Source organism: Marinomonas sp. 63XJN7_9_ISO-PGPR-S23-217, from assembly GCF_056173515.1.
Genome location: NZ_CM149678.1, coordinates 3,735,203 through 4,196,575, shown reverse-complemented (window position 1 = coordinate 4,196,575; position 461,373 = coordinate 3,735,203). Strand labels below are relative to the sequence as shown.

Annotated in this window: 433 protein-coding genes, 7 tRNA genes and 9 pseudogenes (2 of these 449 only partly in view); 292 read left to right on the top strand and 157 right to left on the bottom strand. The window is 43.4% G+C overall.

The features are described from left to right. Both AC0VYI_RS19700 and AC0VYI_RS19695 read right to left on the bottom strand, forming a co-directional pair. Positions 1-600 carry the 5' portion of a YbgA family protein gene (locus AC0VYI_RS19700; protein ID WP_475445017.1) on the bottom strand. 399 nt of this gene lie to the left of the window's left edge, so 600 of the gene's 999 nt are visible here — the first part of the coding sequence; the start codon lies at positions 598-600; its stop codon lies off the left edge, out of view. Then, complete coding sequence (locus AC0VYI_RS19695; RefSeq protein ID WP_475445016.1) at positions 597-1,634, bottom strand: NAD(P)/FAD-dependent oxidoreductase; 1,038 nt, start codon at positions 1,632-1,634, stop codon at positions 597-599. The genes AC0VYI_RS19700 and AC0VYI_RS19695 overlap by 4 nt, the downstream gene beginning before the upstream one ends. A 183-nt stretch (positions 1,635-1,817) precedes the next feature. Here AC0VYI_RS19695 and AC0VYI_RS19690 point away from each other — a divergent pair, with 183 nt between their 5' ends. Continuing rightward, on the top strand, positions 1,818-2,699 hold the full coding sequence (locus AC0VYI_RS19690) for a MerR family transcriptional regulator (protein WP_475445015.1): 882 nt from the start codon (positions 1,818-1,820) through the stop codon (positions 2,697-2,699). 154 nt (positions 2,700-2,853) lie between these two features. Beyond that, the gene (locus tag AC0VYI_RS19685) at positions 2,854-3,093 is read left to right on the top strand and encodes a DUF2061 domain-containing protein (RefSeq protein WP_199474158.1); all 240 of its coding nucleotides are present in this window, start codon (positions 2,854-2,856) and stop codon (positions 3,091-3,093) included. 101 nt (positions 3,094-3,194) lie between these two features. On the opposite strand, the gene AC0VYI_RS19680 is transcribed toward AC0VYI_RS19685, so the two are convergent. Beyond that, the gene (locus AC0VYI_RS19680) at positions 3,195-4,541 is read right to left on the bottom strand and encodes a sodium-dependent transporter (protein WP_475445014.1); all 1,347 of its coding nucleotides are present in this window, start codon (positions 4,539-4,541) and stop codon (positions 3,195-3,197) included. Between the two features lie 494 nt (positions 4,542-5,035). On the opposite strand from AC0VYI_RS19680, the gene ectA reads away from it, so the two are divergent. The 5 genes from ectA to AC0VYI_RS19655 all read left to right on the top strand — a co-directional run bounded on the left by ectA (position 5,036) and on the right by AC0VYI_RS19655 (position 10,085). Further along, on the top strand, positions 5,036-5,524 hold the full coding sequence (gene ectA / locus AC0VYI_RS19675) for a diaminobutyrate acetyltransferase (protein ID WP_325097251.1): 489 nt from the start codon (positions 5,036-5,038) through the stop codon (positions 5,522-5,524). 64 nt (positions 5,525-5,588) lie between these two features. Next, the gene (gene ectB / locus AC0VYI_RS19670; RefSeq protein ID WP_199474164.1) at positions 5,589-6,902 is read left to right on the top strand and encodes a diaminobutyrate--2-oxoglutarate transaminase; all 1,314 of its coding nucleotides are present in this window, start codon (positions 5,589-5,591) and stop codon (positions 6,900-6,902) included. Positions 6,903-7,089: 187 nt separating this feature from the next. After that, entirely contained in the window at positions 7,090-7,479 is a 390-nt protein-coding gene (locus tag AC0VYI_RS19665) for an ectoine synthase (RefSeq protein WP_067013657.1), read from the top strand. 80 nt (positions 7,480-7,559) lie between these two features. After that, positions 7,560-8,558: an ectoine hydroxylase gene (thpD, locus tag AC0VYI_RS19660; protein ID WP_475445011.1), complete on the top strand. Its 999-nt coding sequence runs from the start codon at positions 7,560-7,562 to the stop codon at positions 8,556-8,558. A gap of 87 nt (positions 8,559-8,645) precedes the next feature. Next, the gene (locus tag AC0VYI_RS19655; RefSeq protein WP_199474168.1) at positions 8,646-10,085 is read left to right on the top strand and encodes an aspartate kinase; all 1,440 of its coding nucleotides are present in this window, start codon (positions 8,646-8,648) and stop codon (positions 10,083-10,085) included. A gap of 144 nt (positions 10,086-10,229) precedes the next feature. Here the strand turns inward: AC0VYI_RS19655 and AC0VYI_RS19650 are convergent, their stop codons facing one another. From AC0VYI_RS19650 to AC0VYI_RS19580, 15 genes are all read right to left on the bottom strand, one after another. Beyond that, positions 10,230-12,449, bottom strand: a complete 2,220-nt coding sequence (locus AC0VYI_RS19650) for a bifunctional diguanylate cyclase/phosphodiesterase (RefSeq protein ID WP_475445009.1) — start codon at positions 12,447-12,449, stop codon at positions 10,230-10,232. A 218-nt stretch (positions 12,450-12,667) separates the two neighbouring features. Then, on the bottom strand, positions 12,668-13,252 hold the full coding sequence (locus AC0VYI_RS19645; protein WP_199474172.1) for a HupE/UreJ family protein: 585 nt from the start codon (positions 13,250-13,252) through the stop codon (positions 12,668-12,670). Between the two features lie 28 nt (positions 13,253-13,280). After that, complete coding sequence (gene ureG / locus AC0VYI_RS19640) at positions 13,281-13,925, bottom strand: urease accessory protein UreG (RefSeq protein ID WP_199474173.1); 645 nt, start codon at positions 13,923-13,925, stop codon at positions 13,281-13,283. A gap of 150 nt (positions 13,926-14,075) precedes the next feature. Then, positions 14,076-14,753, bottom strand: coding sequence for an urease accessory protein UreF (locus AC0VYI_RS19635; RefSeq protein ID WP_475445006.1), 678 nt, complete (start codon positions 14,751-14,753; stop codon positions 14,076-14,078). Next, complete coding sequence (gene ureE, locus AC0VYI_RS19630; protein ID WP_067341716.1) at positions 14,731-15,177, bottom strand: urease accessory protein UreE; 447 nt, start codon at positions 15,175-15,177, stop codon at positions 14,731-14,733. The genes AC0VYI_RS19635 and ureE overlap by 23 nt, the downstream gene beginning before the upstream one ends. Positions 15,178-15,202: 25 nt before the next feature. Beyond that, positions 15,203-16,909 carry an urease subunit alpha gene (gene ureC / locus AC0VYI_RS19625; RefSeq protein ID WP_475445004.1) on the bottom strand — a complete coding sequence of 569 codons (1,707 nt, stop codon included), beginning with the start codon at positions 16,907-16,909 and terminating at the stop codon, positions 15,203-15,205. Beyond that, on the bottom strand, positions 16,909-17,226 hold the full coding sequence (locus AC0VYI_RS19620) for an urease subunit beta (protein ID WP_475429285.1): 318 nt from the start codon (positions 17,224-17,226) through the stop codon (positions 16,909-16,911). The genes ureC and AC0VYI_RS19620 overlap by 1 nt, the downstream gene beginning before the upstream one ends. Positions 17,227-17,250: 24 nt before the next feature. Continuing rightward, on the bottom strand, positions 17,251-17,553 hold the full coding sequence (locus tag AC0VYI_RS19615) for an urease subunit gamma (RefSeq protein ID WP_067013674.1): 303 nt from the start codon (positions 17,551-17,553) through the stop codon (positions 17,251-17,253). 181 nt (positions 17,554-17,734) lie between these two features. Then, positions 17,735-18,676: an urease accessory protein UreD gene (locus AC0VYI_RS19610; RefSeq protein WP_199474186.1), complete on the bottom strand. Its 942-nt coding sequence runs from the start codon at positions 18,674-18,676 to the stop codon at positions 17,735-17,737. A gap of 66 nt (positions 18,677-18,742) precedes the next feature. Then, on the bottom strand, positions 18,743-19,474 hold the full coding sequence (gene urtE, locus AC0VYI_RS19605; protein ID WP_475445002.1) for an urea ABC transporter ATP-binding subunit UrtE: 732 nt from the start codon (positions 19,472-19,474) through the stop codon (positions 18,743-18,745). Continuing rightward, positions 19,471-20,343 carry an urea ABC transporter ATP-binding protein UrtD gene (gene urtD / locus AC0VYI_RS19600; protein WP_475445001.1) on the bottom strand — a complete coding sequence of 291 codons (873 nt, stop codon included), beginning with the start codon at positions 20,341-20,343 and terminating at the stop codon, positions 19,471-19,473. The genes urtE and urtD overlap by 4 nt, the downstream gene beginning before the upstream one ends. Further along, complete coding sequence (urtC, locus tag AC0VYI_RS19595) at positions 20,340-21,506, bottom strand: urea ABC transporter permease subunit UrtC (RefSeq protein ID WP_199474189.1); 1,167 nt, start codon at positions 21,504-21,506, stop codon at positions 20,340-20,342. The genes urtD and urtC overlap by 4 nt, the downstream gene beginning before the upstream one ends. Continuing rightward, positions 21,503-23,128: an urea ABC transporter permease subunit UrtB gene (urtB, locus tag AC0VYI_RS19590; RefSeq protein WP_475444998.1), complete on the bottom strand. Its 1,626-nt coding sequence runs from the start codon at positions 23,126-23,128 to the stop codon at positions 21,503-21,505. The genes urtC and urtB overlap by 4 nt, the downstream gene beginning before the upstream one ends. Before the next feature lie 176 nt (positions 23,129-23,304). After that, the gene (gene urtA / locus AC0VYI_RS19585) at positions 23,305-24,585 is read right to left on the bottom strand and encodes an urea ABC transporter substrate-binding protein (protein ID WP_199474190.1); all 1,281 of its coding nucleotides are present in this window, start codon (positions 24,583-24,585) and stop codon (positions 23,305-23,307) included. A 655-nt stretch (positions 24,586-25,240) separates the two neighbouring features. Beyond that, positions 25,241-25,939, bottom strand: a complete 699-nt coding sequence (locus AC0VYI_RS19580) for a helix-turn-helix transcriptional regulator (protein WP_475444996.1) — start codon at positions 25,937-25,939, stop codon at positions 25,241-25,243. A gap of 265 nt (positions 25,940-26,204) precedes the next feature. Between AC0VYI_RS19580 and nudK the strand changes: the two genes are divergently transcribed. Together nudK and AC0VYI_RS19570 are read left to right on the top strand one after the other, a co-directional pair. After that, on the top strand, positions 26,205-26,786 hold the full coding sequence (nudK, locus tag AC0VYI_RS19575; RefSeq protein ID WP_475444994.1) for a GDP-mannose pyrophosphatase NudK: 582 nt from the start codon (positions 26,205-26,207) through the stop codon (positions 26,784-26,786). Between the two features lie 117 nt (positions 26,787-26,903). Then, entirely contained in the window at positions 26,904-27,536 is a 633-nt protein-coding gene (locus AC0VYI_RS19570; protein ID WP_475444992.1) for a LysE family translocator, read from the top strand. 163 nt (positions 27,537-27,699) lie between these two features. Here the strand turns inward: AC0VYI_RS19570 and yiaY are convergent, their stop codons facing one another. Continuing rightward, the gene (gene yiaY, locus AC0VYI_RS19565) at positions 27,700-28,848 is read right to left on the bottom strand and encodes an L-threonine dehydrogenase (RefSeq protein WP_475444990.1); all 1,149 of its coding nucleotides are present in this window, start codon (positions 28,846-28,848) and stop codon (positions 27,700-27,702) included. A 211-nt stretch (positions 28,849-29,059) separates the two neighbouring features. Here yiaY and AC0VYI_RS19560 point away from each other — a divergent pair, with 211 nt between their 5' ends. Continuing rightward, entirely contained in the window at positions 29,060-30,376 is a 1,317-nt protein-coding gene (locus tag AC0VYI_RS19560) for an MFS transporter (RefSeq protein ID WP_475444988.1), read from the top strand. A 30-nt stretch (positions 30,377-30,406) separates the two neighbouring features. On the opposite strand, the gene AC0VYI_RS19555 is transcribed toward AC0VYI_RS19560, so the two are convergent. After that, positions 30,407-31,495 (bottom strand): OmpP1/FadL family transporter, encoded by a 1,089-nt coding sequence (locus tag AC0VYI_RS19555; RefSeq protein WP_475444986.1) that lies wholly within the window; start codon positions 31,493-31,495, stop codon positions 30,407-30,409. Between the two features lie 289 nt (positions 31,496-31,784). On the opposite strand from AC0VYI_RS19555, the gene AC0VYI_RS19550 reads away from it, so the two are divergent. Both AC0VYI_RS19550 and AC0VYI_RS19545 read left to right on the top strand, forming a co-directional pair. After that, the gene (locus AC0VYI_RS19550) at positions 31,785-32,048 is read left to right on the top strand and encodes a DksA/TraR family C4-type zinc finger protein (RefSeq protein WP_199474207.1); all 264 of its coding nucleotides are present in this window, start codon (positions 31,785-31,787) and stop codon (positions 32,046-32,048) included. 215 nt (positions 32,049-32,263) lie between these two features. Next, entirely contained in the window at positions 32,264-32,848 is a 585-nt protein-coding gene (locus tag AC0VYI_RS19545) for a hypothetical protein (RefSeq protein ID WP_475444984.1), read from the top strand. 405 nt (positions 32,849-33,253) lie between these two features. On the opposite strand, the gene AC0VYI_RS19540 is transcribed toward AC0VYI_RS19545, so the two are convergent. Further along, positions 33,254-34,150, bottom strand: coding sequence for a LysR substrate-binding domain-containing protein (locus tag AC0VYI_RS19540; RefSeq protein ID WP_475444982.1), 897 nt, complete (start codon positions 34,148-34,150; stop codon positions 33,254-33,256). Positions 34,151-34,274: 124 nt separating this feature from the next. Here AC0VYI_RS19540 and AC0VYI_RS19535 point away from each other — a divergent pair, with 124 nt between their 5' ends. Continuing rightward, positions 34,275-35,243, top strand: coding sequence for a TDT family transporter (locus AC0VYI_RS19535; protein ID WP_475444980.1), 969 nt, complete (start codon positions 34,275-34,277; stop codon positions 35,241-35,243). Positions 35,244-35,327: 84 nt separating this feature from the next. Here AC0VYI_RS19535 and AC0VYI_RS19530 read toward each other — a convergent pair whose 3' ends face one another. The 3 genes from AC0VYI_RS19530 to AC0VYI_RS19520 all read right to left on the bottom strand — a co-directional run bounded on the left by AC0VYI_RS19530 (position 35,328) and on the right by AC0VYI_RS19520 (position 38,149). Further along, the gene (locus AC0VYI_RS19530; RefSeq protein ID WP_475444978.1) at positions 35,328-36,545 is read right to left on the bottom strand and encodes a ribose-phosphate diphosphokinase; all 1,218 of its coding nucleotides are present in this window, start codon (positions 36,543-36,545) and stop codon (positions 35,328-35,330) included. Positions 36,546-36,729: 184 nt separating this feature from the next. Further along, positions 36,730-36,933 carry a tautomerase family protein gene (locus AC0VYI_RS19525; RefSeq protein WP_199474217.1) on the bottom strand — a complete coding sequence of 68 codons (204 nt, stop codon included), beginning with the start codon at positions 36,931-36,933 and terminating at the stop codon, positions 36,730-36,732. A 190-nt stretch (positions 36,934-37,123) separates the two neighbouring features. Further along, positions 37,124-38,149, bottom strand: coding sequence for an NAD-dependent epimerase/dehydratase family protein (locus AC0VYI_RS19520; protein WP_475444977.1), 1,026 nt, complete (start codon positions 38,147-38,149; stop codon positions 37,124-37,126). A gap of 63 nt (positions 38,150-38,212) precedes the next feature. On the opposite strand from AC0VYI_RS19520, the gene AC0VYI_RS19515 reads away from it, so the two are divergent. The 3 genes from AC0VYI_RS19515 to AC0VYI_RS19505 all read left to right on the top strand — a co-directional run bounded on the left by AC0VYI_RS19515 (position 38,213) and on the right by AC0VYI_RS19505 (position 40,218). Further along, complete coding sequence (locus tag AC0VYI_RS19515) at positions 38,213-39,103, top strand: LysR family transcriptional regulator (RefSeq protein WP_475444975.1); 891 nt, start codon at positions 38,213-38,215, stop codon at positions 39,101-39,103. Between the two features lie 334 nt (positions 39,104-39,437). After that, positions 39,438-39,899 (top strand): hypothetical protein, encoded by a 462-nt coding sequence (locus AC0VYI_RS19510; protein WP_475444974.1) that lies wholly within the window; start codon positions 39,438-39,440, stop codon positions 39,897-39,899. Between the two features lies 1 nt (position 39,900). Continuing rightward, positions 39,901-40,218 carry a hypothetical protein gene (locus tag AC0VYI_RS19505; RefSeq protein ID WP_475444972.1) on the top strand — a complete coding sequence of 106 codons (318 nt, stop codon included), beginning with the start codon at positions 39,901-39,903 and terminating at the stop codon, positions 40,216-40,218. A 155-nt stretch (positions 40,219-40,373) separates the two neighbouring features. On the opposite strand, the gene AC0VYI_RS19500 is transcribed toward AC0VYI_RS19505, so the two are convergent. Next, a complete protein-coding gene (locus tag AC0VYI_RS19500) occupies positions 40,374-41,906 on the bottom strand; it encodes a DUF3612 domain-containing protein (RefSeq protein WP_475444971.1) in 1,533 nt (510 codons plus the stop codon). 167 nt (positions 41,907-42,073) lie between these two features. Here AC0VYI_RS19500 and AC0VYI_RS19495 point away from each other — a divergent pair, with 167 nt between their 5' ends. The 4 genes from AC0VYI_RS19495 to AC0VYI_RS19480 all read left to right on the top strand — a co-directional run bounded on the left by AC0VYI_RS19495 (position 42,074) and on the right by AC0VYI_RS19480 (position 49,506). Then, positions 42,074-44,242 (top strand): malate synthase G, encoded by a 2,169-nt coding sequence (locus AC0VYI_RS19495; protein WP_475444969.1) that lies wholly within the window; start codon positions 42,074-42,076, stop codon positions 44,240-44,242. 49 nt (positions 44,243-44,291) lie between these two features. Then, positions 44,292-45,896: an isocitrate lyase gene (locus AC0VYI_RS19490; RefSeq protein WP_475444967.1), complete on the top strand. Its 1,605-nt coding sequence runs from the start codon at positions 44,292-44,294 to the stop codon at positions 45,894-45,896. 261 nt (positions 45,897-46,157) lie between these two features. Beyond that, complete coding sequence (locus tag AC0VYI_RS19485) at positions 46,158-47,963, top strand: ATP-binding protein (protein ID WP_475444965.1); 1,806 nt, start codon at positions 46,158-46,160, stop codon at positions 47,961-47,963. 133 nt (positions 47,964-48,096) lie between these two features. Beyond that, on the top strand, positions 48,097-49,506 hold the full coding sequence (locus tag AC0VYI_RS19480) for an esterase-like activity of phytase family protein (protein WP_475444963.1): 1,410 nt from the start codon (positions 48,097-48,099) through the stop codon (positions 49,504-49,506). A 71-nt stretch (positions 49,507-49,577) separates the two neighbouring features. On the opposite strand, the gene AC0VYI_RS19475 is transcribed toward AC0VYI_RS19480, so the two are convergent. Beyond that, positions 49,578-50,036 carry a superoxide dismutase family protein gene (locus AC0VYI_RS19475; protein ID WP_199474233.1) on the bottom strand — a complete coding sequence of 153 codons (459 nt, stop codon included), beginning with the start codon at positions 50,034-50,036 and terminating at the stop codon, positions 49,578-49,580. A gap of 315 nt (positions 50,037-50,351) precedes the next feature. On the opposite strand from AC0VYI_RS19475, the gene AC0VYI_RS19470 reads away from it, so the two are divergent. The 3 genes from AC0VYI_RS19470 to AC0VYI_RS19460 all read left to right on the top strand — a co-directional run bounded on the left by AC0VYI_RS19470 (position 50,352) and on the right by AC0VYI_RS19460 (position 53,140). Next, positions 50,352-50,621 (top strand): hypothetical protein, encoded by a 270-nt coding sequence (locus tag AC0VYI_RS19470; RefSeq protein WP_475444961.1) that lies wholly within the window; start codon positions 50,352-50,354, stop codon positions 50,619-50,621. A 240-nt stretch (positions 50,622-50,861) separates the two neighbouring features. After that, positions 50,862-51,605, top strand: coding sequence for a YccT family protein (locus AC0VYI_RS19465; RefSeq protein WP_475444959.1), 744 nt, complete (start codon positions 50,862-50,864; stop codon positions 51,603-51,605). A 119-nt stretch (positions 51,606-51,724) separates the two neighbouring features. Beyond that, positions 51,725-53,140, top strand: a complete 1,416-nt coding sequence (locus tag AC0VYI_RS19460) for a mannose-1-phosphate guanylyltransferase/mannose-6-phosphate isomerase (RefSeq protein ID WP_475444957.1) — start codon at positions 51,725-51,727, stop codon at positions 53,138-53,140. Between the two features lie 12 nt (positions 53,141-53,152). Here the strand turns inward: AC0VYI_RS19460 and AC0VYI_RS19455 are convergent, their stop codons facing one another. Continuing rightward, positions 53,153-54,031, bottom strand: a complete 879-nt coding sequence (locus AC0VYI_RS19455) for a carboxylate/amino acid/amine transporter (protein ID WP_475444955.1) — start codon at positions 54,029-54,031, stop codon at positions 53,153-53,155. 329 nt (positions 54,032-54,360) lie between these two features. On the opposite strand from AC0VYI_RS19455, the gene AC0VYI_RS19450 reads away from it, so the two are divergent. Together AC0VYI_RS19450 and AC0VYI_RS19445 are read left to right on the top strand one after the other, a co-directional pair. After that, complete coding sequence (locus tag AC0VYI_RS19450) at positions 54,361-54,978, top strand: OmpW family outer membrane protein (protein WP_475444953.1); 618 nt, start codon at positions 54,361-54,363, stop codon at positions 54,976-54,978. 218 nt (positions 54,979-55,196) lie between these two features. Further along, positions 55,197-57,467, top strand: coding sequence for a bifunctional diguanylate cyclase/phosphodiesterase (locus AC0VYI_RS19445; protein WP_475444952.1), 2,271 nt, complete (start codon positions 55,197-55,199; stop codon positions 57,465-57,467). 67 nt (positions 57,468-57,534) lie between these two features. On the opposite strand, the gene AC0VYI_RS19440 is transcribed toward AC0VYI_RS19445, so the two are convergent. The 6 genes from AC0VYI_RS19440 to AC0VYI_RS19415 form a co-directional block, all read right to left on the bottom strand. Then, positions 57,535-57,981: a MarR family winged helix-turn-helix transcriptional regulator gene (locus AC0VYI_RS19440; RefSeq protein ID WP_199474255.1), complete on the bottom strand. Its 447-nt coding sequence runs from the start codon at positions 57,979-57,981 to the stop codon at positions 57,535-57,537. Positions 57,982-58,219: 238 nt separating this feature from the next. Next, a complete protein-coding gene (modC, locus tag AC0VYI_RS19435; protein ID WP_475444950.1) occupies positions 58,220-59,308 on the bottom strand; it encodes a molybdenum ABC transporter ATP-binding protein in 1,089 nt (362 codons plus the stop codon). Continuing rightward, positions 59,308-60,003: a molybdate ABC transporter permease subunit gene (modB, locus tag AC0VYI_RS19430; RefSeq protein ID WP_475444948.1), complete on the bottom strand. Its 696-nt coding sequence runs from the start codon at positions 60,001-60,003 to the stop codon at positions 59,308-59,310. The genes modC and modB overlap by 1 nt, the downstream gene beginning before the upstream one ends. A 75-nt stretch (positions 60,004-60,078) precedes the next feature. After that, positions 60,079-60,855 (bottom strand): molybdate ABC transporter substrate-binding protein, encoded by a 777-nt coding sequence (gene modA, locus AC0VYI_RS19425; RefSeq protein ID WP_475444946.1) that lies wholly within the window; start codon positions 60,853-60,855, stop codon positions 60,079-60,081. Between the two features lie 4 nt (positions 60,856-60,859). Further along, the gene (gene grxB / locus AC0VYI_RS19420; protein WP_475444944.1) at positions 60,860-61,531 is read right to left on the bottom strand and encodes a glutaredoxin 2; all 672 of its coding nucleotides are present in this window, start codon (positions 61,529-61,531) and stop codon (positions 60,860-60,862) included. 103 nt (positions 61,532-61,634) lie between these two features. Next, entirely contained in the window at positions 61,635-61,985 is a 351-nt protein-coding gene (locus tag AC0VYI_RS19415) for a Rieske (2Fe-2S) protein (protein ID WP_199474276.1), read from the bottom strand. A 486-nt stretch (positions 61,986-62,471) separates the two neighbouring features. Between AC0VYI_RS19415 and AC0VYI_RS19410 the strand changes: the two genes are divergently transcribed. Beyond that, entirely contained in the window at positions 62,472-64,658 is a 2,187-nt protein-coding gene (locus AC0VYI_RS19410) for a transglycosylase domain-containing protein (RefSeq protein ID WP_475444942.1), read from the top strand. 109 nt (positions 64,659-64,767) lie between these two features. Further along, complete coding sequence (locus tag AC0VYI_RS19405; protein WP_233407491.1) at positions 64,768-65,628, top strand: substrate-binding periplasmic protein; 861 nt, start codon at positions 64,768-64,770, stop codon at positions 65,626-65,628. Between the two features lie 135 nt (positions 65,629-65,763). Here the strand turns inward: AC0VYI_RS19405 and glgA are convergent, their stop codons facing one another. Further along, positions 65,764-67,197, bottom strand: coding sequence for a glycogen synthase GlgA (glgA, locus tag AC0VYI_RS19400; RefSeq protein ID WP_475444940.1), 1,434 nt, complete (start codon positions 67,195-67,197; stop codon positions 65,764-65,766). A gap of 89 nt (positions 67,198-67,286) precedes the next feature. Here glgA and glgC point away from each other — a divergent pair, with 89 nt between their 5' ends. From glgC to acpS, 8 genes are all read left to right on the top strand, one after another. Next, positions 67,287-68,540: a glucose-1-phosphate adenylyltransferase gene (gene glgC, locus AC0VYI_RS19395; RefSeq protein WP_199474280.1), complete on the top strand. Its 1,254-nt coding sequence runs from the start codon at positions 67,287-67,289 to the stop codon at positions 68,538-68,540. Between the two features lie 349 nt (positions 68,541-68,889). After that, positions 68,890-69,522 (top strand): riboflavin synthase subunit alpha, encoded by a 633-nt coding sequence (locus tag AC0VYI_RS19390; RefSeq protein ID WP_199474282.1) that lies wholly within the window; start codon positions 68,890-68,892, stop codon positions 69,520-69,522. Positions 69,523-69,763: 241 nt separating this feature from the next. Then, on the top strand, positions 69,764-71,569 hold the full coding sequence (lepA, locus tag AC0VYI_RS19385) for a translation elongation factor 4 (RefSeq protein ID WP_199474284.1): 1,806 nt from the start codon (positions 69,764-69,766) through the stop codon (positions 71,567-71,569). Positions 71,570-71,628: 59 nt separating this feature from the next. Further along, positions 71,629-72,453 (top strand): signal peptidase I, encoded by an 825-nt coding sequence (gene lepB, locus AC0VYI_RS19380; RefSeq protein ID WP_199474286.1) that lies wholly within the window; start codon positions 71,629-71,631, stop codon positions 72,451-72,453. Positions 72,454-72,466: 13 nt separating this feature from the next. Further along, entirely contained in the window at positions 72,467-73,144 is a 678-nt protein-coding gene (gene rnc / locus AC0VYI_RS19375; RefSeq protein WP_199474288.1) for a ribonuclease III, read from the top strand. Then, the gene (era, locus tag AC0VYI_RS19370) at positions 73,144-74,046 is read left to right on the top strand and encodes a GTPase Era (RefSeq protein WP_199474290.1); all 903 of its coding nucleotides are present in this window, start codon (positions 73,144-73,146) and stop codon (positions 74,044-74,046) included. Before rnc ends, era begins: the two co-directional genes overlap by 1 nt. Before the next feature lie 27 nt (positions 74,047-74,073). Then, positions 74,074-74,811 carry a DNA repair protein RecO gene (recO, locus tag AC0VYI_RS19365; RefSeq protein ID WP_475444936.1) on the top strand — a complete coding sequence of 246 codons (738 nt, stop codon included), beginning with the start codon at positions 74,074-74,076 and terminating at the stop codon, positions 74,809-74,811. Between the two features lie 27 nt (positions 74,812-74,838). Further along, positions 74,839-75,222, top strand: coding sequence for a holo-ACP synthase (gene acpS / locus AC0VYI_RS19360; RefSeq protein ID WP_475444935.1), 384 nt, complete (start codon positions 74,839-74,841; stop codon positions 75,220-75,222). On the opposite strand, the gene AC0VYI_RS19355 is transcribed toward acpS, so the two are convergent. Continuing rightward, entirely contained in the window at positions 75,203-78,055 is a 2,853-nt protein-coding gene (locus tag AC0VYI_RS19355; RefSeq protein ID WP_475444933.1) for a response regulator, read from the bottom strand. The two genes, acpS and AC0VYI_RS19355, sit on opposite strands and share 20 nt — an antisense overlap. Before the next feature lie 55 nt (positions 78,056-78,110). Beyond that, positions 78,111-78,341 (bottom strand): hypothetical protein, encoded by a 231-nt coding sequence (locus AC0VYI_RS19350; protein WP_199474298.1) that lies wholly within the window; start codon positions 78,339-78,341, stop codon positions 78,111-78,113. A gap of 133 nt (positions 78,342-78,474) precedes the next feature. Here AC0VYI_RS19350 and cysM point away from each other — a divergent pair, with 133 nt between their 5' ends. From cysM to AC0VYI_RS19305, 9 genes are all read left to right on the top strand, one after another. Beyond that, positions 78,475-79,368 (top strand): cysteine synthase CysM, encoded by an 894-nt coding sequence (gene cysM, locus AC0VYI_RS19345; RefSeq protein WP_475444932.1) that lies wholly within the window; start codon positions 78,475-78,477, stop codon positions 79,366-79,368. Positions 79,369-79,452: 84 nt separating this feature from the next. Then, complete coding sequence (rlmD, locus tag AC0VYI_RS19340) at positions 79,453-80,769, top strand: 23S rRNA (uracil(1939)-C(5))-methyltransferase RlmD (RefSeq protein WP_475444930.1); 1,317 nt, start codon at positions 79,453-79,455, stop codon at positions 80,767-80,769. Between the two features lie 16 nt (positions 80,770-80,785). Then, on the top strand, positions 80,786-83,035 hold the full coding sequence (gene relA / locus AC0VYI_RS19335; protein ID WP_199474311.1) for a GTP diphosphokinase: 2,250 nt from the start codon (positions 80,786-80,788) through the stop codon (positions 83,033-83,035). A 17-nt stretch (positions 83,036-83,052) separates the two neighbouring features. Then, positions 83,053-83,913, top strand: a complete 861-nt coding sequence (mazG, locus tag AC0VYI_RS19330) for a nucleoside triphosphate pyrophosphohydrolase (RefSeq protein WP_475444927.1) — start codon at positions 83,053-83,055, stop codon at positions 83,911-83,913. Between the two features lie 83 nt (positions 83,914-83,996). Then, positions 83,997-86,627 (top strand): phosphoenolpyruvate carboxylase, encoded by a 2,631-nt coding sequence (gene ppc, locus AC0VYI_RS19325; protein ID WP_475444926.1) that lies wholly within the window; start codon positions 83,997-83,999, stop codon positions 86,625-86,627. Positions 86,628-86,852: 225 nt separating this feature from the next. Continuing rightward, positions 86,853-87,512: an adenylate kinase gene (gene adk, locus AC0VYI_RS19320; RefSeq protein WP_199474317.1), complete on the top strand. Its 660-nt coding sequence runs from the start codon at positions 86,853-86,855 to the stop codon at positions 87,510-87,512. Positions 87,513-87,516: 4 nt separating this feature from the next. After that, a complete protein-coding gene (tsaB, locus tag AC0VYI_RS19315; protein ID WP_475444923.1) occupies positions 87,517-88,257 on the top strand; it encodes a tRNA (adenosine(37)-N6)-threonylcarbamoyltransferase complex dimerization subunit type 1 TsaB in 741 nt (246 codons plus the stop codon). Positions 88,258-88,468: 211 nt separating this feature from the next. Continuing rightward, positions 88,469-88,750, top strand: a complete 282-nt coding sequence (locus tag AC0VYI_RS19310; RefSeq protein WP_199474324.1) for a hypothetical protein — start codon at positions 88,469-88,471, stop codon at positions 88,748-88,750. Beyond that, positions 88,743-89,528 carry a class I SAM-dependent methyltransferase gene (locus tag AC0VYI_RS19305; RefSeq protein ID WP_475444922.1) on the top strand — a complete coding sequence of 262 codons (786 nt, stop codon included), beginning with the start codon at positions 88,743-88,745 and terminating at the stop codon, positions 89,526-89,528. Before AC0VYI_RS19310 ends, AC0VYI_RS19305 begins: the two co-directional genes overlap by 8 nt. 39 nt (positions 89,529-89,567) lie before the next feature. On the opposite strand, the gene AC0VYI_RS19300 is transcribed toward AC0VYI_RS19305, so the two are convergent. Further along, complete coding sequence (locus AC0VYI_RS19300) at positions 89,568-89,789, bottom strand: SlyX family protein (protein ID WP_233407494.1); 222 nt, start codon at positions 89,787-89,789, stop codon at positions 89,568-89,570. A gap of 277 nt (positions 89,790-90,066) precedes the next feature. Between AC0VYI_RS19300 and AC0VYI_RS19295 the strand changes: the two genes are divergently transcribed. Together AC0VYI_RS19295 and tpx are read left to right on the top strand one after the other, a co-directional pair. Continuing rightward, a complete protein-coding gene (locus AC0VYI_RS19295) occupies positions 90,067-90,537 on the top strand; it encodes a cold-shock protein (protein WP_325097252.1) in 471 nt (156 codons plus the stop codon). A 115-nt stretch (positions 90,538-90,652) separates the two neighbouring features. Further along, a complete protein-coding gene (gene tpx / locus AC0VYI_RS19290; protein ID WP_199474327.1) occupies positions 90,653-91,147 on the top strand; it encodes a thiol peroxidase in 495 nt (164 codons plus the stop codon). A gap of 83 nt (positions 91,148-91,230) precedes the next feature. Here the strand turns inward: tpx and panD are convergent, their stop codons facing one another. The 4 genes from panD to dapE all read right to left on the bottom strand — a co-directional run bounded on the left by panD (position 91,231) and on the right by dapE (position 93,561). Beyond that, the gene (panD, locus tag AC0VYI_RS19285) at positions 91,231-91,611 is read right to left on the bottom strand and encodes an aspartate 1-decarboxylase (protein WP_199474332.1); all 381 of its coding nucleotides are present in this window, start codon (positions 91,609-91,611) and stop codon (positions 91,231-91,233) included. 151 nt (positions 91,612-91,762) lie between these two features. Further along, complete coding sequence (locus AC0VYI_RS19280) at positions 91,763-92,137, bottom strand: hypothetical protein (RefSeq protein ID WP_475444918.1); 375 nt, start codon at positions 92,135-92,137, stop codon at positions 91,763-91,765. A 3-nt stretch (positions 92,138-92,140) separates the two neighbouring features. Further along, the gene (locus tag AC0VYI_RS19275; RefSeq protein ID WP_199474335.1) at positions 92,141-92,413 is read right to left on the bottom strand and encodes a hypothetical protein; all 273 of its coding nucleotides are present in this window, start codon (positions 92,411-92,413) and stop codon (positions 92,141-92,143) included. 11 nt (positions 92,414-92,424) lie between these two features. Then, a complete protein-coding gene (gene dapE / locus AC0VYI_RS19270; protein ID WP_475444917.1) occupies positions 92,425-93,561 on the bottom strand; it encodes a succinyl-diaminopimelate desuccinylase in 1,137 nt (378 codons plus the stop codon). Between the two features lie 77 nt (positions 93,562-93,638). Between dapE and AC0VYI_RS19265 the strand changes: the two genes are divergently transcribed. Next, positions 93,639-93,839, top strand: coding sequence for a hypothetical protein (locus AC0VYI_RS19265; protein WP_199474346.1), 201 nt, complete (start codon positions 93,639-93,641; stop codon positions 93,837-93,839). A gap of 88 nt (positions 93,840-93,927) precedes the next feature. On the opposite strand, the gene AC0VYI_RS19260 is transcribed toward AC0VYI_RS19265, so the two are convergent. The 5 genes from AC0VYI_RS19260 to map form a co-directional block, all read right to left on the bottom strand. Beyond that, positions 93,928-94,272 carry an ArsC family reductase gene (locus AC0VYI_RS19260; RefSeq protein WP_475444915.1) on the bottom strand — a complete coding sequence of 115 codons (345 nt, stop codon included), beginning with the start codon at positions 94,270-94,272 and terminating at the stop codon, positions 93,928-93,930. Positions 94,273-94,392: 120 nt separating this feature from the next. Further along, positions 94,393-95,430 carry a 2,3,4,5-tetrahydropyridine-2,6-dicarboxylate N-succinyltransferase gene (gene dapD / locus AC0VYI_RS19255; protein ID WP_199474350.1) on the bottom strand — a complete coding sequence of 346 codons (1,038 nt, stop codon included), beginning with the start codon at positions 95,428-95,430 and terminating at the stop codon, positions 94,393-94,395. 40 nt (positions 95,431-95,470) lie between these two features. After that, on the bottom strand, positions 95,471-96,685 hold the full coding sequence (dapC, locus tag AC0VYI_RS19250; protein WP_475444913.1) for a succinyldiaminopimelate transaminase: 1,215 nt from the start codon (positions 96,683-96,685) through the stop codon (positions 95,471-95,473). Positions 96,686-96,691: 6 nt separating this feature from the next. Further along, positions 96,692-99,385, bottom strand: a complete 2,694-nt coding sequence (gene glnD, locus AC0VYI_RS19245) for a [protein-PII] uridylyltransferase (protein WP_475444912.1) — start codon at positions 99,383-99,385, stop codon at positions 96,692-96,694. Between the two features lie 103 nt (positions 99,386-99,488). After that, positions 99,489-100,346: a type I methionyl aminopeptidase gene (gene map, locus AC0VYI_RS19240; RefSeq protein ID WP_475444910.1), complete on the bottom strand. Its 858-nt coding sequence runs from the start codon at positions 100,344-100,346 to the stop codon at positions 99,489-99,491. A 381-nt stretch (positions 100,347-100,727) separates the two neighbouring features. Between map and rpsB the strand changes: the two genes are divergently transcribed. The 22 genes from rpsB to AC0VYI_RS19130 all read left to right on the top strand — a co-directional run bounded on the left by rpsB (position 100,728) and on the right by AC0VYI_RS19130 (position 125,155). Further along, positions 100,728-101,462 carry a 30S ribosomal protein S2 gene (gene rpsB / locus AC0VYI_RS19235; RefSeq protein WP_199474354.1) on the top strand — a complete coding sequence of 245 codons (735 nt, stop codon included), beginning with the start codon at positions 100,728-100,730 and terminating at the stop codon, positions 101,460-101,462. 86 nt (positions 101,463-101,548) lie between these two features. Then, positions 101,549-102,409, top strand: coding sequence for a translation elongation factor Ts (tsf, locus tag AC0VYI_RS19230; protein ID WP_199474355.1), 861 nt, complete (start codon positions 101,549-101,551; stop codon positions 102,407-102,409). Between the two features lie 126 nt (positions 102,410-102,535). After that, positions 102,536-103,258, top strand: coding sequence for a UMP kinase (gene pyrH / locus AC0VYI_RS19225; protein WP_067013801.1), 723 nt, complete (start codon positions 102,536-102,538; stop codon positions 103,256-103,258). Between the two features lie 7 nt (positions 103,259-103,265). Next, positions 103,266-103,823, top strand: coding sequence for a ribosome recycling factor (gene frr, locus AC0VYI_RS19220; RefSeq protein ID WP_199474356.1), 558 nt, complete (start codon positions 103,266-103,268; stop codon positions 103,821-103,823). A gap of 50 nt (positions 103,824-103,873) precedes the next feature. Beyond that, positions 103,874-104,605: an isoprenyl transferase gene (locus AC0VYI_RS19215; RefSeq protein WP_475444907.1), complete on the top strand. Its 732-nt coding sequence runs from the start codon at positions 103,874-103,876 to the stop codon at positions 104,603-104,605. A gap of 3 nt (positions 104,606-104,608) precedes the next feature. Further along, positions 104,609-105,412, top strand: a complete 804-nt coding sequence (locus AC0VYI_RS19210; protein WP_475444905.1) for a phosphatidate cytidylyltransferase — start codon at positions 104,609-104,611, stop codon at positions 105,410-105,412. Position 105,413: 1 nt separating this feature from the next. Then, entirely contained in the window at positions 105,414-106,589 is a 1,176-nt protein-coding gene (gene dxr, locus AC0VYI_RS19205) for a 1-deoxy-D-xylulose-5-phosphate reductoisomerase (protein ID WP_475444904.1), read from the top strand. Next, positions 106,586-107,932 (top strand): sigma E protease regulator RseP, encoded by a 1,347-nt coding sequence (gene rseP, locus AC0VYI_RS19200; RefSeq protein WP_475444902.1) that lies wholly within the window; start codon positions 106,586-106,588, stop codon positions 107,930-107,932. The genes dxr and rseP overlap by 4 nt, the downstream gene beginning before the upstream one ends. Before the next feature lie 10 nt (positions 107,933-107,942). Further along, positions 107,943-110,264 carry an outer membrane protein assembly factor BamA gene (gene bamA, locus AC0VYI_RS19195; protein ID WP_199474366.1) on the top strand — a complete coding sequence of 774 codons (2,322 nt, stop codon included), beginning with the start codon at positions 107,943-107,945 and terminating at the stop codon, positions 110,262-110,264. A gap of 32 nt (positions 110,265-110,296) precedes the next feature. Continuing rightward, positions 110,297-110,791 carry an OmpH/Skp family outer membrane protein gene (locus AC0VYI_RS19190; RefSeq protein WP_199474368.1) on the top strand — a complete coding sequence of 165 codons (495 nt, stop codon included), beginning with the start codon at positions 110,297-110,299 and terminating at the stop codon, positions 110,789-110,791. A gap of 3 nt (positions 110,792-110,794) precedes the next feature. Then, on the top strand, positions 110,795-111,835 hold the full coding sequence (gene lpxD, locus AC0VYI_RS19185) for a UDP-3-O-(3-hydroxymyristoyl)glucosamine N-acyltransferase (protein WP_475444899.1): 1,041 nt from the start codon (positions 110,795-110,797) through the stop codon (positions 111,833-111,835). Then, on the top strand, positions 111,832-112,269 hold the full coding sequence (gene fabZ / locus AC0VYI_RS19180) for a 3-hydroxyacyl-ACP dehydratase FabZ (RefSeq protein ID WP_067013819.1): 438 nt from the start codon (positions 111,832-111,834) through the stop codon (positions 112,267-112,269). Before lpxD ends, fabZ begins: the two co-directional genes overlap by 4 nt. Next, positions 112,270-113,046, top strand: coding sequence for an acyl-ACP--UDP-N-acetylglucosamine O-acyltransferase (gene lpxA, locus AC0VYI_RS19175; RefSeq protein ID WP_199474372.1), 777 nt, complete (start codon positions 112,270-112,272; stop codon positions 113,044-113,046). 70 nt (positions 113,047-113,116) lie between these two features. After that, positions 113,117-114,271, top strand: a complete 1,155-nt coding sequence (gene lpxB, locus AC0VYI_RS19170) for a lipid-A-disaccharide synthase (protein WP_199474373.1) — start codon at positions 113,117-113,119, stop codon at positions 114,269-114,271. Further along, positions 114,271-114,870 carry a ribonuclease HII gene (gene rnhB, locus AC0VYI_RS19165; protein WP_475444897.1) on the top strand — a complete coding sequence of 200 codons (600 nt, stop codon included), beginning with the start codon at positions 114,271-114,273 and terminating at the stop codon, positions 114,868-114,870. The genes lpxB and rnhB overlap by 1 nt, the downstream gene beginning before the upstream one ends. A 4-nt stretch (positions 114,871-114,874) precedes the next feature. Beyond that, positions 114,875-118,351, top strand: coding sequence for a DNA polymerase III subunit alpha (gene dnaE, locus AC0VYI_RS19160; RefSeq protein WP_475444895.1), 3,477 nt, complete (start codon positions 114,875-114,877; stop codon positions 118,349-118,351). Positions 118,352-118,465: 114 nt separating this feature from the next. Beyond that, positions 118,466-119,413, top strand: a complete 948-nt coding sequence (accA, locus tag AC0VYI_RS19155) for an acetyl-CoA carboxylase carboxyl transferase subunit alpha (protein ID WP_199474376.1) — start codon at positions 118,466-118,468, stop codon at positions 119,411-119,413. 72 nt (positions 119,414-119,485) lie between these two features. Then, positions 119,486-120,829, top strand: coding sequence for a tRNA lysidine(34) synthetase TilS (gene tilS / locus AC0VYI_RS19150; RefSeq protein ID WP_475444893.1), 1,344 nt, complete (start codon positions 119,486-119,488; stop codon positions 120,827-120,829). Between the two features lie 11 nt (positions 120,830-120,840). Continuing rightward, positions 120,841-121,779: a D-2-hydroxyacid dehydrogenase family protein gene (locus AC0VYI_RS19145; protein WP_199474385.1), complete on the top strand. Its 939-nt coding sequence runs from the start codon at positions 120,841-120,843 to the stop codon at positions 121,777-121,779. 250 nt (positions 121,780-122,029) lie between these two features. Next, positions 122,030-122,242, top strand: a complete 213-nt coding sequence (locus tag AC0VYI_RS19140) for a DUF1656 domain-containing protein (RefSeq protein WP_199474387.1) — start codon at positions 122,030-122,032, stop codon at positions 122,240-122,242. Further along, positions 122,239-123,099: an efflux RND transporter periplasmic adaptor subunit gene (locus AC0VYI_RS19135; RefSeq protein ID WP_199474388.1), complete on the top strand. Its 861-nt coding sequence runs from the start codon at positions 122,239-122,241 to the stop codon at positions 123,097-123,099. Before AC0VYI_RS19140 ends, AC0VYI_RS19135 begins: the two co-directional genes overlap by 4 nt. 10 nt (positions 123,100-123,109) lie before the next feature. Further along, complete coding sequence (locus AC0VYI_RS19130; protein WP_475444892.1) at positions 123,110-125,155, top strand: FUSC family protein; 2,046 nt, start codon at positions 123,110-123,112, stop codon at positions 125,153-125,155. Between the two features lie 75 nt (positions 125,156-125,230). Here the strand turns inward: AC0VYI_RS19130 and AC0VYI_RS19125 are convergent, their stop codons facing one another. Next, positions 125,231-125,911, bottom strand: a complete 681-nt coding sequence (locus AC0VYI_RS19125; RefSeq protein ID WP_475444891.1) for an AAA family ATPase — start codon at positions 125,909-125,911, stop codon at positions 125,231-125,233. Positions 125,912-126,114: 203 nt separating this feature from the next. On the opposite strand from AC0VYI_RS19125, the gene AC0VYI_RS19120 reads away from it, so the two are divergent. After that, positions 126,115-126,414: a DUF6482 family protein gene (locus AC0VYI_RS19120; RefSeq protein ID WP_475444889.1), complete on the top strand. Its 300-nt coding sequence runs from the start codon at positions 126,115-126,117 to the stop codon at positions 126,412-126,414. Between the two features lie 38 nt (positions 126,415-126,452). Here the strand turns inward: AC0VYI_RS19120 and AC0VYI_RS19115 are convergent, their stop codons facing one another. Next, positions 126,453-127,172: a GntR family transcriptional regulator gene (locus AC0VYI_RS19115; protein ID WP_199474391.1), complete on the bottom strand. Its 720-nt coding sequence runs from the start codon at positions 127,170-127,172 to the stop codon at positions 126,453-126,455. Between the two features lie 331 nt (positions 127,173-127,503). Between AC0VYI_RS19115 and AC0VYI_RS19110 the strand changes: the two genes are divergently transcribed. The 13 genes from AC0VYI_RS19110 (at position 127,504) to rpoS (ending at position 139,959) form a co-directional block, all read left to right on the top strand. After that, positions 127,504-128,622 (top strand): aromatic ring-hydroxylating dioxygenase subunit alpha, encoded by a 1,119-nt coding sequence (locus AC0VYI_RS19110; RefSeq protein ID WP_475444887.1) that lies wholly within the window; start codon positions 127,504-127,506, stop codon positions 128,620-128,622. Between the two features lie 167 nt (positions 128,623-128,789). Further along, positions 128,790-129,746, top strand: coding sequence for a PDR/VanB family oxidoreductase (locus tag AC0VYI_RS19105; protein WP_475444886.1), 957 nt, complete (start codon positions 128,790-128,792; stop codon positions 129,744-129,746). A 187-nt stretch (positions 129,747-129,933) separates the two neighbouring features. Then, entirely contained in the window at positions 129,934-131,568 is a 1,635-nt protein-coding gene (locus AC0VYI_RS19100) for a CTP synthase (RefSeq protein WP_199474394.1), read from the top strand. 51 nt (positions 131,569-131,619) lie between these two features. Continuing rightward, entirely contained in the window at positions 131,620-132,921 is a 1,302-nt protein-coding gene (gene eno / locus AC0VYI_RS19095) for a phosphopyruvate hydratase (RefSeq protein WP_199474396.1), read from the top strand. 106 nt (positions 132,922-133,027) lie between these two features. After that, the gene (locus tag AC0VYI_RS19090; RefSeq protein WP_199474398.1) at positions 133,028-133,303 is read left to right on the top strand and encodes a septum formation initiator family protein; all 276 of its coding nucleotides are present in this window, start codon (positions 133,028-133,030) and stop codon (positions 133,301-133,303) included. Then, positions 133,300-134,007 (top strand): 2-C-methyl-D-erythritol 4-phosphate cytidylyltransferase, encoded by a 708-nt coding sequence (gene ispD / locus AC0VYI_RS19085; protein WP_199474400.1) that lies wholly within the window; start codon positions 133,300-133,302, stop codon positions 134,005-134,007. Before AC0VYI_RS19090 ends, ispD begins: the two co-directional genes overlap by 4 nt. 17 nt (positions 134,008-134,024) lie before the next feature. Further along, positions 134,025-134,510, top strand: a complete 486-nt coding sequence (gene ispF, locus AC0VYI_RS19080; protein WP_199474402.1) for a 2-C-methyl-D-erythritol 2,4-cyclodiphosphate synthase — start codon at positions 134,025-134,027, stop codon at positions 134,508-134,510. Between the two features lie 83 nt (positions 134,511-134,593). Continuing rightward, complete coding sequence (gene truD / locus AC0VYI_RS19075) at positions 134,594-135,688, top strand: tRNA pseudouridine(13) synthase TruD (protein WP_475444883.1); 1,095 nt, start codon at positions 134,594-134,596, stop codon at positions 135,686-135,688. After that, positions 135,666-136,412: a 5'/3'-nucleotidase SurE gene (surE, locus tag AC0VYI_RS19070; RefSeq protein WP_199474406.1), complete on the top strand. Its 747-nt coding sequence runs from the start codon at positions 135,666-135,668 to the stop codon at positions 136,410-136,412. The genes truD and surE overlap by 23 nt, the downstream gene beginning before the upstream one ends. After that, positions 136,409-137,074 (top strand): protein-L-isoaspartate(D-aspartate) O-methyltransferase, encoded by a 666-nt coding sequence (locus tag AC0VYI_RS19065; protein WP_475444881.1) that lies wholly within the window; start codon positions 136,409-136,411, stop codon positions 137,072-137,074. Before surE ends, AC0VYI_RS19065 begins: the two co-directional genes overlap by 4 nt. Beyond that, the gene (locus tag AC0VYI_RS19060) at positions 137,067-137,987 is read left to right on the top strand and encodes a DUF368 domain-containing protein (protein WP_199474410.1); all 921 of its coding nucleotides are present in this window, start codon (positions 137,067-137,069) and stop codon (positions 137,985-137,987) included. The genes AC0VYI_RS19065 and AC0VYI_RS19060 overlap by 8 nt, the downstream gene beginning before the upstream one ends. Before the next feature lie 55 nt (positions 137,988-138,042). Beyond that, complete coding sequence (locus AC0VYI_RS19055; RefSeq protein ID WP_475444879.1) at positions 138,043-138,915, top strand: peptidoglycan DD-metalloendopeptidase family protein; 873 nt, start codon at positions 138,043-138,045, stop codon at positions 138,913-138,915. 30 nt (positions 138,916-138,945) lie between these two features. Continuing rightward, positions 138,946-139,959, top strand: coding sequence for an RNA polymerase sigma factor RpoS (rpoS, locus tag AC0VYI_RS19050; protein ID WP_199474412.1), 1,014 nt, complete (start codon positions 138,946-138,948; stop codon positions 139,957-139,959). 83 nt (positions 139,960-140,042) lie between these two features. On the opposite strand, the gene AC0VYI_RS19045 is transcribed toward rpoS, so the two are convergent. After that, positions 140,043-140,954: a dienelactone hydrolase family protein gene (locus AC0VYI_RS19045; protein ID WP_199474414.1), complete on the bottom strand. Its 912-nt coding sequence runs from the start codon at positions 140,952-140,954 to the stop codon at positions 140,043-140,045. Between the two features lie 313 nt (positions 140,955-141,267). On the opposite strand from AC0VYI_RS19045, the gene folM reads away from it, so the two are divergent. The 3 genes from folM (at position 141,268) to AC0VYI_RS19030 (ending at position 143,195) form a co-directional block, all read left to right on the top strand. Next, the gene (gene folM / locus AC0VYI_RS19040) at positions 141,268-141,990 is read left to right on the top strand and encodes a dihydromonapterin reductase (RefSeq protein ID WP_199474416.1); all 723 of its coding nucleotides are present in this window, start codon (positions 141,268-141,270) and stop codon (positions 141,988-141,990) included. 82 nt (positions 141,991-142,072) lie between these two features. Then, positions 142,073-142,759, top strand: a complete 687-nt coding sequence (gene folE / locus AC0VYI_RS19035; protein ID WP_199474418.1) for a GTP cyclohydrolase I FolE — start codon at positions 142,073-142,075, stop codon at positions 142,757-142,759. A 157-nt stretch (positions 142,760-142,916) separates the two neighbouring features. Further along, complete coding sequence (locus tag AC0VYI_RS19030) at positions 142,917-143,195, top strand: hypothetical protein (RefSeq protein ID WP_475444876.1); 279 nt, start codon at positions 142,917-142,919, stop codon at positions 143,193-143,195. A 13-nt stretch (positions 143,196-143,208) separates the two neighbouring features. Here AC0VYI_RS19030 and AC0VYI_RS19025 read toward each other — a convergent pair whose 3' ends face one another. Together AC0VYI_RS19025 and AC0VYI_RS19020 are read right to left on the bottom strand one after the other, a co-directional pair. Then, complete coding sequence (locus AC0VYI_RS19025) at positions 143,209-144,420, bottom strand: MFS transporter (RefSeq protein WP_475444875.1); 1,212 nt, start codon at positions 144,418-144,420, stop codon at positions 143,209-143,211. Between the two features lie 181 nt (positions 144,421-144,601). Further along, complete coding sequence (locus tag AC0VYI_RS19020; RefSeq protein WP_199474424.1) at positions 144,602-145,519, bottom strand: helix-turn-helix domain-containing protein; 918 nt, start codon at positions 145,517-145,519, stop codon at positions 144,602-144,604. 210 nt (positions 145,520-145,729) lie between these two features. On the opposite strand from AC0VYI_RS19020, the gene exaC reads away from it, so the two are divergent. After that, positions 145,730-147,247, top strand: coding sequence for an acetaldehyde dehydrogenase ExaC (gene exaC / locus AC0VYI_RS19015; RefSeq protein WP_199474425.1), 1,518 nt, complete (start codon positions 145,730-145,732; stop codon positions 147,245-147,247). A 121-nt stretch (positions 147,248-147,368) separates the two neighbouring features. On the opposite strand, the gene AC0VYI_RS19010 is transcribed toward exaC, so the two are convergent. After that, positions 147,369-148,850 (bottom strand): alanine/glycine:cation symporter family protein, encoded by a 1,482-nt coding sequence (locus AC0VYI_RS19010; RefSeq protein WP_475444873.1) that lies wholly within the window; start codon positions 148,848-148,850, stop codon positions 147,369-147,371. A gap of 128 nt (positions 148,851-148,978) precedes the next feature. On the opposite strand from AC0VYI_RS19010, the gene AC0VYI_RS19005 reads away from it, so the two are divergent. After that, positions 148,979-150,022 (top strand): IS630 family transposase, encoded by a 1,044-nt coding sequence (locus AC0VYI_RS19005; RefSeq protein WP_475444872.1) that lies wholly within the window; start codon positions 148,979-148,981, stop codon positions 150,020-150,022. Positions 150,023-150,075: 53 nt separating this feature from the next. Here AC0VYI_RS19005 and AC0VYI_RS19000 read toward each other — a convergent pair whose 3' ends face one another. Further along, on the bottom strand, positions 150,076-150,516 hold the full coding sequence (locus tag AC0VYI_RS19000; RefSeq protein WP_475444871.1) for a universal stress protein: 441 nt from the start codon (positions 150,514-150,516) through the stop codon (positions 150,076-150,078). A gap of 477 nt (positions 150,517-150,993) precedes the next feature. On the opposite strand from AC0VYI_RS19000, the gene AC0VYI_RS18995 reads away from it, so the two are divergent. The 4 genes from AC0VYI_RS18995 to AC0VYI_RS18980 all read left to right on the top strand — a co-directional run bounded on the left by AC0VYI_RS18995 (position 150,994) and on the right by AC0VYI_RS18980 (position 155,066). Beyond that, positions 150,994-152,568, top strand: a complete 1,575-nt coding sequence (locus AC0VYI_RS18995) for an inorganic phosphate transporter (protein WP_475444870.1) — start codon at positions 150,994-150,996, stop codon at positions 152,566-152,568. Positions 152,569-152,751: 183 nt separating this feature from the next. After that, the gene (locus tag AC0VYI_RS18990) at positions 152,752-153,447 is read left to right on the top strand and encodes a hypothetical protein (RefSeq protein ID WP_475444868.1); all 696 of its coding nucleotides are present in this window, start codon (positions 152,752-152,754) and stop codon (positions 153,445-153,447) included. Positions 153,448-153,587: 140 nt separating this feature from the next. After that, positions 153,588-154,361, top strand: a complete 774-nt coding sequence (locus tag AC0VYI_RS18985; protein WP_199474429.1) for a hypothetical protein — start codon at positions 153,588-153,590, stop codon at positions 154,359-154,361. Positions 154,362-154,448: 87 nt separating this feature from the next. Continuing rightward, the gene (locus tag AC0VYI_RS18980; RefSeq protein WP_475444867.1) at positions 154,449-155,066 is read left to right on the top strand and encodes a LysE family translocator; all 618 of its coding nucleotides are present in this window, start codon (positions 154,449-154,451) and stop codon (positions 155,064-155,066) included. 17 nt (positions 155,067-155,083) lie between these two features. On the opposite strand, the gene AC0VYI_RS18975 is transcribed toward AC0VYI_RS18980, so the two are convergent. The 3 genes from AC0VYI_RS18975 to AC0VYI_RS18965 form a co-directional block, all read right to left on the bottom strand. Beyond that, complete coding sequence (locus tag AC0VYI_RS18975) at positions 155,084-157,099, bottom strand: DNA topoisomerase III (RefSeq protein WP_475444865.1); 2,016 nt, start codon at positions 157,097-157,099, stop codon at positions 155,084-155,086. A gap of 68 nt (positions 157,100-157,167) precedes the next feature. Further along, positions 157,168-157,659, bottom strand: a complete 492-nt coding sequence (locus AC0VYI_RS18970; RefSeq protein WP_199474435.1) for a universal stress protein — start codon at positions 157,657-157,659, stop codon at positions 157,168-157,170. Between the two features lie 52 nt (positions 157,660-157,711). Continuing rightward, positions 157,712-157,930: a hypothetical protein gene (locus AC0VYI_RS18965; protein WP_475444863.1), complete on the bottom strand. Its 219-nt coding sequence runs from the start codon at positions 157,928-157,930 to the stop codon at positions 157,712-157,714. 193 nt (positions 157,931-158,123) lie between these two features. On the opposite strand from AC0VYI_RS18965, the gene AC0VYI_RS18960 reads away from it, so the two are divergent. Beyond that, positions 158,124-158,744 carry an FKBP-type peptidyl-prolyl cis-trans isomerase gene (locus tag AC0VYI_RS18960; protein WP_199474438.1) on the top strand — a complete coding sequence of 207 codons (621 nt, stop codon included), beginning with the start codon at positions 158,124-158,126 and terminating at the stop codon, positions 158,742-158,744. Between the two features lie 100 nt (positions 158,745-158,844). Here the strand turns inward: AC0VYI_RS18960 and AC0VYI_RS18955 are convergent, their stop codons facing one another. The 11 genes from AC0VYI_RS18955 to AC0VYI_RS18905 all read right to left on the bottom strand — a co-directional run bounded on the left by AC0VYI_RS18955 (position 158,845) and on the right by AC0VYI_RS18905 (position 170,397). Continuing rightward, on the bottom strand, positions 158,845-159,261 hold the full coding sequence (locus AC0VYI_RS18955) for a GNAT family N-acetyltransferase (protein WP_199474440.1): 417 nt from the start codon (positions 159,259-159,261) through the stop codon (positions 158,845-158,847). 11 nt (positions 159,262-159,272) lie between these two features. Next, positions 159,273-160,481: a JmjC domain-containing protein gene (locus AC0VYI_RS18950; protein WP_475444861.1), complete on the bottom strand. Its 1,209-nt coding sequence runs from the start codon at positions 160,479-160,481 to the stop codon at positions 159,273-159,275. Between the two features lie 103 nt (positions 160,482-160,584). Further along, positions 160,585-161,958 carry an adenylosuccinate lyase gene (gene purB, locus AC0VYI_RS18945; protein WP_475444859.1) on the bottom strand — a complete coding sequence of 458 codons (1,374 nt, stop codon included), beginning with the start codon at positions 161,956-161,958 and terminating at the stop codon, positions 160,585-160,587. Between the two features lie 166 nt (positions 161,959-162,124). After that, positions 162,125-162,910: a hypothetical protein gene (locus AC0VYI_RS18940; protein WP_475444857.1), complete on the bottom strand. Its 786-nt coding sequence runs from the start codon at positions 162,908-162,910 to the stop codon at positions 162,125-162,127. Beyond that, a complete protein-coding gene (locus AC0VYI_RS18935) occupies positions 162,907-164,097 on the bottom strand; it encodes a hypothetical protein (protein WP_475444856.1) in 1,191 nt (396 codons plus the stop codon). The genes AC0VYI_RS18940 and AC0VYI_RS18935 overlap by 4 nt, the downstream gene beginning before the upstream one ends. Before the next feature lie 240 nt (positions 164,098-164,337). Then, a complete protein-coding gene (locus tag AC0VYI_RS18930) occupies positions 164,338-166,560 on the bottom strand; it encodes an NADP-dependent isocitrate dehydrogenase (RefSeq protein ID WP_475444855.1) in 2,223 nt (740 codons plus the stop codon). 444 nt (positions 166,561-167,004) lie between these two features. Further along, a complete protein-coding gene (gene hflD, locus AC0VYI_RS18925) occupies positions 167,005-167,631 on the bottom strand; it encodes a high frequency lysogenization protein HflD (protein WP_199474448.1) in 627 nt (208 codons plus the stop codon). Positions 167,632-167,700: 69 nt separating this feature from the next. Beyond that, positions 167,701-168,831, bottom strand: a complete 1,131-nt coding sequence (gene mnmA, locus AC0VYI_RS18920; protein ID WP_475444852.1) for a tRNA 2-thiouridine(34) synthase MnmA — start codon at positions 168,829-168,831, stop codon at positions 167,701-167,703. A gap of 63 nt (positions 168,832-168,894) precedes the next feature. Then, complete coding sequence (locus AC0VYI_RS18915; protein ID WP_325097254.1) at positions 168,895-169,341, bottom strand: NUDIX domain-containing protein; 447 nt, start codon at positions 169,339-169,341, stop codon at positions 168,895-168,897. Further along, positions 169,235-169,963, bottom strand: coding sequence for a pseudouridine synthase (locus tag AC0VYI_RS18910; protein ID WP_475444850.1), 729 nt, complete (start codon positions 169,961-169,963; stop codon positions 169,235-169,237). The genes AC0VYI_RS18915 and AC0VYI_RS18910 overlap by 107 nt, the downstream gene beginning before the upstream one ends. A 161-nt stretch (positions 169,964-170,124) precedes the next feature. Next, positions 170,125-170,397, bottom strand: a complete 273-nt coding sequence (locus tag AC0VYI_RS18905; protein ID WP_475444848.1) for a cold shock domain-containing protein — start codon at positions 170,395-170,397, stop codon at positions 170,125-170,127. Positions 170,398-170,719: 322 nt separating this feature from the next. Between AC0VYI_RS18905 and clpS the strand changes: the two genes are divergently transcribed. Together clpS and clpA are read left to right on the top strand one after the other, a co-directional pair. Continuing rightward, positions 170,720-171,070, top strand: a complete 351-nt coding sequence (gene clpS, locus AC0VYI_RS18900) for an ATP-dependent Clp protease adapter ClpS (RefSeq protein ID WP_199474461.1) — start codon at positions 170,720-170,722, stop codon at positions 171,068-171,070. A 20-nt stretch (positions 171,071-171,090) separates the two neighbouring features. Beyond that, positions 171,091-173,349, top strand: coding sequence for an ATP-dependent Clp protease ATP-binding subunit ClpA (gene clpA, locus AC0VYI_RS18895; RefSeq protein ID WP_475444845.1), 2,259 nt, complete (start codon positions 171,091-171,093; stop codon positions 173,347-173,349). Positions 173,350-173,509: 160 nt separating this feature from the next. On the opposite strand, the gene infA is transcribed toward clpA, so the two are convergent. Both infA and aat read right to left on the bottom strand, forming a co-directional pair. Further along, entirely contained in the window at positions 173,510-173,728 is a 219-nt protein-coding gene (gene infA / locus AC0VYI_RS18890) for a translation initiation factor IF-1 (RefSeq protein WP_067013924.1), read from the bottom strand. A gap of 249 nt (positions 173,729-173,977) precedes the next feature. Further along, a complete protein-coding gene (aat, locus tag AC0VYI_RS18885) occupies positions 173,978-174,754 on the bottom strand; it encodes a leucyl/phenylalanyl-tRNA--protein transferase (protein WP_475444843.1) in 777 nt (258 codons plus the stop codon). A 293-nt stretch (positions 174,755-175,047) separates the two neighbouring features. Here aat and AC0VYI_RS18880 point away from each other — a divergent pair, with 293 nt between their 5' ends. The 5 genes from AC0VYI_RS18880 (at position 175,048) to cobA (ending at position 182,390) form a co-directional block, all read left to right on the top strand. Continuing rightward, complete coding sequence (locus AC0VYI_RS18880; RefSeq protein WP_475444841.1) at positions 175,048-177,903, top strand: DNA translocase FtsK; 2,856 nt, start codon at positions 175,048-175,050, stop codon at positions 177,901-177,903. Between the two features lie 30 nt (positions 177,904-177,933). After that, entirely contained in the window at positions 177,934-178,569 is a 636-nt protein-coding gene (gene lolA, locus AC0VYI_RS18875; RefSeq protein WP_475444838.1) for an outer membrane lipoprotein periplasmic chaperone LolA, read from the top strand. Then, positions 178,569-179,912 (top strand): replication-associated recombination protein A, encoded by a 1,344-nt coding sequence (locus AC0VYI_RS18870; RefSeq protein WP_475444836.1) that lies wholly within the window; start codon positions 178,569-178,571, stop codon positions 179,910-179,912. Before lolA ends, AC0VYI_RS18870 begins: the two co-directional genes overlap by 1 nt. Positions 179,913-180,231: 319 nt before the next feature. Then, positions 180,232-181,533, top strand: a complete 1,302-nt coding sequence (gene serS / locus AC0VYI_RS18865; protein ID WP_475444834.1) for a serine--tRNA ligase — start codon at positions 180,232-180,234, stop codon at positions 181,531-181,533. A gap of 113 nt (positions 181,534-181,646) precedes the next feature. Beyond that, complete coding sequence (cobA, locus tag AC0VYI_RS18860; RefSeq protein WP_475444832.1) at positions 181,647-182,390, top strand: uroporphyrinogen-III C-methyltransferase; 744 nt, start codon at positions 181,647-181,649, stop codon at positions 182,388-182,390. A gap of 78 nt (positions 182,391-182,468) precedes the next feature. Here the strand turns inward: cobA and AC0VYI_RS18855 are convergent, their stop codons facing one another. The 6 genes from AC0VYI_RS18855 to hpf form a co-directional block, all read right to left on the bottom strand. After that, entirely contained in the window at positions 182,469-182,795 is a 327-nt protein-coding gene (locus tag AC0VYI_RS18855; RefSeq protein WP_475444829.1) for a TusE/DsrC/DsvC family sulfur relay protein, read from the bottom strand. A 5-nt stretch (positions 182,796-182,800) separates the two neighbouring features. After that, entirely contained in the window at positions 182,801-183,088 is a 288-nt protein-coding gene (locus AC0VYI_RS18850; RefSeq protein WP_475444827.1) for a DsrH/TusB family sulfur metabolism protein, read from the bottom strand. Between the two features lie 2 nt (positions 183,089-183,090). Next, positions 183,091-183,435, bottom strand: a complete 345-nt coding sequence (locus tag AC0VYI_RS18845; protein ID WP_199474474.1) for a DsrE family protein — start codon at positions 183,433-183,435, stop codon at positions 183,091-183,093. A gap of 4 nt (positions 183,436-183,439) precedes the next feature. Beyond that, entirely contained in the window at positions 183,440-183,832 is a 393-nt protein-coding gene (tusD, locus tag AC0VYI_RS18840) for a sulfurtransferase complex subunit TusD (RefSeq protein WP_475444826.1), read from the bottom strand. Positions 183,833-183,937: 105 nt separating this feature from the next. Further along, positions 183,938-184,594: a Bax inhibitor-1/YccA family protein gene (locus AC0VYI_RS18835; RefSeq protein WP_199474476.1), complete on the bottom strand. Its 657-nt coding sequence runs from the start codon at positions 184,592-184,594 to the stop codon at positions 183,938-183,940. Positions 184,595-184,782: 188 nt separating this feature from the next. Then, positions 184,783-185,100 carry a ribosome hibernation-promoting factor, HPF/YfiA family gene (gene hpf, locus AC0VYI_RS18830; protein ID WP_199474477.1) on the bottom strand — a complete coding sequence of 106 codons (318 nt, stop codon included), beginning with the start codon at positions 185,098-185,100 and terminating at the stop codon, positions 184,783-184,785. 237 nt (positions 185,101-185,337) lie between these two features. Between hpf and AC0VYI_RS18825 the strand changes: the two genes are divergently transcribed. The 9 genes from AC0VYI_RS18825 (at position 185,338) to AC0VYI_RS18785 (ending at position 191,727) form a co-directional block, all read left to right on the top strand. Further along, the gene (locus tag AC0VYI_RS18825; protein ID WP_475444824.1) at positions 185,338-186,246 is read left to right on the top strand and encodes a DnaT-like ssDNA-binding domain-containing protein; all 909 of its coding nucleotides are present in this window, start codon (positions 185,338-185,340) and stop codon (positions 186,244-186,246) included. Then, complete coding sequence (locus tag AC0VYI_RS18820) at positions 186,155-186,961, top strand: replication protein P (protein WP_475444822.1); 807 nt, start codon at positions 186,155-186,157, stop codon at positions 186,959-186,961. Before AC0VYI_RS18825 ends, AC0VYI_RS18820 begins: the two co-directional genes overlap by 92 nt. Before the next feature lie 128 nt (positions 186,962-187,089). Beyond that, positions 187,090-187,731 (top strand): response regulator, encoded by a 642-nt coding sequence (locus AC0VYI_RS18815; protein ID WP_199474479.1) that lies wholly within the window; start codon positions 187,090-187,092, stop codon positions 187,729-187,731. Positions 187,732-187,745: 14 nt separating this feature from the next. Further along, entirely contained in the window at positions 187,746-189,566 is a 1,821-nt protein-coding gene (gene uvrC, locus AC0VYI_RS18810; RefSeq protein WP_475444820.1) for an excinuclease ABC subunit UvrC, read from the top strand. A 43-nt stretch (positions 189,567-189,609) separates the two neighbouring features. Continuing rightward, on the top strand, positions 189,610-190,170 hold the full coding sequence (gene pgsA, locus AC0VYI_RS18805) for a CDP-diacylglycerol--glycerol-3-phosphate 3-phosphatidyltransferase (protein ID WP_067013958.1): 561 nt from the start codon (positions 189,610-189,612) through the stop codon (positions 190,168-190,170). A 96-nt stretch (positions 190,171-190,266) separates the two neighbouring features. Then, positions 190,267-190,341 (top strand) — tRNA-Gly (locus AC0VYI_RS18800). 21 nt (positions 190,342-190,362) lie between these two features. Beyond that, positions 190,363-190,436 (top strand) — tRNA-Cys (locus AC0VYI_RS18795). 11 nt (positions 190,437-190,447) lie between these two features. Further along, a tRNA-Leu gene (locus tag AC0VYI_RS18790) sits at positions 190,448-190,534 on the top strand. Positions 190,535-190,710: 176 nt separating this feature from the next. Continuing rightward, positions 190,711-191,727, top strand: a complete 1,017-nt coding sequence (locus AC0VYI_RS18785) for a site-specific integrase (protein WP_475444818.1) — start codon at positions 190,711-190,713, stop codon at positions 191,725-191,727. A gap of 14 nt (positions 191,728-191,741) precedes the next feature. On the opposite strand, the gene AC0VYI_RS18780 is transcribed toward AC0VYI_RS18785, so the two are convergent. The 5 genes and pseudogenes from AC0VYI_RS18780 to AC0VYI_RS18760 form a co-directional block, all read right to left on the bottom strand. After that, entirely contained in the window at positions 191,742-192,011 is a 270-nt protein-coding gene (locus tag AC0VYI_RS18780) for a helix-turn-helix transcriptional regulator (RefSeq protein ID WP_475444817.1), read from the bottom strand. An 11-nt stretch (positions 192,012-192,022) separates the two neighbouring features. Then, positions 192,023-192,487, bottom strand: coding sequence for a hypothetical protein (locus AC0VYI_RS18775; protein ID WP_475444815.1), 465 nt, complete (start codon positions 192,485-192,487; stop codon positions 192,023-192,025). Between the two features lie 14 nt (positions 192,488-192,501). Continuing rightward, positions 192,502-192,666: pseudogene (locus AC0VYI_RS18770) on the bottom strand (carbon storage regulator); the annotation flags it as partial. A 15-nt stretch (positions 192,667-192,681) separates the two neighbouring features. Continuing rightward, a pseudogene (locus AC0VYI_RS18765) lies at positions 192,682-192,804 on the bottom strand (carbon storage regulator); the annotation flags it as partial. Positions 192,805-192,941: 137 nt separating this feature from the next. After that, entirely contained in the window at positions 192,942-193,577 is a 636-nt protein-coding gene (locus AC0VYI_RS18760; RefSeq protein WP_475444813.1) for a LexA family protein, read from the bottom strand. Between the two features lie 118 nt (positions 193,578-193,695). On the opposite strand from AC0VYI_RS18760, the gene AC0VYI_RS18755 reads away from it, so the two are divergent. Both AC0VYI_RS18755 and AC0VYI_RS18750 read left to right on the top strand, forming a co-directional pair. Next, on the top strand, positions 193,696-193,896 hold the full coding sequence (locus tag AC0VYI_RS18755; RefSeq protein ID WP_475444811.1) for a YdaS family helix-turn-helix protein: 201 nt from the start codon (positions 193,696-193,698) through the stop codon (positions 193,894-193,896). A gap of 59 nt (positions 193,897-193,955) precedes the next feature. After that, positions 193,956-194,234, top strand: coding sequence for a hypothetical protein (locus AC0VYI_RS18750; RefSeq protein ID WP_475444809.1), 279 nt, complete (start codon positions 193,956-193,958; stop codon positions 194,232-194,234). On the opposite strand, the gene AC0VYI_RS18745 is transcribed toward AC0VYI_RS18750, so the two are convergent. After that, positions 194,231-194,518 (bottom strand): hypothetical protein, encoded by a 288-nt coding sequence (locus tag AC0VYI_RS18745; RefSeq protein ID WP_475444807.1) that lies wholly within the window; start codon positions 194,516-194,518, stop codon positions 194,231-194,233. The genes AC0VYI_RS18750 and AC0VYI_RS18745 overlap by 4 nt on opposite strands. Positions 194,519-194,616: 98 nt before the next feature. Here AC0VYI_RS18745 and AC0VYI_RS18740 point away from each other — a divergent pair, with 98 nt between their 5' ends. From AC0VYI_RS18740 to AC0VYI_RS18715, 6 genes are read left to right on the top strand one after another with little or no spacing between them, the layout of a single operon-like run. Continuing rightward, on the top strand, positions 194,617-195,057 hold the full coding sequence (locus tag AC0VYI_RS18740) for a phage regulatory CII family protein (RefSeq protein WP_475444805.1): 441 nt from the start codon (positions 194,617-194,619) through the stop codon (positions 195,055-195,057). Between the two features lie 3 nt (positions 195,058-195,060). After that, the gene (locus AC0VYI_RS18735; RefSeq protein WP_475444804.1) at positions 195,061-195,747 is read left to right on the top strand and encodes a DUF2786 domain-containing protein; all 687 of its coding nucleotides are present in this window, start codon (positions 195,061-195,063) and stop codon (positions 195,745-195,747) included. Beyond that, positions 195,744-196,571: a hypothetical protein gene (locus AC0VYI_RS18730; RefSeq protein ID WP_475444802.1), complete on the top strand. Its 828-nt coding sequence runs from the start codon at positions 195,744-195,746 to the stop codon at positions 196,569-196,571. Before AC0VYI_RS18735 ends, AC0VYI_RS18730 begins: the two co-directional genes overlap by 4 nt. A 10-nt stretch (positions 196,572-196,581) precedes the next feature. Then, a complete protein-coding gene (locus tag AC0VYI_RS18725) occupies positions 196,582-196,929 on the top strand; it encodes a hypothetical protein (protein WP_475444801.1) in 348 nt (115 codons plus the stop codon). Between the two features lies 1 nt (position 196,930). Continuing rightward, on the top strand, positions 196,931-197,179 hold the full coding sequence (locus AC0VYI_RS18720) for a hypothetical protein (protein WP_475444799.1): 249 nt from the start codon (positions 196,931-196,933) through the stop codon (positions 197,177-197,179). Positions 197,180-197,193: 14 nt separating this feature from the next. Next, the gene (locus tag AC0VYI_RS18715; RefSeq protein WP_475444797.1) at positions 197,194-197,502 is read left to right on the top strand and encodes a hypothetical protein; all 309 of its coding nucleotides are present in this window, start codon (positions 197,194-197,196) and stop codon (positions 197,500-197,502) included. Positions 197,503-197,509: 7 nt separating this feature from the next. On the opposite strand, the gene AC0VYI_RS18710 is transcribed toward AC0VYI_RS18715, so the two are convergent. Further along, a complete protein-coding gene (locus AC0VYI_RS18710; protein ID WP_475444796.1) occupies positions 197,510-197,773 on the bottom strand; it encodes a hypothetical protein in 264 nt (87 codons plus the stop codon). 156 nt (positions 197,774-197,929) lie between these two features. On the opposite strand from AC0VYI_RS18710, the gene AC0VYI_RS18705 reads away from it, so the two are divergent. The 5 genes from AC0VYI_RS18705 to AC0VYI_RS18685 all read left to right on the top strand — a co-directional run bounded on the left by AC0VYI_RS18705 (position 197,930) and on the right by AC0VYI_RS18685 (position 202,593). Beyond that, entirely contained in the window at positions 197,930-198,427 is a 498-nt protein-coding gene (locus tag AC0VYI_RS18705; RefSeq protein WP_475444794.1) for a hypothetical protein, read from the top strand. A 17-nt stretch (positions 198,428-198,444) separates the two neighbouring features. Further along, positions 198,445-199,794 (top strand): AAA family ATPase, encoded by a 1,350-nt coding sequence (locus AC0VYI_RS18700; protein ID WP_475444793.1) that lies wholly within the window; start codon positions 198,445-198,447, stop codon positions 199,792-199,794. Positions 199,795-199,814: 20 nt separating this feature from the next. Beyond that, positions 199,815-200,966, top strand: a complete 1,152-nt coding sequence (locus AC0VYI_RS18695) for a tyrosine-type recombinase/integrase (RefSeq protein WP_475444791.1) — start codon at positions 199,815-199,817, stop codon at positions 200,964-200,966. Between the two features lie 1,059 nt (positions 200,967-202,025). Further along, positions 202,026-202,172: a hypothetical protein gene (locus AC0VYI_RS18690; RefSeq protein ID WP_475444790.1), complete on the top strand. Its 147-nt coding sequence runs from the start codon at positions 202,026-202,028 to the stop codon at positions 202,170-202,172. Position 202,173: 1 nt separating this feature from the next. Further along, a complete protein-coding gene (locus AC0VYI_RS18685) occupies positions 202,174-202,593 on the top strand; it encodes a type II toxin-antitoxin system YafO family toxin (RefSeq protein WP_475444788.1) in 420 nt (139 codons plus the stop codon). Here the strand turns inward: AC0VYI_RS18685 and AC0VYI_RS18680 are convergent. Then, positions 202,590-203,210, bottom strand: a complete 621-nt coding sequence (locus AC0VYI_RS18680) for a hypothetical protein (protein ID WP_475444786.1) — start codon at positions 203,208-203,210, stop codon at positions 202,590-202,592. The genes AC0VYI_RS18685 and AC0VYI_RS18680 overlap by 4 nt on opposite strands. A 361-nt stretch (positions 203,211-203,571) precedes the next feature. Here AC0VYI_RS18680 and AC0VYI_RS18675 point away from each other — a divergent pair, with 361 nt between their 5' ends. Next, entirely contained in the window at positions 203,572-204,147 is a 576-nt protein-coding gene (locus AC0VYI_RS18675; protein WP_475444784.1) for a KilA-N domain-containing protein, read from the top strand. A 237-nt stretch (positions 204,148-204,384) separates the two neighbouring features. Here AC0VYI_RS18675 and AC0VYI_RS18670 read toward each other — a convergent pair whose 3' ends face one another. Continuing rightward, entirely contained in the window at positions 204,385-204,936 is a 552-nt protein-coding gene (locus tag AC0VYI_RS18670) for a hypothetical protein (protein WP_475444783.1), read from the bottom strand. Positions 204,937-205,255: 319 nt separating this feature from the next. Here AC0VYI_RS18670 and AC0VYI_RS18665 point away from each other — a divergent pair, with 319 nt between their 5' ends. The 28 genes from AC0VYI_RS18665 to AC0VYI_RS18530 all read left to right on the top strand — a co-directional run bounded on the left by AC0VYI_RS18665 (position 205,256) and on the right by AC0VYI_RS18530 (position 226,623). Then, entirely contained in the window at positions 205,256-205,528 is a 273-nt protein-coding gene (locus tag AC0VYI_RS18665) for a hypothetical protein (RefSeq protein WP_475444781.1), read from the top strand. A gap of 380 nt (positions 205,529-205,908) precedes the next feature. Then, positions 205,909-206,241 (top strand): hypothetical protein, encoded by a 333-nt coding sequence (locus AC0VYI_RS18660; protein ID WP_475444779.1) that lies wholly within the window; start codon positions 205,909-205,911, stop codon positions 206,239-206,241. Next, positions 206,238-206,756 carry a hypothetical protein gene (locus tag AC0VYI_RS18655; RefSeq protein ID WP_475444777.1) on the top strand — a complete coding sequence of 173 codons (519 nt, stop codon included), beginning with the start codon at positions 206,238-206,240 and terminating at the stop codon, positions 206,754-206,756. Before AC0VYI_RS18660 ends, AC0VYI_RS18655 begins: the two co-directional genes overlap by 4 nt. Continuing rightward, positions 206,753-206,923, top strand: coding sequence for a hypothetical protein (locus tag AC0VYI_RS18650; RefSeq protein ID WP_475444775.1), 171 nt, complete (start codon positions 206,753-206,755; stop codon positions 206,921-206,923). Before AC0VYI_RS18655 ends, AC0VYI_RS18650 begins: the two co-directional genes overlap by 4 nt. Before the next feature lie 292 nt (positions 206,924-207,215). Next, a complete protein-coding gene (locus tag AC0VYI_RS18645) occupies positions 207,216-207,791 on the top strand; it encodes a hypothetical protein (protein ID WP_475444773.1) in 576 nt (191 codons plus the stop codon). Between the two features lie 67 nt (positions 207,792-207,858). Beyond that, positions 207,859-209,619, top strand: coding sequence for a terminase gpA endonuclease subunit (locus AC0VYI_RS18640; protein ID WP_475444772.1), 1,761 nt, complete (start codon positions 207,859-207,861; stop codon positions 209,617-209,619). Further along, positions 209,619-209,852 (top strand): gpW family head-tail joining protein, encoded by a 234-nt coding sequence (gpW, locus tag AC0VYI_RS18635; RefSeq protein ID WP_475444770.1) that lies wholly within the window; start codon positions 209,619-209,621, stop codon positions 209,850-209,852. The genes AC0VYI_RS18640 and gpW overlap by 1 nt, the downstream gene beginning before the upstream one ends. Continuing rightward, the gene (locus AC0VYI_RS18630; protein ID WP_475444768.1) at positions 209,849-211,204 is read left to right on the top strand and encodes a phage portal protein; all 1,356 of its coding nucleotides are present in this window, start codon (positions 209,849-209,851) and stop codon (positions 211,202-211,204) included. The genes gpW and AC0VYI_RS18630 overlap by 4 nt, the downstream gene beginning before the upstream one ends. Beyond that, positions 211,152-212,261, top strand: coding sequence for a S49 family peptidase (locus tag AC0VYI_RS18625; RefSeq protein ID WP_475444766.1), 1,110 nt, complete (start codon positions 211,152-211,154; stop codon positions 212,259-212,261). Before AC0VYI_RS18630 ends, AC0VYI_RS18625 begins: the two co-directional genes overlap by 53 nt. Further along, positions 212,261-212,596: a hypothetical protein gene (locus AC0VYI_RS18620; RefSeq protein ID WP_475444764.1), complete on the top strand. Its 336-nt coding sequence runs from the start codon at positions 212,261-212,263 to the stop codon at positions 212,594-212,596. The genes AC0VYI_RS18625 and AC0VYI_RS18620 overlap by 1 nt, the downstream gene beginning before the upstream one ends. Further along, positions 212,596-213,582 (top strand): major capsid protein, encoded by a 987-nt coding sequence (locus AC0VYI_RS18615; RefSeq protein WP_475444762.1) that lies wholly within the window; start codon positions 212,596-212,598, stop codon positions 213,580-213,582. The genes AC0VYI_RS18620 and AC0VYI_RS18615 overlap by 1 nt, the downstream gene beginning before the upstream one ends. A gap of 48 nt (positions 213,583-213,630) precedes the next feature. Then, the gene (locus AC0VYI_RS18610; RefSeq protein WP_475444760.1) at positions 213,631-213,984 is read left to right on the top strand and encodes a head-tail joining protein; all 354 of its coding nucleotides are present in this window, start codon (positions 213,631-213,633) and stop codon (positions 213,982-213,984) included. A gap of 3 nt (positions 213,985-213,987) precedes the next feature. After that, entirely contained in the window at positions 213,988-214,557 is a 570-nt protein-coding gene (locus AC0VYI_RS18605) for a hypothetical protein (protein ID WP_475444759.1), read from the top strand. Further along, on the top strand, positions 214,558-215,079 hold the full coding sequence (locus AC0VYI_RS18600) for a hypothetical protein (protein WP_475444758.1): 522 nt from the start codon (positions 214,558-214,560) through the stop codon (positions 215,077-215,079). Then, a complete protein-coding gene (locus AC0VYI_RS18595; RefSeq protein WP_475444756.1) occupies positions 215,079-215,696 on the top strand; it encodes a phage baseplate assembly protein V in 618 nt (205 codons plus the stop codon). Before AC0VYI_RS18600 ends, AC0VYI_RS18595 begins: the two co-directional genes overlap by 1 nt. Positions 215,697-215,720: 24 nt before the next feature. Next, the gene (locus AC0VYI_RS18590; RefSeq protein WP_475444754.1) at positions 215,721-215,918 is read left to right on the top strand and encodes a hypothetical protein; all 198 of its coding nucleotides are present in this window, start codon (positions 215,721-215,723) and stop codon (positions 215,916-215,918) included. Next, on the top strand, positions 215,918-216,277 hold the full coding sequence (locus AC0VYI_RS18585; RefSeq protein ID WP_475444752.1) for a hypothetical protein: 360 nt from the start codon (positions 215,918-215,920) through the stop codon (positions 216,275-216,277). Before AC0VYI_RS18590 ends, AC0VYI_RS18585 begins: the two co-directional genes overlap by 1 nt. Further along, the gene (locus tag AC0VYI_RS18580; RefSeq protein ID WP_475444750.1) at positions 216,249-217,250 is read left to right on the top strand and encodes a baseplate J/gp47 family protein; all 1,002 of its coding nucleotides are present in this window, start codon (positions 216,249-216,251) and stop codon (positions 217,248-217,250) included. The genes AC0VYI_RS18585 and AC0VYI_RS18580 overlap by 29 nt, the downstream gene beginning before the upstream one ends. Continuing rightward, a complete protein-coding gene (locus AC0VYI_RS18575) occupies positions 217,210-217,974 on the top strand; it encodes a phage tail protein I (RefSeq protein WP_475444749.1) in 765 nt (254 codons plus the stop codon). Before AC0VYI_RS18580 ends, AC0VYI_RS18575 begins: the two co-directional genes overlap by 41 nt. A gap of 10 nt (positions 217,975-217,984) precedes the next feature. Continuing rightward, a complete protein-coding gene (locus AC0VYI_RS18570; protein WP_475444747.1) occupies positions 217,985-218,515 on the top strand; it encodes a phage tail protein in 531 nt (176 codons plus the stop codon). A 13-nt stretch (positions 218,516-218,528) separates the two neighbouring features. Further along, positions 218,529-219,467 (top strand): hypothetical protein, encoded by a 939-nt coding sequence (locus tag AC0VYI_RS18565; RefSeq protein ID WP_475444746.1) that lies wholly within the window; start codon positions 218,529-218,531, stop codon positions 219,465-219,467. A gap of 11 nt (positions 219,468-219,478) precedes the next feature. Beyond that, entirely contained in the window at positions 219,479-219,805 is a 327-nt protein-coding gene (locus AC0VYI_RS18560; protein ID WP_475444744.1) for a tail fiber assembly protein, read from the top strand. Positions 219,806-219,862: 57 nt separating this feature from the next. Continuing rightward, a complete protein-coding gene (locus AC0VYI_RS18555) occupies positions 219,863-220,051 on the top strand; it encodes a hypothetical protein (RefSeq protein ID WP_475444743.1) in 189 nt (62 codons plus the stop codon). Further along, positions 220,051-221,220 carry a phage tail sheath protein gene (locus AC0VYI_RS18550; protein ID WP_475444741.1) on the top strand — a complete coding sequence of 390 codons (1,170 nt, stop codon included), beginning with the start codon at positions 220,051-220,053 and terminating at the stop codon, positions 221,218-221,220. Before AC0VYI_RS18555 ends, AC0VYI_RS18550 begins: the two co-directional genes overlap by 1 nt. Beyond that, entirely contained in the window at positions 221,220-221,726 is a 507-nt protein-coding gene (locus tag AC0VYI_RS18545) for a phage major tail tube protein (RefSeq protein WP_475444739.1), read from the top strand. Before AC0VYI_RS18550 ends, AC0VYI_RS18545 begins: the two co-directional genes overlap by 1 nt. A gap of 16 nt (positions 221,727-221,742) precedes the next feature. Then, a complete protein-coding gene (locus AC0VYI_RS18540) occupies positions 221,743-222,300 on the top strand; it encodes a phage tail assembly protein (RefSeq protein ID WP_475444737.1) in 558 nt (185 codons plus the stop codon). Positions 222,301-222,422: 122 nt separating this feature from the next. Continuing rightward, the gene (locus tag AC0VYI_RS18535) at positions 222,423-225,245 is read left to right on the top strand and encodes a phage tail tape measure protein (RefSeq protein ID WP_475444736.1); all 2,823 of its coding nucleotides are present in this window, start codon (positions 222,423-222,425) and stop codon (positions 225,243-225,245) included. A gap of 151 nt (positions 225,246-225,396) precedes the next feature. Continuing rightward, positions 225,397-226,623 (top strand): hypothetical protein, encoded by a 1,227-nt coding sequence (locus tag AC0VYI_RS18530; RefSeq protein ID WP_475444734.1) that lies wholly within the window; start codon positions 225,397-225,399, stop codon positions 226,621-226,623. On the opposite strand, the gene AC0VYI_RS18525 is transcribed toward AC0VYI_RS18530, so the two are convergent. After that, positions 226,620-227,456, bottom strand: a complete 837-nt coding sequence (locus tag AC0VYI_RS18525; protein WP_475444733.1) for a DNA adenine methylase — start codon at positions 227,454-227,456, stop codon at positions 226,620-226,622. The two genes, AC0VYI_RS18530 and AC0VYI_RS18525, sit on opposite strands and share 4 nt — an antisense overlap. Then, complete coding sequence (locus AC0VYI_RS18520; RefSeq protein WP_475444731.1) at positions 227,453-228,700, bottom strand: type II toxin-antitoxin system RelB/DinJ family antitoxin; 1,248 nt, start codon at positions 228,698-228,700, stop codon at positions 227,453-227,455. Before AC0VYI_RS18520 ends, AC0VYI_RS18525 begins: the two co-directional genes overlap by 4 nt. A gap of 519 nt (positions 228,701-229,219) precedes the next feature. On the opposite strand from AC0VYI_RS18520, the gene AC0VYI_RS18515 reads away from it, so the two are divergent. Beyond that, a complete protein-coding gene (locus tag AC0VYI_RS18515; RefSeq protein ID WP_475444729.1) occupies positions 229,220-229,843 on the top strand; it encodes a Rha family transcriptional regulator in 624 nt (207 codons plus the stop codon). A gap of 113 nt (positions 229,844-229,956) precedes the next feature. On the opposite strand, the gene AC0VYI_RS18510 is transcribed toward AC0VYI_RS18515, so the two are convergent. After that, positions 229,957-230,403 (bottom strand): hypothetical protein, encoded by a 447-nt coding sequence (locus tag AC0VYI_RS18510; RefSeq protein ID WP_475444727.1) that lies wholly within the window; start codon positions 230,401-230,403, stop codon positions 229,957-229,959. Positions 230,404-230,620: 217 nt separating this feature from the next. Here AC0VYI_RS18510 and AC0VYI_RS18505 point away from each other — a divergent pair, with 217 nt between their 5' ends. The 5 genes from AC0VYI_RS18505 (at position 230,621) to AC0VYI_RS18485 (ending at position 233,458) form a co-directional block, all read left to right on the top strand. After that, the gene (locus tag AC0VYI_RS18505; protein ID WP_475444725.1) at positions 230,621-230,812 is read left to right on the top strand and encodes a hypothetical protein; all 192 of its coding nucleotides are present in this window, start codon (positions 230,621-230,623) and stop codon (positions 230,810-230,812) included. 238 nt (positions 230,813-231,050) lie between these two features. Then, positions 231,051-231,731 carry a hypothetical protein gene (locus tag AC0VYI_RS18500; protein ID WP_475444724.1) on the top strand — a complete coding sequence of 227 codons (681 nt, stop codon included), beginning with the start codon at positions 231,051-231,053 and terminating at the stop codon, positions 231,729-231,731. 119 nt (positions 231,732-231,850) lie between these two features. After that, positions 231,851-232,243, top strand: coding sequence for a phage tail protein (locus AC0VYI_RS18495; RefSeq protein ID WP_475444722.1), 393 nt, complete (start codon positions 231,851-231,853; stop codon positions 232,241-232,243). Continuing rightward, positions 232,227-232,436: a tail protein X gene (locus AC0VYI_RS18490; RefSeq protein ID WP_475444720.1), complete on the top strand. Its 210-nt coding sequence runs from the start codon at positions 232,227-232,229 to the stop codon at positions 232,434-232,436. Before AC0VYI_RS18495 ends, AC0VYI_RS18490 begins: the two co-directional genes overlap by 17 nt. Further along, positions 232,427-233,458: a contractile injection system protein, VgrG/Pvc8 family gene (locus AC0VYI_RS18485; RefSeq protein ID WP_475444719.1), complete on the top strand. Its 1,032-nt coding sequence runs from the start codon at positions 232,427-232,429 to the stop codon at positions 233,456-233,458. The genes AC0VYI_RS18490 and AC0VYI_RS18485 overlap by 10 nt, the downstream gene beginning before the upstream one ends. Positions 233,459-233,535: 77 nt before the next feature. Here the strand turns inward: AC0VYI_RS18485 and AC0VYI_RS18480 are convergent, their stop codons facing one another. Then, a complete protein-coding gene (locus AC0VYI_RS18480; RefSeq protein ID WP_475444718.1) occupies positions 233,536-234,615 on the bottom strand; it encodes a hypothetical protein in 1,080 nt (359 codons plus the stop codon). A gap of 108 nt (positions 234,616-234,723) precedes the next feature. Beyond that, positions 234,724-235,200, bottom strand: coding sequence for a helix-turn-helix domain-containing protein (locus AC0VYI_RS18475; protein WP_475444716.1), 477 nt, complete (start codon positions 235,198-235,200; stop codon positions 234,724-234,726). Between the two features lie 670 nt (positions 235,201-235,870). On the opposite strand from AC0VYI_RS18475, the gene AC0VYI_RS18470 reads away from it, so the two are divergent. Continuing rightward, on the top strand, positions 235,871-236,482 hold the full coding sequence (locus AC0VYI_RS18470; RefSeq protein ID WP_475444714.1) for a Rha family transcriptional regulator: 612 nt from the start codon (positions 235,871-235,873) through the stop codon (positions 236,480-236,482). Between the two features lie 46 nt (positions 236,483-236,528). On the opposite strand, the gene AC0VYI_RS18465 is transcribed toward AC0VYI_RS18470, so the two are convergent. After that, positions 236,529-236,813: a cystatin family protein gene (locus tag AC0VYI_RS18465; RefSeq protein WP_475444712.1), complete on the bottom strand. Its 285-nt coding sequence runs from the start codon at positions 236,811-236,813 to the stop codon at positions 236,529-236,531. A 121-nt stretch (positions 236,814-236,934) separates the two neighbouring features. Between AC0VYI_RS18465 and AC0VYI_RS18460 the strand changes: the two genes are divergently transcribed. From AC0VYI_RS18460 to AC0VYI_RS18420, 9 genes are all read left to right on the top strand, one after another. Then, entirely contained in the window at positions 236,935-237,102 is a 168-nt protein-coding gene (locus tag AC0VYI_RS18460; protein WP_475444710.1) for a hypothetical protein, read from the top strand. A 132-nt stretch (positions 237,103-237,234) separates the two neighbouring features. Next, on the top strand, positions 237,235-237,546 hold the full coding sequence (locus AC0VYI_RS18455; RefSeq protein ID WP_475444708.1) for a type II toxin-antitoxin system TacA family antitoxin: 312 nt from the start codon (positions 237,235-237,237) through the stop codon (positions 237,544-237,546). Next, on the top strand, positions 237,509-238,012 hold the full coding sequence (locus tag AC0VYI_RS18450; protein WP_475429127.1) for a GNAT family N-acetyltransferase: 504 nt from the start codon (positions 237,509-237,511) through the stop codon (positions 238,010-238,012). The genes AC0VYI_RS18455 and AC0VYI_RS18450 overlap by 38 nt, the downstream gene beginning before the upstream one ends. Further along, the gene (locus AC0VYI_RS18445) at positions 238,009-238,134 is read left to right on the top strand and encodes a type II toxin-antitoxin system RelE/ParE family toxin (protein WP_475449836.1); all 126 of its coding nucleotides are present in this window, start codon (positions 238,009-238,011) and stop codon (positions 238,132-238,134) included. The genes AC0VYI_RS18450 and AC0VYI_RS18445 overlap by 4 nt, the downstream gene beginning before the upstream one ends. Next, positions 238,134-238,427, top strand: coding sequence for a HigA family addiction module antitoxin (locus tag AC0VYI_RS18440; RefSeq protein ID WP_475444706.1), 294 nt, complete (start codon positions 238,134-238,136; stop codon positions 238,425-238,427). The genes AC0VYI_RS18445 and AC0VYI_RS18440 overlap by 1 nt, the downstream gene beginning before the upstream one ends. Positions 238,428-239,023: 596 nt before the next feature. Beyond that, positions 239,024-239,548: a hypothetical protein gene (locus AC0VYI_RS18435; protein WP_475444704.1), complete on the top strand. Its 525-nt coding sequence runs from the start codon at positions 239,024-239,026 to the stop codon at positions 239,546-239,548. Further along, entirely contained in the window at positions 239,548-239,748 is a 201-nt protein-coding gene (locus tag AC0VYI_RS18430; protein WP_067341489.1) for a hypothetical protein, read from the top strand. The genes AC0VYI_RS18435 and AC0VYI_RS18430 overlap by 1 nt, the downstream gene beginning before the upstream one ends. Next, positions 239,732-239,872, top strand: coding sequence for a hypothetical protein (locus tag AC0VYI_RS18425; protein WP_175384061.1), 141 nt, complete (start codon positions 239,732-239,734; stop codon positions 239,870-239,872). Before AC0VYI_RS18430 ends, AC0VYI_RS18425 begins: the two co-directional genes overlap by 17 nt. Before the next feature lie 146 nt (positions 239,873-240,018). Then, a complete protein-coding gene (locus AC0VYI_RS18420; RefSeq protein WP_475444703.1) occupies positions 240,019-240,240 on the top strand; it encodes a hypothetical protein in 222 nt (73 codons plus the stop codon). A 196-nt stretch (positions 240,241-240,436) separates the two neighbouring features. Here AC0VYI_RS18420 and istB (AC0VYI_RS18415) read toward each other — a convergent pair whose 3' ends face one another. Next, entirely contained in the window at positions 240,437-241,177 is a 741-nt protein-coding gene (istB, locus tag AC0VYI_RS18415; RefSeq protein ID WP_475443432.1) for an IS21-like element helper ATPase IstB, read from the bottom strand. A gap of 9 nt (positions 241,178-241,186) precedes the next feature. Further along, entirely contained in the window at positions 241,187-242,719 is a 1,533-nt protein-coding gene (gene istA / locus AC0VYI_RS18410; protein WP_475443430.1) for an IS21 family transposase, read from the bottom strand. A 225-nt stretch (positions 242,720-242,944) separates the two neighbouring features. Here istA (AC0VYI_RS18410) and AC0VYI_RS18405 point away from each other — a divergent pair, with 225 nt between their 5' ends. The 6 genes from AC0VYI_RS18405 (at position 242,945) to AC0VYI_RS18380 (ending at position 245,859) form a co-directional block, all read left to right on the top strand. Continuing rightward, the gene (locus AC0VYI_RS18405) at positions 242,945-243,583 is read left to right on the top strand and encodes a hypothetical protein (RefSeq protein WP_475444702.1); all 639 of its coding nucleotides are present in this window, start codon (positions 242,945-242,947) and stop codon (positions 243,581-243,583) included. Between the two features lie 145 nt (positions 243,584-243,728). Continuing rightward, positions 243,729-243,935 carry a hypothetical protein gene (locus tag AC0VYI_RS18400; RefSeq protein WP_475444701.1) on the top strand — a complete coding sequence of 69 codons (207 nt, stop codon included), beginning with the start codon at positions 243,729-243,731 and terminating at the stop codon, positions 243,933-243,935. Between the two features lie 109 nt (positions 243,936-244,044). Then, the gene (locus tag AC0VYI_RS18395) at positions 244,045-244,470 is read left to right on the top strand and encodes a Tse2 family ADP-ribosyltransferase toxin (protein ID WP_475444699.1); all 426 of its coding nucleotides are present in this window, start codon (positions 244,045-244,047) and stop codon (positions 244,468-244,470) included. Then, a complete protein-coding gene (locus AC0VYI_RS18390) occupies positions 244,463-244,639 on the top strand; it encodes a hypothetical protein (RefSeq protein WP_175365272.1) in 177 nt (58 codons plus the stop codon). Before AC0VYI_RS18395 ends, AC0VYI_RS18390 begins: the two co-directional genes overlap by 8 nt. Before the next feature lie 317 nt (positions 244,640-244,956). Continuing rightward, on the top strand, positions 244,957-245,136 hold the full coding sequence (locus tag AC0VYI_RS18385) for a type II toxin-antitoxin system RelE/ParE family toxin (RefSeq protein ID WP_475444697.1): 180 nt from the start codon (positions 244,957-244,959) through the stop codon (positions 245,134-245,136). 423 nt (positions 245,137-245,559) lie between these two features. Beyond that, entirely contained in the window at positions 245,560-245,859 is a 300-nt protein-coding gene (locus tag AC0VYI_RS18380) for a hypothetical protein (protein ID WP_067013980.1), read from the top strand. Between the two features lie 197 nt (positions 245,860-246,056). On the opposite strand, the gene AC0VYI_RS18375 is transcribed toward AC0VYI_RS18380, so the two are convergent. Then, positions 246,057-246,455 (bottom strand): helix-turn-helix domain-containing protein, encoded by a 399-nt coding sequence (locus tag AC0VYI_RS18375; protein ID WP_067013982.1) that lies wholly within the window; start codon positions 246,453-246,455, stop codon positions 246,057-246,059. A gap of 162 nt (positions 246,456-246,617) precedes the next feature. Between AC0VYI_RS18375 and AC0VYI_RS18370 the strand changes: the two genes are divergently transcribed. From AC0VYI_RS18370 to AC0VYI_RS18355, 4 genes are all read left to right on the top strand, one after another. Beyond that, a complete protein-coding gene (locus AC0VYI_RS18370) occupies positions 246,618-247,766 on the top strand; it encodes an EAL domain-containing protein (protein WP_475444695.1) in 1,149 nt (382 codons plus the stop codon). A 142-nt stretch (positions 247,767-247,908) separates the two neighbouring features. Then, a complete protein-coding gene (locus tag AC0VYI_RS18365; protein WP_475444694.1) occupies positions 247,909-249,528 on the top strand; it encodes a methyl-accepting chemotaxis protein in 1,620 nt (539 codons plus the stop codon). Between the two features lie 218 nt (positions 249,529-249,746). After that, the gene (locus AC0VYI_RS18360) at positions 249,747-250,256 is read left to right on the top strand and encodes a DUF4156 domain-containing protein (RefSeq protein ID WP_475444692.1); all 510 of its coding nucleotides are present in this window, start codon (positions 249,747-249,749) and stop codon (positions 250,254-250,256) included. A 158-nt stretch (positions 250,257-250,414) separates the two neighbouring features. Continuing rightward, entirely contained in the window at positions 250,415-250,864 is a 450-nt protein-coding gene (locus tag AC0VYI_RS18355) for an acyl-CoA thioesterase (RefSeq protein WP_067013990.1), read from the top strand. 94 nt (positions 250,865-250,958) lie between these two features. Here the strand turns inward: AC0VYI_RS18355 and AC0VYI_RS18350 are convergent. After that, positions 250,959-251,043, bottom strand: a tRNA-Leu gene (locus AC0VYI_RS18350). A gap of 66 nt (positions 251,044-251,109) precedes the next feature. Next, positions 251,110-252,351 carry an EAL and HDOD domain-containing protein gene (locus AC0VYI_RS18345; protein ID WP_475444691.1) on the bottom strand — a complete coding sequence of 414 codons (1,242 nt, stop codon included), beginning with the start codon at positions 252,349-252,351 and terminating at the stop codon, positions 251,110-251,112. Between the two features lie 358 nt (positions 252,352-252,709). Between AC0VYI_RS18345 and AC0VYI_RS18340 the strand changes: the two genes are divergently transcribed. From AC0VYI_RS18340 to AC0VYI_RS18290, 11 genes are all read left to right on the top strand, one after another. Further along, positions 252,710-252,785: transfer RNA gene (locus AC0VYI_RS18340), tRNA-Ala, on the top strand. 46 nt (positions 252,786-252,831) lie between these two features. After that, a tRNA-Ala gene (locus AC0VYI_RS18335) sits at positions 252,832-252,907 on the top strand. Positions 252,908-253,037: 130 nt separating this feature from the next. After that, positions 253,038-253,292: a type II toxin-antitoxin system ParD family antitoxin gene (locus AC0VYI_RS18330; protein ID WP_067013994.1), complete on the top strand. Its 255-nt coding sequence runs from the start codon at positions 253,038-253,040 to the stop codon at positions 253,290-253,292. Beyond that, the gene (locus tag AC0VYI_RS18325; protein ID WP_475444690.1) at positions 253,282-253,584 is read left to right on the top strand and encodes a type II toxin-antitoxin system RelE/ParE family toxin; all 303 of its coding nucleotides are present in this window, start codon (positions 253,282-253,284) and stop codon (positions 253,582-253,584) included. The genes AC0VYI_RS18330 and AC0VYI_RS18325 overlap by 11 nt, the downstream gene beginning before the upstream one ends. A 275-nt stretch (positions 253,585-253,859) precedes the next feature. Further along, on the top strand, positions 253,860-255,044 hold the full coding sequence (locus AC0VYI_RS18320; protein ID WP_475444689.1) for a Shedu anti-phage system protein SduA domain-containing protein: 1,185 nt from the start codon (positions 253,860-253,862) through the stop codon (positions 255,042-255,044). A gap of 609 nt (positions 255,045-255,653) precedes the next feature. Beyond that, on the top strand, positions 255,654-259,049 hold the full coding sequence (gene recC / locus AC0VYI_RS18315; RefSeq protein WP_475444688.1) for an exodeoxyribonuclease V subunit gamma: 3,396 nt from the start codon (positions 255,654-255,656) through the stop codon (positions 259,047-259,049). Beyond that, positions 258,944-262,717 (top strand): exodeoxyribonuclease V subunit beta, encoded by a 3,774-nt coding sequence (recB, locus tag AC0VYI_RS18310; protein WP_475444687.1) that lies wholly within the window; start codon positions 258,944-258,946, stop codon positions 262,715-262,717. Before recC ends, recB begins: the two co-directional genes overlap by 106 nt. After that, positions 262,704-264,641: an exodeoxyribonuclease V subunit alpha gene (recD, locus tag AC0VYI_RS18305; RefSeq protein WP_475444686.1), complete on the top strand. Its 1,938-nt coding sequence runs from the start codon at positions 262,704-262,706 to the stop codon at positions 264,639-264,641. The genes recB and recD overlap by 14 nt, the downstream gene beginning before the upstream one ends. Before the next feature lie 144 nt (positions 264,642-264,785). Beyond that, positions 264,786-265,793, top strand: a complete 1,008-nt coding sequence (locus AC0VYI_RS18300; RefSeq protein WP_475444685.1) for a tryptophan--tRNA ligase — start codon at positions 264,786-264,788, stop codon at positions 265,791-265,793. Between the two features lie 13 nt (positions 265,794-265,806). Beyond that, entirely contained in the window at positions 265,807-266,676 is an 870-nt protein-coding gene (locus AC0VYI_RS18295) for a Tim44 domain-containing protein (RefSeq protein WP_199477125.1), read from the top strand. A gap of 115 nt (positions 266,677-266,791) precedes the next feature. Next, on the top strand, positions 266,792-267,301 hold the full coding sequence (locus tag AC0VYI_RS18290; RefSeq protein ID WP_067014012.1) for a chemotaxis protein CheW: 510 nt from the start codon (positions 266,792-266,794) through the stop codon (positions 267,299-267,301). Between the two features lie 171 nt (positions 267,302-267,472). Here the strand turns inward: AC0VYI_RS18290 and AC0VYI_RS18285 are convergent, their stop codons facing one another. Then, the gene (locus AC0VYI_RS18285; protein WP_475444684.1) at positions 267,473-268,771 is read right to left on the bottom strand and encodes an inosine/guanosine kinase; all 1,299 of its coding nucleotides are present in this window, start codon (positions 268,769-268,771) and stop codon (positions 267,473-267,475) included. A gap of 54 nt (positions 268,772-268,825) precedes the next feature. On the opposite strand from AC0VYI_RS18285, the gene AC0VYI_RS18280 reads away from it, so the two are divergent. After that, the gene (locus tag AC0VYI_RS18280) at positions 268,826-269,569 is read left to right on the top strand and encodes a HesA/MoeB/ThiF family protein (protein ID WP_475444682.1); all 744 of its coding nucleotides are present in this window, start codon (positions 268,826-268,828) and stop codon (positions 269,567-269,569) included. Positions 269,570-269,703: 134 nt separating this feature from the next. Beyond that, complete coding sequence (trxB, locus tag AC0VYI_RS18275; RefSeq protein WP_067014018.1) at positions 269,704-270,657, top strand: thioredoxin-disulfide reductase; 954 nt, start codon at positions 269,704-269,706, stop codon at positions 270,655-270,657. A 134-nt stretch (positions 270,658-270,791) separates the two neighbouring features. Here trxB and ppa read toward each other — a convergent pair whose 3' ends face one another. Continuing rightward, on the bottom strand, positions 270,792-271,322 hold the full coding sequence (gene ppa, locus AC0VYI_RS18270) for an inorganic diphosphatase (RefSeq protein ID WP_067014020.1): 531 nt from the start codon (positions 271,320-271,322) through the stop codon (positions 270,792-270,794). Positions 271,323-271,526: 204 nt separating this feature from the next. Here ppa and ihfB point away from each other — a divergent pair, with 204 nt between their 5' ends. The 5 genes from ihfB (at position 271,527) to AC0VYI_RS18245 (ending at position 274,743) form a co-directional block, all read left to right on the top strand. After that, positions 271,527-271,850: an integration host factor subunit beta gene (ihfB, locus tag AC0VYI_RS18265; RefSeq protein ID WP_325097300.1), complete on the top strand. Its 324-nt coding sequence runs from the start codon at positions 271,527-271,529 to the stop codon at positions 271,848-271,850. Positions 271,851-271,925: 75 nt separating this feature from the next. Further along, the gene (locus AC0VYI_RS18260; protein ID WP_199477121.1) at positions 271,926-272,249 is read left to right on the top strand and encodes a lipopolysaccharide assembly protein LapA domain-containing protein; all 324 of its coding nucleotides are present in this window, start codon (positions 271,926-271,928) and stop codon (positions 272,247-272,249) included. Between the two features lie 5 nt (positions 272,250-272,254). Beyond that, the gene (gene lapB / locus AC0VYI_RS18255; protein WP_199477120.1) at positions 272,255-273,433 is read left to right on the top strand and encodes a lipopolysaccharide assembly protein LapB; all 1,179 of its coding nucleotides are present in this window, start codon (positions 272,255-272,257) and stop codon (positions 273,431-273,433) included. A 90-nt stretch (positions 273,434-273,523) separates the two neighbouring features. Beyond that, on the top strand, positions 273,524-274,225 hold the full coding sequence (pyrF, locus tag AC0VYI_RS18250) for an orotidine-5'-phosphate decarboxylase (RefSeq protein ID WP_475444681.1): 702 nt from the start codon (positions 273,524-273,526) through the stop codon (positions 274,223-274,225). 200 nt (positions 274,226-274,425) lie between these two features. After that, positions 274,426-274,743 carry a ComEA family DNA-binding protein gene (locus AC0VYI_RS18245; RefSeq protein WP_475444680.1) on the top strand — a complete coding sequence of 106 codons (318 nt, stop codon included), beginning with the start codon at positions 274,426-274,428 and terminating at the stop codon, positions 274,741-274,743. 127 nt (positions 274,744-274,870) lie between these two features. On the opposite strand, the gene AC0VYI_RS18240 is transcribed toward AC0VYI_RS18245, so the two are convergent. Further along, positions 274,871-276,613, bottom strand: a complete 1,743-nt coding sequence (locus AC0VYI_RS18240; RefSeq protein WP_475444679.1) for a SulP family inorganic anion transporter — start codon at positions 276,611-276,613, stop codon at positions 274,871-274,873. Positions 276,614-276,678: 65 nt separating this feature from the next. Then, entirely contained in the window at positions 276,679-277,569 is an 891-nt protein-coding gene (locus AC0VYI_RS18235; protein WP_475444678.1) for an MBL fold metallo-hydrolase, read from the bottom strand. Positions 277,570-277,756: 187 nt separating this feature from the next. Between AC0VYI_RS18235 and uvrB the strand changes: the two genes are divergently transcribed. The 8 genes from uvrB to AC0VYI_RS18195 all read left to right on the top strand — a co-directional run bounded on the left by uvrB (position 277,757) and on the right by AC0VYI_RS18195 (position 290,469). Further along, positions 277,757-279,787 (top strand): excinuclease ABC subunit UvrB, encoded by a 2,031-nt coding sequence (gene uvrB, locus AC0VYI_RS18230; protein ID WP_475444677.1) that lies wholly within the window; start codon positions 277,757-277,759, stop codon positions 279,785-279,787. Positions 279,788-279,878: 91 nt separating this feature from the next. Next, the gene (locus AC0VYI_RS18225) at positions 279,879-280,061 is read left to right on the top strand and encodes a hypothetical protein (protein ID WP_067014039.1); all 183 of its coding nucleotides are present in this window, start codon (positions 279,879-279,881) and stop codon (positions 280,059-280,061) included. A gap of 85 nt (positions 280,062-280,146) precedes the next feature. After that, positions 280,147-280,223 (top strand) — tRNA-Val (locus tag AC0VYI_RS18220). Between the two features lie 268 nt (positions 280,224-280,491). After that, positions 280,492-282,075: a DNA phosphorothioation-dependent restriction protein DptF gene (gene dptF, locus AC0VYI_RS18215; protein ID WP_475444676.1), complete on the top strand. Its 1,584-nt coding sequence runs from the start codon at positions 280,492-280,494 to the stop codon at positions 282,073-282,075. Further along, a complete protein-coding gene (dptG, locus tag AC0VYI_RS18210) occupies positions 282,075-283,430 on the top strand; it encodes a DNA phosphorothioation-dependent restriction protein DptG (RefSeq protein ID WP_475444675.1) in 1,356 nt (451 codons plus the stop codon). The genes dptF and dptG overlap by 1 nt, the downstream gene beginning before the upstream one ends. Beyond that, positions 283,411-288,546 (top strand): DNA phosphorothioation-dependent restriction protein DptH, encoded by a 5,136-nt coding sequence (gene dptH / locus AC0VYI_RS18205; protein WP_475444674.1) that lies wholly within the window; start codon positions 283,411-283,413, stop codon positions 288,544-288,546. The genes dptG and dptH overlap by 20 nt, the downstream gene beginning before the upstream one ends. A gap of 122 nt (positions 288,547-288,668) precedes the next feature. Continuing rightward, on the top strand, positions 288,669-289,235 hold the full coding sequence (locus AC0VYI_RS18200) for a hypothetical protein (protein ID WP_475444673.1): 567 nt from the start codon (positions 288,669-288,671) through the stop codon (positions 289,233-289,235). Positions 289,236-289,239: 4 nt separating this feature from the next. Then, positions 289,240-290,469: a DGQHR domain-containing protein gene (locus AC0VYI_RS18195; protein ID WP_475444672.1), complete on the top strand. Its 1,230-nt coding sequence runs from the start codon at positions 289,240-289,242 to the stop codon at positions 290,467-290,469. A 38-nt stretch (positions 290,470-290,507) separates the two neighbouring features. Here AC0VYI_RS18195 and dndE read toward each other — a convergent pair whose 3' ends face one another. The 5 genes from dndE to AC0VYI_RS18170 all read right to left on the bottom strand — a co-directional run bounded on the left by dndE (position 290,508) and on the right by AC0VYI_RS18170 (position 295,996). Continuing rightward, complete coding sequence (dndE, locus tag AC0VYI_RS18190) at positions 290,508-290,843, bottom strand: DNA sulfur modification protein DndE (protein WP_475444671.1); 336 nt, start codon at positions 290,841-290,843, stop codon at positions 290,508-290,510. A gap of 54 nt (positions 290,844-290,897) precedes the next feature. Beyond that, positions 290,898-292,886 carry a DNA sulfur modification protein DndD gene (gene dndD / locus AC0VYI_RS18185; RefSeq protein WP_475444670.1) on the bottom strand — a complete coding sequence of 663 codons (1,989 nt, stop codon included), beginning with the start codon at positions 292,884-292,886 and terminating at the stop codon, positions 290,898-290,900. Next, entirely contained in the window at positions 292,883-294,424 is a 1,542-nt protein-coding gene (gene dndC / locus AC0VYI_RS18180) for a DNA phosphorothioation system sulfurtransferase DndC (RefSeq protein WP_475444669.1), read from the bottom strand. The genes dndD and dndC overlap by 4 nt, the downstream gene beginning before the upstream one ends. Next, on the bottom strand, positions 294,421-295,515 hold the full coding sequence (dndB, locus tag AC0VYI_RS18175) for a DNA sulfur modification protein DndB (RefSeq protein ID WP_475444668.1): 1,095 nt from the start codon (positions 295,513-295,515) through the stop codon (positions 294,421-294,423). The genes dndC and dndB overlap by 4 nt, the downstream gene beginning before the upstream one ends. A 259-nt stretch (positions 295,516-295,774) precedes the next feature. Next, the gene (locus AC0VYI_RS18170; protein ID WP_067341398.1) at positions 295,775-295,996 is read right to left on the bottom strand and encodes a helix-turn-helix domain-containing protein; all 222 of its coding nucleotides are present in this window, start codon (positions 295,994-295,996) and stop codon (positions 295,775-295,777) included. Between the two features lie 135 nt (positions 295,997-296,131). Between AC0VYI_RS18170 and AC0VYI_RS18165 the strand changes: the two genes are divergently transcribed. Both AC0VYI_RS18165 and AC0VYI_RS18160 read left to right on the top strand, forming a co-directional pair. Further along, on the top strand, positions 296,132-296,371 hold the full coding sequence (locus AC0VYI_RS18165; protein ID WP_067341394.1) for a hypothetical protein: 240 nt from the start codon (positions 296,132-296,134) through the stop codon (positions 296,369-296,371). Then, positions 296,364-297,509, top strand: a complete 1,146-nt coding sequence (locus tag AC0VYI_RS18160; protein WP_475444666.1) for an Arm DNA-binding domain-containing protein — start codon at positions 296,364-296,366, stop codon at positions 297,507-297,509. The genes AC0VYI_RS18165 and AC0VYI_RS18160 overlap by 8 nt, the downstream gene beginning before the upstream one ends. Before the next feature lie 64 nt (positions 297,510-297,573). On the opposite strand, the gene istB (AC0VYI_RS18155) is transcribed toward AC0VYI_RS18160, so the two are convergent. Further along, positions 297,574-298,314, bottom strand: coding sequence for an IS21-like element helper ATPase IstB (istB, locus tag AC0VYI_RS18155; RefSeq protein WP_475443432.1), 741 nt, complete (start codon positions 298,312-298,314; stop codon positions 297,574-297,576). Positions 298,315-298,323: 9 nt separating this feature from the next. Continuing rightward, positions 298,324-299,856 (bottom strand): IS21 family transposase, encoded by a 1,533-nt coding sequence (istA, locus tag AC0VYI_RS18150; protein WP_475443430.1) that lies wholly within the window; start codon positions 299,854-299,856, stop codon positions 298,324-298,326. A gap of 300 nt (positions 299,857-300,156) precedes the next feature. Here istA (AC0VYI_RS18150) and AC0VYI_RS18145 point away from each other — a divergent pair, with 300 nt between their 5' ends. Beyond that, the gene (locus tag AC0VYI_RS18145) at positions 300,157-300,681 is read left to right on the top strand and encodes a hypothetical protein (protein ID WP_475444665.1); all 525 of its coding nucleotides are present in this window, start codon (positions 300,157-300,159) and stop codon (positions 300,679-300,681) included. Positions 300,682-300,776: 95 nt separating this feature from the next. Here AC0VYI_RS18145 and AC0VYI_RS18140 read toward each other — a convergent pair whose 3' ends face one another. From AC0VYI_RS18140 to AC0VYI_RS18120, 5 genes and pseudogenes are all read right to left on the bottom strand, one after another. Continuing rightward, positions 300,777-303,332: a site-specific integrase gene (locus AC0VYI_RS18140; protein WP_475444663.1), complete on the bottom strand. Its 2,556-nt coding sequence runs from the start codon at positions 303,330-303,332 to the stop codon at positions 300,777-300,779. Further along, the gene (locus tag AC0VYI_RS18135; RefSeq protein ID WP_475444661.1) at positions 303,319-305,406 is read right to left on the bottom strand and encodes a hypothetical protein; all 2,088 of its coding nucleotides are present in this window, start codon (positions 305,404-305,406) and stop codon (positions 303,319-303,321) included. The genes AC0VYI_RS18140 and AC0VYI_RS18135 overlap by 14 nt, the downstream gene beginning before the upstream one ends. Continuing rightward, positions 305,407-306,342 carry a hypothetical protein gene (locus tag AC0VYI_RS18130; protein ID WP_475444660.1) on the bottom strand — a complete coding sequence of 312 codons (936 nt, stop codon included), beginning with the start codon at positions 306,340-306,342 and terminating at the stop codon, positions 305,407-305,409. A gap of 413 nt (positions 306,343-306,755) precedes the next feature. Continuing rightward, complete coding sequence (locus AC0VYI_RS18125) at positions 306,756-307,394, bottom strand: hypothetical protein (RefSeq protein WP_475444658.1); 639 nt, start codon at positions 307,392-307,394, stop codon at positions 306,756-306,758. A gap of 256 nt (positions 307,395-307,650) precedes the next feature. Further along, positions 307,651-308,776: pseudogene (locus AC0VYI_RS18120) on the bottom strand (IS3 family transposase); the annotation flags it as partial. A gap of 457 nt (positions 308,777-309,233) precedes the next feature. On the opposite strand from AC0VYI_RS18120, the gene AC0VYI_RS18115 reads away from it, so the two are divergent. The 3 genes from AC0VYI_RS18115 to AC0VYI_RS18105 all read left to right on the top strand — a co-directional run bounded on the left by AC0VYI_RS18115 (position 309,234) and on the right by AC0VYI_RS18105 (position 316,014). Further along, positions 309,234-314,234, top strand: a complete 5,001-nt coding sequence (locus AC0VYI_RS18115) for a tetratricopeptide repeat protein (protein WP_475444656.1) — start codon at positions 309,234-309,236, stop codon at positions 314,232-314,234. 237 nt (positions 314,235-314,471) lie between these two features. Continuing rightward, positions 314,472-315,622 (top strand): IS3 family transposase gene (locus tag AC0VYI_RS18110; protein WP_475444654.1). Its coding sequence is split into 2 segments (ribosomal slippage): positions 314,472-314,709 and positions 314,709-315,622, totalling 1,152 coding nucleotides; the frame shifts between segments, so codons are not numbered across the junction. 158 nt (positions 315,623-315,780) lie between these two features. After that, a complete protein-coding gene (locus tag AC0VYI_RS18105) occupies positions 315,781-316,014 on the top strand; it encodes an AbrB/MazE/SpoVT family DNA-binding domain-containing protein (RefSeq protein ID WP_475444653.1) in 234 nt (77 codons plus the stop codon). Here the strand turns inward: AC0VYI_RS18105 and AC0VYI_RS18100 are convergent. From AC0VYI_RS18100 to abiEi, 3 genes are all read right to left on the bottom strand, one after another. Beyond that, complete coding sequence (locus AC0VYI_RS18100; protein ID WP_475444651.1) at positions 315,984-316,493, bottom strand: hypothetical protein; 510 nt, start codon at positions 316,491-316,493, stop codon at positions 315,984-315,986. The two genes, AC0VYI_RS18105 and AC0VYI_RS18100, sit on opposite strands and share 31 nt — an antisense overlap. Before the next feature lie 192 nt (positions 316,494-316,685). Then, entirely contained in the window at positions 316,686-317,576 is an 891-nt protein-coding gene (locus AC0VYI_RS18095; protein ID WP_475444649.1) for a nucleotidyl transferase AbiEii/AbiGii toxin family protein, read from the bottom strand. A gap of 1 nt (position 317,577) precedes the next feature. Then, positions 317,578-318,102, bottom strand: coding sequence for a type IV toxin-antitoxin system AbiEi family antitoxin (gene abiEi, locus AC0VYI_RS18090; protein WP_475444647.1), 525 nt, complete (start codon positions 318,100-318,102; stop codon positions 317,578-317,580). Positions 318,103-318,956: 854 nt separating this feature from the next. On the opposite strand from abiEi, the gene AC0VYI_RS18085 reads away from it, so the two are divergent. From AC0VYI_RS18085 to AC0VYI_RS18030, 12 genes are all read left to right on the top strand, one after another. Further along, on the top strand, positions 318,957-319,901 hold the full coding sequence (locus AC0VYI_RS18085; protein ID WP_475444645.1) for a WYL domain-containing protein: 945 nt from the start codon (positions 318,957-318,959) through the stop codon (positions 319,899-319,901). Between the two features lie 9 nt (positions 319,902-319,910). Further along, positions 319,911-320,510, top strand: coding sequence for a DUF1819 family protein (locus tag AC0VYI_RS18080; protein ID WP_475444644.1), 600 nt, complete (start codon positions 319,911-319,913; stop codon positions 320,508-320,510). Next, positions 320,507-321,109 carry a DUF1788 domain-containing protein gene (locus AC0VYI_RS18075; RefSeq protein ID WP_475444643.1) on the top strand — a complete coding sequence of 201 codons (603 nt, stop codon included), beginning with the start codon at positions 320,507-320,509 and terminating at the stop codon, positions 321,107-321,109. Before AC0VYI_RS18080 ends, AC0VYI_RS18075 begins: the two co-directional genes overlap by 4 nt. Before the next feature lie 17 nt (positions 321,110-321,126). Further along, positions 321,127-324,804, top strand: coding sequence for a BREX system P-loop protein BrxC (gene brxC, locus AC0VYI_RS18070; protein ID WP_475444642.1), 3,678 nt, complete (start codon positions 321,127-321,129; stop codon positions 324,802-324,804). A 10-nt stretch (positions 324,805-324,814) separates the two neighbouring features. After that, complete coding sequence (locus AC0VYI_RS18065) at positions 324,815-325,984, top strand: AAA family ATPase (RefSeq protein WP_125891678.1); 1,170 nt, start codon at positions 324,815-324,817, stop codon at positions 325,982-325,984. Next, positions 325,981-326,739 carry a hypothetical protein gene (locus AC0VYI_RS18060; protein WP_000605305.1) on the top strand — a complete coding sequence of 253 codons (759 nt, stop codon included), beginning with the start codon at positions 325,981-325,983 and terminating at the stop codon, positions 326,737-326,739. The genes AC0VYI_RS18065 and AC0VYI_RS18060 overlap by 4 nt, the downstream gene beginning before the upstream one ends. A gap of 3 nt (positions 326,740-326,742) precedes the next feature. Beyond that, positions 326,743-330,393: a BREX-1 system adenine-specific DNA-methyltransferase PglX gene (gene pglX / locus AC0VYI_RS18055; protein WP_475444639.1), complete on the top strand. Its 3,651-nt coding sequence runs from the start codon at positions 326,743-326,745 to the stop codon at positions 330,391-330,393. Beyond that, on the top strand, positions 330,393-333,110 hold the full coding sequence (gene pglZ / locus AC0VYI_RS18050; protein WP_475444637.1) for a BREX-1 system phosphatase PglZ type A: 2,718 nt from the start codon (positions 330,393-330,395) through the stop codon (positions 333,108-333,110). The genes pglX and pglZ overlap by 1 nt, the downstream gene beginning before the upstream one ends. A gap of 16 nt (positions 333,111-333,126) precedes the next feature. Then, positions 333,127-334,542: a protease Lon-related BREX system protein BrxL gene (gene brxL, locus AC0VYI_RS18045; protein ID WP_475444635.1), complete on the top strand. Its 1,416-nt coding sequence runs from the start codon at positions 333,127-333,129 to the stop codon at positions 334,540-334,542. Further along, the gene (locus AC0VYI_RS18040) at positions 334,543-335,586 is read left to right on the top strand and encodes an IS630 family transposase (RefSeq protein WP_475444633.1); all 1,044 of its coding nucleotides are present in this window, start codon (positions 334,543-334,545) and stop codon (positions 335,584-335,586) included. Positions 335,587-335,651: 65 nt separating this feature from the next. Next, complete coding sequence (locus tag AC0VYI_RS18035; RefSeq protein WP_475444631.1) at positions 335,652-336,311, top strand: S16 family serine protease; 660 nt, start codon at positions 335,652-335,654, stop codon at positions 336,309-336,311. Between the two features lie 43 nt (positions 336,312-336,354). Further along, positions 336,355-339,006, top strand: a complete 2,652-nt coding sequence (locus AC0VYI_RS18030) for a TrlF family AAA-like ATPase (protein ID WP_475444629.1) — start codon at positions 336,355-336,357, stop codon at positions 339,004-339,006. 332 nt (positions 339,007-339,338) lie between these two features. Here the strand turns inward: AC0VYI_RS18030 and AC0VYI_RS18025 are convergent, their stop codons facing one another. Beyond that, entirely contained in the window at positions 339,339-339,560 is a 222-nt protein-coding gene (locus tag AC0VYI_RS18025; protein WP_475444627.1) for a helix-turn-helix domain-containing protein, read from the bottom strand. Positions 339,561-339,701: 141 nt separating this feature from the next. Here AC0VYI_RS18025 and AC0VYI_RS18020 point away from each other — a divergent pair, with 141 nt between their 5' ends. The 6 genes from AC0VYI_RS18020 (at position 339,702) to AC0VYI_RS17995 (ending at position 344,248) form a co-directional block, all read left to right on the top strand. Then, on the top strand, positions 339,702-339,941 hold the full coding sequence (locus AC0VYI_RS18020; RefSeq protein WP_024025214.1) for a hypothetical protein: 240 nt from the start codon (positions 339,702-339,704) through the stop codon (positions 339,939-339,941). After that, on the top strand, positions 339,925-340,143 hold the full coding sequence (locus AC0VYI_RS18015; RefSeq protein ID WP_475444625.1) for an Arm DNA-binding domain-containing protein: 219 nt from the start codon (positions 339,925-339,927) through the stop codon (positions 340,141-340,143). Before AC0VYI_RS18020 ends, AC0VYI_RS18015 begins: the two co-directional genes overlap by 17 nt. Before the next feature lie 95 nt (positions 340,144-340,238). Next, positions 340,239-341,771 carry an IS21 family transposase gene (gene istA / locus AC0VYI_RS18010; protein WP_475443430.1) on the top strand — a complete coding sequence of 511 codons (1,533 nt, stop codon included), beginning with the start codon at positions 340,239-340,241 and terminating at the stop codon, positions 341,769-341,771. 9 nt (positions 341,772-341,780) lie between these two features. Then, complete coding sequence (gene istB, locus AC0VYI_RS18005) at positions 341,781-342,521, top strand: IS21-like element helper ATPase IstB (RefSeq protein WP_475443432.1); 741 nt, start codon at positions 341,781-341,783, stop codon at positions 342,519-342,521. Positions 342,522-342,575: 54 nt separating this feature from the next. Beyond that, positions 342,576-343,727 (top strand): tyrosine-type recombinase/integrase, encoded by a 1,152-nt coding sequence (locus AC0VYI_RS18000; protein ID WP_475444623.1) that lies wholly within the window; start codon positions 342,576-342,578, stop codon positions 343,725-343,727. After that, on the top strand, positions 343,724-344,248 hold the full coding sequence (locus AC0VYI_RS17995; RefSeq protein WP_475444621.1) for a hypothetical protein: 525 nt from the start codon (positions 343,724-343,726) through the stop codon (positions 344,246-344,248). The genes AC0VYI_RS18000 and AC0VYI_RS17995 overlap by 4 nt, the downstream gene beginning before the upstream one ends. A gap of 91 nt (positions 344,249-344,339) precedes the next feature. Here the strand turns inward: AC0VYI_RS17995 and AC0VYI_RS17990 are convergent, their stop codons facing one another. The 3 genes from AC0VYI_RS17990 to AC0VYI_RS17980 are packed head-to-tail and all read right to left on the bottom strand — an operon-like array spanning position 344,340 to position 349,512. Then, positions 344,340-346,889, bottom strand: coding sequence for a hypothetical protein (locus AC0VYI_RS17990; RefSeq protein WP_475444619.1), 2,550 nt, complete (start codon positions 346,887-346,889; stop codon positions 344,340-344,342). Then, the gene (locus AC0VYI_RS17985; RefSeq protein WP_475444617.1) at positions 346,876-349,017 is read right to left on the bottom strand and encodes a hypothetical protein; all 2,142 of its coding nucleotides are present in this window, start codon (positions 349,015-349,017) and stop codon (positions 346,876-346,878) included. Before AC0VYI_RS17985 ends, AC0VYI_RS17990 begins: the two co-directional genes overlap by 14 nt. 3 nt (positions 349,018-349,020) lie before the next feature. Beyond that, positions 349,021-349,512 (bottom strand): hypothetical protein, encoded by a 492-nt coding sequence (locus tag AC0VYI_RS17980; protein ID WP_475444615.1) that lies wholly within the window; start codon positions 349,510-349,512, stop codon positions 349,021-349,023. 1,394 nt (positions 349,513-350,906) lie between these two features. Between AC0VYI_RS17980 and AC0VYI_RS17975 the strand changes: the two genes are divergently transcribed. From AC0VYI_RS17975 to AC0VYI_RS17945, 7 genes are all read left to right on the top strand, one after another. Beyond that, positions 350,907-351,212, top strand: coding sequence for a hypothetical protein (locus tag AC0VYI_RS17975; protein WP_475444613.1), 306 nt, complete (start codon positions 350,907-350,909; stop codon positions 351,210-351,212). 202 nt (positions 351,213-351,414) lie between these two features. After that, positions 351,415-351,684 (top strand): hypothetical protein, encoded by a 270-nt coding sequence (locus AC0VYI_RS17970; protein WP_475444611.1) that lies wholly within the window; start codon positions 351,415-351,417, stop codon positions 351,682-351,684. 17 nt (positions 351,685-351,701) lie between these two features. Further along, positions 351,702-352,931, top strand: coding sequence for a hypothetical protein (locus AC0VYI_RS17965; RefSeq protein ID WP_475444609.1), 1,230 nt, complete (start codon positions 351,702-351,704; stop codon positions 352,929-352,931). Between the two features lie 23 nt (positions 352,932-352,954). Beyond that, positions 352,955-353,797, top strand: coding sequence for a hypothetical protein (locus tag AC0VYI_RS17960; RefSeq protein ID WP_475444608.1), 843 nt, complete (start codon positions 352,955-352,957; stop codon positions 353,795-353,797). Positions 353,798-353,860: 63 nt separating this feature from the next. After that, positions 353,861-354,118: a helix-turn-helix domain-containing protein gene (locus AC0VYI_RS17955; RefSeq protein ID WP_067341362.1), complete on the top strand. Its 258-nt coding sequence runs from the start codon at positions 353,861-353,863 to the stop codon at positions 354,116-354,118. Next, a complete protein-coding gene (locus AC0VYI_RS17950; protein WP_067341358.1) occupies positions 354,118-355,344 on the top strand; it encodes a type II toxin-antitoxin system HipA family toxin in 1,227 nt (408 codons plus the stop codon). Before AC0VYI_RS17955 ends, AC0VYI_RS17950 begins: the two co-directional genes overlap by 1 nt. 478 nt (positions 355,345-355,822) lie before the next feature. Next, positions 355,823-356,110, top strand: coding sequence for a helix-turn-helix domain-containing protein (locus AC0VYI_RS17945; protein ID WP_475449835.1), 288 nt, complete (start codon positions 355,823-355,825; stop codon positions 356,108-356,110). A 161-nt stretch (positions 356,111-356,271) separates the two neighbouring features. Here AC0VYI_RS17945 and istB (AC0VYI_RS17940) read toward each other — a convergent pair whose 3' ends face one another. From istB (AC0VYI_RS17940) to AC0VYI_RS17920, 5 genes are all read right to left on the bottom strand, one after another. Further along, on the bottom strand, positions 356,272-356,994 hold the full coding sequence (istB, locus tag AC0VYI_RS17940; RefSeq protein ID WP_475443426.1) for an IS21-like element ISVch3 family helper ATPase IstB: 723 nt from the start codon (positions 356,992-356,994) through the stop codon (positions 356,272-356,274). 10 nt (positions 356,995-357,004) lie between these two features. Continuing rightward, positions 357,005-358,537, bottom strand: coding sequence for an IS21 family transposase (gene istA / locus AC0VYI_RS17935; RefSeq protein WP_475443424.1), 1,533 nt, complete (start codon positions 358,535-358,537; stop codon positions 357,005-357,007). A gap of 129 nt (positions 358,538-358,666) precedes the next feature. Next, positions 358,667-360,073, bottom strand: a complete 1,407-nt coding sequence (locus tag AC0VYI_RS17930; RefSeq protein WP_475444606.1) for an IS5 family transposase — start codon at positions 360,071-360,073, stop codon at positions 358,667-358,669. Between the two features lie 76 nt (positions 360,074-360,149). After that, a complete protein-coding gene (locus tag AC0VYI_RS17925; protein WP_475444604.1) occupies positions 360,150-360,725 on the bottom strand; it encodes an IS630 family transposase in 576 nt (191 codons plus the stop codon). Continuing rightward, a complete protein-coding gene (locus tag AC0VYI_RS17920; RefSeq protein ID WP_475444602.1) occupies positions 360,715-360,891 on the bottom strand; it encodes a hypothetical protein in 177 nt (58 codons plus the stop codon). The genes AC0VYI_RS17925 and AC0VYI_RS17920 overlap by 11 nt, the downstream gene beginning before the upstream one ends. 749 nt (positions 360,892-361,640) lie before the next feature. On the opposite strand from AC0VYI_RS17920, the pseudogene AC0VYI_RS17915 reads away from it, so the two are divergent. The 15 genes and pseudogenes from AC0VYI_RS17915 to AC0VYI_RS17845 form a co-directional block, all read left to right on the top strand. Next, positions 361,641-361,865 (top strand): annotated as a pseudogene (locus AC0VYI_RS17915) (IS3 family transposase); the annotation flags it as partial. A gap of 181 nt (positions 361,866-362,046) precedes the next feature. Further along, positions 362,047-363,210 carry a pyridoxal phosphate-dependent aminotransferase gene (locus AC0VYI_RS17910; protein WP_475444600.1) on the top strand — a complete coding sequence of 388 codons (1,164 nt, stop codon included), beginning with the start codon at positions 362,047-362,049 and terminating at the stop codon, positions 363,208-363,210. A gap of 240 nt (positions 363,211-363,450) precedes the next feature. Then, a complete protein-coding gene (locus AC0VYI_RS17905; protein ID WP_067341345.1) occupies positions 363,451-363,960 on the top strand; it encodes a GNAT family N-acetyltransferase in 510 nt (169 codons plus the stop codon). An 18-nt stretch (positions 363,961-363,978) separates the two neighbouring features. Then, positions 363,979-364,848 (top strand): SDR family NAD(P)-dependent oxidoreductase, encoded by an 870-nt coding sequence (locus AC0VYI_RS17900; RefSeq protein ID WP_475444597.1) that lies wholly within the window; start codon positions 363,979-363,981, stop codon positions 364,846-364,848. A 23-nt stretch (positions 364,849-364,871) separates the two neighbouring features. Continuing rightward, complete coding sequence (locus AC0VYI_RS17895) at positions 364,872-366,959, top strand: AMP-binding protein (protein ID WP_475444595.1); 2,088 nt, start codon at positions 364,872-364,874, stop codon at positions 366,957-366,959. Continuing rightward, positions 366,956-367,663 carry an HAD-IB family phosphatase gene (locus AC0VYI_RS17890; protein ID WP_067341336.1) on the top strand — a complete coding sequence of 236 codons (708 nt, stop codon included), beginning with the start codon at positions 366,956-366,958 and terminating at the stop codon, positions 367,661-367,663. The genes AC0VYI_RS17895 and AC0VYI_RS17890 overlap by 4 nt, the downstream gene beginning before the upstream one ends. A 14-nt stretch (positions 367,664-367,677) precedes the next feature. Next, positions 367,678-372,927, top strand: coding sequence for an SDR family NAD(P)-dependent oxidoreductase (locus AC0VYI_RS17885; protein ID WP_475444593.1), 5,250 nt, complete (start codon positions 367,678-367,680; stop codon positions 372,925-372,927). Further along, positions 372,924-373,658, top strand: coding sequence for a DUF2306 domain-containing protein (locus tag AC0VYI_RS17880; RefSeq protein ID WP_475444592.1), 735 nt, complete (start codon positions 372,924-372,926; stop codon positions 373,656-373,658). Before AC0VYI_RS17885 ends, AC0VYI_RS17880 begins: the two co-directional genes overlap by 4 nt. A gap of 2 nt (positions 373,659-373,660) precedes the next feature. Next, complete coding sequence (locus tag AC0VYI_RS17875) at positions 373,661-378,442, top strand: SDR family NAD(P)-dependent oxidoreductase (protein ID WP_475444590.1); 4,782 nt, start codon at positions 373,661-373,663, stop codon at positions 378,440-378,442. A 357-nt stretch (positions 378,443-378,799) separates the two neighbouring features. Then, positions 378,800-379,246, top strand: a complete 447-nt coding sequence (locus AC0VYI_RS17870; protein WP_475444589.1) for an IS110 family transposase — start codon at positions 378,800-378,802, stop codon at positions 379,244-379,246. A gap of 38 nt (positions 379,247-379,284) precedes the next feature. Further along, positions 379,285-379,575 (top strand): IS66 family insertion sequence element accessory protein TnpA, encoded by a 291-nt coding sequence (gene tnpA / locus AC0VYI_RS17865; RefSeq protein WP_475444588.1) that lies wholly within the window; start codon positions 379,285-379,287, stop codon positions 379,573-379,575. After that, positions 379,575-379,919 (top strand): IS66 family insertion sequence element accessory protein TnpB, encoded by a 345-nt coding sequence (tnpB, locus tag AC0VYI_RS17860; RefSeq protein ID WP_475444587.1) that lies wholly within the window; start codon positions 379,575-379,577, stop codon positions 379,917-379,919. The genes tnpA (AC0VYI_RS17865) and tnpB (AC0VYI_RS17860) overlap by 1 nt, the downstream gene beginning before the upstream one ends. A gap of 26 nt (positions 379,920-379,945) precedes the next feature. Further along, positions 379,946-381,400 carry an IS66 family transposase gene (gene tnpC, locus AC0VYI_RS17855; RefSeq protein ID WP_475444585.1) on the top strand — a complete coding sequence of 485 codons (1,455 nt, stop codon included), beginning with the start codon at positions 379,946-379,948 and terminating at the stop codon, positions 381,398-381,400. 465 nt (positions 381,401-381,865) lie between these two features. After that, a complete protein-coding gene (gene ltrA, locus AC0VYI_RS17850; RefSeq protein ID WP_475444583.1) occupies positions 381,866-383,116 on the top strand; it encodes a group II intron reverse transcriptase/maturase in 1,251 nt (416 codons plus the stop codon). A 67-nt stretch (positions 383,117-383,183) separates the two neighbouring features. Further along, positions 383,184-383,390 (top strand): annotated as a pseudogene (locus tag AC0VYI_RS17845) (transposase domain-containing protein); the annotation flags it as partial. A 325-nt stretch (positions 383,391-383,715) separates the two neighbouring features. Here AC0VYI_RS17845 and AC0VYI_RS17840 read toward each other — a convergent pair. Then, entirely contained in the window at positions 383,716-384,042 is a 327-nt protein-coding gene (locus AC0VYI_RS17840; RefSeq protein WP_475444581.1) for a hypothetical protein, read from the bottom strand. 385 nt (positions 384,043-384,427) lie between these two features. After that, positions 384,428-384,622, bottom strand: coding sequence for an antitoxin Xre/MbcA/ParS toxin-binding domain-containing protein (locus AC0VYI_RS17835; RefSeq protein ID WP_475444580.1), 195 nt, complete (start codon positions 384,620-384,622; stop codon positions 384,428-384,430). Positions 384,623-385,054: 432 nt separating this feature from the next. Between AC0VYI_RS17835 and AC0VYI_RS17830 the strand changes: the two genes are divergently transcribed. Continuing rightward, positions 385,055-385,804 (top strand): IS5 family transposase, encoded by a 750-nt coding sequence (locus tag AC0VYI_RS17830; RefSeq protein WP_475444578.1) that lies wholly within the window; start codon positions 385,055-385,057, stop codon positions 385,802-385,804. A 252-nt stretch (positions 385,805-386,056) separates the two neighbouring features. Then, complete coding sequence (locus AC0VYI_RS17825; RefSeq protein ID WP_475444576.1) at positions 386,057-386,887, top strand: inositol monophosphatase family protein; 831 nt, start codon at positions 386,057-386,059, stop codon at positions 386,885-386,887. Here the strand turns inward: AC0VYI_RS17825 and AC0VYI_RS17820 are convergent. The 6 genes and pseudogenes from AC0VYI_RS17820 to AC0VYI_RS17795 form a co-directional block, all read right to left on the bottom strand. Further along, positions 386,881-387,744, bottom strand: coding sequence for a glycerophosphodiester phosphodiesterase (locus tag AC0VYI_RS17820; RefSeq protein WP_475444575.1), 864 nt, complete (start codon positions 387,742-387,744; stop codon positions 386,881-386,883). The genes AC0VYI_RS17825 and AC0VYI_RS17820 overlap by 7 nt on opposite strands. Further along, the gene (locus AC0VYI_RS17815; protein ID WP_475444573.1) at positions 387,741-388,853 is read right to left on the bottom strand and encodes an ABC transporter ATP-binding protein; all 1,113 of its coding nucleotides are present in this window, start codon (positions 388,851-388,853) and stop codon (positions 387,741-387,743) included. The genes AC0VYI_RS17820 and AC0VYI_RS17815 overlap by 4 nt, the downstream gene beginning before the upstream one ends. 25 nt (positions 388,854-388,878) lie before the next feature. Beyond that, positions 388,879-389,736 (bottom strand): ABC transporter permease, encoded by an 858-nt coding sequence (locus AC0VYI_RS17810; RefSeq protein WP_475444571.1) that lies wholly within the window; start codon positions 389,734-389,736, stop codon positions 388,879-388,881. 6 nt (positions 389,737-389,742) lie between these two features. Then, the gene (locus AC0VYI_RS17805; RefSeq protein WP_475444569.1) at positions 389,743-390,612 is read right to left on the bottom strand and encodes an ABC transporter permease; all 870 of its coding nucleotides are present in this window, start codon (positions 390,610-390,612) and stop codon (positions 389,743-389,745) included. A gap of 32 nt (positions 390,613-390,644) precedes the next feature. After that, positions 390,645-391,796, bottom strand: a pseudogene (locus tag AC0VYI_RS17800) (extracellular solute-binding protein). Between the two features lie 429 nt (positions 391,797-392,225). Next, complete coding sequence (locus AC0VYI_RS17795) at positions 392,226-393,197, bottom strand: IS5 family transposase (protein WP_475444568.1); 972 nt, start codon at positions 393,195-393,197, stop codon at positions 392,226-392,228. Between the two features lie 298 nt (positions 393,198-393,495). Between AC0VYI_RS17795 and AC0VYI_RS17790 the strand changes: the two genes are divergently transcribed. The 4 genes from AC0VYI_RS17790 to AC0VYI_RS17775 all read left to right on the top strand — a co-directional run bounded on the left by AC0VYI_RS17790 (position 393,496) and on the right by AC0VYI_RS17775 (position 397,468). Next, complete coding sequence (locus AC0VYI_RS17790) at positions 393,496-394,698, top strand: multidrug effflux MFS transporter (RefSeq protein ID WP_475444566.1); 1,203 nt, start codon at positions 393,496-393,498, stop codon at positions 394,696-394,698. 182 nt (positions 394,699-394,880) lie between these two features. Further along, positions 394,881-396,272: an FAD-binding oxidoreductase gene (locus AC0VYI_RS17785; protein WP_475444564.1), complete on the top strand. Its 1,392-nt coding sequence runs from the start codon at positions 394,881-394,883 to the stop codon at positions 396,270-396,272. Positions 396,273-396,395: 123 nt separating this feature from the next. Next, positions 396,396-396,614, top strand: coding sequence for a class II aldolase/adducin family protein (locus AC0VYI_RS17780; protein ID WP_475444562.1), 219 nt, complete (start codon positions 396,396-396,398; stop codon positions 396,612-396,614). Positions 396,615-396,715: 101 nt separating this feature from the next. Beyond that, positions 396,716-397,468 (top strand): carboxypeptidase-like regulatory domain-containing protein, encoded by a 753-nt coding sequence (locus AC0VYI_RS17775; protein ID WP_475444560.1) that lies wholly within the window; start codon positions 396,716-396,718, stop codon positions 397,466-397,468. A gap of 68 nt (positions 397,469-397,536) precedes the next feature. On the opposite strand, the gene AC0VYI_RS17770 is transcribed toward AC0VYI_RS17775, so the two are convergent. From AC0VYI_RS17770 to AC0VYI_RS17760, 3 genes are all read right to left on the bottom strand, one after another. Further along, complete coding sequence (locus AC0VYI_RS17770) at positions 397,537-397,743, bottom strand: Hsp33 family molecular chaperone HslO (RefSeq protein WP_475444558.1); 207 nt, start codon at positions 397,741-397,743, stop codon at positions 397,537-397,539. Between the two features lie 101 nt (positions 397,744-397,844). Further along, positions 397,845-398,198, bottom strand: a complete 354-nt coding sequence (locus AC0VYI_RS17765) for an Hsp33 family molecular chaperone HslO (protein WP_475444556.1) — start codon at positions 398,196-398,198, stop codon at positions 397,845-397,847. Between the two features lie 122 nt (positions 398,199-398,320). Then, a complete protein-coding gene (locus AC0VYI_RS17760) occupies positions 398,321-399,085 on the bottom strand; it encodes a DeoR/GlpR family DNA-binding transcription regulator (RefSeq protein WP_475444555.1) in 765 nt (254 codons plus the stop codon). A gap of 93 nt (positions 399,086-399,178) precedes the next feature. Here AC0VYI_RS17760 and AC0VYI_RS17755 point away from each other — a divergent pair, with 93 nt between their 5' ends. From AC0VYI_RS17755 to AC0VYI_RS17730, 6 genes are all read left to right on the top strand, one after another. Beyond that, on the top strand, positions 399,179-399,817 hold the full coding sequence (locus AC0VYI_RS17755; RefSeq protein WP_475444553.1) for a TIGR00725 family protein: 639 nt from the start codon (positions 399,179-399,181) through the stop codon (positions 399,815-399,817). Positions 399,818-399,979: 162 nt separating this feature from the next. Then, a complete protein-coding gene (locus AC0VYI_RS17750; protein ID WP_475444551.1) occupies positions 399,980-400,669 on the top strand; it encodes an ABC transporter permease in 690 nt (229 codons plus the stop codon). Then, complete coding sequence (locus AC0VYI_RS17745; protein ID WP_475444549.1) at positions 400,662-401,693, top strand: ABC transporter ATP-binding protein; 1,032 nt, start codon at positions 400,662-400,664, stop codon at positions 401,691-401,693. Before AC0VYI_RS17750 ends, AC0VYI_RS17745 begins: the two co-directional genes overlap by 8 nt. Next, positions 401,690-402,772, top strand: a complete 1,083-nt coding sequence (locus tag AC0VYI_RS17740; protein ID WP_475444547.1) for an extracellular solute-binding protein — start codon at positions 401,690-401,692, stop codon at positions 402,770-402,772. The genes AC0VYI_RS17745 and AC0VYI_RS17740 overlap by 4 nt, the downstream gene beginning before the upstream one ends. Before the next feature lie 24 nt (positions 402,773-402,796). Beyond that, positions 402,797-403,621, top strand: a complete 825-nt coding sequence (locus AC0VYI_RS17735; protein ID WP_475444545.1) for an ABC transporter permease — start codon at positions 402,797-402,799, stop codon at positions 403,619-403,621. 388 nt (positions 403,622-404,009) lie between these two features. Beyond that, positions 404,010-405,026: a carboxypeptidase-like regulatory domain-containing protein gene (locus tag AC0VYI_RS17730; RefSeq protein WP_475444543.1), complete on the top strand. Its 1,017-nt coding sequence runs from the start codon at positions 404,010-404,012 to the stop codon at positions 405,024-405,026. 104 nt (positions 405,027-405,130) lie between these two features. Here the strand turns inward: AC0VYI_RS17730 and AC0VYI_RS17725 are convergent. Then, positions 405,131-405,292, bottom strand: a pseudogene (locus AC0VYI_RS17725) (IS3 family transposase); the annotation flags it as partial. A 9-nt stretch (positions 405,293-405,301) separates the two neighbouring features. On the opposite strand from AC0VYI_RS17725, the pseudogene AC0VYI_RS17720 reads away from it, so the two are divergent. The 3 genes and pseudogenes from AC0VYI_RS17720 to AC0VYI_RS17710 all read left to right on the top strand — a co-directional run. Continuing rightward, positions 405,302-405,514, top strand: a pseudogene (locus tag AC0VYI_RS17720) (transposase); the annotation flags it as partial. Between the two features lie 95 nt (positions 405,515-405,609). Then, the gene (locus AC0VYI_RS17715) at positions 405,610-405,867 is read left to right on the top strand and encodes a helix-turn-helix domain-containing protein (protein ID WP_067341362.1); all 258 of its coding nucleotides are present in this window, start codon (positions 405,610-405,612) and stop codon (positions 405,865-405,867) included. After that, positions 405,867-406,397 (top strand): HipA N-terminal domain-containing protein, encoded by a 531-nt coding sequence (locus AC0VYI_RS17710; RefSeq protein ID WP_475444541.1) that lies wholly within the window; start codon positions 405,867-405,869, stop codon positions 406,395-406,397. Before AC0VYI_RS17715 ends, AC0VYI_RS17710 begins: the two co-directional genes overlap by 1 nt. Here the strand turns inward: AC0VYI_RS17710 and AC0VYI_RS17705 are convergent. From AC0VYI_RS17705 to AC0VYI_RS17690, 4 genes are all read right to left on the bottom strand, one after another. Then, positions 406,332-406,694 carry an ATP-binding protein gene (locus AC0VYI_RS17705; RefSeq protein WP_475444540.1) on the bottom strand — a complete coding sequence of 121 codons (363 nt, stop codon included), beginning with the start codon at positions 406,692-406,694 and terminating at the stop codon, positions 406,332-406,334. The two genes, AC0VYI_RS17710 and AC0VYI_RS17705, sit on opposite strands and share 66 nt — an antisense overlap. Further along, a complete protein-coding gene (gene istA / locus AC0VYI_RS17700) occupies positions 406,625-407,983 on the bottom strand; it encodes an IS21 family transposase (RefSeq protein ID WP_475444538.1) in 1,359 nt (452 codons plus the stop codon). Before istA (AC0VYI_RS17700) ends, AC0VYI_RS17705 begins: the two co-directional genes overlap by 70 nt. A 73-nt stretch (positions 407,984-408,056) precedes the next feature. After that, positions 408,057-408,263 carry a DEAD/DEAH box helicase family protein gene (locus AC0VYI_RS17695; RefSeq protein ID WP_475444536.1) on the bottom strand — a complete coding sequence of 69 codons (207 nt, stop codon included), beginning with the start codon at positions 408,261-408,263 and terminating at the stop codon, positions 408,057-408,059. Beyond that, positions 408,257-408,826: a hypothetical protein gene (locus AC0VYI_RS17690; protein WP_475444535.1), complete on the bottom strand. Its 570-nt coding sequence runs from the start codon at positions 408,824-408,826 to the stop codon at positions 408,257-408,259. The genes AC0VYI_RS17695 and AC0VYI_RS17690 overlap by 7 nt, the downstream gene beginning before the upstream one ends. A 99-nt stretch (positions 408,827-408,925) precedes the next feature. Here AC0VYI_RS17690 and AC0VYI_RS17685 point away from each other — a divergent pair, with 99 nt between their 5' ends. Then, a complete protein-coding gene (locus AC0VYI_RS17685; protein WP_475444533.1) occupies positions 408,926-409,240 on the top strand; it encodes a helix-turn-helix domain-containing protein in 315 nt (104 codons plus the stop codon). Positions 409,241-409,881: 641 nt separating this feature from the next. Here the strand turns inward: AC0VYI_RS17685 and AC0VYI_RS17680 are convergent. Beyond that, the gene (locus AC0VYI_RS17680) at positions 409,882-410,670 is read right to left on the bottom strand and encodes an ion transporter (RefSeq protein ID WP_475444532.1); all 789 of its coding nucleotides are present in this window, start codon (positions 410,668-410,670) and stop codon (positions 409,882-409,884) included. Between the two features lie 186 nt (positions 410,671-410,856). Between AC0VYI_RS17680 and AC0VYI_RS17675 the strand changes: the two genes are divergently transcribed. After that, positions 410,857-411,900, top strand: a complete 1,044-nt coding sequence (locus AC0VYI_RS17675; RefSeq protein WP_475444530.1) for an IS630 family transposase — start codon at positions 410,857-410,859, stop codon at positions 411,898-411,900. Between the two features lie 165 nt (positions 411,901-412,065). After that, positions 412,066-412,323, top strand: a complete 258-nt coding sequence (locus AC0VYI_RS17670; RefSeq protein WP_475444529.1) for a hypothetical protein — start codon at positions 412,066-412,068, stop codon at positions 412,321-412,323. Between the two features lie 82 nt (positions 412,324-412,405). Here the strand turns inward: AC0VYI_RS17670 and AC0VYI_RS17665 are convergent, their stop codons facing one another. After that, positions 412,406-413,344, bottom strand: a complete 939-nt coding sequence (locus AC0VYI_RS17665; protein WP_475444527.1) for a LysR substrate-binding domain-containing protein — start codon at positions 413,342-413,344, stop codon at positions 412,406-412,408. 109 nt (positions 413,345-413,453) lie between these two features. On the opposite strand from AC0VYI_RS17665, the gene AC0VYI_RS17660 reads away from it, so the two are divergent. From AC0VYI_RS17660 to AC0VYI_RS17645, 4 genes are all read left to right on the top strand, one after another. Continuing rightward, positions 413,454-414,188, top strand: coding sequence for a sulfite exporter TauE/SafE family protein (locus AC0VYI_RS17660; RefSeq protein ID WP_475444525.1), 735 nt, complete (start codon positions 413,454-413,456; stop codon positions 414,186-414,188). A gap of 69 nt (positions 414,189-414,257) precedes the next feature. Beyond that, the gene (aepX, locus tag AC0VYI_RS17655) at positions 414,258-415,169 is read left to right on the top strand and encodes a phosphoenolpyruvate mutase (RefSeq protein WP_475444524.1); all 912 of its coding nucleotides are present in this window, start codon (positions 414,258-414,260) and stop codon (positions 415,167-415,169) included. Positions 415,170-415,187: 18 nt separating this feature from the next. Next, complete coding sequence (gene aepY / locus AC0VYI_RS17650; RefSeq protein WP_475444523.1) at positions 415,188-416,339, top strand: phosphonopyruvate decarboxylase; 1,152 nt, start codon at positions 415,188-415,190, stop codon at positions 416,337-416,339. A 17-nt stretch (positions 416,340-416,356) separates the two neighbouring features. Then, positions 416,357-417,514, top strand: coding sequence for an aldehyde dehydrogenase family protein (locus AC0VYI_RS17645; RefSeq protein WP_475444521.1), 1,158 nt, complete (start codon positions 416,357-416,359; stop codon positions 417,512-417,514). 35 nt (positions 417,515-417,549) lie between these two features. Here AC0VYI_RS17645 and tnpC (AC0VYI_RS17640) read toward each other — a convergent pair whose 3' ends face one another. Genes tnpC (AC0VYI_RS17640) through tnpA (AC0VYI_RS17630) form a run of 3 tightly spaced genes read right to left on the bottom strand, consistent with a single transcriptional unit; the run spans position 417,550 to position 419,824 of the window. Beyond that, on the bottom strand, positions 417,550-419,169 hold the full coding sequence (gene tnpC / locus AC0VYI_RS17640) for an IS66 family transposase (RefSeq protein ID WP_475443559.1): 1,620 nt from the start codon (positions 419,167-419,169) through the stop codon (positions 417,550-417,552). 26 nt (positions 419,170-419,195) lie between these two features. After that, entirely contained in the window at positions 419,196-419,540 is a 345-nt protein-coding gene (gene tnpB, locus AC0VYI_RS17635; protein WP_067021190.1) for an IS66 family insertion sequence element accessory protein TnpB, read from the bottom strand. Beyond that, on the bottom strand, positions 419,540-419,824 hold the full coding sequence (tnpA, locus tag AC0VYI_RS17630) for an IS66 family insertion sequence element accessory protein TnpA (RefSeq protein ID WP_475444519.1): 285 nt from the start codon (positions 419,822-419,824) through the stop codon (positions 419,540-419,542). Before tnpA (AC0VYI_RS17630) ends, tnpB (AC0VYI_RS17635) begins: the two co-directional genes overlap by 1 nt. A gap of 83 nt (positions 419,825-419,907) precedes the next feature. On the opposite strand from tnpA (AC0VYI_RS17630), the gene AC0VYI_RS17625 reads away from it, so the two are divergent. The 3 genes and pseudogenes from AC0VYI_RS17625 to AC0VYI_RS17615 form a co-directional block, all read left to right on the top strand. Continuing rightward, positions 419,908-420,153: an aldehyde dehydrogenase family protein gene (locus tag AC0VYI_RS17625; RefSeq protein WP_475444517.1), complete on the top strand. Its 246-nt coding sequence runs from the start codon at positions 419,908-419,910 to the stop codon at positions 420,151-420,153. A 24-nt stretch (positions 420,154-420,177) separates the two neighbouring features. Further along, positions 420,178-421,026, top strand: a complete 849-nt coding sequence (locus AC0VYI_RS17620; protein WP_475444515.1) for a TauD/TfdA dioxygenase family protein — start codon at positions 420,178-420,180, stop codon at positions 421,024-421,026. A 290-nt stretch (positions 421,027-421,316) separates the two neighbouring features. Continuing rightward, positions 421,317-422,231: pseudogene (locus AC0VYI_RS17615) on the top strand (IS5 family transposase); the annotation flags it as partial. 36 nt (positions 422,232-422,267) lie between these two features. Here AC0VYI_RS17615 and istB (AC0VYI_RS17610) read toward each other — a convergent pair. The 7 genes from istB (AC0VYI_RS17610) to AC0VYI_RS17580 form a co-directional block, all read right to left on the bottom strand. Continuing rightward, positions 422,268-423,032, bottom strand: coding sequence for an IS21-like element helper ATPase IstB (istB, locus tag AC0VYI_RS17610; protein WP_475444513.1), 765 nt, complete (start codon positions 423,030-423,032; stop codon positions 422,268-422,270). Then, entirely contained in the window at positions 423,019-424,524 is a 1,506-nt protein-coding gene (gene istA, locus AC0VYI_RS17605; protein WP_475444511.1) for an IS21 family transposase, read from the bottom strand. Before istA (AC0VYI_RS17605) ends, istB (AC0VYI_RS17610) begins: the two co-directional genes overlap by 14 nt. A 927-nt stretch (positions 424,525-425,451) precedes the next feature. Continuing rightward, on the bottom strand, positions 425,452-426,360 hold the full coding sequence (locus AC0VYI_RS17600; protein WP_475444510.1) for a LysR substrate-binding domain-containing protein: 909 nt from the start codon (positions 426,358-426,360) through the stop codon (positions 425,452-425,454). A 140-nt stretch (positions 426,361-426,500) separates the two neighbouring features. After that, positions 426,501-427,997, bottom strand: a complete 1,497-nt coding sequence (locus AC0VYI_RS17595; protein ID WP_475444508.1) for a CoA-acylating methylmalonate-semialdehyde dehydrogenase — start codon at positions 427,995-427,997, stop codon at positions 426,501-426,503. Positions 427,998-428,035: 38 nt separating this feature from the next. Further along, positions 428,036-429,196 carry an iron-containing alcohol dehydrogenase gene (locus AC0VYI_RS17590; protein ID WP_475444506.1) on the bottom strand — a complete coding sequence of 387 codons (1,161 nt, stop codon included), beginning with the start codon at positions 429,194-429,196 and terminating at the stop codon, positions 428,036-428,038. Positions 429,197-429,339: 143 nt separating this feature from the next. Then, positions 429,340-430,905, bottom strand: a complete 1,566-nt coding sequence (locus AC0VYI_RS17585; RefSeq protein WP_475444504.1) for a BCCT family transporter — start codon at positions 430,903-430,905, stop codon at positions 429,340-429,342. 56 nt (positions 430,906-430,961) lie between these two features. Further along, on the bottom strand, positions 430,962-431,420 hold the full coding sequence (locus AC0VYI_RS17580; protein ID WP_475444502.1) for a universal stress protein: 459 nt from the start codon (positions 431,418-431,420) through the stop codon (positions 430,962-430,964). Positions 431,421-431,851: 431 nt separating this feature from the next. Between AC0VYI_RS17580 and AC0VYI_RS17575 the strand changes: the two genes are divergently transcribed. Further along, a complete protein-coding gene (locus AC0VYI_RS17575) occupies positions 431,852-434,365 on the top strand; it encodes a CoA transferase (protein WP_475444500.1) in 2,514 nt (837 codons plus the stop codon). Between the two features lie 122 nt (positions 434,366-434,487). Here AC0VYI_RS17575 and AC0VYI_RS17570 read toward each other — a convergent pair whose 3' ends face one another. Continuing rightward, complete coding sequence (locus AC0VYI_RS17570) at positions 434,488-434,877, bottom strand: tautomerase family protein (RefSeq protein ID WP_067341305.1); 390 nt, start codon at positions 434,875-434,877, stop codon at positions 434,488-434,490. Positions 434,878-435,370: 493 nt separating this feature from the next. Between AC0VYI_RS17570 and AC0VYI_RS17565 the strand changes: the two genes are divergently transcribed. The 3 genes from AC0VYI_RS17565 to AC0VYI_RS17555 all read left to right on the top strand — a co-directional run bounded on the left by AC0VYI_RS17565 (position 435,371) and on the right by AC0VYI_RS17555 (position 440,398). Then, positions 435,371-435,628, top strand: coding sequence for a hypothetical protein (locus tag AC0VYI_RS17565; RefSeq protein ID WP_199477049.1), 258 nt, complete (start codon positions 435,371-435,373; stop codon positions 435,626-435,628). A 583-nt stretch (positions 435,629-436,211) separates the two neighbouring features. Then, complete coding sequence (locus AC0VYI_RS17560; protein ID WP_475444498.1) at positions 436,212-437,330, top strand: efflux RND transporter periplasmic adaptor subunit; 1,119 nt, start codon at positions 436,212-436,214, stop codon at positions 437,328-437,330. Continuing rightward, complete coding sequence (locus AC0VYI_RS17555; RefSeq protein WP_475444496.1) at positions 437,330-440,398, top strand: efflux RND transporter permease subunit; 3,069 nt, start codon at positions 437,330-437,332, stop codon at positions 440,396-440,398. Before AC0VYI_RS17560 ends, AC0VYI_RS17555 begins: the two co-directional genes overlap by 1 nt. Before the next feature lie 109 nt (positions 440,399-440,507). On the opposite strand, the gene prpD is transcribed toward AC0VYI_RS17555, so the two are convergent. Genes prpD through AC0VYI_RS17535 form a run of 4 tightly spaced genes read right to left on the bottom strand, consistent with a single transcriptional unit; the run spans position 440,508 to position 444,799 of the window. Beyond that, positions 440,508-441,995 carry a 2-methylcitrate dehydratase gene (prpD, locus tag AC0VYI_RS17550; protein ID WP_475444494.1) on the bottom strand — a complete coding sequence of 496 codons (1,488 nt, stop codon included), beginning with the start codon at positions 441,993-441,995 and terminating at the stop codon, positions 440,508-440,510. A gap of 40 nt (positions 441,996-442,035) precedes the next feature. After that, on the bottom strand, positions 442,036-443,163 hold the full coding sequence (gene prpC / locus AC0VYI_RS17545; protein ID WP_475444492.1) for a bifunctional 2-methylcitrate synthase/citrate synthase: 1,128 nt from the start codon (positions 443,161-443,163) through the stop codon (positions 442,036-442,038). A gap of 41 nt (positions 443,164-443,204) precedes the next feature. Further along, positions 443,205-444,083: a methylisocitrate lyase gene (gene prpB / locus AC0VYI_RS17540; protein WP_067341295.1), complete on the bottom strand. Its 879-nt coding sequence runs from the start codon at positions 444,081-444,083 to the stop codon at positions 443,205-443,207. 32 nt (positions 444,084-444,115) lie between these two features. Next, positions 444,116-444,799: a GntR family transcriptional regulator gene (locus AC0VYI_RS17535; RefSeq protein ID WP_067341291.1), complete on the bottom strand. Its 684-nt coding sequence runs from the start codon at positions 444,797-444,799 to the stop codon at positions 444,116-444,118. Positions 444,800-446,051: 1,252 nt separating this feature from the next. Here AC0VYI_RS17535 and AC0VYI_RS17530 point away from each other — a divergent pair. Beyond that, positions 446,052-446,501, top strand: a complete 450-nt coding sequence (locus tag AC0VYI_RS17530; protein WP_475444490.1) for a GNAT family N-acetyltransferase — start codon at positions 446,052-446,054, stop codon at positions 446,499-446,501. Positions 446,502-446,733: 232 nt separating this feature from the next. On the opposite strand, the gene AC0VYI_RS17525 is transcribed toward AC0VYI_RS17530, so the two are convergent. Continuing rightward, on the bottom strand, positions 446,734-447,483 hold the full coding sequence (locus AC0VYI_RS17525) for an IS5 family transposase (protein ID WP_475443627.1): 750 nt from the start codon (positions 447,481-447,483) through the stop codon (positions 446,734-446,736). A gap of 532 nt (positions 447,484-448,015) precedes the next feature. Between AC0VYI_RS17525 and AC0VYI_RS17520 the strand changes: the two genes are divergently transcribed. From AC0VYI_RS17520 to AC0VYI_RS17460, 13 genes are all read left to right on the top strand, one after another. Beyond that, on the top strand, positions 448,016-448,543 hold the full coding sequence (locus AC0VYI_RS17520; protein ID WP_475444488.1) for an alpha/beta fold hydrolase: 528 nt from the start codon (positions 448,016-448,018) through the stop codon (positions 448,541-448,543). A 636-nt stretch (positions 448,544-449,179) separates the two neighbouring features. Continuing rightward, a complete protein-coding gene (locus AC0VYI_RS17515) occupies positions 449,180-450,490 on the top strand; it encodes an FAD-dependent oxidoreductase (RefSeq protein ID WP_475444486.1) in 1,311 nt (436 codons plus the stop codon). A 35-nt stretch (positions 450,491-450,525) separates the two neighbouring features. Further along, positions 450,526-452,304, top strand: a complete 1,779-nt coding sequence (locus AC0VYI_RS17510) for a flavin monoamine oxidase family protein (RefSeq protein WP_475444484.1) — start codon at positions 450,526-450,528, stop codon at positions 452,302-452,304. 246 nt (positions 452,305-452,550) lie between these two features. After that, positions 452,551-454,008, top strand: coding sequence for a hypothetical protein (locus AC0VYI_RS17505; RefSeq protein ID WP_475444482.1), 1,458 nt, complete (start codon positions 452,551-452,553; stop codon positions 454,006-454,008). 167 nt (positions 454,009-454,175) lie between these two features. Continuing rightward, a complete protein-coding gene (locus AC0VYI_RS17500) occupies positions 454,176-454,583 on the top strand; it encodes a GFA family protein (RefSeq protein ID WP_475444480.1) in 408 nt (135 codons plus the stop codon). 189 nt (positions 454,584-454,772) lie between these two features. Continuing rightward, entirely contained in the window at positions 454,773-455,108 is a 336-nt protein-coding gene (locus tag AC0VYI_RS17495; RefSeq protein ID WP_475444478.1) for a hypothetical protein, read from the top strand. 863 nt (positions 455,109-455,971) lie between these two features. Continuing rightward, the gene (locus tag AC0VYI_RS17490) at positions 455,972-456,499 is read left to right on the top strand and encodes a hypothetical protein (protein WP_475444477.1); all 528 of its coding nucleotides are present in this window, start codon (positions 455,972-455,974) and stop codon (positions 456,497-456,499) included. Between the two features lie 48 nt (positions 456,500-456,547). After that, positions 456,548-456,910 carry a hypothetical protein gene (locus AC0VYI_RS17485; protein ID WP_475444475.1) on the top strand — a complete coding sequence of 121 codons (363 nt, stop codon included), beginning with the start codon at positions 456,548-456,550 and terminating at the stop codon, positions 456,908-456,910. A 133-nt stretch (positions 456,911-457,043) separates the two neighbouring features. Next, positions 457,044-457,214: a hypothetical protein gene (locus tag AC0VYI_RS17480; protein ID WP_475444473.1), complete on the top strand. Its 171-nt coding sequence runs from the start codon at positions 457,044-457,046 to the stop codon at positions 457,212-457,214. Positions 457,215-457,340: 126 nt separating this feature from the next. Further along, positions 457,341-457,610 (top strand): type II toxin-antitoxin system TacA family antitoxin, encoded by a 270-nt coding sequence (locus AC0VYI_RS17475; protein ID WP_475444471.1) that lies wholly within the window; start codon positions 457,341-457,343, stop codon positions 457,608-457,610. Next, a complete protein-coding gene (locus tag AC0VYI_RS17470; protein ID WP_475444469.1) occupies positions 457,607-458,140 on the top strand; it encodes a GNAT family N-acetyltransferase in 534 nt (177 codons plus the stop codon). The genes AC0VYI_RS17475 and AC0VYI_RS17470 overlap by 4 nt, the downstream gene beginning before the upstream one ends. 976 nt (positions 458,141-459,116) lie before the next feature. Continuing rightward, on the top strand, positions 459,117-460,991 hold the full coding sequence (locus AC0VYI_RS17465) for a P-loop NTPase family protein (RefSeq protein ID WP_475444467.1): 1,875 nt from the start codon (positions 459,117-459,119) through the stop codon (positions 460,989-460,991). 116 nt (positions 460,992-461,107) lie between these two features. Then, positions 461,108-461,373, top strand: the start of a protein-coding gene (locus AC0VYI_RS17460) for an SIR2 family protein (RefSeq protein ID WP_475444465.1). It continues 775 nt past the right edge of the window; 266 of the gene's 1,041 nt are visible here — the first part of the coding sequence; the start codon lies at positions 461,108-461,110; its stop codon lies off the right edge, out of view.

Here is a 461,373-nt window from a genome sequence, read left to right as displayed (position 1 = left end):
AATCAGGGCTTTCATGCTTGGTTTGGCGTTCACGCAGTGGCGAAATTCATGGTGAGCAAACACTCGTGTTAAAAAGTTTTCACGTAGCATAGGGTCGTTGAGTCGACCGTCTTCTTCAACGGGTAATAGTGGATAACGAGCTTTTAGGGCGCGGGTGAATAATCCTGCTGTGCGCTGCATATGAGGGTGACCATTTTCTTGATAGACCTTGATACGCTCTAGCCCACAGCTTGGGGAATTTTTCATCAAAATATAGCCATCCAGGTGACTTAGCTGCTCAATATAGGGTTGGCTGGCGGCCATGAATACATCGGAAACATCACCTCCTTTTTGATTGGAATAGGTCATTCTTGGGGCCTCTGGGTTTCCTTCAAGACGCAGTGTTGGCCGTGGTGTTCCAAAACCTGCGGCAACTTCTGGGCAGAACTTTTGATAATCAAAATAGTCGCTCAGATGTTGATCGCAATAAGTGGATCGGCTATGTCCGCCATTAAAGCGAACATTGTCACCAAGCAAACAAGCACTGATTCCAACTGGAATTCGGTGATTTAAGTGATCAGCATGAAATTGCTTTTGTGGAAGCTGTTCAATGGTTGTCATCTTGTTATCCTCATCTGATTGAGATAGTCACATAAACCCAAAGCACTTATCAGGGCTCCTTCAGCATCGCCTTGACAGAGCCAATCACCCGCCAGGCCGATGTTTTTTGGGGAGTGCCACATAAACGGCTGTTGATGTTTATAGACGTCGGTTCGCGCCAGCAGCCAGCGATGGGGCTCGCTTGTTTTTTTCGGTATGAGTTGGGTCTCATGAAAAAATGCTTGGATGAGTAAGGTGGCAATGGTGTTTTTATCCTCGTCCAAGTAGTGTTGTGTCCACTCAGGGGAAGCTTGTATAACCCATCTTTCTGAGCCGTTATGTCCTTGTCTTCTATTGGGTTTGGCACTGTCTTTGACAAGTCGCTGCAATGTCGATGATTTAGGTATGAGAATCGGTGGTAGCGTTGACGGTTCTGTGTCTAGGCACATGGCCCATTGAGGCTGGGTCGTTTGGGCCACCTGATGGGCGCATGCGATTAGCTCATCAATCTGCTGAGTTGTTGATAATAGTGTCACCGCCTGAGACGCTGGTATAGTAACAATAAGGCATTTAGCTTGAGCAATGGCCTGATGTTGTTCATCATAAAGTCGCCAGATATCTGTTGTCGCTAGACTGCCTTGCTCAACGTAATCGATTTGTTCAAGAGAATTGATGCGTGTATTAGTGATTAAGTCACTGTTAGTTAACCAATGGCGAGTAATGGCGCTCATTTTAGGAATGCCAACATACGCCTGTGCATCGGGCCAGTAGGCGGCAATACCTTGTTCAACTAATGACGCAAAAAGCGGCTTAGTGTCTTTGTGGTGAATTGAAATAAATGGCGTGCCAAGCTCACAGCTTGTGTTTTGGTCGAGATGTTTGCTACTGGCACGGCCACCAGAGCCGCGACTCTTTTCGATAACACAGACAGACCATCCCATACGCGAGAGTTGTTGAGCGCATAAACTGCCGGAAAGACCTGCCCCGATAATCGCAACGTCATAGTATGATGGCGAGTTGTATAGGGTGTCCTTGGGTATTTTTTGCTCTCTCATGATGTCACCTTGATCTGTATTGTCTGTTTGTAAGACTTGTACGATAAAATTGCTTGTACAAGTTATTATTTATACAATATAGATGCTTGTACAAGAAATGCAATATATCTTGTACAAAAAAAAATTTGTATAGTTTTTAGTTCGAAGATCTTGGCTTAATAGGCTTGAAGGAGAGATCGTTAGGTGAAAAATGATTTGAATGAAGAGGACGTAGACCTATTTGCTATCCGCACTTTATCGGAAAAGACAGGAGTAAATTCTGTGACCTTGAGGGCTTGGGAGCGACGTTATGGTTTGTTGAAACCAAAACGAACTGCAAAAGGCCATCGCTTGTACAATCTGAATGATGTGCAACGTGTTGAAGCCATTGTCCATTGGATTCAGCAAGGTGTTTCTGTTAGCAAAGTACGTTCTTTATTGGACAAAGGGGCATCGTTGGAGAATCTGGAACTCTCCAACGAGTGGTTAGATTGGCAAGATCAGTTGGTAACAGCCTCATGTGTATTTGATGAGTACAAAATAGAGCGCTTATACCAACAGATTTTCTCTCAATATCCTACATCAATCGCTGTGCGCAATTGGATCGTTCCCAGTCTTGATAAGCTGGCCCGACTAGCGGCCGGTCGCTTTTGCGAAACCGTTCTGACGGCTTGCTTGTCCTCTCGGTTAATGACATTAAAGGATCAACAAAAAGCGGCTCCTAAGGTGTTGATCACTGGGTTGTTGGGGCAACGCACTTTGTGGTGTTTTGTCGCCGCCGCCATGCTCAATGACCAAGGTTATTCCTGTGCTGTTATGCCCATGATGACCACTTATCAAGAGCTTAATGAGCTTGTATTGGGGGTTGATCCTCAGGGCGTGATTGTATTTGCAGAAGGAGAGTTTATTAGCAATATTGATGACTCGGTAACTATGATGTCTTCCTGGAATAGACCCACTTCTGTTATTGGGGCCGGTTTCTGGGTGGCGTTGCAAGAGAGCAAATCAGTATTAGCCAAGTCGGTTTGTGCATATTCTGAGCCATTAGAAGGGATTTTAGGATTTGCCTTATCCAAGTCTTATTAATTGAGGCATAGCTTCTTCTATCAATGATCGATATGCATGAATGATTTTAATAAAATATCTATTAGAACTATGCATACAATGTATTTAGTTAATTAAAAAATCTCCTCTATTATCAAAGCCATCAAAAGAGCTTAGAAAAACAGAGGAGATTCACATGACGAAAACACTTACTTTTGCCGTGATGCACTTTACCATTGCCTTTACGGTTGCCTATGTTATTACCGGAAGTGTGTTGGTTGGTGGTGCGGTGGCTCTTATAGAGCCTGCCATTAACACCGTGGCTTTTTATTTTCACGAGAAAATTTGGGCACGTTATTCAGGATCAAAGAGTCAGGCCATGTTAGTGAATATTGTCGAATCAGCCAGTGAGAGTTATGCGCTAAGATCCATGTAATCTGAGTGCTTGTTTGATCATGTGATTTGACGTTTTTATAAAAAAGCCTCATTTACCTATAGGCAAATGAGGCTTTGATGTGTTTGCTGAACCGTTTTTAGTTAAAGGTTTAGAACAAAAACGATAGCAACAGCGATGGGACTTATGACCATCACGCTTATTTTCCAATATGAGAAAAATAGCTTAGAGACCGATAGCTCTTCTTCAGAGAATTTTGATTTAACAGCCCAGCCAGCGAATAGTGCGGTAAAGATACCGCCAAGAGGTAACATGATATTCGCCGTCGCATAGTCTAAGAAGTCAAAGATATTCTTACCGAAGATGGTAATGTTGCTCATAAAGTTAAAAGAACCAAGACAAGCGATACCAAGTAACCAAACGATGAAACCAATGGCGATGGAAGCAGTAATACGTTTGATCTTCATGCGTTCCACGATAAAAGCAACGGTTGGCTCCATCAATGAGATAGAGGATGTCCAAGCGGCGATGCCCACAAGAACAAAGAATAGGAAACCAAACAGTTGACCAAAAGGCATTTGCCCAAAGGCAACGGGTAAGGACATAAACATCAAGCCTGGGCCTGCGGCAGGATCCATTCCATTAGCGAAAATCACAGGGAAAATACACAAGCCAGCAACCAGCGCAACCAATGTATCCAAAGCGCCAATGGCGATCACGGTACTACCAATAGACGCTTTCTTTGGCATATAGGAACCGTAAGCCATCATGGTGCCCATGCCAAGAGATAAGGTAAAGAAAGAATGGCCTAAGGCAACTAACACAGCACTCCAGCTTAATTTACTGAAGTCAAAATCAAACATGAAATGCCAACCAGCGGAGAAGCTTTTTGTGCTCATGGCATAACCAAGCAGAACAAGCAGAAGGATGAAAAGCGCAGGCATCATAATACGAGTTGCCATTTCAAGTCCCTTATTGACACCTCTGGCTACCACAAACACTGTCATAACAACGAACAAGGTATGCCAGCCAAGTAGGGTCATGGGATCGGCTAGTAGGGCTTTAAAAGTGGCATTGGCCTGATCGGATGTCAGTCCAGCTAGCTCTCCTGTGGCCATGGCTTTGATATAGTTCAATACCCACCCTGCGACAATGGAGTAGAAAGAAAAAATCATAATGCCCGTGAACATACCAACGATGCCAATGAGGCCCCATGCTTTAGTCTGACCGGACTCCTCTGCAACATCCTCCAGAGAGTCGACGGGGTTTTTTCTACCACGACGGCCAATAAAGACCTCAGCCATCATGATAGGAATGCCCACAAACAAAATACATACTAGATAGACTAGAACGAAGGCTCCGCCGCCATTTTCCCCCGTGATGTAGGGAAATTTCCAAATATTTCCAAGGCCGACAGCAGAACCCGTTGCCGCCATAATAAATACCCATCGGCTCGCCCATGAGCCCTGACTAGATGTCTTTTCTTGCATAATAATCTCTAAAAAAGTTGAAAGTTAAACAGCAATATCACGCCGCCCCCTACAAACAACTTACATTGAGAGCGTTGCGAGTCATGTTGTTATGCAAGGTTCTCTCATTACCATTAAATGGTGATCGGTTCGATTTGTGGGGTCTGGCTTTGTTAAGGGGCAGGATTCTCCAAATTTTGTCTCGTTCATGCAACAAAAAAACGACATTTTTTATTTTAAGTCGATCTTTCTGCAATGCCTTATGCCTTAAGGGGTTCCGTAAATACACCAAGTTCTCTTGAAGAGAATATTACTCAACAAAACATTAGTTCTCTAAATAATAGCTGGACATATGTTTAAATCTGTTTAAAATTGTTAGACATCAAATCACTTTTCCAGGTGTTGAGTGATAAATGAATTATTTATCCTCCGTAATACGGGGGTTTTATGGGTGTTTGTGTATTTGAGAACACTCATTCATTAAAGAGATACTTTGTTTTCTAATTTATTGAGGTGTGGTTTTGAATAACATAGAGCTTATTAAACCAAGAGCAGAGCATGGTATGTTGATTAACCAGTTGGTTGCTAGTTGTCCACCACTGGATACCAATTCGGTGTACTGCAACTTGCTGCAAGCAGATCACTTTAGTGAGACAAGTGTCTCAGCAATGCTAGAGGGTCGTTTAGTTGGCTTTATTTCTGGCTACTTGATTCCAAATCGAACAAATACCTTGTTTGTATGGCAGGTGGCGGTTGGTGAAGCTGCACGAGGTCGAGGTTTGGCGAAAAAAATGCTGTCGGCTTTATTAGAGCGCCCAATTTGTTCCGATGTGGCTTATATAGAAACCACTATTACTAAATCCAATGGGGCGTCTTGGGCACTGTTTCGCAGTATGGCTAAGCAATTAGGCGCACCGTTAGAAGACTCAGTTCAATACGATAAAGATAGTCACTTTCAAGGAAAACATGACACAGAATTTTTGGTTCGTATCGGCCCTTTTTGATGAGGCCTCTGTTCCCTGTTCTGTTTGTTGATTTGCATAAATTTAATTAAGAGGAAGTATTAGCATGAAAATTTTTGAAGAGCTTGAATCGGAAGTACAATCATACGCACGTTCATTCCCTCGTGTTTTTCATCGTGCCCAAGGTGCCCATTTGTTTGACGAGGATGGCAACAAATACATCGACTTCCTAGCAGGGGCTGGTACGTTGAACTATGGCCATAACAACCCTGTTTTCAAAGAAAAACTGATTGAATACATTATGGAAGACGGCGTAACTCACGGCTTGGATTTGCATACCAAAGCGAAAGCCGCCTTTTTGGAGAGTTTTAATGAGTATATTTTAAAACCCCGTAATCTGGAGTATATGGTTCAATTTACTGGACCCACAGGAACAAACGCCGTTGAAGCCGCATTGAAGCTTGCTAGAAACGTAACAGGCCGTGAAAACATTGTGAGTTTCACGAACGGTTTCCACGGTTGTAGCTTGGGTGCCCTATCGGTAACGGGCAACTCTCATCACCGTGGCGCCGCTGGTACCAGTTTAGGTGCCGGTGTTTCAACCGTTCCTTTTGATGGCTACCTTGGTGATGGCATTGAAACCACGGAATATTTAGACAAAGTATTGTCGGATTCAAGCAGTGGTGTTGACCTTCCCGCTGCGGTTATTGTTGAAACAGTTCAGGGTGAGGGCGGTATTAATGCAGCCAGCTTTGAATGGTTACAGAACCTTGAAGCTGTTTGTAAAAAACACGAAGTGCTACTGATTGTTGATGACATTCAAGCCGGTTGTGGTCGTACAGGTACTTTCTTTAGCTTTGAGCCTGCGGGCATCAAGCCTGACATCGTTACCATGTCGAAGTCAATTGGTGGTTATGGTCTGCCATTTGCCATTGTCCTTATGACACCTGAATTGGATCAATGGAAACCAGGTGAGCATAACGGTACTTTCCGTGGTAATAATTTGGCATTTGTCACAGCAAAAGCCGCCATTGATACTTTTTGGCAAGACAATACCTTTGAAAAAGAGATTCAGCGCAAAGGGGATTACATCCTGAAACGTACTCAAGCCATTGTGGATAAATATGGTGAAGGTAACTTTACTCTACATGGACGAGGCATGATGCGCGGTATCAATTGTGTAAGTGGTGAGCTTGCCGGAAAAATTACCCACAAATGTTTCCAAAATGGCCTAATGATTGAGACATCTGGTGCGGATGATCATGTTGTTAAGTTCCTTTGTCCTTTGATTATTAGCGACGAGGACCTCAAGCAAGGTATTGACATTCTTGAGAACGCAATCAAAGAAGTGTGTGCTAAAGAAGACGACATGCCAGAAGCGAAAAGCTATTTTGATGAAAACTACGACATCGCCGTATAACGTTGTTGTTGAAAAAGGCTACACACTCTTTAAAAAGCGCTGTCGTAAGTAGAGTGTTACCGTAAAAATTAATTGGTATGACACACCGAGCTTAAGAGTGAGTTAAAGGGGTAGGTCAACAACCTTAGGTTATTAAGGTTGTTGACCACCTGATTTAAATTGTGAAGATCGTTTATAGGAGAATACAATGTTTGCACGTGATTTAGCTGAATGCGAAAAGACCGAACGTCGTGTCGTTTCCCCTGATGGAAATTGGGAAAGCACTCGTTTACTGCTAAAAGAAGATAACATGGGTTTTTCTTTCCACATTACGACGATTTATGAAGGCAAAGATTTTGATATGCATTATCAAAATCACTTAGAGTCCGTGTATTGCATCTCCGGTGAAGGGGAAGTGGAAAGCCGCGAAACGGGTCAAAAACACCATATCAAACCCGGTGTTGTATATGTTTTAGATAAACACGATGCCCATACTTTACGAGCTTTTAAAGAGCTTAAATTGGCATGTGTGTTTAATCCACCGATTACAGGCAAAGAAGTGCACAACTCAGAAGGCGCTTACGAGTTGTTAGATTAATAAAACATCTTTTAATCTACTCAAGTAAAGGTACAAAGCTCATTTCGTTAACATAGAGGAGTATAGAAGGAGGAGCGATAATGTCATCGTCGGCGTATGTTCTAGATAGTGGGTCTCCTGAGGTATTGGGGCAAACTAAATGGAGTGTTACTACTGATGAAGTATTGAAAAAAGATAGGGTAGTCGATGATTATCCATCTAGACAATATCAGAAGCCTACGTATTTCAATCGCAAAGACCCCGTTATTTTCTCTGATGATCGACAAAAAGCGCCTTTAGATGAGGCGCTTTTAGATCACTATGAAAAAAACGGCTTTTTATTTCTAGATCATCTTTTTAGCGAAGATGAAGTCGCAAAAATGCAGCAATACATGCAGTGTTTGCGAGATGATGAGTTTATTAAACAACGTGAAGAGAGTGTCACGGAAGCCAACAGTGGCGACATTCGTTCGGTATTTGATGTTCATAAACTGAATGATTTTTTTCAAAGCGTTGCCGAAGATCCGAGACTGGTAAGAATCGCGGAATACATATTAGGAGATCAGGTTTATCTCCATCAAACCCGCTTAAATTACAAGCCAGGGTTTAGAGGGAAAGAGTTCTATTGGCATTCTGATTTTGAAACCTGGCATGTGGAAGATGGTATGCCGAGAATGCGAGCTCTGAGTATGTCCATTACCCTCACTCCTAACGACCATAACAATGGTCCTCTTCTTGTCATTCCAGGGTCACACCATACTTATATTTCTTGTGTGGGGGAAACACCAGACAATAACTATCTGTCATCGTTAAAAAGACAAGAAGTAGGCGTCCCAGATGATCAAACCGTACAAAACTTGGTGAAGTCATATGGTATTGAGGCCGCCGTGGGGCAACCGGGGCGAATTATTTTATTTGATTGCAATTTATTGCATGGCTCCAACGGTAACATTACCCCCGCGCCTCGCTCAAATTTGTTCTTTGTTTACAATGCTTTATCCAATCGTGTTGGCAAACCGTTTGGTGATACTAAGGTAAGACCAGAATATATAGCCGCCAGAGACAACATTAGGCCGTTGAAAAAAGTGATTAATACTTAAACTTTTTGCAGCCTTATGACAATATAGCGGCAGTTTAGATTTTGGCTGGAGATTGCTCTTCAGCCCCTTAATAAATTGGGTTTAATGATGGGACTACATACAGTTGAAAAAATCGGTGGTACGTCCATGAGCGACTACCACTCTGTACGCGATAATATCGTGTTTAAACCAGCTCAAACGAATGACTTATATAACCGCATTTTTGTAGTATCGGCTTATGGTGGTATTACAGACCAATTGCTTGAACATAAAAAAACCGGTGACGCTGGTGTTTATGCTTATTTTGCCAAAGAGCGAAATCAAAAGTCTTGGTCAAAAGCGCTGAAAGATGTGCGGGCTGCCATGCTAGAAATTAATCACTCGTTATTTGAAGGTACTTTGCTGGAAGAAGCGAATTACTTTTTGAATCGCCGTTTGCAAGATGCTCAAGAGTGTTTAGAAGACCTCCATCGCCTGTGCCAACATGGTCACTTTTCGATCAGCGAGCATTTGGCAACGGTGCGTGAAATGTTGGCAAGTCTTGGTGAGGCACATAGTGCTTGGAATACTGCAACCTTATTAAAACGTGATGGTGTTAATGCGGTATTTGTTGACTTGACTGGGTGGAATAGCCCTTGCCATATGTCTCTTGACGAGCGAATAATCGATACATTTAAGGACATTGACCTGTCTACTCAGCTGCCTATTGCAACAGGCTATGCTCATAGTGAAACAGGTTTAATGTCAACATTCGACCGGGGATACAGTGAAATGACCTTTAGTCGAATTGCGGTTTTGACCGAAGCTCGTGAAGCAGTTATTCATAAAGAGTTTCACTTAAGCAGTGCGGATCCTCGACTGGTAGGTGAGAACAAGGCAGTGCCAATAGGCCGAACTAACTATGATGTTGCCGATCAACTGGCTAATTTGGGGATGGAAGCGATTCACCCTAAAGCGGCAAAAGGGTTACGTCAGCATAATATCGCGTTACGTGTGAAAAACACCTTTGAGCCAGAACATACAGGTACCTTGATTACGGGTGATTACGTCAGTGATGAGCCTTGTGTTGAGATTATTGCCGGTTCTCGTGGTGTGTTTGCGGTTGAGATCTTTGACCAAGACATGGCAGGCGATATTGATCAGTTCGATGTGGCGATACTGAAAGTGATGCGTCAGTTTAAAGCTCACATCATTGCCAAAGACATTAATGCCAACACTATCACTCATTATCTAGGCGTGAGTCTAAATACCTTGAAGCGGGTGATGAAAGTATTGCATGAAAAATTCCCTGATGCGGAAATCTCTCAGCGTAAAGTTGCCATTGTATCTGCTATTGGTAGCGATATGAAAACCACAGGTATGTTGGCAAAAGCAGTGAAAGCCATTGCTGAACAAGAGATTAACGTGCTTGCAATGCACCAATCTATGCGCCAGGTGGATATGCAGTTTGTTGTGGAAGAGGAAGACTACGAGCAAGCAATTTGTAGTTTGCACAAAGAACTTGTCGAAGTGCACGAACATGGTCGGGCTATCTGTCTTGCTTCCTAAAGCAAGCCTGATATCACCGGTGGTCATTGATTACCTGTTATTGCCTGTCTAAAGGGGATGCGTTAAAAAGGTTAAAAAGAGAGTGAGAGCTTGCTCTCACTCTCTGACGTGTACTAGCTCAGAGTTGATCTGACGTTTTCCCCTTTAGGCATCTTGTCCAAGGTTTTTTCTATAGGCTTGTTTGTTTTTTTCGACTAATGTGTTGAATGCGGCTTTGGGTAAGGGGCGGCTAACAATGTAACCTTGACCATACTCACATGAATAATCTTCTAATAGACGCCACTGAGTTTCATTTTCAATCCCTTCTGCGACCACATGAATGCTTAACTTGTGTGCCATGGCGATAATGGCTTCGACAATTTTTTTGTCATTTGGGTTGGTTTCTAAATCATCAACAAAGCTTTTATCTATTTTTAACACGTTGACGGGTAGGTTTTTCAACTGACCAAGAGAGGAGAATCCTACACCAAAATCATCAATAGCGATGCTAATCCCCATATTTTTAAAGGTTTGTAGAATATTACTTGCTAAGGTGATATCACTGAGTAACGCGGTTTCTGTCACTTCAAAACCTATTTCTTTTGGCGATACTTGGTATTGATCCAGTAGCTTGGAGACTTGTTTGACCAGTTTGGCATCCCTGAGTTGTAAGGCGGATAAATTGATGTGTATACAGATGGGACTTAACCTGTATTGATGTCGTTGGGCAATAAATGCAATGCTGGTTTCAATGACCCAATACCCTATGTCGATAATCAATCCTGTTCTTTCTGCTAGAGGGATAAAGGCGTCAGGCCCAATCCGCCCTCTTTCTGGATGGTGCCAGCGAATCAGGGCTTCAGCAGAAAAGATCTTGCCATTGGATAAGTTAAATTGCGGTTGGTAAAACAACTCAAACTCATTTTTGGTTAAGGCTCTGTGTAACTCATCCTCCTCCAATATATCTTTCATGGTATTGTCTTTAATGTTTTTTGTATAAAAAGCGTACTGGTTTTTTCCTAATTGCTTCGCTCGGTATAGAGCCATATCTGAGTGTTGCATGATACTGATTAAGTCTTGCCCATCATCTGGGACCATTGCAATCCCTAATGATGTGCTCATCATAAAGTGATGTTTGTAAATGGTGACGGGTTTTTGGATGATTTGTAAAACCTGCTCGGCGTATTGACTCACTTCGTGATGACCATCGACATCACTTAAATAGATGCAAAACTCGTCACCGCCAAGACGAACGACATGACTTTTCTGGTGAGGAATTCTAAGCAGTCTTTCTGCGACTAGTACCAAAACTTGGTCTCCAATATCGTGTCCAATGGAGTCATTAATTCTTTTAAAATTATCCAAGTCGAAATAGATGAAAGCGGAGCGTCTTACCTTCTTTTTCTGTTTGAAAATGGTGTGTTGCAGTTTATCGGTTAAAAAACGTCTATTGGGCAGACCCGTTAATGGATCCTCATAAGCAAGCTTTTCAAGCTCTTGGGTTTTTTCATTCACCAACCGTTTTAGGCGAGTAGGCTGCAGCAGCATATAAAAGAAAAATAAGGAAATTAACGCCGGTATCACCAGTGCCAGTGTATAGCGAAACTGCATCTCACCAAGGACGTTTTTAGGTATGCTGTGGCTGATTCTTAATTGCCATTGACCAGATGGTAGAGAAAGGTATCTGGTTGAAAACAGTTTGCCGATTGGTTCGGAGGACTGAGCTACTACAATGGGATGGGAAGGCGTTTTAAAGTAGAGTATTTTGTATTGGTAACCTTGTTGTTCCAAATCGCTAAAACGGCTATTTGAAATAAGTACATTGAGATTGATAACGGCGGACACAAAGCCCCAAAAATAGTTTTCGTGCTCACTGTTTGTGATGCTCACAGGGACTCGGTAGATTACCGCTCTTCCTCCCTGAATAAGTTGAACAGGGCTTGTTAGAATGGCTTTATTATAACGAATTGAAATGTCTGTCAATTCGTTATATGGAGGGCTTTTTAGGATATTTAGTCCGATAGCCGCTTCGTTTCCTTTTGGCGGATAAATTTTTTCGATAATGCCCTTTGGTGCCAACTGCAGGCTCGATATACTGCTGATAGAGTTAATTATGTTTTTTGCGTATTTATTAAAATAGGGCATATAACCCTGATTCAACTGGATGTTGTAAGCCAGTATCTGAGTGCTGGTAAAGGTAAGCGATAAGTGGCGCTGTAGAACCGCTTTTTGATCCTGAATCACGCTATCGAGTAAAATTTTCTGTTCATGGGTGAAGTAGCTGTTATAGGTATGAACGAAATAGATAGAAGCAGTTGATAACAGTGTAAATAGACACAAACAGATGGCGGCGACAAAAGGAAAACGAATTTTAGGTAAAATCAAAGACAGTCCTCGCCCGTGTATTTTAAAGAGAATGAGCTAACGATCATGAGTACAGAGGATTTTTCGTCCTATAAAATCATCTTATCTTATGGTACATGAAATATAATGCTTTTAATCTAGCTAAAATGGGTGATAAGTAAAAGAAAAACGTTGACTAGTTTGACTAGACAACGTTTTCCTGAAAACAGCTTAGTCTGCTGCTAAAGTCGATAAGAGGGTTAAGCGATTGCCATAAACACGCCAGCTGCTGCAATCATGCCGCCTGTTACACGCGTTATGATTGGCATTTCAAGACGAGCAAGAATCAAACCTAATCCCATACCGACCACGTGTAATAAAGCCGTTGCTAGCGCAAAGCCCAGCGCATACTCAGCACCATGTGCGTTTAGTGGCATTTCCATACCGTGGGCGGCACCATGAAACAAGGCAAAAACGCCCGCAATAGCCATACAAACTTTCACATCAAAGCGAACAGAGCCAATTAAAAGGGCCCCCATTAGTACAACGGACAGTAAAATACCTTCTTCAACAAAAGGAACTCGCATGCCGGCCATTGCTAACGCACCGCCAATAATCATTGTCCCCACAAACGCAGCAGGAACGGCCCATAAAGCACGACCTCCCATGCTAGCAGCCCAAAGTCCAATAGCGATCATAGCGAGTAAGTGGTCTAAGCCGCCCATTGGGTGCATAAACCCTGTGGAAAAACTGGTTGATCCATCATGTCCTGGGTGAGCTAGGGCAAGCGTGGGTAGCATCGTGATAAGAGCGGTTAATCCTATTTTTAGCGTAGAACGACGCATAGTAAATCTCCTGAATAAAATCAATGGGTTAAACCACCGCTCTTGCGGCTGGAATGGTTTTGGATTCTAACATACCTTCTTTAATAATGAGTTGAATGATTTGGTCTAAGCCTTGGGCATTTTTCAAGTTAGAGAAGACAAAAGGCCGTTCGCCACGCATCATCTTCGCATCTCGATCCATGACCTCTAGAGAAGCGCCAACTAAAGGAGCTAAATCGGTTTTATTGATGATCAACAAATCAGATTTGGTGATACCAGGGCCGCCTTTACGTGGGATTTTATCTCCAGCGGAAACGTCGATCACATAAATGGTGAAATCGGATAATTCAGGGCTAAAGGTTGCGCTCAAATTATCGCCGCCGCTTTCCACAAAGATCACATCCAACTCACCGTGACGCTCTAGAAGCTGATCAATGGCGGCAAGGTTCATTGAAGCGTCTTCTCGAATCGCCGTATGCGGGCAACCACCGGTTTCTACACCAATAATACGATCGGCATCCAAGGCTTCGTGCTCGGTTAAAAACTTTGCGTCTTCTTGGGTATAAATATCATTTGTGACGACAGCAATATTGTAATGGTCGCGAAGGGCAGAACATAACGAGCGTAGTAGGGCAGTTTTGCCCGAACCAACGGGGCCGCCGACACCAACGCGTAAGGTTTGTTTTTTACTCATAATTTTTTTCCTTGTTGTCACTTGAAATAAAAAATAGTCTGTTTGTTCTAAAACCCCACTCTAGCCCTCCCCTTAAAAAGGGGAGGGAACGATCTTTCTCAGATCTGAAATTCCCAGTTCCTCTCCCTCATCGAGCAGGTTAGGAGGGGGTTAAGAACGAAACAGCCGTGAATATTGTGTTTCGTGAAGCGAACTGGCGATGGCAATGGCTGGTAAGCCTGCACCAATTCTGTCTTCCTCAATGTTTTTCCCGTGTGCAATGGCCTCATTGATATCCGTCTGTAGCTCGCCAAGCAGTTCTTGTGCTTGGGTTTGTCCAAGAGGAACCAGCTTAGTCGCAGCAGCCACTTGGTTTTCTAGCCAAGACCAGGTAAATCCCACTGCCGCTAGGTCGGAATCGATCTGCCAATAGTTCGCGGCAATGGCAAATAAAGTGACAAAGCTGATGTCTTCCAAACGAACAAAGGGGATTTCAATCTGAAGGCTGCGCATTAATCGAGCCAGTGCTTCACCCATGGCGGTATCGTTTAAGCGCAGCTCTTTGGTTTCACGACAGGCCAAGGCTAAGTCATTCAATTCCAGCAAACGTGGTATATCTTGTTCTCTCGCGGCTACCATGCAGAGTCGTAAAATAGGTAAATCCACACGAGCAACCGATTGCTGAAGCTGCAAACTGATCCAGTTGGACACATCCGCTTTGCGCTTGATCCAGCCTTGGTCAATGGCGTACTCCATACCTTGAGAAAACGCATAGCCACCCACTGGCAGACTGACACTGCTTAACTGCAAGAGGCGCAGTAAGCTGCTATCCGTGGTGGTGATGACCATGGCTATAGGCTCCAGACTCTGGGATAAACACCGCCTCTTCATGGCTAATCACTAACCCCAGCATGTGCAACATTTCTTCTAGCACATGGTCCGGCTTAATGCGTAACCAACGTTCGCCAATTTGGATCTTGGTATGACGATTACCAAGGTGATAGCAAGCTTTGGAAAAGGCTTCCCAGTCGTCGCAACTTGCGTGGGCCACGTCTTCAACGGCACCTTCTATCTGCACTATTTTGTTGCATTCAGATTTGAGAAACTCCCCAACTTGGAGCGGTTTGCCGCGTTCTAGAAAAACACGAATATCTTCGCCATTTTCGCCTACTAACTTTAAGCGACCACGATCTCGTTGCTCGTGGGTCAAAATGACTTTGGTGTAGACTTCATCGTGGCAGTGTGTGCCTAAGCGTTCATAAATATCCAGCATCTTGTGTTCCTTTAAATAGACGTTCCTAGAATAAACAGTAAAGTTGAGCAAGCGGTAACACTTCAGCAGGCTCACAGGTCAGCAATTCCCCATCGGCACGTACTTCATAGGTTTGCGGGTCGACTGTAATATTGGGCAACCAATCGTTATGCACCATGTCCAGTTTGGAAATGTTGCGGGTGTTTTGACAAGCTACTAAGGTACGATCCAGCCCCAGTTTTTCTTTTAGTCCATTATTCAGTGCGGCTTTCGAGACAAAGGTCACAGCAGTCGCTGCCGCTGCTTTGCCAAATGAACCAAACATAGGGCGGTAGTGAACGGGTTGCGGTGTTGGGATCGACGCATTTGGGTCACCCATCGGCGCACTGGCAATCATGCCGCCCTTAATAATCATTGACGGTTTGACACCAAAGAATGCTGGCTTCCATAACACCAAGTCCGCTAATTTCCCCGGCTCGATGGAGCCTACTTCGTGACTGACGCCATGGGCTATAGCAGGATTAATGGTGTACTTGGCGATATAACGACGAGCACGGAAGTTATCCGCTCCCAGTTCTTCATCTTCTGGTAGCAAACCAAATTGCTGTTTCATCTTATGAGCAGTTTGCCATGTGCGAGTAATCACTTCGCCAACACGGCCCATGGCTTGGGAGTCAGACGAAATCATACTGAACGCCCCCCGGTCATGAAGAATATCTTCGGCAGCAATGGTTTCTTTACGAATACGAGAATCGGCAAAGGCTACGTCTTCTGGAATATTGCTGTCCAAATGGTGACACACCATCAACATATCCAAATGCTCATCCACGGTATTGCGTGTGTAGGGTCGAGTTGGGTTGGTGGAGGAAGGCAAGACATTGGGGTTGGAGCACGCTTGGATAATATCTGGTGCGTGTCCACCACCTGCGCCTTCTGTATGATAAGTGTGAATCACGCGGTCTTTAAAGGCGCCAATGGTGCTGTCGACAAAACCGGACTCGTTCAAGGTGTCGGTGTGAATGGCCACTTGCACATCGTATTTTTCCGCGACACTCAAGCAGCAATCAATGGACGCGGGTGTGGTGCCCCAGTCTTCGTGAAGTTTTAAACCAAAGGCGCCTGCTTCAAGTTGTTCTTCTAAAGCTTCTGGTAAACTAGCGTTGCCTTTGCCGAGGAAGCCTAGGTTCATGGGCATGCTGTCTGTGGATTGTAGCATTTTACCTATGTACCAAGGCCCTGGTGTACAAGTGGTTGCATTAGTGCCTGTCGCAGGACCTGTACCACCGCCGAACATGGTTGTGACGCCAGAGGTCAGCGCTTCTTCAATTTGCTGTGGGCAAATGAAGTGAATGTGTGCATCGATGCCACCGGCGGTAAGGATCGAGCCTTCTCCAGCAATCACTTCCGTCCCTGGCCCAACCACAATGTCTACATTGTCCTGAACATCTGGATTCCCCGCTTTGCCGACTTTGACAATACGGCCTTCTTTGATGCCAACATCGCCTTTTACTATGCCCCAGTGGTCTAGCACTAGAGCATTGGTGATGACCAGATCTACGGCGATGTCATTGGTGACTTGGCTCTGTCCCATACCATCACGGATGACTTTACCACCGCCAAATTTCACTTCATCACCATAGGTGGTGAAATCTTTTTCCACTTGAATCCAAAGGTCAGTATCCCCTAAACGCACACGATCTCCCGTGGTGGGGCCGAACATTTGGGCGTAACTTTGTCTATCCATCTTTGCCATTATTCTGCTCCTACCAATGTGCCCATGACGTCAGCACGAAAACCGTAGATGGTTTTGGTACCTGCGTATTCCACCAATTCCACTTCCCGGCCTTGGCCTGGCTCAAAGCGAATGGCAGTACCCGAAGCGATGTTGAGTCGAAAGCCTTTGGCAGACTCACGATCAAAAGAGAGAGCGGGATTAACTTCGTAGAAGTGGTAATGGGAGCCAATTTGAACAGGGCGGTCTCCAGTATTTTCGACACGAACTTTGATGGTTTTACGGCCAACATTGAGCTCAATGTCCCCTTTAGCAACTTGTATTTCACCTGGAATCATGATGCTTTCCTTTTAAAAAAGAACCTAGTTGATAGGGTTGTGAACAGTGACTAACTTCGTTCCATCAGGGAAGGTGGCTTCCACCTGAACCTCATGAATCAAATCCACCACACCGTCCATCACTTGATCGGCACTTAATAAAGTCTTGCCATAGCTCATTAGCTCGGCAACGGTTTTACCATCGCGCGCGCCTTCAATGATTTCCATGGTGATGTAAGCCATGGCTTCAGGGTAATTCAGTTTCAGACCACGGTTTAAGCGACGTTCGGCAAGCAGAGCAGCGGTGAAAACAAGAAGTTTGTCTTTTTCTCTTGGGAGTAATTCCATCTTAAATGCCTTTTTCTGTCTTTCGTTATTAGTTGTTAATTTCTTAACCCCCTCCCAGCCTCCCCCTGATACAAGGGGGAGGAGTAAACGGTTCCCTCCCCTTAATAAGGGGAGGGCTAGGGTGGGGTTCTATTTGCTTTAACCCCCCTTCCAATCTCACCCTTAAAAAGGGGGAGGGGTGTTAAGTTGCCCAAATTCTCGGTTCACAGGCCTCTTTGTTAATCAAAGCTGGGCGAAGGAGGTGCCAGCATTGAGTGAATAATTGTTTTACCTGTTCGCTATCATGATGAATACAACGCACCATGATAAAGTCGTCAACTAGGGTTGCGCCGCTTAGTGCAGGATGGGCTTGGCATAAGCCACGTAACGCATCGATAAGTTCATCATAATTGTGTTTTTGGTCAAAAGGGCCTGCAATCATCAGGCCATTTACTGGTTTGTTGTCTAGCCCCGCTTTCGCTGTAAATATCTCTCGGCTCTGGTCGTCAATAACGAGTCGTTCACGTACTTTTAGGCGACCATTTTGATAAATCTGCAAGCCTTGCTCGGCGTGGCCTGCTTCAAAGGTTTCTTGGTTCGCTGGTAAGCCAAAACAGGTAATTTCCCAGCCAATGAAGGTTGCATTACCGGTGAGATTAATACGGTTTTCTAGGCGAACATGGGCGTTTGGGTAGAGAATGGTCTCCTGAGGTAACCATTCCATAATGCTGTCGTGAGCAACGTTCAACTCAATGATTTGATGCTGTAGGGTTTTGTCTTCACGGGCACGATAAGCACGCCCAGCACCTGGCGTGGTGATGAGCGTGTGGGTGTTTTCCGCGAGATGGGCGGTGATGGTTAAGCGATCTCCCGAGACCATACCGCCAGGAGGATGCAGCAGATAAATATGGGCGACTGCTGGGCCTTCAGGGTAAAAGGGTTTTTGAACATAGAGTGGGCCTTGGTGATCGCAGGTTTTCAGGACTGTGCCACGGGCGGTTTTGGCTAGCCCTAAGGTTAAAAAAGCATGCCAAGATGAGGCTTGCTTATCTGGCCTTGTGACTGGTGATGTGTTGCCTTGGGGATCGGTTCCATCTTGGAGAGCGGTTTCATCCACCAAGGCAAGATTGTGTTTGTTGTTCATCGATTCCCTAATGTTTTGGATATTGCGGGTCTAGTCTTTGCAAACATGGGGTATGAAATAAAATTTTCACACGGCGAGATACTGTTTTATCAGTTTCTCATCAAGTTTGTCCATATCATCAGACGCGACAATACGACCTTTTTCCATTAAACGGAACTCTTTACCAACACGTTTTGCAAAGCCTAACTTCTGCTCCACCAGAATAACGGTGAGGTTTTCTTCTTTATTGAGCTTGAGAATGACATCACCAATTTGCTTTACAATGTTTGGCTGAATCCCTTCGTTAGGCTCGTCTAGAATCAGTACTTTGGGTTCAATTACTAAGGCTCGACCGATGGCAAGTTGTTGTTGCTGGCCACCGGACAAATCGCCACCACGGCGATGCAGCATGTCTTTTAACACCGGAAAAAGCTCAAAAATTTTATCAGGGATGTCCTTTGGACTATCTTGTAGTGTTCCTTGTAGAGAATCTTTAGCGCGCTTGCTGCGAACGGGCAAACCAATGCGCAGGTTTTCTTCTACGGTGAGCATGGGGAAAATATCGCGACCCTGTGGTACATAACCTATGCCAGCGTAGGCGCGTTTTTCAGCACTTTGCTTATTTAACACCTCACCATCCATGGTGATTTCGCCACTTTGGATGGGGAGTAATCCCATAATGGCTTTGAGTAGTGTGGTTTTTCCGACACCGTTGCGGCCCATGATGCAGGTAATAGAGCCCGGTTTGATTGTTAAATTTAATCCCCAGAGGATTTGTGTGCCACCGTATAATTGATCGACATTGTTAATGGATATCATACTTCTTCTCCTGTCGCTGTGCCGTCTTCGCTTTCGCCAAGGTAGACCTCAATCACATCTTTGTTGTTCTGAATCTGATCCATCGTGCCTTCAGCCAGTACCGAGCCCTGATGTAGGACCGTGACCGTTCGTGCGATGCTGCGCACAAATTCCATATCGTGCTCGACGACAATGACGGTGCGTTCGCCTGCAAGGGAGGTTAGTAGCTCAGCCGTGCGCTCGGTTTCCTGTGGTGTCATACCCGCGACGGGTTCGTCAATCAGCAAAAGTCTAGGATCAGATGCCAATAGCATGCCGATTTCCAGCCACTGTTTTTGTCCATGAGATAGAGCGCCAGCCAGCATAAAGCGTTGCTGCGCTAAGCCGATGATTTTTAACACCTCATCAATACGATCTATTTGCGTGGAGGTTAAACGGGAAAACAGGGTCGGTAGCACACGTTTATCGGTTTTCAGTGATAGTTCCAAATTATCGAATACGGTTTGCTCTTCAAATACCGTGGGTTTTTGGAATTTACGACCGATACCGAGTTGAGCTATTTGCGCTTCGTCTTTGCTCAGCAAGTTTTGGGTTTGACCAAAATACACTGTGCCACTGTCGCATTGGGTTTTGCCTGTGATCACATCCATCAAGGTGGTTTTGCCGGCTCCATTGGCGCCAATCAAGCAGCGCAATTCACCATCGTTCACATAGAGGTTAAGGTTGTTGAGGGCTTTAAAGCCATCAAAACTCAGGTTCAAACCTTCTACATAGAGAATGATGTTCTTGTCCACATTCACTTTGTTGTTTTCTGGGGCAAGAAACGGCCACACTTGATCGGGGCGAAACGTCTCACGTAAGCTGCCTACAGCGTTATCAATCGCTCTCATGCGTTAGACTCCTTGACAGATGCGGTGGTGTTGGCGGGTGGTGTTGGTGGCGTTTTTGAGCCGCGTTTACTCATAAGCTGTGCGTATACGCCTACCAGTCCTTTGGGTAAATACAAGGTGACGAGCACAAACATTGCTCCCAGAGCGAACAGCCAAGCATCCGGCATAATGGCGGTAAAGCGGGTTTTCGCATAATTAACTAATAGGGCACCAATGATCGCCCCAATCAAGGTGCCTCGACCACCTACTGCTACCCAAATGACCATTTCAATGGAGTTGATGGGAGAGAATTCGCCCGGGTTAATAATGCCCACTTGTGGCACATATAACGCTCCGGCAATACCCGCAATGACTGCGGAGAAGACAAACAACCACACTTTATAATGATCGGTTCGATAGCCAATAAAACGCGAGCGGGCTTCGGCATCGCGAATGGCTAGAATTACCTTACCAAAACGGGAGGAGAGGATTTTTTGGCTGATGACAAAAAGCAACGCCAGAATGACACCCGTAATGGCAAAGAGTGCCACACGGGTATGATCCGATTGCAGATCAAAACCAAGGATGTCTTTAAAATCCGTTAAGCCATTATTGCCACCAAAACCCATCTCGTTACGAAAGAAAGCCAGCATCAACGCATACGTCAGTGCTTGTGTCATGATGGACAAATAGACGCCCGTCACACGGGAACGAAACGCCAGCCAACCGAACACAAACGCCAATAGGCCAGGGACGAGCACTACCATGATCATAGCAAGCCAAAAGTGATCCATGCCGTGCCAGAACCAAGGTAACTGCTTCCAACCCAGGAAGATCATAAAATCGGGTAGGTTAGGGTTGCCATACACTCCACGGTCACCAATTTGACGCATTAAATACATCCCCATGGCGTAACCGCCCAAGGCGAAAAAGGCGCCATGGCCTAAGCTTAATATTCCGCAATAACCCCAGATAATATCCACAGCCAATGCCAGCATGGCATAACACAAATACTTACCCAGTAAGGTGATGGAGTAAGTACTCACATGGAAGACGGAGTCTGCAGGCAGTAATAAATTAGACAAACAAGCAAAGGCGGTGAGCGCCAACAAAATCACCACAAACGGCATAGTGTGCTTGCCAGAGGTGCGTCCAGCGGAAAAATACTGACTAAGACGGCTCATTCTGCGGCCCTCCCTTTTTGTGGAAAGAGTCCTTTAGGACGTTTTTGAATAAAGAGAATAATGAACACCAGTACTAAAATGGCAGACAATACCGCACCTGTGATGGGTTCTAAGAACTTGGTGGCAATCCCCAATGAAAAAGCCGCTACCAAGGTGCCTAATAAGTTACCGACACCACCAAAGACCACCACCATAAAAGAGTTGATGATGTAGTCTTGTCCTAAATTTGGCCCGACGTTGGTCAGTTGGCTTAAGGCCACGCCCGCAATGCCTGCGATACCGGAACCTAAGCCGAATGTCATGGCATCCACCCAGGCGGTTCGAACCCCCATGGCTTTTGCCATATTGCGGTTTTGTGATACCGCTCGAACGTTTAAACCCAATGAGGTTTTCTTCAGCACCATCACCAGAACGAGAAACACCAAAAGTGAAAAAGCCAAAATGTACAAACGGTTTAGTGTAAGGGAAAACACTGGATTGATTTCCCAAGAGCCGCTCATCCAACTGGGTGAGGACACTTGACGGTTTAAGGGAGAGAAAATTGTGCGCACCAGCTGTTGCAGAATCAAGCTGATACCAAAGGTTGCCAGTAAGGTTTCCAATGGACGGCCATGAAGATGACGAATCACCAATCGTTCGATTAATACGCCGACCGATCCCGATACCAAAAAGGCTGCTGGGATCGCCACCCAGATAGAATAGTCAATGTAATTTGGCATCATCAATTGCACCACATACGTGGTGTAAGCGCCGAGCATGATCATCTCGCCGTGAGCCATGTTAATCACGCCCATGACACCAAAGGTAATTGCCAGGCCAATGGAGGCTAGCAACAAGACAGAACCAAGGCTCAGACCAAAGAATAATTGGTTTAAAAAGTTAAAGCGTTCCACTCGTTGGGCAATGTGTTTAAGTGCCGTTTGGGCGGCGCTCTTAATGGCAGGATTATCTTGATAGGTTAAGGTCGTCAGCGTATTACGTACATCGTTTTCCAAGCTGGTGGACAAACGGTCAATGGCAGCGATACGGGTTGAGTCAGGGAGATTGGTTTGCGATGCGGTATTCATGGCTAAGGCCAAGCCCATTGTCTCTTTCACCTTTTTATTGGGTTCATTCGGATACAAACGCTCCAGTGTGGTGATCGTATCTTTATCCAAATGGGCCAATAGCTCGCGTACCGCAGCTTCTCTGACGTCTGGAGAAGCGGCGGTTAAATGCACTCGCGCAATGGCATTACGCAAATACCCGCGCAAGCGATTATTAACGCGTATTTTTTTCAGGTCGTCTTCACTGATACTGGGCATCATGACATGGCTGTATAAACCTTTGTAAAGACGTTGTCCCGACTCTTCTGTTGCGACAACAAGTTGACGATTGGCTTTAATAAAGTACAAATCACCATTCATCATGGCATGGAACAGTGGCACCATGGATTCATCACTGACAGCTTCTAGCTGTTTCAGGATGGGCAATAATTTATTGAGTTTTGCTTGAGTCAGATCAAGCACCAAAGGGGCGATGTTTGCTGGTGGTTGATTGGCGGTTGTACCGGATTCAGCGCCTTGCGCCAGTGGGGCCAACAACCCAAAAAGGCAACAGCAAAAGGCAAGTAAATGTCTCAAAGCGATACTCCATGGAATGGTTATGAAGGGGCAAAAAGATCGAGATGAATAGGATGTAGTAATGACCTCGTACCGTGAGGTAAAAGGGCTCTCTGCTAACCGCTTAGAAGAGAGCCAACATTAACCTGGGAGGGTCAAATGCATTCATTCAATAGGTCATATCCAGTGACGAATGATCAGTTTCCGCCAGAACATTGCTTGGTGACTGTGTTGTAATGGCCACAGTTAATTGGCGAGGTCCAATCGGCAATGATGTTTTTAGAGCTTGGTAAATAGTTGGACCAAGCGTCTCCAGGAACGGTTTTATCTGTCTGCCAGACGGTTTCGAATTGACCATCGTCTTGGATTTCGCCAATCAGAACCGGTTTGCTGAGGTAATGGTTTTTACCCATTACAGCCATACCGCCCGTTAAGTTTGGAAATTTCTGACCAATCATGGCTTTTTCCACCGCATCGACATTCGTCGTACCGGCTTTTTTCACGGCATCGACCCACATATTAAAGCCAATATAGGTAGCTTCCATTGGGTCGTTGGTGACCGCATTCGGGTCGTGTTTATAGGCTTTCCATTCTTTAATAAATTTCTCATTTTCTGGTGTATCGACACTTTCAAAGTAGTTCCATGCCGCTAAATGCCCCACCAAGGGTTTGGTATCAATACCAGACAATTCCTGTTCTCCCACGGAGAAGGCAACCACAGGAATGTCTTCAGAGGAAATTCCTTGGTTTGCTAACTCTTTATAGAAAGGTACGTTCGCATCGCCATTGATGGTGGAAATAACGGCCGTTTTTACTCCTTGGCTACCGAATTGTTTGATCTGAGAAACGATAGACTGCCAATCAGACTGACCAAATGGGGTGTAATTGACCATAATGTCTTTGGCCGGAATGCCTTTCGACTTTAAATAGGCTTCAAGAATTTTATTGGTGGTACGAGGGTAAACGTAATCTGTACCGGCAAGAACGAAACGTTTTACACCCAAATCGTTTATTAGGTAATTCACCGCAGGAATCGCTTGCTGATTTGGCGCGGCGCCAGTGTAAAAAATATTTTTAGAGGACTCTTCCCCTTCGAATTGCACTGGGTAGAACATCAAACCATTGAGTTCTTCTAATACTGGCAGTACTGATTTACGGGAGACCGACGTCCAGCAACCGAAGATCACACTCACATGGTCTTTACTGATTAACTCGCGGGCTTTTTCCGCAAACAATGGCCAGTTAGAAGCAGGGTCTACGACCACAGGAACAAGCTTCTTACCCAGCAAACCACCTTTGGCATTTTGCTCCTTGATCAGCATTAATACGGTATCTTTTAGCGTACTTTCAGAAATCGCCATGGTGCCAGAAAGCGAATGTAACACCCCGACCTTAATCGTATCGGCGGCCAACGATGGCAGGGCGATCAGCGTCGCCCCAGTTAAGGCTATAGCGGAAACTAACGTCTTCATTTTCATGTTCGAGTCTTCCTTCTAATGGGCTTGTCGTTTGAGAGAGCGAATGATCTAAATACCGTGTTCAGCACGGCTTGAATCAAATTAAGTAAGCCAAGTCAGTATCTATAGAAATCGTCAAGAAATGTATTCGCAGAATGACCTAGGGGGATACGTCAAATGACGTAGTTGTTATGTTGCTTCTTACTAAAAGAGCAAAAGGGTCGAACACCTTTTCAACCTGATCGATTTGGACATGCTTATTTTTTGTAGGTCTGACTTTAGTCAGACACTTTCGCTCTCCCTCTTGCCAAGGGGAAGCGGGATGGGGTTGTTTTTGGGTTTGCGAGTAAGTTCGGTATTCTCTCAATGGCTTGGCATTCATGACCTTTTTTCCGCTCTGTTGAGCGTGTAACTTTTGTCAAACGATACAAAAGTAACCAAAAGATCTGTTTTAACGAGAAGCGTGTGATCGGCTTTGTATACGACACACTTTCTCTAAACGCTATTTAACGTAAGGCATGGATTGTTTCTTTAGATGTGAGAAAGGGATTTTTTGACGGACTCTGAAACGCCATAGAGTCGCGCAACTTCGTTTCGTCGAAGCCGCTTTTTCAGACCTTTGAGTAAAGATAGTGAGTGTAACTAACCTGTGATTTTCTTCCCTCTATCTAAGAGCTTAGAGGGCGTATTTGGCGAGTTTTGAGATCAGTTCTGCATTTGAATGAACATCTAATTTGCTATAGATGCGTTGCATGTGGGTTCTAAGGGTGGGTAATGATATCCCCAAATGTCGGCAGAGAACCTTATTGCTGACTCCTGTGAGGGCAATTTCGATCACGTCGACTTCGCGGGCCGTGAGATGGTATTCGTCAATTAAACTTGAGCGGTTATGCGCTCGTTCAGAGATATACATCTTTTCCAAGCAATATTCGATAAAGGGTTGGGTGTGGCGAAGCAGATCCATTTCTGTGTCTGTAAAGGGCGAAGCAGGGTTTTTACGTACCATGGATAGAATCGCGACAATGCGATCTTTTTGTCGGAAAAACATATCACAGTTGTGGAAATAGCCATTTGGGTGGTAGAACTTATTGAGAATCTCGGTTTGCGACCATGCTTCATGGCTCATAAGTTGAGAATTACTAATGACGGCTTTATCAGTACCCTCATAATGAGAGGGATGCATGGGATCGATGGACCAATACTTCTTTGGATAATCCTCCATCATATCATCAAGATCGTGGTCTGAGCTGAGTTCCTGCTTTAATTGTGCCCATGGCACGTAGATAAAAAAACGGATGCCATCAACGGGTAGCAACCGATGAATTAGCGAAAACAGCTCTTGCTCAAACTCTTCCGTTGGATGTGGCTCGCTCATAAATCACCGTTATTGTAGTCTATTGGCCGTTCACTTAAGTCAGGCAAAGTGTTAAAGAGAATGGGATTCATTAACTTACTCTCTACTTAACTAATAGTAAAATCTCTATATGATATTTTTTAGAAAAAACTGTTGAAGTATCTGCTTTTATTGGTGATTTTCTTATTTTTTGTTTAGCCCTTGGTGGTGTCAGGCTGGCTACAAAGTCAATTTTTTGTGTTATTAATCTCATCTGGTATCTATCGTATGAATGAAAGGGAAAACTATGGGTGTGGATATTCGTAATCTAGAAAAGACGCTTTTATCTGATAACTGGTACACCTTAAATAAGGTGTCGTTTGACTTGCAGAATCAGCAAGGGCAGTGGCAACGGCAAGAGCGTGAAGTCTACGATCGGGGCAATGGGGCGACAATTTTGCTTTATAACCTGAAGAAAAGAAGCGTGATTCTGACGAGTCAGTTTCGGATACCGACCTATTTGAATGGTAATGCCGATGGTATGTTGATCGAAACCTGTGCCGGACTTTTGGATCAAGACAATCCAGAAGATTGTATCAAGCGGGAAACCCAAGAAGAAACTGGTTTTAAAGTGGACAAGGTGAGGAAGGTGTTTGAAGCTTATATGTCCCCTGGTGCTGTAACAGAGTTGTTGTATTTTTTTGTGGCGGAATACTCAGACGAGATGAAAGTATCCCAAGGCGGTGGTCTTGAACACGAGCAAGAAAATATTGATGTTCTCGAGCTGGACTTCAAGCAGGCTTGCGATATGGTGGATTCTGGCGAGATCAAAGATGGGAAAACCATTATGTTATTGCAATATGCCAAGTTGAATAGTCTATTTGGGTGATCAGTAAATAGTGGATCATGACCACGATTATGTCGGTCATGGTGCCTTATCTTAACCTGTCGGTCTGGATTTTGGGTTTTATATTTTTAGCGGATTTTTATCAATAGAGAGGGATGAATGATGGCATTTCACATATGGACGGTGTTTTTCTTGGCGTATTTAGTGACCACGCTTTCTCCTGGGCCGAACGTATTATTGGTGCTTAAAAATAGCATCCAGTTTGGTTGGAAGTCGGCTTTTATTACCATTTTGGGGAACCTCTCTTGTCAGTTTATTATTGTCTGTCTTGTGGCGTTGGGGGTGGGTGCTCTCTTGCAAACGTTACCCACTTGGTTTTTGGTGATGAAGATCATGGGTGGAACCTATTTGATCTATCTTGGTATCAAGGCGCTTAGGTCGAACAAAAAGTCAGCGTTTGATGCAGTGGAGACAAAAGTCACTCAAACGAAAACAGGCGGAGCCCTTTTTGTCGAAGCTTTTTTGGTATCGGCGAGTAATCCCAAAACATTGATCTTTTTATCGGCTTTTTTACCTCAGTTTTTAACGCTTGATTCGCCTGCCTACCAACAGTTTTCCGTTATGTTTGTCACCATCTGCGCTATCGTTACCTGCGTCCACATCGGTTACGCTTTTGGCATAGCTCGTTTAGGGAAACGCTTCTCTTTGAAGAACATGGAAGCCAAAATATCTAAAGTGACGGGTGGTTTATTTATCACTATGGGGGGCGGGATTTTGTTAAGTAATCGCTAAGCTTTATCCTGAAAAAATGAGGCGCGACACTTAAAAAGTGCTTTTGTATATGCTTAATAGGAAAGGCTTTCGGTGCTTGGAAACGGAATGAAAGGCACATATCAAATTTTGGAAAAAAGGCCTTGTAGATGGGCTACAAGGCCGGTGTTTCGCCGCGGTTGGGTTAGAAAGCCGATTTGAAGATGGCGACGACGTCTTCATGGCTTGGTTGAATTGGGTTGGTGAATCCACAGGCGTCTTTCATCGCATTGCTTGCCAATGTGGCGAAATCTTCTTCTTTCGCACCTAGCTCTTTTAAGCCAGCAGGGATATTCACGCTCTGAGATAACTTGACGATGGCAGCAATGGCTTCATCCGCGCCTTCTTTGTCACTCATTCCCTGTACTTCCACACCTAGGGCTTTCGCAACGTCTTTCAGACGAGGGGCCGCCACTTGGCTGTTGTAGCGTTGCACATGGGGTAATAAAACAGCGTTACAAACACCGTGAGGCAGGTCATAGAATCCACCAAGTTGGTGCGCCATGGCATGTACATAGCCCAAAGAGGCATTATTAAAGGCCATCCCCGCTAGAAACTGTGCATAAGCCATTTGAGTGCGAGCTTCCATATTAGATCCGTTGTGAACCGCTTCGTGTAGGTTGTCACGGATGAGTTCAATGGCCTTAATGGCGCAAGCGTCAGTAATCGGATCGGCTGCGGTAGATACGTAGGCTTCAATGGCATGGGTTAAGGCATCCATCCCCGTTGCTGCGGTAAGAGCTGAGGGCATTCCCGCCATTAATCTTGGGTCGTTAACCGATAGGATTGGTGTGACATTTTGATCGACAATGGCCATTTTTATATGACGTTCTTGGTCTGTAATGATACAGAAACGTGTCATTTCAGAGGCGGTGCCTGCGGTGGTATTGATGCTGATTAATGGTAGTTGTGGCTTTTTAGAAACATCCACGCCTTCGTAGTCACTAATGTGACCACCATTTGTCGCAACCAGTGCAATACCTTTGGCGCAATCATGGGCAGAGCCACCGCCAAGAGAGATAACACAGTCACATTTGTGCGTATGCAAAACATCAAGACCCGCATTCACATTCTCAACCGTTGGGTTAGGTTGAACGCCATCGTATACCAAGCTTTGTATCCCCTGTTCTTGCAGAAGGGTTTGGACTTCGGTTGTCACGCCTAGTTTGGTCATGCCTGGGTCCGTCACTATCAGCGCTTGCGTAAAACCTAATGCTTGAATTTGTTTGACGGCATCATTAAGCGCGTTTTCGCCCATGATGTTTACAGCAGGTATATAGAATGTACTACTCATGATGTTTACCTCTTTGTATATTTAGGCCACATGTTTTTTCGTGATCTTTGATGCTATTGTGGCCCTGCTGGCCACAGAATGATTTGATTTATGACAAGAACTCAGCATAAAGAGGGACATCTGATTGGGGTGGTTGGCTGTAGTGCATGATAGGGTCGACATGTTTTGTCATTTTCTAAAGATCTGTCATCTTTATTAAGGGAGTCGCATTGTGTCCAATGCTTTTACGAAAACTGAACGTAGCTGGGTTGTCTATGATGTCGGTAACTCGGCTTTTGCGTTAATCATCTCAACGACGATCTATACGATTTTTTTTAATACCATCAGTCAGCGTGCGGGCCTTGCACCAGAAGACAGTACCACTGCTATTGGTCTGATTAATGCGGTCGCATTTTTATTGATTGCTATTATTTCGCCGTTGCTTGGCACCTTTGCCGATTACCAAGGGAATAAGAAAAAGCTATTTAGTGTGTTTGCCTTTTTAGGAATTATCAGTGTTACCTCCATGATATTAGTGGGGGATACTCAGTGGTTGTTAGCGGCGGTGATTTACAATATTGCTATGTTGGGGTTTGCTGGGGCGAATATTTTTTATAATGCCTTTTTGTTGGATGTTTCACCCAAAGATCGTTTGGATAAAGTGTCTGCGGCAGGGTTTGCATGGGGCTATATCGGTTCGACCATTCCGTTTGTTATCGCGCTAGGTATTATTTTTGCTTTTTTCAAAAATGACGATGGCATTACGATGATGGGATTTGCCTCGGCGTTTTTGATTACCGCTGTTTGGTGGCTGATTTTCACTGTACCCTTGCTAAAAAATGTCGAACAAAAGTACGGTATCCCGCCCTCTACAACCCCTTTAAAAGATACTTGGCGTCGACTGGCGCAGACAGTGGCAAAAATCAAACAACAACGGGCGATTTATCTCTTTTTAATTGGCTATTTTCTTTATATTGATGGGGTCGATACCATCATTGTTATGGCGATGGACTTTGGTATGAAAAACTCGACCATGGGACAGGTGGATTTAGTGCTGATCGTATTAGCTATCCAGATTATCGCTTGGCCTAGTACCTTGTTGTACGGTCGCTTATCTGAGTCCCTTGGAACGCGCAGCATGATTCTTTTTGGCATTGCTACCTATGGGGTGATTACCCTTGTGGCGGCTTTGATGGAGTCTATGCCATCGTCTTGGATTAATGGCGCTTTTATTCTACTGGCGGTGTTGATTGGTACCGCGCAGGGCGGGGTTCAGTCTTTGAGTCGATCGTATTTTGGCTCTTTGATTCCGCCTGAGCAATCGGCGGAATTCTTTGGTTTTTTTAATATCTTTGGTAAGTTTGCCGCTATTTTAGGGCCCGCTTTGATTGCGTTGTTTACTTATTTTATGAAGGGGCATGTACTTGCGTTCGCTGGCCTGCAGTTTACAGGATATTCACTTGGCGTGTTGTCGTTGATGGTCTTTTTTATCGTCGGTGGCGTGGTGTTGGTGATGGCCGATCGTGAAGCCAAAAAAGACCTCGCCTGAGGTCTTTTCATAAATCTAACGTGAGTGTGTTTAGAAATGATGGGACACTTTTATCCCCAATCCAGTGGCATGATTATTATCGAATTTGGTTTCGTTTCCCGATAGGCTGGTTTTGGCATCACCAATCCATGAGTAGCTGACTCCTGCCGCAATGGCCGTACTTGGTGTTGCTTGATATTTCAGTCCGACAATTAAGGCTTTATAGCCATCGGTTGGGGAAAGGTTGCTGACGATATCACCGGACGATTTTTCATAGGCCACCGCCAATGAGCCGGACCAAGTGTCTGTGATTTTTTGACCAATGCCTAAGCGATAAGAAATCGTATTTTCACCGTAATCAACGATATTTTCTCCTGGACTGATATAGGTTGTGTAAAACTGGGGCGTAATTTGCGTTTTTTTCCATTCGACCCAACGTGCTGAAAACAGTAATAGTGTGGTGGGAGTGATGCCCGTCTGAAAGTCAAAATTGATGGATTTCGGCATGGTGACATTAAGTGGTGTTTCGGCGGCCAGTGAATTGCTTGTGATGGCTTCTTTATTGTGAAAGTGGATCTTTATTGGTGAGTTATACGTCAGTGCGGCCCGTAGAGCTATGTCGGGAATTTCATAGGCTACCCCTACTAAGTAGCCCCAATCGTTTTGAGTGTCGGTCTTCATCGAGTAGGTGGCACTGGGTAAATGCACTTTTCCCTTGGAGGTAAGATTTCGTGCGCCTGCGTAGACCGAAAAAGGCGTATTAATTTTGTAGCGCAAGATGCCGCTTACTTCCACCGAGTCTACCGAGGCGGTGGTGCCTGCAAGTGGATAACCCGTCCCTGATGGGTAGCGAAGATCGGCGCCGTAGGGTTGATCGACTATGATTGCCATCGACCAGTCGTTTGAAAGATCTTGTTTATAAGCACCGCCAAATTGTGTAAAGCGTTTGCTGACATCACCAGAGTGAAGAGGACCCAAAGAACCAGAGATATTGGGTTTAACGGTATAAGCGTTGAGCTCTAAATAGGTGCCTTTTTCAAACAGGGCTGTAATGGGCTGACCTGAGCGGTCCATACCACCTGCATAAACAGTCGTTATACTGAGGCTGCCTAAGCTAACCACTAAAAGTGTTTTTTTCATTATATTTCCCCTGTTTTGTTGACGATCCACAACCGCTTAATAATTACCGAGAGCATTTTTATGAGAGAGGACAATGAGCGCATGCAGTGAATTCTAAGTGTATTATGTTTCATTTATGTATTCTTGTGTGTTTAGTCGAACGAGAGGGGAAAGGTTGGTGTAAAAATAGTGTTATAAATATGTATTATATGGCCATTTTTTTGATGGCGATAGTGTGAATGCCCCTATATTGTCGTGAGAAAAGGGCGGTAAGATATTCATCAAGGTACGTTAGTAAGGGGGAGTTATCATGGCCAGTGGGTGGGCGCAAGATGGCGCAGTACAAGATCAAATAGATGCAACGGTAGATTCTGAAGTTGAGCGTGCTAAGCAAAGCCTGCCCAAAGGAGAGAGTTTGACCCATTGTGAAGAGTGTGATGCCCTAATCCCTGAGAAACGGCGCAAGGCGATTCCTGGCGTCCGTTTGTGTATAGCGTGTCAGTCCGAGCAGGAGAAGAAAGGTCGTTCTTCTTTATATAACCGTGCTGGTAGTAAAGATAGCCAATTAAGGTAGTTTTTTGGGCTATGACTGTCGTGGCCGCTGTTCACTCTTGAAGAAGAGTCCCCCAATAGTGGCAAATGAATGGCTTCTGATGCTTCGTCGTGGGGTGAGACCATGGGACAATTTCAACTGCCGAAATCTTGTGTATGTGATAAGGTTCTGCTCATCTAAGGTGTCAGCCAAGTTGATGACGCCCATTGTATAAAAGTTTGAAGAAGGAAGAGGTTGTGACTGAGTCAAAATCGGTACATATTGAACAGTTAGAAAAATTACGTACGGCTTGGTTGCCAGCGGTTGAATTTTTATTTGGCAAAGCGCCTTCCCAAGCAGAGTTTGTGGGTTTTGAAATCGATGATAACTCGGCTAAACCTGTGCTGTTGTTCGAAAATGATAATGCCCCTTACCAATATAAAATTCAAATACCCTCGAGAAGCTTCACCAATGATGTGATGCTACTTGCAGACGTGATTCAAGAAATGGTTCGTGGCTTGAATCCTGTGGGGAAAGCAGGCGCTGAGACGAATGCATTGTATGAAGGCGCTACTGTTTATGGCTCGATTATGGCGATTAAACAGGTATTTGGCGATGAAGCGGTTGACTCCTATCTGAATGCACTAAAAAAACAGGCTTTTGCCTATTATGATGCTTTTTCATATGTGTCGGTGCTACTGAGTGATGACCCTCAGGCGGTGAAGAAATTGCGTGCTATTCAGCCTTTTTTGTATCTAGTTGAGAAAGTGGATTTTGAGAGCGCAGACATAGAAATAGACCGAAAAATCAAAGATATTTTATTACTGGCATTTCGTGGGTGACATACCTGCGTGAGTGCTGATTAGCAAGGTTATATAACAAAGGCCATCACAATATTGTGGTGGCCTTTTGATTCTTATTTGCTGCCTAAGATACTGGTTTCGTTTTTCTTAGTGTTCTTAGCCGCTTTTTTTTCTTTTGCTGTTAAAAGAGGCTTTTTCTTAGCGTTCTTTTTGCTGTCTTGACCCTTACTCATGATAGTCACCATTTGTTATCACTCAATAAACCTGAAGTCGCTTTAGGCCAACCTAAGGGCTGTGTTACGGGGCTATGTAACGAGATGAGTATGTGCTTATTGGGGAAGAAGAGAAAGCGCTATATGATAAATTTATTTTGATCGTCAGCATGAAAAGTTGCCCTTTATCACTATTAATTGAATCAATCATGACAAGCCTGTTTCTATAACATTATGACAGGTTGTGATGTTCCCCCCAGTCTTTTAAAAATTGACTGAAATGCTGTAATCGTCCCGTTAAGTATTTTTGTTTATGCCAGACAAGGTGTAATTGACGGGGAAAATTTTGCTCGATGTTTATTTTATGAATTCGTCCTATTGCTAGTTTGTCTTTCGCTGCGAGGTTGGAGATAAAGCTGATTCCTAAGCCTCGTTCTACCGCTAATAGTACGGACTCCAAACTACTTAGCTCCAAAACAGATGTGATATTACTCAGGGATGGGCGAATACGTCGTTCGAATTGCTGTCGGCTACCAGAGGCCGTTTCTCGCAACACCCAATCTTGATCGTTTAGGTCATTGAGTGTTAGCGATGTTTTTTGTGCTAAAGGATGCTCTGCTGAGCAAATCAGTAGCATAGTATCTTGAATCCACTGTGTTGTGACGAGTTCTTGATAGCCGTGTTGTCCTTCAATTAATGCCATGTCTAATTCGAAGTTGAGCAGCATTTGGCATAAGGTTTGGCTGTTGGTGATGGTAACTTTGGTTTCCTGTTGTTGCTCGATACCTTGCTCTGCTAACAAGTGGGGTAACAAATAATTCCCGATTGTTTGGCTGGCACCAATGTGAAGGGCTCCTAGGTTATCTGTGTGTTTGCCAAAGGTGTGCTCGATTTCGCCTGCCCGTTCAATTAATTCGTCAGCCATGGGTAATAAGCGTTTACCTTGTTGATTGAGCTGCAGCCTTGGGTGAACGCGATCAAACAAAGGGGTATCTAAATGGCTTTCAAGTTGCTGCAGGGATTGAGATAGGGCACCTTTACTAAGGCAAAGAATGTCTGCCGCAGTGGTTAAATTACCGTGGCGAGCCACAGCGGAAAACACTCGGATTTGTTGTAGTGTGATTTTCATCTGATTGAATCTTATATGTGTTGTTTAGTAAAACCGAACGACTTATTAAAAACATTTAGATTTTACGATTACATATATCCTTTTACCATAATCTTATTCCTAATTGATAGCTTGGAGTCAGGTTATGTTTACATTATTGCGTCATCGATTGTCTTTTGCGCCAACCCCCATAGCGGGTCTTGCTCTGGGTATTGCCAGTTTAGGGTGTAGCTGGCATTTTGTTGTTCAAGAGTCTTCTTTTTTACCGTATTTCTCTGCGACTATTGGCACCTTTTTATTGATGTTGCTGGTTGGGAAATTCTCCTTGCACCCGAGATTATTGGTACAGGATCTACAGCATCCTGTCGTGGGAAGTGTGGTGCCAACGTTCGCGATGGCATTGATGGTGATTACCATGTCGCTTCATCATTTTATGCCGAAGCTGGCGGTCGCTTTGTGGTTGTTTGCGATTGCGATTCATACGGTGTTTCTTGTGACTTTTGTGTATCACAGATACAAAGGGTTTACTTTGGCGGATATGGTGCCAAGCTGGTTTGTGCCGCCAGTGGGCATTATCGTCGCAGCGATTAGTTATCCAACGTCTTTATTTCAGCCCTTGGCAGAAGGCATTCTTTGGTTTGGCATTGCTTGTTATTTGGTTCTTTTGCCTCTCATGGTGTATCGCTTGAGGTATTGTGGAGAATTACCGGATAACGCCAAACCCACTTTTGCCATTATGGCAGCACCTGCCAGTGTCTGTTTGGCGGGCTATTTAACCGTTGTGGATGCACCCTCTAAATGGTTTGTGTTGGTTTTATTAGGAATAGCACTACTGAAAACAGCAACGATTTATCGATTTGCCCTGCGTTTATTAAGACTGCCTTTTAGCCCAGGTTATGCCGCTTTTACTTTTCCTTTAGCGATTGGTGCGACGGCTTTGTTTAAAGTACAAGCGCAGTGCATTGCATGGGGAATGGATGTTGCTGTGATTCAACTTTTGGGGGTTATCGCAGAGGTAGAGCTTGTCATCGCTACGTTTGTTGTTGCTTATGTTATCACTCGTTATGCTTACTATTATGGCATTACTTTACAGCGTGAATTAGTATTTTCTTAAGGGTCTTCTTTGAACAAAAAGCCCAGATAAGACTTTGTCTAATCTGGGCTTTTTGTTCAATAGTAAGGCGTGATTTTAAAAGGCTTACTTTTTATTTTTTAGTTCTTGTAATTCTTCGCTAAACCAGATTTTACGCTTGAAGCGAGGGTTTTTAGACGACATGTCGATTTTATAAGGGTTTGGCTCATGGTTCTGTGGCAAATCAAGGATATTGCAAAGCTCTTGGGCCAGCCATTTTTCGACTTTTAGCACCACCATTTTTTTCCGCAAGCGACCTTGTTCGTCACGGTTTAGAATTGTTGGTAGAGTGTTCAAGGTAAGGATTTCACCAAGGGCTGGGTGCGCCATACGTTGGCGGCCTTCGTCGCTGGCATAAAAGTGTGATACAGCGAATACCATACGTTTGGGGTTTATTTGTTGTAGGAATTGGCAGGATTTCACCACCGTAGAACCGGTTCGAACCATGTCGTCGAATAAGACAATGCTGGCACCATCCAACCCATCAAAGGTGTGTTCGCTTTCTTTGTGTAGGGTGATTTCGACTTTACGCTCATCGGTTCGCTCTTTGTCTAGCATGATGAACTTCGCTTTTGGTAAGCCAAGGGTATGGAACATCTGTTTGACGAAATCACGAGCGCCTTTATCCGGTGCACACAATACCAAGCCTTCACCGTTTTCACCGTAATCCAACATATCGGAGTTTAACAAGTAGTGGGCGTAAATTTCATAAGGAATGAGATTATGAAAGTCTCCCTCAAAGACCTCGTTAAACATCTTTTGTACTGAATCGGAGTGATTATGTATCGTCATAACCGTATCGACGCCCGATAGCTTGAGCATTTGGGCATAGAGCTTAGCGGTAAAAGGTTGGCCATCGAATTTCTTTACGTCTTTAATGTCACGTTGAAAACTGGTTTCGCCTAAGCTCAGATGAGGTCCACGATCCTGTGCGCTGTAAAATAAGTCTGGCTCGACAAGGATCACGCGAGCCGCTCCGTTCTCTTTTGCTGCTCGAGCGATGATCAAGTTTGCCATGGCCAATTCTTGGCGACTTTTTACATGGCTGGTGGTACTCACAATGATCACAGACTTGCCTCTTAGTTTGCGACCAATGTTGTCGAAGTCATGTTCGTCAGAGATGAAACGCGGGCAGAACTCGGAGTTCATGAATTGTTTCATACTGATAATATCATCAATATCATCGTACTGACCCATTGCATAGGCAATATCAATAGCAAATGGATTATCGGAAGAGTTACTAACAACGACAACATTCGTTGACTGGCCGGTCGACAAAGTCATGAAAAAAAATCCTTAACTGAAGGGAGGGGAGTTTGCGACAATTTTAATACTTGTAGGTTTATTTTGATAGAGTCGATAGAGCCAATTACCAATAAATGGCGTTTTCCTATCGCTATCCACAAAACATCTAAAGCATCTGTCAATGAGCGTAAACGGAGCCCATTCAGCGGATAAATCTTATAGCTTAGTCCTGTTGAGCGGCTTTTTTATCGCAATGTAACCTTCCTGCTTTTCCCCAATGTTCATCATCGAAATTTTGAAAGAAGACCGTCACCGCTTCAGGAGGTAACTCATAGGCTTCTTCAAACGCTTCTGTTATACGTTTTATTAACAATTGCTTCTGCTCTTTGCTTCGACCAGGTGATTGCTGGATGGTGATGACTGGCATAGATTATCTCCCTACTGAAGGATACTGCTGTTATTTGATTCGTTGTGGGTAGTACGGCTTCCTAATGGTTCTATTTTCGCTAACACTAAATAATGTCTTTATGTCCCTTGTGGAATAAAGTAGGGCAATACAAGAGCTTCAACGATACTAAAGCGTTTTGTTATTTTCTGCTAGCTAAGTCCCTGCTCCCTTAAGGTAAACAGCCTAACCCCTTTAATGTGTTCTCTACGGCTTGATCTATGGGGGTGGTGGGCTCTTCTCCTAACTGTGCTAGCAGTTTACTGTTGTTCATTCGGATAGGTTGTTGCCATAGGTATTTCATTTCCATCATTTCTCTTAGGGTTTCGTTGAAGGGGGCAATGAGGGGCATTAGCCACCAAGGAAAGACCGAAATATTAGGCGCTTTTCGGGTATGCTTTTCTACTACCCGACGAATGGCTTTTGCCATTTGCGTACCATCTTGATCCCAAAATCCACTCATATGAAAAGTGGCAAAGGCGTCTAATGTGTGGCGAGTTTCAATCAATTTGAGCATGGTGGCTGCGACATCGGGTAAGTAAGCCCATTGGTGCCCCACATTAGTGGTTGAAGGGTTTTTGATGTTTTTTACTGGTTTGTTTGGCTTGATTAACCCTTGAGAAAACCAATTGTTGGCGGCATTTGGCCCAAAGAAATCTCCTGCTCGGACTATGATTACCTGTCCACCTTGTTCGGAAAAATCTTGTAAGCGTCGTTCCATTTCTACGCGAATTTGACCTTTTTTAGTCACTGGGTTTTGTAAGGATAGCTCATTCAATAAAGGAAAAGCATCTGGTCCGTAGTTGTAGACCGTACCAGGGAGTACGATGCAAGCGCCGATTTTCTTAGCGACAGCAATCGTGTTGTTCAGCATAGGTAACACTAAGTCTTCCCAATGTTTATAGCCTGGTGGATTGACGCCATGCAATATCACGCAACAACCTTGAGCTGCGGCTTCCACATCTGCCTGATTGAGTGCATCCCCTTGAAACCAAGTAATATTGTCGTTTTCCGTAGGGTGGTAAGCGCCACGTTTGAGGGCGTTAATGAGCCATCCGGCTTTGCTTAGTTGATGTGTGACTTCGCGACCAATACCGCCCGTTGCGCCAAGTATTAAGGCCTTTGGTGTGTCATTTTTTTGCTGAATCATCATTTTCTCCAAGTGACGGTTTTCTAAATAAGTAGATTGATCAAGCAAGGTTAGATACTCTTCTAGCTAAATGAAATTAACGAAAACAATAGAGTGGCTATACATTTTTGTATGAATAAAGACATTGGATGGGAATTGTATCGATCCTTTCTTGGCGTCATGCAAGAGGGGTCTTTATCGGCAGCAGCCCGTGCCCTTGGTTCCACTCAGCCAACCATTGGGCGACATATTGCTGAGTTAGAGCGGGTACTGAATATCACTCTGTTTATTCGTACCCAAGGGGGATTAACGCCTACCGATGCCGCCAATGCTCTATTACTGCCTGCTAGTGAAATGGCGAATATTGCCGCTGCTATGGAACGTGTTACGAGTCGTCATGGTGACGATATTCAAGGTACGGTACGTGTCACCACCAGCGATGTAATAGGAATCGAAATTTTGCCGACGATCTTTGCCGATATTGCCGAGCGTTTTCCGAATATTCATCTAGAATTGGCATTGTCGGATAAGGTGCAAGATCTTTTGAGTCGGGAGGCTGATATAGCGATACGTATGTTTCGTCCTAAGCAAACCCAGTTGATTGCAAGACGTATTGGTAATATAGGCGTCGGTTTTTTTGCTCATACGTGTTATCTAACAAAACATGGTACGCCATCCACTCTGGCGGATCTTGAAGCGCATCGTTTGATTGGCTTTGACAGACTAACGGATTACATTCGTTCTGTGGCAAAAAAGCTTCCTTTTCCCTTAGAAAAAGACAGTTTTGTGTTGCGTGCCGATAGCAATGTCGCGCAATTGGCTTTGATTCGTGCGGGGGCGGGAATTGGCCTTTGTCAGATAGGTTTGGCAGAGCGAGACAAGAGTTTGGTACGCTTATTGGCCGAGGATTTTTGTTTTGAAATGGATACCTGGGTGACGATGCATGAGGATCTAAGAAAAAGTCCAGCTTGTAAAACGGTATTCAGAGAGCTGGTTGCTGTCTTACAAGGATATGTTTATTAATTTCAATGTGTATACGTCATCATGCTGCTCCTTTTTATTATCTATATTGCTTTTATTAGTTTAGGCCTGCCGGATGCCGTGTTGGGATCCTCTTGGCCTGTAATGAAAAATGATTTAGATGCCTCGTTAGAATTTGCGGGGGGATTTCTTTTATCATCAGTGCTGGCACTGTGATATCTAGCCTTTATGTGACGAAAGCCATTCATTATCACGAGGCTGATTTCTTAGCTTTTCCGTAAAGTGAATGTACTTGAAATGTTACCCTCTCATACTTGAACTATTTATCTATTTTGTGGAAAATGTATTATTTAGGGATTAAAAGGGATAAGGGTTTATGTCTAGGGAATTTTTCGTAAAAAATAAATTTTATACAACAGCTAGTCCAGAAGATTTTTGGATCGATGTGTTACACGCTCCTATTTTTAGATCTAGTAAAAGCGGTAGTACCCCCCAGTTTTTGTCGAGCGGTAGATTACGATCTGCTGATTTTCAATTAGCTCAAGATCCATTTGTAGAAGATAGACTGATTCTTCCTTCACCTCATAAAGGGCTTTCTTTTGCTGATAGCATTGAAACGTTAAGAAACAAGAAAGTAAGAGGTAGGTTTATTTTCAGGGGACAAAAGGCTTGGTCTATTACCCAAGGTTCTTTACCTGATGGTTTTGTCATAAATTTCACAGATAAAACGCACCCAATGATCAATGTTTATCGGCCTATGAAGGAGTCAGAGTTTATTGCAAAGATCAATAGTTTGCTCGAGAGTGGTAGATATCACTGCACTAATATAAGGGTTTAAGATGAAAGTGAAACAAATTGAGTTGCCAAAAGAGCTATTTGAGCCGTTAAAGAAAATTGCCGAGAGAGAACAATTTCCAGAGTGTCTTGAGATATTTTCTCGATATAACAATGGTTTTCTGACCCTTAATCAAGAACAGGCTCAAGTTTTAGCTGATCTTCTCGGGTATGAAGCGAGTAGAGTTAGCCTAAAATACCCTTACACAGATGATCACCCAAACTACAAAGAAGAAGACGCAGAAAAGTGGAGTGAGTTCTGTCAAAGTATTTTACCCCATACCATGGGGTATATATCTCGTCATTTTGATATAGAAGAATAGACTTCCCCAAACCGTATATAGACGCAGTGCCGTATACAATAAATGTTTTGATAAATCCAAGCCATGGGGTGTTGTTTTGCGCTGACGACGTCACTGGCACAAGCAAAACACCACAAGGCTTGACCTCCCCGATAAACTCTCCCCAAACAAGTCAACTACTTGGCATCACATTGCTGATAGCAACTTGGCGATCTTGGACAGACGGCGCCACGGGAGCAAATCAAGCGTGCATCATTGTCTATTCCCCGTTCTATCCAATTAATATTGAGAATTTTCGCCACGCTCATTAAGTCTTTTTTGATACTTCTCGGAATGGCTGAGGAGCCTCCTTTGGTTACGCAGGCTTGGCGCAAATCGGCGGCAATGCTTAGGGCATCTTTACTTTGAGCGTCAATGGCTGGGTTTAAATCGATGCCGGAACAAAGTACATGACTGTTGCCCGCTAGGTCGTGCACTTTAACGGATTCACAAGCATAAATCCGTGGTTCATCCCCTACATTGAGTATGGATATTTGCGCTGAGGTGCCGGTACTTGGCTCGCTGATTTTGCGAAACACCGACCAATGCTGGCAAGGGTCTTCCACCATGCTCATATTTCCCCAAGGCAATGGGATGCCATTGCCCCGATACACAGCTTTGAGCTTCCCTGGCGCGTAGGCATCAAAGTAATGCCAATGGGGATAAGGCGAAGCAGCGGTCATGCGCCGCATGGTGACCGATTCAGACACATCTGCCAGCTTTGCGGTATTGATTTCATAGCCATTGCGATCCAGCATTTGCCGAAAGGGCACTTTAGGACACAGTAAAGCGCCAGCAAAAAAGCTGCACTCGAAGTCTCGCCAAGCATACAGAATGTCCTGGGCATCCATGCCAGCGCCTGATGAGTGGGTCTTAGTGCTTTTTGATTGAAGTGGCGAGATTTCATTACGTCCTGTGACTAAGACGTTTTTCATCCCATCTTTATCGTGTAATACCGTGTGACCGATGTGTACCGCAAGGTTGTATTTCAAACGTTGCGGCTGGTTTTTCATAATTTGATTGATGTAGATGGTACTTGGCGGATCAAAAAAGGAGGTCACCACATGGCTTTCATCAATGCCCATGTCTTGTAGGACGGCTACAGGCGTTTTTCGGAACCATTTGATTTGTAGCCCCATTTGCTTGGTGATAGTGATCAGGTCATCGAGACTTAAGGGTAAGCGCTTGAGTCCTACTTCTTCGGCGGCTCGCTCTAAATCCGGAAAGTGATTTTGATGATGCTCTTGGTGAGCACGAATCAGCAAATGGGCAAATTGACGGCCACTGGTGCCTGTTTGGGAAAGCATTTCTGGAATGGCGATTTGCAAAATTTCTTTGGAGAAGAGAAAGTTTGGCTCTAATGCCATGCCATTGATGCCGCCACCCGAGCCTTTTGTCGGGGTAATGGCTTCTTCCTCGGGAATATCGTCTAAAAACCAAGCCACATTTTTTTGAAAAACACTGGCAATGACTTCCAATACCTCCTCACTAGGAATGCGTTTTCCTCTTTCGATCATGGATAAATAAGACACCGATGGGGCAGATTCTGCATCCATTTTTATACAGCGGGCGGATAAGTCTTCCATTGTCAAACGGTTACGTTTACGCAGGTTGCGGATCTTGGTGCCCAAAAAATGGGCTTTACGGTTGAGGCTATTTTTATTTTTCATTTTTGTGAAATTTACACTGTGTAATTCTTATTGTGAAATTTTAGATTATTAGAGAGTAGTCTATAAATCAAGCAATGGTTAACACGAGTGACCCCTTTGCTACCTGATAAACCTTGGTGTTTTGCCGTAGGTAACTATGAACAGACCGATTTAAGAAGGAAAGTGAGATGACTATGCCCTTACCAAAAAATAACAGTGTGATTCACTCAGGGTTTTACCGTTTCATCAATGACGACGTGTTGCCCCTTCATACTATCGAGCCTGATAAATTTTGGCGTGATCTTGATCAGTTGATTACCGATTTATCGCCTGTGAATCGTCAATTATTAGCGACTCGAGATGAGATGCAACGTCAAATTGATCAATGGCACCTTGCTCATAAAGGACAACCATTGGATATACCTGCCTATGAGGCTTTTTTACGGGAGATTGGCTACCTGGTCGCTGAAGGGGAAGATTTCACCATTACCACTGCAAATGTGGACGATGAAATCGCGACTTTGGCAGGACCTCAATTAGTGGTGCCTGCGAAGAATGCCCGTTTTTCGTTGAATGCGGCCAATGCCCGTTGGGGCAGTTTGTACGATGCCTTTTACGGCACTGATGTGATCCCAAAAAACGCGGAATTAGGCAGCCGTCAAGGTTATAACGCGGTTCGTGGTGAACGGGTCATTGCGAAAGCCAAAGGGTTTTTAGATGACGTCTTTCCACTGGAGTCTGGCTCCCATAAAGACGTCATCAGTTACATGGTGTACTACCGTCATCTATTAGCCTTTTTTGAAGATGGCAGCCAAACAGGGTTGAAACATCCATGTCAGTTGGTCGCGGTGAATGGGCAGCGTAGCGAGCCGGAAGCCATCCTGTTAAGAAACCATGGTTTGCATGTGGAAATTCAGTTTGATCGCAATGGTCTGAACGGTGCTAAGGATAAAGCGAATATTAACGACATTGTTATTGAGTCAGCGTTAAGCACCATTATCGACTGTGAGGATTCGGTAGCTGCAGTAGATGCGGAAGATAAGATTGAAGTCTATCGAAACTGGTTAGGCTTGATGCAAGGTACCCTAGAAGCAACCTTTGAGAAGGGCGGTCAAATACAAACTCGCAGAATGAATCCAGACCGTGTGTATACAGATTTAGAGGGCAATGAATATCGTTTGCCAGGCCGCGCTTTGTTGTTGGTGCGCAATGTTGGGCATTTGATGGAATGTGACTTGATGCAGGATGCGCAGGGTAACTTCGCCCCCGAAGGCATAATCGACGCAGTCGTCACGGCGTTAATCGGCGCGTTGGATTTGCAGAGATCAGCAGGCATTCGCAATAGTCAAACGGGCAGTATTTATATTGTCAAACCTAAGATGCATGGACCCGAGGAGGTGGCGTTTAGTTGTGAGCTGTTTGGTCGAGTTGAGCAAATGCTGGGGCTACCAGAGAACACCATTAAGATCGGTATTATGGATGAAGAGCGTCGCACGACAGTGAATTTAAAAGAATGTATTCGTCAGGCGAAATCTCGGGTGTTTTTCATTAATACCGGCTTTTTGGACCGCACTGGCGATGAGATACATACCAGTATGCAAGCGGGGCCTTTTTTACCAAAAGAACAAATCAAGCATCAGCCTTGGATCCAAGCCTATGAGGATCGCAATGTCACCATTGGCTTGCAATGTGGTTTGTCTGGAAAAGCACAAATTGGCAAGGGCATGTGGGCCATGCCGGATGAGATGGCTGCCATGATGGAGGCAAAAGTTGCGCATCCAAAAGCGGGAGCAAGTACGGCTTGGGTGCCTTCTCCTACCGCTGCAACACTGCATGCTTTGCATTATCACCAAGTGGATGTGTTTGAAGTGCAAGAACGTATTAAGCTCCGTCCGCAAGCGAGTCTAACGGATCTACTCCTTATCCCGACGATTCCAAGCAATTTAACCCTGTCTCGCCAAGTCATCGAGAGAGAAATCGAGAACAATGTACAAGGCTTATTAGGGTATGTCGTGCGTTGGGTTGAGGCTGGCGTGGGGTGTTCCAAAGTGCCAGACATCAATAACGTTGGTTTGATGGAAGACCGTGCCACTTTGCGGATCTCCAGCCAGCATTTGGCCAATTGGTTGCTGCATGGCATGTGCAGTAAGGAGCAAATTGATGAGGTAATGCTGCGTATGGCTCAAGTCGTGGATAAGCAAAATAAAGCCACTGATGGTTACCAATCGATGGCTGAGAATCCATCGACCAGTTATGCCTTCCAAGCGGCGCAAGATTTGATCTTTAAAGGAACGGATCAGCCTAACGGTTACACCGAGCCTTTGTTACATGCTTATCGTCTAAGAGCAAAAGTTTGATCCAAATACATTAATTTTATCTTAAACAACCTGAAGAGCGAGAAATCACATGATGACGTATAAAAATAAAACTCAACAAGTAAGCCAAAGCCTTTCTCAACAAGGCCCAACTTGGGCGGCGATGAACCCAGAATATGTGGTGAGAATGCAATTACAAAACCGTTTTAATACGGGGCTAGATATTGCCAGGTACACAGCTAAGATCATGCGTGAAGACATGGCAAGCTATGATAAAGATCCAGCGAATTACACCCAGTCTTTAGGGTGCTGGCATGGCTTTGTCGGTCAGCAAAAAATGATTTCCATTAAGAAGCATTTTGGTACCACGCGCAGTCGTTACTTGTATTTGTCTGGTTGGATGGTGGCCGCCATGCGTTCTGAATTTGGTCCTCTGCCTGATCAATCTATGCATGAAAAAACGTCTGTACCGGCTTTAATCGAAGAACTGTACACCTTTTTGAAACAAGCCGATGCGCGTGAGTTACAACATTTGTTTAAAGAAATGGACGAGGCGAGAGACGCAGGCGATCAGGTCCGTGAGCAAGCGGCTCAGCAAAAAATCGATAACTTTGAAACTCATGTGGTGCCGATTATTGCCGATATTGATGCCGGGTTTGGTAACGAAGAAGCCACTTATTTGCTCGCGAAGAAGATGATCGAAGCCGGGGCGTGCTGTATTCAGATTGAAAACCAAGTGTCTGATGCAAAACAATGTGGTCACCAAGATGGGAAAGTGACCGTGCCTCATGAAGACTTCCTGGCAAAAATTAATGCCGTTCGCTATGCCTTTTTGGAGCTAGGGGTGGATGATGGTGTGATTGTTGCCCGTACCGACTCTTTGGGCGCAGGTCTAACACAAAAAATCCCTGTGTCTCGCAGTGCGGGTGACTTGGCTGAGCAATACACGGCCTTTATTGATGGAGAAGAAGTGACCTCCCTTGAGCAAATGAAATCGGGTGATATGGCCATCAAACAGGGTGATCGTGTGATCAAGCCCACTCGCTTAGCCAATGGGTTGGTGCGTTTTAAACCTAATACAGGTGAGGATCGTGTGGTGTTGGATTGCATTACGTCTTTGCAAAATGGGGCGGATTTATTATGGATTGAAACAGAGAAGCCGCATATTGGGCAAATTGCTAATCTTGTGAACCGTATCCGTGACGTTGTTCCCAATGCTAAGTTGGTTTACAACAACAGTCCATCTTTTAACTGGACACTGAACTTCCGTCAACAAGTATTTGATGCTTGGTTGGAAGAAGGCAAAGACGTGAGCCAGTATCAACGTGAAAGACTGATGTCAGAAGATTACGATGCTAGTGCATTGGCAGAAGAAGCTGATGAGCGTATTCGCCGCTTCCAAAAAGACGCCGCCGCTCAGGCTGGGATCTTCCATCATTTGATTACCTTGCCAACCTACCATACTGCCGCGTTGTCTACGGATAACTTGGCGAAAGATTACTTCGGTGAATTAGGTATGTTGGGTTATGTAAGAGAAGTGCAGCGTCAAGAAATTCGTCAAGGTTTGGCCTGTGTAAAACACCAAGACATGTCTGGTTCCAACATTGGGGATGATCACAAAGAGTATTTCTCTGGTGAACAAGCGCTGAAAGCGTCTGGTAAAGATAATACCATGAACCAATTCGCGGCCATTTGATTGGATAGTGAGTCCAATACAAATTAGCGAAGTGTGCAAGTAAGCAAAAGGCTAGCTGTTTTCCCTCAGTTAGCCTTTTTTTGTGGATCGTTTCCAGCGCCATGTTTACTATCGTCAGTTAATCAAAGTGGCTTTTTTTAAGAAGGGAAAACTGACTTATTAGTTCTCAATATTTTTGAAATGTTCTATGATTGAGTCCACTGGTATCTTTTTGTTGATGCAGGTAAGACTCTTAACCCCCATGAAATTCTGAGAACTTTTTTGAAGAATGCATTTTATAGGCTTGATGATAGTCAAGTTAGTGATATTAGCTTAAAAGATATTGCCAGACGTTCCAGGTACGGCGGGATATTTTATCTATTTGCCTTTTGGGGAGCGGTTTTTAGCTCAACAACTGCGCGCGAGCACCTATTTATTATTGGTGTTTTTTCTGTGTGCTTTTTGGTATTGCAGATTTATCGCTTGGCTTTGTTTAATAAACTCTTTTCAGACAATGAGATAAACGTTTCTCCTTACTACACTCACTACTGTTTTCTCTACTTAGCATCTGCAATCGTGTGGGGGAGCTGTTCTGCATGGTTGTTTTTTGTTAATCCCTCAGTTGATCTCGCGGTGACGATTAATATGATGTCAGCGGCCTGTCTCAGTATTGGGGGCGTTAATGTCTTGGCGCCTAGTTATAAAATATTGCGCCTCTATTGTTTTCTTATCTGTGTCCCCTTTGCTTTAGCCGCCGGAATATTTTTAGAGGCACCTGGGAGCTATACCATTGCTTGTTTAATATTGGGTTATGGCTTGTTTATTTTCGAGACAGGAAAGCAGCAACATCGCACTTACTGGCAAGCACTGAATGATAATTTGCGCCTATCCGCTCAGGCCGCTGAATTGGAAAAGGCGAAAATTGCCGCCGAGCAGGCAGCTCAGGCGAAAGCGGATTTTCTCGCGTCGATGACCCATGAAATAAGAACGCCCATGAATGGTGTGCTTGGTATGGCTCAATTGTTGGCTCTGAGTGATCTGAATGAGCAACAACAGCAGCAGGTAAATGTGATCAATAATGCTGGTCGAACATTGATGCACATTATTAATAATATTCTTGATTACTCTAAAATGGATGCAAAACAACTGGCATTAGAACAGCTGCTATTTAACCCTCGTAATGTGGTTAATGAGGCGGTGTTGTTATTGTCAGTACAGTTTGAAAAAAAGCCGATAAAACTGAATTGCATAATGGATGATATCCCTGAATGGGTGCAGGGTGACCCTTATCGACTTCATCAAGTGCTCTATAATCTTATTGGTAATGCCTTCAAATTCACTGATGAAGGCGAAATAACCATTAAGGTCTCTTGTCAAAAAAATCATGAGGGTAATACTCTGACATTCAATTTTACCGTGAGTGATACGGGGATTGGTATTGCTCCAGAACATCGGCAACATATTTTTGATCAGTTCTACCAAGTCAATCAATTTAATTCAAATATTCGTGGGACTGGATTGGGGTTGAGTATTACGCAACGCCTAGTTGAATTTATGGGGGGGACAATTTCCGTAGAGAGCTCCATTGGTGTGGGAAGTGTTTTTACGGTTGAACTTCCGTTTACTGTAACGGATGAGATTCAAAAGGGATTATTACCCGCTTTAGGGTGTGAATCAGGTATTCATACTGATTCATTGCACACTTTACATATATTGTTAGCGGAAGATAACCGAATCAATCAAATGATCTGTGAACAACTGCTCGTAAAATTGGGGTGTGTTGTTGATGTGGTTGAAACCGGACGGATTGCGCTGGAAAAGGTTACTGATAATAAGCCCTACGATGCCATTTTTATGGATTGTAATATGCCTGATATGGACGGCTTTTTAGCCACAGCCGCTATTCGAGGAGCGGAGAAAAATGCTGGGAGGAGTGAAACGCCGATCATTGCTCTGACTGCTCATGTTGAAGAGGAGGTAAAACGCAAATGCCTAGAGTCTGGGATGAACGATTTTTTGAGTAAACCTTTTTTGTTTGAAGATCTAGAGGCCATTATTAACCGTATTCGAATGGGAACATTTTTTTAGACCGTATACAGTGTTATGAGCGTGCTTTTAACACATCTGTTGGCTTTTTAATCAAACTGTCATGCTAACTCTTTACTTTATGTTGACAAATTGGCGTTCGCTCAAACGCCTTATAAACATAAGAGGAAGCGTTATGAATAAGTTGTGGTTTGCTGGTGTGCTTTGTGCAGGCGTGTTATCAGGTTGTGCTAGTCAGTCTTCTATGTCAAAAACTCCCCAGTTTGTTGAGTCTTTTCCGAAAACGGGGAGTTACTTACCCTATACCGTATTACGTCATGATTTGATTGATGACAAAACCCATAAGCCATTTGAGATTCGAAATGGCGGTTATGGCTCTTCCATGACAGGCAACCCAAATCAAGCCAATCAGTTTTACGCCCTGACGGATCGCGGCCCGAATGCAAGTTATAATGGTGACTATGGCAAAGGCAAGATTTTCCCTGTGCCAAATTATACTCCTCGGATTGGGTTGTTTGAGGTAGAAGATAACGGCCAAATTCGTCAAGTGGATACGATCTTATTGCGCCGCTCTGATGGGCAGCCTATTACTGGGTTGCCAAACTCTCCTGCACTGGGTGGTACTGGAGAGACCCCTTATCATGTTGATGGTAAGCCTATTTTAATGGACGACTCTAAACCTTATAACAAAGTCACTAATCCGATAAAAGTGGACGATTACGGATTAGACAGTGAAGGCCTTGTTGCCATGAAAGATGGCACCTTTTGGGTGAGTGATGAATATGGGCCACATATCGTGCATTACGATAGTAATGGTGTTGAGATTGGTCGTATTAACCCATTTAAAAATGATGCCCGCGATGTCTTCCATTTGCCTGAAGTATTTGCCCATCGTCGTCCTAACCGAGGTATGGAAGGGTTGGCTGTGACACCAGATCAGAAAACCTTGGTTGGCATTATGCAATCAACAATGCGCAATCCAAATAAAGCGGCTCAAAAGGGGGATTTAACGCGTATTGTTACAGTGAACCTTGAAACAGGCAAAACGGAACAATACCTCTATCGTCAAGATAAAGCGCAAAATTCGAACTCTGAGTTAGCAGATTTAAATAGCCATGAGTTTTTGGTTGATGAGCGAGACGGAGGGTTCTTGTTGGGCGGCCCAGATGGTAAGGCGAACCCTAATGTGCAAAAGAAAATTTATCGAATTGATCTTAACCGTGGTACCCCCTTGTCTACAGTGGCTTTGTCATCATCCATTACCCGCGATGCCAGCCATGGCTTGATGATTGATGGTCTGACCCTTGAGCAGTATACGGAGAAAAATGGCTGGGAGGCGTTGGCCCAAAAAGGCATTTATCCTGTTAGTAAGTCACTGGTTGTCGATGTGGCCAAAGCGGTCTCTTATCCACATGATAAAATGGAAGGTATGTGGGTGATTGATCCCTATCATTTAGGGGTATTAAACGACGATGATTTTGCCACTTGGTCTACCAAGGGCAAGCTAGAACAGAAGTACTTGGATGGTAATACAATAGACGCAGCGCAATTGTATATTATTAAGGCAAATTTGATGGGGAACTAACGGCTGTTAGTGATTAACCAAAAATGGGATGTTTCGGCATCCCATTTTGACATTGACTACCTTAGGGAGGATTACTTTTCTAAAATACCACAGCCAATCCGCGCTCCGCTTGCATCATGAATCACGACAGCGTGCCCCAAATTGGCTTTGTAATCTAATCCTGATATCAAGCGAAAGCTGCCTTTTGCACGACCTTTAGAGTCAGATACCCATTGAGCGCTTTTCCAGTAGTCGCCGCCAGATTTCGGAGAGAAATAGTGACCACCAACTTTGTCAGCTTCTTTACAGCTGGTACCAACATGAATATGAAGACCGCCGTCATTAACGGGCTTCAATCCTTTTAAGTTGTATTTGACCGTCATATCTTTTTTATCAAAATGGACTGAGACATGGCCTGTTACCGTTGTTTTCGTTCCAGGGTAAGCTCCTATCTTAGCGTGTAGTGAATGTGCACTTACAGCAAAAGACAGCGTACTGGCAAGCAAGCCCACTCCAAGAATGGTCAGTTTCCGGTTGCGAGATATCATCATGATAAGCACTCCTTGAATCATTGATATGAACGTTAATGAGATTGAAGAATATCTTTAGCCATAACGAGTATTGATCCTATGGTTTTCTGAAAATCGTTCAACCTCCATCACACTACGCTTTCTTTTACCCTGTTTGCATGTTCTTAATGGCGGTGCTGATGTTCTTTCATTGTCTGTACGATTTTTTTGCAAAATTTGTCTCTAATGGAGCTTGTTTGTCAAAAAAACGACACTTGAGGAGCGGTTTTGATTGTTTGCTTTTACCGACTAAGCCTCTTAGGATTCGCTTTATGAAAAATGGAATAAGGCGTTGAGATGACAAATTGTTTAAAAATGAATAAGGCGACCATATTGGCCGCTGTGATGTTTGGGTTAACGGCATGCGCGTCTATGGATAACACTGGCTATAGAGGAGGAGATCATCGTGGTGGTGGTCCAGCAGGGGCTTATGGTGTGCCTGATGCTAAGGCCAGTCCTGAGACCTCGGGCAAAGTAGAGAAAAAAGAAAGTGCTAAGCAAGTGCAAGAGGACATTTATACTGGGGGAGATCACCGTGGTGGTGGCCCACACGGCCCGCTGGGTTAAGTTGAATGCTCTTAATTTTATAAAAAAATATTATAAAAGATAGTCTTATCAGGATAGCTTGTAGTATCGAATCAAGTCAAAATTGGGAAAGCGTGTATAAAAAGTGCTGTTTTCTCTTAACTTGCCATCTGTTTGTGATAAATTGACGCTCGATACGGAGTTCGAACCAGTTTCGAATAATAATATTTTCACCATATAAGTTCGTGATAACACAGATCGCGCTTTTTAGGGAGCCAATATATGCGCTTTAAAAAATCAATCTTACTTGCCAGCTCGCTTCTTCTTGGAGCTGTTACCACCCATGCTATGGCGGCCACATTTAAAGTGCCAACATCTTATCAAATCATGTACATTGACCTAAAAGATGGTAATAATTATGGCGATGATTTTGAAGTGACCATTCCATCAGGTCATCACCAAATCGTTGTTCGTTATAACCAATCGCTTCGTCATGGTGGCGATGTTGATATGATTAAGTCTGAGCCACTGATCATTGATATGGATGTCAAAAAAGGCGCAAATCTTGAATTAAAAGCGCCTTATATCCACGAAAAATCGCGAGCAGAAAAGTATTCTCAAAAGCCAAAATTTGACATTGTCAACAGCAAAGGCGATGAGGTTCAATATAAAGTCAGTATGTTGCCGCTTCAGCCAGGTTTCCAACCCCTACGTAATTATCGAGAAGAAATCAAAGAGTTTACCGGTGAGGGGGCTACGAAGCAGCAAGCGAATACCTCTGCTAATGCCTCTTATTCGGCTCCTGCTCCGGCTCCTAAGTCTGTTACGCAGACAAATGAATTCCAGATGATGCAATTTTGGTTTAATAAGTCAGACGAGCAGACCCGCAAAAATTTTCGCATTTGGATAGTGGATCATACCTATCAAACTAAAGTGAAGAATACACAATATGAAATGTTGCAGTTCTGGTATAACAAAGCTAATAAGGCTGAGCGTAAAGCTTTTCAGGTTTGGTTGCTTCAATAAAATGAAATAATAGCTTAGGTGATAAACGCCAATGCGCTTGTATAAAAAGCCCTGTTTTGACAGGGTTTTTTTATATCTAGGTAGAATAGTGGCTTACGTTGTGTGTACAAGGAGCAAATGTGGTTCTCATTCCTGTGATTTTAGCGGGGGGAAGTGGCGAGCGATTATGGCCGTTATCTCGTCACCATACCGCCAAGCCGTTTATTGACTTATTCGGTTCTACTTATACGCTTTTTCAAGAAACCTTGTTACGCGTGCAGGGGCTATCTGAGCATGCGCCTATCATTGTTTGCAATGAGGTGCATCGTTTCTTAGTGGCTCAACAGCTACAAGAGCTCAGCATAAAAAATGCCTCTATTATGCTGGAGTCTGTGGGGCGTAATACAGCACCAGCTATTACATTGGCGGCGCTAGAAGCTAAGCGACGACATCTGCAAGACAATGACTCGGAGCAAGAGTGCATCATGCTAGTGCTGCCTGCAGATCACCTTATTAAGGATCTGGATGCTTTTGGTGAGGCCATCAAGCAAAGCATTGAAGTAGCCCAAAAGGGGAACTTGGTGACCTTTGGTATAGAAGTTACCCGACCTGAAACGGGTTATGGCTATATTCAGTCACTGGATGGCACATCCGTTACTGCCTTTGTTGAAAAACCAGATAAAGACACTGCTCAGCGTTATTACTCATCTGGAGAGTATCTTTGGAACAGTGGCATGTTTGTTTTTAAACCAGAGTGTTACTTAACTGAATTGGCATTACATCAAGCACAGATACATCAGTCGGTGAGCTTGGCTTATCAGGAGCGTAAAGAAGACTTAGATTTTATTCGTGTTGATGAAGCGAGTTTTTCGACCTGCCCCAATGAGTCCATTGATTATGCGCTTATGGAAAAAACCGAACGAGCCAAAGTGATTGCTTATAAGGGCGATTGGAGTGATGTAGGATCTTGGGAGGCACTATTCGACCACGCTGAGAAAGATGAACGTCATAATGCTCTAATGGGGGATGTGATGCTTGAAACTACCTCAAATAGTTTGGTCAGAGCAGATAGTCGTTTAGTGGCAACGGTCGGCGTTGACAATCTGGTGGTGATTGAAACGGCAGATGCCGTTTTGGTAATGGATAAGCAGCACTCACAAGGACTGAAGAAAATTGTGCAACGTATTCAGGCTAGTGGTCGTGAGGAGCATCGTTTTCATAAAAAAGTGCATCGTCCTTGGGGGAGTTATGAAGTTATGGCGATGGGTGAGCGTTACAAGGTGAAGCGTATTGTCGTCAGGCCAGGGGGAAAACTCAGTGTGCAGATGCATTACCATCGGGCTGAGCATTGGGTTGTGGTCTCTGGTTCGGCTAGAGTTTACAAGGGTGATGAAAGCTTTCTTCTCTCGGAGAATGAGTCCACCTATATTCCTTTAGGGGAAACTCATTCTCTTGAAAACCTAGGAGAGATAGCCCTAGAACTGATCGAGGTACAGTCTGGAGGCTACCTTGGCGAGGATGATATCGTTCGATTCCATGATCACTATGGACGTTAAAGCATGGTCTTTTTACGCCATTTTGGTAAGGTGCTTGCTGAATCTCTGGTTGAATTTATCGTTCACAATTAAGGCTAATAGGATGATTGAACCGCCAATAGAGAGCCGCAGTATGTCGGCATTATGGTTCCAAAAAACCACATTGACAAAAATACCAGCAGGAATCAGTAGATTATTGGCAACGGCTAAGGTTCCCACATTGACCATTGTCGCCCCTTTGTTCCAAGCGAAATAACCGACTCCTGAGGCGATGGTACCGAGATAAACCAGGATGCTCCATTGTAAAGGGGTGGTGGGGAGTTTGTTGATATTCCCCAGCATTAAGAAACAAGGAATCACTACGGCAAGAGCACCAAGAAAGAACCAACCAAATACTGTGCGTTGGGGGAGGTCTGGACGCTCTTTGGCGATGATGCGCTTATAGCCCACTTGACCAGCGGCAAAGCATAAATTTGCTCCTTGAACGATCAAAAGACCTTTTATGTATCCATCATTCACTTCTTGGTAGCGAATGGCGACGGCACCGAGAATGGCAAGTAAGGCACTGATAATAAAGCCAATATTCAAACGGCGGTCTAACAGATCATTCAGTAAGGTGACGTAAATAGGTGTCATGACGGTAAAGAGTAAGACTTCGGGGACCGTCAAAAAGAGAAAGGATTGATAGTAAAAACCGTACATGATGCCAAGTTGCAATGCGCCACACACCATGAGCTGTAGTGCTACTTTGGCTTCAATTTGACGTAATTTCAAAAAGGGTAAAAACACCAAGGTCGCAAGTGATACTCGCATTAATACAGAGAACCAGGCATCAACTTGCCCGGCAAGATAGACACCGATTAAGCTAAAGGAAAAAGCCCACAACAGGGTGACGGCAAGTAGTATTGGCATGAATCTGGTTTCCAGTGTGATGATGGCGTAAGTTTACCGATTTCAGTGTATTAGGTAAATTAGTAAACTCATAATTTTTTTTAGGTTTACTGGCTGTTTTTTCAAGCTTGGAAAAAGAGATATGAGCCTCGGCTGTATGACAAAGAGAGATGATGAATCGATGTTTTCTGGGTTATCAAGTTGTATTTTATTGATCTGGGTGGGTATTTCTTATCTATAAAAAAGCTGGGAAAGAGAAAAATTGATCTAGATTAATATTTTAATGTTAGATCCTTGTTACTTTTCTTGTCATTGAAACTTTGTTTGATCAAGAAAAAAAGGAATCTATCATGAAAGCTTTACTACCTGTGGCTCTTGTTTCTGCTCTTTGTTCTACCGCTGCTTTGGCGCATCAAGCTGGCGATTTCTTCGTTCGTGGTGGTGTTGCTACCGTGATGCCAAATGAAAGCAGTGATGACGTTGCTGTAAGTGATAACCAAGAACTAAAAATCAGTAACGATACTCAATTGGCTGCCACATTGACTTATATGATAACTGATAATATTGGGGCTGAGTTGTTGTTGGCGACGCCTTTTAAACATGATGTATCTACTTCTAAACTTGGAAAAGTGGCAGAAGTTTCTGAACTACCGCCTTCTTTAATGGCACAGTATTATTTTGGCAAGTCAAACAGTGATATTCGTCCTTATGTCGGGGCGGGTTTAAACCACACAGTATTTTTTGATGCGAAAGGCAAAGGAGCGTTAGCTGGCACGAATGTAAGTGTCGATGGTACTTGGGGGCTTGCTGCACAAGCGGGTGTCGATATGAAGATTAGTGATAAACTGTTTGCCAACGCTTCTGTTTGGTACATGAATATTGATACCGATGTTCATACAGCTGTTGGTACAATCAGTACTAAAGTAAACCCTCTTGCTGTTATGGTGGGTGTTGGTTATACCTTCTAAGCAGTCGTTACACAGTTAAGTCTGGAAACCCTGATACTCGAAAGAGGTCAGGGTTTTTGTTATCAGAGCTTTGTTGATTTTAATCTATTCCGCCACAAGATGTTGTATTACGTATTGATATGTAATTCTCGCTACATCTTTTCACTAATTCTATAACGAGAATATGCCGGTTCTGTTTCATACTTCCTTTACTTTTTTATGGGGGTGGGAGCGTATTCTTGACCCGACGCAAACGAAATTTTATCTGCTATGGCGTCTTTTTCTCTCTGTTATGTATTGGCGCGTTTTTTACCCAACAAACAGAAGATATTAAGCGTAAAGAACAGGCCGCATTGATTCAGGAAGTTGCGGTCTCACAGGCTCGTGTCATTGAACGTCGTCTGCTTAGCGCATTATCCGCCACGTATTTTTTAGCGCTGGAGCGAAAGAGCTTAGACTCTCCTGAACGCTTTGCTGATTATGCCCATCATATGATTGAGTCCATTGGAGGAATATCCAACTTACAGCTGGCACCTAATGGTGTGGTGTCAATGATTTATCCATTAAAAGGTAATGAAGCCGCCTTAGGGCACGATATTTTAAAAGATGATAAGCATCGAAAAAGTGTGCTTGATGCCATTAGAAATAAAACTCTCACTTTAGATGGCCCGTTTAATTTGACTCAAGGAGGGGAAGCTATCACTGGCTATAATCCGGTTTTTATCGAAAACAATGGGGTTGAAGAATTTTGGGGTGTCATTTCTGTTCTGATTAATTTGGATGGTTTGATCAAGGCAAGCAGTTTACCCACTCTTGAAAAGAAGGGGTTTCGTTATCAGCTTAGCTATTTTGACCCAGATAAAGGGCAGGATAATGTGTTTGCGAAGTCTGCTCAGCCTCTAGATGGCATTGTGACTTGGAGCAATATCAATGTGTCCAATAATATGTGGCGGTTGTTTTTATCACAAAAAGAATCCAATGGCTTAATGGTCTATGTGATTGGCTACGGAGTCACCTTACTCGTCGCCTTGTTCGTTGGCGGGAGTCTGCGTTATATCTTGCTACAACCAGAAAGGCTTGAGGCCATTATTCGCCTTAAAACCCGTGAGTTGGAAAAACTCGCTTTTTATGATCCTCTAACACAGTTAGCAAATCGTCGTCTTTTTATTGAAAAGGTGTTCATCGCCTGTTTAAACAGTGATAAGAGTCGTTGTGCACTGATGTACTTAGATTTGGATGGATTTAAAGATATCAACGACAGGCTTGGGCACGGTGCTGGCGATTTGCTGTTAACGGTTATGGCGTCACGTTTAACAAATATTGTGAATGGAAAAGGGGTAGTCGCTCGTCTGGGGGGGGATGAGTTTGCTATTCTGCTGTCCGATTACCATGATCGTCAAACGATTAAGTTATTCGCTCAAGGACTGCTTAAATCCATCAATGAGCCTGTCGTTTTACAAGGGAAAAACTATTCTGTGTCTGCTTCCATTGGTGTTACTTTGATTCCTGAAGATGGTGATTCATCGGAAGAGGTGCTTGGTCGTGCGGATATGGCCATGTACAAGGCGAAAGAGTCAGGACGCAATAACGTTTACTTTTTCAAAGAAGGGCTGAAACAGAAAGAGTTCAAACAAGATGGGCGAAAACAAAAGTGCGTGGATTGTTTGAAGAACATTGATGACGAGTTGATCTCAGCAGTAGAAAACCATGAGTTAACGCTTTGCTACCAGCCTCTAATTAACATGAAAGAGGGAGACGTGGTGGCATGCGAAGCGCTGATCTGTTGGCATCATCCTGAAAAAGGTGTATTCCATCATGCAGCATTTTGGGCTTTGGTTCAGGAATCGAGGAAGGTCGTCGATGTCGGTTTTTGGATGTTTGAACAGGCCTGTTTAATGGTTCAATCTCAATTAGCGAAAGAAGGCAGCGTTGCTCAACCCGTTTGTTTAAACATTGCCTTTGACCATTTAATTAATCCTAATTTTATTGATGTCATTGCTTCTATGTTGGAGACTCGTAATCTGCCTGCTCATTACTTCATATTTGAGTTAGATCAGTCCATTGTGATAAATGGTTCAACGTCGGTGATCTCGACATTGAAGGCGCTACGGGAAATGGGCATTTCAATTTCGATAGATAGTTTTGGTACTGAAGGCGCACTTTTATCAACGTTGACAAGGTTACCAATCGATATGATCAAAATTGCGCCGCAATTCATAAGACATATAGAAAGTTCTCTAGAGCAGCAACGTCTAGTGAGTGGTGTTATTTCTGCTGCCCATAGAGCGAGCGTGAAAGTGGTCGTGGAAGGGGTTGAACGGGATACGCAAGTCGCATTATTAAATCATTATGGGTGCGATATTGGGCAAGGGTATTTGTACTCAAAACCTATGAAAAAGGAGATGTTAGCCTTTTATATGTTATCGAAAAAAGCGTCAGCTAGTCGATTGAATCCATTAACAGGGGCTCCACTTCAACAAAATCACTTAGCCAATAAGCACTCATCATAGAAAAAAACGATGAATGAATAATTCATTTCATTGGTTTAGTGCAGACTATAGCGTCAACGTCGCCAATTTATGGCTCGTTAATGTGGCTTTGAATATTTTGTAGCATGCGTTGCCCTACTCTTAGAAAAGTATCAAGCTCTTCCTGACTGATGCTGGCTTTCATCAGGGCGATGGCTTCATTGTCGGCATTCTTTAGTGTTTGATAGTACGCCTGACCTTGCTCTGTTAGGAAAATAAAGTGGCTACGTTTGTCGTTCTGATTGAGTTGTTTAGTGATCAATCCCTTGGTAATCAGCTCTTTGATAATCCGCGTAATTTGTCCTTTATCACGATGCATTTTTTGGCTGACATCTTGGGCGGTGCAGTTTGGGGTATTTTGGATATGGTCTAATACAAAAAAAAGCAGTGGTGAACCAGAAAGGTTTTTTTCTACCATGGCTTTTTTCATCGCGATTTTTAGGCTATCGATTGATCCAATAAAGAGGGATCTAATTGCTAATGCTTGATCTTCCATAGAATACTGTCTTTTTATTAATTTGTATCATTATTATTTTTTGTTTCAGGTTTGTCTCATCTAAAGAATACATAGAACTCATTAGTATTAACTATTTCCTTGAGACTTCTGCACGACTACTGCGCTTGCCAATACTTTGTTAAAAACAGACTCAAAATGCTCATTTATAGGTATAAACTCCGCTTTCTCATCTGTTTTTGCCGCGTCTTGGCGTCGCTCGTGACATCGAGCAAAGGTCTCACCTTAATACCGCGACGGATTTGATTTGTGCTATGACATGTTGGCCAATGGTTAAATTCAGTTTTTGGGCAGAATAGGCCGTAATGCTTGCGAGAATCGGGGTTTTGCCTGCCATCATTCTGACCAATACTGTGTTTGGGTCAGCTTCATTGTGGCTGATATCATCAATATAAACCGCTAGTCGGTTGATGATACTAGAGTCTTCATTAGCTGAGAGTGCGATGCTGACATCTCGTGCTTGAATTTGCAGCTTTACTGTGTCGCCAATGACTTCGTGTGTACGTGAAATCATCAAGCTGTGTTGACCAAAGGATAAGGTGGATAATCCCCATTGTTCATCTTGTTGCGTGATCTGACCGATGATCATAAAACGCGTGTTCTGATAGGTATATCGGGACGTTGATAATTTTCCAAGAAGGTATTGCGTTTCTCCCTGATCGACGATTTTCCCTTGATCCATAATGACCGTATATTGAGCTAAGCGAATGACTTCGTCTAAAGAGTGGCTCACATAAAGAATCGGAATGGACATGTTTGAGCAAACGGCTTCTAGGTAAGGAAGAATGTCCTTTTTTAGGCCCTCATCAAGGGCGGATAATGGCTCGTCCATAAGGAGAAGCTTTGGTTGAATCAATAAGGCACGTGCGATGGCAATGCGTTGCCTTTCACCACCGGAGAGTTGATGGGGGAATTGTTCCAGTAGCGAGGCAATATTTAATAGATCAATCACGTCTTGATAAGCGATGACACTCTCTTCTTTGTTAGCCCTTTTCGTAGCAAAAGCGAGGTTATCGCGAGCGGAAAGATGGGGAAATAGACTGGCTTCTTGAAAGACATAACCGATGGGACGTTTATGAACGGGCAAAAAATCCCCAGCTTCACTTTGCCAAATAGCCTCGTTAAAGGCGATTTGGCCCTGATGGTTTTTCTCTAAACCCGCTAAACAGCGTAATAGGGTGGTTTTACCCGATCCGGAGCGGCCAAATAACGCTGTGACGCCTTGGTTTGGTAAAGTGAGATCAACTTCTAAAGCGAAGTCTGACCTGCTTTGCTTAGATCGACTCAAGCGAATGTTTATTGCGTTCATCACCATGATCCTATGTCTGCTTTTTGCTTATTCACTTTTTGAGTTGCATATAAAAAGGCTAATACTACAAAAGCAAACAACACCATGAGTAAAGACAATGTATGGGCTTGGGCATATTCAAGAGCTTCTACATGATCGTATATTTGAACCGATAGCACGCGAGTTTCCCCTTCTATATTACCGCCCATCATCAGTACCACACCAAACTCACCGACAGTATGAGCAAAACCTAAGACTGCCGCACTAAGGTAACCAGGCTTTGCCATGGGGAGAGCAACATGAATAAAACGGTCCCATGCAGAGGCTCTTAAGGTAGCGGCCACTTCCAGAGGACGGTTTCCCATAGCGACAAAGGCATTCTGTAAAGGCTGAATCACAAAGGGAAGAGAATAGATCATTGAGGCAAAGATTAAGCCAGTAAAACTAAAGGGCAGAGGTGATATCCCAATGTTTGTCAAAAAGTGGCCTAGCGCTCCGTTAGGGCTTAGGAATATTAACAAATAAAACCCCAGTACCGTAGGAGGGAGAATAAGGGGCATTGCTACAATGGCACTGATTGGTGCCTTAAGCCAAGAGGATGTTCTCGCAAGCCACCAAGCTAATGGCGTGCCAAGAATAAGCAGCAGTATGGTGACACTGGTCGCTAATTTGAGCGTTAACCATATAGCCGTCCAATCTCCTGAGCTTAATAACATAGGGTTATCACCTTAAGGCAAGACTATATTGAAGAAGATAAGTGAATCGTATCATTGGTGTTTGTCTAGGGTGACTTACTGACCAGAGTCATAACCAAAGTTTTTAATACGCTTTTGAATATCCTTTCGTACTAAAAAGTTAAGGAATTTTTGGGCCTGTGTTTTATGTTGACTGTGAGTTAACAGGACTGCCGCTTGTTTGATGGGGCTATGATCGTTATTTGGGACTTGCCAGTAACGGCCTTTGACAGGCCCAGCCAAAACTTGGGATAAGGCAACGAACCCCAATTCGGCATTTTGCGAATAAGCAAACTGATAGGTTTGTCCTATGTTTTCGCCTTGTACTAGTTTGCTTTGTAAAATGTCCCATAAGCCTAATTTGGTTAAGGTTTCTTTGGCAGCTAAACCATATGGGGCCAGTTTGGGGTTGGCAATGGCTATTTTGCGGGCTTGCTCTAAGGTGCTTTTAACGGGTTCTACACGCTGTTGTGTCGCGGACCATAAGACGAGTATTCCCTTTGCATAAATGATTTTACTGCTTTTTTGAGCTAAACCTGCTTTGATTAATTTATCTGGTTTGGCTTGATCGGCTGATAAAAAGACATCATAAGGCGCGCCGTTACGTATTTGTGCATAAAATTTTCCTGAGGAGCCAAAGGATAACTGCAGTTTCTGACCCGTTTCTTGTTCGAAAAGAGGCGCTAGTATTTGCATAGGGGCGGTAAAGTTAGAGGCAACTGCAATACGCAGAGGAGCAGCAAGTACATTGTTGGTTAGCATAATGAAGACGCTGCCGAGCAATATAGTGGGGCTCAGTAAGCGTACTCTTAATAAAAGGGTTAGAAAACGCATTTAATTAGATCTCAAAGTGGTAGTAAGTATGAATAGAAGTGGCGTGTGCTACCTCGTCGATATATTGGCGTAGATGATCAGGGAATTGTAGGTTTAATACCATGGTTAGGTTTCTAAGTTTTGGGAATAGCATCACATCATCCCAGCTAATGGTGTGGCTATGATCTGAAGGCAACGTCTGTTCGGGGAGCTTTTGTAATGCCATTTCAACGATTTTTTTATGGTGCTGAGTTTCTTCGAGGGCTTTCTCAAAGGAGCGACGTATTTCACTTTCTTTCTTGATGCGGAACTCATCGCGAGACTGACGTGATGAAAACTCAGGGAGCCCTAATAGAATGTTACGGGGAAAAACAAGACAATTGATATGAAGTTCTGCTTCCTCAAGGATGCTGTGAGCGGTGATATCCTGAGCTGAGGGGCGGATCGGTTTTTCTGAGTCGCCAATTTTATCTAAATATCGGGCAATCTTTAATCCATCCGTGATGATGGTGTTATCGTCACTTTTAAAAATGGGTAATTGCCTATTTTTCGAAGAGGGGAGCTTTTTTAATAAGGCATAACATTCGTCATCGTCACCATGAAGAAGATAAATTTTTTCATGGAAAAGCGCTTTGTAATTGGCCACCATATCGGCACGAACACAATTTGGGCAATGATCATACTGATATAACTGCATCGTACTCTCCGCAAGCATTATGCTGATTGGTCTAAGGCATACGACACAGTTAGGCTGTATTTAGGTGTCATCATAGTGGATACAAGCAAAATCTCATTACTTGTTACGCCACGGCAGGACTGCCTTCTCCGATCAGTATATAAAAATTGCCCTTTTCTACACCAAGCGTGGCTTTTTTTAAGGTTTTGCCTTGGCATGGTCCAGCAATACACTGGCCATCATTTGGTGAAAAAAGAGCACCATGATGATGGCATTTTATGTAATCACCATCGTCATCAAAAATCTCTTCTGTATGACAGTTTAGCGCACGTTTTTGATGTGGGCAGCGGTTTTCGTAGGCGCGCAACTCACCCTGTTGTTTGATAATAACAAATTCGCTTTGATTTACTTTGAAGTGAAGCGCTTTACCTTCAGATAATCGTTGTGCATTAGGGATTAGATGCTTATAAAACATACATTCACCACATTCTTCCAAGTAAAAAGTACTATTTATGCCTGTTTTGGGCAGAGACTTTGTTCGTTGAGTGTTTCCTCATAAGGAACATTACTCTTGTCATACTGATACTATTGTACTGAATCAAGCCATCATATTGTGTGGTTATGGCATTAATGTATTGTCGTTTCGTGTCGCTCATCACGTCCTTACTCTCCATGACTGTTATTTTCCCTAGGGGGTGAAAATGTCAGATTACCCTATACCTTGTCAATATCAAGGTAACAAAGGTATCTTTTTTTACGTTTGGTATAAAGAGTTTCTGTTTGTTGCTCTGTCATGTTGCTTGCCTTTGCCAAGCTACTTATACTTGGCACCATGGCTATTAAACCCCCTTCGAAACCTTCTCGTAAGTCTATGACTTCAAAAACGAAAAAGAAATCTCCCCCGAAAAAATCCCGTGGATTTTTGGGGCGAGCATGGCGTGCATTTTTTAAATGGGGGCTAGTGCTTTGTTTGATCGGCAGTATTCCTTTTGCTATTTGGGTCTGGTGGCTGGATCAAAAGGTGGTGACGCGTTTTGAAGGCCAAAAATGGCAAGTGCCTTCTGAAGTACTGAGTGCACCGATTTATTTGAAAAGTGGCGCCCCTTGGAAAAAAGCGGAACTTGAATCATTGTTGAAAGAAACGGGTTATCGTTTTGGTCGTAACAGCCAAAAAGTCGGCTGGGCGGCAAGAAGTCGTACAAAAGTGAGTGCCCACTTAAGATCTTATGTCTACTACAACGGCTTTCATCCTAGTGAAAGGCGTATTTTCTCGTTTGTGGATGGCAAGCTACAAATTCAGTCCTTAAGCGGTGAGCCAGTGGCAGAAGCCAGTATTGAACCTCAGCGTATTGGCTTCTTATATGGTGGTAACACTGAGCGCCGGCAAATCTTAACCTATCATGATATTCCCAAGTCCTTAATTGATATTTTAACCACGGTGGAAGACAGAGATTTTTTCCACCACTGGGGGATTTCTTTGACGGGGATTGCGCGGGCGGCATGGGTCAACCTTACTCATGACTCTCGTCGTCAAGGGGGATCTACCTTGACCCAGCAGTTAGTAAAAAACATGTTTTTAAGCTCTGAGCGCACTTACACGCGAAAGCTGACAGAGGTCGTCATGAGTTTATTGTTGGAGTATCACTACTCCAAGCAAGAGATTATTACCGCTTATATGAATGAAGTGTACTTGGCGCAAGTGGGCAATGAAGGGTTACATGGTTTTGCAGCAGCCAGTCAGCACTTTTTTGGTCGACCTCTAAAAGAGCTGAATATTGACGAAATGGCGCTACTGGTGGGCATGGTGAAAGGGCCTTCTTACTATAACCCTGAGCGTCACCCCAAAAGAGCGCTATCAAGACGTAATACTGTTTTAGCGATTTTAAAAGATCAAGGACGGTTGACGCCCACAGACTATCAAATACTGGTGAAGCAGCCCATTCATTTAGCGGACAAACGTAGGACCCGTTCAATTTATGGTGATTATTTAGACCTTGTATCTTTGCAGTTGTCTCGGGATTTTGACAAAGAGACCTTAGCGACGAAAAACTTGCGCATTTATACTGGTGTTGACATTCGTGCTCAGTTAGCAGCGACGCGAGCTATGCGGCGTCAGGTTGCACTTCTTGAAAAACATGACAAACGTTTGGCTGGCTTGCAAGGGGCCATGGTGGTGACGGATCGGCAAAATGGTCAGGTACGTGCTGTGGTGGGGTCTAGCGATAAACAGTATTCAGGGTTCAATCGAGCGCTGGGGGCGGTAAGGCCCATTGGTTCTTTGGTGAAACCACCTTTGTATATGGCTGCATTAGCCACAGGGCACTATACTTGGTGGAGTCGCATCGATGACAAGCGCATGCGCTTTAATGTTGATGGTCAGATTTGGGAACCTGAAAATTACTCGCGTAAGACTCATGGTGTGGTGCATCTATATGAGGCCATGGCCCACTCTTATAACTTAGCGACGGTGAATTTGGCTCAGCAAATTGGCTTTGATCGAGTCGGTGATACCCTTCGACAACTAGGGGTGAAGCGCCCGTTTACTATGCATCCGGCTATGGCGTTGGGCGCACTTGAGTTATCGCCTTTTGAGGTGGCGCGTATGTATCAACCGATTGCCTCTCGTGGAAAAAGTAGTGAGCTTGGGGTGGTGTTGGCCGTCATGGATCAACATGATCATTTATTAAAGCGTTTTGACCGCTCAACCAAAGTACCTTTCACGGATGCTTTATTGGCGGTCACGCTGGATGGGATGACTAAAGTTCCGGAAATTGGTACCGCTCAGGCGGCTCAGCATGCTTTTCCTGATTTGACGTTTGCAGCAAAGACGGGGACGTCTAATGGCCAGCGGGATAGTTGGTTCGAGGGGATTACGGGGGATTATGCCAGTACGGTTTGGCTGGGAGATGATGATAATGCGCCTTTGGATATTACGGGGGCCACTGGAGCACAAAAGGTGTGGATTGATTTTACTCAACACATGAACCCTCGCTCCTTACCTGAAACATTGCCTAATGGCGCGGTAAGGTATGATGTTCTGGATGATTCGTTTGAAATAGCCGCAAAACGTTGTAAAAATCGTGAGTCCTTAGCCTTTATTGAGGGGACTCAACCCACCAGTTCGAGTTCGTGCTTCTGGCCTTTTTAGAAAAGATGTCATACAAAGTAATGCATAAATTCATTTTCATTGTATGCTTTATTTGTTGCTGATGAGTTTGCCACCTAATTGGTGTTTGTTTGAGGAGTGTTCTCAGGTTATGCGTTTACACAATAAACAGCTTTTGCGCATTGTGCCATTGATGGGACTCTTAGGGGTCTTATTGGGGGCCCAAAGCGTTTTGGCTCAGACGTCAACGAGTAAAGAGCAGTGCCACTCGTTGACTGCGACGGGCAACTCTGAGTATCCACCCTTTTTATGGCGTAGCCCGAACAATGATCATGATTTATTAGGGGCGAATGCCTTCTTTATCGAGGCATTGAGTAAGCGCATTGGTGTGCCAATTAAGTTGGAACATGTTGGTCCGTGGTCCAGAGCGCAATCGGAAGTGAAAAGTGGTCGTATTGATTTGATGGCTGGCGCCTTTTATACCAGTGCCCGTGCGGATTATATGGACTATTTTTCCCCGGTAATATTGCATACCACGAGTGTCGTTTGGCAGAGAAAAGGCAATCAATTTCCGTTTCACTCCAAAGAGGACCTGATTGGAAAATGGGGTGTGACGGTGATTAATAACAGTTTTGGGCAGGTGTTTGATGAATTTGCCCAGCGCCACCTCAATATTCTCAGTGTGGCCAGTTTGTCTCAGGCGTTTTTGATGCTCGCTGCAGATCGTGTCGATTATGTACTATACGAGAAAAACCCTGGAGAGGCTTATGTCGCAATGCTTGGTTTGAGTGGGAAAATCGTGCCCGTCGAGCCATCTATTAGTAGTGAAGGCTTGTATTTGACCATGTCTAAAGATTCGCCTTGTAATACAGATGAACTGAAACAAAAAATTGCGAAGGCACTGCGGGATATGCGTCAGGACGGCGTCGCAGAGGCGTCTTTGATGAAAGGCTTAAAAGAGTGGGATGCAACCCATGTAAAAGAGGCAAAAGCATTTCAATCCCTTCCTTAAACGAGTCTGAAGCTTCAGGAATGAGCCTATGGTTGACGCAGAGTATAAGGTTGGAAAAAGAATAGCAGTAGGAAAATGTGAAGAAACACAATTCGATTGTGCTTCTTCTACAGAAATAACTCCGTTGTCGACGCTTTATCGAATAAGCTGATTATAAAGTTCTATCCACTCATCGGTGACGGTTTCCCAACTGAAATCATACTGCATGGCGTTGAATTGTCGTGTTCGCCATGCTTGCATATCAGCAAAGTAAGTTAAGCAGCGCTCAAGTGCTTTACTTAAATCCAGTGCCGTGGCGTTTTCAAAGACAAAACCATTGGCTTGTTCGGTGTCCTCAAAGATAGTGTCAGCCAATCCTCCTGTTTTTCTAACAACAGGAAGCGTGCCGTATTTTAGCGCATACAACTGTGTTAAACCGCAGGGCTCAAATCGAGATGGTATCAGTAGTGCGTCAACGCCAGCCTGAATACGATGTGAGTACGCTTCGTCGTAGCCAATGCGAATGGTCACTTGTTCAGGGTAGGACGCTTGTAAGGCTTGATAGGCTGTCTCAAGAGCGCTATCACCCGAACCAAGAATGATTAAACGGGCTCCCTTGTTAAGTACTGATGGAATGGCCTCAAGGATCAGATCCAAGCCTTTTTGTTCCGTGAGTCGACTCACCACCCCAAAGACCAGTTTAGTTGGGTCTTCTGAAAGGCCGTTTTCTCTTAATAAAGCCAGTTTATTGTCCAATTTTTTCTCAATGGTGTCTGGCGAATAGCGTGTGGTAATGTGATCGTCTTTTTCTGGTGACCATTGATCATAGTCTACGCCATTTAGAATGCCTGATAGTTTATGGCGCATGGCCCGCAGTGTGCCATCCATTCCATCGCCGTATTCGCTGGTGAGAATTTCTTTTGCATAAGTTGGGCTGACGGTGGTGATGCGATCAGCGTAGACCAACCCTGCTTTAAGTCCGGAAAAACGACCATAAAACTCCATGCCGTGTATGTCTAATAATTCGTTGGAGAGGCGCATGTCACCGTATTTAGCCATATCAAAACTGCCATTGTAACGTAGGTTGTGAATGGTGCTGACAATGGGCAGGTGATCGAGCTTCCAGCTTGCTAAATAGGCTGCGGCAAATCCAGTTTGCCAATCGTTTAGATGAAGAATGTCGGCTTGCCATCCGAACAGATTGCCATGCTGAGCCAGCATGGCAATCGCCCAAGAAAAGGCGCCAAAACGCAAGTGATTATCGACATAATCTAGGCCATTCGTATCTAGGTAAGGTCCGCCATCACGCTCATAAAGTGCTTGACATTGTACAAGCCAAATAGGAATGTCATTCTTATGGGGGCGAGTTTCTAAGAGAATAATATCGCCAACACCAAACGGATTTCCCAAGTTGATGCTATGATAAATAGGCTCGACTTGGTCGAGTATGCCTTGGTAAGCTGGCATTATGAGTTTGACATCGAGACCCTTTTTTCTAAGCGCTATGGGGAGTGCGCCTGCAACATCAGCAAGCCCACCAGTTTTGATTAAAGGATGTATTTCGGATGCAGCAAATAGAATCTTCTTCATATAAGTATCTTATTGATTTAGCACAGTCTCAAGAGTATACCTAAATATAAAACAATGTAGAGTTAGCAGATAATATTTAAGGGTGAAATATGGATTTAAACACTGCATGCATGAAAACCCTGTCAATTATTTTAGCGGGTGGGCGTGGCTCAAGGCTGAAGCAATTAACCGACAACCGTGCGAAGCCTGCTGTTCCCATTGCAGGTAAGTACAAGATCATTGATTTTCCACTCTCTAATTGCATCAATTCGGGCATGCGCCGAATTGCCGTGCTGACTCAATATCGTTCCCATACTTTGAATCAGCATGTACAGCGAGGCTGGAACTTTTTACGTTCAGACTTCAATGAATTTATTGAACTTTGGCCAGCCCAGCAACAAACGGGGGGAGATTGGTATCGTGGAACGGCCGATGCGGTGTATCAGAACTTAGCCATGATTGATGGTCTGGGGAGTGAATACATGCTCATTCTGGCGGGTGATCATGTGTACAAACAAGATTACAGTTTGATGTTGAAAGAACATATCGAAAGCGGTGCTGATGTGACTGTGGCCTGTATTGAAGTCCCCATCCAAGAGGCCGATCAATTTGGCATTATGCATGTGGATGAGGACGATAATATCATCGCTTTTGAGGAAAAACCGACCCATCCTCCAACCATGCCAGGTAATCCCAATGTTGCTCTTGCGAGTATGGGAATCTACATTTTTAATACCAAGTTCTTATGTGACAATTTACGCTCTGATGCAAAGGATGACGACTCCAGCCATGATTTTGGTAAAGACCTTATTCCGATCTTTGTTGGCCGCTCTAAAATAAAAGCCCATCACTTTTCCCATAGTGTTATTCCAAACGAAAGTTATCCACAAAAGCCTTATTGGCGAGATGTGGGGACTTTGACGGCTTATTGGGAGTCAAATATGGATTTGACTAAGTTGGTGCCTGAGTTGGATTTGTATGATGAAAGCTGGCCAATTCGTACTGCACAGTACCAGCGTCCGGCAGCGAAGTTTAACTATAATTATGAAGAACGCATCGGTACTGCGCTAAATTCCGTGGTGTCTGCTGGTTGTATTGTTTCTGGCTCAACGGTCGAACAGTCGATTCTTTTTAATAACGTACGTGTGAATTCATACTCTCATGTGAATAAATCTGTGATACTGCCTCGCTGCGATATTGGGCGTCATTGCCGTCTTCATCGTGTGGTTGTGGATTCTGACTGTCGGATTCCAGAAGGAACCATCATTGGGGAAGATCCAGCTGCGGATTCTGCACGTTTTTATCGTAATTCTGACGGTATTACTTTAGTGACTCAAGATATGATTGAGGCGTTGAATAAATAAGTCCTCTTAGCTTCATTTGTCATGTTGCAGAGATTGAGCCGCTAACTAAAGCGGCTTTTTCGTCTCAGGGCTGGTCTAAATAGTAAAGTAAATGAATGGTTCATTAGGGTGTTTGACACATAAAGCAGCTTGAAAAAGAGGATTTTAGACGCATAACTCAAGATAATGAGTGTTACGATTTGTTATCCCCGCATGCTGTGGATAACCCTATTAGTGAATCTATGATAACTCTTGTGAAGGTAGAGTTGGCGGTGCTTTGTGCGGAGGTGATTAATTCTTCTCCAGTTGAGCATAAGTTGCCCGTATTGTATAGGTTCTGATCAATGATAAATGGTGTGAAAGGCTTCTTATGTTTACCGGAATTGTTCAAGGTGTTGCGGTCGTTAAATCTCTTAAAGCGGACGGTCGGAATAAAAAACTGGCCATAGAGTTTCCGATGGGCACGATGTTAGATCAACAGTTGGGCGCCAGTGTCGCGATCAATGGTGTCTGCCTAACCGTTTCTGAAATCAAGCAGGATGTTTTATCCTTTGATGTTATTGATACCACCCTCAAATTAACCAATATCGGTTTATTGAATGACGGCGACAACATTAATTTTGAGCGTGCAGCCAAAATGGGCGACGAAGTGGGCGGGCATGTTATGTCTGGGCATATCATGACCACGGTAACCGTGTCGCGAGTAGAGCAGATCAACGAAAGTGTGCATATTCGTTTTGTGATTGATCGTCAAGATGAAGTGGATGCACGACGTTACTTGTTCGATAAAGGTTATGTTGGCCTCAATGGTGCCAGTTTAACCATTAGTGACATAGGGGATGATTGGATTGAAGTGTCGTTGATTCCAGAAACCCTTCGTTTAACCACCTTTGGTCAGCTCAACGCGGGCGATAAAGTGAATTTAGAAATTGATGCTCATACACAAGCGACAGTGGATACGGTTGAACGTGTCTTAAAACAACGGGGGATCGTTTTACCCTGATTTTAACTGTGTTATTTATGATGACTTTGTCTGTTTGTTCATTTAAATAAATGGAGTCCTTGGTTGATTTTCGGTAGAATGCTCGCCAATTTCTGATCCGAATGCCGTCTGGTTCGTATTTTGTTGTGACGCTTGCCGTCATAGTGTTTTTTTATTTTGGCAATAAGCGACCCAAGGACAGCAATCTCGAATAAAGAACGCCGTATTCAACCAAATATCGCTTTTAAAGTGTGAGTAAATAGTGTCTTCAAAAAATCTTAAGCACATACGCAATTTCAGTATTATTGCCCATATTGATCATGGAAAGTCGACCCTAGCAGACCGTTTTATCCAAATCTGTGAGGGGTTGAGTGAGCGTGAAATGTCGGCGCAGGTTCTTGACTCTATGGACATTGAGCGCGAGCGTGGCATTACTATTAAGGCACAAAGTGTGACCTTGGATTACCATGCCAAAGATGGTCAAACCTATCAACTGAACTTCATCGATACACCGGGACATGTGGATTTTTCCTACGAAGTCTCCCGTTCATTAGCTGCCTGTGAAGGGGCGCTTTTGGTGGTGGATGCAGCGCAGGGCGTGGAAGCTCAATCCGTAGCGAACTGTTACACTGCGATTGATCAAGGCCTTGAGGTTATGCCTGTATTGAACAAAATCGATCTACCTCAAGCTGAACCTGAGCGTGTGAGCGGCGAGATTGAAGAAATCATCGGTATCGATGCTATGAATGCCGTAACCTGTTCTGCCAAAACAGGAATGGGAGTTGAGGATGTATTAGAGCGATTAGTCGCAACCATTCCGCCACCGGAAGGGGATATAGATGCGCCATTACAAGCTCTTATTATTGACTCTTGGTTCGATAACTACTTAGGCGTTGTGTCTTTAGTGCGTATTAAACAAGGTACTTTGCGCAAAAAAGACAAGATTTTTATTAAATCGACTAAGCAAGCGCACCTTGTGGATATGGCTGGTATTTTCACTCCGAAGCGTAAAGAAACCGATGTTCTCAAAGCGGGTGAAGTAGGGTTTGTTGTTGCTGGGATCAAAGACATTCATGGTGCACCAGTGGGGGATACTATTACCCACGCTGCCACTCCGGACGTTGCCCAATTAGCGGGTTTCCAAAAGGTGAAACCTCAAGTGTATGCCGGTCTGTTCCCTGTCAGTGCTGATGATTATGAAGATTTTCGTGTGGCTCTGGATAAATTAACCTTGAATGATGCCTCACTTTTCTTTGAACCCGAAAGTTCCGATGCATTAGGTTTTGGTTTCCGTTGTGGCTTCTTGGGGATGCTACACATGGAAATCATTCAAGAGCGTTTAGAACGTGAATACGATCTTGATTTAATTACGACCGCACCGACGGTTATTTTTGAGGTCGAATTGGCAAATGGTCAGGTCATTAATGTTGATAGCCCTTCTAAGATGCCAGACCCCGGTTCGATCAAGGAAATGCGTGAGCCGATTGTAGAAGCCAATATTTTAGTGCCGCAGGAATACCTGGGTAGTGTGATTACCTTATGTGTCGAAAAGCGCGGTGTCCAAAAAGATATGCAGTTTGCTGGTAAGCAAGTGCAATTGCGTTATGAATTACCGATGAACGAAGTGGTGATGGATTTCTTTGATAAGTTGAAATCTTGTAGCCGTGGATTTGCATCATTGGATTACAGTTTTTCGCATTTTGCACCCGCTCCATTATGCCGTTTAGATATTCTGATTAACGGTGAACGTGTGGACGCTTTGGCGTTGATCATGCATAAAGATAATGTGCAATATAAAGGCCGTGCTTTGTGTGAAAAAATGAAAGAGTTGATTCCGCGTCAGATGTTTGATGTGGCGATTCAAGGGGCTGTTGGCGCCAAAGTCATTTCTCGTACAACTGTAAAAGCCTTGCGTAAAAACGTAATTGCTAAGTGCTACGGTGGCGATGTAAGCCGTAAGAAGAAACTGTTACAGAAACAGAAAGAAGGTAAAAAACGCATGAAGCAGGTTGGTAATGTGGAAGTTCCACAATCCGCCTTCCTTGCAGCATTGCAAATAGATAGCTAAGCGCAGCATGAACCTAGATTTGGCCCACCCACAGTGTGCGCCGTAATGGAGACAGATGTATGAGTTTTGATTTCGAGTTGATACTGACCTTGGCTTTTTTAATTACCGGGGCGTTTTGGTTGTATGATCGACTGGTTTTTGCGCCAAAACGTAAAGCCTTGTTGGCTGGTATGCCAGAAGAGGCGCGCTCAGCACTGAGTAAAGCGGAAAAAGAGCGATTAGCGAATACACCGAAATTTGTATTAGAAGTGAAGTCGTATTTTGGCATCATTGCGGTCATCTTTATTGTGCGATCCTTTATAGTGGAGCCTTTTCAGATCCCGTCTGGTTCAATGTTGCCGACATTGAAAATTGGTGATTTTATTCTAGTGAATAAGTTTGATTATGGTATTCGTTTGCCTGTATTGAATACCACCTTGATCAAAACAACGGAGCCAAAGCGTGGCGATGTGATTGTCTTTAAATACCCACGAGATCCGAGTATCAACTATATTAAACGGGTAGTGGGTTTGCCTGGGGACCATATTAGCTATCACAATAAAATTCTTAAGATCAATGGCAAACAGGTAAGCAAACAGTTTATTGCGGATTTACCACCCTCACCAGACCAAAACCAAGAGGCGGTGAGTTTGTTTAAAGAAGACTTAGACGGCACGGTTCATTATATCTATAACAATCACTATCCAAACCCACTCCAAGGGGATTATGTGGTGCCAAAAGGCCACTATTTCGTGATGGGTGATAATCGTGATAATAGCGCTGATAGTCGAGTGTGGGGATTTGTGCCAGAGTCTGATCTAAAAGGTCGAGCTTTTTATGTATGGCTGTATTGGAATAAGTTTTTCAGTCTTCCAAGTTTTGAATATAACGGTTTGATTAAATAATGTTGGAGAGATTTTGAGTTCACTGTATCAGAAGTTGTGTCGGCGAATAGGGTACTTTTTCGCCGACCTTGGATTACTCGAATTGGCGCTGACGCACCGCAGTTTTGGTGGCAAAAACAATGAGCGCCTTGAATTTTTGGGTGACTCCATTTTAAATTATGTCATAGCTGAAGAGTTGTTCCATCGCTTTCCAAAGGCGAAGGAAGGCGAGTTAAGTCGACTAAGAGCTTCCTTGGTAAAAGGCGACACCTTAGCGGAGTTAGCTCGCGAATTTCAGCTAGGGGACTTTTTAAAGCTGGGAGCTGGAGAGCTGAAAAGCGGAGGGTTTCGTCGGGACTCTATTTTAGCCGATGCGGTAGAAGGTATTATCGGTGGCATGTATCTGGATGCCGGGATGGATGTATCCCGGCAGCATATATTAGCTTGGTACAAAGATCGCTTGGATGCAACCTCTCTTAAGGTAGTAACCAAGGATGCCAAGACACGTTTGCAGGAGTTTTTACAGGCTCGTAAACATGCCTTGCCACAGTATGAGGTCGTCGAAATTCTGGGGGAGCCCCATGATCAAACGTTTCATGTGCACTGTCTGGTTGAGCTTTGTGATCAGGCGATAGAAGGTACAGGTAATAGTCGTCGCATTGCGGAGCAAAATGCTGCGGCAGCCGCCCTTAAATTATTGGAACAAAAATAATGTCTGAAGTTGAGATTACTCATTGTGGTTATGTGGCGATAGTCGGTCGTCCTAATGTTGGTAAGTCAACCTTACTCAATCATATTCTTGGGCAAAAATTATCGATTACCTCTCGTAAGCCTCAGACAACTCGTGATCAGATATTAGGGGTAAAAACAGAGGGGCATATTCAGGCAATTTATGTGGATACCCCAGGATTGCATCTTGGTGAAACCAAAGCAATCAACCGTTTTATGAATAAAACCGCCACGGCCGCTCTGAAAGACGTGGATGTGATTTTGTTTGTGGTGGATGTCGATCGTTGGACCGAAGAAGACGAATCCGTGTTGCAAAAAGTGAAGTATGCTCGCTGCCCTGTGGTTCTTGTGGTCAATAAAGTGGATCAAGTTAAAGAAAAGGAAACGATTTTACCGCGTTTAGCGAACTTATCTGAGCGTATGGAATTTGCGCAAGTTGTGCCTATTTCTGCATTGCGCAACAATAATTTGGACCGTCTTGAGCGCTTGGTGGAAAGCTATATCCCTGAAGGGGTTGCGTTTTATCCAGAAGACCAAATTACCAATCGCAGCTCACGTTTTTTGGCGGCCGAAATTGTACGTGAGAAAATTACTCGCCAATTGGGGCAGGAAGTGCCTTATGAAGTTGCGGTGCAGATTGAAGAGTTTGTCTATGAAGAAACGGCAATACACATCAGTGCATTAATTTTGGTTGAGAGAAATGGGCAAAAGCGCATCATTATCGGTGAGCGTGGTGAGAAAATTAAACTGATTGGTAAAGAAGCCCGTATTGACATGGAAAACTTATTTCAGCATAAAGTGATGTTGAATTTATGGGTTAAAATTCGTTCTGGCTGGTCCGATGACGAGCGCGCCTTGGCGAGCTTAGGGTATCAAGAAGAGTAGTGTGGATGTTTAAGAAGGGTAGGTAGAATGCGTGCCAGTGCGTATGTTATTCATACACGTCCTTTTCAAGACAGTAAAATTCTGGTGGATTTGTTGAGTCTTGAGCAAGGGTTAGTGCGTGGTGTATGGCGCTTACCAAAAAAAGAGGCTCGGGTTATACCTGGGCCTTTTTTGTGTTTTGAAGTTGAGTTAACCGGACGAGGTGAGCTTAAAACCTTGAAAAGCATGGAAAGTCTGCAACGACAGAGATCATTAGAGGGTATGCCTCTGTATGCGGCTTTATATGCTCATGAGATTCTGTCTAAGTTGCTGCCTTTGAACTTACCTTTGTCGGATGTGTATTACCTCTATCAGTGGCTGATTGAAAACTTGCATTCTGGGGTAGCAATTGCCCCTTTACTGCGGCGTTTTGAAGTGGGTCTGTTTAGTGAGTTGGGGTCGGCGATTAACTTGTCGGCTACAGGGCGTGGAGAACCGCTTGATCCCAAGCAGCTGTATCAATTCCATGAAAAATTTGGTTTACGTCCTTACTTTGGGGATATTCCAAAACTGACACCACTGTTGTTTGTTGAGGGGAAAGTTGCACTAGATTATCATGCTGGCCATTGGTCGGATAAGCAGGTGCTGAGTTTGGCGAAGGAGTTGCATAGGGCTTGGTTGGACAGTCTATTAAATGGCAAGCCTGTTACGGCTCGGCGTTTACTGCCAAAGCAGACTTTTCAAGGGGAGCGGCTTTTAGGGGTGCCCATCTTCCGCGCTATATAAAGACATTGATATTGATAGAGGTTGAAGGTGATTGTTGGTATAGGTACCGATTTAGTGGATATTGCGCGGATGGCAAAGTCAATTGAGCGTTTAGGAGAGCGGTTTATTGATCGTATTTTAACCGCTGAAGAAAAAGCCCAGTGGGCGGCGATTAGCAATGTAGACAATGGGAACGCCTTTGTTGCTAAGCGCTTTGCTGCAAAAGAGGCGGCGGTGAAGGCACTTGGCACTGGGATTGGCCGTGGTGTGAGCTTTCAGCATTTTTCTGTGCGCAATTTGCCGTCAGGTCAGCCTACATTATGGGTTGATGATGAAATAGCGGCACGTTTTGATCATCCTATAAACTGGCATTTGAGTTTGACCGACGAAAAGGCCTATGCACAAGCCTTTGTTATTCTTGAGGCCATTTAATCCAAGGTCTGGCATTAATGACCTGATCGATGGCGTCCAAGAAGTCTTCAAGGACACCCTCGACCTCCTCAAACCCCAACTCTTTTAAATGTGTTTCTAAATAGCCTGCGTGTCGTGTCATATTGATGGTGCCCGTGTATTTGGACGCACCATGGATGCGGTGCACAACATGGATTAGTTTTTCAAGGTCTTGGTGTTCGAAATGGTGCTTAATAAGGCGTTTCTCGTCTTCTAGGGTATCTGCCAACATATCGAACATTTCTTTAGCAATGTCGGTTTTATGATTCACAATCTCTAGCGCTTTGTTTACATCAAAGGCGTTGGCTATTTCGCTATTGAGTTGTTCTTGATAATTGCCTTTTTTGGTACACCATTTCACGATGGTGTTTAATAAAATATTTTCATCAATGGGCTTTGTTAGATAGGCGTTAATGCCACTAAGCAGCATTTTTTCTCGTTCTATACCGAGGGCATGGGCGGTGACGGCAATGATGGGAATATCTTGGTAGGCTTCAAGAGTACGTAGCTGTTTTGTGGTTTCAATTCCATCCATTTCTGGCATCTGGATGTCCATGAGGATGAGATCAAAGGTGTTTTCTTTGGCAATATTGATGGCTTGTTGTCCACTGTATGCCAAGGTGACTTCAATGCCGTTAGGGGTTAGCCAATGAGACATAAGCTGCAAGTTAATGGGGGTGTCGTCTACAGCAAGCACTTTCAAACCATGTATTTGCTGCTCTGACTCAGTTTGTTGTGCTTGGGAATCTATGGCTGGTTGAGACGCTATTGGTGTTTGTGCTTCGGCAATGTTGGGTTGTTGCTTTGGCAATAAAGGCGTCGCCGCGTCAATTTGTATCGGCAACGAAATGGTTTTTAGCGCATGGTATAAGTGCTTATGACTGATCGGTTTAAGTAGCGTGCTGCTGCAAATGGCTTTGAGAGCAGGGTAGTGTGTTGTTTGCCCAGGTGGTTGGATCATCAAAATGCTGGGTATCTGAAATTGTAAGCTGGCGTAGCTGATTAGCTCATGTGCTTCGTTGGCGCTTTTGTCTGACGGTGTGATGCTGATTAAAAGGCCGTCAATGTCGGTGTCCTGTTGGCCTAATTTGGCGATGACTTGTTCTAAAGTGGAGCAAGCGGTGCACTGCACCCCAATACTTTTTAGGTAATGGGTAAGATAAAGGCGATAGAGATGGCTTGGCTCAAGTAGAATAAACTGCTTATTCAGTTTTTCCGGTGTTTGGTCGGTTTTTTCAGAGGGTTGAAGATTCAACGTGAAGTAAAAAGTGGAGCCATTTTTTTGATCACTGTAAACATCGATGTTGCCATCCATTTGTTCAACGAGCTTTTTGGTGATGACAAGTCCTAACCCTGTGCCGCCGAATTGGCGTGTTGTGCTGTTATCGACCTGAGAGAAGGGTTTGAACAGGCGATTTAATTTGTTCTCAGGAATGCCGATACCAGTATCGATGACTTTAAAAGAAAGTAAAAGCTGCTCGCTGGTTTGTTTAACAACTGTGACTTTGGTTCGAATGGAGCCTTTGTGGGTGAATTTGATGGCATTACCGATTAAGTTGTTAAGGATTTGTCTGATGCGTACTGCGTCACCAGTAACCCACTGTGGCACATCTTCAGAAAATTCCGGCACGAGGTCTATTTGTTTTTCACTGGTCAGTAAGCTAGCACTCAGAATTTGATAAACATCATCAACTAATTCTCTTAGATTGACGTCGCCATGGTCTAAGCTGAGTTTGCCAGCTTCAATTTTTGAGAAGTCAAGAATGTCGCCTATGATGGCTAATAGGCTGTTCGTCGATTGTTCTATAGTGTCTATATAGATCTTTTGCTGATCGTCGACTAGGTTCTTTTGCAGTATTTTTGTATAGCCCAAGATGGCGTTGAGAGGGGTGCGAACTTCATGGCTAATATTGGCTAAAAATTGCGATTTAAGGCGATTGGACTCCATGGCTTCTTTATTAGCAATATGAAGTTGGGCGCTTTTTTCTTCGAGGCTATCCAAATTGCTTCTGAAATCCTCAGTAGATTGCTCTATGCCAGCATTAAGTTCCTCTTTGTGGCTTTCTAAGCGCTCGGCTAAATCTCGAATGCCTTTTTCCAGTAAGCTAAATTGGGGAGAAAGTTTAAGGGATTTAGCCGACGCAAATTGTCCTTTGACGAGGTTGTTGATTGCCCCAGTAATGATTTCTGATGGACGAGCCAAGTAATTGGACGCTTGCCAAGCGATGTAGGCGGTGATGCTATTGAAAAACGCGAAGAACAAGGCCAAAAGACTAATGAGCTGATAGGTTTGTATGGCAAGCTTGTCTTTGCTTATTTCCACTTTAACCCAGCCAATTAAATGATTTGGGGTGCGCAAATTGACAAAATCGGGTTGGCCACTGATTTCATCAACTTCTGCAGGGATAATATGATAGATCGGAGTGATGCGAATAATGGCATCGTCTTTTTGCTCACTGACTGCTTGCTCTGTTAGAGTGGGGGAAGGTAAGTAAGGCGCAGCCCCTGTTTCGGCAACGATGCGGTATTTGCTGTTAAAAATCTCGATATTGTGGACATCGCCGTAGCTTAGGGCATTTTGCAATAGCTGAGGCGAAATAGGGGTGTTGTTTGAAGCCAACGCTACTTGGCTGGTAGAGACTAATAAATCGGAAATAATCAGCGCTTTATTGTCGAGTTGCTGCTCTAAATCACTTATTCTTGAAAAAAATAAAAAGCACACAGCAGCCAATGAAAGGATAAGAGGGGGCGTAAAAATGACCCAAAAGAGTGTCTTGCTTGGTGAAAGTGTTTTGATCTTTCCCAGTGGCTTCATATTGTCATGATCCGTTTTGGCTTGCTGTTTTTGTGGCTACTAGTCAGCAAGCTGACTAGTAGCAAGCAAGTGTTCCTGCTTTTTTGCGTTTATTGCATTGTTTCTCATAATTACTACAGGCCGTGGCTTTGAGTCGCGATATGTCTTTAATGCTTTGGCATTCTTTCCATTTGGCTCTGAGAGTGTCATCTGATAGTTTATCCATATCGCTCTCAAATAAATCACAGCCTGCTAGTAAGGCGATGGTCAACATCAAAGTGCCTGATTTTAGGACGTTGTTCGTCATTAGTGGCTCCAGAAAAGAGAGTGTGAGCTAAGTTTATAACGCTTTCTTATTTTATTCTTTTAATGAAGTGTTTTTTAATGCGTTATAACGTTAAGTTTCTTTTCCTACATCATTAATGTCAATGAAGTTTTTTATGATTGAATATCCTAGTATAGAGTCTATTGTTGGGCAAACGCCTTTAGTGCGATTGCAAAGAATCAACCCAAACCCAAACAACACGGTGTTATTAAAGCTCGAAGGACAAAATCCTGCAGGATCGGTTAAAGATCGTCCCGCATTAAATATGATTTTACAAGCAGAACTGCGTGGTGAGATTGCGCCAGGTGATAGCTTGATCGAAGCAACCAGTGGTAATACAGGGATTGCCTTGGCGATGGCAGCGGCGATAAAAGGTTATAAAATGCACCTTATCATGCCTGACAATATGAGCCAGGAGCGTAAATCTGCTATGACAGCCTATGGTGCTGTTTTGCATCTGGTGACAAAAGAAGAAGGTATGGAGCGAGCGCGGGATCTGGCCATGGAGATGCAAGCGCAAGGCCTTGGTAAAGTACTGAATCAGTTTGGTAATCAGGACAATCCTAATGCGCACTATTTAACAACGGGTCCTGAAATTTGGCAGCAAACTCAAGGCACGGTCACTCACTTTGTTAGCTCAATGGGGACAACTGGCACCATTATGGGGGTCTCTCATTATCTTAAAGAGCAAAACCCAAGCATTGAAATTGTTGGTTTGCAGCCTGCCGATGGGGCCAGTATTCCTGGAATTCGCCGCTGGCCGAAAGAGTATTTACCGACCATCTTTGACGAAGCACGAGTTGATCGAGTGATGGATGTCGAGCAAAACCATGCGGAGATAACCATGCGACGCTTAGCTAAAGAAGAAGGGATCTTTGCGGGAGTATCGTCTGGTGGCTCTGTTTATGCAGCGTTAGAGTTGTCTAAAGTCCTTAATAATGCGGTGATTGTTGCGATTGTGTGTGATCGTGGTGACCGCTATTTATCCACAGGAGTGTTTGACTCGTGACGTTATGTAGCAAGGTAGGGTATTGCGCCAATATGCGTTAGAATAGGGCATCCTTTATATTTATCTTGTTGAAGAGACATTCCCTTGAGAAGAAGACACCCAACGCGACGCCCACCTAGTCCCCCGTCACTTGGTCCTATCCAGTTGTTTGAGATTGACGGGCTAACGCATGATGCAAAGGGGGTGGCTCGTCAACAGGGTAAAGTCACCTTCATTTCGGGTGCCTTACCGGGTGAAACGGTAGAGGCACAAGTCAGCAAAGCAGGGCGTCGTTTTGATGAGGCGTCACTCAAGCAGATTGTCCACCAAAGTCCGCATCGGATCACGCCTGCTTGTCCACACTTTTCCCAGTGTGGCGGGTGCAGCTTTCAGCATTTGGTTCAAGAAAAGCAACTGGAGGCCAAGTATGATTGGCTAAAGGGGCAGGTTCGAAAATTGGTTGACTCTGACGATGCCTTATCGGTGCTAGCGGATCAGCCGATGGCATATCGTCGACGTGCTCGTTTATCGGTACAGGTCAAAAAACAGAAGGTGCTGTTTGGTTTTCGTGGAAAATCCTCTAGTGATATTGTTCCAATTGATCGTTGTTTGGTGCTAACGACACCTTTGCAAGCGGTTTTCGAGTCCCTTAAAACATCGCTTATTGATGATGATCTGGCCAAAAAATTGGGTCATATCGAATTGTTAGAGGACAGCAAAGGCCTTGCCGTGACGTTTCGTTTAACTCATGCGTTGGACGATCGCCTCAAAGCTCAGTGGGAGGCATGGGCTCAACAACAGCAAGTCGCACTGTATTGGCAACCACCTGAGATGAAAAGGGCCTTGATTGGCGATGGGGCTAGACGTTTTTATCAGCTTGATGGTTTAACACTGCATTATCATCCTCAAGATTTTATTCAAGTTAATGCGCCCATGAATGAAAAAATGGTTGCACAGGCTATGGATTGGTTGGCTCCCAGCGAGCAAGATACCGTATTAGACTTGTTTTGTGGAGTTGGTAACTTTTCTTTGCCTTTGGCTAAGCGTGCAAAACAGGTAGTGGGGGTTGAGCTTCAAGAAGAGATGGTTGAGGCGGCGAGTGAGAATGCGTCGGTTAATCATCTTGACAATGCACGTTTTGTTGCCGCCGATTTAACCAAGCCAGTGCATCAAGAACTTGCTAATATGTCGTTTACGAAAGTATTGTTAGATCCGCCTCGTGCGGGGGCATTTGAGTTTTTGGAGGCAATAATTAATATGCATCCTAAGCAAATCTTGTACGTTTCTTGCAATGCTTCTACCTTAGCAAGAGATGCTGAATATTTAGTCACGAAAGGATATCGTGTTTTACGTACAGGTTTGATGGATATGTTTCCTCAAACCTCACATGTAGAGACTATGATGTTACTGCAAAAGAAGTAATTTTAAGGGTAAGGCAATGGTAACAGTAAGAAAAGATCACCCGATTTCAGCAGACGGAACGGTTGATATTGATCTATGGATGGCGCAGTTTGCCAATACAGTTGATGACGGCTCAAGAGTGCCGCTACGTATGGCATGTGAGCTGGCCCGTAAAGCTGAGTTTCAGTCTCCTCGCCCTTCTTACTGGGGGCCGCAAGCGAGCACCTTCCGAGCTGGGCTTGAGATGGTCGAGATACTGTCTAGCTTTCGTGCCGATCAGGACTCTTTGGTCGCAGCGGCTTTATACCGTGTGGTTCGAGAAGATCAGCTGCCAATTTCTCGTGTGGTCGATATGTTTGGGCGTAAAGTCGCTTCTATCATTGAAGGCGTAGTGCGAATGGGAGAGGTGTCGAAAAACCTAACCCTTGATTCCGCCGCGGAAGTATTAGGTAGCAGTGAAAACCAGCTGGAATCGTTGCGTAAGATGCTGGTGTCGATCATCGATGATGTGCGTGTGGTGTTGATCAAGCTGGCAGAGCGTGCTTGCGCCATCAAGGAAGCTAAGCACCAAGATGAAGCGCGTCGTGTTGCCGTTGCCCTAGAAGTACAAAGTGTTTATGCCCCGTTGGCCCATCGTTTGGGGATTGGTCATATTAAATGGGAGTTGGAAGACTTATCGTTTCGCTATCTTTATCCACTGGAATACAAGCGTATTGCTACTTGGTTGGATGAAAAGCGTCTTGATCGTCAGCAATACATCGATGACGTGATTGACGTACTACGTAAGCGTCTAGAAGGTATTAATATTCATGCGGATTTAATGGGCCGTGCAAAACATATTTACAGCATCTGGCGCAAAATGAAGCGCAAAAACATCGGCTTTGATGAGGTGTACGATGTACGAGCGGTGCGCATTTTGGTGGATGAAACCATGGAGTGCTATGGGGTTCTAGGGGTGGTGCATAATTTATGGAAGCCCATCCCTCAGGAATTCGATGACTACATTAGTAACCCAAAAAGTAACGGTTATCAGTCTTTACATACGGCGGTTATTGGGCCACAGGGCCGAGCATTAGAAATTCAGATCCGTACCAAAACCATGCACGAAGATGCCGAGTTGGGAGTGTGTGCCCACTGGAAGTACAAGGGAACGGATTTAAGTTCCAATAGCACAAGCTATGAAGAAAAGCTTCAGTGGCTAAGAACGATTTTGGACTTCCATGAAGTACAAGACGACTTTGAATCTTTATCAGAGCAAATTCGCAGTGAAATTGAGCAAGATCGTATTTATGTGTTCACCCCAGATGGGCATGTTGTGGATTTGCCAGTCAATGCTACCCCTGTCGATTTTGCCTATCGGGTGCATACGGAAATTGGCCATCGTTGCCGTGGCGCCAAAATAAACGGCAAAATAGCCTCTTTGGTTACCCATCTTAAAACTGGCGATAAGGTTGAAATTCTTACCTCGAAGGAAGGATCACCTAGCCGAGATTGGCTGCATCCTACCTTTGGTTATGTGCAAACCAATCGTGCTAGAGCGAAAATTCAAAATTGGTTTCGAAAAGAAGATCGTGAGAAAAACTTAGAGGCAGGGAAACTGATTCTCGATAAGCAGATCAAACGACTTGGTGTAGATGAAAGTCGTCTTGATTTAATGAAGTTATCTTCTCGCTTTAATTTTTCTAACGCAGATGAAGTCTACGTGGCTTTAGGGGCTGGTGATATTCAGTTATCGCGTGTGCTTCATGCGATTGATGACCTGATGAGTCTAGATGGTAATGCCCCTGTCGTACGTCCAGTTAGACTGAAGAAAAGTCGTCATAAATCCTCCGATAATGATGTGCATATTTTGGGAGTCGGCAAATTGCTGACACAAATGGCGAAATGTTGTTCGCCAGTGCCAGGGGATGAGATTGTCGGTTACATCACACAAGGTCGGGGCGTATCGATTCACAAACAAGATTGCACGAATATCATTCAGATGAGTGGTGAAGAGCCTGAACGTATGGTAGAAGTCAGCTGGGGTGAAGAGGTGGATAATCTTTACCCTGTGAACATTCAGGTGGAAGCCTATGATCGAACGGGTCTGCTCAATGATATCACCGCGCTGTTGGCGAATGAAAAAGTCAACTTGCTGTCCATGAACACATTATCGACAAAAGAAAGTCATACGGCGGTAATTCGTTTCACTATAGAGGTGGGGGAATTAGGCGTGCTGAGTAAGCTGTTACATCGTATTGATCAGCTACCCAATGTGCTGAACGTGTTTAGGGAAAAAGACTTTTGAGTGCGTTAGGGTCCACTATGACGTCCATGGATCGCTTATTAACACTCATGGCCTGTTTGCGGGATAAAGAGCATGGCTGTGATTGGGATAAGAAGCAGACCTATCAGACCATTGCGCCTTACACTTTGGAGGAAGCATACGAAGTGTTAGACGCGATTGAGCGTCGTGATTACGAGCATCTAAAGGAAGAGCTTGGCGACTTACTCTTTCAAGTAGTGTTTTACGCACAAATAGGCAAAGAGGAACAGCGCTTTGATTTTGATGATGTCGTCAATGAGATCATCAATAAGATGCTGCGTCGCCATCCTCATATTTTTCCTGATGGGGATTTAGCGCGTTTTGGAGAGGCTCCCCCAGTTTCACAAGAGGCATTACGAGGTCAGTGGGACCACATCAAAGCAGAAGAAAAACGGCTAAAAAGTCAGCGTTCTCAACTCAATGTTCCTAACGATGGTATTCTCAAAGATCATTCCTATGAAGAAGAGAGTCTATTGTCTGCGGTTCCTGTCTCCATGCCAGCGTTGATGCAAGCTGATAAATTGCAGAAAAAAGCCGCTAAAGTGGGCTTTGATTGGCCAGATGTAGCGCCAGTTTTTGCCAAAATTCGTGAAGAGTTAGCCGAACTAGAAGAAGCCATTCAACAAGCAGAGCAAGCGCAGATCGAAGCGGAAATGGGCGATGTTTTGTTTGCCATGAGTAATTTGGCGCGTCATTTGAACGTGTCGCCTGATGTGGCTTTAAATCGTACCAATGTAAAATTTCGTCGTCGCTTTGCTCGCATAGAAACGTTAGTATCAGAGAGTGGAAAAAGCCTAACTGATTGTTCTCTTGAAGAGTTAGATGTTTTATGGGAGCAAGCGAAACGAGAAGGCTTATAAGCTCTCGTTAACAATAATGATAACTATTGAAGCCAAAAGGCGCAGATATCTTGTGTTGTCTTTTGTTTGAAAGGAGGGGTGAAGTGAGTGACCGTCAAGCATCATTGCGTGAAAATGTGAGATTACTAGGAGATTGTTTAGGGGAAACCATGAGCAATCACTTGGGAGAGGATTTTTTACAAACTGTCGAGAAGGTTCGTCAGTTATCAAAAGATGGTCGTCACTCAGGGGATTCCGCTGCATTGATTGAAGCACTGGAAGCGCTGGATGAAAAAGACATCGTGCCAGTGGCCCGTGCGTTTAATCAGTTTTTGAACTTGTCAAACATCGCTGAGCAATATCATCGTGTTCATCGTCGCCGTACTAACGAAAGCCTTGGCATCTATCAAAATCCGGTAGGAGATTTACTGGGACGCTTGTCAAAAGAAGGGTTTTCATCGGAACAAATGCTTAACGCCTTGCAAGGGCAGTCAATTGAGTTGGTGCTCACTGCTCATCCAACCGAAGTAGTACGCCGTTCTCTTATCCGCAAGTACGATAATATTTCAACGCAACTTGAAGCATTAGATAAAGATAATATTCTCCCTTTAGAAGAAGCGAAACACATTCGTCGCCTTAAAGAAATCATTACCCAAGCATGGCATACCGATGAAATTCGTGAACAGCGTCCTACTCCAGTTGATGAAGCAAAATGGGGCTTCGCGGTAATAGAACAATCTTTATGGGAAGCGGTACCTGGTTTTTTCCGTCAATTAGACAAACAGTATCGTCAGTATTCTGATATGGAGCATTTGCCGCTAAATCTAGCTCCTATTCACTTTGCGACCTGGATGGGGGGAGATCGAGATGGCAACCCTAATGTCACCCACAAAATTACTGAAGAAGTCACGTTACTGGCTCGTTGGATGGCCGCTGACTTATATATTAAAGATTTGAACGTTTTGCGTTCTGAGTTTTCGATGACTCAGTGTAACGCCGCTTTACGTGAGCGTGTGGGTGATAGTCCACAGCCTTATCGAGAAGTATTACGTCGCTTAGAGCAAAGCATGATCGCGACTAAAGAGTGGGCTCAAGCACGCTTGGATGGTCGCCCGGAGAGCGCCGAGAATATTATGCTGAACAGTCAGGAATTAATGGATGACCTGACTTTGTGTTATCATTCTCTTATCGACTGTGGCATGAAAGTGATCGCGAATGGGGCCCTGTTAGACTTGATTCGCTGTGCTGCCACGTTTGGTTTAACCTTAGTGAAGTTAGATGTTCGTCAAGATGCTTCTCGTCATATTGAGGCCTTGTCGGCGATTACTCGTTTTTATGGCGTCGGAGATTATGCCGAGTGGGATGAGGCTTCTCGCCAAGCGTTTTTGTTAACAGAACTGAACTCCAAACGTCCTTTGTTGCCGTTAGATTGGTCACCAACGCCTGAGGTTAAAGAGGTATTGGACACATTTGCCATGATTGCCAAAGGTGAAGCCAGCTCATTTGGTTCCTATGTGATCTCAATGGCCAGTGCACCGTCAGATGTGTTGGCAGTGGCTTTAATGCTAAAAGAGTCCGGTGTACGTTTTCCTATGCGTATCGTGCCGCTGTTTGAAACCTTAGCGGATCTCGATAATGCTGAGCCAATCATTGAACAGCTCTTCACCATCCCATGGTATAAGGCTTATATCAATGGTCGTCAAGAAGTCATGATTGGTTATTCTGACTCTGCCAAAGATGCGGGACAAATTGCCGCAACATGGGGGCAATATCGCGCCCAAGAGGCCTTAACAGGGCTGTGTAAGCGTCATGGGGTGCATTTAACCTTGTTCCATGGACGTGGCGGTACTGTGGGGCGTGGTGGCGGTCCTGCTCACGTAGCCATTTTGTCCCAACCTCCCGGTTCGGTAAATGGCTCGATTCGTGTCACAGAGCAAGGGGAGATGATTCGCTTTAAATTCGGAATCCCTGATATTGCCGTTCGTTCATTGGAGCTTTATTGTTCCGCCGTATTGGAAGCGACCCTAATTCCAGCATCACCACCAAAAGAAGAATGGCGGGCCATTATGGATGAGATGGCAGAAGTTGGGATGAACCAATATCGCTCTATTGTTCGAGGTCATGAGGATTTTGTGGCGTATTTTAGGGCGACTACACCGGAACAGGAGTTGGCTAAGCTGCCTTTGGGATCCCGACCTGCTCGTCGGCGTTCTGACGGTGGTGTTGAGAGTTTGCGAGCTATTCCTTGGATTTTCGCGTGGATGCAAATTCGTCTTATGTTGCCAGCTTGGTTAGGGGCTGAAAGTGCGTTAGAGCAAGCCATCGAGTCGGGTAATTTAGATAAACTGCGGGAAATGCATAAAAAATGGCCATTTTTTGGGGCTTATTTGGATATGCTTGATATGGTATTAGCCAAGGCTGAGCCAGATATTGCCGAGTACTATGAGAAGCGTCTCGTGGATGAAGAGCTTAAAGGGTTAGGCCGTTTATTGCGTAGCAAGTTATTACAAGTGAGTGAGTTGGTCAAAGAGTTGAAGCAACAAGACCGACTGATTGAAGACAATAAAACCATTCGCCAGTCGATTGATGTTCGTAACCCCTACATTGATCCGTTGCATTATCTGCAGGCCGAATTGCTGTATAGAAGCCGTAAAAACCCAGATAACCCAGAAGTGAATAAGGCGTTAATGATTACAATGGCTGGTATTGCCAGTGGTATGCAAAATACGGGCTAAATCAGCATTTGATTAAAAAACATTCAATATGGGCGCTAAAATAGCGAAAATAAGACAGTAAATTTGCATCTTGAAGGCTTGCTTGGGTATGCTAAGCGGCCATTCGATTTTTTACAACGCAAGTCATCTGTTTTTTGTTGCTTTTTTTGCGCCTTTTTTGTGCGTGTTTTTTCATGTGGCAGATGGTTGCTTTCCAGTTTATAGACTGACTTTTGGAGACATGTTATGCGAGTAATATTATTAGGTGCCCCAGGCGCAGGTAAAGGGACTCAGGCTCAATTCATCACTGAAGAGTTTGGTATCCCGCAAATTTCAACTGGTGATATGTTACGTGCAGCGGTTAAGGCCGGAACGGAGTTAGGTTTAAAGGCGAAAGCGGTTATGGATGCCGGTCAATTGGTGTCCGATGATATTATTATTGGTCTTGTTAAAGAGCGTCTTACAGAAGAAGACTGTGCCAACGGTGCCCTATTTGATGGCTTTCCTCGTACGATTCCACAGGCCGATGCGCTAAAAGAAGCGGGTGTTCAAATTGATTATGTGGTGGAAATTGACGTTGCAGATGAAGAGATTGTGAAGCGTATGAGCGGCCGTCGAGTTCATGAAAGCTCAGGCCGTACTTATCATGTGATTTACAATCCACCTAAAGTGGAAGGTAAAGATGATGTAACGGGTGAAGATCTTATTCAGCGTGTTGATGATACAGAAGAAACCGTGCGTAAACGCTTAGGAGTATACTATGAGCAAACAGCGCCACTGATTGGGTATTATCAACAATGGTTGAAAGAAGATCCTGCGACGGCGCCACAATTTGTCAAAGTCAATGGTGTTGGTGAATTAAACGACATTAAGCAAAGCTTGCTGACTTCTTTAAAGGCATCATGATTCGATGGCGGCAATTTTAGCGTTAGATACATCAACCTCGGCTTGTTCTGTTGCATTGAATATAAATGGTGTGGTGCTGGAAGACTTTCGTATGGCACCACGCCAGCATAATGATTTGATTCTACCTATGGTAGAACAAATTTTGCAGCAAGCTGGGATGGCTTTGCAGGATTTGGATGCCATTGCGTTTGGACGAGGTCCAGGATCCTTTACGGGGCTTCGTATCAGTGCCGGCATTGTGCAAGGATTGGCTTATGGCACGGATTTACCTGTCATTCCTATCTCGACGTTGGCCGCTCAAGCATTGGAAGGCTTCCAGAAAACCGGGCTGCATCATTGGTTATCTGCACTGGATGCTCGCATGGGCGAAATCTATGTGGCAGGGTACTTTGTTGATAAAGTGAGTGTCGATAAAGTAGCTCGGGGTGATAAAGCAACTGAGCAATATAGTGTGAAGACCTTACTCGATGAGCGTGTGATTCATCCGGAACGTCTGGAGGCTCTTTCGTTACCCTATCAAGGTGTCGGGTCTGGTTGGCGATATGATGAGATACTCAATGGTTTATTGCCAGTTAAACCTGAGCAGGTGCTGATGGAGGTTGCTCCCCGAGCCGCTTGCATCGCACAACTGGCTGTTACAGCCTTTGAAAAAGGGGAAACGGTGTCGGCTTATGATGCTATTCCTATTTATTTAAGGGATGAAATTACCTGGGAGAAGCAGGCACCTAGAATAGGCAAGCGCTAACTGGATTTTATTGTTCTTTAGTTCGCGATTTGTAATGATTTTGTGATCACCTCTTTAGAGGTGATTTTTTTAAAGTGTCTTTTGTTGGAGTAGTAAATACCGATTTGTAGATGTTTTTTTGCATCTGTTAAATGGGTGTTTTCATGAGAAAAAGCTATATTGATTACTTATACTTCATTACCATTGATGTGAATTACGAGTACTTTTTACCATGCGAATTAGTCCTCCGCTTCCTGCAGCGATAAGCAATAAGAATGCGCCGTCTCTTGATTCCTCTATAATAAAAAAGCCATCAGGTGCCGCTGATTTATCAGTCTCCGCCTCAGTATCGCGCCTTGAAAAAGTACATTCTCATGACAATGCTTCTCGTTTTCGGCGTATAGAGGGGTTATCGGCCAAAGCGCAATCCGCTCTTCAGGCGTATCATAATACCGAGGCAATGGCAGCGGATAATCCTCGAAATCAATTAATTGGAGTAGATGTTTTTGCTTAGTCGTTTTGCTGTCGCCTCATTAGAGGCTGGATTCGATCTCTCTATCAAACAACTTGCTGATGAATTAAATGTACCGCTTTATCACCTTGATAAGCCGCTGAAATATGTGGATGAATACGATTATTTGTTATTAATGGGAGAAAATGGCGTAAGTCTGGCTAAAACGGGTAAGGGGGCACCTAAACCTGTACAGGTTGAGTTCACTTCCGGTGCGACGGACCACCGGCGACGATTTGGCGGTGGAAAAGGTCAAGATATTGCCAAAGCGGTTGGCTTGAATAAGCGTAATGGGCTCCATGTATTGGATGCAACGGCGGGATTGGGACGTGATGCATTTGTGTTAGCTAGCCTTGGTTGTCAGTTGTCCTTGTGTGAGCGTGTGGGCTTTGTTAGGACAATGCTGGAGGATGGCATAACTCGTGCTTTAGATCATCAAGAGGTGGGTGAGATAGTCACTAGAATGGCGTTACTGGATAGAGACATTCATTCCATTACCGGACAAACGTTTGATGTGATTTATCTCGACCCTATGTATCCGCATACTGATAAATCGTCTGCGGCTGCTAAAAAAGAAATGGCCTTTTTTCGTGATTTGGTGGGTAAAGATGAGGATGCTGATGCACTTTTGCCGAAGGCGCTTGAATTGGCAGAATATCGAGTCGTTGTAAAGCGACCTAAAGGGGCGCCTTTTTTAAATGGGATGGTGCCAACCTATCAACTTGAGGGAAAAGCTGGGCGATTTGACGTCCATGTTCTAAAATCATTAGAGGCCAGTTAATCCTATTATCTGCGTTGTTATCGCGAGTTCGCTTTATGTCTAATAATGGGGTGGTTTGTCGTCGCCGTGGATAGTTTGTTGTTGGCGATAGTTTTCTAATTGTCTGGCGAGAAAAGATAATTTTTCTTGTATCAATAAAAGATCTCTTTGCTGAAGGGCGATGGTTTTATTTAGGCTATCGATTGTGTCTTCTTGGAATTGTAGTTGGTATTCGAGTTCATCGATCCGCTGCTCGATATCTGAGGTGTTCATGGATGGCATCAGTATGGTAACCTTAATGAGCTAAGCTCTTAATTTGGGAGCCATTCTCTATGGATTACTTGCAATTGATTGCGCGTAAAAATAGAAAAGGCGAAAAATTGCTCTTTTAAACAAGGTGATTATCTTACTACGATCACCTTTCGCTTCACATGGCAATTTTGAAAGAGTGTAGTAAAATTTTTAATTTTCCACATTTGTATAAAATAAACGAGGTGTCTTGTTTTGGTAAATAATCGCCTCGTATCAACAACTCAACACATTAATAAGAGATACAGTTATGAATGATCATCAGGATAATGTTGCAAGTACGAAAGGCTCTTCTGTTGGTTCAAGCTTGTTTTCAGTACGTGCATTTATTACAAGTTTAGTTATTGCGCTTATTGTTCCTTTGCTGATTGCCGGTGTATTAGGTGAAGTGCTTGGAACAAACTATTTAGTTTACTTCGCATTTACTTTGGTTTCTGTTTATGTCGGTGCCATTATTAGTCAGGGCAATGCCTCTGCTAGTCAATCTCAATCCGATGAGGATGAGGACGACGACCGCGAGCAGGGAACAGTGAAATGGTTTAACTCTTCAAAAGGGTTTGGTTTTTTAACCATGGAAAATGGCGACGATGTGTTTGTTCACTACCGTGCCATTCGGGGGCGTGGCCGTCGTTTTCTGGTAGAAGGCCAGTTGGTTCGGTTTTACGTGACAGAGGGTGAGAAAGGAAAACAAGCCGAAAACGTGTCTATTGTGCGAGGCTAAGGTTTAGTATGTGGGTAGCGCTTATTGGGTCTTTCGTTGTGCTTTTTGTAGAGTAAGCCGCTCAATAATTCGTTTTTTTATTAATCATCACATTCATTAATAGCAAGAGGATAGTATGGCATTTGTTACATTGAAAGGTAATTCAATTGAAACCGTTGGTTCTCTGCCTGCCGTGGGATCCATGGCACCAGATTTTGAATTAGTGAAAACCGATTTGTCATTGGTGTCTTTAAAAGATTATCAAGGTACAAAACTTGTACTAAATATTTTTCCGTCAGTTGATACGCCAACTTGCGCGACCTCTGTCCGTAAGTTTAATGAGTCGGCTGCCTCGTTAAAGGGCGTAAATGTGCTTTGTGTGTCTGCAGATTTACCTTTTGCGGCGGCTCGTTTTTGTGGCGCGGAGGGGATTGATCATGTGGATATGGGATCCAGCTTTCGTTCAACGTTTGGCGATGATTACGGGTTAACTTTTAAAACTGGCCCTCTGGTTGGTTTGTTGTCTCGTGCCGTTATTGTATTGGATGAGAATGGCAAAGTGCTTTTTAGCGAGCAGGTTGCTGAAATTGCCGATGAGCCTAATTATGATGCCGCACTTGCGGTTCTCTAAGTAGGTTGGTTAAGACTTTTAGCGCTTTTTAAAAAAACCAGCTATGTCGACATAGCTGGTTTTTTTGCTCAGGATTGAAGGCATTAATCTTTCTGCACTGGGATAGTATTAGTGGTGCGCTCAACGGTATTGTCTTTATTTAAGTAGACCAATTTGGGTTTAAAGTTATCTGCCTCACTTTCGTCCATGGTGCCATATGCTGCGATAATGACTCGGTCACCGACTTGTACTCTTCTAGCAGCTGCGCCATTCATAGAAATAGTGCCTGAGCCTGCTTCCGCAAGAATAATATAGGTATGAAAACGTTCACCATTATCCACATCATAAATGTCAATTTGTTCAAACTCACGAAAGCCTGCCAATTCAACAAGGTCTTTATCTATCGCGCAAGAGCCGTCGTACCAAAGTTCTGCTTGCGAGACGCTGCCCATATGGAGTTTGCCTTTTAAGAGTGTAATTTGCATGAATAGTTTCCCTTTTAAATAATGGTTTGTTGTGTTGTAAGATCATCATAATCAGCTTAACTTAACGTTCGCTTATGAAAAAAAGTGTCTTTCTCAGCATTGATAGTGCGTATTGGTGTTTAGCTATGGTTGATTGAGATGAGCTGTTCTGTTATTTCCAAATAAATGGGCCTTCTTCGTAATCGTTGATTTTCCACCATTGATCAGGGTCTTGGTTGTCGTCTTCAGACCAGCTCTGAAGGTTGCAGCGAATTTCACATTGTAGAGCGCGGTAAGCTTCTTTTGCGCAGCTGATGTCGTCATCCCAAGGTGTTTTGTCGGTATCAAACAGGACCGAGGTAAAGCGCTTTCCTGCTGCCTGTTCTATGATGGTCACTGGAATAACTTGATTTTTGTCTGCCATGACCAGTTTGGTGCAAATCGTCGATGGCGTTTGCTTGTCTAACAAGGTGAACCTGTCGTTCAGCCAAGCGATAATTTTCGCAGTTGGGCAGGATAAAAGGTAAATCTCGATGTCAGGTTGCATCGTTTAATCCTTTTTGTTGATCATATTGTAGAGCCGCAAAATGCTCATGGATAAATAGCCTACTAGTGTCCAAATGACACCAGCTCCCGCAATCACCAGCCCAAGCAGAGCAATTAGCTCTGCTTGTATGGAGTCTTTCAAAACACGATTTGCGACCATTATCATTAATGAGCCAAAAGCAAATAAAAGACCGCCTTGTATCATTTTGAGCAATGCGAGTCGAGGATTATTACCAAGTTTCATCGCAAGTTTATGAAGGCGGTTTTTTAGAGTCATAATGGGGCTATTTAGCTAAATAAATTATGTAAAATACGCTCATAAATGGTACTGAGCTGGTTTAGGCTTTCGGCTTCAACGCATTCGTTAATTTGATGAATGGTCGCGTTGATAGGACCAAGCTCGACCACTTGGGTGCCCATTTTGGCGATAAAGCGTCCATCCGATGTGCCACCTGAGGTCGATAGTTCTGGCGTAATTTGCACGGTGGTTTCAATGGCATTTTTAATGGCATCGACCAGTTCTCCAGGACGAGTAAGGAAAGGCAGGCCATTGTAAGTCCATTCCACATCGTATCGCAGCTGATGTTTGTCTAGAATCTCAATAACACGGGATTTTAATGCGTCAAAATCCAACTCGGATGAAAAACGGAAGTTAAATAGCGCTTTTAATGTGCCCGGTACGACGTTAGTCGCTCCAGTGCCGGCGTTTAAATTTGATACCTGAAAGCTGGTAGGAGGGAAAAAGTCATTACCGTCATCCCAGTGGGTGCTTGCCAGTTCGGCTATGGCAGGCGCCGCCAAATGAATGGGGTTTTGTGCTAAATGGGGATAGGCTACATGGCCTTGTTTGCCATAAACTGTTAAGTCGCCACTAAATGAGCCTCGACGGCCATTTTTAATCACATCTCCCAGCGTATGGGTGCTGGATGGTTCGCCAACGATGCACCAGTCGATCTTTTCTTCTCTTGCCATAAGAGCATCAACAACTCGTGTCGTGCCATCCACAAATGGCCCTTCTTCATCACTGGTAATCAAAAAGGAGATCTGTCCAGTGTGATTAGGGTTGGTCTCAATAAAGTTCTCAACGGCCGTGACCATCGCCGCTAGGCTGCCTTTCATGTCTGCGACACCGCGTCCGTAGAGAATGCCATCGATAATTTCAGGGGCAAAGGGAGGGACTTTCCATTCCTTCTCCGGGCCGGTTGGTACCACATCTGTATGACCTGCAAAGCAGAGGTTAGGGCCTGATGTGCCGCGTTTGGCGTAAAAGTTTTTTACGTCGCCGAATGGCATCATTTCGATGTGGAATCCGATGCGTTTAAGTCGCTCGATCATGACATCCTGACAACCTGCGTCCTCAGGGGTGACGGAAGGTCGGGATATGAGATCCAGAGCTAGTTTTAACGTGGGTGACAAGTTAGACATTCTTTACCTTTGCGTTCGATTTAGCTACCTTATAATAACATTACTGTATTAGCTCGGGTGTTATCACAAGGTGGGTTATGAAATTTAGTATGGTTATTATGTTAGGGCTGTTGGCCAGTGGCTGTAGCTGGCTTATGCCCCAGCCCGTTGTTGAACAATCTTATTATGTTCCTGTTATACGCTCTGATGACTCCATTAATGGATATACACCCAGTATTACGCCTGTTGTAAGACAACCGTCGTCATCTCCACAAATATACACGCCAGTCCTTCGCTAAAGCCGACCATTTTACCAATGGATCATTGTCACCTTTGGCGCTTAGCTGTATTAACAAATGCTGTGATTGGATAAACCTGAGTCCTATTTTATTGAAAGATAGCTTGATAATCAGATGGCTTGAATCCTAAGATAATCTCATTGTTTTTAATTAGCAATGGACGCTTAATGATCGAGGGTTGTTCTAGAATGGTGCTTAGCGCCAGTTCATTATTCATGGCATGTTTGGTTTCATCGTCTAGTTTTCGCCATGTGGTGCCGCGTTTGTTGATGATGCTTTCCCAGCCTAATTGCTCAAGCCACTGTTTTGCCTGTGTTTCATCCACACCTTCTTTTTTGTAGTCGTGAAAGGTGTACTCGATGTTGTTCTCGTCTAACCAGTGAAATGCTTTTTTCATGGTGTCGCAATTTTTAATGCCGTAAATGTCGACCATGTTTTGTTTCCTTATCTCATATCTGTTTAGTCATTAGTCGAATGTTGGTTTTCGTGCTGGTCATCATTGACTGCTCAAGCTTGTTTCGTTGAGCAGTCAAATCAAAATCATGATTTGGATTTAGTTATGAGTGTGTAGCTCTTCGTTTAGGGCAATGGCTGTTTTATTCGTGCGGCATTCAACGGCGCCGGTTTCGGAGTTACGGATAAAGAGCAAATCTGATTTGCCAGAGAGCTCGCGAGCTTTAACGGTTGCAACGTGCTCGCCATTACTGTCGCGAACCAGTACTTTTTGGCCAGCTGTCACATACAGTCCAGCTTCAACCGTACAGCGATCTCCTAGGCCGATACCGATGCCCGCGTTGGCGCCAACAAGGCATTTTTCGCCAATGCCTATGACGATGTTGCCACCGCCAGAAAGCGTGCCCATAGTAGAGCAACCAGCGCCAAGATCAGATCCTTCGCCAACAACGACACCAGCAGAAATACGTCCTTCAACCATGCTGTTGCCTAATGTGCCTGCGTTAAAGTTGCAGAATCCTTCGTGCATGACGGTTGTGCCTTCGCCAAGGTGAGCCCCCAAGCGAATACGGGCGGCGTTGCCGATACGAATACCGCTTGGTACTACAAAGTTGGCCATTTTAGGGAACTTATCAACGCTGAATACTTCAATAGTGCGGCCTTGCATACGGGCGGTTAGTTGACGGTCAGCAAGTTCGCGCACATCGATAGGGCCCTCGCTGGTCCATGCAGTGTTGATCAGTAGACCAAACATGCCATCAAGCACGGTGCCGTGAGGTTTTACCAAACGATGAGAGATCAGTTGGAGCTTTAAGTAAACTTCAGCAGGATTCGTTGGGGCCTCATCGGTTGCTAGGATGCACAGTACAATCGGTTGAGAAGACGCTTTCAGGCGTGAGGCCAGTTCGGCTTGCTCAATGTTGCCCGCTTTTAGTAGGCTCATGTGTAGGCGGTTTAGGTCGCTGTCATCTAGTACTAAAGTGCTGTTGCCACCTTCGTAATTTGTGCTTTCTAGTAGTGCATCGAGGGTGCTTTTTTCTACATCAATGCAGGGTGCGGAGTAGAAGACTTCTAGCCAATTGCCTTCTTTGTTTTGTGTTCCGATACCAAGACCGAATGCAAAAATTTGATCACTCATTATGTTCTCCGTTGAGTTACTTTAAGGGGATAGGGTTAAGTTATTGATGTTTGGTTATAAGGTGTTGATTATTGGTGATAAAATGGTGGATTCGTTGTGCCGCTTCAACACATTGCGCTTCCTCTGCAACCAGAGCCATGCGTATATGCTTGCTGCCAGGGTTGTAGCCATTAATTTGGCGTCCTAGATAGCTGCCGGGCAGTACCAGTACACTTTCTTGCTGATAGAGTTCGGTGCAGAATGTTTCATCATCTATTTCGAGTTCTGGCCACAAATAGAAGCCTGCTTCGGGTTTGCTGACTTTCATAATAGGGGTCAATATCTCTAACACACTAGTAAATTTTCGCGTATATATGTCACGGTTTTTCTCGACGTGCTCTTCATCCTGCCAAGCGACTATCGAGGCCTCTTGATGGTGAATCGGCATCGAACAGCCTTGATAAGTGCGATAGAGTAAAAAAGGTTTTAAAATGTTGGCATCACCAGCAACAAAACCGGATCGTAAGCCGGGGAGGTTGGAGCGTTTCGATAGCGATTGAAAAATTAAGCAATGGTCGTAGCTGGTATTACCTAATTGTTGGCAAGCTTCAAGGAGGCCCAGTGGCGGTTTATTGTCAAAATAAATTTCCGAATAACATTCGTCGGCAACAATGGTGAAATCAAATGTTCTGGCTTTTTCAAGTAGGTAAGCATAGTCATCGAGTGTTGTGACGCTGCCGCTGGGGTTGCTTGGTGAGCAGACAAATAGCACTTCGCAGCGTTGCCACACGTCATCACTGATGTCTTGGTAATTAATTTGATAATTCGTTTCAGGGCCGCAAGGTAAGTAGTGCAGTTCTGCACCCGCTAAAATGCCTGCGCCTTCGTAGATTTGATAGAATGGATTTGGGCTAACCACAAGGGCGTTTGATTTTTCGCCGACTAAAGTTTGTGTAATGGCAAAAAGGGCTTCTCGTGTGCCTGTTACGGGTAAAATTTGACTCTCAGGGTCGATTGCACTCAAGTGAAAGCGTTTTTTTGCCCATTCTGCGATGGCTTTGCGTAGAGGCAGTTCACCTTTTGTATTGGGGTATTTGCTGACACCGCTTTTTAGGCTGTCTGCTAACTTATCAAGTACGCACTGAGGCGACTCGTGTTGGGGCTCGCCAATGGTCAGCCGAATAAGCGGTTTCTCTGGATTGGGTGTTAGTCCTTCCAAAAGCTCAGCAAGTTTTTGAAAAGGGTATGGGTGTAAAGAGCGAATAAATGGGTTCATTTTGTCTCAATCCATGGCTTGTGAAAAACGGTCAATTTTTTCTTTTAATAGAGTGCAGATGGTGTCCATCCTTTCTGGATCGGTAATCAACCTGCCATCTTCTTCTGTCACGTAAAAGGTATCTTCTACACGTTCACCTAATGTAGCAATTTTCGCTTTATGTAGCATAATATTCTGGTTCATAAAAAGCTGCCCAATTAAGGCGAGTAGCCCTGGTCGATCTGGTGCGGTTACTTCTATTGCGGACCAAACTTCTTCAGGTTGGCTGACAAAATGTGCGGTGGCGGGTGAATTAAATATTTTTAAGATGCGTGGTGTATAGCGCTGAATCACACTTTCGTATAAAGATGGGTTGTCCAATTGCTCGGTTAGGGTTTCGCGGATAAAGGTAATGCGTCCTTTGTCCAGATGTAAGCTGGTTTCGTTGTCGTTAATGTCCATGACCACAAAGCTATCAAGTGTATAGTTGTCCGTGGTGTTGCTGATTTTTGCGTCTAATATGGTGAGCCCGAGCTGTTCGAATAGGGTAGCTGTCACCGCGAACAGGTGTTTGTTGTTTTTTGTGTAAATGAAGACTTTGCTTGCCCCTGAAAAGTTTCTTCCGCCTAGTGGACTGATTGCGACGAGAGGTTTTTCGCTCGGGCGGTGACGAAGAATGGCTTCCGTGTTCCAGGCGATTTCTTCACCATTGGAGCGAATAAAATATTCTTCCTCTATTTTGTTCCAAACATTTTCCGCATCCACAATATCAACGTTGCGCTCAATAATGATTTCCAAAGCACGCTGTTTGTGTTCGTCGCTTTGCATGTCGGCATCAATAGGGTAATCAAGCCCACGGCGCAAAGCGCGTTTGGTTTCTAAATACAGTTGGCGCATCAGGGAAGCTCGCCAACTGTTCCACATGGTTGGGTTAGTGGCATTGATGTCGGCGACTGTCAAGATAAAGAGATAATCTAGGTGCTCTTGATCTTTAACATAACTTGCAAATTCCCAAATGACTTCAGGATCAGAGATGTCCTTACGTTGTGCGGTTACGGACATAAATAGGTGGTTGCGAACAAGCCAAACGACGAGATCTGTGTCTTTTTTTGGCAGTCTGTGGCGTTCGCAAAAGGCTTGTGCATCAACACAGCCAAGCTCCGAGTGGTCTCCGCCGCGTCCTTTTGCAATGTCATGGTAGAGGCCAGCAATGTATAGCAGCTCAGGTTTCGGGATATGGCGCATGGCTTGAGTTGAAATGGGAAACTGCTGCTTGGCTTCCGGTAGCCACAAGCGGCGCAGGTTTTCCACTAATTGTAGGGTATGAGCATCAACCGTATAAATGTGAAAAAGGTCATGCTGCATTTGCCCAATGATGGCACCAAATTCGGGAAGATAGCGGCCTAGCAAACCAATGTGTTTCATGGAACGAAGTGTGCTGGTCAGTCGATAACGGCTTGATATAATGTCTAAAAAGAAATCAGTATTATGGCGATTGGTTCTAAAATCGTCATCAACTAGATCTAAGCTGTCGCGTAATTGGCGCATGGTGTTGGCACGAATGCTTTTGATATCTTCTCGATTGCCTCTTAAGACATACATTTCGAGCATGGCGGATGGTGTATCTTGAAAAAGAGTGGGGCTGGTGGCTTCAAGTTGGCCATTGCAAATCTGGAAACGCTCATTGATGATCTCGATGGTGTCTTCTTCATCAATCAGCAAAAACGATTCTTCAAAGTGTTGAAGTAGTAAGTCGTTAAGTTGCTGGATGGCGGCCACGCTTTGATAATAGCCTTGCATAAAGCGTTCTACATTGCGTTTTAGGTCGTCATCCTCAAAGCCAAAGACTTTTGATAAGGTGCGTTGGTGATCGAATAAAAGGCGATCCTCTTTCCGGCCGGCAATCATGTGGAGGGCCCAGCGAATACGCCATAAATGGCCTACCGCGCCTTTGAGCTGAATATACTCATCTTCGGAAAGGAAGTTTTTATCAATCAGGGCGCTGAGTCGATGGGTATGTAAATGGCGTTTAGCTACCCAGTCGATGACTTGCATATCGCGGAGGCCACCTGGACATTCTTTCAGATTGGGTTCAAGGTTGTAGGCGGTATTTTGATATTTTGCATGACGTTGTTTTTGCTCTTCTATTTTGGCTTTGTAAAACGTGTGGCCATCCCACATGTGGGCGACATCAATATTGAGTTTTAGGTTTGCCAATAGGTCGGCAGGGCCAATCAGTGTCCTAGATTCGATTAGGTTGGTGATGATGGTGATGTCATGAGCCGCCATTTCCGTACATTGAGTTATCGTTCTGACACTATGGCCGACATCTAAATTGATGTCCCACAAAAAAGTAATGAAGGATTCGATCTTCTCATTTTCGGGTGAGGCATTATCATCCAGTAAAATGAGTAGATCTATGTCGGATTTGGGGTGGAGTTCGCTGCGACCATAGCCGCCAACAGCCAATAAACTTATGTTGTTCTCTAGGGCTAACCCTTTGGCAATCCAAGCAGCCTGTAAGGCTTCATCGTAGACTGCTGCTAGCCCTTTTACTAACTTCTCGATCGGATAAAGGGCATGGAATAGGTCATCATAAGCGGCCGTTTTTTCTTCCAGAATTGCTTTGTAGCGAGAAACCGAGCAATTAGGTTGTGATAACTCTTGTTTCTCTTCAGGAGTTAGCAGCGGCGGAGCATCAGGAAAAGCAGGAAAATCCATATGAGGCCTCAGAAAAGCGTTATCAAGATGACGGTTTGGCGATGGTGATTACAATACTTATATTTAAAAAGTACTCACGATTCAAAGAGAGCCCACGCTTCTCTTAGAAGAAGCGTGTTTCCTCAGGACGTCTTGTTAATACTTCGACGCCAGTCTGGGTGATTAATAACGTGTGTTCATACTGTGCAGAAAGTCGTCCATCTTTGGTTTTAGCAATCCAGTTGTCTGGTCCTGTGTGTTTTACCTGTTTTTTTCCTGCATTGATCATGGGCTCGATAGTGAGCGTCATACCTTCTTCTAGCACGACGCCCGTACCAGGTTTGCCGTAATGAGCCACTTGTGGTTCCCCATGAAAAGTCGTTCCAACGCCATGCCCACAGTATTCCTCGACTACTGAGTAGTGATTTTTATGGGCGTGAGCGGCAATAGCAGCGCCGATGTCACCAAGACGTACGCCAGGTTTGACCATGTCAATGGCCAAGTAAAGGCATTCTTGTGTGACGGTACAAAGGCGTTCTGCATGAGGTGCGACTGGACCAACAAAGAACATGCGACTGGTATCACCATAGTAGCCGTCTTTAATGATGGTAATGTCAATGTTAACAATGTCGCCCTTTTTCAGTGGCTTGTCATTAGGAATGCCATGACAGATGACATCATTAACCGATGTGCAACAGGATTTAGGAAAGCCGTGATAGTTTAATGGCGCTGGAATGGCCCCTTGTACATCGACTGTGTAGTTGTGGGCAATAATATCCAATTGTTCCGTGGTGACGCCTGGCACGACAAACTCTTCGAGCATAACCAGTACATCTGCCGCCAGTTTGCCTGCTACACGCATACCTTCGATATCGCTAATATCAGTAAATCGCGTGGAAGGGGCTTTGGGGGTCCAGCTGGGTACATCGCTACGGCCATTGCGGGTTAATTCTTCAATTTTGTTTAGTATTTCATTGCTCATAATAAGTAATATATCTTTTAAATGTAGGGTTGGTGTTTTGCTGCGATTTAGCGGCAAGCAATAACACAACGTAAAAATTGTCACATATAGATCGTATTCTACATGACTTAATGCCTAGAATCGCCCCTGTTAGAGTGAAAAAAACACAAACTCTTGGGGAATAAAAGCTCGCTTTTAGTCTTTAGGTTTGGGGTGAAATATGGTATAAATCGCCCGCTTGCTAGACTTGTGTCTGAGTGAAGCAAAAACTTAATGACGAAAACTAACGATCTTGCCGCATTAAAGTGAGTGTGTCTGGGGTGCCAATGGTTGCTTGAAACCTTGTCTGGCTGACGCACTTGGTTGGTAAGCTTAAACAACCCAAATTTAAAGGATAGTAAAATGCCTACAGTTTCTATGCGCGACCTATTGCAGGTTGGTTCACACTTTGGTCACCAAACTCGTTACTGGAACCCAAAAATGAAGCCTTTCATTTTTGGTGCTCGTAACAAAATTCATATCATCAACCTTGAGCACACTGTTCCAGCTCTTAACGAAGCGCTTGAGCTTGTTAAGAAAATGGCTGAAAACAAAAACAAGGTTTTGTTTGTTGGTACAAAACGTGCAGCATCTAAAACGATCAAAGAACAAGCTGTTCGTTCTGGTATGCCATACGTTAACCACCGTTGGTTGGGTGGTATGTTGACAAACTACAAAACCATTCGTGCTTCTATCAAGCGTCTTCGTGACCTTGAAACTCAAATGTCTGATGGTACTTTCGATAAACTAACTAAGAAAGAAGCCTTGATGCGTACTCGTGAGCTTGAAAAACTAGAGCTTTCTATGGGTGGTATCAAAGATATGGGCGGTCTTCCTGACGTTATGTTTGTTGTGGACGTTGATCACGAGCGTATTGCAATCAAAGAAGCAAACAAGCTTGGTATTCCGGTTATCGGTATTGTAGATACCAACAGTGATCCAGATGGTATCGATTACGTTATTCCTGCAAACGATGATGCTATCCGTGCTGTTCAGTTGTACGTTGGCGCTTTCGCTGATGCAGTTCTAGAAGGTCGCGCTGCGACGGCTGGAAATGCAGATGAGTTTGTTGAAGTAAACGAAGCGGCTGAAGCATAAGCGAACCCTATAGTTTGCTCTGGTTTCTAAAGGGGGGCATCTCGCCCCCTTTTTTAAATTTGAAATAGTATTAAGAGGATTTGGACATGGCGGCAGTATCTGCAGCATTGGTAAAAGAGCTACGTGAACGCACTGGCTTGGGTATGATGGAGTGCAAAAAAGCACTTGCAGCGGCAAACGCTGACATTGAAGTGGCAATTGAAGAGCTACGTAAATCAAGTGGTATGAAAGCAGCTAAAAAAGCGGGTCGTACTGCTGCTGAAGGTACCATTATCATGCGTGTGGCTGACGATGCTTCTTACGGTGTGTTGGTTGAAGTGAACTCTGAAACTGACTTTGCTTCTCGTGATGAAGGTTTTATTTCTTTTGCAAACAAAGTCGCTGACGTTGTGTTTGAAACAAAAGAAACCGATATGGCTAAAGTGATTTCAGGTGAGATGCTTGAAGCTCGTGAAGCGTTGGTTCAAAAAATCGGTGAAAACATTACACCTCGTCGTGCTGTGATTGTTGAAGGTGGTCTGATCAATGGTTACCTGCACGGTAATGGTCAAATCGCTGTATTGACACAGTTAGAAGGTGGTGATGCTGAGCTAGCTAAAGATGTGTCTATGCATATTGCAGCGGTGGCTCCTCGTGTTGTCCGTGGGGATGATATGCCTGCTGATGTTTTGGCTAAAGAAGAAGAAATTATCCGTGCTCAGCCTGATATGGCTGGCAAACCAGCAGAAATCGTTGACAAAATGATTGTCGGTCGGATGAAGAAATTTTTGGCGGAGAACAGCCTTGTTGAGCAACCTTTCGTTAAAAACCCAGAAGTAAAAGTGGGTCAACTTGTGAAAGACGCTGGTGCAACAGTCACTTCTTTCGTTCGCTTAGAAGTGGGTGAAGGTATCGAAGTTGCCGAAGTCGATTTCGCAGCCGAAGTGGCGGCTCAGCTTAAAGGTTAATTTTTGCTGTAAGGTTTTTATAAAAGGGGCAGTTTATCTGCCCCTTTTTATGAAACAAGCGTTATAGATAGTCGTGAAAGTGGCCCACGTCTGTTATTTTAGATAACACCATTGCCGGAGATTGAGATGCCAAAAGAAAAAAATCCAAACTACAAACGAATTTTGTTGAAACTAAGTGGTGAAGCCTTGATGGGTGAAGAGCCGTTTGGTATTGATCCTAAAATATTAAATCGCATTGCGTTAGAAATTGGTCAATTGCGTGGTATTGGCGTCGAAGTTGGGATCGTCATTGGTGGTGGTAACTTGTTCCGTGGTCAAGCTCTGAGTCAAGCGGGTATGGATCGCGTCACAGGTGACCATATGGGGATGTTGGCAACGGTAATGAATGCCTTGGCTATGCGTGATGCCTTGGAGCGTGCGAATATTCGAACCCGAGTCATGTCGGCTATTACCATGACGGGGATAGTTGAGCCTTATGATCGTCGCCGAGCAATGCGTTTGCTGAAAGAAGGTGAGGTGATGATCTTTTCAGCGGGTACAGGGAATCCTTTCTTTACAACAGACTCTGCTGCTTGCTTACGCGGCATTGAGATTGATGCTGATGTTGTATTGAAAGCAACAAAAGTCGACGGGGTTTACTCTTCTGATCCAATGAAAGATCCATCCGCCATGAAATATGATACATTAGGCTATGATGAGGTTTTGGAAAAACAGTTAGGCGTCATGGACTTAACAGCAATCTGTTTGACTCGTGACCATTCGATGCCAATTCGTGTATTCAATATGAGTAAGCCAGGTGCTTTGGTTAATATCATTGTGGGTGGCAATGAAGGTACGCTAATTAAGTGAGGAAATTATGATTAACGACATTCTTAAAGATGCAGAAGAGAGAATGGCCAAGGCTGTTGCAGCGGTTGAGTCTTCTTTTAATAAAATTCGTACAGGCCGTGCGCATCCCAGTATTCTTGATTCCGTAAAAGTGAATTATTACGGTTCTGAAACACCGTTAAATCAAGTGGCAAACATCACGGTAGAAGATGCTCGTACCTTGGGGGTTTCTCCTTGGGAGAGTAACTTGGTGCCTGAGATTGAAAAGGCCATTATGAAATCGGATCTTGGTTTGAATCCTGCTACTAACGGTAGTTTGATTCGTATTCCTATGCCAGCGCTAACCGAAGAGACACGTCGTAACTATTTCAAACAAGCCAAAGCAGAAGCGGAAAATGGTCGTATTGCAATCCGCAATATTCGCCGTGATGCGAACGGCAGTTTGAAAGATTTAGTCAAAGAGAAAGAGATCTCCGAAGACGACGAGCGTCGTGGTCAGGATCAAGTTCAAAAAGTCACAGATAAGTACGTTGCTTTGGTAGAAGAGCGTCTTGCTGCGAAAGAAAAAGACTTGATGGAAATCTAAATAAAAAGGGCAGGTACTGTCCTGCCCTTTTTATTGACTAAGGTAGAGTTATGTCAGATTTGGCTGAGTCAGAAGATCGTTCTGGCGTCGTTCCTGCTCATATTGCCATTATAATGGATGGTAATAATCGTTGGGCAAAAAAGAAACACCTTCCGAGTATCGCTGGCCACTCAGCGGGAGGGGGGGCGGTAAGACGTGTCGTTGAAATAGCAGCCAAAGCTGGCGTTAAGGTATTAACTTTGTTTGCTTTTTCCAGTGAAAACTGGAAACGTCCTAAGTCCGAAGTAGACGGCTTGATGAGATTGTTTGTACGTTCATTGAGAAAGCAGGTAAAGCGTATGAATCAGCATGGGATTCGCCTAAGAATTATGGGGGAAATCTCTGGCTTTAGTGCTCTTTTACAAGAAGAGATTGCCAAGGCTGAAGCGTTGACCGCTGAGAATAATGGGATGGTATTGGTGATTGCGGCTAACTACGGGGGGCGTTGGGATGTAGCCCAAGCTGCCAAAGAGCTGGCTAGACAGGCTGTCCTTGGTCATATTAACGTGGATGATATTGACGAAACTATGCTGGCAAAGCATATTCAATTGGCGGATTTGCCGGCACCGGATTTACTCATTCGTACTTCTGGTGAACAGAGAATAAGTAATTTTTTATTGTGGCAAACTGCGTATACCGAGTTTGTTTTTTTGCCTGTTTTATGGCCGGATTTTGATCAAACGCATTTTGATGATGCCATTTCGATTTATCAAAATCGCCAACGTCGTTATGGTGGTCGGTAAACCATGTTATTTCCTCGTATTCTAAGCGCCATTGTGATGGCCGCTCTCTTTATCTGTGCAGTGTTTATTCTTGGGCCAACCAGTTTTATGTTGGCGATGGGAGCGGTTGTCTTGGTTGCTGGCTGGGAGTGGGCGCGTTTATCCGGTGTGCAATCAGTGTTGGCCCGCCTTGTCTTCGCCATTGTAATCGCTGGGTTATGTTTTGCTGTTCATGTGTGGGGATGGCAAAAAAGTATTTTATATGTTGCTCCTTTTGTTTGGTTGATTGCCCTTTACTGGGTGGTCTGTTACCCCTCTTTGAAACTGTGGCGATTTAGTTTGAGTCGGATTGTTTTGGGGGCTTTAGTATTGACTACAACTTGGTCTGCTATGGTGGTGTTAAAAGAGTCCAATAATTTTGTTGTGTGGGTTCTGGTGTTAATGGGACTTATCTGGGGAGCGGATTCGGGCGCGTATTTCTCTGGTAAAGCATTTGGTAAACATAAATTAGCCCCTAAAGTAAGCCCAGGCAAATCTTGGGAGGGGGTGCTTGGCGGTTTGGTTTTTACTCAAATCGGTGTGGCACTGTTTTCCTATCAAGTTGGGTTTGATGTGAGAGCATGGGGGATTTTGGTTATAATCGGCTTGGTGACGGTATTTGTGTCTATATTGGGCGATTTAATGGAGAGCTTGTTAAAACGGCATGAGTCCATGAAAGATTCCAGTCATCTTATTCCGGGCCATGGCGGTGTAATGGATAGAGTGGATAGCCTGACTGCCGCCGCTCCCATTTTTGTCTTGCTTTTAACGATCTTTGGGTGGCTGTAATATGCAAGGTATTTGTTTGTTAGGGGCGACTGGCTCTATTGGTCAAAGCACACTGGATATTATTGAGCAGCACCCTGATAAATTTTTCTTGGCTTGCGCGTCGGCCAACGAAAGTGTTGAGAAAATGGCAGATATTTGCCGCCGTTTTTTGCCAAAGCGGATTGTCATGGGGACGCAGGCGGCTAGAGATCGCGTAGCAGCTCTGTGCGATGGTTTGCCTATTTCTTTTGAGTTTGGCAGTGACGCGTTAGACAGTATTGCTGAAGACAGTCAAGTTGATCAAGTGATGGCCTCTATTATGGGGTTTGCTGGGCTTAAGCCAACCCTCGCGGGTATTCGAGCCAAAAAACGCATTTTGTTAGCGAACAAAGAAGCGTTAGTGACTGCTGGGCAGTTGTTTATGGATGAGGTGGCTAAGTATGGTGTGACTTTGTTGCCGATTGATAGTGAGCATAACGCTATTTTCCAGAGCCTACCTCAGGATGAACATGGGGCCCATAAGCGAGACTTTAGTAAAATTATTTTGACTGCTTCCGGTGGGCCATTTCGACGCTGGTCATTAGAGGCGATGAAAGAGGTGACATTGGCGCAAGCGTGTGCTCATCCCAAGTGGTCTATGGGACAAAAGATTTCCATTGATTCGGCCAGTTTGATGAATAAGGGCCTTGAGTTAATCGAAGCGTGTTGGCTATTTAATGTCACGCCAAAAGAAGTGGATGTAGTTGTCCACCCAGAAAGCATTATTCATTCCATGGTGTCTTATCGAGATGGGTCTGTGATTGCGCAAATGGGTAATCCTGATATGAGGGTGCCTATTGCTTATGGCATGACTTGGCCCAATAGAGTGGAAACCAATGTTGAACCATTGGATTTTGTGAAAGTGGCGTCGTTGCATTTTGAAGCGCCCGATTTAGAACGCTTTCCTAACTTACAGCTTGCGGCGGAGGCTTGGTATCTTGGTGGGACCGCAATGGCGGTTCTTAACGCAGCAAATGAGGTTGCAGTTGATGCGTTTGCTAAGGGCCATATCCGATTTTTGGATATCGCTACGGTAAATCGGGCGGTTTTACATTCTGCTGACATTCAATCCGTTGATTCCCTTGATATTGTGTTTGCAGCGGATAAAGTAGCACGGGTAATGACGAAACAGTATATTGCTGAGAGAAACTGGATATGATCGAAAGTATTTTGTCGATTGTCGTTGCCTTAGGGGTGTTGATCACCTTTCATGAATTTGGACATTTTTTTATCGCGCGCTGCTGTGGAGTGAAAGTACTGCGCTTTTCGGTCGGTTTTGGCAAGCCCATTCTTCGTTATGTAGGAAAAACTGGAACAGAGTATACCTTGGCGATGATCCCATTAGGCGGGTATGTTCGTATGTTGGATGGACGCGAAGGCAATGTTCCTGAATCGCTAAAAGAACAGGCCTTTGACCATAAACCTGTTTGGCAGCGAATTGCGATTGTCGCCGCAGGTCCCATTGCTAATTTTATTTTGGCCATCCTTATCTACGCCTTAGTCGCGTTAATGGGGATTCAGTATCTGGTCCCAAAAGTCGGTAATGTGCTGCCCGATTCACCTGTTTCGCAAACTCATCTGCGTCCCGGTGATGAGTTGCTCGCGATTGATAATAAGCCTGTCTCTTCATGGGAAGATGTAAATTTAGTGTTAGCGGACTTGATTGGTGATAGTGGAACCATTACCGTTCGCTACCAAGCTGATGAAAAGTCAGCAAAGCAAGAAGATAAAATCCTTGTAAATCGTTGGATGGCGGGTAAAGAGCCAACAAACTTGATTGCCTCTTTTGGGTTACAGCCTTGGCAGCCTAAAGTGGAGCCCGTTATTGCGCAAGTATTGAAGGATGGTGCCGCGAAAAAAGCGGGTTTTCAAGTCAAGGATAAGGTCATAAAGGTTGATAATCAGCCCGTGACGGATTGGGAGCAATTTGTTCAGCTGGTTCAGAATCACCCAGGTTCAAGCTTGTCGGTAACGGTCGATCGGGCAGGTCGTCAGGTGAATTTAACCCTGATACCTCAATCTGTCGCCCGAGGTAATACCGATGTTGGGTATGCTGGGTTGGCGGTCGTTCCTCCAACGTGGGATCCGGGATTGATTCGAGAGCGTGAATTTGGTCTGCTTCAGTCACTTGTTTATGGTGCCGATCAAACGTGGAAGATGGTATCGTTAACAGTTTCTTCTATTGGGAAAATGCTGCATGGGCTAATTTCTATTGACAATTTGTCTGGCCCTATCACCATTGCAAAAGTAGCAAGTGCTTCTGCCGAGTCTGGTTTGCAATCATTTTTGACGTTTATGGCGTATCTAAGTGTGAGTTTAGGTGTGCTTAATTTATTACCTATTCCCGTGTTAGATGGGGGGCATTTGGTATTTTTTGGCATTGAAGCGATTCGTCGTAAGCCGGTATCTGAGAGAGTTCAGGGGCTGGCTTATCGCGTTGGGGCTTCTCTATTGTTTACTTTGATGGCAATCGCCATTTTTAACGATATTGCCCGTTTGTAGAGAGGTATTTGTGAAAGTCGTTTCAGCTGTATTGTTGGCTTTAATAAGCGTGCAAAGTGTCGCGAAAAATGTAGAGGATGTTCGTATTGATGGCTTGGTTCAAATGCCATCAACTAGGGCTTTTGATCTTATCGGTTTTCAGCAAGGGCAACCTTATGATTCTGATGAAGTCTATAAAGCAATTAAATCGCTTTTTGGTACGGGGTACTTTAGTAATATTGATGCTTACGAAAATAAAAAGGGCGTGCTGATTTTTAAAGTGGTGGAGCGTCCTTCTATCGGTAATTTAACCATCAAGGGTAATGAGCTGATAAAAACTAAAGACTTAAAGCGCGGTTTAAAATTATCTGGCTTAGAGGTTGGGGAGATTTATAAGCCCGAAACCTTAAATAAAATTCAGCAAGAGCTTCAGCGCCAATACTATGCGCTGGGACGTTATAGTGCCAAAGTCGATGTGACGACAACAAAAATGCCGCGTAATCGTGTCGATGTTGCTATTAAAATTGATGAGGGAAAAACGGCCAAAATCGTTCACCTCAATATTATTGGTAATAAGCATTTTACTGATGAACAACTCACAAAAGATTTTAAGTCCGGTATTGAAGGTGCTTCTTGGAACCCCTTTAGTTCTGCGGATGAATACACTAAAGCGAAGCTGCAAGGGGATTTAGACAGTCTTAAAAGTTTTTACCTTGATCGCGGCTATTTGGATTTCCAGATCGTGTCGAGCCAAGTGAGTGTGTCTCCAGATAAGCGTAATGTCTACATCGTTATCAATGTGAGCGAGGGTCAGCCTTATACAATTAATAAGGTTTCACTGAATGGTAGCCTGCCAATTTCAGAAGATTTGGTCTGGAAACAGATCGATCAGAAAAAAGGGGATTTGTTCTCGCGCAGTAAAGTGACCAAGACCATTGAAGATATTACCAATAAGTTAGGGGATTTTGGCTATCTGTTTGCTAATGTGAATGTGATTCCGGAAAAGCTACCTGATCATAAGGTGAATCTGACTTACCAAATTTCGCCGGGACCAAAAGTGTATGTTCGCCGCATCGTGTTTAGCGGTAACAGTGAGACACAAGATGAAGTATTGCGCCGTGAAATGACACAGTTTGAAGGGGCATTGGCAACACGCTCTGAAATTGAAGACTCGAAGCGTCGAATTGAGCGTCTTGGTTTCTTTAGTAATGTGGATGTTAAAACACGTCGTGTGCCTGGAACAACCGATGAGGTGGATTTGGATGTATCGGTAGAAGAGCAGGCTTCCGGGAGTATTCAGGCGAGTATTGGTTTCTCTGACTCTGATGGGGTTGTACTAGGTTTTGGTATTTCTAAATCCAATTTCTTAGGCACAGGTAATAAGCTTGCTTTTAATGCGCAGCGTTCGAATAAAACATCGAACTATGCGATTAATTACACTAATCCGTATTTTACCGTGAATGGGGTTAGCCGAGGCGTACAGCTGTTCTATCAAACTAGTGATTATGCCGCTGATGATGTTGAGGATTATCAATTAGATGAAATTGGGCTGGGTTTAAGCTACGGTTATCCTATTTCTGATACGCAGCGTTTGACCTTCGGTACAACGGTGAAGAAAACCACCGTTAAGCTTGGCTCTACGCCGTCGCTTGAAACCAGTTCTTATATCGATAAATACGGCAATACTTATAATGATGTGTTGGGGTCCATTACTTGGTCAGATAGTGATTTGATTGGTGGTGTACTGCCGACGAACGGTTATTCGACTTCGGCGAGTTTGCAGGTGTCAACGCCATTGGGTGACCAAGAATATTATAAAGTAGGACTAAATTCCCAGAGGTATTGGAACATTGACCATTCAAACCTCTGGTTATTCCACTTAAAAGGACGTTTGGGATATGGTAGTGGCTATGGGTCAAGCGATGAATTACCATTCTTTGAAAACTATTTTGCTGGTGGTAGTTATTCTGTTCGCGGTTATAGCGCCTCATCACTTGGGCCTAAAAACTCTTATCCACCAGGATCGACGAGTACACCTTCCGCATTAGGGGGAAATATTTTAACCACAGCGACTGCTGAGTTGATCTTCCCAATGCCTGGTGTTGAAGATCACAAATCGGTTCGGACGGCATTATTTTTAGATGCAGGTAACGTCTTTGCATCCCATTGTTTGCCTTCAAATAATATGTGTAAAGAGGGGTTTGATCCCTCCGAGTTGAGGTACAGTTTGGGGTTGAGTTGGACTTGGATTACGCCTATCGCCCCACTGTCCTTTAATATTGCCAAAGCATTGAATGCGAAAGAAGGTGACAAAACCGACTTCTTCCAGTTCCAGTTAGGGACAACATTTTAATAATTACTAATGGGTATGTGAGGAGATAAAGAATGAAAAAAGTATTGGGTGCTCTTGTTGGTTTATTCATGGTTGGTTGTGTGCATGCAAACAATGTTGCGGTTGTGGATTTTAGAGCAGCGTTGTTGCAAAGCAATATCGGTCAAAAAGCATCAGCCGAACCAAGAAAACAAGTTGCTGAAATGGATGCGCGCTTGAAAAGTGAACAAGAAAAAGTTCAGAAAAAAGCCGACGCATTAAAGCGAGATGAACTAACTTTAAGTCCAGCAGATTTAAAAAAACGTCGTATGGAGTTGATGCAAAGTGAAAACCAATTGCGTTCTATGGCAGCTGGTATGCAGCATCAGGCCCAAGGTTTGGAACAAAGTGTCATTGAGAAGTTGACACCACAAGGTGAAGCGGCACTGAAAGCCATCATTAAAGAACGTAAGTTGGATTTAGTGATAAACCGCGACGTTGCAGTGTATGCTGCACCCGATTCCGATATTACAAAAGCATTAATTGATCGTCTGAATAAAGGTAAGTAAATCATGGGCTATACTTTGGCGCAGTTAGCAGAAAAAGTTCAAGGTAAAGTAAAGGGAAATCCCGATCTCCAGATTTCTGGATTGGGGACGTTGGAAAAAGCGCTAAGTCATGAGCTAAGTTTTTTGGCGAGCCCTAAGTATCAAAGCCAACTTTACGATACCTCGGCAGGGGCTGTATTAGTGAAAAGTGATGAGGTTGCTGAGTTGGTCAATAACGCAATTGTTGTCGCGAATCCCTATTTAGCCTTTGCTAAACTTTCTCACTTATTTGCGCCCGCAACACAAGGTTGGTCTGGTATAGATTCGACCTGTGTTGTATCCAAAACGGCAACCGTGGCAGAAGATGTAGTGTTGGCCCCTAATGTAGTGCTTGATGATGATGTGGTGATTGAGCATGGTTGTGTCATAGGTGCTGGCTGTGTGATCAGTCGAGGCTCCAAAATTGGTGCCAATTCCACGATTTATCCTAATGTGACCATTTACCATGATGTTACTATAGGCGCTAACGCTATCATACACAGTGGTGCTGTCATAGGTGCCGATGGATTTGGCTTTGCGCCAAAAAAAGACGGTTGGGAGAAAATCAGCCAGATTGGTCGCGTTATTATTGGTGATAATGTAGAAGTCGGTGCAAGTACGACTATTGATCGAGGGGCTCTAGATAATACCACTATTGGTAATGGGGTCAAAATTGATAACCAAGTACAAATTGCTCATAACGTTGTAATTGGCGATAATAGCGCCATTGCTGGGTGTACAGTGGTAGCTGGTAGTACAAAAATTGGTTCGTTTTGTACTATTTCAGGAGGCGTTTGTATTGCTGGACACCTTACGGTTGTAGATAAAGTACATATCACGGGTATGAGTATGATCACTAATTCTATTTTAGAGGCAGGATCTTACTCTTCTGGAATTGCAATGGAACCAACGAGTAAATGGCGTCGTACCGTGGCTCGTATTAGAAGAATTGATGACATGGCAAAGCAATTTGCGCAACTGAAACAACAAGTTAATAAGTTTTTAGAGAAGGTTGATAATAAATGATGGACGTGAATGAAATCCGCCAATACTTACCTCATAAGTATCCGTTTTTACTGGTGGATCGTGTTGTTGAACTGCATTTGAATGAGTCCATTATAGCTTATAAAAATGTTACTATTAACGAACCATTTTTTAATGGTCATTTCCCTAATCACCCTGTGATGCCTGGGGTGTTGATCATTGAAGCCATGGCGCAAGCTGCAGGTATCCTCGGCTTTAAAACGAGTGATAAAACACCCGCTGATGGTTCGATTTATTATTTTGTTGGATCAGACAAAGCACGATTTAAACGTCCTGTTGTGCCTGGAGATCGTCTACAATTAGAAGCAAAGATTCTCACGCAAAAGCGTGGTATCTGGAAATTTGAATGTGAAGCAACGGTTGATGGTGAGTTAGTTTGTGCCGCAACGATCATGTGTGCAGATAGGAAGATTTAAGTGGCAATACACCCAACAGCTTTAGTTGACCCAAAAGCCGAAATCGACCCAAGTGTAGAGATTGGGCCTTTTTCCGTTATTGGGCCTGATGTAAAGATTGGTTCTAATAGCATTGTTAAATCTCATGTGGTGATCAACGGCCATACGACCATTGGTCAGAATAATGAAATTTATCAATTTGCCTCTGTTGGTGAAGCAAACCAAGATAAGAAGTACAAAGGTGAGCCGACTAAGCTCGTGATTGGTGACCATAATGTCATTCGAGAGAACGCAACAATACATCGTGGTACGATCCAAGATAATGGTATAACTCAGATCGGTGACCATAATCTCTTTATGGCGAGCACTCATGTTGGGCATGATTGTATTATTGGCAATAATAATATTTTTGCCAATTATGCAGCCTTAGCAGGACATGTAAAAGTGGGGGATTTTGTGATTTTTGGTGGCTACACGGGAATCCACCAGTTTTGTCAGGTTAACTCCTATAGCATGTGCGGCATGGGGTCCATGGTAGCAAAAGATATCCCTCAGTTTATGATGGTGTCTGGTAGTCCAGCAAAGGCTCATGGAATGAACTTCGAAGGGATGCGTCGCCGCGGTGTGCCGCAAGATGTTATTAGAGCTTTAAGAAAAGCGTATAAAATCATTTATTTAAAAGGTTTAACCTTAGAGCAGGCTTTGCACGACATTGAGCAAGATGATATTCATCATATTTCGGATGTGGCGGAATTTGTCTTGTCAATTCGGCGCTCTAAACGTGGCATCATCCGATAGCCCAATAATCGCTCTATAAAAACCCCGGATTATTTCGGGGTTTTTTATTATTAAAGATGGAAGATATGAAATGGCGTCAGTGACACGTTATGTAATAGTGGCTGGTGAGGCTTCAGGTGATATTCTAGGAGCGAGTCTTATTGCTCATTTAAAGAAATTGCAACCTGATGCCGTATTTGAAGGAATTGGTGGGCCGTTAATGGAGGCCCAGGGGTTAAAGACTGTAGTGCCTATGGAGCGCTTGTCGGTCATGGGGTTGATCGAGGTTCTGGGACGTCTATGTGAATTGTTAAAAATTCGCAAACGTATATACAATGATTGTGTGATGAACCCGCCGACGGCCTTTATTGGTATTGATTCGCCTGATTTTAATTTACCCCTAGAACGTAAACTAAAAGCTCAGGGTATTAAAACCATTCATTATGTGAGCCCATCTGTCTGGGCGTGGCGTAAAAAACGTATTTTCAACATTAAAAAATCGGTTGATTTAATGTTGGCCTTATTTCCTTTTGAACTGCCTATTTATCATGAGCATAATATCCCTGTTGTGTGTGTCGGACACACGCTGGCAGATGAGATTCCCCTAGAAAGTGATGCTAAAAAAGCCAGAGAGCTGCTTAATTTACCAACCCATCTTGAGGGGCCAGTTTTTGGTATTTTGCCTGGGTCTCGTAGTGGGGAAGTCGGGCGCTTGGCCCCTTTGTTTATTGAGGCGATGAAGCTTGTTAAGCAACAGCAGCCTAAGGCCATTTTTTTGATACCCGCTGCCAACAATGAGCGCCAAAAGCAAATTGAGGCACTCTTACACGAAGCGCATATGGAAGCCATTGTTATTGATGGTAAATCACGAGTAGTAATGGCGGCTAGCGATGCCATTTTATTAGCGTCGGGAACGGCAGCCTTGGAAGCCATGCTGGTAAAAAGACCAATGGTTGTCGCTTATCGTTTTAATAAACTGACTTATGCGATCGTGTCTCGTATGGTGAAAGTACCTTATGTCTCTTTACCAAACTTGTTAGCAAACGAGGCCTTGGTGCCGGAATTATTACAAGATGATGCAACGCCGACTCATCTAGCTCGTCGTTTATTGCAAACTTGGCAGTCTTTTTGGGGAGATCAATCGATTCAGCAACATTACCGAGAGTTGCACCAATTGTTGCGTAAAGACGCTGGGGCGGTTGCCGCTAAAGCGATAGTGGATCTGCAACAAGGAAAAATTAATTAATGGAACCTTTTGTTAGTAATGTGTATTTCGGCGATCTTGTGGCTGGGGTGGATGAAGCAGGGCGTGGCCCTCTTGCTGGTGAAGTGGTTGCGGCAGCGGTGATTTTAGACCCAAATAACAAAATCGATGGGTTAGCTGACTCTAAAAAACTCAGTGAAAAAAAACGTGAAATGTTATTTGAAGAAATCACGGAAAAGGCATTATCTTATGGTATTGCCAGTGCCAGTATTGAAGAAATTGACGAGATGAATATCTTGCATGCAAGCATGCTGGCAATGAGTCGTGCGGTTGACAAATTATCGGTGGCGCCTGAGTATGTTTTGGTGGATGGCAATCGAGTACCGAATCAATTGAAGTGTGACGCCGAAGCGGTGGTGAAAGGCGATGCCCGTCATGAGGCTATTTCTGCTGCGTCTATTTTAGCAAAAGTGACTCGAGATAGAGCGATTATCGCCATGGCTGAGTGTTACCCACAATACGGTTTTGAAAAGCACAAAGGCTACCCTACGGCGGTTCACCTTGCCGCGCTAAAAGAGCATGGTATCACGCCTATTCATAGGCGATCATTTGGTCCTGTAAAGAAAATCTTAGAAGGATAGTATTTTGTCGACATCGTTTATCCATTTACGTGTCCACACCGAGTTTTCTCTAGTAGACGGTTTGGTGAAAATTAAAGGTTTGCTGGGCACGACAGAAGCTCAGGCCATGCCCGCCGTAGCGATTACCGATGAGAATAACCTTTGTGGTTTTGTGCGTTTTTACAAAGGCGCGATGGACAAAGGCATTAAGCCAATATGCGGAGCGGATATTGTTCTTGAAGCCGATGGTGTGGTTGAAGAACGATCTCGCCTGACTCTCCTTGCTATGTCGAATAAGGGCTACAAAAACGTCATTAAGGTCATCTCCAAAGGATATCAGATTGGTCAAGTAGAGGGCCGCCCGATTATCAAACGTGAGTGGGTGGAAGAAAACAGCGAAGATGTTATTGCCTTATCTGGTGCGATGTTTGGTGACATAGGTCTATTGTTGTTAAAAGAACATACAGCGGAAGCCAAGGAGCGCTTGGCTTATTGGATGTCGGTGTTTCCAGATCGTTTCTACGTTGAGCTACAGCGTACCAGTCGTCCGGGGGAAGAGCGCTTTATCCATGCTGTGGTGCCGTTGGTAAATGAGCTAGGGTGTCCTGTTGTGGCCACCAACGATGTACGATTTTTGAAACGTGAAGACTTTGAAGCGCATGAAGCGCGCGTTTGTATTCATGATGGTGTGACACTGGATGATCCTCGTCGTAAACGTCTTTATTCTGAAGAGCAATACTTTAAAACTGCCGACGAGATGCAGGCGTTGTTTGAAGATATTCCAGAGGCGCTAGAAAATACGGTGGAGATTGCCAAGCGCTGTAATGTGGATGTCTTACTCGGGAAATATTTCCTACCTGACTTCCCGGTACCAGATGGCATGACCATGGAAGATTTCTTCAAAAAAATCTCTTATGATGGTTTGCAAGAGCGCCTTGATTTTTTGGTGAATAAATACGGAGAGCGGATCGAGAAGCGTCGCCAGGAGTATTGGGATCGTCTTGATTTTGAGCTCAATATCATCAATCAGATGGGGTTTCCAGGCTACTTTCTGATCGTAATGGATTTTATTCAATGGGCAAAAGATAACGACATTCCGGTTGGTCCTGGTCGTGGCTCTGGTGCCGGGTCTTTGGTGGCTTATGCGCTTAAAATTACCGATTTGGACCCCCTTGAATACGATTTGCTATTCGAACGGTTCTTGAATCCAGAGCGTGTTTCCATGCCTGACTTCGATATCGACTTTTGCATGGATAACCGAGACCGAGTTATCGATTACGTGTCCCGTAAATATGGCCGTGATGCCGTGTCTCAGATCATTACTTTTGGTGCAATGGCGGCGAAAGCGGTGGTGCGAGATGTGGCGCGTGTTCAAGGAAAGCCCTACAGCTTAGGGGATAAACTGTCCAAGCTGATTCCGTTTGAAATCGGTATGACTCTTAAGAAAGCTTTGGAAGAAGAACCCGCGTTGCCTGAGTTTCTTGCCGGGGATGAAGACGCTGCCGAAGTCATGGAAATGGCCTTTTCCCTTGAAGGGGTAGTGCGTAACTTTGGTAAGCACGCAGGTGGGGTGGTCATCGCACCGACCAAATTGACAGATTTCTCTCCGCTTTACTGTGAAGAAGATGGTTCTGGTCTCGTCACACAGTACGATAAAAACGATGTGGAAGAAGCTGGGCTGGTTAAGTTCGACTTCTTAGGTCTGAAGACTCTGACTGTGGTGGATTGGGCGGTAAAAAACATTAATACCATCCATGAGGCAGCTGGTAAACCACCACTTGATATTGCCCTGATTGATCTAGAAGATAAGTCGGTATACGACTTATTACAGAGAGCGGAAACCACAGCAGTGTTCCAGCTTGAATCCCGTGGCATGAAAGAGTTGATTAAAAAACTATTGCCGTCCCGCTTTGAAGATATTATCGCTTTGGTGGCTTTGTTCCGTCCTGGTCCGCTGGGGTCAGGCATGGTGGACGACTTCATTAACCGTAAACATGGCCGTGCTGAGCTTGCTTTCCCACATCCAGATTATCAGCATGAAGATTTGATTCCTGTTCTCGAGCCAACTTATGGCATCATTTTGTATCAAGAGCAGGTTATGCAGATTGCCCAGGTATTGGCAAAATTCTCCCTAGGGGGCGCCGACTTATTGCGCCGTGCTATGGGTAAGAAAAAGCCGGAGGTCATGGCTGAGCAGCGTCAGATTTTCATGGAGGGAGCGCTCAAGAACAATATAGATAAAGATCTTTCCGGTAACATTTTTGATTTGATGGAGAAGTTTGCTGGTTATGGTTTTAATAAATCCCACTCTGCCGCTTATGCCTTAGTTTCCTATCAAACGGCTTGGCTGAAAAAACATTATCCTGCGCCATTCATGGCAGCGGTTTTATCAGCTGATATGCAAAACACCGATAAGATCGTGATCTTCGTGGAAGAGTGTCGATCCATGAAGCTGCCGCTCGAACTTCCCTCAGTAAATGCTTCTATGTATAAATTTACCGTTACCCCAGAGGGGGTGATTGTTTATGGACTAGGGGCGATTAAAGGCGTCGGGGAAGGGCCGATTGAAGCGATTGTTGAGGCGCGTAAAGATGGGCCGTTTAAGCATATCTTCGATTTTTGCCAGCGGGTTGGTCGTAAGGTAAATAAGCGGGTTATGGAGGCACTGGTTCGCTCAGGTGCGTTTGATAGAATAGGGCCAAACCGGGCAACCTTGTTTGCTTCTATCGATGAAGCCTTGAAACGAGCCGATCAAGCCGCTAAAGATAATGATGCCGGTATGATGGATTTATTTGGTATTACAGTGGAGGAAACCACCGAAAATGCCTACGATGAAATAGGCATTAGACATGAGTGGCCTGGCCGTCAGCGTTTAGATGGTGAAAAAGATACATTAGGTCTATATGTAACAGGTCACCCAATAGATGAGTACGAAAAGGAAATTCGTCGCTTTGCACGTGCCCGCATAGTGGATCTACAGCCGAAACGAGGGGATACCCAAGTCATGGCAGGCTTGATTGTTGACCTTCGTATTACCAAAAGTAAGAAAGGAGGCAATATTGCTTTTGTAACGTTGGATGACCGTTCGGCTCGAATTGAAGTAACGGTCTTCCCTGATAACTTTGAAACCTTTAAAAACGTCATTGTGAAAGATGAAGTGGTGGTGGTAGAAGGGGAAATTACGGTCGATGAGTTTCGTGGTGGACAAAAAGTCATTGCCCGAAACATCTTAGATATAGCGCAAGCACGAGTGCGTTATGTGGAAGCATTGCGTATAACATGGACAGAGCAAAGTGTTACCCAATCTGCGATTCAGAATTTGGCGAAATGCATGGAACCTTTTCGTGGTGACGGTTGTGATGTGGTGATTGGCTTTGATACGGATCAGGCCTGTGGCGACATTCGGCTGGGTTCGAATTGGAAAATTCGTCCAGATGATGAATTAATTCACGAACTTCAGAAACAATACGGTAAACAAAATGTTCAGCTAGTGTATACTTAGCCCCATTTTATAATTTGTACAATAGAGCGCGGCAATGAGCGCGCCGACAGAGCAAATGGCGAAATGTCCTTTGCCTTTGTATTTGATGGCAACCAAACAGCAGTGTAATTAACTATGAATTTAGATTATCTCCCCTTCGAGCAGCCGATTGCTGAGCTTGAACAAAAAATTGAAGAGTTGCGTTTAGTCGGCAACGATAATGAACTGAACATCAGTGATGAAATCAGTCGTCTTGAAGAGAAAAAGATCGCCTTAACACAAAGTTTATTTAGCAATCTTGGTGCTTGGGAAGTGTCACAATTGGCACGTCATCCTAAACGTCCTTACACTCTGGACTACATCAAGCATGTGTTTACCGATTTTGAAGAAATGCATGGCGACCGCCATTATGCCGATGATCGTGCCATTGTCGGTGGTATTGCGCGTTTAGATGGGCGTCCTGTGATGGTCATTGGCCACCAAAAAGGTCGCGAAGTGAAAGAAAAAGTGTTGCGAAACTTTGGTATGCCTCGTCCAGAAGGGTATCGTAAAGCGTTGCGTCTGATGGAAACTGCAGAGCGTTTTAACATGCCAATTATTACCTTGATTGACACACCTGGGGCCTATCCTGGTATCGGTGCGGAAGAGCGTGGTCAAAGCGAAGCGATTGCTTACAATCTAGCGGTGATGTCACGTCTTAAAACACCCATTATCTCCACGGTAATCGGTGAAGGTGGATCAGGCGGAGCCTTAGCGATTGGGGTGTGTGATGAGTTAATGATGCTGCAATATGGCACCTATTCTGTTATCTCTCCAGAGGGGTGTGCCTCCATTCTTTGGAAGAGTGCTGAGCGTGCTGCCGACGCGGCCAAAGCCATGGGAATCACAGCACAGCGTCTGAAAGAATTAGGTTTTGTGGATACCATCATTGAAGAACCAATGGGAGGTGCCCATGTTGCCCATGAGCAAATTGCTCATAGTTTAAAAGAAAGCGTGTTAGCCGCGTTGGCGCGTATGGATGCTCTGACAGAAGAGGAGCTCTTAGCTCGTCGTTATAATCGCTTGATGTCTTACGGTTTATAATCATTGTGTGACGCGAAAAGCCTCCTAATTTAAGGGGGCTTTTTTGTTGGCTTTGTTTATTTCTAGGAGAGAATGTTGAAGTGTGATGTGTCCTTATTCATCTCGCCAATGAGTGCATCTGATTCACTGAGTTTTTGCGTAGATTGGATAGACCGCGTGTTTTCTTCTGCAGATACAGTGTGGGTCGGGTTCAGCGGTGGAGTGGACTCTCATGTTTTATTGCATGCTTTATGTGAGTCACTTAATGATAAGCAACGCCAAAAACTGGCAGCGGTGCATGTGCATCATGGGTTAAGCGAGCATGCTGATGAGTGGTTAACCCATTGTCAGACGGTTTGCCAAGACTTAGGGGTGCGTTTTGTTGCCCAACGTGTGCAATTACAGACTCAGGCCTCAATTGAAGACGCGGCCCGTAACGCTCGCTATGAAGCGTTTCAACAAACCCTTGGTGAGAACGACATTCTATTGTTGGCACATCATCGGGGGGATCAAGTAGAAACCGTATTGTTTCGCTTATTGCGTGGTACGGGGGGGAAAGGTTTGTCGGGTATGCCGATGGAAAGGAAGCTAGGAGCGTCGCAATTGATTCGACCATTTATCGATGTCTCAAAAGGTGACATTCTGCGTTATGCCAAGCAACACAAATTACACTGGATTCAAGATGAGTCCAATTTAGACACCCGTTTCTCTCGGAACTTTTTACGGCATAAAATATTACCTAAACTGGAAGAGCATTTTCCTCATCTTGAGCAACGCATTGTTTCAAGCTCACAGCGTATTGCGACAGACTATGCCATGTTAGAGGCGCTCTCTGAGCAGCAGTTAAATAACTGGTGTAATCAGTGGAATGGCTTGGTTCTTTCCTTCTTGAAAAATAAGATACGGGCTGAGCGTCTGTTTTGGTTGAGATGTTTCTTGCAAACGCAGCATATTTCTTTATCACACCCCCAGTTAGAGAGCATCGAGAGAATGATGATGGGAGAGCAGGATAAGCAGCCAGAGTTTGTGTTACCCAGTGCACGTATTCGGCGTCATCATGATGCGATGTACGTTCTTCCTGCTGATGAACCGGTTATCCTAGCACCTCTATTAGAAGGGGAATGGTTACGCCGTGCCTTTGATCAAATACGCATCACAGGACTGGGTAAAAGTCGATTTTGTAAGTTGCTGGCGCGTCCTCAAGGAGGAGAGTTATTGATGGATAACGGTCAGCACCGTAAGCTAAAGAAATGGCTTAATGATTTGTCGATTCCAAATTGGTGGCGAGATCATCTTCCCTATATTTTTATTAGTGATGCAACTGGCGAGAAGAAGCTGGTGGCGATCGGATCTTTATGGCGTCACCCTGAGTATGCGGATCTTAATATTGAATGGCAAATGGATACTCGTTTGCCTTTCCCTAATGATGTAATGTGAGTGGAGCTAGTATGAAAATTGCCATTATGGATGATTATCAAAATGTGATTAAAGACCTGAATTGCATGTCTCTCTTGGTGGAGCATGAGGTGATGATTGTCAGTGATATATTGACGCAAGAAGAAAAAATTCAAGCGCTAGATTCAGTAGATGGGGTGGTGTTGATTCGTGAAAGAACGCAAATTAATGAAGCGTTTTTGTCCGCTCTGCCCAACTTAAAGGTCATCAGTCAAACCGGAAAAATCAGTCACCACATTGATGTAGAAGCTTGCCAACGTCATGGTGTTACTATTCTTGAAGGAGTGGGATCACCTGTTGCGCCCGCAGAGTTGTGTTGGGCATTGGTGATGGCGGCATCACGTCATATTGTGCCTTATGCCAGTGGTTTAAAAGAGGGGAAATGGCAAGCAGCAGGTTCTCTGGGGTTAGGACGAGTACTGGACGGTCTGGTGTTCGGGATTTGGGGTTTTGGTAAAATTGGTCAGCGTGTTGCCCGCTATGCGACGGCATTTGGTATGAAGGTAATGGTATGGGGAAGTGAATCCTCTCGCCAAAAAGCAGAGGAAATGGGCTATTTAGCGGCTGAGTCTAAACAGGCCTTCTTTGCTCAAGCCGATGTACTGTCTTTGCACCTAAGATTAAACGAAGCGACAACCGGTGTGGTAACACAGGCCGACCTTTCATTAATGAAGCCGGATTCGTTGTTTGTAAACATCAGTCGTGCTGAATTAGTGGAGCATGGGGCGTTATTGGCATCACTCGGTTCTGGTCATCCTGGCTTTGCCGCTGTAGATGTATTTGAGCAAGAGCCTATTCTAGGGGCGGCAGATCCATTGCTATCGCTGCAAAATGTCTTGGCAACGCCACATATTGGTTATGTTGAGAAACAGAGCTACGAGTTATATTGCCGAGTGGCATTTGAAAATATCGTGCGCTTTTTCACTAGCTAATCGTTCTGTTTTACTTAAATTATTAGTATTGTATGGCATGAGCGATGGTTGCGTTTTCCCCATTGTTATTTGGTTATGATATACCGCTTATAATTGTTTTTTATTTCGTTGTTAGCTGCACAATTTTTTGGTATCAGACCGATATAATTCTATGCTTAGAGAGGGGAGATTATTCTGCTTGTTTTGATATTGGCAAGCGACTGATTTCCTCGATCTCCCTCCCGAATTCTATAATGACAGGATATTCATTATGCTTCAGGCTGTTGTTTTAGGTGGATTAGAGTTTAGCCCGCTGGTCGTTTATTGTCCTATTGCTTTCTTAATGTCGGCTTGTACCCGTTTTGTTTTACATCGCTTAGATTGGCATGATCGTATTTGGAAAGTGGCATGGTTTGAAGTGTCTTTGTTTGTTTGTTATTTGGCTCTAACCGTGTATTTATTAGGTGGAAGGTTTTCTCAATGACGAAGTCAATAAGAATGTTGATCACTTTGTTGGTGATAGTGTGTGCAATATTGTCAGGACGCTGGGTTTGGAATGATTATATGCATTCTCCATGGACGCGTGATGGACGTGTACGGGCCAATATTATTACGGTTGCACCGGATGTCTCTGGCTGGGTGACTAAGCTGGACATTGTCAATGATCAACCAGTGAAAAAAGGGGATTTGCTTTTTTCTATTGATCAAAAACGCTATCAAGCGGCACTAGATCAGAGTAAGGCCAACACTGAAATAGCATTGTATTCTTGGCAACTAGCGAAGCATAAATACGAGCGACGTTCTGAGTTGAGTCGGCAAAAAGCCATCAGTGTAGAAGATTTACAATCCTCGCGCATCAGTGCAGAAGTAGACAAGGCTAAGTATGATTTGGCTAAGGCCGAACAGGAATCGGCGCAAATAAATTTAAACCGTACACAAGTTTATGCTCCTGTCTCTGGCTATATCATTAACTTAAACCTACACCAAGGGAATTATGTTGGCCAAGGTAAGCCAGTTTTTGCCATTGTTAAGTCTGACTCTTTTTATATAACAGGCTATTTTGAAGAGACCAAAATACCGTTAATTCATTTAAATCAGAAGGCGAAGATAACGTTATTAAGTGGTGGTAAACCATTAACCGGTCATGTGGTGAGTATTGGTAAAGCCATTGCCGATACGAATACACAAAGTAATGGGCAGCTTCTGCCGCAAATTCAGCAAACGTTCAACTGGGTTCGTTTATCCCAGCGTATTCCGGTTGATATCAAATTGGATCCGTTGCCTAAAGGTGTTCAACTCAGCGCGGGTATGACGGCTACGATTCATCTCGCGCAGCACTAAGGAGACGAATTTGAGCCTCGTATTACGGAATCTGTTTTTTCCTGAAAAGCAGGCGGTCATTTTTGCGTTAAAAGGTGTCATCGCAATGGCGATGGCGCTCACCGTTTCGCTGTTTTTAAACCTTGATCGACCCTACTGGGCATTGGTCTCGGCAGTCTTTTTGCAAATGCGTCCAGAAACGGGGTTGGTCGTTGAGAAGGCCATTTGTCAGATTGTCGGCACAATCGTTGGGGGGCTGTTTGGCATTTTGGTGTTGACTCAGCTGATGCCATACCCTTATTTGGGGTTGGGGGTTCTAGCGCTATGGTTAGGTATCAATTCCGCTTTATCTGTGATGGTACGTCAAGCGAATTTTATTTATGCGTTTGCGATGGCGGCAGTAACCGCAGAGATTGTTGTTATTTTAGTGATGGCCAATCCCACTGCCGCCAGTAGTCAGGCGGTTTTTAATGTGGCGCAAGCGCGTATGAGTGAGATTATCATAGGCGCGATTTGCGCGGGTATTGTCAGCCATTTGTTTTGGCCAATGAAAGTAAAAACCAGCCTACAATACCAATCTCGATCAGTCATTAATCAGACATTAAGCTATCTTGTCACGGAGCTGGATAAAGAGGGCTCTCATGAGGGACGACATCAGCAAATCGATGCCATTATGATGACGCTCGGGGTCGTTAGTGAGAATTCTAGTGCGGTGAGTTATGAAGGACCAAAAGGGCCGGGACGCTCCCGAGCGGCCAATCAGATATGTCAGAGAGTGCTGTCTTTGTTGGCGTTGATACAAATCTTTGGTCGCTTGCAGCGACGCCATTATGAGTTAATGACTCCCACTCTGGCTCAGATGATTGATCGGTTGAGAACCGCATTTGCCCAGATTGCAGAATCTGATGATTTTAATTATTGCTTAGATCAAGTAAAAATCCTGCGTCGAGAGCTGACAGATTTTCGCGCCAATAATGATGCAGACCAACCTTTTGAGAGACATGTGATCAATATCGGTTCGGAAATCACCTCAGATTTGACCGTACTATTAAGGGCTTATCGAGCGCTAGAAGCGCGGGACAGCACCTTACTTAATGAACCGAGGATGCAGAGTTACCGTGACCCATTAGCAGGGCTAATGACTGGGTTTCGTACCAGTGTGGTGTTTTTAATCGGTGCCGCTATTTGGGTGAGCACCGGATCGAATGCAGCCTTGATGATTATGATCTTACCTGTCATCTTTTCTATTATGTTGGCTCGCGTTCCGCTGGTTATATTGCGAGTAATGCTGAAGCGTTTGTTGATTGGCGTGGTTGTGGCGGTGTTCGTCACGCTTTTTTATGCGCTTAATTTACTGTCACAAAGCTCGGGGCAATTGGAAATTCTTCTTCTGGTATTAGCTGGGCCTTATTTTATTGGCTTGTTGCTGCTTGCAGACCGACAAACCTTGCCCTATGGGTTGGGTTTTTGTATACCTTTTTCCATTTTGGTCAGTCCAGGTCGAGGGATGACTCGACCTTTTTCGATTGATTATACCCTAAGTGCAGGCATGGCTATTTTTACTGGGGTATGTATTCTGTTTTGGGGGTTTCACTTAATCAGAGGGCCGAGTGTTCAGTTATTGGTGCATCGAATTTTTAAGGCGACCTACCAAGACTTGTTGGATATTAACCAACAAACGACGCCTGTGGCATGGTATAACCGACGCATGGCGGATCGACTTTTACGGTTAACTACTTATGATCAGGGCTCTAAGTCTCGTGCCATTACGGATCTTGCTTTGAGTGCGCTTAATCTTGGCCATGTTTCGATTCGTCTGCATGCAATCTGTGAAAATCTAGCAGGCAAACATTTAACGTCCTTAGATCAATGGCAAAATGCCTTAGCCGATGCCTTCTTACTAGCGACAAAAGGTCAACATGATGATGAGTTTAGTAAAACGAGTGCGGTGCTCTACAATGAATTAGTTGCCGCTGTTGGAGAGTCGCCACAAGTCGAAGCCATCAAAGGTATGTTTATTCGCCTTAATCTCACCTTTGAGCGCAGTGCTGAGACCATTGCAGACCAGAAGACATGACACATATAACGTGAAGGTTAACAGGTGGAATAAGCTAACTGAATTTCGTTAGCTTATGTTGGAAGAAGCCGATGATTAAATAGTCATTATCCAATCTGCTCTTGGTTTGCTTTTTGCGACGATGCCAGCGTTTAAGCCATCATTGTTTTGGATCCTTGACATCGCTTGAGCGTGCGTATATCCCCATGCTTGCATGTGTCGCTGAGCTAAGCGTTCTATGGCAATTTCAAGAGGAACGTCTAAAAACCAATGCTGATCAAAAAGTGCAGTAGACTCTGCCCAGCCATCTTCTTGGTGAAGTAAATATAAGCCTTCCACGAAGACTAGTTTAATGTCTTTTGAAATAAGACAATCATTTTCGATAGGGTCGCCAACTTTGTGGTCGAAACTTGGCCAAGCCACATCCTCTTCTTGATAGCCATTCTTTACTTTCTTAAGGCGTTCGATAAAAGCGGCGCTGTTAAATGTCCATGGGGCACCTCGACGCGAAAAGGCTTCTTCTGGATTAGGTAATAAGCTGAGCTCTTTTTTTGAGTAGTGAAAGCCATCCATAGAGAGACAAATCATTTGCCCCGGTTGGATTTCTTCCAGACGTGATGAAAGATAGCTTGCTAACGTGCTTTTCCCCGACCCTGGGCCACCTGTTAATCCGATTAGCGTTCTCTCAGGCTTTTCAATGGCGCATTGCATGCGTTTGAGTGCGTGTTCGACATCGCTAGAGTAGGCATATAATTCATGCAGCTGCTCTTTGTTCAAAGGGAATTCTCCTTTTCTAGTGGGTAGACGTTTTTTTTAATATTCACTCTTTAACCATAGCATGAGATAAACGGTTATTCTGTGAAAACGTGATGGGTTTACATTTCATTTGATGTGACGCAAAAAAAGTAAACCAGCGACATAATGACAACGTATTGGTTGTTAAGAAGGTTTTATTTTTCACTAGAAGATAGGACGACGTTATGACTCTAGATGAGCTTAGTCAGGTTGCCATGTTTGATAAGGTTAAGATCCATTCCCTTGAGTCGAATTTATATCAAGTATCGGTGGTTTTAGATGGCGAAGAAGTGTTTGTGATGAATGATAAAGGGCGCTGTCTGACCAGTCATAATAAGCTGGATTTACAGTCGTTATTTAAAGGTAAGCAAGTCGCTAAGATGGTGTTAATCCACCAAAGTGCCTATGACGAAATGGTGGGTCAACCCGTTCGGGAAGGTAGTAATGTTCTTGAGGTGTCATTAGGCAATCCTAACCTGTCCTAGATTGTCACGATGTCATGCAATGAATGGTTGAAAAAGGTCTACAGGCTAGTTCGGCCAATCACTTGCATTTCGTTTTCATTGCCTTCTTGTTCACAGAAAATCTTGGCATAACCTAGGGTGGCATTGGCGTGTTCTCGCATGATGGCTTCCGCTCGACTTCCTTGTCCATGAATGATGGCGTCGACGGCAGCATGATGTTGCATGTGAGCAAAGTTAAATCGTCGATATTCCCGTGATAAGTTATTTTTATCAAACGCTAATGCACTGATGGAGGCAAATGGTAGGTGTTCATTGCGACTCAATGCTTCTTCTATGGCAGGATTATGGCTTGCCGTAATAATAATTTGATGAAAACGTTTATTGATGTCGTGGTATTGCTCAAGGTCTTGTTCGTCAATGGTGCCATTTAGGAAGAGTGCATCCCCTTGTTTTAACAAATAGATTAGCTCTTCCTTATGAGCGTCAGATAACCCAATTTCAGCGGCTTGTCTAGCAGCCAAGCCTTCTAATACTCCTCTTACCTCAATTGAGCCTGTTATCTCTTCTTGAGTGACTTGCCTAACGATATAGCCTCGCCTTGGTAGCTTTGTTAATAGCCCTTCTTGCTCTAACGTTCGAAACGCGATACGCACAGGGGTTCGCGAGACGCCTAGTTCTTCCGATGTAGGAATTTCGGCCAGACGCTGCCCAGCGGGAAGCTCACCAGAAAGAATCATTTGTCGTAGGCGGCTAATAACTTGTTGACCGGGTTTGCTCATGGTTGTCCTTTGTTCGTATCGGTTGAAATTAATTGAATGCATTGCTATGTCGATGCGCTGTATGGGGGGCAGTGCAATGTGCTCCTATTTTATCTTAAAAAAAGTGTAAAGATGAGAAATAAGAAAGGTGCAATAAACGCTTATTAATCAAACTATTGTGGTGTAAAACATTATTTTCTCTCTTTATTATTGGATCCATTTTAGCTTAATCTGTTTTATTTTATCTATTTTTTGTCTATATTGGATCCAATGTTTGGTATTCTGGTAAGACGCTTCAATGCACTGCCGTCGTGTGAAGCGCTTAAAAAGAAAAATAAAAAGGAGAGAAAACATGAAAGAACAAACTTATCCTAAGAATGCTTGGTATGTGGCTGCGATGTCTGACGAAGTGGCGGGTAGTAAACCACTGGGTCGCAAGATCTGTGGCGAGAATATCGCTTTTTACCGTTCGCATAATAATGAAATCGCGGCTGTATTGGACTTTTGTCCTCATCGTGGAGCTGCTTTATCGTTGGGTTATGTGGAAGACGGGCTGTTAGTCTGTGGTTACCATGGTTTGAAGATGGGCGCGGATGGTAAAACAAAAGAGATGCCACTCCAGCGTGTGCAAGGCTTTCCTTGTATGAAATCTTACGCGGTTGAAGAGCGCTACGGATTCATCTGGGTGTGGCCAGGCGACCAAACCAAAGCAGATAAAGAGTTGATTCCGCACCTAGAATGGGCTGTTAACCCTGAGTGGGCTTATGGTGGTGGGTTATACCATATCAATTGTGATTATCGCTTAATGGTTGATAATCTGATGGATTTGACCCACGAAACCTATGTACACGCCACCAGTATCGGCCAAAAAGAAATCGATGAATCACCAGTATCAACCAAAGTAGACGGCGATACTGTTATTACCAGTCGCTTTATGGAAAATATTATGGCTCCGCCGTTCTGGAAAGCCGCTCTTCGAGCTAATGGTTTAGCCGATGATGTGCCAGTAGATCGTTGGCAAATCTGTCGATTTACTCCGCCTTCCCATGTGTTAATTGATGTTGGTGTTGCCCATGCCGGTCATGGTGGTTTTGAAGCGCCAGAAAACAAAAAAGCCGGTAGTATTGTGGTGGACTTCATTACCCCTGAAACCGAAACCTCTATTTGGTATTTTTGGGGAATGGCGCGACACTTTAAGCCCGAAGATCAAGCCTTAACGGATTCTATTCGTGAAGGACAAGGCAAAATCTTTGCAGAAGATTTAGAGGTGTTGGAACGTCAACAAGAGAATTTACTAGCTTTTCCTGATTACCAGCTATTAAAACTTGATATTGATGCCGGAGGGGTACAATCCCGTCGTGTGATCAACCGTATTATCAATGAAGAAAGAGCTCAGCAAGAGCAGGCAAATCCGTCTAAACGTTCGTCTGGAACACAGCAATCGGCCCCATTACAAGAAGTGTCTTTTTAAAAGCACGTAATGTGAGCTAGATTAAATGGTGGGGCTTTTGCGATATATTAGCCATGTGGCTTTCTATCGTAAAAGCCTTAGGCGAGTGGTGTAAATGTTATAGTCAGAGTGTGAAGGGATGCGTATGAGGTCCTTTGCTTAGTTTGGCTTTAAATGTAGGGGGATGGATGATTCCTGTTGTTGTTAGAAATTGTGTAGAAGAAGCTGAGAATGTAGTGCGTCTTGTTCTAGGTAGCCAAGACGGCTCTGCTTTACCTCCATATGAAGCGGGTGCACACATTGATCTTCATTTGCCAAGCGGTTTGATTCGTCAATATTCCTTGTGTCGTATGCAGTCAGAAGCGCAATATTATGAGATTGCTGTACTGAAAGATGCCCAATCCCGAGGCGGCTCCCGTGAAGTGCACACCTTAAAGGTTGGGGATGAGCTCAATATTAGTGCCCCGCGTAATCATTTTTCACTGGCGAAAACTAAGCGCAAAGCCTTGTTAATTGCCGGTGGCATTGGTGTGACACCATTGCTTCCAATGGCTCAGCAGTTGCACAAAATGGGGCTGCCGTTTGAGTTTCATTATTGTGCTAAGTCTCCTGATACCGCCGCATTTGCTAGGGCGCTTGAGTCCGGTTCGTTTGCCGATAAAATGCATTTTCACTACAGTCAAGTACCGTCATCCGGTCGTATGGATGTGGTCAATGTACTGTCTCAAAATGCTATGGACGGTGAGTTGTATGTTTGTGGCCCCGCTGATTTTATCAGTCATATTATTCAGCAGGCAGAGAATTTAGGTTGGCCTGATGAACGGGTGCATCGTGAATATTTCACAGCTCCTGATTTGGCTGAAGGCGATGCGACCAATACGCCTTTCAAAGTAAAAATTGCCAGCACGGGTGAGCTGTTAGAGGTGGCAGAAGATCAAACGATTTTTCAGGTATTGGAAAACAACGGCATCTTTGTTCCTGTCTCTTGTGAGTCCGGTGTCTGTGGCACTTGCCAAACGGGGGTGATTAGTGGCACCCCTGATCACCGTGACGTGTTTCTAACGGATAAGGAGCATAGTGAAGGGAAGTTTATTATGCCTTGTTGTTCGCGCTCGAAAAGTCCAGTGATTGAGCTGGATTTATAGCGATAACTCGCGCTAGTTATCCTTATTGTCTTTGTTTGTAATACATTCTGTTGGCTTGACGTAAATCCGTTGTGTTTTACATTGAGCCAACTGGCTGGCAATGCTATTATATCCTCCCGTCCTGAAGGGGTAATTCCTTTCATCATTAAATGTCACTTTTTCATATTTTAAGGCGGGTTAAATACTCATGGCGACACGATATATTTTCGTCACCGGCGGCGTGGTTTCATCACTTGGTAAGGGCTTAGCGGCTGCCTCTTTGGCTGCTATCCTTGAATCACGTGGACTAAAGGTCACCATGCTTAAATTGGATCCATACATCAACGTAGATCCCGGCACCATGAGTCCTTTCCAGCACGGCGAAGTCTTCGTTACAGAAGATGGCGCAGAAACTGACCTTGATCTTGGTCACTACGAACGTTTCATATCTACTAAAATGGGCAAGCGAAACAACTTCACAACGGGCCGTGTTTATCAGCATGTTCTGAAGAAAGAGCGTCGTGGTGAATACTTAGGGGGAACGGTTCAGGTTATTCCTCATATTACAGATGAAATCAAACGACGCGTTATCGCAGGAGCTCAAGGTGCGGATATTGCCTTGGTTGAAATTGGCGGAACGGTCGGTGACATTGAGTCTCAGCCTTTCTTGGAAGCGGTGCGCCAGATGAAAGTCGAAGTGGGGTCACACCGTGCTTTGTTTATGCACCTGACCTTGGTGCCGTACATCCGTACCGCTGGCGAGACCAAAACGAAACCCACCCAGCACTCTGTTAAAGAGCTGCGTTCTATTGGTATTCAGCCCGATATTTTGGTGTGCCGTTCTGAAGTGTCCATTGAAGCGCCTGAGCGCAAGAAAATTTCATTGTTCACGAACGTAGAAGAACGAGCCGTTATTTCCCTTCCTGATGCTGATACTATTTACCGTATTCCTCAGATGCTTAATGATCAGGGATTGGATAGTTTAATTGTGGAACGTTTCAATCTAGATTGTGACATGCCAGATTTAAGTATCTGGAATAAAGTAACACAAGCAAAATTGAACCCAGAGAAGCAGATCAACATCGCCATGGTGGGCAAATACATGGAGTTGCTGGATGCGTATAAATCTCTAATCGAGGCCATGGACCATGCTGGTATTCATGCTCGAACTAAGGTAAAACTGCACTACATCGATTCTGAGAAAATAGAAGAAAACGGCACGGACATACTCAACGGTATGGATGCCATATTGGTTCCTGGCGGCTTTGGTGAGCGTGGTGTAGAAGGCAAAATTACCACTGCTAAGTACGCTCGTGAGAATAAAGTCCCTTATCTGGGGATTTGTCTAGGGATGCAAGTTGCCGTTATCGAGTATGCTCGTAACGTGGCTAACTTTGCTGGTGCGCACAGTACAGAGTTTAATTTAAAAGCAGAGAACCCAGTTGTTGGTCTGATCACCGAATGGACCAATGCAGAGGGTTCCAAAGAAATCCGGTCAGAGGAATCCGATCTAGGTGGGACGATGCGACTTGGCGCGCAAAACTGTAATCTAGTCGAAGGGACAAAAGCTTTTGAAGCTTATGGTCAAGCGGTGATTACAGAGCGTCATCGTCATCGTTATGAAGTAAATAACTTCTACGTTGAAGCGTTGGAAAAAGCTGGTTTGACGATCTCCGGTCGTTCAGAAGACAACTCTTTGGTGGAAATGGTGGAAATTGCCGATCACCCTTGGTTTGTTGCTTGTCAGTTCCATCCAGAATTTACGTCTACTCCTAGGTACGGACACGGCCTGTTTAGTGCCTTTGTTCACGCAGCATTGAAACATGCAGGTAAAGAAAAATAAGTCGAGCAAACAGGCAGTTTGTGATTTTTCATTTATTTTAAGAGGTTTGTTATGAGTCAGATCGTTGATATCAAAGCCAGAGAAGTCTTGGACTCTCGTGGTAATCCTACTGTTGAAGCCGATGTCATTTTGGCTGATGGGTCAGTAGGTTCAGCGTGTGCACCTTCTGGTGCCTCTACCGGTTCTCGTGAAGCTTTAGAATTACGTGATGGCGATAAAAGCCGTTATTTGGGTAAAGGTGTTCTAAAAGCGGTTGCTGCCGTCAACGGTCCTATCCGTGATGCGTTAATCGGTAAGGATGCCGCAGCACAAAAAGAACTTGATCATATTATGATCGAGCTTGATGGCACAGAAAACAAATCGACTTTTGGCGCAAACGCTATTTTAGCAGTGTCTTTAGCGGCCGCTAAAGCCGCTGCGATTTCGAAAAAAGTGCCTTTGTACGCACATATCGCTGATCTCAATGGCACACCTGGCGTGTTTTCTATGCCAGTTCCAATGATGAATATCATCAACGGCGGTGAGCATGCTGATAACAACGTTGATATTCAAGAGTTCATGATTCAGCCAGTCGGTGCGCCTAATTTTCGCGAAGCATTGCGTTACGGTGCAGAAGTCTTCCATGCTCTGAAAAAAGTACTCAGTGCTCGTGGTTTGAGCACCGCTGTAGGCGATGAAGGGGGATTTGCTCCGAACCTTGCGTCAAATGCTGAAGCCCTTGCGGTTATCAAAGAAGCGGTGGCGGCAGCGGGTTATGAACTTGGTAAAGATATTACCTTGGCGATGGACTGTGCCGCGTCTGAATTCTATGACAAAGAGGCCAACATCTACGATCTTAAAGGTGAAGGTAAGAAATTCACTTCAGAAGAGTTTAACTTTTTCTTGCAGGATCTTGCTAACCAGTACCCCATCGTTTCTATTGAAGACGGTCTTGATGAGTCTGATTGGGACGGCTTTGCACACCAAACAAAACTATTGGGTGATAAACTCCAATTAGTAGGTGATGATTTGTTCGTAACCAATACGAAGATTCTAAAACGTGGTATCGACAACGGTATAGCCAACTCTATTTTGATCAAATTCAACCAAATCGGCTCTTTGACCGAAACATTGGAAGCAATCAAAATGGCGAAAGATGCAGGTTATACAGCTGTGATCTCTCACCGTTCTGGTGAAACAGAAGATGCCACAATTGCCGATTTGGCTGTCGGCACAGCAGCAGGTCAAATCAAGACGGGTTCTCTATGCCGTTCTGATCGTGTGGCTAAGTACAATCAATTGCTACGTATTGAAGAGCAATTAGGCGGTAAAGCGCCATATAAAGGTTTGTCTGAGATTAAAGGTCAGGCATAATTTGTAAAAACTTAAAAAAGGGAGGACTCTGTTCTCCCTTTTTTATTTTGTTTTTAGCGAAATCCTTCGATAATAGGGACTCGTTTTGTTATCTGCTGAGGGCGTTATGCCACGTTTATTATTTGCCTTGTTTGCCTTAGCTATTGGCTATCAGTCTTATCATTTGTACTACGGTGATCAGGGTGTGAAGCGCCAAGAAGAATTGGCGAAACAAATTGCCTATCAGGAGCGTGTGAATTTGCATCTTAAGCAGCGTAATGAGGCACTTAGAGCACAAGTAGATGATCTTCGTTCTGGTGAAGAGGCCGTAGAGGAACATATCCGTACGGATCTTCAATATATTAAAGACGGCGAAGTGTTTTATCGGATAGTTGACAAATGATACAACCTCTTTGGGTTATTATTCCCGCTGCTGGCATTGGCCAGCGAATGAAGGCTGATTGCCCTAAGCAATATATCCCACTATTGGGCAAAACCATTTTGGATCGTACCGTGGCCATTTTTGTGAACCACCCGATGATAGCAGGCGTTGCGGTTGGGCTTGGAGAGCTCGATGGGTACTGGGCGGACTCCTCATGGGTCAGTCACCCTCGTGTGTTTACTTATCAAGGAGGTATGGAGCGTTCCGATACCGTATTAAAGGGATTGGAATATTTATCGCAAGTTCAACAGGTCGCTGAGCAGGATGTGTTGGTGCATGATGCCGCAAGGCCATTATTAAGCCAAAGTGCATTAGAACGCATTATTCAGCATCAAGGAGCCCAAGGGGCTATTTTGGCGATGCCAGCGCGGGATACGATTAAGCAACAAAAAGCCAATGGTAAGATACAAGCCACGATTGACCGTGATGGTATCTGGCTGGCTCAAACGCCACAGAAGTTTCCTGCTAGTGATTTGCTACAGGCGTTACGGAATATTCAAGCGCAAGGTGTGGCGATTACCGATGAATGTTCTGCGATGGAGTATACAGGATGGCAGCCTGATCTTGTGCTAGGAGAAAGCACCAATATCAAAGTGACCTTTCCTGAAGATTTGCTCATCGCAGAAGCGCTTGTATCACATAATATCCACTCAATCAGTCAATAGGGATAGGAGTAATCATCATGATGCCTTTTCGAATAGGTCATGGCTTTGATGTGCATAAATTTGGGGAAGGTGATCACATTATTTTAGGCGGAGAACGCATTGCTTACTCACAAGGTCTGATTGCTCACTCCGATGGCGATGTGGTGTTGCATGCTTTAACCGACGCACTACTAGGCGCAGCGGCATTAGGCGACATAGGGAAACACTTTCCGGATACTGATGCGGCTTTTGAAGGCGCGGATAGTCGATTGTTATTGAAAAAAGCGTATCAAGAAATTCAAAAAATGGGTTTTTCCGTTGGTAATGTCGATGTGACCATTATTGCTCAAGCGCCCAAAATGCGTCCGCATATCGATGCGATGCGGGCGAATATCGCAGAGGATCTTTCAATCGATATCGGGGCGGTCAATGTGAAGGCAACGACGACAGAAAAGCTCGGTTTTACGGGACGCAAAGAAGGCATTGCTGTGGAAGCGGTAGCGCTTATTTACCAGCCCGCATAATCTGCTAACAGCAAATAGCATCATCTTATGTTTTGCATGATGTGATGGATCCAACCAGAATACAATTGCAAAGTAGGTAGTGAATGAATACCCAATGGGAGTACGCCTGGTCCACCCCCAAAGTGACAGGCGATTTAAAAACCACAGTACAAGATTTTTTTGTGGAAGAGCAGTTGGGATTTGAGCCTGATGGTCATGGGGAGTTTTATTTTGTTTTTATCGAGAAGCAAGGCATTAATACGGATTTCTTAGCTAAACGTTTAGCGCAAATGGCGGGTATCGCAGCGAATAAAGTCACTTATAGTGGCGTGAAAGATCGTCATGCGTGCACTCGTCAGTGGTTCTGTCTGCATATGATTAACAAAGAACCGGATTTAACCAATATTCAAGAAGCATTCCGTGAACCTGAAAAGGTTCGAGTGATCGCACAGTCCCGTCATTCGAAGAAACTGCGCACAGGTGCCCATGTTGGTAATCGTTTTGTGCTGCGCATTCGCGACATCAAAGGCGATTTGGAGGATCTGAAAAGCCGACTTGAGTTGATTAAAATGAGTGGTGTACCGAATTATTATGGCGCACAACGCTTTGGTATTAACGGCAATAATTTGCATAATGGCAAACCCTTTGTGCTCAAAGGGCGGCAAAGCAAAAGAAAGCTTTCTAAAACAGAAGGTTTTTGGTTATCTGCCATTCGGTCTTGGTTCTTCAATGAAGCGCTGAGTGCTCAGGTTAGAAATGGCATGTGGTGTCGATTGTGTGATGGCGATATTGTCCAATATCAAGGACGTGATGAGCAGTTTCGCTTGAAAGAAATGACGGCGTCGATGCATTTACAAGCGGTATTAGGTAACGTGCATCCCGTTCTGCCATTGATTTGCGAAGGTTGGCAAGATGGCACAGGAACACAGCGAGAAGCGGTTATCATCGAATCCGTTCGCCAAGAAGGGGAGTTAATGCAGGCCTTAATTGACTTTGGCTTAAGCCGAGAGAGCCGCTTGGCGCGACTGATGCCGACTGAGATGGCCTGGGAATTGCTTGAGAAGCCCAACGAACAGACTCAACTCATTGTTGAGTTTTCCCTGTCTAAAGGATGTTTCGCCACCAGTATTTTACGCGAAATGATACATGTAACAGACAAATCAGCTGAGAAATACCATGAGAATATTGATCGCCAATGATGATGGGATTGATGCTGTCGGCATTAATACTTTAGCGCAAGCATTACAAGAAAAATACGATATTTTAGTGGTCGCTCCAGACCGTAATCGTAGTGGTGCGAGTAACTCGTTAACACTAACGCGCCCAGTGCAACCAACTAAAGTAACTGATAAATACTACCGAGTGGATGGGACACCGACTGATTGTGTGAATTTAGCCTTGTCGGGGGTGATTGATGGACAGGTGGATCTAGTGGTTTCTGGTATCAACCATGGCGCCAATCTGGGGGATGATGTGATTTACTCAGGTACTGTAGCGGCAGCAATGGAAGCTCGGCATCTTGGCCAACCAGCCTTGGCAGTTTCTTTAGTGGGAAGCACGTATTTTGAGACGGCGGCTGAAGTTGTTATGAAACTCTTAGACGATGCTAAGAGTCTAACCCTTGCCCCTGGTATTTTGCTGAATATTAATGTACCTGATGTGCCTTATAGTGAGTTAAAGGGGATTAAAGTGACACGTTTAGGGTATCGTCAGCGTGCGCAAGAAGCAATTAGTGCACAACACCCAAGAGGTTTACCAAGTTTTTGGATTGGCGCTTTATCTGAGCCTCATGATGCTTCAGAAGGGACGGATTTCCACGCGGTGCAAGAAGGATATGTTTCCATTACCCCCATTCATACTGACATGACGTGTTATGACGCAAAACAGCCATTAGATGCTTGGGTTCGTTCTTTTGATCTATGAGTCTACACAATCTCAATGGGCTGATTAAGCATACTGAGTCACGCGCCTCTCAGATGTTACAACAGCTGAAATCACAGGGTATTCACCATCCGGCATTACTGGCTAAGATGGGGGATATCCCACGAGAAAAATTTGTTGAACCTGCTTTTTCCCATCTTGCTTACTCCGCTACGCCTTTACCTATTGGTCGTAATCAAACTATTAGTCAACCTTTGACAGTGGCAAGAATGTCGCAATGGTTACTGGAATACGCGCGTCTTGGTCGAGTGTTGGAAGTCGGCACTGGGTCAGGTTACCAAACGGCTATATTGGCGCACTTTTTTAATAAAGTGCACACCATCGAGAGACAGGAAATGCTTCATAAGCTTGCCAAACAACGGCTTGAGAAGATGGGGATTCACAATGTAGAGTACTTGTTTGGCGATGGTCAAGCTGGTTGGCCACAAAAAATTGACATGGATGCTGTCATTATTACGGCAATGGTGAGTAAAGTTCCGGTTGCATTAACCAATTGCCTAAAAGAAAACGGTATATTAATTATGCCGATTAATCAGCCTACACCACAAATTGGTTGTTGGCGAAAAGAAGGAGACCGCTGGAAGCGCTTAGCGATTGAAGCGGCTCATTTTGTTCCCTTATTGGAAGGAAAAGTCTATGCCTAAATGGCTTAAAATTTATATGAGTGGTGTCATGATGGGGGCGGCGGATGTCATCCCAGGTGTATCGGGTGGAACCATTGCGTTTATTTTAGGTGTGTATGATCGCCTGATTGCCGCCCTTAGCGGCGTTAATAAACAAAGTCTTACTATGCTGATAAAAGGCGATATTAAAGCATTATGGCGTCATTTTGATGGAGCGTTTCTGTTGCCTTTAGGGGCCGGTATCGCCACCAGTATTGTCGGTATTGCGGGGCTAATAACGCATTTACTGGCGACGTATCCTGAATATGTGTGGAGCTTCTTTTTTGGTTTGATCCTAGCATCGGCTTATTTCTTGATTGGGCACCTAGAGCGCTTTTCTTTCCGTCATTTCTTGACGCTGGTTCTGGGCATAGCCATTGGTGCCTCTCTGTCACTGGTTGTGCCAATTCAAGTCAGTACTACTTACTCAATGGTGTTCTTTTCTGGCTTCATTGCTATTTGCGCGATGATCCTACCAGGCATCTCTGGAAGTTTTTTACTGTTAATGATGGGAATGTACGGTTTTATTCTTGGCGCTGTGAAAGATTTCAATTTTGCAGTGATTGGAGTATTTGCCGTGGGGGCGCTAGCTGGTCTACTGAGTTTTTCAAAGGTTCTGCAATATTTATTGGAGCATGCTAAGTCGCTCACTCTGTCTGCTTTAATAGGTATTATGGTGGGGGCATTGGTGAAGGTATGGCCTTGGAAAGTGGTGGACTCTTGGACACAAATAGGCAGTAAAAAATTTCCTGTTGAAGAGCATTTAATTCTTCCTTGGCACACCAGTTCGTATCATCTAACGACGGACTTATTACTGCCCATTGGTTTTATGATTATCGGCTTTATGATTGTTTTTCTCATTTCTTACATTTTTTTACGAAACGCGGACAAATAAAGTCAAATGTATCTGAGTGTTAGCGATAGGGTGGTTAAGATGGTAAGAGAGGACATTGGTTATTAATAAGTTTGGGTCTAAAGGTGGTATCACCCGTATTACAGATTGGAGAATAAAGTGGGTTATACTATTGTGTTTTTCTCTATCGGGTTGTGCTTATCAAGTGATTAACTTCCCAGATGAAAACACAGGCTCTTACAGTGCTAATGATGCCTCAGTGTCTCCTGTGCCTCGTTCTGGCTACCACCGAGTCAGTCGTGGCGAGACCTTGTTTTCTATTGCTTTTCGCTATGGCAAAGATTACCGAGAGGTGGCGGCTTTAAATCATATCCGTCCTCCCTATACGATTTATCCTAAGCAAAAAATCTGGTTAGAGGCGCGAGGTTCTGTCGTGGCCAATGGCGCCTCTTCTCAGTCTAGTCGATCCTCTTCTAGATCACGAGTCGTGGCGAAAACCGCCCCCGTCCCGAGCGTTTCTCCGTCAGATATTACCCTGCAAAAAAAGGTGAATATCCCTGAAAAAAATTCCTCTTCGAATATACAAAACTCTGAAAAAGTGACTTCTTGGCAGTGGCCTCTCGTCGGTAAAGTTGTAAAGGGCTTTTCAAGTAACGGCGTTAGTAGTAAAGGTATAGACATCAAAGGGCAAAAAGGCGAATTGGTCAAAGCAGTTGCCGACGGAACAGTTGTATATGCAGGCAGTGGTTTAATTGGTTATGGGAACCTTGTGATAGTGAAACATAACGATGTTTACCTAAGTGCCTACGCATACAACGAACGAATTTTAGTCAAGGAACAGCAGCATGTGAAGGCGGGCGATGCTTTGGCTATTATCGGTGGCAAGGGTAATGATAGGTCTCTTTTGCACTTCGAAATTAGGCGTGATGGTCAACCTGTGGATCCACTAAAAATACTTCCCAGACAATAATAATTCACGCTGGGCGAGGAGGGGATAAAAATGAAAACAGTAAATACAAACACAAATAAAACAGCTCAAACACTCGCCAATTTAGATTTCGATCTAGATTTGGTGGATGATGATATTGAAGGCATTGAGGACGATAACAGCGACGAGGATTTTGATTCTGCAGTGAATGCACGCTATGCCAATGATGAATCCAACAAAAGCTTAGACGTGACTCAGCTTTACTTGAGTGAAATTGGTTTTTCTCCCTTGTTGTCAGCGGAAGAAGAGGTATATTTTGCGCGTCTTTCCTTGAAAGGCGACGAAAATGCTCGTAAACGTATGATTGTCAGTAACTTACGTTTAGTCGTGAAAATTTCACGTCGTTATTTGAATCGAGGTTTGTCTTTATTGGATCTGATTGAAGAAGGGAATCTCGGCTTGATCAGAGCAGTTGAAAAATTCGATCCTGAGCGTGGTTTTCGATTCTCTACTTATGCAACTTGGTGGATTCGTCAAACCATTGAGCGGGCGATTATGAACCAGACTCGTACGATTCGCTTGCCGATACATGTGGTAAAAGAATTGAATGTCTATCTGCGTGCGGCACGTGAATTGACTCAAAAACTGGATCATGAGCCAAGCCCTGAGGAAATAGCGGAAATGCTGGATCGTCCTGTTGCGGACGTGCAAAAAATGTTGGGGTTAAATGAGCGTATTAGCTCTATTGATTCTTACATTGGCGGCGGCGACGATAATGATAAAAGCTTGATGGAAGTGATTGCCGACACCAACCACCAAGGGCCAGAAGAGGACCGCCAAGAAGGGGATGTCTTAAAGAGCATTGAAGGTTGGTTAAATGAACTGAATGACAAGCAATGTGAGGTTATTGCGCGACGTTTTGGTTTACGAGGTTATGAACCAAGTACACTGGAAGATGTTGGGGCAGAAATCGGCTTAACCCGTGAGCGCGTCAGACAGATTCAGGTTGAAGCGTTACGTAAGCTGCGTTTGATGATGGACAAACAAGGTCTTTCTCTTGATGATGTTATTGGGTTTGGTAATTAACCTTCCGATAGACATCATTAAAATGAATCAATGATAAAATGCCCGATGATCTCTCGGGCATTTTTGTGTTTAGGGTTAAATTGTTAGGCTGCTAAATGTTGTTTAAAAAAGGCAATGGTACGTGACCAAGCTAGCTCTGCGTTGTCTTTTTGATAACGTGCCGTTGAGTCGTTATGAAACCCATGATTTGCCTTGGGATAGGTATAGGCCGTGTAGTTCACCTTGTTTTCTTTTAAGCTTCTTTCATAGTCTGGCCAAGTGGCGTTGACGCGTTTATCGAGTTCTGCAAAGTGCAACATTAACGGCCCCCGAATCTGTTCAAGATGAGAGGTGGCGGGTGTGCCATAAAAAGGTACGCCTGCATCCAGCGTATCGGGCATAAAGGCGGCCACTGTATTGGTTAAATACCCTCCGTAGCAAAACCCCACCATGCCAAGTTTGCCAGAGCTCAGAGAATGCTGCTTTAGCATGACCGCCGCACTCATAAAATCTTTTTCTATTTTGCTGCCGTCTAAGGTTTTTTGCATGGCTCTCCCTTCGTCATCGTTACCTGGATAGCCCCCAATGGAAAATAACGCATCAGGTGCAAAGGCAACGAATCCCTCTTTTGCCAAGCGTCGAGCGACGTCTTTGATATAAGGGTTGAGTCCCCGGTTTTCATGGGCCACCAAAACGACAGGCGCGGGGTTGTCCTGAGTAACGCCCTTTGGTACCACGAAATAACCACGTCCTTTACCGTATCCGGCTGGACTGTCAAATTCTAGGTAGCTGGCGGTAATGTCGGGGTCATTAAAAGAGACTTGCTCTGCTAGGGCATAGTTGGGTGTTAATGCCCCCGCAATGACGGACAAGGACATCCCTGCGATACCCAATGTACCGAGTCGCGATAAAAAAGTGCGTCGGTCAATGTCGCCGTGGGCATATTCATCGTACCAATCAAACGCCTCTTGAGGGATGCCATAATCATTCAGGTGCTGTGGAGGCTGACTATTCATTGTTCTTTTCCTTTCTATGATGTTGATAGATAGAACTCATTCATTCAGGTAACTTTTTTTTGCTATGCTGTTCTGCATGGTACCCATTAACTTTTTTCTTTAGCAAGTGATGTGTTATCTGTGCCCGGCATGTGCAGAGAATACGATGGAAGATTCTTTATTCTAGTTTAATTTTTAGGCAACTAGACACATTTTAAGAGAATGGATGATCTTTTTTTCATTATTATCCGTAAGCTTATTATTAAGAATACTATGATATTGGTAATATGGTTTTCTGTGGCTCACAAATATTACTCAATGGGAATGGACTTACATGATACATGACGTGCCAATTATTATTACAGGTGGCGCACAGAGATTGGGATTAGCCTGTGCAAAAGCTTTGGTCGAAGACGGCCATCAGGTGGTGATTACTTACCGACGCCATAAACCTAGCATTGTAGAACTTGAAGAGCTAGGGGTACATTGTATTCGAGCTGACTTTTCTACTCAATCTGGCGTGGATGAGTTCATCGTACAAATTCAGCAACGTTATAATAAGCTGAGAGGGATTATTCATAATGCATCCGATTGGCAGTCTGAGGCAGAGGATATAGATCCCAGCGAATTAATGGAAAGAATGTGGTATGTGCATGTATTTGCGCCTTATCGTATGAATCTGGCATTCGAAGCTTTATTATCTGCAGGCTCTGTGCGTGAAGGAAAGGCCGATATAATTCATATGACAGATTATGTGGCTGAAAAAGGTAGTGGTAAGCATATTGCTTATGCGGCGAGTAAGGCGGGTCTTGCCAACTTGACTTGCTCTTTTGCTAAGCGCTTTGCGCCATTAGTCAACGTGAATTCTATTGCACCTTCTCTTTTGATGTTTAATCCAGAAGACGATGCTGAATATCGTCAGAAGGCTTTGAATAAGTCACTTTTACATCAAGAGCCGGGTGAGCAAGAAGGCGTGTTGGCGGTAAGGTACATTTTGGAAAATCGCTATATGACAGGGAGAACCTTGTCGCTAGATGGAGGTAGGCACCTTGTTTAGCGACTGTAAAGAGTCGTCTAGCTGGGGTCGATCAACTCGCCTCCGTGTCATCTGACAAGATACAGCAACGTAGGACATTGATATGAAATCTGTTGTAGCAGAACAAACAAAAGTGAGTGGTCTAGGACTTACAGAAGAGGCACGCAAAGTGCGTGATGCTCTTATTAAGAGTGGTCTTGAGACGCCGATGATTGATAACGGTTTAACCTCTGAAGAGAAATATCAGCGAATAAAATACGCCTTTGAAGATATTGTTGGCACGTTAGGTTTGGATTTAACGGACGACAGTCTGGCGGAAACGCCACATCGCATTGCCAAAATGTATGTGCGTGAGATTTTCTCTGGTCTTGATTACGCGAATTTTCCAAAAATCACTGTCATAGAAAACAAGATGAAAGTCGATGAGATGGTAAAGGTGCGTAATATCAGCTTTACGAGTACTTGTGAGCATCATTTTGTGACCATCGATGGTACGGCAACGGTGGCTTATTTGCCGAAAAATAAGATCATTGGTTTGTCGAAAATTAATCGCATTGTGCGTTTCTTCGGACAGCGTCCACAGGTACAAGAACGTTTGACTCAGCAAATTTTGGTCACACTGCAAGCCTTGTTGGAAACTGACAATGTGGCCGTCAGCATTGATGCCGTGCATTACTGCGTTAAAGCTCGAGGTGTGATGGACGCGAGTTCCTCTACGCAAACAACCGCATTAGGCGGTTTGTTTAAGAGCAGTGACAAAACTCGTGGTGAGTTTTTATCGAGCCAATAGTTATCGGTCTGCGTGTTTGGGAAATGGTTACGGAGTCTGCCCAGTGTAGACTCTTTTGCTTTCTGTACTAGGTGTTTTGAGCTAGAGTTGCTTAAAGCAGAATTCAGATGGCTTAATCGTTTGTCGTGGTATTCATCCAATTGAGGGAAAAGTACGAGTGCAAAAGAAGCATAAAAACACGTGGTTTCCCGCTAAGAAAAATGGCTGGGGATGGGGGAAGCCAACAGCTTGGCAAGGCTGGGCTGTATTGGTGATTTATTTTGCGATGGTTGGGGCAATCAGTGTCAGTTATGACCCCAAAGTTGCTCTGAAAGAATGGGGCGTGGGAGTTGGCATCGTCACTGTGATCTTGTTATTGATTTATTGGTTGAAAGGCGAACCACCTAGTTGGACTTGGAAGCGAATCGATAAAAAGAAAAAACGCCTCTTTAAATAGAGTCGATGTTGGTTCAAGCGTTGTCTTTTTCCAAACGGTTACGTTGTACTAGGGTAGGAAATAGATACATCCAAATCCCGACAACGGCAATGGTGCCCATACCACCAATCAAAATGGCTGGTACTACTCCAAACCATGCGGCGGTCACTCCGGATTCAAATTCTCCCAATTGATTTGAGCTACCAATAAAGATTGAATTGGCCGCGCTGACGCGTCCGCGCATATCGTCTGGGGTTTCTATTTGAATTAAAGTAGAACGAATGACAACGCTGATCATATCGGACGCACCCATCAAGGTGAGAGCAGCCAAGGAGAGGATGAGCGTGCTAGATAAGCCAAATAAAATGGTGGCCACGCCAAAGGATGCGACGGCGGCAAACATAATTTTACCAACACTGTGTTCAAGTGGCCGACGTGACAGATAAATTGACATCAGTAATGCACCGAGTGCTGGTGCGCAGCGTAATAACCCCAATCCCCAAGGCCCAGTATGCAAAATGTCTTTTGCGACAATCGGGAGTAATGCGGTGGCCCCTCCTAATAATACTGCAAACATATCCAATGATACTGAACCAAGAATAACCTTATTGTTGCGAACGAAACGTAGCCCGCCTAATAGATGGGCCATATTAATAGGCGCTTTTGCTTTGACAACAAAGTTATAGTGTAGAAAGAACATGATCACGCTGGACAGCAAAAAACAGAGACTGCTGGTGGAATATAAGGTTGTTGGCCCTAATAGATAAATTAATCCACCGAGGGCAGGTCCTGCAATGACTGAAATTTCTCGGGCTGAGGCAATGGCGCTCATGGCACGAGATAATAGAGCTTCAGGGACTAGATTGGGAAGAATGGCTTGGTTAGCAGGCATTTCAAATGCGCGTGCAGCTCCCAACATGACCGCGCAACTGTAGATAATGGTGGCGGAAATATGATCCGTTATATTGCTGATGGCCAATACAGCCACTGTCATGGTCATGATGAGTCGGCTGAAAACACAAATAAGGCGTCGGTTATAGCGATCTGCCATATGGCCCACGACGAGTGTCAGGGTTAATTGCGGGAGAAATTGACATAATCCCACCAAACCCAGTGCCATCGGGCTGTTTGTTAAGTTGTACATTTGCCAGCCAATGCCTACGGTGAGCATTTGAAAAGCAAAGGATGAGGCAATTTGTCCAATCCAATAATGAACAAAGTTGGTGTGTTTGAATAAAGAAGGCATGTTGACCTTAACAGACAGGTGAATAGACCTAGGGGGAGGGTTCCCTAAGCATAACGAATACTGGGTACGACGAACGGCTAATATACTAAAGAGTGGTATAACGTAGCCAGCAAATCGCTATTGAACACAGCTAATAACGAACATTTCTATGGCAATTTGCACCGTCATGACTGTCTATTTGTTAATTCAGTCGTGTTTGAGCTATTTGACTAGGGCAGATGCCAAAATGCTGATGGAAACGACGACTAAAATGGCTCAAACTTTGGTACCCTAATTCAAAGCTGACTTGTGTGACGGTAGCCCCTTTTTTGAGCCTTAAGTGGGCTTGTGCCATGCGTCTTTGGTGTTGATATTCCAATGGCGTACAGCCCAGCTGTCGCTTAAATATATCATAAAAACGGCTACGACTCATGCAGGCCATTTTGCTTAAAGCATCAATGTCTAAGGGACTAGCAAGATGCTCTTCGATCCAGTTAATCACACACGTTAACCCCGTTGCATCAGGGGTGGTTTGTGTATAGCGCAATAATGCCTCTCTTCCATGATAGCGTAAGATTCTCATAATAAGTTCATTGACCCCAAAATCCACCAGCAAATCGCGGTCAGGATCATTTTGTATAAAGTGACTGGTTAAGCGGTCAATCACTTGTTGTGTCGCTTGAGTATGCAGAGTGTGTAATGGTTGATTGGGATCGACGGCGATTTTATCGGCTAGATTGGGAAGGCATGTATCATTCATTCGATCGCTGATTTGCGCAACACGCTCTTTTGACAGAGCAATCGTCAAACAGGTTGTGGGACGGTTTATATTCGCCTCTGGGAAATCGATAAACACTTCTTCATTGGGCGCTAAAATAAACGATTCATGGGGCAAGAAAGCAATGTCGCTTTTTCGTTTCGTATGCATGACTTTAGCCCCCGTCACCATGCCGCAATACAACAAAGAATCCGCTTTTAAACTGACTTTTTTAGCCTGTTCATAGGTGTCATAGATACTGAGTTCTGAGTCTATTCCAGCAAAGCACACTCGGTTTTCAACCAGTTGAGTGGGCGAACGTTTTTGCCATGTTAATGATGGATTGATCATTGCATTTGTCATGTGCACACCTCAGGTTATTTTTGTATGGCGTGATTTGTTTGAGACTAATAATCTACCCAATAGACATTAGGGTCAACTAGAGAACTTGAATAAAAATTGGACACACAGACAACTATCATGGACTCACAGGCAAGCTTTGTGGGTCGCTTGTTTCTACAGTGGTAAGAGAAAAGACACCGTTATAAAAACAACAAGATTGGAGACATCATCATGATTTATGCAAAACCAGGTAGCGAAGGTAGCGTCGTTTCTTTCCAAGCCGAATACGGAAATTATATTGGTGGCGAATGGGTTCCCCCTGTGAAAGGGCAATACTTTGATAATATAAGCCCTGTGACTGGTGAAGTCTTTTGTCGTATTCCTCGTTCTACCGAAGAAGATATCAACTTGGCGCTTGATGCTGCCCACGCGGCAAGAGCGGCATGGGGCAAAACTTCCGTTATTAATCGTTCGAATCTACTCCTCAAAATTGCTGACCGCATTGAACAGAATTTAGAGCTACTAGCCGTAGCTGAAACTTGGGATAACGGTAAAGCCGTGCGTGAAACCTTAAACGCCGATATTCCACTGGCTGCAGACCATTTCCGCTATTTTGCGGGTTGTTTACGAGCCCAAGAAGGCAGTGCTGCTGAGTTAGATGAGAATACTGTGGCGTATCATTTTCATGAGCCATTGGGTGTAGTTGGTCAAATTATTCCGTGGAACTTTCCAATATTGATGGCTGCTTGGAAATTAGCGCCGGCGATTGCCGCAGGCAACTGTGTTGTATTAAAACCTGCAGAGCAAACGCCAGCGTCCATTTTAGAGCTGATGAAAATTATTGGTGATCTTTTACCCGCTGGCGTGATAAACATTGTTAATGGATTTGGTGCCGAAGCAGGTCAAGCACTGGCAACCAGTAAGCGTATTGCGAAGATTGCCTTTACGGGTTCAACACCTGTTGGCTCTCATATTCTGAAATGTGCAGCTGAAAATATCATCCCATCTACCGTGGAGTTGGGAGGAAAATCGCCTAATATCTATTTTGCCGATATTATGCAACAAGAAGAAACCTTCATTAGCAAATGTGTGGAAGGAATGGTGTTGGCCTTCTTTAACCAAGGGGAGGTGTGTACTTGTCCTTCTCGTGTTTTGATCCAAGAATCCATCTATGACGAGTTTATTGCCCTAGCAATTGAGCGAACCAGAACCATTAAACGTGGTAATCCGCTAGATACCGATACCCAAGTGGGCGCACAAGCATCTCAAGAGCAGTTTGATAAAATTCTAAGTTATATTGATATCGGTAAAGAAGAAGGGGCAGAGCTTCTGATCGGCGGTGGTGTTGAGTCAATGGATGGCTTTGATAAAGGCTTCTATGTTCAACCAACCATGTTTAAGGGCACAAATAACATGCGCGTGTTCCAAGAAGAAATTTTTGGTCCCGTGATTAGTATCACGACCTTTAAAGATGAAGCCGAAGCGCTAGCAATTGCCAATGATAGCGAGTTTGGTCTAGGGGCCGGTGTATGGACTCGAGACACCAATCTCGCTTATCGCATGGGGCGTAATCTTGAAGCGGGTCGTGTATGGATGAACTGTTATCACCAATATCCTGCTCATGCGGCGTTTGGTGGCTATAAAAAATCCGGTGTCGGCCGTGAAACCCATAAACTAGCGCTAGAGCATTATCAACAAACGAAGAATATGTTGGTAAGCTATGACATTAATCCATTGGGCTTCTTTTAAGGCTGCCGTTCGCAAGAAGGGGGCGTCGCCTAGTAAGTAAAACGGCCAACGACCTAAATAAAAAAAGACCAAATGATACTGTCATTTGGTCTTTTTGTTGTCTTGTTAAGGGTCAGAGAAGCTAGGCTTTTTTCGCCTTTTTGCGGTCTTTATATTTAACAATTTCACCGGATTTTAGACGTTTTTGGTAGGATGTCAGCTCCTTTTTAACAATCGGCATTAAGAAGTACAAGCCGATGATGTTCGCAACTGCCATGGCAAAGATGGCCGCATCAGAAAAATCAATCACTGGGCCAAGATTGGCAGCAGCACCGATGATAACAAATACACAAAACAGAGTTTTAAAGGTTAGCTCTGCTCGTTTGCCTTCGCCAAAGAGATAGGTCCAAGCTTTTAAACCGTAGTAAGACCAGCTGAGCATGGTCGAAAAAGCGAACAGAATAACCGCAACCGCTAGTAGAATAGGGAACCAGCTAAACGCAGAAGCAAAAGCTGCAGACGTTAGCGCTACACCAGAAGAGCCATCAGCGGTCTTAATGGCGGTACCCGCTTCGTTCAAAATATACATGCCTGTTTCTGGATTTTGCAGCAATTGACCTGTAATGATGATAACAAGAGCAGTCATGGTACAAATAACAACGGTATCAATGAACGGCTCTAACAACGACACAAACCCTTCGGTAACTGGTTCGTTTGTCTGTACTGCGGAGTGAGCAATGGCCGCTGATCCTACCCCAGCTTCGTTAGAGAAGGCTGCGCGTTTAAAGCCTTGAATTAAGGCTCCGACCATGCCACCGGCCACACCAAGGCCAGTAAAAGCGCCTGCAAATATTTGGCTAAATGCCCAACCAATTTTGTCCGCGTTAACGATTAAAATGACAATGGCTGAGCCAACATAGAGTATTCCCATAAAGGGAACAATCTTATCTGTTACACGTGCGATGGATTTGATCCCTCCGACGATCACAATAAAAACAAGTGCGGCAAATATCACACCGGTAATCCAACCTGGATAATTGCCAATGACTTGGGTTAATTGCGCATGGGCTTGGTTGGCTTGGAACATATTGCCACCACCAAGTGAGCCTAAAATACAAAATACAGCAAAAAGACCCGCTAAGAATCGGCCGCCAGGAATACCACGTTCTTTAAAGCCTTTGGAAATATAGTACATAGGCCCACCAGAGACGCTGCCATCTTTGTACTCATTACGGTATTTAACCCCCAATGTACACTCGGTAAATTTGGAGGCCATGCCCATCAGGCCCGCGAGAATCATCCAAAAAGTGGCACCAGGCCCTCCGATAGAAACCGCGACCGCTACACCTGCAATATTCCCTAAACCTACCGTTCCTGATAGGGCAGTGGCCAGTGCTTGGAAATGGCTTACTTCTCCTGCGTCATTTGGGTCGGAATAGTCACCTTTTACCAAGGCAATAGAGTGGCCCACACCGCGGAATTGTAAAAAACCGAAGTAGAGTGTGAAGATGGAGGCTCCAGTGACTAACCAAAGCACAATCCAAGGAAAGCTCGTTCCGGGAAACGGTGCAAAGATAAGGCTGACAAACCACCCTGTCGCATGGCCAAATATTTCATTGACCACGGCATCAATGCCACCAGAGCTTTCTTCTGCTTGTACGCTTGAGCTTACTGTTAAAAGCAGTAGGCTGATGAGAGACGTAAAAAGAAAATATTAACCCGGCGGTAAAAATTATCTGGTATAATCACTGAATGAACGAAAAAATAGACACAAGAAAACTTACCACTCCAGAACTCGCTAGGCTACGAAAGCAAGTTGTCAGACTGCGCGAAAAAGACTTCTCTTTTAAAGACATATCTGAGGTGACAGGTGTCCATGTAGACACAGTTGGCCGTTGGTATAGAGACTACTTAAAACGTGGAAAGGCAAGCTTTGAGTATAAAAAGCGTGGTCGAGAAAAAGGCTCATTTGGCAGTCTAACCAAAGCACAAGAAACTCGAATTCAGCAAGAAATCACCGATAAAATGCCTGATCAATGCAGGCTGAATTTTGCCTTGTGGACACGTCGTGCGATCCAACAGCTCATCAAGCAATTGTGGGGGAAAGATATGCCCATTAGAACCATTGGAGACTATCTAAAGCGCTGGGGATTTACCCCGCAAAAGCCACTGAAAAAAGCCTATGAGCAAAACCCTCGAAAAGTGTCCAAATGGCTTGGGGAAGAGTACCCCTCGATCAAGGAAAGGGCCAAGAATGAAGGGGCAGAGATACATTGGGGTGATGAAACGGGCCTTCGTAATGATAGTCAGCATGGCCGAAGTTTTGCTCCTAAAGGCAAGACACCAGTCCAAGTGATTCCAGCAAAGTATTGCCGAATCAATATGATTTCTACTATCACAAACCAAGGAACAGTACGCTTTATGACCTACGCTGACAACATGACAGCCAAAGTACTCATTCGCTTTATGAAGCGATTGATCTCAACCTCTAAGAAAAAGGTATTTCTGATACTCGATAACCTTCGAGTACATCATGCAAAATTAGTAAAAGAGTGGTTAGCCAAGCCAAAAACCAAAGAGCAAATAGAAGTCTTTTATTTACCTGCCTACTCACCTGAACTCAATCCAGATGAGTATCTAAACTGTGATTTAAAGGCAGGTGTGCATACAGGTGATGCGCCAAAGAATGAAAAGGTTTTAAAGGATAGAGTGGTCTCTCATATGAGAGGGTTGCAGAAGAATCCGAATCGAATCAAAAAGTACTTTAAACACAATTCAATCCGTTATGCAGCATAGAAGACATAAAACTCCGCCGGGTTAATAGGGACGTTTTAGCATAATCATGCTCCTTAGCTGACAACCGTTACGGGGACATTGGCGCTCATAACGAGGTTGGCGGTTACACTGCCGAAAACTCGTGCACTTAAACCTTGCTCTGTGGAGCGAGCAACAACAATTTGTTCAGCATTGTGTTCGACTGCAATGTTATTGAGAATTGAGGAGGCTTTACCAAATTTCACTACGCCAGAAGCGGTTATTCCCGCCTCTTTGAGGGCTGCTAGGGCGGGATCAATAACGCGCTCTTGGGCGTTTTTAGTTTCAATCTGTTTTTGTTTTTTACGATGGGAGTTTTCTTCTGGTGTTTGGAATGTATAAGGAGACCATTCGACCACGCAAACGAGTTCTAGTTTGCATTCGCTTCCGATTAACGTTGCGAGTCGTTTTGCGTAGGCTAAAGCACGGTTGCCTGCTTCACTTCCATCAACTCCGACAATGATTGTTGCTGACATGGTTCGTTCCCTCTTTGATTGATTGGGGGTAATTTAACTCTTTTTTTATTGCCAATGCTGTCGTTTGAAAATTTCAACGGCACTGGACTTTTGCGGAATTGTTTTATTATGCATTATTTTTGCACGTTTTTGACTGTTTTTATAAAAAAGTCAGTTTTTATGGCTAATCCTTTATTAAGATCGCGGTTTTATGGCGTGCGATTTTGAACTGTATCCCACACCATTCTGTTGCCATCACAGGTAGGAAGGATGGCTTAGTAGGAATGAGTCCAATAAAAGTTTTTTAGGGTTTTTATCTGAATTGCCTCGGTGTAGAATGGCGCGCGATTAACATTTCATGAAGGAAATGTGACAGGATGAATAAAGCGTCAAACTCTCTGAAAGTGCTAGGGTAAGCATTTTGCGATGAATGATGAGCCATAAGTTTGTCAAGTGAGCCGCAGTTTGGCATAGATAAATCTTTAAAGAAGAGCCTCTATGGATCTTACAAGCAAATTGAAAAACGAAAAGACCCTGTTGGGTGGCGGTGAACTGATACGTGTGCTGATTGCGCTTGGATTTGTATTACTGGCAGGCTTTTACGCCGTGAATCAAGGTGCCGCTGTTTCTAATGTTTCTATTTTAGCGATTGCAGCCAGTATTGGTGCTTATATGGCGTTGAACATAGGGGCAAATGACGTCGCAAATAACGTTGGCCCTGCCGTTGGCTCGAAAGCGCTTTCCATGACCGGCGCTATTCTGATTGCCGCAATCTTTGAAGCTTCAGGGTCTCTGATTGCTGGTGGAACGGTTGTTGGAACGATTCAAAAAGGTATTATTAACCCCAGTTCTATTGCGGACTCTGCAACCTTTATCTGGATTATGATGGCCGCTCTATTAGCAGGCGCTATTTGGCTAAACCTAGCCACGTATCTTGGAGCACCGGTTTCAACTACCCACTCTATTGTTGGTGGGGTACTTGGTTCAGGGATTGCTGCGGGCGGCTGGGGAATTGCAAACTGGAATCAGCTTGGGGCCATTGTTGCCAGCTGGGTGATTTCTCCGGTAATGGGTGGCCTTATTGCGGCGGCCTTTTTGATGTTTATTAAGCGCACTGTCACCTATCGTAGTGACATGATTCTCGCTGCGCGAAAAGTCGTCCCTCTGCTAGTGGCGATTATGGTCTGGGCGTTTTCAACTTACTTGATTCTAAAAGGCTTTAAGCACCTTTTCAAACTGGACATGACAACCGCATTGTTAATTGGCTTTGCGGTCGCTATGACCGGGTACTTTTTAGTTCGCCCTATGGTCGATAGAGCGGCAATGAAGTTGAAAAACGATAAAGATGCCGTGAATAGCTTGTTCACCATTCCACTGATTGCCTCTGCTGCGTTATTAAGTTTTGCCCATGGGGCAAATGATGTTGCCAATGCAATTGGACCATTAGCGGCCATAAACGATGCGCTTATGACGGGAGCCGTTGCCAACTCGGCGCCGATTCCTATTTGGGTGATGGCGATTGGCGGATTTGGTATTTCGGTTGGTTTAGCTCTGTATGGACCAAAACTGATAAAAACCGTTGGTTCTGAAATTACTGAGTTGGATAAAACGCGTGCCTTTTGTGTGGCGATGGCTGCTGCTATTACGGTGATTATTGCTTCTCAGTTTGGTCTTCCTGTTAGTTCCACCCATATTGCTGTTGGTGGTATTTTTGGTGTGGGTTTCTTGCGGGAGTACCTAAAGCTGTCTTATGAGAAGAAGATAGCCTCGATTATTAAGCACTCTCAGCGTGCAGGTCATGATATTGAAGAAACACAGGCTTTTGTGAAACGTTTCACTCAGGCGGATGTGGGTGAAAAGCGCCAAATTCTTAAAGATTTAAAAAATGCCAGTTATATTTCACCTATTTCTAAAGGCGAGCGTAAAGGGCTGAAGAAAGCGACGAAAAAAGAATTGGTAAAACGTTCCGCTATTCTTCGTATTGCAGCCGCTTGGGTGATTACCGTCCCTGCATCAGCGTTGCTTTCTGCAATGATTTTTTATATGTTGGTAGGCTTCTCTGTTATGCATTAAAGTGCATTGCTGTTATTTATGAAATGAAGCGTTTGTTGATTGCTTTAGTCGAAAAAGAGTGCTTTAGTCAAAAAGGTCAGTTCAGCTGACCTTTTTGTATTTATACCTTCCTAGGTAAGTCTCTGTACCGTTGTATTAAATAGACTCATTTTACTGCTCACTGGATTTGGTAATAAGGTCATAATGAATAATATTGCGCTCGTTGTCGTTACTTGTTTGTGTGTTTCTTTTGCTATTTTAACTATTTTTGGTGTTGTGAAATGGTATAAAAAACAACGCGAACTAAAAAAGAAAGCAACCGAACAGTTAGTGAATCGCAGTTATCGTATATTATCGATTTTGGATATGGTGATGGATCGTTATATGCCTCATCAAACAAAGGTGCTATTGGTTGACTATCTTTTGGCAATCGTTCCAAATCTGGTGTCCCATAATCGATATGGTCAGGATCTGGCCGATAAGCTACCAGAGTTATTTAAAATTCGTGATGAATTAAAGTCGAGCACTAAGTTAGCCGATAATGGTAGAGTGACACATTCGGATCAATTATCTAAGGTGCAAACATCGCTTTCTAGTTTGCCAGCGTTGATCAAGGGTTTTGCGTTAAATGGCATTGTGGATAAGCAAACGGCTAGACAGCAAGTGGAATTGATTCGTTACGGAAATAGTCTTGCTTATCATGATTTATTGGTCCACCAAGCAGATAATGATGTGGACATGGATAAAAAGGCGAGAGCGTTAGAAAAGTATCGGACCGCATTGGTTGAAATGGAAAAAGTTGCCGCTATAGGTGAGGCTCAAAGGGACATTGATCGTTTAAAGCGGGTAATAGAGTCGGTTGAACAGGCGTTATTTGCTAATCGTTCAACAGGGTCGTAGTTGGGGCTTGGTTTGTAATGCGCTTCGGCAATATAATCTAAAGATGATATGAACACGTTTTCTTAACCTAGACGACTTATTCGCATCTTCTTTACCTCTTAAATAGTGGTTTTTGTACCATCGAAGGCATTTTTTTAAATATGACGGCAGTGACAGTTACGGTTTTATTGCTTGTGATAGGCGGGTTTATAGGGGTCGCAATCGTTTTGCAGCTCAAAGAACAGGCCCGCATTGACAGGCTCCGTAAAATCGCAAACATTAATAATCAGATTCGTCAGGTGCGTCGTTATCTTGATGATTTACCGCCTCAATATCAGCCGAAAGACATGCGGCTTTGGTTGTTTTCTCGCATGGTCACCCTCTATGATGAGCTTATCCAATTTGAGCCTAATTCTGCTCTTCAGCGCCGAAAAAGTCATTTAGAACAAGAAATGGCAGAGTTTCAATCGAGTAAACAAAAGCGACGGGCAAAGCCCATTAATGATGAGTTATTAATCATGGAACTGAAGCGTTTGTTGGAATCGTTTCACTTTTTTATCAAACAAAGTGTGAAGGATAAAACGCTAAATTCTGATTCAGGGGCTCGTTACGAAGGGCTACTTTTATTTTATAAGTACAAATTAAATGCGGATTTTCACGCCTATCTAGGTCGACAAGCCTTTTTGACAGGCAAAATGGATGTGGCTTTATCCTCCTATAAAGAAGCATTATCGCAATTAGCTCCAGTCAAAGACAAACCTGAAACGCTGTCATCTGTTAAGCAGCTAGAAGGGATCATTGGTGAAATAGAAAAAGAGCTTGAGGCGAAGCGAGAAGCAGCAGAAGCCACTGTCGAAGAGGAGGATAGCAGCATCAATGATGAATGGGATAAGTTTATGGATGATGCCACTTTTAAAGAAAAGAAACATTTCTAATCCAATCCATAGAATGCATTGTTTTGTGCTATCCAAGTCTCAATTCTTCGCGTTATAGTCAGTTTTTTTAATTTATAGGGTGATGCAGTGAATCTTGCTCTCTTAAGTGCTTTTATCCCCACGTTTTTTTTCGTGTCTATCACACCTGGTATGTGTATGACTCTCGCAATGACATTGGGTATGACCATTGGTGTAAGGCGGGCTTTATGGATGATGCTCGGTGAACTGACTGGTGTAGCGACGGTTGCGGTGTTGTCTTCCATTGGTGTTGCTGCTCTATTACTGAATTACCCAACCGCGTTTACCACATTAAAATTGCTTGGAGGGTTGTACCTTGCTTACATCGGTATTCAAATGTGGTTGTCGAAAGGAAAAATGGCCATAAAAATGGAGGCGTCGGATCGAGTCGCTTCCGTGTTTGAACTGGTGTCTCAAGGTTTTGTGACGGCCATTGCCAATCCCAAAGGGTGGGCGTTTTTTATTGCTCTATTACCTCCTTTTTTAAGTCCTCATCAATCCTTGGCTGGTCAGTTAGTAATGCTTATCGCGATTATTCTTTGTCTTGAGTTTACCTGTTTATTGATCTATGCCACAGGTGGTCGCACGCTAAAATCCGTTTTGATGAAAAGCGGTAATGTGCGGATTATGAATCGTATTGCGGGGACATTGATGATTGGTGTCGGAGGCTGGTTGGCGATAGGCTAACCTGTCACTCTGTTGATTTAAGACGACGCTTTTGAGCGTCGTCTTGCGTTTGACGTCGCGGTTCTGCCCCCCGAGTTCTTATTTGTTGTGGCATTTTTTCGGGTGCTTGTCGATTTTCTGTTGGTTGTGCCTTTTCGCTTGCTAAAAGGGTTTTTGCTGGGTGCTGGAAGATTCTGCAGCGCAGAGGTGGGCATGTCTCGTGAGGCACTAAGTAGTTGGTTTAGATTTGTTTCTAAATTTTCCATAAAGGATTGATAGCTGGTTTCACCTAGGCTGATGTTATTGAGGGCGGACTCCCATTTTGCTGTCATATCTGGAGTGACCAATTGCTCCGGTAGGCAATTGATAAAGGCGCGGCCTGTTTGACTGGCGTGGATTTGTTTCCCCTGTCTGGTCAAAAAGCCTCGTTTAAAAAGCAATTCGATGATACTGGCTCGTGTTGCTTCGGTGCCTAGCCCATCCGTTTCTTTTAAGATGGCTCGAATGTCTTTATCGGTGACAAATCGGTTGATACCTGTCATGGCGGCAAGTAAGGTGGCGTCGGTGAAGGCGGCGGGGGGCGTGGTCACTTTTTCTTGCACTTGCCCTTGTGTACACCATAAGGCTTCCCCTTTCGACAATTTTGGTAGCTCGTGCTGGTTTTCATCTTCAGGGTCCTTTGCTTTGCTTCTGGCTGGTAAAAGGCTTTTCCAACCTAGCGAAATAGGTGTGTTGCCTTTGACTTCAAAGAGACCACCTTCTATTTCTAGCTTGATGTAAGAGGCCAAATAATCGTATTCAGGATAAAACTGCATAAGATATTGGCGAGCGATTAAATTAAAAACCAAGGCTTCTGTTTTTGATAATGAAGCAGCTTTGTGAGCTTGGGTCGTTGGGATAATCGCATGGTGGGCGGTGATTTGCTTATCATTCCAAGCTTTACTTTTTAGGGCGGTGTTTGCGTTTTCGGCTGCTGTCTGCCTGTCTCCACCAGAGCGCGCCAGTGCATTAATAATAGCGGGGGCATCTTTGTGTTGTTGGACGGGTAAATAGCGACAATCGGAACGTGGATAAGTGATTATTTGGTGGCGTTCATATAATGCTTGGCAGGTGTCTAGTACTTGCTGAGCTGATAACGAAAAGGCCTTTGCCGCGTCGATTTGCAATGCCGACAAGTTATATGGCAATGGCGCACTTTGTTTCTTTTGCTTGTATTGTGCATCGATGACTCTAGCTGGCTTGTTGGTGATTCTGCTGGCGACATTTTGGGCCAGTGGCAAACTCAGAACGCGGTTTTCGTCATCCATATAGGGTTGGCAGGCCTCACTGGGCAGCCATTTCGCTTGGAACATGACGCCTTGTGGTGTTTGAATGCTTGCCCAGACTTGATAAAAATCCTTGGGTACAAACGCTTCTCGTTCTTTATCTCTGGCGACCACTAAACCAAGCACAGGGGTTTGCACTCGGCCAATCGATAATACCCCTTGGTAGCCAGCCTGACGGCCTCTAATCGTGTAAGCTCGTGTTAGGTTAAGGCCTAATAGCCAATCGGCGCGCGCACGACCTAATGCAGAACGTGATAAAGCGGCGAACTCACTATTCGAGCGCAAATTATTTAGGGCTTTTTTAACCGCTGCAGGGGTTAAATCGCTAACGAGTAAACGCTGTGTGCTTTTCAGCTTTTGGGCAGGGACGTTAGTGTAGTGCAGTACTTCATCAACCAGAAACTGTCCTTCTCGGTCTGGATCGCCAGCGTGGACTAACAGACTGGCCTTCTTGATAAGTCTTTTCAGGATGCTGAGTTGCTTTTTAGTACCGGGTTTTTCTTGCCATTGCCAGTCGGTGGGAATAATGGGTAAGTGATCTAGACTCCATGATTTATAAGCTGGGTTATATTGATGAGGTTCAGCTTGCTCTAATAAGTGGCCGATACACCAGCTAATGCAATCGCCATTGGGTAACCAAATGCAGCCTTCTTCTTTTTTTTGCGGGGAAGGGAGGGCAGCGGCGATAGCGCGGGCGAGACTGGGTTTTTCGGCAATATATAGAATCATAGATACACTTACTGTTTATATATACAGTAAGTGTATCTAAGATGGGGCATTCTGGCTAGTGTGTCTGTTTATTTATGTGCTTTGATGGGCACAACCAGTACCGGGATATTGCTGTGGTGAATCACTTTGTTCGCAGTAGAACCAATGATCATTTGGCCAAAACGGCTATGAGTGCGGCTGTTCATGACAATAATATCGGCTTCCACTTTTTCAGCAACATGAATAATGGCTTCATAGGGAACGCCTTGCGCAATTTTGGTTTCAGGTGGGTGAGCTAAAGCAGATAGCGCTTCTTTGTTGTCATTAATGTAGTCGCTGAGCAATTCTCTCATTTTTTCATTGATATTTTTGACGGCCTCATCGCGCATGGCTTTTGTGGTTTCTTCAGGCAGGTAGTTGGTAATCATATTAGTTGCTTGAGCGCCAAGTGGCTCAAGTACATGCATAACCACAACTTTGGCCTGATGGGCAAGGGCAAGGTTCATGACGTGCCCCAACGCGGATTGAGTTTGGCCTTCTAAGTCGCAGGCGTAAAGGATAGTGTTGACTTCAGGTAACATGGAGACTCTCCTTGGCATGTTGTTGATCTTCTATAAGAAGAGTTTATCCCTTTCAGACTTTTAGATGATGATCTAGATCATGTTTTGCCTGTGTGGTCGGAATAATGTTGGTACTGACTCGAGCTTGCTGTGTTTCCTGATAGGCATCGAATAAGAAACAACTACATGAGGCGGTCAAGATGATGCCTACGAAGAGTAGTCCCCAGTAATCAATACGCTTTTTATTATCCTTTCTCTGGCTGACTTGCGATACAAAAACCTTAGCTTTCATGATGAAGTGACCCAATCCGTTGATAATGATTGATTGTAATTGATAATGAATATCATTTGCAAATACTATTTTTTTATCAAGATAAGAGATCGTTAGGTAGGTTTTTAGTGTGGCTGAAAAGTCCGCTCTTTCCTGAGCTTATGGCTATGTTATGATAGCGCCTCAAATTTTTACAAATAAAGAGAGTGTTTCTATGTCAGAACTGTCGTTCGACTCTAACGAATCTAAAATCGCTTATGGCATCGGTCGTCAAATTGGTGATCAACTTCGGGGTAGTGATCTTGGTGAACTATCCTTAACTCATTTGTTTGCAGCCATTGAAGACGCCCTAAACGGTGCAGAAATGCGTGTTCCAGGTGCGGAACTTGAAGCGGCTTTTGCTGAACTTCAACAAAAAATGGAAGAGAAGGGTCGTGAAGCGTCTCAAGCTAACATTCAGGCAGGTGCTGCTTTCCTAGAAGAGAATAAAGCAAAACCAAGTGTGACGGTGACGGAAAGTGGTCTCCAATACGAAGTAACACAAGAAGGAACTGGTGCAACCCCAGAACGCAGCTCTACGGTACGTGTTCACTATGAAGGTCGCTTGATTGACGGACAAGTATTTGACAGTTCTATTGCCCGTGGCGAACCCATTGAATTTCCGCTAACAGGTGTTATCGCTGGCTGGACTGAAGGTCTACAATTGATGAAAGAAGGCGCGAAATACCGTTTTACCATTCCATCAGAATTAGCATATGGTGCTCAAGGCGCTGGTGCTATGATCCAGCCTCATTCTGTTCTTCAGTTTGATGTTGAGCTAATTGCTGTTGTTTAATTAATCGTTTTTTAAAATTAAAAACGCACAATATAAAAAGCGAGCTTATCCAAAATGGAAGGCTCGCTTTTTTTGTTTAAGCTAGATACCCATAAGAAGACTAAATCTCACGTTCCATACGGATATGCATTTTCCCTGCTTCTAAAAAAATTTTGCCGTCGGTTTTAAAGCGCTGCTTTTCATAAAAGGTTTGTACATCTACTTGAGCATGTAAAAAGACACAGCGAATGCCCATTTCTCTGGCAACTTTAATCGCTCTGTTGATTAGCATCTCACCATAACCCTGATGACGATAAGCGGGTAAAACAGCCAAGCGGCTAATTTGGCCATTTTCCGTTAAGCGGCAGGTGCCCGTTGGCACGGCGGTTGTGCCAAATGAGACAAAGTGAACGGCGTCTTCATCTTGGTCGTCCCATTCATCTTCTGGGGCAATGCCTTGCTCTATGATAAAGACTTGTTTACGCACAAACGTGAGTTGGTCTTTGCTACTGTTCCAATCGGATGTGAGTACCTTCAAGTAGGATTCCTCTAGTCTTCTTCGTTAGCAACCAGTTCGATCAGCCCTTGTTGACGAAGTAAAAAACGTAACAAGGGTTCTAGGTCTGGGTCTTGTGTTAAATCGAGTCCTGAAAAATCAAATTCGGTTTGGTCACAAATCGCTTGTATAAAAATTGATAGATCGGCATTCACCACTAAGCTTTCACCATTACAAAAGATTTGTACACTATTGCTTGTTGCTTCTAGACCTTCTAGCAAATAATAGCAGATACGAGCATCGCCAGGGCGAATAAAGGTTTTTCCTTGAATAGCATGCTCAAATGCGGTGTCTAACTCCTGTTGGTTAAACGGCACTAAATATTCAGGGTATTTACTTTCGCTCATGGTTTCGCCAAGCCACTGAGCAAGCATGTCTGGTTGATTGATCAAACGGGCGAGTTGGCTTTGTAAGTTGGCGATATCGTCTTTGCTAATATGAGCACTGTGTTGTCGAGCCCCTGTTTCGGGTGGAGCAAAGCGGTCTTTCGGATTGTCGATTTCGCATAGTTTGTCACGAACCCCCGTCAACGCCTCTTGTATGCTGGGGGCGCGAAAGCCGATGGAGTAAGTCATGCATTCACTGTCAAGAGCTCGGCCATTGTGAGCAAAGTTAGGGGGCAAATACAGGATGTCACCGGCTTCAAGCTCCCAATCCATATCTGGATCCACAGGGAAGTTGTCTAAAATATGCAGTTGAATATTAGGGATAGCGGAGTCTTGATATTGATCCGGGGATAAGACTTGCCAGCGGCGTTTACCACTGACTTGAACCAAAAAAACATCGTATTGATCATAATGAGGGCCAACACTACCGCCTTCGGTGGCGTAGCTGATCATTACGTCATCTAATCGCCAACTTGGCAAAAATTGAAATTGCTCTTTCAGCGACTGAACCTCAGGTACCCAGTGGTCGACCGCTTGAACCAGTAGCGTCCACTCCTTTTCGGGCAATGTCGCAAAAGTGTCCTCGGTAAATGGGCCTTGGCGCATTTCCCAAGGTGTGAGGCCATTTTCAATCACAATGCGTGATTCAACTTCTTCTTCCATTGCCATGCCCGCCAATTCGTCGGCGTCGAGTGGTACGGTAAAATCAACTAGGCCAGCACGAATGAGAAGAGGCTTTTTCTGCCAGTATTCCTCTATAAAGGTTTGTGCTGTCATGCCACCAAGAATGCTCAATGGGGTGTTTAAGTCGCTCATTATTTGCTCATTACAATAAAGAAAGTTGGATCACTAAAAGGCAAAAAAGAGCCGTTTTCACGACTCTTTTTAATCGGCTTACTCTTATTAATTAGAGCAGACCTTAGTTGCGAATGGCTTTTGCTTGTGCCACAGCGTTACCAATGTAGGTCGCAGGGGTAAGTGCTTTCAGCTCGTGCTTCGCTTTTTCAGGCAATTCCAGTGTATCAACAAAGGCTTCGATGGTCGCTTGGTCGATGGTACGGCCACGAGTCAGTTCTTTTAACTTCTCGTAGGGAGATTCAATACCATAGCGACGCATGACGGTTTGAATGGGTTCAGCCAATACTTCCCAAGCGGCATTCAGGTCTGCCTCAAGACGAGGCACGTTGATTTCCAATTTGCTGATGCCTTTAAGAGTTGCCTGGTAGGCAATCAAACTGTGTGCTAAACCAACCCCTAGGTTACGCAGCACGGTTGAGTCCGTTAGGTCACGTTGCCAACGAGAAATTGGTAATTTCGCGCTAAGGTGACCCATAATGGCATTGGCAATACCCAAGTTACCTTCGGAATTTTCAAAGTCGATTGGGTTAACTTTATGGGGCATGGTGGAAGAACCAATTTCGCCAGCAATGGTTTTTTGCTTGAAGAAGCCCATGGAAATGTAGCCCCATACATCACGGTCAAAATCGATCAAGATGGTGTTGAAACGGCAAATAGCATCATACAATTCTGCGATGTAATCGTGTGGTTCTATTTGTGTGGTGTAAGGATTCCAAGTCAAACCGAGCGATGTCACAAAGGCTTCAGCGTGCGCTTGCCAGTCAATATCAGGATATGCCGAAAGATGGGCGTTATAGTTACCCACCGCCCCGTTGATTTTGCCTAAAAATTCAACGTTTTCAATTTGCTTAAGTTGGCGTTTCAAGCGAGCCGCTACGTTGGCCATTTCTTTACCAACGGTTGAGGGAGAGGCGGTTTGGCCATGAGTACGAGACAACATGGGCTGTTCTGCATGTTCAAGCGCTAGATCTTCAATTGCCGTGATCACCTTATTTAACTCTGGGGTAATGCCTTCTTCCAATGCCTCACGGAGCATCAGCGCGTGGGATAAGTTATTAATATCCTCAGAGGTACAAGCAAAGTGAACAAACTCGGAAATCGCCGCAAGTTCAGCATTGTCTGCCATTTTATTCTTAATAAAGTACTCAACCGCTTTGACATCGTGGTTCGTGGTTTTCTCAATGTCTTTAATTGCTTGGGCATCGGCTTCGCTAAAGTTCTCAGCGAGCTGATCTAGCAAAGCGCTTGCATCGCTGCTAAGTGCAGGTACTTCGGTGATTTGTGGGTGTTTGGCAAGAGCCTGTAGCCAGCGAACTTCGACTATGACTCGCATACGTAGCAAACCGTATTCGCTTACTGAGCGACGCAATACGTTGGTTTTCGATCCGTAACGACCGTCTATGGGGGAAATCGCATTTAAGCTAGTTAATTCCATTGAGATAACGCCTCGAACATGGTTTTCAGGGAGCCGCTATTATAGGCAAAAGGGGGGCGTACTTCTATGGTAAGAGGGGATCTTTATAAGCAGTTAGTATAATACTGCCCCGTGTAGTAGCCTTCTGCGGAGGGAGACCTTTGCCGAAATAAAGGCCCAATAATCTTTAATTGAGCAAGGGCGTCTGCTCTTCTGGGATATCGGTTAAAGTAACCGACTCCATAATGCGCCTTTCTGACTCTTCAGCATGTTTTGACCATTTTTCATACTTATTAGATCGATCAACTCGGTAATCAAATTCTATCTCTAAGAAGCTGGTTGGGCTAAGTGGTAAGCAATAAAAATTTGTATGAGATATTCTATTACCTGTTAATTCTTGATAAAACACCCATTGATTATTATTGAAAGTTAGTATTTTTGCTGGAAATAGAGGTAGTTTACCTCTAACTTTAACCCATTCTTCTATCTCTTTTTTTGCGTCTGCTTCACTCATCGGTGAGTATCTATCCAGTGTTTCTTTTTCTTCTTTTCTTATTTTCGTGTTTTTCCCATTGGGTCCATTATGGAACTCTTCGTACTCTTTAATCACAAAGTGAGATAAAGCCTCTAAGTCTGTTACATCAATTTTATTAGTCTGCTTAATACGAGGTTGGCAACTTAACATACCGTATTCACTGCTGGTGCCAACTGGAATAACGGGTAAGTACATCCAGTTCTTGGTGAATATAATCACAAACTTATGCTGATCATAGTGTTGGGCATTTTCCTGAAACCATGTTGTTGAATCGTATGGAAAGTGTTTGTCTATTGCTTTGGGAGTCACGACCATATTGTTATCTGGAACTATCATGGATAGTTGTTTATTGCCTAATAGAACAATGCGTTCAGATGGGAAAGCAAAATCTGGCCCGCCAATAAAGCCTCGATACAAGTTTTTAATCAGTTTGATCATATCCTTGGGTCTCCCTTAGGTAGTGTGCGTAAAAAACGGTTGACTTCTTTAGCTTCATCGCGATAACCAAGCATACGTAATTGTTCGGCATAGGTTTTCAGTCCTAAAAATGGCAACGTATGGGGACTTGCAGCAGGATCATCGCCAAACACTAACTTTTGAAATTTGATTGATCTAGCTAGGCTGCTTTTGGATAAGTCGTTTCTCCCCGCTAGATTGGGGACTAGATCGTAAGGATTATTGCGAATGCTGTGAATATGGAGTCCAGTATAGCTGGCAGCTCGTTTTAGTCTCTCAATATTGGCTCCTGATCCGTGAATCGCCAACTGTTGCGTTGTTAATGGCTTGCCATATTTGAGTCGGTATACTTCCAGTGCAGCACAAAATATTATTGCTCCTTGACTATGGGCGACCCATTTTACATGCTTTCTTTGTTGATTATTTTGGGCAAGAACAGCAGCTAAGTGCTCCGCATTATGGGACTTTCTGCCGTTTTTCTTATCGAAAATACATTCGACAAGGTCAAGTTTTACCTCATCTGTTGGGTTATGGAATAGTGTGTAGGCCTCAATGCCATCGCTACTGTAAGCGGTGTCCAAATGGGTACCCATTAGCCAAGCAGCTTTTGTTAACTCGTTTTGCATACCATTTACGGCCGCGTGAGAGGTTCTGACATCGGGAACAGGCCGAGGGTTATCATTCCAAGCTCCTCTTAAGGCACGAATATCATCTTCTGTTTTGGCTTTATCATATTTAACTGATGATTTTCGTTCGACTTCGTATAGCATGGTGCGCTCTGCGGAAAAAGGAGTCTTAGAACCATGTAATTGCTTGTCGAACAATATGTCTCGAATAAGAATATTTCCACTCACTAGCTCAAAAGAGATTAAGTAATGATAGCTACGAAAAGGGTATTTATTGCGCCATAGACGGCGTAACGGGTTGCGGCTGTGTTTGGTGACACTCTGGCCATTTGGGTGAGCATAGATCTGCAGTATTTCTTTTACCACCATATCCATATCATAGCTATTGAGGCGAGAAAGCATAGCTAGTGCTTGGCAGGTAAATTGCACTTTTTTGAACGGGAAGGTGGGTGGCAGTACTATCCCATAGTCTCTGCAGGTATTTGCATCTAATGGGATGGTCGAGTGAGCTTGTATTTTTCCGTTGAGTTTGTTCCAAGACATAACAGTATCCTTTGATCTCTATCCTTAGCGAGCAGTAGGGTATGGTTTTTATTTTTAGCTGTAAATATCTTTGTTGAAAATAGAAAGATAATAAAGTGTAAAAATGGATGACTATTATTGTCACTAACTACGATCTTGAGGGCTGTCAATAAAAAATCCCAAGTAGCCAAACTACTTGGGATTTTTAGTGTGATAAACCACACGAGACTTGCTAGTGCATTATAAGTCCGCTAAAGGGGCTTAAAGTGTTGCTAGTGCCTCGTTGAAGGTGGTGCTAGGACGCATGATTTTAGCCACTTCCTTAAGATCCATGTGGTAGTAGCCAGATAGACCAGAAGGTTTGCCTTGTACTGCGGCAAGTTCAGCAACGATTTTGTCTTCGTTGTCTGCAAGTTGCTTAGCAAGTGGCGCGAATTTCGCCGCAAGGCCTGCATCTTCTGTTTGCGCTGCCAATTCTTGAGACCAGTACAGTGCTAGGTAGAAGTGGCTACCACGGTTGTCGATTTCACCCACTTTACGAGAAGGTGATTTATTGTTATCTAGCAATTTGCCTGTTGCCGCATCGAGGCACTGAGCCAGTATTTTGGCTTTCTCGTTGTTGTGCTTGATGCCAAGTTCTTCGAAGGATACTGCAACCGCTAAGAATTCACCCAGAGAGTCCCAACGAAGGTGGTTTTCTTCCATTAGCTGTTGAACGTGCTTAGGAGCAGAACCGCCCGCACCCGTTTCGTACATGCCACCACCGTTCAACATAGGAACGATTGACAGCATTTTCGCAGATGTACCAAGCTCCATGATTGGGAACAAGTCTGTTAGGTAATCACGTAGTACGTTACCAGTGACAGAGATAGTGTCTTGACCACGGATGATGCGTTCCATAGAGAAACGAATCGCTTCGTTATAAGACATAATGCGAATATCCAAACCTTCTAGATCGTGCTCTTTTAGGTAAAGCTCCACTTTTTTGCGTAGTTGAATATCGTGAGCACGGTCTTCTTCTAACCAGAATACAGCGGGTGTGTTAGATTGACGAGCGCGAGTAACGCCAAGTTTTACCCAGTCACGGATTGGCGCATCTTTGGTTTGGCAGGCACGCCAAATATCGCCTTTCTCAACATTGTGTTGCATCAGTACGTTGCCATTGGCATCGACAACACGCATCACGCCGTCATCTTTCATTTCGAAAGTTTTGTCGTGAGAACCGTATTCTTCTGCTTTCTGTGCCATTAACCCTACGTTTGGTACGGTACCCATAGTAACAGGGTCAAACGCACCGTTTGTTTTACAGAAGTTGATCACTTCTTGATAAATACGTGCGTAAGTGCTTTCAGGCATAACAGCTTTCGCATCATGTGCTTTGCCATCACGGCCCCACATTTTACCTGAGTTACGAATCATCGCAGGCATAGAGGCGTCAACGATGACGTCGCTTGGTACGTGTAGGTTAGTGATGCCTTTATCAGAATCTACCATCGCAAGTTCTGGACGAGTGTTGTAAACGTCTTGAATGGCTTGTTTGATTTCTGCTTGTTTGGCTTCAGGAAGAGATTGGATCTTGTCGTAAACGCTACCTAAACCGTTTCTTGGGTTAACGCCGATTTCGTTGAAAAGTTCGCCATATTTTTCAAAGACGTCTTTATAGAAAACGGTTACCGCGTGACCAAAAACGATTGGGTGAGACACTTTCATCATGGTCGCTTTAACGTGTAAAGACCACATGATGTTGTTTTCTTTGGCATCTTGAAGGGTTTCTTCAAAGAAGGCACGAAGTTTCTTGCTGCTCATGTTCATGGCGTCTAGTACTTCACCAGCGACGAGCGGAAGAGATTTTTTCACTTCAACAGAGCCGTCTTGACCGACGAATTCTAAGCGAACGGTTTGATCCACATCTGTTGTAATAGATTGCTCAGAGGAGAAGAAATCGCCGCCGCGCATGTAGTCGGCATGAGAAGTTGATGTTTTGCTCCATTTACCCATTGAGTGAGGGTGTTTACGAGCATAACTCTTAACGGCTGCTGGTGCGCGACGGTCTGAGTTACCTTGACGCAATACAGGGTTAACCGCACTGCCTAGTACTTTCGCGTAACGAGCTTGAACTTCTTTTTCTTCGTCTGTTTGTGGGTTTTCTGGGTATTCAGGAAGGCCGTAACCTTCGGCATTCAATTCTTTTATGGTAGCGTAAAGCTGTGGCAATGAAGCGCTGATGTTAGGCAGCTTTACAATGTTTGCTTCAGGATCTGCTGTTAGGTCGCCAAGGAATTTTAGGCCATCTTCTGCTTGTTTATCCTCTGGAAGACGATCAGCAAACGCGGAAATCACGCGGCTTGCTAAAGAAATGTCAGTGAGTTTTAGTTCAATGTCTGCTTCTTTCGCGAAAGCGCCAAAGATAGGCAGTAGAGAAGCTGTCGCCAATGCCGGAGCTTCGTCCGTGAATGTATAGTAGATGGTTTGTTTCGTTGACATGTAATTTCCCCTAACGTTTTAGGCTACTAATGAGCCAATAAAATAGAAGCTGACGTAGATCGTCATAGTAAATGTGTGTGAGGCAGTGCTTTACCAGATTAAGCAAAATGCACTCTGAGACTTTTGCACGACTACTGCGCTTGCCAATACTTTGTTAAAAACAGACTCAAAATGCTCATTTATAGCGATAAACTCCGCTTTCTCGTCTGTTTTTGCCGTGTCTTAGCGTCGCTCGTGACATCGCGCAAAGGTCTCACTCTGTAATATTATTTTGCCCAACATACTACCTAAAAAAAAATGCCAGAGATATCGGATAAAAATATACTCATAATTGATGTGAGTTATTCTCATATCGTTTGGCAGAGGTTGGGCATGGATTTCTATAGTATCACTGTCCTGTTTATGTCACTTACAACACGCTATATATGGCACTGTCTCTTTTGGCTAGCGGGCGTCTAAGGCGTTTAATAAGGCTTTTCGCTTGAAGATTAAATGCCAACGTTTACCGCCTAATTGGCGCCATAGCATTGCGGCTCGAATGCCCGTTAGTAACGTGGCACGAACCTGATTAGAAATTGCCGGTTGCTGAAGCAGGCGGCTATCACCTTGCACCTGAATACGAAAAGCCATCGTACTCAAGGTGTCCTGATAGACCCCAGATATCGCTGCCATCATGTTTTCGTGTAATACATCGTCGTAATGGGCTTTTTGGCGATCCAATTGCTGAATGCCTTTACCCAATGCTGAGAGGATAGCGTCCTCTTTGGCCAATTTGCTTTCTAAATGAATCAGGCTTAGAGCGTAACGAAGCGTATCTGGGTTAACACTGGCGCGTTCTTTACCAAGTGCTTGACGAGCAACGCGACGGCCTAATGCAAGGTTGCTTTTGCAATCCCATTGACCGCCGTAGATGTCTTCCGTCGAGTCTGGGTTAACCACTAAAATACTGTCTATCAGTGGTTTTAAGTAATCTTTATCAAGTTTGCCCGTTTTGGCCAAGGTGGCGACGAGTTCCGCCGCTTGAAAAATCGCGGATAGGGCAATGGTTTGCTCTTTTTCTTGTTGACTCAAAATACACCGTCTCTTAAAAATGCGTCTCTAAAAAATGAATACATATCCATGACTGTTTGTCTTTGCTGGTTATTGCTTATTAAATGCGACATTAATAATGCCACCCCCTAAGCAAAGGTCGTCAACATAAAAGACGACGGATTGTCCTGGGGTAATAGCGCGCTGTGGCTCTTTAAATGAAACTTCCACTCGACCATCCGCCAATTCATGAATGGTGCAGTCTTGATCTGGCTGACGATAACGACATTTTGCCTTGCAAGTCAGTGGAAAGTTTGGCTTCTCACGAGCCACCCAGTCAAAGTTGTCAGCGATCAGGTGAGTTTTAAATAGAGACTCATGTTGTCCGCCTTGGGTGACAATTAAGACGTTGCGTTTTAAATCTTTTTCCACCACATACCAAGGTTCATCTGGGTAATTGGATAAACCACCAATACCTAAGCCTTGGCGTTGACCAATAGTGTGGTACATTAAGCCAAAGTGCTTACCGATTTTATCGCCTTCAAGGGTTTCTATATCGCCCGGTTGGGCGGGCAAGTATTGCTCGAGAAAATCTTTAAAGCGTCGCTCACCAATAAAACAGATCCCCGTGCTGTCCTTTTTATTATGCGTCACCAGACCAAATTCTTCTGCTAAACGTCGAACTTCCGGTTTTTCAAGCTCGCCAACAGGAAAGAGAGATTTACCGATTTCCTCTTTTCCGACCGCGTATAAAAAGTAGCTCTGATCTTTGTTGTTATCCAGTCCCTTTAAGAGAACGGGTTCGCCATCTTTTTCGCCACGGCGAACGTAATGGCCTGTGGCTATGTAATCGGCACCCAGTTCTAGGGCATATTCCAAGAAAGCTTTAAATTTGATTTCTTTATTGCACAGAATATCTGGGTTGGGGGTGCGTCCGGCTTTGTATTCCGCTAAAAAATGTTCGAACACGTTGTCCCAATATTCCGCCGCAAAGTTAGCCGTATGGAGTTTAATTCCGAGTTTGTCGCTGACGGCTTGAGCATCAGCTAGATCTTCCTTGGCGGTGCAATATTCAGTCCCATCGTCTTCGTCCCAGTTTTTCATAAACAGGCCTTCAACCTGATAACCCTGCTGCATCAGAATCAGTGCTGATACGGAGGAATCGACGCCACCAGACATCCCGACGATGACTTTTTTGTCGTGGTTGGCTGGCTGATCTGTTAGGTAGTGGCTTTCTTTCATGACCGGTTTTTTCTCATCGAACGAAGAGGCGTCGCCTCAGTGAATAGGATTGCGTATTGTACTTCATTTTTGCGAGGTCGGCACAGGCGATAAGTGCTGATCAGACAAGAATGATAAGGAAATAATAGGGTTGTTTATGAAATCTTCAATGCACGTTTTAATTAATGGACTGCGATGGGGAAGGGCCATGATTTCCTCATAGGTGAGCCAATGACTAGAATCAATATCTGCATCGAGTGGTTCGTTCGTTGCACTTACTGGGTCGCAAATAATACAAAGGCGATGGTAGGTGTCTGCTCCTTCGTATGGTGTAAAAGCATACAAACCCAGTAAGCCTATTGGTTTAACGATCCAACCAGACTCCTCTTTTGTCTCGCGGATGACTGCCTCGATGACACTTTCATTATTTTCGACGTGTCCGGCGGGCTGGTTGATGACCAGTTGTCCGTCCTGCCACTCTTTTACCATGAGATATTGGTTTGCTTCTAGGTGTGGATGGCGTCTTGTCACTAGGGCGGCGACGGTTAGGTGTGGCAGTCTGCCTCTTTCTTCGTTTTTCAAAATGCTCTACCTCTTGAATAAGTTCACTGGTGGGGTCTGCAAAACGCCAAGCACCTGAATGTAGGTCCTCTAAGGTATAAGGGCCTATGGCATAGCGAATCAAGCGTAGTGTAGGAAAGCCGACAGCAGCGGTCATACGGCGTACTTGACGGTTTTTTCCTTCACGGATTTGTAGTGCTATCCAGCTCGTCGGAATCGCTTCTCGATAACGAACTGGCGGGGTTCTTGGCCAAAGGTCTGGTGTGGCTAAACGTGAGGCCTGAGCGGGTTTGGTTAAACCGTCTTTTAGTTCGACACCTTGACGAAGTTGTTCGAGTGCATGGTCTGTTATCTCGCCTTCTACTTGAACCCAATAGATTTTTGGCCATTTAAAGTCGGGTGAGGCGACGATGTGTTGAATTGCTCCTTGATTCGTTAACAGCATCAATCCTTCTGAGTCGTAATCCAGACGACCCGCAGCATAAAAGCCTGGCTCATCGATATACGCAGCCAATGTGGTTTTATCATCGTCAGTGGAGAATTGACTGAGTACTCGAAAGGGTTTGTTAAAGGCTATAAGGGAAGAGCTCATGGGGTGATTACAATCTTCAGGTGAATGACGGTTGTCAAGTAAAGGGCAGGTTAAATGGACACTAAAAAGCCCACCTGTATACATTGACTATAACAGGTAAGATATCAAAAAAAGCGCACTATGGCGACGTAATACGCCGCCTTGGCTCAAAGGGGTGGCTGTTAAGCGGTTTGTTTTTGCTGAGAAATCTCTCCTTTCTCTTCTTTTTGGGGAGCATCCGATTGGTTGGTTGTTAGTGGGGTGATGTCAATGGCATGAAGGCCACGCTTACCAGGCTCAACCTGAAAGGTTACGGCCTGTCCGGCTTTTAACGTTTTATAGCCTTCTACCTTGATGGCAGAATAGTGAATAAATAAATCTTCATTAAATTCTTCACAAACGATAAAACCATAGCCTTTGGCATTGTTGAACCACTTAACGGATCCACTGTGCATGAGTCACTCCTTATTTACTCTAGTTACCATAAATGGCTAATAATTCGCAGCGCTTTGAATTATCACGTAAAGTGTTTATTAAAGGGCTGCATAACGTATTTAAAGCATGTAATGACTTACTTAATAGGTTCAAAATGTTAGGTTGTTTTCGTGCTATGATTTTAATCATAAACATTGGTTGCACATTTTAACCCTTTCATTATTGAGGATAGAAGCCCTTTTGGAATTTGTAAAATCCAAGTGGTAATGTGTGTACGTATAAGCTTGTAATGCACCTTTTTATGGTGAATTATGTGAAAAATTGTAGCCTCAGAGGCATGGGATGATTGTAAATCAACAAATTAGACTAATATCAGAAGATGAGGATCAGTTTGGGCATTCTAATATAGCCCTTGCGCCAGACGAAACGGAGTTGAAGCCACCATCCATGTACCAAGTGGTATTATTCAATGATGATTTCACACCGATGGATTTTGTGGTATTTGTTCTTCAACGCTTTTTTTCGATGGATGGGGAAAAAGCCAATCGGGTGATGTTGGAGGTTCACCAAAAAGGGAAAGGGGTTTGCGGTATTTATCCATTTGATATTGCAGAAACCAAAGTGGCAATGGTACAACAGTTCGTAGAGCAAAATGAGCACCCCTTAATGTGTGACTTAGAAAAAGTCGACTGACTCAGAGTGAGGGAATAGCAATGTTAGATAAAGAGCTAGAACAGACCCTAAATAATGCCTTCAAAGCGGCGCGTGACAAGCGCCATGAATTCATGACGGTAGAGCATTTATTGCTGGCATTGATCAGTAACGGTGCGGCATCGACCGTCCTAACTGCCTGTGGCGTTGCCTTAGAAACGCTCAGTAAGGAGCTTGAGGAGTTTGTCGATAGTACTACACCGCTGATTCCTGATGATGACACAGAGCGCGAAGTTCAACCCACGTTAGGCTTTCAGCGCGTGCTGCAACGTGCGGTTTTTCATGTACAGTCTTCTGGTAAACGTGAAGTCACGGGTGCCAATGTGTTGGTCGCTATTTTTAGTGAACAAGAAAGCCAAGCCGTTTATTTATTAAAACGCCATGGTGTGGCTCGCATTGACGTGGTTAATTATGTGGCACACGGCATCTCGAAACTAGGTAATGCATCCTCGCAAGGGATGGAGCAAGAAGAGGAAGAAGGCGAAGAAGGATCAGCTGCACCATTGCAAAAATTTGCCACCAACCTAAATGAAGAAGCTAAAGCGGGCAAAATCGATAAATTGATTGGTCGTGAATACGAAGTTGAGCGGGTGATTCAAACCCTGTCTCGTCGTCGTAAAAACAACCCATTGCTCGTTGGTGAATCCGGTGTGGGTAAGACCGCCATTGCCGAAGGGTTGGCTAAGCGCATAGTCGATGGCCAAGTGCCAGATGTGATTGCCGATGGCGTGGTTTATTCTTTAGATCTGGGGGCTTTGCTTGCTGGTACTAAATACCGTGGCGATTTTGAAAAGCGCCTTAAACATCTTTTGGGTGAACTGAAAAAACAACCTAATGCCATTTTATTTATCGACGAAATTCATACCATAATTGGTGCTGGCGCCGCTTCTGGCGGGGTGATGGATGCTTCCAACTTGTTGAAACCTGTGTTGAGTTCGGGTGGATTACGTTGCATCGGATCAACCACGTTCCAAGAGTTCCGTGGTGTGTTTGAAAAAGACCACGCTTTGGCTCGTCGTTTCCAGAAAATTGATGTGAATGAGCCAAGTGTTGATGATACTTATCAAATTCTCAAAGGTATCATTGGGGCGTTTGAAGAGCATCATAAAATCAAGTATGAAGAGCCTGCGTTACTGGCTGCTGCAGAATTGGCTCAGCGTTATGTGACCGATCGTCATATGCCAGACAAAGCCATTGATGTGGTGGATGAAGCGGGTGCTTATCAACGTTTGCAACCGGAAGATAAGCGTAAGAGTATTATTACTGTAGCCGATATTGAAGACATCGTTTCTAAGATTGCTCGAGTCCCTGTTAGAGCAGTTAACTCTGATGATCGTCAGGTTCTGTCTAACTTGGAGCGCAACCTGAAAATGGTAGTGTTTGGGCAAGATGCTGCGATTGACTCACTGTCTTCTGCGATTAAATTGTCTCGTGCCGGTTTGAAGGCAGAGCAAAAACCAATAGGTTCTTTCTTAATGGCAGGGCCAACGGGTGTGGGTAAAACAGAAGTCACCAAACAGCTTGCTAAGCAATTGGGGCTTGAGTTGATCCGCTTTGATATGTCTGAGTACATGGAACGTCATGCGGTGTCTCGTTTGATTGGTGCACCTCCAGGTTATGTCGGTTTTGACCAAGGTGGGCTGTTGACAGAAGCGGTTACCAAGAATCCACACAGTGTGGTATTGCTGGATGAGATTGAAAAAGCCCATCCGGAAGTCTTTAATTTGCTATTGCAGGTCATGGATCACGGGACACTCACGGATAACAACGGCCGTAAAGCCGATTTCCGGAACGTGATTTTGGTGATGACCTCAAATGCTGGGGCAGAAGAGTTAGCAAAACGCTCGATTGGTTTCTCTAGTCAAGATAACTCAACCGATGGCTTAGAGATTATCAACCGTACCTTTACTCCAGAATTTAGAAACCGTTTGGATGCCGTCATTCAGTTTAAACAATTGGATGAGCGAATTATCTTTAGCGTCGTGGATAAATTCCTAGTGGAATTGCAGGCTCAATTGGATCCTAAAGGCGTATTACTGGAAGTTTCCGATACCGCTCGAGGCTGGTTAGCAAGCAAAGGTTATGACCGTCAGATGGGGGCTCGCCCAATGGCTCGCGTTATTCAAGAGCACCTAAAGAAACCACTGGCCGATCACATTCTATTTGGTGATTTGCATGAGGGGGGGAATGTGAAGGTGACATTGGATGAAAAACGAGATGAGCTTAAATTTGATGTCGTCAAAGAAGCCGTTGTGCATTAACGTTGCTTTGACTAGCTAATGAGCTTTTCTATTTGATAGTGCATAACCATTGATAGAGAATAGAAAGGCAAGCCATAAAAAAACCGGACTCAGTCCGGTTTTTTTATGTTTCTATTGCAATACACCAATGTTTGGCCTCAAGCATTGGGTGGGCAATGAATTAACGAGAACGGTAAACGATACGGCCTTTAGAAAGATCGTATGGTGTCAATTCTACTTTTACTTTATCGCCAGTTAAAATACGGATGTAGTTTTTGCGCATTTTTCCAGAGATATGAGCAATTACAACGTGTCCATTTTCTAGTTCGACACGGAACATGGTATTAGGCAACGTATCAATGATCGTGCCCTCCATTTCTAAGCCTTCTTCTTTTGCCACAATATGTGTCCTATGGTATTAACTAAATTTATTAGTAGACGCGCGAACCAAACCGATGGGTTAATTCGCAGACGGCAAGGAGAGTTGGAGTCTCTTCTTCAACCGATTTATCGCTAAACGACTAAAACCGGACCTTTAGTTGAAAGTCTCTTTACTAAGTCTAACGATGTCTGAATTTTGATCGAGGCATATTTTGCCTAAAAAGTCGGCGTAAGGCAAACTTAGATGCTATTTAGGTGAAGGTTATTTTCAGAAATTGGGCGTTTTGATGCCAAAAATGGCCTGATTATTCAGTAAATGGTTTTTTTCTGGCGAGGGGATCAGTGCTTCTAGCCTGTCAACAAACTTTGCTCTCGTCATGAGTTTGGCGCCTAGTGTCAACAAGTGATCCGACTCAACCTGACAATCTATTAGTTCAATTTGATACTCATCAGAGCGGTAGCAAAATTCTCTGAGTGCAAGTTTTGATGCATTAGGATAGAGTGAAAACATAGACTCGCCAAAAAACATGTTGCCCATCGCGACGCCATAAAATCCGCCAACCAGTTTGCCATTAATTCGAGATTCGAAGGAATGAGCAAAGCCTAGCTTGTGTAAATTCTTATAAGCGTTTTTAATGTCGTCAGAAATCCAAGTGCCTTCTTTTTGGGCGCGTAATTCTGCACAGTGGTGGATGACGCTGTCGAAGTCATGATTAAGGCTAAATGACCAATTGTCTCTGTTAGCTGCTTTTCTCAAGGATCTGGATGCGTGAAAATCACCAGGGATGAGTGTACAGCGCTCTTTTGGGTGCCACCATAAAATTGGATCTGGGTCACTGTACCAAGGAAAAAAGCCTTTACTATATAGATGGATCAAACGCTCTGAGGAGAGATCTCCGCCAACGGCGCAAAGGCCTTCTGGGTCGTCTAGTGCATTGTGAGGATTGGGGGTATCAAGAACATCGTCACTCAGTATTATTAATTCCTGTTGAGTGTTTTCAGAGGGATCGTTTGGGTTTTGATCTGTTTGATGATGCTGAGGCATACGGTTTGCGTCCTTTAATGTTTATTTGGAAGCGTGGCTTTAAGACGGTTAACGGATTTAGTTGCGTGTTACTCAAAGGTCCTTAAAAAACAATCTATTATAGAGTCATTGTGTTTTAAAGTGATAGTTAGTCTGTTGTGTTTCTACGACAAGCAAGAAGTTTGTAAAAGTAAAAGCTCAATTCTTTGGTGACGCTTTTTTATGTTAAGCTTGGCGTATTATTGCTCCGCTCTGGAGCCCTTATTTTACCTAATTTATTTTTATCTAACTTATAGTAACAGGATGGATGTGTTTTGGCTGAAGAAGTGAGTGAGTCTGGACGATCACCCGTTTGGAATGTGTTTGCCAAACAGGCGGTGTTCATTGCTGCTTTGTTGTTTTTACTTTTCTTTGGTTTGGCAACGTACACATACAGTCCAGATGACCCCGGCTGGTTTTATTCTGGTAGCGGCGGGCCGATACATAATTCGATGGGGCCAATTGGTGCGCTTATTGCTGATTTGTTCTCCAGCTTTTTTGGCTCTTTGTTTTATTCATTGCCACCCTTATTTTTGTGGGTGGTGATCATTTTATGGCGTAACCCGCATAAATTGCTGGCGATCAATAATGCGTTGTTGTGCACGATCGGTTCTATTCTGTATTTGTCTTTTGGCTCGATGCTTTGTTATCTACATACCGTGGGCAATACCTCTTTGCAGTATGGTACAGGAGGAATATTAGGGCGTGGGCTGGGGAAGCTGTTATATCGCTTTATTGGCTACGATGGGGCAACGCTGGTCGGGCTTGCTTTAGTTATTTTGGCGTTTACTCTGTTAACCCAAGTACATTGGATGGCGGTAATCGATGGCTTAGGGGCAAGAGTGTATAACCTGATTGTCAGACTAAATGATTATCGTCTCGCTAGAAAAGCGGCCAAAGTAGAAAGACTCGCTCAAGAAGCACTGTTAGCGCCAGATGAAGCAGAGGTGAAAGCTTCCACCCCAAGTACTTCCAAAGGGAAGAAAGCGACGCTGGATGTGCTTGATGATGAATTAGATGAGCCCGCTATTCTGCGCAAGCGAAGATTGGTCCATGAAAGCAAGGCAAAAGCAGGAGCTGAAGAGTCTTATGCGTCTCCCGTTGAAGCGGTTGAGGATGAGGAATCCACGGGTAAGAAGCGATTTTCGTTGGCTAGGTTATTCTCTCGCTCTAAATCTGCAAAAACAAAAGAAGAACATGACATATCCCACGAAGAGCCTGTTTTTGATGGTCTTGATGATCTATCGTGGGAAGATGCTGATGTGCCCGTTGGCGACACCTTGTACATAGAAGAGGAAGAGTCGCTAGCGTTGCACAACGCCGAGCAGAAGAAACGGGCGGATGAGGCAAAATATTCTCGAAATGGTCAGGCTAATAGCAATAATTTGATGTTAGATGAGGAAATGGAAGAGCCGCTTGATTTTACGTCTGCACCTAAAGTCAGCCCGGGTGCCTCGGCAGCAATGATTCCAGAGACAGCACCCAGTGTGGCGTCAGTAACAAAAGCGCCTGCGCCACAGACAAGTAACCAAGAGATAGACAGTGCAGGATCGACACATCGTCCTGCGTTTCGCACTTTGTCTGAAGCTAAGCAGTTAGACAGCATTAATGGGCCTTATTCGGAGGAAGAGTCGTCACGTTCTCAGCCAACCTACTCTTTGCCGGATCGTTCCGTATTAGCGAAGCCCAGACCTAAACAGGGCGGCTACACGGAAGATGAACTTGTCGGCTTGTCAGAGTTGTTAGAGCGTCGTCTGCAAGACTTTGGCGTTAAAGCCGAGGTAGTCGAAGTTAACCCTGGCCCTGTGATTACGCGATTTGAAATACAGCCAGCTCCTGGGGTAAAAGTCTCACGGATTACTAACCTAGCTAAAGATTTAGCCCGCTCTATGAGTGTGATGAGTGTGCGAGTGGTTGAGGTCATTGCGGGTAAGTCGACCATAGGCATCGAGATTCCTAACCAAGTACGCGATACCGTGTATTTTTCTGAAGTGATTAATTGCGAGATGTACGATAAAGCCACCTCGCCTTTAACCTTGTCCCTTGGTCATGATATTTCTGGTGAGCCAGTGGTGGTGGATCTGGCAAAAATGCCTCATGTGCTGGTGGCAGGGACAACCGGTTCGGGTAAATCTGTTGGGGTGAACGCGATGATCCTCAGTATGCTGCTGAAGTCCACGCCGGACGAAGTACGTATGATCATGGTTGACCCCAAAATGTTGGAATTATCGATTTATGAAGGGATTCCCCATCTGCTGACCCCTGTTATCACGGATATGAAAGATGCCGCCAACGGCTTACGCTGGTCAGTTGATGAAATGGAGCGCCGTTATAAGTTGATGTCGAAATTGGGCGTGCGTAATATCGCAGGCTATAACAAGAAAGTGCGTGAAGCCATTGAGGCGGGTCAACCGCTGGAAGATCCGTTATGGCAGCCTGAGATGGCGATGTTCTCAGAAGATGGTGTGGCGAGAACGGTGCCGCATTTGGAGCCATTGCCTTACATTGTCATCATCGTTGATGAGTTTGCCGACATGATGATGATTGTGGGTAAAAAAGTAGAAGAGCTGATTGCGCGTATCGCTCAAAAAGCACGGGCGGCAGGTATTCATCTGATTTTGGCGACTCAGCGTCCTTCTGTAGATGTAATCACCGGATTGATCAAAGCGAACATTCCGACACGAATGGCGTTCCAAGTGTCATCAAAAATTGACTCTAGAACCATTCTGGATCAAGGTGGGGCGGATCAACTGCTGGGGATGGGGGATATGCTCTACCTACCCGCTGGCTTGCCTACTCCAATTCGTGTGCATGGTGCATTTGTATCTGACGAAGAAGTTCACGCCGTAGTGGAGGAGTGGAAAGAGCGAGGGGAGCCTGACTACATTAATGATGTGGTCGTCAATCCAGAGGACTTGATGAGTGGTGAGGATACAGAAGACAAAGATGCCCTTTACGATGAGGCGGTGAAAATTGTCATTGAGACACGTAAAGCCTCCATTTCCTCCATCCAGCGGCGCTTAAAAATCGGTTACAATCGGGCAGCAAATCTTGTAGAAGCTATGGAAGCCGCCGGATTAGTGGGGCCAATGGGCACCAATGGACAACGTGATATTTTGATTCCTGAGTAACAACGCAGGAAAAATTTCCAGGAGAGTATTTTGATTTATAGAGTGATGCTAATAGTGGCGATGGTGCTAACAGGGTTCAGTAATCTTGCTTTTGCCGCCACAGATAATGACAGTGCAACGGCGCAATTGAGCCAGCTTTTGGAACATAACCGCAATATAAAAGGGGCGTTTCATCAAGAAACGTACGATGGATCGGGCAAACAAGTCCAAGAAAGTGATGGTGTGTTTATACTTGCCAAGCCAAGTCGCTTTCTATGGAATAGTGTCGCACCTTACCCTCAGCGCATCATCTCGAATGGTAAAACGGTGATGATCTGGGATGTGGATTTACAGCAAGCCACGAAAAAACCATTGTCTGGTGAGGTCGGGCGTTCTCCTGCTGCGTTGTTGGGAATGCCAGCAGCGAAAATTTTGCCAAATTACAAGGTGACGAAACTCGATGCTAACCGTTTTCGTTTAGAGCCAAAAAACCAAGATGACAACATGTTTAAACAGCTCACCTTATCGTTTAAAGACGGCAAAATTTCTGATATGAGTATTTTGGATGGCTTGGGTCAGACGACCATTATTCACTTTAAAGACGTGGAATTTCATACCGGTGAGCCTGCGAAGACATTTTCTTTAGCCGTTCCTGATGACGTGGACGTGATTCAAGAAGGGCAATAATGGAAGACCTCTTTGCCGATCAACAGGCGGGGTCTTATCAGCCTTTAGCCGCTCGAATGCGCCCCAGACAATTGAGCGATTATATCGGTCAATCTCATCTTGTGGGTGAGGGGCGCCCGTTGCGTCGTATGGTGGAAACAGGGCATTGCCATTCTTTCATTTTGTGGGGACCGCCAGGCGTTGGTAAAACCACGTTTGCTCAGTTATTGTCCCATGCGTTAGAGGCTCAGTTTATTGAGTTATCGGCGGTGATGTCCGGCGTGAAAGATATTCGAGCCGCAGTAGATCAGGCGAAGCAAATGCGGATGATGCGTGACGTGCAAACGGTGCTGTTTGTTGATGAAGTGCATCGCTTTAATAAATCCCAGCAAGATGCCTTTTTACCATACATCGAAGATGGCACTTTCTTGTTTATTGGCGCCACAACGGAAAACCCTGCGTTTGAGTTAAACTCAGCGCTCTTATCGCGCGCCCGAGTCTATCGACTGAAAACCCCCTCCGTTGAAGATATTAAAGCGGTTTTACAGCGAGCTTTAGCAGATTCAGAAAGAGGGGTTGCACAAGCTGGCTTGCAACTGAGCGATAATGACTTGTCGATTCTGGCGCAAGCGGCGGACGGTGATATTCGTCGTGGGTTGAATTTTCTGGAAATATTGTCGGACTTTGTTGAGCCTGGTGTGCCAGTCACCCATGAACATCTTGAGGATGTGTTAGGGGGCAGTGTGCGGCGCTTTGATCGTGGCGGTGATGTCTTTTATGATCAAATATCGGCGTTTCACAAATCTGTTCGTGGTTCGTCACCAGATGGCGCATTATATTGGATGGCGCGAATGCTGGATGGCGGCTGCGATCCTTTGTATATTGCACGTCGTCTATTAGCCATTGCCTCTGAAGATATCGGTAATGCCGACCCTAGAGCCTTGCAAATTGGTTTGAATGCTTGGGATGTTTTTGAGCGTGTTGGTCCCGGTGAAGGCAATCGAGCGATTGCTCAAGCCGCCGTGTATATGGCGTGCGCGCCTAAAAGTAATGCTGTGTATAAAGCGTTTAACCAAGCCATGTCGGATGTTTCATCACAACCAAGTTATGAGGTGCCTGTTCATCTGCGTAATGCCCCAACGTCTCTAGCAAAAAGTATGGGGCATGGAGAGACCTACCGTTATGCTCATAATGAAGAGCATGCTTATGCGGCAGGTGAAAACTATCTTCCAGAGGAAGTCGCCCAGGTGCGGTATTATTACCCGACAGAACGTGGTCTTGAAAAGAAAATTGGGGATAAATTAGAATGGCTGTCGGATTTGGATGCGAGTAGTTTAGTGAAGCGTTACCCAGAAGATCATTAAAGTAGAGACTTGGGTAATACGCGGTTTTAGACCCAGTAACCACTTTTTTTTATCTTTTCTTTAGAAATTGTCTCCTTGATCAATATGGACGCTTGGCTTAGTGTCGTAAGCTATTTATTATTGACCTGCTTGCTTTAAGGATTGCCGCTGATGCAGGGGGAATCTTTTTAGCGCATTGCTTTTGAATAAAGAGTTTTCGTTTTTAAATAGAACGTTTTTAAGCGGGTTGAGATTGATCCCGTTATTTCGCTGATTGGGTTTCAATCAGATTTTCGATCGTTATTGTTGATCATTTTTGTTAGAGGACGTAGTTGCACCGATGTTAGATATTAAAGCGCTTCGCGCTGATCCAGAAGCCATTGCGGCACAGCTTAAGAAAAAAGGTTATGAGCTGGATGTCGCTCATTTTTCTTCTTTAGAAGAGCGCCGTAAATCGATTCAGGTTGAAACAGAGCAACTGCAACAGTCCCGTAATTCCGTGTCTAAAGAAATCGGCCAAGCGATGAAAGCGGGCGATAAAGACAAAGCGGCAGAGTTAAAAGCACAGACAGCCAGTTTAGGTGATGATCTTGAAAGTGCGAAGGCACAGTTAAATCAAATTCAGGAAGAACTGGAGAGTCTGTTAGAGGGAATTCCAAATATTCCCCATGAGTCGGTTCCTGAAGGCACCTCTGAAGACGATAACGTTGAGATTCGTCGTTGGGGAGAGCCGAAAGCGTTCGATTTTCAGCCTAAAGATCATGTGGATCTAGGGGCCGCTTTAGAACAATTGGATCTTGAAACTGCCGTTAAAATCACGGGTTCCCGTTTTGTGGTTCTGTATCGCGAACTAGCGCGTCTTCATCGAGCCTTAACACAGTTTATGATCAATACTCATGCGGATCTTCACGGCTATTCAGAAGTGTATGTGCCTTACTTGGTCAATGCTCACTCTTTAAAGGGAACGGGGCAGCTGCCTAAGTTTGAAGAAGATTTGTTCAAAGTGCCTGTGGATAAAGACAGTGGAAACAATGATTTATACTTGATTCCAACTGCCGAAGTGCCAGTCACTAACCTAGTACGTGATGAGATCCTCAACGATGTGGATCTGCATAAAAAGTTTGTTGCTCATACACCGTGCTTCCGGAGCGAAGCTGGCAGTTATGGTCGTGACACACGTGGTATGATTCGCCAGCACCAATTTGAAAAAGTCGAATTGGTGCACATCTGCCGTCCTGATCGCTCCGAGGCAGCACTTGAAGAGCTGGTTGGTCATGCAGAGGTGATTCTACAGAAGCTAGAGCTTCCTTATCGTACCGTTATTTTATGTGGTGGCGATTTAGGCTTTTCTGCTCATAAAACCTATGACATAGAAGTGTGGTTGCCGGGTCAAGATAAGTACCGAGAGATCTCTTCTTGCTCAAACATGTGGGACTTCCAAGCGCGTCGTATGCAGGCTCGCTGGCGTAACCCTGAAACAGGCCGTCCTGAATTGGTTCATACCTTAAATGGATCCGCTTTGGCCGTGGGTCGTACTTTGGTCGCGGTACTTGAAAACTATCAAAATGAAGATGGTTCTGTGCGTGTTCCTGATGTGCTGGTGCCTTATATGGGCGGTAAAACAGTGATTGGTAAAGCATAAGCTTGATTTGCCAATATCGTACTCAGTGATCATGTATTGAGTGACATTGAATTGATAATTCAAAAGCCTCTTTCTAAGGAGGCTTTTTTGTAAACGATAGCAAGAGAAGAAATATGGCTGGTAAAGTCTATCTAGTCGGTGCAGGTCCAGGGGATCCCGATTTATTAACCATCAAGGCACATCGTCTGATTACTACTGCTGAAGTGGTGCTCTACGACCGCTTAGTAGGAGCGGATATTGTTGCGTTGATCCCAGACAGTGCTGAAAAAATGTATGTGGGTAAAGCGAAATCCTTGCATAGCCTCCCTCAAGAAGAGATCAATAGCCTATTAGCGAAAAAGGCCAAAGAGGGTAAGGTGGTGGTTCGTCTTAAAGGCGGTGATCCTTTTATTTTTGGGCGTGGTGGCGAAGAGCTAGAAGAGCTTGTAGAAGAGGGCGTACCCTTTGAAGTGGTACCCGGTGTGACAGCGGCAGCGGGTTGTGCGGCGTATGCGGGGATTCCCCTTACCCATCGAGACTACGCGCAATCTGTGCGCTTTTTAACAGGGCATCTAAAAGATGGTTCGACGGAGCTACCTTGGGATGAATTGGTTCATCCAGCGCAAACCTTAGTCATTTACATGGGGCTAACGGGGCTTGAAGAAATCAGCCAATCGTTGATTCGATTTGGCATGAAGCCTTCTATGCCTGTGGCGGTTGTTGAAAAAGGCACCACGTCAGAGCAACGGGTGTTTACCTCGACCATTCGCAATATCCATCAAGTGGTGACTGATAATGATGTAAAATCGCCTGCTTTGTTGATTATTGGAGAGGTGGTGACATTGCAAAGTAAGCTTGAATGGCATGGGAAATATTGATTAAGAGCATTCTCCAAAAGTTGCTCAAACGAACTCAAAAAAGGCGCAAATAGCGCCTTTTTTGAGGGTTTTATTACCCTACAGACAGTTTGCGGGTTTGGGTAAACCAGCGATTTTAGCGGCTAGCTTGGGTGGGCTGCCAGGGAATAGCTTCATCAAATAGATGCTTTTGCCTTTTTCTGGGCCAAGTTCTTTTGTCACGGCTTTCACTAAGGGGCGCATGGCAGGAGAGACCTCAAATTGCTGATAAAAGCGGCGTAATAAATGAATGATCTCCCAATGTTCTGGGGAAAGTATCAGCTCTTCTTGGGCGGCCAGTTCTTCAGCCAGTTCTGGCGTCCAATCGTCTAGGTTAAGTAAATAGCCTTCTTCATCCAAGGCAAGATGATCTGAGTGATGTGTCATGTCTTTTACCAGCTAATGTTTGAATCGGCACACAGAGTTATCTCTACCCATTGAGCATCGTCCAGCGCGCTGCCAATATCTGGAGTAAGGCCGTATGCCTGTGCGTCTGCTTGCAGATAATAAAGCGAGATGCCTTGCTTTTCTATTAGGGACTTTAGCAGTTTTTTCTGGTGGATGGTTCGCAAGATAGCCTCTTCGATGAGTACCAAAGCGTCGCCTTTTTGCAAACTATGTTGCCAAGTCTCTTCGATGCTTTCAGAGTAAGTGTGCTGGTTAAGCTGATGCAGTTGCATGATTAAAACCTGAATACATGTTCATATTTGGAAAATAACGAGTGCCATTCTTCTTTGTTGAGTGCTTGAGTGTTTGGCCAAATCTCTGTTTTGTTGGTGAGTTTGTTGTTTTCAATGAATACATTGTTGATGTCGTAGAATTCTAGGCCATCAAGTAGCTTATGGAGTTGTTTGCCATGCTCGCTACTTGGATCCTGGTTGACAAACAGGAGTGCTGTAGCAGCATCAGAAAGACAAATATCGACCTGTTGCTCAAAAGTGCCTAGAACAAGAGCAAGGTCTAATCCTTCTTTGCAGGCGAGTCCTGTATAAGGTGAGGTGGTTAGGTGAATAAGTGTTTTTTTCATTGGATTACCGAAACTGAATCACTTTGTGGGTGGTGTTCATGAGCTCAACAAGCCTGCCAAGACCTTCTAATTGAAAGCCGTCTGCGAGAGAGCTTTCTGTCAGTTCATAACGCTGGCTTTCTTTGTCATCGATAATGCCTCGACGCACAGAAGCCGCAATACACAAAGAAAGTGGTAGTTGATGTTCTTGTGCTAGGGTTTGCCATGCCGCTGTTAAATCCAGCTCATCACGGGGAGGTTGTGCCAGTTTATTGCCAATAAGCACGGCATCTTGATAGAAGAAAACGCCTTCTAGGATGTAATCTGGATTACTCAGTGCGGCTTTTAAAAACCGTAATGCGCTGTGGCAAGCCTTGCTTTGATAAGGGGAGCCAGTAATGAGGAGTGCATAACGCATGGTTTCGACCTTGGGTATAATGTACTAGAATTTCGTTGCACAAGTTTAACAATAAAAAAGGCCGCGTGCAGCGGCCTTTTCTAAGGTGTTTCACTAGCAAATTAATTAGTCATCATTTGCCATGCCAAGCAGTGATAGAACACTCAAGAACATGTTATACAAAGAGACGTAAAGGTTAACAGTTGCAATGATGTAGTTTGTTTCACCGCCACGGATGATTTCACTTGTCTGCAACAAGATCACAGCAGCAGAGAACAGGGCAAAGCCAGCTGAAATAAAGATCTGCAGTGCTGGCATATGGATGAAAAAGCCAGCGATCATCGCGAATAACAAGACAAAGAAACCAACGGTCAAGAAGCCGCCGAGGAAGCTAAAGTCTTTTTTCGATACAATAGCGTAGCCAGACAAGCCTAGAAAAGACAGGCCCGTGATGCCTAAGGCGCTCATGATTAAGCTTGCACCGTTTGCCATACTTAGATAGGCATTCAGAATAGGCCCCAGTGTGATCCCCATAAAGCCAGTTAAGGCGAATACACACAAAAGACCAGCGGGGCTGTTCTTGAATTTATAGGTTAAGAAAAGCAAGCCATAGAAGCCTACTAACGTGATAATAATGCCAGGATGCGGAAGGTTAAAAGCCAAGCTCATTCCCGCAGTAAAGGCGCTGAACAGTAAGGTTAACGATAGCAAACCATAAGTGTTGCGGAGCGTCTTATTGGCCGATTTTGACGAGTGTGTCGAAAGGGCATCTGTGTAACGCATGAGTGGTACTCCTTCAAAGTTAATATACCTTACGACTCAATATGAGGCTGTTAGTTCCAAATTTCAAGTGAGGTTTTGTAGTGCATTCGTTAACACACACAAAAACACCGAGAGGTGTCTCGGTGTTTTGGGATGTCTTATTTTTAATCAGCGTGTTCTTTAACAGCGAGAACGCTGAAAATAGAAGACTAAGAGACGACTGCCGCTTTGTGGGTGGCAGCGCTTTGTTTGGTTTTATGCTTATCAACTTGTTTTGTTAGCTTGTCTATCATGGCATCTATCGCATGAAATAGCCTATCTTCAGAGGAGGCGGCAGCGAATATCTCTTTGCCTGGAAGATGAAGGGTCGCTTCGGCTTTTTGCTTTTTATTGTCTTTTTGTAGCGTGACATTAACCGTGGTGATTTGGTCTGTCAGCTTAGATACTTTGTTAAATTTCTCAGTGATGTGATCTTTGATTGCAGGGGTGACATCAATGTGGTGCCCAGTAATGTTGATTGTATGCATACAACTTTTCTCCTCAGTAAAGTTGGCTTTAGGGTGAAGACATTTTCTCTCCACCATTTCAGCATAGAAGTGGGCGATGAAGCTGTCAATGGGATTTAATCTAACGGTCACGCTACTGTCATAACTTTATGGATGAAAGAAAAATCTATTGATTGCAGTCGGTCTTATGTGCAGGTTATCGTGCTTATACCATCAGCTTTTGCTAGACTGTCATGCTAAACGTGTGAAGCGAGAATTATGTTAAATAACGATTATTCATTGCCGATTTCATTTTCTTTGGCCGCACAGATTGGTCTGGAAGAAACGGTGTTGTTGACTTTTTTAAGGCAGCAAGCCTATATGTTCAATGCGCCAGCATTACGCATGGAAATTAGCCATCTTAATAGACAGCTGCCGTTCTGGACGGTGCCCATTTTGATGCGTTTACTGAACAACTTGCAAATGAGTCAGTTATTGCACTTTAAGCAACAAGAGCAAACCTTAGAGATTCAACTGGCTTCTAAAAGCATGGGGACATCAAATACTGGTTCTGGTGGGACAATCCCATCCGATTCGATGAAGAGTGCTGCTCCTCCTAGTGCTCCGTCAGACGATAGGTTGATGGAAAAAATGAATCGCCTGCATCAAGCGTCTCGTGAGAAAAATCCTTCTGGTTATGCTGGTGGGGTTCCAAATAATCCGTCGGGGGAGAGTTCTCCGCAGTCGCATTTTACGCCCAAGCAACAGGCGGCGACTTATCCGGCTAGGAGTTCGTCGCGTGAACATAATCCACGATCACAGCCCCCTGTGGTGAATGATCGACGTGGCGTAACCGATTTTGATTTGTATTTAGAACAAAAAGAACGTGCCCGACAGCCAGATCAATGGCAACCAGAGGAGGCGACACTCGAACAAATTGCCCAATCGGGTATCTCGCGTGAGTTTGCTTTGTCCTTGCAAGCTGAATTCTTGTTGAGGATCAAAGAGCAGCGTAAAAATGTAAGAACCTGGAACAGTGAATTTTTTAAATACGTAAAACGTCAGTGGCAATATAAACAATCGGATCGGTCTTCATATGAAGGAACCTCAAGCAGTTCAAAATTTAGTAAAACCTCTCGCGAACAAGTTAGCGACGCCCTCAGCAACATCCACGACACAGACTGGTGAGCAAGCCGCTTATCAGGCTCAGCAGCAAGATGAGGCACAGCAACAAACGCGAGTATTGGTGAATATGCTGTTTGCTCGGTTTAAGGCGATTTATACTCATAAATTCGCTTCGGCCTACAGCACTCCTGACGAAGTAAAGTTAGCAAAACGTGAGTGGGCGGTCGCACTAAAAGGTTTTCAAGAGCCATTATTGGCGTATGCTGTAGAACGGACCAAAGAGGTTTACGCTTGGCCACCGACCATTTCTGAGTTTTTAAAGTTGATTCATACCGCTTATAAAGCGTATGGTTTGCTGGATCCTCGTTCTGCCTATTATGAGGCGTGTCAATGTCGAAGCGATCCATTGACCTATAAATGGACGCATCCTGCTGTTTACTTTGCAGGCGCGCAGACAGGCTGGTATAAATTAAAAACTGAGGAAGAGCGTGTTTCTTGGCCGCTTTTTGAGACGAATTATCTTAAAATTGTAGATCGTGTTATATCTGGGGAGCGTTTAAGCCTCCCTAAAGTGTTTATGATCGAAGATAAGCAGACGTTAGACATCGATGATTTGATTCGCTCCATTTCGAAAGCGCTTTCATTGGCAGAGGAAGAAATTGCTCCGATGTTTTACTATATTCACAAGACGCCAGGGTCAGGTATCCGTAAACAATATCGCAAGATAAGCAAGGAAAAGCTTAAAGTCTTGGGGTACACTGGTACATTGCCAGAATGAAAACGGGTGTTAAATGCTTGTTTTGAGGGAGTTTGGACGCGATAATGTGGGGCACATAGTATTGGGTCTGGCCTCTTTGATGACATCCATACTTCGCGGTAATGTAAAGAGAGTGGTGAGGTGATTTCTTGTTAAAAGTGCTGATTGTTGATGATCATGATATGGTTGGCTTGGGTATTAGTCGTGTACTACAAGACATCAAAGGCGTTGATGTGGTTGGCATCGTTCGCAGCGGTGAAGACGCGATTTCTCACTCGAGAAAACTATTACCTGACATCGTTTTGATGGATGTTCACATGCCCGGCATTGGCGGTTTAGGGGCCACCAAGGAAATTAAACGCATCCTACCGAAAATCAAAGTGATTGCATTATCTGCTTTGGATGACAGCTTGTATCCTACTAAATTGTTGGAAGCGGGGGCATCTGGCTATTTGACGAAAGGAACAAATACCGAAGAGCTGCTTGAAGCGTTGGAAACGGTGCAAAAAGGTGGTCACTATATTTCGAAAAGCATCGCTCAGAAAATGGCCCTGTCAAAATTCTCCATCGATAGTAAAGGTTCTCCTTTAGAAGCTTTATCTGATCGTGAATTGCAAGTGGCGCAAATGATAGTGGATTGTAAAAAGTCCACAGAGATTGCAGAGCATTTAAATGTAAGTCCGAAAACAGTGAGTACTTATCGTACACGCATTTTCTCTAAGCTGAACATAGAGAGTGATGTAGAATTGATTCACTTGGCTGTGCGCTACAACGTGCTGGGCATGGGGTAGTCAACGAGGTTTGTTTGAGTCCTATAGCGTTTGATCCAAAGCATTTTGTCAGTAATTTAACGACTCGCCCAGGTGTTTACCGTATGTACGGTAAAGGTGAGTTGTTATATGTCGGTAAAGCCAAAAATCTTAAAAACCGTGTGTCGAGTTATTTTCGTGCCACGGGTCTAACCACGAAGACCATGGCGCTAGTGAGCCGCATTGACGCCATTGAGGTAGCTGTCACCCAGAGTGAAACAGAAGCGTTACTGTTAGAACAAACGCTTATAAAACAGCATCGGCCTCCTTATAACATCCTACTTCGGGATGATAAATCTTATCCTTATATTCTCCTATCTGACCATCGTCACCCGGCACTCTTGTTTCGGCGCGGTAATAAACCAGAAAAAGGCAAGTTATATGGCCCTTTTCCTAATGGAACGGCGGTGCGAGAGAGTTTGAGTACCATGCAAAAGGTATTTAAAGTTCGTCAGTGTGAGGATAGTACCTATGCCAATCGTTCAAGACCCTGTTTGCAATATCAGATTAAGCGTTGTTCTGGGCCTTGTGTTGGCTTGATTGATGATGGTCAATATGATGAAGATGTTCGTCATGCGAGAATGTTTTTGCAAGGAAAAAACCAGGAACTGACCAATGAGCTTTCTGATAAGATGAAAGCAGCTGCCATGGATATGGAATTTGAGCGTGCTGCCGAATTGCGCGACCAGATGATCCAGCTCAAGCACATTCAAGAACAGCAGCATGTATACGGACAAACAGGGGATGCGGATGTGATCGCCGCATTAATTCAACCCGGTGGTTTGTGTGTACATGTAATGATGGTGCGACACGGTAAAGTCGTGGGCAGTAAAAGTTATTACCCAAAAATGCCGATTGAGATTACTGAGAGCGAATTACTTTCGTCTTTTATTGCGCAATTTTATCTCAGTGGTGTGCAAGAATTGCCGAAAGTGCTGATTACCAGCCACGAACTGGATGATGCGCAAGTGTTGGTAGACGGAATCTTTGCCACCACACAAAAGCGTATCGAGTTGTTGTTCAATGTTCGTGGTCAGCGTGCTCGCTGGATGGATCTGGCTAAGCTCAATGCTGAGCAGGGCTTGCAGGCTCGTCTGTCAGACAAACGTAATCACTTTAGTCGTGTCACCGCATTGCAAAAAATATTGGGTTTTAAAGAGCCACCAGCGCACATGGAATGCTTCGATATTAGCCATTCTAGCGGTGAGGCGACGGTGGCTTCTTGTGTTGTGTTTGGGCCTGACGGACCGGATAAAAAACGTTATCGATCCTTTAATATTGAAGGCATTGAAGGCGGTGATGATTACGGCGCGATGAAACAGGCATTAACACGCCGTTACAAACGTGTTAAAAGTGGTGAGTTGGAAAAGCCAGACGTGGTTCTCATTGATGGCGGTAAAGGTCAATTGACACAGGCGGAAAATGTGCTCAAAGAGCTCGGTCTGGTGGATGTCTTTCTATTGGGCGTAGCGAAAGGGGACACACGTAAGCCAGGCTTGGAAACCTTGTACATAGGCTCTAAAGAAGACGAGGTGGTATTGCCGCCCGATTCCGCTGCTTTGCACTTGATTCAGCATATTCGGGATGAGGCGCATCGCTTTGCTGTGAAAAGCCATCGTCGCCGTCGAGACAAAAAGCGCCGACATTCTGTGTTGGAGGACATTCCAGGGATTGGTCCAAATCGTCGTAAGGAGTTGCTTTCTGCCTTTGGTGGATATCAGGGGTTACTGGCTGCGAGTCAAGAAGATATTTCAAAAGTGAAGGGAATAGGTGCCAAAAAAGCCGAAGAAATCTACCTGTACCTCCATAAAAACTAGCCAGATTTTGTGTTGTACATCTTGTGTTTAAAATAGGAAGCAAATGAACATACCAAATATATTAACCTCTGTAAGGATCTTTATGATCCCTATTTTGGTCGGCATTTACTATTTGCCATGGGAAGGGCGCTATTATGCATGTGCAATTGTTTTTGCTGTTGCGGCTTTTACTGACTGGTTAGATGGTTTCTTGGCAAGACGCTTGAATCAAACCACCCCTTTTGGAGCCTTCTTTGATCCCGTAGCGGATAAGGTAATGGTTTCTGTGGCGTTGGTGATGCTTGTTGCGAATTATTCTGATCCTCTGATGACACTCGCCAGTGCGGTGATTGTTGGTCGTGAGATTGTGATCTCTGCATTGCGCGAATGGATGGCCGAGATGGGTAAACGTGCCAGTGTGGCCGTTTCTTACATTGGTAAGTTAAAAACAACGATGCAAATGTTGGCGATTTTTATCTTGCTGGGAACGCAGCCTGGCACAGAGTACGCTGTTATGGGTCAATCGGTATTGTTGATTGCCGCTTTGCTCACACTTTGGTCTATGTATATTTATCTCAAAGCGGCTTGGCCAGACCTTATGCCGAAACATTGGGATAAAAAGTAATCAAAATGAAAAAAAGTGCCTAAGTAGGCTATTTATTTAGAATTTTTCCTTGACGTGAAAGCTCAAATACATAGAATAGGCACCGTCTTTTGAGACGCGGGAATAGCTCAGTGGTAGAGCACAACCTTGCCAAGGTTGGGGTCGCGAGTTCGAGCCTCGTTTCCCGCTCCATCTTAAAAGTGATCTGATAAAGGCCGGATGGCAGAGTGGTCATGCAGCGGACTGCAACTCCGTGAACGCCGGTTCGATTCCGACTCCGGCCTCCATATCAGACAATGCCCGGGTGGCGAAATTGGTAGACGCACAAGACTTAAAATCTTGCGATAGAAATATCGTACCGGTTCGATTCCGGTCCCGGGCACCACTTAGTGGTGCTTTTTTTTGCTTTAAATTTTCTTATCCCCTCCAAACCCCCGCCGTTTCTGGCTTTCATCGTTTTCTATACACTCCTTCAAATTGTAAACTTTTCCGCTTATATGCTATGTTTTCCAAAGTTTTGCACCAAATCTGCACCAGATATTGCACCGGAGAATATAGAGCGTGGCTTCAATTTTTAAGCGTGAAGACGGAACTTGGCGTGCTCAAGTAAGCGTTAATGGTAAACGGAAAAGTAAAAGTGGTTTCTCAACTAAGCGTGAGGCAACAGCTTGGGCCGCTGAGCTTGAGCGTCTTGCAAAGGAGAGCCAATCTACCGATATTCCGAAAAGACCGTTTTCAGATGCCCTGAGTCGATATTTAGAACAAGTCAGTACAACGAAGCGAGGCTTTAAATTTGAGCGGCGCAGGATTGAGCGCTGGCTGGGCGATAGTGCTATCGATCCCGATCCCCTTTGTTATGTTCTGTTAGAAGATCTTCAACCCAAACACTTTGCTGATTGGCGCGATCGGCGCATGAAAGAGGTTGCCCCTGGTACGGTGCTTCGTGAGTGGACGATTCTTTCTGCTGTGTGCTCTCAGTGCGCGAAGGAGTGGGGTTGGTTGCGTGAGAACCCTATGAGTAAGGTAAAGCGGCCTGCAGAGCCTGAACCTCGTTCTCGTCGTCTGAAAGAGGGGGAGCTTGATCAATTGATGTTGACGACTCAGTACGATATCGACTTTCCACCCAATACAAAAACGCAACGTATCGGTGCGGCCATTGTCTTTGCTATTGAAACGGCCATGCGTGCTGGTGAGATATGCAATATTACGTGGGATGATGTCGACTTTGAAAAGCGTACTGTGTTTCTGCCTAAGACCAAAAATGGTAATGCTCGGGTGGTGCCCCTTTCGACCAAAGCTGTCGAGGTGTTACGCGGGCTACAGTTGGTAAAAGATTGCCGTGTTAATGCGTTTGGTTTAACCAGTGCGTCTTTAGACATTAACTTTAGGAAGGCAAGAGGGCGTTGCTTGATTGACGATCTTCACTTCCATGATTTGCGGCGTGAGGCTTTGACTCGTTTGGCGAAAAAGTTGGACATCATGACACTGGCGAAAGTCTCGGGGCACACCGACCTTAAGATACTTCAAAAGGTCTACTATGCCCCAGATATGGGGGATGTGGCTTTATTGTTGGATTGAGGTTTTTTTGAAGGTTAATGCGTTATCTTCTGTGCTTCGGCCCAGCTCATCACCTCACCAGCTAACCAGCGATAGTTTGTGCTGTTGGTTGACCCTCCGACGTTACGTGGTTTTGGAAAGTTGGGTTTGCAAGCCACGTCATACATGAACTTTTTCTTTGTAAGGCCAAGGTAGGCGGCTGTTTGTGCAGAGTTCCAGAGCTCTTTGTTTGCTGGCACTTTGGGCGCCTGCATAATGGAAATCAGTTCATCAATCTTATTAAATAATGCTTCCTGTGTGCTCATTATCCTTCTCCTTACGCCGCTTGTTGTTTGTCTTTCAGTATGGACATGGCCAGCTCGTAGCCGTGGTACCCTTTGCCCCATACGCTTCTTTGTTGGGTGTTGAGTTCCCCGTGTTGGTCGTATGGGTTGCGCCAGTTCTGTGGGTTGGCGTAGTGGGCGAGGGCTTTGAGCGCTTTGCTGTTGTCGATTTCGGCGTGCTCTTGCAGTAACGAGGTGATTTTTGAATACGCTGTATTGAGCTGTTCTTCTAGCGCTCGAATGGTGCGTTGTAGGTCTTCGTTATGGCTCTTTACTCGATGGTTCTCGGCGGCGGCACGGGCTAGGGTGTCTCGTGTGCTGGTAGATAGGGAGGCGATGCAAGCCAGTTGCTCGTACCCTTCAATGGCCGCGATCAGTTGACCCACGGTGATTGGGTTGCTGTTGGTATCGTGCCCTGCGATTTGATCTGTATTCCAGTTGATTGATGCTGTGTTCATGATAATTCCCTCTCTTAGGCGACTGCGGCTTGGTTTTTCTCGGCTTGGATGCGTTGATAGACTTCTTTGCGATGGATGCTGATGTCTTTTGGCGCGATGATGCCGATGCGAACTTGGATACCGACCACGCGAACCAACGAGAGTTTGATGTGTTGGTTGAGACGGATGGTTTGGCCAATGTCGCGTGAGATTTTGATGCGGCGGTTTGGCTCTGTGATGCGCAGGCGGATGGTGTCGTCTTTGATGTGATCGACCGTGATAAAAATCTGGCCGTTGATGACGATGGTTTCGTTGGGTCTGCGAGTGAGTATTAGCATGGTTACTATCCTTTGGTTGTATTTTGTGAGTTAAACTTACAACCTAAGATGTAATTATGTCAACAGTAAAAATTGTATTAGTTGTATTTAGATACAAAAAAACCCGCAATTAGCGGGCTATAACTGTAAAAATTCTTTTAGAATTTAACTTTTGCTTCTTTGACTACGCCTACAATGCGGCAATTTCCATTGATTTCGAGAGGGCGATAGTTGGAGTTAAGAGGTTTTAAATACTTTTGACCGGCATCAATAACTAGCTTTTTGAAAGTCACTTCGTCGGTGCCTTCGAGTTTAGCGACAACTAAACTGCCATTTTCTGCGGGGACGTTTGGGTCGACGAGAATTAAATGTCCTTCTGGAATACTGATCCCTGCTTGCGCCGTCATGCTATCGCCAACGACTTTTAACCAAAAGGCGTTTTCACTCACATTTGCCGGTGCTTCTTCCCATTCTATTTCATCCCCAAGTGTAATGTAGTCTATTGCCTCTGCCCAAGCCCCTGCTTGTACATGACTGATTATTGGTAGTTTTCTTGTCTCTACTGGGAAAGGGGCTGCGGTTACGTTGTTCTCTGGATTTGTACTTTCTATCCCTAGTTGTAGCCATTCTGGTGAGCACTTTAGTGCTTTGGCCAGTTCTAATAGTTTTCTAGGATTAGTTGTCTTTCCGTCTTCAATTTTTTGTAGAGACTGTTGAGTAATGCCAACATGTTGGGCTAACTCAACTTGCGTGAGTGCTAGCTCTAGTCTTCTCGATTTAACTCTTTGTGCCATGTTCATTCTGATTACCACAACTCTGTAGAAAAGTATCTTTTAATGATTACAACTTTATCTGTAGTTGACAAACAATAATAACTGTATTCAAATACACCTAAAATTGTATGGAGGGTTTATGACAGCCATTAAGAAAGCAGTCGATATTGTTGGGAGCCAAACGGCTCTTGCGCAAAAGTTAGATGTAACTCAGGCCCATGTGTGGAATTGGTTGCGCGTCCATAAACGAGCACCTGCTAGATATATTCGTCAAATCTCAGTCGCTACTGATTTTAAAGTGAGTATTGATGAGCTGCTTAAAGATCACGAAAAGCTCTGATTTTTAGGTTAAGTGCAGTTATCGGAAAAGAACACGTTTCGTTATTTCAGGAGAAAACAATGAGTGAACAACCTACAGGCCGCCGCATCGTTATTGACCCTAGCATTGTACGTGTAGTGCGGGCTTTGGATCATTTAAGAGATTCCTGTCGTTCCGCAGGGTTAAACCTTCGTAGCTCTGGATTAAAGGATACGAAGGTCAGGCAGGAAATACTTCAAACAGAAAAAATGATTGAGGCTGTGTTGAAAGACATAACCAGCCTCACCGTAACGCCTGAATTTTTTAATGAAGACAGGAGCTCTAATGAAACGTCGCCCCTGTCTGAGGGGGGGAGCTAGCCCTCATCAGGTATTTTTTTTACGACGTAGCGTCTGAGTTCTTTAATGATATCTGGAATGGAATCCTCACCAAGAAAGGCGCGGCATTGCACTGTAGGGATTAGCTCGTTCTCTATTAGGTCGTAGGAGACAGCAATAACAATGAAGCCATCTGATGCCTTTATTTTTTGCTGATCTACAGGGAGGTCAAGAACCTCTAAAAAGCGTGGCACAGGGCCTTTGACATTTTCAAACATTTGTAGTGTGTGTTCGCTGTCATCGCTGCTAAGTATTTGAATATTCATGCGCTGTCCTTGCTTGCTGAGTAATGGATTACCAAATTTAGAACATTAAAAACGTGGCTTCAAGTGCTGCACACGTTTGTATTTATCAGGAGAAAACTATGGATCACATCGACCAAGCGATTTATGACACGGTGCACAATTCTGGCATGGGGGCGAAGGAAATCGCGCCGCTGATGGGAGTGGGGCACCAAGTGTTGATTAATAAGGCCAACCCGCAAACGGAAACCCACAAACTTACGTTGCGTGAGGCCGTGGCACTTCAGTTGATCACGGGCAACCACGCCATTTATCGCGCTATGGGTATGGAACTAAGCATCAAGACGAAGCAAGCCGCGCCGTTGGGCATTTTGGAATCGGTGCTAAAAGCGGGTAAAGAACACGGCGATGTGCTGGCGATGATTCATAAGTCCATGGAAGACGGCAAGCTGACGATGCGTGAACAAGAACAATGCCAGCGCGAAATTACCGAAGCCATCGAAGCGTTAATGGATCTTCGTGAAGCCGTGCTTGAACACAGCAAGAAGCAGATTAAGGGGTGAGTTGTGGATAAGCGATATCAAGACAAAATTCGTAAGCTATTAGCCTTGTCACAAAGTGATAATCCCCATGAGGCGGAAACGGCCAAGCGTCAGGCAATGGCTTTGATGAAAAAGCATAGTATCAATGAAGATGAACTTGCTATCACTGAAGTTTCAGTTCGATCCATTCCCCGTAAAAATTTAAAACAATACGAGTCGGATTTGCTTACGGCCATCATGGTGATTTCCGGCACCTATTGCGTTATTAAGCATGATTTCAAAGTAAAGCGTGATCGATACCAGTGGTTCTGTATACCAACATTTATTGGGCTAGAAACAGACACGCAGTTGGCGGCTTACTCATTTGACGTGTTGCACCAACAACTGGAAAAGGCTAGGGCGGATTTTAAGAAAAAATATCGAGCCAATGCCAATCAGCAAGATCAGTTTTGCGTTGGCTGGGTGTTGTCGGCTGGTCGAAAGTTGGTGAATGTTTTTGGCCGAAAAGAAGCACCTAAAGAAGTAGATAGTCATCATGACAAACATACTAAAGGCATGACTAATGTAAAAGCTCGCAAGACCAAAATAGATAATCGTCAAGAGGCTGATGCTTGCAAAAGGTTGGGTTGGGCGATTGGTGATGAAGCACTGTTAAATCAGGCAACAACGAACCAGCAAGAGCAGCAATTAAGGCTTGGGGGCTTGTCATGAGATACAGCCTATACATCAACCAAGTTAGAGCGCTGGAATGGGGGCTTAATTTGCCCCAATGCGCTGTGCTGTCGGTTGTGTGTGAAGCGTCTTCTTGGGCGGATGGTACGTTAATGGATGGTGAAATCTATTACTGGTTTGCCAAGTCTAAGCTGCTGTCTGAGTTGCCGATGGTGACAGATAAAGAGGACACCATTGTTCGTCATTTGAAGAGCCTAGAGAAGTTTGGGCTTATCAAATTGAAGGTCGTTATCAAAGACAAGATGCATTACCAATATATCGCTCTTACGGCGAAAGGTAAGCTTTGGAATGCGATAGACCAACATGCACCAATCCCTGATAGTACGGGCACTTCCGACGGTCGGAAAAAAATCCGAGAGGCCGAAATCGACGAGGCGGAAATTTATCCGGAGGTCGGAAATATTTCCGAAGAACCTCGGAAAATTATCCGAGAAACCTCGGAAAAAAATCCGACTAATTATATTACTAGTAATACAAAAACCAATGATCAAACTTCTTTGGTCGAATCTCCCAAATCCAAAAAACCAAAACGGGCCTCTGCCGTTCCCGATGAGTTTTTGGTCGATCAGCGAATGTTGGATTGGCTTGCTGAGAATCAAATCACTACGGACTGGCGAACCGAGACGAGTAATTTTCTTGACCACCACCGAGCGAGAGGCTCGACGATGAAAGATTGGGTGGCCGCGTGGAGAACGTGGATGCGTAACTCGATGAAGTTTTCACCGCCTCGAGCGATGCCGCCTGCCGTGGCGAAGCAGCAAGTGAGCGACAGTTTGACAGACATTCACGACACCGATTGGTGAGGAGCGAACCATGTACGATTTGTTTGATGATTTCCCAGCAACCGACGCGGCGTACTTCGAAGCCGCGAACAACGCCCATGACTTAGCGCACTGGAAACCCAGCCACGATACGGTCTACGAGGCAGGGCGACGCGTCGGGTTCTCCAAGCTGCGTCGACGCGACACCGGAGCCGGAAAGCGCGCGTTTGCCAAGGTGTACAAGGACGTGTGCAAAGCGTGGTTGCGTGGTGAACGATTCAAACGAGACGTGATTGAGCCCAAGCAATACGGCGAGAAAATCAGCGAAAGTGAGCTATTGCGCCGTCGGGTGATTGGCCGTGAAAGAGTGTGTCAGTTGAAAAATTTATTAAGAGGGTGACATGAGTCTAGAAAACTTAATCCGCTATCACTTTGAAGATGGCTCTGAGGTCACCGCGAGCTGGAGAGAGGCACCAAGTGACTGTAATTACGTTTACTTTTTTAAGGGAGATTACGTTTTCTTAAAAGTGAGTGAGGAAGGGCTATGGGAATTAGTAAATATTGAGTTTCATGAATGGGAGCAAATTACGAACCCCATTCGAATCTCTGAGATTATGAAAAACGCATACCCACGGCCTGTGGGGGTTTGATAAGAGGAGGAGTCATGAAAAAGCAAAAATACAAACACTGGGAAAACACACTGCAGCAGCGATTTGTAAAGTGGTTATGGGATCGCTTTGGCGTGGCAGATCGCATGCACCTTCGGGCCGCAGCGATACACGCAAGAATGGAGCAGGGGAGTTTAATGAACAAAGTGGATAAATTGGAAAGGGCGCTTGAAAAGGAAAAGATCAAGCACCCTAATTTAGAAATGACGGCAGAAGACATCGAAAAAATAGAGCATCCACGGCTTAAGGCTTACCTATGGCGAACCCAACGCCGCTTCTGGAAAGAAGAAGATACTCAGGAATAGATTGCCGTTAATCCTCTACGAATATGAACTCCCAGCCATGTTTCTCTTCTTTCAATAAGAAGTCTAAGTCGTCGAAAGAAAGGTGACGAACCGTGGCGGGAGTCCAATGGTATTTCTGGACTAAGTAGAAATGAAGTGCATCTAAGCCTTTGTGTGCTTTGTAGCCTTCACGTTTTGCGATTTCATCGCCGAAAGCTTCTATTTGGAAGTGCTTTTCTGCTTGAGCTTCATGACGGAGTTGCATTTTGCGGGACTCGGCTGCTGATCTCATAAATATCATCCTTTGACGTTATGTGAAGCATCAATCTAATCAAAATAGTAACAAGGTTTCAAACCACCCAACCACGTTTTATACAGGATTCAATAAACAATGCGCTGGCTAGACAGAGACAAACCCAACACATTAAGCGCGCTAGGATGGCGGATCGTGAATGACCAAGTGACGTACCTCATATCCAGCTCAGAAGATGCCGGTTGGTCTGGCGTGGGCAACACAGGGCGCATTTGTGAGTCCGCTCAACTGGGCATCACGCCCACCTTTGGCGGCGGGGGCGACAGCAATGCCGCGATGATCAGACAAATCCGTGCGCTGTCGGCAAAAGACAAAGGCTTCGATTGGCTCTTTTGTGACCTGTCACGCATGCAAAAGCTCTGCTTATTCGCTGCCGTGCTGGCAGAAGGGCGCAAAACGATAAAGGGCAAGCCGCTGACGAATGCCCGAATCGCCGCCACTTTGCCGAGCTTCGCCGCCGAATTACGCCTTGGCCCTGCCCATGCCACACCGACCGAAAAGACCTTTGCCAACCATGTGGCAGAGGGGCGCAAACGCTTCTTGCTCAGGCTAAAAACCGAACTGGCCGCACGACAAATCAACATGGATGAAAAAGTAAAACAGAGTGATAAACTCGTAATGAATCAAAGGTGAAATAAGGACTTATGCTAATGAACAATCTCATGATGGATGAAGAAGAGTTTTATGAACGTCTTCATCAGTTACTAAAGCCAAGCGCTCCGATTGATACAATTGAACATTTATGGGGCAGAGAAGAAAAGCTAAATGATATTCGCCGCGCGCTGTATGCTCATGGTCGTCATGCTTTCATCTTAGGAGATCGTGGGGTAGGGAAGTCATCTTTGGCGCAAACGACCGCGCATACGATTCAGTCCTCGGACAATTGTCCTATCATCGTGACTTGTGATCACAGTTCTACATTAAGTAGCGTTATCCTGAAAGCAATGAATGCGGCTTTAAATAGTGTAGATTTTCGTGAATATGCCTCCAAAATTCAGCTTAAATTGCCATTTTTAGTCTATGAGCAATCTAGTTCGTTTAACAAAAAGCCAACCTTTCCAGATAAGATCGATATACAAGACGCTGCTTATGCGTTGATTAACCTATCTGAGTGGCATTCGACTAAGCCTGTTATTGTCATTGATGAGTTTGATTTGATGCCAGAGGAAGAACGCCGAAACTTTGGTGTTCTTTTGAAACAGTTGGGTGATCAACACGCTAAGGTGAAGTTGATTTTCACTGGTATTGGGCAATCGCTTGATAGTTTGATGTCTGGGCACTTGTCGAGCTTCCGTCAGCTACACCAAGTTAAGTTAGACGTTTTGGATTGGACTGCGCGTTTTAAGATTATTGATACGGCGTTTGAAGCCTTTGATATCTCACTTCCAGAAGAAATACGCTACAAAATTGCAGGCCTTAGTGATGGTTTTCCAAGCTATATTCATTTGATCTGTGAAAAGCTTCTAACCAAAGCGTACTTTTCTAGAGATGAAATTGATCAAGTTACGTTTTCTTTGTTTATTCAGGCGTTAGATGAGGCCATTAACTCTGTATCAGAAACTCTGAGAAAGAGTTATGACAAAGCGACGATTGCTAAACCAGAACACATGCATCATATTTTGTGGGCTATGGCTGACTCGTCAGACTTGCAGCGCAATAGTGAGCATATTACTCATTCTTATAAAGAGATCGCTAAGCAGCTTGATGTCCCTCCTTTAGATCAGCCAGCTTTTAAGAAAGAGTTTGATAAGCTCCGCAAGTCTTCACACGGACAGATCATTCGCCGAGCATTTGACAGTCGTCCGGGGTGGTTTGCTTTTTCTGAAAATGTGATCAGAGGTTTTATCCGCATGTGTGCAGAAAAGAACAACGTGGAACTGGACTTCGAACGTGCGTTTACTGCAAATACCGCCACAGCCAGACCGACTGGGCCGAGGTCTACTTATCAGCCTCTTAACCAAGTGGAACGTGATGCTGATCGCATGCGTAAAAAGTACTAACCGTTTGAGGGTAAATACATTTGAACCTTGATCGTCCCCAAAAAGTCACCGATACCGCCATCAAAGCCGCGCTAAAAACCGACAAACGTTACCTCTACGATGCGCGCCGTGTTGAATTTCACATCAATGCGGCGCGGACAGGCGGCACTTTCTACGATGTGATCTACAAAGGCAAAAAGCGCCAGCGCACCAAGCTTGCCAAGTGGCCAGCGGTGACGGCGAAAACCCTGTTTGCCGAGCTGCCTGCGATACGTGCCAACGCCTTGGCCGATCGGGAAGCCAGCCTCACCGTGTCCGCCTTTCAAACGGGCGGCGAGGTGTTGTTGTGGTTTATGCAGCACATCGAGGCGGACAAAACTTACTCGTCGGATTACGTGTCCACCGCGTCCAGCTACATAGGCAACCACCTATTGAGCCAGCTCGACGCCGTGCGACTCAATGACATCGACAAACCCTTACTGTACAAGCAGCTCTACATGCCCATGCAAAGCGATTACGCGCTATCGACCATCAAGGGCGTATTGGGCGTGCTGAAAACCGCTTTTGCGCGTGCGGATGAACTGGGCCTCATTGCCAGCAACCCCACGAAGCACATTACCCTTAAAAGCTTCACCACATCCCAGCCCGACAGCCAACCAGGGCGACTCAAGCCCCACGATTTACCTGCCTTACTCGCTGCCATCCACAAACAGTCCACCCCACGGCGCGTCTTCTTTATGACCCAACTACTCCACGGGACCCGTGAGGGCGAAACCAGCCTTGCCGAGTGGAAACACTTTTCACCTAATCAATTGGAATGGTACATCCCGCCAGAGAACACCAAAAACGGCAAAGAGCACCGCTTGCCCATCACACAACAGGCGATGGACCTGATCAACCGCTTGCCCAAACGTGGCACTTATATTTTCAGCGTGAAAGGCAACAAACCCATTGCGACACGGACGATAGAGCGTTGGTACCAAAGCTTGAGTGATGAAGTGGGCATCAAATTTACCAGCCACGACATCCGCAAACTCGCACGTGATAGCTGGCAAGACATGGGTATCGACTGGGTGATTGGGGAAATGCTACTCAACCACGAACGGGACGGACTGGACAAACGCTACATGCATGCCCATTCGAGAGAACAGATGCGCAGGGCGTTGGGGGAGTGGGGAGGGGTTGTAAGTTGAATTATTTTAGTCAAAGTCTGTATATAACCACAGTGGTTTGAAATGGATGTTTTGCCTTTACTTTGTAATGATGATTTAAAGTTATATATAGGGTTGGGTTTAAAACTACTTTTTTATGTTTTTTAAGGCTGATTTTCAGCGGTTTAGATGTGCGGTTAGATGAATTAAAAGAGGTGTTTAGGCTTTAGTCATACATCGATGAGTTTTTAAGTGTTTGATTGTACGAGGTTTTATAAATCAGAGTGATCAAAAAAACTTAACTTTGTAATTTAATTTTGTAATTTAATATTACAAATCAATGAGTTATGCGTTTTTTTGGGGTTGATGGCGCGAATTCAATGCGCTATAGTCTGGTTACATACTAATCAGATTTTTTCGAAAGGGGCTAAAGGTTGATGGTTCTAGCGGTAATGAATTTTGCCTTTGTGAGTGTCATAAACTTATTTTTTAGAGGGGAGTTTAATATGAAGCAGACATAAAAAAGCCACGTATCTAGTAGAACTAAATAAGTGGCTTAGATGTGCAATCTTGCTCGACAAAGCAATCAGCACTTGCTGAGACAGGCTCAACTTATAGAAATTAGATCCTAGCGCAGTTAGGCTGGAATCTCAAGAACCTGTTAACGCCATCGAAGCCTTTTCATTAATCTGTACTTTATAGAAGGAATTTCTATGATGAGGCTTCATGATGTTCTTAAGTTGTGTGTGGAGGTGCTTATACACCTTAACGACTTAGTGGATAGCTTGACCATCTTGATCCATTCGTTGGTTTAGGTGGTTTCTAGTTAGGTGTTGAAAGCCGCTTCGTGCGGCTTTTTTGTGCGTGATTCTAAGCATGATATGCGCACCCATTCGAGAGAACAGATGCGCAAGGCGTTGGGTGGTAAAATAAAAAAATATTTTTATTTCGTAGTTTTATGAGTGTTGTAAATCATTGATATATTTTGTTTTTTTTAACTTTCTGTGAGAAGGTTGAACATAATTAATATTTGCTAATATTAATTATGTTATTATAATGTAAACTTTACAATACGAAGATTTATAAAGAGGTTGAATTATCATGCCTTTACCTAAAGCAAGACAAGAAAAGCCAAAAGCGACCGCGAAAGACGTTAAGTCTGCAGCTGCCGTTGGCAATGCTGCGTTTGCTTACTTTAAGAAACATGGCTCATTTCCTACTTCCAAAGAGCAGTTAGCTAAGGGATAGCTTGTCAGTTGTTCAAAGTACGTCCTTGTTCAGACTAGCTGATAACTGGGAACTTCATAAAAACTCATTTGAATCCTATAAGCTTTATGGAGAGCTTCCCGATTACTTTGGTCGGGATGCAGAGCTGAGCCATCCTACTGTACATCATATTCACCTCGCAGTTACCGAAAAACTCGCTAAAGAGTGGTCTAGGCGTTATCCGAGAATAGATCAAATTCGTTATCGAACGACAAAAGTGGGAGAGCCTGAGAACGACTACTGGCTCATTTATGCTTATGATGACCTTGATGATAAATACTTACTGTTAACCATAATTGGTCCCGATGCACATAACGATGCTGAATGGCGAGCTTCTCTAACCACTCTTTACGTCCAATTCGTAGAGCCTTGGATTAACGGTAAGTTGGATGATGTGATTTAGTTTTTGTTTTCGTATAGCGCTAAGATGCTATCTGCACCTTGTTTTGCATATGAATCTAGTTTATCACTCCAAGGATCACCATTTGAAGCTAAATCACATAACTCACTTTGTAGTGTGACTATGCTTTGTGGCTGATGCTGTTGCAATATTTTATCTTTATAAAATGACTGCGTAAAATCCAGAGAAGATTTATATCTAGCCCTGTTCTCATGAACTTTCTCAAGTTTCCTTTTGACTGCTTCAGTTTCTTTGTCAAATTTGTAATCATTTATTGTGGTTTGTCTTATACGTTTATTCCAAGCTTGGAGTTCCATAAGATAAACAGTTAAGTCTGAAAAATACATTTCATAACACAGGCTAAGCTCTTTGATTGATGCTGTTTTATGTTCAAGTCTATGCTGTTTCTTTGTTCTTTCTTCCCATGATTGGAAGGATCTATAAGCATAAAAAGCTGCAAATGCTGTAGCTATTCCTGCTATACCAGTCGCCATATTAGAAAAAACTGATAGTTTGGTATCAGTTGCTGACCAGGTCGGAAAACCTGCCAATGTCCCAAACATGTAGCCAAAAACACCGATAAAGAAGCTGCATACCCACCAACTAGCATCCCTGAACATATCTGATACACCTTTTATGATTGTCTATTCACTGCAAAAGCTGCATTAATTTAATGGCGTTAATTGTACACTAATTAATTTAATGGGCTTAATGCTTGAAATGCATTAACTGTAATACTACCATTACTGTGCACTGGCAAAATCCAGTGCCGGGATTGAGACCCCGTAAAACAAAGCGGCCTAGAACACGCACCGCGTGTTTTTTTGTGGCCGAGATTCGCCTGTTATGGTGGGTCTGCTTCAGGCTAGCTTCGGCTAGGCCGTTTCCTTTGTGCGGTAGTCTCAACCTGATTCAGATCCACCACCTTAATAAGCTTGAGACCTTATTTTGGTGGTTAAGACCATACAAAGGAGGCCAGCGATGGCGAACATTACTATTCTCTCTAAAGACATCCGTACACTCGACGGATTGTATTCCCTTAATGATCTTCATAAAGCTAGTGGCGGTGACAAAAAACACGCACCTTTTCGCTTCATGCGTAATACACAAACTAAAGAGTTAATTGCCGAAATTGAGCAAACACCAAATTTGGTGCTTGCTTGTAAAAGTAGTCACGGTGGCAAAAGCTCTGGCACTTGGGTGTGCAAAGAATTGGTGTACGCGTATGCCATGTGGATCAGCCCCAAGTTTCACCTACAAGTGATCCGCGCTTTTGACCAAGCCCAACAGCCAGAACCCGAACCGGTGCAACAATCCTTACCCGCCGCCCCGATCCAAGACGACGAAAAACTCAAACTCATTAATAGCATTGCTCAGTCCATGGGGTTAGAAGAGAGCATCGCCATCGTGCCAGCCATCGACATCATGAGCATGATCCAAACCATCCGAAAATACCAAGACGCCGTCGCCCACCTCCAAACCAACCCCGCATGGGTCGACCAAACCATCGAACGTGTCAAAAACGCCACAGGCCGACACTTTGGGGATGATTGTTAGAGCAGGGGGTATCAAAATGATGCGACTCATAGCTAGAATTTATTATATTAATATTAATATAAACATTAATATAATCTTATTGACGGAGACGTCATATGGATGCAGCAGAGTGAGTCACATCACACATCCGGCTACCGTAAAAGGTCGAGGGCAACCCGGTAAAGGCTTTCTGAATATCGGGCATAGGCTCAAAATTTGAATCAATGCTCGACGGAACCCGCTTTTAGGCGGGTTTTGTTATTTCTGGGGTTTGGGAAGAGGCTTTCCTAACCTAAGATTCTTCGCAATGTTGAAAAAACTCACCTTGTCCAGCTTGGGCATCACGTCCTCAGGATAAGCACTGGTGATGTGTATCCTCATTAACTTTTTCTCTCGGTACATTTTAAAGGGTACGAAATAGATGATTTGCCCTTTTTCCTCTGTGTTGATGGTGACAGAGGCATAGCTTCCATAACCTGCGTGTCCTATGCGGGTTTTCTTGTCTCCAAAGGCATCAACAATTTGTCTCAAATACTTTTTTGAGAGTTCATATCTTTCAAAGCAAAACGGTCTGCTTTCTTTTAGTGTGTGGTACATCAGATCCGCTTTTTCCGCTTCTGTTTGATGAGGGTAGTCTTTTGCGAAGCAATGGAATGAGTAGGAGACAATGAAAGTGTAGGTTTCTTTTTTCCCGTTTCTGGTATCGGAGTAAGTCGCTTCATGGGCGTCTAGGTGGCTAAGGTCGTATTCTTGGCCGTTTGCATCGATAAACGGTCTCCATTTAGCTACCTCGTCAATCTTTCTCCGCATTCCTCGTCCCAATTTATCAAGAGTAAAGCCGAGTAATATACCTTTGAGTGGCTAAAAATTCCATAAAACGAGGGCTATCGACAGTCATTACGATAGATGAGTGAGAAACGCTGCCAGAGATTTTGTGGATGTAAAATAGGGGTGTAAATGCTTATCCCACTAAACTTTTTAACCATATTAAACTTTTGTATTTTTTTGTTGTTTAAAATCAATTGCTTATGATATTGAGTTTAATTAGGTTTTTTATTTTGTGGATTTTCATCTCTTTTCGATGTAGTCTTCAGTTGATCAACAACTTATATTACTTAGGAATTTAACTATGTCTAATGACGCACCTAGAACTATCGAAGCTCTGAAATTAATTGTCGAAGAGTTGGAAGAACATTCACTTAGGCTAAAAAATGTAGAGAATAATCAGAATGACAGTCAAAAGGTGGCTAATCAGCAAGCCCATGAAATATTAGCCTTACAAACGAAAGTGCGTAATCTTGAAATAAAAACCAAAGCAAAAGATGGAACGCCAAAAAAAGAGTTGGCAAAACTTTACAATTTAACGCCAGGGAGAATTAGTCAAATTACTAATGAGCAATAGAATGGATGCTATTGTGAAAAAATATTTAAATTATTTACAGCCACCTTCGGGTGGTTTTTTTTCGCCTAAACAAAACATATTCATCAAAAAACACCTGTCATTTGCCGCCAACATGCCGCCATTGCGTTGTGAATACGCCTTGCTGTAGCCCAATGTTTATAAGGGTTTAGATACAAAATGTCGCTTTCATAAGAAGAGAACGACATTTTGTTTTTTCGCGCGCGGGGCTTGCAAGCCCGGGAGTTAGGCGATAAATTATCTCCATGCTGTTAGTTTTGTATCTAACGGCAACACACATCTTCATAGAGCCTCGCTAAGTGCGGGGCTTTGTCATTTCTGGGCCTCGCTTTTTGCGGGGCTTTTTCGTTTCTGGGGTTTCTATGGCCAACGATTGGGATCATTTTCGCGAGCTGATAGAAGCTCAACGCAAGGAAAACAGAGAGCAATTTGGCGAGCAAAGGCGGGCGACAACGGAGCTTGCTAAGTCTGTGTCTGAGTTGAGCTCAATATTGGCACGATCGGAAGAGCGGCATCTTTCACATGACGATGGAATGAAGCGAATCAGTAAGGTGGTTGATGATCATGAAAACCGTCTTAGATTCGTTGAAGCCCGCACCATTACTGCCTTTAGCAGCTGGAAGGCCGTGACATTAATTGGTTCGTGTACTGCAGCGGCCATCACGATTGCATTCAATTATTGGGGTATCAAATGAGCTTAAACCTAGATCAATTACGTGAGTATGTTGTCGTGCCAACGCTTTCAAACCTTGGCATGTACAGCGAAGCGGCAGAGCAGCTAGTCATGGGCACGATCACGCAAGAGTCACGCGCAACGTACCTTAAACAGCTTGGAACAGGGCCGGCGCTTGGTCTGATCCAGATGGAACCCAACACACATAAGGATATCTGGCTCAACTTCGTTAAGTACAAATCCTCGTTACAGGATGATCTTCGCGCCTTGCTAAGTGGCGAAGCGGACGATGTGTTTGAGGTGTGCGGTGTGCCTGACCCTTTAGAGCTTATGTGTAACATCAAATACGCTGTGGCCATGTGCCGTGTGCACTACTGGCGCCAGCCTCAACCATTGCCTGAGCCCAATAATATCAAGGCTTTAGGGGAATATTGGAAAGAACACTACAACACAACTCATGGCGCTGGCACAGTCCATGAGTTCGTCAATCACTTTCCGTTTGAGCTGTACGGAATCGATAAGGAGCAATATGTATGAGCACGATTTTCTTAGCCATTTTGAAGACATTATTGACTAAATTAGTCACCGAGAAGGTGTTAATTGCTGTATTCCTACATGTGGCCGAATTCCTGACAAAAAAGAGCACGAATACTCTTGATGATAAGCTTTTTGAGGAAGTAAAAAAGGCATTGAACGAATCTTAAAATTCTCCCCAAATTGGCCTATTTTTGATGGTCTGTTTTTGTGGTCATTTTAATGACAAAAACGTTCAGTATGTTTTTTGATCAAAAACGCTTAAAAATGACTGTTTTTAGGTCAATTTTAACCAATCGGTTAATGTTTTTAACTGATTGATTTATAAAGAAAAGGTACTCAAAAAGGGGGCCTTTTTTCTGCGGGTCTAAGACTCGCGGGGTCAGAGAAATTTTTCAAAATATAGCTTCTGTTTCCCATTCCCATTTGACCATCATTCTTGTGAATAGAGGGTAAATTTACATGACGACTAAAATGCAGCTTGCTGCTGCTTTGGATGTGAATGTTAAGACGATTCGTAATCATGAAAAAGACGGCTATACCGTTGTTCGCGATGACTCTGGAGACATCGACATTGAAAAATCAGTGCATGCTTATGTGGATTACTTATCAGAAACTGTTCGGCAGTTGAGGGCGAATGTCGGGAGGAAAACGGGGGGAAGCAGTAGAAACAGTAAACAGTCCAAAACGCTCGAAGATTGGAAAAAAGAGAAGGAAAAACAAGCTGCCATAAAACTGCATTTGCAGAATGGTCGTGAGAGCGGCGAATTAGTGCCTTATGACGCCTTATTAGAGTTGGTAAATGGCCCACTTTCGATGTTTAGAAGGCAGCTTTTAGACGTGCCTAATCAGTTACAAAAACGCTTAAAGGTTTCCCCTAAAGAGGTCAAAGTGATTGAGCAGGTGGTTGAGGGCGCTTTTGACAGTTTAAATGAGCTTGGAAATGATGAATTACCGTCGCTTATCGAGAACATTCTCGAAAAATATTCTAAGCATTACGTCCCCGCCGAAGAAGATACCGCTAATACCGTGGAGTAAGAAAAACTACAATTCCGATGCTCAGATATACCCGCCTAAGTCGTTTCAAAAGGCGTGGTTGCTGGCATTGGAATCGCCCTACATAGAAAAAATCGTTCTGTCTAAAAGTGCGCGGGTTGGTTACGCCATTTTTATCAACACATCGGTGGCGTGGCTGGTATCTAACGATCCTGGCAACATCATGATTGTTCAGAACACCCAAGGCGATGCGGAAAAGTTCGCGACAAAAGAGATAGGTAAGGTGTTTAATCACTGCGCGCCAGTGATATCCAAGTTATACGGCAAAAACACCACCACCGAGAAAAGCTTTTTCGGGGGTGACTTGTCAATCGTTTGGGCCACGTCTGCCAGTAGTTTTAGGATGGTGACGATTAAATATCTCTTTATGGACGAAATATCGGGCTGGCCGAATAACGTCGATAAAGAAGGTGACCCAATCGATTTGGGCATCACGCGAACCGAGAGCGAAGGCCAACGAAAAATAGTTTTAGGCTCTACGCCGAAAGAAGCAGGGACTTGTAAGATTACCCGCGAGTTTCTGCAAACCGATCAGCGTTATTTGTATGTGCCTTGCCCCCATTGTGGTTTCAAACAACGCTTAAAATTAGAGAACTTTCGATACTCGCCCAAGCACTACAAAGACGCCCACTTCGTTTGCACTCATTGCAGCGGCAAGATTGAAGAACACCATAAATTCAACATGGTGGAGGCGGGGGAATGGCGCGCCACACGAGAGTTTACATGCTGTGGCGTTCATCAAACCCCAGAACAATGGGACGAAACAGGCTCCGCTTTGTGTTGTAAATGTGGCGAACCGGGCGACACCAACGAGCGGGGCAAAATCGACGCTGGCTTTCATATATGGTCAGCCTACAACGACAACCCCAACACCTCGTTGCCATCGATTGCGGCTGAATACGACAAGGCGAAAAAAGACCCACGCAAAATGCAAACCTTCATGAACACGAAGGTGGGCGTGGAGTACTCGGACGCATCACGAGCGCACAAGCTCAACAACTTCGAAGCCCTGTACCAGCGGCGAGAGCACTATTCGCCAATGGAATGTTTGCCGGAACAAGTGCGCGGTGTTTTAGCGACGATCGATACCCAAAAGAACCGCTTTGATTACCACTTTTGGGCGGTTGGAGAGCGGGGCGAGATGTGGGCGATACATTACGGAAAAGTCCACGGTGACCCTGAAGACGTCTCGACTCAGCAAAATCTCATCCGCGAATTTGAAACCGAATTTACTCTATCCGATGGGCGAAGCATTGGCGTATTTGCGGCGGCCATGGACTGTAATGGTCACGCGTGGAAAGCCATGCTGGAATTTTGCGCGCCGTATCAGGGTTGGATTTTTGCGATTCGAGGGGAAGGAAGTCAAAAAACCAAATTCAAGCCAGAATTCACCCTCACTTACAAGGTTCACCCCGAAGTGAAATGTGAATACCGAAGCCTGAACGTTCACCAACTTAAAAACCGCGCGGCAGAACGTTTAAACAACGAAGTGCCAGGCAAAAACTACATCCATTTCCCCGTAAACGACGTGTTTGATTTGGACTATTTCCAAATGCTCACCGCCGAAGAATTAAAGGGCAGTGGCAGCAACGTGAAATGGGACAAAAAGCCCGATCAAAAGCGCAACGAGCCGTGGGATTTACTCGTTTACGTGCTGTGGCTTTATGACTTCTTACGGCCAGAAATCAAAGACGCCTCGCCCCAAGAGCCACTTGGTCTGATTGATCCAAATGCCCACAAAATCACCGATGACGTCATCGAAAACGACTACGGCGATTATTACGAAACGTCAGACTATGGAGACTACTAATGACCATTTACTCGACTGACGACAACTTAAAAATCGTCCAACAAGCCATCACCGACCTAGTGCAAGGTAAGCGAAAGGTGAGGGTTGAGTATACCAATCCGCAAGGCGGCCGAACTTCCATGCAATACACCGAGGTCAGCTTGTCAGAATTACGAGCATTAGAGCGCCAAATGATCAGCGATTTGCAGTCCGTTCCATTGATGCAAAGTGTCGATGTTGAGGTGATATTTTGAGTTATTCCAGTGTTGCCAAATCGCCCTTGTTTAAAGGGGCTGAACTGCATGACAACGAAAAGAGCGAAAGCGTTCTCTTAAAAGAGATCACCGCCAGCCATCACCTTATTCGCAATAACCCCTTGTTACGAGTGGGGGCGTCTCGCTTTCGGGCAAGCTGTATCGGTGGTGGTGCAAAGCCCGTTTTCGATCCTGCCTTATTCAGCGAATCCTTCATTAAGAGTTTTGAAGAATGGACGCTTTATTGTGACTTTTACGACAACACCAACTTTGCAGGCGTTCAAGCCTTAGCCGTTATCACCATGCTTTTAGATGGCAGCGCCTTCATTGTGCGCCGTCGTACCTTGCATCCTATGCCGTTGCAAATACAGGTCGTTAGTCCGCTGAGCTTAGCGATTGACCTTGAGCAAACAGGGGCGAGCAGTTACGTTCGCGGCGGCATCTTGTACGCAAAAAACGGAAAAGTGAAGAAATACGCTTTTTATAAACTGCCACGGGATCATCCAGACTTTGACGAAGACTCGGTGAACTGGATACCCGCTGAAGACGTGATCCACCTGCGTGATGTAGTGCATGTTTCCCAAAGCACGGCACAGCCTTGGATTTCCCCCGGGGCCGACTTTGCCAAGCAATACCAAGACAACCAAACCGTCGAGATCAAGTCTCGAATGAAGCGGGTAGGCCAACAAGTCTTTGCACTGAAAGAGACCGAAATCAGCCAAACCGCAGGTGGCCCAGCGAGTCAACGAACACCGCAACGCCTTGTGCACAATGCAGGCGGCGTGACCTTTTTGAATGGCGTGAAAGAGATCAAAACCGCGTCCCCCGCTGAGATCGCCGGCAACTACCAAGAGCACAACAACCAAGTGTTGCGGATGATTGCGGGTCTGCTGGGCATCACCTACGAAATGCTAACGGGGGATTTAACGCAGGTTAATTATTCTAGCATTCGCGCGGGCATGATCAACCACCGCCGCTTGATTGGGCAATTACGAGACATCGTGTTAGGCCCCGCGTTTAACCGCATATTGGGCTGGTTTATCGATGCGTTCCATCTCGGTACATCCGAGAGTTTGCCCAACTACTTTGAGAACCCTTACCCCTACTTAAACCCCACATGGATTTGGCCAGAATGGGAAGAAATCGACCCACTCAAAGCCGCCAAAGCCTTGGTGTTAGAAGTCGAAAATCACATCACGTCACTAGAAGAAGTCTCCAATGGTCGCGGCAAAACGCTCGACCAACATTTAGATGGCGTACAACGAAGCCAAGACGCGAAACAAGAGAGAGGAATAGACAATGCGGCATCTTCTGCAGTTGATGACGAACTCCCCGATGATGATGACGATTGACGCGCATCAGGCCAACTTTGAGTTACTCAAACAGTTCTACCAAAACCCAAGCTTATTTTTAGGCAGTGATAACGGCGGACGAGAAGGCACTTTTTGTCACTTGTCCGTCTTCGGTCCCACCTCGCACCGCTTTAATGGACTAGACGCGAACTGTAATGAAATCCTGTCTTACCGCGACTTGCGGCAACGTTTCAGCGCCCTTGCCCAAGACGACTCAGTGAAGAAGATCTTCGTAGAATTCGATGGCCCCGGTGGTGAAGCGTCTGGTTGTTTTGATCTGGCCAACTTGATTAAAGAAATTGGCGCGATAAAACCCGTGGTCGGCTTCATCAATGGTGGCTCTTACTCGGCAAACTATGCTTTGGCCTGTGCTTGTACCGAACTGTACGCCAGCCCACACAGCATGGCGGGTTCTATTGGTGTGATCTTTGGTCGTCGTGAGGTTCATAACGACAAAGAGACCATTACCTACTTCACCACAGGCGAAGCCAAAGCCGATGGCTCACCGCATCTCGCGTTAAGTGAAGAAGAGCGCGAACGTCACCAAGCCATGGTGAACCAATTGGGTGATGCCTTCTTTCAGCTAGTCGGGCAAAACCGAGGCATCGACGCCGCCCAGGTTCAAGCACTGCAAGCCAAAATGTTTGGCGCGAGCGATTTACTGGCCCACGGCCTAATTGATGGCATTAAAACAGAGGAAGAGATTCATACCATGATGACAAATTCAACACACAAGCGAATCGTCGCGGAAATCAACGCCGCCCACGAAGCGGAAACCGCCGATTTAAAGGCACAAATCATTGCCTTACAGCACTCGTCCGCCGCCCAGGCGGCCGCACACACCGAACTGGCCCAGAATATTAATCATCTTGCCAAAGCCGCAGGCGTACCAGAAATGGCAGGCCAGCTTATTCAAGACAACGCCAGCGAAGAGGAGGCATCAAAAGCGTTAAAAGAAGCCGCCGCGAAAAAAGACGAAGACATTTCATTAACCAGCGGGTTGGAGTCTCACAAAGAAGAGAGCTACGACATGCTACAACTGATTGAGGACGCGTAATGCAAGAGATACATAACAAAGTCTCCGACTCGTTAATACTCCTTTGGTCCCACGAGCGGGGCGAGATGTGCATCAAACAAATCGATGCCGCCGCGACGCAACCAGAATGGTCCATCGTTACCAAAGAGGGTAAAGCGCTGGATGTCAAAGCAGAAGACTACGACGGCAGCGACGCTTACGGCATCCACGCAGGCGGCGGCAAAGTGTACTGGGCGCATTCAGTGTTCAATACCCTGTACATCGCATGGCCAAACGGCATAACGGAGCCGATCAAAGCGGCCATCACCGAACAGCTTGAAAAAGCATTTATCGTTATCAAAGAAGGGTCACAGTAATGGAAGATATATTCGATCACGAAGCGTTCTCGCTGAGCGCGTTAACAACGGGTTTTAATGCATCCGTCCACATCGATGCCGCCGTACTCAATATGTTCACAGTGGAAAATGTCGAACATCGTAACGTCATGATTGTGAAGTCTGGCCAACAGCTTCAAGTCTTGATGCCAGGTGAAATCGGCCAAAACCCCAACATCGACGAACACGACGCCGAAAGCGCGGTACCAGTGCGTTTGATTCGTTATCCGTTTGAAACACAAATCGTCCCCAGTGACCTGTCACGCATTGGTTCATTGCGCGATAAAAAGATCAAAGCACAAGAGCTGGCATCTTTGGTTAAAAGCCAGATGGGGAAACACAAAGATAACCACCGCTATACCGCGGCGTTTACGGCCTATTCTGCACTAAAGGGAAAGGTAAAAAACAAGAAAGGCACGATACTTGTTGATTTACATAAAGTGTTAGGCGTTGACGAGCGCAAGCTGGATTTGAAGCTCGGCACAGCGGGCACCGACGTACCTACCTTGTTGAAAGGGCTGCGCAAAGCCACGGTGGATAATGCGAAAAAGCATGGCCATCTTACTTTGCAGGGTGTTGAGTGTCGCATTGGTCAAGAAATGATTGAGCGCATTTTGAATCATGACAGTATCAAAAAGTTTTACAGTGAAGAAATTCACGCCAAACGCGTGGTGGCCTTTGCGGATGATCCAAGCGAAATCAACATCTGTGGTATCAAGTTTGTGTCAGACGAAGCCGACGAAGTGGCCGAAAAAGGCGCCTCATACCCGCTTGGTGTAAAAGGCTTATTTGGGATGTTGCGTGCGCCAGCGGACGTACTGCATTCCAGCTCAGCCAAAGCCCGTGAGTGTCACATCACCACAGAGCCAATGAAGCACGACGAAGGCTTAGAAATCCGCTCCCGCGCGATTTACTTGCCGATCGCTCGTGATCCATCCTTGTTAGCCGAAATCTACAGCTCGAACTAACAGAGCGTTTCTTACCCAACTCCTTATCTTTTGACCTATGAGGCGCTTATGAATCTCAGTCATCGTGCTGTCTTAGACGCACTCAAAAGCGACATCGATAACGAGTTTGGGCAAGAAGTGATATGGCTATCAAAAAACGGTACTACAAGTACCATAACAGGGACGTTCTCATTCATTGAACGCGACGTGACCACCACGTCGACATCAAAAAAAGCAGGGCAACTGCATGTAGATGTGATCACCGCGACCTTTTGCGTGTCACCCAACCATTGCCCCTGTGAAGAAGGGGATCGCCTCGAAATAGACGGTGTCTCCTACTTAATCTTGCCCTTTCACAAGGGCGAATTTGAAATTGTACTGCCCCTGAAAGTCACGCAAAACAAAGACCACAACTGGCGGTAATCTATGAACCTACAAATCGACCTAGGGGACGGCGTTGCCGAGCTAGAAGCGCAATTAGAGCTGTCCATTCGACAGCTTCAAAAAGCCGTCACACGCACCCTTAAGAAAGTGGCGCGTTGGTTAGAAACCCAAACCAAACGAGAGTTAGGCGTGGCTTTGTCGGTTCCTCAGCGCGTCTTAGCCGCGCGGTATTACAAAAGCTTTTACATCAAAGATGGCAAGCGCACGGTAAACGTCTGGTTTGGCTTAGCGCCCATATCCGTAGCGGCCTTGGGCAAACCCAAGCAAACGGACATTGGCGTCAGAGTCGGCAAGCATCACTTTATTGGCGCCTTTATCGCCACCATGAAAAACGGCCACAGCGGTGTATTCAAGCGCAAATATGACAAGGGCAGCAAACGCTCGAAACGCGCCGACGGGCAATGGACAGAACTGCCCATCGTAGAAGAAAACTTCCTCATTAATGACATCGCACAGCCTATTATTGAGCGCTATCACGTGCGAGCCGAAGCGCGTTTTCACCACATCTTAAAGCAAGAAATCAACTTCGCAATGAACGTCGAGGGGCAATAAGTGCCAACCCATATCAACTTAAGCGATGTGCACCAAGCTATTATAGACGCCCTGAAAGGTCGTTTCCCTAAAGTCACCATCGACAGCTACGACCCCAGCGAGAACCTCGAATCCCTCGCTCCGGCCTGCTTGCTCAACATCGAAGAACTACCCAAAGCGCCTGATGTGGGCGATGGCCGTTATCCCGTGGTCGGGCAATTTGCCATTCACTGTGTGTTGGGGCGAGAAGTGCCCAATCTGCAAATGGAACTCCAAGAGTTTGCCGTAGCCGTGTCCCAGTTTGTTTATGAAAAGGGCATTTGGTTAACAGGATCCGTCCTAGAAAAGCCCTTTAATATCGAAGCCTACCCCGGCCGCTTTTGCAAAGACACCCTTGGCGGTTTTGATTCGTGGGTGGTGAATTGGGAGCAAAAGATTTACCTAGGCGCGTCCACATGGCAACCCGAGACAGTGAAAAGCGGCATTCGCTTAGCAACCAACCCAACCGATGAAAACGACCCAGACGAATACAGGAGCCTCTAATGCGCCAACTGATTGAAGCCATGGTGCGGGATATGTTGCAACCGTATCTTGATCGACTCGAAGACCTAAGCGAAGAAACCGAAGACCTAAGACGACGCCTGCAAAGCATTATTCGCCTCGGTCGTGTTATTGCCGTTCACGAATCTGGCGCCTTGATCAAAGTACAACACGGGGAGCTAAACACGCCTTTTATTCGTTGGTTTGCCTCCGCCGCTGGCGAGACGTCGGAGTATCGTTGTCCCTCCGTGGGCGAACCGGCGGTATTACTCAATTACGGTGCCGGCAATAACGGCACCCAAACCGTCGCTTTAATCGGTTTGTTTAGCGATAACTTCCCCGCACCAAGCAAGGACCCTAACGAGATTATCCGCTGTTACCCCGACGGTTCTTTGGTTTCGTACCATGCGAAAAATCATTTACTGAAAGTGGAAGTGAAAGGCGATGTGGTCGTCAATGTCGCTAAATCCGCCACAGTAACAGCGGGTGGAAACGTCACCGTCGACGGCAAAATGATCATGCTCAATAAAGGTACTGGCGTGGTCACTGGCGCGCATAAATGCATGGTGACAGGCTTACCCCACGGGGATTGTTCCTCAACCGTCACCGCAGGCAAGTAAACGCTGGAAAATAAGGTATTCAAGATGGCATTAAATCCTGAACAGCTCGCTAAAGACATAGAAGACGCGATGCAAGCCCATGGGTTTCAACCCGTATCGGACAAAACGGCAGGTCATCAATGGTGGCTGGCTTTCGCTGAAGGCATCGTTAACCACATCACCCAAAATGCAGAGGTTCCGGTAACAAGTGGATCTTCTGCTGGTTCATACAAGGTGACTTAATGGTTGGCATCGACCGCAAAACAGGCCGCAAGATAGAGGGCTTCGACCAGCTTGTCAGCCGCATCACCCAAGTTATGACGACACCCAAAGTAGGGCGGGCCAAACGCCCCACCTTTGGCAGTGAGGTTCGACAATACATGGGCGCGAACATGACCGACAGCATGTTGATTCGCCTGCAAGCCGCTGCTATTGCCGCCTTTTACGAACCAATCAACGGCTTAACCGACTTTGTGCCGTCGCGCTGTGTGGCCAAGCGATTAACCAATGGATTGGCTTTATATTTCGAAGGCAAGTGGAATGGTCAAAACATAAAATTTGAGGTACCGCTAGATGTTTCCCCATCAAAATCCACTGCCTAAACCAGAGATCATCACCACCCCAAACTTTGACAGCCTCTTCAAGACCGTCAAAGACAGCGTGCTTTCGTATCTAGCAGACAACGCCCCCGATGATGTGGCAGGCGTGAAAGAGACCTTTGAAAACGAAGCCGAGCTGTTAACCAAATTCACGGAAGCCTTCACCGTCATCCTGCAAAGCCAATTTAGGCAAATGAACGCACAAGCCCTTCAAATGTTTGGCATGTACGCGACCGACGATGCCATGGTGGATCTCATCGCCAGCCAATTGGGCGTAGAGCGGCAAATAATCGACGAAGGGAACCCGAACGCCTTTCCTCCGGTACCGCCAAAAGTCGAAAGCAACGAAGCATTGCTGACTCGTTATTACCTAGCCGCTTACGCATTGGCCACCACAGGCACCCGATCCGGTTACCGATTCAATGCCATGACGCTGGGCGGACGCCCCAAAGTGACCGTTGAAAGCCCCACTCAAGGCAAAGTCGTGGTGACCTACGAATTCGAAGCGCACGACATGGCAGGCCAAACCAAAGATGCTCAAGCAAGGCGCGTAGCACCAGGGGAAGTGGACTGCTTCATCTTGGCTCATGCCAATAACGGTGTCCCAGCCGAAGCATTAATCGCGGCAACACAAGAATACATGCAGCGGGACGACATCGCCCAAGAGACCGATCTACTCACCGTCAAAGCACCCACGATAAAGCCGTGGTCGTGTGATGCCGTGCTTTATATCCGCACGGGTCCCGATGCCAATGTGGTCAAAGCCGCCGCTGAAAAAGCCGTGCGAGAGTATGCAGAGCAACAACACAGATTGGGCGGCAGTATCGAGCTGTCTATGCTCTACAGCGTGCTCTTAAAAACCACCGGCGCCCATCGAGGCGACATACTGCAACCCAAAGAGCCATTGCGTTGCCAATACAACGAGGCGCCTTACCTTGAGTCAGTCCAAATTACCGTCAACACTGAAAACCTATAGTGTTTTACCTGATAACCGTAGCCCTCTAGAACGTGCATTAGAACTTGCCCTAAGTGAGGTTTTGTACTCGGTTGACCATCCATATCCAGCATTGCTGGATGCACAGAAAACCCGAATAGAGGCAATTGCGACGTTGGCGTCTGAAAAACAAGTGCCGATTTGGGACACGGAAGATACAGAGCAAGTGAAACGGAATTTAGCAGGCAACGCGTGGAAAGTTCGCCAGCTTAGCGGCACGAAAGCGGGCTTGGCGTTGGCCCTAGAATCGTTCGAATTTTTGAGCGAGATAAAATCTTGGTACCAACAAACACCAAATCGAGAGCCCTACAGTTTAGACATCGTCGCATGGGAGAAGGGCAATAAGCCCGTCAATGTCGCCAATGCCAAAAAGCTCATGGCTTATATCGAGGACACCAAATCAGAGCGAGACAACATTGAACTGTCCTTGATGTTCGGTGTGGAAACAAGCTTAGGGTTGGCGGGAGCAAGGGCGCCATCAATTACAGTGAAAGAGGCCGAGGCAGACGCCAACCTTTGGCCCATGCCGCAAGTGAGTGCCTCGTTATCCATTGCCGCCGCCGTTCCGCCAGCGGTGACTATTCAGCCCCTTAACCTTCAAGCCATCATTCCCGTGATCAAAACTGATGGGTATTTGGGGATCCTAGCAATAGCCGATCATTACAGCGTTACCCTGTCACCAGTGAACGCCAAAGCGATTATTTAAGGTAGATAACATGAGCGATAGCCTAAGTTTAGTCATTACCCGCGCGGGGTTAAATGAATGCATTAGCGCAAAAGGAAGGGGCATAGAAGCCCGTTTGAAATGGGTCTCAGCGGGTGACCGTGCTTACACCCCAAACCCTGATCAAACCACCTTAGTGAATGAAATCCAGCGGGTTGAGTTTGGCGAGTATAAAGACACCGGAGCAAGCCAATTGCAAGCCGTCGCCAAGTTCAGCGGCCCGCAGGAATACCCCATCAAAGAGCTAGGATTCTGGCTAGAGACAGGCACCTTATTGGGGGTGATTTCCGCCCCCAATACCACCCTGAACTACAAAGCCAAAAATGGTCATTGCATCCAGCCGATCACCTTGGATTTGAGTGCTTTACCAAGCGATACCGTGACCGTGGTCGTGGGAACGGAGAATCTAAACATACTCATCGAAGATGAATTTACCAAAATGGCGATTGCTCAGGTGGACACCATGCATAGGCAACTCTTGCAAGAGTTTCGATTGTTAGATCTAGAAAAACGAACAGTTTGATACGGAGAATATAATGAGTACACAAGACACGGCGGCGTTAATACAGTCAGTCAATAATATGACGGGGACAGTCTCAGAGAAAGTGCGTGAGATTGACGAAAAAATCAGCGAAACAACAAATGGTTTTGAAAATAAAGTCAGTCAAGCAAAAAATGACTTTGATCAGTGGCGCGCCTCGGTGCAAGCCGTTGATATCAATGCACAGCCGCAGTACATAGAGACTGTCGATTTGACAGGACTGAGCACGGACTTTTTTTATCCTGTCTGGTTTTTTATGCCAGGTGATGATGTCGGTATATCGAAAATATTAGTTACTCGTTTGCATAACACAGATAGCTCTCTGAACCCCTTTGGAGATGGGAATCCCCATGTGGCGGGGTTGAATCTGGAAATTGAAGGTAGTGGTATTCCCTGGGGTGGCGGTGCCAACTTTCTCATAATTAAACGATTATCAGAAACGTACCGGAATACGGTTCGTCAAGTGAGCTTTGGTATGATGTCAATAGCACGCTATGTTGACGGTTCTCGAGATATGTACTCAGGTTTTACAGACGGGCAAATTGTTAATTGCGCTGACAGGTCGGGAATGTATCTTCGCGGGGGGTTAACGTATCAAATCATTAAGAGCTTTCAGTCGAGCGTGTCATATAGTCGAGAAAGCACAGAAGTTACAATGGTAGACGACGTCGGGTCTGACTGGGAGATAAGTTGGAAAGTAAAACCCTATCATAAAGATGACCCGCTGCTTGGCGATCCTTATGACCGTTATATACTTCCATTTCAACGCGACTTTGATCTGCGTTATGCGTCTAAAAATGACTTCTCAGCCCAAACTGCTCTATTTGAATCTGATATTACGGGGTTGCAGTCCGATATCGCGGATTTGCAAAAAGAGATAGACGCATTGGAAGCAAATGAATCGGCACAATCAACGACAAGCACAACGGAGTAATAGGAGTGGCTATGAATGTCTTCATTGAAAGCTTTGTAAACAAGCATGGTGAGCGACTATACAACGTGCCTGCTGATCCTGACATATTACAGGGAATGGGATTTAGTAAAAAAGAAGCGCTTACGATGTGTCGTGATGCGATAAAAAAAGTAAAGTTCGCAGGTATCCGCGCCCAGCGAGATTATAGAATCTCACAAACAGACTACACCCAAATGCCGGACGCTCCGCTCAGTGATGAAAAGAAAAAAGCGTGGGCTGAGTACCGTCAAGCCCTGCGAGATTTACCGCAGCAATACGACAACCCAGACGACGTTGTCTGGCCAACCAAACCTGAATAAAGAACCCACCAAACACCCAAGCCGCGAAAGCGGTTTTTTTACGTCTGGAGAAAGCCCATGGTCACAAAACAGCCGCCTAATCCTCGGCAAACCTACACCGTCACATCGCCTTACCAATGCCCGAATCACAAGCATTGGCACCAAAAAGGCGACACGGTCGAGCTGCTTCCCAGCGAAGCAGAATTCCTAATCTTAAGCGGTAAAGTCGCCCTCGCGACCACCGCCAAACCAAAAGGAGAGGCCTAATGCCAGAGATAGCATCCTTTACCCACAACGGCATCAGCGTCGAAAAACAATCTGCGCCGCCACCAATGGGGCCACTTGGCAGCGTGGTCGTCGGTATCGTCGGTACCGCGCCAGACGCCGACCCACTGTGGCCAAAAAACAGCCCCATCCGCATTGCCAACAAGGGCGCAGCGGCCAAACTAGACATGGCAGGCAATGAACGCGGCACCTTATGGCGCACCTGTTACGAACTGCTCCGCATCGTCTCCGTACCCATCTACGCCGTCATCGTCGAAGAGGGTACAGATACCGCCGACACCATCAACAAGGTAATAGGCAAGGTTGACCCAGCCACAGGCCAACGAACCGGCATCCAAGCCTTAAGCGATTGCCAAGAAGTGCCCACCCACATCGCCGCCCCGGGGTTCAACACCAAACCCGTGGCCGATGCGCTCGCGGCACTAGGCAAACGCCTCTTCGCGATTCCCGTTGGCGACGGCCCCAACACCAACGACAACGCCGCCATCGACTATTCCAAGTCACTAGGGGGCGAGGGCACAGGGTACGACGCATTTTATGTGGTCGATCCCTTTGTCTCCGTTTACAGCCAAGCCGCCAAAGGCAACGTCTACTTCTCAGGCGCAGCCATTGCTTTGTCATGCTTTGCGCGAGTCAAACCATGGGAAAGCCCCGCCAAAGGCGGCATGGGTGCGCTAATCCAAGGCACCGCACGAACCATCGACTACAACATCATGGACAATGCGACCAACGGCGACCTCATGAACCGCTTTGGCGTCTCCTACTTTGCGCGTACCTCAATGGGTGGCTTCTCGCTCATTGGCAACCGTTGCGTCACAGGGCGCTTTGTCTCTCAAGTGGGTTTGGAATACGCCATCATCCGCAAACTGGCGAAAACCGCCCAGCGAGCCATGGCGCGCAACCTAAGCGAATCCTTCATGAACCAAGAGATTGAAAAACTCAACTTCTGGCTCAAATCCCTGCAAGCCGACGAAACCATCATGGGCGCGCAAGTCTACTTGCATCCCACGCTCAATAACGTCGAAAACTACACCAACGGCGAATGGCACATTGCCATCAAATACCACGGTTACGCGCCGAATGAACATATGGTGTACCACCTAATTGAAGACGTAGGCATCGTCGAATCGTTCCTAGAAGGAGCCCTATAATGGCTGGACAACGCACCCGCATTACTAGAATGGCCATCATCAACGGTGAGCCATTGGTTAAAGAACTCGACGAGTTCACCCCGCCCGAAGTCAAAAAGACCATGCAAGAAACCCGAGGCGGCTCCTTCATCCCCGGCGAAGTCATGGTCGGGCTAGAAAAGCTCACCGCCAAATTCAAAATCAAAGGCGCCAACCAAGCCTTACTGGCCGCGTTTGGCTTAGCCAATGGCGAAGTGTGCCAGGTCAACGTCAACGAATCCCACCAAGACGAAGACGGCAACACTTTCAAAATCGAATACAGCATCACAGGCGAAATCACCGGTGTCACCGAATCCGCCAGCAAAATGGGCGAACTCCCAGACAACGACATCGACATGACCGTCAGCGCCTACAAAAAGAAAGAAGCGGGCAAAACCATTTACGAGATCGACCGCAACGCCCAAATCCTCAACCTTGGCAACGGCGACTTGCTGTCTGAACACCGCCGCAATGTCGGCTTACCTTAAATAAACGAGAACCATTATGTTTGAACCCAAAAAACACCAGCTCGTCTGGCCCATCGAAAACGAATCCCTCGAAAGCGTCACAATTCACACTCTCACCATGGGGCAACACCGTGAACTCTCAGAGAAAAACAAAGCCAACAACACCCAGCTACTTCGTGCTTGTATTAGCGAAAGCACGGGCCTCTCGGAAACCATGCTAAAAAAACTCGTCACACCGGACTACACCAGCATTCAAAACCACGTGTTAGAACTCATGAACGCCAAAGCCCACACCCTCATGGAAGGCGAGTTCGACCCAGACGCGCCAGCATTGCTCATCCCCATTCTAGGGGACGACAGACAAGAAAAAACCCACTACAAACTCCGTCCGCCCACCGTCGCCACCACCGACCTCATGGACACCCACCAAGACGAATGGGAACGCACCCTCTTTATCAGCGCCAGCTGCACAGGCTTTTCAAAAGACGAGCTCGCCTGTCTCAGCCTGCCAGACTGGAACCAGCTACAGGAGCGACTAATCGATTTTTTGGACAAACCGGCGGATTACTTTCGCCAAAAGACGTCGAAGTCCTAACCGACGTCATCCCGCTGGTGTACCACGTTCCTCCCTCTGAAATACTAAACTGGCGCATGGACGAAGCCATGCGCCGCTACCACCTCGCCGCCGCCAAACTGGGCATCAACAAGGGGTAAACCATGGCTGACAAAAAAATATCCATCGCCCTGTCAGCGGTCGACAAATTCAGCAAACCCTTCAAAAGCGCCCTCCAAGGCGCTGGCAAACTTGAAAAACAAATCGAAAAAACCAACGACGATTTTAAAAAGCTCAGCGACCAACAAAAAACCATCGCCCGATTCAAAACCCTAAACGAGAGATTAAAAGAGAGCAGAACCGCGCTATCGAAGGCGAATCAAGAAACCAACCGCCTCAAACAAAGCGAACAAAGCGCCCAAGCCATCGTCAAACAACACACGGCAGAACTCGCCAAAGCCGAAAAAGCCCTACTAAACGCCGCCCAAGCCTACGGCGCACAGTCGCGCCAGGTGGTAGAAGCCAACCAAAAAGTAAAACAACTCACCAAAGCCAAAAAAGCCGCCGAGCAAGCCCACAAAAAAGAAAAAGCCGCCCTTAAAAACGCAGAGCAAGCCAGCAACAAACTCACCCACGCCTACGGCCACCAAGCCAAAGAACTGGGCGGATTACGTCGCGACATGAGCGCCGCAGGCCTAAAAGTCAACTCGCTCGGTGCCCAAGAGCTCAAACTTGCCCGACAAACCGACCAAGCCAGCCAAGCCCTAGAGCGCCAAAAGGCCAAACTAAAACAGATCCAAACCTTAAAAGGGCGCATTGCCGATCGGAACGCCCAAAAAGGCCAACTCGTTGGGCAAGCCGTCGGCCTCGCCGTCAAAGCCGCGCCCCTCATCATGGCGGGCAAACGCGCCGTCGAATACGAAAGCACCTTTGCCGACGTCAAAAAAGTCGTCAACTTCTCCGACAAAAAAGAAGAAGCCCAATACCGCACCGAAATGATGAAACTCGCGGGGCGCTTGGGCGTACAGCAACAAGGCATCGCCGACATCGTCACTGCCGCCGGGCAATCCGGCATCGAAAAAGACCAGCTTCTACCATTTGCCGAAGCCGCCACCAAAATGAGCGTCGCGTGGGACGTCTCCGCAGACGAAGCGGGTTCCACCCTCGCGACCTTCCGCGCCGCCATGGGCCTAACCCAAAAGAACGCCCTCGACCTAGCCGACGCCACCAACTACCTAAGCAACAACATGAACGCCAAGGCAAAAGACATTGCCGCCGTCATGGTGCGCCAAGGCTCCACCGCCATGGGCGCAGGGCTCAGCTACAACCAAACCGCCGCCCTGTCTGCCAGCCTCATTGCAGGGGGCGCCACGGACGAAGTCGCCTCCACTGCGCTGAAAAACATCACCGGAAGACTCACCGCAGGCTACGCCGCCACAAGCGCCCAGAAAAACGCCATGGGGCGTATCGGCTTCAACGCCGAAGAACTCGCGGAAATGATGCAGCAAGACGCCCAAGGCACCTTGATCGACGTCATGCGCAGCCTACAAGACGTCAACGCCACAGACCGAGGCGCGGTCATCTCCCAGCTCTTTGGGGAAGAAGTAAAAGGCGCCGTTGCCAAACTCGTCACCACACTGGACGACGACCAAAACGGCCTCGTCGCCGCCTTTGGCAAAGTCACCAAACAAGCCGACCGAGCCAACAGCGTCAACAACGAATACGCCAACCGCGCCGCCACACGAGGCCACAGCCTCGACATGCTCGGGGCCAAATTCGACCGCATGACCATCATCCTAGGGGATCGGCTCTTGCCCGTGCTCGATGCCGTCTTGCCACCGCTCATGTCCGTAGTCGATAGCGTCGCCAACTTTGCCGAAGCCAACCCCAAACTGGCCACAGGTCTAATGGGCGTGGCCGCCGCCATTGCCGCCGTCAAAGCCGGAGTTATCGCCTTTAAACTCGCCAAACTCACCCTTGGCAACGGGCGCGATCGCTTCAGCCTTGGCAAAACGAAACTTACCAATTCAACCGACCAAACCACCCAAAGCGCCAACCGAGCCTCACGCTCCCTCGACCGCTTAAACCGCAAACTCAACAGCCTAGGCGCAGGCGCACGACAAAGCCCCACCGCCTACGGGGGCGAACGCCTCAGCAAAGAGGAACGCAAACGACGCAAAAGAGACTACCTACAAGGTCGATCCAGTGGCAGAAAAGCCACCTCAAGACGAGCCAGACCATCACGCCTCAGCGGACGCTTTCGCTTGGGCAAATACGGACGGCTCGCAGGCCTACTCAGCAGCGGCGCGGCCTTGGGCATGTTCTCAGGCTCCGCCAATGCCAGCGGCCTATCTAACGTCGCCGACCTAGCCATGACAGGGGCAGACCTAGCGGGGGCAGCAGGGGGAATCAGTTCACTCATTCCCATGGGCGGCATTGCAGGCGGCGTACTAAAAGGCGCGGGCAAACTGTTCAGGCCGCTCGACATCGCCCTCCAAGGCGCTGGCCTTGCCTCCGCCATCTCCCAAGGCAACAGCACCCAAATCGGCGCCACCGCTGGCGACATGGCAGGGGGCTTGGGAGGCGCCGCCGCAGGTGGCTTAGCTGGCGCGGCCATTGGCTCCGTCGTCCCCGTGATCGGCACCGCCATTGGGGGAATCGTCGGCTCCATCGCAGGCAGCATGGGCGGCGGCTCATTAGGGGAGTGGATCGGCAGCAAAATAGGCGGCTGGTTTGCAGACGACAAAACCGACCAACCCGCCCCCGCGAATATAGCGGCGCAAAGCCAACAGCTACAAAACCACAACAAAAGCATCACCTTCGCGCCAACCATCCACCTAACGCCAACAGGCAACCCAAGTTACGACCAACAGCTCAGCGACCAAGTGATAGAAAGACTCAAAGCCGAATTTGCCCAAGGCATGATGGGCAATATGGACGTCGCCACAAGGGCCGATGGGAGCTTGACGGATAAGCGAAGCTCATAGTTATGAGAATTGTCAGTGGTTTGTAAGGTTTTTCTGATGTATAAATAATAAGGTTAGTAGAATCAAACTGTAAGAGTTCGCTATTTGGGGACAGATAAAAAATAGATTAGTTTTTCATCTGTCCCCAAATAGCTTGTTGAAGGAATGCTTAATGAAATTGATGAACCAACCTTTTAACGGACAGTTAGGAGACCAGCTGATCACGCTGCTTGAGTCACCTAATTTTCACACATTAAATATCGTTGTCGCTTTTGCAAAGAACAGTGGTGTCCTTAGAATTAAGGATTCACTTAAAAGCTTCAGGGAGCGAGGTGGAATAGTAAATGCTTATATAGGCGTAGATTTTGGTGTGACGTCATACGAGGCTCTTACCGCTTTACTCCTTTGTACGGACTCATTAAGTGTAGTTCATTCAGAAAAAGGCCAGACATTTCACACAAAGGTTTATCAACTTTTAGGAGATGAAGAAGGGGTTATAGTCGTTGGTTCACATAACTTGACTGGTGGTGGTCTGTGGACAAATTTCGAGAGTTCAGCACATATTTCGTTGAATATGTCGAATGCTGAAGATATTGAAATATTAAAAGTGCAAGAGAGTTACTTCAAAAGCTTGGCCTCACTTAAAGGCTCGTTTATGTCTATTACTACAAAAGACGATATAGATAAACTTCTTAACAATGGGTATATAGCTAAGGAAGTAAGTCAACAAGTACGTTTAGCAAAAGTTGCTAAAGAAGCTGAGGATCGTGAGCGTTTATTTGGCAATGGTGTTCGCGCATCGTTACCTCGAGTTGGCATTCTAAAGGAAGAAACTACGGCAGCGCCTATCGTGATAACGAAGGGGAAAGTATCTGCGACTCAAAATGACGAGAACGAGACTATTTGGTTTGAAACCAGAAAACTAACTGGCGGGTCACGGAATATTTTGGATTTATCAATGAAGTCTCTGGTTGAACGAGGTGAACCCAAAGGGACTACTTTTGATCTAGGAGAGCCAGGATTCATGAGAGGTGGTGTTGAGTTCTTTGGTGTTTCCCCTACATCTACAGATATTCAAAAAAACATTACCCTAAACTTTGAAGGTATTGACTATAACGGGAATACCATACTTTTTCCTACAGGAAAAAACGCAAACGGAACGTGGCGACTCCAAATTAAGGGAGTTAGTTTTTCTGGAGAGAAGATCACCGATGCATTTAGAGCCAAAGGCGAAAGTTCTTACTTGGTGATGAAAGTAGTTACCTTTACTAAGATTAATGATGACTACTACTCAATATCTGTATTTCCAGAGTCTGATCTTGAAAATTTCATGGAGGCTTCAAGCATTTTAGCTCGAAATGGCTTAACGAAAAATGCAAAGTGGCTAGGATTGCTTTAGAAGCGACTTAACCACTCTTGGTGCTTGCCTTTTCGAGCTCCACTAATACCTCCCTTTGCTCCCCCAAATGTGAGCATTGAAGATTTGTCGTTCAACGGAATGCCTTCTGAAATAAACAAAGGGTTTTGGTTAATTTCACAAAATTGATTTATAAAATCTGCAAGATCAAAACTATATCCATACTTCGTCGTGCTTTTATAGGGAGGATCAACATACACCACAGCATCACTAGAAATAGAGGTGGTGAGGATTGTTTTTATATCATCGTTAATGACATTTACTCCTTTCATGCCATTCATGAGAGCCTCTATACGTCTACGTAATTCAGTTGGTCCTGGCTGCATTGGGTTTGCTGGGCTACGGCGCACACTAGTGGCCGTAGGTTCCCAGTAGTCACGAAAACAAGCGTTAACCCAGAGCTCTCCTTTGCGCCAAATTTGTTTTCCTCCAAAGGAACTAGCCTGAAGTAGAGGATAAAGCTCAATCTCTTCATCTCTCACTGGTAGTGCCGATAAGGCCAACATATGAGCCTTATAGTCGCGTTTATCGCTAGGTAATTCAGACAAAAATCGGTCGAAAACGTCGATGTTGAATGTGCCTGAGCCAATAGCTAACCAAAAAGCTCCCCATGAGCTTATGTCAAGCATCCAAATTCGTGATGGGTCGACACCTCTATTAACCAGTTCAATGGACACTGCGCCAGAACCACAACATAGATCATAGAATTGAGAGTTATTGCTGGGAGCGGCTTCTAATAAGCGGTCAACGACCTGAGCTGCGATTCGCTGCTTGCCGCCTTGATACGAGCAGGGGACGCGCATCAGACTACTCATAAAGATTTCCTGCGAATCAAGATTCGGGCATACGCTCTTCGTCCGTTAATCATACCGACACCGCCTCTGTCTTCAGTGTGTATTCGATAATTAACTTCTGAAAGAGTCTTAGAAGATACGTTAGTACGAGCGTTACCATTTGCAAGCATAATAATCTCAAACTGATCTGGATTGTACTTGTCGAGGAATGTAATAGGTACCCCCATTACACCTTCGTAGTCCATTGGAATATTTTGAGTTCGTCCAACTTCGATGGCGTCGTAGTTTTCGTAAAATGGATAGTCATCTTTGTTGTAACTGCAAATCAAATCTAGGGGGGTGTGAGATTTATTAGTCTTCAGATTAGTGAACCAGCGTACGCCTTTCACCCGAATGAATCTTCTTCCATTATTATCTATACCGCAGCCTGAAGCATTTAGCGGGTAGCTATCAGGGACAAAAAATTTTCGATCTCCTGAGCGGATGGACTCTCCATACCAAACTTTATTGTCACGAAAGAGGGGAAATATTTCCTTGGTTGTTGTAGCGTTCATATTCCCAAGGATAATAAAATTCTTTTTATGTTTTTCTAGTAGGCTCATGTACTCTCTGAAGAGACTAAAAGGAGGATTTGTGGCTACTATGTCAGCTTTTTTTAGCAAAGCTATGCATTCATCTGTTCGGAAATCACCATCACCTGCAAGATGTTCAAGATAGTTTCCTTTCATAGAAAACAAGACTTCTAAATCTAGTGAGCCGTCAGGTCTCACAATAGTTTCATCTGGTGCTTCAGTTACTACCGCTTTATATGCACCTGCACTACCTTCTAGTGGATATTCTTTCCCTGCTAAAGAGGACTCGGCATAGCAAGTGGATGTTAGGCTTGCTAACTCTAATTCATTGAAATTAACTGCAAAAAAATGGAAAAAGGCCGATTCAAAAGGATCATCACAATTACAAAGTATGGATTTACCCTTTAGTTGTTCTCGGTGGAGTAGCATTTCTTTTTCTACATCTTGGTACTGGGTATAAAACTCATCCTTCTTGACTATAAATGCATGGTTAAGCTTTGCATTTCCGGGGTTTGTATGTGGTTTGGGGCGCTCAGCCTTTATATCAAATGGCATAGTGCCCTCGCGAACAACTGCTTTAAGAAAGGTATTAATTGCGGCGGACATACTTATGCCGATGTTGTCGAACACCTCACCAGCCTGTTTTTTTACATCTGGATCGATACGTATTGTAGTGGTGGGTTTAGTAGACATAATTAAAACTCCTGTTGTGAAATACAATGTAGCACAATGTTCCTATGAAATACAATGTAGCACATATTTAAAAAGGGGAGGAATTTTGATATTTCTTCGTTCAACTCAACAGGCGCTCAGACATTAGTTGCTCTCTGATTGCTCGTTGAGCATGGAGTTAACTATCAAAGAAAGAGGCTAGTGTCAGGATGAAAGCCAGTAATGTTTCACCTGTCGCTATAACTATTGGTTTTAATCGTCTGAGTTGTTTTGAACATTGACCCCATCCGCATCCTGATCTACCATTGTTCTTGAGGCGTCGAAACCTCTTTACACAAGTCGGATAGCCCAACCCCGTAAGCGTTGGTTTTTTTGTGTCTGCAATTTATGCAGTTACAAAGGCGCATTATTGCGTCGGGAGGGCGAGGAATACAATACCCGTAAGGGAAATAACTCCGCCTGGACTTGTGCAGGTTTCGAACCTCCCGACACCCTTCTTCGAAAAAGGGTGAAATTCGAAATAAACACAAGGAGGCCACTATGGCTACGGACATTACCTCAAGCAATGACGCACCCGTTGTAGAAATTACCAACGATCAAATCACTACCACATCGACCGACATTGCTAAGCACTTTAGCAAACACCATAGAAACGTATTACGTAAAATAGAAAGCCTTGAATGCAGTGCAGAATTTCATGCGCTCAATTTTGAGCCGATGATAATTGATGTGGAAGTAGGCAAGGGCGCAACACGTCAAGACCGAGCCTATCGCATCACCCGCGACGGCTTTGTCTTCTTGGCCATGGGCTTCACCGGCAGTAAAGCCGCCCAGTTCAAAGAAGCCTACATCAACGCCTTCAACCAAATGGAAAAACAGCTCAACGATCAAAAACACCTTCCCGCCCCCCCAGAAGACACCGCCGCGCTTGAGGCTGAGAAGTACAAGTTGATCAACAACATCGTTACCTCCATGAAACTGGAAAGCAACCCCGTCGTCCTCCCCGCCAGCGACCTAAACGACATGGTACAAGCCATTAGAATGTACCAAACCCAAATCGCCCAGCTACGCACCCCCGACTGGGTCAATAAAAACGTCGAATGCATCAAGGAATACGCCAACCGCACCTTCCTAGACGACTGGCCGATACCTAACTACAAATAACAAGCAAAAAAAGCCCACGAAAAGTGGGCTTAGTTGTTTTTTAGACTGGTAGGAAACGAGAAAGTCTTTTAGTATCAATGAATGTGTAAACACGAATGCGTAGCATTAAGATGTTATGTTTTTGCTGCAAGGGTTTTACGGATTAAGGATGCTGTTTCTAGATCGTAAACCTTACAACAGTACCAACCGTAGTCAAGGCCTGTGCGCACAACTTCACCTGCGTGAGTTATGTCAAGGTCTTTAATTAAGTACCTTGCTTTTTGATGTGTTAAGTTAAACTCTTTTGCAATATCTCCAAGTGTCTGCATGGATTTAAAGTCTGTGATGTTGACTATTGCTTGGTCCGTAGCTATTTCCCCTACAGATTCAATTGCAGATTTTGCTCTATTGTAATCTCGGGTGGTGATTACAACAGTTACAACAACCGCGGTTACTCCAGCTCCTAAAATTACTTTTTCTAAAACTGTCCAGCCTTCTTTTCTGCGCTTGTAACGAAGGAATGCTAAGCCACCAAAAGTTAATACTATAGTGCTACAAAGTGTGACTAATTTTACGTTCATTTATATGTACTCAAAACGTCAAATAACGTACTTTACATTAGTGTATTAAGCCTAACAAGTTAATGGAGTTTGGGGGGCAGATGAAAAATAGCACCTAGCCTTTATCGACTCCAAATAACTCAACGAGCAAAAACACCTTCCTGCCGACACCGCCGCGCTGGAAGCCGAGAGCTATTCCCTCCAAGGAAAGTAACTGATCAACAACATCGTTACCTCCATGAAACTGGAAAGCAACCCCGTCGTCCTCCCCGCCAGCGACCTAAACGACATGGTACAAGCCATTAGAATGTACCAAACCCAAATCGCCCAGCTACGCACCCCCGACTGGGTCAATAAAAACGTCGAATGCATCAAGGAATACGCCAACCGCACCTTCCTAGACGACTGGCCGATACCTAAGTACAAGTAACAAACACAAAAAGCCCACAAAAAGTGGGCTTTTTAGTTCGTGTAATACCGTGTAATTGTCATGTTTAAATTAAAAGACTAATTTGATTGTTGAAGGCTGAAGTTACTTTTATTTAGGGATAGTGACACTTTAATGGAATAAAAAGACGTTAAAAGACCACTCCTGATAAAAATATAGTCTTAATTAAGTCCAGAATGGACTTTCTAAGCATGTTAATCAACAATTAAGGATAGAAATAATGAAAACTAACATACAAGATTATTTAAAAAAAGGACTGCCAAGTAGCTTTTTAGAAAATATTAAGTGGGTGGAGATGACATCCATACAAAATGTTATTCCTCAGCTAGATTTGGTGGTTTTAACTGTTAATAGACCAACGACAGGGACTAATACAGGTGGGGTTGTATATATTAGAGATGACCAGAATAACCTAGTAGTGAGTAAGAAAGTCCCAGGTAAAGAAAGTCCAGTGAGTTTAAAAGTTCAGGATGATAAATTAAATTTTGAAGATCATTCATATAAAATTGAATACGGTCCAGACCAAGTCGATCAACCAGTATATGTGGCTGTAGCAGCTACAGTGGATGTCAATCAGGCTGTACCGTCAAACTTTCAACCATCAACATGCACCGCATATAACAACTCAGAGACACACATACTGAGTAGATATCACCTTCCGCGTCAGATATTAGGCGAGGGAGACAAAGTTAGTATATACGCAGTGGAAGGAGAGAGTTTACAGGATAATAGTCATGCGATAGGGAATGTAGTTCACAACTTAAATAAAGGTGACCCTGATCAAGGCTTAGCTTTGCTAGAATACGATAATGGAACCTTTAAAAGGGGACACAAGTATACGGTATGTTTAAATGTATATAGCTGGAAGCGACAAATTGCTGGATACACATTTACTTATTAAACTTCAATTTAAAAAATAGTACAGGCAATAAAAAACCTAAAGCTTATTCCTGAATCCAAGCCCATCCTTCCGATGGGCTTTTTCGTTTCTGTCCTTCCATTTTTATCTAAGGAGTAATCATGCGTCAGATGATGTCGCTCGGTGGTTTTGTGTTTTCGCTGAGCGAAGGCACACCATACGAGGGTTTGCAGCGCACGAGCGACGGCGGTTGGGTCGCGGTGGCGCGATACGGTCAAAAGCCGATGAGTCAAAACACAGGCCAACAGTTGGAGAACATCACCGTCACAGGGACGTGGTTTCAAGGCGATGGTATGGCGAATCTCAACGCCTTACGCGCCTTACAAAACCAGCGAGCGCCCTTGGTGCTGGCCGATGGCTACGGCAACAACTTAGGCCAATGGACCATCAAACGCTTGCAAGAGAAGCAAGACAAAATCATCGACGACGGCACCGCCTTCGTCCTCGCGTTCACCATCGAGTTAGAGGAATACGCCAATGACCACCATCCGTAGCCGCGACGGCGACACCATTTCCAACATCCTGTGGATCGCCCTAAAACGCAACGATGACGAGGCGGAAGAAGCCTTGTTCGAACTCAACCCCGGCTTAGAAGCCTACGGGCCAGTGCTGCCCGCTGGCGTTGTGATTGACATCCCCACCTTGCCAGACAAAGCCCCCGAGACGGTAACCAACATATGGGACTAAACAACCAATCCAACTACTTACCAAGCGTGCGCGTGAGCGGAGCAGGGGAACGCATCATCAATAATCGTTTAACCTCGTGGGAGCGTATCGACGCCGCAGGGACACAAAGCGACCAACTCACCTTGCACATCGATACCACAGGGCAAACAGGCTTGCCAAAAGAGGGCGCCGTGCTCACGTGGCTAGAAGGCTACGGCGACAACCTCATCGACAAAGGCCAGTTCAAAATCACCCGCATCGTGCCGAAGCTGTTTCCGCCCAGCGTCACCATCGTCGCCACCGCCGCGCCGTTTCAGGTAGAAGACAAGACCGGCTTTAAAGAGCGCCGCACACGCACCTTCGAAAACGTCAGCCTTGCCGACCTGTTCCGCCAAGTCGTCACGCCCCACGGATTCAGCCCACGAGTGGCCAAAGAGTTTGAAAGCGTCGTCCTCGAGCACATGGACCAAACCGACGAAACCGACAGCGCCTTCCTAACCCGCCTCGCACGGGAACGGGACGCCATCGCCAAACCCGTCAACGACCTGTACGTGCTCGCCAAACGGGGCCAAGTGAAGACCATCACAGGGCAAACCATGCCCCCCGTCGTCGTCAGCTTACCCAGCCAGAACACACCGAGCGAAGGCCAATTCATCAACTGCCAACTCGACCGACCCAGCCGCAGCGCCATCACCGGCGTCAAAGCCAACTGGACAAACCACAACACAGGGGAAGAACACACCGTACACGTCGGCACCGCACCGTTCAAAAAACTCCGCCAAAGCTACGACAACCCAACCACCGCCCAACAAGCCTGCCAAGACGACCTCATCAAATGCCAACGCCAAGGCTCCAGCGTCACACTCGACTTACCAGGCAACCCCAAACTCGTCGCAGAAGGCATCCTCACCCTCAACGACACCTTCCCACCGGAAATGAAAGGCAACTGGTCCATCGACAAAGTCACCGCACGAGGCGACAGCAAAGCAGGGTATCGGTGTTCGGTTGTGGCGAGTGAGGTGTTTTACAGTTTTGATAGTTGAGACTTTGTGGTCAAATTTAAGCCAAAAAAAGAGCCCATTATTTACGGGCTCTTTGACTTAAAAATAAATTAGTCGAATTAATTTTTTGTAAAAATTAATGCAGCGCCAGCTTTGAGTAATTCTCTTACTTGTTCTGCTCCTTTTGCTCCATCATATTTAAATGTAAAGTTTGTTGCGTTATTACGTTTAACAAGTGTGAATTTAGTACCTGATGCAAACATATACACAAAGCCGACCCCAACTGCAGTGGCTAGAGTTATGCTACCGTAAATCCAAGGTTCAGCTGCTACATCTTGAGAAAGTGCTTTATCATACATCTTAGATTTAATGGGGTAGTCAACCCCTTTTGATATAGACTTATCTTTATCTTCAACAACCAAGTCAGTAACGAAAGATGCTTCAGCGATCAAATTAGTAAGTTGAGTGTGGCTTTTACTAAGATAATTGTGAGACTCTATCATTTGAATTAACAGCTTACTTTTATTTTCTGGTCTGCCTTTATCTACTGACCATTCGCCGTTTTCTAAAGTAACAGTGCATTCCAGCTTAGCATCAAAATCATCTTCAGTGACCATTCCGCTATCAGTTGAAATACTGCTCATATCAAGTAGTTGATTGCTTTCCCAACTTCCAGTTGCTATATAAAACTTCACTTTAGGTTTGATTTTATATGTTTCTCCAGGTTCTGGAGACCAAGAATACCCCATGAAACCTTGTTGACTTTGTACACCAAAGGTTAGGCTGGGATACCACGAGTATTTATCTTCGTCGTTTTGCGCAAATGGATCTACGACTACTTTCACCTTTCCTTGATCTGTCTCTCCTGATACTGGGCTTGATAGATCTGGACCTAAGTGTTCATCTGAGATAGTAAATGTTGCAGTAAGACCATCTGTGAGATCTACTTTTTTTGTTGTTGAGGATTCTATCACTGTATTTAGGCCTACAGCATTATTTGAACATCCAGCTTCAGTTGAGTATTGAAGTGGGATGGTGAAACTGTTTAACTGATCAATGCTGTTTGCTTTGATCGTTATGTAGGCTGATGAGTTCAAATATAAATCTTTAGAAAATGTATCCTCTGGTTCGCTTAAAAAGGCCCAGAATTGTTTTTTTGAGGTAGTTTTGTTAACGATAAAAATTTTATAATTATCCATGATTATATCCTTTAAATGCATTAATTTTTTATGGAAATTAATTCCAAAATTTCTTTTCCTCGGTATTGAGGAGATTTTAGTATTGTATTTTTTTTAATTAAATAATTGTTAAAATTTATATTTTTTTTGTGAGTTTCTATATTTTAAAGGTGTTATCCCAATTTGTTTTTTAAAACTATGATTGAATGCACTTTGGTCGTTGTATCCAATACGCAATGCAATTTCAGAAATAGGAATATCAGTATTGGATAATAACCAAATGCTATGGTTGATTTTTAGTTTTCGGATATAATCTGATGTTGAACATTGGTGTTCTAATTTGAAGTATCTATCAATATGTGTAACGCTAACAGATAGGTAAGAAGCTATTGACTCTACTGTGATTGATCTGTCCATGTTTTGAGTTACATACATCGAGACATGGGATGAGAGGCTGCTATCAATATCCCATAGATCAAGATAGCTTGTAATGGATAGTTGTTGAAGTGTTTGATTTAATTCTTCATAATTTATCGGCAAAATAAGAGCTGTAACATTTTTATAATTATATGCTTCTTTTCGTTCATTATTATTTGATAAATACAAAATCCACCAAGTATTTGGAGAGATTTCTTTTTTTTTTAAAGTATTCTAGTGTTGATATTATTATTGTTTTATCGTTATGTTGTTTTTTTTGTTTTAAATTTAAGTTTTCTTTGATATGTGTTTTTTTGATGTCATTTATTTTATAAATTATTTTCATATTTTTAGCACCCATGGCTTTTTTTAAAAATATTTTATTAACTAAATTTCACTATATAATAACTTCTATCTATTTTATTTCATCTGACCCCAAACCTCCAAACCTCGATACCGATAATTTCAGTTTCTGTGGCCTACAAACCAGACATTAGTCCGTTTATTTTGAATGGTCGATTACACGGCATTACACGAAGTGTTCAAGAAGCGAGGAAGGGCAGGGAGTATAGGTAATTGGATGTTCCTCCATTGACCCGCCCCGCATCTTGATCTAACATTCTCCTTGCACTGGCAAAATCCAGTGCCGGGAATACCACCCCGTTTCACCAAAGCGGCCTAAAACACGCACCGCGTGTTTTTTTGTGGGCCGGAGTCCACCTGTTATGGTGGGTTTGTCTCAGGCTAGCTTCGGCTAGGCCGTTTCCTTTGGGCGGTAGTGGTATCCTGATTCAGACCCACCACCCTTTAAGAATACCGCCTTAAGGAGTGGTCATAACAATGACCAAAGGAGCCAAGTATGGCGAATACACAGATTTCTAAAAATGATGTTCCATCCGTTCAAATCAGTAATGACCAGATCGTTACTACCTCTACCGATATTGCTAAATGCTTTGGTAAGCGCCATGACAACATCTTACGTAAAATAGAAAACCTAGATTGTAGTGATGAATTTAACGCCCTCAATTTTGAGTTGGTTGAATATGAAGACGGAAAAGGGGAGTTACGCCCTATGTACCGTATCACCAAAGATGGTTTTGTCTACTTGGCCATGGGCTTTACTGGCGCAAAAGCCGCCCAGTTCAAAGAAGCCTACATCAACGCCTTCAACCAAATGGAAAAGCAACTCCACGAGCAAAAACACCTTCCCGCGCCCTCAGCCGACACCGCCGTACAAGAAGCCGAGAAGTACAAGTTGATCAACAACATCGTTACCTCCATGAAACTGGAAAGCAACCCCGTCGTCCTCCCCGCCAGCGACCTAAACGACATGGTACAAGCCATTAGAATGTACCAAACCCAAATCGCCCAGCTACGCACCCCCGACTGGGTCAATAAAAACGTCGAATGCATCAAGGAATACGCTAACCGCACCTTCCTAGACGACTGGCCAATACCTAAGTACAAATAACAAGCACAAAAAAGCCCACGAAAAGTGGGCTTTAGTTGGTCCTATCTTACAGATCAGTTATATGGGTTATATGAGGTTCACCCTTACCTGGTAGTGGAGCAAAGATTTGAATCATCTTCGTACATTCAGGTGGCTCAGGGTTTACATTTACATATTTTACATTACAGATGAATCGATAGTTCATACCTGCAACAACTTGCGTAGAAACAAGTAAAGGGGTGTACTCTAGAAGCAGGTTATACGATGTAAGTTTATCAAACATCTCTCTTTCTTCTTTACTGATATCTGGTGAAAAAGGTGTCCATCCGCCAGGCATTTGCTTATTCTCCATTTTAATCTCCTTGTCTATATGTGTTAAATATCCCCTTTGATATGGGGTACAGACGCAGAATAGGGCTATTATTTTATTAAGTCGATTACACGGGATTACACGAAAAACTTGGAGTGTAAGGTTGGCAGTGAAAGTCGTTGTCATTACCAAGCATTTTGATAAGCGTCATGACAACATCTTACGTAAGATAGAAAGCTTAGAATGCAGTGACGAATACCGTGCCCTCAATTTTGAGGAGATGGCAAAGCGGGGTACCAAGTGTTTTGTTGTGGTGAGTGTAGTAGTTTAGGTGTTTGTGGTGCCATAATGGCAACATGTTGATTGTGTGTTTTTTTGGTGCCATAATGGCAACACTTAAGAGGCTTGTTGCCCAAAACGGTAGATGAAAGACTGTAAATGCAAACAGTCTAGGAGATGGAGTATGCAGACTTCTCAAACGCAAGAAAATGTGCGGCTCGTTGCGCGAGCACCAAAAGAGGTTCAAGAGATCATTATTAGCGCGGCGGAGCTGTCCGGTGCTTCAATGTCTCAGTTTATGATTGATGCCGCTTTAGAAAAGGCAAAAGAAGTGGTAGAGCGAAACAGGCTGCTGAAGTTGTCTATGGAAGGGGCTAACCGATTTTTTGAAGCATTAGATAATCCGCCAGAGATTCAACATCTTGATGACGCTTATGATGCGCTAAAGGGTTATGAGAATGGCAGTGTCACCTTTAAAAGAAAGCCACAATCGTAAACGATTCGATTGTGGCAATGAACGAATTAACAAATTCCTAAAAGAGTCTGCGCACAGTGCAGCAAAGCGCAATCTGTCTAGGACGTTTGTTCTAGAAGGAAGCGATGAAACAGACATTGCGGGCTTCTACTCGCTCAGTAATATTGAGGTCAAAGTTCCTGTTCCTCATAAACTGTACAAGAAATACCCTAACCCATTGCCCGGCGTGGTACTAGCCAGAATGGGTGTGGATGAAGGTTACCAAGGGCAGGGCATCGCCAAAATCATGGTAATCGACGCAATGCGGCGGACTTTACTGATAAACGAACATATGGGCGTCGTTGGACTGTTTGTCGATGCCAAAGACGATGACCTCGTTACATTTTATCAGAATTGCGGCTTTATCTTCCTTCAGAAGGAAGAACACACCTCCAAACTTTGGATGCCGATCGACTCGATTGTGGTATTCTTTAAAGATCGAGAATAATTGAATTTGGGGAAGGCAATCGAGATGGGTTTTGGTCTATTACTGTGAACGGGAATTGGCGTATTACTTTCGAGTTTGTTGATGGTCATGCTTACATTCTCAACTATGAGGATTATCACTAATGAGTATGCACAACCCTCCGCACCCAGGCGAATTCATCCGTGATGTTTATCTTGAGCCAGCGGGTTTTAGTTGCCGTTTTTTAGCCAAGCAATTGGATGTCGCCTCGTCCACGTTAAGTCGTGTCCTGAAAGGGCAGAGTGCCGTCTCGCCTGAAATGGCATTGCGTCTATCTAAAGCACTTGGCAGAACACCTGAAAGCTGGCTGGCCATGCAAGATGCCTATGATCTTTGGCAGGCCAAACAGCATCTGAATTTAACGAATGTTCATCCCGTTAAATTTGTTGTGGCCTAGGTCATTCAATCAGATCAAGTTTTTTGAAAGTGCACCGCGTTGAGTTTTTAAAAAAACTGCACAAAAACAGCACCGCTAATAGCCTAACTTATTGATAGTAAAAAACTAAATGATTCCGGTCCCGGGCACCACTTTGTGGTGCTTTTTTTTGCTTTAAATTTTCTTACCCCCTTCAAACCCCCGTCATTTCTGGCTTTCAGTGTTTTCTTTCCTTCGAGTTAAATTGTAAGTTTTTCCTGTCATATTATATGTTTTCTGAAATGAATTATTCAGGGATGACTAGCTACGCACCCCCGACTGGGTCAATAAAAACGTCGAATGCATCAAGGAATACGCCAACCGCACCTTCCTAGACGACTGGCCAATACCTAAGTACAAATAACAAGCACAAAAGCCCACCGAACGTGGGCTTTAGTCTTTTTTTACACTTTTTGTTCTGGTTAGGGCGTTAAAAACATTTTAGTATCAATGAGCAATATGGCTTTTATCACAAATGATATTCATGTGATGAATATATGAACTCGATTACTGACTATTATTTTGTAATGTTTGGGGTTGATTGATGCTCTATAGGAAAAATTATCAAGGAGGTGAAAGTGTTAGCTACTCATTTAGATGCAGAAAGAAGATATTCGATAATCCGAAAAGAAGCATTAGCGGCTGCTACAGAAATAGTCCAAGGAAGTGGTAAAGAATCAATGAGGTTGTCTGAAATAGATGATCAAGCGTTAGATGCTTTCAGGTCTTGGACAAAGTCGAGAACCAGAGTAAAAGATTGGGATTGGATTGAAGGGTATAATAGTTTTCGTTTCCGTTATCCAAAGCGATTTGAAATTGCACTTTGGGATAAAAGTAATCTCATTGGCTTATCTATGGGAAGACCAACTTACCAAGGTACGGCACTAAGGCTGGATGTAGTCGAAGCTGCTCCGTCAGATCTTGGCGATCGCCCAAGTATTTTTGATTCCGTTTTGGTTGCTTATGGTATCTATGCACGTTTGCTCAATGCAAAACAAATAAGAATCATGCATCCTGTTAATAACGAGGTTATATCCTACTACGAGAAGTTCGGTTATAGATATGTATCAGGTGGTGATTATCTATGTAGGGAGGTCTTGTAATGGCTTATGAATGTAATGATATAGATAAGGCGAGACGGGAAAAACGAGACCGTTCAGGATGGACGCTCGAAGAGATTAAAGAAAATGCAAAAAAGGAATTAAAAAAGTATCAGGAGATATCAAAGGATGAACCATCTGACTTAGTATCCGGTGATATGGATAAGATAATTCGTGGAGAAGATGATGAAAACGATAAATAATAGTAAGCCATTATCCGAAGATGAAAAACAGAAAAAGCCATTGTCTGGAGAGGTCTCACCGCAAGATGCCTTTATAAAAGCTAGACAATTTGCTGCACAAGAAAAAGCCAAGCTTAAAAAGTAAGTATGGTTTTCAGGGTTTGAAGTAGATGGAAATGGCAACTAACCTTCATCTACTTCAAAAAGCTATATGTTCAAAAACACCTTCCCGCCCCCTCAGCCGACACCGCCGTACAGGAAGTCGAGAGCTATTCCCTCCAAGGAAAGTAATTGATCAACAACATCGTTACCTCCATGAAACTGGAAAGCAACCCCGTCGTCCTCCTCGCCAGCGACCTAAACGACATGGTGCAAGCCATTAGAATGTACCAAACCCAAATCGCCCAACTACGCCCCCCCCCCCCCGACTGGGTCAATAAAAACGTCGAATGCATCAAGGAATACGCCAACCGCACCTTCCTAGACGACTGGCCAATACCTAACTACAAATAACAAGCAAAAAAAGCCCAGGAAAAGTGGGCTTTCGTTGTTGTTTTCCATGGGGTAAAGGGATAGGTTTGAGACTAACAGGCTAAGTAAACTAGATTTTTATCGTTAATTTCTAATTAATGCATATTCCGCTGATTCCGGACACCGGTACCGTTTTAATCCGGACACCTTTTTCTCTTCATTTTCTCAGTCTCTAGTTTTACTCCATGTGTCCGGATTGCGCCAGTTTTCTCATCGATTCTCCTCCTAGTTCTATGCGGTGACTGTTGTGGATTAAACGGTCCAGTAAAGCGTCCGCAACCGTGGCATTGCCTATCATGTTGTACCACTCTTTCACTGGCAGTTGACTGATCATGATCGTGCTGCTGGTTTGGTAACGATCTTCTAAAAGCTCTAATAAATGGCCTGCATGATCGGCACTGAGTTTTTCCATCCCCCAGTCATCGAGTATCAGCAGCTGCTTTTTGGCGAGGGCGGCAAGTTGTTTTTGATAGGTGCCGTCTAAGCGGCCAAGGCTGAGGTCATCCAGCAGTCGACTCAGGCGCAGATAGCGAACGCTATAAAGTTGCTCGCACGCCTGTGAGGCAAGGGCGCAGGCAACATAGGTTTTGCCCGCGCCCGTTGGGCCTGTGATGAGGATATTTTGATGCTTTTGCAGGTAACCTCCTGTCAACAGTTCTCCTAGTTGGATGCGCTTTAGTCCACGCCCTTCTTTGTAGAGTAGTTGGCTGGCGCTGGCTTCTACGCGCAGTTTTGCTTGTCGTTTGAGCCGTTCGATTTTGCCATGATTTCTGCCTAGCAGCTCACTGTCAAGGAGCAGTGTGAGACGTTGCTCGAAGTCCAGTTCTCCATAGGTGGTTAACTGTTCTCGTTGTTGTTCTAACGCGGTAACGGCATGACTCAGTCGCAGCATTTTGAGTTGTTCAGTCAGGTGATTCATGTTGTTCTCCTAGTGGTAGCAGTGTGGCCCGCGAACATTGCTGTGCGGGGTGTCGGGTGTCGAGTCAGAAGGAAGAGACAGTGTGCCTTCCCGATGATGATCGAGCAGATTTCGGATAAAGCGCAGAGAAGGTTTGTTGACCAGTAAGGCATCCTGACAGGCTTGCTCTAGGCGGACATCCCCATGTTTGCGCGCGAGACTCAGTATGCCAAGACAGCGACGAGTGGCTTGGGCTGGATGGGCTTTGGACAGGATCTGTTGTTTGATGACGTTTTCGGTGGCGACACCAATCTGCTTGCTCCATCCGATTAAGCGTTCTGGTGACCATTTTTGATGTTGATGATGGCTCGGCATATGTTCCATGTGGGTGCTCAGACCATAGTCTTTTCGGCTGATTGGGTGAGACGAGACGGGCTGACCTTGATGGAAGATTTGTATGATCTGCGACGTCGCTTCCAGCGTCACATATTGACCCACAAGCTGATGCGGTACCGAGTAATAATGCTTTGCGTACTCAATGTGGTAATCCGGTCCCACTTTGGCGCGTTTATGTTCTGTGTAGACATACTTCTGCATCGGTAACGGTTTCAACGCGGGTTTATCGAGGGTGTCAAAAAGGGCTTGGCGACTCACGCCAATCTTTTGCATCGGCCGTTGGTTCAGAGCGTTCATCAGCTCTCGAACCGCATTATTCAGCTCTCTTAGGGTATGGAAGGTGCGATGACGAAGGCGCATCATGATCCAGCGTTCGACAATCAGAACCGCATTTTCGGCCTTGGCTTTGTCTTTGGGTTTATAGGGACGAGCCGGCATAATGGCGGTTTGATAGTGATGCGCTAACTGACGATAACTGTCGTTGAGTTTCGGCTCATAACGATCTGTTTTTGTCACGGCAGCTTTTAAGTTGTCTGGCACCAATAAAGCGGGAACGCCACCGAAGTGTTCAAACGCATTGGCGTGACACTGTAGCCAATGCTCCAGCTTTTGACTTTCGCTGGCTTCAACGTAGGTGTAGTTAGACGCTCCCAGTGTGGCGACAAACACTTGTGAGTGGCGAACGTCGCCCGTTTCCGGATTGACGATCGGGATAGTCGGTCCGCAATAATCAATGAATAACTTGTCACCTGCGGTATGGAGTTGACGCATACTGCGTTTTTGTGTGGCGAGCCAACGACGGAAGTACTCGCAGAACTGGCTGTAGCCATAAGTGCGCTCTTGGTGCTCGGCAACATATTCTTCCCACAACAATTGCTTCGTCGCCCCTTTGCGCTTGAGTTCGATAAAAAAGTACGCAAAGTCCGGCATCACTTTCAGGCGATTAGCCGGTTTTTCTTGATACAGCGCTTTAGACAGATCGGTATCGGAAACGTCACTGGCAAGGGGCCAATAATAGTCACTTTGTTTGAAACGAGTCAGGACATCGGACACGGTAGAGCGGCCGACATTCAAACAAGAAGCAATCTGCCGCGTGGATAAATGGCACTCATGTTTGAGACGCAAAATCTCTTTAATATTGGTCATTGAGGTTCTCTTTCTGGTCATGATCACTTCCTGGCAACGTATTAGGTGTAACCAAGTGTAGTGAGCGATTGATTTAAAAGAGAAAACGAAGGGATTCCGGTGAATCCGGACAGGGTTTACGCTAATCCGGACAGGGATTCCGGGGAAAGCCAAAAAGTGTCCGGTTTAGAGCGTAATAGGTGTCCGGATAAAAACGGAATGGGTGTCCGAGTTATATCGGAATGGGTGTCCGGATTGCTCCGGTATATGCAATTAAAAATTTTTGGATTTATTATCACGGAGGAAAGTATGAGAAATGCTTTTTTATTGGCTGTAATTGGGGCAGCTATGATCTCAGGGTGTTCGACGACAAATCAACAAGCGAATGCTAAGGTTGAAAAGACTGAGAATATGACGAGAGAGCAGTTAATTGGGGAATGGGAGTGTATAACTATGTATCGAGATCAGGATCTTTGGTCTTCTGACAGCATGGATATTAAGAGCGATGGTAGTTTCAGCGATTCTTCAGATATATATTTTCCTATCCCAGACATCCCTACCCCTGAGAGTTCACTTTTCTCTTATAACAGTGTTTTAACCGGTTCTTGGGCACTTGATGATAACAAAATCTCTTTCCTTTTTTTGACACAAGGAAATGTAATTCACAAGGAAAATAAGAATTCGCCGTTGTGGAAAAAGGTTAAAGAGAAAAAACTAGAAGAACTTGTAAGGTCGACCGACAAAAAAAATTATCAAGTATTGTCTGCCTCAAGTTCTGTAGACGAGTCAATTACACTCTCTATCACACATTTTATTAAGATGCCTCTTACAGATATATTTACATATGATCAGAAATTCGGCGACAAAATATATGTTGGTGCGTGTGGGCGAAAAAATAAGAGTTAGTAGTTTGGGTGCAGATGAAAAATAGCGCCTAGCCTTCATCGACCCCAAACAACTCATCGACCCCAAACAACTCAACGAGCAAAAACACCTTCCTGCCGACACCGCCGCGCTGGAAGCCGAGAGCTATTCCCTCCAAGGAAAGTAATTGATCAACAACATCGTTACCTCCATGAAACTGGAAAGCAACCCCGTCGTCCTCCCCATCAGCGATCTAAACACATGGTACAAGCTATCCGTACTTTCCCAGAAAAATAAGCAACAGCAAATCGCCCAGCTACGCACCCCCGACTGGGTCAATAAAAACGTCGAATGCATCAAAGAATACGCCAACCGCACCTTTTTAGACGTATAAACGACGGACATAAAAAAGCCCACACCTGTTGAAGTGTGGGCTTTAGGTTGATTATCTGAATAAGAAAAGATAGTGTTTGGCTTGAATAAATTTGATATGGAGATCAGTGATGCACACACCTGTTGAGTATTTTATAAAACTTCCAACTGCTTTATTTCGAGCAGGAGCTCGGACAAAACCTAAATTTGATTACCTCAGAACGATGCCACCGCGCGATGACACCCAAGTGTATGATGTGAAAATCAATCCTAAAACGAAGATGATTGATCATAAATCCGGTGGCTTAAGCTTGTTCACTGAGCCTAACCTTAGGTTTGGTCCTGACTGGTGGGTTCTACCAGGAGATACGCCACTTCCAGCAGGATTTACTTTAACCAAAGACTTAACAAATGGAAAATTTAGAGGCCATTATTCTATAAGATCTTTGGAGGATATCCATGTCGATATTTGGAAAAAAACACTATTGGCTTGGGCTAATGAGTACGCCATACATGTGAGTGAATACAAAGATACAGTAGGAGAAAAAAATGTTTAATATAATGGAGTTACGCATAATTAGGGCGTCGGTTAAGGCGAGTATGGACGGCTTGTTAGAAAAGCTAAAAACAATTGATCCAGACAGTGATGAGGCCGTAGAAATTAGTAACGACTTGATGTTTTATCAATCTATTCTAGACACAATTTCAGAAAACCCTGAAGTGTAAATGAGAGTTTGGGGTTAATATGAAAAATATCGACTCATCTTCATCGACCCCAAACAACTCAACGAGCAAAAACACCTTCCCGCCGACACCACCGCGCAGGAAGCCGAGAGCTATTCCCTCCAAGGAAAGCGACTCATCAACAATATCGTTACCTCCATGAAACTGGAAAGCAACCCCGTCGTCCTCCCTGCCAGCGACCTAAACGACATGGTACAAGCTATCCGTACTTTCTCAGAAAAATAAGCAACAGCAAATCGCCCAGTTACGCCCCACGTAGTGTGGGCTTTTGTTGATGCGTGCCACGTTACACTCATTTTATGATCAAAACATTCAAACACAAAGGCCTTAAGAAATACTTCGAAACAGGAAGCGTTTCCGGTATTCAAGCAAAGCATCAGCGCAAAATACGTATGCAGCTTGCTGCGATCGATACCGCCCAAGAGATTGAGGATATCAATTTACCCGGTTTTAACTTGCACCCTTTAAAAGGCAATTGAAATGGGGGGGTCTATTACCGTGAGCGGGAGTTGGCGTATTACTGTCGAGTTTGTTGATGGTCATGCTTACATTCTCAACTATGAGGATTATCACTAATGAGTATGCACACCCTCTATACTCAGGCGAATTCATCCGTGATGTTTATCTTGAACTTGGGCACCACTTAGCGGTGCTTTTTTGCATTCAATGGCTGATAAAGCAGGCCTCTTCTGTAGTGGGTTGTGCCTTGGTTTGTTCGGGTGAAAATGCTCTTCAATCCTTTCTATACGGGCGTTTGACCAATCTTCTGAATGTGCTATTTTATAAATAATCACTATAAACTATTGGAATGTAAATATGGTTTATTTGATTTTACCAAGTGGAATATTCCTTGCTAATCTTAGTTTGTCTGTTTGATAAGCCTTAACATGGAGGGCTGTCTGATGAATTTACCTAAAGAACTCTCAACAACTGTATTAAATACTCGATTTAATGGTGAAGCGGCTGCTATTCGTCATTGCTTATTAAAAGAAAGGGATGGTAAATACGCATCCTGGGATGATGAGTATGAGGAAGATGATGGGTACGGTGGCGACGATTATGAGGGCGATGACTTCGACTATGAGTATGAAGAAGATAGTATGCCTGACTATGAGGATGGATTTTTCGCAGATACGGATGATGATCTTGGGTACATGGAAGAGCAGGACGACGATTTTTCCATGAATAACTATTACCGCTAACCCTCTTGAATTTTGCTGCCGATGAAAGCCTATTGGTTTTTCATCGGCCTCTACTCTCTTTGTATGAAGCTGGCGTGCAGCCAGCTTCTAAAGCTATCTTTAGATTCCGTCTTTCACTTTTAGAAGAGTCCCTGCTATGTTGTTATGGGACGATAGTTGCCCCTGTCTTTGAGGTGAGTGTCTTTGCTAAAAGTGCGCTACTTATCCATTTTACCTTGCCACTTGTGTAGGGTTTTTAGCTGTTCCAGTAGTAAAAACTTATTGTTTGGTGTGAGTTCGCTGAACAATTTTAGGACGGTTTGAGCGTCATTGTTAAGCAGTAACTGGTTGATGTTTTTTGCCGTCTTCTCCTCATTCTCTTCTGTTTCCAAAAAGAAAAAAATATCGTCTATTGGTTGTTCGCATGCGGCGTACAGCATAGATGGTGTGGTGTTTAGTGCTTTGGCGAGTTTGAGTAGTGCTTTTTGCGAGGGTTGCCTTTGCCCTTTTTCAATTCGTGAAATATTGCTGGTAGCCATATCAGCCTCCAGAGCAACTTGTTCTTGCGTCATATTGCGTTGAATTCGCAGTATTTTTATAACATGGCCAATCGTCATGGCAAGATTATCCGTTTTGTTTTGCCTGTAAGGCAAAACCTATGGGGCAATTTGCTTGACTCTATTTGCCTATTAGGCAATATTGGTGAATCTTTATGTCTTAAAGACAAGTGATCAGTGGTGTCTTGTGGCTTCTGAAGCATGCTATAGAAGGGTTGGGTTGTGAAAAAGGATGATTTAAATGCTGAGCTTAATTCGCCAGAGCTTCAAGAGTCGAATGATAGCTTAATTGTGTTGGATAGTAATGATTTGATTGTTTCTTGTAATGAGAAAGCAAGACAACTGTTTCTATTATCCCATTTACCCATTGATAAGCCCTTACTTCTGGAATACTTCTGGTTTGAACTCGACATGCGAGTGTTTCACTTAAGTGAGTTCAAATGCTTCACAGGAAAGACAATCAAATTGATGCTGGTGTCTAGTGGTCGCGAGGCTTATCGAGTGAGTGTCTCAGTCGAGACATTTCACCTGTTGGGTCAGCCGTACTTCTGCCTGTTAGTTCGAAGGGGATCGGGCGAATTGGGTGATGATAAGGTTTCGTCAGACTATTTAATGGCTAAAGCCTTAAGCGCAGATTTGCAACGTGATTTATTAGAGCTCTACTACCAACCGCAAATTAATGCATCGGACGGTAGTCTCTATGGGCTTGAGGTATTGTCAAGGTGGAATAGTCAGGAATTTGGTCAAGTTGCACCTGATGATTTTATTGCACTTGCTGAAAATTTTGGATTTATCGCTGAATTAGATTTGTGGGTTCTGCGTCATGCTTGTCAGCAATTGGCAAAATGGCGAAAACAAAAGATCAATATTCCTAGAGTAGCAGTCAATTTTTCCCCTTTTAGTTTTGATTATCCTAACCTAAAAAATATTATTCGTTTTGTTTTAAGTGATAATGCTATTTTACCTAGTAGTTTAGTCATTGAATTGACGGAAAATAAAAAAATAAGATCCATCGATTATTTTTCGGATATGGTCAATGCCATTCACGATATAGGTATTGATATATCAATAGATGATTTTGGTGTGGGCTATTCTAATCTTAAAAGACTGCTTCGATTGCCTGTTTCACAATTAAAGTTGGATCGAGCTTTTGTTAATGGGCTGCCCCAAAAAGCATCAAAAAATTTAACGGAAAGCGTCCTGGCCATCAGTCAGGCAATAGGGGCTGTCTCGATTGCTGAAGGAGTTGAAAGCCAAGAACAGTTTGATTGCTTGAAGAAAATGGGATATGAGGTGATACAAGGGTATTTCTTTTGCCCGCCATTACCAAAGAGCAAGTTAGAGACATGGCTGTGTCAAAAAGTCTGTTAGTGGTTGCATAGAGGCTATTTTATATATTGTCTTGTTATTCGTTAAAAGAAAATTTTCTTTTAATTTTTCTGTGTGTTTTTAAATTAAATAGTTATTTATCGTTAATGAATTTTTAAAGCCCTATAAGTTAAAAGGAATGGGTATGTTAAGAAATTTTAATATTAGATTGCGATTAATGATGTCCTTTTTATTAATGATTTTTCTTCTAATGTGTTTAGGTTTGATCGCAATTTCTTCTATGAAGGGGATACGTGCTAATTCAAAAACAATAGAGGAGAAAGTTGTTCCAGCGATCATTAGCTTAGGGAATATAAACAGTGAATTGATGAGAGTAAGGATATTTACCTTTCGACTATTAAGTGACGGGGATAAAACGGAGAAAGAAAATACCTTAGAGAGCATTAATAAGATAAAAGAAAGTGTCGCTGGTTTTGAGGAGGACTATGAGAAAACACTTCATTCAGAGCGCGAAAGACGTTTATTTGATCAATTTAAAGAGCAACAAAATCACTATTATACAGCGCAACATCAGGTGGTGGCGCTGGCAATGAAAGATCAAAAAGAGGCCATTGGAGATTTATTGCCTAATATGAACCACTCTGCCGATGATATGGTTCAATTACTGAAAGTACTGGTGTCCGCCAGCCATAAAGGAGCAGATCAAGCTAGGCTTAAATCCGTCAAAGAATATAACGATAGCTTTATCTTGATTGTGACTATTATTGCCGCTGCTGCTGCCATTGCCGTTGCTATTGCCTTGGTGATTCCTAAGAGTATCAATAAGCCGCTACAAGAGGTGGTTGATTCTGCTGAAAGTATTGCTGAGGGGGATTTAACTCAGCTCGTCACAGTGCAAGGTAATGATGAATTGACTCGCTTGAGTAGTGCGATACAAGCGATGCAAGGGAGTTTGCGAGAGGCTATTGTGCATATCGGTGACTCTTCTGGACAACTTTCTTCAGCTGCGGAAGAGTTGAACAGTGTGACAGAAAACTCATCGAATAGTTTGATGTTGCAGAATAATGAGATCCAACAGGCCGCTGCCGCTATTACAGAAATGAGCGCGGCAGTGGACGATGTGGCGAGAACGGCGCACAAGGCATCTGAAGTATCGGCTGAATCAACAAAACTGGCCGTAGAAGGGAAAGAGCGTGTGGCACAGACGACGTCGGTCATTCTTGAGATGAACGACGAAATGCAGGTCAGTTCTCGAGTGATTAACCAATTGGCCGAACAGATTGCTTCAATTAGCAAAATTTTAGACGTGATACGTGCGATTGCAGAACAGACCAATTTATTAGCGCTGAATGCGGCCATTGAAGCGGCGCGTGCAGGTGAAGCCGGTCGTGGTTTCGCTGTGGTGGCGGATGAGGTTAGAAACCTTGCCCATCGTACTCAAGAGTCGACGGAGGAAATTGAAACCATGGTGCATCAAGTGCAAGCGTCGGCGAGTGAGGCGGTTGCTTCAATGGATAGCACGGGGCAAAAAAGTAACCAGGCTCAGATTGTCGTGGCAGAAGCAGTTGAAGTATTGGAACAGATTACCGCCCATATTATGTCTATTACCGACAGTAGCCATTTAGTTGCCAGCGCCACAGAGGAACAATCGCAAGCGGCTAAAGAGATAGACGCTAATCTCACTGCGATTAGCGATTTGGCTGCACAAACCGTCGTGGGTGCAAACCAGACGAGTGCAAGTGCGGCTGAGTTAACACGCTTGGCAATCGAGTTAAACGCTCTGGTATTAAAATTTAAAGTATGAGGCGTTCGCGATAGGGCGGTGTTTCGACAACTTGATGAAAACCACCTGTACGGGTGGTTTTTTTGTGGTGTTTTCTTGTGTCTATGACTCGTAAATTTTATTTGTTGTTTGGGATCCTTAAGCGATAATCTTGTCAAACTTTACTCAGTGAGTCATTGTCGTGTATTGCCATGCTGCTGTATTGGTTGCCATCAGAATAATTAGGAGAGACGTTAGGTATGATAATGTGGATGAGATGCTTGTGGGTCGTGGTCTTTTCGTTCGTGTTGCAAGGTTGTGCTTCGGGGTCATATCAACTGACAGGGGAAAAGCGTCCAGCCATCAAAGCAGATCAAGTAACTGTGTTTAAGGAAAAGCCCAGTTTTGATTATGAGGTGCTTGGTACAGTGCAGTCGAGCAGTGAAAATGGCTTTTCAGCGGATTCAAGAAAAGAAAAAGCGATCAACGAATTAAAAGAGCAGGCTGCGAAAATAGGTGCCAATGGCGTGATCATCACAAGCGTTACGCAATCCTCCTTCAGAGGGACGGGCGTTGGCCTAGGGTTATCTGTGGGCAGTGGTGGTTTTGGTACAGGGATAGGCTCTGGCTTTGCTTTGCCTGAGGCGGCGTTAACCGGACAGGCAATTTATTTTCCTGTTGAAAAGGGGGCAGTAAAGGGTGATTCAGTGAAGAAGGATACAGCCACTAACCATCCAGCCACCAGTGGCTCGGCTTCTGGTAGTAATTAGTAAAGCAATTGATGAGATGTTGCTATTTTCGGTAATTAGGCATTTATTGTGTTTGATTAGTCGCTATATTTCCTTTGGATATTCGATAAATAGACTGGGCCTTTTGTGGTCTTGTGTTAACCTATAAGAAAATCAAATAGGCCTGTCGAGAGGGTGTTATGTCGGAAAAAGAAGAGAAAGCTAAAGGGCGTTTAACAACGCGAACGGTAGCCATGCCTGGGGACACAAACCCGGCAGGTGATATTTTTGGTGGTTGGGTTGTTTCGCAAATGGACACCGCGGCAGGTATCTGTGCCGGCCAGCGTGCTCAGGCGCGAGTGGTGACGGTAGCGTTAGATCAGATGAGCTTTATTCGTCCTGTCAAAGTAGGGGATGTGCTTGGCGTATATACCCGAGTCGAGTCAGTCGGTCGAACTTCCATGAATATCCATGTGGAATCTTGGGTACGTCGTTCGCGTATTGGGGTCCGTGAAAAGGTCACGGAAGGTATGTTTAAATTTGTAGCCATTGATGATCATGGTAATCCAACACCGATACCGGATCGTGCAGACTTGCCCGACTATGTGATTGAGCATCTAGGAGAAGAAGGGCTGGGTGTTATTATTTAGCGTGCTGCTCGTTTTGAAATTGAGCTAAAGAGCGAGCTTTTGGAACCATGAAATGAAAAAAAAGCGCTTACCGAAGTAAGCGCTTTTTTTATGTTGGTACCAGTAGGCGGACTCGAACCGCCACACCCGAAGGCAACGGATTTTGAATCCGTCGTGTCTACCAATTCCACCACACTGGCCTTGAAAAGGTGTTGCGTATTCTATGGTTTTTTATAACCCTGTCAACACTTTAGATGGAAAAAAGTTTAACTAATTGCTCTTAGAACATCGTTTGACCAAATCATCGCATCTAAAAAGGCTCGATTGTATTTTGCTCTGTTCTCTTTGCTGACCGTATCTGGTACAGATGCCTGATTATTTTCTATTCCCAAGGTGATTTTTAGATACTCACCTAGCTTGCCTTTATGGTCAAAAATCGCATCGATGATGTCTTGGCCAAGTGATACCTGCTCTAAAATTAAATGTTTTTCTATGCCATATAGTGCGTCAATGCCAGACATGGTACCGGTGATAAACGCCGTATCGCTCAGGCTTTTTTCATCTTGCTCAGCAAGTATCTGACAGCAACGACCCCGTGTTAATAGCATCTTCATTAATGCTTCTGAGCTTGATGACGATGAAGCAAGTGTGATGAGCAAAGCCCAGCGTTTGATTTGCACTAAACCAAGAAAAATCACCGCATCCTTAATGGATTCAACCCGTTTGCTAATACCGCAAAGTGGGCTATTTAAAATACGCAGTAATTGAAAAGACAATTTGGGACTTTGGGCGACCAACTCGGTTACTTTATTGATGCTAATGTCTTTATCTTGCAGCGCTGTCACTAGGCGTAAAGCGCTTTGCGTTGTTGAATCGATTTTCTTGCCTTTGATAGGAGAAGGGGATTGCAAAAAACAGCCTTGGAAGAGATCAAAGCCAATGTCTTTGCAAAGCTCAAACATACTTTGGTCTTCTATCTTTTCGGCCAATAAAATAAGCCCTCTTGCCTTGAGTTGGTTAATCTGCTCGCTAAACAGATTAGGCGATGTCAGTTTCACATCAATTTTAATGACGGAGATAAAGGGAAGCAGTGCTTCGTATTCCTCACTGAATTGATAATGATCCAGAGCGAAACGATAACCCGCCTGCCGCCAGCGTGAGACGGCCTCAATAAAGTCCTCGGAGATCACTTGATTCTCAACAATTTCAATATAAAGCGTGTTGGGATCAATGGGAATGAAGGCGTCTGATAGAATCAGCTCTGTTGTCATATTGACAAAAAAAGGCATGCGAATCTGGCTTTCAAGCTGATTGATGCCGATGCATAAATTGACCAACACTTGGCTGGTGGCACTGTTACCATCCGTTGGCTGTAGACCATCGCTGGCTTGGGTCGTGTGAGTGTCATCGCGAAACAATAGCTCGTAGCCAAACATCTCTCTATTTCTTTTGAAAATAGGCTGTTGGGCCATCATAAGCTCGTCTAGTGTGCTTGAAAATTCGCTCATAGGTTCTCTAAAACTACATCATTTGAAGAGAGGCTGTTGCACCATTTGATTAGTAGGAAATCGGTGCGGGCCAACACTTTGTTTACAATAGACTCAAAATGCCTTTATCCACCTGAAAAGTTGGCTTTAGCATCCTGCGTCGCCCTAAGACATACATCCTTACTGATGTCTGATGTTGATTTATCCACAATTAGTATAAAACCATGATAAATACTATGCAGCAATCGAGAGGGCTGTCGTTGCACGATTTATTCTTTTATGGGGTCACGAAGAGGAAAAAAGACAAGATCTTGTTTATTAAGGTATTAAAATGATTGACAGGGCGGTAAGTCATCAATAGAATCTTTCGCAGTTTTTTGGGGGTATAGCTCAGCTGGGAGAGCGCTTGCATGGCATGCAAGAGGTCTGCGGTTCGATCCCGCATATCTCCACCAACTTTTCTTCATAGAACATCTCAGGATACCTTATCCGATTCTATTCGGGGCTATAGCTCAGCTGGGAGAGCGCTTGCATGGCATGCAAGAGGTCAGCGGTTCGATCCCGCTTAGCTCCACCAATCCTTTATACTTCATTCTTCTTTAAAGTCAGCTATGTTTTTTGTTGTGAAGTGCTGTTTATTTAATAACCATCAAATTGACAGAGTTACCAAATATTAGTAGTTTTAAAGGGAAAATAGAGGGGGTATTATGCCGACGACCAGTATTGATTTAGGTGAGCATTTCACCAGCTTCATTGCAAATCTGAAAGAAACAGGCCGCTACCGTAACGCCAGCGAGGCTGTACGTGCAGGGTTGCGCTTGTTGGAAGAGCAAGAGGCCGAATATCAAGCCAAACTGGAAAACTTGCGCCAAGCTTTACAGGCTGGAGAAGAAAGCGGCGAAAGCACTCTGACTCACGCCCAAATCATCGCCCAAGCGAAAGCCAAGCTGAATGGTCAATAAAGCCTACACCTACTCAAAGCTTGCCGCACAAGACCTGATTGATATTTACCTCTACACCGCCCAGACGTGGGGTCAAAAGCAGGCCGATATTTACGACACAGGGCTTGAACGCGCGGTGATCTTATTGGCTGACAGTCCAAGCCTTGGACGTACCTGCGATGACATCAAAACAGGGTATCGCCGTTTTGAGCATGAGCACCACATCATCTTTTACAGAAAGCGTGAAAAGGATATTTTCATTATCCGCATCCTGCATAAGTCCATGGATATTCAACAGCATATATTAAGCTAGGCGACCATTCCCATAAAAAAACAAGCCTCTGCACCATCATCATGCAAGCCTTCGGCTACGCCACCGAAGCCCAAACCCTCGACTACCTTTACATACTTCCAGACGAAAATCGTGACCTATATCTAATCCTAGCGTTTTAAGAGCAAAAAACTGTGCAATAAGTTATGCGGAAGATTTGTAACTATACTATGCTGAAACAACAGCTTACGGCCCATAGCGGACATAGGTAAAATATCGACCTAGCTAATCATAAAATATTACCAGATTGAAAAGATATGATTTTTGAGCAATTTGCAACTGAAACAAGAAAACTGTGGAATACCTATTACGCTAATGTTGTCGAAGGATTAGCTAAGGGAACGGTGTACAGTAACAAGAAAATAGGCACTGGAAATGACGTAGTTATTTTTCCATCCATGTTGATAATGACCAATTGTGTTGATTATTACGTAGTAGAATTGGTTGGCGCAGTAAAAGACTTCAAACAACTCAAAATAAAAAAGTGTAAAGAAAGGTCAATTTTTCGATACCTAGGTCAATTTAATAATATTGATGAAAAAGGTTTGTTTGATCTCAATGGTGACTGTTTTTTTAGTGGCCTAAGTTTTGCTCTAAACGCTGATAAGAATAAAATGACAAATAGATTTCCTTTTCTTGATCTCTATCCGGATGGTTTAAATTCATCATTTCAATCTGGTAATATTTTTTCATTTCAAGATGGTTTTAAGTCATGCGCATTCAATAACTGTGTTCTTTTGAATAGCAGCAGCGGCATTCATAGATGTAAGAATATTTTAGGAGCTTACATTTTTAAAAAATCAGTGAATTCTCAAAAACTTTTAGAAACTTACACTGGTGGGCCAAATAAACATAAAATTAAACACATACGTGTTACTTCTATTGGAAATCAAGAAAAATTAATCGTTTCTGGACAGTTGCAAAGCATGTATTTGTTTCCGGCATTACATGAAACCACTATTGGTAATTTTTTAAATGAACATCCTGAAATCATAAAAAAAGCATTCAACACAACATATTTTATATATGAACCTTATTTAGAATGGATTGAACATGATGGCACCTGTGAAGATACCGCCATAAATCCTGACTTAATGCTTATGAGGCAGGATGGATTCTATGACATCTGTGATCTAAAAACAGCGGCACTTAAAAAGAAAAGGATCACAAAGGGCAAAAGAAGTCGAAGAAGGTTTATTGACTATGTAGAAGAAGGTGTTGCTCAACTTGCAAATTACGAAGAATACTTTTCTTATGAGAAGAATGCAGATCACGCTCTTAAAAAATATAGCATAAAAGTGAATAAGCCAAGATTGATATTGGTAGTAGGTAATGAAGATAATGTGTCCAATCAAGAAATAGCTCAGTCTAAAAGACGTTATCCAAATGTTGATATTATAGATTATGATACTTTGACGCAGTTATATATAGGATCAGTCTAATTAAGACTAAAATTCTTGCCAGATAAAAACATGGTTTTGATTAATCATGATTGTTATCAGCTAGTACATATTATACGAGCCTGTAACAGATTTAGTTTCAATGTTCGCTATTGGCCGAAAGACGACAGGTTGAGCTACTCAAGATGACACAAGCGCCAAACCTGAGCAGTTCATTCCAGCCTAATTCACCATTCCATTTTCCGCTTGTTCTTGGCCTTTACTTTATGAGCGTCATCGCTCAAGGATGTGTCCTTTAGCATCTCTTCCCAGTGGGCTAGGGTTTGGAATAATTGGTGTTCTTCTATTTCCGTAACTTCCACCAATCCTTTCCACTTTAAAGTCAGCAATGTTTATTGTTATGTATTGTGCTGTTTATTTATGACCAAGAGTCTTACTTGAGTGGTAGCCCAAAGAAGCGTCCTTCAACATCTCTTTCCCCTGTGTCAAAGTTTGCAATAATTGGTCTTCACCATTTCTGTCTGTTTCTTCAATCCATATAGACACTCAATTTTCTGCTTTAAAGCGCGCAAGGTTGGGCGATTTTTCCTATACTGTCCGCTTCGTTGTTTGTCTTAAATGACTGTTATTTCCTGAAAAAAGGGTTTGTGCATGTTCCAGCTTTACACCGGAAACCGTCTTGAAGATTTAGCGGTGCTTCTGGCGAAGATTCTCGCGCTGTCGCCCCCGGACAATCCGTTTGAGGATGAGCGTATTCTTGTGCAAAACCCTGGCATGGCCCAGTGGTTGAAGATGTTTTTAGCCGAGCAGCATAGTATCGCGGCGGGCATTGCCTTTCCTTTACCTTCTACTTTTGTTTGGCAAAGTTTTGCGCAAACTTTGTCTGATATCCCCGAGCAAAGTGAGTTTAATAAGCCTTTTTTGGTGTGGCGTTTGATGCGTTTGTTAGATCGACGTCTTGCTGAGGAGGAATTTCAGGCCCTTAGTTGGTATCTCGAAGAGGACGACAGTCAAGTACGTCGTTTTCAGTTGTGCAGTAGCATTGCGGATATTTACGACCAATATTTGGTGTATCGTCCGGATTGGATCAAATCTTGGGAAGGCGGGGAAGCGCAAGATCCGAAGCTAAAAGCCATCTTTGAGCAGCAACCTTGGCAAGCGATTTTATGGCGGGATTTGGTGGCCGATGTAGCGGAGCGCGGAACGTCCTTATATCACCGTGGTAATTTGATTGAAGCCTTGGCGGAGGCGGCCAGTTCTCGCCAGCGACCAGAAGACATGCCGTCGCGTATTTTTATCTTTGGTGTGTCTTCGTTGCCGCCGAATACGTTGGAGTCGCTTCGCGTGCTCGCGTCATCCGGTTGGATTGATATTCATCTCTTTCTGCAAAACCCTTGTCGTTTTTACTGGGGCGACGTGGTGGATAAACATTATATAGGTCGGGTGATTAAGCGCCAAACCCTGAAGCCTGGGTTGAGTATCGATACATTGCACTTGGAGGCCAATCCACTGCTCGCCAGTTGGGGGCGCCTTGGTCGTGATTACATCGCTCAGTTACAAGACATCGCCGATGGTGAGGTGGAAGTCTTCGAAGATTATCAATCCTCTCAACCGGATGAACCTGCCGAAACAAGTGGCTTATTACAGTGGGTACAGCAGGATGTGTTGACCCTAGAAAACCATGGATCGAAGGAGGAGCGGGAGCGCGATATACAAACCGCAGATTATCGCCATATGATTGCGTCTGACGATAAGAGTGTGCGAGTTCAGGTTTGTCATAGTCCGCTGCGTGAAGTGGAAGTGCTGCACGATCAGCTATTGGATATGTTCGAAAGCGATCCGACGCTGACACCGAAAGACATTATCGTCATGTTGCCTGACGTGAATACCTATAGCCCGTTTGTGAAGGCCGTCTTTGGTAGTGAAAAAAAGAGTGGCCATAGAAAAGGCCATGCCCAGCATATTCCTTTCGCCTTAATTGACCAGGCGGGCGGCATGGAAAACCCCATTGTCGATGCCTATTTGTATTTGCTTGGCTTAGGCGAAAGTCGCTTTACACTTTCCGAATTAATCAGCGTGTTAGAAGTACCAGCGGTTCTGGCACGGTTTGAATTAGAAGCCCATGAACTGGAGCGCATACGACAATGGGCAACAGAAGTGGGCATTCGCTGGGGCTTGGATAAGCATACGGCAGAGCGTCATGATTTGCCTCGTCAGGAGTCCCACACTTGGCTGAATGGAGTACGGCGGATGCTACTCGGCTACGCCATGGGACACGATCATATTTGGGAAAATACCTTAAGCTATGGCGATATTGAAGGATTAGAAGCGTCTGTTGCGGGTAAGTTGGCGGAGTTTTTAGCGGCCATTAATGAGGCACAAAGTCGATTAATGGACTCACTCACCCCCAAAGAATGGATAGAGACCTTATATCATTTGTGCGAACGCTTCTTCTTGGTGGAAGAGGATGATGCGTTTCCTACTTTGCTCAGTAAACAGTTAGATACACTGACATTGCAGTGGCAGCATGCCTATTTTACCGAGCGATTAGAGCAGCAAGTGGTCCGTCAGGTCTTGTCCCCCATGTTGCAAGAAGCACAAGGTGGACAACGCTTTTTGGCGGGGCGGGTGAATTTTTGTACCTTGATGCCCATGCGCTCTGTGCCATTTAAAGTCATTTGTGTATTAGGTTTGAACGAGGGGGATTACCCCCGCAGTGTGGCGCCTATGGGGTTTGATTTGATGGTAGGGGATTATCGCAGTGGTGACCGAAGTCGTCGTGAGGACGATAAATATCTGTTTCTTGAGGCGCTGATGTCGGCCCGTGAATGTTTTTATCTAAGTTATGTTGGGAGAAGCATTCGTGATAACAGCGAGAAAAATCCTTCTATTCTCGTGAGTGAATTATTGGAATATATGACACAAAGTTGCGTGTTTGCTGGGGATGAATTATTGCCTCCCGATGAGGCACAAACGGCCTTTTTAGAAAAACTCGTGACTGAACATCCGTTGCAGCCGTTTAACGCTCTTTATTACCATGATGGGAGCCAACATTCACGATTTTATAGCTTTAATGAACAGTGGCTGCCCGCGTTGTTGCATCGAGCCCAAGAGAGTCAGCCTTTGTCCTTAGCGCCTTTGGCTGCACAGGAGCAACCTCGTCTTGAGTTACCATTGGAGGAGTTATCACGTTTTATCGCCAATCCTGCTCGATATTTTACCCAGAGACGACTCAAAGCCTTTTTAACTCTCAAAGAGGAAGAGGAATTTGAAGACGAGCCTTTTGCATTAGAAGGGTTGTCGGGGTATTTGCTGCAATCCGAGATGTTAGAAGCGATGCTCAACGGCGACGAAGAAACTTTTTTTAAACGCTTACCATTAACGGGTGTATTGCCCTATGGGGCGTTTGGACGCTTGTCCTTGGCCCATTATCGCCAACAGTGCCAGCAATTGGTTGATGTATTACGAGGTTACTCGTTAGAAGACTGTGCACCGCTTGAGGTGAATTTGCGCACGGGATCGTTTGAGCTACAAGGTTGGCTGAAATTGGCGACACCGACAACACGTTTATCTTATCGAATTGGTGATCTAACCGCCAATCAGAAAATGCAAACGTGGATCGAACATTTGGCGTTGTGCGCACAGAGCACACCAAAACAGCATCATCTGATTAACTTATCTAAAACGGGCAAAATCGCTCAGTATGGCTTTATGATGCTGTCTCCCGCTGAAGCGACAGGGCACCTGAATACATTATTGGAGCTATTGCAGTTAGGTTTATGTGAGCCCATTCCTTTGCCCGCCAAAACAGCGGATGCTTGGTGTAAAAGTTACTGCGCCCTGAAAACGGCGGAGGACGAACAAGTCGCCTGGGAGCAAGCGGTAAAGCTTTACCAAGAAAGCAGCAGTGCGTTTACCAAGAGTGAAGTGGATGATGCCTATTGGCAGCGTTATTTCCCTTCTTTGCTGGATCAAAAAGAACGCTTCACGCATTTGTGCGAACAGGTCTGGTTGCCCATGCACCGTCATTTGGAGGGGCTGGAATGAGCGATATGCCGTCTGTGCAAGCGTTAGATGCGTTGACCTTTCCTTTGTATGGCAAGCGTTTGATCGAAGCCAGCGCCGGGACAGGTAAAACCTACACGATTGCCAATTTGTACTTACGCTTGTTGGTGCCCACCGGGCTGGAAGGGGACTTAGTTAAGCCTCTGACAGTGGATCAGATTCTGGTGGTGACCTTTACCGAAGCGGCCACAGCCGAGTTAAAAGCGCGTATTCGTGGGCGGATTCGAACGGCCCGTAAGGCTCTGATGCAAAACGAGACAAACGATGGCTTTTTAAAAGACTGGATCGAGCAAATGAGCCCTACGCTGCAAGCCGATGCCATCGAAAAGCTGCTCTATGCTGAAAAACAAATGGATGAGGCGGCGGTGTTTACCATTCACGGTTTTTGTCAGCGCATGTTGAGTCAGAATGCTTTTGAAAGTCGCATGTTGTTTCAGCAAACCATCGAAACAGACGAGCAAGCGCCCCTTTCTATGGCGGTCAAAGATGTATGGCGCAGTGAGTTTTACCCACTGGATGATGACAAGGCGGCGTTAATTAAGCCCATTTGGTCATCGCCAGACGCGTTACAAAAAGATTTATCACTATTGCAGAACCAGCCTGACGCCAAGTTGGTGTCCCCTGATTACGATTGGCAAGGGGCTTTAGTGGCGGCCCAAGAGGCCATCGAAAGAGTACGGGGAATGTGGCGCGAACAGTCCCAAGATATCATTAATGCGCTTGAAAACAGTGGCATTAAACGGACGTTTTGGCGCAAAGACCCATCTAAAGACATTCAGGCCATGACGCAATGGGCTCATTCTCCCCGTTTTGAGTTGGATAAATGTCTAGAAAAGTTTGATACCCATGAACATGCGACGCGGTTAAGTAAAAATGGTTCATTGCCAGCCCATGCTTTTTTCAGCGATGTTGCGCAGTTGCGAGAAATCTTCCCAGAGTCTGGGCGGCTGAAAGCCGTGTTGCTCGCCCAGTTGTGGGAGAAAACCAAAGAGCGTATGCAGCAATGGAAGCGTAGTACCCAATCGCTGACGTTTACCGACTTACTGACCTCGTTGGATGTGGCATTAGCGCAAGATACTACGGGCAAGCTGGCCGAGCGAATTCGCCACTTGTATCCGATTGCTCTGATTGATGAGTTTCAAGATACCGACGCTGTGCAATATCGGATTTTCTCAAGTGTTTATAAAGATGCTTCGCCAGAGGATAACCGACTTGGCTTGATTATGATTGGTGATCCCAAACAAGCTATTTATGCGTTTCGGGGAGCGGATATCTATACCTATTTGGCGGCCAAAAGAAGGGTCGATAATGTGTATTCTTTGGCGACCAATTACCGCTCGTCGGCGGCGATGATTCAAGCGGTGAATGCCTTGTTTTCCACACAAGACGAGCCGTTTCGAGTAAACGGCATTCCGTTTGTGCAAGTTCAGGATCGGGGCATTAAGGGAACCTTTATTCGCCAAGGTCAGCCTCAAGCGGCGTTGCAATTTTTATATCAGCATAGCGACGAACCAGTATCCAGCGCGCAATATCGTGCCATTATGGCGGAATCCTGTGCGGCCCATTTGCATGGGTTGTTGCTTGAAGGGCAAAGTCAGCAAACACGGATTGGTGACCAAGGGTTACGGCCAAAAGATGTGGCGCTTTTGGTGACAAATTTTAATCAAGCCAATGCCTTGAAAGAAGCGTTGCGCCGTCGAGGCATCCCCAGTGTTTATTTAAGTGATAAAGGCTCGGTGTTTGATACTGTGGAAGCGCGGGAGCTATTGATCGTGCTAACGGCGATACTTTCCAATGGACAAGAAATGAAAATGCGCTCGGCTTTGGCGACGGGCTTGGTTCGTTGGAGTTTAGAGGCGTTGGATACCCTTAATCACGACGATGTGGTGTACGAAAAGTGGGTGCAATCTTTTCAAGCGTATTTAGAGATTTGGGATAAGCAAGGATTGCTGCCGATGTTGCGAGAGTTTATGCAAGACGTGGACCTCGCACCGACCATGTTGGAGCAAGTGGGAGGCGAGCGGCGTTTAACGGACTTTTTGCATCTGACGGAAAAACTGCAACAAAAATCCCTCGAACTGGATTCCAAAGAAGGAGTATTGCGTTATTTACGTCTGTCGATTCAAAACCCGAATGGGGACAGCGATGAGCAGAAAATTCGCCTTGAAACTGATGCGGAGCTGGTGCGTATTGTCACCATCCATAAGAGTAAGGGCTTGGAATACCCGATTGTCTATTTGCCCTTTGCATTAACGCCATTTCAAGACAGAGGCAAGTCAGCGCTCTACCACGATGATCAGCAACAATTGTGGATTTCCATTGACCCTGATGAAGGGGAAAGCGAGCGCCATAAAGCCGAGTTGTATGCGGCAGAGATTCGTTTGGCTTATGTGGCGCTGACGCGATCTAAAGAAGCGTGTTTTATTGGGGCAATGGAGGTCGGTAAGGGTGCGACGCAAAAGCGAGAAGCAATTTGCGATGTGCATTTGAGCGGTGTCGGAGCCTTATTGTGTGAGGGGGAGCCGTTGGCGGCGGGGGATTTGCGATTGACCCTAGAGCGTTTATGCACGAGCTTCTCTCAAGAATCCCAAGAACATCAAGGGAGCCAAGCAGATCAAGCGCAAATGGCCCTAGTGACTTTACCGGATGACGCGCCAGAGTTGCCGCGTTTTGAAATGCTTCAAGCGGAGGTTAGTGGCCCCCATGCCCGTGAGTTTCGTGGTCGCATTGAGCGTGATTGGTGGGTGGGCAGTTACTCTTCCTTGGTGGTGGAGGCAAAAGAGCAGCACGATGAAAGTTTACCCGGTTTGGATGAAATGGCCCGCTTAAGCGATGTGTTTGAAGAGGATTTACTCATTGCCGATGAGCCAGTTGAACCTGTGCAAAACCGCTTTAGTTTTCCCCGTGGCGCCCAACCAGGGACCTTTTTACACGATACGCTAGAAGGCAAAGCTCTTCATGAGGTGATCTCCACCCCGAGTTTTAAAGACCTGCTGAAAGTGACCTACCAAGGTTTGATGGCGGACTATTTTCAGCGCCAAGGTTTCGGAGAATGGCAAGCGGTGTTGATGGACTGGCTATCTGACATGGTTAACACTGAGCTAATGCCAGGCGTGAGCCTTGGCCATTTAACGCCAAAACAGTGTCGTAAAGAGATGGAGTTTTTTATGCCCGTCAGCGGTATGAATGCTTTGCAATTGGATCGGATTGCGCGACGTTATGATCGGGTTTCTCAGTCGGCGCCGAGCATTCAGGATCGTCCCCTAAAAGGCATGCTAAAAGGCTTTATTGACCTGTTATTCGAATGGCAGGGGCGTTACTACGTGCTGGACTATAAATCGAATCATCTTGGTGATGCCTTCACCGATTACGATGCAAATGCCTTGGAGCATGCCATTGCCGAGCATCGTTACGACTTACAGTATCAGCTTTATACTTTGGCTTTGCATCGTTTACTGAAACAGCGTTTACCCAATTACGATTATGACACTCACATTGGTGGGGTGGTCTATCTGTTTTTACGAGGCATGACGCCTGGCTCGAATACTGGCATTTTTACAACGCGGTTAACGCGAGAGCATGTTGACGAACTGGATGTGTTATTCAGTAAACCAGCGACAAAAGAGGAGGGGCAGCTTGGACTCTTTTAACCAGTTAGACCTATTGGCGTCATTGGATGAGACGACAAGTGCTGAGCAAGATGTGCCGCAAACGCTTGGTTTGGCTCTGTGGCAAGAGCATGGCGTCTTGCGCCCCATCGATCGTCAATGGATAGAACAGCTGGCACGACATGCGGGGGAAGATCAGTATCCGTTACTGGTTGCTGGGGCTTTATGCAGTGCGTTTTTAGGGGCAGGACATATTTGTATTGATCTGGCGAAGGTTTGGAAAAAGCCACCAGAGGGCATCACCTCAGGACAGCTACAGGCTGAGTTAGCGCAATGTAATGTGCTATCACTCGCGTCTTGGTGTCAGGCCTTATCGTCGAGCGCGTTAATTGCGACATCAACCAAAGGCTCTGTGCCTGAAGGGGCGGAATGCCCCATGGTGCTCGCGGGTACTCGTTTGTACTTGTACCGTTACTTTCAGTATGAACAACAGGTATTAGCGTATTTACAACGACAGTCCAATGCGGAGCCGTTTGAGCCCGATGCCTTACTGATTGAGCAATTGTTTCCCGAGAAAAGCGCTGAGGTGAATTGGCAAAAGGTTGCTGTTGCGAACGCCGCCAGTTTGCCCTTTTCTGTGATCAGTGGTGGACCAGGGACGGGGAAAACAACTACGGTCACAAAATTATTGGCCCTGTTAGTGGCTCAGTCGGCGGCGCAAGATAAGCCGCTACGAATTGAATTGGCTGCGCCTACCGGGAAAGCCGCAGCACGCCTGACGGAGTCCATCTCTAACGCTAAAGCGAACTTGCCATTAAGCCATGAGATAAAACAGGCGATTCCTGAGCAAGCCAGTACCTTGCATCGTTTGTTAGGCAGCGATTTTGGCCGCAGTCGCTTTAAGCATCATAAAGAAAACCCTCTGCATTTGGATGTATTGCTGGTGGACGAAGTCTCCATGGTGGATTTGCCTATGATGGCAAAATTGATCGATGCCATGCCAACCCATGCCAGATTAATTCTACTAGGTGATAAAGATCAGTTGGCATCGGTCGAAGCGGGGAGCGTTTTGGGGGATGTGTCCTTAGGAATCGAGACTGCTTATTTTCAGCCAGATTGGGCGGCGCGTTTGACACAACTCACCGCAGAGAATGTCAGTCAGTTTGCAAACCCTGCCGCACCGCCAATCAGTCGGGCATTGACCTTGTTGCGAAAAAGCTACCGATTTGATGCGAATAGCGGCATTGGCAAGTTGGCGAAGTCGATGAACTCGGGGGATGTCAAAGGGGTGTTGTCGTGCTTACAGGCCAACTACCCCGATGTACACTGGCATGTGCCAGAAGAAGGACAAACCAAGCCGAATATCGCGGCCTTAGCGAAAGGTTATGATGCCTACTGGGAGGCGGTACGACAAAAACAGGATATCGCGAGCTTGTATAAGGTGTTTTCCTCTTATCAGGTACTCACTGCCGTACGTCAAGGGGAGTTTGGTGTGGAACTGGTGAATAAGCATATTGAGCAATATTTTTATCAACGAGGTCGGGTTCCAGATCCCCATGTTTGGTACCCAGGAAAAGCGGTGATGATCACGCGTAACGATGCGGTCTTAGGGCTGTTTAATGGGGACATCGGCTTGTGCATGCCGGATGAGTCTCAGCGATTACGGGTCTGGTTTATGCAACCGGACGGCTCCTTTACAGGGTTGCTGCCGAGTCGTTTGAGTGAATTTGAAGTGGTGTTTGCCATGACGGTTCATAAATCGCAAGGGTCTGAATTTGAAAGGGTTTCGCTTTTATTACCGATGACACCTTCTCCTGTTTTAACGCGAGAATTAATTTACACTGGTATCACTCGGGCGCGAAAAGAATTTTCCTTGTGGGGCGCCGCCAGCCTAGTGATGGCGGCGGCTCAAACGCGTATTGAGCGAAACTCTGGATTGCCAGAAGAACTTTGGTCGCATGCTTGATATTGGAAAAAACAACTCCATTATCTGGTTAATGTCCTCGGTTTTAGGCGTGTATAACCGAGTTTGAGATTGAGCGCTAACATTCTTGATATCACCTTTTTATGATAGGGTTAGCGCAATTTTTAACATGATTGAGTAGGAACAATGGCAAAAGAAATCGTTTTAACAGGTATCACAACTTCCGGCACTCCACACCTAGGTAACTATGTTGGTGCTATCCGACCTGCGATTGAAGCAAGCCGTCAAGAAGACACCGATGCTTACTTTTTTTTGGCTGACTATCACGCTTTGATTAAGTGTCAGGATCCAGCACGTGTTCAGCAATCTCGCCAAGAAATTGCCGCTACTTGGCTAGCATGCGGTTTGGACCCAGAGAAGGTAACGTTTTACCGCCAATCCGATGTGCCAGAAATTGCCGAACTGAATTGGCTACTCACTTGTGTTACGGCGAAAGGCTTGATGAATCGCGCTCATGCTTATAAAGGCGCAGTGGATGCAAACACAGCAGATAATCAAGATCCTGACTTTGGTATCACAATGGGATTGTTCTGCTATCCTATACTTATGGCGGCCGATATTTTGGCCTTTAATGCCAATAAAGTGCCTGTGGGGCGTGACCAAATCCAACATATTGAAATGGCTCGTGATATTGCAGGGCGTTTTAATCATTTATTTGGTGAGCATTTTGTGTTGCCTGAAGCGGTGGTGGGCGAAGAAGGGTCCATACTAAAAGGTTTGGATGGCCGCAAAATGAGTAAGAGTTATAACAATACGATTCCACTGTTTGAAACAGAGAAAAAATTACAAAAAGGCATTAATAAAATCAAAACGAATTTATTAGAGCCTGGTGAGCCAAAAGATCCAAACGACTCGACGGTGTTTGATATTTATAAGGCCTTCGCGACCCCTGAACAAACAGAGCAAATGCGTAAGCATTTTGCGGAAGGGATTGCGTGGGGCGAAGCGAAGAAAGAGTTGTTTAAGCTTGTGAATGATCAATTGGCTGAACCGCGTGAAAAGTATTTAGAGCTGATGGCAAACCCTGCTCACGTAGAGCAAGTGTTGCAAGCGGGTGGAGAGAAAGCGCGTGTTCATGCACGCAAGCGTATCGCCGATTTGCGAAATGCCGTTGGTTTAGTGAATTTTAAATAACCGGAGAAGTTCCATGAAAACATCTGTATATGCCTTATTGATGGCATTTGTTCTGGCATTAGGCGTTGGTGGCTTTAGCGCCGACGCAAATGCCAAAAAATTTGGTGGCGGGGGAAGTTTTGGTAAAAGCTTTTCCAGTTCTAAATTTAAAAGTAGTAAAAATTCAGACGGGGCCTTTAGCAGTAACAAATCAACCAGTAATACCCAACAAGGTAAACGAGGTGGCTTTTTAGGTGGCCTTGGTGGTGGCTTGTTAGGCGGTTTATTGGTAGGTGGTTTGTTTGCGTCTATCTTCGGCGGCGCCTTTCACGGCATCTCCTTTGGCGATATTCTGCTGTTTGCCTTGATCGGCTTTTTGATTTACAAGTTTTTTATTGCGCCCAAACGTCGTGCTGCACAAGAATCAGCAGGCAACGGTATGTACCGTGATGCCTATAATGGCTCACAAGATGGCGTTCAACCAGGCCCTGGTGCTATGGGGGCAGGCTTTTCTGGTGAACCAGAGATCCAATTGCCACCAGGCTTTAATGAACAGGCGTTTGTGGCAGAAGCCAAAAACCACTATATTATTTTACAAAAAGCGTGGGATGATAATAACTTCAATACAATACTGGATTATGTCAGCCCTGAAATTTACAACATGTTGGTTAAAGAAAGGGCTAAATACGGCGATAACAAACCTCGTACAGAGGTCGTTTCTTTGATGGTAGAGTTGGTTCGTGGCGAAATAATCGGCTCTGTAGCTTCTATTTCCTTGAGGTTTACAGGCTGGATTAAAGAAGGCGATGAAACCTCTGATACTAATGAAATTTGGCACTTAGAAAAAAACATGTCAGATGCGAAAAGCAATTGGACGATTGTTGGTATCCAACAAGATCACTAAACAAGATAACCAATTGTTACATGAATCTGCACGAAAACCTCAGCCGATATGTCTAAACTGGTCATATCGGTTGTTTCGTTTACTATCTTAATTTAATTGTATATGGATGTGAGCCATGTCTGAATTAGCGCCTATTAAAGAGTCCGGCAAAAACATTGCAGTGGAAGGAAAGAAAGGGGAATTACTACAGTACCTTACCTTTAAGCTTATTGACGAGACCTATGGTATTAACGTCATGCAGATTAAAGAAGTACTTCGTTACAGTGAAATTGCACCGGTACCAGGCGCACCCTCCTATGTACTTGGTATTGTGAATCTACGTGGTAACGTTGTAACGGTGGTTGATACCCGTGTTCGTTTCAGTTTGCCAGAATGTACCATTACAGATGACACGCGTATTATTATCGTTGAACACGATGGTGAGCAGATCGGTCTTCTAGTGGATGCCGTTCAAGAAGTCTTTTATTTATATCAAGGCGAAATCGAGCAAAGCCCGAGCGTGGGTAACGATGAAGCTTTAATGTTTATTCAGGGTGTTTACCAAAAAGATGAAGAATTGGTGATCTTGCTGGAATTGGATCGTATGTTTGAACGCAATGATGCCCTTGGCATCGAAGCCATGTAATAACACAGCGTTTAGACACAGAGTTCACGTCATATTGCGTGACATAGAAACCATGCCGACCAAGCATGGTTTTTTTATGTCAGACGTTTATGTGAGTGGTACCGTTTTCCGCGTTCGCTTTATTCGATCACATCGATTCTATATGTGTTCACATAGCCTATTGGGAATAACTTAACGTTCCCAATAGGCTTCTTCTAGGCTGTCTTCTCTTTCTGGTAAACCACGTGATAAGCGCGGCGCGTTTTGCGCCAAAATCTCATAGCTGACTCGGTTGGAATATTTACAAATTTGCGCAAACGATGAATACGCTAAGAAGGGCGCTGTGTGTTTGCTGGAATTGGGCAAGGTTTCTCGATGGAAATGATTGGCTGAGATATCGTGCAATAAGGCAGATAACGCGCCGTCTCCTGCGCCGTTAGTGTTACGTATTTTTTCGGGCCCACCCATGTATGGGTCAATGTGTGAAAAGACCTTAACAGGGTTCTTACAGGCTTTTAACGGCATCGGACGACTGAATTCCCAGCGATTAAAATCCGCTATGCTGCCAGATTTTATGGGGTTAGTGGTTTCGCGCTTCAAATCGCTTTCTGTATGACCACATAGATATAAACCCTCAGGTCCCGCTGTGAGCAAGACAATATCGACGTAATCCAGAATCGCATCAGCGGCTTTGAGCGGATCAGAAAAGCCGGTGAGGGCTTCCGCTTCTAATTCATTCATGGCAAGAACATTAACGTACTTTTTGATGATCTCAAGCAGTTCATCGTGATGATCGACCACTACATGCTTCGTCCCTAGGGTTAGCACGGTGGGTATATGGTGACGATGGGCGTACTCTAAGGCGGTTAACATGGCTTGTTTAATGGGCTTGCCATCATGACGTAGAGGGTAAGCGCAGCTCACAAAGGCCGCCGCCCCTGCAATGATTTGCTCAGGGATATGGTCTGTGTCTAGCTCATCCATATCACCAGGGGCTATCGCGAAGGTGCGTTCTCCATCTGGGGTAATCAAGGTAATACCGCCACCAATGTTGCCAGGCACGCCTTGAAGATGGTTCATGTCTACTTTGCTGCTGGTATGACAAATATAATGGTAGGCGGGAGAGCCAAGTTTGATATTGGATGACATCACGCCTAATAAGACAGACTTATCATCCGCAAGGACCGAGTAGTTGTGAATGGTGTTGCCGATGGTGCCGCCAGCAAAATGATCTGAAATGCATTTCTTTTCAGTCAACTCGTGGTAGATAGCTGTTGCCGTTTTTTCATCCACAAGATTGGATAATCCCTTGTGGATATTAAATTTGTCTAGGAATTCGTCTGTAACATTGGCAATAACGTCGACAATGGTTTCATCTAGCCCGACAATATAGGTATCTTTGTCGGGACGCACCTCGGAAGTAGGCAAGACGGGTTTGGTTTCAGAAACGGGAAAGTAGTGTTTGATCTTGCGTCTGCCAGGAAATTTCATTTAGGTGTCCGATGGTTAAATAAGCCCATAATTTTAGCAAAGAGTAAGGGAAAAATGAACGAATCTCAGCTTGAACGCTACAGTCGACAGTTACTATTGAGCAATTTTGACGTGGAAGGGCAGATGGCTCTTTTTGAATCGACCATTTTAGTGATTGGTCTTGGTGGATTGGGGAATATTGCAGCTACCTATTTGGCCAGTGCTGGGGTTAAAGAATTGATATTAGCAGATGGTGATACGCTTGAGTCCAGCAATTTGCCTCGTCAGGTACTCTATGCTGATACGCAACTAGGGTTAAACAAGGCGGCGGCGGCCAAGGCTCAGTTGGCGGTGAAAAATACTGATGTGACGCTTACCGTTTTACCCGATCGTTTGGAAGGTGAACGGTTACATCAAGCGATTGAACGGGCCAATGTGGTACTGGATTGTACGGATAATTACACCGCACGACAGGCCATTCACCGTGCTTGTTTAGCGGCTAAAAAACCACTAGTGAGCGCCGCGGCGATTCGCTGGGAAGGGCAGTTAGTGAGTTTTTTATACGATCAGAAAACGTTTCCTTGCTATGAGTGTTTGTATCCAGATATGTCAGACGCCCAGCTCAATTGTAGTCAAAGTGGGGTAATTGGCCCTGTGGTTGGTTCCCTTGGGGTGCTGCAAGCCTTGGATGCACTAAAAATAGCCAGTGGTTGTGGCCGTGTTGAGCATGGTCTATTGAAGATATTCGATGGTTTTGCAGGGCACTGGCGTGAAATGCGATTGACAAAAGATCCGCAATGCCAGACATGCCAATCTTGAAAACACATAGAACGCCCCTATGTTAGTTATTAACAATTTTTGCTAATAGTTTTGTTCTATATTGGTTAGAATTCGTCACATGAAAAGATGCTGGTTCAATAGCTAGCAGGATGTCCGTTTACAGGAGCAATGAAATGAGCGATGTGAAACACGCTAAGTTAATGATTTTGGGTTCCGGCCCAGCAGGCTATACGGCCGCAGTATACGCAGCACGTGCGAATTTAAACCCTGTAATGATTACTGGTATGCAAATGGGTGGGCAATTAACCACCACAACGGAAGTAGACAATTGGCCAGGTGATGATCAAGGTGTTCAAGGCCCTGAGCTAATGGAACGCATGCGCAAACACGCAGAACGTTTTGAAACAGAAATTATTTTTGATCATGTGAATAAAGTCGATCTGAAAAACCGTCCTTTCCGTTTAGAAGGTGACAGCGGCGTTTATACTTGTGACGCACTGATTATTGCCACCGGAGCAAGTGCTCAGTATCTGGGCATGGAAAGTGAAGCGAAATTCATGGGGCAAGGTGTATCGGCCTGTGCAACGTGTGACGGTTTTTTCTATCGTAATCAAGACGTGGCGGTCGTCGGTGGTGGTAATACAGCGGTTGAAGAAGCGCTATATTTAGCCAATATTGCGAAGACAGTGACGGTTATTCACCGTCGTGACAAGTTCCGCTCTGAGAAAATCTTGTCTGACAAACTGTTGGAAAAGGCCAAGAACGGTAATGTGAAAATTGAATGGTATTCTGAGTTAGATGAAGTACTAGGTGATGATGCTGGTGTCACTGGTGTTCGCATTAAGAATAACCAAACAGGCGAAAAGAAAGAGTTGAATGTCGCTGGTTTGTTTGTTGCCATTGGTCACAAACCTAACACAGACATCTTTGAAGGCCAGCTGGATATGAAAGACGGCTACATCAAGGTACAAACGGGTTCTCACGGTAATGCCACTCAGACGAGCGTAGAGGGCGTTTTTGCGGCGGGTGATGTGTCTGATCATATTTACCGTCAAGCCATTACATCCGCTGGTACTGGCTGTATGGCAGCACTAGATGCCGAGCGTTTCTTAGATTCGCAAGCCTAATACGGCTTTTTTGCACACCCTGATGGGCTATGTCTTTGTCATGTTGTGTGTTGAGACCTAATGAAGCGTAAGCACTGAGCATAAAAAAACCGATCTTGAGATCGGTTTTTTTGCTTTAGCATTGTAAAAGCAAATTACTTAGCGTTAAACGCTTCGATGCCTTCAACAATGGCTTTTTTCGCTTCTTCGATGCCAGCCCAACCTTCAACTTTTACCCACTTGCCTTTTTCAAGGGTTTTGTAGTTTTCGAAGAAATGTTCGATTTGGTCGCGAAGCAGTTGAGGAATGTCTTGTACGTCTTGGATATGACCGTACTCTTTGCTTAGTTTCTCGTGAGGAACCGCAACCAATTTAGCATCCATACCTGCTTCGTCAGACATGTTTAGCACACCAACTGGACGGCAGCGAATAACAGAACCTGCTACCACTGGGTAAGGAGTGATAACCAACACGTCAACTGGGTCGCCATCATCTGACAAGGTGTTGTTGATGTAGCCATAGTTGGCTGGGTAAAACATAGGTGCCGTCATAAAGCGGTCTACCACCAAAGCGTCCATGTCGTGGTCCACTTCGTATTTTACAGGTGTGCTTTGAGCAGGAATTTCGACGATCACATTGATGTCATTTGGGGCATCTTTGCCCGCAGGAATTGTATTGTAGCTCATTGTTTTATCTTCCAATGGTTGTAAAAATGGTTGTAACTATGTCCGGCATTATAAAAGCTCACTATGTAGGATGCCAGTTATCAAATCCCCAGACTCGATAAATATTTGCCCAATATTGCAAAAAAAGCGCATTAATTGCCCTTTGATCTCTTTAAGTGATTGCTTTCTTTCTAAATTTAGCTAGTCTTACTATGTGATCAAAATATAGTCGCGGAGACGAGAATGACGAAATCTGAGCTGATAGAGTTGTTAATCGATCAGCAATCACATTTGCCAGTGAAGGATGTAGAGCAAGCCATCAAAACTATGCTTGATCATATGTCCGATTCTTTGGCGAATGGTGAGCGCATCGAGATCAGAGGTTTTGGTAGTTTTTCCTTGCACTACCGTGCACCTCGAATAGGTCGAAACCCGAAGACTGGAGAGTCTGTTGAGTTATCTGCTAAGTATGTCCCTCACTTTAAACCGGGAAAAGAATTGCGAGAGTTGGTGAACTCCCCGGATGATGGTGTTAACGAACTCAACTAAATTTACATCTTTATACCTCGAATTTTCTTAGCTATGACGGCATAATGTCGCCATTCTAATTTAGTAGGTTGCTTTATGCTTAAATGGCTGAAAAGGGTTGTATTAATCATTCTGATTGTCTTTTTTCTGGCTGTCGGTGTGTTTTTTGCCATCCGAAATCCACAGCTTATTCGCCTTGACCTTGTTTTTTGGCAAGGGCCAGAGTTGAGTGTTGCGCTTTATTCGATTTTATCTTTCTCTTTTGGGGCTTGTGTTGCCTTGTTGGTAAGTTCGATTAGTTATTTACGTTCAGAGCGTCAGGTTCGTTTGCTGAGCAAGCGCCTTGATAAGGCAACTAAGGAATTGGATCAATTACGCAAAGCGTCCATTACCCAAGAATTGTCTTCAGGGAAGGAGTAGCGGCGTTGACCGAAGTTGGGTTATTTATTGTTCTATTTGTCGCGCTTTTTATCGGCTGGGCAATGGGGCGAAAAAATCCGGCGAAAAAGCCAAAGCGTGAAAAGAAAAACGTTCCACCTGATTATTTCCGAGGCCTGAATCACCTTTTAAATGACCAGCAATCCGAAGCCATCGATGCGTTTGTTGAGTCGTTAGAAATTAACTCCGATACGTTTGATATTCATTTAACGTTGGGTAGTTTGTTTCGCAAAAAAGGTGAAATACAAAAAGCCATTAATGTTCATCAAAGTTTGTTAGCGCGTCCTGAAATATCGTCGCGAGAAATGCGCATGGTGCAATTAGAACTGGCCAGTGATTTTATGTCGGCGGGTCTATTGGATCGTGCCAGTCGATTATTGCTCAACATGGCAACTGCCTCTCGTAAAAGTGAGTTTCATCCCAAAATTTTAACCCTGCTGGTGGATCTATACGAATTTGAGCAAAGCTGGGATAAGGCTATTCAAATTGGTACCGAACTGGTCAAAGACTCGCCGAATAAAAAAGAAATCAAACGCTTGGCGCACTTTCATTGTGAGATGGCGCAAACGTTGTTTAAAAAAGATCAGCCAAAAGAAGCTTATCAACATTATAAACAAGCCTTGGGAGTAGACCCCAGTTGTGTTCGGGCAAGTATTGGAGCCGCTGATGTACTGAGTAGTCAGCGACGTTACCGAGATGCCATTAAAGAGCTAAAGCAAGTGGCTGAACAGGATGCGGAATACATTTCTGTGGTGATCCCCAAGCTAAAAGATTGTTATCAACGGGTGTGGGGCAGTAGTGGTTTTGTGAAGTTTCTACAAGAGCAAAACCAGAAAAAGCCTTCAGCGGCGCTTATCTTGGCATTGGCTGAACATTACATGGTAGACGACAAAGAATATGCCGAAATGTTTATGGTTGAGCAAATGCGCTCCCATCCCACGGTAAAAGGCTTTAAAGCGCTTATCAGCTTGCAAATGGATTTATCCCGTGGGCAGAATCAACAGCACCTTGAAGTATTGTATGAGCTGATTGACCAGCTTGCTAATTCCAAGCCGCAATACCAATGTCGCCAATGTGGTTTTTCTGGTTATCAACTGCATTGGCAATGCCCTAGTTGTAAAAACTGGGGGACGGTAAAGCCCATACACGGTTTGGAAGGCGAATAATTTTATTAAAAATGGGCGGATTTTACTGTTCGTCGCCAATCAATTAACAGACATTGAACCAATATCTAGTCGTAAAAAAGAGGATGATAAATGAGCTGCCAATCCCCTATAGTGGTTGCCCTAGACTACCCAACCATGGCGCAATCTCTTGAGATGGCGAAACGCCTCGACTCAAGCCAATGTCGAGTGAAAGTGGGCAAGGAACTGTTTACCACTGCAGGCCCTGCCATTTTAGACGAACTCCATAAACTGGGGTTTGAGATTTTCTTAGATCTGAAATTTCACGATATTCCAAATACCGTGGCTAATGCCGTGTGTGTAGCAGCAAAAGCGGGGGTTTGGATGGTCAACGTCCATGCTTCTGGTGGTCGCCGTATGATGGAAGCCTCAGCCAATGCCTTGCAAAAATTGGATCATAAAACCTTGCTGATTGCAGTGACCGTCCTGACTAGCATGGATCAGTCTGATTTAATCGAAGTGGGGATTGATCTAACGCCTGAGCAACATGTGAAACGTCTCGCAAGGCTGGCTCAGTCGTCTGGTATGGATGGTGTGGTTTGCTCAGCGCAGGAGTCTTCTATCTTATCATCAGAGCTTGGTAAGGACTTTGTATTGGTGACACCAGGCATTCGTCCAGCGGGTTCCGAGCAGGGAGACCAAAAGCGCATTATGACCCCCACGCAAGCCATGGCAGCGGGAAGTCATTATTTAGTAATGGGACGACCTATCACTCAAGCGGCGGATCCGATTGCGGTATTAACACAAGTCAACCGTGAGCTTGGTGTTTGTTAATATAGGCTGTAAATAATACATAACGCCTGTCTTGTCATCTTGTTGGTAAGACGAGGATTATAGAAAAGGGGCGGCACATTGCCCCTTGAATTGAATGAAAAAAGCTTTTACCCTAAAAACGATCCGGACGTTTCATTACGTTCAGGATCGTTTTTTTATTGGCTGGATGCCGAATATTAACCAACAAAAAGGATGTTATTATGACCTCGTTGTCTTTTTTACGCGCGCTACTTTTCCGTTCTCTGCTTCTGCTTGCTTTGTCTCCTATGGCTCTGTTTGCCGCAACCCCTTTAAATATTAACGTGGCAACGGCCGATCAACTGGCAGCCGTCATGTCTGGTGTGGGTGAGAAAAAAGCACAGGCAATTATTGATTATCGTAAAGAACACGGAGCGTTCAAATCGGTTGATCAGCTTGTGAAGGTGAAAGGTATTGGCGAGGTATTGCTAGAGCGCAATAAAGCGTTACTGCAAGTAGCGAGTCCTGCAAATATGGAAAGTGCGTCCTCTAAGCAGTAACCCATGAGGCTTTGTTGATCATACTAATGTATCGACATTGCTAAAAAAACCAAGCCCTGCATGGTTTGAAAATAACCGGAAGAGCTTGGTTTTTTTGTGTTGGTTAGGGCGGATAGTGTATGGGATTTTATTTGCCCTCTTGTTCATCTCCGCAGCATTTTTCTAGCTTCTGTATGGCTTGGTGTTGTGTTAAAAATACCTCACCAGTGAGAGTGTTAAGTAGCTGCGAGCCTTTTAATTTGTCCATGACAGGCCCTTTCACTTCCGATAGATGTAACTTCACCCCAGAGTCTGCTAAGCGGACGACGATTTTTTCTAAGCTTTGCATTGCACTGGCATCGATCATGTTCACAGCGTTACACATTAAGATTAAATGTTTAATGTCGGTATTTTGCGAAACGATGGTTTGTAGTCGGTCTTCTAATACGCGAGCGTTGGCAAAAAATAGATTCTCGTCGATGCGAATGGTCAGAATATGAGGGTGCTTTTCGACCGCAAAACGCTGTTCGTTACGGAAGTGCTCTGTTCCCGGCACGCGGCCGACAATGGCAATATGAGGATGGCTTGTGTGCCAAAGAAAGAACAAGAGTGATAACACCACACCCGCAATTAAGCCCGTTTCCATACCACCAAACAGCACAACGAAAAACGTCACCAATAAAAGAATGGCTTCTTTTTTAGAAAATCGCCAAAGGTGTTTTGCATCCTCTAAGCTAATCAGCTTTAACATCGAGATGGAGATAATGGCGGACAAAATCGCTGTCGGTAAGTAATAAAACAGCGGCGTTAAGAAGAGTAAGGTTAACAGAATCAATAACGCAGAAATAATCCCTGTCATCGGGCTCTTCGCCCCAGATTCTGCATTTAGTACTGTGCGTGAAAAGCCACCCGTGACGGGGAAGGCTCCGCACAGAGCCGAGCCAATATTCGCCATCCCAAGGCCCATTAACTCTTGATTCGGATCGATGTCTTGACGATATTTCGCTGCGTAGGTTTGGGCGACTGATACTGAGCCGACAAAGCCGACAATACTGATCAAAAACGCACTGGGGAGCAGCTCCTTAAGCATGCTGATATTCACTGCACTGACTTTGAGAGTGGGAATAGAGCTTGGTACCGCGCCAATAATGCTGACGCCTAATCGATCTAAAGAAAAAGCACCGACGGCAATCGTTGTACCAGCCACCACCAATATAGAGCCTGACTTACCAAAAAGCTGAACGGTTTTAGGAGAACAGCCAAGGGATTTCAGCAAGGAAGGGAAATACCGCTTCATCAGTACCAAAGAGGCAATAGAAGCAATGCTTAACACGAGTGTTGGAATATTTGTATTGTGAAGATGTTTAGCTAGGCTGCTTACGAGTGGAATGAGAGTATCGCCATAGGCATGAATACCAAGTAGATGTTTTACTTGCCCCAAGATGATTAACAGTGCGGAGGCACTAATAAAGCCTGAAATTACCGGGTGGCTCAGTAAGTTGGTTAAAAAGCCTAGTCGCAATATGCTCAATATTAATAACATCGTGCCTGATAACAATGCTAGTAAAATGGCGATCGTGGCGTATTGATCTGTCCCGACGGTTGCAAAAGGCAATACGGCGGATGCCGTCATGACCGAGGTGATGGCAACGGGTCCAACCGCTAAGATGCGGCTCGTGCCAAAAAGGGAATACAAAATAGAGGGCAAAATGCTGGCATACAATCCAGTGATCGCAGGTAGGCCAGCTAGCATGGCATACGCCAAGCTTTGTGGAATGACCATAATGGTAAAGATAATGCTGGCAATCGTATCAGCCTGCATATCTGCCGCTTTATAAGTCTTCAACCATTGCCAGGCGGGAAGTAATCGAACAAGTGTATTATTTTTCACAAAAAATATCCTTTATGGCAACGAGTGCCCTTTTTTCACACTGCCTTTTTCATCAGCATTCCACACTACTGTGGGATGATGTCTTTAGGCAGATTGATCGGGATTTTTAAATAACCTATACCATTGCTTTCCTGGGGAGGCATATTGCCCGCACGCATATTGACTTGCACACTTGGCCAGATCAGTTTTGGCATATTGAGAGTGGCATCTTTTTGTTGACGCATCGTGCAAAACTCTTCCTCGGTAATCCCAGAGTGAATATGCAGATTATAGCTTTTTTGCTCAGCAACGCTTGTTTCCCAAACATACTCATGGCGGTTAGGGGCTTTGTAGTCATGGCATAAAAAGAGTCTTGTTGTATCAGGAAGGCTGAAAATCTTTTGAATAGACTGATATAAAACACGAGCATCGCCACCTGGAAAGTCACATCGTGCCGTGCCGTAATCGGGCATAAAGAGCGTATCGCCAATAAAGGCGGCATCGCCGATTAAATAGGTCACACAAGCCGGTGTGTGGCCAGGCGTGTGCAGTACACGAATAGAATCTTGACCAAATGGAAGCATGCTGGACTCGTTAACGAGAAGGTCAAACTGCGAGCCATCATGGGCAAAGCTATCATCGGTATTTAATAGCTTAGAAAAAGTGCTCTGTACTTGGGATATGTGCTCGCCAATAACGGTTTTGCCCCCCAGTTGCTCTTTTAAATAAGAGGCGGCAGAAAAATGATCCGCATGGACATGGGTTTCTAAAATGTATGCTAGCGTAAGGTTTTTGCCTTTTATGAACGCAATGATTTTATCCGCATTGAGTGTGCTTGTATGGCCTGATGCTGGATCAAAATCCAAGACGGAATCGATGATGACACAGGTTTGCTGATGACGGTCTTCAACGACATAAGAAGCGGTAAAAGTGGTCTCATCAAAAAAAGCCGTAATGGTATGAGCGGAAGAGGGCATGCCTGTTTGCCTTTTTAAATATAAAGTTATTCTATAATGTTATATAAGGTTTGATAGTTAGTAAAGGGGCCGTTTGTTTAGTGTTACCCTTGAAATGAGTTGCTGGAATAAATGGCATGATTTCTCGGACGACAAGGGGAAAATTTGTTAATCTAATGAGTCGTTCCCATCACGAAGGAAGAAGGTTGTGTCGCAAGAATTTGAAGTCGTTTCCTCTTATGCTCCCGCTGGTGATCAGCCAAAAGCCATTGCAAAATTAGTACAAGGGGTTGAGGCTGGCCTTGCCCATCAAACACTATTGGGGGTGACTGGGTCGGGTAAAACTTACACCATTGCCAATGTGATTTCGCAAGTTAAGCGACCAACCATTGTTATGGCACACAACAAAACCTTAGCCGCCCAACTGTATGGCGAATTTAAAGAGTTCTTCCCGAATAATGCCGTCGAGTACTTTGTTTCTTATTATGACTATTATCAGCCAGAAGCCTATGTAGCAGCGTCTGATACCTTTATTGAGAAAGACGCCTCAGTCAATGAGCACATCGAGCAGATGCGCTTATCGGCCACCAAAGCCCTGTTAGAACGGGAAGACGTTATCATCGTGGCAACCGTCTCAGCGATATACGGTTTGGGGGACCCACAATCTTATTTAAAAATGATGCTGCACCTCGATCGTGGTGATCGTATCGACCAACGGGCTGTACTACGCCGTTTGGCAGAATTGCAATATAGTCGCAACGATATGGTGTTTGAGCGCGGTAACTTTCGTGTGCGAGGCGATGTGATCGATGTGTTTCCGGCCGACTCCGAAGACACCGCCATACGCATCGAATTATTTGATGACGAAGTGGATAACTTATCTATGTTTGATCCACTCACGAACAAAACGATTCGCAAAGTACCACGGGTGACGATCTATCCGAAAACCCACTATGTGACACCGCGCGAAACAGTAGAAAATGCCATTGCACGTATTAAAGTGGAGCTCGATCAACGACTAGAGCAGCTTAAGTCCATGAACAAACTGGTCGAATTACAGCGCTTAGAACAACGCACGCGATACGACTTAGAAATGATGCAAGAGCTAGGCTACTGTTCAGGCATTGAGAACTACTCACGCTATTTATCTGGCCGAGAAGAAGGCTCACCACCGCCAACTTTATTTGATTACCTCCCCGCGAATGCGCTATTGGTCATTGACGAATCCCATGTGACCGTACCGCAGATCGGTGCCATGTACAAAGGTGACCGATCACGGAAAGAGAACTTAGTGGAATATGGATTCCGCTTGCCCTCAGCTCTCGATAATCGCCCCATGCGTTTTGAAGAGTGGGAACAAATTAAACCACAAACGATCTTTGTCTCCGCGACACCTGGAAAATACGAAGAAGAGCATCAGGATTGGGTCGTTGAACAAATTGTTCGCCCAACCGGCTTGATTGACCCGATTTTAGAAGTGCGTCCTGTTGCTACACAAGTGGATGATTTGCTCTCGGAAATCAACAAGCGTGCTCCCATTGGTGAGCGTGTGTTAGTCACCACCTTGACCAAACGCATGGCCGAGGATTTAACCGATTACCTCAACGATCATGGTGTACGCGTTCGCTATTTGCATTCGGATATCGATACCGTAGAGCGTGTTGAAATTATTCGGGATCTACGTTTAGGAGAATTCGACGTATTGGTGGGGATCAACCTATTGCGAGAAGGGCTTGATATTCCTGAGGTCAGTCTGGTGGCCATTTTGGATGCCGATAAAGAAGGCTTCCTGCGCTCAGAACGCTCCTTAATTCAGACCATTGGTCGAGCCGCCCGTAACGTGAAAGGGATGGCGATTTTGTATGCGGATCGTATTACCGGTTCCATGGAGCGCGCTATTAGCGAAACCAACCGCCGTCGAGTCACCCAAGAAGCCTTTAATACAGAGCATGGCATTGTACCAAAAGGGATTACCAAGTCCGTAGAAGATATTCTCGAAGGTGCTTACAACCCCGGCGCAGGGAAAGGCCGTGGTAAACAAACCAAGAAAGTGGCAGAAACTGCCAAAGATTATCAAGTTGAAAGCATGGAAGATGTGGCGCAAGTTCGTAAAGCCATAGTACAACTGCAAAAAGAAATGATCGTCGCCTCAGAAGAGCTTAAATTTGAATTGGCGGCGGGTTATCGCGATCAAATCCGTCAATTACAGAAAAAGCTGAAAGACGTGGGCGAAGGCTAAGTAAGACCAGCTTGTCGCCTCTATTTATCTGAGTAAAATAACATCAATCTGATGGCGCAAATAACAGTAACAACAAAAGAGGAAATGGGGTATGGCGATAACATTAAGAAACTACAATATCGTTCGTGTGATCGACAACGGCGTTATCGTCAATTGCACAGTCATCAACATGTTCTACGACTACGTTACGGTTAAATTTAAAGGCCAAGAATACAAAGTGCCTTACCATTTAATTGACGAAGTGGTCGGCCACGAACTACTGATCCCAGCCTAGTTTGTTTGTAAAAACAAAGATTTAAAAAAAATGAAACAAACCCTTGTCAAACCAAAAAGGCTGGGTATAATAGCCAACACTTTTTAGGACTATAGCTCAGTTGGTTAGAGCGCTACCTTGACATGGTAGAGGTCAGCAGTTCGAATCTGCTTAGTCCTACCAAAATTTATACTTACTACTCAGTAAGTTACGAAAGCCGAACCCAGTGTTCGGCTTTTTTGTATCTGATTTTGGCCCATTTTTGTCCCACCTTTGGCCCATTTGTATCCTATTCCTCAAAAATGTAGCAAAATGCATGACCTTTACAGTATAGTTGGTCATGATTATTTTTGTTTAGTTGGTGCCGAATTTCTATTTGTATCGCTATATCTATAAGAAGATGATTAAGACAATACCTACTTTAAATCAAATTTTTGTTTAAAGGCTCTATATGGATTTTAATAGTCTTTTAAGTACGCTATCTCGTTCTTCTGCTCAAGCTGTTTCAACTTTGTCTAAAGCATCAGGTGAAATTGAAGAGTTCAAGAATTATCTCTATGTTGAAACTGAAATAGAGAGAAAACTCATAGAAACACTTGAATCTAACGTTGACGCTAAAAAAATAATTTTTTTATGTGGCTCAAGCGGTGATGGTAAGTCTGAATTATTGCGTCGTAATTATGCAAATTACTCTTCAACTTATAAGTTTCACTTGGATGCGACCCATAGTTTTAAACCCGACCAAAGTGCAATTGAAGCGTTAGATGAATTATTTGATCATCATCAATTAGCAGGTATGCCTCTTATTGTAGGTATAAATATTGGTATGATGTTTAACTACTACAACTCTGGTGCTGAGCGTCATAATGGTGTGAAAGATGCGATTGGTCAGTTTATAGCTGGTCAACGTGAAGTCGGCCAGTATTCTTTTTTAAGTTTTGAAGATTATCCAAAGTTTAGCTTAAAAGAGGGTGAAGTAGGTTCTTCTTTCGTTAAGCAGTTATTTTCTAAAGTCACTTCAGCTTCAATGGATAACCCACTTTATCGAGCTTACCTAAACGACGTCGATAAACATCATAAACTAATCTTTCAAAACTACCTAATTCTTCAAGAAGAAAGTGTTCAAGAGCTTGTAATAAAACTCTTGTTGCATGCTAGATTGAAATTCGATCAGTTTTTTTCCTCTCGATCATTACTCGATTTTATTTATCATCTTATCGCTGGTGGTTCATCGATTTTCGATAATTTCTTTGCATCTAAGACTAGCGGTTTAGCATCAACGTTTACGTCCTTTGACCCATGTTTAACTCGATCTAAACGAGTCGATGAGTTTGTGGTTCAACAGTCGCTCAAAGTGGAGGATGTTCACTTTGAGGCTTTTAAAACAGCCTTTATAGAACTTTATCAAACAGGTTTCGAAGTCTATTCGGCCTCAACATGGGTGCGTGCGTTTTACCTTTTGGGTGATGTAGATATAGGTAATAATTATCATCACGGTTTTGCTCAGGATTTTAGTCAGCCAATTTTTGATGAATACATCCGAGTATGGCAGTTACACAATTCTAATGCTGATCCTAAAGTGTTACGAGAATTTTATGATAAGACTCTTATCGCCAGTTTAATTAAATTTGCAAATCGATTAGTACCAAAAATCGTTACTAATGGTATTTATATTGGAGAGCGTAATGGCGTTTTTTTATCTGCAGATGTAAAAATTAGACTTGATACCAAACGGGTTGCATCAGCCAATGATGGTAGGGTTCATTTCTTTAATGCAACAGTTAAAGTAGATGACAAGACGATACAAGCTTTCCCTGTAAACATTTCTTTTCTGGAGTTAGCTGAAAGGATTTTGGGGGGATATCGGCCTAACCGACATGATAAAAATTCAGTCGTTATTTTAGAAGAAGTTTTAGAAGAGATTGTAAGTATTTCTGGGCAAACTGATACGCTTCACTTCCATATTATCAATAATAGTGCTCATTGGTCGTTAACTCAGGAAGAAGACGAATATATTGTAGAGGCACTGCACTAATGAGTATTCAAGAAAATTTATTAGCTCTTCGAGGGCAAGCTATCAAAGATAGAAATTTCGTAAATTACTATCTAACATTTCGTCAGCAGCGTAGTAATAGAGTAAGCGATATAGACTCATTGTCAATTGCAGGGTATTTGATTTCTATTGCTACTGGCAAAAATATAAAGCCAAAGAGAAGCCTCACTCACTTTATTGATGCATGTCAAACAAGGTTAAGTAGTAAAATTGGTAATGAGCAATTTGAAAGTCTCCTAAGTAAAATGTATTTTGAAAATGATGCTAAGGGTCTTTATCAGTCATCACCCAACTTCCTTTTGTTTAAAAATCATATTGAAGGGTCAGTGAACACAAAGCATGTAAGTTCAGTTCTAGGAAGTATGATAGATGAGCATACACGTAAATTGAGCATCACTTCTCAAGGTTGCAATTTTTTAGAGTCGGAGCTTTTAGATGAATTGTCGAACTTTTTAATTGAAAAGCATTATGTTAGTAACGTAGAAAATTACCTTCCGTTTCTATCTGATGTTTTCTCAAAAGATTTTGAGTTCTTATGCCGCTATCCGAACTATTTTATGCAAAATACAACTGCGTTTTTAAGCTTATATAACTTTCTATACAGTTCTCAGCTAGCATTAAATATACGTAATTGGCGTTTGTTGCCTAGCAGCAAGCCATTATTCTTCATTCTTGATACAGAGCGAGCAAGTAGTGAGCGAACGAATGTTCGTGATGCACTACCTTCGTTACTAGACAGGGTAGCTGATCTATTTCCAACTTTATCCGCTTTGGAATACCTCAATCAGCCAGATGCAAAAGACCCTGATACTTTAAGTAAATATCCTTTGTGGCGTTTTTATGAGTATCTTTTAAATTGTGAACCCGATGAGCAATCTGAGTATCTTGAAGTGTTGGTCTTGTTTCTAAATGCCTATCGAGGTGCTAGGAAAAGAGAACAATTGGCTAATACCCCTGCAAGCATAGAAGAAACCTTCGAAGCAATTATCAAAACAGCGGAGGAAGTTTTTTCCCAGCCTCGCTCGAATCAATTAACTGTTAACAAAAAAGTGGTTTTAGCTTTTGAAAATGAAGTCGCTAGACATTTTATCCAGAACCGCCGGAGAGGTGGCCGAGTCTTAATAATGAATCAAGACTATTTGCTTATGCTTACTAATATAGCTATTGGCAATGAAGAAAAAATTCAGTTACAGCAATTGGTTGAAGAGTTCAAAAAGCGTGGTGTATGGTTTGATCAACAATCTCAGCAGGCCTTAATAGAGTTTTACGAGCGAGTAGGAAATCTCGATCGCATGAGTGACAGTGGAGATGCAGTCTATGTCCGAAAAACAATTTGAGAATTTTTTAGTTGAAAACCTAAAGACATGGCTAAAAGGTAAGGCCTCAGCAGGTGAACGATTTCAATTTCGTTCAATTGACCCTGATAATACTTTAAAACTACTCTCCGCACTTCATAGTCTGGCTAGTGGGCACATTTACGATAATGAACAAAAATTATCGTATTTACTGATTGATGATGTGAAGGTGATTATTGCGGGTCATGCTGAAGTGGGCACAGTTGATCAAGGCTGCTACTCAGAAAATTATTTGGCAAAGCTAAGAGATAGTGTTGTCGATGATTCAAACAGTTTAGTTATGGTGCACAACAGTTCGCTCGACACAATTACTAATAGTACCTTGGATCTTGCGCAAGTTGAGGCTATTTGGTCGGTAGAATCCATAAAAGAGCGTCTCTATAGTTTGATTGACGACGAATCTGACAATCATATTACCTCTCGATGTTTGCTAGATATTCAATCAAAAATGATTGCTTCAGATAGCGCAAGTATTTTTGGCTACCGTAGTTTGTATGAGTCAATGATAGATGGTGAACTTCGCTTTGATGAATTAGGTCTATTTAATGATCCTGTTCTTACGCAGAATTGGCAAAGCAGTAGTGAAAATCTCAATAAGAACCAGGTTGAGCGACGCATTGAAGAAAATAAAAAATTGAGATCAGAAATCGAGTTTGAAGTGGAGCATTATCCGGCAGAATTAGAAGATAGAATGACTCTGTTTGGTAGTAGCTTCATAAAGAAAAATTTTATCGATTCTGAAAATTGGAAAGAGTTGTCTTTTGATCAATATAGCGCAGAGATAGACAAGCAAAAAAAGCAAAATTTAGAGTTTGACCAATTTGAATGTGAAGGTTGCTCTCTTGAATATCGAAGTAAAAAAGAAGCTGGATCTGGCTTACGTGATGTTCATCTACTTATACAAACACCTATTGGAACTAACAAGTTCGAAGTTGATATTAAGTTTTCAGGCGATACTACACAAAAGCAAGAGTTTGAAATACAGCCAAAAAAAATAGCAGACTCGATTGAATTAATTCATCGCCCAAGATCTAAAAAGACAACTTTAACAGTAATTGGTCAGACTTCAGAGCAGCCAATTTTTTTCACTATTAGTTTAAAGCGGCAATTAAGTGCAGAAAACTATAAATTCCATTGCGTGGTACTGCCTAAATCCGCATTTTATTTGGACGATGTATTTAATCAATTTCTTGTAAGAACGTCTAAAGGCGGTGCATTAATTCTACAAGCTGAACAGCAAACGTTGAAGGTTAGTGCAGATGTATTCGAGCAGCACAGTTTGCAGGATAGTGGTGAGCTAATAGACGTAAACACTATAGGTATAGTTAATTTTCAGCAGCTTTACGACGAATCCGATGAGGTTCGATTTACTTTAAAAAATGGCGCTTCACAGCTACAAGTAATAGTAGAAGGAGAATCAGCGAAAGAGCCACTAATTCTTCCATTATTTATGGATGTCCGTCGTACTAAAAAGTTATTCCATGATGATTACTTTGCTTCATATAAGTCATCTAAAGATTCTGTCATCCTTGATAATCAGGAAACTAAGCAGCTCTTCTTAAGACAGCAATTACTTAAAGCTGAGTGGTCTGTCATTGACCAGGAAGTCATTGATTGGAATAGTGAAACTCAAACGGGGATTCCAATCGTTGAGCTTGAACAACATGGACTTACAGACCTCTATCAACATTACTCTGCTTTTTTGAAGTTTTTTAAAGAAGGCAAACGCAAAACCTTGCCGTCTTTGGAAGGGTGGGGGCCAAAAGCTGTACTGCTTGGTCAAAATTATATTTATGCTTACTTGGATTATGTCGAGTCTCTTCCAGTAGATAGTAATCTTGATGACACGGCAAAGCTGGTAATGAGAATTGGTACAGCTAATCTAAAAGACCCTTTAGATGGTCGCATTAAGCAGTACCTCATGCCATTTCATCCTCTGGTACTTTCTTACACCCTTCACTTAATAGAAAGTATTTTGATGGATGGTGAAGATCTAAGCTTTAAAACGCTTGCGCCTGTAACCCTTAAAAGGCTCAATGCTCGCGGCCTAGTGCCGCATTTATTTGATCACAGCCAAGGGTATAGCTATACACAGGTCGTTGATGAAAATCCTATGTGGATTGAAATCGTTCCACGCGAAGAAAGTAGCTTTGATTATATTACTAAGCTGGTTAAGACCAAGATTGAAGAGTTTACAAGTACCTTTAAACAGCTTTTTAGTACGGTGCCGACAGCGCCGATTTTAGTCAATTCAGTTAATAACGCTGATAATCGCGAGCTTTTTGAAGGCATTCTTGCTTATTACATGGAGTATTTAGAAGATGCCCGTTATATACAGGTTAACTTGTATGACGATGACGAGTTAGAAACAGAGTTTGATATCTTTGCAGAAATGGGAAGCTATGATGATATCAAAGAGAGGTATGGACTAGAAAAGGGTGCTGCTAAGCGTAATACCGATACGATTGTAGATGTATTAAGAACTCGTTTATCGTTTAGTAAATACCAACATCAGAATGTCACTGAACAAGATTATGCGCACCTAACTTTCTTTAAGAATAATCAGGTTGTAGATGCACGAGATAATAACATTGATAAGCATATCAGTAGTGTTGCTTGTGGAGGCTTGTTAAACGGTGAATCATCTCGTTCTGAAAACAATAATGCTTATTTTACTGCCTTTGGTTTAAAAGGTGTCGATTATGATGATAAGCCGCATTTGAAAATAGCTCGATATTTTGGACTTCTATGGCGTCCTGCTCATCGAAGTAATGACAGTTATCACGAGCGTTCTGCAATTAGTTTAGCGGTAAGCGATAAAGTAAAAACACAGTTAGAGCGTTCTTACGATAGTTCTGTATGGACAACTATTATTGATCCAAAAGTGACTCTCGATTTCTTTCAATCAAGCCAAGATGTCATTCTCATTCATTACTCAGACCAATATACAAGTTCATCGGGATATGATGCGATCACAGTGACCAAACAATCACAGCTTTATAAAAACGTATTAGGTGCAAAGGGGGAAAGTCTAATACGTGAATTTAATGCTTTCAATGGCGAGTGGCTGTTGCAAATGGTAAATGATGAAGTCACAGAAAAGTTGGGTAAGAAAGGGGTTATTGCTTCCTATAAAGTGGTCAATGCCATGCTGTCCCAGTCTGATATCTGTTGGGTGCCATTATCTGTTGCTGAAATGATTCGGGTAGCGGGGAACATAGGCTTAGCGATGTCAGATTCAGACTTTGCACGTCATAATTCGGGTATTAAAAAAGGCGCTATATCAGACGATATACTCTTTGCCGGCTTCAAAGGGGACTCTTTGTACTTACTACCGGTTGAGGCCAAAGCAGGGAGTCGTCCGAATTATGACAAAGCCAGAGAGCAGGCACTAGAGCTTAAACGTTATATGGAAGAAATGCTTGGACAGCAAAACCTAGCAGGTAAGCTGTATCGTGGGTTATTTGTAAGACAGGTGTTGCTCCAAGTGGAAAAGTACCAGCTTTATAAAGTATTTGAAGACAACTACTTTAATCCGTTTGAAGAAGATCGGGTAGTTTGGTTGGAAGGGGACTATCAAATAGGACAATTGGCTAATTACCCATCTGGAATTGTAGTTGCTCACAATAACTCAGACAGTTGTTTATCTGAACGATACGAGGTTAAGCACACAGTACTCGAACATATTTCAGGTGATGTTCTAGAGATTGATATTCCGTTTTTTAGGATGGACAATTTGGTGCACAGTGCATATCAAGAGTTAGAAAATAAGATAGTAAACGAAAACCTATTGTGTGTTCCTGAAGAGTATATGCTCAAGCCTAATATGGAAAGGGAATTGGCAAAAGAATCGATACAGACTGCGGATGCTATGGACGACATAATAGGTGAGAAAGATACTCCGCATATTTCAGCTTCTGAGCTAAAAACTGAAGCTATTTTTAATCACGAAATGGATGCAATCGCTAATGATCCGCTAAAAATTACATTTGGAACAGATATCGCAACTCAAACACCAGTGATTTGGGAGCCCACCAATACTGAGAAACTTTTTAACACTAATACAGGTATTATTGGAACAATGGGGACAGGTAAAACCCAATTTACCAAATCTGTAGTTACGCAGTTAGTACGTAATCAGCACAAGAATGTTGGTGGAAAGCCTTTTGGTATTCTGATTTTCGATTATAAAGCTGATTATGTAAAAGACGATTTTGTAGAGGCGACAGGGGCTAAGGTTTATGATCTTTTCCATTTACCCTTCAATCCATTTGCAATATTCGGAAGCAGACCCATGCAACCCATGCATACAGCCAACCTGTTTCGTACAACCGTTTCCAAAGCTTTTAACTTAGGCACCAAGCAACAAAATAAAGTGCGTACGCTAGTGACTGATGCATACGAGGCTGCTGGTATTAAGGCCCAAGATAAAACGACGTGGGGAAAACTTGCGCCGACGTTAGCTGATGTTTGGTCTGTGTTTCAAAGTCAAGAAAAGGTCGAGCAAGACTCCCTCTATGCTGCATTGGATGACCTCATTAGCTTTGAGATTTTTGAGCCTGATAGCAGTAAAACACAGTCGTTGTATGACTTAATAGATGGCGTTACCGTAATTAATCTATCTGGTTATGATGAAAGTATACAAAATCTGGTTGTGGCGCTAACACTAGACCTGTTCTATACGCAAATGCATCAGCATGGTAGCTCCGTACTTGATGGTGAGTACCGTCAAATATCTAAGATGATCTTGGTAGATGAAGCTGATAACTTTATGTCCCAAGACTTCGATAGCCTGAAGAAAATTCTTAAAGAAGGTCGTGAGTTTGGGGTAGGCACGATCTTATCAACTCAAGAACTGACTCACTTTAAAACAGGCGATAATGACTACTCCACATTAATACTCTCATGGATTATTCATCAAGTGGCAAATATAAAATCACAAGAAATAAAAGCTATTTTCAACACACAGAATAAACAAGATGAAGAAGGGTTTATGTCTGAGATACGTAAACTTGAGAAACATTGTAGCTTATGTGTGGATGGTAAAAAGAAAGTCTTTAAAATTAAAGATTTAGCATTTTGGGAGATTGTCATTTGATAGACTTTTTTTATGTTTACATTTTTTTTGTGGTACTTTCTGTTTTTTATCATACAGGATTCTGGACGGTGATTATTCATGCTGTTTCGAATTATTCTGATTACCTGGTTTTAAGAAACTATGTGGTTAAAGAAATTTTTCCAGCAATTTTAAATATAAAGGTGATTTCATTTTTTAGTATATCAATTATTTTCATAGGGGGAGGTGGTATTTGGTTGCCTTGGGTAAGAGATGAACAAATAAACTCTTATTTTCCAGGTTCAAATGTTTTTACTTTTTCTATGGCTTTACTTGGGTCTTTAATATGTAAGAAGCTTTTTTTCTCTGCTAAAGTAGTAAACGAATTGCTAGAGATGTTTAAAAGTGATGATCCTAGAAGCAATATAGATAATAGAGTTCGCGATTTGAAAAAAGAAACGATTGTCTCTGCATGGGGGATGATTTTTGGTGTAATCTCATTGATATTAGTTATTGTGTCATATGCAAATTACTATGATGAAGACTCTATTTATGGAGTTCTAGGGCTATTTTTTTCTCTTATTATATATATATTTTCTGAAACACCAATAATAGAAAGAGACTCTAGAGTTCCTAAAGGGTCTCAAAATTCAAACTTAGATGATTTTATACCTCCAGATCTGTCTGACAGCAAAGAGATAGACTCTAATTTCTTCCAAGGTAAAGGTTAATTTTATGGAATACATAGAGGGAGCACTTGAATTCCCTGCACTCGAAGTAAAACAAGGTTTTGGTGTATTTTATGCTTGTTCTATCTCTGTCAGAATTTTACTAAATATTTGTGATTCTATCAAGTTAGAAGCCTTAGATGAGTATATTGATAATGACCCTTTAGATTTAACTCTTAGAAAGAACTATGGTACACAGCGAGAAATAGTAGCGAACCGTTCAGTTCAGATTAAAAAATATATTGAAACAGGTGTATCTGCATTTCCTAACTCTATAATATTAGGTGCTAATATAGGTCAAGATGGGTATCTACTAGAAAAAGATCAGTGGGGGTGGAGTTTTGAAAATAATAAAATCATTGTTAATAATGAGGCAATTAAAGCATCTATTATTGATGGTCAACATCGACTTTCTGGTTTCCGTCTACTCAAACATAATGATCCGATGTTAGATACTTTTTTACTTTGTTCTATTTATCTGGATATTCCTATTTCATATCACGCTCAAATTTTTTCAATAATTAATTCAACTCAAAGGAAGGTAAATAAGAATCTTATTTATCAGTTATATCAAATTGACTTAGATACTAAAAATCCTCAATTTTGGTCACCAGATGTTTTATGCGTTTATATGGCTCGAGGGCTGGCAAGTGATGATGGCTCAAGTTTAAAAAATAAAATAATCCTAGCCGTACAAGATGAGGAGGCTGAAGGATTACTTAAGATCACTAAAATTTCACTAGCTTCTGTTGTTGAGTCAATTATGAAGTTTATTTCATCAAAACCAGCTGAAGATAGAGAACGGTTTTATTCTAAAAATATGGAAACATATCAGAGAGAAAATTTGAATCGAGATTCTTCTATCTGGCGTGATTGCTACTTAAAATGTAATGATAAACTTATATATAATAGAGTTTTAAGTTTGGTTGATTTGTTCTATCGTGACTTAGATGAGAGTAGTATATATTTTAGTAGTATTGGTTTTTCTGCATTGTTCGATGCCTATCGAATTTTTTACACGAAGAGTATGTGTTCTTATGATGATGGTTTTAATGTTTTTAAAAAAGCATTTCATACGTACAGTATTAATACTCTAGATTTAGCAAAAAACTCTGCTTCAAAGGCAAAGCTTCGTGATTTAGTGCTATATAGTATAAAAAAAGACTGCGGTGATTATTTTCCAAGTTCTATTAATTTAAATGAAGCGGATTATGAAGGCTATGTTGCATGCAATTAAAAATACTGATGGTTTTTGCATATATTTAAAAGCTAGCGTTATAAAATAGAAAAAAGATTATTCTTTGTTTCAATTGACATAGCACCATCATCAATATGGCTCGCCCAGGCCTTGTAATAATCTTTCTCATCAAGGTTTGGGTACTTTTGCTTTAGTAGCATTTCAACCAAATTTACGTGGTCGCCTAGCCATGTGTACTTATCCAACTCGCGCTGTTTAAGTTCAATCTCTTCGCCTTTCCAAGTATGGCCACGTTCAATCGATGAAAAAAATGCTAAGCGCGCACCAATGTTTACTGTTAATCCTGTGTTGTTCTGCAGGCGGCGTAATGATGTAAAGGCTCTGTCGGAGATTTTCATTTTCTGTGGCAACATGTCTTGGTTTCCGCTTAATTTATATTATTTAATGAGTTAAGTTACTGCTGGCGCCTAGGCGCGCCAGAAGTAACCTTCTTTGTATGTTGAGCAACCGTCTTGTGGATCGTATTCGACTTCAAATGCGTGTGAAACCTCTGGAGCAAGCTCCTGATAAAAGTCTTCATCCACTTCTGTATCCGTCGAAAGGATTAGTACCTGATGGCTTGCGGTAGGGAAGTAGTTTCTCACTAAGTTTTTACGGTGTTTAGAGTCTAAACGTCCTAAAGGTGTATCAATGATTATGGGCAGCGCCTTACCAGATGTACGGCCTAATGCTTCCAGCATGGCAATCGCATAAATCTGTTTTTCACCAGCTGACAGTTTCTGCTTTTCAATAGCATTGCCATTATTATCGAGTAAAGTTACAGAATAGGTCTCTGGGTTGATACGTGCTTTGATAAGCAGATCATCTTTCCGAGCAAGTTTGCTAAAGGATTTTAAGAACTCTTTTTCCAATGTTGCAATGCGACGTTCACGAGTTTTAACGGCGAATTGAGATAATAGATCTCGTGTATTCTCTGCTAGAGAAATGCCTTTGGTTATTGAAGAGCTTAGACTGTATAGCTTTTCGTGATCACGTAGCTTACGTAATGCGTCCATGGCAAGTTTTAAGGCATCTTTGGCATCTTTGGTATGCTGTTCAATTTCTGATTCGATAGCACCAATTTTTTTATCTATTTTACTAAGTTCTTCTACATAGCTTTCGATACGTTTTTCTTCTGGTGCACGAGAAATATTAATACCACTGGCTTCCAGTTCACCTTCGATTGTTTCTAATCGAGTGCAGAGTGTCTCCATTTCTGCTTGTTGTTTCGGTACGACTTGATTAACGATGTGTAGTAAGCGACTTAATTCAGAGTCTGAAATATCGTGAATAATATCGAAGTCGTTAGAGGCTTGAAGTTTTTGAGTTTCGATTGTACTTTCAATCTGTTGCTGGAAATTGCTACCAAGTGACTTCAGTAAGGATTGTTTGATAGCAGAAATTCTAGCGTTAAGTTCTTCTTCAATTAAGCGCTCTTTCTTTAACTTTTGTTCAGCTGTTAGCTGCTGTAACAACGCATTAATTTGCGTTTTGGCTAAGCTCAATGGAACTGTATCAGCCAGTAGGGCTTTGATTTGACTAGTAGTGTTATTTTTTTCTTCACGAAGTTGTAATTCTTTTGCTTCTTCCGCCTGCCGAGAGCTCGCCCACGCACCACCTAGTTCATTAACAGTTTGTAATTGACGCTCTTTTCTAGCAAAAAGATCGGTATGTACGATTTTTTTGCTTTCAAGGTTAGATAATGCTTCTTGGTAAAGGTTGTATTGTTTTTTGTACATAGCTTCTAAGATGTTTATCTGCGCTTGCACATCTTCGGGCATTTTGTCTTTTTTCTGGCTACGCAGGTATACAGACAAATCAGCTTTTAGGCGGTTGATAATATCAATACCTAATAGCCGGTTGATTGCATCTGCCAATACAGCATTGTTTTCGTCTTCAGCCAAGTTGGCAATTTTTTCTCCGTCAAAGAAGAAGAGGTCAGCTACGCCGATAGGGATCAATTCGTTTAAAAAACTTTGTTTTTGTTCGTCCGTTAGACCCTTAATTAACTCACCATTCTGGTAGATCTCAAGCAATTCTGTAACGTTGTTACCGCTTTTTGACCAGCTACGTTTTACACTGTAATCAATAACTTCACCCCGGCGGCCAAAGTCAAAATCCAGCTGAACAGCGGCTGAGTTAGGAGCTAATAGCTGATTGCGAGGGTTGTGAATTGATTCTGACAAAAACTCATGATAACTGGTAGTGGTTACAGCTTTACCTAAACTTTGGCGGCCGTAAAGGGCGAGGCGAACAGAGGTCAAGGTCGTTGTTTTACCTGCACCGTTTAAACCGCCAAATAAGATGATAGGGCGAAGCTGACCATCTTTCTCGCGAGGTTGCAAGTCGATGGTATTACGCTCAAAGCTGCCACCAAAAACTCCAAAGTCTTGCAAATATAACTTTTTAAATATCACGGGAGTGCCTCTAATTCTTTGGTTAGCTGTGCCAACTGATCATCGTAACTGGTGCCGTCTGTTATAGATGTGGTGGGTTTGGCTTTTTCTTTTTCAGCCAATATTTCATCTAGTGAGCCCCAGTCATTTTTTAGAAGGCTTTCAATTTTATTGAACAAGCCTTTACGTCGGCCAAGACCATCCATTGATATTTCCAGCTCTAGCAGCTTCATTACTAATTCTGTCGGTGTTTTATATTGGTTACTTAGGCTTTTTAGTAGCTCTGCATCTTCTTGTGAGAACGAGCCGCCATCTTGGTCTGGCCAGTTTAGATCTTTGTTATATACTTCACGATAAATGCTAGGAAGCTCATCAGACCAATCAGGCTCATTCGGATCAAACATCCATTCTCTACGAATAGCGAAAAGCTCTTCCTGTCTGACTAACTCTATAGGGTGGCCCTCATCATTAAGGTGCTTCTCAATCATCAGGAGCTCTTTGAGCCATTCTTTTCTGAATTTAAGAAGGTATGGCCCAGGTATTGTTTTTATTTCTGTTATGTTTTCGTTTTCTATGTTCCCGCGAGCGTATTGGACTCTACCAGTACGGCGCTTGTAGTTTCGAAATTGATCTTTTTTTGCTGGATCTGTTGTTTCGAAAAGCTTGTTACGGAAGTCTTTAAGTTTTTGTAGCCATGTTTCCCCTGACTCTATCAACCCTTCGATTGCTCGGTCTTTAGTAACGACTGTACATGTCCAGCAACCAAACCGTGAATTACCGCAAGAAGGTGTGTTGGTATCTATGACAAGCGGGCATTCTCCAGCACTAGAGTCTTTATAAAGAGAAAATAGCTCGAAGTGATCTCCACCCCATGCAGCAGGAGCTCCAAGTAGATACATCCAAACTTCATCAAACGTCCAGTCTTGGATTGGCATATAGGTAAACGCTCCGGGTAAAGAGCTATGTCGAGATAGAGAAGAGCCATCTATTTTGTGTTTTGCAATTACCTGCGCTCGAGAAGCACTTTCTTGGCTGCGTGCACCCAGAACGACAATAACCTCACCATACTTCGCAATTTTATCTTTAATAAACTCGCTAACAGGATCGATTTTCATACGCTCTGTACACCAACGAAAATTCTGTGTTGGTGCTGGATAGCCTTTGCCAAGAAGATTGACCCAAAATGTTTGATCCCAACTTGGATAGACAACATGACCGGAGATAGGAAGTTCTAATTCTATTGCATTTTTATTTATTGCTGCCAATGAACTATTAATCATATCAACAACTAAAGGTGTTTCTACTAATGTATCAGAAGAAATGACATACACATGTTTGTGACGTTGTTCTTTAGATAGTTTAGTTAAAGCAACATAAATTAATGACAAAGTAGTGGTGCTATCTTTACCTCCGCTGAACCCTATTACCCAAGGCTTGTCATTTTCTAAGTATAGTTCTTGGATTTCACCTATTAAATCTAAAGCGGGACGACCTGCAAATTCAGAGGCTTCCAGCATTTCGTCCATAGATGAATATAGTGTTGAACGTTTTTGTGTCATGAGTTGAATTGATCTTCTATAAGTTGGTCGTCAGCATTAATGGAAAGTTCCAACGCTCTACGAATAATATTGGCGGTCAAAACAGTATTGATTTTTGTTTTGCTAAGTCTGCCGCGAGAGTCCATAGCTCTTCCTCTCCATAAGGAGACATTAGATCGACTCCAGTCAATCTCATTAAGCTTCGCTATGTACTTTTCCCAATCACAAGGATGCTGTCTAAGTAGATCCGCCCCTGCAGCTCCCAGAGCGGCAAGGCCTAGCCCGTGAGCATGTACAAACTGTTCTCTTAAATCGCATGTGGAGACACTTTTATCGAGTGCTTTCTGCCAGTCGGGCATGTTAACGCAGACCTTATTCCAGAATCTAGCAGCTAACTCCATTTCATCATCAGAAATCCCTTCTTTTACACCTTTCTTTAACAGTATTCGAGAAGCTTGTTTAATTGCGCTTAGAGTAAATAACTTACTACTTCGTTTTGATAAACTTGTTTGCTCTAAATCAGTTAGTGCTTTAAAGCATGAAACATTCTCATACACAAAGCGCGCTAAAGATGAAGAGGCTTCCCTGTGGTCATACAATGTACTTAGTGAGTCAGATGGTCTTACTGCATGCTTGTTTAGGTCGGCAAACATTTGCTGGCTTCGCTTTAACCCTTCGTCGACAAAGAAAAGTACAGGGATATTGTCATGCCCAAGTTCGTGTGCTTCTTTTATTGCCATTTCTATAGCTGCACGGCGATGCTGGCCATCATTAACCAGAATTTGCGTGTCCATATTGATGGAAAGTAGTCCCAGATTAACTGCTGGTCCTGTATCGGCCATAGGCTCAAATTGGACTTGTCCGTCTATGGAAGCTGTAATAGCCGAAAGAGTATAGCTGTCTGTATTTTCGATAAGATAATTTGCTATATCAGGAATTCTTACTTCGTTCAGGCGTCGTTGTGCTCTTAACTCTGGAGGTACAACATCTTCATCAAAAACGAAAAGTTTGGGGATTAAACGCATAGGACACATAGCAATATAACAAGGGCGTCCTGCTTGCATACCTCTTACTGCTGGAAATTTATGTGTGTATTCACTATCTAGTGACATATTAATCCCTGTATGTTGTTTATTACGAACAAGTTATTTTGCTCGTAATAGTATACATACAAAATCGTTTTCGCAATCTTCTAGGTCTCATTTTTTAGTGTCTTATGTATACGGCTAAGGTGATAAAAAGATGGAATGATAAATTTTAAGTGTTTTTAGGAGATGGGTTTTAGCGAATTAGTTTGGTGCTATCAACTTGCTAGATAAAAATGTCTTGTAAGAGAGAGCTTAAAACCTATGAAATATCACTGGTTATTTTTTAGTCATTTATATAAACAACCAAATCCCCAACCTCACACTGAAAATACTTACAAAGTAAATTTATCGTCTCTGTTGTCGTATTGTAGCCTGTTGGGTTTTGCAAACGTGACAAGGTAGTCTTATGGATGCCTGTAGCCTCTGAAACTTCCCCTAGTGTCACTCTTCTACCTTCTTTGAAGGATTTATCCTGAATTAGCTCTTTCAGCCTGAATCTTAGCATCTGCATAGTCTCTTTAATTTTCAGCAATAATACCGTTTAAGTTGTTTAAAAAGCAAAAAAGTTTAAAAAGTGCTTGTCAGGAAACTTATTTGCTATATAGTTTCCTCAAGAGCAACAAAATTCACTGGAGGAAATATGTCAACATATCTTACCGCACAAGAGTTAGGAAACCGTATTAAGTACCACCCTAAGTACATCAATGACGTTCTTAGAGATAACGTTTTTATTGAAGGCAAGCACTATATTCGCCCTTTCAATGCAAGAAAGGTTCTTTATTTATGGGAGGCAATTGAAGAGCAGATGATGACAAGTGCAAGAGAAAATGAAGTGGATGATTTGATCCCAATGGCCTCAGGAGGTGTTTACCGTGGCTAGTATAGGGGTTCGGCAAGATGGAAAGTTGTATTTCAACTTTCGTTATGAGGGGAAGCGTTTTAAAGAATACACCAAGTTAGAAAATACGCCTGCCAATATGAAGCGTATGGAGGCAGCGGTTAAGAAGATTGAATTAGCACTGAAAACCGGAGAGTTCGATTATGAGAAGTTCTTTCCGGGCAGTAAAAAAGTACCGAAAGTAAAAAAGGAGGTAGTTCAGCACGTTGTCACTGAGGTTCAAAAACGACCGGATACACCGTTGTTTTCTGAGTTCTCACAAGAGTGGCTTGAAGAGAATGTTTTGCGATGGAAAAGGTCTTACCGGACTTCTATAAAAGGAACTTTAGATACCCGTCTCGTCCCGTATTTTGGGGAAGAAAGAGTCGGCAACATAACCAAAGCCATGATCCTGAAATTTCGTGCATCCCTCGCCAAAGTGAGTCACGAAACAGGGGACAGTGAGCTTTCTAACGATAGGATTAACCACATTATGACGCCACTAAGAATGATTTTAGATGATGCCGCCGACCGATACGAGTTTACGTCGCCTGCTATTGGATTAAAACCCCTAAAAGTGCCTAGAGTGGATATTGAGCCTTTTACGTTGGATGAAGTGAAGAAGATTATTCGCTATGTACGTGCAGATTTTCGTAATTACTACATTGTGCGCTTTTTTACGGGTTTACGTACTGGGGAAATAGATGGACTGCAATGGCAGTACGTTGATTTTGAAAATCGACAGATTTTGGTGAGAGAAACCGTCGTGCAGGGACGTATTGATACAACTAAGACACTTGAATCACGTCGTGAAGTTGAGATGTCTCCACCTGTGTATGAGGCATTATTAGAACAAAAGAAAGTCTCGTTTGGGCATTCTAAGTTCGTATTTTGTAATCGTGCTGGTGGCAGTTATGAACACCGAAATGTTACTCAGCGTATTTGGTATCCAACACTTGAAAAAATTGGCATCAAAAGTAGAAAGCCTTACCAGACAAGACATACCGCCGCGACATTATGGTTAGCAGCAGGGGAGAACCCTGAGTGGATAGCTAGACAAATGGGCCATACAACCACCCAAATGTTATTTACCGTGTATTCGCGCTATGTCCCCAACTTGACTCGTTGCATATTCCGCTGATTCCGGACACCGGTACCGTTTTAATCCGGACACCTTTTTCTCTTCATTTTCTCAGTCTCTAGTTTTACTCCATGTGTCCGGATTGCGCCAGTTTTCTCATCGATTCTCCTCCTAGTTCTATGCGGTGACTGTTGTGGATTAAACGGTCCAGTAAAGCGTCCGCAACCGTGGCATTGCCTATCATGTTGTACCACTCTTTCACTGGCAGTTGACTGATCATGATCGTGCTGCTGGTTTGGTAACGATCTTCTAAAAGCTCTAATAAATGGCCTGCATGATCGGCACTGAGTTTTTCCATCCCCCAGTCATCGAGTATCAGCAGCTGCTTTTTGGCGAGGGCGGCAAGTTGTTTTTGATAGGTGCCGTCTAAGCGGCCAAGGCTGAGGTCATCCAGCAGTCGACTCAGGCGCAGATAGCGAACGCTATAAAGTTGCTCGCACGCCTGTGAGGCAAGGGCGCAGGCAACATAGGTTTTGCCCGCGCCCGTTGGGCCTGTGATGAGGATATTTTGATGCTTTTGCAGGTAACCTCCTGTCAACAGTTCTCCTAGTTGGATGCGCTTTAGTCCACGCCCTTCTTTGTAGAGTAGTTGGCTGGCGCTGGCTTCTACGCGCAGTTTTGCTTGTCGTTTGAGCCGTTCGATTTTGCCATGATTTCTGCCTAGCAGCTCACTGTCAAGGAGCAGTGTGAGACGTTGCTCGAAGTCCAGTTCTCCATAGGTGGTTAACTGTTCTCGTTGTTGTTCTAACGCGGTAACGGCATGACTCAGTCGCAGCATTTTGAGTTGTTCAGTCAGGTGATTCATGTTGTTCTCCTAGTGGTAGCAGTGTGGCCCGCGAACATTGCTGTGCGGGGTGTCGGGTGTCGAGTCAGAAGGAAGAGACAGTGTGCCTTCCCGATGATGATCGAGCAGATTTCGGATAAAGCGCAGAGAAGGTTTGTTGACCAGTAAGGCATCCTGACAGGCTTGCTCTAGGCGGACATCCCCATGTTTGCGCGCGAGACTCAGTATGCCAAGACAGCGACGAGTGGCTTGGGCTGGATGGGCTTTGGACAGGATCTGTTGTTTGATGACGTTTTCGGTGGCGACACCAATCTGCTTGCTCCATCCGATTAAGCGTTCTGGTGACCATTTTTGATGTTGATGATGGCTCGGCATATGTTCCATGTGGGTGCTCAGACCATAGTCTTTTCGGCTGATTGGGTGAGACGAGACGGGCTGACCTTGATGGAAGATTTGTATGATCTGCGACGTCGCTTCCAGCGTCACATATTGACCCACAAGCTGATGCGGTACCGAGTAATAATGCTTTGCGTACTCAATGTGGTAATCCGGTCCCACTTTGGCGCGTTTATGTTCTGTGTAGACATACTTCTGCATCGGTAACGGTTTCAACGCGGGTTTATCGAGGGTGTCAAAAAGGGCTTGGCGACTCACGCCAATCTTTTGCATCGGCCGTTGGTTCAGAGCGTTCATCAGCTCTCGAACCGCATTATTCAGCTCTCTTAGGGTATGGAAGGTGCGATGACGAAGGCGCATCATGATCCAGCGTTCGACAATCAGAACCGCATTTTCGGCCTTGGCTTTGTCTTTGGGTTTATAGGGACGAGCCGGCATAATGGCGGTTTGATAGTGATGCGCTAACTGACGATAACTGTCGTTGAGTTTCGGCTCATAACGATCTGTTTTTGTCACGGCAGCTTTTAAGTTGTCTGGCACCAATAAAGCGGGAACGCCACCGAAGTGTTCAAACGCATTGGCGTGACACTGTAGCCAATGCTCCAGCTTTTGACTTTCGCTGGCTTCAACGTAGGTGTAGTTAGACGCTCCCAGTGTGGCGACAAACACTTGTGAGTGGCGAACGTCGCCCGTTTCCGGATTGACGATCGGGATAGTCGGTCCGCAATAATCAATGAATAACTTGTCACCTGCGGTATGGAGTTGACGCATACTGCGTTTTTGTGTGGCGAGCCAACGACGGAAGTACTCGCAGAACTGGCTGTAGCCATAAGTGCGCTCTTGGTGCTCGGCAACATATTCTTCCCACAACAATTGCTTCGTCGCCCCTTTGCGCTTGAGTTCGATAAAAAAGTACGCAAAGTCCGGCATCACTTTCAGGCGATTAGCCGGTTTTTCTTGATACAGCGCTTTAGACAGATCGGTATCGGAAACGTCACTGGCAAGGGGCCAATAATAGTCACTTTGTTTGAAACGAGTCAGGACATCGGACACGGTAGAGCGGCCGACATTCAAACAAGAAGCAATCTGCCGCGTGGATAAATGGCACTCATGTTTGAGACGCAAAATCTCTTTAATATTGGTCATTGAGGTTCTCTTTCTGGTCATGATCACTTCCTGGCAACGTATTAGGTGTAACCAAGTGTAGTGAGCGATTGATTTAAAAGAGAAAACGAAGGGATTCCGGTGAATCCGGACAGGGTTTACGCTAATCCGGACAGGGATTCCGGGGAAAGCCAAAAAGTGTCCGGTTTAGAGCGTAATAGGTGTCCGGATAAAAACGGAATGGGTGTCCGAGTTATATCGGAATGGGTGTCCGGATTGCTCCGGTATATGCACTCGTCGAGATGGTTCTGCGTTTGAAACACTTTTGATGTCCAGTGGTTTTGAAGTAAGTGGAGGTACACTATGAGCAGTATTGTTAGTGAATTACCTCTGATCCACCGTTCAGTCCAGGATGTTATGTTCGACCTGTTGCACTCATTGAATGACGATGAACTAAAAAAGGTTGTTGAAAAGTTTGGTACAGGTTTGGGCGTTGTTGATGAATTTGCTTTTAGTTCTTGGGTCTCAGAGCAAATAAACAACTTAAATGAACATGAGGAGATGCTAGGGCTCAGCTTTCTTCTTGGGAGACTGAATTTAGAAATACACGGTAATCAGGTCTTTTTCAAACCACCGCATCTTAATAATGTAATTGGTTTATACCCATCCGTGAAAAGTATCCCGTCTTACAATGCTTTTATTGGAAGCTACCGCCTTGAGGGGTTAACTAATGATACTCATGGTGAAACAACTCCCATTAAAATTTGTGATGCGAGTGGAAGGCTGTCGGTACAGTTAAAACTGCCGTATTCCTCATTACGAAATGGTGCAGTATATTGTTTTAGGGGTGTAAAAAAAGGACTGCACTATGTTGTTGAGTTGTCGTAGATAATTGATTCAAGGTGTAAAAAAAAACAATGCCACCATAGTAAATACAATGGTGGCATTATTTTATTGCGTACTTAGAGTTGACCGTTTCAGCTTTACCTAGTACTGAAAAAATCGAGTACACCTGCTAATGTTTTTGTTTGAATTTGCGCAACGCTCGTTCGTGATTTCATTTTAGGAAAATTGGCCTGAATGAAACCTGCGCTCACTGGTAACTCTTCCCAGTTGCGTTGCTGCATGTATTTTTTCTGTGCATGGTTGTATGTCACAAAATATGAGTGACAATAGACAGCAAAAAAAGTGTCGACAAATCGATGCCCCATCGATTTCATAAGGTGGACCATGTCTGTCTCTTTTGAATGGTTTACAACTTCCCCATGCCGATATATATGACGCTGTAACACCAATGATTCATTTGAGTAGAACCATTCATCTCGGTCTCTTAACTCATTAATGACATCAGGGTACCTCATCGCATACCAACGTAGAAACATGTGGGTAGCGTAGCTGTGCCTAAGAAGGTATAAGTCAGCGCCTTCACCAAGGATAAGCTTCATTTCTTCACGAGCTGTTCTTGCTACCTTTTCAGCATTGCTAAAAAGTGGGAAAGTTCTCAAAAACTTGGTTTGTTCGTCGCTTACGTCGGCAATATTCAATAAATCTTCCCTTGCAGCACTTGGTTTCCTGCCTTCGCCAAATGCTCTGGTCGATTTCAATTTTCTGAACAGGTTTAGACGCTCTGAAATATAGTCAAATATTTCTAGACAAACCTCCGGTGGCGCTAATAGATGCAATGGAATGGTCCGTCTTGATGCTGGTGTTTTAAATCTGCGTACTCTGATTAGTATTTCTTCCTCGCCGTGAGCTGAGATGTCGCCCAGCGTTAGCCGCGCTAACTCACCAGGGCGGAGACCTGCATAAAAGAGAATTTTAAAGATTACTGTGGATACAGTGATATCTGATTGAATATCAGGATGGCGCTCAAATGCATTAATAAAGAGATCGAATTCTTGCTGACCAAGGACTTGATTGCGGTTAGTAGTCGTTATTTGTCCGTTTGATGAGATTGGGAAATAGACATCGTTCCAGATATCCAGACTTTTTCTGCTAAAAATTAGTAATGTTGAAAATTGAGAGAGTCTATTTTGGTTAGTACTAGGCGCGAATTCAGGATTAAGCAACACTTCATGTATAAATAGGCTTGCATCTTCTTCATCCCAGTTTTCGATATTCGATGATGCTTCATAATCGAATAAACTTTGTGAGAAAATACTGGATAATTTCGATAAAACCGTATTGGTTCTATTTTTTTTGATAACTAATTCGTTGTACGTGAATGCAAACATTAATGAAATAGCGCAGGTTTTACTAGGGATTTGATTAGATACAGGTAAAAAATCTCTAACAGGGCTAAGCGTAATTGAAAGTAGAGTTTCTTGTATTTTATCAGCGGTAGTGTAAGTTAAATCTTCAATATACTCTCCATTACATTCTGTTTTTTTAGAGATTACTTTAGCTAACTTATCTAGTGTTTCAGTACTATTTATTTTATATAAATTTTCAGCAAATTTTATTTCAGTATCTTTCCTTTTAACTTGAGTTTGTTTTTTAATCCAGTACCTGATGATGCTTAAGAAATAATAGGCTAATTCTTGCCATGCGAGAAAACGTTTCTTTTTTTCATCATCGTCTAGATCCTCATCAGTTAACCTGTCTACGTTTTCCTCAATCGCGCGCTGTTGTAATTTTTTTTCACTAGGTCCCAATGTCCGTTTATTACGCTCTCTAGTATAAATTTTCTCGGATGGTAATCCGATAATCGAACCATTCATATCAGCCCATGTTGGTGCGATTGGTAAACTCAACCCGGATAATCGGCTATAAATAATGGCCTCCGTACCGAAAATACAAAACAGGCTCGCTGCAGCTGGATAAAAAGTTTTTATCTTAACTTTTTTCATTAGCTTGTCCGTGGTTGATGTTGTTAACAGGTTTGGAATTGTATGCTTGGCTAGTTTGTGATGATTAGGTGGCACGTAATTACGAGCATGGAGACACACACAGATAAAACGTGCTGTATTTGACGCGGTAATCGGTAAACATTTATCTGCTCTAGTTGGCTCTCCTGACGGAACCAGTATTGAGCACTCAAATGGACTTTTTAGGAGCTCCTGTATGAATGATTCAGCTCTGTTCAGTGGTAGTCCTGTTGTTACACCAACTTCAATGAGTAAACGAACATATAGCTCATCACTATCAATAAGCGCTTTTGATTTCAGAATTTTAGGCGTCTCATTAGCGATCGTTTTAATAGCAGCTCTAAATTGGGCCTCGTCAGAGTTAGGCGATATAACAGTCGGTCGAATGGTTTTTGGAGAGCGATCATAGGATATAGTTGATGTGATTATTCCCTCTAACTGTGAAATGACATCATTAATCATCTTTAGCTGTTTTCTAGTGATTTTAGATTCGCTAGATAATTCGTAATACTCAGAAAATTTTGAAAGAATTTCTGATAATGAATCATTATCAATGTTCATTTCATCATTCGCTGAATCAAGAATTATTTCAGCAATTCTTGCACTCTCTACATCTCTGAATTTTATTTTCTCTAGGTTTGGCCATTTATTCAGGAAATCAATCGAAATCATAGGTCAGCTCCTGCAGCGAAAACTCTTCAATGAGAGTGTTGTAGTATTCAGATAGGTCAGTGTGAATCGACAAGATGTTTGATGAAGACGCAGGAGATGAGTAGTAAAATCCATCCTCATTATGTCCCAGTAGGGCGCGAGAAATAATTGGCCGAAACTTGAGAGCATTACCCGATAAATGTCTCAATGTATTATTTGATGGGAGTAACGCTTCAATGTTAAATGTTTCGAGCAGCTCTAATATTTTTCTATGTGGAACTGATTCGATTTGATGATATTTTTCATCTTGTATAACATGAATTATTATTAGGTCGCTTTTTGAAATATCTGCATCAGTAAAATTGAAATGTTTATACAGTGAAGCTCTTAAATCTGTAAGGGTCTTTTTTTGTTTTAAATATAAGTTAGGTATAGGCAGCGATTTAAATTCTTCGTAATTAACAGAATTTTTGTCTTTTCTAATGAAAAAATCAGAAAATATAGAAAATGATTTTTCTCCATTAGGGCGATTAGAGAATAATAACAACTCTAAAAAATATGTATTTATTTCAATTAAATTAACTAGGTCAACCCTTATTTTATTTGACCTAAAAACTGAAAACAGCGTTTTTTTACTTTTGAACATGGCGCTTATGTCTCTAAAAAATAAGGCTACTGAGCTCTGTGGTAAACGATTAGATCCAAGAGATTGATTTTCCAATGTTGAATCCCAGAGTAGTTGAGAGAGGAGCTCAGGTGTTACTAGTTGAGCGGATAAAATATTAAAACGTTTTTTATATAGGTCCCCAATTTCCTCATTTGTCAGTGCAACGTACGAGAACGGCGCACTCATAGAAAAACCGATTTTACCTCTGAGGTAATGAACTCTAATGTCATCGATTTCGGGTGTTAATAGGCGATTAGAATTTGATGCGATACGGTCAAAATGCAGGGTGTTTCCACCGTTAAATTCTGCAAACTGCCTCGTTAGATAAGCAAATTTACCCTCAATTTTATCGACCAATTGTTCGATGGATAGTTTTTTTTCATCGAGATGTACTAGGCTATCTGGTGATATTTTCAATTCGATTTCTGAACATAGATCAGAATCTGTTGGTGTATTTGAGACGGAGACAGTTAGTAATTTTTTGTTAGAGCTAAAACGTATTGCAAAAACCGCTTTTTTTAATGTCATGCCGGTCAAAAAACACAGCATTAACAAGCCATTTAATTCAGATTTTTTCTTATCGACGAATGTAAGAAATGCCACTACAGATTGTAGTGATAATGATGAATAATCAAATACGGACTCAATTTCTTTGTTAGCAGTGGTCCAAGATTTTTTTCTATTCGTTACTAAACGAGGCACATGATTTTCAGAAATTGATTTTTCGTTTTTTTCAGGAGTTTTTTTATAATGATTGTTTTTAGGATTTGATTTTTTCGGCGTATTTTTTTGTTTGGGATCGGTTTTTCTTACTGGTGTGCAGTTAAAGTTTTTCCAAAAAGAATTGCTTTTGCTATATTTAACTGTACGAATGTCGTCATTGTATCGATCTAAATCTATTGTGTCTGGAGTTCTAAGTTTTATGATAATATCATTTGAATCATTCTTTTTGTTAATCGTTGAAACTCTTTCTAATTCTCGAAGAGCCAAAACTGTTTTATAAATTTTTTGATCAGATTCGGTATAATCTATTTTTTTCAGTTTTTCATAGCAACTACTAACAAATCCTGATATGAAATTAGAAATAAATTTCGTGCCTGCCCTCGAGTCTTGAGTGCGAATTTTTAAAATTCCATAGTATATTGGATAATCCACTCCATCGTCATATTTTGTTTTGTATTTTGGTTTATTTTTGTACTCCTTTAATATTTCTAGTAATGAATATATTTCATCTAAAGAGATAATTAAATCATCATTATAATGTTTTTTAATTATCTCTAATAATGATATCTGTTTATTAATATCAGGGGGAGGTGATAAAAAAGTCAGGAATTTTTTTAAAATAGGCTCATTTTTTTCCCAGACTCCAATTTCATCCCAATAGTGTATAGTCCATCCTAGTGCCTGACGAAATTTACTAGTACTCATCTAAGGCTCCATCTCTAATATTTTTTTTGATATATATTCGATGATTTTATCCATTTTTTCATTCTCTCCCATCAATTCATTCCTAAAAAAATTATAATTATCTATGGATTTTGATTTTGAATGTTCGATTTCTTTTATGATATCCATTATTATTTTTAAATCTGGTTTAAAACCTAGTTTGTTTTTGATTGATGATGTTAGGTTGTTAAGTATTAAAAGATTGTCTTTTTCTAAGAAATTTTTGGTTTTTAAATAAGCTACTATTAAATAGAGATCATTGATGTCTGATATTTTTAAATATGATGAAATTTCCATGACGAAATATAATAGAAATGATTTGTTGTTCGGTTTTTTTATTTTGTTTGAATTGAATTTTTTACTATCAAAGGTTTTTATTATTTTAGATGTTTTTTCTAATGTATCTATCTCTATGTTTTTAATGTCCATGCCGTGAAGGTATTTTAAAGTTAATTTTATATCTACTTCCCTGTTCATATTACCTAATTTCTGAGGTCCAATTTTTTCAATGCAAAAGTTTCTATTTATATAACCCAATTGTCTATGTTTATCAGGACATAGTTTTTCTAATACTGTATTTTCAGATGTGATTTCCTCAATTATTTTCTCATAAAGGATTTTTCCATACAGTTCAGAGAGACTGTCTAGTCTAAAAAAATCTTGAATCTCAGTGATCGTTAAATTTGTTTTAACTATTTGTAATGCTTGTATTTTTATATTCTCATTAATGATTTTTAGTTTAGTTTTTAGGCTGTTGTTAGATGAATTTATGAGCGTTTTTTTTGCGTGCTCTCCATAAACTATCGGTTTTTGTAGAATGATAAATTCATTGTTGAAATACGATGGTCGTTTTTTTGATAGCGGGTTCCAGAATTCACCAATGTGCAGGGTAATGTGCTCTACATAGGTTTCAGACAAAAATGGATGCTCATGTTTTAATGAAATCATAGTTTTCGATCGGCTCAACTATTTAAAATATTTAATTAAATTATGATTGTATGGCTAATCTGTAAATATAGATTTTGATTGTTTTCGGTTTCTTTACAGTTTAATGTTTTTTTATGTCATATTAAATACTAATGAATTAAGGCAATTAAGGCAATTAAGGCAATTAAGGCAATTAAGGCAATTAAGGCAATTAAGGCAATTAAATAGAGGAGTTATTTAAATATAAGATTGATTTTCGAATATATAAATAAATAGGTTAGATAATCATTATTAGTATTTATGAGGTGTTGCCAACATAAAAAATGGTTTTGTCTAACTGGGTGGTACAGCTGTACCACCCAGTTTTTGACTATAAAATATTATCGAATATAGCTGTTTAGGGGTTACGAGGGGACAATAATTAGGCTAGAGCAGTAGAACGCCTGTTGTGAGTCACGAACCAGATAGGATAGTTTTTCGTGATCTGTATCTGCAAACACTATGCGCAGGCGATTGCTCTGTGTACCTAATACATCACGAGCAGATTTTAACGCTAGTAGTGATGACATTCCATCGTCAGTAGCTAGTGCATGTACTGCCTCATCAACAATTAAAACAGTCATTTTTTCAGTTAATTCATACAGAATTTCTAGAGCATAAGACAACGTAATGTGTGAAGCGAGCTCAGATTGTATGTATTCCTTTGCTGCTTGTCTGTAGCATTTCAATTTAGCCGATTCAGTACTCTCACCCTGTTTCCTGTTAATATTCCGATTTATTTCCAAGGTTATTGCAGCCCTAATAGCGTAGCTAGGATCTGTCTCATTTTCTGTCAAGTTTATATATATTGGATTCCAATCAACACCCAAGCATTTCGGCACTAGAACGTCTCGTAAAAAATTCGTTTTTTCTATTTTTTCAGAGAATGCTATGAATACTCCGGATCGATAGGAGATAAGTCCAGAACCATCTAAACCGATAATAATCTGCGTTAAAAGATTTTTAAAGTTAGATTGATGTTTCTTAAAATCGTCTTTATTCAATGTCTGATACCAGATTATTAATTATGGTCTATATTATAGAATGGTTCTTATTGAATCCATAAAATCACCGATAATTTTTTAACAGAATATTATCAATTTAATATCGTAGTTTAGTAGGGAATACCTAAGTAGAAGTGCTTATGCCTGTTATTGATCTAGTTTCCGAGAACTAGTTATGAGTGAATCAAAAGGCGCGCCAGTTGCTATAATGAAGGACGGTAACCTTGTATTCTTCTGTGTTCCAGCTATGTAGTGCTCAAGTAAAACTGGCCACCACTTTATAGTTAATCCAGTACTGCTCCTCTTTCTTATTCGGGCTCATACCAGCGTTGTGCTGATGTGGCCTTAATTGACTGTAGTAGCCGATAATTTATTTCGTAATATGATGTTTAGCTTGTTCAAATGAGTGATAACTTTACGGAGGCACCAATTCTATTTTTAAGCTTCTAAAAAAACGTTCCATCGGGGCATTATCCCAATAATTTACACGTCTACTTACAGTTTGAGTCATTTGCATTGCTGCAACGTTTGTCGAAACTCACGGCTGGAACTGTTAAACATGACGCCTTTTGGTCATCCACTGCGTTCATATTCCATCTTTAATGCATTGTGCTTGATAGCTAACTATTCGGTGATAGTGACATCGCCCAGCCAATAGGTTTGTTAGCTACAGATCCATTACCACCGCTAGGTAAGCTCATCACGTTCCTATCCAGATATAAGCGACGTTTCCACATTACATGCTATTAGGTGATTCTATATTTAAATAGTTCGTTACATCAAAATGTCCATCACCCGCTCTCTTATAGATGTGATTTGGTATTTGGCAGCTTACTAGGCCTAGTTTCTTTAATTAGGCGCCTAACTCTATAACGACTTAATGGCGTATCTCTATCCTCTGTCCTATCGATATCTTGAGCGCAAGCTGAGCCTCCGATTTTTTCAAACAGTTCTTTCATATAGGCCATGTTCTTTATTTTTTTTAGCATTAGCATTAGCATTAGCTGATTGCTTAGAGCGCTGTTTCCAAGATCGAAAGCAGCTTCGGTTTACATTGAACAAGTCACACAGTTTCTTTTATTCAGTAGTTCGTCTTAAGTTTTTCGATTATCGAGAACTATTCAAGGGGTCGGACATTAAGAGAGCTGTAGCCTTTTTTAGAATGTCTTTTTCCATCTATATGTCTCGAATACGCTTTCAAGCTCTCGTATTCTTAATTGTTCGGGCGTCATCGGAGTCGCCTTAGGGCTTTCCCTGTCTCGTTCTTGCCTCAATTTATCCGTTGTTGAGTGACCGAAACTCATCCCTTTTGAGGCTTCTCGAACGGTGTAATTTTTGTCAACGACTAGCTAAGCTGCTTCTAGTCGAAACTCAGGGTTAAATTGGTCTTTTTCTCATGTTGTCACCTAGTTGTTTATTGGTGCATATTAGCTACTCTAATTATATGGACAAATTAACTATGTCACTACATAACACAGAGTAACTGGTATAGGGGCACTAAAAAGGAACTGGTACAGATGTGCCACGAAGGAACTGGTACAGGTACACTGGTTCTCTCCGATTATACTGTGCTTTTAAACTCTTCAGGATAACGTCTTGACTTCATAAAAAACTCTTTTTTTAACGAGATCTTAACATTAAAAGGTGTCTAGTAAAGTCTGGAAAGTCTAGTGTGTCACCAGTAAAGCTCGAGAAGATGTAGTTTTTGAAAAAAACAAGTATCTAACAAAATCTGGTAAGTCAAAATTTATGGAAGGGTCATTAAGGAGAATAGCCTGAGTTATTAGTAACTCACCCAGATTAATCTTTAACGTGCGATTAGTAAGGAGACTTTAACAAATGACACAACTAAATAATTATCATTTTGGCCTAATACTTTCTCAGAAAACACCTTTATTAATTGAGCTTACTGAAAAAGAATGTAAGAATTTATATAGTTATTCTGGAAAAAATGCTTCAAATTTCCCTTTGTGGATTGCACAAAAAATTTACAATCAAAAACAGAGCGATAATGGTAGCAATATTCTTATTATCGATGGAGACAATATTGCTTCATCAGATAATTTTTTTCTATTCGAAGTTCTTCTTGAAAATTTGCGTGATGAACTTAAAAGTATTAAAAATTTAAAAGTACTAAAAGAGTCATTTAAAGCTGTAGTGTCAGTTACAAGTGGTGGTTTAATCAACGATTTTTTCGGTGATCATCTAGATAAAGGTTTAAGTTACATCTTTGATGAGGTTAGTGAACAATTCGCCTCTTCACTGAAAGATGTTGCCATAGATCGACTTGATATTTCTAAAGCTACATTGACTGAAATAGAAGATTTATTAAGTGATACCACAGGTAATCAAGTGGGCGATATTGTTTATAGCATAAACAAAGAAAAACTAAACTTATCCTCATCTGCAAAATTAGAATTGAATAATTTATCTAATACTTTTTCAAAGAGTAAAAACATTGACGTTTTTCAGTTAGCCTTTAAGTTGCTTTTAGCAATTGCATTAGATTCTCCAAAACTTCTTTACATCAATAATCCTCATAAACTTGATAACAACTCTATAGGACTTATTTCTTTGTTGTTTTCCTTTGCTAAAGATCAAAAAGATCATGATAAACACATTGGTCTATCTGTTGTTTATAAATATTCAGACGAATCATTTAGTTTGTATAATGAGGTGAATGAGAAACTGCAAAGCAAGCAACAGTTATTAGTTGCACAAAAACACTTTATACAGCGTTACTCCATGCTAGAAAAGCCGGGTAGCAACATTCCTATGGTAGCCGTTAAGTCATCTCTATTTGTTGGGCGAGACGAAGAAATTAAAGTTTTAAACGCTCAATATATAAATCGTCAACCCATTAGATTCTCGATTGTTTCAGGTGAGCCTGGCATTGGTAAAACATCGCTGGTTAAGAAACATTTGGAGAGTATTCAAGAGAAAGGTGACATAATTAAACTGACTCTGCTTAATGAAGTAGGGCATAGTTCAAATAATACTGGACTCAGTTCATTAGAAAAAAGCATTCTTGATGAAACCAAACGTATAGAGCTAATAATAGGTTTGAAAGAAAAAGGTTACAATTATTTAAAAAGCTTATGGAATAAGGAAAATGCCTTTAAACTTTCTGGGGTACTTATACCAGGAGTGGATAAACCACTTGCGATTACCTATGCAGGGGTTCAGCGCTGGAAAGTTGATAATCATATCGTTCAAGTGCAAAACAGTGCTATGGGAGATTTAGACAATAAACAGTTAGATGAAAAAAAACAACAGTTTGATAAATTAGATAAAGCGCTAGAAAAGCTTAAAAAAATCAGTTCTGAAAAATTACCTATCGTGTTATTTATTGATGATCTACAATGGATAGATGATGATGCAAGTGAATACATATTAAATCGTTTATTAAAAAGAAATGATTTATATATAGTTGCAACATTACGCCCAAGTGACGGTGCATCGATATTAAAAAAACAACTTGCTACGCCATCATTTTATGCTCATTCCTTAATCTTATTAAAAACTTGCAAAGTGAATGGATTTGAAGATTGTAATGATATTAAAAATGAGCCTAGATTACATCCTTACATTATATCATTGTCAGGCTTTGATAAATCTGCACTCATAGAGCTTATTGGTAAGGTGGTTAAAGGTAGTTTAGGGCAGTGTACATCATTAGCAAATTCGATTTTTACGACACTTACAGATGAAAGTACTAATGAAGTTAATACGCTATTTGCCGTTGAAACAATTAACATGTTATGTGATGAAAAATTATATATAGCAAATGCCTTTGATCGTTTGATTTTAGATAATCCTCTTCGGTTTAATCCAGAACTTAAAAATATAGAAACGATAATAGAAAAAACCTTTGGAACCTTACAGGCTAAATATAAAGATTCGTTAGCTCATGCTAATAGGGTAGATACAGGTCAACGCTTTAATTTAATGGCTTATGCCATATTTGAGGAACGGTTACATATATTAAAGCTTTATTTTGCAGAACATGGTAATGCTGCAGTAAATACACTACTTTTTTCATCGCTTTTAGGGGTTCCTTTTTCATCAATAGTTATTAAAAACTCTCTTGAAGCATTGGCTGATACACAACTACCACTGCTTGCTTCCCTCAGTGCACACATTAAGCAAAGAGATCAGGAGGTGGGGTTAACCACAGAGCACTATGTGATTATTGATGAGGTATATGAAATATTAAGACGTTATACACGAACGAATGATCAATACAAATATCGCCACTCATTAATACATACCTTTCTCGAAAGCCAAGTCGAATACTTACTAGATATCCTTTTAAAAGAAGATAAGCAGCAAGCAAAAGAGCAGATGTTTACGTTAATACTTACTGTGATAGAAAAAGAGTATAAGAAACAGTCTTTTTATAGTCGGCCTGTAAAGGAACTTAATTCACTTGATTTCGAAAAAACATTACTTTTTAAAGTGACGATGCAAAAAATATTGAGTAAATGCTTTGAAATCAACAGAGATACTTGGGTTGAAGATTACACCACCAACTTAAATAATTTGGCGGTTATTTATGCCGAAAATAACCAATTGTCACAAGCTATCAATATTGAGGAAGAAGTGTTAACTATTCGTCAAGGCCTATATGAAGGAAATAAAACTGCTTGGGCTGAAGATTACATCACCAGCTTAATTAACTTAGGTGGGAGTTATCGTAATAATAACCAATTGGTACAAGCTATTGACCTTCAAGAAAAAGCACTGACTATTTGTACGACATTATATCAAGATAATAAAGCTACTTGGGCTGATAAGTATATCATTATTCTTAATAACTTAGGAGGGAGTTATATTAAGAATAACCAATTGCTAAAAGGTATTAAACTTGAAGAAGAAGCCTTGACGATTTGTAAGGTGTTATATGATTGCAACGAAGATGTCTGGGAAGAGAATTATATTAACAGCTTAAATAACTTGGCAGTTAGTTATCAGATGAACAACCAAATAGAAAAAGCTATTGATCTCCATAAAAAAGCAACAGCGATTGTTGAAAAGTTATATGAAAAAAATAAATCTTTTTGGACTGAACATTATACCAATATATTAAATAATTTAGCATCAACTTATCAGAAAAACAATCAATTGATAGAAGCGATGAAGTTATTTGAAGAAGTGCTAACTATTCGTGAAAATCTATATAAATTCAATGAAGATGCTTGGGTTGAGGATTACACCAACAGTCTTAATAACTTAGCATCGATTTATGAATTGAACAACCAATTTTCAAAAGCGGTTGCTCTTGGAGAAAAGGCGTTGAGGATTCGTAAAAAATTATATGATAGTAATGAAAACGCTTGGGTTGAAGATTACACAATCAGTCTACATAACTTATCGATATCTTATAGGAAAAATCACCAAATATTAAAAGCTGTTATGTTGCAAGAAAGGTTGAGAACGATTCTTGAAGTATTGTTTGAAAATAATAAAGGAGCTTGGGCTGAGATTTATATAGCCTGCACAAATAGCTTAGCGATAAGTTATAGAATGAACAACCAACTGGTGCAAGCGATTGATATTCAAAAAAAGGTGCTAATAACCTGTAAAGGATTTTATGATGTTAATGAAGATTTTTGGGCTGAGGTCTATGCAGAAAGTTTGAATGGCCTAGCGGAGTGTTATGGTGACGCCGGTCAATTGGAGAAATCTATTGAGCTTCAGGAAGAGGCTCTGGTTATTTATATAAAATTATATAAAATTAATAAAGTGGCTTGGGCTAAGAGTTACACTGTTGCTCTTATTAATTTGGCATCGAGTTATAAAATGAATAACCAATTGCTACAAGCTATTGACCTTCAGGAAAAGGCATTGAAAATTTATAAAAAATTATATGAAAGTAATGAAGATCAATGGAGTGAGGATTATGCTATTATTCTTAATAGATTAGGGAATAGTTATTTCAATAACAACCAATTGGCAAAAGCGATTGAACTTGAAGAAAAAGGTTTGATGATTAGTAAATCGTTATACGAAATCGATGAAGGCGCTTGGGCGGAATTGTATACTGGTATGCTGAATGATTTAGCAGCGTCTTATGAAAAAAATAATCAATTATCACAGGCGATTGAACTTGAAGAAAAATCGCTGACTATTCGTGAAAAATTGTATAAAGGCAATGAAGCCAAGTGGGTTAATAATTACATCATCAGCCTCCACAATTTAGCTGTCAGTTATGAAAAAAATAACCAATTGGCACAATCTATTAAGCTTGACAAAGAGGCGTTGACGATTTGTAAAAAGTGGTACAAAAGTAATAAAAACGCTTGGGCTAACAATTACACCATCAGTCTTAATAATTTGGCGGTGACTTATAAAAATAACAATCAATTGACACAAGCGATTGAGCTTGAAGAAGAGTCGCTAGAAATTTGCAAAGAGTTTTATAAAGGTAATAAAACTCTTTGGGCTAATAATTATACTATTAGTCTAATGAACTTGGCGTCTAGTTACAAAAAAAACAATCAATTAGTAGAACCGATTAAACTTGAAAAAGAAGCATTAGAAATTCGTAAAGAATTATATGAAAGTAATAAAGCCGCTTGGGCTGAGTATTACATTTACAGTCTGAATAACTTAGCGGTGAGTTATAAAAACAACAATCAATTGACACAAGCTATTGAACTAGAAGAAGAGTCGCTAACAATTTGTAAAGAGTTGTACAAAGATGATAAAGTAACTTGGGCTAAGAGTTATTCTATAAGCCTAAGTAACTTGGCGGCTAGTTACAAAAAGAATAATCAATTATTAGAAGCGATTGAGCTTGAAGAAGAAATGAAGGCGATTAAAAAAGATAAATATTAAGGTGCTTCGGTTGATAATTATATTAACAGCTTCCGTAACTAACCGTTAAGTTATGAACTATAAATCGCTTGATGTGATTAGGATTAATAAAATATCGGTGTCGATTAGAAAATTTATTAAACTCTATTGACACTATAACTTATACTCTAAAGGCAGAGAGTTACCAGTACTTTGGTATGGACCCACTTTTGTAGACATCTCATAGCTATATAATAATAGGTAAAAATGAGGTGAATTATGAGTGGAAAACGTTATACCGAGGAGTTCAAAATTGAAGCCGTTAAACAAGTCACAGAGCGCGGCTACAAGATTGCAGAAGTGGCTGAGCGACTTGGCGTTAGCTACAAAAGTATGCATGATTGGATTGTCCGATACAGCAAGCCTGAAGCGAGCAGAAAAATGGAAGATTCAGCTCTGTCAGAGATCCAGCGGCTCAAAGTTGAACTTAAACGGGTGACCGAAGAGAGGGACATTCTAAAGGAGGCCGCCGTGTACTTTGCCGGGGAGTCAAAGAAAAGTACACGTTCATAAAATCACGGCTCCACGACTATTCTATTGTTGTCTTGTGTCGAACAATGCAAGTCCATAGGAGCGGTTTTTACGCTTGGCTGGACTGTCCAAAAAGTCGACGAGAGCAAGAAGATGATGAACTTGCCATCAACATTAAAACGTATTGGCTTGAGAGTGGTTGTGTTTACGGCTACCGCAATATCACCAAAGACCTAAAAGGAGAAGGTAAGTCTTGTGGGAAGAATCGTGTGCTAAGGGTGATGCGCCGCGAGGGTCTAAAAGCGCTAATAGGCTACAAACGCCACCCTGTTTTTTATCGTGGGTCTGAACGTAATACAGCCCCGAATACGTTAAATAGAGAGTTTATTGTCCCAGAACCAGATCAAGTATGGGTAACCGATTTTACGTACATCCGGACAAAAGAAGGCTGGCTTTACGTGACCGTCGTTGTTGATCTATTTTCTAGATTGGTCGTAGGATGGTCAATGAGATCAAGGGCAACAGCAGAGTCCGTTATTGATGCTTTACTCATGGCTGTTTGGCGACGACGCCCCACAAAAAGAGTACTGGTACACTCAGATCAAGGCGCTCAATATACCTCGAAAGATTGGCAAACCTTCTTAAAAGATAATAACCTGGAAGCCAGTATGAGTCGTCGTGGTAACTGCCATGATAATGCCGTTGCGGAAAGCTTTTTTTCATTGTTAAAAAAAGAAAGAGTACGCAATCGAACCTACAAAACAAGAAGTGATGCTCGTTCAGAGATTTTTGATTATATCGAATACTTTTATAATCCAAAGCGACACCATGGATCAAATAATGGATTATCGCCACTGCAATATGAGAAGCGATATTTTACGGAGCTAGAAACTGTCTAGGAAACTGGGTCCATACCACTTGCTCAACTCTATTTTAATAAAGTTTCGGGCTCAGTTTTTTAGGCCGTGGCGTGCTTTTTAAGGAGTGCTCAGCATCTAATAACTTGATGTTTTTGTGATATCTTATTTGGGCGCAAGTAACCGATTAAAGGTAAAAAATGACAGCAGTCACTTTAACATCACGAAACCAAATTGTAATTCCTGCCAGTATACGGAGTGAGTTACGTGCTGAGCCTGGTGATCGAATTGAGTTCGTAAAGGTATCCAAAGGCAGGTATGAAGTATCTGCTGCGACAAACTACATTAGTACACTTAAAGGACGAGTTAAAACTGAATTATGTTTTTCATCAAGCGTGATGGGTCAAAAGATAAAAGCTAAAGTAGCTCTATAGTTTAGGTAAATTTTACAAGCTTTGAATATATGTGCTAAAGCTGAGTTAAAGTACTCTCCTAGATCTATTTTTCGTAAGGTGTGACGTACAGCCTCGCGTCTAGCGTGAGTATTAAATATCTTCGCCGGTACTTCTTCACCTAGTGCAGGAATAGGTGAATGAATCCATTCTTTTGCCAAATCTACTGATCCATAGATATTTACCACTTGAATATATACACGCAATGTATCAATTAGGCTGTCAGTGATAGTAGGAGAAAGCCGCATGATACGATAGCTTCTGCTTATACTTAAGGTGTTTTTTCCGATTGCATGAGCAATCAGCTCTTTTTCACCTGTCAACTTAACGATAGCTTGCAACTTTTCTCCACTAACACCGGATTGAATAATAGATAGGCAGTCTGTTAAAGACATTATATCCAAGCCCGGAAATAGACTATTGATGAGGTCAAGTTGTGATTGAGATTCTAGCGTTTTCATTGTGAACTCCAAAATCATATTTCTTTTTTGCTAAGTTTAGGAAGGCTTGCTGGTACATAATACACAGTAGAGCCTGAGCTTCTTTGGGTGAATTGATTTCTCTAGGTGCTTTAGCATGGTTGCTCGGGTGCATATCTAGATGAACGGCTTAACATCACTACTCAGTGTTTATATGCCTTATTTGATTACTGCTTAAAGTCCCATATCAAATTTCTTTGTCTGTAAATCAGGTTTGAGTATCGGGTCTGTCATGCTTTTAATTTCGAGTTGCACGTATTGCCAATATTCTGGATTATCAATTGTACGCTGTTTAATTTGGCTTGGAATGAAACGGCTCATTTCATTGTTAAAGTCAGCTTTTACCTCTTCTTCGTTCAGTAATTTTTCGACCTGAAGGGTAAGCGACTCTATGAAGTTAGCTTTTGTTTTTTCTCTTGCCGCAAGTTTTTTGCTGATCAACTCTATGGATACGTCAATACCTCTTTGTTTGATCCAAAGAATATCCCAAACATCACGAGGTTTAATTCGTCTGGAGCGGTATGCTAGAGCAATGAATTTATCTGCCAAGGTTTCTTCTAATGACTGTACAGGGATCAAAAGTCCTTCTGTTGGAACGACGACATCGTAATGATTGATCAGTGGTCTTCTCTCAATGTCGAAAGAAGGAATAGCACAAATGTCTATATGCATTTTTTGACGTGGTAGGTCAGGGCGGTTGGCTTCTTTTTCGATACTAATTTTCCAAGAAGATGTATCTCCTTGTTTGTCTTGGTTCGGCTTATTTACCCAGACTTCTGTTTCATATTTTTTTTGTATGTACTTTTGAATCTCGACTTCCAAACCATCAAAATCATCAGGTTTAAAGTCATGTCCTCCATTAAAGTCTAAATCCTCAGATAACCGAGAGCTGTTGTGGCATAAGCGAAGTGATGTGCCCCCAATAAAAGTCAGTGATTGCATAACCCCCTGTTTTACCATGACCGCCATAATATCATGGTGCAATATTTCTTTTTCTATAACAGGTGTTATCCCTGCATACTCAGGATTGGTGTTAACAATTTGCTTTATGACTTCTTTGAGCATGTTATGCCTCCAACATGTGCATGTTTCGATTACAGTTTTTTAAATCCACAATAGCTTGGGGTGTTCTGGCTCGATACATTTTGATATCTGAATCGAAATAAATATTAGGGGCGATTGTCTCGATCGTTTTTTTTGTATGTGTAAACTCAATGACGCCATAAGGTGTAGAAAAAATGCCACTTCTGCCTTTTGTCATCACAGTTAGTCTGTCCATAATAATTTGCGAAATATCGCCTGTATAGCTAAGTTGGCTCTCTAGGCTGATATAGTTAAATACGTCTCCTCTGAGCTTATTTACAATCTTGTAAATTGCTGTTGATGCATCAGGCGGAGTTATTGTACTTTCAAAAATACCTGTTGCGACTCTTCGTAACACACCTTTTTGTACGCAATCTGTGAGGAACTTTGTAAAAGAAGGGGTATGTTTTTCGCCGAGCATAAATGCTATCTCTGTAGCGGTATGAACACCTCCACCAGCTTTAGTAGCGTGAGATAGTGCGGACAGTAATTTTTCTTTTTTTCTCATGATGGTCTACGAATTATTACTTTATTGGTATTAAATTGTAGACCTTATGGGTTAAGTAGACAACATTTAGGTCTACAAAATATTACGTTTAAAGTGTTTTTTTGTAGACCTCTTATGATGGGATAAGCTTTTAATGGTATAAAGCTCTATTTTGCTTCGAATCAAAGTAACAAAAATGTCCAAAAGCATGCTTTGATTCAAAGCAATTGAAACCATGCATTTATGGGTATTTTTGCTTTTAAGGCATGGGCTAATTTGAGATGCTTTGATTCGAAGGGTAGAGGTCATGGGCCAAGATGGGATCAAAATGGGCCAAAATCCCCCGATATAGAGTTTTATTGCCTTATATTACTTTGATTCAAAGGAAGTGTGTTTACTAAGGCATTGAATACGTTATATAAAGTAGTTCATTGCCATGTAAGGGAATATTCAGAGTAACCTTGACATGGTAGAGGTCAGCAGTTCGAATCTGCTTAGTCCTACCAAAATTTATACTTACTGCTCAGTAAGTTACGAAAGCCGAACCCAGTGTTCGGCTTTTTTGTATCTGATTTGGGACCAAAAAGGGACCAGATTGATACCACTTTGATCCCATCTTTAGTTTTTTAGTTTTAATTTACGACCTCTACACATCTTTTCTTTTCAGTGATAGGATGACACCTAATAAAATTAATTAGGTTGAAGTCTGTTCTGTGTTTTACGGTCATCTGTTCAGCTTCAACCAGTAGTGGTTGCTAGGTCATTGCTGATGAAGAGCCGCATTGAGCGAATCAGTTCAATGTGATTACGATATGTCGGTCCTTACTGTTATAATCAGGGTTTTAAAAACTGGTTTAATTGGATAAACAAGACACATGGCAAATGAAGGTCTGAAACAAACGGTAGTAGCGAAGCCAGATAGATCTTCCCATATAGCGCAGTTGCCACAAGCAACCAGAGATCGCATTGCCCATATTGATTTCACCTTATTGTTTAAGGGAGAAGCGGTGCGGGCGGATTTAGTTGATCGCTTCAGCATAGCCGCCACACAGGCAACGAAAGACTTCACAATGTACAGAGAGCTTGCGCCGGGCAATATTGAATATGACCAAAAGCTCAAGTTACATAAACGTGGTGAAGCATTTGAAGCCTTGTTCGATTATGACGTCGTTCGAACACTGGCGACGATCAGCCAAGGGTTCGGAGATGGCTTTACTGGTAAGGTAAAACCAACTCTTGCTTGTGAAGCGCCCTATCACCTTAACAAGCCTAATTTATCGATAGTGGCTAAGGTTACCGAGGCCATACATAAAGGCAAAGCCTTGCTTATAACCTATGTGTCTTTTTCTAGTGGTGAAACAACGCGTGAAATTGTACCACATACGCTGGTGGACAATGGCCTACGTTGGCACGTTCGAGCATTCGACCGCAAGCATGGCCAAAGCGGAGCGCCAAATGGATTCCGTGACTTTGTACTGACCCGAATTAAAGCTGCGGTTGTGCTTGAAGCGACAAGGTTGTCCGAAGTTGAGCTCGAAACGCAAGACCGGCAATGGAACCATCTTGTTGAGCTAGAACTGATACCTCATCCTAAACTAATGCATCCAGAAGCTGTATCTATGGATTACTCTATGAAAAACAATAGGTTGCGTGTAGAGATAAGGGCCGCGTTCGCTGGATATTTTTTGCGTTTATGGAATGTCGATTGTTCAAAGGGCGGAAAGAGTAATGGTCGGGAGTTTCATTTAGCACTAAAAAATTCAGAAGCACTGCACGACGTTGATAATGCTAAGCTCGCTCCAGGGTACAGCGAATTGTGAGAAAGTACGATGATCGTTAAAGAATATGTAGGAGATTTAAACGGCGGTAGTTTGCTACTAGCAGATGCCCGAAAAGTTGCTAATCTACTGTCGAAGTATCCATCTAATGAACAGTTCAAAATTGAAATTGTGGAGAATAATATTCTCCAGCGTAATTCTATTCACAGCGCACTTCGAGTAGCGAATACCCTGAATCATAGGCTAGAGGCTCTAGGGCATTGTTTCTGGCAGGACCTACAAGGCACATACGGCCAAGAGTACGCTCAACTATTGATGCTCTCACTGATGATTCAGTCTCCGATAGTTACTGATTTTATGCAACAGGTATTGGCTGAATATAGCCGTCAATACAAACCAAATCTCGAATCTAACTCTTGGGATCAATTTATAGATGCTCAGTGTCGACGAATACCGGAGCTGGCAGAGTACTCAGAAGGAACTTTAGACAAGATGCGGAAAAACCTATTTCGAGCTTTGGTAGAGTCTGGCTACATCAATAATGTCCGTTCCAGAAAGCTGCAGTCTGTCTTTATCTTGCCAAAGACAAAATTTCAGATCGAGCGTTTAGGCCGATCAGAGCTGATCCCAATTATGGAGTGCACAATATGAAGGCTCTTCAGACCAGGCTTGATCTGATATTGGAACGAATTGAAAGCCCTAAGTTTTTGAAAAACGATGGTTTGGGCAATGAAATTGGATTTTGGGTATTTGACTATCCAGCCAAGTATGAACTGCTTGTACGAGAGCACCTTAAGCACGTTAACGAAAAACTCAACAAGCGTGGTTACCGCTTTGTCCATCTCAATATTTTTGAAGTCTTGATAGATATGCTTGAGGAGCGAGGCCTTTTCGACCGAGCTTGCCAGCGTGAATTGCAAGTCGGTGTTGATGGCCTTCGAAAAACACTAGCCGGGCCTCTGAGCCAAGAGAAAGTGGCAAGGTATATCACGGACAAATATAAGCCATCAGAACTTGAGTTTGTGTTGCTGTCAGGCTTAGGCAGTGCGTGGCCTCTTGTTCGAGGGCATGAGTTACTTAGTGCTCTGCAAGACGTTATGGGTAGCACGCCATTAGTGCTTTTCTATCCGGGTGAATATAGCGGAAGGGATTTGCATCCTTTCGGCATGATCGAATCTAAAAACTACTATCGCGCCTTCAAGCTTGTGCCTGAAGACGGTAAAAAACCTTTTACTGACAATAAGAAGTAGAGCAGGGAGCCTCCCGAATGAAAATTGAACAGATTTTTTCCAAGAAGTTAACGCGTGATATTAACGGCGTTGTTAAAGCGGAACAGAAAGACAATGACAGTGTGTATGTCGAACTTGATGAATATGTTGTTACCCGAGAGCTAGATCGACATTTTCGAGCTTTCTTTGAGGCTTATGAGCCATCTGTGACGCAAAGCGGCGCATCAATGTCTGGTAAAATTGGCGTGTGGATTTCTGGCTTTTTTGGCTCGGGCAAATCTCACTTCCTGAAAATTTTATCTTACCTTCTTGAGAACAAATCTGTTGAAAAGGATGGCCAAGGCCGCCAAGCATTTGAGTTTTTCAAAGACAAGATTAACGACGCCATGCTGTTGGCGGATATCCAAAATTCTGTTACCAAAGACACTGACGTTATTCTTTTTAACATCGATTCACGAGCCAACACGGATGACCGAGAAAATGCCCTTCTTAAGGTTTTCCTCAAAGTATTTAATGAACGTGTAGGATACTGCGCTGATTTTCCTCATATTGCTCACTTAGAACGCGAGCTTGATAAGCGTAATCAATACATTTCTTTCAAGGACAAATTTGCTGAGTTGACCCAATCAACTTGGGAAAAAGAGCGTGACGCCTATGACTTCTATCGAGACGAACTTTCAGAAGCACTCGCTCATGCCAGTGAGCAATCATTAGAGTCTGCCAAAGCATGGGTTGAGCAGGTTGAAAACAATTTCCCGCTAGATATCCGAAACTTCTGTAAGTGGGTCAATGAATACTTAGATCGAACTGGGGATCGTAACCTTCTTTTCTTAGTCGATGAAGTCGGTCAGTTTATCGGTAAGAACACACAAATGATGTTGAAGCTTCAGACTATTACTGAAGATCTTGGCACATATTGTGGTGGCAGAGCTTGGGTCGTTGTTACCTCTCAGGCTGACATTGATGCTGCCATTGGAGGTATGGATAAGCGTGATGGCGAGGACTTTTCTAAAATTCAGGGGCGTTTTAGTACCCGCTTACAGCTGTCGAGTTCGAACACCTCGGAAGTTATTCAAAAGCGTTTGTTGTCCAAAACAGAACAAGCTCGTACACACCTCATCGATGTCTTTGCTGAAAAGGGCGACATTCTTCGTAACCAGCTGACATTTGATAAAACGACAACCGCTTCTCTAAAGGGCTACACCGACGCTCCGTCTTTCGTGGACAACTATCCGTTTGTGCCTTACCACTACACGCTGGTTCAAAAAGTGTTTGAGTCAATTCGAACAAAAGGCGCGACGGGTAAGCACTTAGCCATGGGTGAGCGTTCATTACTTGATGCTTTCCAATCAGCTGCAAAACAGATGAAGGACTCTGGCCTTGATGTGTTAATCCCGTTTTACAGTTTCTATGCACCGATTGAAAGCTTTTTGGAGCCAGCGGTTAAGCGAACGATTGACCAAGCCTGCGAGTTGGATTCCTTAACAGAATTCGATGGCAAGATTCTAAAAACTCTTTTCTTGATCCGTTATGTGGACGTTGTCAAAAGCACACTAGACAACCTTGTAACGCTGTCAATTGATCGAATCGATGCAGATAAAATTGCGCTGCGTAAACAAATTGAAGAGAGCTTGAATCGTCTTGAACGCCAATTGCTGATTGCCCGTAATGGTGATGAATTTATCTTCCTGACCAACGAAGAAAAAGAGATCGAAAACGAGATCCGCCACACTGACGTTGAAATGTCAGAGGTCTCTAACAAGCTTTCAGCAATCGTATTTGACGGTATTTTGAAAGGTAATCGTGCCTATCGTTACCCGATTAATAAGCAAGACTTTGCGGTGAGCCGTTTTTGCAATGGTCATCCAAAAGATGGCACCACGCTGGAAGACCTAGTCATTAAAGTCATTTCACCTTTGGATTCACACTTTGAAAATTACTCCCACGATCAAGCGTGCATCAATCATACGCTTGAGGCTGATGGGTGCGTGCTCGTCAAGCTGGGCGAACATAAGCGTCTTTGGGATGACCTGACAACCTTTATTAAAACTGACCGATTCTTAAAACAAAATTCAGGACAGCGACCAGAGCAAGAACACCTTCTCCGCGAAAAGCAGATGGAAAATATTGAGCGTGAAAAACGCTTAAGAACGGATTTTGAAGCTTTATTTGCAGAGGCTGACGTTTACGCTATCGGCACAAAACTACCGAAGAAATCAGCAACGCCAAGTGCCATCGTCGAAGAAGCATACAAATACGTTATCGAAAACACCTTCGCTAAATTGAACATGCTCAAGGCGACACCTGGTGAAGTTTTGCGCGAGCTACAGGCCGTACTTGTTGCTGATGATATTGCTCAGATTGGACTGGATCTTCAAGCGGATGAATGTAACCCAGAAGCTACGCGTGAGGTTGAGCAGTACGTAACGCTAAAAGTCGAGCGTAATGAGCCTGTGTACTTACGTGACATCGTTGCTCGCTTCGGCAAGCGCCCATACGGCTGGCCAGACAATGAAATCTTATTGCTCACTGCAAGGCTGGGCTTGGCTGGAAAGGTATCTTTTAGTACCCAGGGCACAGATCTGGCGTTGAAAAAAGCTTACGAGCCGTTTACCAGTGTGCGTAAACGCGGTGAGATCCGTGTACATAAGATCAGGCAACATGACGAGCGCCAAATTAAAAAGGCTGCTGGTCTTGTTAAAGAGATCTTTTCTAAAACCTTTACCGGCTCTGGTGAGAAGGAGCTCTACGAATTAGTGCGCGATGAATTACTGGCTTGGAATGAAGAGCTTAAATCATTCAGAACCAAGTCACAGACAGGCCATTTCCCAGGTAAATCTCAAATTGACGATGGTCTTGCATTGGTCGCGGGTATTCTTGAGCAAACTTCAAGCTTCGCCCTTATCGCTAGATTCTTAGAAGACGCTGATGCCCTTGAAGAGTTTGCTGAGGACTTTGAGGATCTTGATGACTTCTACAATAGCCAATTTCAAACTTGGCAAGCCCTTGCTGGCGCATTGAACGAGAAGTTTAAGGCCAATAGACCTGCGTTAGAAAAAGACAGTGAAGCATTAAAAGCGCTCACTGAATTAGAACGCATTTACAATATGTCCTCACCGTATGAGCAGCTGCGCCACATTAATCCGCTTATCGAGCAGGTGGCAAAAGTTAACTCAACATTGGTTGAAGAAAAACGCACTCATGCCTTAGAGCGTGTTGACCTGCGCATCAGACGTGTAAAAGAAGCGCTAGCTGAAGCTCATTCACCGTCTGCACTACAGAACCAAGCACTGCGCCCGTTACAAATGTGCAGACAGCGCATTGAAGCAACCTCTTCAATACCACAAGTTATCAGTGAGCAAACTGAAGCGGAAGGTTACGAGGACGAAGCCTATGAGTTGCTGAATGGCTTTATCGAAGATCAACGCAAAAAAGCTGAAGCTGAGCAAAGACGTCGTGAACTCGAACAGAAGAAACGCGAAGAAGAAGCAGCGAAAGCCGGTAGGGCAGCTCCAGCACCTGAGCCAGCCCCTGAACCAGTGCAGCCACAGCCGGTTGCAAAACGTACCGTAACGATTAGCCCAACCGATGCCATGGCTAAGTCAGTAGCAACCGGATTCATTGAAAGTGAAGCCGAAGTTGATGCCTATCTTGCCGCTTTAAGAGAGCAGTTGATTGCTGCTGTCAAAGCTGGTGACCGCGTAAGAATTAAGTAAGGGGCTTATTATGATCAAAAGAATAAGCGTTAGCGCATTCAAATCGTTAGTTGATTTTGAGTTAAACCTTGACTCGAAGTTTAACTGCATCATTGGTTTAAACGGTGCAGGGAAAAGTTCGGTTTTACAATTATTTAGCTATGTATCTGCACTTATTGAAGGAAAAATTGACCGTTGGTTAAGTGAAAGAGGTTGGGAAGAAAAAGATGTGGCTTCTCATTTCTTCCCCACACGAGAAACGTTTGACCTTGTACTCGATATTGAGCTTTCAGATAAGCAATTGCGTTGGGAAGCAACTTACAACTGGAAAAGAGGCCTGTGTACAAGTGAGACTTTAACTGATTTAGCCAACGGTCAGCAGCTGTTACGTCTATATCAGGGAAGACTCAAAACTAAGCGTCACAGTTTACCGGACCTAATTTTCAAATATTCAGGTTCAATATTGTCTGCTTTGGATGATTCGGCTTTACCGCAAGAAGCCGTCATTTTTCGAAATTTTATGACTAATGTTGATAGTCATGACCTTTTATCGCCTAAGGTCATGCGTTCAGGTCGTTTTGCTTCAGCTGGAAAAATAGGTAGTGCAGGTGAGTACTTGATTAGTTATATCCACAATTTGGAAAAGAGTGCGCGAGATACTTTGCGAACAAACTTGTATGGTTATTTTCCTCAGGTTGTGAATATTGATACTAAAACTGAGTTGGATGGCACATTAAGCCTTTTGCTAACAGAGCGGTTTTATAATGAGGATGGCTCTCACACCGATGTTGTAACTAATGCCAAGCATATCAACGATGGCATGTTGCGTATTTTAATTATACTGGCAAGTCAAAGATCTAGTTCGAAATTCCAGCAATTTGATGAAGTTGAGAATGGTGTAAATTCTGAGATTACTGAAAAGCTCGTTGAAACATTTATTCGATCACCACAACAAGTATTGATAACGACTCATAGTCCAATAATCTTGAATTTCATTGATGAGGAACTTGCAAAAAACTCCGTACACCTAGTTTATAAAAATAGCCAGGGTCATACTAAAACAACAAAATTTTTCGATCTCGATTCTACCGCTAGAAAACTGGAAGCATTAGCTCCCGGCGAAGCTATGTTGGACCTCCACTTGTCCGATGTGGCAAAGGAAGCTGAAAAATCTCGAATCGAGGGGTTGAAAAAATTATGATTATGCATCTGATTGCTACAGGTGAAGGGCCAACTGACATCGGTATTAGCCAGAATGGTTTAGGGGTATCAAACGGTGAAGACTTTCTACAAGGCCCAATGTACGCCCTGCTTATCAAGCTGTTAGAGAACTGTTTACCTGAGTGGAATCAAGGCCAAGATTTTACGCATACCTTTATTTATCGTAAAGAGTTAGGGCAAAGAGCAAAGGCTAGCAAAGTAAGACTTCCGAGCAAAGATAAAGCGGTAAAAGGACATTTAGAACATGCTAAACGAGCTGCTGCGCTTGCTGAATTCACAAAAGAGAATTTTCCAGAAACATGGGCTAATAGCCTATCCGTATATTTTCATGACTGTGACGGTACACGATCTGAATTAGACCGTGAACCAGAAATGCAAGCTAATCGTGTCAAAGCCGTTTTATCTGGTTTTAAGGCTGCAGAGTACGAACATGGCGTTGCCATGATTCCTAAACCTACATCTGAGTCATGGATCATTTGTTCGGTTAAAGAAAACCCATATTGTCACTGCCAGAACCTAGAAACGGATCTTTCTGGCAACGACCGTTCAGCAGATAGAGCTCCGAAAGTTGTCCTAGGAAATGCAATAAATAATCATGACTATTGCCGTGAAGATCTCAGTACTCTTATAGCGGCAATTGATGTTGACCGATTAGAGGACATGCCAAGCTTCCGTCAGTTTAAGAGTAATGTTATCGCAGTTGTTGAAAAAGCTTGTGGCGAAGTGAGGAATTAATTTATGAATACTGCAAAACTAAAAAAATATGCCCCTCAAGCAAGACGTGAGTTTATCACCGCTGTTTCAAAACAATTTAATCAGCTAGGTATATACAGCGACAAACAGATATCAGAGGTAAAACAAGAAGGTTCAGTATTACTAATTGAAGGTAAAACTTTTGAGCCTAGCGTAAAAACTGCCAGAGAGCGATTGGTCAAAAAGGTTCAGGCAATGGGCTATAACCAGCTCGTGGAACAGGTAGCTTATACTTGGTTCAACCGCCTATGTGCTATTCGCTATATGGAAATCCATGACTATCTAGGCCACGGTTTTCGTGTTTTGTCGCACCCAGACAACCCTAAAGGCTTTGAAATTATCGACCATGCCCAAGACGCTGCGGATGAACTCGGATTAGATAGAGCTCACATTGTTGAACTCAAGCTTGCGGGCAACAAAGACGAAGAGCTGTATCGTGAACTGCTGTTAGGCCAGTGCCATAAGCTTCATGAAGCGATGCCTTTCTTATTTGACGCATTGGACGATGAAACTGAGTTTCTTCTACCAGACAACCTAACACGTACCGACTCAATTCTGCGTGGATTGGTAGACAGCATTCCTGAAGAGGACTGGCAACAGGTAGAAGTGATTGGTTGGCTTTACCAGTTTTACATTTCTGAAAAGAAAGATCAGGTAATGGGTAAGGTGGTCAAGAGTGAAGACATCCCTGCCGCCACCCAGCTATTTACACCCAACTGGATTGTAAAGTACCTGGTACAAAACTCAGTCGGTCGCCAATGGCTGCAAACCTACCCAGACTCTGCCATTAAAACGCAGATGGAATACTACATTGAGCCTGCTGAACAATCTGACGAAGTTAACCAACAGCTAAAGGCTATTACGCCAGAATCTATTGAACCTGAAACCATCAAAGTACTTGACCCAGCTTGTGGTTCGGGCCACATATTGATTGAAGCCTATAACGTGCTAAAAGCCATCTACGAAGAGCGTGGTTTCCGCTCTCGTGACATTCCAAAGATGATTCTGGAGAACAACCTCTACGGCCTAGACATAGATGATCGTGCAGCGCAGTTATCTGGCTTTGCGCTGATGATGATGGCTAGAGATGACGATAAGCGTATTTTTACCCGTAACGTGCGACTCAATGTACTGTCATTGCAGGAAAGTAACCATATTGATCTACCGACCTTATGGAAAGCACTCAACCTATCGGGAAGTTGGCAAAGCGGCACGTCCCAGGGCTTGTTCTCAGATGAAGAGCAAGATTTAAGCTCGTTCAATGCAGACAACCGCTACCAACTGCTGAAGCGAACATTGGAAAGATTTACTCAAGCCAAGACCTTTGGTTCTTTGATTGATGTTCCAAGCGATGACCATGAACAGCTAAAAGAGCTCCTGAGCACGCTAGTAGAGCTACAAGAGTCAGGCGACTCAATGCAGAAGCCTGCGGCGAAGCAATTGATTGAGTTTGTTCACCAGGCTTTGATTTTGTCAACTCGTTACGATGCAGTGATTGCTAATCCCCCGTACATGGGGAAAAGGAATATGTCTCCAGTTTTAAAACAGAAAATAAAAGTAGTCTATCCAAACACTTGGACAGACTTATTTGCTGTTTTCTTAGAGAGGGCATTTGAGTTATTGAAAAGTAACGGCCTGAATGCACAAGTCAATATGCACTCGTGGATGTTCTTATCATCATATGAAAAGTTCAGAGAATCACTTATTCATGATAAGACCGTTTTGACTATGGCGCACTTTGGGGCAAGAGCCTTTGGGCAGATTTCTGGTGAAGTGGTCCAAACTACAGCTACGGTCCTATTAAACTCAAGCTATAGAGATTATATTCCTACATTTTTTAGACTTGTTTCTGGAGCAGAGCAAGATAAAAAGAATAATCTCTTAAATAAAGAAAACAAATATGCCCAATATAAAATTGAAGACTTTATGAGCATCCCTGGTTCGCCAATAGCGTATTGGATTAGCCCCACGCTGCACGATGCATTTAAAAGTAAGGATAACATCGATAGTATATCCCCACCAAGAATCGGCATGATGACATCCGATAATGAAAGGTTTCTGCGGAATTGGAGTGAAATCAATTTTGAAAAAATAGGCTTTAACTTTAGGTCTAGAGAGGCTGCCGCTGACTCAGGAGTAAAATGGTTTCCATACAACAAGGGTGGCGGTTATAGAAAGTGGGCTGGATATCAAGAGCTAGTTGTCAATTGGAAAAATGGAGGCGAAGAAATAGCTGAAGCTGGAATGACTAGCTTCAGAGGGAAGGACTTTTATTTTAATAAAGGTTTGACATGGTCAGATATTGCTACGGGTGATTTTTCTTGTAGATATACAGATGTAGGATTTATTTTTGACATTAAAGGAACCTCTGCGTTTCCAAATGAGAATGATATCGGATTGGTTGCAGGGATTCTTAACTCCAAGGTTGGAACTTATATTCTTAATTTTCTGAATCCGACAATGTCATATCAAAGTGGGGATATTAGGCGAATTCCTATTCCTGATTCAGTGAAAAAACTTAAAAGTGAGTTGTCTAATATTGTTTTCTCATTGATAGAAGTATCACAAGAAGACTGGGATAAATTTGAGTCATCATGGGGTTTTAAAAGAAGCCCTCTATTAGAATACTCGACTGAATTAATAAGCGAGGCATTTGCCATAGCGGTAGATAAGTGTCGTGAGAATGTTAATAAAACTATCGAGCTAGAAGAGGCTCTGAATAGTAAACTTATACCTCTCTATGGCTTGGACAGTGAATTAAGCCATAAAGTGGCCCCTTCATCCATCAATCTATTTTGCAATGCAGAGTTTCATGCGCCTAATTCTGAAGGTTGGTTGGAAAGCTCCCTTACTGTTAATTTAGTTAGCTTTGCAATAGGTGTGATGATGGGAAGATACTCACTTGATCGCGAGGGGGTGGTTTATGCTTCTGCTAATAACCAAGGCTTTGAGGATCTAGTTTCTGAGCAGGCGTTCTGCACGTTCCCAGCCGATGAGGATGGCATCATACCTCTAACTGAGCAAGAGTGGTTTAAAGATGATGCTACGAATCGTTTTCGCGAGTTTGTTCAGGTCGTATGGGGTGAGGAACACTTACAAGAAAACCTCGATTTTATTGCCGAATCACTATGCTTAAATGCTATTAAACCACTCTCTAAAAAAGGGCAGTCTGAATCAGCACTGGAGACGATTCGCCGCTATTTATCAACCCAGTTCTACAAAGATCATCTGAAGACTTACAAAAAACGCCCTATTTATTGGCTGTTTAGCTCAGGCAAACAAAAGGCTTTTGAGTGCTTGGTTTACCTGCACCGTTATAACGAGGGCACGCTTTCGCGTATGCGTACCGAGTATGTCACCCCGTTACTAGGCAAATACGATGCTTATGCAGAGCAGCTTGAGAAGCAGATTGAAACGGCAGACTCGACCATTGAAGCGAACCGCTTCAAGAAAGAGTTGGATGCTTTAATCAAGAAACAGGTTGAGCTACGAGAGTTTGATGACAAGCTAAAACACTACGCCGATATGCGTATTTCACTGGATCTTGATGATGGTGTGAAAGTGAATTACGGCAAGTTTGGTGATCTGTTGGCTGATGTTAAGGCCATTACTGGTTCGGCCCCGGAGGTTAACTAATGCAGATTAGCGAACTGGCACAAGGTGTCGCTGCCAAGCTCGAACAAAGTCGCATTGTGTTTTGGTACGACCCAGAGCAAAGCTTTACTGAAGAGCTTGAGCATTTAGCTAACGTCCTATCTATTGCAAAAGAAACAGACGATAAATCGGCGGATAAAACGGCAAGGGTGCTACCAAATGATTTGACCATCCTCAATATGGGCAATGAGTCTGTATTGGCAGTGAAAAAACGCATTGAAGTAGATGAGCGTGAAGCTAAATTCCTTATCTATTTTCCAAGCGCTGAGCCAGAGCCTGACCGCGATTGGTTGCTAGACGTGCGTTTGTATAGCGAGCAGTTTTTTGCTGATCACAGCTCAATGCTGCTTAATGAGCTGGGTATCCCGAAAATGGCGCTACGCACGCACATTCGTAAGCGCCAGAGCTTTTTTGCCAATAAACAGCGCATAGCCGGTTTAAAAAAGTGGGTGACTGAGAACGAAGACGAACTGACGTTAGACAGGAAGATGATGGCAGTGGTTGTAAAAGCTGATTCTGCGTCTTTGTCGGACATTCTGCTTGGGTTACTACGCGCTTATTCCACGGCGCTAGACGCGCCCGCCGATGGCGCTGACGGCTTATCTGAAGATGAAAGCCTTGGCCAGCCCGATGCCTTTAAACAAGTATGGAGCCAGCTAGGAAAGTTTGATCTTGAGACCTCACTCTGGGCCTATCTGAGTGAGGGTTTTGGCTATACAGTCGAAGAGCCAACCTTCTCAGACTTCGTGTTGAAATTATTCTGTACTGAATTCTGGAGCCAAATTGAAGGTGTTGAACGCGATTGGTTGCTTAACAATGTTCTAAAAAGCGCATCAGGCCGGGCGACAGCCTTGGCGTTTATGGTGAGCTGGCGCGACAGCCGCTCTTTCGCGGCTTACTACGAAAGCATCTCTAAGGTGCTTAGCCAACAGTTGGAAATTTCGACTCGTGCTGGCCAGTACCATCCAGTTGAGCTTATCGAATGCGAAACGTTCGAGGCTGTGGAACAGGCCATAATCCGTGGTTTAGTTCGTGATTTGCTCGATAGCAGTAAAGCGCTAGACCGGGTTCAGTTTGATACGGTCTTATCAAGACGTCTTGCTAGCCACTGGACATTGTCACGCAAAGAATATTTCGCAATTTATGAAGCTATCCGCAACGCTGAAGAGTTAATGCACTTGCGAAATCGCTATGTGGACGGGTTCTACTTTGATAACGCGAAGGCAATGTACGACGCTTATACCACAGACATTTATCGTTTTGACCAAGCTTACCGTTTGTTCAATGAACATGTGCACTCTGTATTGAGTAAAGGTGCAGACATACTGCGTCAGCTCGACGACGAAGTCGAAAGCATTTATACCAACTGGTACTTATATGAGCTTGGCCTTGCCTGGGATCGTCATTTGGCCAATGAGAAATTACTTGAAAAGTGGCAGATTTCTGGCGTACCGCACCAGTATGACTTCTATGAAAAAGAAGTTCGCACACGACTGAGTCTGAAACAGACAAAACGAGTGTTTGTGATCATCTCTGATGCCCTGCGTTTTGAAATTGCGAATGAGCTTGGCGCTATCATTAACAACGAGAAGCGATTTAAAGCTGAGGTGTCTACGCAGTTGGGTGTTTTGCCGAGTTATACCCAACTTGGGATGGCGGCATTATTGCCTCATAAAGCACTCAGTTACCAGCCAGAACAAGGCACGGCTGTTTATGTGGATGGTATTTCTTCACAGGGTTTAGACAACCGCAACGCCATCCTACAAAAAGTAGGTGGTATGGCGGTGAGCTCTAAGGAGCTGATGAGCTGGAGTAACCAGGAGGGGCGTGACAAGGTTCGAGACGTAGAAGTCGTTTATATCTATCACGATACCATTGATGCGATTGGTGATAAGGCAGCAACTGAAGAGAAAACGTTTGAAGCCTGTCGTAGTGCCATTGAAGAGCTAAAAGACCTCGTTGGGCGGGTCATCAACCGTCTAAATGGAAGCCGAGTTGTGATCACTGCTGACCATGGCTTCCTATTCCAACAAAAAGCACTTGTAGCGGCAGATAAAACCTCATTGAAAACTAAACCTGCTGGTGCGATAGAAGCCAAGAAACGTTATATCGTTGGTAATAACTTGCCTTCAGATGAAGCCTGTTGGAAAGGCTCAATAAACGATACGGCTCATGGCTCTAGTGGCTCTTCATATCAAGCAGAGTTCCTGCTTCCAAAAGCGGCTCAACGGTTCCACTTCGTTGGTGGTGTCAAGTTTGTGCACGGCGGAGCGATGCTACAGGAAGTCTGCGTACCGGTACTGCATGTGCGAGAGCTGCAAAAAGAACAAGCAGCAAAACATGAGAAACAACCGGTAGGTGTTGTAGCAGCCACTCAGCCCATCAAACTAGTAAATAATATCGACAAGGTCAGATTTATTCAGACAGACCCAGTAGGCGAGCGTTTTGTCGCACGGTTGTTGGATGTCTATATCGTCGATGCACAAGGTAATGAAGTCTCCAGTCGTGAAACGATTAACTTTGATAGCGTGAGTAAAGTGATGGATGAGCGTACTCGCGAAGCCAGGTTAAAACTTATTGGTTCGCAGTTCGACAGGAATGCTCAATACACATTAGTTCTTGAGAATGCGGAAATGAGAACCCGTTATAGCCAATATGCGGTAACCATTGATTTGGCATTCCAAGATGATTTTTTCTAAGGTGCTGGGGTGAAACATGACAACTGATTTTTCACAAGATCATAAAGACGAAAAAAATCAGATGCAAAGCGCCGATTTAGACGCATTGCTCAATCAATATTTTAAAGGCCGTGTCGTTCGAAAAGATCTGACCAAGCAATTGAAAGAAGGCGCTAACGTCCCTGTCTATGTGCTTGAGTATTTACTAGGCATGTATTGTGCGTCCGATGACGACGAAGTTGTAATGCAAGGCCTTGAGAATGTGAAAAAAATCTTGGCCGAGAACTATGTCCGACCTGATGAAGCGGAGAAAGTGAAGTCACTTATCCGTGAACGCGGCACGTTTAAAATCATCGACAAAGTAAGCGTTAAGCTCAATCAGAAAAAAGACGTCTATGAAGCTGCGTTGTCGAACCTGGGGATCAAGGATGCCCTTGTACCGACCAAAATTGTACAAGACAACGAAAAACTATTAACTGGCGGTATCTGGTGCATTATTACCGTGCAGTATTTCTTTGAGGAAGGTCAGAAGACATCACCTTTCTCAATTATGAGTTTAAAACCGATACAAATGCCGTCCATGAACATGGATGAGGTGTTTTCAACCAGAAGACATTTTAGTACCGATCAGTGGATGGATGTGTTGCTTCGTTCCGTGGGTATGGAGCCAACTAACTTAGAGCATCGGGTGAAATGGCATCTTATCACTCGCATGATCCCATTCGTTGAAAACAACTACAACGTGTGTGAGCTCGGACCAAGAGGGACAGGTAAGAGCCATGTCTACAAAGAGTGCTCACCAAACTCATTGCTTGTCTCGGGCGGACAAACAACTGTGGCGAACTTGTTCTATAACATGAGCTCGCGCCAAGTTGGTTTGGTTGGTATGTGGGATGTTGTCGCATTTGATGAAGTAGCGGGTATTACCTTTAAAGACAAAGACGGCGTCCAAATAATGAAAGATTATATGGCGTCAGGGTCTTTTGCCCGTGGTCGTGATTCAATCGAAGCGAAGGCTTCCATGGTATTCGTCGGTAACATCAATCAAAGCGTTGAGACACTGGTGAAGACCAGTCATCTGCTGGCACCTTTTCCTGATGCCATGATTGACACTGCTTTTTTTGACCGTTTTCATTCCTATATTCCTGGATGGGAAATACCGAAGATGCGTCCCGAGTTTTTCACCAATAGTTACGGATTAATCACAGACTATCTTGCTGAATACATGCGTGAAATGCGCAAAAGAAGTTTTGCGGATGCTATCGATAAGTTTTTCAAACTCGGTAATAACCTTAATCAGCGTGATGTAATTGCTGTGCGAAGAACTGTTTCGGGCTTATTAAAGCTATTACACCCCGACGCACAGTACACAAAAGATGATGTAAGAGCCTGCCTGATCTATGCGCTGGAAACTATTAACCCGGCGGTTAAAATTATCTGGTATAATCACTGAATGAACGAAAAAATAGACACAAGAAAACTTACCACTCCAGAACTCGCTAGGCTACGAAAGCAAGTTGTCAGACTGCGCGAAAAAGACTTCTCTTTTAAAGACATATCTGAGATGACAGGTGTCCATGTAGACACAGTTGGCCGTTGGTATAGAGACTACTTAAAACGTGGAAAGGCAAGCTTTGAGTATAAAAAACGTGGTCGAGAAAAAGGCTCATTTGGCAGTCTAACCAAGGCACAAGAAGCTCGAATTCAGCAAGAAATCACCGATAAAATGCCTGATCAATGCAGGCTGAATTTTGCCTTGTGGACACGTCGTGCGATCCAACAGCTCATCAAGCAATTGTGGGGAAAAGATATGCCAATTAGAACCATTGGAGACTATCTAAAGCGCTGGGGATTTACCCCACAAAAGCCACTGAAAAAAGCCTATGAGCAAAACCCTCGAAAAGTGTCCAAATGGCTTGAGGAAGAGTACCCCTCGATCAAGGAAAGGGCCAAGAAGGAAGGGGCAGAGATACATTGGGGTGATGAAACGGGCCTTCGTAATGATAGTCAGCATGGCCGAAGTTTTGCTCCTAAAGGCAAGACACCAGTCCAAGTGATTCCAGCAAAGCATTGCCGAATCAATATGATTTCTACTATCACAAACCAGGGAACAGTACGCTTTATGACCTACGCTGACAACATGACAGCAAAAGTACTCATTCGCTTTATGAAGCGATTGATCTCCACCTCTAAGAAAAAGGTATTTCTGATACTCGATAATCTTCGAGTACATCATGCAAAATTAGTAAAAGAGTGGTTAGCCAAGCCGAAAATCAAAGAGCAAATAGAAGTCTTTTATTTACCTGCCTACTCACCTGAACTCAATCCAGATGAGTATCTAAACTGTGATCTAAAGGCAGGTGTGCATACAGGCGATGCTCCAAAGAATGGAAAGGTTTTAAAGGATAGGGTGGTCTCTCATATGAGAGGGTTACAGAAGAATCCGAATCGAATCAAAAAGTACTTTAAGCACAATTCAATCCGTTATGCAGCATAGAAGACATAAATCTCCGCCGGGTTAATAGACGTAGAGTCAAAGAGCAATTGAAAAAGCTTGGCGGAATGGAATTTTTTGATGTGCACTTTAGCTACATCGATAGCGAGTCATTAGAAGAATTCTTCGTCAATGTACCGGAACAAGGTGGCAGCAAGCTAATTCCTGAGGGCTTACCTCGCGCTGGTGTCGTGCATTTGGTTACTCAGGGAAGCACTGGGCAGCTTGGGTTATATCGCTATGAAACCCAGATGATGGCTGGTTCTGGTAAACACTCAGTATCTGGCCTTGGTTCGAATACCGCAGCGAAAGAAGCTGTGCGTGTTGGCTTTGATTATTTCAAAGGTAACCTGAATAGAATCAGTGCGTCGGCGAAGTTTTCTGATCATGAGTATCACCTCCATGTTGTTGAGCTGCACAATACAGGGCCAAGTACAAAGTCATCGCTCGCTGCATTGATTGCGTTCTGTTCAATTCTGATGAACCGACCGATTCAAGAGCAGATGGTTGTTTTGGGTGAGATGACTCTAGGTGGTGTCGTCAATCCTGTTCAAGATCTTGCAGGCAGTCTTCAGTTAGCTATGGACAGTGGCGCAAAGCGTATTTTGCTCCCAATGGCCTCAGCCTCAGATATTCCTACGGTTCCTGCTGAGTTGTTCTCAAAATTCCAGATCAGCTTTTATGCAGATCCCGTCGATGCCGTGTTTAAGGCGCTTGGGGTTAATTGATTAGGTGTCGTATGACGCGCCATTTTATGGAGTAATTACAGGTATGTTTACCAAAGCTCGTTTCTTTAAATGTGCATTGCAGGTGAATCCGGCTGGGTACATAAAATATCGTGGGCAACAGCAGACCATCACGGAAGATGAATACAACCAAAATCTGCTTGCGGCATCACTGGAAGCGGGCGTAGAGGTCATTGGATTGGCTGATCATGGTTCAGTAGATGGTGTTGATAAAATCCGCAACCTTTTTGTTGAGAATGGGATTGTTGTTTTCCCCGGCTTTGAGATTGCGTCAAGCGAGAAAATTCACTTTGTTTGTCTGTTTGATGAAAATAAAACTTCGCAAGAACTTGAACGGATTTTGGGTCGCCTAGATTTGCTTGATCCAGAGGATGGTATATTGCCGACCAACCTCACAGCAATTCAGCTGATTGACAAAGTGAATGAGATAGGTGGATTTATCTTTGCAGCACACTGCATAAATGATGATGGTGTGCTCAGTCGAAAGATGAACCATGTTTGGAAACATGAAGGATTGATGGCAGCTCAGATACCAGGCGATAAGTCGATTGAAGATCTTAAAGGAATAGAAAATGATTTCTACCGTAAGGTCTTCATCAACAAAGATCCTAACTATAAGCGCGAGCGCGAAATGGCTGCTATTAACTCCTCAGACGTTGCAAAACCAGAGGATATCAAAGCGTCGGGTGCTTCTTGTTTGATTAAAATGACCAACCCTTGCTTTACTTCCTTTAAGCAAGCCTTTTTAGATGCAGGTTCGAGGGTTCGTTTGAATTCAGATAAGCCAGAAAGCTATGCTTCGGCAATTGAGCGTATTCGAGTTGTTGGTGGCTATCTGGATAGCGTCGATATTGAACTATCGGATCATCTCAATGCTGTGATTGGTGGTCGTGGCACTGGTAAGTCAACCTTGTTGGAATGTATTCGCTATGCTTTCGGTTTAGAACCTAAAACACCTAACGCAGTCAAGCAGCACAAAAGTGTCATTGATACTAACCTTGGGAAAGAACGAGGTTTAGTTGAAATTACGTTGCGTTCATCAGTTATGCACGGTCGCAGATTCAAAGTAAGCCGAAAACACGGTAGTGATCCTGTGGTGGTTGACTCGCAAGAAAATATATCCCCCTATCTTCCTACGGATCTTTTGCCTGGTATTGAGCTTTACGGGCAAAACGAAATCTATGAAATGACACGCGATGAACAAAGTCGTAATCAGCTCATCGAACGTTTTCTTGAGGGCGAACATGAAAAGTTTGATGCAGATATCGCTGACGTTTTAGCAAAGTTAAAAGATAATCGAGAATCCATCAAGCGAGTGCTAGGTCAGAAAGATGACATTGAAGCAGAGGTCGAGCGCTTACCTAAGTTATTGGATCAGGCAAAACAGTATCAAGCATTAGGTATTGATGAAAAGCTGGAGCTTATTCCTAAACTTGAAAAAGAAAAACAGTTGAATGATCAGATTGGTGAAGATGTTGCAAGCGTCCAACTGGCTATCGATGCGCTCAAAGACAGTTTGCCAGATACCTTGTATTTAAGTGATACCAATTTGGATGGCTTACCTCATACTGAGCTCTTGAAGCAGCAGCGTGAAGTCTTGAATGTCCTGAAAACAGGCGTTCAACAGATATTAGTACAGTTAGAACAGCTAACTTTAAATGCAAATCAACAGTTGTTACCGTTCAAGCAATCTTTATCAGAAAAACAGCAGTTTGAAGAGCAAAAACTTGAGTTGGCTTTTAAGGGTATACCTGCAAGCCAGGGTAAAACTGGCCGACAAATTGGTGCTGAATATCAGACTCTGTTAAAACAAATTGAGCAGATACGCCCTAAACAAACCACCTTGAAAGATCGCCAGACACAAATTGACGAATTGTACAACTCGCGAAAAAAGCTGCTTCTGGAGTTAGAACAACACACAAGTGCGCGTGCGAGTAGTATTACTAAATCTGTTAAAAGGTTAACAAGAAAACTGGAGCAGAAGGTACGGCTTACCCTACAGCCAGAAAGTGGCCGCCAAGAACTTGTGAATTTTCTGACTGGGTGCAATTTAGAGGGGGTTGGGCCTAAACGTCTCGCCTGGGTATTAGAAGGGAACTTCTCTCCAAGCAGTTTAGCCTCGACTATCCGTCAAGGAGAGTCGGAGCTAGGACGAAAGCTTGGCATATCAGGCACTGTTGTTTCAGCTTTAATTCGTCTTCCAGAAGTAAAACTAATGGAACTGGAAGAATTGCAGTTACCGGATACCATGGCGATTGAGTTAAATGTGACTCATGGAGAACAAGAAGCTGTATTTAGGTCAATTGATGAATTATCGACGGGACAGCAGTGCACTGCTGTTTTGCACTTATTGCTGTTGGATAATCAAGACCCATTAATCCTTGATCAACCTGAAGATAATTTGGATAACGCATTTATAGCTGAAAGGATAGTCGCAGAACTACGTAGGGCTAAACTGAGTCGTCAGTTTCTATTTGCAACACATAATGCCAATATTCCGGTTTTCGGTGATGCTGAATGGATTGGCGTTTTGAGCGTAGAAGATAATAAAGGGCTAATTCTTCCAGAACAACAAGGTGCGATCGATGTTCCCAATGTTCAGGCTTTAGCCGCAGATATATTAGAGGGCGGGAAAAGTGCATTCAATCAGCGTCGTGAGAAATATGGATTCGTGTAAAGCACTATCTTGGAGTTAATCACTAAGAATCAGTTCCGCACCTCTTTGAAACCGTGAAATTAGCTCGTATGTTATTCTTCTACAAGAATTATCAATCTATCTAGCCATCAAGCTCAGAGTTGAACCTTCACACTATCGTGTCGGAGGTTCACTATCTTCAAACACTTATTTTTCAAACCAAAGTACTACCAGAGCTGTCATCTCAACCGGATGCAGACATTCCATGCTATCCCCCATTTCTGAAAGGGTTACCAGCTGCGTCACCCGAGGATTTACAGTCCACACAAGACGAGCTAATTAGCTTTATGCAGAAGAATGAGTAGCAATCAGGATCAGTCTTGTTCGTACTCAGCTAAATCACTTAACTCGCACTCAAAGTAACGACATAACTTATCAAGGTTATCGGTATTGGTTTTATAGCCATTAGGATTCTGAAGCTTTGAAAGGGTTGTTCTGTGTATGTCTGTCGCATCTGCAATTTCTTGCAAACCGATGCGTCTCCCTTCTTTTCTCTCTTTTAGAGCTATGAGCTCTTTTAGTTTGAATCTAATCATTTCTATCTCGCTTTTCAGGTATGTGGATTATGCCCGAGTTATTCAAAAAAGTGAAAAATAATCTATAAATGTGCTTGCCAGTCACAAAAGATGATGTATAGTGTCATTTATATTCTTCAAATGTGAGTGGAGGTCACTTTTATGAGTACTTATTTAACGGCTAAAGAGTTATCTGTTCGTATCAAGTATCACCCTAAATATATCAATGACGTTCTTAGAGACAATAGTTTTATTGAGGGAACACACTACATCCGACCTTTTAATGGTCGCAAAGTGCTTTACGTTTGGGAGCCGATTGAAGCTGAGATGTTTACAACGGCTAAAAGTAATGAAGTGGATGATTTGATCCCAATGGCCTCTGGAGGTGTTTACCGTGGCTAGCGTTGGAACAAGAAACGATAAGCTCTATTTTGATTTTCGGTATCAAGGTAAGCGTTGTAAGGAATACTGCATATACCGGAGCAATCCGGACACCCATTCCGATATAACTCGGACACCCATTCCGTTTTTATCCGGACACCTATTACGCTCTAAACCGGACACTTTTTGGCTTTCCCCGGAATCCCTGTCCGGATTAGCGTAAACCCTGTCCGGATTCACCGGAATCCCTTCGTTTTCTCTTTTAAATCAATCGCTCACTACACTTGGTTACACCTAATACGTTGCCAGGAAGTGATCATGACCAGAAAGAGAACCTCAATGACCAATATTAAAGAGATTTTGCGTCTCAAACATGAGTGCCATTTATCCACGCGGCAGATTGCTTCTTGTTTGAATGTCGGCCGCTCTACCGTGTCCGATGTCCTGACTCGTTTCAAACAAAGTGACTATTATTGGCCCCTTGCCAGTGACGTTTCCGATACCGATCTGTCTAAAGCGCTGTATCAAGAAAAACCGGCTAATCGCCTGAAAGTGATGCCGGACTTTGCGTACTTTTTTATCGAACTCAAGCGCAAAGGGGCGACGAAGCAATTGTTGTGGGAAGAATATGTTGCCGAGCACCAAGAGCGCACTTATGGCTACAGCCAGTTCTGCGAGTACTTCCGTCGTTGGCTCGCCACACAAAAACGCAGTATGCGTCAACTCCATACCGCAGGTGACAAGTTATTCATTGATTATTGCGGACCGACTATCCCGATCGTCAATCCGGAAACGGGCGACGTTCGCCACTCACAAGTGTTTGTCGCCACACTGGGAGCGTCTAACTACACCTACGTTGAAGCCAGCGAAAGTCAAAAGCTGGAGCATTGGCTACAGTGTCACGCCAATGCGTTTGAACACTTCGGTGGCGTTCCCGCTTTATTGGTGCCAGACAACTTAAAAGCTGCCGTGACAAAAACAGATCGTTATGAGCCGAAACTCAACGACAGTTATCGTCAGTTAGCGCATCACTATCAAACCGCCATTATGCCGGCTCGTCCCTATAAACCCAAAGACAAAGCCAAGGCCGAAAATGCGGTTCTGATTGTCGAACGCTGGATCATGATGCGCCTTCGTCATCGCACCTTCCATACCCTAAGAGAGCTGAATAATGCGGTTCGAGAGCTGATGAACGCTCTGAACCAACGGCCGATGCAAAAGATTGGCGTGAGTCGCCAAGCCCTTTTTGACACCCTCGATAAACCCGCGTTGAAACCGTTACCGATGCAGAAGTATGTCTACACAGAACATAAACGCGCCAAAGTGGGACCGGATTACCACATTGAGTACGCAAAGCATTATTACTCGGTACCGCATCAGCTTGTGGGTCAATATGTGACGCTGGAAGCGACGTCGCAGATCATACAAATCTTCCATCAAGGTCAGCCCGTCTCGTCTCACCCAATCAGCCGAAAAGACTATGGTCTGAGCACCCACATGGAACATATGCCGAGCCATCATCAACATCAAAAATGGTCACCAGAACGCTTAATCGGATGGAGCAAGCAGATTGGTGTCGCCACCGAAAACGTCATCAAACAACAGATCCTGTCCAAAGCCCATCCAGCCCAAGCCACTCGTCGCTGTCTTGGCATACTGAGTCTCGCGCGCAAACATGGGGATGTCCGCCTAGAGCAAGCCTGTCAGGATGCCTTACTGGTCAACAAACCTTCTCTGCGCTTTATCCGAAATCTGCTCGATCATCATCGGGAAGGCACACTGTCTCTTCCTTCTGACTCGACACCCGACACCCCGCACAGCAATGTTCGCGGGCCACACTGCTACCACTAGGAGAACAACATGAATCACCTGACTGAACAACTCAAAATGCTGCGACTGAGTCATGCCGTTACCGCGTTAGAACAACAACGAGAACAGTTAACCACCTATGGAGAACTGGACTTCGAGCAACGTCTCACACTGCTCCTTGACAGTGAGCTGCTAGGCAGAAATCATGGCAAAATCGAACGGCTCAAACGACAAGCAAAACTGCGCGTAGAAGCCAGCGCCAGCCAACTACTCTACAAAGAAGGGCGTGGACTAAAGCGCATCCAACTAGGAGAACTGTTGACAGGAGGTTACCTGCAAAAGCATCAAAATATCCTCATCACAGGCCCAACGGGCGCGGGCAAAACCTATGTTGCCTGCGCCCTTGCCTCACAGGCGTGCGAGCAACTTTATAGCGTTCGCTATCTGCGCCTGAGTCGACTGCTGGATGACCTCAGCCTTGGCCGCTTAGACGGCACCTATCAAAAACAACTTGCCGCCCTCGCCAAAAAGCAGCTGCTGATACTCGATGACTGGGGGATGGAAAAACTCAGTGCCGATCATGCAGGCCATTTATTAGAGCTTTTAGAAGATCGTTACCAAACCAGCAGCACGATCATGATCAGTCAACTGCCAGTGAAAGAGTGGTACAACATGATAGGCAATGCCACGGTTGCGGACGCTTTACTGGACCGTTTAATCCACAACAGTCACCGCATAGAACTAGGAGGAGAATCGATGAGAAAACTGGCGCAATCCGGACACATGGAGTAAAACTAGAGACTGAGAAAATGAAGAGAAAAAGGTGTCCGGATTAAAACGGTACCGGTGTCCGGAATCAGCGGAATATGCAAATACACCAAGTTAGAAAATACGCCTGCCAATATGAAGCGTATGGAGGCGGCGGTTAAGAAGATTGAATTAGCACTGAAAACCGGAGAGTTCGATTATGAGAAGTTCTTTCCAGGCAGTAAAAAAGTACCGAAAGTAAAAAAGGAGGTGGTTCAGCACCTTGTCACTGAGGTTCAAAAAAGACCGGATACGCCGTTGTTTTCTGAATTTTCACAAGAGTGGCTTGAAGAGAATGTTTTACGATGGAAACGGTCTTACCGGACTTCTATAAAAGGAACTTTAGATACCCGTCTCATCCCATATTTTGGGGAAGAAAGAGTCGGCAACATAACCAAAGCCATGATCCTGAAATTTCGTGCATCCCTCGCCAAAGTGAGTCACGAAACAGGGGACAGTGAGCTTTCTAACGATAGGATTAACCACATTATGACGCCACTAAGAATGATTTTAGATGATGCCGCCGACCGATATGAGTTTACGTCGCCTGCTATTGGATTAAAACCCCTAAAAGTGCCTAGAGTGGATATTGAGCCTTTTACGCTGGATGAAGTGAAGAAGATTATTCGCTATGTACGTCCAGATTTTCGTAATTACTACATTGTGCGCTTTTTTACGGGTTTACGTACTGGGGAAATAGATGGACTGCAATGGCAGTACGTTGATTTTGAAAATCGACAGATTTTGGTGAGAGAAACAGTTGTGCAGGGACGTATTGATACAACTAAGACACTTGAATCACGCCGTGAAGTTGAGATGTCTCCACCTGTGTATGAGGCATTATTAGAACAAAAGAAAGTCTCGTTTGGGCATTCTAAGTTCGTGTTTTGTAATCGTGCAGGTGGTAGCTATGAACACCGAAATGTTACTCAGCGCATTTGGTATCCAACACTTGAAAAAATTGGCATCAAAAGTAGAAAGCCCTATCAAACAAGACATACCGCCGCGACATTATGGTTAGCTGCAGGGGAGAACCCTGAGTGGATCGCAAGACAAATGGGCCATACAACCACCCAAATGTTATTTACTGTGTATTCGCGCTATGTCCCCAACCTGACTCGTCGTGATGGTTCTGCGTTTGAAACACTTTTAATGTCCAGTGGTTTTGAAGTAAGTGGAGATGCACTATGAGCAGCATTGTTAGTGAATTACCTCTGATCCACCGTTCAGTCCAGGATGTTATGTTCGACCTGTTGCACTCATTGAATGACGATGAACTAAAAAAGGTTGTTGAAAAGTTTGGCACAGGTTTGGGCGTTGTTGATGAATTGGCTTTTAGCTCTTGGGTCTCTACGCAAATAAACAGCTTAAATGAACATGAGGAGATGGTAGGGCTCAGCTTTCTTCTCGGGAGGCTGAATTTAGAGATACACGGTAATAAGGCCTTTTTCAAACCACCACAACTTAATAATGTAATTGGTTTATACCCATCCGTGAAAAGTATCCCGTCTTACAATGCTTTTATTGGAAGCTACCGCCTTGAGGGGTTAACTAATGATACTCATGGTGAAACAACTCCCATTAAAATTTGTGATGCGAGCGGAAGCCTGTCGGTACAGTTAAAGCTGCCGTGTTCCTCGTTACGAAATGGTGCAGTTTATTGTTTTAAGGGGGTGAAAAAAGGGCTGCACTATGTTGTTGAGTTGTCTTAGATAATTGATTCAAGGTGTTAAAAAAATGCCGCCATAGTAAATACTTTGGCGGCATTGTTGTAATGATAACTTAGAGTTGACCGTTTAGGCTTTACCTAGTACTGAAAAAATCGAGTACACCAGCTAATGTTTTTGTTTGAATTTGCGCAACGCTCGTTCGTGATTTCATTTTAGGAAAATTTGCCTGAATGAAACCTGCTTTTACTGATAAATTCTCCCAACCGCGCTTTTGAAGATATTTCTTCTGAGAGTGTCGGTATGCGATAAAGTACGAGTGGCAGTAAACAGCGAAAAATGTATCTACAAACTGATGCCCCATGGATTTCATGAGATGAATCATGTCGGTTTCCCTAGAAGGATCGACTTGATCACCATGTCGATATATTAGGCGTTGAAGTTTCATTGCTTCATCAGAATAGAACCACTCATTTCTGTCCCTTAGGTCTTCTATAACATCTGGATATTTCATAGCGTACCAACGTAAGAACATGTGGCTTGCATAACAATGCCTAAGAAGATAAAGATCAGCTCCTTCTCCTAGAACTAGTTTCATGTCCATTCGAGCTAATCTTAATGTCGTTTCACCATCACTAATTAATGGAAAACGGTTTAGAGTTTTAGCTTCTTTATCTGAGACGTTGGCACGTAACAATAATTCTTGTCTTTTAGCGCTGGGAATCCGATCTTTACCGGATGCTCTGGTTCCTTTTAGTTCAAGGAAGAGCTTGTATCGACTTGATATGTAGTCGAATATTTCTTTGCAGACATCCGGCGGTGCTAGTAAATGTAATGGGATGGTGCGCCTTGAGGCTTGTGTTTTAAACCTTCTTACAGCAATGAAAATTTCCTTATCACTGTGCGCAACAATATCTCCTAGTCTCAGTTGAATTAGCTCACCTGGACGAAAGCCTGCATAAAAGAGCGTTTTGTATATTACAGACGAAATAGTGGAATCCAAACGAACTTCTTCGAAATCAGGGAGTTTGTTTAGGAACAAATTAAACTCTTGCTGACCGAGAATATGATGACGATTTGTTGTTGTGATTTGCCCGCTCCGAGATACGGGAAAGCTGACATCATTCCAAACACCCAATGTGTTTCTGCAAAAACTTAGTAGTGTGGCAAATTGAGAGAGTCTACTTTGGTTCGTGTTAGGAGCCAGTTCGGGGTTAATCAGCTCCTCGAAAATGAATAAATTGGAGTCTTCATCGTCCCACTCCTCTATAAATAAAGCTGGCTCATAGCAAAACAGAGCCTGTGAGAAGATACTTGAAAGCTTAGCAAAGACTGTATTCGGGGCGTTTTTTCTTACAACCAATTGATCGTAAGCAAATGCAAACATTAGTGAAATCGCGCAATGTCCTCCAAGTTCATCCTCTGTTAGTGGTGTAATTTTAATGTTAGGGAAATCGTCTGGCCTCAATGACTTGAGTACAGATTGTGTTCGACCCTCAAGCGCGTAAATAATATCTTCGACATAACTGGAAGTGCATCGATTTTTTTGAGCGAGATAAGCCGATATTTTCGAGCTCTCTCTTAATGTAAGCTTATTTAAAACGCTGGCAATCTCAATGTTTTTGCTTTTTACACCTTCTAGTATTTGATTTCTAATCCAACGCTTTAGGTGTCCCAAATAATAGTAAGCAAGCGCTTGCCATACGTTAAACCTTCTCTGCTTTTCTTCCTCATCGAGGTTTGCATTTGTAGATGAGTATTTGGCATTGTCTTGCTTTTGCGAGGCTAGGTCTTTAGGAGTCTGAGTGCGAGCAATACGTTCTCGAATTGAGATCTTGTGACTGGGTAATCCAAGAATTGAGTTTTCAAAATCTGCCCATGGTGGTGCGACAGGTAAGCTCAATCCATTGAGTCGGCTATAAATGATGGGTTCAGCAGTAAAAATACAAAAAAGGCTGGCTGCTGCTTTATACAATGACTTTAGTTTTACGTTTTTAACGTGACAGTCCTTGTTTAAACCAAGAACCTTAGGTACCGTCGTTTTAGCCAGTTTGGAATTGCTTGGCTTGGAATAATTCTGGGCGTTTAGGCATGTACATAGCATCTTAGTGAGATTAGATGGAATAACCGATAAGCACTTACTCGGATTGCTATTTCTCACTGAGGACAGAACAACGGTATTTTCAAATGGTGATACGAGTAAAGTTGAGAGCAAGTCTTCGGCTCTTGGTTGTGGGAGTCCTGTTGTAACGGCAATTTCAATTAACAATCTGACATAGAGTTCATCAGCTTCAATATGGGTTGTTGATTGAACTAAATTAGCTGTTTCATTTGAGATTCTTCTTATTTCAATTCTGAGTGACGCTTCATCGAAGTTTGGCGAAATTACTGTTGGCCGTAATGTTTTACTGACACGATCAAAAAACATGACGGAAGTATAAAGACCCTCAAGTTTTGATAAGACTCTATTCATTTCTAATAGATGATTTCGAGTTAAATGATAAGCAGCCTTGAGCTTGTGGTGTTCGATCAGCCTTGTCTTTATTCTGTGAAGCGCATCATCATCTATTTTGTCTTGTTCGAAAGTTTCCTCAACGATAATTTCCGCCAACCTTGCAGCTCTATGGTCGCTAAATTTAATGAGCTCTAACCCAGGTAGTTTATTTAGCGTTTCAATTGCGATCATATTTCAGTACACCTAATCCAAATCGTTTGATCATGGCAGTTTGATGGCTCAAAACGTCCTCATGAATTTGCGAAATGCTGGTCGATGACGTGGGTGAAGGGTAGTAAAAACCATCTTCATTGTGGCCAAGAAAAGCTCTGGACGTTATTGAGTTGAACTTAAGTTCTGTGGCTGAGTAATGTCTAAATGTGTTTGTTGACGGCGGTATTTCAGCTATTCCAAAAGAATTTAAGAGCTTCACAAACTCATTGTGACTTGGGCTTTTAACTGTTTTGTGCTCATCATTCGAAAACTGATGAATGTAATAGTGATCGCGTGATAAAACCATTTTATCGTTCATAAACACGAAGCTAAGCAGGTCCTGCCTTACTTTGTGTAATTGCCTCTTTTGAGCGCTAAACAGTTCAGGGATAGGCACCACTTTGAACTCTTGGTAGTGAGCAGAGTTTTTATCTTTTCTCATCAGAACATCTGAATAGACTGTTAGAGACTTTTTACCGCTGGGTCTGTTTGCCATGAGTAGTTGTTCTAACAGATATGTGTACACTTCCATTATATTGACTACATCAATCAATTGTTTCACTGTGGGTGTAAGTCGATATTGTTCGTACTTATAGTAGAATAGAGCAGATATTTTTTTGAAGAAAAGTCGGACAGACGCTTTTGGTAGTCGTTTCGAGCCAAGAACCTGATCGGGGAGAGAAGAATCCCATTTTAAATGGTCAATTGATTGGCTTGTCTCCAAAATAGACGAAAACTTATTGAAGCGTTCTTTGTAGAGTTCACCTATTTTCTCATTACTCAGAGCAATATACGAAAAAGGTGCACTCATAGAAAATCCTATGTTGGCTCGTAAATAATGAACTCGAATGTCATCACACAACGGTGTTAGTAGTCGATTTGAATTTGCTGCGATTCGATCAATAAGAAGCCTATGACCACTATTTAGTTTTGCAAATTGTCTTGCTAGGTATCCAAATTTTTTAAAGATATCTTCTGTCAGAGATTCGATCGATTCTAACGTCTTATTTTCAAAATTGAGAATAACCAGTGGTGGGAGTTTTAAGTTTATGTGCGAGGGTAGTTTGGTATTGCTCGGAGCATTTGAAATAGGAACCGTCAGATAGTGCTGTTCTTTACTGAGATAGACTGCATAGATAGCCTTATCTAGAGGAATACCTGTAAGGAAGCAGAAAACTGCCATATTAGATAGTTCAGGGGATGTCATTCTGATAAACGATATGAATTCAAGCACTGAACTTAGAGACAACGACGAATAGTCGAAAGCAGACTCAACTTCAATTTTAGCTGTTTTCCAAGACATCTTTTTGCTTAGAACTGCTCGGGGAACGTAATGATTAGTCGTCTTTGTTGGAGGAGCCGCTTTTTTCTTTTTTTTAACAACTGGTGATCTGTTAGATGTTTCTTTCTTTGATTTGTCTTCAAAGTTAGTGTCATTCTTTTTTTTGCTAACCTCCGATAAAATATTTGAGGTCGTAGGCACCACTGCTTCATATTTAAAACATCGCCAAAATGAGAATTTTTTATCACGTGATGGTGCTAAAATATTTGCTCTGTAAGAATCTACTAAATTATTTGATGGCAATTTATAAAACTGCAGATGCTCTTCAGCTATGTTCTCTCTAATGACTCTGTCTCTGACGATCTCTCGGATGGCTAGGATAGCTCTATAAATTTTCTCATCACTCTCGTTATATGCTATTTCTTTGAGGTTTTTATAGCACTCGGAAATGAAGAGACTAATAAGCTCTGATTTCTCTTGATCTTTTAGGTTTGGTGATTTTTTAAAACTAATTAATTCATGTTCAATGCCATAATAGATCGGATAATCAACACCAATATCGTATGGGAAATATGAGGTGTTTTTACTTTTAGCATTTTTGATGATGTAAATTAATGTATCTATTTCCTCTAATGAAATAATGCTATCTGGATGATGGAATACTTTTAGAGTTGAAAGAAGTTCAAGCTGTAGAGAATGTTTAGGAGGGGGAGATAGCAGCGTTAGAAATTTACTTAAAATGTTTTTGTTTTCTTCCCAGATATCTAATTCTTTCCAATAGTTGATTGTGTATTTTAATGCTTCGGAAAAATTACTAGTACTCATTTTCTAAACTTCTATTTTAATTGATTTTTCTAACTCTTTTGAGATGAATTTAATAGCTTGGATGATACTGTTATTCTCGTCTTTAACTATGATCTCATTAATAAAGCTATATTTTTTACCTTCTTCCTTTTCCTTAATGTTATCTATTTTTTTTATTATAAAGATGAGGCGGGATGAATGTATTTTATAAGAGAAATGTTTTTTTAATCTCGAAATAAAGAGGCTGATCTTCTTAAGTGTTTTTAAGTTTAGTGCATTTTTTTCTGACAAGAACGTTATGCTATCAATTATATCGTTTGAATTTTCAAAATATAGTTCTTTAAGATTTATCAATATGTCTAATAGATATAATTTATTATTCGATGATTTTACTTTGTTGACTAAATCTCTTGTTTTGTTTTCGATTTCAAATTCTTTAATGATATCTGGTTCAATACTGCCTAAAAGTTTTTTACTTAATACTATATCGAGCTCCTTGTTCTTCTTTGCTAGCAATATTATTCTTACAATAGTGTTTATATAGAAAGCTTAGTTGAGAAGACTTCTGGGGACATAGCTTATTCAATATTCTGTTTTCACTTATGATTTCATTAATAATGGTGCGGTCAACCTTATCATTAGATAGATATTTTAGTGTGATTAGATTGAAAGCATCTTTTAATTCATCAAGCGTTAGGTCTGTATTGCTAATTACATAAGATAATACACGAGAGTTTTGCTTTGTTTTCTTGAGTTCTGCTAGCAGTACATCGTCAGAATCATTTAGCCATACTAAGTCATTTCTACTCCTGAATAGTACGGGCGGATGTGAAAGCGCGATCTCAGACTGAGAAATTTCAATTTTTGACCTCTGTCCCCAAAAGTCCCCAATACTGACTATTTCAACATTTATGTCAGTATTATTTAGTATTTTTTCGCTATTGCCAATTAGAATCATAATAAATTTGAAATAATTTTTCTAATAGGATAACTTTTTTTGTTTCTTTGTAAATAGCATTTTTATTGGTTGTGCATTATTTTGTGTGTTTTTTTAAATAAATTAATTAAATAGATTAATTAATTTATTTATTAATGTATTAATTAATTTAATAATATTTTGATAGTTTCCTTTTTTTTCAATGGTTTAGATGAAATTTGAAAGATGGTTCTTTTTTTTCAGTTTGGAATGAATTACAATTTTAAAAGCGCATCAGAGTTAAAGAATGACATTTATTTACACTTTTCTGGTGGTTCTAATTGTATAAATGAGAGGCGACAATGAATGAATGGTTAAAAAATCAACTTGAAGAGTACTTTCTTAGATCAGTTCTAATATGCCTTATTGCCTCATTTATTGCGGGATATTTCATATTCTAAGGCCTTATTAGTCCTGAATTTAGGAGTCTTTAGGCTAACCAGCTAAGGTCTTGTTGAGAATTTGGACAATGAGAGCGCCTTCTTACCCCTGAAAGAAACTTTTCTTTCAGGGGCTATATACCGTATTTAAAGGGATATGCAGCTTTTAGGTTAACTGCCTAAATATTTCATAATGGCAAGTATTGAGGAGAGAATTGAACTAGATATGGAAGATCGAGATTGAGTAGCTTGTCAGATCCCTTACTTGATCAAACCTCTGTATTCTATGAATTGGTGCTTACGATTCTAAAATCACGTTAAAGTAGTAAAAGAGATGGGCTAAAAAGTTTCACTGAATCGCCACTAGTGGTGACTCCAATAGCGGTATCAATTCTACTACTAATGACAAATGACAAATGACAAATGACAAATGACAAATGACAAATGACAAATGACAAATGACAAATGACAAATGACAAATGACAAATGACAAATGACAAATGACAAATGACAAATGACAAATGACAAATGACAAAAGTACGTCAGGAGTGAATATGTTTTATGTAGGTGTTAGTCGTTATTTCGCGACGGGCGAAGGCGTTACAATTTATGTTGCCAGCGGTAGTGAAGAATCAATTCGTAAAGCTATCCCGGAATATTTTCGTCAAGGATTGACCCTTTTAACGCCCTCTGATTGGATCAAAGCAGCTGACGGTGACTGTGTCGATGAATACCACCAATCGGATGCGGAAGTTCTTAAAACCTATTTGCCGATTTTATGGAAGCAGATCGAAGAAATAGCTTTAGAGCGAGAATTTAATCTGGACTTTTTTATGAAGTATCATTTTAACTATGCCTAATATGAAGCCTGACGAGATTTAACGATTGAATCTCCACTAGAGTATTTAGGTGACTCGCCAGAGACAGTGAAAGCTTAGTTGATCCTAAATTTGCCACCGATATATTCCTGCAAGGTCTTACATCACAAGTTCATTGGTGCATATGAATTAATTTAAAAGTATTATTGTGAACCTTGATTGTACTATAAGGATGTCATCATAAATGCAAATTTGTATTTCAAAACGAACATTATTGTTCACTTTTACTGCTAGTTTGTTAGTAACTGGATGCCAAACTTCTGATCAAATTGGTTCTGCGGGAATAGCTTCAAAAAACGTATCTGCATCTGTCGTCTCTGAATCCAAGCCAGCTCAAGAAAGCGAACCCTACAAGCCGGTGTTTCTAGACACTAATGCTGGCGAAAGACAACAGCAATCAGATGTCGTTCTACCTTCAGTTGGCACTATTCAAATCAAGATCCCTCAAAACTAACTTAATAAGCAAAAGTCATGACCAGAAAATCTCAAAACTGGCGCATCTTATTTGTGCTAATGAGTGCTGCATACCTTATTCCTGAGGCTATATTCAACGCACAGCTTGTGTCTCTTATTGGTTTGGGTACGCCAAATCCTGACTTGCTAGAACACCTTGAAATCTATGGACGAAGCATTTCGGGGATAGGGGTTGGTTTACTGATAGCCGATTTGCTTCCAGCAGTATTTTACCGTTCAGCATTAAGAGGGGTGTTGAGCCTAGTTGTGGTAGTTGGGCTTGTATGGCCTTCAGTATTTTATGGACAGAAGTACATAGTAGAAAAGTGGGTGATCCAGCCTTCGAGCGCTGGAGAGCGGCAGTATGCTGTCTTTAGCACCTTGCTGCGTGACGCCCTTGTTTATGACGCTGTCTCTATATCCGGGGTTAGCTATGGTCCAAAGGAAAGGGATTCATCAGAAGGACTAACCTTCATATCTCTTTTTGGGGCAATGACCTACGCGGATCACAATCTTGTTAGTGACTTGGATAAGTATGAAGAGCATATCGTAAACAATATGGTTCGCAAGGAAGCCTATGCAAATTTCGAAACGAACTATCGTGACTATAGCAAAATTTATAAAACGCTATCGGTGGATTATCAAAGTTACGCTCAAGGTTCGAATCGTTACAACCAAGCACTAGTCGATATTCCAAAGCGAGAGAGCTCTTATTGGAAGGAAATAGACTCACAACTTAAAGATGGTTGGTCGAGGTATAGTAAGGCGCAAGATGCGCAAATAAGTGAAACTCAAGCGAAAGCGAACAAATATGCACCAGTATTTTATAAATACTTTAAGGCTAAAGATTCTTGTGCAAAAAGATCGAATAAAACCTCCTGTATTCAACGCTTGGATAATGACTATAGGAATCGTTTGTCCAGTGCAGGATTTGATTACGTTGAGCCTAACTACTGGTTGCAGAAACGCAAAATTTCAACTGCTGAGAACGTAGGTAATAGTGTGCTTCTAGGAGTTGCCACCATGGGACTGTATACGGCGGTTCAGTTGTTGGATAAAGCGACTGGAGGAGACGGGGGGGGGTCAAAGACTACAGTTACTCATATACAAACGACCCAAATTTCTATCGAGAAAAGATGTTGGCGTTGCCTCAGTTTCAGAAATCCTTTAAGAGACAAACTGGTTATCCGTTCGGGATCAAGACATATGACAATTTTCGCGTGCAGCCGCATACCCAAGAATTGTTAAGAGATTCTTTTAAGGAGAAGGGATTGGATCTGCCCAAAGATTGGGGCGTTAATGATCGTAACGGCTTTCATCGATCCGTAGCTGACCTTGTAAAACGTGAAGCGGACCAGCGCTGGAAGAAGGAGATGGTTAAAACCGGATTGATGCTACCGATTAACTTAACTTGGGAGCAGTTTCAATTGGCGCCATCCGTACAGGACAAAATAGCCGTTCAAATGGGGGATCTTTACGTCACAAACATTCGCGTTGATTTGAATAAAGCGAACTTTAAGACGCTGGTGGTTGAGCCCAACATTAAAAAGAGAGTACAGCACTACATCGAGATGCTAAACGATAATGAGCATAAGTTTTCCGATGGCGGTGTGTTCGCTGAAAAAGGCAAGCAAGCCTTGCGTTCGATAATAATTCCGCCTATTTCAATGTCTCTAAGCCTGTTTTTGATTTGCGCAACGCTTTTGAAAATGCCGCTGAAGGTGGTAGGGCTTTTTAAGTCGGGCGTTGAGCCTATACGGTCTGGGAAATGGATTCGCATTGCTTTAAAGCTTGTGCCTTTGATCGCTCTAGTAATTGTTCCACCACTGGTGGTTCATAACCGATTTACTGACGACCCAAGTAACCCGGTAAATTCTTTTCTCAAGAAAGTCTCGGCCAGCAGCAATGAACTTGTTTCGTACGCGATTCGCTGGACTCTAGATGTGCAGCCCTTTTTGCATCCTCTTGGTTTGGTATTTGAAAAGCACACGCACCTATACGCAAACTTCGCACCAATGGCAGATAAGCTTGATAAGTATGATATTGATGCAAATAAATTGGGGACTGAAGATGAATCGCTAAAGGTGCTCAAAGCTAAGTTGTTAGCTATATAGCTAACTTATTATTATTTTGATAATATATTAGCTATATAGCTAACCTTCGTGGAGTTGTGTTGTATGGCTACTAGAGAACAGATAGGAAAATCAATTCAAGAAAAAAGAAAGTCCCTTCATCTTACTCAAGAGGTTGTGTCGAAAAAAGCTTGTGTTCATAAAACAACAATATCTGAAATTGAAAATGGTCGGTTTACTGGATCATTCGACATATTTGAGAGGGTTATTGACGTGATAGGCTTGCAATTCGTTGTCGCAGAGAAAGATCATAAACTACCAAAATGGAACGAAATCGACGCTCTTTTTTCTGAGGATCAATAATGACTTCACTTACAAAGCTACCAAAGAGCATTAATTCCATAGAGGTGTTTGTAGGAGACTCTAACGTAGGCCTATTAACACATGGCACTAGACATCACTTTCAACCTATTCAGACAGTCCAAAATGTGTCTCTTACCATGACACAAGAAGGATTAGATGGCTTTTATTCTGGCTCTCTTCACCCCATTTTTGCACAGAACCTTCCTGAGGGTTTTAACCGCCATTATATCGCTGAAAAACTAGCCAGATACGCAAAAGTGAATGACATGTACCTCTTAGCTCTTCAGGCTAATCATGGCATTGGCATGTTAACGTATCAAAGCGAATTGAACTTACCCGAGCCTGAATCCGTATCGTTATCTGATATTCTGACTTACACTGGCTCTGATGCTCTATTTCCCCAATTGCTAGAAAAATACTATCTACGGAATGCATTAGCAGGAGTTCAGCCCAAAGTTAGTATTCCAACTCAATTAGAAACAGAGAGGACAATCGAACAAAAAAATCTCATTGTTAAGTCTTACAATCAAGAATTTCCGTTACTCACAGTTAATGAGTTTGTATGTATGGAAGCGGCCCGATTTTGTGGTCTAGAACCACCTAAAACGTACCTCTCAAATAACCAAGAGACGTTTGTTATTGAAAGGTTCGATATAAGTGTAGATGGATCTAAATTAGGTTATGAGGACTTTACAACACTCTTGAAAAAGCCAAACGAGCCTGACGCGAAATATTCTGGTAGCTATGAGACGTTGCTTAATGCAACTCAGGTTTATACCAACTCACAAGAAGAAGTTGAAAAAGTTTACTGCTTTATTGTGTTCAATTGCCTCATAGGCAACGGAGACGCACATCTCAAAAATTTTGCATTACAGTACACACCTGACATGTCCACCGTATTCGTCTCTCCACCATTTGATATTACTCATACGCTCATATATGACACCATAGATAACAAAATGGCGTTAAAAATGGCTGGTTCTAAAGACTTCCCTGATAAAAACATCTTATTGAAATTAGCCGAAGGTCGGACATATAAAATACGAAATGCAAAGTACATCATAGAGCGTTTAGCCCAGGGCATACTTGACTATTTGGAGCGATCTAATGAGGTATCATTATTTGAAGGCCTTCGAGTTTCAATCGAGTCAAATGTAGCAAGCGTGATGGCCGTAACCCCAATAAACAAAAAATATCGCCATACCCCGCGACGAAAGTACGACTAAATGCCCCGTCTCGTTTGTTGCCATAGGTTAAATTTGTCGTTACAAATACCTTCCGTCGCCTGAGTGCGTTCACTATCACTATTCGTGTGAGCCACCAGCCATGTCGATTTAATGCCTCTTATAGATGCTCAAATTAGGCGAGCCTTTAGTCTGGAGTCTTCATTACTCAACAGCAGATCACGTTATATATGTCTTATCGTAAGCAACCCAAGTTCACTCAATCTCAGGCTGCAGCTAAAGTCGGTTTCTCTGAACGTTCCGCCAGACATATCGAATCGGAGGTGGACTTCACTTAACATCAGCCCAGATCCTATCGAACTCGTGAAGACCCTTTTGACGGTTTGTTCGAGGCATACTTAGTGCCTTTGCTGGAGGCGAATCCCACCTTGCAACCCATTACTCTTAGATTTCAAGAATAACCGACACACTTGGTATAGATAAGAGAGTCAGTTGCCTATAGGCTTCGAGTTCTCACACAATCCACCAAGGTCGTCCAAAAAATAAGCAGCTGACGCTAAAAGAACGATACCAGATTGAAGGACTAAATGAACTAGGGTTTTTGGCAAGAGCCATCGCGACCAAGATGAGACGAAGCAATAAAACGATTGCTCGTGAACTGAGACGATGCTTCACTAGTAAATATTGTACTGAGATAGCCCACACTCATGCGACCATGATCAGAAAGCAGGCTGGTAAGTTTACCAAACGAAGTCAGGAACTGATCGATAAAGTGGAAGGGTTACTCAAATTAGTCGCCCCTGAATAATGGCGTTTCAAGCATGAAGCGCCATATTGTTTTTCTGACTTTCTTGTAGAAAACGCATTTGAAGTGCGTATTTCGGTGATTGCGAACGCTCATTTCGGTTTATTCCGAACACCTGAACCTACTTTTTTTCTCTTTCCTTATTTTTACTCTAACTGTTCGGATTACGCCAGTTTTCTCATTGACTCACCTCCTAATTCTATTCGATGACTATTGTGTACCAATCGATCCATTAGGGCGTCTGCTACAGTGGCGTTGTCGATCATGCTGTACCACTCTTTTACAGGAAGTTGACTGATGACGATGGTGCTGCTGTTTTGGTAACGATCCTCAAGCACTTCCAGCAGATGACCTGAGTGCTCTTGAGTCAGTTTTTCCATCCCCCAGTCGTCGAGGATCAGTAAGGTTTTTTTAGCCAGAGACTGAAGCTGTTTTTGATAGCTGCCATCGAGACGACCTGCACTTAGGTCATCAAGCAAGCGAGTTAATCGATAGTACCTAACGGTGTGTTGTTGATCGCAGGCACTGGTTGCCAGTGCACAGCCTAGATAGGTTTTGCCTGCGCCCGTTGGGCCTGTTATCAAGATGTTCTGATGTTTGTGTAGGTAGCTGCCAGTGAGTAATTCGCTCATTTGTTTTCGGTTAAGGTTTCGCCTTTCTTTATAGATAAGTTGACTCGGTTGTGCGTCCATTCTTAGCTTGGCTTGTCGTTTTAAGCGTTGGATTTTGGTCTGGTTACGATTCAATATCTCACTTTCTAGAAGCAGACTTAACCGTTCCTCGAAGTTCAGTTCTGCGTAGGTGGTCAGTTGCTCTTGTTGCTGCTCTAGTGCTTTCGCTGCATGGCTCAAGCGGAGGGTTTTTAGTTTCTCGTCGAGTGCGTTCATTTATCTTCTCCTAGTGATAACAGTTCGGGCCACGGACATTGCTATGAACAAGGTTAGGTGTGCTCGTTTTGCCTTTATCCAGTTGTCCTTCGCGGTTGTTTTTAAGCAAGTTACTGATGAAGGTGTAGTTAGGTTTTGTTAGCATCAAGGCATCGTTACAGGCTTGCTCTAAACGCGACTCTCCATGCACTTTACTCAGATTGAGCAACCCCAGACTGGAACGATAGGATTGCTCTGGATGAGGCTTGGAGTGGAGCATTTTGTTAATGACTTCTCGGGTCGCTGGTCCTATGTTCGCTCCCCAGTTGAGCAAGCGCCCAGGTGACCACTTTTGATATTGATGATGACTTGGCATGTGCTCGGGTTGTGTGCTGTTTCCGCGCTCCCTTTGACTGCGTGGGTGCTGAGCCACCAAGTTACCTTGGTGGTAGATCTGCACTAGACGATTAGAGGCTTCCAGTTCAACATGATGGCCGACCAGTTGATGGGGAACGGAGTAATAATGGCGGCGATATTCGATGTGATAGTCCGGCCCAACTTTGGCGCGTTTGGTTTCGGTATACAGATAACGCTGTTTGGGCAATGGTTTTAACGCTGGCTTATCGAGTTTGTTGAACAATGCTTGGCGACTCGCACCGTACTGTTTCATCTCTCGCTGATTTAGCTCATTCATAAGTTCGCGGATGGCTAGGTTCAGTTCTTTGAAGGTATGGAAGGTTTGGTGACGCAATCGCATCATGATCCAACGTTCCACTAGGAGCACGGCATTTTCAGCCTTGGCTTTGTCTTTTGGTTTGTAAGGGCGAGCTGGCATCACCGCGGTTTGATAATGATTCGCCAGTTTTTGATAGCTGTCATTAAGCCTTGGCTCATAGCGGTTCGCTTTGGTGACCGCGCTGCGCAGATTATCGGGGACTAAAAGTTGGGGAACACCGCCGAAGTGTTCGAACGCATTGGCATGGGCTTCTAGCCAATAGGATTTACCTTGGCTTGGGAAGGCTTCAACATAAGTGTAATTGGACGCACCTAAGGTCGCCACGAACACTTCCGCTTCTCGCACTTCGCCTGTGTCAGGGTTGACCACCTGAAGCCTAGGTCCACAATAGTCAATAAACAGCTTATCCCCCGCCACATGAAGCTGACGCATGCTGCGCTTTTGGGTTTTGAACCAGCGAATGAAGTACTCGCAGAACTGAGTGTAAGCGTAAGCTTGCTCTTGATATTGTTCATGATATTCCTGCCAGAGCAGCATCTTCGTCATGCCTTTACGCCTGAGTTCGACAGCGTACTGAACGAAGTCCGGCATGACTTTATGACGACTGGCTTTCTTTGAGTGATAAAGCGCTTGATTGAGATCGGTATCGCTACAGTCTTCTGGGAGGGGCCAACCTATCTGACTTTGCTTAAAGCGCGCGATAAGTTCTGAGACAGTTGCAAGGCTGACATTGAGGCAACTAGCGATATGACGATAGGACAGACCGCAGTCGTATTTGAGTCGTAATATCTCTTTGATTTTTTTCATTGGAGTTCTCTTTTTAGCCATGGTCGCTTCCTTACCTTCTGATTTGAGAGATAAAGAATAGCGAGTGATTGATTTAAAAGAGAAAAAATTAGGATTTCGGACATTCCGAACGGGCTTTTCGCTATTCCGAACGCTGATTTCGGAGTTCGCCTAAAAGTGTTCGGATAATCGCGGAATGTGCGTTCGGATTAAACCGAAATAGGTGTTCGGTTCATTCCGAAATGGCTGTTCGGAATGCTCCGAAATATGCATTTGAAGCAACACTCGCCTTAAAAATGACCCAAAATATGGGGCACAATAAAGCCACTTCAGTAGCTTACGTAAGTTCTGGCCATAGGCACTTAAGATCACGTTGATCGCATCGCCTAGTACGCCTTTTAAGAAGCATCGTCTGAGTTTTTCATCTGATTTGAGGTGTCCTATGATGGGTTCTACGCTGTTTCGTCTCCCCATCCATGGCTTCTCCTTCTTTAGTACGCCGCGCTTTTGACCAGCAATCGACACCTTAATATCTTCCACGCCCGATCCTTTATACCCTCGGTCAACAAAACAGGTTTCCTGTTTTTTTCCAGTCAGGGTTTCAACTTGTTGAAATTGATCTTTTAACGTATGGTCATCATAAGGATTATCTGGATAGCTTCTTGCTCCCACAATGAAGGATTCTTTAGCCGTCACGGCTATGCTTGCTTTCACACAAAACTTATTGCGTTTATGCGCTTTGCCTTTGGATATGCAGTCCACATTAGGTTCATGCAAGCTATACAGTTTGTTTTTGCTCTGGCGAGTTTGTTTTAGTAATCGATAGGCTTGGTTAAGTGTGTCTTCCTGTTTTTGGGTGAGCGTTAACCCTTGTTGTTTTACTTGCCGATCAATATCTCGCATGACTCGCCCTAAAAAGCCTTTCACTTGCTTAATCGCTTTTCTCATCCGTTTGTATTGTTTGGCGTGACCATAGCGTCCAATTTTTGGCATTAGCTTATGACAGGCTTTGTCGTAGGTTTGTCTTAGCGTGATATTTTGTTCTTTGGCGACCTGAGTGAGCTGCTGTCGAGCATTGTTGTAGAGCTTGGCATCGGTTGGGAAGGTGATGTTTTTTTCTTGTACCGTGGTGTCTACCACGACTAGTTTTAGGCTCGCTGGTTTGATGACTTTTTGTTTCAATCCTGCTTGTATCGTCTGGGTAAGCAGCCATTCGCAGCCTTCTTCACCTAACCGTTTTCGCCATTTAACAAGACTGGTTGGATGGCACGGAAAGTCGTGCTGGAAAAAGGTTTCTCCGCAAAAGTATTGGTAATAAGGCGATTCAAGCCATTGCTCTAGCATCAGCTCATCAGACAAATTATGCAAGTACTGTAAATACAGCAACCCCGCCATAAGACACGTTGGCAACGCGGCCGCACCAACGCTTGAAAAATGGGCACTAAGCGTTGAGTCCAATTGCTTCCAATCAATGATCTTAGCCAGTCGTACTAAAGGATGATTGGGGTTAATGATGTCAACGAGCTGAGGTTGGAATAAATCCTTTTGCGGCATGGTCTCTGTCTGAAGAGGCTTCATAAAACTCACCTGTTCTGCAACTTTTTGGGCCTTATGGCGTATTTATATTAACCCGGCGGAGATTTATTTATATCTTCTATGCCGCATCGCCTGTATGTACACCTGCCTTTAGATCACAGTTTAGATACTCATCTGGATTGAGTTCAGGTGAGTAGGCAGGTAAATAAAAGACTTCTATTTGCTCTTTAATTTTTGGCTTGGCTAACCACTCTTTTACTAATTTTGCATGATGTACTCGAAGGTTATCGAGTATCAGAAATACCTTTTTCTTAGAGGTTGAGATCAATCGCTTCATAAAGCGAATGAGTACTTTGGCTGTCATGTTGTCGGCGTAGGTCATAAAGCGTACTGTTCCTTGGTTTGTGATAGTAGAAATCATATTGATTCGGCAATGCTTTGCTGGAATCACTTGGACTGGTGTCTTGCCTTTAGGAGCAAAGCTTCGGCCATGCTGACTATCATTACGAAGGCCCGTTTCATCACCCCAATGTATCTCTGCCCCTTCATTCTTCGCCCTTTCCTTGATCAAGGGGCACTCTTCCTCAAGCCATTTGGACACTTTTCGAGGGTTTTGCTCATAGGCTTTTTTCAGTGGCTTTTGTGGGGTGAATCCCCAGCGCTTTAGATAGTCCCCAATGGTTCTAATGGGCATATCTTTTCCCCACAATTGCTTGATGAGCTGTTGGATTGCACGACGTGTCCACAAAGCAAAATTCAGCCGGCATTTTATCGGTGATTTCTTGCCGAATTTGAGCTTCTTGTGCTTTGGTTAGACTGCCAAATGAGCCTTTTTCTCGACCACGTTTTTTTATACTCAAAGCTTGCCTTTCCACGTTTTAAGTAGTCTCTATACCAACGACCAATTGTGTCTGCATGGACACCTGTCGCCTCAGATATGTCTTTAAAAGAGAAGTCTTTTTCGCGCAGTCTGACAACTTACTTTCGTAGCCTAGCGAGTTCTGGAGTGGTAAGTTTTCTTGTGTCTATTTTTTCGTTCATTCAGTGATTATATCAGATGATTTTTGCTGCCGGGTTAATAGCAAGATTTAGACATTAACTATCTTATAAAAACACATTCAATAGATTGAGAGTTTTTCAGGGACGACTAATTAATAAAGGTAGAGGGTGTTTTTTTTAGAAAGACTTCATGCCAAACATTTATGGGATCCTGTAACAGATTCTGTGTAACTGCCATTTAGTTAAGGTGTTTTTCTTCTCTGCTTTTATGTCACTTTTATGTCACTTTTATGTCACTTTACTTTACTTTTACTTTTATTTTACTATGTTTTGGTGTTTTTTTTGCTATTTTCAAATAAAGATAAAGTTCATAAAACAGTCTATATTAGTTTTAATTAATACGTTTGATTCCTATGATCTTTATAGTGTATTAAAATTTTTAATTAATGGTCATATAGAAATTTTAGGTATTGATTGTCTTATAAAATACATTGAATTCAATAGGTTGAGGGTTATTCAGGGACGGATAAATATTGCGAACGCAATGCTTACTAATTTAGAGACCCTCTGTGATTTATCGAAAGATAATATTATTCTTGCAGGTCATAAAGAGTTCGTATATTTGTATATCTATGAGCGTCGCCGTAGTCTAATCCAGTTTGTAACGCCAAATCAAAGGCATACATGGCTTGATAAGGACATCTTATCGAAGCGCTCGAACTTGTATCAGAAAAAGAGGAAAGATCATCCTGAGCGATGGTCAACAAAAGTAAGAGATTGGCAGCCAATAGGTGATGTGGAGTTAAATCCAGAGCAACACAAAGACGCAGCTTAATTATTTTAGGCGACAACTACCTTGAAAATGCCGATAAGCAAATACGATAAAAAATAATGTAAGAGACGACAAATTTATGATTTATACATCAGCTTTTGGTGGCTTCTTGAATCATTAGGGTTGATTTTTAGGGTATTAAATAATTTTTATAAAAACATGATGGATCAAGAGGGATTGTTTTATGAAGAGCGTTAATCAGCTGGTTCGTAATGACATGGTGGTCTCCAAAGCTTATGCAGCGCCTGATGCAGACCAATCAAAAATCGGCTTGCACCTTAATGAAAATTTATTAATGGGCAAGGACTACTCTGGGATATTGATGGACGGATTAAATGTTGAGGATCTATGCCTATATCCTTATGGAAATGATTTACAAATGAGGGAGGCTGTCGCCAAAAGACATGGCGTCGATGTGAGTCAAATCTTCACAAATAATGGATCCAGCGCAATAATTCAACAGATATTCTACGCATCATTAACTAATGAAGAGTGTATTTTGACTGTAGATCCAACTTGGCTGTATTACTCCTCTCTTGCAGCGAATATCGGAGCAAAAACACATTTATCTCCACTGATCCATAACCAAAAAGAATTTTTCTTTGATATTGATGATCTCATCGAAAAAGCCAATACTTTATTTCCGAAAATTATTGTAATTTGTAGTCCTAATAATCCTACTGGTAATCTTATTTCGGTAGAGGATGTGAAGCGCTTATGTTTGCAAGTACCAGAGGGAACCATGGTTTTGCTTGATGAGGCATATTCTGATTTTTTTGAAAGTAATGAATGTATAGTTGGATCTCTTATTCGCGATCATGAAAACTTGGTGGTGATTAAAACTTTTTCAAAGGCTTTTGGTTTAGCTGGAATTCGGGTGGGATACGGTGTTTGTAATGCATCATTGGCCGAATTTATATGTAAAGATAGGCCCACGTTCGGTATATCAATTTTGTCTCAAAAAATTGTTGCAAATGCATTGAAATTTGGCGGTGAGCATATGCAAGGTATGCGCCGGGAATTGGCGCTATCAGCTCGTTATCTTGTTAATACACTTGCAGAATTCAAGGAGTGGCATTTATACAACTCATCCTGTAATTTCGTTCTTATTCGCCACGATTATTTTAGCGGCAACCATATTTCAACTATTCTCAAGCAACATAATTATCTTGTTAAAGAGCTCGTTGTAGCTGGAAATCCTAATTACATTCGATTGACGCTTCCTCCTTTGGATATGCTTAAAAAGGTTGTTGATCTTCTGCTGTCGATAGGGAAAGAAAAAAGCAAAGCTGATGAAATGGCAGCGGTTCAGATCGCTGACCACAATGATTGGGAAAAAATCATCTAATAATTGGAGGGAGAGCTTTAAACGATTAAGTCTACAAAGAAATCTCGGACGCAAAGTCTTGCTAACTTTGCTCACTTAGGCACCGATCAAAGCCGGGTAACAAATTGAAAAGAATATTCTTCGAGCATCATATTCTAGTGAAAATTTTAGGCGGTGGTAATTTTTTTTGCGCGTCGGCATCTCTGATTTTCAGTGCATCAGTCATGCTGAATAATTGATTACAAAATATTGGTGAATAATATGGAAAATATAATAGTTAGAATAGGCACTAAACAAGACTGGAACAGTATACATTCCATTAACTGGCAAATATATGTAAACGAATTACAACAGCATAATACTGCACCTGGCGTGACTCATTTGATTGACCGTAACCACGAAATAAATACATACGTTGTTGCTGAAAGCCAAGAACAAATTATTGGGTTTCTTGCAATAACTGCGTTTACAGGCCAGCCATTTTCTTTTGAAAAGAGGTTGCCTGATGCAACTTTTGTTGATGCTTTTCGCCACAAGGCTATAGAAGTCCGTTTGTTATCTCTAATGCCTGAGCACCGTAATATATCAAATTTCTTTAAGCTCGGCTCATTCGTTAAAAACTGGATTAAAGATAATGGTTACGACTACGTATTTGTTTCTGGCATAGACAAGGCTATAGATCTTTATAAGATGATTGGTTTTGTTCCAATAGCACCGGAAGTAAATGAAGGAAAAGTCAATTACACACCAATGGTGTTAGTTGCGAAATAGTAGACTCAGGAGTACTTCATGAAGAAAATCGCACTTGTGACAGGTGCCGGATCTGGTATTGGTCTTGCGACTGTTAATATTCTTTCGAGGTCAGGCTACATTGTTATTGCAACCTCAATATTGTCGGAAGAATTAGCACAGTTGGCATTGATCAATTTTGATAATGTTGAAATCCGACAACTAGATGTTACCAACCAGTCCGCTGTCGATGATGTAGTTAAAGCGGTTCAAGATACCTATGAACAATTGGACGTTTTGATTAATTGCGCTGGCACATGGTTGCCTTCTTTAGTGGAATCGGTAACAGCTGCAGATATCGAATTTCAAATTCAGCTTAATGCAATTGCGCCAATTCGACTCATTCAAAGCTTTATGCCTTTACTTGAAGCAGCTGAAGGATATGCGATAACCGTTTCGTCAATGAACGGAAAGGTCTCTATGGCGGGGTCTGGCGCCTATTCTGCGTCAAAGTTTGCGCTAGAGGCTCTTATTAGTGCCTTGAGACTTGAAATCGGAAAAAGAAAGGTCAAACTAGTAAACATTCAACCTGGCCAGATCCGCACAAATTTATTTCAAAAAGCAAAGCAACATTATGATTGTTTAGTTCACGAATATCCCGAATCTTATAAGAATGCTAATGTTGATAATATTGCCGGTATTTACAACGCTATTGCGCGAGGTAGTCGCTCCAAAAATACCCCTGAAAAAGTTGCTTGTCTGATTATTCGTATATTGTGTACTCACCGCCCCCGTTCGACTTACTCTGTTGGCCTTGACGCACGGATTCTCATTTTTATTAATCAATATTTTCCAGAAAGATTAAGACAGTGGATATTGCGTGAGTTAAATTCACGATTTATTCCAACACTTGGAAAATATTTTTATTAGCAATGCAAAAGGAGGTTTTTAAAATGGAGTCAAAGTCAACATTCGTATCCGTTACTGATGCGCTAGATAACTGGGCAAAATGTGATGGAGATCGGATCGCATACAGATATCATGATGACGAAAAATTTCGCGAAGGAGTGTCGTACGCTTCGTTAGCAGATTATACGAGTAGACTTGCTTATAGTCTGAGAAAAAAGCTGTATCCCGGTGATAGGGTAGCAATTCTTTTGACAGATAGTACTGCTTATATACTATGTTTTTTTGGAGCTTTGAAAGCAGGTTTAATTCCAGTTCCACTACCACGTCCAAACTGGTCGACAGGAAGGAATGAGAATAAATCTGATAGATTTATTCATGCTATTCGTGACTGCACACCAGCTTTGCTAATTTTAGAGCCGGATGACCGTGCAAGAATGGCAGAGATAAATAGTGGTTTCGATTTTGAACATGTGACCTTTGATGAGCTTGTTTCGTCTGATGAGTCAGCTATAGATCTAAATGCTCGTTTTGGAGATGAAGTTGCATTTTTGCAATACACATCAGGGTCGACATCGGCACCAAAAGGCGTAATGCTTACTCATCGCAATTTGCTAGCAAATCATCAAACGATAACTGAACTCACAAAGGTTAGTGGACAGGCAACATTGGTTTCTTGGCTTCCGTTGTCGCATGATATGGGGATGATTGGAAAAATTACACATACCGCATATTTAGGTGGAACGTGTCATCTAATTCGACCAGACACATTTATTCGTAATCCCTTCGCATGGCTGAAGCTTATAAGTGACTATAGAGCCGTCGGAACAGTCGCGCCCAATTTCGCACTTGATCATTGCGTGAAACGGATCAAAGTGGAGAGGCTCGGCGAACTAGATTTGAGTTCTCTTAAGGCCTTGTTGAATGGAAGTGAAGACATTCGGGCGGCTTCTCTTAAAAAATTTGCGGAGAAATTTGAGCAAGCGGGATTTGACTTAGAATCCTTCTGTTCCGTATATGGCCTGGCTGAGGCGACGTTACTTGTCGCAGGAGCAGCTCCTCGCACTCCACAGGTTGTTGTGCGGGGAGCTCAACTTTCTGATAGTGAAAACTTCGAAAGAGGTGGACATTTCATTTCACCGCAAGCTGAATATGTCTCTTGTGGTCAGGCTCTTTCAGAGCACCGCATTCGTATCGTTGATCCCCTCACACGAAAAGAACTCACCGCAGGCAACATTGGTGAAATTTGGTTTAGCGGACCCAGTGTTACGTTAGGTTATTGGAATGATAGCGAAAAGACTCGAGAAGTATTTGACAATGAAACATTCAATGATGGTCTTGGGCCTTATCTGCGTACTGGGGATCTAGGAGTTGTCTTTGATGGTTCACTATTTATCGCCGGCCGACTAAAGGATGTCATCATCTATAACGGTAAGAATTATTATCCAAGCGATATTGAACGTATAGTAATTTCTACTGATTTGTCACTTCAGGAACATAACTCGGCAGCGATTTCAGTATTTGTCAGTGGTGTTGAGAAATTAGTTCTACTCCAAGAAGTGCACCCACGAGACTTGCTGAATGAAACATTTGTCTTAGATCTTAAACATCGAATTTCTCGTGCAGTTTCACAGAATATACAGATACCTATTAAAGGCGTATATCTGCTAGCACGAGGAACATTGCCAAAAACGACCAGCGGCAAAGTGTCTCGAAGTCAAAGTAAAAAGCTTTTTATAGATCAGTTGCGTGACAGCCCGCAACATAACTACACGTATCCTGAACATTTGGCGGACGGTATTAACCATGAAAGTGACTTCTTTAGTGATAAGACTATCCAAAATCTAGATGTAGTCGAGAAAACTACTGTGGCGAGTTATCACAGAATAATAAAAGAAATCGAAGAATGGATTATTAGTTGGATAATAGTAAATAAAGAAGTTTCACGAACAGATATCAGTTTCACGACTCCATTCGCTGAGCTTGGTCTTGATTCAATCGACGCCGTTTCTATTATAGAGGACTTTAATTGCCGCTATCGAGCATCAATAGATGTGACAGTATTATTTAATTATCCAACCTTGGAAGAGTTGATACCTCATTTATCCTTATCGTTGAGGAATAATAGCAAATGAAAAATTTCCCCGAAACAGAACAACCGATTTTGACGTCTGAATTTGCGGAGGTTTACGATATTGTCTTCGATTTCGACGGAACATTATTCTCACATGATTCTTTTTTTGAGTTTATGAAGTTCGTCCTCCGAAAGTCTAAGATTCGTACCTTGACAGCTTATCTATTGGCGCCGCTGCTCGTATGTTTGGTCATATTTCGTTATCGACTTAAATATATTGGTTCGATGCTTCTTTGGATTGGGACTGTTGGACTTACAGATCGGCAAATTGACCGTTATGCAGATGAATTTGTATCGCGATTGATCGACGGTCATCACGGCCACTTTTATCGCGATGGACTTACATTACTCCGAGACGCCATCAGTTCTGAACGACGAGTAATGATTCTCACCGCTAGTGGAAGATTTCTCATTAAGAAAATTTTAATAAATGAGGGTCTTCACGTAGATCTTGGGGCCTCCAAAGTTTCGAGACGGTTGGGTGGATTAATCTGTGACTTTCATTGCTACGGTGAAAATAAAGTCCGCTTTCTAATTGAAAATGGTATTGAACAAAAATTTGACGAATTTTATTCAGATAGTAGCGCCGATCTGCCGCTTTTTCGCTTAGCAAAACGATCATTTATTATTAATGGAACAGCGAGAACTAAGGCGAAAATTGAGAGAGCACTGAAACAATCTGTATGTCTTATTAACTGGAATTGATTTGGAGTTTGAAAATGGAAATTACTTTAGACACTCATATTCATAAAACGAAACAAGTAGCTGAACAGAAGAAAGATGTCGAAGCTGATTCAGTAGCCATAGTTGGCATATCGTTCAGCTATCCAGGAATAGCTGGAGACATATCAGCTCTTTCCGTTGCGCTCTGTAATAAAAAAACATTTGTTAACAAACCGTCTGACAGTCGATTAAATAAATTTGAGTTCACCCATAGACACGGGGCAGAACCGTATAACATAGATGGCGCGTATCTAGAAGACATTGACCGTTTCGACTTTCAGTTTTTTGGAATGAACAGGCGAGAAGCGGTGTCACTGGATCCGCAGCAACGAATGCTCCTTCAATTAAGTTGGCATGCTTTCGAAGACGCTGGTATTGACATCAAAAAATTAAAAAAGCGACCAGTTGGTGTATATGTTGGTATGTCGACAGATGATTATGCCCGTATACATGCTAAAAGCGGTTGTGGTATTGGGGCATATAGTGGACTAGGCATTGCTCGAAGTTTGGCTGCAGGCAGGTTGGCATATTTCTATGATCTACGTGGGCCTGCTATGCAAATTGATACTGCCTGTTCTTCCTCTTTCGTTGCACTTGATCTAGCTTGCAAGGAGTTACGCTCGGGAGGTATCGAGTTAGCTTTGGTTGGAGGTGTGAATTTAATCCTTGACCTTGATTCGACGACAGGGTTCTGCGAAATGCAAGCGCTCTCTCCCACCGGACTTCTTCAGCCCTTCGACGAATCAGCGAACGGATATGTGCGAGGCGAGGGTTGTGCTTTTGTTGTTCTCAAGCCGCATGCAAAAGCCATTGCAGATGGCGATCACATTTACGGCGTGATTTACGGAAGCGCTGTAAATCACGATGGGCGGACGAATGGGCTCACTGCACCTAACGGCCTTGCGCAAGAGGAACTGCTGAAGCAAAGTATAGCCAACGCTGGTCTAAATCCAGTAGATATTCAATACCACGAAGCTCATGGGACAGGGACTCCGTTGGGAGATGCAGTTGAAGCGAAATCAATTTCGGCTGTATTTGGTCAACGTCAAAATCCACTTTATGTTGGCTCCACAAAGGCAAATTTTGGTCATCATGAAGCGGCATCTGGCATGCTGTCTGTGATTAAGGTTCTTGCCGCTTTATCGGAAAATAAAATTCCACCTCAAGCTAACTATCACGCGCACAATCCCAAAGCGAGTTTTGGGATGGTGTCGATAATCGTCCCATCTTCTACGATACCCTGGGAACGTAATTGTCAACGTCTCGCCACTCTCTCCAATTTTGGAATGAGTGGCACTAATGGATGTTTGGTGATTGGCGATTCGAAGGCCATTGAAGTCAGAGAGGCTACCATCTCGGAAGGAGCAAAGATACTTGCGGCATCGGCCCCAACACAGGAAGGATTGCGTGCCATAATGCAAGGCTATAAGAGGTTAATCGCAAACACACCTAATTATATCAATGACATTTGTGATGCATCCGTTTTTTGTCGAACTGCGCTACCCTTTCGTTGGTCATATCCAGCTAGTAATAGCGTAATGTTGCAAACAGCAATATCTGAGTTCATAAATTCAGCTGATACTTCTAGTAGTCGCCAAACATCAAATACTCAAAATTTGATGTTTGTCTTTTCTGGATTAGGTGGACACTACACAAGTATGGGCTCTGTGCTTTATGCCTCTGAACCTGTCTTTCGCAATACATTCGACCGTTTTGACGGGGTTTATAAAGAGCATTGTGGTGAAGCTTTAGCAGAAACATTATTTGAACGAAATGACGTTACAGTCAGCCAATGGTCGGATACTAAGATTCAGGGGGCGATTTGCGCGCTAGAGTGTGCATTATTTGATTTATGGATTTCCAAAGGTATTATCCCTACATCTGTTGTTGGACATAGTTTTGGCGAATATGCTGCAGCCTATGCAGCGGGGGTGATGAGCCTCGAAGTCTGTGCATACCTTGTTATTAAGCGTATCGAGATCGTTCAAAAGTATTCCAAGTTAGCGCAAAGCCTTCTAGTTCATGGAAACCGCGACGAAGTAGAAAAGCTTATCCAAGAGCATTCCTTGTGGATTGCTGCTGAGAATTCGACAAGTGAATTCCTCGTGTCTGGCGAATCCGCTGACATTGATATTTTGGTAAGCCAGATGGAAACGGAAAAGTTGAAATTTCAAAAAATTCCATCGAATTTTGCTTTTCATACCCCAATGATGAGTATTGCTGCGGAGGCTTATGCTGTACTTCTCAACACTGATATTTCATTTTCGGCGCCGAAAATTACTTATCTTTCAACACAGTTGGGGGAATTCGTTCATGACGAGGTTTCCACTCGGAAGTACTGGTGTCATCAGCTCACCAAGCCAGTCCAATTCGCAAGAGCGATACAAACAGCGATTGAAATTGGGTATACAAGATTTGTCGAAGTTGGGCCGACTGCAACAATTAGTCCATCCATTCTGAGATGTACACAAGGGGTTAATTTATTGGTGCTGTCATCATTGCGCAATGGTCGTGATGATATCTCCAATCTCGAAAAGACGATGTCAGCGCTCTTTGATGATGGATTTAATTTTACTGGCTCTCAAGGTCGCAAATTCGCAAGATTTTTGCCAAAGCTCGAATACTCTCCAGAGTCGTGCTGGCTAGAAAAGAGCCCCAAAAAATATGTAATAGATGGTGACAACCGAACATCCATAGGCCTTGGTTATATTGGTACACTCAGACGGGGCGTCGATACAGACGTAGTGGATATTTTATTAAGCAGTTCGAGATACCCACATTTGGCTGAGCATTGTATTTATGATACCCAGATTTTTGCGGGTGCCTCGTACATAGGCCTGATGATAGGTATCGGGAAAGAGATACTGCTGAACGATCAGTGTGTTTTGGCAAATATGGAGTTCGTCAAGCCTTTAGTTATTCCTGATCATGAAGAAGTAATGCTCCATGTGGAGTTAAGGCGTCGACCTGATCAAACAGTTCATTTCGAAGCCTTTACATCATCTCGCGGTGAAAAAGTTGTGCACTGCCGAGGTAATATCTTGAAAAATACAGCGAAAGAAGCAAGCGATGAACTCAATGACGTAACTGAGGGAGCTGAGTTCAGCGCAGAAGAATTCTATCGCGACTTTCATGATATGGGTTATACATTAGGGGCATCGTTTAAATGGTTACATTCTGGACTACAGAATGGCATGTCAGCATTACGCTTCCTAGAAAGGCCACAAACGAAAAAAGAAAACCATGATGCCTACGCTATTTTCCCTGGATTAATTGACTCCTGTTTTCATGCAATTGCAGGGTTCATCAAGCGAGCTGATCTTGATGGAGCCTATTTGTATGTACCTGCACGGATTGATGCCATTAATGTATATCGCAACACAAAGCACGACGAGAAGTTCAAGGCAATTGCCAAGTCAGTAGTTGTTGGTAACGGAATCGACGCTCACATTGTTGGTAATGTATCACTTTATGATAGCCAGGGCAGATGTGTTGCCAGTATTCAGGGCGCACATATGCGACGTATAGCGAAGCGCACAATTATAAATTCGTTGAAAAGGCCATCATCTGCTCTCTTTACTAAGGTCTGGCAAGAGATGACAGACACTGATCTCATCGAATATGCTAGTGCGGACAACGTTCTAATCTTGTTAGGAAAGGATATTGAGGGCGTCGGTGCTAACAAATACATGCACTCATATAAGGTTGAGACAACTCCGCAGACTAATGATGCATTAGCTCTACAGCGAAATGCGTTTCGATCATATATGTCAGGCATAGATCGCCATAACCCGATAGGGGTGACGTTATGTATTGATGAATATACTCGACCTGCAAGCGATGGATTCGATACCCATAAAAATGTGTATTTCCTCGCGGCAAATTTGATCGCCGAATTAGAGTCGCATAATGTTGAAAGTATTGTTCTGATTAGTTTTGATGCTTATGCATATAAGAACAAAAATTCTGATATTAGCCATATTGCTTTAGCGGCTATAAAAAGTGGTCTGCGTTCTATACAAGCTGAGGCAACGACTGTGCCAATAATGTTTGTAGATATGGACCGCGAAACGAGCTCATTTCAGGCGTTTCAAATGATTTCACGCAATCATTTGAACATGGAAAATGAGATCGTCATTCGAAATGGTAGAGCGTTCAAATCGCAATGGAGCCGAGAGCTAGATCTACAATCGCCAGAATTTGTGGCAGACCCAAGCAAGACTTATGTTGTAACAGGTGGCCTTGGCGGTGTCGGTTTGATAGTAACTGCATGGTTGCTAAAATCGGGCGCGAAAAAAATTGTGTTATGCGGCAAACAACAACGCGATAAAAGCGTTGTTTACGCACTTTTTCCGTCCAAACCTCTGGATGCGACAATTGAATATCTTCAGTGTGATATCAGTGATCTAGAAAATGTACACCATTTACTTAAGTGTGCAGAGATGATGGGCGCACTAGGCGGAGTGTTTCATCTTGCGGGTGTATCAACTGATGTCCTGTTCCAGCATGTCAGCACACATACGTTTCAAGAGACTCTTGGAGCTAAAGCATTAGGCGGTATACACATTCAAAATGCTTTAGGAGGAAGGCAAGACGTTCCATTAGTACTGTTCTCTTCCATCGCAGCTGAATTCCCTTCGGTCGGGCAATCATCTTACGGTGTTGCTAATGGAATTCTCGATCAACTGGCATGGTTCGGTCAATCCAAGGGGGTTCCGATTTATTCGATCAATTTGGGGCCAGTGAACGCTGGGCTTTACGGGAAGTTATCTCCGAGCCAGAAACGCCGCCTGAACTCTATGGGCTTAAACCAGATTGATGAAAATGAGCTTGAATCTTTGCTCAATAAAACAATGCGTCAGAAGTTACACGCCCAGACTATGTTTGTAGCAACAAATAATGAGACTGTTTTGAACTCCTTGGTTCGTGGTGAAAAGCAAACAATTAAGATCTCTGAAACCGCTACAATAAATTCGGGAAGCGAAATATCATCAGCCTCAATTCTGACTAATTTGATTAACGTCGTTTCCGAGTATCTGGGCAATGATACGAGTGAGATCAATAAGGATCTTTCACTAACCGCCTACGGAACGGACTCGTTGTTTGCTGCTGAGCTTGTTACTTGGATAAAAAAGCAGTACCAAGTGATGCTGCCTCTTGAGCATTTTATTGAAGGAAGTAGTCTTGAGGTTATTGCTAAGGATATAGCCACTAAAACTCCACTAAAAAATGGACGGTTTTCATGAAAAGAACGAACGGTTTACTCAGCAACTCGAGTTCCTTATTAAGGCTCTATCTTATCGCTTTGATTTTTGGTGCAATATTTATTTCTTTGAATTATCTCTTGCTTTCCGAAGTGGATATATATGCCATTGTTCGTGCGTTTGCTGGGGAAGAATATGCGCGCATACAGCTCCCTGAATTTAGGATGCACCACATTTTGCTAACTGTACATATTTTAGCGTCACTTGGATTTACCTTATGTGCAGCATACACATTGATACCAATGTTCTGGTCTCTACGTAGCCCTGGACATAAGTTGATTGGATATGTTTTCGGCATATTTGCAGTAACTATGGTGATGTCTGGAATTATTATTTCATACAGGCTTCCATTTTCTGGTTTGAGGGGCGTCGTTCCAAATGTCATTTTTGGTCTGGCTCTTATATGGTTCTATTTGGTTGCTGTTATTCACGCACGCGAAAGACGGTGGCATGAGCATCAAGTCAATATTATTCGCGCGGTGTTTGTAGGTCTAGGAATTGTATTGGCTAGGCTCTATCTATATGTCTTGGTTAACATCTTTTCGATGCAGTCACGCGAAGCGGTATATTGGATATTTTGGTTAGGGTCTGGAACCAATCTTCTAATTGCCCAAATGGTGATCATATGGTTGCAAAATAACTCTCGCTTGAAGCGCAATTTGGCTCCTACATTGGTGCCTGATCTCAGCAAAAAATCTTTTAAAAGGAAGTAAATATGCGGACGGATGCATCAATTTTATTAACTAATTTTTGCGGACAAAAAAATGTAGTTGCTATGCGTTGTCGCAAAAGCGAGGCTGACGCACGAAGTGATAGCAGAATTCTGGATTGCGTCATCTACAAAGCCTATTCTACTGGCGAAAAAGCACTGATTGCTTATCTCGTATTGGAAGATTCTTATGCTCGATCCATCAGAGGTCAGACTTTGGAAGAACTCCAGGATAAAATTCCGCTTTTAAACAACTATGAACATTTTACTTTCATTGACACAGTACCTCTTATTCGGGGTGTCGTTGATAGTGCTGCATTACTTTCCTCCCCACTAATTTCCGATATCGTCAGATTAGAGGTGATATCTCACAAGTCGCTTAATAATCACGATAAAATTTCTCTATTTTTTGATCCGCCACCTTCGAGATCTATTTATTACGGAAATAAAAATAGACATGAGATATTTGATAGTCAATCATCCCCTGAATATGCTAATTTTGGCTCCTGCATCGAAGCAAATCGAGCACGTCTTGCGGAAGTTCATTGTAGTGGAGATTTTCCTCCACTTGAAATTGAAAATGTCGGCAGATATCTAGAGATTTGCGCGTCCAGTTTCCCGGATCATGGAATATCGTTTTTAGAACAAGATAGTTCTGTATCTAAATTAACTTATTCTGATCTTTTGAATAGAGCTGAATGTTTAGCGTCGTGCCTTCAGAGGAAAGGACTGCAATCACAAAGCTATATTGTTCTTCAGTTGTGTGATCCGCAAACATTCTTGACGGCTATCTGGGGATGTTTTATCGGAGGATTCATTCCAATACCCATGGAAATCACCGAAAAAGGTTCTCTTGATGAGGGGGTAGAAAAACGTTTACGTTTTGTGGCGACGAAGGCAAATTCAAAATGTATCATCAAGGATGATTCACTGACTCTGTTCGATCATTCGGACAGGTTTTCTTCTGAACACCGCTTTGAGTATATACTTGATTATTCCACATTGAATGAGCGACACACACTCGCAAACGGTTCGATATCTAATTCGGATACAGCTCTCGTCCTAGTAACGTCGGGCAGTACCGGCGCGCCAAAGCTCGTCAAACAAACGCACCGCAATCTCATCTTGCAGATCGATGCGGCGATACAAGAGCTTTCACTAACCAGTAATGATCGATCATTAAATTGGTTTCCGCTTGATCATGTTGGGGCATTGGTAATGTTCCACATGCGTGATCTTGCTATAGGTATGGAACAGCTACAGATCGACAAAGCGAGTATTTTAAGCAGACCTATGCGATGGATCGAGCTTATGTCGTTTCATAGGATCACTATCAGCTGGTCTCCCAATTTTGGTTATGGGCTTGTCGCCTCAGCTGTTAAAACTGATGAGGTTAGAAACGACATTGATCTGTCAGCAGTCCGAGTCTTGATGAATGGTGGTGAGCAGATAACCCTTAAGACAGTTAATAGTTTTCTTGACGCATTACAGCGATATGGCCTTAATCCCAGTACAATGACATTTGCGTGGGGCATGTCGGAGACGTGCTCGGCAGTATGTTATCTTCCTTTCGATTATGTGTTGATGAGAGCTCATGAAAACTCTCCGGCTCCTGTTGGGAAGTTGGTTTCTTCTTTGTCTGCAAGAATTATTGATAATCACGGAACAATTGTTAACGAGGGTGAAATAGGCCGACTGTTACTCAAAGGTAGTCCCGTAACTACTGGGTATTTAAACGACGATGCCGCGAATGCGTCGAGTTTTCTAAACGATGGTTGGTTTATTACTGGGGATAACGCAACCATCCGTGACGGTATATTGACAATCACTGGTCGCGACGTCGAGAAGATAATTATTAATGGTCGTAATATTAACTGCCAAGAAATTGAGGCAATAGTTGATGCTATTCCTGGGATATCTGTCTCTTACACTGCTGTATTTTCGATACGATCTTCGAATCGGTCAACCGACGAGTTAGTGGTAGTTTTTCATTCAAATTTAGATTCGAAATATTTACAAGGACTTACAAGTCAAATCCGTCAAGTGGTAGCAAAAGAGGTGGGTCTTTTAGCAAGATACGTGGTCTCTTTGTCAAAGCAACAAATCCATAAGACATCGATTGGAAAGATAAAGCGATCACTTTTGAAAATGAATTTTGAATCTGGTGCGCTAGATGCTGAGATTATTGCTGCTGAAGCGATTTCAGAGAGTACATCAACACTTCCGAATTGGTTTATGAAATCATCGTGGTGCCCCGCTGAGATTGATTTTGTTTTGCCCTATAAAATATTAAAAATTATGGTCTTAATTGGGGCCGACCAATTTTCAGAAATACTATGCGATAAACTGAGAAGCTGTGGGCATGAAGTATATTGCATAAGATCTTCCAATAGCATTAACGTATTCAATTCACAAGAATACTCCGTTGACCTTGATCAGGAAGAGTCTATAGATTTGTTGTTCAAAAAAATTGGCAATAATATCGATATCGTTGTTGACTGCATGCTCGACGAACCACTCCCGTATGCAGCCCCGCTTTCCACTAGTCAAATATATAAAGATACTCTTAAAATCAATCGGATAATTACTTTTGTAAAAGCATGTATAAAGGAGTCATGCAAACCGAGGTATATTTGTGTAGTTAATAATATTTACATGATTAATAACGATCAGGATGTCAGGCCTGGATTAGCTACCATACGCGGTATGCTTGCAATTAATGCTGAGGATGAACTGCCGCAGTTCAAATTGATGGACTTGAATGGTGTGTGGAACAGAGACAGCGCGCAGTTTATTGTTGACGAGCTACTCATTGAAGATACAGAGGTGGCGTATCGGCAAGGTCAGAGACTCATACGACAACTTATTAAAATACCATCTTCAGTAGAAGAGGGCGATGCCCCGCAAGCTAAGCAGAATGGAGTATATTTGGTTACTGGAGGACTTGGTGGTGTCGGTAGCGCTTTGTGCCAGCACTTAAGGCGAAATTATGATGCTAATTTACTAATTTTGGGTATGCGGCCGTCAGTTGACTGTTCTTGGCTCGATTTTCGATGCCGATATATTAGTTGTGATGTGTCTAATTATGACGACTTGGCAGATGCGGTCAAAAAATACCAGATGGATACGGGTTTACGATTGGATGGAGTTTTTCATCTTGCTACATCTCCGGCAGAGATGCCAATAATAAATATTAATCCTAAAGTTGTAGCCAAGCACTTTGCACCGAAAGTTGAAGGTGCGTTAAATCTATATCGATTATTCGACGGAAATCCAGTCGACTTTATAGTTTATTTTTCGTCTGTCTCAACGTTTTTCCCATTTAAGAACGGTGTGCTTTACGCCGGAGCAAATGCGTTTTTAGAGGAGTTTTCGGGGACCCAAAATAACCGGTCAACGATACCTACATATTGCTACTCATGGAGCATATGGAAAGACATTGGTTTAGCTGAAAACTTTATATATTCTGATTTAACTTCGAAAATTGGTATGCAAAGAATGACGGTGTCACAAGGTATAGATTCTTTAATTTATTGTATGAAACAACAATGGACTAACGCTTTGTGTGGTTTGAATCCAAACCATGCATCGATTTCGTTGTATCGGCGAAGCGATCCAAACTCCATTATCAATCCTTTTTTGACGATGCGTCGTTCAAATGATGTGACAGTTAGGGATTCTCTTGGTAATAAACTAACTGTTGGTGACTTGTCGATTCATCAGCAATACGGAATCCAAAACCGAAAAGACGCAATTACCATTAGTCAACATAAGATGGCCAAAGCCAGTGAAGTTACGATAACCAAACTTGCAGCAATTTGGCGGCAAATTCTCTCTGTGAATAGTTTCGAATTAGAGGATAACTTCTTTAATTTAGGTGGAGACTCGCTCAAAACTGTGCAACTAAATTTTGAAGTTAATAAGGTCTTCCTAGCCAATTTTTCATTGGCTGCACTTTTCAAAGATCCCACCTTTTTAGGCATGGCGTCATATATCGAACACCGTGAAGAAACCGGATCGGAATTAATTGTCGGCTTAAAAACAAGTGGTGAGCGGCCAGCATTATTCGGTGTGCATCCACTATTTGGTCTTGTTTATCCTTATTTCCCTCTAGTTAAATTGCTATGCCCAACCCAACCTTTCTTTGCGATTCAGGCCAATGTGTTTGGTAAGAAGCCAACTTATTATTACACGATTGAGGACATTGCGCGGGTGTACATTGATGCCATGAAATCTGTTCAACCAACTGGTCCGTACCATATTGGTGGTTGGTCATTTGGAGCCCTTATCGCTTATGAAATGGCGCAACAACTGCGATCAGCTGGAGAACAAGTCGGGTGTTTGATCAATATTGACCAGGCCGCAGATAGCATCGATCACTTCTCGAAAAGCGTACCATGGTGGACGAAAATGGCACGCCTTAGCGGCATAGTCAAGGATGCATATAATAGTTATGCGTTCACAGAAAGTGGAGTTGGCTATCGACGTGTAAAGGTTTTAGCGTTTACAGTCGGTGTTTTGTTACCAATGTTAAGAGTGGCTATTCGACATCTTCGTGCTGCTAGCCGCTACCGGATACAAAAGTTTGACGGAGATATGGATCTCTTTTATACGGGAGACCCGGAGGTGACTAATACTGAGGTTTCAACAATGGGCTGGGAACATTACGTAAGCGGGCAGATACGTGTTTATGAACTTCCTGGCTCTCATCTCACTATTCATCAAGATCCTGCTGTTTCCAAACTCGCGTTTGATTTGAATCAGATTATGGCGCGTTGCTCAAGTTGATTGCCCGGACTCTAATATGACCAATCGTAAATATCCTAATCGGTCACCTATTAAAAATTACCCAAGTCATTAATTTAAAAAGAAAAATGGTTAAAATAAACACTCTAAATTGCAAGTAAATCGCATTATACTACGCAAAACCTTGCGATTTGGAGTGAATTATTGATGAAGCCTCGCACGGCGAAAGAAACGAAAAGCGACGATCTTTTTAGCTCTCATCTGACCCAATTATAAAATAATTCAATTAATAATTCGTAAGCAATGGGATGGAGTCCTCCTCACCCCATAATTGCGCATTTGCGCCATACTAGTGATGTTGGACAAAGGCCATTTACTAGTCAAAGTGAGGAATTATTTATGAACATGGTTCGAGTAGGTGTTGATATTGCGAAATCAGTCTTTCACGTTCACGGTGTAGACCGCCACGATCAAGTCCAGTGGCGTGGAAAATATTCACGTATTAACTGGCTAGATGCCATTATTAAGCGTGTTCCTGTTGGTGTCGAGATTGGTATGGAAGCCTGTGCGTCCTCGCACTATTGGGCGAGGGAGCTCAAAAAATTAGGTTACTCGGTCAAGCTCACTGCAGCTCAATTTCTCAAACCTTATGTTAAAAGCAACAAAAATGATCGCGTTGATGCAGAAGCTATTTGTGAAGCCATGGCTCGACCCAGTATGCGGTTTGTTAATCATAAGACAGTTGATCAACAAGATATCCAAGCGGCGCATCGAATACGAGAAGAGCTGGTGCAACGTAAGCGTTCATTCCACGCCGTTATTCACACCAATCCACTCACCTCCTAAACTGGATTCTGTTTTCATCTCATAACGGAGTCCAACCCATGACCAAACCCTACGCCCGTCGCTCTTCTGCTCAATGGCAGCAAATCATTAATGATCAAGTCGAGTCTGGTTTATCCGCCCCTCAATACTGCGAACAGCATCAGGTGAGTTACGCCAGTTTTAGTAAATGGCGTCAGCATTTTTCGGGAACGAAAGCCTCGCCAGATGCTAGTCACTCAGACTTTATCGATCTCAGTCAGGAGCCCGATCTCTCAGGCCCTTATTCTGGGCGCTGGAACATTACCTTGTGTTTAGGCGATGGCGTTGAACTTCGACTGAGTCGTGACTGATGTTTATGCCCGATCCGAATGCTAAAATTTGGTTGCATACCCAACCCACCGATATGCGCAAGTCTTATGCTGGTCTGTTGGGACTGATCAAACAACACCTCAAAGAAAACCCACTCATCGGGTATTTTGTCTTCATTAACCGGCGCAAAACCCAGATGAAAATCCTCTATTTTGACACCTCTGGTTATTGCATTTGGTGTAAACGACTGTCGCAGGGGCAGTTCAATTATGCGTCATCAGAAAACGCTAAACACGCCCTAAGTGTGATTGAATTGCAGCACCTCTTAGCGGGCATAAAAGTCGAAAAATATCGTCAATTTAAACGCTACAAGCGAGCATCATGACAAGTTGGATGGTATAATCCAACCCCATGAATGACGCCACTTACCGACCTATTTTACCCTTCAAAAACATCGACTTGCTTCACACGAATGAGGTCGAAAAACTGCGTGCTGAAGTCGAGGCTATGTCCTCAAGAATCCGCCAATACGAAGCGGAAGTGCACATGCTAAAGCGTGAGTTGTTTGGGCCGAAAAGCGAACGTCGTACCTTACTCACACCAGATCAACAAGCCCTCGCTGATATCGTGGGTCCGATGTCAGAACCAACCCGCGTAGAAGAAGAGCCTATCGTTGAGAAGGACAAACCTGAGTCTGCCAATGTTCGTGGCAAAGCGCTCAAGTTTCGTAAAGGCAATGAAATTAACATCACCGGATTGCGTTTTGATGAGTCTATACCAGTTCGTGAAAAGGTTATCTTAGCGGACGAATTACAAGGCCCCAATGCGCACGAATACGAAGAAGTCGGCTTCAAAGACGTCAGCCGCATCGTACAAAAAACCAGTGCCTATGAAGTCGTCATCACCAAACGTCAGGTGGTGAAGCACAAAACCAGTAAACAGCTCATTACCGCGCCACAGCCGGATCTGATTTTTGACAGTTCCCTCGCGGATGTGAGTTTTATCGTTGGCTTACTGGTTAATAAGTTCTTGTATCACTTACCCCTTTATCGTCAACACCAACAGCTTAGCGCTTCCGGCATCACCCTCAGTCGTGCAACGCTCACAAACCTCACCAAACGCGGGATCGAACTGTTACGACCCATTGTGGTAGAGCAACTGATTAGTGTGCTGGACAGCAAGGTACTGGCCATGGATGAGACACCGATAAAAGCGACCCGCCAGCCTGGGGTAGGCAACCAACCCGGCAAAATGAAGCAAGCGTATTTTTGGCCCATCTATGGCGAGCAGGACGAAGTGGTGTTTACCTTCTCCCAAAGTCGTGGCATGAAACACATCCAAGACTTACTGGATCATGTTTGGCAGGGTACTTTACTGACCGATGGTTATGTCGCTTACAGTCGTTACGAAGCCACCTTACCGGAGGTCACTCATGCTCAGTGTTGGGTGCACATGCGTCGTCAGCTACTGAAAGCCGAAATGGAAGAAACCGAGGCCGTCACCCACGCGCTGAACCTGATTGCCGCCTTGTACCAGTACGAAAGCCATATCAAACAGAAAGGTTGGTCAGATGAGAAAAAACAAGATTACCGAGTGCAACACAGTAAGCCCTTAGTGGATCAATTTTTTGCCTTCTGCGAAGAACAAAGCCAACGGGCTGACCTATTACCAGACGATAGCTGGATGAAAGCGTTGAACTACACCTTAAAGCGCAAACGCCAACTGATGGTCTTTTTGGAAAATCCAAACGTTGCCATGGACACCAACCACCTAGAGCGAGAGATAAGACCCATCCCAATGGGTAAGAAGAATTGGCTCTGTGTGTCACGAAGGAGACATTATGAAGTAGAACAGATTGCAGCATAATGAATCCATGCTCTAAGTTGGATGGAGGAAGGTCCTCCGATCAGGATGTTCAGGCGCACTGATCAAACTACCTGATGCTGCTGTTGATTAAGGTCTTCGGTAGTGAGCGACTCAGGAAAAGGCGGAAATACTACCGTCATGTGAGCCTGGAAGAGTCGAACGAAAGTGAACTGTTAGAAGAAGCATCGAAATCTTAGGTGATGTCAAAAAGGGGTTGTACAGCCACCCCCTGATAAGTGTAGTGGATACCTGATTACTGACTACATGGCATCCGGTGTTAAGGCAGCGAGACTTCCAGACAGGCCAGCTTAGGGAACGTGAGAACCTACTGCTAGCACGTATCATAGAGTAGGGACGGACAGACTCGTAGTAGTGTCGAATGCGCTGTAATGGCGCTGGAGCGAAGGGGTCTGGGTCGCCGAATTGGTTAGAACACAACTTTTTTTTTAAGAGGATGACGTTTTAATGCAAGGCAAAGCATTTGAGATTCCCAAGTCTCTCGTGTGGCAATCGTATAAATCGGTCAAGCGCAATAAAGGTACGCCGGGTTGTGATGGCCAAACAATGACGCAATTTGATCGCAACAGAGACCGTAATCTTTATAAGATATGGAATCGTTTGTGTTCTGGTAGTTACCTACCGCCACCGGTTCGTGAAAAGCGAATTCCTAAAGCGGATGGTTCAGACAGAATACTGGGTATTCCAACAATCAGTGATCGTATCGCACAAGGGGCAGTCAAGATTTATTTGGAAACGCGACTAGATAAGCTATTTCATCATAGCTCATTTGGTTATCGTCCCAATCGATCAGCACATATGGCGTTAACGCAATGTGAGCGTAACTGTCGCTTTAAAAGCTGGGTATTAGAGGTAGATATTAAGGCCTTCTTTGACCACGTTAGCCATGATCTGGTGGTGAAAGCGTTAGAACACCACGATATGCCACGTTGGGTAATATTGTACTGTCGTAGGTGGATGGAAGCCCCCGTGACGGACTCAAGCAAAGCTAATACCCTAACCCAGAGTGCGCGTGGTACGCCACAAGGCGGCGTTATCTCGCCCATTTTGGCGAACCTATTTCTTCACTATGCCTTTGATCAATGGATGGACAAACATTGGTGTTATGTACCGTTTGAACGGTATGCAGACGACATAGTATGTCATTGCAGTCGAATGTCAGAGGCGGTGAAGTTAAAGGAAGCGATCCAACGACGAATGGAAGAAGTGGGATTGAGTATCAATGAGAGCAAATCGAATGTGGTCTACATAGATACGTTTCCACGCCATAATGTAAAGAAAGTCTTCACGTTCCTAGGCTATGACTTTAAGGTTAGAACGCTTAGGCGAAAAGACGGTTGTTTGTTCAGAAAATGTGCTGCGGGTGCCTCAATGAGCGCCATGAAACGAATCACTAAAACGATTACGTCGTGGCGAATACATCGATCATCTGGAGCCACATTGAAAGAACTTGCACAGAGGTACAATGCCTCGCTAAGAGGTTGGATATACTACTATGGCAAGTTCTGGTATCGACATTTTAGCTATCGTCTCTGGTCTGTTTTTCAATCAAGATTGATTAAATGGGCAAGGTGCAAGCTGAAAATCGGTACGCGAGAAGCGGAGCGCAAGCTTGATCAAGTACGTAAAAGCATGCCAACGCTTTTTGCTCATTGGGAATTACTTCGTGCATCAAATGTGCGACCAAGAGCCGTATGACGGGAGACTGTCACGTACGGTTCTGTGAGCAGCTTGGGGGCGAAACTCCCCCTTGCTGACTCGACTCTGTTGGACAGAACTGGGCGCCGAACACGTTGGCATCATCCAAAGCCTAATCAGCACCTGCAAGCTGCACGACATCGACCCTTATATCTACCTGACGGACGTACTGCAACGAGTCAACCAACACCCAGCAAAAGACACCGCTGACTTGATCCCAAGACGATGGAAGAAACTGTTCGCAGACAATCCGTTGAAATCGTCATTGCTCTGAGAGTCAATGACTCCCTAGAATGAACGATTACCTTGAAGAAGAGGTCGAGCTCGGCTTGTAGGGCACCTCTGACCATATTAAGCAAAAAGAGTAGGATACGCGAGAAAGGTAATTTGCGCTCGCGAGTAAAAGCTTTATCGGAGTAGCGGTGGCGCTGTAAGAAATCAGGACAATGGATCAGTTTGGTTGAATTATGTACAATTTTGTTTCGGTATTAGATCGTGATCGTCAAGCATAAATTAGCCTTTTTATGTTGATTATTTGAGTCTAATTATATGATATTTATAGGTTTAATTCATCTTAATTGCTTAAGTTAATGGCATTGTTATTCGCCCTCACTATCCCTAGTTTGTTTTCTATTTTTAAATAGCACGAATGCACCAACAATTACCGCAGCATAGATAAACATTGCAATTCCTAGAGTTATCGCTTCCATGAACTCAATACTGCGGTCTGATATATCGTAAGCAGAGTATGCCCATAGACCGCCGCCAACACCTGCTAATGAATAAATTGCGGTCCTCCAATAAATGCCAACACCAGATTTTTTAAAGAAAGACCCAGTAATATAGGCTACTATCAATGCAGCCAGAAATATTGGGGCAGAATTCACAATTGATTTTTCAAGCATAAATCCAATTACGTTGTTCATGGCGTGATCCTTTTTTTAAAATAACGCCGCCATAATTTGCCGCTTAAAGCAGTCAAATTGATGGCCTTGTTAAGGCTTAGTGGCAACTGTATAAACATGTTTTTCAGGATACTAATCTAGCTCAAGATGTAAAATGGAAAGCCAATTATTCATTGATACTAAAAGACTTTTTCTTTATCTACCAGTACAAAGCCTTAAGTAATGTCATTTCACGGTATGAGGATGATGTAGCAGAGTTTGACGATTTCAATAAACGACAGACAGCTATCAATCCAGCGACGGCAACACTAACAGCCTTGATAGATCAGGGTCTAAACAATACAAATCAGGTCTGAGCTAGTACACATCATCTCAACCCTTGATATCAGATAGCTATACTGCCTATTTAAACCACAATCCCGTGGCTAATCTGCCCAAAAAGATCTCTTACTCTATTTATTCCTTCTTTACTAACCATAATCGACTCTGGTGACTTACCACCTAATGCTAGTGCAGGTGCTTTAATCCATGATTTCCATTTGTCTTCGTCTCCAAACAGCTCTAGACCCAATTGATGAACGCTTTCATTCAACTCTCTCATTTCAGATGCTTCAACCAATTCTAAGATTGCGGCATAGGTGTCAGTCAGGGCAAGAGCGTGAATACTTTATAATCAACTGAGCTGCTTGATTTTTAACCTAATTGGATGTGTTAGGGCGAAAATTACAGCTCAGTTTTGAATACATCTATTGCGTATCAGCTAAACTCTCATATTTTTGTCTGTTTTATGAGCAACAATATTGAGCTTTTCTGTTCAAAAAACGTTCACGCTCTCGCCCTGGTAGCTACCTGTGGAAAATCCACTTTAGATAGTTCTCTTCGGAATAGTTTCTTGGTAATGAACAGTCGTTTTATATAAAGTATCTCAAGTTCCTTATAAATACTAGGGGCTGTTGATCTTTGTCTGAATTGTGAGCGAAGAAGGTAATCTCGTATAATTTACTTCGCCAAAAACAAATACAACGAGATTACCATGCCCCGATTAATGCTCACTGATGAGATGTGGTCGAAGCTAAAAGCTATTCTGCTTGAAGATAGAATCTATAACAAGCGAGAGCATCGATACACGATGGAAGGCATTCTTTATCGGTTGCGTGTCGGCTGCCCTTGGCGAGATTTACCAGACTATTTTGGCTTATGGAATACGGTTTACCGTCGTTTTTTACTGTGGTCCAGAAAAGGAATTTTACTCAGGCTATTCAAATCCTTATCGGCCAATAAGGATACGGAATGGGAGTTTCTTGATGGCAGCTATATAAAAGCGCATCAACACAGCGCGGGTGCATCCTCTGAGGAAAATCAAGCGATTGGACTGAGTCGTGGCGGTAATACAAGCAAAATCCACCTTGCTGTAGACAGTTATGGTTTACCAATAGAGTTCATAATCACAGGCGGAGAAGTTCATGATAGTAAAGTGGCCAATGCCCTTATTGAGGTCTTGCCACAAGGAGATTTCATCATTGCGGACAAAGGTTATGACAGTGAAGCGATTCGCGAGAAAGTTCGTCAATGCGGCTCGACTCCAGTCATTCCTAGAAAGCAAAATTCGAAAAAAGGAAACGCCGATATAGATTGGTGTTTATACAAATATCGGCATTTAGTTGAAAATGCGTTTGCTCGGCTCAAACATTTTAGAGCGATAGCCACGCGTTATGATAAGTTGAAAATTCATTTTGAAAGCATGTTAGCGTTAGCTTGCTCGATCATTTGGCTGCCAATGTGAAAGATCAACAGCCCCTAGGATAAATAGTGAAATGAACAAAATTATGTCTTGTAATCTTCGGTCGCCTTCTTCAGTTGTTATAAGCGAAAAGGGAAGGGCTCTGTGGCAGCATCGATCTTCCAATGCGCCTCATTTATAAATATATTTGAATGTTTTTATAAAACGGTCATAAACGATTGTTATCTTTATGTTGTATTTCTATAAGAATAGATAGTTTCAATCATTATGGTATTGATGTTTTTTGGAGGAAGAATGACTACAAGTAGTGTAGCTTTGGATTTGTTGCCGACAACAGGCTCTTCAAGACTAATATCTATCGCTCGAGCGGTGGTTCGTGTAGGAGAATATGCTAGTTCGTCATTACGTCGTTATCAAGATGATGAGTTAGCTATAAAAGGTCCTCGTGATTATCAAACCGTTATAGACTGCGAGGTTGAACGAAAAATCATTGATTTATTAAAAGTCGATTTTCCTGATTATGGTTTTGAAGGAGAAGAAGCTGTGGCGAATAAAGTCGCTGATGATGGTAAGCCTATGATAGTGATTGACCCAATTGATGGAACGACAAATTTTGCATGGGGTGTACCACATTTCGGGATGACTATTGCGGTTATTGAACAACAGCGCGTCGTCTGTGGCTTAGTATATGATCCAATGCTAAGAGAGCTATTTAGTGCTGAACTGGGAAAGGGTGCTTGGTTGAATGGAAAGCGACTACATACTAGTAGGCAAGAAAGAGTTGAGGAAACTTTAATTGGTGCTGGATTGCCCGTTCCCAAGCAAGTAAAAACGATTGAAGAAGAAAAATATTTTTCAGCGTTGAAACGATCGATGGCAGGTACTTCTGGTGTACGTCGTTTGGGAGCTTCTTCTTTGTCCGTTTCGTATGTGGCTTGTGGTCGTTTGGATGGCTTTTTCGAGGATGGATTATCCATTCATGATTATGGTGCCGCTGCTTTAATTGTCCAGGAAGCTGGTGGTATTGTTTCTGGCTTTTTGGGCGATGTAATTGGTGATCATGGTGATGTTTTAGTTGCCAGTAATCGTAGTGTGCATGATTGGTTGTTGGAGGCTTTTCATTGATTATCAATCAGTGCTTGTAGTGCAACAGGCTCATCTGTGGTGATTTGGTCGCAATGAAGTTCTATTAATCGGTTAACCAATGCCAGTACGCTGGCATCTGCTTTTTTAATTGTCCAAGCATCAACACGTTTGTTTTGGCTATGGAATGCATCGATGAGATCCATTCCCTGCTTATCAGCCATTAAAATGATGTGATAATTTAAATAGATGATTTTTGCTGTTGGCATTGCTTTACAAGCGTTGAATACAAAATTGTGCCAGTCCTTTTTGGTTTTAAATGTGTCAAATGGTATATGCTCACAAGGATCATAGCCCAATTGAATTGATGGCAAGGCGTCTGCCAAATATTGAACTGCTTGGGCATCACCACCAGACAGAATGATGTGGTTAGCAATCGGCGCGAGCACACGACAAAAAGCTTGACGATCCGCGTTATTAAGCAACTTTATGGTTGGTTTTAGGTCTAGCTGTAAAGTTGTGTTTGCTGGACAAGGTATTTGTGCAAGGCGGTCTGCCAGCGTTTTTAGCAGTAGAACAGGATGGTTAGATGTTTCTTCATTAATGTTTTTGAGATATAGGGTCTGTAAGGTTTCTGCACGGGTATCGATGACTTTGCCTTGGCCTGTGGTTGAGTTGTCCAGTATGTCGTCGTGCAATATAACAAACCCTGCTCCATTATACTTTTGCAAATCAATTTCCATCGAAGCACCTAGAGACCAACCTTCAATAATTCGATTGGCTGTAAAAGGAGTGTCTGTTAAGTAACGGCGTCCACGGTGCCACTTTAGCCAAGTGTCATGATCATTTTGTTTAATCAAAATACCTTTTTTTTGGTCTAACAAGCTATTTTTTTTCATAGTAATGGTATCTCCCTTTTCATTTTATCAACAAAGTTGGTCTTTACATGAGTTGCCTGCGGCAGTCTTGGGTCGATTTTTAGGTTATTCCGAAATAGATGGTAGGCGTTGATGGTGAGATTAACCTGTTGGCCTTCCTGCAAAGGTACTGTAGGAGGAGCCATGACTTTTATATGCTGGAGGTCATGGTGGAGAGTGATATCGAAAATAAGATGAGTGCCAAAATGAGTAACTCGATGAATCGTACCTTGGCTGTTTGCTTCTGTTAAAGTAGGTTGCAAGGTAATCGCTTCTGGGCGAATTGCTAATGTAGCTAAACCATCATCAATATTTGGTATTTTTAGGTTTAGCGCAGGATGGCAGAATAGCCCCTTTTTTATCTCGCCTTCTAGAAAGTTCATTGCCCCAATAAAGCCAGCAACAAATTGTGTTTCGGGTGTTTGATAAATTTTGTTTGCCCGAGCGACTTGCTCTACTTTGCCATTCCGTAAGACGACGATTCTATCCGCCATGGCTAAGGCTTCATCTTGACCGTGAGTAACGAATACAGTGGTGATTTTCAAACGTCGTTGAATCTCGCAAACTTCTTCACGTAATTTCTCGCGTAAATGCTGATCTAAGCTGGCAAAAGGTTCATCAAGCAGAAGTATTTTAGGTTCGAGTACTAGTGATCTAGCGATGGCAACACGTTGTTGTTGCCCTCCGGAAAGCTGTGAAGTCATTCGGTCACCATAACCGCTTAGTCCAACCATTTCGAGTATGTGCTCAACTTTGTTGCGAATATCTTGCCGAGATAAGCCTTTTAGTTTGAGTCCAAAGGCAATGTTTTGATATACATTCATATGGCTCCATAGAGCGTGACTTTGGAAAATCATCCCCGTAGGGCGTTGTTCTGGCGCTAGGGAAGTAACATCCACTTTATCAATGAATACTTGCCCGTTAGTTGGGGCTTCGAAGCCACCTAGTATTCTTAGTAATGTGGACTTTCCAGAGCCTGATGGACCCAGTAGGCAAACGAATTCGCCATCTTGGATATCAAGAGATACTTTATCGACAGCGAATGTGCCCGCAAAAGATTTGCTGATGTCTTTAATTGTTAAACATGCCATGTAAATATACCTATTTGGTGTTTTATTAAGCCCCAAAACCTTTGGCAAAAATGCCTGATCCGAGTGCTTTGCGGCTGAAAAATAAGATTAGTAAAGAAGGAACCCAGAGCATAATTGATAAAACAGCTCCGTATTGGATGACGGCTTCGTTATTGATGAAGTTGATCATTAGAACAGGAATAGTCCGAATTTCGGGGGCTCCAATAAGCCAAGCACCTTCGGTTTCATAAAAAGTACTGATAAACGTCAATAAAATAGCTGCAGAAATTGTTGGCATGGCCTGTGGAAGTGTAATCGACCAAAATACACGCATATTTGAAGCGCCTACATCATGAGCCGCTTCTTCCATACGACGATCAACACTTTGAAAAGCGGAAGCAGGTATCCATATCATTAGCATGAAAGTTCCCACTAGTTGTATTAAAGCAACTCCCCAGAATGTGGCAATTAAGTTTGCTTTTAAAAAAATGGTGGCAATGGTAACTAATAAACCAAATTTGGGAAAAGCTTGAGATGCGAGAAAAGATAAGAATAATATACGACGGCCGGGAAACGATATCCTAGAAAAAGCATAGGCAGCAGGCAGGCATATGATGGCTGAAATTAAGGTTACTGTTGTGGCAAGGCTTAAGCTAAGAAAAATAGAATGCCAAACATCAGCACGCGAAAGGATCTGATGCCAAAAACGAAATCCAAATTTTTGTGGAATCAAGGATGGGTAGCGCCACACTTCGGTAACAGACCAAATTGCTACGACCAGTAAAGGGGTAATAATAACTAAAGTGAGTAGTAATCCAATAGTGGGACCAACACTGTTTCTTTTTAATAGTCGATACATGCTTAAACGTGAGTGTATTGTTGTAGGAGAATTTGTTTTTAGCATTACGGCTTAACCTTCTCGGTTTTTTGCAATTGAATAGACATAAAAAGCACCAAAAAAGACACAAACCCCAAAACTAATTACCGCTTGTGTTTTTGCTTGTAGTGGGTCGTTTAGGTCGCTGAAAGTGCGTTGCATTAATGGCCCCATCATTTCTGGTGATGTAGGCCCTAATAAATAAGGTAAAGTAAATGCTGAAAAAATAGCTAATACAGCAAAAGAAGATGTGACCAAAAGAGAGTTACTAATTCTAGGTAGGATAATATTCCAAAAGACTTGCCAAGGATTTGCACCAACATCACGAGCTGCTTCTATGGCACTATTAGAAATGACACTTAGACCCGCTGTCAGCATTAGTACGGTTATAGGGAGGTTATCCCACACTAGTGCAATCACTGGCCCCCATGGAGTTAAGTAAGGGGATGGTATTTGAGGTAATCCAATGTTATGTAAGATAATGTCTAGCGTGCCATTTGGCCCAATAGTTCTGATCAACGCATAGGAGAGAATAATCGACGGTACAAACATAGGGAACACAGCTAATGTCTGTACGTAAGAGGCCATTTTTCCACTAGAAAAGCGTAGGTAAATTGCGATAGGCATACCTATGATTAAGAGCAATAGTACTGAGACTAAGGTCGTCCATAAGGTAAACTTAAGGCTATTTAAACTGAACTCATCGGTAAAGAAAAATCGGTATGCCTTCAGTGATAAAACTAGCCCATCCTTTTGATCATTGATTAAAGTGCTGATTATCGCTGATATGATTGGGTAAATAATTAAACAGGCTAATAGCAGCACGGGGATAATGACTAAAAGCAATCCTATCAAACTTTTTTGATAGGATTGCTTTTTTGAATAGCTAAACTTGCTCGACATAAAAAACCTTGTATTTTATGTATTTATAAGAATTAAGACTTAAGGTTAGGAGCGACATTGCGATACCAGCCACTATTAATGGCGTTATCCCACGGCCCGTTTGGGAAAGTTGGAATGCTTTTAGGTATCATGTCCTTATATTTTTCACGTAAATCATCGGCAATATACTCCCAAGAAATTGCAGGGAAGCCGCCGATTTTTTCTATGATTTGTGCTTGGATGTTTGATGATAAAAGGAAGTTGCTGAGTTTTAGGGCGGCTTGTTTGTTTTCACCGTTTGTAAAAATAGTTATTTGAGACATTCCACCACAAAAAGCCAGATCGTTTAATTGTACTAAGCCTGTTGTTTCTGGTAAAACCCCTTGTGACAATGATTGCAATACTTGATCTGACCAGACTGGCACCATGGTTACCACGCCTTGAGCAAGCAGTTGAATCGATTGTGTGTTTCCTGCTGTATAAGTGCCTTTTCCATACAAATAAGGGGCAAGGTCTCTGAGTATTGTCCATGCAGGGGAAAGGGTTTTTTTAGCGTAGGACTCTGAATAGTTTTATACAGTAAAACGTTTTGGATCACGTCCATTTACTTCAAGGATGGCACGACGTACAAAATTTCCACCAGAACCGCCATTATCTGGACGATTATAAATAAATTGCCCAGGGTTGTTTTTAATCCAGTTGGCTAGTGTATCCCATGTCTTGGGGGCATCGCTTTGATTGAGTTTGGTTTTGTCGTAGGCCAATAGTACTTGTGAACCTCTATAAGGAAGACCATAATTTGTCTGCTTGGCAATGGGATTAACATGGCCATAGTTGCTTAATTGCTCCTCTTTAAAGTTTACCCAAAGACCTTTTTCTATAGCTCCGCTTGGTAAATGGGGATCAAACCCTTCAGCCATATCTGCTTTAGGATCTTTATGGGTTTCAAGAGCTGCTAGTGCACGCTCGGATATTGCCATTAAGCCGCCTTGATTACCTGCGTCAATGACTCTTATTCTGTATTCAGGGTGGGACTTTTCGAATTCGGGACGAATAAAGTTGTTCCAAAAATCAATGATATTAGAGTCTGATCCAGAATAAACATTGATTACCTTATCTGCTGCAAAAGCAAATATAGGAAAAGATTGGAGTGTGGTTAATCCTGATATGACGGATGCTGTTTTGATGAATTTACGTCTATTCATTGATAATGACCTTCATAAAGTTTAGTTATTGCACTCAATATGATAGTAACAATGGAATGTGTCATGTTTATTAATTAAAGTAGGTATTGGGTGTTTTTTTACAATTGCTTATGATAACTGAGTGGCGAGTGGCAAATGTGATTTATAATGTTTGTAAACTTTGCCTTTTGATATGCAATTCATGTCTGGTTTGTGTAAATTGCATAATATCTTTTTGTAAGGAAAGAGGCTTTTTTCTGTTTTGCTAGGGGCTGTTGATCTTTCACATTGGCAGCCAAATGATCGAGCAAGCTAAGGATACTACGAACAAGTCAGATAATTCTGGTCTGACTTGTTCCGCACGACATCAATACTTCAAAAGTGCCAATTAGACGCAGTTTTCTCACTATTATGGTGCTTTGAACAACCAAAATCCGTCATTTGGACGGACTAACCTCGTGCAGACCGTATCATCTGATCCACTCGTAACAAATTTCCAAGCGCAAACAGTACGGCGAGTTTGTTGTCATTTTTAGACAGACCTTTGTAGATGACTTTGCGAAAACCAAATTGGCATTTCAATATTCTAAACGGATGCTCGACTTTCGCTCTGATACTCGCCTTTAAGTATTCCGTTCGGATCAGCTGCTCCTTGAGACGGGGATGCTTTTTCCAAACACGTATCTTGCTAGGTATTTCAGCCACTAACCAATCGACTTTCTTATCCTTTGTTTCTGTGCGCTTTTCTACGCCACGGTAGCCCGAGTCCGCTAATACAAAAGATTCATTACCATGAAGGAGTTCTGGCAACTGGTTTAGATCGTGATCATTAGCTGGTGTGGTGGTGAAGCTATGTATTAAGCCACGTTTTGCATCCACACCGATATGAGCCTTCAAGCCAAAGAACCACTGCTTCCCCTTTTGCGTTTGATGCATTTCGGGATCACGTGCGTTTGATTTATTTTTAGTGGAACTCGCTGCTTCAATGATCGTTGCATCCACGATTGTCCCTTCTTTAAAGTAGATACCGGAGTCAGACAACCATTTGTTCACTTCTTTGAAGAGTTTACGACCCAGCTTATGCTTCTCAAGCAAGTGACGGAAATTCATGATGGTCGTGTGGTCTGGGATAGCACCTTCTAATGATAGGCCTGCAAACAGACGCATTGAGGTGATCTCATAGAGTGCATCTTCCATCGCTGGATCACTCATGTTGTACCAGTTCTGCATAAAGTGAATGCGCAGCATAGTAGCGAGAGGGTAAGGACGCCGACCATTGCCAGCTTTTGGGTAGAACGGTTCAATTTGAGCTTCAAGCTGTTGCCATGGAATCAGTTCATTCATCCGATCAAGAAAAAGTTCTTTACGGGTTTTACGGCGTTTGCTGGTAAATTCGGTATCGGCGAAGGAGAGCTGGTTCATGGCGGGCAGGAGTCACAGTTAATTTAAGTCGGCAAGATTATCTCATGTTGCCGACTTAATCGCATGTTCCTTAATACTTTATTGAATATGGATAATGTTCAAATTACCGCTCACCATTCTTTTTTTACACGGCAAGCCGCATTAGACATGGTAAATTCAGCAATAAAATCATTGCAAGGTTTTAAGGAAAATGGTCATGCAGAAAATCAAATCTGTTAATGCTATTACATAAAGTAAAATGTTGATAACCAAGTAAATTTAATCAGCACTCTACATTTATTGGTAGGATCACTTTGCTATGAAATCGTATAACTCATTACCCTTTATCGCCTTTTTAATTGCCCTGAGTGTATCAGGGCCATTGTCGATTAATTTCTATCTGGCACTGTTACCTGAAATGGTCAGTTCTCTCTCAACGAATGCCGCAACTATGCAGCAAACAGTAAGCATTTATTTAATCGGGTTTGCTTGTGCGCAACTTATTGTTGGGCCCTTATCTGACAAATTTGGCCGCCGACCGATATTAATAACCTGTTATGCCTTGTTCAGTTTAGCATCATTGGTTTGTGCATTCGCTAGTGATGCAAGTCTACTCATCATCGGGAGACTTATTCAATCATTAGGTGGATGTGCAGGTGTGTTGATCAGTCGAACTATTGTTAGAGATGTTTTTACCCCAAAGGAAATGGGGAAAATAATGTCCTATATGATCACTGGTTTTTCAATGGCGCCTTTAATGGCGCCAGCAATTGGTGGTTTTATTGGTGTTTATTATGGTTGGCGAAGTCTGTTTTTGATCTTGGCAGGAGTTGGGTTCAGCCTAATGCTCTGGACCTATTTAGGGTTTAAGGAAACGAATAAAAACCTTAACCCTAAAGCAACTCAAATCAAACATATCCTCAAAAATTATGTGTTTTTGCTCAGCAATAAACACTTCTTATGCTACTTTCTGATTGTTTCAACCTCAGTTGCAGGTGTATTGACCTATACATCTGCATCTAGCTTTGTTCTGATTGAAGTGTTAGATGTCCCCGCTCAATATTACGGATTATTATTTAGCATTACCGCCTTGGGCATGTTTTTGGGAAGCCTTATTTCAGCTAAACTTATCCGCCAGCGTGGTAGTGAATTAACGGTATGGTATGGCTGTTTGCTTTTGCTTAGCGGAGGAACAATTTTAGCAGCGCTTCCTTTGCTTGGGTTGGTGTCCATTTTAACTCTTACTGGATCTATGTTTGTTTATGCCCTTGGTAATGGTGTGGTTATGCCATCAGCAATGACGCTCGCCATCATGCCATTCCCCCAAAAAGCGGGGGCTGCCGCTGCATTAATTGGCTGCTCTCAATCAGCTCTAGGCGCTCTGTGTGGATACATCGCAGGTATGTTTTATGATAAAACAGCCATTCCAATGAATTCTATCATCGGGTTAATGTCTCTACTGGCATTTTCTGGAATTTTGTACATTCGAATATCACAGAAAAGAGAGGGACGTGTTGTGTGAAATCATGTTGTCCTTTCCAAGACCGTATGGCTGGGTGTTTAACAACACTTTATTTCTCTTCTAATTCCCCATTGATCAGAATTATTCGTGTCATGAATGGTTACCATCCTATAGGGTTACTTCCAATAAACGTCGCCTAGCAGTACAGTGCTTTTAAAGAATAAGTGAAAGAAGGCAAGATTATGGCGACACCTGAAAATATAGCGCGTGCGATTGAAGAATTGTCCCAGATTTTTGGCGACCGATTACAGACATCTCAGTCAGTGCGTGGCCATCACGGACAAGATGAATCGTGGCATGAAGGAGCACTACCTGATGCGGTTCTAATGGCCCATGAAACAGACGATGTTGTGAAAGCCGTTAAGGTTTGTGCGACTTATAAAATGCCCATTATTGCTTTTGGTGCTGGTTCATCTGTGGAAGGCCAAGTTATTCCGACTCAAGGCGGGTTGTCCATTGATTTCACAGAAATGAACAAGGTTCTGGAGATTAGAAACGAAGACTTCGATGTGAGTGTGCAGCCGGGGGTCACTCGTAAACAGTTGAACACGGAATTGCGTCATTTGGGGCTGATGTTTCCAGTTGATCCGGGTGCGAATGCGACAATAGGTGGTATGACGGCAACTCGGGCCAGTGGTACTACGAGTGTACGTTATGGAACGATGGAAGATAATGTCGTCTCGCTGACGGTTGTAACGGCGGATGGTCGAGTGATTAAAACGGCACAGCGTGCTCGTAAATCGTCTGCTGGGTATGATTTAACCCATTTGTTTGTTGGGTCTGAAGGGACGCTTGGTATTATTACTGAGATCACTCTGCGCCTTTACCCAATACCTGAGGCAATTTCTTCTGCGGTAGCGTCTTTTCCTGATATGGAATCGGCTATTAATGCGGTGATTACTACCTTGATGTATGGGGTGCCAATTGCACGTATTGAATTGCTTGACGGGTTGACGATTGAAGCCGTAAATACCTATTTAAAAAGTACGCATGCCGTTAAATCTACTTTATTTTTAGAGTTCCATGGCAGTGACGTATCGGTTAAAGAGCAAGCTGAAACGGTTGGTGGTATTTGTGCCGAGTTCGACAGTGCAGACTTTATTTGGAAAACTTTAGAAGAAGACCATAATGCCCTTTGGGAAGCGCGACACAATGGCGCTTTGGCGGTTATGTCTATGCGACCGGGTGCGGAGTTGTTGGCAACGGATGTTTGTGTGCCTATTTCAAAACTGGCTGAGATGATTGAGAAATCACAACAGTATCTTGCCGACGACGGCATTTATGGGCCTTTAATGGGTCATGTAGGTGACGGTAATTTCCATTTTGTTATTCCAGTAAATCGTTCCAATACGGAAGAGTTTGCTAAGATAAAAGCTTTTTGCGCTAGGTTGGCGTCAGATGCTATTGCATTGGACGGGACTTGTACCGGAGAGCATGGCATCGGATTGGGTAAGCAATCTTTGCTGACAGAAGAGCTAGGCGAAAGCGTGGATTATATGCGCTTGATCAAACAGTCTTTTGACCCCGACAATATTATGAATCCGGGGAAAATATTCTCTCTCACGGCTTCGTAAAAATATTTTTGATAAAAAGGCTCTCAGGTTGCTTACCTTGAGAGCCTTAATTATTTCTTGATGTGTCTAGTATACTTTCCCCCAGCGTTTCTTGTCAGAATAAAATAATAATAGGATGACTTCATGAGCGAACAACGTTTTACGATCGACTACCCTCAAGCCCCTGCTGGTATGAGCCAAAGTGAATGGGATGCCCGTTTAGAACTGGCGGCTTGCTACCGTATGGTTGACCATTTTGGCTGGACAAGCGTGGTATATAATCATATTAGCTACCGTATTCCAGATACGGATGATTTTCTTATTAATCTCTTCGGGTGTAATTCCTCGCCGCTTGCGGCGTAAAGGATTTTGATCTTTGAGTAGTTAAGATACCTCTCTTCGCGTAGCGAATTTGAGCCTAAGCGAAAAGCCTTGGCGCGAGGTGATTCATTCACTACATCGAGATGCTAAACGATAATGAGCATAAGTTTTCCGATGGCGGTGTGTTCGCTGAAAAAGGCAAGCAAGCCTTGCGTTCGATAATAATTCCACCTATTTCAATGTCTCTAAGCTTGTTTTTGATTTGCGCAACGCTTTTGAAAATGCCGCTGAAGGTGGTAGGGCTTTTTAAGTCGGGCGTTGAGCCTATACGGTCTGGGAAATGGATTCGCATTGCTTTAAAGCTTGTGCCTTTGATCGCTCTAGTAATTGTTCCACCACTGGTGGTTCATAACCGATTTACTGACGACCCAAGTAATCCGGTAAATTATTTTCTCAAGAAAGTCTCGGCCAGCAGCAATGAACTTGTTTCGTACGCGATTCGCTGGACTCTAGATGTGCAGCCCTTTTTGCATCCTCTTGGTTTGGTATTTGAAAAGCACACGCACCTATACGCAAACTTCGCACCAATGGCAGATAAGCTTGATAAGTATGATAAGTATGATAAGTATGATAAGTATGATAAGTATGATATTGATGCAAATAAATTGGGGACTGAAGATGAATCGCTAAAGGTGCTCAAAGCTAAGTTAACCGTCCAAAGTAATGTGAAGAATGCTACAGTCCGAATAATGAATATAGGGCCTCATTTCGAGCAAGGCATGAGGCTTGATCCGGGTAGATACGATATAGAAGTGTCTGCTCCTGGCTATCAGTCGCAAAGAGGCTGGTATTCTCTTAAAGCTGGAAGCCAAACACTCAAATTTGAATTACATTAAAGCAAATCTTCTTAAGGATAGTACGAACAAGTCGACCCTGTAACAGGTTCTGTGTAACTGCCATTTAGTTAAGTTGTTTGTAAGCGCTGTAAGAATAGCCCCGCACACTGGGAACCATCAGCAGCGAGCCAAACTCGACTTGGTAATTGCTCTGATTGATAAAAATATTGTTCAAGACACTCCGCCAAAGAATCCCCCACTATTTCAACAATTCCTTGATAACGCTGACCATTACGCGGTGAAATAGTAATCACTAAGTGACCGCCTTCAAGCATTTCTTTTAATCTCTTTGGGTGTAATTCCTCGCCGCTTGCGGCGTAAAGGATTTTGATCTTTGAGTAGTTAAGATACCTCTCTTCGCGTAGCGAATTTGAGCCTAAGCGAAAAGCCTTGGCGCGAGGTGATTCATTGAAATAGTCTCTGGAATTAGCTGTTCATGGTCCCACTGGGCAATACCACGAAGGTTTTGGCGTTCATCACATTCCGTCATTAAAGCAGACAAAAAACCATTGCCCTTAGCCTGAATTGATAAGACCCCATCAATTTTTACAATGTCTCTCAACAAGGCAATGGCAGCGACAAACTCACCCAACAATTTTTCAATAGATAGTGGATACTGCTGACGCTTAATAATCTCTTGATAAGCACTGCTCAACAGCACTCGTTCACCACGAACATTGGTATTATCGAAAGAAAAACGCTGTATTTCATTAGCTGTAACATTATTCACAAAGCTCACCTTGCACCATTAAATAGTGCGAGTAAAAAATTCTCGTAGATATTGCGCTGCATTTTACCCTTGAGAATCTTAATCATCCACTTTAAGGTGAGAATTAACTCAATATCCTCAGACTAAGAGACAGCAACGTCTAGCAGCGTATTCGATTTGTTGAATAATTCTAAATAATCCTCACTTGGCTGTTTATCGGTTATACAAAGATCAAAGTCAGACAAGTGACAGACATGAATTACCCCGCGTTTTTTAAACTTAGAGGAATCTAACAATAGTATTTTCCTGCTTGAGGCCCTCATCATGGCTTTTTTGACTTCCACTTTTTCCATATCGAAATCCAATACATTACCAAACAAATCCAAGCCCGATGCACAAATGATCGTACAATCTACATGATAAGAATTAATTTCCTGTACTGTTTTAGCGCCAACAATAGAACCATCCGCTCCTCGAATCACACCACCAACCACAATAACTGAATGATTCAATTCTTGCTTAGCAATCGTCAATGCAGCAGAAATATTATGAGTAATGAGCGTTAAAGGTGGATGCTGTCCAATAAAACTCGCAACCTTATCGCATGTTGTTCCAGCGTCCAAAAAAAGACTCTTCGAATTTTGTGTCTTTGTAATGGCATATTGGGCAATCAACGCTTTTTCCTCAGACATAAGGAAGGATTTTGACTGATACCCTAACCGAACCGTCGAATTTAACTGACTCACGCCACCATGAAATCGCTGCAGTTGATTGTCATTACATAACTTCTTGATATCTCGTCTAATCGTTGGCTGCGAGCAACTCAACTCATCTGCCAGTAATTCAACAGAGGCGTAGCCAAGAGACTGAACGATTTCTAACAATTTTTGATGTCGTACTTGAGACAAGAGCTTCTCCTAACTGTCATATTGATCACATATGATCAAACAAAAAGAAAAACAATCATCCATTACTAGATACAAAAAGGCTACAAAAACTTTATGAAGACACTATTCTATATCAATCAATCGACTCGCTGTATTTGTCGAAAAGGTGGGTTTCCAACGCTAATTAAGGTCATTCGAATCACGGAAAAAATCATCACACAAATAGCATCTATTGAAAGTGACAATGATTTGCTCATTTTTTTTCATCGTAATCAAAACGCTTTTCAATGTCCACCTATTGGCATCATAGGACCGAAGGAAGCAACTCAAGAACAATACAACATTGCAGAAAAACTCGGAAAATCCTTTGCCTCGTTAGGACTGACCATTATATGTGGAGGAAGAACAGGAGTCATGGAAGCCGCATGCAAAGGCGTTAGCCTAGAAGGAGGCCGCAGTATTGGAATCCTTCCAGGTAATACTTGGGAGGAAGCAAACCTATATGTCACGATACCGATAGTTACCGATATGGGCCCAATGCGTAATTCTATTATTGCTAACGCCGCCTTTGCTCTTGTTGCTATAGGTGGAGGATATGGCACTCTCACTGAAATGGCTTATGGTCTGCATTACGATAAAAATGTCATGGCAATAGCGAATGCTCCACATGTTGAAGGTGTCGATTATTTTACCGACCTCAACGACATCATCCATCAAGTAATAAAGATATTGCTAGGTGTCACAAAAATTTAAAGAAAATCCTATCAAAGAGTCATACAATAAATGCATGATCACATAAAATCATTTTGAGCGATATCGATCATGCGATATGTTACCTACCTTTATTTGTTGTATTTGCTCCTACCAATAAGTCTCCTTCTGGTAGGATCATTTGGGCAAACTTGGGTCAATACAATGCTACCTAGTGGCTTTACCACAGGTTGGTATGAACAGGTATGGGACAATACCTCTTATCGAAAAGCACTTTTCGTTAGTCTAGAAGTTTGCCTATGCACTTGTGTCCTGAACTTAATAATAGTGACACCGATTGTTTATCTTTTACAACTCAAGCCTAATATTATTCTCAAGCAAGTAGTGAGACTAGCCGCTCTTTTGCCTATCGCAGTACCAGAACTGGTCATTGGCTTTAGCTTCATAATCACCTTTACACGAGAGGCAACGCCTTGGTTAGGCAGCACTTGGTTACTTATTGTTGGGCATTTACTGCTCACATTCCCTTATTTCTTTTTCAGCCTTTGTGCCGATATGGAAAAATCGCCCCTAAGGGCGCTTAATTTAGTTGCCTTAACATTCGGCGCCAATCAATTTACTCGTTTTAAAACGATATTTTTACCACTTGCCACTCAGTCTATCTTCTCCGGGCTATTAACGGTTGCCGCCCTTTCATTAGGAGAATTCCAGCTTAGTAACCTAATAGCAGGGTTCATGAATAGAACCTACCCAACATTACTGCTGCAAGCCTTTTATGGCGCCACTGGCTTAGCCTGTGCGGCCACCATCATTTTATTATTACTTGCGGCCATGATGTCGCTCACCTCTAGTTACCAAAGCTGGTCTACATCAAGAGCCCTACACCATGATTGAATTTAACACGGTATCTTTCACCTATCCAAACTCTACATCAGGCATAGCAAACGTTTCACTCTGTGTGAATACAGGAGAACTCATTGCTGTGCTTGGCAAGAGCGGTTGCGGTAAAACGACTATGCTTAAATTATTAGCTGGGTTTGAAAAACCACACAGTGGAGAAATTTGGATAAATGGTATCAACCAAGCCAATCTATCCTGTGCAGAACGTAAGCTGGGCATTGTCTTCCAAGATTATGCACTGTTCCCACACTACAATGTAATACAGAATATTGGTTATCCACTTAAAATTAAAAGACATAAAAATCCCGATAAAAAAATTGCCAACATCATTGATCTAGTTGGACTCAACGGTCTAGAAAAAAAATACCCTCATCAACTTTCGGGCGGCCAACAACAGCGAGTCGCCTTAGCAAGAGCGCTGGTTTTCGACCCTTCAGCATTACTTCTGGATGAACCCCTTTCTGCTCTTGACGCCTCTCTTCGGACTGAGATGCGTAGCGAAATTTTAAAAATCCAGACCAGTCTAAATATCACAACTTTTTTAATAACTCATGACCAAGAAGAAGCCATGACCATGGCAAATAAAGTGGCCGTCATGTCCAACGGAAGGATTTTACAATGCGCCCCCCCTGAAGCACTGTATCAACATCCAACCTCGTTAGAGGTCGCACAATTTGTCGGTAAAACTAATTTACTCACAGGAAAAGTCGTTGATAGCCAATCAGTTCTCACCTCAATTGGAGTAGTACAAACAAAAACGCACGATTATTTAGTAAATGAAAACGTCACCCTGCTGATCAGACCAGAGCAGGTAAGCCAACAAGCCAATCCTGAAAAAATAAACACCTTTACCATCGAAAAAATTCTACAAAAACGTTTTTTGGGCCCAACTACCGAATACACCACTCAAATTGGAGGCGAAAAAATGCAATTTGAAATCCCTAATCTAGAAAAAGCACTCGATCACATAACCATACCAAAAGAAACTATTCATGTTCTAAGAGGAGTTCCGTCATGAACAAATTACAAATGAAATTAGCCTTAGTTCTGCTCATCGTTCTACCCATATTTAGCGTCAGCGCTGCACCATTAGCAAAGCCAGAATTATACAAAGGAGAACAAACACTCTATAACAAAGCGTTAAAAGAAGGACTGGTTGTCTCCTTCGATACAGGCCCAACTTGGGCTAACTGGGGAGCCATGTTTAAAGCCTTTAAAAAACGCTACCCGGGTATGGAAATTGTCTATAACGACTTAGGCTCTGCCACGACCGTTGTCGCACTAGACAAAGCAAAACATAGACCTCAAGCGGATACCGCCTATTACTTTGGCGCATCCGCCATTGAGGCGACTAAAAAAGGACTAGTTGATGGTTATAAGCCGATTAATTTTGATGCCATTCCAAAAGTATTTAAACAAAAAAATGGAAAGTGGTTTACGATCCATACCCTAAATGTTGCTTTTTTGGTCAATAAAAAATTAGTCAAACATGTCCCTCATTCTTGGGCTGACTTAAAAAAACCTGAATACAAAAACAGCATTGTTTACCTTGATCCTAGAACGACAGGGCAAGGCCAAGTTGTCGTGCTAGCAGCAAATATTGGCAATGGTGGAACAATGAAAAACATTAATCCGGGTATTCACTATCTGCGTCAACTGCAACAAACGCACAATATTCTTCGCGTTGTTGGCACAACACCTTACGCACAATTTATTAAAGGTGAAATTCCGATTTGGATTGGTTATGAAAATGACGGCCTAAAAGCCATGGTAAAAGATGGAATGGGCGATAACATAGCGGTTGTCATTCCAAAAGAAGCGTCTTTGGCAGCGCCTTATGCTATATCAAAAGTAAAAAATGCCCCTAACCCAGAATCGGCTAAACTTTGGCTTAATTTCATCATGTCTAAGAAAGGACAAAGTATTTTTGCCGAAGGCTTCGTCAGGCCAGTTCTTACCACTATGAAAATGCCGGCATCTGTGGCCAATAAATTGGTTGCCGCGCCACAAATTAGACCCTTAGACTTGAATGCTGCCGCAAAAATCAAGTCAGAACTTGACAAAAAATGGACAAATCAAGTGTTACACGCAAACTAAAACCACACTAATAGGAATACCGATATGCGATTTGGTAAATGGATTGAGCTTGGTTTTTGCTTACCCGGCATCATGGTATACATAGGCTTTTTCCTATTACCAATGGCACTCATCTTTGATCAGGCATTACAAGATCCATTAGCAACATTTAACAGGATGATTTCAGACACCAGTTTACTTAACAGCTTATGGGGGAGTTTGACATTAGCTGTCGGAACGGGAGTCGCATCATTATTCGTTGCCCTTTGTATTGCTAACTTTCTTAGTAAATGCACACCAAGGGTAAGGCAGTGGTGCAGTATAGCCATTGCCTTACCCTTGGTATTTAGTGGTCTTATCGTTGCTTATGGCTTTATTCTTACCTTTGGACGGGCAGGCTTTATCACCTATCTGGTATCCTTCATCGGAATACCTCCTGCTATTTTTGGTCATATTATTTTTACCCCCTTTGGCCTTGGGTTGGCCTATTGCTACTACCTCATTCCAAGAGGTGTTTTTATTTTATTACCTGTCATGGTTAATTTCGACTGGAGACAAATTGAAATATCTCAAAGCTTTGGGGCAAGCACTTTTGAAAGCTATCGTTATATTTTTTTGCCCCAACTTTACCCAGCCATGTTAACCGCACTTTGTATTATGATATCCGTCGCCTTAGGCGCCTATGGAACAGCTCTTGCTTTATCTGGAGCTCAACTTAATATTTTACCGCTTGTTCTCTACAGCAAAATTTCAGAGGGTGGTACCGACTTTCCTGTTGTCGCCATGCTTTCTATTGTACTCATTATACTTTGTCTTACGTTCAGCCTAACGGCAGATAAAGTAAAAAGAAGATTAGAGAAGGGCACCTGACCCAGGGCGAGAGCGTGAACGTTTTTTGAACAGAAAAGCTCAATATTGTTGCTCATAAAACAGACAAAAATATGAGAGTTTAGCTGATACGCAATAGATGTATTCAAAATTGAGCTGTAATTTTCGCCCTAACACATCCAATTAGGTTAAAAATCAAGCAGCTCAGTTGATTATAAAGTATTCACGCTCTTGCCCTGGATTCAAAGACTACAGTTACTCATATACAAACGACCCAAATTTCTATCGGGAAAAGATGTTGGCGTTGCCTCAGTTTCAGAAATCCTTTAAGAGACAAACTGGTTATCCGTTCGGGATCAAGACATATGACAATTTCCGCGTGCAGCCGCATACCCAAGAATTGTTAAGAGATTCCTTTAAGGATAAGGGATTGGATCTGCCCAAAGATTGGGGCGTGAATGATCGTAACGGCTTTCATCGATCCGTAGCTGACCTTGTAAAACGTGAAGCGGACCAGCGCTGGAAGAAGGAGATGGTTAAAACCGGATTGATGCTACCGATTAACTTAACTTGGGAGCAGTTTCAATTGGCGCAATCCGTACAGGACAAAATAGCTGTTCAAATGGGGGACCTTTACGTCACAAACATTCGCGTTGATTTGAATAAAGCGAACTTTAAGACGCTGGTGGTTGAGCCCAACATTAAAAAGAGAGTACAGCACTACATCGAGATGCTAAACGATAATGAGCATAAGTTTTCCGATGGCGGTGTGTTCGTTGAAAAAGGCAAGCAAGCCTTGCGTTCGATAATAATTCCGCCTATTTCAATGTCTCTAAGTCTGTTTTTGATTTGCGCAATGCTTTTTAAAATGCCGCTGAAGGTGGTAGGGCTTTTTAAGTCGGGCGTTGAGCCTATACGGTCTGGGAAATGGATTCGCATTGCTTTAAAGCTTGTGCCTTTGATCGCTCTAGTAATTGTTCCACCACTGGTGGTTCATAACCGATTTACTGACGACCCAAGTAATCCGGTAAATTATTTTCTCAAGAAAGTCTCGGCCAGCAGCAATGAACTTGTTTCGTACGCGATTCGCTGGACTCTAGATGTGCAGCCTTTTTTGCATCCTCTTGGTTTGGTATTTGAAAAGCACACGCACCTATACGCAAACTTCGCACCAATGGCAGATAAGCTTGATAAGTATGATATTGATGCAAATAAATTGGGGACTGAAGATGAATCGCTAAAGGTGCTCAAAGCTAAGTTAACCGTCCAAAGTAATGTGAAGAATGCTACAGTCCGAATAATGAATATAGGGCCTCATTTCGAGCAAGGCATGAGGCTTGATCCGGGTAGATACGATATAGAAGTGTCTGCTCCTGGCTATCACTCGCAAAGAGGTTGGTATTCTCTTAAAGCTGGAAGCCAAACACTCAAATTTGAATTACATTAAAGCAAATCTTCTTAAGGATAGTACGAACAAGTCGACCCTGTAACAGATTCTGTGTAACTGCCATTTAGTTAAGGTGTTTTTCAAGACAGTTATCGCCTAAATTGTTAAGCAGCTTCTTTGTATTGCTCTGGATTTAACTCCACAGCGCCTATGGGCTGCCAGTTTCTCTCTTCTTTTGACGATCGCTTTGGACGCTCGTTGCTGTACCAATAAACAAATTCGTTTACCCATTTACGCGCTTCATCTAATGATCTAAAACCTTCACTCTGCAACGCAGCAATTTAAAAAATGCCATGCATGGGACGTATCATGCGATCAACCTTAAACATTTGCCGCGTTATCTTGGTGAGTTTTGTTTTAAGTTCAATAGGCGTTTCAACCTTAAAAATATGCTGAACAACTTATTTTTCCAGTATCAAAACGGTACCGATGCCGGAGCGATTGCTAAGCTAGCGGAAGCTCGGTGGCAATCAGTTAAGCTTTTATAAAACTTTTCATTCACTTCTATGTACTCACTCGGTTTATATCGGAGTTGTATAATAATATGTTAGCCATATAGCTAATATTCATGGAGTTGTGTTGTATGGCCACTAGAGAACAGATAGGAAAATCAATTCAAGAAAAAAGAAAGTCCCTTCATCTTACTCAAGAGGTTGTGTCGAAAAAAGCTTGTGTTCATAAAACAACAATATCTGAAATTGAAAATGGTCGGTTTACTGGATCATTCGACATATTTGAGAGGGTTATTGACGTGATAGGCTTGCAATTCGTTGTCGCAGAGAAAGATCATAAACTACCAAAATGGAACGAAATCGACGCTCTTTTTTCTGAGGATCAATAATGACTTCACTTACAAAGCTACCAAAGAGCATTAATTCCATAGAGGTGTTTGTAGGAGACTCTAACGTAGGCCTATTAACACATGGCACTAGACATCACTTTCAACCTATTCAGACAGTCCAAAATGTGTCTCTTACCATGACACAAGAAGGATTAGATGGCTTTTATTCTGGCTCTCTTCACCCCATTTTTGCACAGAACCTTCCTGAGGGTTTTAACCGCCATTATATCGCTGAAAAACTAGCCAGATACGCAAAAGTGAATGACATGTACCTCTTAGCTCTTCAGGCTAATCATGGCATTGGCATGTTAACGTATCAAAGCGAATTGAACTTACCCGAGCCTGAATCCGTATCGTTATCTGATATTCTGACTTACACTGGCTCTGATGCTCTATTTCCCCAATTGCTAGAAAAATACTATCTACGGTATCAGACGTCAACTACCTTGTCCGGTTGGCGTCAATTAACTTGGCCGTTTTTGTTCGGTAGATTTCATAGCTTGTTTTCTGCGATAACTTTCCCCTTCTAGTTTATAAATGTCCGCATGGTGTACCAGTCTATCTATCGCGGCGACAGTCATCATGTTGTCTCCAAAGATGCTGTCCCACTCACTAAACGCTTGGTTGGTCGTAATCAGTAAGCTGTTGCGTTCATAGCGATGGGCGATCAATTCAAACAGGACTTGGCTTTCACTGTTGCTCTTTTTCACATAGCCAATGTCATCCAAAATCAGTCGTTCATACTGATCCAGTTTCTTTAAAGCCTCTTCAAGTCCCAGTCCTTCTCTTGCTTTTTGAAGCTGTTGGACCAATGTCGTGCTGGACATGAATTTGACGCGGATGGCGTTTGCAATGAGGGCGTGACCAAGCGCCACAGCAAGGTGAAGTCTCCTGCTGGGATGAGGTCATCACGCAATAATGAGCACTTAAAGGCATTGGGCTTTTTGGCTAATGAATGAATAACATGGCGATAGTCCACCGAACGAGCCCTGATGGAGGCTTGGGCATAGATTCTCGGCAAGGTTAAGGTCTTCACATGACCATAAAAGAGCTCTAATCGGGTGTCGTAAATATGGGCCAATAGACTGGTGCCGATCAGTCTTGACGGCACCGTGTAGGTGACTCGTTTGACACTGATTATGCTGCTTGAACTGACTTTGACGTGTAACAGACTAAAGTCGTTGGTGCGTCGAGCGGGTAGGGATTTTAGATGCGTTTTCTCTTCCGTGAAACGAGTAGCACAGCGACGATTTATTTTAGCGATCACTTGCTGGATGAAGGTGTCATAGGCCGCTAAGTCGGTAAAGTCTCGGTGTCCTCGTAGCATGAGTTGTTGGTCTATTTTTCGTTTTAAATGCCCATTGGGGGACTCAATCGCCCCGTTCTCATGAGCCACGCCTTTGTTATTTCGGGTGGCTATTACTCCATAATGGCCGCAAAGTTTTTCGTACCGCTCAGTGAGTAAGGTGGCTTCAGATTGGTTGTTATAGGCGGCACTTAAGCTATCTGTGCGATGGGTGTCTGGTACCCCACCACATCGCCACAAGGCATTTTGTAAACCGGATGATAGGGATTCAAAGCTTTCACCCCCTAAGACGACTTGAGCGTAAGTCCAGCCGCTATAAACCAGTCGAAAATGGTAGAGTTTATGCTTGAACGCTTCTCCCGCGATGGTGATGTTGAGGCTATTCATCCAAGTGTAATCCGAGATCCCCATGGCGCCAGGGGTGTGGCGTTGCAGGAAGATGACTTCTTGGTCGGGGCCATTCTGAGCTCGCCAGCATTTTGTTCGCCGTTGCAGGGTTCTTAGGTGTGACTCATCAAATTGATGGGGGAATTTCTCCTCCAAAGCCTCGAGTAAAGTAATGGGTTGCAAAGCGGGATTTGTTTCCAATAAAGGCACTAGGTATTCCTCGAACAAACCGTCAAAAGGGTCTTCACGAGTTCGATAAGATCTGGGTTGATGTTGAGTGAAGCTATCCCCTGATTCGATGCGTCTGGCAGAACGTTCGGAGAAACCGGCTTTAGCTGCAGCCTGAGATTGAGTGAACTTGGATTGCTTACGATAAGACATATATAACGTGACCTGCTGTTGAGTAATGAAGACTCCAGACATCTCAATCTCTTAATAATGAGTACATCTGAAGCTTATCAAAAGCGGCCATGCTAGTTGTCGCGGACCGGACAAGTTAATTGTCGTCTAATACCGCAACAATACGGGAAGGTGAAAAGCATACGATATAGTCGATTTTTTGGGAATCAATGAGTGACTTTGCAATGCTTGCAGCCGCTACCGTTTTTCCTGCACCAGGTGATGCTAATACAAGATAGTGTGTTTGATATAAATACGTTTTAAGAGCACCCTCAATACACTCTTTTTGCCATTTTCTTAGCATGATGGGCGCTCTATATTACGATTCGCTTCAATGATTTTTCTGATCGCACTAAGCCTACCATAGAACTCAGCTGCCTCATTTTTGGCTTTATCCAATAACATTAGAATTGTCTCTCGGCAACTAGGAATTTTAGAAAGATAATCTTGGTATGCTTGTATCTCTCCTAGCAAAAGTTTCAGTTCTGCATCTGTTTGTTTTTCTTCGCCTAGTAAAAGCTTAAGTTCCTTGTTGTTGGTTTTATCTTTGTTCGATGAACTCTTTAAATCTGTTGTGATAGGGGGAATTTTTTGCTCTAAACTGGCCTCTTGAGAATTTATCCGAGTATCAAAAATTTTGGAAGAGAAACTATAAATTCGTTCATTTCGTTTCCCGCTGGCTATAACTCCGCCTCTTTTAGTAAGTTCATGAATGTTTTTCGCTATAAACCTAGTTGCCTGCTGTAAATTTAACTCATCCGTAGACATTGCTAAATTTATGAGTTCTTTGCGTTTTATCTGATTTTCACCTGCTTTTTCAAGAATTTCTCTGAATTTAGGGTTGATGGTGATTTTTTTGGCAATCATTAATGAATCTCAAAACTAAAAACTTAGGATTGCTAAGTATACAGAAATAGGTAAAACTTAGACAATCTAAGTGTGTAAGGCCTTTAAGATGATTAAACATTGCTGCATAACCCAATTCCTGAGCGACTTCATAAAGCTCGAAAGAAAATCGGTATATCTCAAAAAGAGCTTGGGGTAAGAGTCGGTATGGACGAAAGCTCTGCTAGTGGACGAATGAATCACTATGAGAAAGGACGACATGTACCTGATATTGAAACGCTTCAAAAGCTTGCGGCTGAGCTTAATGTGCCTCTGAATTATTTCTTTTGCGAGGATGATCTCAGTGCTGAGCTAGCGTGTTTGGTTTCTAAACTCGATGATGAGCTAAAACAAAAGCTGATCCAAGCTATAAAAAAGCAGAGTTCGGCAGATTAAGTAATCTTAGTACTTGATCCTTTTTTAAAAGTACGCATCTTCCTAAAGTATCAGCTAGAACTAGCTTCATCACCTCCTAGCCCAATTCCAGTATTACAATTTCCCCGTACTCCTTAAAACCATCGACAAACAACGGGCATTACAGCGTGCCTTCTTTGTGACGCAACTACTACTTAACTTGATGCGAAGCCTGACTTGTCGAATGAGAACATTGTTTGGAAATACAATTGAAGTACTTCATTCTGTCTGAGAATACCAAAAACGGTATTGATCTCGGTTTGTTCATTGAATACCTTTCTCCCACAATGTTAGCCATATAGCTAACATTGATTCTATAAAGTAGAAAGTTAGCTATATGGCTAACATTTCATTTGTGATTCGATATATTGTGCTCTTCAGTTAAGATTTAAACCGTGAATTTTCAGAGGCTAAGGTTAGGCCTTCAAAGTGTTGAGGCCCTCCAAGCTTCTTGATTTATGCCATTGCAGCATTACTGAAGAAAAAAGAGGAAGGCAAGCTATTTTGCCGTATGAACTTGCTATCAAAAACTAACACAAAATCAGGGAGGTCCAGTTTGAATCATTTAACAAGCGTCAAACCGTCTTCAGCCCTACAATAGTCCTTCTAAAAGTTTTTGTGAGTCATTTTTTCTGTAACTCTGATAATACCGCTTTGATTTCTTTGAGTTCTTGTTGTAGCTCACTAAGTGAAGGTTGCTTGTCAGCTCTTGCGGCTTGGTGTTCTTCTTCCATAACGTTGACGACGATACCGATTACCATATTTAAGAAGGCAAATGCGGTAAAGAATATGAATGACACGTAGAAAATCCAGCTTAATGGGTAGACTTCCATTGTTTCATACTGGATATCAGTCCAGTCTTCAAACGTCATTATTCTAAATAGGGTTAGCATTGATATTGCGATGTCCCCCCAAAGAAATTGGTTGATTTCACTGAAGAGAAAACTCCCAACCGCCGCATAGATGTAAAATATTATGAACATCAAAAGCACAACATAGCCTAGCTGTGGCAATGCTTTGATTAATGAGTTGATTAAAATTCTTAGCTCTGGGACGACCGAGACCATCCTCAATACACGGAATACTCGCACTAGACGAGCAAGCAAAGCCATTTCTGAATTGTCTATTGGTATAAGGCTCACAACCACTACCAATGTATCGAAGACGTTCCACCCCTTTTTAAAGAAGGTCTTCTTATCTACATCAGCTACAAATCGAATCGTTAACTCAAAAAGAAAGAAGATTGTGATGAAGGTATCTAAGATAGTCGTGAGTGATATTGCTGTTTCAGGTAGTTCAAAAGTTTTTGCTCCTATCTCAAGAGCCGATATAATTATCACGGCAACAACCAGCAACTCAAAGATCTTGTTATTCTTCAGGTTACTAAATTTGGATTTTATAGAGTCGTACATGATTGGCTCAGTTAATCTTTTAAGATGAAGGGAGTGGATGGTGGCAATTATAGTGACGTTCGTTAAGATTTACCTCAAATTGTTTTGGGATGCTGTTGATCTTTATAAGCGATAAATGTTGGTTAACAGATTTCGATCTCTGGGACTATTAACCCGGCGGTTAAAATTATCTGGTATAATCACTGAATGAACGAAAAAATAGACACAAGAAAACTTACCACTCCAGAACTCGCTAGGCTACGAAAGCAAGTTGTCAGACTGCGCGAAAAAGACTTCTCTTTTAAAGACATATCTGAGGTGACAGGTGTCCATGTAGACACAGTTGGCCGTTGGTATAGAGACTACTTAAAGCGTGGAAAGGCAAGCTTTGAGTATAAAAAACGTGGTCGAGAAAAAGGCTCATTTGGCAGTCTAACCAAAGCACAAGAAGCTCGAATTCAGAAAGAAATCACCGATAAAATGCCTGATCAATGCAGGCTGAATTTTGCCTTGTGGACACGTCGTGCGATCCAACAGCTCATCAAGCAATTGTGGGGAAAAGATATGCCCATTAGAACCATTGGAGACTATCTAAAGCGCTGGGGATTTACCCCACAAAAGCCACTGAAAAAAGCCTATGAGCAAAACCCTCGAAAAGTGTCCAAATGGCTTGAGGAAGAGTACCCCTCGATCAAGGAAAGGGCCAAGAAGGAAGGGGCAGAGATACATTGGGGTGATGAAACAGGCCTTCGTAATGATAGTCAGCATGGACGAAGTTTTGCTCCTAAAGGCAAGACACCAGTCCAAGTGATTCCAGCAAAGCATTGCCGAATCAATATGATTTCTACTATCACAAACCAGGGAACCGTACGCTTTATGACCTACGCTGACAACATGACAGCAAAAGTACTCATTCGCTTTATGAAGCGATTGATCTCCACCTCTAAGAAAAAGGTATTTCTGATACTCGATAATCTTCGAGTACATCATGCAAAATTAGTAAAAGAGTGGTTAGCCAAGCCAAAAATCAAAGAGCAAATAGAAGTCTTTTATTTACCTGCCTACTCACCTGAACTCAATCCAGATGAGTATCTAAACTGTGATCTAAAGGCAGGTGTGCATACAGGCGATGCTCCAAAGAATGGAAAGGTTTTAAAGGATAGAGTGGTCTCTCATATGAGAGGGTTACAGAAGAATCCGAATCGAATCAAAAAGTACTTTAAGCACAATTCAATCCGTTATGCGGCATAGAAGATATAAATTTCCGCCGGGTTAATAATTTAACTATGCATAGAGATTAGTTAACGGTATTTTTGTTAACATGGTCTTATTTTAAACATTAGGTCAGTATTCATAAGCTCTTGGGTCACTCACTCTCTCGCTTGTTAACAAAATATTCCTGATAATATGGATGTCATGTACGAGACAATGGAAGTTTATCCACTGAGCTGGATTTTCTATATTGTCTTTATCTTTCTGACCGCGTTTGTGTTTTTGAACATGATGGTGGGTGTGGTTTTGGATGTCATGACACGAGAAACCGCCGCACAGGATCAGGAAAATCAAGAAAATAACCACCAAGCCTTGGTGGAACAGATTTCTCAACTGCAAGCCCAAGTATCACGCCTAGCCGATAAGCTAGACACGCAGCAAGGTAATGATAAGCACAAGTAACTAAAAGGGCCTGTAAACCTCTCGAATCATGATGAAGGTGACGTATAAAATGATAGATGATCTCTCTAAGTTAATGGCATTTTCAATCTGTGATGTTACTTAAAAATTTCTTATAATCTTTTGAAGTAGGAGTCTCACAAGTCGTAATTTTTCCTTGTGTAACCAGCCAATTTTCAAAGTTTTGATGCAATAAGGTTTTTTGAACTCCAATCGGTGTCAATGCATAGTATTGGCATGGCGAAATTGAGATTTTAGGAAAAAGGAGCATCAGGTTTCTTCTACGTATCTCAGTGGATAATATTCTCACAGGTCCCAAACCAGCACCTATTCCTTCCAGCATTGCATGTAGAGAAACATGGAAGTGGTCGTAACGACGGAATAGGATGTTGGGGGAGCTCTTCAGTCCAGCTGCCTCTAACCAACTATTCCAGAGCCCTGGACGAGTAAGTGTTTCAATTCTAGGACAATTCATTATATCCTCAGGTAAACGAAGCGAATAATTCTTAGCGAACTCCGGTGAAGCCATAAGGCAATAATGATCTTGCAGGAATGGGACTGCAGAATACTCAGTAGTGCCGGTATTTTGTCTAAGTAATAAGTCATAGTGACCTATAATGTGAAGTTGCTCTGTATTGGCAGTGGAAATCTGCAGGTTAGCTTCAGGGAAGCGATTGTAGAAATCGTCTAAACGTGGCAATAGCCATTTTAGACAGAGCGTGGTGGGGACGCTAACGTTAAATACATTGTTACGTCCACCGTTACCATAACGCAAAGCAATATTTGCAATATTATCAAATGCCCCTCCTAGTTCGCGTGCCAATGTTAAGGCATAAGCAGTTGGTACACGACGTTGACCATCTTTAGTGAATAAAGTAACTCCAAACCATTTTTCTACTACTTGAATATGGCGGCTAACTGCTCCGTGTGTAATGCATAATTCATTAGCTGCGGCTGTATAGCTTCCTGCATGGCAGGCTACTAAAAATGCTTTCAATGCACTTAAGGGGGGAAGAGAATGCATGTATAGTCCTTTTTAATCACAGTATTGTGATACTTTATCACAATACCTATTTTTAAAAATCACTATCATAGCGTTTATCTTGATTTTAAAAAGCATATAAAGCGACGTTATGTATTTATTGATTATCACTATTGGAGTATCGGCGGGTATTATAAGTGGCATTGTTGGTACTGGCGCATCCATAATTCTATTACCTGTTCTTGCCTATGTCTTTGGAACAAAGTCTGCAATCCCTATAATGGCTATAGCTGCTATAATGGGAAATATTTCTAGAGTTATAATGTGGCGAAGAGATATCAAAATAAAAGCTTTTTTAATCTATTCTATTCCCGCTTTTCCTGCTGTTGTAATGGGAGCAAATACATTATGGATAATGCCTGTCGTTCTATCTAATATTATTATAGGAGTGTTTTTTATTTTATTAATTCCTTTGCGTATCTGGGCTAAATCAAAAAACCTTAGTCTTAATAACTTACAGCTAGGTATTATGGGAGCTACAGTTGGTTATCTTACTGGTATAGTTTTTTCTACAGGACCATTAACTATCCCTATTTTTTCAGGATATGGATTAATGAAAGGTGGGTTATTATCGACTGAGGCAGCATCATCTTTTGTGATTTATTTTGCTAAAGTTTCTACTTTTGAGGAAATCGGTGCTTTACCTTGGCCTGTATTTATTAGTGGCTTATTGGTAGGTTTTTCTCTTATTTTTGGTATTTATATAGGCAAACGATTTGTATTAAAAATTTCCGAAAGAAATTTTAATTACTTAATTGATTTTATGATGTTATTTTCGGGGGTGGCTATGCTTTGGGATGCGTTAAAAGAATATTTTTTAGTTTAAATGTTTAAGGAGTAGTTGTTAAATATATTTGACAGTTTTTATTTTCAAATAGGTTGTATAGGATTAATTATGGATAGTATTTTTAAATATAATGGCATAACAGCGGGAAGACGTCGAGAATCTCTCCGGAATAAGTTAGAACATAAAGCTGGTATTAGAATAATGGAGGCTCATAGCCCCTTATCAGCGATGCTGGTTGAACAGATAAAAGTTTTTAACGCTAATAGATTAGTTGAATTTGATGGTTTCTGGTCTAGCTCACTGACTGATTCAACTCTCAGAGGTAAACCCGATACGGAGTTAGTTGAAATGTCAAGCAGATTTAATAATATTTCAGAGATTTTTGAAGTAACTAGTAAACCTCTTATTTTTGATGCTGATACTGGTGGAAGAATTGAGCATATTCCTTTTCGAGTAGCTTCTGCTGAGCGGTTAGGGATATCAGCTATCATAATGGAAGATAAAGAAGGACTTAAAAAAAACTCGCTTTTCGGTAATGATGTTTCTCAAAAACAAGCTGCTCCTGAAAAATTTGCTGAAAAAATTAAAGCTGCAGTTTTGGCAAGTCAAACTGACGAGTTTATGATAATCGCTAGGGTAGAAAGTTTCATTTTGGATGCAGGAATAGATGATGCATTATTAAGGGCCAGACTTTATGTTGAAGCAGGCGCTAGTGGAATTATGATTCACAGTCGTAAAAATGAACCAAAAGAAATATTTATGTTTGCTAGAGAATTTAGAAAGTCGCATCCATTGATTCCTTTGGTTTGTGTGCCGACTAGTTTTAATCAAGTTAAGTTTGATGATCTTATTGATCAAGGGTTTAATATAGTAATATACGCTAACCATCTATTACGCTCTGCTTATCCAGCAATGAAACATGTTGTTGAGATGGTTTTAAAAAATGGTAGAACTTGGGAGGTTGAGAAAAAATGTATGTCTATTAAAGAAATATTAGAACTTATCCCAGGCACTAAATAATATCCAAGAGAGAGTAATATGATTAATCCTGATGTTTTTGTTAAATTACTTCTTGAGGCTGGCATAGTTTCATTTTCTGGAGTGCCAGATTCATTATTAAAAGATTTTGGTTTGGCTCTAGATAGACGAAAAAAAAATTGTAGAAATACTGTAACTGCTAATGAAGGCTCTGCTATCGGTTTGGCTATTGGCCATTATCTTGCTAAAGGAAAAATTTCAGCTGTATATATGCAAAATTCTGGAATAGGAAATGCAATAAACCCTTTGTGCTCCTTAGCTGATCCAGATGTATATTCCATACCTATACTGCTTATTATAGGGTGGCGTGGAGAGCTTGATAATGATATACAAGTTAATGACGAGCCTCAACATATCAAACAAGGTAAGATAACAATTTCAATGCTTCAAACATTAGGTATTCAATATACAGTGATTGGTCCAGAATACAGTGATTATTCAGTTGCTGATGCCATAAACTCTTCCTTGAATATGGCTAATAAAGGTATGTCGCCTGTTGCAATAGTTGTACGTAAAAATACTTTTTTATCACTTGAGAAAAAATATAAGAAAAAAAATTTTGTAAAGAAATATTTTTCCAGAGAAGAGTCCCTTCTATGGGTTGTTAGTTCTCTACCAAAAAAAATTCCTATAATAAGTTCTACAGGAATGCTTTCACGGGAACTCTATGAAATTAGAGATATAAATGAAGAGAGCCACAATCATGACTTTCTATCTATCGGTGGAATGGGACACGCCTCACAAATTGCTTTAGGAATTGCGTTGGAGTTTCCTGGGAAAAAAATTGTTTGCTTAGATGGAGATGGTGCTCTCCTCATGCACCTGGGTGGATTAGCTAATACAGCAGACATTCCAAATCTAATTCATATTGTTTTTAATAATGGATGTCATGATTCTGTTGGTGGTCAGGCTACTAAAGCTGCTGATTTATTTTTATCTGTTGTGGCGAAATCTCTAGGTTATAGCTATGCGGTAACTGTTGATAATAAAAACGAGATAAGCCAAGTTATAGAGCTAGCATTAAAGGAGGAAGGGCCTCATTTTATTGAGATTATTTGTTCGCCTGGTAGTCGTAAAGATTTAAGTAGGCCAAAAATCACACCTCGAGAGAGTATTAAAGACTTTAAGAATCAATTTATTAATTTCGGTTAAATCATAGGTTGTAAATAATGAAAAAAAATAAAATTTTTATAAGAAATCCTTATAATTTAAATAATATTGGGGTTTTAGACTTTACTGCTATTAACGATATTGAACGTTTTATTAGAAGGTCTATAGTTTATAAATCTAAATTAAGTCGATATGATCGTGCAGAAATATTTAATAAGACTTATAGATTGATTAGTGAAGATTTTGAGAATGCAGCCTTATTAATTTCTCAAGAGACTGGTTTGTCTATGCAAGATAGTCGATATGAGATAAAACGAGTTTTGAATGTACTTTCTTTAACAGTGAGTGAACTGCTGACAGAGAAAAGTGATGTTATGAATTCTGATATATCTCAAGGGAATGTAGAGAGAAAAATTATTACTTATAGACAGCCTCTAGAAGGAATTATATTTTCTATCACTCCTTTTAATCATCCAATCAATCAGGTTGCTCATAAAATTTTACCTGCACTTGCGACTAATAATACTGTTATTTTAAAACCTTCAGAAAAGACTCCAATGTCGGCAAATTATTTTTGTGATATGTTGTTTTTAGCAGGACTTCCACGTGAAATGCTTTTAATTGTATTCGGAGATCCCCGTGAGCTATTTGAATATTTTTTAAAGCAGAAGTCTATAGAGCTAATTAGCTTTACTGGTGGTGTTGAGGTAGGTAAATATATTGCTAAACGTGCAGGCTATCGTCGTTTAATTTTAGAGCTTGGTGGTAATGACCCTTTGATTGTCTTACCTGATGCCGACCTTAATAAAGCTGCCGATTTGGCTGTATCTGGTTCGTATAAAAATAGTGGACAGCGATGTACAGCTGTAAAACGTGTTTTTGCACACTCGGATATAGTTATGGAATTAACTAAATATATTGTTGAAAAAACTCAGTCTTGGCGTACAGGTGATCCCTTTGATGAAAATACTCAAATGGGAACGGTTATTGATGAAGACGCAGCTATCTTAATTGAAAGTCGTGTTCAAGAAGCGCTAGAGCAAGGAGCAAGAGTTCATACTGGACATAAACGCTGTGGGGCTTTATTGCAACCTACTGTACTTGATCAGGTGACCACTGACATGTCATTGGTTGCAAAAGAAACATTTGGACCAGTTACACCTATACTTTCATTTAATACACTAGAAGAAGTTATACGAATGGTCAATGCTACGTAAGCGTTCATTCTAGGGAGTCATTGACAGCCACTGACTCAGAGTAAGGGCGATTTCAACGGGTTGTCTGCGAACAGTTGCTTCCATCGTATTGGTGTTAAGTCCGCGATGTCTTTGGCTGGATGCTGGCTGACTCGTTGTAGGACATCCGTCAGGTAGACGTTGGGGTCGATGTCGTGCAGCTTGCAGGTGCTGATCAAGCTTTGGATGATGCCGACATGTTCGGCGCCCAGTTCTGTCCAACAGAAGAGCCAATTCTTCTTACCCATTGGGATGGGTCTTATCTCTCGCTCTAGGTGGTTGGTGTCCATGGCAACGTTTGGATTTTCCAAAAAGACCATCAGTTGGCGTTTGCGCTTTAAGGTGTAGTTCAACGCTTTCATCCAGGTATCGTCTGGTAATAGGTCAGCCCGTTGGGTTTGTTCTTCGCAGAAGGCAAAAAATTGATCCACTAAGGGCTTACTGTGTTGCACTCGGTAATCTTGTTTTTTCTCATCTGACCAACCTTTCTGTTTGATATGGCTTTCGTACTGGTACAAGGCGGCAATCAGGTTCAGCGCGTGGGTGACGGCCTCGGTTTCTTCCATTTCGGCTTTCAGTAGCTGACGACGCATGTGCACCCAACACTGAGCATGAGTGACCTCCGGTGAGGTGGCTTCGTAACGACTGTAAGCGGCATAACCATCGGTCAGTAAGGTACCCTGCCAAACATGATCCAGTAAGTCTTGGATGTGTTTCATGCCACGGCTTTGGGAGAAGGTAAACACCACTTCGTCCTGCTCGCCATAGATGGGCCAAAAATACGCTTGCTTCATTTTGCCGGGTTGGTTGCCTACCCCAGGCTGGCGGGTGGCTTTTATCGGTGTCTCATCCATGGCCAGTACCTTGCTGTCCAGCACACTAATCAGTTGCTCTACCACAATGGGTCGTAACAGTTCGATCCCGCGTTTGGTGAGGTTTGTGAGCGTTGCACGACTGAGGGTGATGCCGGAAGCGCTAAGCTGTTGGTGTTGACGATAAAGGGGTAAGTGATACAAGAACTTATTAACCAGTAAGCCAACGATAAAACTCACATCCGCGAGGGAACTGTCAAAAATCAGATCCGGCTGTGGCGCGGTAATGAGCTGTTTACTGGTTTTGTGCTTCACCACCTGACGTTTGGTGATGACGACTTCATAGGCACTGGTTTTTTGTACGATGCGGCTGACGTCTTTGAAGCCGACTTCTTCGTATTCGTGCGCATTGGGGCCTTGTAATTCGTCCGCTAAGATAACCTTTTCACGAACCGGTATAGACTCATCAAAACGCAATCCGGTGATGTTAATTTCATTGCCTTTACGAAACTTGGGCGCTTTGCCACGAACATTGGCAGACTCAGGTTTGTCCTTCTCAACGATAGACTCTTCTTCTACGCGGGTTGGTTCGGCTGACATCGGACCCACGATATCAGCGAGGGCTTGTTGATCTGGTGTGAGTAAGGTACGACGTTCGCTTTTCGGCCCAAATAACTCACGCTTTAGCATGTGCACTTCCGCTTCGTATTGGCGGATTCTTGAAGACATAGCTTCGTTTTCAGCACGCAGTTTTTCGACCTCATTCGTGTGAAGCAAGTCGATGTTTTTGAAGGGTAAAATAGGTCGGTAAGTGGCGTCATTCATGGGGTTGGATTATACCATCCAACTTGTCATGATGCTCGCTTGTAGCGTTTAAATTGACGATATTTTTCGACTTTTATGCCCGCTAAGAGGTGCTGCAATTCAATCACACTTAGGGCGTGTTTAGCGTTTTCTGATGACGCATAATTGAACTGCCCCTGCGACAGTCGTTTACACCAAATGCAATAACCAGAGGTGTCAAAATAGAGGATTTTCATCTGGGTTTTGCGCCGGTTAATGAAGACAAAATACCCGATGAGTGGGTTTTCTTTGAGGTGTTGTTTGATCAGCCCTAATAAGCCACGATAGGATTTACGCATATCTGTGGGTTGGGTATGCAACCAAATTTTAGCATTGGGATCGGGCAGGAACATCAGTCACGATTCAATCGAAGCTCAACACCATCACCTAAACACAAGGTAATGTTCCAACGTCCAGTACCTGAGAGAGTGGGCACCTGACTGAGATCGATAAAGTCTGAGTGACTAGAATCTGGCGAGGCTTTAGTTCCCGAAAAATGCTGACGCCATTTACTAAAACTGGCGTAACTCACCTGATGCTGTTCGCAGTATTGAGGGGCGGATAAGCCAGACTCGGCTTGATCGTCAATGATTTGTTGCCATTCAGAAGAAGAACGACGGGTATAGGGTTTGGTCATGGGTTGGACTCCGTTATCGGTTATGAGATGAAAACGGAGTCCAGTTTAGAGTGCGAAAAGATGGGATGAAATAACGGCGTAGAATGAACGCTTACAATGCTACAGCATATGGTCTTTCATCCGGAGTATGTACTTTTCGAATGGATTGGATAACAGTGCTGGCTAAACAGCTTAATGTAGGAACACTTAATGTCTGGGAAGTCCCCGGTTTTCGTACCGAGCTATCACCTTTTGGTGGAGTGAAAGATTCAGGGCTAGGGATTAAAGAGGGGTTAAGTGAATCATATAAAAACTATACAAATTTACATACATTAACCATTCCTTGGTAAAACCTAATAATATGGAAAATTATTATGAATGATGCTATAATATATACAAAAATTACTCCTAATATCGGCGCACAAATATTGAATTTAAATATTAGTATGTTGTCTGGAGATAAAATTATTCGTCAATTGTTAGCAACTTGGAGCGAAAATAAAGTTTTGTTATTACGTGGACAAAATATTAATAAATTTTCATTAGTCTATTTTAGCTCTTTATTTGGAAATCCAGAGAAAGCTTTTAATCAAGAAACCAAGCTTACTTCAACAGATGATCATCCATATGTAATGATAGTTTCGAATATAAAGGAAAATGATAAAAAAATTGGTCATCTGGGTAGTAAAGAAGCTCATTGGCACACTGATATGTGTTATTCAGATAATCCTCCAATCGCTAGTTTACTCTATGCTCGAGAGGTTCCTGTTATCGGTGGTGATACTGAGTTTATGGATATGTATATGGTGTACAACAGCTTACCTGAAAAACTTAAAGAACGTATTGCTAACTTGTCTATCAAGCACGATCAATGCTACACCGCAGTCGGTGAGTTACGATATGGATATACACCTGTTTCTGACTTAACAGTCTCGCCAGGATCGATTCATCCAATTGTGAAAGAGCATCCTATCACTAAACTAAAATGCCTATACTTAGGTCGTCGCCTGAATGCATATGTGGTTGGGCTTACAATTAAAGAATCAGAATCTTTATTGGATGAGTTATGGAAATATACTGTCAATACTAGTCTTACTTGGAAACATAAATGGCAGGTGGGCGATATTTTAATTTGGGATAACCGCTGTACAATGCATCGTCGTGACAGCTTCGATGAAAAAGATCGACGATTAATGTGGCGAACACAGGTTACTAGTAGCTAAATCTGTGGTTAAAATTATTCAAATTTAATATAATTATTAGTAATGTTCAGGTTATAGTAGGGTCATTGAAGGGAAAGAGTTGATTGGGTTGAAGTTCGTAATTTTTGGTTATTTACCTAAGGAACATGCGATTAAGTCGGCAACATGAGACAATCTTGCCAACTTAAATTAGTCGCCCCTGAAAAACTCTCAACCTATTGAATCTAATGCATTTTTATAAGATAGTTAGTGCCTAAGTCTTGCTATAAATACGCCATAAGGCCCAAAAAGTTGCAGAACAGGTGAGTTTTATGAAGCCTCGTCAGACAGAGATCATACCGCAAAAGGATTTATTCCAACCTCAGCTCGTTGACATCATTAACCCCAATCACCCTTTAGTTCGGCTGGCTAAGATCATTGATTGGAAGCAATTGGACTCAACGCTTAGTGCCCATTTTTCAAGCGTTGGTGCGGCCGCGTTGCCAACGCGTCTTATGGCGGGGTTGCTGTATTTGCAGCACTTGCATAATTTGTCTGATGAGCTGCTGCTAGAGCAATGGCTTGAATCGCCTTATTACCAATACTTTTGCGGCGAAACCTTTTTCCAGCACGACTTCCCGTGCCATCCAACCAGTCTTGTTAAATGGCGAAAACGGTTAGGAGAAGAAGGCTGTGAATGGCTGCTTACCCAGACGATACAAGCAGGATTGAAACTAAAAGTCATCAAACCAGCGAGCCTAAAACGAGTCGTGGTAGACACCACGGTACAAGAAAAAAACATCACCTTCCCAACCGATGCCAAGCTCTACAACAAGGCTCGACAGCAGCTCACTCAGGTCGCCAAAGAACAAAACATTACATTAAGACAAACCTACGACAAAGCCTGTCATGAGTTAATGCCAAAAATTGGACGCTATGGCCACGCCAAACAATATAAGCGGATGAGAAAAGCGATTAAGCAAGTCAAAGGCTTTTTAGGGCGAGTCCTGAGAGATGTTGATCGGCAAGTAAAACGACAAGGATTAACGCTCACTCAAAAGCAAGAAGACACACTCAACCAAGCCTATCGATTACTAAAACAAACTCGCCAGAGCAAAAACAAACTGTATAGCTTGCATGAACCTAATGTGGACTGCATATCCAAAGGCAAAGCGCATAAACGCTACGAATTTGGTGTAAAAGCGAGCATAGCCGTAACAGCAAAAGAATCCTTCATTGTGGGAGCCTATCAGACGTCAACTACCTTGTCCGGTTGGCGTCAATTAACTTGGCCGTTTTTGTTCGGTAGATTTCATAGCTTGTTTTCTGCGATAACTTTCCCCTTCTAGTTTATAAATGTCCGCATGGTGTACCAGTCTATCTATCGCGGCGACAGTCATCATGTTGTCTCCAAAGATGCTGTCCCACTCACTAAACGCTTGGTTGGTCGTAATCAGTAAGCTGTTGCGTTCATAGCGATGGGCGATCAATTCAAACAGGACTTGGCTTTCACTGTTGCTCTTTTTCACATAGCCAATGTCATCCAAAATCAGTCGTTCATACTGATCCAGTTTCTTTAAAGCCTCTTCAAGTCCCAGTCCTTCTCTTGCTTTTTGAAGCTGTTGGACCAATGTCGTGCTGGACATGAATTTGACGCGGATGGCATGCGCAACGAGGGCATGACCAAGCGCCACAGCAAGGTGGGTTTTGCCTAACCCACTGGCACCAAAGAGCAAAATGTTATGCCCTTGGCGCAACCAATCACGCTGTGTCACTTTTTGCTTAAACTGTTGGGCAGTCATGCCCGTTATTTCATTGAAGTCATAGTGGCTCAAGGATTTGTCAGGAGGTAGCCGACTGTCTTTTAGTAATCGCTTAAGCCGACTTTCATGACGCTGATGAGTTTCTAATTCACATAATTCTGCCAAGTAATGCTCTGGTTCCCATGCCTCTTTGGTGGCTTTGTCTGACAATGCAGACCAGTGTCTCCCCATGGCGCTGAGGCGTAGCTCTTTCAACAGCAAGGGTAAGCTTTCAATGTTGGCCATGGGAGCCTCCGATTAAACTATCGTAACTGCTTAAAGGATGTTGCTGACTAAGAATTATCGGCACTTCTATTGGTGCAGGGGCGAATCGTTCACGGCACTGTTTGATGGAGACTTGCTGTCCAGCATCATAGGCATTGAGCACATATCGACCTAAGGCAGATTGGCAATCGTAATTGTCGGCAAGAACGAGTAGGTTCACCATGTAGTGGCAATCCGTATCAGTAACCCCCTGTTGGGTCAACTGCTGCCACAGCAAGGTGAAGTCTCCTGCTGGGATGAGGTCATCACGCAATAGTGAGCATTTAAAGGCATTGGGCTTTTTCGCCAGTGAATGAATGACATGACGATAGTCCACCGAGCGAGCCCTGATAGGGGCTTGAGCATAGATCCTCGTCAAGGTTAAGGTCTTCACATGACCATAAAAGAGCTCTAATCGAGTGTCGTAAATGTGCGCCAACAGACTGGTGCCGATCAGCCTTGAAGGCACCGTGTAGGTCACTCGCTTAACACTGATGGTGCTGCTTGAACTGACTTTGACGTGCAACTGACTAAAGTCGTTGGTGCGTCGAGCGGGTAGCGGTTTTAGATGGACTTTCTCTTCCGCGAAGCGGGTAGCACAGCGACGATTGATTTTAGCGACAACTTGCTGGATGAAGGCTTCATAGGCCGCTAAGTCGGTAAAGTCACGGTGTCCTCGTAGCATCAGTTGTTGGTCTATTTTGCGTTTTAAATGCCCATTAGGGGACTCAATCGCCCCGTTCTCATGAGCAACGCCTTTGTTATTTCGGGTGGCTATCACCCCATAATGACCGCAGAGTTTAGCGTACCGCTCGGTGAGTAAGGTGGCTTCAGATTGATTGTTATAGGCGGCACTTAGGCTATCAGTGCGATGGGTGTCTGGCACCCCACCACAGCGCCACAAGGCATTTTGTAAACCGGATGATAGAGATTCAAAGCTCTCGCCCCCTAAGACGACTTGAGCGTAAGTCCAGCCGCTATAAACCAGTCGGAAATGGTAGAGTTTATGCTTGAACGCTTCTCCCGCAATGGTGATGTTGAGGCGATTCATCCAAGTGTAATCCGAGATACCCATAGCGGCAGGAGTATGGCGTTGAAGGAAGATGACTTCTTGGTCGGGGCCATTCTGAGCTCGCCAGCATTTTGTTCGCCGTTGCAGGGTTCTTAGGTGTGACTCATCAAATTGATGGGGGAATTTCTCCTCCAAAGCCTCGAGTAAAGTAATGGGTTGCAAAGCGGGATTTGTTTCCAATAAAGGCACTAGGTATTCCTCGAACAAACCGTCAAAAGGGTCTTCACGAGTTCGATAAGATCTGGGTTGATGTTGAGTGAAGCTATCCCCTGATTCGATGCGTCTGGCAGAACGTTCGGAGAAACCGGCTTTAGCTGCAGCCTGAGATTGAGTGAACTTGGATTGCTTACGATAAGACATATATAACGTGACCTGCTGTTGAGTAATGAAGACTCCAGACATCTCAATCTCTTAATAATGAGTACATCTGAAGCTTATCAAAAGCGGCCATGCTAGTTGTCGCGGACCGGACAAGTTAATTGTCGTCTAATATATTATCCCTAACTTTCTTCAGAGGTTATAGGAAGAAGTTATAAGCTCAATTCCTTCAAAAAGCAGGCTGAAATCTAATCCACAGAAAGTAAAAATGTCCAAAAGTATGCTTTGATTCAAAGCAATTGAAACCATGCATTTATGGGTGTTTTTGCCTTTAAGGCATGGGCTAATTTGAGATGCTTTGATTCGAAGAGTAGAGGTCATGGGCCAAGATGGGATCAAAATGGGCCAAAATCCCCTGATATAGAGTTTTATTGCCTTATATTGCTTTGATTCAAAGGATGTGTGTTTACTAAGGCATTGAATACGTTATATAAAGTCGTTGAACGCCATGTAAGGGAATATTCAGAGTAACCTTGACATGGTAGAGGTCAGCAGTTCGAATCTGCTTAGTCCTACCACTGAATTAAGTAATAAAATCAAGGGCTTACATTCATTTGTATGCCCTTTTTTGTTTTTCTTTTTCCATATATTTTCCTTAAATTTTCCTTAAATTTTCCAAACGCTTCCATTTTTTCTCTATGTTTTCAGTATTTTTGGCTGGATTAGCGTGTCTGTGAATTCATCGAAATTACTGTCATTTTCGTTCAAGTATATAAAAAAAAGAGAGTGGCTAGCTCTGGCAGAAGTTTGTTTTGCCGCCAATCTATGTTTGTGGGCCGATCGAATCCATTGTGGCGTTTTTCAAAGATTGAGAATAACCTGTTAAGGCAGCAATCCATTGCGGATTGCTGCCTTAATGGCTAACTCTTAGGGTTGGTTACGTTGTTTCCTGAGAGAGTAGCATCGTTTCGTCTAAAACTTGGCTGGCCAAACAGCATCTAAATTTAACGTTCATCCTGTTAATTGTGCATGACTTGTCCCAATTTCCTGTAATATCCACTGTCTGAAGGCTTCGGCATTGGGGTGAGGGATTTGTTTGATTGGTCTTGCAAGATAAAAGGCTTCTGAGGTTTCTATGCTATGTTCGAAGGGGGAGATGAGTTTCCCGCTAGACAGCATTCCTTCGACGAGAGACGAACGTCCCAGGGCAATGCCTTCGCCTTGTGCGGCTGTTTCCAGTGCGGAGATCAATGTATCAAACTGGATATTGGAAGCGGCTTCCACGTGCCCGTATCCGGTTTTGTTAAGCCAATGTCCCCAACCTTCCTCGTATCCGAGTACATGCAGAAGCGTACATTGTGATAATTCCTCAACCGAAACGGGAGGGCGTTGCAAACTCCTTAGTTTTGGAGCGCAAACGGGGATCAAGCGATCCCAAGTTAGGCGTTCACAGATCATTCCTTGCCAGTCACCATGCCCATAACGAATTTCCATGTCCGCATCCTTTTGATCAACCTCATTCACCCAGATATTGCTGGTGAAACGTAGAGAAATGTTGGGATGGGCTTCACGAAAGCGGGCAAGCCTAAACACTAGCCAGCAGGTGTAGAATACTAAACTGACTTTTAAGGTTAATGGGCGATGTCGAACCTGACCGAATATTTCATCTGTTGCAGCCGACATGCGTGCTATTGAATCACGAATCACTGGTAGATAGGCAAGACCAGAATCTGTTAATTCAAGCCCTCTTGGTAGTCGCTTAAATAATGTGCAGCCTAATTGTGATTCGAGCCCTCTTATTTGCTGGCTTACGGCGGCTTGAGTAAGGTTTAGCTCTGTGGCTGCCAGAGTGAAGTTTAAATGACGAGCAGCAACATCAAAAGAGTGCAACCAATTTAAAGGCGGGAGACGCTTTTTCATATTTGTTAGGGGTCTCAGAACAAAGTCTAAAGCGGAGCTTAGTATCATTTACTTTTTTATAAAACGCTACAAAAAAATACTTATCCACTAAGCTCATTATTTTTTGTAATTGGCGGCTCTTATAAAGCCGCCAGCCAAGGTTACTTCATAGTCGGCATTGAGAACTCGATACCCTCCCGTACACCAGCAGAGGGCCAGCGTTGAGTGATTGTCTTACGCTTAGTATAGAAGCGAACGGCATCCGGTCCATAGGCATGTAAGTCACCAAATAAGGAACGTTTCCAACCACCGAAACTGTGATAAGCCACTGGTACTGGCAGCGGCACGTTGATGCCCACCATACCAACCTGAATATGATCACTGAAATAGCGGGCCGCTTCTCCGTCACGAGTGAAAATGCACGTACCGTTACCGTATTCATGTGCGTCAATCATATCCATTGCTTCCTGCATCGTCTTAACACGAACTACCTGCAAGACTGGGCCAAAGATCTCTTCTTTATAGCTCAACATGTCAGGTGTTACACGATCAATCAGTGTACCGCCGACAAAAAAACCGTTCTCGTATCCGGGCACCTGAGGATTGCGTCCATCAACGACCACTTCGGCACCATTCTCTTCTGCGCTATTAATATAACCAACCACTTTATCTTTGTGAGCGCAAGTAATCACTGGACCAAAATCGTTGCTTTTATCGCTATGGTTTCCAACCTTGAGGCTGACCATTGCTTCTTTCATTTTACTAACGAGTTGGTCGGCAGCCGCATCTCCGACAGCGACGGCGACGGACAATGCCATGCAACGTTCACCAGAGGAGCCAAAGGCCGCGCCAAGTAGTTGATTGACCGCATTGTCCATGTCTGCGTCAGGCATGACAATGGCATGGTTTTTTGCGCCACCGAGGGCTTGGCAACGTTTACCATGGGCGTTAGCGGTGCTGTAAATGTACTCTGCGATGGGGGTAGAACCGACAAAACTGACGGCTTTTACTCGGTCATCGGTCAGCAGCGTATCCACTGCTTCTTTTCCGCCATTTACCACATTGAATACGCCCTCTGGTAGGCCTGCTTCCTGCAGCAACTGTGCGACAAACAATGTTGAGCTTGGGTCGCGTTCCGATGGTTTCAAGACAAAGGTGTTGCCGCAAGCGAGTGCCATAGGGTACATCCACAGCGGTACCATTACAGGGAAGTTGAATGGCGTAATACCGGCAACCACACCAAGAGGTTGGAATTCGCTCCAAGAATCGATACTAGGCCCCACATTTTTACTGTATTCGCCCTTTAGTAGTTCTGGTATGCCACAGGCATACTCAACATTTTCAATACCACGCTGGAGTTCGCCAGCTGCGTCATGAACGATTTTGCCATGCTCTTCGCCTACCAGTTCACAGATCTTGTCAGCATGTTCTTCCAGAAGCTGCTTGAACTTGAACATAATTCGTGCACGCTTCATCGGTGGCGTGTTGCGCCAAGCAGGGTAAGCTGCCTGAGCTGAGGCAATTGCTTCTTCGACGGTGCTTTTAGAGGCTAAATCAACCTTTTTAGTCGCTTCTCCTGTCGCTGGGTTAAATACATCCTGGCTTTGGCTGCCTTCAACAACTATTTTGCCATTGATCAAATGTCCGATAGTGTTCATGTTATTTCCTATTTAATAATAAATTAATGTTTGTTATTTCAAGTCCAAAGAGAGCGGTATATTTCAACAATCTCGTTGTCACTAGGAATTCTAGGGTTGTTTCCTGGAGAGCCAGATGCCAGTGCCTGTTGAGCCATTGTGGGCATCAATTCTAGAAAGTGTTCACGGTTGATACCGAATTGCTCAGGTGTGGGGACTTGTAGCTCACTATTCAAGTCGCGAAGTTCCTGAAGCAGTTTTTGGTTTGCTTGATCAACACTGTCTGTTTCCTTGGCAATGCCCATGGCTTTGGCGCAATCAGCATAACGATCTGGCGCAGCAGGAATGGAAAACTCGGTAACACTTGGCAAAAGCATGGCGTTGGACAGTCCGTGTGGAACATGGAATGCTGCCCCAATAGGACGACTCATGCCATGTACTAAGGCAACGGAGGCATTCGAAAAGGCCACCCCCGCCATGGTTGCGCCAAGCATCATCGCTTCCCGTGCTTGTTCATCTTTACCATTGTGGTAAACCTTGCGAAGGTTTGGTGCCAGTAGTTTCATGGCCGCGAGCGCTTGACTATCACTGTAAGGACTTGCTTTACGGCTGACATAAGCTTCTATTGCATGGGTAAGGGCATCTATGCCGGTATCAGCGGTAATGCGTTGTGGCAAACTGAGGGTGAGTTTGTAATCCACGAGGGCGGCGATGGGCATGAAACCGATACCGACACATAACATTTTCTCGTCATTGGTTTCATCGGTAATAATGGTAAAACGAGTTACCTCGGATCCTGTGCCAGCTGTTGTGGGCACGGCAATGACTGGCAGACCGGCTTCGTTTACGACGCGAGGGAATTTATAATCTCGCATGGTTCCCCCAAAGTGCGCGAGAATGCCGATTGCCTTAGCGCTATCAATTGGGCTGCCACCGCCCAGAGCAATAATACAGTCGTAATTACCATCGCGTGCTTTTTCAACACCTGCCTGAATGGAGGCGACTGTTGGCTCTGGAATGGTGTCGTCGAAGACATCAGCATTTAGCTCATTATCATTGAGCAGGGTTTGTATAATGCTGGCATAACCAAGTTGTACCATCATCTTGTCGGTGATAATCAGTGGTCTTGTGCAACCGAGCCCTGCAAGGATATTGGGGATCTCTTTAGTTGCATCCGCACCGACCTGCATAACTCTTGGCAGTATAATTTGAGCAGACATATCAACTCCTTGATTTTATAAAATACAGAGGCAGCCATTTTTTTTGGATGATATAGACAACCAAAATCAACTTAGGTCTCTGAGTTAAGTTCCATCTCTTAATCAAATAAGAGATGGTGTTAAATTTTTGTTGTTAAAGGTTTCTATTTACTAGGTGCAGTTACTGCTTGCACACTGTCATCGCTCTCTGTGAGTTTTCTAGACCGTTCACGCAGGGCCTTCTCTGATTCTTCAGAAAACTCCGCCTTCAGAGACTTATACAGTCCGACGACGGCAAGGATAATAATGACCGAGAAGGGCAGCGCGGCCACAATAGATGCCGTTTGCAGCGCCTTGAGCCCCCCAGCAATCAAGAGTGCGGCGGCAACGGCTCCGACGGCAATTCCCCAGAAAATGCGGTAACGTGCACGAGGATGTTCATCGCCCATAGCCAGCAGTGTACAAATAACCAAGGTCGCGGAGTCGGCAGAGGTAACGAAATAGGTAATCAGCATCAAAGTACAGAGGCCAGCCATCAGCAGGGTTATTGTTTGACCGTTACCCAGTAGCTCGATTGTCTTAAAGAGCGCTGTAGTGGTGTCTTTGTTAACAGCTTGGACAATGCCGCCGCCGCCGAACAATTGGAGGTACATAGCAGAATCACCAAAGATCGTGATCCAAAGTGCAGCAAGAAGTGTTGGTGCAATCAGAACGCCGAGAACGAATTCACGAATAGTACGGCCTTTGGAGATACGGGCGATAAATATGCCGCAGAAAGGAGACCAAGCAATCCACCACCCCCAGTAAAAGATAGTCCACCAGCCTTGCCACTGGCTTTTGGGTGTCGTGTCAACCCAAAGTCCTAGCTGTACGACGTGGGACATATAGTCGCCAAGATTGTTAAAAATTGAGCCTAGGATATAAGTGGTTGGTCCGAAAATAACAAACAATCCAAGCATCACTGCGGTCATTTGCATATTCAGTTCACTGAGAATTCGGATGCCTTTTTTTAGACCACTGAGTACGGACAGCGTTGCGAAAACAGATAGTAAGGCAATCAGCCCTACTTGTGTTCCGACCGACATTTTGACGCCAAATAAATAGTTCAACCCCGAGTTCATTTGTTGGGCCCCTAACCCAAGTGAGGTTGCTATTCCGAACACCGTACCAAACACGGCTAGAAGGTCAGCTGCGTGTCCGATTGGACCGTATATGCGCTCTCCAAACAGCGGGTACAAGCAGGAGCGAATTGAAAGAGGGAGACCTTTGCGGTACGAGAAGTAAGCTAGGGCCATGCCTATTACCGAGAACAGTGCCCAACCATGTAATCCCCAGTGGAAGATCGTAAGGCGCATCGCGACCTGAGCGGCTTCCGCCGTTTGCTGTTGAGCGACAGTAATAAAGGGGTTGCTTTGAAAATGGTCAATAGGCTCCGCAATACTCCAAAACAATATGCCGATACCGATACCTGCACCGAATAACATGGAGAACCAAGAAAAATAACCAAATTCAGGACGATCTGTGTCCTTACCAAGACGGATATTCCCATAACGGCTGAAGATGAGCCAAACCGAGAAAAATAGCATAAAACTCATTAGGCCGATGTAGTACCAACTGAGTTTAGTCGTAATAAAGCTCTGTGCTGCGTTATACACGGAGCTGGCATAGGTTGGATTAGCAATTGTAAAGATGACAAATGCAAACACAAGAACCGCTGAACCGATTGCCATAACTGGATGGACGCCAGCCAATATGCCTGATTGCGGTATTTTATAATTTTTATTATTCATAATGTTTTACTCTCCATTTTGTTACGCACCACCATCACTGAACATTGGGCATGGCGCATTACTTTCTCTGCATTAGCCCCGATTAAATAATCCGCCAGACCAGGAGTGTGGGAGGCCATAACGATTAGGTCAGTATTTAAATCAGATGCAATGTGCAGGATTCCAGAATAGATTCGCCCCTGTCCCACTATGGACTGAACCCTAATATCTTGAGGTACATGCTCGGCAATAAATTGATTAAGCCTATTTGCCCCTTCTTCACGAAGGTGATCATCAATCTCTTTCGGCAAATAATTAGCGATGGTGGGAATGTCTGAGTCTGGGACGATAGTGGTGATCGTCAGCTGAGCGTCGTGACGCTGAGCGAGATCGATGGCTGCCGGTAGCGAGTTTTGCCACGAGCTTTCGTGGTCCAAGTCTATCGGCACGAGGATGCATTTATACGTTGTATTCATTGGTGCTGCTCCTAACGGTTTGTATTTTTCTTATTTAATTAATCCCGTGGCAGTGATGCTCGAAATGGGCAATTAGATCTCATTTCGATATCGAGGCCCATTATTTAAAAAGTGTGTGAAGCAGAAAAGAAATAAAAAGGCACTCTTAGACTAAAAATTATTTATGGCTGAGCGTGTTTTTACCGCGATAAACCGGATTAGGGAATTAAAACGCTCGTTACTCATAAAAAAACTTAACCCTAAGGGAGAGTATTTATTGCTGGTAGACAACCCAAGCCATTTCTAGACTCGGCTCCTATCCAGAGTGTGACAACGTTATCGGTTGTTGGTTTAGCGAAATCAGAAAGTCAGTAGTCATCTTGGTTATTGCGAGATTAAAGCAACCCTCACTTTTTGTTAGAAAACGCTTTACATAGATAGGAAAGGTGAAAATGAATAATAACAATGAATTGCCTTTGAAAGGTGTCCGTGTTGTAGATTTTGGTCAACAGATTGCAGGCCCAGCCGCCGCGATGGCGTTGGCTGATTTTGGTGCCACCGTTATCCATATTGATCCACCAGGTGGGCCAACTTGGAAAAATCCTGCCAATGAAATTCTTAACCGCAATAAACTGAGTCTAGAGCTGGATTTGAAATCCGAAGAAGGCCTTTCTCAGGCACTAACCTTGATCGACAAAGCGGATATTGTGATAGAAAACTTCCGCCCAGGCGTTATGAAAAAGTTAGGGATCGATTTTGAGGCTCTACGTTTGGCTAGACCCGAACTGATTACACTGTCGATACCAGGCTTTGCTAGTAACGATACATTACGTCGAGAATGGAAAGCGACGGAAGCGGTCGTTGCCGCTACCTGTGGCGGTTATACCGATATGGGGTTCAATCGTGTATTGATGGGGTTGAACCCAAGTTTTTCACCGCTCCCACTAGGGTCATCTTATGCGACGGCACTGTCGGCAGCTTCTGCTGTTCTTGCCCTATACGAGCGAGAAAAAACGGGGCGAGGTGATCATATTGAGGTCCCTATTGCTGCAGCAATGATGGAAGGGTTGTCCTATAACTCCTATGTTATTGATGGGTTGCCTGAACGCTACAAAACCATGCGTGAGCATGAGATTGAATACCGCCGCAACAACAACATTCCGTTGAATCTTTCGTACGAGGATCTACAAGAGTATCTAGATCCCTTCTATCGTACTTATGAATGTGCTGACGGACGTAAATTTTATTGTGTCTGTCCTTCTCATCGTAACCATGCCAAACGGGCGTTAACCGTCTTAGGCATTTATGATGAACTGGTTGCCGAAGGGTTACCGGAAGTCGCCGATTTACACCTCCCTATCAGTGAATGGGATGGTGAGACATCCATTGGTGTTTACCCATTACCGAAAAAGTGGGCGGATATTATTGCTGCCAAAATGAAAGCGGCTTTTCTTACTAAACCCTCTGAAGAGTGGGGACGTATTTTTGGTGAAGTATCGATTCCAGGCGCCCCTCATCGTACGACTGAAGAATGGGTACAAGACGAGCATACTAACGCTGCTGGCCTAATTGTTGAGGTAGACACACCGGATTACGGCATCATGAAACAACCTGGCCCTATTGCTTGGCTGGAAAATGAAGCCGATGCCATGTTGACGCCGCGAGCGTGTCGCCATGTCGATTTCAATGAAGCCTTGGCTGAGTTGAATGAGGTAGCGGCTCACGAAAAAGTCACTCGACCCACTGGAGCAGACATTCAACCAGCATCAGGTAAGGGTTGGCTGGAAGATTTGCGCATTCTAGATTTGACGAATGTTATCGCAGGTCCTCACTCCGCCGCCTTCTTGACGCGCTTTGGGGCTGAAGTGATTAAGTTGGATCCCGTCACACCACTCTACGATCCACTAATCGGCACCATGTATACCTTCCAGTCAGGGGTCAATAAGCGTAGTGCGGTTGTCAATATCTCCACTGAAGAAGGTCGTGAGATCTTCAATAGGTTGGTACGGTCAGTGGATATGGTTGTCATGAATGCGCCTCAGCGACAGATCGTCCAATTGGGATTGGATGAAGAGACGTTGAAGAGCATCAAACCCGATCTACTGTTTTGTCGTCTGGACTGCTTGGGCGGGCCGCGTGTGGGGCCAATGTCGGAATACATCGGTTACGACGATATTATTCAAGCCATCAGTGGTATTATGAGTCGTTTTGGCGGAATTGAAACACCTGAAGAACATGCACACATTGGCACACTTGATGTCAATTGCGGTTTTGCAGCGGGTTTGGCAACGGCTGTGGCTTTGTACCAAAAATTGAGAACAGGCAAGTGTTCTCGTGCCCGTACCTCACTTTCGGCGGTCACTAATTTGTTGCAGATTCCTTATTGTTACGACTATGCGGGACGTCCCCCATTTAATGAACCTTCTGGAAGAGGAGTGATGGGTTTTGGTCCGTTGGCACACTTTTATAAAACCAGTGATGGCTGGATCTATCTAGACTCCAATAGTCTAGAGCTGGAAAAAATAATGGACATTGAGGGGTTAGAAGGCGTTGGCAAAGTGGAGGATATTCAATCCTTCCTGACCAAGCAGTTCGCTAAGGCGCCATCTGAATATTGGACAGATAAGCTACGGGAAAACGACATCGCTGCTGCTATTCCTGAGTCGATTGAACATCTACGTACGGAAAACAGTCGTCTTAGTGATGGAACCACTGGTATTGACCGAGGTAGCTTTGCGTTTACGATCTTCCCTGATCACCCTTGTGGCCATCAAGTGACTCAAATTGATCATTATGCGATTCGTCCCACAGAGGCGGCTATTCGTCCATTGAAACCAACAGAGCGAACTGGTCATTCGACGCGAGAGATCGTAGCAGAAGTTGGGTACGATGTGGCTGAGATCAACTCCATGCTCAAACGCAAGATTATAGGGTTAGGCTGGGGGAAAGAGTTCTTACCAAGCTAATATTTTTGGCGGGCTTATGCCCGCCCGTTTTTCTTTTGTTAAGAGTAGAGGGGCGATGAAAAAGTACCTTGTCTTCATCGAACCCAAGTGACTCCATCAGCAAAAATAACGGTCTGGCCTCATTATAAGCGACCTGTTAGGTATTGAGATTCGCCAAATCCAAAGCTCCAGTCGACGTCAGTATTGGTGATGACTGAGATGAGAATGTCCTTAGGCGATAGTCCAATGGCGTTGCCAAGCTGTTCAGTGACATGTTTATAGAACTGGGTTTTCATCACCGTTGCACGGGGACTGGTGAAAACTTGGATGACGATGGCGTCTTCGCTGCGCTCGAACCCTAATCCTGTATCAAGCAGCACCATACGTCCCGGTTTGTGTTCGGTCACTATCTGGTAGCGATCATTTTTGGGCACATTAAAGGCATCAACAACGCAATCTTGAATGGTATCCATGATAGTTTTTATCTCATCGTCCGAACGACCTTCGTTTAAATCAATTCTTACTAGTGGCATGTTACCTCCATCAGTTGGTCTCTATTTGTTTATTAGCATACAGACTATCCTTTGCGATTGATGGCTAAGGCCGAGGTTTCCCTAATTGAATCACGTTACTTGGAAATTTGAAGTTTGTGAGATTTGCCGTCAGATGAAAAATATCGCGTAGTCTTCTTAGCCCCCAAAGCGATGACAACCCAGTTCCCGCCTACAAGAGGCGACAGCAAAGCAGGGTATCGGTGTTCTTTGATAGAGAGTGATGTTCATCAAGCTCACTATCAACTCTGTTATTCCCACGAGTTATTTTGTTTGGAATATTTAACTGATTGATTTATATAAAATATATTTGATTTTGAAAATATATTTTTTTTATAAACGTTTTCTTGTTATTCTTTATTTTTATTTGTCTATCCGTTTTGATGGGGATTTTTCGAGTCGCCAATCAAATTAAATAAAGCTAAGATAGCTTGGTAGAAAAACAAACAATCATATTCATTTAGGATGGTTTTTAATGACGTCGTTAACTTCATTAGAGATATATAGAACAGAGCACGTTCGCATTGCTGGTAACAAGTACACAATCAAGTTAGCTTCAGCGGAAGATGGGCATGAACATGCTTTGATAGTAGAAAATGATAAGACTAAGCAGAATGTTTCCTATCATTTAAGTGCAAAAGAAGCACACTATATCAACCTCCATCGCAATGAAGAGCTTGAAGCAAAGTTGCTCGAAATCATTAAAAGTGATCTAGACAGTAAGCATTTATAAGCTAGCTTTCTCTCCTACTGATTTAATGTCGATCATTAGGATATGGGGGCTGATGAAAATCTTCATCAGTCCCAAAAGAATTCAACGAACAAAACTTACTTCCTACCACTTCGACCAACTCCTCCGTACTGGAAAGAGCCCCCTAACCAAAGATGGCTGTGATTACTGTCATGCTTCTGGACATGAAACTCGATCTCAACACCACTCCTAATGAACACGCTTATTTAATCATTTCTTGATATTTATCGGCTAGTCTGTTGGTTCTCTACTCAGACCATGAAAGATAAGTTTAAAATGAGTAAGCGCTTTTGGTTTTTTTAGTGGTATTAGTTACTTTCTCGCTCAACTCTATTTATTTGATGGCTTTGAGGGGAGTTGTTAAGGCTCTGCTAGCGTGGCGTAGTGCAGATTATTATGTAGTCAGAGTAAGGTTGTTTTTTTATATTGAGATCGTGGCCTAAACTGTGCCGCTTTGTCTGGAGATCGGCGATATAATTGATTTATTATGATGTTATCGCAATAAGTTATACCTTTTAATTAAATGCGTTATTGTTGGTTTTCGTCTTCTACTGAGGTTGTCGGAATGATGTCTTTTCGTTTGGGACAAGAGTTGCAGGGGTCTTTTACATCACGTGTTAGACAAGGTGTTGTGTTGTTATTTTGTGTGGCGCTGGCGGGCTGTAGTGAGCCAAAAAAAATCGAACCAGAGCAACCTAGACCCGTGAAAACCGTGCTGTTGTCATCGGATTCATCAGCCGATCAGGTGAGTTTGATTGGAGATGTTGAGCCAGAACAAGAGACTATTTTAGGATTTCGTATAGGCGGTCGTATTATTGAGCGCAAAGTGGATGTGGGGGATAAGGTATCTAAGGGCGAGCTGTTGGCGGCGCTGGATACCAGTGATGCCAAAAATCAGTTAGCCAATGCTCAGGCGAAGTTAGTGAGTGCACAATCCAGTTTGAATTTGGCGAAGATTACCTACGAACGCTATAAAAAACTGCTGTCAACGCACGTTATTTCCCAATCGCAATTCGACATGAAAAAGTCCGATTATGATACTGCCTTGTCGCAATATGAAAGCGCAAAATCGGCCGTCAAAGAAGCATCTGATAATGTGAGTTATACCAAGTTGCTGGCACCGGAAAGTGGGGTAGTGACCCTGGTCAGTGGTAATGTTGGACAAGTGGTTTCAGCTGGACAGGAGGTGGTGAAACTGGCTTCTCTGACTCAGCGCAATGCGGTGTTTGATGTGCCTGAGGAGATGATTACCAATACGCCTCCCCATAGCGAGATCACGGTATCTTTATTATCTGACCCGAGCATTAAAACCACTGGAACGGTGCGAGATGTCAGCCCTCAGGCGAATACGAATACAAGAACCTATCGAGTACGAATCAAATTGACAACCTTCCCAAAGGAAATGGTATTGGGTGCTATTGTGAAAGGCTCGGCTCGTCTTCGTGAAGCTAATATTATTCAATTACCAGCATTGGCGTTAACGCGCCAAGGTAAGCAGCCTGCCGTTTATGTTTTTGATGAGTCAACTCAGTCCGTTCATTTGCAGCCAGTGACGGTTGTTCGCTACAGCAATGACAGTATTTTTGTGTCAAAAGGCTTGTCTGCTGGAGTGCGTGTTGTGGTGGCGGGCGTATCGACATTGCGCCCTGGCATGAAAGTCACCCTGTTTAAGGATGCGAACTGATGTCTGACCCACGCAAGCGTTTTAACCTATCTGAATGGGCTCTGAATAATCAACAAATGGTCAGCTTTTTGATGATGGTTGTGGTCGTCATGGGCGTACTCAGCTATATCAATCTGCCCCGTAATGAGGACCCTTCTTTCACGATCAAAAAAGCCGTCGTGTCGACCGTATGGCCTGGCGCATCGGTGAAAGATACCACGCAATTTGTTACTGATGTGGTGGAAAAAAAACTGCAAGAAGTGCCTTATCTGGATTATTTAAAAAGCTACACTCGGGAAGGTGAGTCTGTTGTGTTTGTGAACCTTCGGGATGATACACCTCCTAAAATGGTGCCAGAAATTTGGTATCAGGTGCGCAAAAAAATGAAAGATTTATCGCCTAGTTTGCCATCGGGTGCCAGTAAACCTGCGGTTGATGATGAGTTTGATGATACCTATGGCACCATCTATGGTTTTACCGGAACAGGCTTTACCGAGCGTGAACTGCGAGATGTGGTTGACCGTATTCGGGACCGACTATTAGGTGTGCCAGACGTGAGTAAAATAAAGGTGCTGGGGGCGCAAGATGAGCAAATTAATATTGCTTTTTCACCTGAAAAACTAGCTGGCTTAGGTTTGAGCTTTAAGCAAGTGACGACCATGCTACAACAGCAAAATGCCATTGTTCCTGCTGGGGTGATTCGTACAGGAAGTGAGCGTATTGATTTGCAAGTGTCGGGGGCCTTTAAGTCCGAAAAAAGTTTGCAAAATATTGTGTTGCATATCGATGGGCATTTTGTGCCGTTAACGCAAATTGCCACCATTCATCGAGTGTTAAAAACACCGCCGGAACCCGAGTTTCGAGTGAATGGGCAGCCTGCCATAGGGCTGGCCATTTCCATGTCGAAAACAGGCAACATGTTGGATTTTGGTCAGCGGCTCGACCAAGAAATGGATAAGGTCAAGTGGCTTTTACCCCATGGTATGCATGTCTTTACGGTGGCTAATCAATCTAAGGTGGTAAAAGGGGCGGTGAACGGCTTCGTCAAAGTGCTGGTGGAAGCCATTGTGATTGTGTTGGCGGTCTCGTTTATTTCTTTAGGTATGAGAGCAGGCTTAGTGGTCGCCTTTTCTATTCCCATCGTGTTGGCGATGACCTTTGTTGGTATGGAAATCGTTGGTATTGGACTGCAACGTATTTCCTTGGGGGCTTTGATTATTGCGTTAGGTTTATTAGTCGATGATGCGATGATTACTGTTGAGACCATGGTGTCTCGGTTGGAACAAGGTTGGCAACGCAAAGAGGCCGCGGTGTACGCGTTTAAGAGTACGGCTTTTCCAATGTTAACGGGGACGCTGGTGATGGTGTCAGGCTTTATTCCGGTGGGGTTTGCCGCTTCCAGTGCGGGTGAGTACTGTTATTCCATGTTTGTCGTGGTGTTGATTTCCTTGTCGAGTTCTTGGATCGTGGCGATTTTATTCTCACCTTTGTTAGGCGTTTGGCTCTTGCCACGAACACTGGTTTCTCACAAAGATAAGGTCAGCTTCCACTCAAGGATGTTTAGTCGTTTGTTATCTTATTCACTCTCTAAGCCTAAGAGTGTGATTATGCTTGCCTGTGTTTTGCTTGGTCTGTCCATTGTCGGGATGGGCCAGTTGAAGTCGGTTTTTTTCCCTTCATCAGATCGCCCCGAATTGCTGGTGGATTTGACTTTGCCGCAAAACGCCACGCAAAGTGCCACCCGAGAAAAAGTCATAGCGCTTGAAAAATGGCTTAAGACACAGCCAAACGTGGCGCATTTTTCCTCCTATGTTGGCTCCGGAGCGGTACGCTTTTATTTGCCGATGGATGTCTTGCTCAGTCATGAGAATGTGGCCGAACTGGTGGTTGTGGCGAAGTCTACTGACGTTCGAGATAGGTTAAGTGCTGATATCAAGCGTTATTTGAATCAGCATGATTCGGATATTGTCAGTCGTGTAGCGCCCTTAGAGCTTGGGCCACCAGTGGGTTGGCCTGTGCGTTATCGTATTATGGGCCCAGATTTAGATAAGGTGCGCTCATTGGCAACGGATTTAGCCGTGTTAATAGGAAAAGATCCGCAGGCCCGTGATATTAACTTGACCAGCGGTGAGCCAGAACGTCGCATCGCCATTGATATTAATCAAACTCAAGCTCGGGCGGTGGGGCTAAGTTCTGAACAAGTGGCCAATACACTGGCTAATATCTTCTCTGGCCATGTGATTACTTCGCTTCGTGATCATAACCGTATGGTAAATGTGGTGGTGCAAGGTAATAAAGAAGCTAAGGAAAATGTATCCACCATCAGTAACTTGCAAATACCCATAAGCAATGGACAAACGGTGCCACTAAGACAGATTGCCACCATTCAATATGGCATAACCGATCCCATTGTGTGGCGCTGGAATCGAGAGCCGTATATTAGCGTGCAATTAGATGCGGCGTCGGGCGAGTTGCCGCAAGCCTTGTCCAATGAGTTGGCTCCCATCGTTCAGCAGTTTACGGATAAATTGCCACCGGGCTATCAGTTAAAAGAAGCGGGAGCCGTTGCTGAGTCAAGTAAGGGAAACCGGTCAGTCTATGACGTATTGCCAGTGACCATTTTATGCATGCTGACATTATTAATGATTCAGTTACGTCGCTTTTCACGGATGTTATTGGCTTTATTTATCGCGCCTTTTGGCTTAATCGGGGTCGTGATCGCCATGTTGCCAACAGGCACCCCCATGGGATTCGTCGCTTTACTGGGGATTATCGCTCTGTTTGGTATGATCATTCGCAATGCGATTATTTTAATTTCTGAGGTGGATCGCAATGTTCAAGAAGGCGTATCCATTCACGAGGCCATTACGCGAGGGGCGATACATCGCTCCCGTCCTATTTTATTGACGGCTTGTGCGGCGATTTTAGGGATGGTGCCGATTTCCCGAGAAGTCTTTTGGCAGCCAATGGCGTATGCCATTATCGGTGGATTATTGATTGCGACCCTCATTACCTTATTGGTGCTGCCTGCGGCGTTAAAACTTGTTATGCAGTGGGAAAGTGCGCGTCGAGGTGACAACGGGCTGTAGTATGCAATCTGATCAAGACAGGAAGTGAGGCAAAGAATAGGGTAACAGAAAGGGCGCTTAATGATTTAAGCGCCCTCGTTGAATGTATGGAAATCAATGTCTTGGGCTGTTAAGCGATGACAAATAAATCCATAAAGAGGTTAACTGGCGTGCTTTCTAGCGTGGCTTGATCTTTACACAGAGTAAAGATGGTTTGGCATTGGCGGTTCGGAAAACGCGTTGCCAAGTTGTTTTTGAATTTCTTCTCCAAAAGTGGAATGCCTTCTTCGCGACGACGACGGTGCCCAACCGGGTATTCCACCACCACTTCTTCAGTGCTGCTTCCGTCTTTAAAGAACACTTGAATGGCGTTGGCAATGGAGCGTTTGTCGGCTTCTAGGTATTCGGCAGAGAAGCGTTTGTCTTCGACGATTTCCATTTTATCACGCAGTTCATCGATGATGGGGTTGGCGTCATGGAAGTCATCTTCATAGTGCTCGGCAATTAAATGACCAAAGGCTAATGGAACGGCAGCCATGTACTGCAAGCAGTGATCGCGGTCGGCAGCGTTTGCCAACGGGCCGGATTTGGAAATAATACGAATGGCCGATTCATGGGTACGAATGACGATTTTATCGATGTCTGCCAAGCGGTCTTTCACTTGGGGATGCAGTATCACAGCGGCTTCCGCTGCCGTTTGTGCATGGAACTCCGCCGGGAAAGAGATTTTAAACAAGACATTTTCCATCACGTAGGTGCCGTAGTCTTGTGAAAAAGCAAACTGACGTTGTGCTTCTGGTTTGATGGCTTGGTCTTTGTTGGTTTTCGAGAAAGACACATCATAAAACCCCCACTGTGGCGCCGTTAATACACCGGGAATGCCCATTTCGCCTCGCATGGACATATCGGCTAAGCGAACCGCTCGAGAGGTGGCGTCCCCCGCCGCCCACGATTTACGAGAGCCTGCGTTAGGCGCATGGCGATAGGTACGCAGGGCGGAACCATCTACCCATGCTTGGGAAATCGCGGCCATGATTTGCTCTCTGTCGCCCCCCATCATTTTGGTTACTACGGCAACCGAGGCAACCCGTACCAATAAAACGTGACACAAGCCCACACGGTTGAATGAGTTTTCGAGGGCGATGACGCCTTGAATCTCATGGGCCATGATCATGCCTTCTAAGACGTCTCGCATGGTCAGTGGCTGTTCGCCTTTTGACAAGCGTACTTGGGAAAGGTGATCCGCCACCGCCAAAATGCCCCCTAAGTTATCGGAAGGGTGTCCCCACTCGGCGGCTAACCAAGTGTCGTTGTAATCCAACCAACGAATGATGCAGCCTATGTCCCACGCGGCTTTGACTGGATCGAGGGACAAAGACGTGCCGGGAACGCGGGCACCATTGGGGACAACCGTGCCTTGCACAATGGGACCAAGATGCTTGGTACATTCAGGAAAGCGCAGGGCGAGTAAGCCACAGCCGAGGGTATCCATTAAACAGTTACGAGCGGTATCCAGGGCTTCTTGGCTTTCTATTTTATAGTTCAGTACATAATCGGCGATGTCCTGGATGACTTGGTCGTAATCCGGACGGTTGTTTTGGTCTACGTTGGCACTCATTTTTGATCCTTACTTAGTATTTCTCTTGTCTATTTTTCGCTTAAGGACGGTCGTCAATATCCACCCAATCCGCATGGTCCGGTCCAATGTAATCGGCACTGGGGCGAATAATACGATTGTTGGCGCGCTGTTCCATGACGTGGGCGGTCCAGCCTGTCACTCGGGCGCAAACGAAAATCGGCGTGAATAGCTTAGTGGGAATGCCCATAAAGCGGTAAGCGCTGGCATGGAAAAAATCCGCATTACAAAAGAGCTTCTTCTCGCGCCACATAACCGCTTCGCAACGTTCAGACACCGCGTATAAATGGTCGTCGCCGACGTCTTCACTGAGTTTTTTCGCCCATTTTTTAATGATGTCATTACGTGGATCTCGATCGCTGTAAATAGCATGACCAAAGCCCATGACTTTTTCTTTATTAGCCAGTTTTTGCAGTAGCGCGGCTTCGGCTTCGTCTGGGGTTTGCCAAGGTTCGATCATGTCCATTGCCGCTTCATTTGCACCGCCGTGAAGCGGGCCGCGTAAGCTGCCAATACCACCTGTGACACAAGAGTACATGTCCGATAAAGTGGAAGCGCATACCCGAGCCGTGAAGGTCGAGGCATTGAATTCGTGCTCTGCGTACAAGATCAAAGAGGTGTTCATGACCTTTGCATGAAGCGCGCTAGGGGCTTTGTCGTGCAACATGGTGAGGAAATGCCCCGCCAAGGAAGGAACATGGTCATTGAGGGTATCAATGCGCACACCATCATGACTAAAGCGATACCAATACAACACGATGGCGGGCAGGGCGGCGATCAAACGATTCGCTGTATGGTGAGTTTCTTCGTTGTCCTGCTCTGGTTCCAGATTGCCTAAAAAGGAACAGCCCGTGCGCATGACATCCATTGGATGAGCCTCTGCGGGAATCAGTTCTAAGGCTTTTTTAAGGGTTTCAGGTAAGGCTCGCAAGCCCATAAGTTTTGCTTCATAGTCTCGCAGCTGAGCACGGTTCGGCAGTGCACCGTATAATAAAAGATAGGCGACTTCTTCAAAGCTCGCTTTATCGGCTAATACATCAATATCGTAGCCACGATAGGTTAATCCTGCGGCGGCTTTGCCGACGGTACAGAGTGCGGTTTGGCCTGCGCTTTGGCCGCGTAGGCCTGCGCCGGAAAGAACTTTAGCCATGTTTCTACTCCTTACTTTAATTGTTATTGTTTAGAGAGAGGTTATTTTTTAGAGAAAAGCTCGTCTAATTTGTCTTCGTATTCATGATAGTTGAGAAAGTCGTAAAGCTCGTTACGTGTTTGCATACTGTCGACCACGTTACGTTGGTGGCCATCGTTCAGTAGGTGTTGATAAACGTTAAGGGCAGCCTTATTCATGGCGCGAAATGCGCTCAAGGGGTAGAGCACCAAACCTACCCCAACACTGGCTAATTCTTCTTTACTGAACAGCGGAGTGGCGCCAAATTCGGTGATATTGGCCAAGACAGGCACTTTGACGGCCTCGACAAATTCTTTGTATTGCTCCAAGGTAATCATGGCTTCTGGGAAAATCATGTCGGCACCCGCTTCCACACAGGCAATAGCCCGTTCGATGGCCGATTCCATACCTTCTACGGCGAGGGCATCCGTGCGGGCCATAATGACAAAACTTTCATCATGACGAGCATCGACACAAGCTTTAATGCGATCGACCATTTCGTCTTGGCTGACGATGGCTTTATTAGGGCGATGACCACAGCGTTTTTGCTGGACTTGGTCTTCAATGTGTACCGCTGCAACACCGGCTCTTTCCATTTGTTGTATGGTTCTGGTTATATTAAAAGCCCCACCAAAGCCCGTATCGATATCCACTAATAAGGGCAAGTCGGAAGCGGAAGTAATGCGCCGTACATCCTCTAGAACATCGTGTAAATCTGTCATGCCCAGGTCTGGTAAACCGTAGGAGGCATTGGAGACACCGCCGCCGGACAAGTAAATGGCATGGTGCCCTGTTTGCTCTGCCATCATGGCACAATAGGCGTTCACCGCGCCCACCACTTGCAAAGGGGCGTGCTCCTGTACTGCTTGTCTAAAACGTAATCCTGCTGAGTGTTTTGTCATTATTTTTCTCCCTTTCTCATTTATCTTTTGGGTTAAGGCTTAACGAGGCATTGCTCCATGGCTTGTTTCAGCAATTGACTGGCACGGCTGATATGCCGACGCATCAGTAATTCAGCAAGGTCGCCTTCGTGATTGGCTATGGCGTCTAAAATGGCCCTGTGCTCACGCAACGCTTGGCGCGGGTCGCGTCTTTGATCTGCCGTGTGATGTCGATACATGCGGATAACGGCATACAGCTCTTCTGTTAACAATCGAATAAGCTTGGTGTTGCCGCTAGCGTGAATGATGCGTAGATGAAAATCGTCGTTACCTCCTTGTTGCACATAATGCTCATCGTGGTTCGCATCCAGATAGGCTTGGTGCTCGTCTAGCAGATGATATAACCGAGTGACTTCCTCTTCGGGCATTTTTTCCGACGCCAGCCTAGCGGCCATGCCTTCTAATGCTTCTCGCATAGCAAAGGTTTCTAACATGTCATCAATATTGAGCTCTATTACCCGTGCCCCCACGTTTGCCGTGCGAGTGACCAAGCCAAGACCTTCTAATTTAACAATGGCCTCCCTAAGCGGCCCTCTTGATACACCGTATTGTTTGGCTAATTCCGCTTCAGAAATTTTGCTGCCTTGAGGAATATGACCTTGAACGATGGCACGACTTAGCTGCTGGGCGATGTCTTCCGATAAGGTGGCAAATTTGACAGAAACAAGGTTACTCATAATGGCTACGTGTTCTATTTATTGTTGACAATATATGCAGTTTTAATCTTATTTTTGGTGTTTATCAAGTTATATTGTCGACAATTTTTATTTTTTAAACAAATTTTGAACATTTTTTAGTCGAGTAGAGAGTGCTGAATGGGCATTGTCGTGTGCGGCGTGACTAATCATCAAGTGCCTTCCCCTTTTTTAAGGGGAAGGCTAGGATGGGGTTGTTCTGTTTGTTGTCTCTCAATTGCTTTGTATTTATGAGCTTTATTCCGCTCTGCTGAGCGGGTAACTTTTTGCAAGCGCCCAAAAAGTAACCAAAAATTCGCTTTTTTAACGAGAAGCGTGTGATCGACGTTTTATACAACTTACTTTCTCGGTACGCTTTAGGCTGTAAGGCATAGATTGGTTTTGAGGATAGGAGACAAGGTCTTTTTAACTGACTTTGAAACACCATAAAGTCGCGCAACTTCGTTGCGTCGAAGCGGCTTTTTTGGCTTGCTCAAGGTCATCCCCCATCCCCGCGCAGGCGTAAGATCTATGGGTTTTAACTCCGACAGAAGGTGAGGGTAACTAATCACCAAGTCCCTTCCCCTTTTTTAAGGGGAAGGCTAGGATGGGGTTGTTCTGTTTGTTGTCTCTCAATTGCTTTGTATTTATGAGCTTTATTCCGCTCTGCTGAGCGGGTAACTTTTTGCAAGCGCTCAAAAAGTAACCAAAAATTCGCTTTTTAGGGCAGCGCCTCGTTTCCTCATAGAGATATGATGTTGTCAATGCAGAGCCACCTCAAGGCATAGATTGGTTTTGAGGATAGGAGACAAGGTATTTTTAACTGACTTTGAAACCCCATAAAGTCGCGCAACTTCGTTGCGTCGAAGACGATTTGTAGGTTGGACTTCAGTCCAACAATAGTTACCTCATTGGATTAAGGGGTCGAACATCTTTTTGACCTGATCCAATCTAGCTATTCTGATGTGCTTTCACGAAAAGGGCTTTGACCCTGCGCTGAATCAAATATCAACATGTTCTAATTGGCTCTTATTTGAAAATAGATTAGAGTGTAAACATGGCATCTAGGAAGACGAAAGCCACATATTTTTCCCTCCTGATGCACGGTTATTAGACAAAGCAAGCATGCTTATTTCAGCCGAAGCCTGAACGCTTACCATGTTGAATAAATTTATATAAATCATGGTATTAGCTAAATTTATCTAAATGGCTAAGACTAGAATAACACGCACGCCGGTTTATTGGATAAATGCGCATGCGCACTATTAAAATGTTATGTGAATTTATGAAGATTGAGAAAGTAGAACAATTACCAAGTGATATTGAAACTCTGATAACTGAAAGCCAATTGGAAGGTTTTCGCTTTTTAGCACGACTTCAAAATGATTTTGCAAGTGGAGTAAATAAGTTTAATAAGAACGGTGAAACCCTTGTGACTGTTAGGGTCGATGGTAAATTGGTAGCTATCGGTGGTATTAATCGCCAAGATGACTGCGCGCGGTTGCGTCGATTCTATGTAAGTAAGTGCAGTCGTCGTTTGGGTGTTGGACGCGAATTGCTCGAATTTCTTGAGAAACATGCGTCTCAGTATTTCACGAAAGTCACCTTATTTACCGATACTCTACAAGCGAGTAAATTTTACGAAGGCTGTGGTTATTTACCTGTAAATAGGCACCACGTTAGTCATGAGAAAGCATTCACATAACAAAGCGTTTAAGAGCGATTCCGCAACGCGTGCCAGTTTCGCTTCGCTCACAGTATGGCACGCGTCACGTCACGCCTTAACGCGGCGTTAATGCCCCAATCAGGAATTAATATGCTAGAAATATTACCTGCAAAAATCGAAGATTCAGAATTATTACTAACATTTATAAAAGAGTTAGCCGCATTTGAAAATTTTCCGTATGAAATATCAGTTACTAGGGGCTGTTGATCTTTCACATTGGCAGCCAAATGATCGAGCAAGCTAACGCTAACATGCTTTCAAAATGAATTTTCAACTTATCATAACGCGTGGCTATCGCTCTAAAATGTTTGAGCCGAGCAAACGCATTTTCAACTAAATGCCGATATTTGTATAAACACCAATCTATATCGGCGTTTCCTTTTTTCGAATTTTGCTTTCTAGGAATGACTGGAGTCGAGCCGCATTGACGAACTTTCTCGCGAATCGCTTCACTGTCATAACCTTTGTCCGCAATGATGAAATCTCCTTGTGGCAAGACCTCAATAAGGTCATTGGCCACTTTACTATCATGAACTTCTCCGCCTGTGATTATGAACTCTATTGGTAAACCATAACTGTCTACAGCAAGGTGGATTTTGCTTGTATTACCGCCACGACTCAGCCCAATCGCTTGATTTTCCTCAGAGGATGCGCCCGAGCTGTGTTGATGCGCTTTTATATAGCTGCCATCAAGAAACTCCCATTCCGTATCCTTATTGGCCGATAAGGATTTGAATAGCCTGAGTAAAATTCCTTTTCTGGACCACAGTAAAAAACGACGGTAAACCGTATTCCATAAGCCAAAATAGTCTGGTAAATCTCGCCAAGGGCAGCCGACACGCAACCGATAAAGAATGCCTTCCATCGTGTATCGATGCTCTCGCTTGTTATAGACTCTATCTTCAAGCAGAATAGCTTTTAGCTTCGACCACATCTCATCAGTGAGCATTAATCGGGGCATGGTAATCTCGTTGTATTTGTTTTTGGCGAAGTAAATTATACGAGATTACCTTCTTCGCTCACAATTCAGACAAAGATCAACAGCCCCTAAATCGGATATTGAAAATAATTTATTTAAACCTAATCCTGATGCAGAAGCTATCATTTGTTACGTAAATAAAATAGCATGTGGTTTTGCTGTTTTTTATTATACTTTTTCTACTACTACAGGAAGGCGTGGACTGCATCTTGATGACTTATACATTCAACCTGAATTACAAGGTCAAGGTATTTGAAAAGAAGTGCTTAGCTATTTATCAAAGTTAGCAATCAAACAAAACTGTTCACGTTTTGAATGGTGGGCTTTAAAAACTAATGACCCAGCAATACAGTTTTATAAAAAAATTGGTGCGACAAAACTGGATGAAATCTGTATATTTAGAATGGAGGAAGTTGAAATCTCCAGACTTGCGTCAAAAGACATATAACAAATTCATTAAATCGGACATAAAATAGCTAACTTTTTTTCGTACCTCACAAATAATATGGATATTATGACTAAAAAAACCATTATTTTTCTACATGGTGGGCCTGGCTTCGATGATTATCTAGAGCCATATTTTTCGATCTTAAATGACACATTCAATTGTATCTTTTATAGTCAAAAAAAAGGACCTAATATAACTATTGATGAGTTAATAGAAGAAATAGATATTCTAGTGAATAGGTGCGAGCATAAGCCAATAATATTAGGGCACTCATGGGGTGGCGTTCTCGCATTAAAATATATATCTTTATTTAAAAATAAAATTTGTGGATTGATCCTGATGAATACAGGGTTGAATACTGAACAATGGTTAAAATATAGAGAAACGCTTAAATTATTTAATTTAGAAGATGCTGAGCCTGAAGATGTTTTTATGACAGAAAAAGAAAAGTTAGTAAGGTTAACTTTTTTTGAAAATATGTCTAGAACATTATCTGAGGATGCATTTGATTCAATATTCAAAATTTTTTTATCAAACTTTGATCTAATCGATGAGTTATCAGAAATTACTTTTCCTATTTTGAATATTTTTTGAGAAAAGGATTATCGTTTTCCAGTTGAAATTCCAAGATCTTTTAAAAAATTTAATCGATATATAATTGAATTGGAGTTGAAGGGTTCTGGTCATTTCCCTTTTGTCTTAGCAGATAAATTAGATAGAATTTGTTTGGTAATAAATAAAACATTTAACTGAGCAAATACTTTAGGTTTGGTGGTTGGCGTTGTTCACCACTTAACGCGGCGTTGACCACAATACAGAGTTTCAGCTAATAGAAGATCTTTGCTTTAATTATTCCGCAATACTAAGAATATTCTCGGAATCTTGCATAGATTTTGAGGGAATTGAAAGTGAGTTAGGAATTCAGCCATCATTACCACATAATAAACCGATTTCAAATCTCTCTTACCCCAAACCCCCTCTGTTGTTGAATTCTCTGTTGATAAAAGTGTGTTGATGCCACAGATTTAGGGCTTGCAGTTGAAAGCGAAATTATTTCAATAATGAGGCTTATTTAAATTTGTTGGTAGCCTTTTCTAAATCCGTCTTACGAGCATTCTGCAACATGTCAGTGGTTAACAATGAAGAGCCAATTTTAGTGTAACAGAGTGTAATACCTATCTATTTTTTTTCATGTTACCGTTTTCTTAGTCTTTGTTAGGCGATGTTGGCATGGCTGTCGTCGCGCTAAGACTAGAGACGCAACTGTCATCTAGTAGTTGTTTTTTTAAGCAACTCCTTATTTTAATTCAATACAAGGACGGGTATTTATCTATGGTATATGAATTGATCGTTATTGGTGGGGGGCCCATTGGCCTGTCAACTGCATATCATGCAGCCAGACGGGGGATGAAAACGCTTGTGATCGAACAATTTGGCTATTTCAACAACCTTGGAAGTTCAGCCGGGGATTCACGGCAATTTCGGGTGCAATATGCACAGGAATACATGGCCGAACTGGTGATTGCGGCCGAAGAATATTGGGCCGAATTGCAAAATCTGACACGCAACGTGTTGATGACCGATGTGGGAAGTGTATGGTTTGGAGATCCTGCAGCTTCTTCGCAGGAAGGTGGTATTGATGATGCTGAAAAAGTGATGACCAAATTGGGCATTCCTTATAGTGAGCTAGACGCCAAGGAGATTGAACAGCGGTTTAATTTTAAGAATTTGCCCAGTGATTATTCTGGATTTTTTCAGGCCAATGGCGGTGTTATCAATATGAAGGCGACCGAACAGACCCTGTTTGATGCGGCATTGTCGTCTGAGTATGTCGACTTTCTAGAATATCATCAGGTTACAGAAGTCACTAGCTGTGATTATGAGGTGGTAGTCACAGCCAATGATAAGGAATTCAAGGCCAAAAAATTAGCGATCACTACCGGTGCTTATTCCAATGACTTGACCAGCAAGATGGGGTTCGTTGCCCCGATTAATATCTGGCAAATGTCATCGGCCTATTTCAAAAAGAAAGATGCCCACGCCTGGTTCCCGACATGGTTTTCCTTTGCCTCGGCTAAGGACGCCGATGCTTTGGGCAATCCATACGATTTTTACGGTTTTCCTGAAGTTGATTGGTCCTATCCCGGCTATATTCGAGTGGCCCCTGATTTCCCTGATAAAGTCATGGAAACCCCAGCCGAGCGCAGTTTTGTCCCAAGTAATATCAATCTGGGGCTGACATCGGACTGGGTGCGCAACCACATGAAGGGACTTGATCCGGCACCACACTTTACATCGACCTGTATCATTGCGCTGTCAAAGGATGCCGATAAGGAACTGTTGATGGATTATGCACCTGCCAGCTATAAAAACCATAATAATATTGTGGTTTATACGGCGGGCTGGGCGGCAAAATTCATTCCGCTTTTGGGCGATACCATATGCCAGATGCTGGAAAAGCCGATCACCGAAGTGACTTATGGTGATGTGACTTTTGATCTGTCGAATTTCTCCATTGATTGGCAACCGAGCCAGCTTTAATAAGCAATCCCGATTGATTTTCTTACGAGGTTATTATGTCAAAATATGTTATTTTTGGTGCTGGGCCTAGCGGCCTTTATACGGCTTGGCGGCTTTTGACTGGAGGTAAATTGACTGCCGATGACACGGTTCAACTGATTGAATGGGGACATTACAGCTTTACCGCAGGCGATGGCGGCACCCGCAATCCTGCTGGGAGGATTTGCAGCTATCCCTATCAGGGAGATCCGAGCAATTCCTATATTGAAATCGGCGGTATGCGCTATTTGGAATGGGATGGGACCGAAGGTCATCAGCTGGTGACCGAAACCATCAAGCAACTTGATCTTGATGGTCAGGTGGTTAATTTCTTTACTACAGAAAACCCACTTTTTTACCTTCGCGGGCAACATTTTTATCAGGATCAATTGGGAAAAGGGGCTTCTGCGCCTTATAATACGGTACCTTTTGCCCGTAATTTGGCTCCAGATGCGTTATTTTCCTATCTATCATCTGATCTGATTGGCGATCAGGAACTTGATAACCGATCAAAGCAATGCGAATTTTATGCTAATGGTGTTTTGCCTGATAATTTCCGTTCTGATGTCTATAAGCCCGGTGATGTGGTTAGCAATATCGGCTATTGGAATGTTTTTTATGATCAGGAAGGCAATGAAGCCTTTAATTATGCGGCCATGGGCGGCGGTTATGCATCCAATGTGATCAACTGGAATGCAGCTAATGCGGCAATTTATAACGGTGAATTTGCCCCTGGGGGAGCGTTTAAAACCCTGTCTACAGGGTACTCCACTCTGTTTTCCTCCCTATTTTCGGCCTGCGAAAGTGCGTCTAAGACGCAAGGAAGTGCCAAATTCGTTTATACGCCGAAAACGCGCCTGCATTCCATCTGGTATGAGGGGGATAAGCCCCATTACCGGTTGGCGAAAAAGGATGATCCCGATCGTGCCCATGGCGGGGTAGAGTATGCTGATTATGCGTTTTTGGCCATGCCGCCAGAATCCATCGATCTAGTATCGCAAGCAACCCGTTATGGTGACCTTGACGTCCATCAGGATTTTCTAAATGACGATGAGGTGCGCAATTATCTATCATCGGTGATCAAGCAGCCCTCTTACAAGGTGGCTATGTTCTTTGATGAGCCTTGGTGGAAAGATGCCAAATACGCCCCCAGCCTAATATCGTCCAATGGGACGACTGAAAATGTTTTTGGCCCAACCATAACCGACCTTGCGCTGCGTCAGGTATATTATTTTGGCAATAATGCACCTATTAACAAGGAACAGAAAGTTTATGGCATATTGGCATCCTATGACGATATGACCTATTCCACCTTCTGGCGGGAGCTGGAGCTTTCGCCGCAGGAGCGGCGGGAACAATCCATCGAGCAGGATTTGCAACCACTTGAAGGAGCACGTAAGGCTCCAGAGGTTATGGAAAATATGCTGCTGCGTGAATTAGCGTGGCTGCATTACGGCGAACAAGGACCGATGCATGATCTTAAGGATCATTTGCTGGAAACCCGATTTATGGATTGGGGGCTTAACCCATTTGGGGCGGGCTATCACGCGTGGGCGGCCCATTATGATATTGCCGATGTGATGGATAAAATCCGGACCCCTGCGGTGATGGCGGGGGCGAAAAAAGCCAATCTATTTATTGTTGGGTCGGCATATTCCAATGATCAGGCTTGGGTCGAGGGAGCATTTGCCACGGCTGAATCGGTTCTGGTTGATTATCTGGATATGAAAACCATTGCCGCAAGCAACTATAAGCTGATTTGTACTAGTGGCTGTAGGTCAGGGCAGTGTAAGTAGAGGATCCTTAATCTGTGGCCCTGTCATTGTCAGATCTATTGTGATTGGATTAGAGCAGTGATAGGGCTCCATGATAGAGGATGGGCTGTATTCTCAATTTGATTCTAGAGGTCTAACAAGTTGTTGAACTCGGATAAATTACTCTCTGCATTCTTGATTTTCCTGTGAGTAAGGCATCGCAACCCCAAAATTTACTATTGATCTATATTATCAACTGAGTAAAAAATAAAAGGGAGAGAATATATTATGAAAACCACACAGAACGTAAATGTATTTGAGTATGCGGCCTTTAATCGTATTGTTAGGGCTGATTTGCAGGACTACGATCCTAATGCTTTCGTCCCTAGTGTCGATACTAAGGCACTTTTACCCTATAACGGTTATTACGCCTTGGACTGTGCCCCTGGTGCTTTTTTCGCCATTGATGCCAATCTGGTGGTATCCAATGGGGGTAGCGAAGCAAGCTACATGACTACTTTATACGTTTCACTGGATGGAAAAACGTCCCATAGCGTTCCGTTTTCAAGCGGAACTTTTGATGGGAAGACGCTTGTTCAGAACACGAATGAATTGTCTTTGAACTTGAACTTGACCCGTGTAAGTGATTCGAAAATTACCGTCGAACTCAGCGGACGGATAGAGATATTGTCAGCATTGTCAGTAGCGGTCAGAGGATTTACCTACAACAATCCAATCAAGAATAGTTTATATCAGGGAACGTATTATCTGCCCGAAGAAATTATCCTCAGTACTTCGGAGAAGCCGAAGAAGGCAATGATTAAAGTGATGCAAATTGAGGAAAATAATACCCTTTATTATGATTACGGATCTGGCGATCAGAATCTGAAAAAGGTGCAAGATTACATCTATAACATGAACATGTACTACTTTCAGTTCCGAAATGGAACAAAAAGCGTGCACTTGATTATGGGGACTGCCGGTTCAAAGGGATTTGCCTGTAACGACATGACCGTAGATGGAACAACCGTTTCCTCCAGAAGTTTGCAAACAATCATTTTTGATAACAAAGTTAATTACAACATCGTTTCAGATCTTGAGCCCAATCCGAATAGCGAAGCTTTGGATGCTTTCAGTGGTTATTATCCACTGCCCTCTATCCATCCACAAGCTTTCCTTTCCATTTTAGGTCAATACACTGTTTCTTTTGGTGTAGCTGTGTATTCAGCCTCAATCACCTTTTCTTTTGATGGGGTCAACTCCACTTCTTATGAGTTCGTAAAAGAAAATATGTCATTCATTAGCAATGTACTTACGCTGACGGATACAAAGAATAACATCAACATAAGCTTGATCTTCAGTAAAGAATACCATGCCGGGGCCATGATGCTGGCTAAGGTTACCGGGAGTATCAATCAATATGCCAATCTGGAATCTTGGACGCCCTTTAATCCGGTGCCGTTGAATGCATTTGGGGGTGTGCCAATGACTAATACCGACAGCAGTTTAAACATCGTCAGCGACCTATCAGTTACCTATACCACCGGAACAAATACATCGTCCCCTAACGTGGTGAATATGAATTCGTTTATTTATGTCCCATTGATGTATATCTTGGCCAATCCTCGGAAGTGGCCTACTACTGTCTTATCACTGGGAACTTCTAAAAACAATGGTAATGTTTCAATTATAATTGACGTACAAACTGACACCACCGCATTTGTTCAGGCTATCCCCAGCACCTGAGTAAAAAATTTAGGGCCAATGTAGTAAATCAAAGAAGGGGGAAAAGGAACCCTATTAAGATTAAGTTAATCTCGCATAACAAGGCGCTTGTTCGACGCAAACTACGCTGCGCTTCGTTTGCGCCGCACAGCTTCACGTTAGGCAAATATCTACTACATGTAGGCGAAATGTACAAAGGAAGTTGTTTGTGTGGCTCTATTCAGTTCGAGCTACATGGTGGAATTACAGATCCTATTTATTGTCACTGCTCACTATGTCGAAAAGCGAGTGGCAGTGCTTTTGCAACCAATGGTGATGTGAATAAGTCAGATCTTCACCTTAACGACGCAAAAGGCACTCTTATATATTACGAGAGTAGTGAAGGTAAGCGGAAATGCTTTTGTTCAATATGCGGTGAACCAATATATAGTTCAAACTCAGTTAAACCGGACAAGCTCAGAATCCGTTTAGGGATAATCGACAGTGATATAGTTGAACGACCCATCTCGCATAACTTCATCTCATCAAAAGGGAACTGGAAAGAACTAGAAATAAACTTGCCCATGTATGAAGGGCACGGGCCATCGAGAAAATAATTGGAGCAAGAAAATTTGCCTACAAAGCGTTCAAGACGGATTTACAACGCTTGGCAGTTTTGGTTTGAATCAGCTTTAGTGTTTACGGCACAATAGTTTAGGCTAGGCCAAACCGTTGCTTCTGATTTAAGTGCAGAGTCCAGTCCAGCGGACCAACCTGTTCAGCATCAAGAAGCCCCGTTATTTGATGTGGTTGAGCAACTTACAGGCCAAAGTAGGGAGCAAAAAGGCGCCGCTTATTATGCTAATGGGGCACCGACCGACATGAATATTCTTGAGTGTTTTAGTGCAGAAGAGCTGGTGGACGTAATGGCTGCTTTTGCCAGTGGAGAAGGTTCAAATGTACTCACTATTACAGCAGGCGATCCGAATAGCTTAACTCAAGCGATGTCCCAGCCAGAGAAGTACGACCTTCTGCGTAATCGCACTGGTGGATGGACAGAGTTCTTCACTGTTATGCCACCAATCGTGCAAGAGCAGCACCGTCGTCGGCCGCTTTCAGTGGAGCGCAGGAAAGATAATTAACAAAAGTCGTAGATTATCAGCGCAGCACGTTAAAGCCTTGTTGCGTTTCATTATAGAAAAATGATGTTGTCAATGCTGAGCCCCATCAAGGCATAGATTGGTTTTGAGGATAGGAGCCAGGGCATCTAATCACCAAGTTCCTTCCCCTTTTTTAAGGGGAAGGCTAGGATGGGGTTGTTCTGTTTTTTGTCTCTCAATCGCTTTGTATTTATGAGCTTTATTCCGCTCTGCTGAGCGGGTAACTTTTTGCAAGCGCCCAAAAAGTAACCAAAAATTCGCTTTTAAGGGCAGCGCCTCGTTTCCTCATGGAGACATCATGCTGTCAATGCAGAGCCCGATCAAGGCATAGATTGGTTTTGAGGATAGGGGACAGGGGATTTTTAACTGACTTTGAAACACCATAAAGTCGCGCAACTTCGTTGCGTCGAAGACGATTTGTAGGTTGGACTTCAGTCCAACAATAGTTACCTCATTAGATTAAGAGGTCGAACACCTTTTCGGCCTGATCCAAGCTAACTATTCTGAAGTGCTTTCACGAAAAGGGCTTTGACCCTGCGCTGAATCAGATATCAACATGTTCTAATTGGCACTTATTTGAAAATAGATTAGAGTGTAAACATGGCGTCTAGGAAGACGAAAGCCACATATTTTTCCCTCCTGATGCACGGTTATTAGACAAAACAAGCATGTTTTTTTTCAGTCTAAGCCTGAACGCTTGTTATTATAAATAACTTTATATAAATCATAATGCTAACTTAATTTATCTAAATGGCTAAGACTAGAATAACACGCATGCCGATTTATTGGATAAATGCGCGTGCGCACTATAAACTGTTGGGTACTTTAGAGGTAACTAAGACTACATGAATCAAAAAAAAGCAGATTTGGCTGTATTAAGAGGTCTTACTCAACAAATAAAGAGATGTGATGCTCAAGGATTAGTTACTCCAAGTATTGCCATGAGTTTTATTTGTATCGATGCTATGGCTGGTCTTGCTAGGCCGCCAGGAAAAAGTAAAGTTACGCGCAAAGATTTTATTGACTGGTGCAATAGGTATTTAAAACCAAACTTTGAACAACAGTATCAATATTCGGGAGAGGATCTCTATGCCGCCAGATGTGCGTTACTTCATACTTATGGCACGACAGCTGAATTACATGAAAAATCTAATGTCATGAAGTTCTTATATCATGATTGTGATACTCTTAGACATCAACTGTATGCTGAAGAAGATACGGTTGTTATCTCTACTAAATCATTGGTTATCGATGTTTGCAATGCCGTTGAGAGTTTTATAATTGATTTTACTTCAACCGCTTCGCTTGGTGATTTGGTTATCAGCCGACTTGATGAAATAATTACAGTGGTTCCCTATTCAGTACGTAGCTAACAATCACTTAAAGTCGGAACAAAAATAGTTGGCTATGTTTCTTAAGATATGAACGAATTACCGGACGAATCACATTTGAAAGAACTAATAGGCCAAGAAGTGAATCTTGTGTCGGTTGGCTATTATGATGCTCAAATAGCCTTTGAGAATGGTTTGGTTATTCAAGCTCTCCACAAAATAGAAGGCGAAATAAACGGAATCAAAGAACTGTGGTTCGACGACGGTGAGTGGGTAAGTACAAAAGATATTATCCACGTCCCCAAACAAGAAGTAATTAGCATCAGTAATGAAAATGATCTGGTGCTTAAAATTGCTTTAACCGGCGGTGTTGCACTCTACATACACACTGAGGTTTCGCAATACGAGAGTATCAATATCACTCGTAGTGACGGCACAATTGATATTATATGAGTAAGCCCCAAAACATAACAAGCAAAGACAGCATCGCCCTTCGGGTTGGGCGTTGGTATGATTCCCTACATCAAGTAGCACACAGCCATTCCTTCTAAATAAATAGACCTTTTGCACTGCTCAAAAGAGATGAGTGAACACATTGGAAGAAGCCTGTAAATTCGTCGGTTATCATGCTGGTATTATGTCAGGTATCCCGTTTCTTCAGTCTATGCTCGTGGTTCAATCGGGTAGCTATCTGATTGCCATCCTAACGCCATCGGAGCTTATTCCACTCCAACAGACGGTTATAGTCATGGTTTAACCACTGTGTAACCGTTTAGTCGTTATATTTTTTGTATTCCGTAACGTTTCCGTACAATTTGAGTGAGCTTTAAATTTGCACTATAATCACTACGTTTACGGAATGTATCCGTACGTAGGAGGGGTTATGGCAACGGCACGTTTAGATATCCGTCTTGATGAAGAGATCAAGGCAAAAGCTGAAAAGGCATCGGCTTTACTGGGTTTAAAAAGTCTCACTGAATATGTAGTGAGGCTTATGGATGAAGATGCCACTCAGGTTATCGAAGAGCATGAAAGTATTGTGGTTAAAGACAGTGTCTTTGACGAGTTTATGGCAGCGTGTGATAAAGCAAAAGCACCGAATCAAGCGTTGCTTGACGCTGCCAAATTGACAGATGAGAGCGGTATTAGGTGAGTTGGGGTAAAGAGTTCGTAGAACTTAGTAAATCAAAGCATGACCGCAACTCATTCGACTGTGGTGAGCAAGAGTTAAATACATTTATCAAAACTCAAGCAGCAAAGCATATGCAAGCAGGTATTAGTCGAACTATGGTTTTACCTAGCGCTCAGCCACTGTTAAATCAAAAATACGCTATTTGTGCGTTTTATAGTGTTGCCCCGAGTTCTATCAGCCGAGAAACATTACCGACACCACTAGCAAATAAACTTCCTAGGTATCCAATCCCCGTTTTTCTTTTGGCTCAATTAGCTGTGCACAAAGAGTTTCATGGTTCAGGGCTCGGAAAGGTTAGTCTGATTCGTGCATTGAAGTATTTGTGGGAAGTGAATCATTACATGAGGGCATACGCAATCATTGTGGACTGTCTGACAGATTCCGCTCAATCGTTCTACGCGAAGTTCGGCTTTGAAGTGTTGTGCGAACATAATGGGCATGTTCGTATGTTCTTACCGATGAAAACGATAGAACAGCTTTTTAATCAATAGAAATCAATCAAAAGGGTCGTGTCATTGATTGTTCTGCAACAGCTCTAGAGCTTTGAAAATAATCGCTTTTTAAGGGGAAGATACCATCTTCCATTCAAACACTTTGTCTGCCCAACCTTTATTCCGCTCTGCTGAGCGGGTAACTTTTGTCTAGCGACGCAAAAGTAACCAAAAATTCGCTTTTAAGGGCAGCGCCTCGTTTCCTCATGAAGGCATCATGTTGTCAATGCAGAGCCCCATCAAGGCATAGATTGGTTTTGAGGATAGGAGACAAGGTATTTTTAACTGACTTTGAAACACCATAAAGTCGCGCAACTTCGTTGCGTCGAAGCGGCTCTTTCATCCCCGTATAGGCTTTGAGCTACCGTCATCCCAGCGCAGATGTGGGACCTATGGGTTTTAACTCCGACAGAAGGTAAGGGCGACTGATCGCCAAGTCCCTTCCCCTTTTTTAAGGGGAAGGCTAGGATGGGGTTGTTTGGTGTTACCGATTTGATTGTATTCCTCTGATTAACTTGGAGTTTGACGGAGAGTATTGTCATCCCTGCGCAGGCGTGGGATCTATGGGGTCGAACACCTTTTCGACCTGATCAAATCTAATTATTCTGAAATGCTTTTACGAAAAGGGCTTTGACCCTGCGCTGAATCAAATATCAACATGTTCTAATTGGCACTTGTTTGAAAATAGATTAGAGTGTAAGGATTGTGTCTGGGAAGACGAAAGCCACATATTTTTCCCCTCCTGATGCACGGTTATTAGACAAAAAAGCATGCTTGTTTAAGCCTAAGCCTGAACGCTTATCATTATGAATAACTTTATATAAATTATGGTGTTAGCTAAATTTATCTAAATAGCTAAGACTAGAATAACATGCACGCCGATTTATTGGATAGATGCGCATGCGCACTATTAAACTGTAATGCTATTAAGGATAGTTCCGGAGAGCTGGCTAATGGGGATCAGAGGGTGCGGTAAATGAATATAAAAATTGAAGCTAATGATCCGAATAATGATCTGAACAACCGGCAAAAGGTTTTGCATGAAAGAATAGAAAATCTGACGAAAAAACTGCCGGAGGAGAGCGCAACTCGAAAACAGCTAGCTAACCATCGGGAGCTATTTGACGATGCTGTTGATTACCTCTCAAATTCAGATCAAAGGCTGGCATTTATCGGTAACGTCGGTACCGGAAAGACAACTGCCATATGTCACCTACTTGAATTGCTAGATGGAGAAGAACCAATTCTTAGTACAGGTAGCGGTCGAACCACGCTTTGCGAAGTGGAAATTTCTGCTGGTCCCCAGCTAGAGATCGAACTAACTCCGCATTCCGAAGTTGAGGTAAAGAACTATCTCACCGACTTTGCTCAGTACTTACATATATCAGAAATTTCAGAATCGGATAATTCAGAGTCATTTAAACTAAGTGCCGAAGTTGAAAGAGCGCTCCGCAACATGCTCGACCTCCGGATATCGCGAACGAAAAACTCCGAAGGCAAGCGAATCACTACCGATAACGCTAAAAACTTTGCTGCCAATTACCAAACTGTCGAATCTTTAGCGGAGGGGTTGTTGGAACGTATTGATTTGTCTGCTCGTCATCAAACGCGATTCATTAATGATGATGGGATAGACCAAAACGAGTGGCTGCATACTACATTCAAATCTATCAATAGCTGCACTCATCCAAGTGTTGGTTTATCCAAGCATATACGCATATCGGTGCCGATAAGATTTTTTGATGGCATCAATTACGCGCTGTCAGTAATTGATACAAAAGGTGTCGACCAAACGGTTAACCGTGCTGACCTTGATAGCTGTCTTACCAATAATCGTACCGTCAGTGTACTGTGCTGCCGATTTAACGAAGCGCCCGATAAGACAATGTCAGGGTTGCTGAAACTTGCCAAGGATGCAGGTCTAAGCCAACGAGTTTTAAAAGAAACTGTTCTGTTAATTCTGGATAGAGAGAGTGAAGCTGAAAAAGTTATTGAAATAGATGAACCTGTTGGTGACAAAATTGAGGGACGTGAGATTCGTACTGAGCAGGTGGTTAATGATTTAAAACACACACTACAGTTGGACAACCTAGATGTGCAATTTTTCGATATGAAGTCTGACGATCCTAAACAGCTTAAAGAATTCTTGATCGAAAAAGTCTCTGTGCTACGTGACCAATATTCTCAGGATATTTTCGATATCGAGAAGGCTATCAGAGACATCGGAACTGAACTAGTCTCTCAGTCAGCTAAAGCGGCGAAGAATCAGGTCAAGAACACGCTGGAGCCATGGATAAAAAAGGCTCAAAGCTGTTCTCCTGTGCTAAAAGAATATTTTTTACCATTGATTAATGACATTAAGAACACGGGGACATATGCCGCAAGTGTTCGAGCTAGTGTCAATCGACGGGGGGAATGGCACAACTTGGATTACTATCAGCTTTTAGCGACCAGTGCTCGTGAGCAAGTTGTTGATCAAATCGGCACCCTGAAGGATGAATTTATTGTACTAATCAATAACATGCTATCCCAGAATGAGCTCCAGCCTGCCTATGCACTGCTTAAACAGTTAAAACAAACAACTGAGAAACGACTTGGTGATATTTACCAAAAAGCGTTTGCTAAAGGGCGTGCGGTTTATGAAGAAAAGCTTTCTTCAGATCAACAGCTCTGGAATAGTTTGTTTAAAGACTGGGGGATGGGTCCTGGGTACAAGGATAGAGTTTCCAGTAACTCTGAAAATTGGTTTCACACACGAAAATATCCAGAGTTTGAATCCAGCGTTACTAGACAGGTGCTTGATGAATGGCTGCGTTATGTAAATGAAGTGCGAGATATGTTGGGGGGATGAATAGATATGCATAACAATCGCAGGCACAGCGACGGCTTTTCCGTTACGACTTCGCTTTCACTACAGAGCCGCATGTGCTGCGGGTGTTATACCTATTTCATAGTTGAGAGGGCATTTTGGACGTTGACTCAGTAAAAAAACACCTACAAGAGTTTTTTATACAAAGTCCTCTGGTGCTCATTGGCTCTGGATTATCTTTGGGTGAGGGGATATCAGGTATGTGGCACCTTTCCCAACATTTGAAAGAAGAAATACCTAAGCTTGTTGAAGGTGAGCTGTTAGATGAATGGAAGCAAGTAGAAGAACAAATTGATCAGGATGTAGGTTTTGAAGATGCTATGGCATCTTTAAAGCAAGGTAGTACTCTAGTTCCTTTTATTGT

Excerpts from the sequence above, each read along its gene's own strand:
- AC0VYI_RS17785 (WP_475444564.1), top strand. The coding sequence starts at position 394,881 with ATGGCGACACCTGAAAATATAGCGCGTGCGATTGAAGAATTGTCCCAG.
- AC0VYI_RS18105 (WP_475444653.1), top strand. The coding sequence starts at position 315,781 with ATGACAGCAGTCACTTTAACATCACGAAACCAAATTGTAATTCCTGCC.
- AC0VYI_RS18670 (WP_475444783.1), bottom strand. The coding sequence starts at position 204,936 with ATGCGGAGAAAGATTGACGAGGTAGCTAAATGGAGACCGTTTATCGAT.
- AC0VYI_RS17675 (WP_475444530.1), top strand. The coding sequence starts at position 410,857 with ATGAACGAAAAAATAGACACAAGAAAACTTACCACTCCAGAACTCGCT.
- AC0VYI_RS18995 (WP_475444870.1), top strand. The coding sequence starts at position 150,994 with ATGGATCTTACAAGCAAATTGAAAAACGAAAAGACCCTGTTGGGTGGC.
- AC0VYI_RS17840 (WP_475444581.1), bottom strand. The coding sequence starts at position 384,042 with ATGAACAACGTAATTGGATTTATGCTTGAAAAATCAATTGTGAATTCT.
- AC0VYI_RS18855 (WP_475444829.1), bottom strand. The coding sequence starts at position 182,795 with ATGACACATCACTCAGATCATCTTGCCTTGGATGAAGAAGGCTATTTA.
- purB (WP_475444859.1), bottom strand. The coding sequence starts at position 161,958 with ATGGAATTAACTAGCTTAAATGCGATTTCCCCCATAGACGGTCGTTAC.
- AC0VYI_RS18260 (WP_199477121.1), top strand. The coding sequence starts at position 271,926 with ATGCTTAAATGGCTGAAAAGGGTTGTATTAATCATTCTGATTGTCTTT.
- AC0VYI_RS18020 (WP_024025214.1), top strand. The coding sequence starts at position 339,702 with ATGAGTACTTATTTAACGGCTAAAGAGTTATCTGTTCGTATCAAGTAT.
- pglZ (WP_475444637.1), top strand. The coding sequence starts at position 330,393 with ATGCAGATTAGCGAACTGGCACAAGGTGTCGCTGCCAAGCTCGAACAA.
- AC0VYI_RS18380 (WP_067013980.1), top strand. The coding sequence starts at position 245,560 with ATGAATTTACCTAAAGAACTCTCAACAACTGTATTAAATACTCGATTT.
- AC0VYI_RS19645 (WP_199474172.1), bottom strand. The coding sequence starts at position 13,252 with ATGCGTCGTTCTACGCTAAAAATAGGATTAACCGCTCTTATCACGATG.
- AC0VYI_RS18825 (WP_475444824.1), top strand. The coding sequence starts at position 185,338 with ATGTTAAATAACGATTATTCATTGCCGATTTCATTTTCTTTGGCCGCA.
- AC0VYI_RS18115 (WP_475444656.1), top strand. The coding sequence starts at position 309,234 with ATGACACAACTAAATAATTATCATTTTGGCCTAATACTTTCTCAGAAA.
- AC0VYI_RS18950 (WP_475444861.1), bottom strand. The coding sequence starts at position 160,481 with ATGAGCGACTTAAACACCCCATTGAGCATTCTTGGTGGCATGACAGCA.
- AC0VYI_RS17755 (WP_475444553.1), top strand. The coding sequence starts at position 399,179 with ATGAAGACACTATTCTATATCAATCAATCGACTCGCTGTATTTGTCGA.
- AC0VYI_RS18140 (WP_475444663.1), bottom strand. The coding sequence starts at position 303,332 with ATGATTTCGATTGATTTCCTGAATAAATGGCCAAACCTAGAGAAAATA.
- AC0VYI_RS18510 (WP_475444727.1), bottom strand. The coding sequence starts at position 230,403 with ATGAACGTAAAATTAGTCACACTTTGTAGCACTATAGTATTAACTTTT.
- istA (WP_475444511.1), bottom strand. The coding sequence starts at position 424,524 with ATGTCTGGAGTCTTCATTACTCAACAGCAGGTCACGTTATATATGTCT.
- ectB (WP_199474164.1), top strand. The coding sequence starts at position 5,589 with ATGAAAATTTTTGAAGAGCTTGAATCGGAAGTACAATCATACGCACGT.
- AC0VYI_RS19090 (WP_199474398.1), top strand. The coding sequence starts at position 133,028 with ATGCCACGTTTATTATTTGCCTTGTTTGCCTTAGCTATTGGCTATCAG.
- AC0VYI_RS18565 (WP_475444746.1), top strand. The coding sequence starts at position 218,529 with ATGAGTACACAAGACACGGCGGCGTTAATACAGTCAGTCAATAATATG.
- AC0VYI_RS18610 (WP_475444760.1), top strand. The coding sequence starts at position 213,631 with ATGAATCTCAGTCATCGTGCTGTCTTAGACGCACTCAAAAGCGACATC.
- AC0VYI_RS19510 (WP_475444974.1), top strand. The coding sequence starts at position 39,438 with ATGTCTAGGGAATTTTTCGTAAAAAATAAATTTTATACAACAGCTAGT.
- AC0VYI_RS19500 (WP_475444971.1), bottom strand. The coding sequence starts at position 41,906 with ATGAAAAATAAAAATAGCCTCAACCGTAAAGCCCATTTTTTGGGCACC.
- AC0VYI_RS18395 (WP_475444699.1), top strand. The coding sequence starts at position 244,045 with ATGCACACACCTGTTGAGTATTTTATAAAACTTCCAACTGCTTTATTT.
- AC0VYI_RS18500 (WP_475444724.1), top strand. The coding sequence starts at position 231,051 with ATGAAAACTAACATACAAGATTATTTAAAAAAAGGACTGCCAAGTAGC.
- dapC (WP_475444913.1), bottom strand. The coding sequence starts at position 96,685 with ATGAACCCATTTATTCGCTCTTTACACCCATACCCTTTTCAAAAACTT.
- AC0VYI_RS19555 (WP_475444986.1), bottom strand. The coding sequence starts at position 31,495 with ATGAAAAAAACACTTTTAGTGGTTAGCTTAGGCAGCCTCAGTATAACG.
- AC0VYI_RS17995 (WP_475444621.1), top strand. The coding sequence starts at position 343,724 with ATGAGCAGCATTGTTAGTGAATTACCTCTGATCCACCGTTCAGTCCAG.
- AC0VYI_RS18545 (WP_475444739.1), top strand. The coding sequence starts at position 221,220 with ATGGCTGGACAACGCACCCGCATTACTAGAATGGCCATCATCAACGGT.
- AC0VYI_RS19310 (WP_199474324.1), top strand. The coding sequence starts at position 88,469 with ATGCGAATTAGTCCTCCGCTTCCTGCAGCGATAAGCAATAAGAATGCG.
- AC0VYI_RS18025 (WP_475444627.1), bottom strand. The coding sequence starts at position 339,560 with ATGATTAGATTCAAACTAAAAGAGCTCATAGCTCTAAAAGAGAGAAAA.
- istB (WP_475443432.1), bottom strand. The coding sequence starts at position 298,314 with ATGAATCACCTGACTGAACAACTCAAAATGCTGCGACTGAGTCATGCC.
- AC0VYI_RS17830 (WP_475444578.1), top strand. The coding sequence starts at position 385,055 with ATGCCCCGATTAATGCTCACTGATGAGATGTGGTCGAAGCTAAAAGCT.
- fabZ (WP_067013819.1), top strand. The coding sequence starts at position 111,832 with ATGATGGACGTGAATGAAATCCGCCAATACTTACCTCATAAGTATCCG.
- tnpC (WP_475443559.1), bottom strand. The coding sequence starts at position 419,169 with ATGAATGACGCCACTTACCGACCTATTTTACCCTTCAAAAACATCGAC.
- AC0VYI_RS17745 (WP_475444549.1), top strand. The coding sequence starts at position 400,662 with ATGATTGAATTTAACACGGTATCTTTCACCTATCCAAACTCTACATCA.
- accA (WP_199474376.1), top strand. The coding sequence starts at position 118,466 with ATGAATTTAGATTATCTCCCCTTCGAGCAGCCGATTGCTGAGCTTGAA.
- AC0VYI_RS18540 (WP_475444737.1), top strand. The coding sequence starts at position 221,743 with ATGTTTGAACCCAAAAAACACCAGCTCGTCTGGCCCATCGAAAACGAA.
- AC0VYI_RS18485 (WP_475444719.1), top strand. The coding sequence starts at position 232,427 with ATGGGACTAAACAACCAATCCAACTACTTACCAAGCGTGCGCGTGAGC.
- AC0VYI_RS17805 (WP_475444569.1), bottom strand. The coding sequence starts at position 390,612 with ATGTCGAGCAAGTTTAGCTATTCAAAAAAGCAATCCTATCAAAAAAGT.
- AC0VYI_RS18725 (WP_475444801.1), top strand. The coding sequence starts at position 196,582 with ATGTACGATTTGTTTGATGATTTCCCAGCAACCGACGCGGCGTACTTC.
- AC0VYI_RS17600 (WP_475444510.1), bottom strand. The coding sequence starts at position 426,360 with ATGAAAAAGCGTCTCCCGCCTTTAAATTGGTTGCACTCTTTTGATGTT.
- AC0VYI_RS18450 (WP_475429127.1), top strand. The coding sequence starts at position 237,509 with ATGGCAGTGTCACCTTTAAAAGAAAGCCACAATCGTAAACGATTCGAT.
- AC0VYI_RS18935 (WP_475444856.1), bottom strand. The coding sequence starts at position 164,097 with ATGTCTTGGAACAAACTCAACGGAAAAATACAAGCTCACTCGACCATC.
- AC0VYI_RS18285 (WP_475444684.1), bottom strand. The coding sequence starts at position 268,771 with ATGAAATTTCCTGGCAGACGCAAGATCAAACACTACTTTCCCGTTTCT.
- cysM (WP_475444932.1), top strand. The coding sequence starts at position 78,475 with ATGATTGAATATCCTAGTATAGAGTCTATTGTTGGGCAAACGCCTTTA.
- lpxD (WP_475444899.1), top strand. The coding sequence starts at position 110,795 with ATGGGCTATACTTTGGCGCAGTTAGCAGAAAAAGTTCAAGGTAAAGTA.
- AC0VYI_RS19210 (WP_475444905.1), top strand. The coding sequence starts at position 104,609 with ATGTTATTTCCTCGTATTCTAAGCGCCATTGTGATGGCCGCTCTCTTT.
- AC0VYI_RS18320 (WP_475444689.1), top strand. The coding sequence starts at position 253,860 with ATGATTTTTGAGCAATTTGCAACTGAAACAAGAAAACTGTGGAATACC.
- AC0VYI_RS18760 (WP_475444813.1), bottom strand. The coding sequence starts at position 193,577 with ATGGCACAAAGAGTTAAATCGAGAAGACTAGAGCTAGCACTCACGCAA.
- trxB (WP_067014018.1), top strand. The coding sequence starts at position 269,704 with ATGAGCGATGTGAAACACGCTAAGTTAATGATTTTGGGTTCCGGCCCA.
- tilS (WP_475444893.1), top strand. The coding sequence starts at position 119,486 with ATGTTGAAGTGTGATGTGTCCTTATTCATCTCGCCAATGAGTGCATCT.
- AC0VYI_RS18330 (WP_067013994.1), top strand. The coding sequence starts at position 253,038 with ATGCCGACGACCAGTATTGATTTAGGTGAGCATTTCACCAGCTTCATT.
- glgA (WP_475444940.1), bottom strand. The coding sequence starts at position 67,197 with ATGAAGAAGATTCTATTTGCTGCATCCGAAATACATCCTTTAATCAAA.
- AC0VYI_RS17705 (WP_475444540.1), bottom strand. The coding sequence starts at position 406,694 with ATGTCCAGCACGACATTGGTCCAACAGCTTCAAAAAGCAAGAGAAGGA.
- dptH (WP_475444674.1), top strand. The coding sequence starts at position 283,411 with ATGTCCGAAAAACAATTTGAGAATTTTTTAGTTGAAAACCTAAAGACA.
- AC0VYI_RS19515 (WP_475444975.1), top strand. The coding sequence starts at position 38,213 with ATGAATAAAGACATTGGATGGGAATTGTATCGATCCTTTCTTGGCGTC.
- AC0VYI_RS17565 (WP_199477049.1), top strand. The coding sequence starts at position 435,371 with ATGACGTCGTTAACTTCATTAGAGATATATAGAACAGAGCACGTTCGC.
- AC0VYI_RS18440 (WP_475444706.1), top strand. The coding sequence starts at position 238,134 with ATGAGTATGCACAACCCTCCGCACCCAGGCGAATTCATCCGTGATGTT.
- AC0VYI_RS17905 (WP_067341345.1), top strand. The coding sequence starts at position 363,451 with ATGGAAAATATAATAGTTAGAATAGGCACTAAACAAGACTGGAACAGT.
- AC0VYI_RS18345 (WP_475444691.1), bottom strand. The coding sequence starts at position 252,351 with ATGAGCGAATTTTCAAGCACACTAGACGAGCTTATGATGGCCCAACAG.
- AC0VYI_RS17660 (WP_475444525.1), top strand. The coding sequence starts at position 413,454 with ATGTATTTATTGATTATCACTATTGGAGTATCGGCGGGTATTATAAGT.
- istA (WP_475444538.1), bottom strand. The coding sequence starts at position 407,983 with ATGTCTGGAGTCTTCATTACTCAACAGCAGGTCACGTTATATATGTCT.
- AC0VYI_RS19110 (WP_475444887.1), top strand. The coding sequence starts at position 127,504 with ATGAAAGAACAAACTTATCCTAAGAATGCTTGGTATGTGGCTGCGATG.
- AC0VYI_RS18740 (WP_475444805.1), top strand. The coding sequence starts at position 194,617 with ATGGATCACATCGACCAAGCGATTTATGACACGGTGCACAATTCTGGC.
- dptF (WP_475444676.1), top strand. The coding sequence starts at position 280,492 with ATGGATTTTAATAGTCTTTTAAGTACGCTATCTCGTTCTTCTGCTCAA.
- rnhB (WP_475444897.1), top strand. The coding sequence starts at position 114,271 with ATGGAACCTTTTGTTAGTAATGTGTATTTCGGCGATCTTGTGGCTGGG.
- AC0VYI_RS17810 (WP_475444571.1), bottom strand. The coding sequence starts at position 389,736 with ATGCTAAAAACAAATTCTCCTACAACAATACACTCACGTTTAAGCATG.
- AC0VYI_RS17735 (WP_475444545.1), top strand. The coding sequence starts at position 402,797 with ATGCGATTTGGTAAATGGATTGAGCTTGGTTTTTGCTTACCCGGCATC.
- tnpA (WP_475444588.1), top strand. The coding sequence starts at position 379,285 with ATGACCAAACCCTACGCCCGTCGCTCTTCTGCTCAATGGCAGCAAATC.
- surE (WP_199474406.1), top strand. The coding sequence starts at position 135,666 with ATGAGAATATTGATCGCCAATGATGATGGGATTGATGCTGTCGGCATT.
- AC0VYI_RS17870 (WP_475444589.1), top strand. The coding sequence starts at position 378,800 with ATGAACATGGTTCGAGTAGGTGTTGATATTGCGAAATCAGTCTTTCAC.
- AC0VYI_RS17575 (WP_475444500.1), top strand. The coding sequence starts at position 431,852 with ATGAATAATAACAATGAATTGCCTTTGAAAGGTGTCCGTGTTGTAGAT.
- panD (WP_199474332.1), bottom strand. The coding sequence starts at position 91,611 with ATGCAAATTACACTCTTAAAAGGCAAACTCCATATGGGCAGCGTCTCG.
- ltrA (WP_475444583.1), top strand. The coding sequence starts at position 381,866 with ATGCAAGGCAAAGCATTTGAGATTCCCAAGTCTCTCGTGTGGCAATCG.
- AC0VYI_RS18245 (WP_475444680.1), top strand. The coding sequence starts at position 274,426 with ATGACCTCGTTGTCTTTTTTACGCGCGCTACTTTTCCGTTCTCTGCTT.
- AC0VYI_RS18730 (WP_475444802.1), top strand. The coding sequence starts at position 195,744 with ATGAGATACAGCCTATACATCAACCAAGTTAGAGCGCTGGAATGGGGG.
- AC0VYI_RS18585 (WP_475444752.1), top strand. The coding sequence starts at position 215,918 with ATGGTTGGCATCGACCGCAAAACAGGCCGCAAGATAGAGGGCTTCGAC.
- prpC (WP_475444492.1), bottom strand. The coding sequence starts at position 443,163 with ATGGCTAAAGTTCTTTCCGGCGCAGGCCTACGCGGCCAAAGCGCAGGC.
- AC0VYI_RS18720 (WP_475444799.1), top strand. The coding sequence starts at position 196,931 with ATGAGTCTAGAAAACTTAATCCGCTATCACTTTGAAGATGGCTCTGAG.
- ureE (WP_067341716.1), bottom strand. The coding sequence starts at position 15,177 with ATGCTGGATATTTATGAACGCTTAGGCACACACTGCCACGATGAAGTC.
- AC0VYI_RS18625 (WP_475444766.1), top strand. The coding sequence starts at position 211,152 with ATGCGGCATCTTCTGCAGTTGATGACGAACTCCCCGATGATGATGACG.
- AC0VYI_RS18755 (WP_475444811.1), top strand. The coding sequence starts at position 193,696 with ATGACAGCCATTAAGAAAGCAGTCGATATTGTTGGGAGCCAAACGGCT.
- dxr (WP_475444904.1), top strand. The coding sequence starts at position 105,414 with ATGCAAGGTATTTGTTTGTTAGGGGCGACTGGCTCTATTGGTCAAAGC.
- AC0VYI_RS18675 (WP_475444784.1), top strand. The coding sequence starts at position 203,572 with ATGGCGAACATTACTATTCTCTCTAAAGACATCCGTACACTCGACGGA.
- AC0VYI_RS19465 (WP_475444959.1), top strand. The coding sequence starts at position 50,862 with ATGCGCTTTAAAAAATCAATCTTACTTGCCAGCTCGCTTCTTCTTGGA.
- AC0VYI_RS18035 (WP_475444631.1), top strand. The coding sequence starts at position 335,652 with ATGGAATTTTTTGATGTGCACTTTAGCTACATCGATAGCGAGTCATTA.
- AC0VYI_RS18530 (WP_475444734.1), top strand. The coding sequence starts at position 225,397 with ATGAAATTGATGAACCAACCTTTTAACGGACAGTTAGGAGACCAGCTG.
- tnpC (WP_475444585.1), top strand. The coding sequence starts at position 379,946 with ATGAATGACGCCACTTACCGACCTATTTTACCCTTCAAAAACATCGAC.
- AC0VYI_RS18520 (WP_475444731.1), bottom strand. The coding sequence starts at position 228,700 with ATGTCTACTAAACCCACCACTACAATACGTATCGATCCAGATGTAAAA.
- AC0VYI_RS18930 (WP_475444855.1), bottom strand. The coding sequence starts at position 166,560 with ATGTCAACGAAACAAACCATCTACTATACATTCACGGACGAAGCTCCG.
- AC0VYI_RS18595 (WP_475444756.1), top strand. The coding sequence starts at position 215,079 with ATGCGCCAACTGATTGAAGCCATGGTGCGGGATATGTTGCAACCGTAT.
- AC0VYI_RS18990 (WP_475444868.1), top strand. The coding sequence starts at position 152,752 with ATGAATAATATTGCGCTCGTTGTCGTTACTTGTTTGTGTGTTTCTTTT.
- AC0VYI_RS19635 (WP_475445006.1), bottom strand. The coding sequence starts at position 14,753 with ATGGTCATCACCACCACGGATAGCAGCTTACTGCGCCTCTTGCAGTTA.
- AC0VYI_RS17825 (WP_475444576.1), top strand. The coding sequence starts at position 386,057 with ATGACTACAAGTAGTGTAGCTTTGGATTTGTTGCCGACAACAGGCTCT.
- AC0VYI_RS18100 (WP_475444651.1), bottom strand. The coding sequence starts at position 316,493 with ATGAAAACGCTAGAATCTCAATCACAACTTGACCTCATCAATAGTCTA.
- AC0VYI_RS18910 (WP_475444850.1), bottom strand. The coding sequence starts at position 169,963 with ATGAGCTCTTCCCTTATAGCCTTTAACAAACCCTTTCGAGTACTCAGT.
- AC0VYI_RS18715 (WP_475444797.1), top strand. The coding sequence starts at position 197,194 with ATGAAAAAGCAAAAATACAAACACTGGGAAAACACACTGCAGCAGCGA.
- AC0VYI_RS17585 (WP_475444504.1), bottom strand. The coding sequence starts at position 430,905 with ATGGCAATCGGTTCAGCGGTTCTTGTGTTTGCATTTGTCATCTTTACA.
- AC0VYI_RS17475 (WP_475444471.1), top strand. The coding sequence starts at position 457,341 with ATGGCAACGGCACGTTTAGATATCCGTCTTGATGAAGAGATCAAGGCA.
- ppa (WP_067014020.1), bottom strand. The coding sequence starts at position 271,322 with ATGAGCTACAATACAATTCCTGCGGGCAAAGATGCCCCAAATGACATC.
- AC0VYI_RS18280 (WP_475444682.1), top strand. The coding sequence starts at position 268,826 with ATGAACGAATCTCAGCTTGAACGCTACAGTCGACAGTTACTATTGAGC.
- AC0VYI_RS17795 (WP_475444568.1), bottom strand. The coding sequence starts at position 393,197 with ATGAACCAGCTCTCCTTCGCCGATACCGAATTTACCAGCAAACGCCGT.
- AC0VYI_RS19060 (WP_199474410.1), top strand. The coding sequence starts at position 137,067 with ATGCCTAAATGGCTTAAAATTTATATGAGTGGTGTCATGATGGGGGCG.
- aepY (WP_475444523.1), top strand. The coding sequence starts at position 415,188 with ATGATTAATCCTGATGTTTTTGTTAAATTACTTCTTGAGGCTGGCATA.
- AC0VYI_RS17645 (WP_475444521.1), top strand. The coding sequence starts at position 416,357 with ATGAAAAAAAATAAAATTTTTATAAGAAATCCTTATAATTTAAATAAT.
- AC0VYI_RS18060 (WP_000605305.1), top strand. The coding sequence starts at position 325,981 with ATGATTATGCATCTGATTGCTACAGGTGAAGGGCCAACTGACATCGGT.
- AC0VYI_RS18535 (WP_475444736.1), top strand. The coding sequence starts at position 222,423 with ATGGCTGACAAAAAAATATCCATCGCCCTGTCAGCGGTCGACAAATTC.
- modA (WP_475444946.1), bottom strand. The coding sequence starts at position 60,855 with ATGCGTTTTCTAACCCTTTTATTAAGAGTACGCTTACTGAGCCCCACT.
- AC0VYI_RS18425 (WP_175384061.1), top strand. The coding sequence starts at position 239,732 with ATGAAAACGATAAATAATAGTAAGCCATTATCCGAAGATGAAAAACAG.
- AC0VYI_RS18040 (WP_475444633.1), top strand. The coding sequence starts at position 334,543 with ATGAACGAAAAAATAGACACAAGAAAACTTACCACTCCAGAACTCGCT.
- istB (WP_475443432.1), bottom strand. The coding sequence starts at position 241,177 with ATGAATCACCTGACTGAACAACTCAAAATGCTGCGACTGAGTCATGCC.
- AC0VYI_RS17975 (WP_475444613.1), top strand. The coding sequence starts at position 350,907 with ATGTTTTATGTAGGTGTTAGTCGTTATTTCGCGACGGGCGAAGGCGTT.
- dndC (WP_475444669.1), bottom strand. The coding sequence starts at position 294,424 with ATGACACAAAAACGTTCAACACTATATTCATCTATGGACGAAATGCTG.
- AC0VYI_RS17580 (WP_475444502.1), bottom strand. The coding sequence starts at position 431,420 with ATGAATACAACGTATAAATGCATCCTCGTGCCGATAGACTTGGACCAC.
- frr (WP_199474356.1), top strand. The coding sequence starts at position 103,266 with ATGATTAACGACATTCTTAAAGATGCAGAAGAGAGAATGGCCAAGGCT.
- AC0VYI_RS18470 (WP_475444714.1), top strand. The coding sequence starts at position 235,871 with ATGGCGAATACACAGATTTCTAAAAATGATGTTCCATCCGTTCAAATC.
- AC0VYI_RS17835 (WP_475444580.1), bottom strand. The coding sequence starts at position 384,622 with ATGAGAGAGTTGAATGAAAGCGTTCATCAATTGGGTCTAGAGCTGTTT.
- AC0VYI_RS17790 (WP_475444566.1), top strand. The coding sequence starts at position 393,496 with ATGAAATCGTATAACTCATTACCCTTTATCGCCTTTTTAATTGCCCTG.
- AC0VYI_RS18375 (WP_067013982.1), bottom strand. The coding sequence starts at position 246,455 with ATGACGATTGGCCATGTTATAAAAATACTGCGAATTCAACGCAATATG.
- AC0VYI_RS17520 (WP_475444488.1), top strand. The coding sequence starts at position 448,016 with ATGACTAAAAAAACCATTATTTTTCTACATGGTGGGCCTGGCTTCGAT.
- AC0VYI_RS18665 (WP_475444781.1), top strand. The coding sequence starts at position 205,256 with ATGTCTAATGACGCACCTAGAACTATCGAAGCTCTGAAATTAATTGTC.
- eno (WP_199474396.1), top strand. The coding sequence starts at position 131,620 with ATGAGTCAGATCGTTGATATCAAAGCCAGAGAAGTCTTGGACTCTCGT.
- AC0VYI_RS19455 (WP_475444955.1), bottom strand. The coding sequence starts at position 54,031 with ATGCCAATACTACTTGCCGTCACCCTGTTGTGGGCTTTTTCCTTTAGC.
- AC0VYI_RS17780 (WP_475444562.1), top strand. The coding sequence starts at position 396,396 with ATGAGCGAACAACGTTTTACGATCGACTACCCTCAAGCCCCTGCTGGT.
- AC0VYI_RS18570 (WP_475444747.1), top strand. The coding sequence starts at position 217,985 with ATGAGCGATAGCCTAAGTTTAGTCATTACCCGCGCGGGGTTAAATGAA.
- AC0VYI_RS19275 (WP_199474335.1), bottom strand. The coding sequence starts at position 92,413 with ATGACTCTAAAAAACCGCCTTCATAAACTTGCGATGAAACTTGGTAAT.
- dndB (WP_475444668.1), bottom strand. The coding sequence starts at position 295,515 with ATGTCACTAGATAGTGAATACACACATAAATTTCCAGCAGTAAGAGGT.
- AC0VYI_RS19045 (WP_199474414.1), bottom strand. The coding sequence starts at position 140,954 with ATGAATAGTCAGCCTCCACAGCACCTGAATGATTATGGCATCCCTCAA.
- pyrF (WP_475444681.1), top strand. The coding sequence starts at position 273,524 with ATGAGCTGCCAATCCCCTATAGTGGTTGCCCTAGACTACCCAACCATG.
- AC0VYI_RS18360 (WP_475444692.1), top strand. The coding sequence starts at position 249,747 with ATGATAATGTGGATGAGATGCTTGTGGGTCGTGGTCTTTTCGTTCGTG.
- AC0VYI_RS17710 (WP_475444541.1), top strand. The coding sequence starts at position 405,867 with ATGACTTCACTTACAAAGCTACCAAAGAGCATTAATTCCATAGAGGTG.
- AC0VYI_RS19020 (WP_199474424.1), bottom strand. The coding sequence starts at position 145,519 with ATGACAAATGCAATGATCAATCCATCATTAACATGGCAAAAACGTTCG.
- AC0VYI_RS17620 (WP_475444515.1), top strand. The coding sequence starts at position 420,178 with ATGAATGATGCTATAATATATACAAAAATTACTCCTAATATCGGCGCA.
- AC0VYI_RS19355 (WP_475444933.1), bottom strand. The coding sequence starts at position 78,055 with ATGAAGCCACTGGGAAAGATCAAAACACTTTCACCAAGCAAGACACTC.
- dapE (WP_475444917.1), bottom strand. The coding sequence starts at position 93,561 with ATGTCTAACTTGTCACCCACGTTAAAACTAGCTCTGGATCTCATATCC.
- urtE (WP_475445002.1), bottom strand. The coding sequence starts at position 19,474 with ATGATATCCATTAACAATGTCGATCAATTATACGGTGGCACACAAATC.
- AC0VYI_RS18165 (WP_067341394.1), top strand. The coding sequence starts at position 296,132 with ATGTCAACATATCTTACCGCACAAGAGTTAGGAAACCGTATTAAGTAC.
- gpW (WP_475444770.1), top strand. The coding sequence starts at position 209,619 with ATGACCATTTACTCGACTGACGACAACTTAAAAATCGTCCAACAAGCC.
- map (WP_475444910.1), bottom strand. The coding sequence starts at position 100,346 with ATGAGCAATGAAATACTAAACAAAATTGAAGAATTAACCCGCAATGGC.
- AC0VYI_RS18490 (WP_475444720.1), top strand. The coding sequence starts at position 232,227 with ATGACCACCATCCGTAGCCGCGACGGCGACACCATTTCCAACATCCTG.
- AC0VYI_RS18195 (WP_475444672.1), top strand. The coding sequence starts at position 289,240 with ATGGAATACATAGAGGGAGCACTTGAATTCCCTGCACTCGAAGTAAAA.
- AC0VYI_RS19120 (WP_475444889.1), top strand. The coding sequence starts at position 126,115 with ATGACTCTAGATGAGCTTAGTCAGGTTGCCATGTTTGATAAGGTTAAG.
- istA (WP_475443430.1), bottom strand. The coding sequence starts at position 299,856 with ATGACCAGAAAGAGAACCTCAATGACCAATATTAAAGAGATTTTGCGT.
- AC0VYI_RS19490 (WP_475444967.1), top strand. The coding sequence starts at position 44,292 with ATGATGACGTATAAAAATAAAACTCAACAAGTAAGCCAAAGCCTTTCT.
- glgC (WP_199474280.1), top strand. The coding sequence starts at position 67,287 with ATGGATTTAAACACTGCATGCATGAAAACCCTGTCAATTATTTTAGCG.
- AC0VYI_RS17775 (WP_475444560.1), top strand. The coding sequence starts at position 396,716 with ATGCTAAACGATAATGAGCATAAGTTTTCCGATGGCGGTGTGTTCGCT.
- AC0VYI_RS17490 (WP_475444477.1), top strand. The coding sequence starts at position 455,972 with ATGAATCAAAAAAAAGCAGATTTGGCTGTATTAAGAGGTCTTACTCAA.
- AC0VYI_RS19685 (WP_199474158.1), top strand. The coding sequence starts at position 2,854 with ATGACGAAAACACTTACTTTTGCCGTGATGCACTTTACCATTGCCTTT.
- modC (WP_475444950.1), bottom strand. The coding sequence starts at position 59,308 with ATGAACGCAATAAACATTCGCTTGAGTCGATCTAAGCAAAGCAGGTCA.
- lpxB (WP_199474373.1), top strand. The coding sequence starts at position 113,117 with ATGGCGTCAGTGACACGTTATGTAATAGTGGCTGGTGAGGCTTCAGGT.
- AC0VYI_RS17510 (WP_475444484.1), top strand. The coding sequence starts at position 450,526 with ATGTCAAAATATGTTATTTTTGGTGCTGGGCCTAGCGGCCTTTATACG.
- AC0VYI_RS18525 (WP_475444733.1), bottom strand. The coding sequence starts at position 227,456 with ATGAGTAGTCTGATGCGCGTCCCCTGCTCGTATCAAGGCGGCAAGCAG.
- AC0VYI_RS17880 (WP_475444592.1), top strand. The coding sequence starts at position 372,924 with ATGAAAAGAACGAACGGTTTACTCAGCAACTCGAGTTCCTTATTAAGG.
- AC0VYI_RS17535 (WP_067341291.1), bottom strand. The coding sequence starts at position 444,799 with ATGAGTAACCTTGTTTCTGTCAAATTTGCCACCTTATCGGAAGACATC.
- pgsA (WP_067013958.1), top strand. The coding sequence starts at position 189,610 with ATGAACATACCAAATATATTAACCTCTGTAAGGATCTTTATGATCCCT.
- AC0VYI_RS17555 (WP_475444496.1), top strand. The coding sequence starts at position 437,330 with ATGTCTGACCCACGCAAGCGTTTTAACCTATCTGAATGGGCTCTGAAT.
- AC0VYI_RS17690 (WP_475444535.1), bottom strand. The coding sequence starts at position 408,826 with ATGATTGCCAAAAAAATCACCATCAACCCTAAATTCAGAGAAATTCTT.
- AC0VYI_RS17910 (WP_475444600.1), top strand. The coding sequence starts at position 362,047 with ATGAAGAGCGTTAATCAGCTGGTTCGTAATGACATGGTGGTCTCCAAA.
- dndE (WP_475444671.1), bottom strand. The coding sequence starts at position 290,843 with ATGTTGCCACAGAAAATGAAAATCTCCGACAGAGCCTTTACATCATTA.
- AC0VYI_RS18030 (WP_475444629.1), top strand. The coding sequence starts at position 336,355 with ATGTTTACCAAAGCTCGTTTCTTTAAATGTGCATTGCAGGTGAATCCG.
- prpB (WP_067341295.1), bottom strand. The coding sequence starts at position 444,083 with ATGACAAAACACTCAGCAGGATTACGTTTTAGACAAGCAGTACAGGAG.
- AC0VYI_RS18300 (WP_475444685.1), top strand. The coding sequence starts at position 264,786 with ATGGCAAAAGAAATCGTTTTAACAGGTATCACAACTTCCGGCACTCCA.
- AC0VYI_RS18710 (WP_475444796.1), bottom strand. The coding sequence starts at position 197,773 with ATGAGATCAGCAGCCGAGTCCCGCAAAATGCAACTCCGTCATGAAGCT.
- AC0VYI_RS18505 (WP_475444725.1), top strand. The coding sequence starts at position 230,621 with ATGAAACTGGAAAGCAACCCCGTCGTCCTCCCCGCCAGCGACCTAAAC.
- AC0VYI_RS17965 (WP_475444609.1), top strand. The coding sequence starts at position 351,702 with ATGACCAGAAAATCTCAAAACTGGCGCATCTTATTTGTGCTAATGAGT.
- AC0VYI_RS17820 (WP_475444575.1), bottom strand. The coding sequence starts at position 387,744 with ATGAAAAAAAATAGCTTGTTAGACCAAAAAAAAGGTATTTTGATTAAA.
- AC0VYI_RS19655 (WP_199474168.1), top strand. The coding sequence starts at position 8,646 with ATGGGACTACATACAGTTGAAAAAATCGGTGGTACGTCCATGAGCGAC.
- AC0VYI_RS19615 (WP_067013674.1), bottom strand. The coding sequence starts at position 17,553 with ATGGAATTACTCCCAAGAGAAAAAGACAAACTTCTTGTTTTCACCGCT.
- AC0VYI_RS18775 (WP_475444815.1), bottom strand. The coding sequence starts at position 192,487 with ATGAACACAGCATCAATCAACTGGAATACAGATCAAATCGCAGGGCAC.
- AC0VYI_RS19300 (WP_233407494.1), bottom strand. The coding sequence starts at position 89,789 with ATGCCATCCATGAACACCTCAGATATCGAGCAGCGGATCGATGAACTC.
- AC0VYI_RS17670 (WP_475444529.1), top strand. The coding sequence starts at position 412,066 with ATGTACGAGACAATGGAAGTTTATCCACTGAGCTGGATTTTCTATATT.
- AC0VYI_RS18655 (WP_475444777.1), top strand. The coding sequence starts at position 206,238 with ATGAGCTTAAACCTAGATCAATTACGTGAGTATGTTGTCGTGCCAACG.
- AC0VYI_RS18745 (WP_475444807.1), bottom strand. The coding sequence starts at position 194,518 with ATGAATATTCAAATACTTAGCAGCGATGACAGCGAACACACACTACAA.
- yiaY (WP_475444990.1), bottom strand. The coding sequence starts at position 28,848 with ATGAGTAGTACATTCTATATACCTGCTGTAAACATCATGGGCGAAAAC.
- serS (WP_475444834.1), top strand. The coding sequence starts at position 180,232 with ATGTTAGATATTAAAGCGCTTCGCGCTGATCCAGAAGCCATTGCGGCA.
- AC0VYI_RS18080 (WP_475444644.1), top strand. The coding sequence starts at position 319,911 with ATGATCGTTAAAGAATATGTAGGAGATTTAAACGGCGGTAGTTTGCTA.
- AC0VYI_RS17695 (WP_475444536.1), bottom strand. The coding sequence starts at position 408,263 with ATGCTAAGAAAATGGCAAAAAGAGTGTATTGAGGGTGCTCTTAAAACG.
- AC0VYI_RS18700 (WP_475444793.1), top strand. The coding sequence starts at position 198,445 with ATGAACAATCTCATGATGGATGAAGAAGAGTTTTATGAACGTCTTCAT.
- AC0VYI_RS18660 (WP_475444779.1), top strand. The coding sequence starts at position 205,909 with ATGGCCAACGATTGGGATCATTTTCGCGAGCTGATAGAAGCTCAACGC.
- aepX (WP_475444524.1), top strand. The coding sequence starts at position 414,258 with ATGGATAGTATTTTTAAATATAATGGCATAACAGCGGGAAGACGTCGA.
- AC0VYI_RS18580 (WP_475444750.1), top strand. The coding sequence starts at position 216,249 with ATGTTTCCCCATCAAAATCCACTGCCTAAACCAGAGATCATCACCACC.
- AC0VYI_RS19570 (WP_475444992.1), top strand. The coding sequence starts at position 26,904 with ATGATGGCATTTCACATATGGACGGTGTTTTTCTTGGCGTATTTAGTG.
- cobA (WP_475444832.1), top strand. The coding sequence starts at position 181,647 with ATGGCTGGTAAAGTCTATCTAGTCGGTGCAGGTCCAGGGGATCCCGAT.
- AC0VYI_RS19135 (WP_199474388.1), top strand. The coding sequence starts at position 122,239 with ATGACGAAGTCAATAAGAATGTTGATCACTTTGTTGGTGATAGTGTGT.
- AC0VYI_RS19140 (WP_199474387.1), top strand. The coding sequence starts at position 122,030 with ATGCTTCAGGCTGTTGTTTTAGGTGGATTAGAGTTTAGCCCGCTGGTC.
- AC0VYI_RS17560 (WP_475444498.1), top strand. The coding sequence starts at position 436,212 with ATGATGTCTTTTCGTTTGGGACAAGAGTTGCAGGGGTCTTTTACATCA.
- AC0VYI_RS18430 (WP_067341489.1), top strand. The coding sequence starts at position 239,548 with ATGGCTTATGAATGTAATGATATAGATAAGGCGAGACGGGAAAAACGA.
- istB (WP_475443426.1), bottom strand. The coding sequence starts at position 356,994 with ATGAACGCACTCGACGAGAAACTAAAAACCCTCCGCTTGAGCCATGCA.
- AC0VYI_RS18965 (WP_475444863.1), bottom strand. The coding sequence starts at position 157,930 with ATGAAAGCTAAGGTTTTTGTATCGCAAGTCAGCCAGAGAAAGGATAAT.
- tnpA (WP_475444519.1), bottom strand. The coding sequence starts at position 419,824 with ATGACCAAACCCTATACCCGTCGTTCTTCTTCTGAATGGCAACAAATC.
- AC0VYI_RS19025 (WP_475444875.1), bottom strand. The coding sequence starts at position 144,420 with ATGCCTTCTTTATTCAAACACACCAACTTTGTTCATTATTGGATTGGA.
- AC0VYI_RS18390 (WP_175365272.1), top strand. The coding sequence starts at position 244,463 with ATGTTTAATATAATGGAGTTACGCATAATTAGGGCGTCGGTTAAGGCG.
- AC0VYI_RS19470 (WP_475444961.1), top strand. The coding sequence starts at position 50,352 with ATGACAAATTGTTTAAAAATGAATAAGGCGACCATATTGGCCGCTGTG.
- recO (WP_475444936.1), top strand. The coding sequence starts at position 74,074 with ATGCGTGCCAGTGCGTATGTTATTCATACACGTCCTTTTCAAGACAGT.
- AC0VYI_RS18590 (WP_475444754.1), top strand. The coding sequence starts at position 215,721 with ATGGCATTAAATCCTGAACAGCTCGCTAAAGACATAGAAGACGCGATG.
- istB (WP_475444513.1), bottom strand. The coding sequence starts at position 423,032 with ATGGCCAACATTGAAAGCTTACCCTTGCTGTTGAAAGAGCTACGCCTC.
- AC0VYI_RS17465 (WP_475444467.1), top strand. The coding sequence starts at position 459,117 with ATGAATATAAAAATTGAAGCTAATGATCCGAATAATGATCTGAACAAC.
- AC0VYI_RS17885 (WP_475444593.1), top strand. The coding sequence starts at position 367,678 with ATGGAAATTACTTTAGACACTCATATTCATAAAACGAAACAAGTAGCT.
- AC0VYI_RS19190 (WP_199474368.1), top strand. The coding sequence starts at position 110,297 with ATGAAAAAAGTATTGGGTGCTCTTGTTGGTTTATTCATGGTTGGTTGT.
- AC0VYI_RS19680 (WP_475445014.1), bottom strand. The coding sequence starts at position 4,541 with ATGCAAGAAAAGACATCTAGTCAGGGCTCATGGGCGAGCCGATGGGTA.
- AC0VYI_RS17590 (WP_475444506.1), bottom strand. The coding sequence starts at position 429,196 with ATGTCTGCTCAAATTATACTGCCAAGAGTTATGCAGGTCGGTGCGGAT.
- AC0VYI_RS18970 (WP_199474435.1), bottom strand. The coding sequence starts at position 157,659 with ATGTTACCTGAAGTCAACACTATCCTTTACGCCTGCGACTTAGAAGGC.
- brxC (WP_475444642.1), top strand. The coding sequence starts at position 321,127 with ATGAAAATTGAACAGATTTTTTCCAAGAAGTTAACGCGTGATATTAAC.
- AC0VYI_RS17925 (WP_475444604.1), bottom strand. The coding sequence starts at position 360,725 with ATGCCCATTAGAACCATTGGGGACTATCTAAAGCGCTGGGGATTCACC.
- exaC (WP_199474425.1), top strand. The coding sequence starts at position 145,730 with ATGATTTATGCAAAACCAGGTAGCGAAGGTAGCGTCGTTTCTTTCCAA.
- rpsB (WP_199474354.1), top strand. The coding sequence starts at position 100,728 with ATGCCTACAGTTTCTATGCGCGACCTATTGCAGGTTGGTTCACACTTT.
- urtD (WP_475445001.1), bottom strand. The coding sequence starts at position 20,343 with ATGAGAGCGATTGATAACGCTGTAGGCAGCTTACGTGAGACGTTTCGC.
- AC0VYI_RS18085 (WP_475444645.1), top strand. The coding sequence starts at position 318,957 with ATGGCAAATGAAGGTCTGAAACAAACGGTAGTAGCGAAGCCAGATAGA.
- ureG (WP_199474173.1), bottom strand. The coding sequence starts at position 13,925 with ATGAGTAAAAAACAAACCTTACGCGTTGGTGTCGGCGGCCCCGTTGGT.
- modB (WP_475444948.1), bottom strand. The coding sequence starts at position 60,003 with ATGTTATTAAGCTCAGGAGATTGGACGGCTATATGGTTAACGCTCAAA.
- hpf (WP_199474477.1), bottom strand. The coding sequence starts at position 185,100 with ATGCATACAATCAACATTACTGGGCACCACATTGATGTCACCCCTGCA.
- era (WP_199474290.1), top strand. The coding sequence starts at position 73,144 with ATGTCTGAAGTTGAGATTACTCATTGTGGTTATGTGGCGATAGTCGGT.
- AC0VYI_RS18495 (WP_475444722.1), top strand. The coding sequence starts at position 231,851 with ATGCGTCAGATGATGTCGCTCGGTGGTTTTGTGTTTTCGCTGAGCGAA.
- adk (WP_199474317.1), top strand. The coding sequence starts at position 86,853 with ATGCGAGTAATATTATTAGGTGCCCCAGGCGCAGGTAAAGGGACTCAG.
- istB (WP_475443432.1), top strand. The coding sequence starts at position 341,781 with ATGAATCACCTGACTGAACAACTCAAAATGCTGCGACTGAGTCATGCC.
- AC0VYI_RS18170 (WP_067341398.1), bottom strand. The coding sequence starts at position 295,996 with ATGCTAAGATTCAGGCTGAAAGAGCTAATTCAGGATAAATCCTTCAAA.
- nudK (WP_475444994.1), top strand. The coding sequence starts at position 26,205 with ATGGGTGTGGATATTCGTAATCTAGAAAAGACGCTTTTATCTGATAAC.
- AC0VYI_RS19610 (WP_199474186.1), bottom strand. The coding sequence starts at position 18,676 with ATGAACAACAAACACAATCTTGCCTTGGTGGATGAAACCGCTCTCCAA.
- AC0VYI_RS18985 (WP_199474429.1), top strand. The coding sequence starts at position 153,588 with ATGACGGCAGTGACAGTTACGGTTTTATTGCTTGTGATAGGCGGGTTT.
- AC0VYI_RS18845 (WP_199474474.1), bottom strand. The coding sequence starts at position 183,435 with ATGAAAAAAACACTTATTCACCTAACCACCTCACCTTATACAGGACTC.
- AC0VYI_RS18835 (WP_199474476.1), bottom strand. The coding sequence starts at position 184,594 with ATGCGTTACACAGATGCCCTTTCGACACACTCGTCAAAATCGGCCAAT.
- AC0VYI_RS19475 (WP_199474233.1), bottom strand. The coding sequence starts at position 50,036 with ATGATGATATCTCGCAACCGGAAACTGACCATTCTTGGAGTGGGCTTG.
- recC (WP_475444688.1), top strand. The coding sequence starts at position 255,654 with ATGTTCCAGCTTTACACCGGAAACCGTCTTGAAGATTTAGCGGTGCTT.
- AC0VYI_RS19115 (WP_199474391.1), bottom strand. The coding sequence starts at position 127,172 with ATGAGCAAACCCGGTCAACAAGTTATTAGCCGCCTACGACAAATGATT.
- AC0VYI_RS17950 (WP_067341358.1), top strand. The coding sequence starts at position 354,118 with ATGACTTCACTTACAAAGCTACCAAAGAGCATTAATTCCATAGAGGTG.
- AC0VYI_RS18355 (WP_067013990.1), top strand. The coding sequence starts at position 250,415 with ATGTCGGAAAAAGAAGAGAAAGCTAAAGGGCGTTTAACAACGCGAACG.
- AC0VYI_RS18065 (WP_125891678.1), top strand. The coding sequence starts at position 324,815 with ATGATCAAAAGAATAAGCGTTAGCGCATTCAAATCGTTAGTTGATTTT.
- AC0VYI_RS19530 (WP_475444978.1), bottom strand. The coding sequence starts at position 36,545 with ATGACTTTGTCGACCGGCCAGTCAACGAATGTTGTCGTTGTTAGTAAC.
- istA (WP_475443430.1), bottom strand. The coding sequence starts at position 242,719 with ATGACCAGAAAGAGAACCTCAATGACCAATATTAAAGAGATTTTGCGT.
- AC0VYI_RS18780 (WP_475444817.1), bottom strand. The coding sequence starts at position 192,011 with ATGAGCACACAGGAAGCATTATTTAATAAGATTGATGAACTGATTTCC.
- rpoS (WP_199474412.1), top strand. The coding sequence starts at position 138,946 with ATGAAAACAGTAAATACAAACACAAATAAAACAGCTCAAACACTCGCC.
- AC0VYI_RS17500 (WP_475444480.1), top strand. The coding sequence starts at position 454,176 with ATGTACAAAGGAAGTTGTTTGTGTGGCTCTATTCAGTTCGAGCTACAT.
- tnpB (WP_067021190.1), bottom strand. The coding sequence starts at position 419,540 with ATGTTCCTGCCCGATCCCAATGCTAAAATTTGGTTGCATACCCAACCC.
- AC0VYI_RS19665 (WP_067013657.1), top strand. The coding sequence starts at position 7,090 with ATGTTTGCACGTGATTTAGCTGAATGCGAAAAGACCGAACGTCGTGTC.
- AC0VYI_RS19005 (WP_475444872.1), top strand. The coding sequence starts at position 148,979 with ATGAACGAAAAAATAGACACAAGAAAACTTACCACTCCAGAACTCGCT.
- AC0VYI_RS17985 (WP_475444617.1), bottom strand. The coding sequence starts at position 349,017 with ATGAGTACTAGTAATTTTTCCGAAGCATTAAAATACACAATCAACTAT.
- thpD (WP_475445011.1), top strand. The coding sequence starts at position 7,560 with ATGTCATCGTCGGCGTATGTTCTAGATAGTGGGTCTCCTGAGGTATTG.
- AC0VYI_RS18365 (WP_475444694.1), top strand. The coding sequence starts at position 247,909 with ATGTTAAGAAATTTTAATATTAGATTGCGATTAATGATGTCCTTTTTA.
- folE (WP_199474418.1), top strand. The coding sequence starts at position 142,073 with ATGAAATCTGTTGTAGCAGAACAAACAAAAGTGAGTGGTCTAGGACTT.
- urtC (WP_199474189.1), bottom strand. The coding sequence starts at position 21,506 with ATGAGCCGTCTTAGTCAGTATTTTTCCGCTGGACGCACCTCTGGCAAG.
- clpA (WP_475444845.1), top strand. The coding sequence starts at position 171,091 with ATGTTAGATAAAGAGCTAGAACAGACCCTAAATAATGCCTTCAAAGCG.
- AC0VYI_RS19145 (WP_199474385.1), top strand. The coding sequence starts at position 120,841 with ATGAAAATTGCCATTATGGATGATTATCAAAATGTGATTAAAGACCTG.
- AC0VYI_RS19215 (WP_475444907.1), top strand. The coding sequence starts at position 103,874 with ATGTCAGATTTGGCTGAGTCAGAAGATCGTTCTGGCGTCGTTCCTGCT.
- truD (WP_475444883.1), top strand. The coding sequence starts at position 134,594 with ATGAATACCCAATGGGAGTACGCCTGGTCCACCCCCAAAGTGACAGGC.
- dptG (WP_475444675.1), top strand. The coding sequence starts at position 282,075 with ATGAGTATTCAAGAAAATTTATTAGCTCTTCGAGGGCAAGCTATCAAA.
- pglX (WP_475444639.1), top strand. The coding sequence starts at position 326,743 with ATGAATACTGCAAAACTAAAAAAATATGCCCCTCAAGCAAGACGTGAG.
- AC0VYI_RS17570 (WP_067341305.1), bottom strand. The coding sequence starts at position 434,877 with ATGCCACTAGTAAGAATTGATTTAAACGAAGGTCGTTCGGACGATGAG.
- AC0VYI_RS18325 (WP_475444690.1), top strand. The coding sequence starts at position 253,282 with ATGGTCAATAAAGCCTACACCTACTCAAAGCTTGCCGCACAAGACCTG.
- AC0VYI_RS18135 (WP_475444661.1), bottom strand. The coding sequence starts at position 305,406 with ATGAGTACTAGTAAATTTCGTCAGGCACTAGGATGGACTATACACTAT.
- ispF (WP_199474402.1), top strand. The coding sequence starts at position 134,025 with ATGATGCCTTTTCGAATAGGTCATGGCTTTGATGTGCATAAATTTGGG.
- dapD (WP_199474350.1), bottom strand. The coding sequence starts at position 95,430 with ATGAGTGATCAAATTTTTGCATTCGGTCTTGGTATCGGAACACAAAAC.
- AC0VYI_RS19295 (WP_325097252.1), top strand. The coding sequence starts at position 90,067 with ATGAATGATCATCAGGATAATGTTGCAAGTACGAAAGGCTCTTCTGTT.
- pyrH (WP_067013801.1), top strand. The coding sequence starts at position 102,536 with ATGCCAAAAGAAAAAAATCCAAACTACAAACGAATTTTGTTGAAACTA.
- AC0VYI_RS18295 (WP_199477125.1), top strand. The coding sequence starts at position 265,807 with ATGAAAACATCTGTATATGCCTTATTGATGGCATTTGTTCTGGCATTA.
- AC0VYI_RS17530 (WP_475444490.1), top strand. The coding sequence starts at position 446,052 with ATGCGCACTATTAAAATGTTATGTGAATTTATGAAGATTGAGAAAGTA.
- AC0VYI_RS18145 (WP_475444665.1), top strand. The coding sequence starts at position 300,157 with ATGAGCAGTATTGTTAGTGAATTACCTCTGATCCACCGTTCAGTCCAG.
- AC0VYI_RS18750 (WP_475444809.1), top strand. The coding sequence starts at position 193,956 with ATGAGTGAACAACCTACAGGCCGCCGCATCGTTATTGACCCTAGCATT.
- AC0VYI_RS17515 (WP_475444486.1), top strand. The coding sequence starts at position 449,180 with ATGGCTGTCGTCGCGCTAAGACTAGAGACGCAACTGTCATCTAGTAGT.
- AC0VYI_RS17595 (WP_475444508.1), bottom strand. The coding sequence starts at position 427,997 with ATGAACACTATCGGACATTTGATCAATGGCAAAATAGTTGTTGAAGGC.
- tsaB (WP_475444923.1), top strand. The coding sequence starts at position 87,517 with ATGGCGGCAATTTTAGCGTTAGATACATCAACCTCGGCTTGTTCTGTT.
- AC0VYI_RS19000 (WP_475444871.1), bottom strand. The coding sequence starts at position 150,516 with ATGTCAGCAACAATCATTGTCGGAGTTGATGGAAGTGAAGCAGGCAAC.
- AC0VYI_RS17900 (WP_475444597.1), top strand. The coding sequence starts at position 363,979 with ATGAAGAAAATCGCACTTGTGACAGGTGCCGGATCTGGTATTGGTCTT.
- AC0VYI_RS19505 (WP_475444972.1), top strand. The coding sequence starts at position 39,901 with ATGAAAGTGAAACAAATTGAGTTGCCAAAAGAGCTATTTGAGCCGTTA.
- AC0VYI_RS18290 (WP_067014012.1), top strand. The coding sequence starts at position 266,792 with ATGTCTGAATTAGCGCCTATTAAAGAGTCCGGCAAAAACATTGCAGTG.
- AC0VYI_RS19280 (WP_475444918.1), bottom strand. The coding sequence starts at position 92,137 with ATGCAACCTGACATCGAGATTTACCTTTTATCCTGCCCAACTGCGAAA.
- AC0VYI_RS19495 (WP_475444969.1), top strand. The coding sequence starts at position 42,074 with ATGACTATGCCCTTACCAAAAAATAACAGTGTGATTCACTCAGGGTTT.
- istA (WP_475443430.1), top strand. The coding sequence starts at position 340,239 with ATGACCAGAAAGAGAACCTCAATGACCAATATTAAAGAGATTTTGCGT.
- AC0VYI_RS17680 (WP_475444532.1), bottom strand. The coding sequence starts at position 410,670 with ATGTACGACTCTATAAAATCCAAATTTAGTAACCTGAAGAATAACAAG.
- AC0VYI_RS17505 (WP_475444482.1), top strand. The coding sequence starts at position 452,551 with ATGAAAACCACACAGAACGTAAATGTATTTGAGTATGCGGCCTTTAAT.
- clpS (WP_199474461.1), top strand. The coding sequence starts at position 170,720 with ATGATTGTAAATCAACAAATTAGACTAATATCAGAAGATGAGGATCAG.
- glnD (WP_475444912.1), bottom strand. The coding sequence starts at position 99,385 with ATGGATTTTCCTGCTTTTCCTGATGCTCCGCCGCTGCTAACTCCTGAA.
- tpx (WP_199474327.1), top strand. The coding sequence starts at position 90,653 with ATGGCATTTGTTACATTGAAAGGTAATTCAATTGAAACCGTTGGTTCT.
- AC0VYI_RS18455 (WP_475444708.1), top strand. The coding sequence starts at position 237,235 with ATGCAGACTTCTCAAACGCAAGAAAATGTGCGGCTCGTTGCGCGAGCA.
- AC0VYI_RS19695 (WP_475445016.1), bottom strand. The coding sequence starts at position 1,634 with ATGAGAGAGCAAAAAATACCCAAGGACACCCTATACAACTCGCCATCA.
- AC0VYI_RS18680 (WP_475444786.1), bottom strand. The coding sequence starts at position 203,210 with ATGTTCAGGGATGCTAGTTGGTGGGTATGCAGCTTCTTTATCGGTGTT.
- mnmA (WP_475444852.1), bottom strand. The coding sequence starts at position 168,831 with ATGAAAGAAAGCCACTACCTAACAGATCAGCCAGCCAACCACGACAAA.
- AC0VYI_RS19450 (WP_475444953.1), top strand. The coding sequence starts at position 54,361 with ATGAAAGCTTTACTACCTGTGGCTCTTGTTTCTGCTCTTTGTTCTACC.
- urtA (WP_199474190.1), bottom strand. The coding sequence starts at position 24,585 with ATGAAAATGAAGACGTTAGTTTCCGCTATAGCCTTAACTGGGGCGACG.
- AC0VYI_RS19390 (WP_199474282.1), top strand. The coding sequence starts at position 68,890 with ATGTTTACCGGAATTGTTCAAGGTGTTGCGGTCGTTAAATCTCTTAAA.
- AC0VYI_RS17770 (WP_475444558.1), bottom strand. The coding sequence starts at position 397,743 with ATGCTTGAAGGCGGTCACTTAGTGATTACTATTTCACCGCGTAATGGT.
- AC0VYI_RS19105 (WP_475444886.1), top strand. The coding sequence starts at position 128,790 with ATGATTCCTGTTGTTGTTAGAAATTGTGTAGAAGAAGCTGAGAATGTA.
- folM (WP_199474416.1), top strand. The coding sequence starts at position 141,268 with ATGATACATGACGTGCCAATTATTATTACAGGTGGCGCACAGAGATTG.
- AC0VYI_RS19065 (WP_475444881.1), top strand. The coding sequence starts at position 136,409 with ATGAGTCTACACAATCTCAATGGGCTGATTAAGCATACTGAGTCACGC.
- AC0VYI_RS19260 (WP_475444915.1), bottom strand. The coding sequence starts at position 94,272 with ATGGTCGACATTTACGGCATTAAAAATTGCGACACCATGAAAAAAGCA.
- AC0VYI_RS17970 (WP_475444611.1), top strand. The coding sequence starts at position 351,415 with ATGCAAATTTGTATTTCAAAACGAACATTATTGTTCACTTTTACTGCT.
- AC0VYI_RS19100 (WP_199474394.1), top strand. The coding sequence starts at position 129,934 with ATGGCGACACGATATATTTTCGTCACCGGCGGCGTGGTTTCATCACTT.
- tsf (WP_199474355.1), top strand. The coding sequence starts at position 101,549 with ATGGCGGCAGTATCTGCAGCATTGGTAAAAGAGCTACGTGAACGCACT.
- aat (WP_475444843.1), bottom strand. The coding sequence starts at position 174,754 with ATGCCTCAGCATCATCAAACAGATCAAAACCCAAACGATCCCTCTGAA.
- tnpB (WP_475444587.1), top strand. The coding sequence starts at position 379,575 with ATGTTTATGCCCGATCCGAATGCTAAAATTTGGTTGCATACCCAACCC.
- AC0VYI_RS18405 (WP_475444702.1), top strand. The coding sequence starts at position 242,945 with ATGCAATTAAAAATTTTTGGATTTATTATCACGGAGGAAAGTATGAGA.
- AC0VYI_RS19415 (WP_199474276.1), bottom strand. The coding sequence starts at position 61,985 with ATGTTTTATAAGCATCTAATCCCTAATGCACAACGATTATCTGAAGGT.
- AC0VYI_RS17895 (WP_475444595.1), top strand. The coding sequence starts at position 364,872 with ATGGAGTCAAAGTCAACATTCGTATCCGTTACTGATGCGCTAGATAAC.
- AC0VYI_RS18465 (WP_475444712.1), bottom strand. The coding sequence starts at position 236,813 with ATGGAGAATAAGCAAATGCCTGGCGGATGGACACCTTTTTCACCAGAT.
- AC0VYI_RS18870 (WP_475444836.1), top strand. The coding sequence starts at position 178,569 with ATGGAAGACCTCTTTGCCGATCAACAGGCGGGGTCTTATCAGCCTTTA.
- ispD (WP_199474400.1), top strand. The coding sequence starts at position 133,300 with ATGATACAACCTCTTTGGGTTATTATTCCCGCTGCTGGCATTGGCCAG.
- AC0VYI_RS19480 (WP_475444963.1), top strand. The coding sequence starts at position 48,097 with ATGAATAAGTTGTGGTTTGCTGGTGTGCTTTGTGCAGGCGTGTTATCA.
- AC0VYI_RS17740 (WP_475444547.1), top strand. The coding sequence starts at position 401,690 with ATGAACAAATTACAAATGAAATTAGCCTTAGTTCTGCTCATCGTTCTA.
- AC0VYI_RS17930 (WP_475444606.1), bottom strand. The coding sequence starts at position 360,073 with ATGAAGCCTCTTCAGACAGAGACCATGCCGCAAAAGGATTTATTCCAA.
- AC0VYI_RS17955 (WP_067341362.1), top strand. The coding sequence starts at position 353,861 with ATGGCTACTAGAGAACAGATAGGAAAATCAATTCAAGAAAAAAGAAAG.
- AC0VYI_RS18560 (WP_475444744.1), top strand. The coding sequence starts at position 219,479 with ATGAATGTCTTCATTGAAAGCTTTGTAAACAAGCATGGTGAGCGACTA.
- AC0VYI_RS18515 (WP_475444729.1), top strand. The coding sequence starts at position 229,220 with ATGGCTACGGACATTACCTCAAGCAATGACGCACCCGTTGTAGAAATT.
- AC0VYI_RS17525 (WP_475443627.1), bottom strand. The coding sequence starts at position 447,483 with ATGCCCCGATTAATGCTCACTGATGAGATGTGGTCGAAGCTAAAAGCT.
- grxB (WP_475444944.1), bottom strand. The coding sequence starts at position 61,531 with ATGCAGTTATATCAGTATGATCATTGCCCAAATTGTGTTCGTGCCGAT.
- AC0VYI_RS17815 (WP_475444573.1), bottom strand. The coding sequence starts at position 388,853 with ATGGCATGTTTAACAATTAAAGACATCAGCAAATCTTTTGCGGGCACA.
- AC0VYI_RS19405 (WP_233407491.1), top strand. The coding sequence starts at position 64,768 with ATGCGTTTACACAATAAACAGCTTTTGCGCATTGTGCCATTGATGGGA.
- AC0VYI_RS17665 (WP_475444527.1), bottom strand. The coding sequence starts at position 413,344 with ATGCATTCTCTTCCCCCCTTAAGTGCATTGAAAGCATTTTTAGTAGCC.
- tusD (WP_475444826.1), bottom strand. The coding sequence starts at position 183,832 with ATGCGTTATGCACTCCTCATTACTGGCTCCCCTTATCAAAGCAAGGCT.
- AC0VYI_RS18480 (WP_475444718.1), bottom strand. The coding sequence starts at position 234,615 with ATGGATAATTATAAAATTTTTATCGTTAACAAAACTACCTCAAAAAAA.
- AC0VYI_RS17875 (WP_475444590.1), top strand. The coding sequence starts at position 373,661 with ATGCGGACGGATGCATCAATTTTATTAACTAATTTTTGCGGACAAAAA.
- relA (WP_199474311.1), top strand. The coding sequence starts at position 80,786 with ATGGTAACAGTAAGAAAAGATCACCCGATTTCAGCAGACGGAACGGTT.
- AC0VYI_RS19535 (WP_475444980.1), top strand. The coding sequence starts at position 34,275 with ATGTTTACATTATTGCGTCATCGATTGTCTTTTGCGCCAACCCCCATA.
- AC0VYI_RS17750 (WP_475444551.1), top strand. The coding sequence starts at position 399,980 with ATGCTACCTAGTGGCTTTACCACAGGTTGGTATGAACAGGTATGGGAC.
- AC0VYI_RS18690 (WP_475444790.1), top strand. The coding sequence starts at position 202,026 with ATGCCTTTACCTAAAGCAAGACAAGAAAAGCCAAAAGCGACCGCGAAA.
- mazG (WP_475444927.1), top strand. The coding sequence starts at position 83,053 with ATGACGTCCATGGATCGCTTATTAACACTCATGGCCTGTTTGCGGGAT.
- AC0VYI_RS17715 (WP_067341362.1), top strand. The coding sequence starts at position 405,610 with ATGGCCACTAGAGAACAGATAGGAAAATCAATTCAAGAAAAAAGAAAG.
- AC0VYI_RS19540 (WP_475444982.1), bottom strand. The coding sequence starts at position 34,150 with ATGAAAATCACACTACAACAAATCCGAGTGTTTTCCGCTGTGGCTCGC.
- abiEi (WP_475444647.1), bottom strand. The coding sequence starts at position 318,102 with ATGAGAAAAAAAGAAAAATTACTGTCCGCACTATCTCACGCTACTAAA.
- AC0VYI_RS18095 (WP_475444649.1), bottom strand. The coding sequence starts at position 317,576 with ATGCTCAAAGAAGTCATAAAGCAAATTGTTAACACCAATCCTGAGTAT.
- AC0VYI_RS18905 (WP_475444848.1), bottom strand. The coding sequence starts at position 170,397 with ATGCACAGTGGATCCGTTAAGTGGTTCAACAATGCCAAAGGCTATGGT.
- AC0VYI_RS18605 (WP_475444759.1), top strand. The coding sequence starts at position 213,988 with ATGAACCTACAAATCGACCTAGGGGACGGCGTTGCCGAGCTAGAAGCG.
- AC0VYI_RS17890 (WP_067341336.1), top strand. The coding sequence starts at position 366,956 with ATGAAAAATTTCCCCGAAACAGAACAACCGATTTTGACGTCTGAATTT.
- prpD (WP_475444494.1), bottom strand. The coding sequence starts at position 441,995 with ATGAGTGCCAACGTAGACCAAAACAACCGTCCGGATTACGACCAAGTC.
- AC0VYI_RS18850 (WP_475444827.1), bottom strand. The coding sequence starts at position 183,088 with ATGCAACTGCATCAGCTTAACCAGCACACTTACTCTGAAAGCATCGAA.
- AC0VYI_RS19525 (WP_199474217.1), bottom strand. The coding sequence starts at position 36,933 with ATGCCAGTCATCACCATCCAGCAATCACCTGGTCGAAGCAAAGAGCAG.
- istA (WP_475443424.1), bottom strand. The coding sequence starts at position 358,537 with ATGGCTAAAAAGAGAACTCCAATGAAAAAAATCAAAGAGATATTACGA.
- AC0VYI_RS18960 (WP_199474438.1), top strand. The coding sequence starts at position 158,124 with ATGTCAGAACTGTCGTTCGACTCTAACGAATCTAAAATCGCTTATGGC.
- AC0VYI_RS19550 (WP_199474207.1), top strand. The coding sequence starts at position 31,785 with ATGGCCAGTGGGTGGGCGCAAGATGGCGCAGTACAAGATCAAATAGAT.
- AC0VYI_RS19580 (WP_475444996.1), bottom strand. The coding sequence starts at position 25,939 with ATGAGCGAGCCACATCCAACGGAAGAGTTTGAGCAAGAGCTGTTTTCG.
- AC0VYI_RS18620 (WP_475444764.1), top strand. The coding sequence starts at position 212,261 with ATGCAAGAGATACATAACAAAGTCTCCGACTCGTTAATACTCCTTTGG.
- AC0VYI_RS17990 (WP_475444619.1), bottom strand. The coding sequence starts at position 346,889 with ATGATCGCAATTGAAACGCTAAATAAACTACCTGGGTTAGAGCTCATT.
- AC0VYI_RS18235 (WP_475444678.1), bottom strand. The coding sequence starts at position 277,569 with ATGCCCTCTTCCGCTCATACCATTACGGCTTTTTTTGATGAGACCACT.
- AC0VYI_RS19350 (WP_199474298.1), bottom strand. The coding sequence starts at position 78,341 with ATGACGAACAACGTCCTAAAATCAGGCACTTTGATGTTGACCATCGCC.
- rseP (WP_475444902.1), top strand. The coding sequence starts at position 106,586 with ATGATCGAAAGTATTTTGTCGATTGTCGTTGCCTTAGGGGTGTTGATC.
- AC0VYI_RS18075 (WP_475444643.1), top strand. The coding sequence starts at position 320,507 with ATGAAGGCTCTTCAGACCAGGCTTGATCTGATATTGGAACGAATTGAA.
- brxL (WP_475444635.1), top strand. The coding sequence starts at position 333,127 with ATGACAACTGATTTTTCACAAGATCATAAAGACGAAAAAAATCAGATG.
- AC0VYI_RS18385 (WP_475444697.1), top strand. The coding sequence starts at position 244,957 with ATGATCAAAACATTCAAACACAAAGGCCTTAAGAAATACTTCGAAACA.
- AC0VYI_RS19620 (WP_475429285.1), bottom strand. The coding sequence starts at position 17,226 with ATGATTCCAGGTGAAATACAAGTTGCTAAAGGGGACATTGAGCTCAAT.
- AC0VYI_RS19265 (WP_199474346.1), top strand. The coding sequence starts at position 93,639 with ATGAAATTTAGTATGGTTATTATGTTAGGGCTGTTGGCCAGTGGCTGT.
- AC0VYI_RS18615 (WP_475444762.1), top strand. The coding sequence starts at position 212,596 with ATGGAAGATATATTCGATCACGAAGCGTTCTCGCTGAGCGCGTTAACA.
- AC0VYI_RS18820 (WP_475444822.1), top strand. The coding sequence starts at position 186,155 with ATGAAGGAACCTCAAGCAGTTCAAAATTTAGTAAAACCTCTCGCGAAC.
- AC0VYI_RS19440 (WP_199474255.1), bottom strand. The coding sequence starts at position 57,981 with ATGGAAGATCAAGCATTAGCAATTAGATCCCTCTTTATTGGATCAATC.
- AC0VYI_RS17485 (WP_475444475.1), top strand. The coding sequence starts at position 456,548 with ATGAACGAATTACCGGACGAATCACATTTGAAAGAACTAATAGGCCAA.
- AC0VYI_RS18645 (WP_475444773.1), top strand. The coding sequence starts at position 207,216 with ATGACGACTAAAATGCAGCTTGCTGCTGCTTTGGATGTGAATGTTAAG.
- ureC (WP_475445004.1), bottom strand. The coding sequence starts at position 16,909 with ATGGCAAAGATGGATAGACAAAGTTACGCCCAAATGTTCGGCCCCACC.
- lepB (WP_199474286.1), top strand. The coding sequence starts at position 71,629 with ATGAGTTTTGATTTCGAGTTGATACTGACCTTGGCTTTTTTAATTACC.
- AC0VYI_RS18555 (WP_475444743.1), top strand. The coding sequence starts at position 219,863 with ATGGTCACAAAACAGCCGCCTAATCCTCGGCAAACCTACACCGTCACA.
- AC0VYI_RS18940 (WP_475444857.1), bottom strand. The coding sequence starts at position 162,910 with ATGATCAAACTGATTAAAAACTTGTATCGAGGCTTTATTGGCGGGCCA.
- AC0VYI_RS17625 (WP_475444517.1), top strand. The coding sequence starts at position 419,908 with ATGAACGCTTACAATGCTACAGCATATGGTCTTTCATCCGGAGTATGT.
- AC0VYI_RS18550 (WP_475444741.1), top strand. The coding sequence starts at position 220,051 with ATGCCAGAGATAGCATCCTTTACCCACAACGGCATCAGCGTCGAAAAA.
- AC0VYI_RS18225 (WP_067014039.1), top strand. The coding sequence starts at position 279,879 with ATGGCGATAACATTAAGAAACTACAATATCGTTCGTGTGATCGACAAC.
- AC0VYI_RS18650 (WP_475444775.1), top strand. The coding sequence starts at position 206,753 with ATGAGCACGATTTTCTTAGCCATTTTGAAGACATTATTGACTAAATTA.
- AC0VYI_RS18975 (WP_475444865.1), bottom strand. The coding sequence starts at position 157,099 with ATGATTCTATATATTGCCGAAAAACCCAGTCTCGCCCGCGCTATCGCC.